At 60.7% G+C, this 451343-nt stretch carries 433 protein-coding genes, 3 tRNA genes, 4 pseudogenes and 1 riboswitch (1 of these 441 running past the window's edge); of the genes and pseudogenes, 266 read left to right on the top strand and 174 right to left on the bottom strand.

The window, feature by feature from the left end; genetic code table 11:
• Positions 1 to 288: the beginning of a hypothetical protein gene (locus tag ACN0SC_RS02200; RefSeq protein ID WP_417248032.1), read on the bottom strand. Its footprint begins 2091 nt before the window's first position; 288 of the gene's 2379 nt are visible here — the first part of the coding sequence; the start codon lies at positions 286 to 288; its stop codon lies off the left edge, out of view.
• Between the two features lie 141 nt (positions 289 to 429).
• On the opposite strand from ACN0SC_RS02200, the gene ACN0SC_RS02195 reads away from it, so the two are divergent.
• A complete protein-coding gene (locus ACN0SC_RS02195) occupies positions 430 to 1110 on the top strand; it encodes a thiamine diphosphokinase (protein WP_417248031.1) in 681 nt (226 codons plus the stop codon).
• Positions 1111 to 1113: 3 nt separating this feature from the next.
• Here the strand turns inward: ACN0SC_RS02195 and ACN0SC_RS02190 are convergent, their stop codons facing one another.
• Entirely contained in the window at positions 1114 to 1479 is a 366-nt protein-coding gene (locus tag ACN0SC_RS02190) for a YbaN family protein (protein ID WP_417248030.1), read from the bottom strand.
• 164 nt (positions 1480 to 1643) lie between these two features.
• Here ACN0SC_RS02190 and rpiA point away from each other — a divergent pair, with 164 nt between their 5' ends.
• The 6 genes from rpiA to ACN0SC_RS02160 all read left to right on the top strand — a co-directional run bounded on the left by rpiA (position 1644) and on the right by ACN0SC_RS02160 (position 8183).
• Positions 1644 to 2426, top strand: coding sequence for a ribose-5-phosphate isomerase RpiA (gene rpiA / locus ACN0SC_RS02185; protein WP_417248029.1), 783 nt, complete (start codon positions 1644 to 1646; stop codon positions 2424 to 2426).
• 182 nt (positions 2427 to 2608) lie between these two features.
• Positions 2609 to 3970: a glutathione-disulfide reductase gene (gene gor, locus ACN0SC_RS02180; RefSeq protein WP_417248028.1), complete on the top strand. Its 1362-nt coding sequence runs from the start codon at positions 2609 to 2611 to the stop codon at positions 3968 to 3970.
• A gap of 228 nt (positions 3971 to 4198) precedes the next feature.
• Complete coding sequence (gene hflK / locus ACN0SC_RS02175; RefSeq protein ID WP_417248027.1) at positions 4199 to 5359, top strand: FtsH protease activity modulator HflK; 1161 nt, start codon at positions 4199 to 4201, stop codon at positions 5357 to 5359.
• On the top strand, positions 5359 to 6285 hold the full coding sequence (gene hflC / locus ACN0SC_RS02170; RefSeq protein ID WP_417248026.1) for a protease modulator HflC: 927 nt from the start codon (positions 5359 to 5361) through the stop codon (positions 6283 to 6285). The genes hflK and hflC overlap by 1 nt, the downstream gene beginning before the upstream one ends.
• Positions 6286 to 6298: 13 nt before the next feature.
• Complete coding sequence (locus ACN0SC_RS02165) at positions 6299 to 6496, top strand: DUF2065 domain-containing protein (RefSeq protein ID WP_417248025.1); 198 nt, start codon at positions 6299 to 6301, stop codon at positions 6494 to 6496.
• A 208-nt stretch (positions 6497 to 6704) separates the two neighbouring features.
• Complete coding sequence (locus ACN0SC_RS02160) at positions 6705 to 8183, top strand: Do family serine endopeptidase (protein ID WP_417248024.1); 1479 nt, start codon at positions 6705 to 6707, stop codon at positions 8181 to 8183.
• A 126-nt stretch (positions 8184 to 8309) separates the two neighbouring features.
• On the opposite strand, the gene ACN0SC_RS02155 is transcribed toward ACN0SC_RS02160, so the two are convergent.
• Both ACN0SC_RS02155 and ACN0SC_RS02150 read right to left on the bottom strand, forming a co-directional pair.
• Positions 8310 to 8843: a peptidoglycan-binding domain-containing protein gene (locus ACN0SC_RS02155; protein WP_417248023.1), complete on the bottom strand. Its 534-nt coding sequence runs from the start codon at positions 8841 to 8843 to the stop codon at positions 8310 to 8312.
• Positions 8844 to 8976: 133 nt separating this feature from the next.
• On the bottom strand, positions 8977 to 9363 hold the full coding sequence (locus tag ACN0SC_RS02150; protein WP_417248022.1) for an OB-fold nucleic acid binding domain-containing protein: 387 nt from the start codon (positions 9361 to 9363) through the stop codon (positions 8977 to 8979).
• A gap of 155 nt (positions 9364 to 9518) precedes the next feature.
• On the opposite strand from ACN0SC_RS02150, the gene ACN0SC_RS02145 reads away from it, so the two are divergent.
• From ACN0SC_RS02145 to purU, 3 genes are all read left to right on the top strand, one after another.
• Positions 9519 to 9842 (top strand): 2Fe-2S iron-sulfur cluster-binding protein, encoded by a 324-nt coding sequence (locus tag ACN0SC_RS02145; protein WP_417248021.1) that lies wholly within the window; start codon positions 9519 to 9521, stop codon positions 9840 to 9842.
• Positions 9842 to 10555: an FG-GAP repeat domain-containing protein gene (locus ACN0SC_RS02140; protein WP_417248020.1), complete on the top strand. Its 714-nt coding sequence runs from the start codon at positions 9842 to 9844 to the stop codon at positions 10553 to 10555. Before ACN0SC_RS02145 ends, ACN0SC_RS02140 begins: the two co-directional genes overlap by 1 nt.
• 141 nt (positions 10556 to 10696) lie before the next feature.
• Positions 10697 to 11581 (top strand): formyltetrahydrofolate deformylase, encoded by an 885-nt coding sequence (purU, locus tag ACN0SC_RS02135; RefSeq protein ID WP_417248019.1) that lies wholly within the window; start codon positions 10697 to 10699, stop codon positions 11579 to 11581.
• Positions 11582 to 11879: 298 nt separating this feature from the next.
• On the opposite strand, the gene purD is transcribed toward purU, so the two are convergent.
• A complete protein-coding gene (gene purD / locus ACN0SC_RS02130; protein WP_417248018.1) occupies positions 11880 to 13142 on the bottom strand; it encodes a phosphoribosylamine--glycine ligase in 1263 nt (420 codons plus the stop codon).
• Positions 13143 to 13218: 76 nt separating this feature from the next.
• Between purD and xseA the strand changes: the two genes are divergently transcribed.
• A complete protein-coding gene (gene xseA, locus ACN0SC_RS02125; protein ID WP_417248017.1) occupies positions 13219 to 14661 on the top strand; it encodes an exodeoxyribonuclease VII large subunit in 1443 nt (480 codons plus the stop codon).
• A gap of 19 nt (positions 14662 to 14680) precedes the next feature.
• Here the strand turns inward: xseA and ACN0SC_RS02120 are convergent, their stop codons facing one another.
• Both ACN0SC_RS02120 and ACN0SC_RS02115 read right to left on the bottom strand, forming a co-directional pair.
• Complete coding sequence (locus tag ACN0SC_RS02120; protein WP_417248016.1) at positions 14681 to 15079, bottom strand: hypothetical protein; 399 nt, start codon at positions 15077 to 15079, stop codon at positions 14681 to 14683.
• 79 nt (positions 15080 to 15158) lie between these two features.
• Entirely contained in the window at positions 15159 to 16223 is a 1065-nt protein-coding gene (locus ACN0SC_RS02115) for an alkane 1-monooxygenase (RefSeq protein ID WP_417248015.1), read from the bottom strand.
• Positions 16224 to 16313: 90 nt separating this feature from the next.
• Here ACN0SC_RS02115 and ACN0SC_RS02110 point away from each other — a divergent pair, with 90 nt between their 5' ends.
• Genes ACN0SC_RS02110 through ACN0SC_RS02100 form a run of 3 tightly spaced genes read left to right on the top strand, consistent with a single transcriptional unit; the run spans position 16314 to position 18892 of the window.
• Positions 16314 to 16970 (top strand): lysoplasmalogenase, encoded by a 657-nt coding sequence (locus ACN0SC_RS02110; protein ID WP_417248014.1) that lies wholly within the window; start codon positions 16314 to 16316, stop codon positions 16968 to 16970.
• A 60-nt stretch (positions 16971 to 17030) separates the two neighbouring features.
• Entirely contained in the window at positions 17031 to 18458 is a 1428-nt protein-coding gene (gene ftsY, locus ACN0SC_RS02105) for a signal recognition particle-docking protein FtsY (protein WP_417248013.1), read from the top strand.
• Positions 18458 to 18892 carry a hypothetical protein gene (locus ACN0SC_RS02100; RefSeq protein ID WP_417248012.1) on the top strand — a complete coding sequence of 145 codons (435 nt, stop codon included), beginning with the start codon at positions 18458 to 18460 and terminating at the stop codon, positions 18890 to 18892. The genes ftsY and ACN0SC_RS02100 overlap by 1 nt, the downstream gene beginning before the upstream one ends.
• Here ACN0SC_RS02100 and ACN0SC_RS02095 read toward each other — a convergent pair.
• Complete coding sequence (locus tag ACN0SC_RS02095; protein ID WP_417248011.1) at positions 18889 to 19398, bottom strand: MgtC/SapB family protein; 510 nt, start codon at positions 19396 to 19398, stop codon at positions 18889 to 18891. The genes ACN0SC_RS02100 and ACN0SC_RS02095 overlap by 4 nt on opposite strands.
• Positions 19399 to 19446: 48 nt before the next feature.
• On the opposite strand from ACN0SC_RS02095, the gene ACN0SC_RS02090 reads away from it, so the two are divergent.
• Both ACN0SC_RS02090 and ACN0SC_RS02085 read left to right on the top strand, forming a co-directional pair.
• A complete protein-coding gene (locus tag ACN0SC_RS02090; RefSeq protein WP_417248010.1) occupies positions 19447 to 20349 on the top strand; it encodes an EamA family transporter in 903 nt (300 codons plus the stop codon).
• 56 nt (positions 20350 to 20405) lie between these two features.
• Positions 20406 to 21068 carry an inner membrane-spanning protein YciB gene (locus tag ACN0SC_RS02085; protein ID WP_417248009.1) on the top strand — a complete coding sequence of 221 codons (663 nt, stop codon included), beginning with the start codon at positions 20406 to 20408 and terminating at the stop codon, positions 21066 to 21068.
• A gap of 93 nt (positions 21069 to 21161) precedes the next feature.
• Here ACN0SC_RS02085 and ACN0SC_RS02080 read toward each other — a convergent pair whose 3' ends face one another.
• Complete coding sequence (locus tag ACN0SC_RS02080; protein WP_417248008.1) at positions 21162 to 21872, bottom strand: glutathione S-transferase N-terminal domain-containing protein; 711 nt, start codon at positions 21870 to 21872, stop codon at positions 21162 to 21164.
• 140 nt (positions 21873 to 22012) lie between these two features.
• A riboswitch (SAM riboswitch) is annotated at positions 22013 to 22090 on the top strand.
• Positions 22091 to 22148: 58 nt separating this feature from the next.
• Between ACN0SC_RS02080 and ACN0SC_RS02075 the strand changes: the two genes are divergently transcribed.
• The 3 genes from ACN0SC_RS02075 (at position 22149) to ACN0SC_RS02065 (ending at position 26069) form a co-directional block, all read left to right on the top strand.
• Entirely contained in the window at positions 22149 to 23333 is a 1185-nt protein-coding gene (locus ACN0SC_RS02075; RefSeq protein WP_417248007.1) for a trans-sulfuration enzyme family protein, read from the top strand.
• Between the two features lie 117 nt (positions 23334 to 23450).
• Positions 23451 to 24557 carry a GTP cyclohydrolase FolE2 gene (gene folE2, locus ACN0SC_RS02070; protein WP_417248006.1) on the top strand — a complete coding sequence of 369 codons (1107 nt, stop codon included), beginning with the start codon at positions 23451 to 23453 and terminating at the stop codon, positions 24555 to 24557.
• Between the two features lie 63 nt (positions 24558 to 24620).
• A complete protein-coding gene (locus tag ACN0SC_RS02065) occupies positions 24621 to 26069 on the top strand; it encodes a TrkH family potassium uptake protein (RefSeq protein ID WP_417248005.1) in 1449 nt (482 codons plus the stop codon).
• Between the two features lie 88 nt (positions 26070 to 26157).
• Here the strand turns inward: ACN0SC_RS02065 and ACN0SC_RS02060 are convergent, their stop codons facing one another.
• Complete coding sequence (locus ACN0SC_RS02060) at positions 26158 to 27921, bottom strand: serine protease (RefSeq protein WP_417248004.1); 1764 nt, start codon at positions 27919 to 27921, stop codon at positions 26158 to 26160.
• 318 nt (positions 27922 to 28239) lie between these two features.
• On the opposite strand from ACN0SC_RS02060, the gene ACN0SC_RS02055 reads away from it, so the two are divergent.
• The 8 genes from ACN0SC_RS02055 to glmM all read left to right on the top strand — a co-directional run bounded on the left by ACN0SC_RS02055 (position 28240) and on the right by glmM (position 38924).
• On the top strand, positions 28240 to 29181 hold the full coding sequence (locus ACN0SC_RS02055) for a glycine--tRNA ligase subunit alpha (RefSeq protein WP_417248003.1): 942 nt from the start codon (positions 28240 to 28242) through the stop codon (positions 29179 to 29181).
• A 1-nt stretch (position 29182) separates the two neighbouring features.
• Positions 29183 to 29713 carry a DUF6446 family protein gene (locus ACN0SC_RS02050; RefSeq protein WP_417248002.1) on the top strand — a complete coding sequence of 177 codons (531 nt, stop codon included), beginning with the start codon at positions 29183 to 29185 and terminating at the stop codon, positions 29711 to 29713.
• A gap of 3 nt (positions 29714 to 29716) precedes the next feature.
• On the top strand, positions 29717 to 31945 hold the full coding sequence (glyS, locus tag ACN0SC_RS02045; RefSeq protein WP_417248001.1) for a glycine--tRNA ligase subunit beta: 2229 nt from the start codon (positions 29717 to 29719) through the stop codon (positions 31943 to 31945).
• 91 nt (positions 31946 to 32036) lie between these two features.
• Complete coding sequence (locus ACN0SC_RS02040) at positions 32037 to 34586, top strand: putative PEP-binding protein (RefSeq protein ID WP_417248000.1); 2550 nt, start codon at positions 32037 to 32039, stop codon at positions 34584 to 34586.
• Between the two features lie 182 nt (positions 34587 to 34768).
• The gene (locus ACN0SC_RS02035) at positions 34769 to 35458 is read left to right on the top strand and encodes a cell wall hydrolase (RefSeq protein ID WP_417247999.1); all 690 of its coding nucleotides are present in this window, start codon (positions 34769 to 34771) and stop codon (positions 35456 to 35458) included.
• 163 nt (positions 35459 to 35621) lie between these two features.
• Positions 35622 to 36545 carry a dihydroneopterin aldolase gene (locus ACN0SC_RS02030; protein WP_417247998.1) on the top strand — a complete coding sequence of 308 codons (924 nt, stop codon included), beginning with the start codon at positions 35622 to 35624 and terminating at the stop codon, positions 36543 to 36545.
• Between the two features lie 8 nt (positions 36546 to 36553).
• On the top strand, positions 36554 to 37588 hold the full coding sequence (folP, locus tag ACN0SC_RS02025; RefSeq protein WP_417247997.1) for a dihydropteroate synthase: 1035 nt from the start codon (positions 36554 to 36556) through the stop codon (positions 37586 to 37588).
• Positions 37578 to 38924 (top strand): phosphoglucosamine mutase, encoded by a 1347-nt coding sequence (glmM, locus tag ACN0SC_RS02020; protein WP_417247996.1) that lies wholly within the window; start codon positions 37578 to 37580, stop codon positions 38922 to 38924. The genes folP and glmM overlap by 11 nt, the downstream gene beginning before the upstream one ends.
• Before the next feature lie 87 nt (positions 38925 to 39011).
• On the opposite strand, the gene ACN0SC_RS02015 is transcribed toward glmM, so the two are convergent.
• The 3 genes from ACN0SC_RS02015 to ilvC form a co-directional block, all read right to left on the bottom strand.
• A complete protein-coding gene (locus ACN0SC_RS02015; protein WP_417247995.1) occupies positions 39012 to 39413 on the bottom strand; it encodes a hypothetical protein in 402 nt (133 codons plus the stop codon).
• 3 nt (positions 39414 to 39416) lie between these two features.
• The gene (locus ACN0SC_RS02010; protein WP_417247994.1) at positions 39417 to 39908 is read right to left on the bottom strand and encodes a cupin domain-containing protein; all 492 of its coding nucleotides are present in this window, start codon (positions 39906 to 39908) and stop codon (positions 39417 to 39419) included.
• A 102-nt stretch (positions 39909 to 40010) separates the two neighbouring features.
• On the bottom strand, positions 40011 to 41033 hold the full coding sequence (ilvC, locus tag ACN0SC_RS02005) for a ketol-acid reductoisomerase (RefSeq protein WP_417247993.1): 1023 nt from the start codon (positions 41031 to 41033) through the stop codon (positions 40011 to 40013).
• Between the two features lie 180 nt (positions 41034 to 41213).
• On the opposite strand from ilvC, the gene ACN0SC_RS02000 reads away from it, so the two are divergent.
• Both ACN0SC_RS02000 and ACN0SC_RS01995 read left to right on the top strand, forming a co-directional pair.
• On the top strand, positions 41214 to 41672 hold the full coding sequence (locus ACN0SC_RS02000) for an Lrp/AsnC family transcriptional regulator (RefSeq protein ID WP_417247992.1): 459 nt from the start codon (positions 41214 to 41216) through the stop codon (positions 41670 to 41672).
• Positions 41669 to 42124, top strand: coding sequence for an Lrp/AsnC family transcriptional regulator (locus ACN0SC_RS01995; protein WP_417247991.1), 456 nt, complete (start codon positions 41669 to 41671; stop codon positions 42122 to 42124). The genes ACN0SC_RS02000 and ACN0SC_RS01995 overlap by 4 nt, the downstream gene beginning before the upstream one ends.
• Before the next feature lie 17 nt (positions 42125 to 42141).
• Here the strand turns inward: ACN0SC_RS01995 and pepN are convergent, their stop codons facing one another.
• Positions 42142 to 44697, bottom strand: a complete 2556-nt coding sequence (pepN, locus tag ACN0SC_RS01990) for an aminopeptidase N (RefSeq protein WP_417247990.1) — start codon at positions 44695 to 44697, stop codon at positions 42142 to 42144.
• Between the two features lie 260 nt (positions 44698 to 44957).
• On the opposite strand from pepN, the gene ACN0SC_RS01985 reads away from it, so the two are divergent.
• A complete protein-coding gene (locus ACN0SC_RS01985) occupies positions 44958 to 47126 on the top strand; it encodes a malate synthase G (RefSeq protein ID WP_417247989.1) in 2169 nt (722 codons plus the stop codon).
• Positions 47127 to 47280: 154 nt separating this feature from the next.
• Complete coding sequence (locus ACN0SC_RS01980; protein WP_417247988.1) at positions 47281 to 48054, top strand: gamma-glutamyl-gamma-aminobutyrate hydrolase family protein; 774 nt, start codon at positions 47281 to 47283, stop codon at positions 48052 to 48054.
• On the opposite strand, the gene ACN0SC_RS01975 is transcribed toward ACN0SC_RS01980, so the two are convergent.
• Positions 48051 to 48515 carry a GNAT family N-acetyltransferase gene (locus ACN0SC_RS01975; RefSeq protein WP_417247987.1) on the bottom strand — a complete coding sequence of 155 codons (465 nt, stop codon included), beginning with the start codon at positions 48513 to 48515 and terminating at the stop codon, positions 48051 to 48053. The genes ACN0SC_RS01980 and ACN0SC_RS01975 overlap by 4 nt on opposite strands.
• Before the next feature lie 346 nt (positions 48516 to 48861).
• Here ACN0SC_RS01975 and ACN0SC_RS01970 point away from each other — a divergent pair, with 346 nt between their 5' ends.
• The 5 genes from ACN0SC_RS01970 to ACN0SC_RS01950 all read left to right on the top strand — a co-directional run bounded on the left by ACN0SC_RS01970 (position 48862) and on the right by ACN0SC_RS01950 (position 54636).
• Positions 48862 to 50433 (top strand): Re/Si-specific NAD(P)(+) transhydrogenase subunit alpha, encoded by a 1572-nt coding sequence (locus ACN0SC_RS01970; protein ID WP_417247986.1) that lies wholly within the window; start codon positions 48862 to 48864, stop codon positions 50431 to 50433.
• A gap of 15 nt (positions 50434 to 50448) precedes the next feature.
• A complete protein-coding gene (locus ACN0SC_RS01965; protein ID WP_417247985.1) occupies positions 50449 to 51924 on the top strand; it encodes an NAD(P)(+) transhydrogenase (Re/Si-specific) subunit beta in 1476 nt (491 codons plus the stop codon).
• Positions 51925 to 52064: 140 nt separating this feature from the next.
• On the top strand, positions 52065 to 52781 hold the full coding sequence (locus ACN0SC_RS01960; RefSeq protein WP_417247984.1) for a cytochrome c biogenesis CcdA family protein: 717 nt from the start codon (positions 52065 to 52067) through the stop codon (positions 52779 to 52781).
• A gap of 24 nt (positions 52782 to 52805) precedes the next feature.
• Positions 52806 to 53213, top strand: a complete 408-nt coding sequence (locus ACN0SC_RS01955; protein ID WP_417247983.1) for a thioredoxin family protein — start codon at positions 52806 to 52808, stop codon at positions 53211 to 53213.
• Positions 53214 to 53349: 136 nt separating this feature from the next.
• Positions 53350 to 54636 (top strand): DUF3422 family protein, encoded by a 1287-nt coding sequence (locus ACN0SC_RS01950; RefSeq protein ID WP_417247982.1) that lies wholly within the window; start codon positions 53350 to 53352, stop codon positions 54634 to 54636.
• Here the strand turns inward: ACN0SC_RS01950 and ACN0SC_RS01945 are convergent.
• The 6 genes from ACN0SC_RS01945 to ACN0SC_RS01920 form a co-directional block, all read right to left on the bottom strand.
• On the bottom strand, positions 54569 to 55624 hold the full coding sequence (locus ACN0SC_RS01945; RefSeq protein WP_417247981.1) for a YeeE/YedE family protein: 1056 nt from the start codon (positions 55622 to 55624) through the stop codon (positions 54569 to 54571). The two genes, ACN0SC_RS01950 and ACN0SC_RS01945, sit on opposite strands and share 68 nt — an antisense overlap.
• A 245-nt stretch (positions 55625 to 55869) precedes the next feature.
• Positions 55870 to 56799, bottom strand: a complete 930-nt coding sequence (locus ACN0SC_RS01940; RefSeq protein ID WP_417247980.1) for an ABC transporter permease — start codon at positions 56797 to 56799, stop codon at positions 55870 to 55872.
• 1 nt (position 56800) lies between these two features.
• Positions 56801 to 57808 carry an ABC transporter permease gene (locus ACN0SC_RS01935; protein WP_417247979.1) on the bottom strand — a complete coding sequence of 336 codons (1008 nt, stop codon included), beginning with the start codon at positions 57806 to 57808 and terminating at the stop codon, positions 56801 to 56803.
• A 95-nt stretch (positions 57809 to 57903) separates the two neighbouring features.
• Positions 57904 to 59607: a peptide ABC transporter substrate-binding protein gene (locus ACN0SC_RS01930; RefSeq protein ID WP_417247978.1), complete on the bottom strand. Its 1704-nt coding sequence runs from the start codon at positions 59605 to 59607 to the stop codon at positions 57904 to 57906.
• A gap of 50 nt (positions 59608 to 59657) precedes the next feature.
• Positions 59658 to 60716: an ABC transporter ATP-binding protein gene (locus ACN0SC_RS01925; RefSeq protein ID WP_417247977.1), complete on the bottom strand. Its 1059-nt coding sequence runs from the start codon at positions 60714 to 60716 to the stop codon at positions 59658 to 59660.
• The gene (locus ACN0SC_RS01920) at positions 60709 to 61713 is read right to left on the bottom strand and encodes an ABC transporter ATP-binding protein (RefSeq protein ID WP_417248540.1); all 1005 of its coding nucleotides are present in this window, start codon (positions 61711 to 61713) and stop codon (positions 60709 to 60711) included. Before ACN0SC_RS01920 ends, ACN0SC_RS01925 begins: the two co-directional genes overlap by 8 nt.
• Positions 61714 to 61944: 231 nt before the next feature.
• On the opposite strand from ACN0SC_RS01920, the gene ACN0SC_RS01915 reads away from it, so the two are divergent.
• Positions 61945 to 63105, top strand: a complete 1161-nt coding sequence (locus tag ACN0SC_RS01915; RefSeq protein WP_417247976.1) for a M20 aminoacylase family protein — start codon at positions 61945 to 61947, stop codon at positions 63103 to 63105.
• 80 nt (positions 63106 to 63185) lie between these two features.
• Here the strand turns inward: ACN0SC_RS01915 and moaA are convergent, their stop codons facing one another.
• From moaA to glmU, 4 genes are all read right to left on the bottom strand, one after another.
• On the bottom strand, positions 63186 to 64202 hold the full coding sequence (moaA, locus tag ACN0SC_RS01910; RefSeq protein ID WP_417247975.1) for a GTP 3',8-cyclase MoaA: 1017 nt from the start codon (positions 64200 to 64202) through the stop codon (positions 63186 to 63188).
• 41 nt (positions 64203 to 64243) lie between these two features.
• Positions 64244 to 64888 (bottom strand): DNA alkylation repair protein, encoded by a 645-nt coding sequence (locus ACN0SC_RS01905; protein WP_417247974.1) that lies wholly within the window; start codon positions 64886 to 64888, stop codon positions 64244 to 64246.
• Between the two features lie 181 nt (positions 64889 to 65069).
• A complete protein-coding gene (gene glmS, locus ACN0SC_RS01900) occupies positions 65070 to 66893 on the bottom strand; it encodes a glutamine--fructose-6-phosphate transaminase (isomerizing) (RefSeq protein ID WP_417247973.1) in 1824 nt (607 codons plus the stop codon).
• Between the two features lie 4 nt (positions 66894 to 66897).
• A complete protein-coding gene (glmU, locus tag ACN0SC_RS01895; RefSeq protein ID WP_417247972.1) occupies positions 66898 to 68247 on the bottom strand; it encodes a bifunctional UDP-N-acetylglucosamine diphosphorylase/glucosamine-1-phosphate N-acetyltransferase GlmU in 1350 nt (449 codons plus the stop codon).
• Between the two features lie 161 nt (positions 68248 to 68408).
• On the opposite strand from glmU, the gene ACN0SC_RS01890 reads away from it, so the two are divergent.
• From ACN0SC_RS01890 to ACN0SC_RS01765, 26 genes are all read left to right on the top strand, one after another.
• Complete coding sequence (locus ACN0SC_RS01890) at positions 68409 to 69074, top strand: HAD-IA family hydrolase (protein WP_417247971.1); 666 nt, start codon at positions 68409 to 68411, stop codon at positions 69072 to 69074.
• Positions 69071 to 70261 carry a DegT/DnrJ/EryC1/StrS family aminotransferase gene (locus ACN0SC_RS01885; protein ID WP_417247970.1) on the top strand — a complete coding sequence of 397 codons (1191 nt, stop codon included), beginning with the start codon at positions 69071 to 69073 and terminating at the stop codon, positions 70259 to 70261. The genes ACN0SC_RS01890 and ACN0SC_RS01885 overlap by 4 nt, the downstream gene beginning before the upstream one ends.
• Before the next feature lie 266 nt (positions 70262 to 70527).
• The gene (locus ACN0SC_RS01880) at positions 70528 to 70893 is read left to right on the top strand and encodes an NADH-quinone oxidoreductase subunit A (protein WP_417247969.1); all 366 of its coding nucleotides are present in this window, start codon (positions 70528 to 70530) and stop codon (positions 70891 to 70893) included.
• A complete protein-coding gene (locus tag ACN0SC_RS01875; RefSeq protein WP_417247968.1) occupies positions 70884 to 71417 on the top strand; it encodes a NuoB/complex I 20 kDa subunit family protein in 534 nt (177 codons plus the stop codon). Before ACN0SC_RS01880 ends, ACN0SC_RS01875 begins: the two co-directional genes overlap by 10 nt.
• Positions 71418 to 71428: 11 nt before the next feature.
• The gene (locus ACN0SC_RS01870; protein WP_417247967.1) at positions 71429 to 72046 is read left to right on the top strand and encodes an NADH-quinone oxidoreductase subunit C; all 618 of its coding nucleotides are present in this window, start codon (positions 71429 to 71431) and stop codon (positions 72044 to 72046) included.
• A 4-nt stretch (positions 72047 to 72050) separates the two neighbouring features.
• Positions 72051 to 72935, top strand: a complete 885-nt coding sequence (locus ACN0SC_RS01865; RefSeq protein WP_417247966.1) for a sulfotransferase — start codon at positions 72051 to 72053, stop codon at positions 72933 to 72935.
• Positions 72935 to 74152 carry an NADH-quinone oxidoreductase subunit D gene (locus ACN0SC_RS01860; protein ID WP_417247965.1) on the top strand — a complete coding sequence of 406 codons (1218 nt, stop codon included), beginning with the start codon at positions 72935 to 72937 and terminating at the stop codon, positions 74150 to 74152. Before ACN0SC_RS01865 ends, ACN0SC_RS01860 begins: the two co-directional genes overlap by 1 nt.
• Entirely contained in the window at positions 74152 to 75339 is a 1188-nt protein-coding gene (locus ACN0SC_RS01855) for an NADH-quinone oxidoreductase subunit E (RefSeq protein WP_417247964.1), read from the top strand. The genes ACN0SC_RS01860 and ACN0SC_RS01855 overlap by 1 nt, the downstream gene beginning before the upstream one ends.
• Before the next feature lie 81 nt (positions 75340 to 75420).
• Positions 75421 to 76242: an NADH:quinone oxidoreductase gene (locus ACN0SC_RS01850; RefSeq protein WP_417247963.1), complete on the top strand. Its 822-nt coding sequence runs from the start codon at positions 75421 to 75423 to the stop codon at positions 76240 to 76242.
• Positions 76243 to 76264: 22 nt separating this feature from the next.
• Positions 76265 to 76483, top strand: coding sequence for a DUF5337 domain-containing protein (locus ACN0SC_RS01845; protein ID WP_417247962.1), 219 nt, complete (start codon positions 76265 to 76267; stop codon positions 76481 to 76483).
• A gap of 13 nt (positions 76484 to 76496) precedes the next feature.
• Positions 76497 to 77795, top strand: a complete 1299-nt coding sequence (nuoF, locus tag ACN0SC_RS01840) for an NADH-quinone oxidoreductase subunit NuoF (RefSeq protein ID WP_417247961.1) — start codon at positions 76497 to 76499, stop codon at positions 77793 to 77795.
• A 3-nt stretch (positions 77796 to 77798) separates the two neighbouring features.
• Positions 77799 to 78104 (top strand): hypothetical protein, encoded by a 306-nt coding sequence (locus tag ACN0SC_RS01835; RefSeq protein WP_417247960.1) that lies wholly within the window; start codon positions 77799 to 77801, stop codon positions 78102 to 78104.
• Positions 78101 to 78520, top strand: coding sequence for a DUF5333 domain-containing protein (locus ACN0SC_RS01830; RefSeq protein ID WP_417247959.1), 420 nt, complete (start codon positions 78101 to 78103; stop codon positions 78518 to 78520). Before ACN0SC_RS01835 ends, ACN0SC_RS01830 begins: the two co-directional genes overlap by 4 nt.
• Positions 78521 to 78636: 116 nt before the next feature.
• Positions 78637 to 80661, top strand: coding sequence for an NADH-quinone oxidoreductase subunit NuoG (gene nuoG / locus ACN0SC_RS01825; protein ID WP_417247958.1), 2025 nt, complete (start codon positions 78637 to 78639; stop codon positions 80659 to 80661).
• Between the two features lie 29 nt (positions 80662 to 80690).
• The gene (locus ACN0SC_RS01820) at positions 80691 to 81080 is read left to right on the top strand and encodes a hypothetical protein (protein ID WP_417247957.1); all 390 of its coding nucleotides are present in this window, start codon (positions 80691 to 80693) and stop codon (positions 81078 to 81080) included.
• An 11-nt stretch (positions 81081 to 81091) separates the two neighbouring features.
• On the top strand, positions 81092 to 82132 hold the full coding sequence (gene nuoH / locus ACN0SC_RS01815) for an NADH-quinone oxidoreductase subunit NuoH (RefSeq protein WP_417247956.1): 1041 nt from the start codon (positions 81092 to 81094) through the stop codon (positions 82130 to 82132).
• Positions 82133 to 82135: 3 nt separating this feature from the next.
• Positions 82136 to 82627 carry an NADH-quinone oxidoreductase subunit NuoI gene (gene nuoI / locus ACN0SC_RS01810; protein WP_417247955.1) on the top strand — a complete coding sequence of 164 codons (492 nt, stop codon included), beginning with the start codon at positions 82136 to 82138 and terminating at the stop codon, positions 82625 to 82627.
• A gap of 18 nt (positions 82628 to 82645) precedes the next feature.
• Positions 82646 to 83065: a carboxymuconolactone decarboxylase family protein gene (locus tag ACN0SC_RS01805; protein WP_417247954.1), complete on the top strand. Its 420-nt coding sequence runs from the start codon at positions 82646 to 82648 to the stop codon at positions 83063 to 83065.
• The gene (locus ACN0SC_RS01800) at positions 83062 to 83670 is read left to right on the top strand and encodes an NADH-quinone oxidoreductase subunit J (protein ID WP_417247953.1); all 609 of its coding nucleotides are present in this window, start codon (positions 83062 to 83064) and stop codon (positions 83668 to 83670) included. The genes ACN0SC_RS01805 and ACN0SC_RS01800 overlap by 4 nt, the downstream gene beginning before the upstream one ends.
• Positions 83671 to 83766: 96 nt before the next feature.
• Positions 83767 to 84072 (top strand): NADH-quinone oxidoreductase subunit NuoK, encoded by a 306-nt coding sequence (nuoK, locus tag ACN0SC_RS01795; protein WP_417247952.1) that lies wholly within the window; start codon positions 83767 to 83769, stop codon positions 84070 to 84072.
• A gap of 5 nt (positions 84073 to 84077) precedes the next feature.
• Complete coding sequence (nuoL, locus tag ACN0SC_RS01790; RefSeq protein WP_417247951.1) at positions 84078 to 86171, top strand: NADH-quinone oxidoreductase subunit L; 2094 nt, start codon at positions 84078 to 84080, stop codon at positions 86169 to 86171.
• Positions 86171 to 87715 (top strand): NADH-quinone oxidoreductase subunit M, encoded by a 1545-nt coding sequence (locus ACN0SC_RS01785; protein WP_417247950.1) that lies wholly within the window; start codon positions 86171 to 86173, stop codon positions 87713 to 87715. The genes nuoL and ACN0SC_RS01785 overlap by 1 nt, the downstream gene beginning before the upstream one ends.
• A gap of 11 nt (positions 87716 to 87726) precedes the next feature.
• Positions 87727 to 89163 (top strand): NADH-quinone oxidoreductase subunit NuoN, encoded by a 1437-nt coding sequence (nuoN, locus tag ACN0SC_RS01780; protein WP_417247949.1) that lies wholly within the window; start codon positions 87727 to 87729, stop codon positions 89161 to 89163.
• Positions 89164 to 89170: 7 nt separating this feature from the next.
• Positions 89171 to 89899 (top strand): biotin--[acetyl-CoA-carboxylase] ligase, encoded by a 729-nt coding sequence (locus ACN0SC_RS01775; protein WP_417248539.1) that lies wholly within the window; start codon positions 89171 to 89173, stop codon positions 89897 to 89899.
• 13 nt (positions 89900 to 89912) lie between these two features.
• On the top strand, positions 89913 to 90692 hold the full coding sequence (locus ACN0SC_RS01770; RefSeq protein WP_417247948.1) for a type III pantothenate kinase: 780 nt from the start codon (positions 89913 to 89915) through the stop codon (positions 90690 to 90692).
• The gene (locus tag ACN0SC_RS01765; RefSeq protein ID WP_417247947.1) at positions 90689 to 92350 is read left to right on the top strand and encodes a ribonuclease J; all 1662 of its coding nucleotides are present in this window, start codon (positions 90689 to 90691) and stop codon (positions 92348 to 92350) included. Before ACN0SC_RS01770 ends, ACN0SC_RS01765 begins: the two co-directional genes overlap by 4 nt.
• Before the next feature lie 163 nt (positions 92351 to 92513).
• Here the strand turns inward: ACN0SC_RS01765 and ACN0SC_RS01760 are convergent, their stop codons facing one another.
• Positions 92514 to 93158 carry a TetR/AcrR family transcriptional regulator gene (locus ACN0SC_RS01760; protein ID WP_417247946.1) on the bottom strand — a complete coding sequence of 215 codons (645 nt, stop codon included), beginning with the start codon at positions 93156 to 93158 and terminating at the stop codon, positions 92514 to 92516.
• Between the two features lie 179 nt (positions 93159 to 93337).
• On the opposite strand from ACN0SC_RS01760, the gene ACN0SC_RS01755 reads away from it, so the two are divergent.
• The 4 genes from ACN0SC_RS01755 to ACN0SC_RS01740 all read left to right on the top strand — a co-directional run bounded on the left by ACN0SC_RS01755 (position 93338) and on the right by ACN0SC_RS01740 (position 97942).
• Complete coding sequence (locus ACN0SC_RS01755) at positions 93338 to 94336, top strand: HlyD family secretion protein (protein ID WP_417247945.1); 999 nt, start codon at positions 93338 to 93340, stop codon at positions 94334 to 94336.
• 91 nt (positions 94337 to 94427) lie between these two features.
• Entirely contained in the window at positions 94428 to 95555 is a 1128-nt protein-coding gene (locus ACN0SC_RS01750; RefSeq protein WP_417247944.1) for an ABC transporter permease, read from the top strand.
• On the top strand, positions 95552 to 96691 hold the full coding sequence (locus ACN0SC_RS01745) for an ABC transporter permease (RefSeq protein WP_417247943.1): 1140 nt from the start codon (positions 95552 to 95554) through the stop codon (positions 96689 to 96691). The genes ACN0SC_RS01750 and ACN0SC_RS01745 overlap by 4 nt, the downstream gene beginning before the upstream one ends.
• A 255-nt stretch (positions 96692 to 96946) precedes the next feature.
• Positions 96947 to 97942 (top strand): LLM class flavin-dependent oxidoreductase, encoded by a 996-nt coding sequence (locus ACN0SC_RS01740; protein WP_417247942.1) that lies wholly within the window; start codon positions 96947 to 96949, stop codon positions 97940 to 97942.
• Positions 97943 to 98145: 203 nt separating this feature from the next.
• Here ACN0SC_RS01740 and ACN0SC_RS01735 read toward each other — a convergent pair whose 3' ends face one another.
• A complete protein-coding gene (locus ACN0SC_RS01735) occupies positions 98146 to 98556 on the bottom strand; it encodes a GFA family protein (protein ID WP_417247941.1) in 411 nt (136 codons plus the stop codon).
• 213 nt (positions 98557 to 98769) lie between these two features.
• Positions 98770 to 99642 (bottom strand): universal stress protein, encoded by an 873-nt coding sequence (locus ACN0SC_RS01730; protein ID WP_417247940.1) that lies wholly within the window; start codon positions 99640 to 99642, stop codon positions 98770 to 98772.
• Positions 99643 to 99778: 136 nt separating this feature from the next.
• On the opposite strand from ACN0SC_RS01730, the gene ACN0SC_RS01725 reads away from it, so the two are divergent.
• Both ACN0SC_RS01725 and ACN0SC_RS01720 read left to right on the top strand, forming a co-directional pair.
• On the top strand, positions 99779 to 100024 hold the full coding sequence (locus ACN0SC_RS01725; RefSeq protein ID WP_417247939.1) for a helix-turn-helix domain-containing protein: 246 nt from the start codon (positions 99779 to 99781) through the stop codon (positions 100022 to 100024).
• A complete protein-coding gene (locus ACN0SC_RS01720) occupies positions 100021 to 101751 on the top strand; it encodes a cation:proton antiporter (protein ID WP_417247938.1) in 1731 nt (576 codons plus the stop codon). Before ACN0SC_RS01725 ends, ACN0SC_RS01720 begins: the two co-directional genes overlap by 4 nt.
• A 434-nt stretch (positions 101752 to 102185) precedes the next feature.
• Here the strand turns inward: ACN0SC_RS01720 and ACN0SC_RS01715 are convergent, their stop codons facing one another.
• The 4 genes from ACN0SC_RS01715 to ACN0SC_RS01700 form a co-directional block, all read right to left on the bottom strand.
• The gene (locus ACN0SC_RS01715; RefSeq protein WP_417247937.1) at positions 102186 to 103730 is read right to left on the bottom strand and encodes a DEAD/DEAH box helicase; all 1545 of its coding nucleotides are present in this window, start codon (positions 103728 to 103730) and stop codon (positions 102186 to 102188) included.
• 361 nt (positions 103731 to 104091) lie between these two features.
• Positions 104092 to 104553: a hypothetical protein gene (locus tag ACN0SC_RS01710; protein WP_417247936.1), complete on the bottom strand. Its 462-nt coding sequence runs from the start codon at positions 104551 to 104553 to the stop codon at positions 104092 to 104094.
• A gap of 101 nt (positions 104554 to 104654) precedes the next feature.
• Complete coding sequence (locus ACN0SC_RS01705; protein WP_417247935.1) at positions 104655 to 106274, bottom strand: peptide chain release factor 3; 1620 nt, start codon at positions 106272 to 106274, stop codon at positions 104655 to 104657.
• A gap of 66 nt (positions 106275 to 106340) precedes the next feature.
• Positions 106341 to 107402, bottom strand: coding sequence for a Hint domain-containing protein (locus ACN0SC_RS01700; RefSeq protein ID WP_417247934.1), 1062 nt, complete (start codon positions 107400 to 107402; stop codon positions 106341 to 106343).
• Positions 107403 to 107793: 391 nt separating this feature from the next.
• Here ACN0SC_RS01700 and ACN0SC_RS01695 point away from each other — a divergent pair, with 391 nt between their 5' ends.
• Both ACN0SC_RS01695 and ACN0SC_RS01690 read left to right on the top strand, forming a co-directional pair.
• Positions 107794 to 108573 (top strand): SDR family oxidoreductase, encoded by a 780-nt coding sequence (locus tag ACN0SC_RS01695; protein ID WP_417247933.1) that lies wholly within the window; start codon positions 107794 to 107796, stop codon positions 108571 to 108573.
• 191 nt (positions 108574 to 108764) lie between these two features.
• On the top strand, positions 108765 to 109862 hold the full coding sequence (locus ACN0SC_RS01690) for an ABC transporter ATP-binding protein (protein WP_417248538.1): 1098 nt from the start codon (positions 108765 to 108767) through the stop codon (positions 109860 to 109862).
• Here ACN0SC_RS01690 and ACN0SC_RS01685 read toward each other — a convergent pair whose 3' ends face one another.
• Complete coding sequence (locus tag ACN0SC_RS01685) at positions 109863 to 110564, bottom strand: helix-turn-helix transcriptional regulator (protein ID WP_417247932.1); 702 nt, start codon at positions 110562 to 110564, stop codon at positions 109863 to 109865.
• A gap of 313 nt (positions 110565 to 110877) precedes the next feature.
• Between ACN0SC_RS01685 and ACN0SC_RS01680 the strand changes: the two genes are divergently transcribed.
• The 4 genes from ACN0SC_RS01680 (at position 110878) to ACN0SC_RS01665 (ending at position 113509) form a co-directional block, all read left to right on the top strand.
• On the top strand, positions 110878 to 111096 hold the full coding sequence (locus tag ACN0SC_RS01680; protein WP_417247931.1) for a twin-arginine translocase TatA/TatE family subunit: 219 nt from the start codon (positions 110878 to 110880) through the stop codon (positions 111094 to 111096).
• A gap of 75 nt (positions 111097 to 111171) precedes the next feature.
• Positions 111172 to 111753, top strand: coding sequence for a Sec-independent protein translocase protein TatB (gene tatB / locus ACN0SC_RS01675; RefSeq protein WP_417247930.1), 582 nt, complete (start codon positions 111172 to 111174; stop codon positions 111751 to 111753).
• Positions 111750 to 112661 (top strand): twin-arginine translocase subunit TatC, encoded by a 912-nt coding sequence (gene tatC / locus ACN0SC_RS01670; protein WP_417247929.1) that lies wholly within the window; start codon positions 111750 to 111752, stop codon positions 112659 to 112661. The genes tatB and tatC overlap by 4 nt, the downstream gene beginning before the upstream one ends.
• Positions 112661 to 113509 carry an ATP-binding protein gene (locus tag ACN0SC_RS01665; protein WP_417247928.1) on the top strand — a complete coding sequence of 283 codons (849 nt, stop codon included), beginning with the start codon at positions 112661 to 112663 and terminating at the stop codon, positions 113507 to 113509. Before tatC ends, ACN0SC_RS01665 begins: the two co-directional genes overlap by 1 nt.
• A 139-nt stretch (positions 113510 to 113648) precedes the next feature.
• Here the strand turns inward: ACN0SC_RS01665 and ACN0SC_RS01660 are convergent, their stop codons facing one another.
• From ACN0SC_RS01660 to surE, 3 genes are read right to left on the bottom strand one after another with little or no spacing between them, the layout of a single operon-like run.
• Complete coding sequence (locus ACN0SC_RS01660) at positions 113649 to 114809, bottom strand: LysM peptidoglycan-binding domain-containing protein (protein WP_417247927.1); 1161 nt, start codon at positions 114807 to 114809, stop codon at positions 113649 to 113651.
• A gap of 53 nt (positions 114810 to 114862) precedes the next feature.
• A complete protein-coding gene (locus ACN0SC_RS01655; protein WP_417247926.1) occupies positions 114863 to 115501 on the bottom strand; it encodes a protein-L-isoaspartate(D-aspartate) O-methyltransferase in 639 nt (212 codons plus the stop codon).
• Entirely contained in the window at positions 115498 to 116286 is a 789-nt protein-coding gene (gene surE, locus ACN0SC_RS01650) for a 5'/3'-nucleotidase SurE (RefSeq protein WP_417247925.1), read from the bottom strand. Before surE ends, ACN0SC_RS01655 begins: the two co-directional genes overlap by 4 nt.
• 88 nt (positions 116287 to 116374) lie before the next feature.
• On the opposite strand from surE, the gene ACN0SC_RS01645 reads away from it, so the two are divergent.
• Positions 116375 to 116770 (top strand): VOC family protein, encoded by a 396-nt coding sequence (locus ACN0SC_RS01645; RefSeq protein ID WP_417247924.1) that lies wholly within the window; start codon positions 116375 to 116377, stop codon positions 116768 to 116770.
• Here the strand turns inward: ACN0SC_RS01645 and ACN0SC_RS01640 are convergent.
• From ACN0SC_RS01640 to pyrC, 13 genes are all read right to left on the bottom strand, one after another.
• Positions 116767 to 117435, bottom strand: coding sequence for an SDR family NAD(P)-dependent oxidoreductase (locus ACN0SC_RS01640; protein WP_417247923.1), 669 nt, complete (start codon positions 117433 to 117435; stop codon positions 116767 to 116769). The two genes, ACN0SC_RS01645 and ACN0SC_RS01640, sit on opposite strands and share 4 nt — an antisense overlap.
• A gap of 31 nt (positions 117436 to 117466) precedes the next feature.
• Positions 117467 to 117973 carry a DUF2199 domain-containing protein gene (locus ACN0SC_RS01635; protein ID WP_417247922.1) on the bottom strand — a complete coding sequence of 169 codons (507 nt, stop codon included), beginning with the start codon at positions 117971 to 117973 and terminating at the stop codon, positions 117467 to 117469.
• Between the two features lies 1 nt (position 117974).
• Positions 117975 to 119444 (bottom strand): amidophosphoribosyltransferase, encoded by a 1470-nt coding sequence (gene purF / locus ACN0SC_RS01630; protein ID WP_417247921.1) that lies wholly within the window; start codon positions 119442 to 119444, stop codon positions 117975 to 117977.
• Positions 119445 to 119591: 147 nt separating this feature from the next.
• Positions 119592 to 120212, bottom strand: a complete 621-nt coding sequence (locus ACN0SC_RS01625) for a class I SAM-dependent methyltransferase (RefSeq protein WP_417247920.1) — start codon at positions 120210 to 120212, stop codon at positions 119592 to 119594.
• 136 nt (positions 120213 to 120348) lie between these two features.
• Positions 120349 to 120903 carry a CvpA family protein gene (locus tag ACN0SC_RS01620; RefSeq protein WP_417247919.1) on the bottom strand — a complete coding sequence of 185 codons (555 nt, stop codon included), beginning with the start codon at positions 120901 to 120903 and terminating at the stop codon, positions 120349 to 120351.
• A 96-nt stretch (positions 120904 to 120999) separates the two neighbouring features.
• Entirely contained in the window at positions 121000 to 122370 is a 1371-nt protein-coding gene (gene radA, locus ACN0SC_RS01615; RefSeq protein ID WP_417247918.1) for a DNA repair protein RadA, read from the bottom strand.
• 63 nt (positions 122371 to 122433) lie between these two features.
• Entirely contained in the window at positions 122434 to 122871 is a 438-nt protein-coding gene (locus ACN0SC_RS01610) for a paraquat-inducible protein A (protein ID WP_417247917.1), read from the bottom strand.
• A 298-nt stretch (positions 122872 to 123169) separates the two neighbouring features.
• Entirely contained in the window at positions 123170 to 123919 is a 750-nt protein-coding gene (locus ACN0SC_RS01605; RefSeq protein ID WP_417247916.1) for an ABC transporter ATP-binding protein, read from the bottom strand.
• The gene (locus ACN0SC_RS01600) at positions 123916 to 124707 is read right to left on the bottom strand and encodes an MlaE family ABC transporter permease (RefSeq protein ID WP_417247915.1); all 792 of its coding nucleotides are present in this window, start codon (positions 124705 to 124707) and stop codon (positions 123916 to 123918) included. The genes ACN0SC_RS01605 and ACN0SC_RS01600 overlap by 4 nt, the downstream gene beginning before the upstream one ends.
• A complete protein-coding gene (alr, locus tag ACN0SC_RS01595) occupies positions 124704 to 125744 on the bottom strand; it encodes an alanine racemase (protein WP_417247914.1) in 1041 nt (346 codons plus the stop codon). Before alr ends, ACN0SC_RS01600 begins: the two co-directional genes overlap by 4 nt.
• A gap of 61 nt (positions 125745 to 125805) precedes the next feature.
• Positions 125806 to 127359, bottom strand: a complete 1554-nt coding sequence (locus tag ACN0SC_RS01590; protein WP_417247913.1) for a replicative DNA helicase — start codon at positions 127357 to 127359, stop codon at positions 125806 to 125808.
• A 234-nt stretch (positions 127360 to 127593) separates the two neighbouring features.
• Positions 127594 to 128274, bottom strand: coding sequence for an orotate phosphoribosyltransferase (locus tag ACN0SC_RS01585; RefSeq protein WP_417247912.1), 681 nt, complete (start codon positions 128272 to 128274; stop codon positions 127594 to 127596).
• A 50-nt stretch (positions 128275 to 128324) separates the two neighbouring features.
• The gene (pyrC, locus tag ACN0SC_RS01580; protein WP_417247911.1) at positions 128325 to 129365 is read right to left on the bottom strand and encodes a dihydroorotase; all 1041 of its coding nucleotides are present in this window, start codon (positions 129363 to 129365) and stop codon (positions 128325 to 128327) included.
• Positions 129366 to 129559: 194 nt separating this feature from the next.
• Here pyrC and ACN0SC_RS01575 point away from each other — a divergent pair, with 194 nt between their 5' ends.
• From ACN0SC_RS01575 to ureC, 5 genes are read left to right on the top strand one after another with little or no spacing between them, the layout of a single operon-like run.
• The gene (locus tag ACN0SC_RS01575) at positions 129560 to 130393 is read left to right on the top strand and encodes an urease accessory protein UreD (RefSeq protein ID WP_417247910.1); all 834 of its coding nucleotides are present in this window, start codon (positions 129560 to 129562) and stop codon (positions 130391 to 130393) included.
• A 12-nt stretch (positions 130394 to 130405) separates the two neighbouring features.
• Positions 130406 to 130708: an urease subunit gamma gene (locus tag ACN0SC_RS01570; protein WP_417247909.1), complete on the top strand. Its 303-nt coding sequence runs from the start codon at positions 130406 to 130408 to the stop codon at positions 130706 to 130708.
• An 11-nt stretch (positions 130709 to 130719) separates the two neighbouring features.
• Positions 130720 to 131025: an urease subunit beta gene (locus tag ACN0SC_RS01565; protein WP_216044203.1), complete on the top strand. Its 306-nt coding sequence runs from the start codon at positions 130720 to 130722 to the stop codon at positions 131023 to 131025.
• A complete protein-coding gene (locus ACN0SC_RS01560; RefSeq protein ID WP_417247908.1) occupies positions 131022 to 131396 on the top strand; it encodes a lysozyme inhibitor LprI family protein in 375 nt (124 codons plus the stop codon). Before ACN0SC_RS01565 ends, ACN0SC_RS01560 begins: the two co-directional genes overlap by 4 nt.
• A gap of 11 nt (positions 131397 to 131407) precedes the next feature.
• Positions 131408 to 133120 carry an urease subunit alpha gene (gene ureC, locus ACN0SC_RS01555; protein WP_417247907.1) on the top strand — a complete coding sequence of 571 codons (1713 nt, stop codon included), beginning with the start codon at positions 131408 to 131410 and terminating at the stop codon, positions 133118 to 133120.
• A gap of 21 nt (positions 133121 to 133141) precedes the next feature.
• Here the strand turns inward: ureC and ACN0SC_RS01550 are convergent, their stop codons facing one another.
• On the bottom strand, positions 133142 to 133507 hold the full coding sequence (locus ACN0SC_RS01550) for a hypothetical protein (protein WP_417247906.1): 366 nt from the start codon (positions 133505 to 133507) through the stop codon (positions 133142 to 133144).
• 41 nt (positions 133508 to 133548) lie between these two features.
• Entirely contained in the window at positions 133549 to 134364 is an 816-nt protein-coding gene (locus tag ACN0SC_RS01545) for a hypothetical protein (RefSeq protein WP_417247905.1), read from the bottom strand.
• Positions 134365 to 134444: 80 nt separating this feature from the next.
• On the opposite strand from ACN0SC_RS01545, the gene ACN0SC_RS01540 reads away from it, so the two are divergent.
• The 3 genes from ACN0SC_RS01540 to ureG are packed head-to-tail and all read left to right on the top strand — an operon-like array spanning position 134445 to position 136265.
• Positions 134445 to 134984 (top strand): urease accessory protein UreE, encoded by a 540-nt coding sequence (locus ACN0SC_RS01540; protein WP_417247904.1) that lies wholly within the window; start codon positions 134445 to 134447, stop codon positions 134982 to 134984.
• Complete coding sequence (locus ACN0SC_RS01535) at positions 134977 to 135612, top strand: urease accessory protein UreF (RefSeq protein WP_417248537.1); 636 nt, start codon at positions 134977 to 134979, stop codon at positions 135610 to 135612. The genes ACN0SC_RS01540 and ACN0SC_RS01535 overlap by 8 nt, the downstream gene beginning before the upstream one ends.
• Before the next feature lie 38 nt (positions 135613 to 135650).
• The gene (gene ureG, locus ACN0SC_RS01530) at positions 135651 to 136265 is read left to right on the top strand and encodes an urease accessory protein UreG (protein ID WP_417247903.1); all 615 of its coding nucleotides are present in this window, start codon (positions 135651 to 135653) and stop codon (positions 136263 to 136265) included.
• Between the two features lie 25 nt (positions 136266 to 136290).
• On the opposite strand, the gene ACN0SC_RS01525 is transcribed toward ureG, so the two are convergent.
• Positions 136291 to 137313: a phosphoadenosine phosphosulfate reductase gene (locus ACN0SC_RS01525; protein WP_417247902.1), complete on the bottom strand. Its 1023-nt coding sequence runs from the start codon at positions 137311 to 137313 to the stop codon at positions 136291 to 136293.
• 526 nt (positions 137314 to 137839) lie between these two features.
• Positions 137840 to 138055 carry a hypothetical protein gene (locus ACN0SC_RS01520; protein WP_417247901.1) on the bottom strand — a complete coding sequence of 72 codons (216 nt, stop codon included), beginning with the start codon at positions 138053 to 138055 and terminating at the stop codon, positions 137840 to 137842.
• 179 nt (positions 138056 to 138234) lie between these two features.
• On the opposite strand from ACN0SC_RS01520, the gene ACN0SC_RS01515 reads away from it, so the two are divergent.
• Together ACN0SC_RS01515 and ACN0SC_RS01510 are read left to right on the top strand one after the other, a co-directional pair.
• On the top strand, positions 138235 to 138504 hold the full coding sequence (locus ACN0SC_RS01515) for a DUF2312 domain-containing protein (protein WP_417247900.1): 270 nt from the start codon (positions 138235 to 138237) through the stop codon (positions 138502 to 138504).
• A 70-nt stretch (positions 138505 to 138574) separates the two neighbouring features.
• On the top strand, positions 138575 to 139267 hold the full coding sequence (locus ACN0SC_RS01510; protein ID WP_417247899.1) for a hypothetical protein: 693 nt from the start codon (positions 138575 to 138577) through the stop codon (positions 139265 to 139267).
• 46 nt (positions 139268 to 139313) lie between these two features.
• On the opposite strand, the gene ACN0SC_RS01505 is transcribed toward ACN0SC_RS01510, so the two are convergent.
• Entirely contained in the window at positions 139314 to 140189 is an 876-nt protein-coding gene (locus ACN0SC_RS01505) for a hypothetical protein (protein ID WP_417247898.1), read from the bottom strand.
• Between the two features lie 270 nt (positions 140190 to 140459).
• Between ACN0SC_RS01505 and ACN0SC_RS01500 the strand changes: the two genes are divergently transcribed.
• From ACN0SC_RS01500 to ACN0SC_RS01490, 3 genes are all read left to right on the top strand, one after another.
• Positions 140460 to 142058, top strand: a complete 1599-nt coding sequence (locus tag ACN0SC_RS01500) for an ABC transporter permease (protein ID WP_417248536.1) — start codon at positions 140460 to 140462, stop codon at positions 142056 to 142058.
• Between the two features lie 13 nt (positions 142059 to 142071).
• Positions 142072 to 142587 carry a gluconokinase gene (locus tag ACN0SC_RS01495; RefSeq protein WP_417247897.1) on the top strand — a complete coding sequence of 172 codons (516 nt, stop codon included), beginning with the start codon at positions 142072 to 142074 and terminating at the stop codon, positions 142585 to 142587.
• A gap of 50 nt (positions 142588 to 142637) precedes the next feature.
• Positions 142638 to 142713, top strand: a tRNA-Thr gene (locus tag ACN0SC_RS01490).
• Between the two features lie 223 nt (positions 142714 to 142936).
• Here ACN0SC_RS01490 and ACN0SC_RS01485 read toward each other — a convergent pair.
• The 6 genes from ACN0SC_RS01485 to ACN0SC_RS01460 are packed head-to-tail and all read right to left on the bottom strand — an operon-like array spanning position 142937 to position 149233.
• The gene (locus tag ACN0SC_RS01485; protein WP_417247896.1) at positions 142937 to 144511 is read right to left on the bottom strand and encodes a peptide ABC transporter substrate-binding protein; all 1575 of its coding nucleotides are present in this window, start codon (positions 144509 to 144511) and stop codon (positions 142937 to 142939) included.
• Positions 144504 to 145493 (bottom strand): ABC transporter ATP-binding protein, encoded by a 990-nt coding sequence (locus tag ACN0SC_RS01480; protein WP_417247895.1) that lies wholly within the window; start codon positions 145491 to 145493, stop codon positions 144504 to 144506. The genes ACN0SC_RS01485 and ACN0SC_RS01480 overlap by 8 nt, the downstream gene beginning before the upstream one ends.
• Entirely contained in the window at positions 145490 to 146518 is a 1029-nt protein-coding gene (locus ACN0SC_RS01475; protein WP_417247894.1) for an ABC transporter ATP-binding protein, read from the bottom strand. The genes ACN0SC_RS01480 and ACN0SC_RS01475 overlap by 4 nt, the downstream gene beginning before the upstream one ends.
• The gene (locus ACN0SC_RS01470) at positions 146515 to 147681 is read right to left on the bottom strand and encodes an ABC transporter permease (RefSeq protein ID WP_417247893.1); all 1167 of its coding nucleotides are present in this window, start codon (positions 147679 to 147681) and stop codon (positions 146515 to 146517) included. Before ACN0SC_RS01470 ends, ACN0SC_RS01475 begins: the two co-directional genes overlap by 4 nt.
• Positions 147678 to 148625, bottom strand: a complete 948-nt coding sequence (locus ACN0SC_RS01465; RefSeq protein ID WP_417247892.1) for an ABC transporter permease — start codon at positions 148623 to 148625, stop codon at positions 147678 to 147680. Before ACN0SC_RS01465 ends, ACN0SC_RS01470 begins: the two co-directional genes overlap by 4 nt.
• Entirely contained in the window at positions 148622 to 149233 is a 612-nt protein-coding gene (locus tag ACN0SC_RS01460; RefSeq protein ID WP_417247891.1) for a helix-turn-helix domain-containing protein, read from the bottom strand. Before ACN0SC_RS01460 ends, ACN0SC_RS01465 begins: the two co-directional genes overlap by 4 nt.
• 293 nt (positions 149234 to 149526) lie before the next feature.
• On the opposite strand from ACN0SC_RS01460, the gene ACN0SC_RS01455 reads away from it, so the two are divergent.
• From ACN0SC_RS01455 to ACN0SC_RS01410, 10 genes are all read left to right on the top strand, one after another.
• Entirely contained in the window at positions 149527 to 150558 is a 1032-nt protein-coding gene (locus ACN0SC_RS01455) for a LysR family transcriptional regulator (RefSeq protein WP_417247890.1), read from the top strand.
• A gap of 116 nt (positions 150559 to 150674) precedes the next feature.
• On the top strand, positions 150675 to 151625 hold the full coding sequence (locus ACN0SC_RS01450; protein ID WP_417247889.1) for an ABC transporter ATP-binding protein: 951 nt from the start codon (positions 150675 to 150677) through the stop codon (positions 151623 to 151625).
• Positions 151622 to 152368: an ABC transporter permease gene (locus tag ACN0SC_RS01445; protein WP_417247888.1), complete on the top strand. Its 747-nt coding sequence runs from the start codon at positions 151622 to 151624 to the stop codon at positions 152366 to 152368. The genes ACN0SC_RS01450 and ACN0SC_RS01445 overlap by 4 nt, the downstream gene beginning before the upstream one ends.
• 32 nt (positions 152369 to 152400) lie before the next feature.
• Positions 152401 to 153417, top strand: a complete 1017-nt coding sequence (locus ACN0SC_RS01440) for an ABC transporter substrate-binding protein (protein WP_417247887.1) — start codon at positions 152401 to 152403, stop codon at positions 153415 to 153417.
• A gap of 14 nt (positions 153418 to 153431) precedes the next feature.
• Positions 153432 to 154253: an ABC transporter ATP-binding protein gene (locus ACN0SC_RS01435; RefSeq protein WP_417247886.1), complete on the top strand. Its 822-nt coding sequence runs from the start codon at positions 153432 to 153434 to the stop codon at positions 154251 to 154253.
• Positions 154250 to 155050 (top strand): ABC transporter permease, encoded by an 801-nt coding sequence (locus tag ACN0SC_RS01430; RefSeq protein ID WP_417247885.1) that lies wholly within the window; start codon positions 154250 to 154252, stop codon positions 155048 to 155050. Before ACN0SC_RS01435 ends, ACN0SC_RS01430 begins: the two co-directional genes overlap by 4 nt.
• 71 nt (positions 155051 to 155121) lie before the next feature.
• The gene (locus ACN0SC_RS01425) at positions 155122 to 155859 is read left to right on the top strand and encodes a transporter substrate-binding domain-containing protein (RefSeq protein ID WP_417247884.1); all 738 of its coding nucleotides are present in this window, start codon (positions 155122 to 155124) and stop codon (positions 155857 to 155859) included.
• Between the two features lie 175 nt (positions 155860 to 156034).
• The gene (locus ACN0SC_RS01420) at positions 156035 to 156622 is read left to right on the top strand and encodes a c-type cytochrome (RefSeq protein WP_417247883.1); all 588 of its coding nucleotides are present in this window, start codon (positions 156035 to 156037) and stop codon (positions 156620 to 156622) included.
• Between the two features lie 62 nt (positions 156623 to 156684).
• Entirely contained in the window at positions 156685 to 158445 is a 1761-nt protein-coding gene (locus ACN0SC_RS01415; RefSeq protein WP_417247882.1) for a pyrroloquinoline quinone-dependent dehydrogenase, read from the top strand.
• 79 nt (positions 158446 to 158524) lie between these two features.
• Positions 158525 to 159343 carry a substrate-binding periplasmic protein gene (locus ACN0SC_RS01410; protein ID WP_417247881.1) on the top strand — a complete coding sequence of 273 codons (819 nt, stop codon included), beginning with the start codon at positions 158525 to 158527 and terminating at the stop codon, positions 159341 to 159343.
• A gap of 7 nt (positions 159344 to 159350) precedes the next feature.
• Here ACN0SC_RS01410 and ACN0SC_RS01405 read toward each other — a convergent pair whose 3' ends face one another.
• Both ACN0SC_RS01405 and ACN0SC_RS01400 read right to left on the bottom strand, forming a co-directional pair.
• Positions 159351 to 159773 (bottom strand): hypothetical protein, encoded by a 423-nt coding sequence (locus ACN0SC_RS01405; protein ID WP_417247880.1) that lies wholly within the window; start codon positions 159771 to 159773, stop codon positions 159351 to 159353.
• Positions 159774 to 160196: 423 nt separating this feature from the next.
• Positions 160197 to 160940 carry an SDR family NAD(P)-dependent oxidoreductase gene (locus ACN0SC_RS01400; protein ID WP_417247879.1) on the bottom strand — a complete coding sequence of 248 codons (744 nt, stop codon included), beginning with the start codon at positions 160938 to 160940 and terminating at the stop codon, positions 160197 to 160199.
• Between the two features lie 301 nt (positions 160941 to 161241).
• On the opposite strand from ACN0SC_RS01400, the gene ACN0SC_RS01395 reads away from it, so the two are divergent.
• From ACN0SC_RS01395 to ACN0SC_RS01380, 4 genes are all read left to right on the top strand, one after another.
• On the top strand, positions 161242 to 161931 hold the full coding sequence (locus tag ACN0SC_RS01395; protein ID WP_417247878.1) for a GntR family transcriptional regulator: 690 nt from the start codon (positions 161242 to 161244) through the stop codon (positions 161929 to 161931).
• A 222-nt stretch (positions 161932 to 162153) separates the two neighbouring features.
• On the top strand, positions 162154 to 163140 hold the full coding sequence (locus ACN0SC_RS01390; RefSeq protein ID WP_417247877.1) for a TRAP transporter substrate-binding protein: 987 nt from the start codon (positions 162154 to 162156) through the stop codon (positions 163138 to 163140).
• A 76-nt stretch (positions 163141 to 163216) separates the two neighbouring features.
• Positions 163217 to 163747 carry a TRAP transporter small permease gene (locus ACN0SC_RS01385; RefSeq protein WP_417247876.1) on the top strand — a complete coding sequence of 177 codons (531 nt, stop codon included), beginning with the start codon at positions 163217 to 163219 and terminating at the stop codon, positions 163745 to 163747.
• A 1-nt stretch (position 163748) separates the two neighbouring features.
• Positions 163749 to 165032 carry a TRAP transporter large permease gene (locus tag ACN0SC_RS01380; RefSeq protein ID WP_417247875.1) on the top strand — a complete coding sequence of 428 codons (1284 nt, stop codon included), beginning with the start codon at positions 163749 to 163751 and terminating at the stop codon, positions 165030 to 165032.
• Positions 165033 to 165159: 127 nt separating this feature from the next.
• Here ACN0SC_RS01380 and ACN0SC_RS01375 read toward each other — a convergent pair whose 3' ends face one another.
• Positions 165160 to 165759 (bottom strand): TetR/AcrR family transcriptional regulator, encoded by a 600-nt coding sequence (locus tag ACN0SC_RS01375; RefSeq protein WP_417247874.1) that lies wholly within the window; start codon positions 165757 to 165759, stop codon positions 165160 to 165162.
• A gap of 144 nt (positions 165760 to 165903) precedes the next feature.
• Between ACN0SC_RS01375 and ACN0SC_RS01370 the strand changes: the two genes are divergently transcribed.
• Positions 165904 to 166467: a carboxymuconolactone decarboxylase family protein gene (locus tag ACN0SC_RS01370; protein ID WP_417247873.1), complete on the top strand. Its 564-nt coding sequence runs from the start codon at positions 165904 to 165906 to the stop codon at positions 166465 to 166467.
• Between the two features lie 139 nt (positions 166468 to 166606).
• Here the strand turns inward: ACN0SC_RS01370 and ACN0SC_RS01365 are convergent, their stop codons facing one another.
• The 3 genes from ACN0SC_RS01365 to ACN0SC_RS01355 form a co-directional block, all read right to left on the bottom strand.
• Positions 166607 to 168982 carry a Hint domain-containing protein gene (locus ACN0SC_RS01365; RefSeq protein WP_417247872.1) on the bottom strand — a complete coding sequence of 792 codons (2376 nt, stop codon included), beginning with the start codon at positions 168980 to 168982 and terminating at the stop codon, positions 166607 to 166609.
• 520 nt (positions 168983 to 169502) lie between these two features.
• Entirely contained in the window at positions 169503 to 169985 is a 483-nt protein-coding gene (locus tag ACN0SC_RS01360; protein ID WP_417247871.1) for a hypothetical protein, read from the bottom strand.
• Positions 169986 to 169999: 14 nt separating this feature from the next.
• Complete coding sequence (locus ACN0SC_RS01355; protein ID WP_417247870.1) at positions 170000 to 170641, bottom strand: hypothetical protein; 642 nt, start codon at positions 170639 to 170641, stop codon at positions 170000 to 170002.
• A 454-nt stretch (positions 170642 to 171095) separates the two neighbouring features.
• On the opposite strand from ACN0SC_RS01355, the gene ACN0SC_RS01350 reads away from it, so the two are divergent.
• Positions 171096 to 172094 (top strand): AraC family transcriptional regulator, encoded by a 999-nt coding sequence (locus tag ACN0SC_RS01350; protein WP_417247869.1) that lies wholly within the window; start codon positions 171096 to 171098, stop codon positions 172092 to 172094.
• 29 nt (positions 172095 to 172123) lie between these two features.
• Here ACN0SC_RS01350 and ACN0SC_RS01345 read toward each other — a convergent pair whose 3' ends face one another.
• Positions 172124 to 173011: a LysR substrate-binding domain-containing protein gene (locus ACN0SC_RS01345; RefSeq protein WP_417247868.1), complete on the bottom strand. Its 888-nt coding sequence runs from the start codon at positions 173009 to 173011 to the stop codon at positions 172124 to 172126.
• A gap of 124 nt (positions 173012 to 173135) precedes the next feature.
• Here ACN0SC_RS01345 and ACN0SC_RS01340 point away from each other — a divergent pair, with 124 nt between their 5' ends.
• Positions 173136 to 174311 (top strand): MFS transporter, encoded by a 1176-nt coding sequence (locus ACN0SC_RS01340; RefSeq protein WP_417247867.1) that lies wholly within the window; start codon positions 173136 to 173138, stop codon positions 174309 to 174311.
• A gap of 94 nt (positions 174312 to 174405) precedes the next feature.
• On the opposite strand, the gene ACN0SC_RS01335 is transcribed toward ACN0SC_RS01340, so the two are convergent.
• Positions 174406 to 175197 carry a hypothetical protein gene (locus ACN0SC_RS01335; RefSeq protein ID WP_417247866.1) on the bottom strand — a complete coding sequence of 264 codons (792 nt, stop codon included), beginning with the start codon at positions 175195 to 175197 and terminating at the stop codon, positions 174406 to 174408.
• Positions 175198 to 175883: 686 nt separating this feature from the next.
• On the opposite strand from ACN0SC_RS01335, the gene ACN0SC_RS01330 reads away from it, so the two are divergent.
• The 7 genes from ACN0SC_RS01330 (at position 175884) to fcl (ending at position 183022) form a co-directional block, all read left to right on the top strand.
• Positions 175884 to 176222, top strand: coding sequence for a hypothetical protein (locus ACN0SC_RS01330; RefSeq protein WP_417247865.1), 339 nt, complete (start codon positions 175884 to 175886; stop codon positions 176220 to 176222).
• Positions 176210 to 176773, top strand: a complete 564-nt coding sequence (locus tag ACN0SC_RS01325) for a helix-turn-helix transcriptional regulator (RefSeq protein WP_417247864.1) — start codon at positions 176210 to 176212, stop codon at positions 176771 to 176773. The genes ACN0SC_RS01330 and ACN0SC_RS01325 overlap by 13 nt, the downstream gene beginning before the upstream one ends.
• Positions 176773 to 177861 (top strand): hypothetical protein, encoded by a 1089-nt coding sequence (locus ACN0SC_RS01320; protein ID WP_417247863.1) that lies wholly within the window; start codon positions 176773 to 176775, stop codon positions 177859 to 177861. Before ACN0SC_RS01325 ends, ACN0SC_RS01320 begins: the two co-directional genes overlap by 1 nt.
• 346 nt (positions 177862 to 178207) lie before the next feature.
• A complete protein-coding gene (locus ACN0SC_RS01315; RefSeq protein WP_417247862.1) occupies positions 178208 to 178777 on the top strand; it encodes a hypothetical protein in 570 nt (189 codons plus the stop codon).
• A 761-nt stretch (positions 178778 to 179538) separates the two neighbouring features.
• Positions 179539 to 180939 (top strand): WcaI family glycosyltransferase, encoded by a 1401-nt coding sequence (locus ACN0SC_RS01310; protein WP_417247861.1) that lies wholly within the window; start codon positions 179539 to 179541, stop codon positions 180937 to 180939.
• A 28-nt stretch (positions 180940 to 180967) separates the two neighbouring features.
• Complete coding sequence (gene gmd / locus ACN0SC_RS01305) at positions 180968 to 182086, top strand: GDP-mannose 4,6-dehydratase (protein ID WP_417247860.1); 1119 nt, start codon at positions 180968 to 180970, stop codon at positions 182084 to 182086.
• A 3-nt stretch (positions 182087 to 182089) separates the two neighbouring features.
• Complete coding sequence (fcl, locus tag ACN0SC_RS01300; protein WP_417247859.1) at positions 182090 to 183022, top strand: GDP-L-fucose synthase; 933 nt, start codon at positions 182090 to 182092, stop codon at positions 183020 to 183022.
• 69 nt (positions 183023 to 183091) lie between these two features.
• Here fcl and ACN0SC_RS01295 read toward each other — a convergent pair whose 3' ends face one another.
• The 18 genes from ACN0SC_RS01295 to ACN0SC_RS01210 form a co-directional block, all read right to left on the bottom strand.
• On the bottom strand, positions 183092 to 183355 hold the full coding sequence (locus ACN0SC_RS01295) for a spike base protein, RCAP_Rcc01079 family (protein ID WP_417247858.1): 264 nt from the start codon (positions 183353 to 183355) through the stop codon (positions 183092 to 183094).
• A gap of 66 nt (positions 183356 to 183421) precedes the next feature.
• Complete coding sequence (locus tag ACN0SC_RS01290) at positions 183422 to 184708, bottom strand: hypothetical protein (protein ID WP_417247857.1); 1287 nt, start codon at positions 184706 to 184708, stop codon at positions 183422 to 183424.
• A gap of 137 nt (positions 184709 to 184845) precedes the next feature.
• Positions 184846 to 185766, bottom strand: coding sequence for a glycosyltransferase family 2 protein (locus tag ACN0SC_RS01285; RefSeq protein ID WP_417247856.1), 921 nt, complete (start codon positions 185764 to 185766; stop codon positions 184846 to 184848).
• Positions 185756 to 186334, bottom strand: coding sequence for a hypothetical protein (locus ACN0SC_RS01280; RefSeq protein WP_417247855.1), 579 nt, complete (start codon positions 186332 to 186334; stop codon positions 185756 to 185758). Before ACN0SC_RS01280 ends, ACN0SC_RS01285 begins: the two co-directional genes overlap by 11 nt.
• Positions 186327 to 187487, bottom strand: a complete 1161-nt coding sequence (locus ACN0SC_RS01275; RefSeq protein ID WP_417247854.1) for a glycosyltransferase — start codon at positions 187485 to 187487, stop codon at positions 186327 to 186329. The genes ACN0SC_RS01280 and ACN0SC_RS01275 overlap by 8 nt, the downstream gene beginning before the upstream one ends.
• On the bottom strand, positions 187484 to 188062 hold the full coding sequence (locus ACN0SC_RS01270) for a D-glycero-alpha-D-manno-heptose-1,7-bisphosphate 7-phosphatase (RefSeq protein WP_417247853.1): 579 nt from the start codon (positions 188060 to 188062) through the stop codon (positions 187484 to 187486). The genes ACN0SC_RS01275 and ACN0SC_RS01270 overlap by 4 nt, the downstream gene beginning before the upstream one ends.
• Positions 188062 to 189045 carry an ADP-glyceromanno-heptose 6-epimerase gene (rfaD, locus tag ACN0SC_RS01265; RefSeq protein ID WP_417247852.1) on the bottom strand — a complete coding sequence of 328 codons (984 nt, stop codon included), beginning with the start codon at positions 189043 to 189045 and terminating at the stop codon, positions 188062 to 188064. Before rfaD ends, ACN0SC_RS01270 begins: the two co-directional genes overlap by 1 nt.
• The gene (rfaE1, locus tag ACN0SC_RS01260) at positions 189042 to 190538 is read right to left on the bottom strand and encodes a D-glycero-beta-D-manno-heptose-7-phosphate kinase (RefSeq protein ID WP_417247851.1); all 1497 of its coding nucleotides are present in this window, start codon (positions 190536 to 190538) and stop codon (positions 189042 to 189044) included. The genes rfaD and rfaE1 overlap by 4 nt, the downstream gene beginning before the upstream one ends.
• Positions 190528 to 191673: an AGE family epimerase/isomerase gene (locus ACN0SC_RS01255; RefSeq protein WP_417247850.1), complete on the bottom strand. Its 1146-nt coding sequence runs from the start codon at positions 191671 to 191673 to the stop codon at positions 190528 to 190530. The genes rfaE1 and ACN0SC_RS01255 overlap by 11 nt, the downstream gene beginning before the upstream one ends.
• A complete protein-coding gene (locus tag ACN0SC_RS01250) occupies positions 191670 to 192716 on the bottom strand; it encodes a glycosyltransferase family 9 protein (RefSeq protein WP_417247849.1) in 1047 nt (348 codons plus the stop codon). The genes ACN0SC_RS01255 and ACN0SC_RS01250 overlap by 4 nt, the downstream gene beginning before the upstream one ends.
• Positions 192713 to 194047 (bottom strand): lipopolysaccharide biosynthesis protein, encoded by a 1335-nt coding sequence (locus ACN0SC_RS01245; protein ID WP_417247848.1) that lies wholly within the window; start codon positions 194045 to 194047, stop codon positions 192713 to 192715. Before ACN0SC_RS01245 ends, ACN0SC_RS01250 begins: the two co-directional genes overlap by 4 nt.
• Positions 194044 to 195480 (bottom strand): O-antigen polymerase, encoded by a 1437-nt coding sequence (locus tag ACN0SC_RS01240; protein ID WP_417247847.1) that lies wholly within the window; start codon positions 195478 to 195480, stop codon positions 194044 to 194046. Before ACN0SC_RS01240 ends, ACN0SC_RS01245 begins: the two co-directional genes overlap by 4 nt.
• Before the next feature lie 569 nt (positions 195481 to 196049).
• Positions 196050 to 197117, bottom strand: a complete 1068-nt coding sequence (locus tag ACN0SC_RS01235) for an ABC transporter ATP-binding protein (RefSeq protein WP_417247846.1) — start codon at positions 197115 to 197117, stop codon at positions 196050 to 196052.
• 10 nt (positions 197118 to 197127) lie between these two features.
• Positions 197128 to 199329 carry a glycoside hydrolase family 2 TIM barrel-domain containing protein gene (locus ACN0SC_RS01230; protein ID WP_417247845.1) on the bottom strand — a complete coding sequence of 734 codons (2202 nt, stop codon included), beginning with the start codon at positions 199327 to 199329 and terminating at the stop codon, positions 197128 to 197130.
• Between the two features lie 9 nt (positions 199330 to 199338).
• Entirely contained in the window at positions 199339 to 200154 is an 816-nt protein-coding gene (locus tag ACN0SC_RS01225) for a carbohydrate ABC transporter permease (protein WP_417247844.1), read from the bottom strand.
• Entirely contained in the window at positions 200151 to 201032 is an 882-nt protein-coding gene (locus tag ACN0SC_RS01220; RefSeq protein WP_417247843.1) for a carbohydrate ABC transporter permease, read from the bottom strand. The genes ACN0SC_RS01225 and ACN0SC_RS01220 overlap by 4 nt, the downstream gene beginning before the upstream one ends.
• A gap of 69 nt (positions 201033 to 201101) precedes the next feature.
• Positions 201102 to 202379 carry an ABC transporter substrate-binding protein gene (locus ACN0SC_RS01215; protein ID WP_417247842.1) on the bottom strand — a complete coding sequence of 426 codons (1278 nt, stop codon included), beginning with the start codon at positions 202377 to 202379 and terminating at the stop codon, positions 201102 to 201104.
• A 155-nt stretch (positions 202380 to 202534) separates the two neighbouring features.
• A complete protein-coding gene (locus ACN0SC_RS01210; protein ID WP_417247841.1) occupies positions 202535 to 203599 on the bottom strand; it encodes a LacI family DNA-binding transcriptional regulator in 1065 nt (354 codons plus the stop codon).
• 179 nt (positions 203600 to 203778) lie between these two features.
• On the opposite strand from ACN0SC_RS01210, the gene ACN0SC_RS01205 reads away from it, so the two are divergent.
• Positions 203779 to 205779, top strand: a complete 2001-nt coding sequence (locus ACN0SC_RS01205) for an aldo/keto reductase (protein WP_417247840.1) — start codon at positions 203779 to 203781, stop codon at positions 205777 to 205779.
• Between the two features lie 167 nt (positions 205780 to 205946).
• On the opposite strand, the gene ACN0SC_RS01200 is transcribed toward ACN0SC_RS01205, so the two are convergent.
• On the bottom strand, positions 205947 to 206690 hold the full coding sequence (locus tag ACN0SC_RS01200) for a response regulator (RefSeq protein WP_417247839.1): 744 nt from the start codon (positions 206688 to 206690) through the stop codon (positions 205947 to 205949).
• Positions 206687 to 207901: a GAF domain-containing sensor histidine kinase gene (locus tag ACN0SC_RS01195; RefSeq protein ID WP_417247838.1), complete on the bottom strand. Its 1215-nt coding sequence runs from the start codon at positions 207899 to 207901 to the stop codon at positions 206687 to 206689. Before ACN0SC_RS01195 ends, ACN0SC_RS01200 begins: the two co-directional genes overlap by 4 nt.
• Positions 207902 to 208132: 231 nt before the next feature.
• On the opposite strand from ACN0SC_RS01195, the gene ACN0SC_RS01190 reads away from it, so the two are divergent.
• Genes ACN0SC_RS01190 through ACN0SC_RS01170 form a run of 5 tightly spaced genes read left to right on the top strand, consistent with a single transcriptional unit; the run spans position 208133 to position 213396 of the window.
• Positions 208133 to 209137 carry an ABC transporter substrate-binding protein gene (locus ACN0SC_RS01190; protein ID WP_417247837.1) on the top strand — a complete coding sequence of 335 codons (1005 nt, stop codon included), beginning with the start codon at positions 208133 to 208135 and terminating at the stop codon, positions 209135 to 209137.
• A gap of 5 nt (positions 209138 to 209142) precedes the next feature.
• Positions 209143 to 210588, top strand: a complete 1446-nt coding sequence (locus tag ACN0SC_RS01185; protein ID WP_417247836.1) for a sugar ABC transporter ATP-binding protein — start codon at positions 209143 to 209145, stop codon at positions 210586 to 210588.
• Entirely contained in the window at positions 210585 to 211520 is a 936-nt protein-coding gene (locus ACN0SC_RS01180; protein ID WP_417247835.1) for an ABC transporter permease, read from the top strand. The genes ACN0SC_RS01185 and ACN0SC_RS01180 overlap by 4 nt, the downstream gene beginning before the upstream one ends.
• Positions 211520 to 212467, top strand: a complete 948-nt coding sequence (locus tag ACN0SC_RS01175) for an ABC transporter permease (RefSeq protein WP_417247834.1) — start codon at positions 211520 to 211522, stop codon at positions 212465 to 212467. The genes ACN0SC_RS01180 and ACN0SC_RS01175 overlap by 1 nt, the downstream gene beginning before the upstream one ends.
• Complete coding sequence (locus ACN0SC_RS01170; protein ID WP_417247833.1) at positions 212464 to 213396, top strand: SMP-30/gluconolactonase/LRE family protein; 933 nt, start codon at positions 212464 to 212466, stop codon at positions 213394 to 213396. Before ACN0SC_RS01175 ends, ACN0SC_RS01170 begins: the two co-directional genes overlap by 4 nt.
• Positions 213397 to 213495: 99 nt before the next feature.
• Here ACN0SC_RS01170 and ACN0SC_RS01165 read toward each other — a convergent pair whose 3' ends face one another.
• Positions 213496 to 216267 carry a DUF2339 domain-containing protein gene (locus ACN0SC_RS01165; protein WP_417247832.1) on the bottom strand — a complete coding sequence of 924 codons (2772 nt, stop codon included), beginning with the start codon at positions 216265 to 216267 and terminating at the stop codon, positions 213496 to 213498.
• Between the two features lie 155 nt (positions 216268 to 216422).
• The gene (locus ACN0SC_RS01160) at positions 216423 to 216911 is read right to left on the bottom strand and encodes a MarR family winged helix-turn-helix transcriptional regulator (protein ID WP_417247831.1); all 489 of its coding nucleotides are present in this window, start codon (positions 216909 to 216911) and stop codon (positions 216423 to 216425) included.
• Between the two features lie 352 nt (positions 216912 to 217263).
• On the opposite strand from ACN0SC_RS01160, the gene ectA reads away from it, so the two are divergent.
• The 4 genes from ectA to ACN0SC_RS01140 are packed head-to-tail and all read left to right on the top strand — an operon-like array spanning position 217264 to position 220990.
• Positions 217264 to 217800, top strand: a complete 537-nt coding sequence (gene ectA, locus ACN0SC_RS01155; protein ID WP_417247830.1) for a diaminobutyrate acetyltransferase — start codon at positions 217264 to 217266, stop codon at positions 217798 to 217800.
• A 42-nt stretch (positions 217801 to 217842) separates the two neighbouring features.
• A complete protein-coding gene (ectB, locus tag ACN0SC_RS01150; protein ID WP_417247829.1) occupies positions 217843 to 219132 on the top strand; it encodes a diaminobutyrate--2-oxoglutarate transaminase in 1290 nt (429 codons plus the stop codon).
• 24 nt (positions 219133 to 219156) lie between these two features.
• The gene (locus ACN0SC_RS01145) at positions 219157 to 219552 is read left to right on the top strand and encodes an ectoine synthase (protein WP_417247828.1); all 396 of its coding nucleotides are present in this window, start codon (positions 219157 to 219159) and stop codon (positions 219550 to 219552) included.
• 1 nt (position 219553) lies between these two features.
• Positions 219554 to 220990 carry an aspartate kinase gene (locus ACN0SC_RS01140; protein WP_417247827.1) on the top strand — a complete coding sequence of 479 codons (1437 nt, stop codon included), beginning with the start codon at positions 219554 to 219556 and terminating at the stop codon, positions 220988 to 220990.
• Positions 220991 to 221075: 85 nt separating this feature from the next.
• On the opposite strand, the gene ACN0SC_RS01135 is transcribed toward ACN0SC_RS01140, so the two are convergent.
• The 4 genes from ACN0SC_RS01135 to ACN0SC_RS01120 all read right to left on the bottom strand — a co-directional run bounded on the left by ACN0SC_RS01135 (position 221076) and on the right by ACN0SC_RS01120 (position 226245).
• Entirely contained in the window at positions 221076 to 222737 is a 1662-nt protein-coding gene (locus tag ACN0SC_RS01135; RefSeq protein WP_417247826.1) for a BCCT family transporter, read from the bottom strand.
• A 390-nt stretch (positions 222738 to 223127) separates the two neighbouring features.
• Positions 223128 to 224402, bottom strand: coding sequence for an organoarsenical effux MFS transporter ArsJ (arsJ, locus tag ACN0SC_RS01130; protein ID WP_417247825.1), 1275 nt, complete (start codon positions 224400 to 224402; stop codon positions 223128 to 223130).
• The gene (locus ACN0SC_RS01125) at positions 224399 to 225397 is read right to left on the bottom strand and encodes an ArsJ-associated glyceraldehyde-3-phosphate dehydrogenase (protein ID WP_417247824.1); all 999 of its coding nucleotides are present in this window, start codon (positions 225395 to 225397) and stop codon (positions 224399 to 224401) included. Before ACN0SC_RS01125 ends, arsJ begins: the two co-directional genes overlap by 4 nt.
• Positions 225394 to 226245 (bottom strand): helix-turn-helix domain-containing protein, encoded by an 852-nt coding sequence (locus ACN0SC_RS01120; protein WP_417247823.1) that lies wholly within the window; start codon positions 226243 to 226245, stop codon positions 225394 to 225396. Before ACN0SC_RS01120 ends, ACN0SC_RS01125 begins: the two co-directional genes overlap by 4 nt.
• A gap of 150 nt (positions 226246 to 226395) precedes the next feature.
• Between ACN0SC_RS01120 and mnmH the strand changes: the two genes are divergently transcribed.
• A complete protein-coding gene (gene mnmH, locus ACN0SC_RS01115; RefSeq protein ID WP_417247822.1) occupies positions 226396 to 227448 on the top strand; it encodes a tRNA 2-selenouridine(34) synthase MnmH in 1053 nt (350 codons plus the stop codon).
• Here the strand turns inward: mnmH and selD are convergent.
• Entirely contained in the window at positions 227432 to 229633 is a 2202-nt protein-coding gene (gene selD / locus ACN0SC_RS01110; RefSeq protein ID WP_417247821.1) for a selenide, water dikinase SelD, read from the bottom strand. The two genes, mnmH and selD, sit on opposite strands and share 17 nt — an antisense overlap.
• Before the next feature lie 25 nt (positions 229634 to 229658).
• A complete protein-coding gene (locus tag ACN0SC_RS01105; protein ID WP_417247820.1) occupies positions 229659 to 230246 on the bottom strand; it encodes a pyridoxamine 5'-phosphate oxidase family protein in 588 nt (195 codons plus the stop codon).
• Positions 230247 to 230321: 75 nt separating this feature from the next.
• Here ACN0SC_RS01105 and ACN0SC_RS01100 point away from each other — a divergent pair, with 75 nt between their 5' ends.
• Positions 230322 to 231584, top strand: coding sequence for a glycerate kinase type-2 family protein (locus tag ACN0SC_RS01100; RefSeq protein ID WP_417247819.1), 1263 nt, complete (start codon positions 230322 to 230324; stop codon positions 231582 to 231584).
• Positions 231585 to 231623: 39 nt separating this feature from the next.
• Here the strand turns inward: ACN0SC_RS01100 and ACN0SC_RS01095 are convergent, their stop codons facing one another.
• From ACN0SC_RS01095 to ACN0SC_RS01080, 4 genes are read right to left on the bottom strand one after another with little or no spacing between them, the layout of a single operon-like run.
• Positions 231624 to 232676 carry a YeeE/YedE family protein gene (locus ACN0SC_RS01095; protein WP_417247818.1) on the bottom strand — a complete coding sequence of 351 codons (1053 nt, stop codon included), beginning with the start codon at positions 232674 to 232676 and terminating at the stop codon, positions 231624 to 231626.
• Positions 232677 to 232713: 37 nt separating this feature from the next.
• The gene (locus ACN0SC_RS01090) at positions 232714 to 233043 is read right to left on the bottom strand and encodes an ArsR/SmtB family transcription factor (RefSeq protein ID WP_417248535.1); all 330 of its coding nucleotides are present in this window, start codon (positions 233041 to 233043) and stop codon (positions 232714 to 232716) included.
• A 53-nt stretch (positions 233044 to 233096) separates the two neighbouring features.
• A complete protein-coding gene (locus ACN0SC_RS01085) occupies positions 233097 to 233636 on the bottom strand; it encodes a GlcG/HbpS family heme-binding protein (RefSeq protein WP_417247817.1) in 540 nt (179 codons plus the stop codon).
• 44 nt (positions 233637 to 233680) lie between these two features.
• Positions 233681 to 234133, bottom strand: coding sequence for a hypothetical protein (locus ACN0SC_RS01080; RefSeq protein WP_417247816.1), 453 nt, complete (start codon positions 234131 to 234133; stop codon positions 233681 to 233683).
• A gap of 268 nt (positions 234134 to 234401) precedes the next feature.
• Between ACN0SC_RS01080 and ACN0SC_RS01075 the strand changes: the two genes are divergently transcribed.
• The 11 genes from ACN0SC_RS01075 to ACN0SC_RS01025 all read left to right on the top strand — a co-directional run bounded on the left by ACN0SC_RS01075 (position 234402) and on the right by ACN0SC_RS01025 (position 243630).
• Positions 234402 to 235157, top strand: a complete 756-nt coding sequence (locus ACN0SC_RS01075) for a cytochrome c biogenesis CcdA family protein (protein WP_417247815.1) — start codon at positions 234402 to 234404, stop codon at positions 235155 to 235157.
• Between the two features lie 2 nt (positions 235158 to 235159).
• Positions 235160 to 235768: a thioredoxin family protein gene (locus ACN0SC_RS01070; RefSeq protein WP_417247814.1), complete on the top strand. Its 609-nt coding sequence runs from the start codon at positions 235160 to 235162 to the stop codon at positions 235766 to 235768.
• Between the two features lie 159 nt (positions 235769 to 235927).
• Positions 235928 to 236401, top strand: coding sequence for a sulfur oxidation c-type cytochrome SoxX (gene soxX, locus ACN0SC_RS01065; protein WP_417247813.1), 474 nt, complete (start codon positions 235928 to 235930; stop codon positions 236399 to 236401).
• A gap of 33 nt (positions 236402 to 236434) precedes the next feature.
• Positions 236435 to 236851, top strand: a complete 417-nt coding sequence (gene soxY / locus ACN0SC_RS01060; protein WP_417247812.1) for a thiosulfate oxidation carrier protein SoxY — start codon at positions 236435 to 236437, stop codon at positions 236849 to 236851.
• Positions 236852 to 236884: 33 nt separating this feature from the next.
• Positions 236885 to 237214, top strand: a complete 330-nt coding sequence (gene soxZ / locus ACN0SC_RS01055) for a thiosulfate oxidation carrier complex protein SoxZ (RefSeq protein WP_417247811.1) — start codon at positions 236885 to 236887, stop codon at positions 237212 to 237214.
• Between the two features lie 32 nt (positions 237215 to 237246).
• A complete protein-coding gene (gene soxA / locus ACN0SC_RS01050; protein ID WP_417247810.1) occupies positions 237247 to 238098 on the top strand; it encodes a sulfur oxidation c-type cytochrome SoxA in 852 nt (283 codons plus the stop codon).
• Between the two features lie 130 nt (positions 238099 to 238228).
• The gene (soxB, locus tag ACN0SC_RS01045) at positions 238229 to 239926 is read left to right on the top strand and encodes a thiosulfohydrolase SoxB (protein ID WP_417247809.1); all 1698 of its coding nucleotides are present in this window, start codon (positions 238229 to 238231) and stop codon (positions 239924 to 239926) included.
• Positions 239927 to 240023: 97 nt separating this feature from the next.
• Positions 240024 to 241331 carry a sulfite dehydrogenase gene (soxC, locus tag ACN0SC_RS01040; protein ID WP_417247808.1) on the top strand — a complete coding sequence of 436 codons (1308 nt, stop codon included), beginning with the start codon at positions 240024 to 240026 and terminating at the stop codon, positions 241329 to 241331.
• Positions 241315 to 242385 carry a c-type cytochrome gene (locus ACN0SC_RS01035; protein WP_417247807.1) on the top strand — a complete coding sequence of 357 codons (1071 nt, stop codon included), beginning with the start codon at positions 241315 to 241317 and terminating at the stop codon, positions 242383 to 242385. The genes soxC and ACN0SC_RS01035 overlap by 17 nt, the downstream gene beginning before the upstream one ends.
• 86 nt (positions 242386 to 242471) lie before the next feature.
• Positions 242472 to 242909, top strand: coding sequence for a DUF302 domain-containing protein (locus ACN0SC_RS01030; protein ID WP_417247806.1), 438 nt, complete (start codon positions 242472 to 242474; stop codon positions 242907 to 242909).
• A gap of 64 nt (positions 242910 to 242973) precedes the next feature.
• Positions 242974 to 243630: a Crp/Fnr family transcriptional regulator gene (locus ACN0SC_RS01025; RefSeq protein ID WP_417247805.1), complete on the top strand. Its 657-nt coding sequence runs from the start codon at positions 242974 to 242976 to the stop codon at positions 243628 to 243630.
• A 62-nt stretch (positions 243631 to 243692) separates the two neighbouring features.
• Here the strand turns inward: ACN0SC_RS01025 and ACN0SC_RS01020 are convergent, their stop codons facing one another.
• Complete coding sequence (locus tag ACN0SC_RS01020; protein ID WP_417247804.1) at positions 243693 to 243899, bottom strand: DUF2892 domain-containing protein; 207 nt, start codon at positions 243897 to 243899, stop codon at positions 243693 to 243695.
• A gap of 754 nt (positions 243900 to 244653) precedes the next feature.
• Between ACN0SC_RS01020 and ACN0SC_RS01015 the strand changes: the two genes are divergently transcribed.
• Positions 244654 to 245088 (top strand): CBS domain-containing protein, encoded by a 435-nt coding sequence (locus ACN0SC_RS01015; protein ID WP_417247803.1) that lies wholly within the window; start codon positions 244654 to 244656, stop codon positions 245086 to 245088.
• A 129-nt stretch (positions 245089 to 245217) separates the two neighbouring features.
• A complete protein-coding gene (gene coaD, locus ACN0SC_RS01010) occupies positions 245218 to 245709 on the top strand; it encodes a pantetheine-phosphate adenylyltransferase (RefSeq protein WP_417247802.1) in 492 nt (163 codons plus the stop codon).
• A gap of 62 nt (positions 245710 to 245771) precedes the next feature.
• Here the strand turns inward: coaD and ACN0SC_RS01005 are convergent, their stop codons facing one another.
• From ACN0SC_RS01005 to tkt, 5 genes are all read right to left on the bottom strand, one after another.
• A complete protein-coding gene (locus ACN0SC_RS01005; protein WP_417247801.1) occupies positions 245772 to 246422 on the bottom strand; it encodes a MarC family protein in 651 nt (216 codons plus the stop codon).
• A gap of 171 nt (positions 246423 to 246593) precedes the next feature.
• Positions 246594 to 247595, bottom strand: a complete 1002-nt coding sequence (gene gap / locus ACN0SC_RS01000) for a type I glyceraldehyde-3-phosphate dehydrogenase (RefSeq protein ID WP_417247800.1) — start codon at positions 247593 to 247595, stop codon at positions 246594 to 246596.
• A 139-nt stretch (positions 247596 to 247734) separates the two neighbouring features.
• Positions 247735 to 247878 carry a hypothetical protein gene (locus tag ACN0SC_RS00995; RefSeq protein WP_417247799.1) on the bottom strand — a complete coding sequence of 48 codons (144 nt, stop codon included), beginning with the start codon at positions 247876 to 247878 and terminating at the stop codon, positions 247735 to 247737.
• 177 nt (positions 247879 to 248055) lie between these two features.
• Positions 248056 to 249051 carry a type I glyceraldehyde-3-phosphate dehydrogenase gene (gap, locus tag ACN0SC_RS00990; protein ID WP_417247798.1) on the bottom strand — a complete coding sequence of 332 codons (996 nt, stop codon included), beginning with the start codon at positions 249049 to 249051 and terminating at the stop codon, positions 248056 to 248058.
• A gap of 234 nt (positions 249052 to 249285) precedes the next feature.
• Positions 249286 to 251307: a transketolase gene (tkt, locus tag ACN0SC_RS00985; protein WP_417247797.1), complete on the bottom strand. Its 2022-nt coding sequence runs from the start codon at positions 251305 to 251307 to the stop codon at positions 249286 to 249288.
• Positions 251308 to 251726: 419 nt separating this feature from the next.
• On the opposite strand from tkt, the gene ACN0SC_RS00980 reads away from it, so the two are divergent.
• The 3 genes from ACN0SC_RS00980 to ACN0SC_RS00970 are packed head-to-tail and all read left to right on the top strand — an operon-like array spanning position 251727 to position 253012.
• Complete coding sequence (locus ACN0SC_RS00980; protein ID WP_417247796.1) at positions 251727 to 252248, top strand: hypothetical protein; 522 nt, start codon at positions 251727 to 251729, stop codon at positions 252246 to 252248.
• A gap of 1 nt (position 252249) precedes the next feature.
• Positions 252250 to 252666 (top strand): cell division protein ZapA, encoded by a 417-nt coding sequence (locus ACN0SC_RS00975; RefSeq protein WP_417247795.1) that lies wholly within the window; start codon positions 252250 to 252252, stop codon positions 252664 to 252666.
• Entirely contained in the window at positions 252647 to 253012 is a 366-nt protein-coding gene (locus tag ACN0SC_RS00970) for an MliC family protein (protein WP_417247794.1), read from the top strand. Before ACN0SC_RS00975 ends, ACN0SC_RS00970 begins: the two co-directional genes overlap by 20 nt.
• A 94-nt stretch (positions 253013 to 253106) precedes the next feature.
• Here the strand turns inward: ACN0SC_RS00970 and grxD are convergent, their stop codons facing one another.
• From grxD to ACN0SC_RS00945, 5 genes are all read right to left on the bottom strand, one after another.
• Positions 253107 to 253466, bottom strand: a complete 360-nt coding sequence (gene grxD, locus ACN0SC_RS00965) for a Grx4 family monothiol glutaredoxin (protein ID WP_417247793.1) — start codon at positions 253464 to 253466, stop codon at positions 253107 to 253109.
• Between the two features lie 51 nt (positions 253467 to 253517).
• Positions 253518 to 253748, bottom strand: coding sequence for a BolA family protein (locus ACN0SC_RS00960; protein ID WP_417247792.1), 231 nt, complete (start codon positions 253746 to 253748; stop codon positions 253518 to 253520).
• Between the two features lie 123 nt (positions 253749 to 253871).
• Positions 253872 to 254372, bottom strand: a complete 501-nt coding sequence (locus ACN0SC_RS00955) for a hypothetical protein (RefSeq protein WP_417247791.1) — start codon at positions 254370 to 254372, stop codon at positions 253872 to 253874.
• An 82-nt stretch (positions 254373 to 254454) separates the two neighbouring features.
• Positions 254455 to 256614: a phosphoribosylformylglycinamidine synthase subunit PurL gene (gene purL / locus ACN0SC_RS00950; RefSeq protein ID WP_417247790.1), complete on the bottom strand. Its 2160-nt coding sequence runs from the start codon at positions 256612 to 256614 to the stop codon at positions 254455 to 254457.
• A gap of 556 nt (positions 256615 to 257170) precedes the next feature.
• Positions 257171 to 258073: a LysR family transcriptional regulator gene (locus tag ACN0SC_RS00945; RefSeq protein ID WP_417247789.1), complete on the bottom strand. Its 903-nt coding sequence runs from the start codon at positions 258071 to 258073 to the stop codon at positions 257171 to 257173.
• Positions 258074 to 258333: 260 nt separating this feature from the next.
• Between ACN0SC_RS00945 and ACN0SC_RS00940 the strand changes: the two genes are divergently transcribed.
• From ACN0SC_RS00940 to ACN0SC_RS00875, 14 genes are all read left to right on the top strand, one after another.
• Complete coding sequence (locus ACN0SC_RS00940) at positions 258334 to 258465, top strand: hypothetical protein (RefSeq protein ID WP_417247788.1); 132 nt, start codon at positions 258334 to 258336, stop codon at positions 258463 to 258465.
• Between the two features lies 1 nt (position 258466).
• Positions 258467 to 259279: a glutamate racemase gene (gene murI, locus ACN0SC_RS00935; RefSeq protein ID WP_417247787.1), complete on the top strand. Its 813-nt coding sequence runs from the start codon at positions 258467 to 258469 to the stop codon at positions 259277 to 259279.
• A gap of 100 nt (positions 259280 to 259379) precedes the next feature.
• Positions 259380 to 260408, top strand: coding sequence for an N-acetyl-gamma-glutamyl-phosphate reductase (gene argC / locus ACN0SC_RS00930; protein ID WP_417247786.1), 1029 nt, complete (start codon positions 259380 to 259382; stop codon positions 260406 to 260408).
• Between the two features lie 33 nt (positions 260409 to 260441).
• Complete coding sequence (gene ccmE, locus ACN0SC_RS00925; protein ID WP_417248534.1) at positions 260442 to 260885, top strand: cytochrome c maturation protein CcmE; 444 nt, start codon at positions 260442 to 260444, stop codon at positions 260883 to 260885.
• Between the two features lie 207 nt (positions 260886 to 261092).
• Positions 261093 to 261620, top strand: coding sequence for a thermonuclease family protein (locus ACN0SC_RS00920; RefSeq protein WP_417247785.1), 528 nt, complete (start codon positions 261093 to 261095; stop codon positions 261618 to 261620).
• A gap of 128 nt (positions 261621 to 261748) precedes the next feature.
• On the top strand, positions 261749 to 262360 hold the full coding sequence (locus ACN0SC_RS00915) for a holin-associated N-acetylmuramidase (RefSeq protein ID WP_417247784.1): 612 nt from the start codon (positions 261749 to 261751) through the stop codon (positions 262358 to 262360).
• A complete protein-coding gene (locus ACN0SC_RS00910) occupies positions 262351 to 262995 on the top strand; it encodes a holin family protein (protein ID WP_417247783.1) in 645 nt (214 codons plus the stop codon). The genes ACN0SC_RS00915 and ACN0SC_RS00910 overlap by 10 nt, the downstream gene beginning before the upstream one ends.
• Entirely contained in the window at positions 262988 to 263167 is a 180-nt protein-coding gene (locus ACN0SC_RS00905) for a hypothetical protein (RefSeq protein WP_417247782.1), read from the top strand. The genes ACN0SC_RS00910 and ACN0SC_RS00905 overlap by 8 nt, the downstream gene beginning before the upstream one ends.
• A 3-nt stretch (positions 263168 to 263170) precedes the next feature.
• Positions 263171 to 263344, top strand: coding sequence for a hypothetical protein (locus ACN0SC_RS00900; protein ID WP_417247781.1), 174 nt, complete (start codon positions 263171 to 263173; stop codon positions 263342 to 263344).
• Positions 263341 to 263763, top strand: coding sequence for a hypothetical protein (locus ACN0SC_RS00895; RefSeq protein WP_417247780.1), 423 nt, complete (start codon positions 263341 to 263343; stop codon positions 263761 to 263763). The genes ACN0SC_RS00900 and ACN0SC_RS00895 overlap by 4 nt, the downstream gene beginning before the upstream one ends.
• Before the next feature lie 176 nt (positions 263764 to 263939).
• Positions 263940 to 265919: a heme lyase CcmF/NrfE family subunit gene (locus tag ACN0SC_RS00890; RefSeq protein WP_417247779.1), complete on the top strand. Its 1980-nt coding sequence runs from the start codon at positions 263940 to 263942 to the stop codon at positions 265917 to 265919.
• A complete protein-coding gene (locus tag ACN0SC_RS00885; protein WP_417247778.1) occupies positions 265916 to 266377 on the top strand; it encodes a cytochrome c-type biogenesis protein CcmH in 462 nt (153 codons plus the stop codon). The genes ACN0SC_RS00890 and ACN0SC_RS00885 overlap by 4 nt, the downstream gene beginning before the upstream one ends.
• Before the next feature lie 248 nt (positions 266378 to 266625).
• Positions 266626 to 267156 carry a DUF2087 domain-containing protein gene (locus ACN0SC_RS00880; protein WP_417247777.1) on the top strand — a complete coding sequence of 177 codons (531 nt, stop codon included), beginning with the start codon at positions 266626 to 266628 and terminating at the stop codon, positions 267154 to 267156.
• A 142-nt stretch (positions 267157 to 267298) separates the two neighbouring features.
• Positions 267299 to 268075, top strand: coding sequence for an enoyl-CoA hydratase-related protein (locus ACN0SC_RS00875; RefSeq protein ID WP_417247776.1), 777 nt, complete (start codon positions 267299 to 267301; stop codon positions 268073 to 268075).
• A gap of 113 nt (positions 268076 to 268188) precedes the next feature.
• Here ACN0SC_RS00875 and gltA read toward each other — a convergent pair whose 3' ends face one another.
• Both gltA and gltX read right to left on the bottom strand, forming a co-directional pair.
• A complete protein-coding gene (gene gltA, locus ACN0SC_RS00870; RefSeq protein ID WP_417247775.1) occupies positions 268189 to 269487 on the bottom strand; it encodes a citrate synthase in 1299 nt (432 codons plus the stop codon).
• Between the two features lie 330 nt (positions 269488 to 269817).
• Positions 269818 to 271251, bottom strand: coding sequence for a glutamate--tRNA ligase (gene gltX, locus ACN0SC_RS00865; RefSeq protein ID WP_417247774.1), 1434 nt, complete (start codon positions 271249 to 271251; stop codon positions 269818 to 269820).
• A gap of 80 nt (positions 271252 to 271331) precedes the next feature.
• Here gltX and ACN0SC_RS00860 point away from each other — a divergent pair, with 80 nt between their 5' ends.
• Complete coding sequence (locus tag ACN0SC_RS00860; protein WP_417247773.1) at positions 271332 to 273593, top strand: ComEC/Rec2 family competence protein; 2262 nt, start codon at positions 271332 to 271334, stop codon at positions 273591 to 273593.
• Between the two features lie 88 nt (positions 273594 to 273681).
• On the opposite strand, the gene lexA is transcribed toward ACN0SC_RS00860, so the two are convergent.
• The 6 genes from lexA to ACN0SC_RS00830 all read right to left on the bottom strand — a co-directional run bounded on the left by lexA (position 273682) and on the right by ACN0SC_RS00830 (position 279155).
• A complete protein-coding gene (lexA, locus tag ACN0SC_RS00855) occupies positions 273682 to 274389 on the bottom strand; it encodes a transcriptional repressor LexA (RefSeq protein ID WP_417247772.1) in 708 nt (235 codons plus the stop codon).
• A 208-nt stretch (positions 274390 to 274597) separates the two neighbouring features.
• Complete coding sequence (gene glp, locus ACN0SC_RS00850; protein WP_417247771.1) at positions 274598 to 275776, bottom strand: gephyrin-like molybdotransferase Glp; 1179 nt, start codon at positions 275774 to 275776, stop codon at positions 274598 to 274600.
• Positions 275773 to 276261: a cyclic pyranopterin monophosphate synthase MoaC gene (moaC, locus tag ACN0SC_RS00845; RefSeq protein ID WP_417247770.1), complete on the bottom strand. Its 489-nt coding sequence runs from the start codon at positions 276259 to 276261 to the stop codon at positions 275773 to 275775. The genes glp and moaC overlap by 4 nt, the downstream gene beginning before the upstream one ends.
• A 23-nt stretch (positions 276262 to 276284) precedes the next feature.
• Positions 276285 to 277085 carry an indole-3-glycerol phosphate synthase TrpC gene (trpC, locus tag ACN0SC_RS00840; protein WP_417247769.1) on the bottom strand — a complete coding sequence of 267 codons (801 nt, stop codon included), beginning with the start codon at positions 277083 to 277085 and terminating at the stop codon, positions 276285 to 276287.
• A gap of 103 nt (positions 277086 to 277188) precedes the next feature.
• Complete coding sequence (locus ACN0SC_RS00835; RefSeq protein WP_417247768.1) at positions 277189 to 277899, bottom strand: haloacid dehalogenase type II; 711 nt, start codon at positions 277897 to 277899, stop codon at positions 277189 to 277191.
• Positions 277900 to 277946: 47 nt separating this feature from the next.
• Positions 277947 to 279155, bottom strand: coding sequence for a cytochrome P450 (locus ACN0SC_RS00830; protein ID WP_417247767.1), 1209 nt, complete (start codon positions 279153 to 279155; stop codon positions 277947 to 277949).
• Positions 279156 to 279215: 60 nt separating this feature from the next.
• Between ACN0SC_RS00830 and ACN0SC_RS00825 the strand changes: the two genes are divergently transcribed.
• The 5 genes from ACN0SC_RS00825 (at position 279216) to ACN0SC_RS00805 (ending at position 285866) form a co-directional block, all read left to right on the top strand.
• Positions 279216 to 281093 carry a sensor histidine kinase gene (locus ACN0SC_RS00825; RefSeq protein ID WP_417247766.1) on the top strand — a complete coding sequence of 626 codons (1878 nt, stop codon included), beginning with the start codon at positions 279216 to 279218 and terminating at the stop codon, positions 281091 to 281093.
• A gap of 11 nt (positions 281094 to 281104) precedes the next feature.
• Positions 281105 to 282334 (top strand): sigma-54-dependent transcriptional regulator, encoded by a 1230-nt coding sequence (locus ACN0SC_RS00820; RefSeq protein WP_417248533.1) that lies wholly within the window; start codon positions 281105 to 281107, stop codon positions 282332 to 282334.
• A 292-nt stretch (positions 282335 to 282626) separates the two neighbouring features.
• A complete protein-coding gene (locus tag ACN0SC_RS00815; RefSeq protein ID WP_417247765.1) occupies positions 282627 to 283628 on the top strand; it encodes a DctP family TRAP transporter solute-binding subunit in 1002 nt (333 codons plus the stop codon).
• A gap of 145 nt (positions 283629 to 283773) precedes the next feature.
• Positions 283774 to 284463 (top strand): TRAP transporter small permease, encoded by a 690-nt coding sequence (locus ACN0SC_RS00810; RefSeq protein WP_417247764.1) that lies wholly within the window; start codon positions 283774 to 283776, stop codon positions 284461 to 284463.
• A gap of 5 nt (positions 284464 to 284468) precedes the next feature.
• Complete coding sequence (locus tag ACN0SC_RS00805; RefSeq protein ID WP_417247763.1) at positions 284469 to 285866, top strand: TRAP transporter large permease; 1398 nt, start codon at positions 284469 to 284471, stop codon at positions 285864 to 285866.
• Positions 285867 to 285973: 107 nt separating this feature from the next.
• Here the strand turns inward: ACN0SC_RS00805 and trpD are convergent, their stop codons facing one another.
• On the bottom strand, positions 285974 to 286990 hold the full coding sequence (gene trpD, locus ACN0SC_RS00800; RefSeq protein ID WP_417247762.1) for an anthranilate phosphoribosyltransferase: 1017 nt from the start codon (positions 286988 to 286990) through the stop codon (positions 285974 to 285976).
• The gene (locus ACN0SC_RS00795) at positions 286987 to 287574 is read right to left on the bottom strand and encodes an anthranilate synthase component II (protein ID WP_417247761.1); all 588 of its coding nucleotides are present in this window, start codon (positions 287572 to 287574) and stop codon (positions 286987 to 286989) included. Before ACN0SC_RS00795 ends, trpD begins: the two co-directional genes overlap by 4 nt.
• A 244-nt stretch (positions 287575 to 287818) precedes the next feature.
• On the opposite strand from ACN0SC_RS00795, the gene ACN0SC_RS00790 reads away from it, so the two are divergent.
• Positions 287819 to 289219 (top strand): divergent polysaccharide deacetylase family protein, encoded by a 1401-nt coding sequence (locus ACN0SC_RS00790; protein WP_417247760.1) that lies wholly within the window; start codon positions 287819 to 287821, stop codon positions 289217 to 289219.
• A gap of 403 nt (positions 289220 to 289622) precedes the next feature.
• On the top strand, positions 289623 to 290426 hold the full coding sequence (locus ACN0SC_RS00785; protein WP_417247759.1) for a DUF2189 domain-containing protein: 804 nt from the start codon (positions 289623 to 289625) through the stop codon (positions 290424 to 290426).
• A 51-nt stretch (positions 290427 to 290477) separates the two neighbouring features.
• On the opposite strand, the gene ACN0SC_RS00780 is transcribed toward ACN0SC_RS00785, so the two are convergent.
• The 5 genes from ACN0SC_RS00780 to bcp all read right to left on the bottom strand — a co-directional run bounded on the left by ACN0SC_RS00780 (position 290478) and on the right by bcp (position 295261).
• Positions 290478 to 291371 carry a DMT family transporter gene (locus ACN0SC_RS00780; RefSeq protein WP_417247758.1) on the bottom strand — a complete coding sequence of 298 codons (894 nt, stop codon included), beginning with the start codon at positions 291369 to 291371 and terminating at the stop codon, positions 290478 to 290480.
• 248 nt (positions 291372 to 291619) lie between these two features.
• Complete coding sequence (locus ACN0SC_RS00775) at positions 291620 to 292159, bottom strand: bactofilin family protein (RefSeq protein ID WP_417247757.1); 540 nt, start codon at positions 292157 to 292159, stop codon at positions 291620 to 291622.
• Positions 292149 to 293453 carry a DUF5930 domain-containing protein gene (locus tag ACN0SC_RS00770; RefSeq protein ID WP_417247756.1) on the bottom strand — a complete coding sequence of 435 codons (1305 nt, stop codon included), beginning with the start codon at positions 293451 to 293453 and terminating at the stop codon, positions 292149 to 292151. The genes ACN0SC_RS00775 and ACN0SC_RS00770 overlap by 11 nt, the downstream gene beginning before the upstream one ends.
• A 501-nt stretch (positions 293454 to 293954) precedes the next feature.
• Complete coding sequence (locus tag ACN0SC_RS00765; protein ID WP_417247755.1) at positions 293955 to 294794, bottom strand: ferritin-like domain-containing protein; 840 nt, start codon at positions 294792 to 294794, stop codon at positions 293955 to 293957.
• A 5-nt stretch (positions 294795 to 294799) separates the two neighbouring features.
• A complete protein-coding gene (gene bcp / locus ACN0SC_RS00760) occupies positions 294800 to 295261 on the bottom strand; it encodes a thioredoxin-dependent thiol peroxidase (RefSeq protein WP_417247754.1) in 462 nt (153 codons plus the stop codon).
• Positions 295262 to 295403: 142 nt separating this feature from the next.
• Here bcp and ACN0SC_RS00755 point away from each other — a divergent pair, with 142 nt between their 5' ends.
• The 6 genes from ACN0SC_RS00755 to ACN0SC_RS00730 all read left to right on the top strand — a co-directional run bounded on the left by ACN0SC_RS00755 (position 295404) and on the right by ACN0SC_RS00730 (position 304990).
• Positions 295404 to 298787, top strand: coding sequence for an AsmA-like C-terminal region-containing protein (locus ACN0SC_RS00755; RefSeq protein WP_417247753.1), 3384 nt, complete (start codon positions 295404 to 295406; stop codon positions 298785 to 298787).
• A gap of 12 nt (positions 298788 to 298799) precedes the next feature.
• Complete coding sequence (gene queA, locus ACN0SC_RS00750) at positions 298800 to 299861, top strand: tRNA preQ1(34) S-adenosylmethionine ribosyltransferase-isomerase QueA (protein WP_417248532.1); 1062 nt, start codon at positions 298800 to 298802, stop codon at positions 299859 to 299861.
• Between the two features lie 99 nt (positions 299862 to 299960).
• On the top strand, positions 299961 to 301244 hold the full coding sequence (locus ACN0SC_RS00745; protein ID WP_417247752.1) for an MFS transporter: 1284 nt from the start codon (positions 299961 to 299963) through the stop codon (positions 301242 to 301244).
• Between the two features lie 208 nt (positions 301245 to 301452).
• Positions 301453 to 302067: a DUF924 family protein gene (locus ACN0SC_RS00740; RefSeq protein WP_417247751.1), complete on the top strand. Its 615-nt coding sequence runs from the start codon at positions 301453 to 301455 to the stop codon at positions 302065 to 302067.
• Between the two features lie 338 nt (positions 302068 to 302405).
• Positions 302406 to 303800, top strand: a complete 1395-nt coding sequence (gene lpdA, locus ACN0SC_RS00735) for a dihydrolipoyl dehydrogenase (protein WP_417247750.1) — start codon at positions 302406 to 302408, stop codon at positions 303798 to 303800.
• 221 nt (positions 303801 to 304021) lie between these two features.
• Positions 304022 to 304990: a LysR family transcriptional regulator gene (locus ACN0SC_RS00730; RefSeq protein WP_417247749.1), complete on the top strand. Its 969-nt coding sequence runs from the start codon at positions 304022 to 304024 to the stop codon at positions 304988 to 304990.
• Between the two features lie 86 nt (positions 304991 to 305076).
• On the opposite strand, the gene ACN0SC_RS00725 is transcribed toward ACN0SC_RS00730, so the two are convergent.
• Complete coding sequence (locus ACN0SC_RS00725) at positions 305077 to 305436, bottom strand: rhodanese-like domain-containing protein (protein WP_417247748.1); 360 nt, start codon at positions 305434 to 305436, stop codon at positions 305077 to 305079.
• A gap of 272 nt (positions 305437 to 305708) precedes the next feature.
• Here ACN0SC_RS00725 and uvrA point away from each other — a divergent pair, with 272 nt between their 5' ends.
• A complete protein-coding gene (gene uvrA, locus ACN0SC_RS00720) occupies positions 305709 to 308591 on the top strand; it encodes an excinuclease ABC subunit UvrA (RefSeq protein ID WP_417247747.1) in 2883 nt (960 codons plus the stop codon).
• A gap of 19 nt (positions 308592 to 308610) precedes the next feature.
• Here the strand turns inward: uvrA and ACN0SC_RS00715 are convergent, their stop codons facing one another.
• Entirely contained in the window at positions 308611 to 309399 is a 789-nt protein-coding gene (locus ACN0SC_RS00715; RefSeq protein ID WP_417247746.1) for a hypothetical protein, read from the bottom strand.
• A 125-nt stretch (positions 309400 to 309524) separates the two neighbouring features.
• A complete protein-coding gene (serS, locus tag ACN0SC_RS00710) occupies positions 309525 to 310817 on the bottom strand; it encodes a serine--tRNA ligase (protein ID WP_417247745.1) in 1293 nt (430 codons plus the stop codon).
• A 389-nt stretch (positions 310818 to 311206) separates the two neighbouring features.
• On the opposite strand from serS, the gene yajC reads away from it, so the two are divergent.
• The 8 genes from yajC (at position 311207) to ACN0SC_RS00670 (ending at position 317487) form a co-directional block, all read left to right on the top strand.
• Positions 311207 to 311533 (top strand): preprotein translocase subunit YajC, encoded by a 327-nt coding sequence (gene yajC / locus ACN0SC_RS00705; protein WP_417247744.1) that lies wholly within the window; start codon positions 311207 to 311209, stop codon positions 311531 to 311533.
• A gap of 116 nt (positions 311534 to 311649) precedes the next feature.
• Positions 311650 to 314277, top strand: a complete 2628-nt coding sequence (gene secD / locus ACN0SC_RS00700; protein WP_417247743.1) for a protein translocase subunit SecD — start codon at positions 311650 to 311652, stop codon at positions 314275 to 314277.
• A 32-nt stretch (positions 314278 to 314309) separates the two neighbouring features.
• Positions 314310 to 314663 (top strand): Mth938-like domain-containing protein, encoded by a 354-nt coding sequence (locus tag ACN0SC_RS00695; RefSeq protein WP_417247742.1) that lies wholly within the window; start codon positions 314310 to 314312, stop codon positions 314661 to 314663.
• 31 nt (positions 314664 to 314694) lie between these two features.
• Positions 314695 to 315330, top strand: coding sequence for a heme ABC exporter ATP-binding protein CcmA (ccmA, locus tag ACN0SC_RS00690; RefSeq protein WP_417247741.1), 636 nt, complete (start codon positions 314695 to 314697; stop codon positions 315328 to 315330).
• A complete protein-coding gene (gene ccmB, locus ACN0SC_RS00685) occupies positions 315327 to 315983 on the top strand; it encodes a heme exporter protein CcmB (protein ID WP_417247740.1) in 657 nt (218 codons plus the stop codon). Before ccmA ends, ccmB begins: the two co-directional genes overlap by 4 nt.
• Before the next feature lie 54 nt (positions 315984 to 316037).
• Positions 316038 to 316775, top strand: a complete 738-nt coding sequence (locus ACN0SC_RS00680; RefSeq protein WP_417247739.1) for a heme ABC transporter permease — start codon at positions 316038 to 316040, stop codon at positions 316773 to 316775.
• A gap of 27 nt (positions 316776 to 316802) precedes the next feature.
• Positions 316803 to 316952 (top strand): heme exporter protein CcmD, encoded by a 150-nt coding sequence (gene ccmD, locus ACN0SC_RS00675; RefSeq protein WP_417247738.1) that lies wholly within the window; start codon positions 316803 to 316805, stop codon positions 316950 to 316952.
• On the top strand, positions 316945 to 317487 hold the full coding sequence (locus ACN0SC_RS00670) for a DsbE family thiol:disulfide interchange protein (RefSeq protein ID WP_417247737.1): 543 nt from the start codon (positions 316945 to 316947) through the stop codon (positions 317485 to 317487). Before ccmD ends, ACN0SC_RS00670 begins: the two co-directional genes overlap by 8 nt.
• Positions 317488 to 317565: 78 nt before the next feature.
• On the opposite strand, the gene ACN0SC_RS00665 is transcribed toward ACN0SC_RS00670, so the two are convergent.
• Positions 317566 to 318843 (bottom strand): O-acetylhomoserine aminocarboxypropyltransferase/cysteine synthase family protein, encoded by a 1278-nt coding sequence (locus ACN0SC_RS00665; RefSeq protein WP_417247736.1) that lies wholly within the window; start codon positions 318841 to 318843, stop codon positions 317566 to 317568.
• A 733-nt stretch (positions 318844 to 319576) separates the two neighbouring features.
• On the opposite strand from ACN0SC_RS00665, the gene arsC reads away from it, so the two are divergent.
• Positions 319577 to 319939: an arsenate reductase (glutaredoxin) gene (arsC, locus tag ACN0SC_RS00660; RefSeq protein ID WP_417247735.1), complete on the top strand. Its 363-nt coding sequence runs from the start codon at positions 319577 to 319579 to the stop codon at positions 319937 to 319939.
• Positions 319940 to 320020: 81 nt separating this feature from the next.
• Here the strand turns inward: arsC and ACN0SC_RS00655 are convergent, their stop codons facing one another.
• Positions 320021 to 320737, bottom strand: a complete 717-nt coding sequence (locus tag ACN0SC_RS00655; protein WP_417247734.1) for a DVUA0089 family protein — start codon at positions 320735 to 320737, stop codon at positions 320021 to 320023.
• 175 nt (positions 320738 to 320912) lie between these two features.
• A complete protein-coding gene (locus ACN0SC_RS00650; RefSeq protein WP_417248531.1) occupies positions 320913 to 321608 on the bottom strand; it encodes a helix-turn-helix transcriptional regulator in 696 nt (231 codons plus the stop codon).
• An 89-nt stretch (positions 321609 to 321697) separates the two neighbouring features.
• Here ACN0SC_RS00650 and ACN0SC_RS00645 point away from each other — a divergent pair, with 89 nt between their 5' ends.
• Positions 321698 to 322312, top strand: coding sequence for a glutathione S-transferase family protein (locus ACN0SC_RS00645; protein WP_417247733.1), 615 nt, complete (start codon positions 321698 to 321700; stop codon positions 322310 to 322312).
• A gap of 108 nt (positions 322313 to 322420) precedes the next feature.
• On the opposite strand, the gene acnA is transcribed toward ACN0SC_RS00645, so the two are convergent.
• The gene (acnA, locus tag ACN0SC_RS00640) at positions 322421 to 325108 is read right to left on the bottom strand and encodes an aconitate hydratase AcnA (protein WP_417247732.1); all 2688 of its coding nucleotides are present in this window, start codon (positions 325106 to 325108) and stop codon (positions 322421 to 322423) included.
• 321 nt (positions 325109 to 325429) lie between these two features.
• Here acnA and ACN0SC_RS00635 point away from each other — a divergent pair, with 321 nt between their 5' ends.
• On the top strand, positions 325430 to 326017 hold the full coding sequence (locus ACN0SC_RS00635; protein ID WP_417247731.1) for a hypothetical protein: 588 nt from the start codon (positions 325430 to 325432) through the stop codon (positions 326015 to 326017).
• 179 nt (positions 326018 to 326196) lie between these two features.
• On the top strand, positions 326197 to 326916 hold the full coding sequence (locus ACN0SC_RS00630; protein ID WP_417247730.1) for a DUF1223 domain-containing protein: 720 nt from the start codon (positions 326197 to 326199) through the stop codon (positions 326914 to 326916).
• Positions 326917 to 326925: 9 nt separating this feature from the next.
• Here the strand turns inward: ACN0SC_RS00630 and ACN0SC_RS00625 are convergent, their stop codons facing one another.
• The 5 genes from ACN0SC_RS00625 to purB all read right to left on the bottom strand — a co-directional run bounded on the left by ACN0SC_RS00625 (position 326926) and on the right by purB (position 331714).
• On the bottom strand, positions 326926 to 327831 hold the full coding sequence (locus tag ACN0SC_RS00625; protein ID WP_417247729.1) for a lysophospholipid acyltransferase family protein: 906 nt from the start codon (positions 327829 to 327831) through the stop codon (positions 326926 to 326928).
• Positions 327828 to 328766 carry a DMT family transporter gene (locus tag ACN0SC_RS00620; protein ID WP_417247728.1) on the bottom strand — a complete coding sequence of 313 codons (939 nt, stop codon included), beginning with the start codon at positions 328764 to 328766 and terminating at the stop codon, positions 327828 to 327830. The genes ACN0SC_RS00625 and ACN0SC_RS00620 overlap by 4 nt, the downstream gene beginning before the upstream one ends.
• A gap of 179 nt (positions 328767 to 328945) precedes the next feature.
• Positions 328946 to 330061: a flagellar motor switch protein FliG gene (locus tag ACN0SC_RS00615; RefSeq protein WP_417247727.1), complete on the bottom strand. Its 1116-nt coding sequence runs from the start codon at positions 330059 to 330061 to the stop codon at positions 328946 to 328948.
• Positions 330062 to 330164: 103 nt separating this feature from the next.
• Entirely contained in the window at positions 330165 to 330314 is a 150-nt protein-coding gene (locus tag ACN0SC_RS00610; RefSeq protein WP_417247726.1) for a hypothetical protein, read from the bottom strand.
• A 95-nt stretch (positions 330315 to 330409) separates the two neighbouring features.
• On the bottom strand, positions 330410 to 331714 hold the full coding sequence (purB, locus tag ACN0SC_RS00605; RefSeq protein ID WP_417247725.1) for an adenylosuccinate lyase: 1305 nt from the start codon (positions 331712 to 331714) through the stop codon (positions 330410 to 330412).
• Here purB and ACN0SC_RS00600 point away from each other — a divergent pair.
• Together ACN0SC_RS00600 and ACN0SC_RS00595 are read left to right on the top strand one after the other, a co-directional pair.
• Complete coding sequence (locus ACN0SC_RS00600) at positions 331713 to 332300, top strand: DUF6314 family protein (protein ID WP_417247724.1); 588 nt, start codon at positions 331713 to 331715, stop codon at positions 332298 to 332300. The two genes, purB and ACN0SC_RS00600, sit on opposite strands and share 2 nt — an antisense overlap.
• 172 nt (positions 332301 to 332472) lie before the next feature.
• Positions 332473 to 333060, top strand: a complete 588-nt coding sequence (locus tag ACN0SC_RS00595) for a biotin transporter BioY (protein ID WP_417247723.1) — start codon at positions 332473 to 332475, stop codon at positions 333058 to 333060.
• Positions 333061 to 333138: 78 nt separating this feature from the next.
• Here ACN0SC_RS00595 and ACN0SC_RS00590 read toward each other — a convergent pair whose 3' ends face one another.
• The 3 genes from ACN0SC_RS00590 to ACN0SC_RS00580 all read right to left on the bottom strand — a co-directional run bounded on the left by ACN0SC_RS00590 (position 333139) and on the right by ACN0SC_RS00580 (position 335480).
• Positions 333139 to 333516 carry a GFA family protein gene (locus ACN0SC_RS00590; protein ID WP_417247722.1) on the bottom strand — a complete coding sequence of 126 codons (378 nt, stop codon included), beginning with the start codon at positions 333514 to 333516 and terminating at the stop codon, positions 333139 to 333141.
• 138 nt (positions 333517 to 333654) lie between these two features.
• Complete coding sequence (gene glnA, locus ACN0SC_RS00585) at positions 333655 to 335061, bottom strand: type I glutamate--ammonia ligase (protein WP_417247721.1); 1407 nt, start codon at positions 335059 to 335061, stop codon at positions 333655 to 333657.
• 80 nt (positions 335062 to 335141) lie between these two features.
• Positions 335142 to 335480: a P-II family nitrogen regulator gene (locus ACN0SC_RS00580; RefSeq protein ID WP_417247720.1), complete on the bottom strand. Its 339-nt coding sequence runs from the start codon at positions 335478 to 335480 to the stop codon at positions 335142 to 335144.
• A 250-nt stretch (positions 335481 to 335730) separates the two neighbouring features.
• On the opposite strand from ACN0SC_RS00580, the gene ACN0SC_RS00575 reads away from it, so the two are divergent.
• Entirely contained in the window at positions 335731 to 337251 is a 1521-nt protein-coding gene (locus ACN0SC_RS00575; RefSeq protein ID WP_417247719.1) for an NAD(P)H-hydrate dehydratase, read from the top strand.
• 208 nt (positions 337252 to 337459) lie between these two features.
• Here the strand turns inward: ACN0SC_RS00575 and ACN0SC_RS00570 are convergent, their stop codons facing one another.
• Positions 337460 to 337786: a Hint domain-containing protein gene (locus ACN0SC_RS00570; protein ID WP_417247718.1), complete on the bottom strand. Its 327-nt coding sequence runs from the start codon at positions 337784 to 337786 to the stop codon at positions 337460 to 337462.
• Positions 337787 to 337928: 142 nt separating this feature from the next.
• On the opposite strand from ACN0SC_RS00570, the gene ACN0SC_RS00565 reads away from it, so the two are divergent.
• Positions 337929 to 338013, top strand: a tRNA-Leu gene (locus tag ACN0SC_RS00565).
• 241 nt (positions 338014 to 338254) lie between these two features.
• Here ACN0SC_RS00565 and ACN0SC_RS00560 read toward each other — a convergent pair.
• Entirely contained in the window at positions 338255 to 339040 is a 786-nt protein-coding gene (locus tag ACN0SC_RS00560; RefSeq protein WP_417247717.1) for an aspartate dehydrogenase, read from the bottom strand.
• 241 nt (positions 339041 to 339281) lie between these two features.
• Between ACN0SC_RS00560 and ACN0SC_RS00555 the strand changes: the two genes are divergently transcribed.
• From ACN0SC_RS00555 to ACN0SC_RS00515, 9 genes are all read left to right on the top strand, one after another.
• The gene (locus ACN0SC_RS00555) at positions 339282 to 340037 is read left to right on the top strand and encodes a GntR family transcriptional regulator (protein ID WP_417247716.1); all 756 of its coding nucleotides are present in this window, start codon (positions 339282 to 339284) and stop codon (positions 340035 to 340037) included.
• On the top strand, positions 340027 to 340563 hold the full coding sequence (locus ACN0SC_RS00550) for a cupin domain-containing protein (protein ID WP_417247715.1): 537 nt from the start codon (positions 340027 to 340029) through the stop codon (positions 340561 to 340563). The genes ACN0SC_RS00555 and ACN0SC_RS00550 overlap by 11 nt, the downstream gene beginning before the upstream one ends.
• 3 nt (positions 340564 to 340566) lie before the next feature.
• Positions 340567 to 340884 (top strand): NIPSNAP family protein, encoded by a 318-nt coding sequence (locus ACN0SC_RS00545; RefSeq protein ID WP_417247714.1) that lies wholly within the window; start codon positions 340567 to 340569, stop codon positions 340882 to 340884.
• Complete coding sequence (locus ACN0SC_RS00540; protein WP_417247713.1) at positions 340881 to 341783, top strand: 3-hydroxyacyl-CoA dehydrogenase NAD-binding domain-containing protein; 903 nt, start codon at positions 340881 to 340883, stop codon at positions 341781 to 341783. The genes ACN0SC_RS00545 and ACN0SC_RS00540 overlap by 4 nt, the downstream gene beginning before the upstream one ends.
• Positions 341780 to 342325 carry a TRAP transporter small permease gene (locus ACN0SC_RS00535; protein ID WP_417247712.1) on the top strand — a complete coding sequence of 182 codons (546 nt, stop codon included), beginning with the start codon at positions 341780 to 341782 and terminating at the stop codon, positions 342323 to 342325. The genes ACN0SC_RS00540 and ACN0SC_RS00535 overlap by 4 nt, the downstream gene beginning before the upstream one ends.
• A gap of 4 nt (positions 342326 to 342329) precedes the next feature.
• A complete protein-coding gene (locus ACN0SC_RS00530) occupies positions 342330 to 343586 on the top strand; it encodes a TRAP transporter large permease (protein WP_417247711.1) in 1257 nt (418 codons plus the stop codon).
• A 24-nt stretch (positions 343587 to 343610) separates the two neighbouring features.
• A complete protein-coding gene (locus tag ACN0SC_RS00525) occupies positions 343611 to 344582 on the top strand; it encodes a TRAP transporter substrate-binding protein (RefSeq protein ID WP_417247710.1) in 972 nt (323 codons plus the stop codon).
• Between the two features lie 69 nt (positions 344583 to 344651).
• Positions 344652 to 345437, top strand: a complete 786-nt coding sequence (locus ACN0SC_RS00520) for an alpha/beta fold hydrolase (RefSeq protein WP_417247709.1) — start codon at positions 344652 to 344654, stop codon at positions 345435 to 345437.
• Positions 345438 to 345473: 36 nt separating this feature from the next.
• Positions 345474 to 346229, top strand: a complete 756-nt coding sequence (locus ACN0SC_RS00515; protein ID WP_417247708.1) for an SDR family NAD(P)-dependent oxidoreductase — start codon at positions 345474 to 345476, stop codon at positions 346227 to 346229.
• Between the two features lie 240 nt (positions 346230 to 346469).
• On the opposite strand, the gene ACN0SC_RS00510 is transcribed toward ACN0SC_RS00515, so the two are convergent.
• Positions 346470 to 347675 (bottom strand): multidrug effflux MFS transporter, encoded by a 1206-nt coding sequence (locus ACN0SC_RS00510; RefSeq protein ID WP_417247707.1) that lies wholly within the window; start codon positions 347673 to 347675, stop codon positions 346470 to 346472.
• A 410-nt stretch (positions 347676 to 348085) separates the two neighbouring features.
• On the opposite strand from ACN0SC_RS00510, the gene tig reads away from it, so the two are divergent.
• Both tig and ACN0SC_RS00500 read left to right on the top strand, forming a co-directional pair.
• Entirely contained in the window at positions 348086 to 349420 is a 1335-nt protein-coding gene (gene tig, locus ACN0SC_RS00505; RefSeq protein ID WP_417247706.1) for a trigger factor, read from the top strand.
• 119 nt (positions 349421 to 349539) lie between these two features.
• Positions 349540 to 349848, top strand: coding sequence for a hypothetical protein (locus ACN0SC_RS00500; protein WP_417247705.1), 309 nt, complete (start codon positions 349540 to 349542; stop codon positions 349846 to 349848).
• 10 nt (positions 349849 to 349858) lie between these two features.
• Here ACN0SC_RS00500 and ACN0SC_RS00495 read toward each other — a convergent pair whose 3' ends face one another.
• The 4 genes from ACN0SC_RS00495 to rpsF all read right to left on the bottom strand — a co-directional run bounded on the left by ACN0SC_RS00495 (position 349859) and on the right by rpsF (position 351806).
• The gene (locus ACN0SC_RS00495) at positions 349859 to 350320 is read right to left on the bottom strand and encodes a transglycosylase SLT domain-containing protein (protein ID WP_417247704.1); all 462 of its coding nucleotides are present in this window, start codon (positions 350318 to 350320) and stop codon (positions 349859 to 349861) included.
• Between the two features lie 239 nt (positions 350321 to 350559).
• Positions 350560 to 351186 carry a 50S ribosomal protein L9 gene (rplI, locus tag ACN0SC_RS00490; protein ID WP_417247703.1) on the bottom strand — a complete coding sequence of 209 codons (627 nt, stop codon included), beginning with the start codon at positions 351184 to 351186 and terminating at the stop codon, positions 350560 to 350562.
• A gap of 12 nt (positions 351187 to 351198) precedes the next feature.
• On the bottom strand, positions 351199 to 351426 hold the full coding sequence (gene rpsR / locus ACN0SC_RS00485) for a 30S ribosomal protein S18 (RefSeq protein WP_005852865.1): 228 nt from the start codon (positions 351424 to 351426) through the stop codon (positions 351199 to 351201).
• Between the two features lie 23 nt (positions 351427 to 351449).
• Positions 351450 to 351806, bottom strand: coding sequence for a 30S ribosomal protein S6 (gene rpsF / locus ACN0SC_RS00480; protein ID WP_417247702.1), 357 nt, complete (start codon positions 351804 to 351806; stop codon positions 351450 to 351452).
• Positions 351807 to 352133: 327 nt separating this feature from the next.
• Here rpsF and ACN0SC_RS00475 point away from each other — a divergent pair, with 327 nt between their 5' ends.
• The 24 genes from ACN0SC_RS00475 (at position 352134) to ACN0SC_RS00360 (ending at position 374550) form a co-directional block, all read left to right on the top strand.
• A complete protein-coding gene (locus tag ACN0SC_RS00475; RefSeq protein WP_417247701.1) occupies positions 352134 to 352790 on the top strand; it encodes a hypothetical protein in 657 nt (218 codons plus the stop codon).
• A 261-nt stretch (positions 352791 to 353051) separates the two neighbouring features.
• Positions 353052 to 353981 (top strand): ACP S-malonyltransferase, encoded by a 930-nt coding sequence (fabD, locus tag ACN0SC_RS00470; protein ID WP_417247700.1) that lies wholly within the window; start codon positions 353052 to 353054, stop codon positions 353979 to 353981.
• Positions 353982 to 354076: 95 nt separating this feature from the next.
• Positions 354077 to 354814, top strand: a complete 738-nt coding sequence (gene fabG / locus ACN0SC_RS00465; RefSeq protein ID WP_417247699.1) for a 3-oxoacyl-[acyl-carrier-protein] reductase — start codon at positions 354077 to 354079, stop codon at positions 354812 to 354814.
• 243 nt (positions 354815 to 355057) lie between these two features.
• Positions 355058 to 355291, top strand: coding sequence for an acyl carrier protein (locus ACN0SC_RS00460; RefSeq protein ID WP_344847382.1), 234 nt, complete (start codon positions 355058 to 355060; stop codon positions 355289 to 355291).
• Positions 355292 to 355639: 348 nt separating this feature from the next.
• Positions 355640 to 356680 (top strand): Hint domain-containing protein, encoded by a 1041-nt coding sequence (locus ACN0SC_RS00455; protein ID WP_417247698.1) that lies wholly within the window; start codon positions 355640 to 355642, stop codon positions 356678 to 356680.
• Positions 356681 to 356913: 233 nt separating this feature from the next.
• On the top strand, positions 356914 to 358176 hold the full coding sequence (fabF, locus tag ACN0SC_RS00450) for a beta-ketoacyl-ACP synthase II (RefSeq protein WP_417247697.1): 1263 nt from the start codon (positions 356914 to 356916) through the stop codon (positions 358174 to 358176).
• Positions 358176 to 359345 (top strand): endolytic transglycosylase MltG, encoded by a 1170-nt coding sequence (mltG, locus tag ACN0SC_RS00445; RefSeq protein ID WP_417247696.1) that lies wholly within the window; start codon positions 358176 to 358178, stop codon positions 359343 to 359345. The genes fabF and mltG overlap by 1 nt, the downstream gene beginning before the upstream one ends.
• A 343-nt stretch (positions 359346 to 359688) precedes the next feature.
• Positions 359689 to 360027: a hypothetical protein gene (locus tag ACN0SC_RS00440; protein ID WP_417247695.1), complete on the top strand. Its 339-nt coding sequence runs from the start codon at positions 359689 to 359691 to the stop codon at positions 360025 to 360027.
• A gap of 22 nt (positions 360028 to 360049) precedes the next feature.
• On the top strand, positions 360050 to 361312 hold the full coding sequence (locus ACN0SC_RS00435) for a DNA-packaging protein (RefSeq protein ID WP_417247694.1): 1263 nt from the start codon (positions 360050 to 360052) through the stop codon (positions 361310 to 361312).
• A 287-nt stretch (positions 361313 to 361599) separates the two neighbouring features.
• Positions 361600 to 362796 (top strand): phage portal protein, encoded by a 1197-nt coding sequence (locus ACN0SC_RS00430; RefSeq protein ID WP_417247693.1) that lies wholly within the window; start codon positions 361600 to 361602, stop codon positions 362794 to 362796.
• Positions 362797 to 362803: 7 nt separating this feature from the next.
• Positions 362804 to 363373, top strand: coding sequence for an HK97 family phage prohead protease (locus tag ACN0SC_RS00425; RefSeq protein ID WP_417248530.1), 570 nt, complete (start codon positions 362804 to 362806; stop codon positions 363371 to 363373).
• A gap of 49 nt (positions 363374 to 363422) precedes the next feature.
• A complete protein-coding gene (locus tag ACN0SC_RS00420) occupies positions 363423 to 364628 on the top strand; it encodes a phage major capsid protein (protein ID WP_417247692.1) in 1206 nt (401 codons plus the stop codon).
• A 177-nt stretch (positions 364629 to 364805) separates the two neighbouring features.
• Positions 364806 to 365405: a head-tail connector protein gene (locus ACN0SC_RS00415; RefSeq protein WP_417247691.1), complete on the top strand. Its 600-nt coding sequence runs from the start codon at positions 364806 to 364808 to the stop codon at positions 365403 to 365405.
• Entirely contained in the window at positions 365402 to 365743 is a 342-nt protein-coding gene (locus ACN0SC_RS00410; RefSeq protein WP_417247690.1) for a head-tail adaptor protein, read from the top strand. Before ACN0SC_RS00415 ends, ACN0SC_RS00410 begins: the two co-directional genes overlap by 4 nt.
• Positions 365740 to 366150 (top strand): DUF3168 domain-containing protein, encoded by a 411-nt coding sequence (locus ACN0SC_RS00405; RefSeq protein WP_417247689.1) that lies wholly within the window; start codon positions 365740 to 365742, stop codon positions 366148 to 366150. The genes ACN0SC_RS00410 and ACN0SC_RS00405 overlap by 4 nt, the downstream gene beginning before the upstream one ends.
• 27 nt (positions 366151 to 366177) lie before the next feature.
• Positions 366178 to 366591: a phage major tail protein, TP901-1 family gene (locus ACN0SC_RS00400; protein ID WP_417247688.1), complete on the top strand. Its 414-nt coding sequence runs from the start codon at positions 366178 to 366180 to the stop codon at positions 366589 to 366591.
• A gap of 5 nt (positions 366592 to 366596) precedes the next feature.
• Complete coding sequence (locus tag ACN0SC_RS00395; protein ID WP_417247687.1) at positions 366597 to 366911, top strand: gene transfer agent family protein; 315 nt, start codon at positions 366597 to 366599, stop codon at positions 366909 to 366911.
• A gap of 16 nt (positions 366912 to 366927) precedes the next feature.
• Positions 366928 to 367164 carry a rcc01693 family protein gene (locus ACN0SC_RS00390; protein WP_417247686.1) on the top strand — a complete coding sequence of 79 codons (237 nt, stop codon included), beginning with the start codon at positions 366928 to 366930 and terminating at the stop codon, positions 367162 to 367164.
• On the top strand, positions 367157 to 367819 hold the full coding sequence (locus ACN0SC_RS00385) for a phage tail tape measure protein (protein WP_417247685.1): 663 nt from the start codon (positions 367157 to 367159) through the stop codon (positions 367817 to 367819). The genes ACN0SC_RS00390 and ACN0SC_RS00385 overlap by 8 nt, the downstream gene beginning before the upstream one ends.
• A gap of 43 nt (positions 367820 to 367862) precedes the next feature.
• The gene (locus ACN0SC_RS00380; protein WP_417247684.1) at positions 367863 to 368495 is read left to right on the top strand and encodes a TIGR02217 family protein; all 633 of its coding nucleotides are present in this window, start codon (positions 367863 to 367865) and stop codon (positions 368493 to 368495) included.
• Entirely contained in the window at positions 368495 to 369391 is an 897-nt protein-coding gene (locus tag ACN0SC_RS00375; protein ID WP_417247683.1) for a DUF2163 domain-containing protein, read from the top strand. The genes ACN0SC_RS00380 and ACN0SC_RS00375 overlap by 1 nt, the downstream gene beginning before the upstream one ends.
• A complete protein-coding gene (locus ACN0SC_RS00370; protein ID WP_417247682.1) occupies positions 369391 to 369858 on the top strand; it encodes an NlpC/P60 family protein in 468 nt (155 codons plus the stop codon). The genes ACN0SC_RS00375 and ACN0SC_RS00370 overlap by 1 nt, the downstream gene beginning before the upstream one ends.
• Positions 369858 to 373847, top strand: coding sequence for a baseplate multidomain protein megatron (locus ACN0SC_RS00365; RefSeq protein WP_417247681.1), 3990 nt, complete (start codon positions 369858 to 369860; stop codon positions 373845 to 373847). Before ACN0SC_RS00370 ends, ACN0SC_RS00365 begins: the two co-directional genes overlap by 1 nt.
• Entirely contained in the window at positions 373840 to 374550 is a 711-nt protein-coding gene (locus ACN0SC_RS00360) for a DUF2793 domain-containing protein (RefSeq protein ID WP_417247680.1), read from the top strand. Before ACN0SC_RS00365 ends, ACN0SC_RS00360 begins: the two co-directional genes overlap by 8 nt.
• Positions 374551 to 374600: 50 nt before the next feature.
• On the opposite strand, the gene ACN0SC_RS00355 is transcribed toward ACN0SC_RS00360, so the two are convergent.
• Entirely contained in the window at positions 374601 to 374933 is a 333-nt protein-coding gene (locus ACN0SC_RS00355; protein WP_417247679.1) for a TraR/DksA family transcriptional regulator, read from the bottom strand.
• Positions 374934 to 375032: 99 nt separating this feature from the next.
• On the opposite strand from ACN0SC_RS00355, the gene cysE reads away from it, so the two are divergent.
• Positions 375033 to 375854 carry a serine O-acetyltransferase gene (cysE, locus tag ACN0SC_RS00350; RefSeq protein ID WP_417247678.1) on the top strand — a complete coding sequence of 274 codons (822 nt, stop codon included), beginning with the start codon at positions 375033 to 375035 and terminating at the stop codon, positions 375852 to 375854.
• A 102-nt stretch (positions 375855 to 375956) separates the two neighbouring features.
• Here the strand turns inward: cysE and ACN0SC_RS00345 are convergent, their stop codons facing one another.
• The 6 genes from ACN0SC_RS00345 to ACN0SC_RS00320 form a co-directional block, all read right to left on the bottom strand.
• On the bottom strand, positions 375957 to 377267 hold the full coding sequence (locus tag ACN0SC_RS00345; protein ID WP_417247677.1) for a pyruvate dehydrogenase complex dihydrolipoamide acetyltransferase: 1311 nt from the start codon (positions 377265 to 377267) through the stop codon (positions 375957 to 375959).
• A 10-nt stretch (positions 377268 to 377277) separates the two neighbouring features.
• Positions 377278 to 378651 carry a pyruvate dehydrogenase complex E1 component subunit beta gene (locus ACN0SC_RS00340; protein ID WP_417247676.1) on the bottom strand — a complete coding sequence of 458 codons (1374 nt, stop codon included), beginning with the start codon at positions 378649 to 378651 and terminating at the stop codon, positions 377278 to 377280.
• A 21-nt stretch (positions 378652 to 378672) separates the two neighbouring features.
• Entirely contained in the window at positions 378673 to 379674 is a 1002-nt protein-coding gene (pdhA, locus tag ACN0SC_RS00335) for a pyruvate dehydrogenase (acetyl-transferring) E1 component subunit alpha (RefSeq protein ID WP_417247675.1), read from the bottom strand.
• 214 nt (positions 379675 to 379888) lie between these two features.
• A complete protein-coding gene (locus tag ACN0SC_RS00330; RefSeq protein ID WP_417247674.1) occupies positions 379889 to 380191 on the bottom strand; it encodes an FtsB family cell division protein in 303 nt (100 codons plus the stop codon).
• 229 nt (positions 380192 to 380420) lie between these two features.
• The gene (locus ACN0SC_RS00325; protein WP_417247673.1) at positions 380421 to 381314 is read right to left on the bottom strand and encodes a fructose bisphosphate aldolase; all 894 of its coding nucleotides are present in this window, start codon (positions 381312 to 381314) and stop codon (positions 380421 to 380423) included.
• Positions 381315 to 381610: 296 nt separating this feature from the next.
• Entirely contained in the window at positions 381611 to 382786 is a 1176-nt protein-coding gene (locus tag ACN0SC_RS00320; RefSeq protein ID WP_417247672.1) for a phosphoglycerate kinase, read from the bottom strand.
• 141 nt (positions 382787 to 382927) lie between these two features.
• Between ACN0SC_RS00320 and ACN0SC_RS00315 the strand changes: the two genes are divergently transcribed.
• The 3 genes from ACN0SC_RS00315 to ACN0SC_RS00305 all read left to right on the top strand — a co-directional run bounded on the left by ACN0SC_RS00315 (position 382928) and on the right by ACN0SC_RS00305 (position 384883).
• Entirely contained in the window at positions 382928 to 383437 is a 510-nt protein-coding gene (locus ACN0SC_RS00315) for a peptidylprolyl isomerase (protein ID WP_417247671.1), read from the top strand.
• Positions 383427 to 383987: a peptidylprolyl isomerase gene (locus tag ACN0SC_RS00310; RefSeq protein WP_417247670.1), complete on the top strand. Its 561-nt coding sequence runs from the start codon at positions 383427 to 383429 to the stop codon at positions 383985 to 383987. The genes ACN0SC_RS00315 and ACN0SC_RS00310 overlap by 11 nt, the downstream gene beginning before the upstream one ends.
• A 92-nt stretch (positions 383988 to 384079) precedes the next feature.
• Positions 384080 to 384883, top strand: a complete 804-nt coding sequence (locus ACN0SC_RS00305) for a purine-nucleoside phosphorylase (protein WP_417247669.1) — start codon at positions 384080 to 384082, stop codon at positions 384881 to 384883.
• Between the two features lie 80 nt (positions 384884 to 384963).
• On the opposite strand, the gene tyrS is transcribed toward ACN0SC_RS00305, so the two are convergent.
• A complete protein-coding gene (tyrS, locus tag ACN0SC_RS00300) occupies positions 384964 to 386217 on the bottom strand; it encodes a tyrosine--tRNA ligase (RefSeq protein ID WP_417247668.1) in 1254 nt (417 codons plus the stop codon).
• A 72-nt stretch (positions 386218 to 386289) separates the two neighbouring features.
• Between tyrS and ACN0SC_RS00295 the strand changes: the two genes are divergently transcribed.
• The 3 genes from ACN0SC_RS00295 to ACN0SC_RS00285 all read left to right on the top strand — a co-directional run bounded on the left by ACN0SC_RS00295 (position 386290) and on the right by ACN0SC_RS00285 (position 388618).
• A complete protein-coding gene (locus ACN0SC_RS00295; protein WP_417247667.1) occupies positions 386290 to 387402 on the top strand; it encodes an anhydro-N-acetylmuramic acid kinase in 1113 nt (370 codons plus the stop codon).
• Positions 387403 to 387589: 187 nt separating this feature from the next.
• Complete coding sequence (locus tag ACN0SC_RS00290) at positions 387590 to 387877, top strand: hypothetical protein (RefSeq protein WP_417247666.1); 288 nt, start codon at positions 387590 to 387592, stop codon at positions 387875 to 387877.
• Between the two features lie 99 nt (positions 387878 to 387976).
• Positions 387977 to 388618 carry a hypothetical protein gene (locus tag ACN0SC_RS00285; protein ID WP_417247665.1) on the top strand — a complete coding sequence of 214 codons (642 nt, stop codon included), beginning with the start codon at positions 387977 to 387979 and terminating at the stop codon, positions 388616 to 388618.
• A gap of 278 nt (positions 388619 to 388896) precedes the next feature.
• Here the strand turns inward: ACN0SC_RS00285 and eno are convergent, their stop codons facing one another.
• The 7 genes from eno to ACN0SC_RS00250 form a co-directional block, all read right to left on the bottom strand.
• Entirely contained in the window at positions 388897 to 390174 is a 1278-nt protein-coding gene (eno, locus tag ACN0SC_RS00280; RefSeq protein ID WP_417247664.1) for a phosphopyruvate hydratase, read from the bottom strand.
• 130 nt (positions 390175 to 390304) lie between these two features.
• Complete coding sequence (locus ACN0SC_RS00275) at positions 390305 to 391234, bottom strand: DMT family transporter (RefSeq protein WP_417247663.1); 930 nt, start codon at positions 391232 to 391234, stop codon at positions 390305 to 390307.
• Entirely contained in the window at positions 391231 to 391641 is a 411-nt protein-coding gene (locus tag ACN0SC_RS00270) for a Fur family transcriptional regulator (RefSeq protein WP_417247662.1), read from the bottom strand. The genes ACN0SC_RS00275 and ACN0SC_RS00270 overlap by 4 nt, the downstream gene beginning before the upstream one ends.
• 120 nt (positions 391642 to 391761) lie before the next feature.
• Complete coding sequence (locus tag ACN0SC_RS00265; protein ID WP_417247661.1) at positions 391762 to 393036, bottom strand: cation:proton antiporter; 1275 nt, start codon at positions 393034 to 393036, stop codon at positions 391762 to 391764.
• 83 nt (positions 393037 to 393119) lie between these two features.
• Positions 393120 to 394559, bottom strand: a complete 1440-nt coding sequence (locus ACN0SC_RS00260) for a protein adenylyltransferase SelO (RefSeq protein ID WP_417247660.1) — start codon at positions 394557 to 394559, stop codon at positions 393120 to 393122.
• A 47-nt stretch (positions 394560 to 394606) separates the two neighbouring features.
• Positions 394607 to 395566, bottom strand: coding sequence for a nucleoside hydrolase (locus ACN0SC_RS00255; RefSeq protein ID WP_417247659.1), 960 nt, complete (start codon positions 395564 to 395566; stop codon positions 394607 to 394609).
• A complete protein-coding gene (locus tag ACN0SC_RS00250) occupies positions 395563 to 396006 on the bottom strand; it encodes a hypothetical protein (RefSeq protein WP_417247658.1) in 444 nt (147 codons plus the stop codon). Before ACN0SC_RS00250 ends, ACN0SC_RS00255 begins: the two co-directional genes overlap by 4 nt.
• Before the next feature lie 203 nt (positions 396007 to 396209).
• Here ACN0SC_RS00250 and ACN0SC_RS00245 point away from each other — a divergent pair, with 203 nt between their 5' ends.
• Positions 396210 to 396620: a SufE family protein gene (locus tag ACN0SC_RS00245; protein WP_417247657.1), complete on the top strand. Its 411-nt coding sequence runs from the start codon at positions 396210 to 396212 to the stop codon at positions 396618 to 396620.
• A 12-nt stretch (positions 396621 to 396632) separates the two neighbouring features.
• On the opposite strand, the gene ACN0SC_RS00240 is transcribed toward ACN0SC_RS00245, so the two are convergent.
• The 4 genes from ACN0SC_RS00240 to ACN0SC_RS00225 all read right to left on the bottom strand — a co-directional run bounded on the left by ACN0SC_RS00240 (position 396633) and on the right by ACN0SC_RS00225 (position 399786).
• Positions 396633 to 397262 (bottom strand): DUF1638 domain-containing protein, encoded by a 630-nt coding sequence (locus tag ACN0SC_RS00240; protein WP_417248529.1) that lies wholly within the window; start codon positions 397260 to 397262, stop codon positions 396633 to 396635.
• Positions 397263 to 397324: 62 nt separating this feature from the next.
• The gene (locus tag ACN0SC_RS00235) at positions 397325 to 398017 is read right to left on the bottom strand and encodes a corrinoid protein (protein ID WP_417247656.1); all 693 of its coding nucleotides are present in this window, start codon (positions 398015 to 398017) and stop codon (positions 397325 to 397327) included.
• Positions 398018 to 398101: 84 nt separating this feature from the next.
• Positions 398102 to 399121 (bottom strand): betaine--homocysteine S-methyltransferase, encoded by a 1020-nt coding sequence (gene bmt / locus ACN0SC_RS00230; RefSeq protein ID WP_417247655.1) that lies wholly within the window; start codon positions 399119 to 399121, stop codon positions 398102 to 398104.
• 362 nt (positions 399122 to 399483) lie between these two features.
• Entirely contained in the window at positions 399484 to 399786 is a 303-nt protein-coding gene (locus tag ACN0SC_RS00225; protein ID WP_417247654.1) for a DUF1476 domain-containing protein, read from the bottom strand.
• A 266-nt stretch (positions 399787 to 400052) separates the two neighbouring features.
• Between ACN0SC_RS00225 and purC the strand changes: the two genes are divergently transcribed.
• The 5 genes from purC to ACN0SC_RS00200 all read left to right on the top strand — a co-directional run bounded on the left by purC (position 400053) and on the right by ACN0SC_RS00200 (position 405373).
• The gene (gene purC / locus ACN0SC_RS00220) at positions 400053 to 400814 is read left to right on the top strand and encodes a phosphoribosylaminoimidazolesuccinocarboxamide synthase (RefSeq protein ID WP_417247653.1); all 762 of its coding nucleotides are present in this window, start codon (positions 400053 to 400055) and stop codon (positions 400812 to 400814) included.
• A gap of 36 nt (positions 400815 to 400850) precedes the next feature.
• Positions 400851 to 401081, top strand: coding sequence for a phosphoribosylformylglycinamidine synthase subunit PurS (purS, locus tag ACN0SC_RS00215; protein ID WP_417247652.1), 231 nt, complete (start codon positions 400851 to 400853; stop codon positions 401079 to 401081).
• Between the two features lie 169 nt (positions 401082 to 401250).
• Positions 401251 to 401919, top strand: coding sequence for a phosphoribosylformylglycinamidine synthase subunit PurQ (gene purQ / locus ACN0SC_RS00210; RefSeq protein WP_417247651.1), 669 nt, complete (start codon positions 401251 to 401253; stop codon positions 401917 to 401919).
• A 128-nt stretch (positions 401920 to 402047) separates the two neighbouring features.
• Positions 402048 to 403931, top strand: a complete 1884-nt coding sequence (locus ACN0SC_RS00205) for a sensor histidine kinase (RefSeq protein ID WP_417247650.1) — start codon at positions 402048 to 402050, stop codon at positions 403929 to 403931.
• A gap of 104 nt (positions 403932 to 404035) precedes the next feature.
• Complete coding sequence (locus ACN0SC_RS00200; protein ID WP_417247649.1) at positions 404036 to 405373, top strand: sigma-54-dependent transcriptional regulator; 1338 nt, start codon at positions 404036 to 404038, stop codon at positions 405371 to 405373.
• Positions 405374 to 405471: 98 nt separating this feature from the next.
• Here the strand turns inward: ACN0SC_RS00200 and ACN0SC_RS00195 are convergent, their stop codons facing one another.
• Positions 405472 to 406695, bottom strand: a complete 1224-nt coding sequence (locus ACN0SC_RS00195) for a glycerophosphodiester phosphodiesterase family protein (RefSeq protein ID WP_417247648.1) — start codon at positions 406693 to 406695, stop codon at positions 405472 to 405474.
• A 649-nt stretch (positions 406696 to 407344) separates the two neighbouring features.
• Between ACN0SC_RS00195 and ACN0SC_RS00190 the strand changes: the two genes are divergently transcribed.
• The 7 genes from ACN0SC_RS00190 (at position 407345) to ACN0SC_RS00160 (ending at position 416170) form a co-directional block, all read left to right on the top strand.
• The gene (locus ACN0SC_RS00190) at positions 407345 to 410341 is read left to right on the top strand and encodes an Rne/Rng family ribonuclease (protein WP_417247647.1); all 2997 of its coding nucleotides are present in this window, start codon (positions 407345 to 407347) and stop codon (positions 410339 to 410341) included.
• Positions 410342 to 410519: 178 nt separating this feature from the next.
• Positions 410520 to 411269 (top strand): cytochrome c biogenesis CcdA family protein, encoded by a 750-nt coding sequence (locus ACN0SC_RS00185; RefSeq protein ID WP_417247646.1) that lies wholly within the window; start codon positions 410520 to 410522, stop codon positions 411267 to 411269.
• A 60-nt stretch (positions 411270 to 411329) separates the two neighbouring features.
• Complete coding sequence (locus ACN0SC_RS00180) at positions 411330 to 412568, top strand: hypothetical protein (protein WP_417247645.1); 1239 nt, start codon at positions 411330 to 411332, stop codon at positions 412566 to 412568.
• Positions 412565 to 413938, top strand: coding sequence for a cytochrome P450 (locus ACN0SC_RS00175; RefSeq protein WP_417247644.1), 1374 nt, complete (start codon positions 412565 to 412567; stop codon positions 413936 to 413938). The genes ACN0SC_RS00180 and ACN0SC_RS00175 overlap by 4 nt, the downstream gene beginning before the upstream one ends.
• 154 nt (positions 413939 to 414092) lie before the next feature.
• Positions 414093 to 415124, top strand: coding sequence for a cysteine synthase A (locus ACN0SC_RS00170; protein WP_417247643.1), 1032 nt, complete (start codon positions 414093 to 414095; stop codon positions 415122 to 415124).
• A gap of 134 nt (positions 415125 to 415258) precedes the next feature.
• Positions 415259 to 415975, top strand: a complete 717-nt coding sequence (locus ACN0SC_RS00165; protein ID WP_417247642.1) for an alanyl-tRNA editing protein — start codon at positions 415259 to 415261, stop codon at positions 415973 to 415975.
• Positions 415976 to 416080: 105 nt separating this feature from the next.
• Positions 416081 to 416170, top strand: a tRNA-Ser gene (locus ACN0SC_RS00160).
• Here ACN0SC_RS00160 and ACN0SC_RS00155 read toward each other — a convergent pair.
• Positions 416160 to 416348: pseudogene (locus ACN0SC_RS00155) on the bottom strand (IS5/IS1182 family transposase); the annotation flags it as partial. The gene ACN0SC_RS00160 and the pseudogene ACN0SC_RS00155 overlap by 11 nt on opposite strands.
• A gap of 434 nt (positions 416349 to 416782) precedes the next feature.
• Here ACN0SC_RS00155 and ACN0SC_RS00150 point away from each other — a divergent pair.
• Together ACN0SC_RS00150 and ACN0SC_RS00145 are read left to right on the top strand one after the other, a co-directional pair.
• Positions 416783 to 416986 (top strand): hypothetical protein, encoded by a 204-nt coding sequence (locus tag ACN0SC_RS00150; RefSeq protein WP_417247641.1) that lies wholly within the window; start codon positions 416783 to 416785, stop codon positions 416984 to 416986.
• Between the two features lie 68 nt (positions 416987 to 417054).
• Positions 417055 to 418368: a Mur ligase family protein gene (locus ACN0SC_RS00145; RefSeq protein ID WP_417247640.1), complete on the top strand. Its 1314-nt coding sequence runs from the start codon at positions 417055 to 417057 to the stop codon at positions 418366 to 418368.
• 156 nt (positions 418369 to 418524) lie between these two features.
• Here ACN0SC_RS00145 and ACN0SC_RS00140 read toward each other — a convergent pair whose 3' ends face one another.
• A complete protein-coding gene (locus ACN0SC_RS00140) occupies positions 418525 to 419967 on the bottom strand; it encodes a S1 family peptidase (protein ID WP_417247639.1) in 1443 nt (480 codons plus the stop codon).
• Positions 419968 to 420242: 275 nt separating this feature from the next.
• Positions 420243 to 423815, bottom strand: a complete 3573-nt coding sequence (locus tag ACN0SC_RS00135) for an autotransporter outer membrane beta-barrel domain-containing protein (RefSeq protein ID WP_417247638.1) — start codon at positions 423813 to 423815, stop codon at positions 420243 to 420245.
• 333 nt (positions 423816 to 424148) lie between these two features.
• Here ACN0SC_RS00135 and ACN0SC_RS00130 point away from each other — a divergent pair, with 333 nt between their 5' ends.
• The 7 genes and pseudogenes from ACN0SC_RS00130 (at position 424149) to ACN0SC_RS00100 (ending at position 430739) form a co-directional block, all read left to right on the top strand.
• Entirely contained in the window at positions 424149 to 425084 is a 936-nt protein-coding gene (locus ACN0SC_RS00130; protein ID WP_417247637.1) for a helix-turn-helix domain-containing protein, read from the top strand.
• A 309-nt stretch (positions 425085 to 425393) separates the two neighbouring features.
• Entirely contained in the window at positions 425394 to 426158 is a 765-nt protein-coding gene (locus ACN0SC_RS00125; RefSeq protein ID WP_417247636.1) for a glycosyltransferase family 25 protein, read from the top strand.
• Positions 426142 to 426933, top strand: a complete 792-nt coding sequence (locus tag ACN0SC_RS00120; RefSeq protein WP_417247635.1) for a polysaccharide pyruvyl transferase family protein — start codon at positions 426142 to 426144, stop codon at positions 426931 to 426933. The genes ACN0SC_RS00125 and ACN0SC_RS00120 overlap by 17 nt, the downstream gene beginning before the upstream one ends.
• Before the next feature lie 34 nt (positions 426934 to 426967).
• Complete coding sequence (locus tag ACN0SC_RS00115) at positions 426968 to 428140, top strand: hypothetical protein (RefSeq protein WP_417247634.1); 1173 nt, start codon at positions 426968 to 426970, stop codon at positions 428138 to 428140.
• A gap of 139 nt (positions 428141 to 428279) precedes the next feature.
• A pseudogene (locus ACN0SC_RS00110) lies at positions 428280 to 428444 on the top strand (transposase); the annotation flags it as partial.
• A gap of 168 nt (positions 428445 to 428612) precedes the next feature.
• Positions 428613 to 429646: pseudogene (locus ACN0SC_RS00105) on the top strand (IS3 family transposase); the annotation flags it as partial.
• A 289-nt stretch (positions 429647 to 429935) separates the two neighbouring features.
• Entirely contained in the window at positions 429936 to 430739 is an 804-nt protein-coding gene (locus tag ACN0SC_RS00100; RefSeq protein ID WP_417247633.1) for a hypothetical protein, read from the top strand.
• Positions 430740 to 431009: 270 nt separating this feature from the next.
• Here the strand turns inward: ACN0SC_RS00100 and ACN0SC_RS00095 are convergent, their stop codons facing one another.
• Positions 431010 to 432023: an AraC family transcriptional regulator gene (locus ACN0SC_RS00095; RefSeq protein ID WP_417247632.1), complete on the bottom strand. Its 1014-nt coding sequence runs from the start codon at positions 432021 to 432023 to the stop codon at positions 431010 to 431012.
• A 193-nt stretch (positions 432024 to 432216) separates the two neighbouring features.
• On the opposite strand from ACN0SC_RS00095, the gene ACN0SC_RS00090 reads away from it, so the two are divergent.
• From ACN0SC_RS00090 to ACN0SC_RS00020, 15 genes are all read left to right on the top strand, one after another.
• A complete protein-coding gene (locus tag ACN0SC_RS00090) occupies positions 432217 to 433695 on the top strand; it encodes a sugar ABC transporter ATP-binding protein (protein ID WP_417247631.1) in 1479 nt (492 codons plus the stop codon).
• A gap of 11 nt (positions 433696 to 433706) precedes the next feature.
• A complete protein-coding gene (locus ACN0SC_RS00085; RefSeq protein ID WP_417247630.1) occupies positions 433707 to 434705 on the top strand; it encodes an ABC transporter permease in 999 nt (332 codons plus the stop codon).
• A gap of 28 nt (positions 434706 to 434733) precedes the next feature.
• The gene (locus ACN0SC_RS00080) at positions 434734 to 435774 is read left to right on the top strand and encodes a sugar ABC transporter substrate-binding protein (RefSeq protein WP_417247629.1); all 1041 of its coding nucleotides are present in this window, start codon (positions 434734 to 434736) and stop codon (positions 435772 to 435774) included.
• Positions 435775 to 435838: 64 nt separating this feature from the next.
• Positions 435839 to 436606 carry an alpha/beta fold hydrolase gene (locus ACN0SC_RS00075; RefSeq protein WP_417247628.1) on the top strand — a complete coding sequence of 256 codons (768 nt, stop codon included), beginning with the start codon at positions 435839 to 435841 and terminating at the stop codon, positions 436604 to 436606.
• 3 nt (positions 436607 to 436609) lie between these two features.
• Positions 436610 to 437476 (top strand): phosphoenolpyruvate hydrolase family protein, encoded by an 867-nt coding sequence (locus ACN0SC_RS00070; RefSeq protein WP_417247627.1) that lies wholly within the window; start codon positions 436610 to 436612, stop codon positions 437474 to 437476.
• Positions 437476 to 438702, top strand: coding sequence for a Tm-1-like ATP-binding domain-containing protein (locus tag ACN0SC_RS00065; protein WP_417247626.1), 1227 nt, complete (start codon positions 437476 to 437478; stop codon positions 438700 to 438702). The genes ACN0SC_RS00070 and ACN0SC_RS00065 overlap by 1 nt, the downstream gene beginning before the upstream one ends.
• Position 438703: 1 nt before the next feature.
• Positions 438704 to 440656 (top strand): SDR family oxidoreductase, encoded by a 1953-nt coding sequence (locus ACN0SC_RS00060; protein WP_417247625.1) that lies wholly within the window; start codon positions 438704 to 438706, stop codon positions 440654 to 440656.
• Between the two features lie 510 nt (positions 440657 to 441166).
• On the top strand, positions 441167 to 441619 hold the full coding sequence (locus ACN0SC_RS00055) for an Lrp/AsnC family transcriptional regulator (protein WP_417247624.1): 453 nt from the start codon (positions 441167 to 441169) through the stop codon (positions 441617 to 441619).
• A 180-nt stretch (positions 441620 to 441799) separates the two neighbouring features.
• Positions 441800 to 443260, top strand: a complete 1461-nt coding sequence (locus ACN0SC_RS00050; protein WP_417247623.1) for an aminotransferase class V-fold PLP-dependent enzyme — start codon at positions 441800 to 441802, stop codon at positions 443258 to 443260.
• A gap of 355 nt (positions 443261 to 443615) precedes the next feature.
• Positions 443616 to 445142, top strand: a complete 1527-nt coding sequence (locus ACN0SC_RS00045; RefSeq protein WP_417247622.1) for an ABC transporter substrate-binding protein — start codon at positions 443616 to 443618, stop codon at positions 445140 to 445142.
• A 66-nt stretch (positions 445143 to 445208) separates the two neighbouring features.
• Positions 445209 to 446165 (top strand): ABC transporter permease, encoded by a 957-nt coding sequence (locus ACN0SC_RS00040; RefSeq protein ID WP_417247621.1) that lies wholly within the window; start codon positions 445209 to 445211, stop codon positions 446163 to 446165.
• Positions 446162 to 447001 (top strand): ABC transporter permease, encoded by an 840-nt coding sequence (locus ACN0SC_RS00035; RefSeq protein ID WP_417247620.1) that lies wholly within the window; start codon positions 446162 to 446164, stop codon positions 446999 to 447001. The genes ACN0SC_RS00040 and ACN0SC_RS00035 overlap by 4 nt, the downstream gene beginning before the upstream one ends.
• On the top strand, positions 447001 to 447810 hold the full coding sequence (locus ACN0SC_RS00030) for an ATP-binding cassette domain-containing protein (protein WP_417247619.1): 810 nt from the start codon (positions 447001 to 447003) through the stop codon (positions 447808 to 447810). The genes ACN0SC_RS00035 and ACN0SC_RS00030 overlap by 1 nt, the downstream gene beginning before the upstream one ends.
• Positions 447807 to 448559, top strand: a complete 753-nt coding sequence (locus ACN0SC_RS00025; RefSeq protein WP_417247618.1) for an ABC transporter ATP-binding protein — start codon at positions 447807 to 447809, stop codon at positions 448557 to 448559. Before ACN0SC_RS00030 ends, ACN0SC_RS00025 begins: the two co-directional genes overlap by 4 nt.
• A gap of 17 nt (positions 448560 to 448576) precedes the next feature.
• The gene (locus ACN0SC_RS00020) at positions 448577 to 449359 is read left to right on the top strand and encodes a DUF1684 domain-containing protein (protein WP_417247617.1); all 783 of its coding nucleotides are present in this window, start codon (positions 448577 to 448579) and stop codon (positions 449357 to 449359) included.
• A 244-nt stretch (positions 449360 to 449603) separates the two neighbouring features.
• Here the strand turns inward: ACN0SC_RS00020 and ACN0SC_RS00015 are convergent, their stop codons facing one another.
• Positions 449604 to 450014: a GFA family protein gene (locus ACN0SC_RS00015; protein WP_417247616.1), complete on the bottom strand. Its 411-nt coding sequence runs from the start codon at positions 450012 to 450014 to the stop codon at positions 449604 to 449606.
• A gap of 184 nt (positions 450015 to 450198) precedes the next feature.
• Positions 450199 to 450335: pseudogene (locus ACN0SC_RS00010) on the bottom strand (IS3 family transposase); the annotation flags it as partial.
• A gap of 146 nt (positions 450336 to 450481) precedes the next feature.
• Between ACN0SC_RS00010 and ACN0SC_RS00005 the strand changes: the two are divergent.
• Positions 450482 to 451343, top strand: an 862-nt coding sequence (locus ACN0SC_RS00005) for a tyrosine-type recombinase/integrase (RefSeq protein ID WP_417247615.1), incomplete at its 3' end; no start/stop codon positions are given.

Genomic DNA, 451343 nt, shown 5'->3' with positions numbered 1-451343 from the left:
GGCAGGGGCAGCGGCCTCGGGCTCAGGTGTTTCCTGCGTCTGGCGCAGGATCATGCCGTTCTCTTCCATCTTTGTCTCGACACGGCGCTGGATCTCGCGCTCGGCGATGGACTGAAGCATCTGGGGATCAGGGGTCGGCGGCTCGGCACCGAAATACCGGTCGTCGGCTGCGAGGTCGCGGAAGTACTCCGCAATCGACCTCATCGTATTGAACGGATCGTCGAACCCCTCAAGTGTACAGGAGAACGTGCCGTAGGATACGGTGAGGATTTTGCTGTCAGTTACCATAGCTAACTCGCTTTCTGCCCTTGCTTAGCACGCTCATATTTACCATGAATTGGTTCGGAATTAGGAACAGAACAAGGATATCGGCGTGATTTTTTCCTGTCCGAAATGTGGCAAAGGGTCGAAAGTGGACGGGAAAACACCATGCAAGTTCCGGTTTTAACCTCTGAAAACGGGGTGACGGTCACAGGTGGCGGTGAGATTACGCGCCAGACACTTGTGGAAGCGTTAACACATGCGCCCGACCTTGTGGCGGCTGACGGGGCGGCGGGAACCCTGAGGGGATTCGGCCTGACCCCGCGGGCGGTTGTGGGCGATTTCGACAGCCTGGACGAGGCCACGCGCGCCGCACTCGATCCCGCGACCCTCCACCATGTCCCCGAGCAGAACAGCACCGATTTCGAGAAATGTCTGACCCGTGTCGAGGCGCCGTTGATCCTTGCCGTGGGGTTCATGGGCAAGCGGCCCGATCATGAACTTGCGGTCTACAACGCAATTGTGCGCCACTCTGGCCTGCGGGCGGGGGCGCGGCGGGTGATTGTCGTGGGGGAGACGGATGTCTGCTTGCATGTCGATGGAGCCTTGTCGCTTGATTTGCCCGTAGGCACGCGGGTGTCGCTCTTCCCCATGGCAAAGGTGCGCGGGGTGTCGCGCGGGTTGAAGTGGCCGATCGCGGGTATTCCCTTTGCATCCGACGGTCGGATTGGCACGTCCAACGAAATGGCAGCGGAACGTTTGGAGATCGAAATGGACGGGGCGGGGATGCTGATGTTCCTGCCGCGTGCGGCGCTCGGTTCGGTCGTCGCTGCGCTGCGCGCACTTTAACTGTCACGCACTGGGGCGCGTCAGGATGTAGCAGGCCGCGGCGCTCATGCATGCCGCCTGGATCAGCAGGATGATCACCGAGAGACCCAGCACCACGGAGAGCAGAAGGGCCGCGCCCATCATGCCAAGCGCGATGCATTTGTAGCGTGGGGCGATGGCGCCTGTCTCCTCCCAGTCGTGGATCAAGGGGCCAAAGACGGCATGTTCGACGAGCCACAGCCGCAAGCGCGGCGAGCCTTTGGCGAAGAAATAGGCCGCGAGCAGGACAAAAACGGTCGTTGGAAGCAAGGGCAATACGGCTCCGATCATCGCCAGCGCGATGCAGAACCAGCCGATTGTCAGATGCACATATTTCTGGACCACAGCCACTTTTGCTCCGTTCGGGATCGCACCACGCGCCCAATATTATAGTCGCCAAGCTGCATGGCGGCGTCGCGCGGGTTTACCATAGATAGGCCAGATAGCGGCTACCACCAGTGCCTTGCGTCTTTTATAAGCGCAGACGACTCATCGTGGCCAGTAGGGAGGGCTCCATGTCCGAAACACTTTCTCCAATCGACACGGCAAAGTTCGTGGCCGCCAAGCAGGCGGTCGGATTTGTTGAGGACGGGATGAAGCTCGGCCTCGGCACGGGCTCCACTGCGGCATGGATGGTGCGCTGTCTGGCTGAACGTATCCGCGAGGAAGGTCTTAACATCGTCGGCGTGCCCACTTCCACACGCACCGCCGAACTGGCCCGTTCGTTGGGGATCAAGGTGATCTCGCTCGACGAGGCGAAGTGGCTCGACATGACCATCGACGGCGCGGATGAATTCGACGACGAGTTGAACCTGATCAAGGGCGGCGGCGGCGCGCTTTTGCAGGAGAAGATCGTGGCGACCGCCTCCGACCAGATGGTCGTAATTTCGGACGCTTCCAAAAGTGTCGAGACGCTCGGGGCCTTCCCGCTGCCCGTCGAGGTCATTCCCTTCGGTTGGCAGACCTCCAAGGCGCTGCTTGAAGAGGCGCTCAATTCGATGGATGTTTTGGGCCAGTCCGCGACCCTGCGGATGAACGGCGAGGCACCCTACGTCACCGACGAGGGGAACCATATCCTTGACCTGCATCTCCAGCGCATCGGCAACGCGCGGCAACTGGCGCTTGTTCTCAATCAGGTGCCTGGCCTGGTGGAAAACGGGCTGTTCATCGACATCTGCGACAAGGTGGTGATCGGTCACGGTGACGGGCGCGTGGAGGTGCGCGACATTATCACGGGCGAGAACACCGAAGGCATGGTGGAGTTCGCCGATACCGACAATATCTTCGCCGACCTCTAGTACGCCAAGGGGAACGCCCCCGCCGCGCCCTGAAGGGCAGACGGTCTTGCAACAGGCTTCACGACCCCGTCAATACGGATTGGCGGGGTTTTCCTTTGTGCCGTGAGCGCCTACATCTGTGCCAACATTATCGCGGCTCCGCGCGACGGGGCTCCCCAGACCATTCAGAAAAGGCGCAACAAATGGAATTCGACTATGATCTCTTCGTGATCGGCGGTGGCTCGGGCGGCGTGCGTGCCGCACGTCTCACAGCGGCAGGCGGGCAGAAAGTGGCCATGGCCGAGGAATTTCGCATGGGCGGCACCTGCGTCATCCGTGGCTGTGTGCCCAAGAAACTGATGGTGTTCGCCTCGCAATATGCCGCTGCGGCCAAGGAGGCGAAGGCTTACGGTTGGGATATTCGCATGGGGTCATTCGACTGGCCATCTTTTCAAACGCGGCTCAAGGACGAATTGACGCGGCTTGAAGGCATCTACACCAAGAACGCGGGCAATGCGGGTGTGGAGATTTTCCACCAGCGCGCCACGCTCAAAGACCCCCATACTGTGCAGCTTGCCGATGGCACGGAGGTCACGGCCAAGCACATTCTTGTGGCTGTGGGCGGACGTCCGTTCAAACCCGACACTGTGCCTGGGATTGAACACGCCATAACTTCCAACGAGATTTTCGACATTCCCGAACTGCCCAAGCGCATCCTGATCGTCGGCGGCGGCTATATCGCCTCCGAGTTTGCCTGCATCTTTAACGGGCTGGGGGCGGAGACCACGCAATATTATCGCGGGGCGCAAATCCTGCGTGGGTTCGATGACGAGGCGCGTGGCCATATCGCCGAGTTGATCGCGGATCAGGGTGTGGACCTGCACGTTGGCACCGATGTCGAGCGGATCGAGAAGCGCGACGACGGGCTTTGGGTCAAGGCGACCGACGGGCGTGAGGCGATCTTCGATGTGGTTCTCTATGCCACGGGGCGCAAACCCAATACCGAGAGCCTCGGACTTGAAGAGGCCGGTGTCGAGACAGGACGCAACGGCGAGATCATCGTTGACGACTTCAGCCAGACCAACATTCCCTCGATCTACGCCGTGGGCGATGTGACCGACCGTATCCAGCTCACACCCGTGGCGATCCGCGAGGCGGTGGCTTTCCATGAAACCGTGTTCAAGGGCAACCCGACCAAACCCGACCACGTGGCGGTGCCATCCGCGATCTTCACCCAGCCAGAATACGGTTCCGTCGGCATGACCGAGGAACAGGCGCGCGACGAGCGGCCTGTCGAGGTCTACAGCGCCGCCTTCCGCCCGATGCAGAACAGCTTTATCGAGAAGAACGAGCGGGTGATGTTCAAACTCATTGTCTGCGCCGAGACGAGGAAGGTTTTGGGCTGTCACATCATCGCTCCACACGCGGGCGAGATGATCCAGCTTGCAGGTGTCGCGGTCAAAATGGGCGCGACCAAGGAGGATTTCGACGCGACGGTGGCGGTGCATCCGACCATGGCCGAAGAGATCGTTCTGATGCGCGAGCCGATCCGCGTTCACGCGTAATCTGGCCTCCGAGTGGCCTGTTGGGGCGTGTGGCGCAGGCTGCAGGCCCCAAAAGCGGCGAAGCGCGGCCCCTATCGGGGCACAGACGGGCGTATGCCCTTGAAACTCGGCCCCGAAAAGAACACTTTAGTGATTAACCTCGCTCTGCGCAGTTGCGCGGGGCGATTTTGTGCAACGCGGCCATGCAATATGGCCGACGGGACATGACCTAGAAAGGAACGAACCTTTATGGCCAATAATGGCGGACCATGGGGCTCGGGCGGCGGTGACAACCGTGGTAGCTCGGGCGGAGGAGATAATCGCGGGGGCGGCGGCAACGGACGCCGACCTGGTGAGCAGCCACAAATTCCAGAAATCGACGAGATGCTGTCCAAGGGCAACGAGTACCTCAAGGTGCTGATGGGCGGCAAAGGCGGCGGTAATGGCACGGGCGGCGGCGCAGGCGGCGATGGCCCGCGTTTTTCCAAGTCGCTTATCGGCTTTGGTGTGCTGGTCGCCGTGGGCCTTTGGGCCTTCAACTCGTTCTATTCAGTGCGCCCCGAAGAGAAATCTGTCGAGTTGTTCCTCGGCGACTTCTCCTCGATCGGCGAACCCGGCCTGAACTTCGCGCCCTGGCCCTTCGTGACCTTCGAGAAGGTCGTGGTGACTGGGGAGCGCACCGAGAGCATCGGTGTCGCCGCGCAAGGGCAGACGGGTCTGATGCTGACCACCGACGAGAACATCGTCGACATCGACTTTCAGGTGGTCTGGGATATTTCCGATCCCGCGAAGTTCCTCTTCAACCTCGCAGATCCGCGCGCGACCGTTCAGGCCGTATCGGAATCCTCCATGCGTGAAATCATCGCGGCGTCCGAACTGGCACCGATCCTCAACCGTGACCGTGGTCTGATTGCTGACACCGCGCTTGAACTGATCCAGAGCACGCTCAACAGCTACGACGCTGGTATCAGGGTGATCCGTGTCAACCTCGACAAGGCCGATCCGCCCGTAGAGGTGATCGACGCATTCCGCGACGTGCAAGCAGCCGAGCAGGAGCGTGATCGCCTTGAGCGTCAGGCCGATGCCTATGCCAATACCGTTCTGGCGCGCGCACGCGGTACATCCGCGCAGTTGCTCGAAGAGGCCGAAGGCTATCGCGCGCAGGTCGTCAACGAAGCACGTGGTGAAGCCAGCCGTTTCTCCGCTGTTCTGGCCGAATACCTGCAAGCGCCCGAAGTGACCCGCAAACGTCTTTATCTGGAGACGATCGAGGAAATTTACGGAAACGTCGACAAGATCATTCTTGACGAGAACTCTGGTGGTGATGGTGGTCAGGGCGTTGTTCCCTACCTGCCACTCAACGAGCTGCGCCGTAGCACGACCTCATCGAACACGGGAGGGAGCAACTGATGAACCGTCTCTCAATTTTCTTTGGTCTGCTCGTCGTCGCGCTGGTCGTGGCCATGTCTTCGATCTACATCGTCGACGAACGTCAGAAGGCCCTCGTGCTTCAGTTCGGTCAGATCAAGGCCGTCAAAGAAGACCCCGGTCTCTCGTTCAAGATTCCCTTCATTCAGGAAGTGGTTTACTACGACGACCGTATCCTGTCGCTCGACACGCCCGAGATCGAGGTGACGCCCTCGGATGACCGCCGTCTCGTGGTCGATGCTTTCGCGCGTTACCGCATCAATGATGTCGTGCGCTTCCGTCAGGCCGTTTCGACGGGCGGTATCCGCCTTGCCGAAGAGCGCCTCGAAGGGTTCATCAACCCGCAGATTCGTGCCGTGCTCGGTTCCGATGGTGTGACCTCCAACACGATCCTGTCCTCGGAGCGTTCTGCTTTGATGTCGCGGATCACGGAAGCCGCCAACCGTCAGGCACAGAACCTCGGGATCGAAGTCGTCGATGTGCGTCTGAAACAGACGAACCTCCCCGACCAGAACCTCGACGCGACCTTCGCACGGATGCGTGCCGAGCGTGAACGCGAAGCCGCCGACGAGCGGGCGCGCGGTGAAGAAGCCGCGCAGCGCGTGCGTGCGCAGGCCGACCGTACCGTGACCGAGCTTGAGTCCGACGCCCAGCGTCAGGCCGAGATCATTCGCGGTGAGGCTGACGCCGAACGCAACGCGATCTTCGCCGAGGCCTTTGGCGCCGATCCGGAGTTCTTCGAGTTCTACCGCTCGCTGAACGCCTATCGCGCGGGACTTCAGGGAAGCAACACCACTATGGTGATCTCCCCCGATAGCGAGTTCTTCGACTACCTCAAGAGCGATCAGGGCCGTAATGGCCGCCCCGATGCGCCCACTGGGGTCGGCGACGCACCTGCGGGTCAGTAAAAGGACTGATCCCATGGGTTTCGCGATCCTTGCGATCGGACTTGTCTTATGTGTGGAGGGGCTGGTGCTTGCGCTGGCCCCTTCGCGTATGGAAGACCTGCTTGCCGCTTTTGCACAGATGCCCGCATCCACACGGCGGCTCATCGGCATTGTCGCACTCGCAATTGGCGTGGGCCTTACCGCCTTTGCTCGTGCGCGATACGGGTTCTAGTTACACGCACGCGCCCTGCGACATCGTGGGCCCCATGTTCATGTCGCTTGTCACACCCACTCACATGCAGTTGACTGAGCGCGACGGGCGTTGAGTTGAGCGCTGGTGTGCCTATCTATATGACCATAGGAGCAGCAGAAGACATCACTGCACTCGCGGCAGGGGCGACGATCGTCGCTGCTACGTTAGAACTGGAGGACTTTTAAACATGTCAAAGGCATACGCACTCGCAATGCCACGCCTGACCCCGCGCATTGATCCGCGCATGTGGGGTCTGGCCTTGCTCGGCGCGCTGGCGCTTCTGGCGCAAACCGTGATGGCGGAGGCCCGTGGCGCGCCCGAGAGCTTCGCGGATCTGGCCGAGCGCGTCAGCCCCGCCGTGGTCAATATCACCACCACCACCGTGGTTGAGGTCTCCACCAACCCTTTCCCGATGGTGCCCGAAGGGTCGCCATTTGAAGACTTCTTCAATGACTTCATGAACCGCAACGGACAGAGCGAGCAAGGCCGCCCGCGTCGTTCGCAGGCGCTTGGTTCGGGTTTTGTCATTTCCGAGGACGGTTACATCGTCACCAACAACCACGTCATCGACGGGGCCGACGAGATCGAGATCGAGTTCTTCGAGGACTTCACATTGCCCGCCAAACTGGTCGGCACCGATCCCAATACTGATATCGCGCTCTTGAAGGTCGAAAGTGACAAACCGCTCAAATTCGTCACCTTTGGTGACAGCGACAATGCACGGGTCGGCGACTGGGTCATGGCTATGGGCAACCCGCTCGGTCAGGGCTTCTCGGTGTCTGCGGGTATCGTGTCCCAACGTGGCCGCGCACTTTCCGGTGCCTATGACGATTTCATCCAGACTGACGCCGCTATCAACCGTGGTAACTCTGGTGGCCCGCTCTTTGATATGGATGGCAACGTGATCGGTGTGAACACCGCGATCCTGTCGCCCAATGGCGGCTCCATCGGGATTGGCTTCTCCATGGCGTCCAATGTTGTCTCTAAAGTGGTGGATCAGCTTCGCGAATATGGCGAGACCCGTCGTGGCTGGCTTGGTGTCCGCATTCAGGACGTGACCGAGGATGTGGCCGAGGCCATGGGGCTTGAAGAAGCACGCGGCGCGCTTGTGACGGATGTGCCTGACGGGCCCGCGAAAGATGGCGGAGTCCAGAGTGGCGACGTGATCCTGTCTTTCGACGGCGTCGAGGTCGAGGACACGCGCGAGCTAGTGCGCACTGTTGGAGAGGCCGAAGTGGGCAAAGCGGTCCGCGTTGTGGTCTTCCGCGATGGTGGCACGCAAACCTTGATGGTCACACTGGGCCGTCGTGAAGAGGCTGAAAGCACCGCCTTCCCCGATGCGGACACGCAATCCCCCGCAACACCTGAGACCATCAAAATGTTGGGTCTCACCTTGCAGCCACTCAACGACGAATTGCGCGAGCAGTTGGGTGCGCCAACAGGGACTGAAGGTCTGGCCGTGATGGACGTGGCCGAGGACTCGGAAGCCTTCGAGAAGGGCCTGCGCGCAGGCGACGTGATCACCGAAGCAGGTCAACAGAAGGTCGCCTCGGTCTCTGACCTCAAAGCCCGTGTCGAAGACGCGCGCGATGGTGGCCGCAAGACGGTCTTGCTTTTGGTGCGCAGTGCGGGCGAGCCGCGCTTCATCGCGCTCGGTGTTGAGTAAGCGGTTGTCCGTCGCGTCCCTGTGACGCCTTATAAGAAACAGAAAGGCGGCCCGCGCGGGTCGCCTTTTTTCGTGCCTGAAACCTGAGGTGTCGTACCGCTGCCTTTGTCGTCCGCACCGTGCGGGCTACTCCGTGCGCTCGACTTCCTTGAGGCCGAGTTTGCGCGCCGCCGCCAGTGACAGGATATCGCTCTCCACGCCCTGTTCTCCCTGATAGGCGCGGATCGCGCGGCGGGTGCGGATGTCCATGCGGCCCGTAATGGCACCGGTGAAATACTGCCGCACCTCAAGCGCACGTTGTAGCGAGGCGATGAATTCGGGTGTCATCTCCTCTTCGCACAGGGTCTCGAACCACAGCTCCTTGCGCTCGCGCACGATCTCCTGACGGGTCTCCGTGCGATAGACGGCGGGGTAGGTCACGGAGCCGTCGGCAGCAATCTGCGGTGGTTGGACCAGCACCTGTTCCGTCACCGTTTCGATAATGGCGGGCGTGGTGGTGCGCGCGTAGCAGGCTTCGGGATCGGCCCCTGGCGGGGCATTGGGCACTTCGCCCGCGCGCAAGATCTCCGCGCGTGGTCCGTTGTTCGCCAGACAGGCGGACAAGAGCGCGGTAGCGCCAAGCGCCACAGCGATGCGCAACGGGGATGAACGGCGACGCATGGGCGGGCCTTCTCTGCTTGTGACCTGTCCGCGCGAGGGGCGCATCGGGTCTGCCTTCGTGTCCTGTGCCGCGGGTTGATCCCGCGAGCGCTTGCACGATCCTAACCCGAAAGGCGCACTCCGCGCCAGAGCGTTAGGGTGCGCCGCTGCCCGTATCCTCGGGAGCGAGCAGGCTGTCGAGCATTTCCGAGATGTCTTCGATCTGTTCGGCGATCACATGGCTCACCCCGTTCTGCCGTTCCAGCCACCCCGTCACGCGCAGCATCCGCCCCGCGATCACGGCACGCCTGTTGGCCAGAAACACCTTGCGCCAGATCACCACATTGGCCACGCCTGTCTCGTCCTCCAGCGTGACAAAGACCACACCGCGCGCCGTGCCTGGACGTTGCCGCACCAGCACCAGCCCCGCCACAGTCACCCGCGCTCCAACGGGCGGGCGATCCAACCACGCATGGGGAATGGCGCAGGGCGGGCGGGGCCATGCATCGGGGTGGGGACTTTGCGCGCTGTAGAGGGCCATGACACCAATCCTTAACGAGAACAAATATAGAACATATGGGTGCGAACGCAAGATCGCGTGAGACAGATCGCCCCAAGCCGCACGCCCCCTTTTCATCAGGGTGCGGGAGCGGTAGACCTTTGCGGCAACGACAATCGAGAACAGAAAGCACACCGATGGCCAAAATCACCTACATCGAGTTCAACGGCACCGAGCATGTTGTGGACGTGCCCAACGGGCGCACTGTCATGGAAGGCGCGCGCGATAACGGTATTCCGGGGATCGACGCCGATTGCGGCGGCGCCTGTGCCTGTTCGACCTGCCATGTCTATGTGGACCCTGCGTGGGTCGAAAAGCTGACGCCGAAAGATCCGATGGAAGAGGACATGCTCGATTTCGCATTCCAGCCCGATCCCGAACGCTCGCGCCTGACCTGCCAGATCAAGGTCACGGATGCGCTCGACGGTCTCGTCGTGAACATGCCCGAAAAGCAGATCTGATGCGTGCGCTGGCCATCTGTCTTGCGCTGGTGGCCGCTCCCGCCATCGCGCAGGAGGCGGTCACGGCGGACTATGTGCGCCCGACGAACGCCTATGGGCATGGCGCGCTTCTTGACGGTGAATTCGAGGGTCTGCGCGTCACCTTTTCGGATGGCTCGGAGCGTGAAATCCATGTGCGCAGTGGCGTTTTCGAGGACACAGCACCACGGCTCTATGACTTCGACGGAGATGGCGCGCCCGAGATCGTGACCGTTTTCTCGACGAATGTCGGCGGCGCGATGATCCAGATATGGGGTGCGGGCGGCGGCAAGCTCACGATTGTCGGGCAGAACCGCCCCATCGGGCAGCGGCACCGCTGGCTTTCGATTGCGGGGATTGCGGATTTCGACGGCGACGGACTGCCCGAGATCGCCTATATTGATCGTCCCCACCTGACCAAGGAGTTGGTTCTGCTGGAGGTGGAACCCGCTGAAGACAGATTGCACATTTCCGAGATCGCGCGGGTGGCGGGGCTGACCAACCATCACTATGGCGCATCTGTCATCGAGGGCGGAGTGCGGACCTGTGACGGCGCGGCGCCTGTGATTGTCACCGCCGATGCCGATTGGTCGCAGATCGTCGAGACGCGATACGAAGGTGACACAATCACCCACGAAGCTGTCGCCCCCTATCAGGGCTCCGACAGTTTCGCGCCCTATCTTGCCTGCGACTGACGCCTTTCGGAAACTTTTGTCCACGCACAATCTCTCGCCTATGATCAAAAGGTGCATTTCGGGGCTGGCATCCCCCGTGCGCTTTGGCAAAACTCGCCGCCAAATCAACAACAAGCCAAAAGAACAACCAAGGGCAAACCCATGACCAATCTCGTGCTCACCGTGACCTGTCCGTCGACCCGTGGCATTGTCGCCGCCATTTCGGGAAAACTCGCGGAACTGGGCTGCAATATCACCGACAGTGCCCAATTCGACGATCCCGATACCGCGCAATTCTTCATGCGGGTGAGTTTCGTGACCGAGACAGGCAGCACGCGTGACGACATCATCGCCGCCTTCGCCCCCGTCGCGGAGGCGTTCGGCATGACGTGGGCGATCCACGACGAGGCCAAAAAGACAAAGATCGTCGTCATGGTCTCGCGCTTTGGCCATTGTCTCAATGACCTGCTTTACCGTTGGCGGATCGGTGCCTTGCCCGTAGAGATCGTTGCGGTGATCTCGAACCACATGGACTATCAGAAGCTTGTGGTGAACCACGATATCCCCTTCCACCACATCAAGGTGACACCCGAGAACAAGCCTGTGGCCGAGGCTGCGATCATGGATGTGGTCGAGGAGACGGGTGCGGAACTGATCGTTCTGGCGCGCTATATGCAGATACTCAGCGACGAGATGTGTCAGAAGATGAGCGGCCGCATCATCAACATCCACCATTCCTTCCTGCCCAGTTTCAAGGGCGCGAACCCCTACAAACAGGCGTTCCAGCGTGGTGTGAAGCTGATCGGAGCGACCGCGCATTACGTGACCGCCGACCTTGATGAAGGGCCGATCATCGAGCAGGACACGGTGCGTGTGACCCATGCGCAAAGCCCCGCGGACTACGTGTCGCTTGGTCGTGATGTGGAGGCGCAGGTCTTCTCCCGCGCCATCCACGCTCATATCCACCACCGCGTCTTTCTCAACGGCAACAAAACCGTTGTCTTCCCCGCCAGCCCTGGCGGATACGCGAGTGAGAGAATGGGGTGAGGCGCGGTCCCGCATCGCGGGATTAAAAGGTCCAGTGGACCTTTCAAAGCGCCGAGCGCCCGACCACGCCTGCGAGGGCAGGGCGCTCTAGCCGCAAATTCCCCCGCAGTGAAGAGGCGCGGAAAAGAAACAAGGTGCGCCATTCGAGCACACCCTGTTTCATTTGTAAAATCGCTTGAGGTTCACTCAATCGGGGCGATCCAGTCATTCACCGGGCCGAAAGTGCGGTTTTCGCACGCCCCGTTTCTAGCGCATTAAGGTTAACGTTCGCCTAACGCCGCCTGAAACTCCGCGCCCGCTACAGCGCGCGCCAGCCGATATCGCTGCGGTTGAAGCCTTCGGGCCAGTCGATCTGATCCACCATCGCATAGGCGCGGTCGCGGGCCTCTTGCAGGGTCGCGCCCCGTGCCGTGACGTTGAGCACCCGCCCGCCGTTGGCAACGATAGCCCCGTCCTTCTCGGCGGTGCCCGCATGGAACACCATCTGGGTGCTGCTCGCGGGGAGGGTGTCGAGTCCTTTGATCACCGTGCCTTTGGCATAAGAGCCCGGATAACCGTTTGCCGCCATCACGACGGTCATCGCGTGATCGTCGGCCCAGTTCACCTGCGCCTGATCCAGCGTTCCGTCTGCGGTGGCGAGCATCAGGTCGAGCGCCTGCGCGCCCAGACGCATCATCAGCACCTGACATTCGGGATCACCGAAGCGGCAGTTGTATTCGACAAGGCGCGGCTGCCCGTCCTTGATCATGAAACCCGCGTAGAGCACGCCTTGATAGGGCATCCCGCGCTTGGCCATCTCGGCAACGGTCGGCTTGATGATCTCGTCCATCGCTTTGGCGATCACGGCATCGGTCATCACGGGTGCGGGGGAGTAGGCTCCCATGCCGCCAGTATTCAGCCCCGTGTCCCCGTCACCCACGCGCTTGTGATCTTGCGCGGTTCCCACGGGCAAGACGTTCTCGCCGTCACACAGGATGAACCACGAGGCTTCCTCACCCTCCATGAATTCCTCGATCACGACCTCCGCGCCCGCCTCGCCGAATTCGCCGTCGAACATGTCGTCGATGGCGGCAAGCGCGGTCGCCTCGTCCATCGCCACGATTACGCCCTTGCCAGCGGCAAGTCCGTCGGCCTTCACCACAATCGGTGCGCCTTCGGCACGGATATGGGCCTTGGCTTTTTCGGCATCGGTGAAATGCGCGTAGCCCGCCGTGGGTGCGCCACAGGCATCGCAAATCTCTTTGGTAAAGCTCTTGGACGCTTCCAACTGTGCGGCCGCTTTGGATGGGCCGAAGGTTAGAAGTCCCGCCGCGCGCAGCGCATCGGCAACACCCGCTGCCAAGGGGGCTTCGGGGCCGACGATGACGAAATCAATCGCGTTCTCGGCGGCAAACTCGACCACTTGCGCTCCGTCGAGGATGTCGAGATCGGCACATTCAGCAATCGCTGCGATGCCCGCATTTCCGGGTGCTACGATCAGTTTGTCGCATTTGGGGTTTTGCAGAACCGCCCACGCCAATGCGTGTTCGCGTCCGCCCGATCCGAGAATGAGAATATTCATGCGTCGTCCCCTGCTTTCCCTTTGGTCCCGCGCGTTCTAAAGTCTCACAAAAGACGACACAAGCGCGAGCATCCCCATGTCCGAACTTTTCGAAGATGATGACGAACCCAAAGGCGTGAGCAATACCCCCGAATTTACCGTGGGCGAGCTATCGGGCTCGATCAAGCGCACGCTTGAGGGCGCCTTCGGACGGGTGCGGGTGCGTGGCGAAATCGGGCGAGTGATGCATGCGCGTTCGGGCCATCTTTACTATGATCTGAAGGACGACAAGAACGTCATCGCCTGCAACACGTGGAAAGGGCAGGCTGCGCGGCTCTCCGTCATCCCCGAAGAGGGGATGGAGGTGATTGTCACGGGGCGGCTGTCCACCTTCGGGCCGCAGTCGAAATACAACCTCAACGTCGATCAGGTCGAAGTCGCGGGCGAAGGCGCGCTTATGGCGATGCTGGAGAAGCGCAAGAAGGCGCTGGCCGCCGAGGGGTTGTTTGCCCCTGAGCGCAAGAAGCAGTTGCCTTATTTGCCCGAGGTGATCGGCGTGGTCACATCCCCGTCGGGGGCCGTGATCCGTGACATTCTTCACCGCCTGCGCGACCGCTTCCCGCGCCATGTGCTTCTCTGGCCCGTCGCGGTGCAGGGGCAGAATTGCGCCGCCGAGGTGGCTGCAGGGATCAAGGGTTTCAATGCGTTGCAAAAGGGCGGCGCGATCCCGCGTCCCGATCTGATAATCGTGGCGCGCGGTGGCGGGTCGGTTGAGGACTTGTGGGGCTTTAACGAGGAAGTCGTGGTGCGCGCCGCCGCCGCCTCTGATATTCCGCTCATCTCCGCTGTGGGGCATGAAACCGATACGACACTCATCGACTTCGCCTCGGATCAGCGCGCACCGACCCCCACGGCGGCGGCGGAAATGGCCGTGCCCGTGCGGCGCGAGTTGTGGGTGGGTTTGCAGGATCTGGGACACCGCTCTGGCCGCGCTCTCAACGGGTTGATTGATCGCCGCGCCGATCGCCTGCGCGATCTGTCGCGGGCCATGCCGCGCCTTGACAGCTTGCTCGACGGGCCGCGTCAGCGTGTAGATCAGGCCGATATGCGTCTGCGTCAGGGGCTGAAGAACGGCGTGCACAACCGCGCGCTTTCGCTCTCACGCCTGTCAGGAAGGCTCCAGCCAGCAACGCTGCGCGGACGTATAGATCGACAACAAGACCGTTTCGACAACCTTTCACAGCGCCTCGCACGGGCTGGGACGGCGAATCTTATGGCGTGGCGCAACGATTTGGATCGTCGGGGCGGGCTTTTGGAGGCGCTGAGCCACAAGGCGACGATGGCACGCGGTTTTGCGCTGGCCTTTGATGGGGATGGAAATCTCGTCAAGTCGAAGGTGGATGCAGGCCGCATCGCCGCCATCGAGTTCGCCGACGGGCGCGCGGAGATTTCGCGCGGGAGTGCTGCTGTCGCGAAACCCAAGCCGACATCCGCGAAGAAGCCGAAGGGCGATGCGCCCGATCAGGGAAGCCTGTTCTAACGCGTCGTGGGTAGTCAGATCACACCAGCGGCGGTGCCCCTTCGCATTGGAGCGGGCGATCCGAGGTCCATGCCTCGTAAAGCTCCGTGCCGCTGTCGCCGACGAAAACTGCACGCAATTTGTTCTCTTCGAGGTAGAAGGCCCAGCATTGTGTTGGCCCGCCATCCTCGTAGATGAAGCAAATATTCTGGTCCTTTTCGTACCAGAAGCCGCTCATGCAATCGCCGTTCTCGAAGGCCCATTTGACCTGTTTGTCGGGATAGTATTCCTCGATGCCGTAGGGGATGCCCTGTTCGGCATAGGTAAGGGTTTTGCCGCGCGTGTATTGGTCGAACTCTTCCGCCGTCATGGGCTCGGCGGCCTGCGACGGCATAGCGAGGGCGCACAGGAGTGCTGCCGCGGAAATTGGTCTGGTCATTGTGTGGAGCGCAAAATGGGTCATGGACCCAATCTGCCACAAGGGGGCGCTGTGGGCCATTCACAATCCTAACAGCGGGTTAAGGGCGCGCGGCGGGCATGGTCTCTTGCGCCCGAAGTCGTGCCACGCGCGGGTCCATCACGCGCCGCCACAACGGCGGGACGAGCGCGAGCGTAGCCATCGCGGGCAGGGAGCGCGGCAGGGTCGGCATCTCTTCGGTGAGTTCCAACGCGGGGTAGGGGCGCATCGGATTGGCGTGGTGATCGGAATGGCGCGGCGCGTTGAGCATCAGGAAGGAGGTAAACCACTGCGGCGCGTTCCACGAATGGGCTGGGCCGACGGGTTCGAAACCACCATCCGCACGCTGTTCGCGCGCCAGCCCGTAGTGCTGCACATAGTCCGAGAGCATCAGTTGCGACGAGGCGTAGCCTGCGAGAAGTATATATTTCACAACACCCGCTGCGCCACCGATGATCGCGGCTAGCGCCAGACAGGTGAGCGCGCCACCCAGATACAGCACATAGGGATGCAGATCGTCACTCTTCCCTCGTGCCCTAAGGGCGTTCTCCTCGCGCAGACCTGCCCGAAACGACCCCAGCCACGCGCGTGGAAGGAAGCGGTAGAAGGACATGCCGAGGGGCGCGGAATTAGGATCAAGCGGCGAGGCGGCATAGCGGTGATGGACCCGCAGGTGTGCCGTCGCGTGGTGGCCGAAAAGCAGCGTGATATAGATCCACGTCCCCAATCTTCTCAGCGTCGGGTCGGTGCGGTGGATCAACTCGTGGGCGTTGGAATTGGAGACCTGACCGAAAAACAGGCCCATGGCAAAGAACATCGCCGCACGCTCCAAAAATCCGTGCCCCGCCCCTTTCAGCCCCCAGATCGCCAGTGGCAACAGCGCGAAATGTGCGAGTGCGAGCATGACGGAAAGTGCGTTGGCGTCGGGAAATTCAGCCTCGGGATCGGCAGGGTCGCGGGCCAAAGCGACCAGTTGATCTAGCGAATAGGCCAGTGCGGTCATGTAGAGGAGGGCGGCCAACGCCCACAAACCGCCAAACACCGCGCCCAAGGCCAAGAGCGCCACGGGCGCAAGCGTCGAGACGGCAAAGTAGCGGATAATGTGAGATGTTTTTTGGCGAGGCATTTCCATAGCACGGCCAACCCTTTACTACTTTCAGGAACTATAGGCCTGCTGCGCGAGGGGCGCAAAGGGCAAAGGGGGAGGGGACGCGACATGATGACAGATTTTGCAACAGTCCTGACGCGGTTTGAAGTGTTGGACCTTGTGCTGGCGGTTTGCGCGCTCGCAGCGGCGCTTGCCTATTTTCCGCTGTCCGAACGATCCGAAAGCTGGATGCGCTCTGGCGTGAAGACGCTTCCGCTCGTGCTTGCGACGATTCTCGCCCTGCGCGCTCACGTGCCTCTTTGGTTGGTGCTCGGTCTTGCCCTCTCGGCACTTGGCGATTTCGCCCTGTCGCGGCGGGGAGAACGGGCCTTTCTGGCAGGGCTTGTGGCTTTTGCATTGGCCCATCTGGCCTATATCGCGCTCTTTGTGCCGCGCATGGTTGAGCGCGAACTGATCGCGGGCGTGGCGGTCTTTGTCATCGGAGGCATGATGGCGGCGCTTGTTCTGCCGCGACGCGGGGGGCTGGTCTGGCCTGCGCGTGCCTATGCCGTGATCATTCTGGCGATGACGTGGAGCGCACTTGGCCTTGATGCGCCGTGGCGCTTGGCCGCTATTGGCGCGTGCCTCTTCCTGATTTCCGACCTTGCTCTGGCCGCGCGCGAGTTTCGCCTGACACCCGATAGCCCGCGTGCGCGGCAGGTCGGAGTGGTCGTTTGGGCGACCTATATCGCGGCGCAGGGAGCAATCCTGTTTGCCTTTCTTTGACGGGCGGGCTTTTCTCGCAAGCCAAGACGGATTAAGTGAGCATCCAACGGAGGCACCCTTATGTCACTATTTGGAAAACTGAAATCTCGCCTGTTCAAGTCGTCGTCTAAGATTGACGAGGGGCTGGAGGCGATTGTCTCCGAGGGTGGCACGGAAAGCGGTGCTGAGGAGGCCTTTGTCGAAGAGGTCACGGAAGAGGCGGTCCATACGCCTGATCCTGAGCCGACACCTGAGCCTGAAGCTGCCCCAGAACCTGAGCCGGAACCAGCGCCAGTCCCCGAACCTGCGCCAGAACCGGAGCCTGCGCCGCAGCCTGAACCCGAGCCTGCTCCTGAGCCTGTCCCCACGCAGCCCGAAGAGACACCCGCGCCGACGCCGACGGAAGTGCCCGATGAGGTGCCTGTTGAAGTGCCGCTGCCCACGCCCGCTTCCCCTTACGAGGACACCCATCCCGCTGCGCCCGTCGAGATGCCCGTGGCCCCCGCGCCGCAGGAAATCCCGACCAATCCGCCAAAATCGGCTGCGGATGTCATGGAAACCGTCGAGGCGGAGGTTGAGGAGATCGTCGCGGAAGCCGGCGATGCGTCCCCTGACGCGCCGCAAAAGGGCTTTCTGGGGCGCCTGTTGGGGCGTAAGGAAACCAAAACAGTCGTGCGCCGAACGCTCGACGACGAGATGCTTGAGCAGCTCGAAGAATTGCTCATCACCGCCGACATGGGCGTGGATACAGCGCTGCGCGTGACGGCGGCGATGGCCGAGGGGCGCTTTGGCAAGAAGCTTTCGGTCGAGGAAATCAAACGCCTGATGGCGCGCGAGATTGCGCGGATCATGGAACCCGTGGCCAAGCCGATGCCGCTCTACCCGCAAACGCCGCAGGTGGTGTTGGTTGTCGGTGTGAACGGGTCAGGCAAGACCACGACCATCGGTAAGCTCGCCTCGCAGTTCAAGGCCGCGGGTAAATCCGTGGTGATTGCGGCGGGTGACACCTTCCGTGCCGCCGCTGTCGAACAGCTTCAGGTCTGGGGTGATCGCGCGGGCGTGCCCGTTCTGACTGCGCCCGAAGGCTCCGATCCCGCCTCTCTTGCCTTTGATGCGATGACCCGCGCACAGGAGGAGGGGGCGGACCTGTTGATGATCGACACCGCAGGGCGCCTTCAAAACCGTGCCGATCTGATGGAGGAGCTCGCTAAAATCGTCCGCGTCATCCGCAAAAAGGACGAAACCGCGCCGCACAACACGCTTCTCGTGCTTGATGCAACAACGGGACAGAATGCTGTTTCCCAGGTTGAAACTTTCCAGCGAATCTCCGATGTGTCGGGGCTTGTTATGACAAAACTGGACGGCACGGCCAAAGGCGGTGTTCTGGTCAGCCTCGCCGACAAGTTCGGTTTGCCGATCCACGCGATCGGCGTGGGCGAGCAGATCGACGATCTCGCACCGTTCGATCCAGAGGAATTCGCGGCGGCCCTGACGGGTCTGGAGGTTTAATGCTAGAAATTCGCAAAGCGATCGGGCCGGGCAACTGGCTGTCGGAAGGCGACGCCATTGATCGGCGTGCGGCCATGGAAGACCTGTTCTACGCTCATCCCGAGTGCGCCGATCAACTGGGCGAGGACTGGCCCGAAGATCGCGTGCTGCATTCCGAACTGGTGATCGTCGAAGGTGACACGCTGGTCGCAACGGGCATGTTGGTGGTGGACCGCGATCGCGCGGAGGGGCCTGCGCGGATCTGGGGTATGGGCATCCTTCCTGCCTATCGCACGGATTTCCTTGTGAAATCTCTTGAAGAGGCGCTGCTGCGTGATGGTGCGGTGGACATTGAGCATGATGTGATCGAAGGGTCGGACGGGCGGATGATTCCCAACCCCTACGGCGAATTCGAGATGATCATGGGCGACCTTATGACCACCTTCGAGGCTTAATCGTCCTCGGAGGAATTTTCGTGGTCGTCGCCCATTGCGCGGCTCTCTAGCACGCCCAAGCCGAATAGCACCGTCACCGCCATGGCGCAGGCCATTGCCGCCAAGATTACATTGCCCACACCACAGGCCAGACCGACCGCCCCCGCGAGCCACATGCCTGCGCCCGTCGTCAATCCGCGCGCGCGGCCGCCATCGACAAAGATCAGACCCGCCGCCAGAAACGCCACACCAGAAGTCACCGCTTCGATCAGGCGAAGCGGGTCCAGTTTGATCATGTCGTCTTCGGAGGCGGGCACCGAGAGTAGATCAAAGGCGATGAGCGTGAATAGGCAAGCCGCGAGGGAAACCATGATATTGGTGCGCAACCCTGCGGATTTTCCTTTTCGTTCCCGTTCCAAACCGATACATCCGCCGAGAAGGATCGCCGCAAACATGCGCATCGCTGCATCAGTGAGCGACACGTTTGCGAACGGGTCCAGAAATCCACCTTGTAGGCCTTCGAGCATGCGACACCTCCGAACTAACCCAACGCACCCGACGCAAGGTGGTTCCAAATGAGCGACTGGATTGTTTCTTTGGAAGGCACCGAGGCGGGGCATCAGCTTGCCATGATGCTGGCGCTCAGTGCGGCGCTCCTGCACGCATTTTTCGGCGCACTTCAGAAGGGGCGGCACGATCCGTGGCTGTCTCGCGGGGTGATCGATTTCTGTTACGGTCTCATGGCATTGCCATTCGCGCTCTTCGTTGTCCCGTGGCCCGAGCCGCATATGTGGCCCATTTTCGCGGGCGCCTTCGTGATCCACACCGCCTATAAACTGGCGCAGGGATACACCTACACCTTCGGCGCCTACACGGTGGTCTATCCCGTGGTGCGGGGCACGGGGCCGCTTTTCGCGGTGATCGGTGCGGGGATCGTCTTTGGCGAGCATTTCACTGGGGTGCAATGGGCAGGGGTGTTTACGTTGGTCGCGGGGATTTTCGGACTGGCGGTCTATAACCTGCGCACCATCACTGTGGGGCGCGAGACCATGATGCCCGCACTGATGCTGGCCGTGCTGACAGGGGCATTCGTGGCGCTCTATACGACCTACGACGCCTACGGCATCCGTGCCACCGCCGACCCCTTCACCTTTCTGGCGTGGTTCTTCCTCATCGACAGCGTGGCGTTCTCGGTGATCGCAGGGCTGCGCTATCGCTCGATGGCTGAACGGCCCGCGCTCGGCCCGTTGTTCTCGCGCGGTGTTCTGGGAGCGGTTGTTGCCTTTTTCTCCTTTGGTTCCGTCATGCTCGCCACCCGCCTCGACAAGGTCGGGGAGGCGGCGGTGCTGCGTGAGACCTCGACCGTCTTTGCCGCGCTGATCGGCTGGCTGATCCTTGGCGAAAAGGTCGGGCCGCGCCGCCTTTCTCTGATGGCGCTGATCGCACTCGGGGCGGTGATCGTGGAAATGGGCGGTTGACAGGTGCCCTGCGCACAGCCACCTAAGTGTGACGCACAATCAACGGAGCCCTAGGCATGACCGAGCCGACAAACAGCCCTGATACAGAGACCGCCGCCCCCACATCCGGCGCGCAAAAGGCGCCCGCACCGTGGGTCAAAACGGCGTTGGAGATGGGGCCGATCATCGCCTTTTTCGTCGGCTATCTGCTCCTGCGCGATCAAAGTTTCACCCTTGGCGGCGAGGCTTATTCGGGCTTCATCGTGATGACCGCGCTCTTCATTCCGATCCTGTGCGCCTCGACCTATGCCCTGTGGAAACTGACGGGGAAGCTCTCCGCGATGCAGGTGATGACCCTCGTGCTGGTCGTCGTGTTCGGCGGGCTGACGATCTGGCTCAATGACGAACGTTTCTTCAAGATGAAGCCGACGATGATCTACCTTCTCTTCGGCGGTGCGCTGGCGGTTGGTTTGCTGCGCGGCCAAAGCTATATGCGCGCGGTGATGGGGGAGACCCTGCCGCTGACGCATGAGGGATGGATGGCGATTACCAAGCGCACAATGCTGTTCTTCTTCGGTCTTGCCGTGGCCAACGAGGTTATCTGGCGGACGATGAGCACGGACGCATGGGTGCAGTTCAAGACATTCGGCCTGCCCGTTGCGATGTTTGCCTTCTTCATGGCGCAGGCGGGTCTGCTGTCGCGTCACGCCTCTGATGCGGGTGATGAGAGCAAAGGCTGATCTTGCGTTAATGCGGCACGAAAAAAAGGCGCAGATCACTCTGCGCCCCTTTCGTTTGCGATATGTGCCCGCGGGTTGTGCCCGCGGGTGTGCCTAGCCTTCGCGCTTGAACAGGACTTTCTGCGCGTCTCGGTCCTCTTCCAACTTCTTGCGGTTCTCCGCGCCAAGGGCGCGTCCCGCCTTGACCGCCTCGCGTGACCCCACAAGGTCGAGCCAGCGCGCCAGATTGGGCTTGTCGTCGAGGGTCTGTTGCTGCCCTTCCCAAAGCGAGGCCCAGCCCCAAATCGCCATGTCGGCAATCGAGTAGAAATCACCCGCAACGTATTCGTTCGCCGCAAGCTGGCGATCCAGAACGCCATAGAGCCGCGCGGTCTCGTTGCGGTAGCGGTCCTTAGCGTAGGGCAGGTCGTTGGGCGGGTCCATGGCAGGGGCGTATTTCAGAAAATGGTGCGCCTGACCTGCCATCGGACCGAGACCGCCCATCTGCCACATCAGCCATTGTTCCACCGCGATGCGGTCGCGCTCGGTCTCGCCGCCGAACTGGCCTGTCTTGCGCGCGAGGTATTGAAGGATCGCCCCGCTTTCAAAGATCGATACAGGCGCGCCATCGGGACCGTCGGGGTCGACAATTGCGGGCATACGGTTGTTGGGGGAGATCTTGAGAAAGTCCGGTTCAAACTGCTCGCCTTTGCCGATGTCGACGAAGTGCGTTTTGTAGTCGAGTCCCATCTCTTCCAAAGCGATGGAGATTTTCCAACCATTCGGAGTGGGCCAGAAGTAAAGGTCGATCGGTGCGTGGGTCATTTCGCTCTCCTGCGTTTCACGCGATCATGAGGGTATTATTCCTCCGCACGCAAGGGCTCCACACGCATATGTGCTTGTGCGACTGGCGGGAGTGGCGCGATCGTGGTCGCGGTTGACAGTCGGTTTCGGGCTTTGTAATCGGGGGGTGTCGTGGCGATTTGTTCACCGGATTGCGGGCCACGTAAAACATTCTGCTAAAAGGTCGAGACGAGACGCAAATGCCGCGCCCCCGTTCTTGATCGACGGGGGTTTTTTATTGGCGAAAGGGTCCACTCCATGGCTCAAGACAGTTGGAACACACGCACCAAGCTCATCCATGCAGGCACACGGCGGTCGCAATATGGCGAGGTGTCCGAAGCGATTTTCACCACGCAGGGGTTTGTCTACGAAAGCGCTGAAGCGGCGGAACAGCGTTTCATCGCCAGTGGCGAGGACGAGTTCATCTACGCGCGTTACGGCAACCCGACGGTGCGCATGTTCGAGGACCGTATGTCGACGATTCTCGGCTATGAGGACGGCTTTGCCTGTGCCTCTGGGATGGCTGCGGTGAATGGCGCGATGATGGCGCTGCTCAAGGCGGGCGACAAAGTTGTGGCCTCCCGCGCGCTCTTCGGATCCTGTCTATATGTGCTTGAAAACGTGCTGGCCCGCTTCGGTGTCGAGATCACGCTGGTTGACGGCACGGACAAAGCGGCGTGGGAAGAGGCCATCGGCCCCGACACGACACTGGTGTTCCTTGAGAGCATTTCCAACCCGACGTTGGAGGTGATTGACCTCAAGCATGTCTGTGATGTGGCGCATAAGCATGATGCACTGGTGCTGGTGGATGACGCTATGGCCACGCCCGTGTTCTCCTATGCACATGCCTGTGGCGCCGACCTGTCAATCCTGTCCACGACCAAACATGTCGACGGTCAGGGGCGGATGCTCGGCGGTCTGATCTGCGGCAGCAAGGAATTGATCCGCGGCCCCGTTGAAACCTACGTCAAACACACGGGCGGCGCGATGAACCCGTTTACCGCTTGGGTGCATCTCAAAGCGCTGGAGACCATTGATCTGCGCGTGCGTCGTCAGGCGGAGACTGCGCTGGCGATTGCCGATGCGCTCGAAGGTCATGAGAAAATCGCCTCCGTGCGCTACCCCACGCACCCCTCTCACCCGCAATACGAATTGGCGAAGTCGCAGTCGGAAGCGGGCGGCACGGTGCTTTCCATCGAGATCAAGGGCGGCAAGGAGGCTTGCTTCCGTTTCCTCAATGCGTTGGAGATCATTACGATTTCCAACAATTTCGCCGATGCCAAGTCCATCGTGACCCATCCCGCGACAACCACCCACCAGCGCCTGCCGCAAGAGCAGAAGGACACGCTGGGTATTTCCGACGGGTTGGTGCGTCTCTCGGCAGGGCTTGAGGATGAGGGCGACCTGATCGCGGATATCAAAGCGGCGCTAGAGGCGGTTTGACGCGCGAGCACGCGCGATGTGACATGGGCAGGGGCGGTGATCATCTGTTGGTCTTCGCCCCTTTTGGCTTTATATGGAGGTGATCCTGTTGGATCGACGGTCTGACGGGGTGGGCTCATGAACCTGCAAAAGAGCGATATGGACAAAGACAGCAAACGCGCCGTGGCCGAGGCTGCGCTGGATGCGCTTCGGGCTTGGGCGGTTGAGGCGACGCCGACCGAAGTGGCGGAGCTTGATCCCGCGATTGCGCGGCTCCTGCCTTCGTCGCAGGATTTTGCCAACTATCCCGCGTTGCGCCGCGCTTACCCCGAGGATTTTGTTTCCGACGAGGCCTATCGCGACACGTTGCCCGACCTGCAAAACGGACCCGAAAGCCTGATCAAGGGTGCGCGCCAGCAGATCCAGCATGTCGGCATTTCCAACTTTCGCCTGCCTGTGCGCTTTCACCGCCGTGACAACGGGGATGTGACGCTTGAGGCTTCGGTGACGGGGACGGTTTCGCTTGATGCCGAGAAGAAGGGCATCAACATGTCCCGCATCATGCGCTCTTTCTACCGCCACGCCGAGCGCACCTTTTCCTTCGACGTGATCGAGGCGGCGCTTGATGATTATATGACCGATCTGGAAAGCTTTGATGCGCGGATACAGATGCGGTTTTCTTTCCCGATGAAAGTCCCGTCACTGCGTTCGGGGCTTGAGGGCTACCAGTATTACGACATCGCTTTGGAGTTCGTGGAGCGGGCAGGGGTGCGCAAGAAAATCATGCATCTCGACTACGTCTATTCCTCGACCTGCCCCTGTTCGCTGGAGCTTGCCGAACATGCGCGCCGCACGCGCCACCAACTCGCCACGCCGCATTCGCAACGCTCGGTTGCGCGGCTCTCGGTCGAGGTGCTGCCCGCACATAAGGTGCTGTGGTTCGAAGACCTGATCGACATCGCGCGCCGCGCCGTGTCGACAGAGACACAGGTTATGGTCAAGCGCGAGGACGAACAGGCCTTTGCCGAGTTGAACGCGGCCAACCCGATCTTTGTCGAGGATGCTGCGCGACTGTTTTGCGAGGCGCTACGCGCAGAGCCCCGCATCGGTGATTTCCGCATCATTGCCTCCCACCAAGAGAGCCTGCATTCCCATGACGCAGTGTCGGTGCTGACCGAAGGCGAGACCTTCGAGGCGGAAAGCCTTGACCCGAAACTGTTTTCTACGCTGATCCACGTCGGTTGACGCCCGCGGCCCCGTCGCCTGCGCGCTTGACTTGCGCGCCACACAAGGACAAGCCTTCTCGCCATGACTGACCTGCGACCTGTTGGATATGTGATCGGGATGCTCGTCGCCCTTTTGGGCCTGACGATGATTGTCCCGCTGGTGGTCGATCTGGCCTATGGTAATGGCGACTGGTCGGTCTTCCTTGAGGCGGGGGTGGCGACCTTCGTGGCGGGCGGGGCGGTTGCCCTATCGACCTCGAACGCCAAGAGCGACAAGCTCACCATCCAGCAGATTTTCCTTCTCACTTCGCTGGTTTGGCTCGTGCTGCCGATCTTTGCGGGTATTCCCTTTTTCCTCGGGGACACACACGCCACGGTGACGGATTCATTTTTCGAGGCCATGTCAGGGCTGACCACCACGGGCTCGACCGTGTTTACGGGACTCGACGAGTTGCCCGAGGGGTTCCATATCTGGCGCTCGATGCTGCAATGGTTCGGAGGCGTTGGCATCATCGTGGTGGCGATGGTCTTTCTGCCCGAACTGCGCGTGGGCGGGATGCAGGTTTTCCGCACCGAAGCCTTTGATACCGACGGTAAAGTGCTTCCGCGCGCCGCCCAGATCGCGTCCCGTATTTCGGTGATCTATCTCGGGCTGACGGTTGCCTGCTACACCTGCTACGTGCTGATCGGAATGCCTACCTTCGATGCGCTCAATCATGCGCTGACCACGATTTCGACGGGCGGGTTTTCGACCCATGACGCCTCTTTCGCGGTCTATCAGGGGCCAGGCGAATATGTGGCCTCCGTCTTCATGATCCTCGCGTCGCTGCCTTTCGTGCGCTACGTGCAATTGCTCGCGGGGACGTGGAAGCCGCTGTGGCGCGACACGCAGGTCCACGCCTATCTCGCCATCATTTTTTCCTTTGTTCTGTCCTTCACCGCCTACCGCCTGATCGTGAACAACGATCACTTTGAACACGGGTTCCGCGAGGGGTTGTTCAACGTCACTTCGATCATCTCTGGGACGGGGTTCGCCTCGGTGGATTACCAGCTGTGGGGCGCACTGCCTGCGGTGGCCTTTTTCTTTATCGGGTTGATTGGCGGGTGCGCGGGGTCGACCGCCTGTTCGGTCAAGGTTTTCCGATACCAGCTTCTGATCGCCTCGATGCGCGCGCAGATCCAGAAGATCCACTCCCCCCACGGCATCTTCACTCCCCGCTATCAGGGGCGCCCCGTAGGTGAGGACGTGTTATCCTCGGTCATGGCGTTCTTTTCGTTCTTCATCGTGTCGCTCGGCGTGATCGCGGTCATGTTGGCCGCGACGGGACTTGATGTCGTGACCTCCGTGTCCGGCGCTGCGACGGCGATTGCCAACGTGGGGCCAGGACTTGGAGATATCATCGGGCCATCGGGGAATTTCGCCTCGCTCAACGACGAGGCCAAGTGGATTCTCGCCTTTGCCATGCTCGTGGGGCGATTGGAAGTTATGTCGGTCTATGCGCTCTTCACCGTGCGGTTCTGGCGCGGTTAGGGCAATGAAAAACCCCGCCCGCAGGATATGCGGACGGGGTTGAATTTGTGACGTCCGAGCGGGTTCGACCTGCGTGACGCCCTAGCCATCAGTCGTCCCAGCAGGACACCAAAACCGTCATGTCGCGCGCGAGTTCGATCAACTCCGTGCCTGACAATTCGTCTGTGGCCTCAGTTGCAGGAACGCTCACACCGTTTTCACCTAGAAAACCCGCGATCCGCTCGACGTCATAGGCAAAGCTCACGTTCTCGGGCAGGGCGCGCGCGCCTGTATCCGTGTTGCCCACCATGCCAATCACGCCGCCCGAAAGCGTCATGAGCGGGCTGCCAAATTCCTCGGGAAGTGCGGTCATGTCGAGGCGCAGAAGGTCGGTCTCGCCATTCAGTCCCGCATGTTCGGCCAGTGTGCCGAAGTTCAGAGTCGGTGTTCCGAGGCGGCCGCCATAGGCATAGCCTGCGGAGGCAACTTCCGCTTGCAATCGGGGCAGGCGGCTGTCGAAACTTGCGGTGCCGAGCGGAGCCACGGCTTCCTGCGGTGTGATAAGGGCCATGCCGTCCGACATCGCACTTACCGAGGCGGCGAGATCGTCGTCAAACGTCACCCGTGCACATTCTTCCACGACAGCGGCATCGGTCAGCACCTTGCCTGCCTCGTCCACGAAGAAGCCCGTACCCGTGCGGCTGGCCCGACGGATCGCAAGGCCCGCGAGCAAGTCAATGTCCTGTGCCGCGCCTTCACCATAGGCATCAGGCAGAACCTCGTCGCCGCGCGGGGTGAAGCTCGACTTCATCGCCTCAAGCGCCATGGAGCGGCGTTGCTCGTCACCTGTCGGCCAGACAAGCCCCCAACCCTTAACCGTGCCGCCAGATAAGCGTGCTTCGATATGGGTGGTGATCTCGCTGTTGGAGCCCGTCAGAGTGAAGCTGTCGCCATCGCGGCTACGCGGTCCGTCAACGGGAACAATCTCGAGCGTCTGCATGATCTCGTATAGTCCGCCGAGCGTGTCCGCGTCGCCCGTTTGGGAGATCAGGAGAACCTGCACGCCCGAGCCATCCTTCGCCTCGTAACGCACGAACGGCGGGATGTATTGCGGCGCGTCAACTGTGGCGAGCGGCAGGGTGATGTCGATGCCTGCGGTGGTGTCAGACACAGGCGCGAGGCCGAGGCTGTCGATTACGGCTTGACGCGCACCGATCACTTCGGCCCGTTGCATCGAGGTCAGAACGCCTGTCGCCTCGTAGCCTTTTGCTTCTTGCCATGCGGCCATTGCACCGCGTGTTCCACGACCGAATGCCCCGTCGATGGCAGAGTTGTAGAAGCCTGCGAATTTCAGGGCGGTTTGCAACTCCATGCGCTGTTCGCGGTTCAGGAGTGCTTCGGAGCGTCGAGCCTCCTGCGGGGTTTCGTCGGGGGCGGCCATCGGCTCGGGCGCGATTTCCTCGACTTCTTCCACCGCAGCAGCCTCTTCGACCGCCTCGGTGGTGTCGGCTTCCTCGGGTGTGGCTACGCGCAAGGTGTCCAAGCTGGCGCCAACGGGGAAGAAAGCCGTGCCGAAACGCTCACCTTCGGTGGTGTAGCTGTCGGCGGGGATGAGCCCTTGCAGACGCAGGTTTTGCAGCGCGAGCGCGGCATCGGCTTCGTCGGCGTATGGCCCGACTGCGATGGCGTGCCAGCGGCCAGGCAACTCGAACCCTACCACATTCGGCAGGCGCGAAGCGTAGGCGCGCGCGCGCTCGGTGGCTTGAGTGAGGGAGGGTTGTGCCTCGATCTGGACCCAGACGTCGGCCAGAGCGGTGCTTGCAAATAGAGCGGCGGCCAGTCCAATCGGCAGCGCAGCAGAAATCCGTTTCATATTTACCCTTGTGTTTTATCGCGTTTCTGTTTGCGGCTCGCGCCCCGCGTCGCGCGCGGGTTTGTATGCGTTTGCAGGTCGGAACAATCCGAAAGCCCCTACAACAGCCCCTTGGTGCGACTAGAAAACAGGTTGCCCTGAAACGTCAACCTCCCGCACCCGTCCGCGCGCTCAATTGTGACGTTGCGTTGCATTCAGGTGCGGAGCGTGCGGGGCGGATCGCCGCTTTCGTGTGGTGAGGGGGTCATTGACGCCCCCGCCGCCCTTGCCTATTGAGAACCCGCACCCGACCCGAACCCGAAGAGCTTGATCAGACGCATGGCAAACACGACCGATAAACCGCGTTCCTTTCAGGACATCATCCTGCGGCTTCAGGCCTATTGGGCCGCCAAAGGCTGCGCGGTGTTGCAGCCCTATGACATGGAAGTGGGTGCGGGCACGTTCCACCCCGCCACAACCCTGCGAAGCCTCGGCTCGACGCCTTGGGCCGCCGCCTATGTGCAGCCCTCGCGCCGCCCGACCGATGGCCGCTATGGCGAAAACCCGAACCGTCTCCAGCACTACTACCAGTATCAGGTGCTCATCAAACCGAGCCCGCCCGATCTGCAAGAGCTGTACCTCGGCTCCCTCAAGGCCATCGGTATCGACAGCGAGGTGCATGACATCCGCTTCGTCGAGGATGACTGGGAAAGCCCGACACTCGGCGCATGGGGCTTGGGTTGGGAAGTCTGGTGTGATGGCATGGAAGTGTCGCAGTTCACCTATTTCCAGCAGGTCGGTGGTCACGACTGCCGCCCCGTTTCGGGTGAACTGACCTACGGCTTGGAGCGTCTGGCGATGTATGTTCTGGGCATTGATCATGTCATGGACATGCCCTTCAACGACCCCGACGCACCGATCCCGCTGACCTATGGCGACGTGTTCAAGCAGACCGAGGAAGAATATTCGCGTCACAATTTTGATGTGGCCGATACCGCGAAACTCCTCTCTGATTTCGAGAATGCCGAAAAAGAATGCCACGCCATTCTGGCGCAGGATCACATCGACCCGAAAACCGGCAAGCGCATCGTCATGGCGCACCCCGCTTATGACCAGTGCATCAAGGCCAGCCACATCTTCAACCTGCTCGACGCGCGCGGTGTGATCTCCGTCACCGAACGTCAGGCCTACATCGGTCGTGTGCGCACGTTGGCCAAGGCCTGCGCAGATGCCTTCGTGCAGACCGCGGCGGGCGGTTACGTGCCGCAGGCGGCCGAGTGACATGAACGGAAAGTGGGTCGCAGGTTTTATCGTGTTGGCAGCCATCCTCTTTGGCGGGGCGCTCTATTATAATCAGGAGTATGCCTTCTACGACCGCGTGAGCGTTGGTGCGCCCGCGGCCGAGGTGCGTGCGACCACGTTCATGGGCACCACCGAGGACTTGCTGGCCGAAGGCTTTGATGGTGTCGACGCGCCCACATCTCCGATCAAATACCGCGCCTGTTTCTCCACGCCGCTTTCGATCGCGATGATGACCGAAACCTTCGTGCCCTATGAAAAAGCCGCTCCGCTGATCGCGCCTCGCTGGTTTGACTGTTTCGATGCCAAGCGGATCGGCGCTGATATTGAGAACGGCACAGCCTTCGCCTTCCTTGGCGAGGAAAACATCACCTATGGCATCGATCGCGTTATCGCCGTCTACCCCGATGGCTCCGCCTATGCCTGGAACCAGATTAACCACTGCGGGGAGGCCGTATTCGACGGAAACCCCGCTCCCGAGGGCTGCCCCGAGGCGCCCGCGCAAGGACAGTAAGACATGCCCGACCTGTTGATCGAACTCTTCTCCGAAGAAATTCCCGCGCGTATGCAAAAGCGCGCCTCCGAAGATCTCAAGAAACGTATCACCGACGGCTTGGTCGAGGCGGGTCTGACCTATGCCTCCGCAGGGGCCTTCGCCACGCCGCGCCGCCTTGCACTGTCGGTCGAGGGTCTTCTGGCCGAAAGCCCGACCACGGTTGAGGAGCGCAAAGGCCCCCGCGTCGATGCGCCCGAAAAGGCGCTCGAAGGGTTCCTGCGCGGGGCAGGGGTGTCCAAGGATGACCTCGAAATCCGTGACGAGAAAAAGGGTCAGGTCTACTTCGCCAAGATCACCAAGCAGGGTCGGCCTGCCGCCGAGATCGTCGCCGAGGTGCTTGAGGCGACCATCCGCAATTTCCCGTGGCCCAAGTCCATGCGTTGGGGGTCTGGTAGCCTCAAGTGGGTGCGCCCTCTGCATTCCATCCTGTGCATCCTGTCCGCCGAGGACGGGGCCGAGGTTGTCCCGCTCGACATCGACGGGATCAAAGCAGGCAACACCGCCTTCGGCCACCGCTTCATGTCGCCCGAAACCTTCAGCGTTTCAGGCTTTGATGACTACGTGACCAAGCTCAAAACCCATAAGGTTATCCTCGACCCGCAGGAACGCGCTGACCACATCTGGCACGACGCGACGAACCAGGCTTTTGCTCAAGGGCTTGAAGTTGTTGAAGATCAGGGGCTTCTGGCCGAGGTTGCAGGGCTTGTCGAATGGCCTGTCGTTCTGATGGGCGATATTGCCGAGGACTTCATCGACCTGCCGCCCGAAGTGCTGCAAACCTCGATGAAAGAGCACCAGAAATTCTTCTCTGTGAAGAACCCCAAAACGGGTCGCATCGAGAAGTTCATCACCGTGGCCAACCGCGAAACCGCCGACCACGGCGCGACCATTCTTGCGGGGAACCAGAAGGTGCTGTTTGCGCGTCTGTCGGATGCGAAATTCTTTTGGGAAAATGACCTGCGCACGGTGGCGCGCGACGGCATGGAAGCCATGTCCAAGCCGCTCGAAAACGTCACCTTCCACAACAAACTGGGTTCTCAAGCCGACCGCATCACCCGTATTGCCGCGCTTGCCCGCGAGATCGCGCCGATTGTGGGCGCGGACGCTAATGAGGCGGAAACGGCGGCGAAGGTGGCCAAGGCCGACCTGTCCTCCGAGATGGTCTACGAATTCCCCGAATTGCAGGGGATTATGGGGCGCTACTATGCCAAGGCTGCGGGCCTTTCGGATGCCGTGGCCGACGCCTGCCGCGACCACTATAGCCCGCTTGGTCCCTCCGACGACGTGCCGACCGAGCCTGTCTCTGTCGCCGTGGCACTGGCCGACAAACTCGACACGCTGACGGGTTTCTGGGCGATTGACGAGAAACCGACCGGCTCGAAAGACCCCTTCGCCCTGCGTCGTGCGGCGCTTGGTGTGACGCGTTTGTTGCTCACCAATAACGTCCGCCTGCATCTCGACCGTTTCATCGACGAGCAGCTTGTGGCGCACCAAATCGCGGTTGCGGATGAGAACGACGGCGTCATCGACACGTTGAAGGAAATCCTTGAAGAGATCGCCAAACATGGTGTTTTCGGCGCCGCATTCGAGGCAATTTCCGATAGGCTATCGGAAGACGAGAAAGCCGCTGTCAATTCGGCCGCGGGCGGTGTGCCAGACACATCCGCCGACCTTCTCGCTTTCTTCCATGACCGTCTCAAAGTCTTCCTCAAAGACGAGGGCATCCGCCACGATGTGATTGACGCCTGCCTCGCAATGGACGGGGCTGACGACATCACGCTTCTGGTCAAACGTGCCCGTGCGCTTCAAGGTATGCTCGACACCGAGAATGGCGCGAACCTCATCCAAGGGTTCAAACGTGCCAACAACATTCTCACGCAGGCGGAAGAGAAGGACGGCGTTGAATACTCCTTCGGCCCTGACATCAAGTTTGCCGAGACCGACGAAGAACGCAGCCTGTTTGCCGCCCTCGACGTTGCCGAGACAAAGATCACGCCCGCGATGGAGGCAGAAGATTTCACCGCCGCGATGGAGGCGATGGCCCCCTTGCGCGGACCCGTGGACGCCTTTTTCGAGGCTGTTCAGGTCAATGCCGACAACGATGTGGTGCGCCGTAATCGTCTTAATCTCTTGGGTCGTATCCGACAGGTTTGCCTCGGCGTGGCCGATTTGACGAAAATCGAAGGCTAAAGCCCTCTACGCACAAGACCTTTCGCAAAGCTAAGGCTTGCGGGAGGCGCGGCAAAGGGCGTAACGTGCCCTGCGAATAGGGAGCGCCGCAGTGCAGCAAGAAGTAACCCCCCTCGGTTTCACCCGTATCAAACGGGTTGCACCGATTGCCGTGAACACTCACGGCGGTCGGGCGAAGTGCTTGCAGCGTCTTGTGCGTCTTGATCTGCCCGTGCCGTTGACCGTGGCACTTGGTTTTGACGCGGTGCACCAGCTGGCCGAAGGGCGCCCAATCGATATCACCGCGCTGCTCAACGTCTTTGGTGATGCGCCGCTTCTCTCCGTCCGTCCGTCATCGGAAGATCCCGATTGGGGTGGGCCAGGTGCCATTCTCAACATCGGCATGAACGATGCCCGTCACGCCGAGCTGGCCGAGCAATACGGGCAGGATGACGCAGACACGCTATACCTTCGGTTTGTGCAAGCCTACGCGGTCCACGTTGAGCGTCTGGACCCCGAATTGTTCGAATTTGACAATTCTCTGACCTCGGGCGAGGCGCTGCAACGTGCACTTGAGTTCTATTTCGAAGAAACCGACGAGGATTTCCCGCAAGACATTTCCCTGCAACTGATCTCTGTTCTGCGTTCAATGGCGCGCGCGTGGGAAGGCACCACTGCGCGGCTCTTGCGCCAAGCCAAGGGCGCGCCCGCCGATGCTGGGCTGGGGCTTGTGGTGCAGGCCATGGCACCCGGTTTGGGCGGTGCGCAGAGCGGGTCGGGGGTGGTCCAGTTGATCGACCCGAACACGGGCGAGCAGATCGTGAAGGGCCGCTTCACCCGCAAGTCCAGCGACCCTGCAGCTCCCGCCTCCGCGACCGAAACGCTTTACCTCGCAAAAGACCCACGCGGCCCCTCGCTCGAAGATGTTCTCCCGAAGGCTTATACGCAGCTCGTGCATTGGGCGCAGATATGCCGCACGCGGTTGCGCGAGGAGATGGAGGTCAAATTCACCATTCAGGACGGTGAGTTACACATCATCGACGCAGTACGCGTGCCTCGCTCGTCGCGGGCGGCTCTGCGCGCGGCGGTGCAATTGGCCGAAGACAAGGTGATTCCCGTCGAGGAGGCCATTTGCCGTGTGCCGCCGCGGTCTTTGACCGAACTCTTGCACCAACAGGTCGACCCCGACGCGCCCCGCGATGTGGCTGCACGCGGGATTGCCGCTTCGCCTGGTGGTGCCGTGGGTAAGATCGTGTTTACCTCTGATGCCGCGCAGGCCAGTGAAGCGCGTGGAGAACCTTGCATCCTCGTGCGCCGAGAAACCGCGCCAGAGGACATTCGTGGTATGCATTCCTCCGTCGGCGTTGTGACCGAGCGCGGCGGGGCCACCTCCCACGCCGCTGTGATCGCGCGCGGGATGGGGTTGCCGTGTGTGGTGGGGGCGGGATTGCGCATTAACCATCGCAAACGCACGCTGACGCTTGAGGACGGGCGCGAGTTGGCCGAGGGCGATACACTGACTGTCGATGGGACCATGGGCGAGGCGCTCATGGGCGAGGCGAAGATGCTGCCCGTGGTCAAGGACAAGTGGTATCTGCAACTGATGGAGTGGGCCGATAGTATCCGTGACATCGGTGTGCGGGCCAATGCCGACACCCCCGCCGACGCCGCTGTTGCCCGTGACTTCAAAGCGCAGGGCATCGGGCTGTGTCGCACCGAGCATATGTTCTTCGAGGGGGATCGCCTCACCGTGATGCGCGAGATGATTTTCGCGCAGACACGAGAAGATCGTCACGAGGTGATCGCACGGCTCCTGCCGATGCAACGCGCGGATTTCACAGAGCTATTCCAGATCATGCAGGGCCAGCCCGTGTGCATCCGCCTGTTCGATCCGCCCTTGCACGAGTTCCTGCCCTCCGACCGCGCGGGGGCCAAGGAGTTGGCCGAGGCGCTCGACCTGCCTCTCTCGGATGTGACGCGGCGGATCGAGTGGCTGTCCGAATTCAACCCGATGCTAGGGATGCGCGGCGTGCGGTTGGGGATCACCTTCCCCGAGATTTACGAGATGCAGGCGCGCGCGATCTTCGAGGCCACCGTCGAGGCATCTAAACACGGCGACCCCGTGGTGCCCGAGATCATGATCCCGCTGGTGTCTGCCAAGCGCGAGGTCGAATTGGTCAAGGCGCGGGTGGATGCTGTCGCAACCGCCGTGCGTGGTGAGACTGGCGCGGATTTCGATTACCGTCTTGGTGTGATGGTGGAGACGCCGCGCGCCGCACTGCGCGCCCATGAGATCGCACAGCACGCGGCCTTCCTGTCGTTTGGCACCAATGACCTGACGCAGATGGCTTACGGCCTGTCGCGCGATGATGCGGGGCGGTTCATGAATGCCTATGTCCAGCAGGGTGTCTTCCCCGAAGATCCCTTCCACACCCTCGATCCCGACGGGGTGGGGGAGCTGCTTCAGATTGGAGCGGAGCGTGGTCGGACGACCAAGCCTGACCTGACGCTGGGGCTGTGCGGAGAGCATGGTGGTAACCCCGAATCTATTGCCTTTTGCCGCACGGCAGGGTTTGATTATGTCTCCTGTTCGCCCTTCCGCGTGCCCGTTGCGCGATTGGCCGCAGCCCAGTTGGTCGCCAAGGAGCGCCTTGAGAGGTGATCCGCTAAGGTGTTGAAATTGTTATTTTAAGACTGCCTATGCTGTAAGCTATGCGTCTGACGCATATCCCCTGAGCACGCGCTTTTGATCCACGAGGGTGGACCGCGGGACTCATTTGCCCTATCTAGCCGCCAAATCTGGACGCCCCACGCGTCCGAATTTCTTGGACTGGAGCTACACAAATGACCCTAGGGTATCCAACAAAAGCGCTCGCGCTTGCTGTCGCAGTTTGCGCGGCGTGCGTTTCCGCGCCGATGTCGGCGGAGGTGAAGCTGAGCCAGTCGAACGCTCCCGAGGCCGTTCTCAATTCCGAATTGACCGCCCTGTTTGCCCAAGAGCGTGATGCGCTCGGCACGGTGGACAGCAGCGCGATGGCGGAGGTTCTGGCTAACTACAAACCTACGCAGAAGCCCGCCCGCGAACCGCAGATCGAGTATAGCCGCGAGTTCCTTGCTGGGCTTCCCGAAGCGACAGGCGACGAGGAATGGCTATGTCTTTCCGAGGCGCTCTACTTCGAGGCGCGTGGTGAAAGTGTGCAGGGCCAATTCGCTGTGGCCGAAGTCATCCTCAATCGCGTTTCGTCGGAGGCGTTCCCCGGCAGTGTTTGCGGTGTGATCAATCAGGGCACGGGCAAGAAATACGGGTGCCAGTTCACTTACACGTGCGACGGCCATGCTGAAAATATCCACGAACCCGAAGCCTTCTCTCGTGTGGGTAAGGTCGCGCGCCTGATGCTCGATGGCGCGCCGCGTGTCCTCACCAACGGGGCAACGCATTACCACACCACTGCAGTGGCACCCCGCTGGTCGCGCACATTTGCACGCACCGCGCAGATCGGTGTCCACTATTTCTACCGGATGCCGCGCGCCTGATCTCCTTCGGGCCAAGCACTCTGACAGAATTGTAACGTTTCGCGAGGCCATCGGCGGATTTCCGTGCGGTGGCCTTTGTTTTGGGGGCGCGCGATGTTGGACCTAAGCGGCAAAACAGGCTAGCACGGGCGTCACGATAACGCGCCATGTGAGAGGTTGCTACGTGAACGACACTCCGAGAGATGTTCAACTCGCCTTTGATCATCCGTTGGCCCGTGCCGAGGCCAGCACGAAAGGCATCTCGCCAGATCGGCTGTCCCTGCGCGACTATGTCGTGGCGGTGGAGATCGGTGCATTCGAGGTTGAGCGGGGCACGACGCAGCGCCTATCGTTCAATATCGTGGTCGAATTGCGCCCCTCCGAGAGCGATGCCGAGGACGACGTTGATCGCATCTTATCCTATGACAAACTGATCGAAGCCGTAGATGCGGCTTTGGCCGCCGAGCGCGTGAGCCTGCTTGAGACATTGGCCGAAAGTATCGCCGCGCGCGTTCTGTCCGAGCCGCAAGCCGTGCGGACTTTCGTGCGGATTGAGAAGGTGGATCGTGGCCCCTTCAAGCTCGGTGTCGAGATCGAGCGGCGTGCGGGGCAGGGGGATACCACCGTTGCGCCCGCACGGTCGAGCGGCCCGCGCCCTTTGGTTGTTGCCCTCTCTGAAGCTGCCATGCACGATCATCTGTCCGCATGGGTTGATGCGGCGCTAGCCAGACCGCGCCCCGTGATCCTCGTGCCTTCTCTGCTGGATTGCGCGCTACGCGTACCCGCAGAGGAGCCGCAACGCCGCGTTGATCTGCTCGCATTGGATCAGGCCGCATGGGCCGCCGCTGCCCGCGACCCCCGCCTCACTGTCCGCGCCAGCCGAACCGAGATTGATTGGGCCGCGGGGCGTGGCGATCTGACCATTTGGGCGCCATCGCGTCTGGTGCTGGACGCGCCACAGCCTCTTCCCGCCGAAACCGCACCCGTTGCCGCATGGCTTGCCGAACATATCGGGGCCGCTGAGCTGGTGGTGGTTGATGTGCAACCGCCTGAAACGTGCAATGTCCCGATGCGCCTGCTGGATCGTGATGCCACGGCGCGCTTGTGAGAGATACCATGACCACAGCCTATTATCGCCCGATCCCGTCCACCGATCCCGCCCGCCCCGAAGGTGCGTTGACGCTTGCTGGCGGGTGGACGTGGTTTGATCGCGTGGAAGTTCTGAGCCGTGGCGAGGCCCCTCGGATTGTCGTCGCCGCCGATCTGCCCGACCCCGTGCGGCACCGCCTGACCGCGCCGCGACCGCCTCTTGCGGGGCTCGATCTCTCGCGCCCGAACCTCATGGGCATTCTCAACACCACGCCTGACAGTTTCTCCGATGGCGGGAAGTTCAACGCGCCCGCTGCCGCCATCGAACACGCCCTAGAAATGGTGCGCGACGGGGCCGATATTCTCGATGTCGGCGGCGAGAGCACACGGCCAGGGGCGGCCTATGTGTCTGAAGGCGAAGAAATTAATCGTACCGCGCCGATCATTGCCGCGATCCGCGGCGAGCTGTCCGCACCGATCTCCATAGACACGCGGAAAGCCGCAGTGGCACAGGCCGCGCTGGAGGCGGGGGCGGATTTGGTCAATGACGTTTATGCTTTCACCCATGATCCAGCTTTGGCGGGTGTGACGGCAGATGCGGGTGCGCCCGTGTGCCTGATGCACGCGCAGGGTGACCCCGAGGTGATGCAGGACAATCCCCATTACGATGACGTTCTGCTAGACGTTTACGACTTCCTGGAGGCGCGGATCAGGGTTGCCGAAGCGGCAGGGATCAATCGGGCGCGTATTGTCGTCGATCCTGGCATCGGCTTTGGCAAAACACGTGCGCACAACCTCGCGCTGCTGCAACGGCTGTCGCTGTTTCACGGGCTGGGTTGCGCGGTTCTTTTGGGCGCGTCGCGCAAGCGGTTCATAGGCGTGATCGGCAACGCGCCTGACCCCCTCGACCGCGTTCACGGCTCCGTCGCCGTGGCGCTTGCTGGGGTGGCGCAAGGGGTTCAGATCACCCGCGTGCATGATATCAAGGAAACAAAACAAGCCCTTGCCCTGTGGCAGGCGGTCACATTGGGACAGACCGAGGAGAGTAGTGATGAAGCGTAAGTTATTTGGTACCGACGGGGTGCGTGGCAAGGCCAACAGCCACCCGATGACTGCGGAATTGGCGCTGCGCCTTGGTGCGGCGGCGGGACGGTATTTCCGCCGCGACGGCTCGCGCGCGCACCGTGTTGTGATCGGAAAGGATACGCGCCTGTCGGGCTATATGTTCGAGAACGCTCTCACGGCGGGCTTCACCTCGACGGGGATGAACGTCTTCCTTCTCGGGCCCGTGCCGACCCCTGCGGTTGGCCTTCTGACCCCCTCAATGCGCGCCGATGTTGGTGTCATGATTTCCGCATCGCACAACCCTGCCGAGGACAATGGGATCAAGTTTTTCGGCCCCGACGGGTTCAAACTGTCCGATGAAGCAGAGGTGGAAATCGAGCGGCTTCTGACCGAAGGCGTCGAACTCGCGCAGTCGCATAATATCGGGCGTGCCAAACGGATCGACGACGGGCGGTTCCGCTATAACGAACGGGTCAAAGGAGCCTTCCCGCGTGGCCTGTCTCTACAGGGCCTCAAGGTTGTGATCGACTGCGCAAACGGGGCGGCCTACCGCACTGCGCCCGAGGTTCTTTGGGAACTCGGCGCGGAGGTCATCGAGATCGGGACCTCTCCTAATGGTTTGAACATCAACGAAAAATGCGGATCGACCCATGTCGATACCGCCGCCAGCGCCGTGGTTGCGCATGGGGCGGATGTCGGGATTTGCCTCGACGGGGACGCCGACCGCGTGATGATCCTCGATGAAACGGGCGCGGTTGCGGATGGCGATCAGCTCATGGGGCTGATGGCGAAATCATGGGCGGATCAAGGTAAGCTTACAGGCGGAGCCTTGGTTGCCACGGTCATGTCGAACCTCGGATTGGAGCGATTCCTCGACGATCAAGGGTTGCGTCTTGAACGCACTTCTGTGGGCGACCGCTACGTGGTCGAGCGGATGCGTGCGGGGGGCTATAATCTGGGCGGTGAACAGTCGGGCCATATCGTCATGACCGATTTCGCGACGACGGGCGACGGCTTGCTCGCGGGGCTACAATTCCTCGCGGCGATGGTGGAGACGGGGAAAAAGGCGTCCGAACTGACCCGCGTGTTTGAACCCTTTCCGCAACTGTTGAAAAACGTGCGCTATAGCGACGGACAAAGCCCCCTTGAGGATGGCAATGTCGCGCGGGCGATTGCCGATGCCGAGGCGAAGCTGAACGGGAACGGGCGGCTTCTGATCCGCAAGTCGGGCACAGAGCCACTCATCCGCGTGATGGCTGAAAGCGTGGACGAGGCGGTGTTGAACGCGACGGTGGACAGTGTTGTCGATGCCGTTCAGGCCGCAACGCTCTGAGCCATAGAACGTTCGAAAAGGTCATGTCGGGCGGCTCATCAGGGCCGCTCACATGCCAGAATGTTGCAACTGTCCGAGTGGACCAGTCTACTGTCCCGCCGCGAATGGGGCGTAGGTCAGCAGGGTTGCGGCGTTGAGAAGGGTCCAGGTCACGCCCACAATGCGCCAGCCTTTCACCGCTTGCCCCTTGGGTTTGGCCACAGCCACGGCGCGCGCCACTCCCAGAATGTAGATGCCGAAGATCACGAAGGACATCGACAAGAGCACCGATAGTGCTGGCACGAAAGAACCGAGCGCCAGAAGAAAGATCATTACCGGCAGAAAATAGAGCGCCGCCAGATAGTTGCCCGCCCAAAAGGTGTCGCCGAGCGGCTCCTGTCCTTTAAGCAGACTCACCCAGAACCGTCGCGTCATGAACCTCTGCCGCTCCTTGGCAATCGCCTCCATGTCGTCGGGCGTCAGGTCCTCGGGGAGATGGTCGTTGGTCATGGTTCAGTCTTCCACAGTGTAGGGGGAGGTCGCCGGGCGGCCGTCCAGTGTCGTGTATTCACGGTTGTTTAAGGGAGCCTCGCCCGCTTCGCGCGTAAAGCGCAGTACGCGATCATGCTCGGGGTAGGTGACTGTGTCGCCTGCCGAACGGGTGCCGATGACGAGGTAGGTTGCGGGGGCGTCAGAGGTGTTGATCACCCGATGAGCCTTTGGAACGCCCGCTTTGAATGTTGCGGCTTCGCCCGCACTTAATCTGTAGCTGTCTGTGCCTTCCTCAATGGTTACAGTTCCAGCAACCATGTAAATCATCTCATCCTCGATGGCGTGCCAATGTTTGATCGATGAGGATGACCCAGGTGGCAGTGTTTCCTCGAAAGCGCCGAATTGCGTTAACCCGCCGCTGTCTGAAAACAGCCGCGCGCGATAGGGGCCGCAGGGCGTGTCACTGCCGTCGGAGGTCTCGCAGCGCACTGTGTCTGGCGTATGTTTCGGCATGTGTGAGCCTCAAGGATGCGGTTGATAGCCACCCCACTTAGTTCATGAAAAAGGGCGCCCCGCAAGGCGCCCTTTCCTGTTTCCAGTGTGACAGATGCGCGCTTAGTTGCGCTCTTTGTCGACCATTTTGCCTGCGGAAATCCACGGCATCATGCCGCGCAGTTTCGTGCCTGTTTCTTCGATCAGGTGCTCGTCATTGGCGCGGCGGGACGCTTTGATCGTGGGCTGACCAACGGCATTTTCGAGCATGAAGTCACGGACGAATTTACCCTGTTGGATGTCCGAAAGGACCTCTTTCATGCGGGCTTTGGTTTCGTCGTATTTCAGGATGCGCGGGCCAGTGACGTATTGACCGTATTCAGCGGTGTTGGAGATGGAGTAGTCCATGTTCGCAATGCCGCCTTCGTAGATCAGGTCCACGATGAGCTTCACTTCGTGCAAGCACTCGAAGTAGGCCATTTCGGGAGCGTAGCCCGCTTCGACCAGAGTTTCGAAGCCGCAACGGATCAGTTCAACAAGGCCGCCGCAGAGAACGGCTTGTTCGCCGAAGAGGTCGGTTTCGCACTCTTCGCGGAAGTTGGTCTCGATGATGCCCGAGCGGCCGCCGCCGATGGCGGAGCAGTAGGACAGGCCGATTTCGAGGGCTTTGCCTGTGGCGTCGGTGTCAACAGCTACGAGGCAGGGCACGCCGCCGCCTTTGACGTATTCGCCGCGCACGGTGTGGCCGGGGCCTTTGGGGGCCATCATGATCACGTCGACGCCTTCTTTCGGCTCGATGAGGCCGAAGTGCACGTTCAGGCCGTGGGCAAATGCGATAGCTGCGCCGGGCTTGATGTTGTCGTGGACGTATTTCTTGTAGGTTTCGGCCTGAAGTTCGTCGGGCATGGTGAACATGATCACGTCACACCATGCGGCAGCTTCGGCGATGCCCATGACTTTGAGACCTTCAGCTTCGGCTTTCTTGGCGGAGGGGGAGCCTTCGCGCAGGGCGACGACGACGTTCTTGGCGCCAGAGTCGCGCAGGTTCAGCGCGTGTGCGTGACCTTGCGAGCCGTAGCCGAGGATGGCAACTTTGGCTTCTTTGATGATGTTAACGTCGCAATCGCGATCATAATAAACGCGCATGTTGGCGCTCCCTTCCTAAGGTTGGTTTGGTGCCCCCAATCCCGACAAAGGCCAGAATCGCGGGCGGTAAGAACTGGCGTCAATATGCCCTTGTGATGGCGTTTACCCGTTTCAAAGTTCGGTTGATTTGCGTATAATGACAAAAAATCATTCGCTAAAAGGCAAATTGGTGAAATTATAATGCAAGTCGACGATACCGACCGCCGCATCCTGCGGCAGCTACAGGCGGACCCCGATGCGCCGTTTTCGGATCTCTCAGAGCGGGCAGGGGTCACGCCCGCGACCTTTACCCGCCGCGTTGAACGGATGCGGGCGGGTGGGGTTATTCGTGCGATCCGTGAGGAGATCGACTGGCACGCGCTTGGCTATTCGGTCGAGGTGTCGCTGCGCTTTACGCTCGACAAAACCGCGCCGCGCGCCTTTGACGAATTCATCGCTGCGGCGCGCGAGGTGCCCGAGGTGATTTCGATTGGCACTTTCCTTGGACAGGTCGATGTGCGGCTCCTCGTGATTGCCCGCGACCTGCCTGATTACCAGCGCGTCTATCGTGATAAGATCCTGACTTTACCGCATATTTCCGACATCGAGGCGCTTATGCATGTGGCCAAGGTCAAGGACCGTCACGCGGTGCCGCTATGATCGAATTGGATGATATCGACCGCGCATTGATTACGGCGCTGTGTGAGGATGCCACCCAGTCGGCGGGGGCGCTTGGGCGGGCGTTTGGGTTGAGCCAGCCTGCGGCGTGGCGGCGGATCAAGCGGTTGCGCGATGCGGGCGTCTTTGAGCCGCGACGGGTCGACCTCGATCTGGAGCAGTTGGGCTTTGGCGTGACGGTCTATCTAGGCATCAAACTGGCGACCAAGGGACGGGTCTCTCTGGAGGATTTCGAACGCGCTGTGGCCGCCATTCCCGAGGTGCAAACAGTGCAGCACGTGCTTGGTCTTTACGACTACCGCCTGCGCGTTGTTGCCACCGATCTCCCTGATTTTGAAAGGATTTTGCGTCGGCGGATCATGACTCTTCCCGGCGTCGGGAACGTCGAGGCCAACGTGCTTTTGTCCGAGGAGAGGTTGAGCGGCCCGCTATAGGCGGACCGCCCGAATGCTCAATCACCGAGGATGCGGTTGACCATTTCCGTGGTATCGCGGCTGAGGTCTTCGGTTGCCAAAATCCGTTCCAGTTGGGCGCGGATGAGGGCTTGTCGATCGGCGTCGTAACGCCGCCATGTCTCGAAAGAACCACACATGCGGGCGGTGGTTTGCGGGTTTAATTTATCCAGCTTAATCAAGTGGTTGGCTAGAGTTTCATAGCCCGCGCCGCTGGCGTGGTGGAAGCCCGCGTGGTTGGCGGTCAGCGCACCGAAGACCGCGCGGAAACGGTTGGGATTGCGCAGCGTGAAATCAGGGTGCTGCGTCAGAGTCTCAACGGTTGTCGCCGTGCTGTCCGGGGCTGCGTGGACCACCTGCATCGTGTACCATTTGTCCATCACGAGGCGGTCGTTTTTCCATTGTTTCTCAAAGGCTTGTATTTCCTCCGCGCCAAGTCCCGCGGCCAGAAGCGCGCTGAGACTGCCGAGCTGTTCGGTCATATTGTCGGCCTTGGCATAAAGCGCTCGGGCGGCTTCTCCGCCATCGTTCAGGGTCATCAGACCAAGCACAGCCATGCGCAGCGACCGTTTACCCGAACCGTCCGCGTCAGGCACGAATGTTGGCGTTTCAAGCTGTCGGAAAAGCGTCGGACATGCGTCGGACAAGTGTATGGCAAGTGTCTGGCGCAGCGTTTGGCGGGCCGCATGGATTTTTTGCGGATGCGGCGTCTGCCCCGCGTCGAAAAGCGTCTGCGCAATGTCGTCCTCGGAGGGCAGACCAAGCACCAGCGCGCGGAAGGCGGGGTCGAGACTTTCGTCGGTCAGAACCGCCTTGATCGCGTCGAGGTAGTCAGTCGCGGGGGTGGCGTCACGGGTGATCATGTCGATCAGCGTGTCTTTGGCCAGCATCCGCCCCATCTCCCATTTCTGGAAGGGGTCGGTGTCATTGGCCAGAAGGAAGGCACGGGTGGCGGCGTCGATCTCGCGCTCAAGGATCACGGGCGCGGAGAAGTCGCGCAGGATCGAGGCCACGGGACGCGCTCCCAAGCCGTCGAAGGTGAAACTCTGTGTCTCTTCGGAAAGGGTCAGAATGGTCGTCGGCACCACTTCGTCACCATTGGGGCCGATGAGGCCCACGGCAATGGGGATCAATTGCGGTTTCTTATCAGGCTGGCCAGGTGTGGGGGGCGTGGTTTGCGTGAAGGTGAGCGTCAGGGTGCCGTCCTCCCAAGCCTCGCTTACCTTCAGGCGCGGCGTGCCCGCTTGCGAATACCATTGTTGGAAATGTGAAAGATCGCGGCCTGTGGCATCTTCGAACGCCTTGAGCCAATCCTCGATGGTCACGGCCTGACCGTCGTGGCGGTCAAAGTAGAGGTTGCAGCCCTTATAGTAGTCCTCGTCGCCCAGAATGCGGCGCAGCATTCCGATGATCTCCGCGCCTTTCTCGTAGACGGTGGCGGTGTAGAAATTGTTGATCTCGACGAAGCTTTCGGGGCGCACGGGGTGGGCGAGCGGACCGTTGTCCTCGCGGAACTGGCGGGCGCGCAATTGCAGGACTTCTTCAATCCTTTTCACGGGATGGCTGCGCATATCGCCTGAGAACATCTGGTCACGGTAAACCGTCAGCCCTTCTTTCAGGCAAAGCTGGAACCAGTCGCGGCAGGTGATACGGTTGCCTGTCCAGTTGTGGAAATACTCATGGGCAATGATGCCTTCGATCCGCTCGAAATTGGCATCCGTCGAGGTTTCCTTCGAGGCGAGAACGCAAGAGGAATTGAAGATGTTCAGCCCCTTGTTCTCCATCGCACCCATGTTGAAGTCGTCAACGGCCACAATGTTGAAAATGTCCAAGTCGTATTCGCGTCCGTAGGTGTCCTCGTCCCACTTCATCGACGATTTGAGCGCCTCCATGCCAAAGGCGCATTTGTCCTCGTCGCCAGGGCGGACGTAGATATTCAACTCGACATCGCGGCCCGATTTCGTGGTGAAACGGTCGGGGTGGTTGACCAGATCGCCCGCCACGAGGGCAAAGAGATAGGATGGTTTGGGCCACGGATCGTGCCATTCGGCCCAGCCCTCGCCTGAGGCGGTGGGGTTGCCGTTGGAGAGCATCACGGGTTGATCGCTCTCGATGCGCACGGTGAAGGTCGCCATGACATCGGGGCGGTCGGGGTAATAGGTGATCTTGCGGAAGCCCTCGGCCTCGCATTGGGTGCAATACATGCCGTTGGACATATAGAGCCCTTCGAGCGCGGTGTTGGTTTCGGGGCTGATTTCAACCTCTGCTTCGAAGGTGAAGGGCTTGGTCGGCAGGTCGGCGGATTTGATGCGCAGGTGGGTGTCGCTCACATCCATCGGCACGATGGCACCGTCGACGGTGGCGGTGATCAGTTTGAGGTCCTCGCCGTTGAGCACCAGATCACCCGCGTTTTGCGCATTGGGCACAAAGGTGATCCGCGACAGGACGCGCGTTTCGGTCGGCGCGAGGCGGAAGGTCAGGTGAACCTCGCGCACCCAGTGATGCGGCTCGGCGTAATCCTTGAGGAAGATGGTTTCGGGCGCGGCGTCTTTCATCGGTGGGGCCTTTCGGAATGCAACCTGTGCTGAGGGTGGAACGTTAGTGCCGTGGCGCGGCGGGTTCAACTGGTCAGGCGTGGTTCCCCCCTGTGCGCGAAGTCGCGCGGGTGCTGTGCTGCGCCGCTCGATTTGCACATGGTTTGAGCAGTTTGCCCCTGTGCGTTGCTGCGGAGGCGGTTGCGGCGTGGCGGGTCTTGTTTCCGATAGGAAACACGTTACCCTTGGCCGTCAAATACCCCAACATCAGGTGATTCCGCATGACCCGTATCGAGAAACATGGCCTCTCTATCGACGATCAACTTGTCCATTTTGTCGAGGATGAGGCCTTGGCGGGGCTGCCCGTTGAGGCGCAGACCGTCTGGGCGGGGTTGGCGCAACTGGTGGACGAGATGGGGCCGAAGAACCGCGCGCTACTGGAACATCGCGAGGCGTTGCAGCAGCAGATCGACGGTTGGCACATTATGAACAAGGGCGCGGAGTTTGATGCCTCCGAATATGAGGCCTTCCTTCGGGCGATCAACTACATCGTGCCTGAGGGTGCGGATTTCGAGATCGAGACAACGGGCGTTGATCCCGAGTTTGCCAGCCTTCCGGGGCCGCAATTGGTCGTGCCGATCACCAATGCGCGCTATGCGCTCAACGCGGCGAATGCGCGGTGGGGATCGCTTTATGATGCGCTTTACGGCACCGATGCGATGGGCGATCTGCCTGAGGGCAAAGGCTATGACGCGGGGCGCGGGGAGCGGGTGATCCGCTGGGCCAAGGCGCACCTCGACGCGGTGGCGCCGCTTGCGGGCGGGTCGTGGGCGGATGTGATCGCGCTGCGGGTTCAGGGCGATATGCTGCTGGCCGATGACGGGACGGGGACCACGGGTCTGGCCGATCCGTCGCAATTCGTGGGCTATCTGCAAGACGGGGCGTGCCCGCTTCAGGTGCTGTTGCGGGTCAACGGTTTGCTGTTGGAAATCCGTGTTGATCCGACGACGCCCGTGGGCAAGCAGGATCCTGCGGGCATTTCTGATATCCGTCTTGAGAGCGCAGTCTCGGCGATCATGGATTGCGAGGACAGTGTGGCGGCGGTGGATGCCGAAGAGAAGGTGGGCGCCTATCGCAACTGGCTCGGCCTGATGCGCGGTGATCTGGAGGAGCAGGTATCGAAGGGTGGCAAGACCTTCACCCGCAAGCTCAACCCCGATGTGACCTATGAGACGCCCGAGGGTGGCAAGCTCACGGTCAAGGGGCGGGCGATGATGCTGGTGCGTAACGTGGGCCACCTGATGACCAACCCCGCCGTGCTCGACGCCGAGGGGCGTGAGGTGGGCGAGGGGCTGATGGACGCGCTGTTCACCACGCTGATCGCCATGCATGATCTGCAAAAGACGGAAGGGCCGCGCAATTCCGAGCACGGTTCGGTCTATGTGGTGAAGCCGAAGATGCACGGGCCTGAGGAAGTGGCCTTTGCCGACGAGATATTCACCCGCGTGGAGGCCATTTTGGGTCTGCCGCAATATACGGTGAAGCTCGGCATCATGGACGAGGAGAGGCGGACTTCGGTGAACCTCAAGGAATGCATCCGCGCGGCCAAGCATCGCGTGGCCTTTATCAACACGGGCTTCCTTGATCGTACGGGCGACGAGATCCACACTTCGATGGAAGCGGGGCCGATGATCCGCAAGGGCGAGATGAAGTCGCAGCCGTGGATTTCCGCCTATGAGGATCGCAACGTGGATATCGGTCTGGAATGCGGGCTCAAGGGGCGCGCGCAGATCGGCAAGGGGATGTGGGCCATGCCCGATCTGATGGCCGATATGCTGGAGGCCAAGATCGGCCACCCGAAAGCGGGCGCGAATTGCGCATGGGTGCCATCGCCCACGGCGGCAACTCTGCACGCGACACATTATCATAAGGTCGATGTCTTCAAGGTTCAGGACGACATCGCGGCGCGTAACGCGGCCCATGGTCCGCGCGGGACGCTTGCGGACCTGCTGACCATTCCCGTGGCCAAGGGCGTCAACTGGTCCGACGACGAAATTCGCGACGAGGTGGAGAACAACGCCCAAGGTATCCTTGGCTATGTCGTGCGCTGGGTCGATCAGGGCGTGGGCTGTTCCAAAGTGCCCGACATTCACGATGTGGGGCTGATGGAGGATCGCGCGACCTGTCGTATCTCTTCGCAAGGGCTGGCCAACTGGCTGCATCACGGCGTTGTCTCTGAAGAGCAGGTGATGGAGGCGATGAAGAAGATGGCCGAGGTCGTCGATCGCCAGAACGCAGGTGATTCGAGCTATCGTCCCATGGCCCCCGATTTCGACGGGATCGCCTTCAAGGCGGCCTGTGATCTGGTGTTCAAAGGACGGGTGCAGCCCTCGGGCTATACCGAACCTGTCCTTCATGCACGGCGGTTGGAGTTGAAAGCGCGCGGGTAAAGCGTCCCGCGCCACCCCCCAAACCAAAGCCGTCCCCCCATGCCCATTTGTTGTGCCTCTTAATGCACGCAGGGGGGACGTGCGCCTGTGCAGCCTCTGCGCCCTTTTCAAGCCGACGCGAATCTCTACATTGGTCCTGTCTAAGGAGATGCTCATGGCGCGACCTGTTGTCGGGATTATCGGAAATTCAAATTTGCTTCACGACCAATACCCCGCCTACACGGGCGGGCGGATGGATGCTGAGGCGGTGTCGGATGTGGCGGGCTGTATGCCGCTGCTGATCCCTGCACACCCCGACTATGTGTCCACCGAGGAATTGATGGCGACCTGTGACGGGTTCCTGTTCACGGGCGGCCGTCCGAACGTGCACCCCGAAGAATATGGCGAGACGGAAACAGAGGCGCATGGCGCGTTTGACCGCAGCCGTGATGCGGTGACACTGCCGCTCGTGCGGGCCTGTGTTGAGGCGGGGCAGCCGTTTTTCGGCATTTGCCGCGGGTTTCAGGAGATCAACGTCGCGATGGGGGGAACGCTGTATCCCGAAATTCGCGACCTGCCAGGGCGGATGAACCACCGTATGCCCCCTGATGGGTCCATCGAGGAGAAATTCGCGCTGCGCCATCCTGTGCGTCTGGCGGAAGGCGGCGTGTTTCATAAACTTCTCGGCGCGACCGAGGTGATGACCAACACGCTGCACGGGCAGGGGATCAAGCAGCCAGGTAAGCGGATCGTGGTCGAGGGCTATGCGCCCGATGGCACGCCCGAGGCGATCTTTGTCGAGGGGGCGAAGGGGTTCACGCTTGCCGTGCAATGGCATCCGGAGTTCCGCGCGGGCCAAGATCCCGTGTCGCGTCCGCTGTTCGAGGCCTTTGGTGAGGCGGTGCGTGACTTCGCGCGGGCACGCAAGCGGGTGTCGCAACCTGCCTAGAGCATCTTCCTCATGCGGAAATTGTCGATGCCAACGCTGTCGCGGATAACTGTCTGGCGTGCAGTGACCTCCCAGCCGCGTTTGAGAAAGAAGCGGCGGGCGAGGTGAGAGGCTTCGGTTTCCATCAGTGGTAGGCCGAGGCGGCGCGCTTCGTCCTCGCAGGCTGCGTAGAGCGTGGCGGCTGTGCCTTTTCCCATCTCTTCGAGCGCGACATAGGCAAAGTCGATGTGCCCGTCGTGCCCCATGGTGAAGAACCCCATAAGCTTCCCACGTCTGAATGCGCCGATGGAGAACCCTGTTGTGAGGCGCTCACCCCAGTCCTGAGGCGCGGCATCGCGGGCGGGCGCCCAAGCGGCGCGTTGCTCGGCGTCGTAAAACTGGGAGGTTCCGCCGCGCACAGTGCGGTGAAAAAGCGCATAGGCGGCATCGGCGTCGCTTGGTTTAAGGGGGCGGGTTCGCATTCAGGAATGTTATCGCGTTGCAAAGGTTTCGGCCAGCGCAGCACTTTTTTCATCAAATGCGCGGATGCCTTTACACTGGCCGCGTTTTCTTTACTTTGCGCAACCCAGACTGGAGGAGTATCTCGATCGGTCGCCTGACCGTGTATTTACGGTGCAGGTAGCGGGGCGGGAGCATTGCATGGGGGAGGGCGTTTCGTGACAGAAACGCCGATTGGTCGGGCGTCTGTTTCTGGACGGCCCAATCCCCTTGAAGGTTGCAAATCGAGTTGCGCGATCTGATCGCGCACCAATCGCCGCGCCGCACGCAAGTGGTGAGGCATAATGACTGGGAAAAGAGGACAGTGACGTGAAAATCGGTGTGCCCAAGGAAGTCTATGAGGGAGAAGCGCGTGTCGCTTTGACCCCTGATAGCGCGCTTCAGCTACAAAAGCTGGGCTATGATATTGCAGTGGAAAGCGGCGCGGGTAAACGCGCGGGCTTTGCCGACAAAGACTACAAGGACGCAGGCGTTGAGGTCATCAAGACCCCCGCGGCGTTGTGGAAAGCGGCGGATATCGTCGCCAAGGTGCGCCAACCGAACACGACCGAGCTGAAACGGCTGCGCAAGGAGCAGACGCTGATCTCCTTCTTCAACCCTGCGGGGAACGAAGAGGGCATGGAGGCCGCGAAAGCCTCGGGCGCCAATGTGATCGCGATGGAAATGGTGCCGCGTATCTCGCGTGCGCAGAAGATGGACGCTCTGTCCTCCATGGCCAATATCGCGGGCTATCGCGCGGTGATCGAGGCGGGTAACAACTTCGGCCGCTTCTTCACGGGCCAGATTACGGCGGCGGGTAAAGTTCCCCCTGCGAAGGTTCTGGTTGTCGGTGCGGGTGTTGCGGGTCTTGCCGCGATTGGCACCTCGACTTCGCTGGGTGCTGTGACCTACGCCTTTGACGTTCGCCCCGAAGTGGCCGAGCAGGTCGAGAGCATGGGCGCGGAATTTGTCTACCTCGATTTCGACGAAGAGCAGCAGGACGGTGCCGCGACGGGTGGTTACGCCTCCGTGCAGTCCGAAGAGTTCCGCAATGCGCAGCTTGCCAAGTTCCGCGAGCTGGCCCCCGAGATGGACATCGTGATCACCACGGCACTCATCCCCAACCGCGAGGCTCCCGAGCTTTGGACCGAGGATATGGTCAAGGCCATGAAGCCCGGCTCCGTGATCGTCGATCTGGCGGCGGAGAAGGGCGGCAACTGCAAGCTCACCGTGGCCGACGAGAAGATCGTCACCCCCAACGGTGTGACCATCATCGGCTACACCGACTTCCCCTCGCGGATGGCGACGCAGGCGTCTACGCTTTACGCCACCAACATCCGTCACATGCTCACCGACCTGACCCCGAACAAGGACGGTCAGATCGTGCACGACATGGAAGACGACGTGATCCGTGGTGCGACGGTGACATTCGAGGGTGACATCACCTTCCCGCCGCCGCCTCCGAAGGTTCAGGCGATTGCGGCCAAGCCCAAAGAGGTCGAGCCCGAACTGACGCCAGAAGAGAAGCGCGCCGCCGAAGTGGCCGCGTTCAAGGCGCAGACGAAGCAGCAGGTGACGTTGATCGCCATTGGTGCGGCGCTCCTGCTTGGCGTGGGGCTCGTTGCTCCCGCGTCCTTCATGCAGCACTTCATCGTCTTCGTGCTGTCGGTCTTTGTCGGGTTTCAGGTCATCTGGAACGTGTCGCACTCGCTGCACACGCCGCTCATGGCCGTCACCAATGCCATCTCGTCGATCATCATTCTCGGCGCCCTGATGCAGATCGGATCGGGCTCCGGTCTCGTGATCCTGCTGGCCGCGCTGTCGGTCTTTATGGCGGGGATCAACATCTTCGGTGGCTTCCTCGTGACACGTCGCATGCTCGCGATGTTCCAGAAATCGTAAGGCGGGAGACGCACAATGGAATTCGGATTTACTACCGCGGCTTATGTGGTCGCAGCCGTCCTCTTCATCCTCTCGCTCGGCGGTCTGTCGGGACAGGAGAGCGCGAAACGCGCGGTCTGGTATGGCATCGTGGGCATGGCGCTGGCCGTGTTTGCAACTCTCATTGGTCCGGGTCAGGGCCTGTGGCTGCTCTCGCTCCTGCTGATTGCGGGCGGCGGCACGATTGGCTGGTATGTGGCTAACAAGGTCGAAATGACCGAGATGCCACAACTGGTCGCGGCGATGCACTCGCTCGTCGGTCTGGCAGCGGTTTTCGTGGGCTACAACGCGCATTTCGAGATGGGCAATGTGGCTGACCTGTTGGCAAACGCTCCCACGGGTCTCACGGAAACGGGCATTGCTACGTGGATGCACGATCAGGATCTGGGCACCTTCGGTGAGCTGATCGCCCATAAGACCAACGTGGAACTTAACATCCTCAAGGTCGAACTGTTCCTCGGTATCTTCATCGGGGCGGTGACCTTCACCGGCTCCGTGATCGCCTATGGCAAGCTGGCGGGGAAAGTCTCCTCGGCAGCCCAAAAACTGCCTGGTGGCCATGCACTCAACGCGGGTGCTGCGGCGCTCTCGCTGATCTGCCTGATCTGGTACTTCAACACGGGTGGCTTCTTCCCGCTGTTCATCATGACGCTGGCCGCGCTCTTCATCGGCTATCACCTCATCATGGGCATCGGCGGCGCGGATATGCCCGTGGTGGTCTCGATGCTCAACTCCTACTCGGGGTGGGCCGCGGCCGCGATCGGCTTCTCGCTCGGCAACGACCTTCTGATCGTTGTTGGTGCGCTGGTTGGTTCCTCGGGCGCGATCCTGTCCTACATCATGTGTAAGGCGATGAACCGCTCCTTCATCTCCGTGATCCTCGGCGGCTTCGGCGGCACGAGCGGTCCTGCGATGGAGGTCGAGGGCGAGCAGGTGGCCATTGACGCCGACGGCGTGGCCAATGCGCTCAACGAGGCTGACAGCATCATCATCGTTCCGGGTTACGGCATGGCCGTGGCGCAGGCGCAGGCCGCCGTGTCGGAACTGACCAACAAGCTGCGTGCCAAGGGCAAGAATGTGCGTTTCGCCATTCACCCCGTGGCAGGCCGTCTGCCCGGTCACATGAACGTGCTGCTGGCCGAAGCCAAGGTGCCTTATGACATCGTGATGGAAATGGACGAGATCAACGAGGACTTCCCTGACACAGACGTGGTCATCGTGATCGGCTCCAACGACATCGTGAACCCTGCCGCACAGGAAGATCCGAACTCCCCCATCGCGGGTATGCCGGTTCTCGAAGTCTGGAAAGCGAAACAGGTTTTCGTCTCCAAACGCGGTCAGGGCACGGGCTATTCGGGTATCGAAAACCCGCTGTTCTACAAAGAGAACACGCGCATGTTCTACGGCGACGCCAAGGACTCGATGAACGCGCTTCTGCCGAAACTCGACTGAGTTTGACGCAACAGATGACGGAAAGGGCGGCCCGCGGGTCGCCCTTTTTGCATGGGTGGTAACAATTCTGGCAAAGCTGTGAGAGCGCGTCAGGATAAGTTCGGGTGACAGGCGGGCAGGGGTCTGTGCATCCTGTGGGCATGGAAATTTTACTCGCCTACGGGGCAGGCCTGCTGACGCTGATTAACCCATGTGTCCTGCCGGTTCTGCCGATCATCCTCGCCACCGCCGTGCAGGCGGGGCGCTTTGGTCCTGTCACACTGGCGGCGGGCATGAGCCTGTCTTTCGTGGTCTTTGGTATGTTCGTGACCACGGTGGGCTATTCCGTCGGGCTTGATCAGGACACGCTGTCGCGGATCGGGGCGTGGCTCATGGTGGCCTTCGGGCTTGTGTTAACTGTGCCGCAATTCTCCGCCGCTTTCTCCACCGCCACCGCAGGTTTTGCCGCGCGCGCCGATGCGCGGATCGACAGGCTGGATCGCAGCGACCCGTTCTGGGGCCAGTTCCTTGGCGGTGCGCTGCTCGGGCTTGTCTGGTCGCCCTGTATCGGGCCGACACTGGGCGGAGCTATCGCGCTGGCCTCCCAAGGCGAAAGCCTCGCGTGGGCTACGGTCATCATGGTGGGCTTTGCCGCAGGTGTCTCAACGCTGATCATCGGCCTGTCCTATGGCGCGCGCTCGGCTCTGCAAAAGCGTCAGGCGATGATGCGGGCACTGGCCGAACGGTCCCGCCCGATCCTCGGTGTGGTCTTTCTCGCCGTGGGGCTGATGATCCTCTTCCGCGTCCATCACATGATCGAAGCATGGGCGGTTCAAAACCTGCCCGCATGGCTCATTGATCTCTCCGTATCTCTCTAACATCCTCATCTGAAAGGACTTCCCATGATCCGCCGCAGATTTCTCGCCGCCACCGTCGCCCTCCTCGCCGCTCCCTTCGCCGCAACGGCCGAGCCCGTCGAATTTACTCCGGGTATCGTGCAAGAGCATCTTGCCGCGGGCGAGACTGTCTTCCTCGATTTCAAGGCGACGTGGTGCACGACCTGTGCCGCGCAGGAGCGGGTGATCGACGCGCTCAAGGCGGAAAACCCCGCCTATGAGGAGCAGATCACCTTCGTCAATGTCGATTGGGACGACTACGGACGGCACAGTTTTACCCGCGATCTCAACGTCCCGCGCCGCTCCACGCTGGTCGTGCTGCGCGGTGAGGAAGAGCTTGGTCGCATCGTGGCGCAGACGGGCCGCGACGAGATCAAAGCGTTGATGGATACGGCGCTGAACGCGGGTATGTGAGGCGGTCCTTTTCGGGTCTGGGCGGCGCGGTATACGGTTGTATTCCGATAACCGACTGATATTGCGTCAATTTATCTCTTTCTTTGCGTTGGACGGCACCCTAATGTGCCACCCAACGCACCAAAATGAGACGCCGATGACAGCCCTGACCGACCACCCACGCCGCTACGAATTGACCAATGAACTGCACGCGCGTCCCTTTCCGAAAGTGAGCGCGCCAGGTCGTGCGGCCTATCTCGCGATCCGTGCCGAGGGGGACGCCGCGCGGCGGGACCGTGCTCTGGATCGCGCGCATTTGTTGGCGTTGCTGGATCGCTATGGAGCCGCGCACCCCGCGCCCGATGCGACGCATTTCATGGGGCAGATCGGCAAGTATCACCTCAAATGGGAAAGCCACACCGAGTTCGTCACCTATACGGTTTTCGCTGAAGGTGTGGCCGAGGCCAAGTTTGATCATGGCACCTTCGACCTCTTTCCGCAGGACTGGCTTGACGAGGCACCAGGTCGGCGGGTCGCCTCGGCCCTGATCCGCATTGAGGCGGTGGAGAGCGCGGACGAGATGATCACGCGGCTCGACGACTGGTTCGAGCGCGAGAGCCTTGCCTGCGCCCATGTGCTCGACGAGGCGTTGATCGTGGCCAGCGACTTCCGCATCGACGAGGCGGGCCACACGCGCTTTGCTCTCTTCCCACGCCCTGACACGGGCGCGCGGCGGATCGGGCGGGTGGTGCAGCGGCTGTGCGAGATCGAGACCTACAAGACCATGTCGATGCTCGGTCTCGTGCAGGCGCGTCGCGTGGTGGGCGAACTGGCCGAGATCGAGATGGAGCTGTCGCGTCTGATGGGGGCGATGGCGCAAGAGGGCGATACGGGCGACGACGGGTTGCTCGACGACATTCTGCGGCTGTCCACGCGGATCGAGACACTGGTGACGCAAACCAACTTCCGCTTTGGCGCGACGGGGGCCTATGAGGCGATTGTCACGCAGCGGATCGAGGTGCTGCGCGAGACGCGGTTTCGCGGGCGGCAGTTGTTTAGCGAGTTCATGATGCGCCGCTATGATCCTGCTATGCGGACAGTCAAGGCCGCCGAGCGTCAATTGGACAACCTCGCCGAACGTGCGGCGCGGGCCGCCGACCTGCTCAGGACCAAGGTGGATGTGGCGCGGCAGGCGCAGAACCAAGCGCTTCTGGCGTCGATGGATCGTCGTGCGGACCTGCAACTGCGCTTGCAAGAGACGGTCGAGGGGCTGTCGGTCGTGGCGATCAGCTACTACGCCGTGGGGCTTGCGGGCTATGCGGTCTATCCGTTCCTTGAACCCACAGGGGTTACGAAGGAGCTTGCGCTCGCGGCGCTCACTCCGCTGGTTGTAGTGACGGTTTGGCTTGGCCTGCGGCGGTTGAAGCGCCACCATCTCGGATAAGGCGCGCGGTCAGCGCACCGCCCGCGGCGATGGAGAGCAGCGCGAGTGTGGCGGCAATCGAGAGGGTCGGCACGCCCGCAAGGCCCGCCCCTACGGTGCAACCACCTGCCAGCACACCGCCCACACCCATGAGCGCGGCACCCGCGAGGTAGCGACCCGTCTGGCGCGGGCTTTCAAAGCTCTGCCACTGGAAGCGGCCCGAAAGGAGCGCGAGGGCAAAGGCTCCCAGCAACACACCGCCCAGAAGCCCCGTGCCGAAGCGCGCAGGGATCGAGGTCGAGGCCACGGTCCAGAACAGTGTATCGGCGGCGGGAGAAGTGAACGAAAGGCTTTCCAGCGCAATCGGATCGAACTCGTCAAAGAGCACATAGCCCGTGCCGACCCAAGCGGCGGGCACCAGCAGACCGATGAGCGCACCGAGCAGAAGGTTGCGGCGGCTGTCGGCAAAGCGCCACGCGGCGAGGGCTGCGGCGGCAGCGATAATCCATGCGGAGACCTGCGGCAGGGCGGCGGTCTCAAGCGGGACGGTGGCCGCGCCCAACGTTGTGCGGATCGGGGCCAGAATGCCCTTGAGCGAGGCATGGGCGACGGTGGCGAAGGTGAGGATGACCAGAGCAGCACGCAGGTTGCCCGATCCTGCAAGAACCGTGAGGCGGGACACGCATCCGCGCGTCAGCACCATGCCCGCGCCAAACAACAGCCCGCCCGCGATGATCGCAAGCCAAGGCAGGTCGGCTGCCATGAAGCGATGCTCGTCGAAGGAGATCAGCCCCTGTGCGATGGCCAGTTGCGTGCCGATCACAGCAGCGGCAAGACCCGCAAGCCAGACGCCCGCGGCGGATTTTCGCTCGGAGGCGGGGCCAGCGACTGCGCGGCGGAAGCAAAAGCGTGACACCTCCGCCATTGCGCCAAAGGCGAGGCCGATGAGGAGGCCAAGGAGGATGGAAGCCGTGCGCGGCTCGATCTGCAATCCAAGTTGTTCATACATTGGGCGTCTCCTCGGAAACTCTTCAGGGCTTTGGTGGAATGGCGTTCCTGATAGATGAGGAAAAGCGGGGCAAGCAAGGGGGGATCGTCGCGGAATGCGGGGGGCGCGAAGAAAATTGTTCCAGACTCGCCTGCCATCGCGTGACAGGCGTCATGCGGTTGCGTGCCCCTATGGGCCAAAAGACGACGCGCGCCCGAAGGCGCGCGACAAGTGGTCCTATTTGCATATGAAGAGGTGTACGCGTCTCAGCGCCCGCGAATGCGCGGATCGAGCGCATCGCGTAGACCGTCACCGATATAGTTGACCGACAGCACCGTGAGCGAGATCGCAACGCCCGGCCAGATCACCCGCTCGGGATATTGCTGGATCATGTCCTTGGCGTCGAAGAGCAAGCGACCCCATGTCGGATAGTCGGGCGGGAAGCCCAGCCCGAGGAAGGACAGGGCACTTTCGGTGATGATCGCGTTGGCGATGCCGAGGGTGGCCGAGACCATGATGGGCGACATGATGTTGGGCAGGATGTGGCGCGAGACCACACGGCGGCTCGGGGTGCCGATAGAGCGGGCCGCAAGCACGTATTCGCGTTCCTTCAGCGCCAGCACATCACCGCGCACGATCCGTGCGGTTTGCATCCAGCTTGTGATGCCGATGACGAAAACGATCAGCATGAAGATACCGATTTCCAGCCCGAACATCGCGCGCAGCGGGTCGCGGAACAACATGATGATCACGAGCAGAAGTGGCAGCAGCGGCAGGGCGAGGAAGAGGTCGGTCAGGCGCATGAGCAACCCGTCGAGCCGTTTCCAATAGCCCGCCAACACGCCGATGAAGGTGCCCACGATGAGCGAGAGCCCCATGGCGGTCAGACCTACAGAGATGGATACGCGCCCGCCTGACAGCATCCGCGCGAGCATATCGCGGCCCAACTGGTCAGCCCCGAAGGGATGCGCCCATGAGGGACCCGTGTTGCGGGCGCGGATGTCGATATGGGTCGGGTCTAAGGTCCACAGGAAGGGGCCGAGATAAACCGCGAGGATGATAAAGACGAAGAAGATCAGCCCCGCCATCGCACCCTTGTGGGTTTTGAACTGGTCCCAGACATCCAGCCACTGATTGCGCGGCTTGGGCGTCGCGTGGGCGGCGTCGAGGCTTGCGGGTGTAGGATTTTGCGCCATGTCAGTCATACCGGATGCGGGGATCGAGGACGCCGTAAAGAATGTCCGCGATCAGGTTAAAGAGCACGATGAGCACCGCGAAGATGAAGGTCACTGTCTGCACCATCGGTGCATCGGCGGAGTAGATCGCGATGATCAGAAGCTGGCCGAGGCCGTTCACCTGAAATACTTGCTCGGTGATGATCGCCCCGCCGAAGATGGTGGGCACGCCAAGGGCGATCACGGTAACGACGGGGATCATGGAGTTGCGCACAACGTGAAGCAGCACCACGACCCTTTCGCTCATCCCCTTGGCCCGCGCGGTGCGCACGTAGTCCTGATTGAGATTGTCGAGCGTGGAGGCGCGCATGAAGCGGCTCACCTGCGCGGCGTTGTAGAGGGTGAGGACGAAAACGGGCATGGCCATCTGTTTGACCTGCAACATGAAGGTCTCCCAGTTGCGCACTTCCAAGGTGGTGTCATAGATCGAGGGGAACCAGCCGAGGATCACCGAGAAGATCACGATGAGCAACACGCCCGAGAAGAAGGTGGGAATGGAGAAACCGACCATCGAGACGAATGTGCCGATCTGGTCGAACCATGAATATTGCTTGTAGGCCGAGTAGATGCCGATGGGCACGGCAATGAGCGTGGCAAAGACATAGGACAGGCCCACGACCCAGAGCGTCTGCGGCAGGCGCTCGTAAACGGTGTCCATAACGGGCGCGCGGTTCTGGAAGGAGATAACGCGCTGCATATCCGCTGAAAAACTCGTGCCGAAGAGGTGGTCCCACATCACCAGCGGCTCGACGAAGAAGAACTGCTTGAGCCATGCGAGATAGCGCACCATCACGGGCTCGCCGAGGCCAAGCGCCTCGCGCATACGCTGTTTTACCTCGTCGGGGACGGTGAGCGGGATGGAGGACATGGGATCGCCTGGTGCCAGATCAAGCAGCAGGAAGATCACCAAAGAGATGAACAGAAGCGTCGGAATGGCGAGCAAGAGCCGACGGATCGTATAGTTGAGCATGAGCGGCGCCTCGGTTCAGGTCTTTTTCAGTTGGTTGTGGCGAGTGGGGGGAGGGGGCGCCGTTACAGCGGCACCCCCAAATGTCGTGGGTCGGATCACATCTCTGCGCGATACCAGTCAGCAGCATTCCAGAGCTCGGAATCCCACGTGTTGAGGATCACGCCGCCCAGCGTGTTGGAGTGGGCGGAAACGCGGCCACGGTCGACCAGCGGGATGATGACATACTCTTGCATCAGCATGTCGTTCATCGCCTTGGCGAGTTCCGCGCGCTTGTTGATGTCACCTGTGCCTGCCATTTCGGCGATCAGCGCGTCATATTCCTCGGAGCAGAAGCGCGGCATGTTGTTGCCCTGCCACTGCGTTTCGGGGCGCGGAGCCTGCTCACATGCCCAGTTGGCCATGTAGGCTTCGGGGTCGGTGCCGTCGAAGTTGTTGGCATACATTTCCACGTCTGCGTAGAACTTCTGGAACGTGTCGGGCGAGCCCGCATCGCCGCCGAAGAACACCGAGGAGTCGATGTTGCGAAGCTCGGTTTCAACACCGATTTCGGTCCACCACTGCTTGATGATCGCTTGGAAATCCTGACGCACGGCGTTGGTCGAGGATTGGAACAGCAGCGCAAGGTCTTTACCGTCTTTCTCGCGGATGCCGTCACCGTCGCTGTCGACCCAGCCAGCCTCTTCGAGGAGAGCTTTCGCGCCTTCGATGTCCTGCGTCAGGCAGGCGTCGTTGGCGGTCGAGGCGTAGATTTCGGGTGCGGGCAGCACGTTACACGTCGCGCGGCCTGCGGTGCCGTAACCGATTTCAACCAGAAGGTCGCGGTCGATGGCCATGGAAAGCGCCTGACGCACAGCCTTGTCCGAGAGGATCGGGTGCGGATGCGCGGCGGTGGCGCGTTCTTCGCCAAGTGCGGGATCGGGATCGGTCATGTTGACCATGATCCGCTCGACGAGTGTGCCGAAGGCGGAGACCACCTTACCCTGACCTTTGCTTTCCATATCGGACAGCACATCGGGGGAAAGTTGCAGGTTCCATGCGTAGTCGAATTCGCCCGTTTCCAGAACGGCACGACCAGCAGCCGCGGCATCACCGCCACCTTTGAGCGTAGCGGTCGCAAAGGCGGGCTTTGCAGGGTCGCGGTAGTTGGGGTTGGCGGACAGGGACGCCACGTCGTTGGTCTTGAATTCGTCAACAACGAAGGGGCCTGTGCCGATGGGCGCGAAGTTCTCTTCGGTGCACGACGCCATCGCTTCACCCACACAGTTCTCGAACTGGGCTTTCTGGATGATCGGGGCTTGTGCGCCAACGAAGGGACCATAGGGGAAGGGCTTGGGCACGCCGAATTTGACCACAACGGTCAGATCGTCGGGGGTCTCGACCGCCACCACGTCGTTGTATTTCTCAGACTGCGAGCAGCCGCCGCCTTCAGAGGTACAGTATTCCCATGTGAATTTCACATCTTCGGAGGTGAGTGGCTTGCCGTCGGACCACTTCAGACCCTCTTTGAGCTTCCATGTAATCTGCGTCAGATCCTCGGACACGCCGCCGTTTTCAACGGTGGGAACGCTCTCGGCGAGGAAGGGGACCATGTTGCCGCCTTCGTCGTAACGCGCAAGCGGTTCAAGGACGAGCGAAGCGGCTTCGAGTTCTTTCGTGCCACCCGACAGATAGGGGTTCATCGTGGAGGGCGCTTGCCAATAGATGATGTTGACGTGGCCATCGGCCCCGCGCTCTGCAAAGGCTGCGGGCGTAAAGGCAAATGCCGCCGCCGCGCCTAGTAGGGCTGTTCTAAACTTCATAAGATTCACTCCTTGTTGGATGCTCTTGTTGTCCTCGAATACCGGCACGGTTAGTCCGCGCTCTCTTGTATGTTCGTGACTGCGCTTTGTGTCTCCGCCTCCTGCGCCGCCTTTCCTGCCTCGGTGTAGAGGTGGCAGGCCGTGACATGGCCAGGTTTGATTTCGGTCGAGACGGGGTCCACTTCGCGACAGATGTCCATCACCTTGGGACAGCGCGTGCAGAAGTTGCAACCCTTGGGCGGATTGGAAGGGGAGGGCACGTCGCCTTGCAGGATGATGCGCTCCACCTTGTCCTCGATCCACGGATCGGGTTCGGGAACGGCGGACAAAAGTGCCTGAGTATAGGGGTGCGCGGGCGCGGAATAGAGCGTCTCGCGGTCGGCCAACTCGACAATACGGCCCAGATACATCACCGCCACGCGGTCGGCGATATGGCGGACCATCGACAGGTCGTGCGAGATGAAGAGGTAGGTCAGGCCGAACTCTTCCTGCAAATCTTCCAGAAGGTTAACGACCTGCGCCTGAATGGAAACGTCCAGCGCGGCAATCGGCTCGTCGCAGACGATGAACTTCGGATTGAGGGCAAGCGCGCGAGCGATGCCGATCCGCTGGCGCTGACCACCCGAGAACTCGTGCGGGTAGCGGCTGGCGAAGTCACGGTTAAGACCAACCGCATCCATCAACTCCAGAACCTTCTCGCGCTTCTCGGACTTGCCCATGTTGGTATGCTCGTCGAGCGGCTCACCGATGATGTCGCGCACTTTCATGCGGGGGTTGAGGCTGGCTTGCGGGTCTTGGAACACCATCTGCATGGTCGTGCGCATCTCGCGCAGATCGGGCTGCGGCACGGCCCCGATTTCGCGACCGTCCAGTGTGATGGAGCCGCTGGTAATATCGTAAAGGCGCAAGATCGCGCGCCCTGCGGTGGATTTCCCGCAACCGGATTCGCCCACGAGACCAAGGGTTTCTCCCTCGATGATGTCGAAGGATATTCCGTCCACGGCTTTCACTTCACCCACTTTCTTGCGGAAGACGCCCGCATGGATGGGGAAGTGCATCTTCAGATCGCGGACCACGACGAGAGGGGTGGCATCGCCATTGTCAAACATCGCGCGGACCTCCTGTGTCGACATCGTAGAAACAGGCCACATCATGTCCGGCACCCACATCATAGCGCGCTGGATTTTCGCGGTCGCAACGCTCGAAACGGTTCGGGCAGCGGTCACGGAAGGGGCAAGCGACTGGCGGGCCGATCAGGATCGGCGGTTGCCCCTCGATCACCTCAAGGCGCGCGGCCCGTTCCCCGCGCACGCGCGGCATGGTTTGCAGCAGGGCGCGGGTGTAGGGGTGGCGGGGGTTCTTGAACAACTCGCGGATGGGCGCGTGTTCGACGATCTGGCCGCCATACATCACCATCACACGATCCGCGATGCCCGCAATCACGCCAAGATCATGGGTGATCCAGATCACGGCCATGCCGAGTTTGTCGCGCAGCTCGTGCATGAGTTCGAGGATTTGCGCCTGAATGGTCACGTCGAGCGCCGTGGTCGGCTCGTCGGCGATTAGCACTTCGGGGTCACAGGCCAGCGCCATGGCGATCACCACCCTTTGCCGCATCCCGCCCGAAAACTGGTGGGGGAAGTCCTTGAGGCGGCGTTCGGCGTCGGGAATGCCGACGAGTTCGAGCAACTCCTTGGCCCGTACGCGCGCTTGCGCCTTGTCCATTCCCATGTGTTTGCGCAGCGGCTCCATCAACTGGAAACCCACGGTAAAAACAGGGTTGAGCGAGGTCATAGGGTCTTGGAACACGAAACCGATCCGCGCACCGCGAATCGCGCGCAGATCGTCTTCGCTCGCGGTCAGCAGGTTCTGGCCACCAAATGTCACCGAAGTGCCCGTCACCTTTGCAGGCGGGCTTGGCACAAGGCCGATCAGCGACATCATGGTCACGGATTTCCCTGACCCGCTTTCGCCCACAACGCCTAAAAGTTCACCAGGCTTGAGCGAAAAGGAGACAGAGTTGACAGCATGAACCTCGCCCGTGCGCGTGGAAAACACGGTTTTCAGGTCCTGCACATCAAGCACAGGTGTGGCCCCATCGGCCATATCATGACCCCCCAGACTGTTGGTCTTGTTCATTTTTCTTCGTTTCCGCCTCGTTTCGGACGGCTTATTGAGGAAACGGTAACAGAGATGCAAAATGCCGCAAGAGGTTACGTTGAGTGGAAGGTCACTTTTTTGACCTTTCGATCAATCAGGCGTCATCCCGCCTTGACGCCACTTGTCGCGAGGATCACTCTCGCCTCAAGAGATCCCCCTCAACATAAGGAGCCTGTCATGCCCGTCAAAAACCGTCTTGCGGAAATGTTACCCGAAATCACCGAATGGCGTCGCGATTTCCACGAAAACCCCGAATTGATGTTCGAACTGCCCCGCACCTCCGCGAAGGTTGCTGATCTGCTGCGGTCGTTCGGGTGTGATGAAGTGGTTGAGGGCATCGCAAAGACGGGCGTGGTCGGTGTGATCAAGGGCAAGTCCAACACCTCTGGCCGCACCATCGGTCTGCGCGCGGATATGGATGCGCTGCCCATTATGGAGGCGACGGGGGTCGAATACGCCTCGAAGAACCCTGGCGTTATGCACGCCTGCGGTCATGACGGGCATACCTCGATGCTTCTGGGCGCAGCCAAATATCTCGCCGAGACACGCAATTTCGACGGCACCGCCGTGGTTATCTTCCAGCCTGCCGAAGAGGGCGGCGGCGGTGGTCGTGTGATGTGCGAAGAGGGGCTGATGGAGCGGTTCAAGATCGATGAGGTCTACGGCATGCACAACTGGCCCGGCTATCCCGTGGGCAAATTCGCCATTCGCTCGGGCCCGTTCTTCGCCGCAGCCGATGAATATGTCATCACCATCGAGGGCAAAGGCGGCCACGCGGCCAAACCGCATGAGGCCATCGACAGCACGGTTGTTGCCTCCCATGTCGTTATCGCCCTGCAAACCATCGCGTCGCGCAATGTCGATCCCACCGAACAGGTCGTGGTCTCCGTGACGTCTTTCGAGACGTCATCCAAGGCGCACAACGTCATTCCGCAACGAGTCACGCTCAAAGGCACCTGCCGCACGCTCAAAAACGAGATTCGCGATCAAGCCGAGAAACGCATTACCGAAATCGCCACGGGAATTGCTGCGAGTTTTGGTGCGGTGGCGACGGTGGACTACCATCGCGGCTATCCCGTCATGGTTAACCACGAGCGCGAAACCGAATTTGCCGTCGAGGCGGCGACAAAAATTGCGGGCGAGTGCGTGGAAAGCCCTCTCGTAATGGGCGGCGAGGATTTCGCCTATATGCTGGAAGCCCGTCCGGGTGCTTATATCCTTGTGGGTAACGGCGACACCGCTCCTGTTCACCATCCCGAATTCAACTTCAACGACGAGGCAATCCCTGCGGGATCGTCGTGGTATGTCGAGATGGTCGAGAGCCGTCTGGCGGGGTAAGGGCCTGCGCGGGCAAGGAAGTTCGCGCGTTTGAAACGATCGGGCGCGGGCAGATTTGTCCGCGCTTTTTCCTGCGCGTCTTACCCGCCCGTGTGGCTCATGTGGCGGGAGACCTGACCGTCGGCCCGTTGGCGCGAATAGTCGAAATCGTGGCCCTTTGGTTTGCGGGCAATGGCATCCTCGATCGCGCGGATTAGCGGGGCGTCGTCCTCGGGCGAGGCGCGCATGATGTCGCGCAGGGAGGCATTGTCCTCCTGTCCCAGACACATGAACAACTCGCCCGTGCAGGTCATCCGCACGCGGTTGCAGCTTTCGCAGAAATTGTGGGTGAGCGGCGTGATGAAACCGATCTTCTGCCCCGTTTCCTCCAGCCGCACATAACGTGCGGGGCCGCCTGAGCTTTCATCGAGATCGGTGAGCGTGTAGCGCGCCGCCAGATCACCGCGCAAATCATCGAGCGACCAGTATTGCCCGACGCGATCCTCGTTACCCAAGTCGCCCATTGGCATGACTTCGATAAAGGTCAGGTCCATATCTTCGCGCGCGCACCAGTCGGCAAGCGTGAATAACTCGTCCTCGTTGAAGCCTTTGAGCGCGACCGTGTTGATCTTCACTCGAAGGCCCGCGTTGCGCGCCGCATCGATGCCCTTAAGCACTTGATCGAGCCGGCCCCAACGGGTGACGCGGGCGAATTTCTCCGCGTCGAGCGTGTCGAGAGAGACATTGATCCGCCGAACTCCCGCCGCATAGAGGTCATCCGCGAAACGCGCCAGTTGCGAACCGTTGGTGGTGACGGTCAGTTCCTTGAGCGCGCCGCTGTCCAGATGCCGCGACATGGCGCGGAAAAAGGTCATGATCCCGCGCCGCACCAGAGGTTCGCCGCCGGTGATGCGCAGTTTTTCGACACCCAGCCCGATGAACGTGGAACACATGCGGTCCAGCTCTTCGAGGGTCAGCAATTCTTTTTTCGGCAGAAAGGTCATGTTTTCCGCCATGCAATAGACACAGCGGAAATCGCAGCGATCCGTCACCGACACCCGCAGATAGGTGATCGGTCGGGCAAACGGGTCGATGAGGCGGGGCGTTGCGGATGTCATGCGGGGCAATCTAGGGCGCTTTGGCAGTGTCGCCAAGCCTTTCAGCCATCACTTGCGCGAGACTGCACCACACGGCGCACCATGCTGGCGCGTTTGCGGTCATGTTTGCCGAGGCTCTTGAGCCATGTATCGGCCATGCGCGACACGTCTTTGTCACTGTCTTCAAGCGCATGGGTGAGCCAGTAGAGCACATCGTCGATGGCGTTGACTTCCGCCTCGGATGGGTGGGCGAGTTTCGCCAGCGGCAGGGAGAGGCCAAGGGCGGCGCGGCGGTCCAGAACGCGTTCGGATTTGGCAAGCGTATGGACGGTCTCCATCCGCGACAGGTCGGTGACGATCCTGCGCGCACCGGCGGCGGCCAGCGCGTCCAGTTCGGCCCAGTTGGCCGCCTCGGAAATCCATGCGCAAATCTGGTCCCAGATTTCGGCATCGTCCTTGATCCGCGCTTGGGTCAGAAGTTTCGCCGCCATGATGCGGGCTTCGAACGGGCCATCGACCCAAAGCGCGCGTGCCAGTGCGAGGCGTTCAGGAGCGTCGATCTCCTGACGCCAGCTGCGCGCGAGTTCTTCCATCGCCTGCGGGGCCACGCCGAGATAGCTGCCTGCGCCGAAGCGGTTTTCCAATTCGGTCGCGCGGGCCGTATCGGCGTGGGTCATGAGCGCTCCGAGCGCGTCGTCAAACATCATGGGACAGCTTTCCTTCCAGCCGGGTCTTTCCAGCAGACCATTTACAGGCGGTGATAGATGAGAGTGCCGCGCCGCGCAACGTGCCATTGGGCCACAGCGGGCGTGCCCGACAGGTGTCCGACATAAGTCCGACGCGGAGCCGACCGGTCTGTGAGGGGCAAAATGGGCCAGTGTCGCCCGCTCATTCCACCGTCACGGATTTCGCCAGATTGCGCGGCTGGTCCACATCCGTGCCCTTGGCGACCGCCGTGTGATAAGCGATGAGCTGGGCAGGAATGGCGTAGAGCAAGGGGGCGAAAAGGTCGGGCACTTCGGGCATTTGCACCGTTTGCCAGACGCCCTCGGAAGCCACTTCCAGCCCCTTGCGGTCGGAGACCAGAAGCACCTTTCCGCCGCGCGCCATGACCTCTTGCATGTTCGACACGGTCTTATCGAAAAGCGCGTCATGCGGGGCGAAAACGATGACGGGTGTGTGGCTGTCGATCAGGGCAATCGGTCCGTGTTTCAATTCGCCGGATGCATAGCCTTCTGCGTGTATGTAGCTGATTTCCTTGAGTTTCAACGCGCCTTCGAGAGCGAGCGGATACATCATGCCGCGACCGAGGAAGAGAATGTCCTTGGCCTCGGAGAGCGTGTTGGAAATGGTGTTCAGCGTCTCGTCCAGATCCAGTGCACGGGTCAGAAGACCGGGCAGGCTGCGCAGTTCCGTAAGCCGTTTCGACAGCGTGTCTCCGTCGATTTCTCCGCGCTGGTGGGCGGCCTCCAAAGCGAGCAGCGCCAGAACGGTCAGCTGGCAGGAGAAGGCCTTGGTGGAGGCCACGCCGACCTCGACACCGGCCAGAATCGGCAGCGCAATGTCGCTTTCGCGTGCGATGGAGCTTTCTGCGACATTGACCACGGAGACGATTTTATCCGCCTTGTCCGACATATATCTGAGTGCGGCCAAAGTGTCCGCCGTTTCCCCCGACTGACTGACAAAAATCGCGAGAGTTCGGGCACTTACGGGCGGTTCGCGGTAGCGGAATTCGGAGGCCACGTCGATCTCCACAGGGATGCGGGCCACCTGTTCGAACCAGTATTTTGCCGTAAAGCAGGCGTAATAGGCCGTGCCGCAAGCCACCATCACGATGCGGTCGAAGGCGGAGAAATCAAGGCCGGGGTCGGGCAGGGTGATGCCCGTTTCATCGGCGTTGAGATAATAGGCCAGCGCTTCGGAAATCACGGTCGGTTGTTCCGCAATTTCCTTGGCCATGAAGTGTTTGTGGCCGGCTTTTTCGATCCGTGCGGCATCCATAGCGATGGTGCGGCGGGGGCGTTGGACCTGTGCGCCGGTTGCGTCGAAAATATCGACCCCGTCACGGGTCAGAATGGCGCGGTCACCCTCGTCGAGATAGGTGATCTGGTCGGTCATCTGTGCCAGAGCGATGGCGTCGGAGCCCACGAACATCTCGCCCTTGCCGTGACCGATGGCCAGAGGCGAGCCCTTGCGTGCAGCGACCAGAAGATCGTCTTCGCCATCAAAGAGAAAGCACAGCGCAAACGCCCCTTCGAGCCCGTCAATCGTGGCCATCGCCGCGTCCACAGGGGCTTTGCCCGCATCCATGTAGCTCTGGCAGAGCAGGGCCACGGTCTCCGTGTCTGTTTCCGTCGCCGCAGGGTAACCTTTCGCGGCCAGATCGGTGCGCAATTCGCGGAAATTCTCGACGATCCCGTTATGCACCACCGCAACGGGGCCCGCCTTGTGCGGGTGGGCGTTGGTCACGGTCGGCGCACCATGGGTGGCCCAGCGGGTGTGGCCGATGCCAGACTTGCCCGCGAGCGGATTGTGGACCAACTCGTCGGAGAGGTTCACCAGCTTTCCAACCGCGCGGCGGCGGTCGAGCGTACCGTTGTTGACTGTGGCGATACCCGCACTGTCATAGCCGCGATATTCGAGGCGTTTGAGGGCTTCCACGAGAATAGGCGCAACTTCATGGGTTCCCAGAACCCCTACAATACCGCACATTTTACTAACCTTTTTGCTGCTTTTTCTTCGCGGACTTTAACTTTTCGAACATTCGCACGGCGAGGCCCGGTTTGTTGACCTGCTTGGCGCGACCAAGTGCCAAGGCACCCGCTTCTACGTCGGATGTGATCACCGAACCACTCGCGGTCATGGCTTCGTCGCCGAGGGTGACGGGGGCGACGAGCATGGTGTTGGAGCCGATGAAGGCGTTGCGACCCACGGTGGTGCGATGTTTGAACACGCCGTCATAGTTACAGGTGATCGTGCCCGCGCCGACATTGGTTCCGTCCCCGATATCCGCGTCGCCGATATAGGTGAGGTGGTTGACCTTGGTGCCTTCGCCGATCTGCGCATTCTTGATCTCGACGAAATTGCCGATATGGGCGTTGTTGGCCAGTTCCGCACCTGGGCGCAGGCGGGCATAGGGGCCAACGGTCGCGCCCATGGAAACATGGCAGCCCTCTAGGTGGGAAAAAGCGCGAATGCGGGCGGTGCTTTCCACCGTCACGCCCGCGCCGAAGACCACGTGCGGCTCCACTTCCGCGTCGCGGCCCAGATAGGTGTCGAGGGAGAAGAAGACCGTCTCGGGAGCGGTCAGCGTCACGCCGTTTTCCAGCGCTTCCTCGCGCTTCATCTGCTGGAACACGGCCTCGGCGCGGGCCAGTTCCGCGCGGGTGTTGATACCCAGCGTCTCGCGTTCTTCACAAGCAACGGCGGTCGCTGTCTTTCCGTTTTTCCAAGCGATTTCAACGATGTCAGGCAGGTAGTACTCCCCCGCCGCATTGTCGTTTCCAACCTCGTCTATGAGCGCAAACAGCGTCGCGGCATCCGCACAAACAACGCCAGAGTTGCAGAATGTGATCGCGCGTTCGGCTTCATCGGCGTCCTTGAATTCTACGATGCGCGAAAGGCGGTCGCCCTCCATGACAAGTCGGCCATAGCGGGCGGGGTCGGCGGCTTCAAAGCCCAGCACAACAACGTCATGGGTGGCGCGTGCCGCCTTCATCCGCTCCAGCGTTTCGGCCGAGACAAAGGGGGTGTCGCCATAGAGGACAAAGGCATCACCCTCGTAATCGGCCAGTGCGTCGCGGGCTTGGGCGACGGCATGGGCGGTGCCTAGTTGTTCGTTCTGACGGGCGATGGTGATTTCGGGGTCAATGGCCTCAGCCGCCGCGGCAACCGTATCGCCGCCATGACCGACCACAACCACTTTCGCACTGGGTTCCAGCGCCTCACCTGCCGCCAAAGCATGTGCAAAAAGCGGCGCATTGCCGATCTTGTGCAACACCTTTGGAAGGTCCGAGTTCATTCGGCTGCCTTGCCCTGCTGCAAGGATGATGAGCGCATTCGCCATAGTCTTCGTCCCGATCTGCTCTTTTCTTTATGTGACTGCCGTTTTACCCAAGGGGGGAATAGCCGCAAGGGGCGGGGCTTCACTAATTCTGACGCCACATTACACCTGCGGGCAGAGATTTGCCTATGCGCATTTCAGGGTGCAGCCAGTGGAGAGTTTTCATGCGGACGGTGATTTTCGATCTCGACGGAACGTTGGCGGATACGTCGGCAGACCTGATTGCCTCGGCCAATGCCTGTTTTCGCGGGATGGGCTATGGCGATGTGCTCGATCCCGTAGCGGATGCGCGCACGGCGTTTCGAGGCGGGCGCGCGATGTTGCGGCTCGGGTTCTCGCGGATGCGCGCGGAGGTGTCCGAGGAAGCGGTGGATGCGCAATATCCCGTCTTGCTCGATGCCTATGCCAGCGCCATTGACGTGCATACGCGGCTCTATGACGGGGCGGTGGACGCGGTGGTGCATCTCAAACGCGCGGGCTATGCCGTGGGTATCTGCACAAACAAGCCTGAGGCGCTCGCGGATCGTTTGTTGGTCTCGCTCGGTGTGCGCGATCTCTTCAGCTCGATGATCGGAGCGCAGACGGTCGGCGTCGCAAAGCCAGATCCCAAGCCATATATCGCCGCCGTCGAAGAGGCGGGCGGGACGGTGTCACAAAGCTATCTCGTGGGCGACACAGAGACCGACCGCGAGACAGCCCGCGCGGCGGGTGTGCCCTGTGCGCTCGTGACATTCGGGCCTGACGGTGCGGCGGTGGCCGAGCTTGAGCCAGAGGCATTACTGCCGTCTTATCAAATGCTTGGATCGGTGACGAAGGCGTTAATCGGATGACAGACGTGGTATTTTCAGGGCAGTTCACGCAGCAGGAATCGCTGTCGGACGAGGCGATTGCGCGGGCGGTCGAGGTGATGCGCACGGGACGGCTGCACCGCTACAATACAGTTGGCGACGAGATCAGCGAAGTATCGCGACTCGAAGAGGAATTTGCCGCGTTCACAGGGGCAAAATACTGTCTGGCCGTGGCGTCGGGTGGCTACGCCATGGGCTGCGCGCTCAGGGCGGTTGGCGTGGAACAGGGCGCGCCAGTGCTCACCAATGCGTTTACTCTTGCGCCTGTTCCCGGGGCGATTGCTTCGGTCGGTGGTGCCCCCGTGTTCGTCGGTGTGACAGAAGATTTGGTGATCGACCTTGAGGATCTCGCGCTCAAAATCGAGGACAGCGGGGCGCGGGTTCTGATGCTGTCGCACATGCGTGGACACATCGTTGATATGGACGCGCTGATGGTGCTGTGCGACGCGCATGGTGTGACGGTGATCGAGGACTGCGCACACACAATGGGCGCGGCGTGGGACGGGGTGCCATCAGGGCGGCACGGTGCGATTGCCTGCTATTCGACGCAGACCTACAAACACATCAATTCGGGGGAGGGCGGTTTGATCGTCACCGACGATCCCGATCTGGCCGCGCAAATGGTGCTATTGTCGGGTTCTTACATGCTATACCCGCGCCATACCGCTGCACCTGCGCCTGAAGTGTTCGAAAAGTACAAGTTTGACACGCCAAATGTGTCGGGGCGGATGGACAATCTTCGCGCCGCCATCCTGCGCGCACAGCTCCCCGACCTTCCCCGAAAAGTAGCGCAGTGGAATAAGCTCTACCGCGCGGTGGAGGCGGGGCTAGAAGGGTGCAACGGGGTCTCCATGATTGCCCGTCCCGCGAAGGAACATTTCGTCGGCTCCTCGATCCAGTTCCTGCTGACCGAATGGGAGGACGCGCGGATCGAGGCGCTTGTCGCGGCCTGTGCTGCGCGCGGCGTGGAGTTGAAATGGTTCGGCGCGCCCCAGCCGCAGGGGTTCACCTCGCGCTATGACAGTTGGCACTACGCGAAGGCTCAGCGTCTTCCCGAGAGCGACCGTGTGTTGCGTGCGATCATGGATATGCGGCTGCCGCTCACCTTTAGTGAGGCGGATTGCACGCTCATCGCGCAGATTATCCGCGAGGAGATAGCGCGCCTGTGAGTGCGCCCCCAAACCCTAAGTAAAATACTAGGGTATCTGTGATAGGCAGTGGCTCGAATCGAAAAGGTGCGGTGCGGCCGCTGCTTTTTTTGTGTGCGACGTGATCACAATCGACAGAATGCGCCAAACCCCCGTCTTTACAGGGATAAAAATCGGTCGGTTTGGTTGACCACATGGGCGGGGAGGGCTAAACCACGACAAGCTTAAGCACGCGCACCTGTGCAACCTGTTCGTCGGGTTCCGGTCCGCAACTCAAGGAGCCGCTCGTGGAAGACTTGCTTCGGGAATATCTCCCCATCGTCATTTTCCTCGGCCTCGCCATCGCGCTAGGCCTCGTGTTCATCTTCGCAGCCATCATTATCGCCGTTCGTAATCCCGACCCTGAAAAAGTGTCGGCTTATGAGTGCGGGTTCAACGCATTCGACGACGCTCGGATGAAATTCGACGTCCGCTTCTATCTGGTGTCGATCCTGTTCATCATTTTCGATCTCGAAATCGCTTTCCTCTTCCCATGGGCTGTTGCCTTTAAGGATGTGGGGCTGGTCGGGTTCTGGTCGATGATGGTGTTCCTTGGCGTGCTGACGGTGGGCTTTGCCTACGAATGGAAGAAGGGGGCGCTGGAATGGGCGTGATGACTTCGCAGAATACCGCTGGGGCCGATCCCGAGCATGCCGTTCAGGCGCTCAACAAGGATCTGCAGGACAAGGGATTTCTGCTGACCTCCACCGAGGACATTATCAACTGGGCCCGCACAGGGTCTTTGCACTGGATGACCTTTGGTCTGGCCTGTTGCGCTGTGGAGATGATGCACACCTCCATGCCGCGCTACGACCTTGAGCGTTACGGCACCGCGCCGCGTGCGTCTCCGCGCCAGTCCGATCTGATGATCGTGGCGGGCACGCTGACCAACAAGATGGCACCCGCGCTGCGCAAGGTTTACGACCAAATGCCCGAGCCGCGCTACGTGATCTCCATGGGGTCCTGTGCCAACGGTGGTGGATACTACCACTATTCCTATTCGGTCGTCCGTGGGTGTGACCGCGTTGTGCCTGTGGATGTCTACGTTCCGGGCTGCCCGCCGACTGCGGAAGCCCTGATGTATGGCATCCTCCAGTTGCAGCGCAAAATGCGCCGCACCGGCACGATTGCGCGCTAAGGAGAGAGCGGATGAGCCAAGCACTGAAAGATCTGGCCGAACACATTGAGCTCAAACGCCCTCAGGACGTGGTGTCCACAGAGGTCGCTTTTGACGAGTTGACGGTTACGGTGAAAGCCAATCGCATTGTCGATTTCGTCGATTTCCTGAAGTCGGATGCGACCTGCAAGTTTTCGACGCTGGTCGATCTGACGGCGGTGGACTACCCCGCGCGCTCCGCGCGGTTCGATGTCGTCTATCACTTCCTGTCGATGTATCAGAACCAACGTATCCGCGTGAAAACGGCGGTGGACGAGGATGAGAGCATCCCGTCGATCACTGCCATTCATCCTTCTGCGGGTTGGTTCGAGCGTGAGGTCTACGACATGTTCGGGATCATTTTCTCGGGCCATGGCGATTTGCGTCGTCTTCTGACGGACTACGGGTTTAGCGGCCATCCGCTGCGCAAGGACTTCCCGACGACGGGTTACACCGAAGTGCGCTATGACGAAGAGCTCAAGCGCGTGGTTTATGAGCCTGTGAAGCTTACGCAGGAATTCCGCCAGTTCGACAACCTCTCGCCGTGGGAGGGTGCGCACTATGTCCTTCCCGGTGACGAGAAGAGCGACAGCGAAAAGGCGGGGGCATAAGAGCGTGAAGCTGGAGCAGACACTCATGTTCTGTGTTGGTGCAACGAAAGCCGGGACGTCCTGGCTTTACCAGTATTTGCACGGACACGACGAGTGCGCGCTCGGCGCGGTCAAGGAGTTGCACTATTTCGATAGTCTCGACCTTGATAACGCAGGCTTTGCTCTAAAGGCTCTGGAGAAACAGGCCGCGAAGTGGCGTGCGGTTGCCGCTGCTGCCAATGGCGGTGAACGCGACGCGGCGCTTGACCGTGTGTGCGATGCCGAATTGCTGGGCGAGTTGATCGCACAGGGTGAAGAAAACACCGACGGCTATGTGGCCTATCTGACACGCCACGCGGATGGCAAAAAGCTGGTGGCAGATCTGACGCCCGCCTATGCGCTGCTTTCAGAAGAGCGTCTGGCGCAGATGGCTGATCTGGCACCCGATGTGCGAGTGGTCTTTATTATGCGCGACCCGCTTGATCGTCTGTGGAGCCACGTGCGGATGAATGCCAAGCGGCGCCTGAAGCCAGGTCAGGACATTGCGCAGAAATCGCGCAACATCCTCAACCGCGCCGTGCGAAAGAATATGGAAGAGGGGATCGTTGCTCGTGGCGACTATCCCGTGATCGTGGAGAAGCTGAAACGGGCCGTGCCCGCCGACCGCCTCCACATCACCTTCTTCGAGGAGATGATCACCCCGCAGGGTGTTCAGAATTTGTGTGACTTCCTCGGCCTCACCTACCAGCCCGCGCAGACGGAGAAGCGGGTGCACGAGGGGATCGCCGTGAAAATGAATGACGGGCAGAAGCGGGCCGCGCAGGACTACCTCGCGCCGCATTATGCCTATGTAGAAAAGACTTTCGGCCCGCTGCCCGAGCGCTGGCAGGCCAACTGGAGAAAGGTCTGATGATGGACGGAAATCTGGGCGACGTGCAAACGGGCGAACAAAAGATCCGCAATTTCAACATCAACTTCGGCCCGCAGCACCCTGCGGCGCACGGGGTACTTCGGATGGTTCTGGAGCTTGATGGCGAGATCGTGGAACGCGCCGATCCGCATATCGGGCTGCTGCATCGCGGCACCGAGAAGTTGATGGAAAGCCGCACCTACCTGCAAAACCTGCCCTATCTCGACCGCCTCGACTACGTGGCGCCGATGAATCAGGAGCACGCATGGTGCATGGCGATTGAACGGCTCGCTGGCGTTGAAGTGCCGCGCCGCGCCTCTCTTATCCGTGTGCTCTATTCCGAGATTGGCCGTGTGCTGAACCACCTGCTCAACGTCACAACGCAGGCGATGGACGTGGGCGCGCTGACCCCACCGCTTTGGGGCTTTGAAGAGCGCGAAAAGCTGATGATCTTTTATGAGCGGGCCTGTGGCGCGCGTCTGCATGCGGCGTACTTCCGTCCCGGTGGTGTGCATCAGGATCTGACACCCGAGCTTCTCGACGATATCGAGGCATGGGCCGATCATTTCCCCAACGTGCTTGACGACATCCACATGCTGCTGACGGAGAACCGTATCTTCAAACAGCGTAACGCGGATATCGGCATCGTCACCGAAGAGGAAATCCTTGAATGGGGCTATTCGGGCGTCATGGTGCGTGGCTCTGGTCTTGCATGGGACTTGCGTCGCAGCCAGCCCTACGAATGCTATGACGAGTTCGATTTCCAGATCCCGGTCGGTAAGAACGGCGATTGCTACGACCGCTATCTGGTGCGGATGGAAGAAATGACGCAATCCACCTCGATCATCAAACAGGCGATCGAGAAGTTGCGGATGCCCGAAAATCAGGGTGACGTTCTTGCTCGTGGCAAACTCACCCCGCCCAAGCGTGCGGATATGAAGACCTCCATGGAGGCTCTCATTCACCACTTCAAGCTCTACACCGAGGGCTTCAAACTGCCTGAAGGCGAGGTCTATGCCGCCGTGGAAGCGCCTAAGGGCGAATTCGGCGTCTACCTCAACTCCGACGGCACCAACAAACCCTACCGCGCCAAGCTGCGCGCGCCCGGGTTCCTGCATCTTCAGTCGATGGATCACGTCGCCAAAGGCCACCAGCTGGCCGACGTCGCCGCCATCATCGGCACCATGGACATCGTATTTGGGGAGGTGGACCGCTAATGCTGCGCCGTCTGCATCACGAACAGCCCGAGAGCTTTGAATTCACGCCGGCCAACCTTGAGTGGGCCAAGGGTCAGATCACGAAATACCCTGAGGGCCGCGAGCAATCCGCCGTGATCCCGCTTTTGTGGCGCGCCCAAGAGCAAGAAGGTTGGTTGACGAAACCCGCCATCGAATACGTTGGCGACATGCTCGGCATGCCCTACATCCGCGTGCTTGAGGTTGCGACTTTCTACTTCATGTTCCAACTGCAACCGGTTGGTTCTGTGGCCCATATTCAGGTCTGCGGCACGCTGTCGTGCATGATCTGTGGTGCCGAGGATCTGATTGCCGTGTGCAAAGAGAAAATCGCGCCTAACCCTCATGAGGTTTCCGCCGATGGCAAGTTCTCTTGGGAAGAGGTCGAATGTCTTGGTGCCTGTGCGAACGCGCCGATGGCGCAGATCGGCAAGGACTACTACGAGGATCTGACAGCCGAGAATTTCGCCAAGCTGATCGACGACATGGCCGCAGGGCAGGTGCCCTTGCCTGGTCCGCAGAACGGTCGCTACGCCGCCGAGCCGCTGAGCGGTCTGACATCGCTGACCGAACACGAGAGCGGCAGGACACAATATAACGCCTCCGTCCAGCGCGCCGCCGACATTGGCGACACGCTCAAGCGGATCGACGGGACCGAAGTGCCGATCCTGACGCCTTGGGTGGTCAAGGGTGGATCGAAGAAGAAACAGCCGCCGAAAGCCAAAGCGCCCGCGAAATCCGCCGTGCAGCAGGCCGCCGAGGCCAAGAAGGCCGAGCCCAAGCCCGCCGCAAAGGCACCCGCCGACAAGACGGGCGTGCAAAAGCAGCAGGCCACGGCCAAAACCAAGGCAAAACCCGTTGCATCCGCTAAGGACGCTGACACGGGTGAAGTCGCGCTGAAAAAGCCCCGCACGATGAAAGCGCCGCGCAAGGCGGGTGCGGATGACCTTAAGAAGCTCAAGGGCGTTGGCCCGAAGCTTGAAAAGATGCTCAATGATCTGGGCTTCTACCACTACGACCAGATTGCCAAATGGACACCCGAAGAGGTGGCATGGGTTGACGACAACCTGAGTTTCAAAGGCCGTATCGAACGTGACGGCTGGATTGAACAGGCCAAGATACTCGCTGAGGGCGGCGAAACCGAATTCTCGAAACGCGCGAAATACTGACGATCAGATCCGAATAAAGACGGCCGAACATAAAATAATATGGCCGCTTTCCAACAGGGACGAAGGTAAAGGAGAGACGCGATGAGTGAGACCAATGCGGGCAAGATGCCCAAGATCTGGCTGGTCGCCGCGATTTGCGGCGTATTGGCCTTTCTGGCTTTGCTTTTCATTGCAAGCTACTCGACGGGTGCAAGCCTGATCGTTGGCATTCTGGTGGCTGTTCTGGTGGCGATCCTCTTGTGGATTGGTTGGTATGAGGAGGATTCTGAGGCGTCGAATGCGTCAGCTCCTTCCGTCGCTTCCACTGCCGCCGTCGCGTCGTCCGAACCTGCTGTCACTCCCGAGCCTGCGAAAACCGCTGCAACTGATGGCGCACAGACGCCCGTAAGCCAAATGGCGGCAGATACGGACGTGGTGGTGGCAGAAGCTGCTGTAGCAGACACGGCTGAACCTGAAGCGCCCGTGGCGACAAAAGCTCCTGCGAAGAAGGCTCTTGCCAAAACAGCGGCGGCGAAGAAGCCTGCCGCGAAAGCGACCAAGGCCAAGACTGATAAAGCGGCAGATGCAAAAACTGCACCCGCAAAGCCAGCCGCGAAGACCGCGCCGAAACGTGCGCCCGTGGCCAAGGATGGCACACCCGACAATCTCCTGACCGCAGCACGTGCGGACGGGGCCGACGATCTCAAGATGATCAAGGGCGTCGGGCCGAAACTGGAAGCCACGCTCAACGAGCTGGGCATCTACCACTACGACCAGATTGCCGCGCTGCGCAAAAAAGAGCGCGAGTGGCTTGATGATCGTTTGAAGTTTAAAGGACGGATCGACCGCGACGATTGGGTTGGTCAGGCCAAGAAGCTCGCCCGTGGCGAGGCAACCGAATTCTCCAAACGCGCCAAGTACTGACGCGGGACGAGAGTAGAGAAGGATGGGTTCCGAGAAAGAGATCGCAATCGCCAGAAAGGCCCGCATGGTCGGGGTTGTCATGGCGGTAACGATGGTGGTCTGGCTCGGGGCCCAATGGATCGGGGGGAAGATGGGACTGCCTGTGCGGTTCGTCTTCCTTTTCGATCTCGCAGCGCTCGCCGCTTTTGTGTGGGCGTTCGTGAACATTTACCAGATCTGGCGTGCGCGCCAGCAAGGCTGAAGGAAGTAGAGCGATGCTCAAGGATCAGGATCGGATCTTTACCAATATCTACGGGATGCATGACCGCACCCTGAAGGGCGCGCAGGCGCGTGGACATTGGGACGGCACGGCGGCCATCATCAAGAAGGGCCGCGACTGGATCGTGGACCAGATGAAGGCATCGGGCCTGCGTGGTCGTGGCGGCGCGGGCTTCCCGACGGGGCTCAAGTGGTCCTTCATGCCGAAAGAAAGCGACGGGCGCCCCGCCTATCTCGTCATCAACGCTGACGAATCCGAGCCGGGCACCTGTAAAGACCGCGAGATCATGCGTCATGACCCCCACACGCTCGTCGAGGGTGCGCTGATTGCCTCCTTCGCCATGGGGGCCAATGCGGCATACATCTACATTCGCGGCGAATACATCCGCGAGCGCGAGGCGCTTCAGGCCGCGATTGACGAGGCCTATGACGCGGGTCTTCTGGGGCGTAACGCCGCCAAGTCGGGCTGGGATTTCGATCTCTACCTGCACCACGGGGCAGGGGCCTATATCTGTGGCGAGGAAACCGCGCTGCTCGAAAGCCTTGAGGGCAAAAAGGGGATGCCGCGGATGAAGCCGCCGTTCCCTGCGGGCGCGGGTCTCTACGGTTGCCCGACCACGGTGAACAACGTCGAATCCATTGCCGTTGTGCCGACGATCCTGCGGCGCGGGCCTGAGTGGTTTGCGGGCTTTGGTCGTCCCAACAACGCGGGCACGAAGCTGTTCGCCATCTCGGGTCACGTCAACAACCCCTGCGTGGTCGAGGAAGAGATGTCGATCTCCTTCGAGGAACTGATCGAGAAGCATTGCGGCGGCATTCGCGGTGGTTGGGACAACCTTCTGGCCGTGATCCCTGGCGGTTCTTCCGTGCCCTGTGTGCGCGGCGAGAACATGAAAGACGCGATCATGGACTTCGATTACCTGCGCGGTGAGCTTGGCTCCGGCCTCGGCACCGCTGCTGTGATCGTCATGGACAAGTCCACCGATATCATCAAGGCGATCCACCGTCTGTCGAAGTTCTACAAACACGAAAGCTGTGGTCAGTGTACGCCATGCCGCGAAGGCACGGGCTGGATGATGCGCGTGATGGATCGTCTGGTCAAAGGCGAGGCATCGCTGGAAGAAATCGATATGCTTTGGGACGTGACCAAGCAGGTCGAAGGCCACACCATCTGTGCACTCGGTGACGCAGCGGCTTGGCCGATCCAAGGTTTGATCCGCAACTTCCGCGAGGAAATCGAGGATCGCATCAAAGCTACGCAGGCGGGCCGCTCTGGCGCGATGGCGGCGGAGTAAATAATGCATCTCAACGGGCATCATATGGCAACGGTCGATCACGGGGAGCGCAGCTTTGGCTGGGCTGATACCGCTGTGACGGTCTGTGCCGACGCGCTAACACGCGGAGATGCCGTTGAGGATATGGGCCGCGATCTGCGGCCTACGAAAAAGGGCGGAACGCCCGACGTGGATAAGGCGCACGAACGCCTTGCCACACACGACAAACATGGGGACAGCGATCTTGCCTTTGGCGGATCGTATCTGGACGTGGCGCGACTTTTCCAAGTGGAACGTCGCAGACCCATAGCAGAGGAGCTTTTCCCATGACGACGATCAAACAGACGCTTTCAGCACTGGCCTTTGGCGCTGCGTTTCTAGCCCAGCCCGTGAATGCAAACAGTCTTCCGCCCCTCTCCGAGGTGCCCGAGATTGACGATAATATGTTGGCTGTGGCTATGGCCATCGAGATCAGCGACGAATGCCCGACCATTGCGCCGCGCAAGCTCAAAGGGCTCAACTTCCTTTGGTCGCTCAAGACCCGCGCCGCCGAGATGGGATATTCGGACGACGAGATCCGCGCCTATGTCGAGAGTGATGAGGAGAAAGACCGCATCCGAAATGTGGCATTTGACTATGCCCGTGCTCAGGGTGTGGACCCGACAACGGCCCAAGGTCTGTGTGATCTTGGAATGATGGAGATTGCCAAAGGCAGCGTGACAGGATCGCTGCTTCGGGCGAAGTGAATGACGGCCCGCGTGCGCGATTGCATGGCGGACCAAACGGAAATCCGGACGTGAGAGCGTTCGATCAATGCGGGCGGGCGCGGGTGCGCTTCCCACGACAGAACAGGTGATGTGATATGGCAGACACGCGCAAAATCATCATTGACGGCAGCGAGATCGACGTCGATCCGGCCATGACGATCCTTCAGGCCTGCGAGGTCGCAGGGGTCGAAGTGCCGCGCTTTTGCTATCATGAACGGCTCTCGATTGCGGGCAACTGCCGCATGTGCCTCGTCGAGGTTGTGGGCGGACCGCCCAAGCCGACGGCCTCCTGCGCGATGCAGGTGAAAGACCTGCGTCCTGGTCCCGAGGGTCAGCCGCCTGTCGTGAAAACCAACTCGCCGATGGTCAAGAAGGCCCGCGAAGGTGTGATGGAATTCCTGCTCATCAACCACCCGCTCGATTGTCCGATCTGTGACCAAGGTGGCGAATGCGACCTGCAAGACCAAGCCATGGCTTATGGTGTTGATTTCTCGCGCTATCGCGAACCCAAACGGGCTTCGACCGAATTGAACCTCGGTCCGCTCGTTGGCACGGCGATGACCCGCTGTATTTCCTGCACCCGCTGCGTGCGTTTCACGACCGAGGTCGCGGGCATTACACAGATGGGTCAGACAGGGCGCGGCGAGGACAGCGAGATCACCAGCTACCTTGACCAGACGCTTCAGTCGAACCTGCAAGGCAACATCATCGACCTGTGCCCCGTTGGTGCGCTGACGTCGAAGCCTTACGCCTTCACCGCCCGTCCGTGGGAGTTGACCAAGACCGAGACCATCGACGTGATGGACGCACTCGGCTCCAACATCCGCGTAGATACCAAGGGGCGCGAAGTGATGCGTATCCTTCCGCGCAACCATGATGGCGTGAACGAAGAGTGGATCTCGGACAAGACCCGTTTCGTCTGGGACGGCCTGCGTCGTCAGCGTCTCGACGTGCCTTACGTGCGTAAGGACGGTAAACTTCAGAAAGCCACGTGGGACGAGGCGCTTTCCGCCGCCGCCGCTGGCATGAAGGGCAAGAAGGTCGCAGGTCTTGTGGGCGATCTCGCTCCCGTCGAAGCAGCCTTTGCGCTCAAGCAGATGATCGAGAGCATCGGCGGCACCGTCGAGGCCCGCACCGATGGCGCGAAACTGCCTGAGGGCAATCGCTCCGCTTACGTTGGCACGGCGTCCATCGAGGACATCGACAACGCCGACATGATCCAGCTCATCGGCACCAACCCGCGCGACGAAGCGCCTGTTCTGAACGCCCGCATCCGCAAGGCGTGGCTGAATGGCGCGACCGTGGGGCTGATCGGTGAGGCCGTGGACCTGACCTATGACTATGTGCATGTCGGCACGGACCGTGCCGCTCTCGTCGAGACCGCCGAGAAATCCATCTCCAAGGCGACCAAAGAGGGCAAGAACACTGTTGTGATCATCGGTCAGGGCGCTCTGACGGAAGCCGATGGCGAGGCGGTTCTGTCGCAGGCGATGAAACTGGCTGAGAACGCGGGCGCGAAATTCATGGTTCTGCATACCGCTGCGTCTCGCGTGGGCGCGATGGATGTGGGGGCCGCGACCGAAGGTGGTTTGGAAAAGGCGCTCGACGGGGCAGAGGTGATCTACAACCTCGGTGCTGACGAAGTTGAAATTTCCGACGGGGCCTTCGTGATCTATCAAGGTTCGCATGGGGATCGCGGCGCACACCGTGCCGATGTGATCCTGCCTGCCGCCGCTTATACGGAAGAAGGCGGTCTCTTCGTGAACACCGAAGGTCGTCCGCAACTGGCCCTTCGCGCGGCCTTCCCGCCGGGTGAGGCGAAAGAGAACTGGGCGATCCTGCGTGCGCTCTCCGCGCGTCTGGGAGAAACGCTGCCCTTCGACACTCTGGCGCAATTGCGCAATGACCTGATCGCCGCCGTGCCGCACCTCGCCGCAATCGACGAAGTGCCCGAGAACACATGGACCCCGATCAAGGCCAAGAAACCCGCGAAGGCGGATTTCCGTAACGCGATCAAGGATTTCTATCTCACCAACCCGATTGCCCGCGCCTCGGCGCTCATGGGCGAACTTTCCGCAATGGCGAAAGCCCGTCGCGCAGACGCAGTGGCCGCCGAGTGATGCAGGGGCAGGGGATAGCATATCGTCGCATGGGCACGGGAGCGGCGCTTGCCGCAGCCGCGCTGATGGGCGGATGCGTGTCTCCTGTAGACACGCCGAGCGCAACAGATGGGGCATCCTATCTGGGAGTTGATACGCGTTTGCTCGACGGTGATCTGGTAAATTTCCATGTCTCTATGGCAGGGGCGGATGAAGAAAATGACGTGGCCGCATATGCCGAATGTGCTGCTGCGCAATACGCGCTGATCCGCGGTTTCGGGTTTGCGCGACATGTAAGGACAAATGTCTCACAAGAGGCTGGAATTTGGCGCGCGGATGCTGTTTACACCATCTCGTCAGCGCTGCCCGAAGGTTTGCGAACCATTGACGCCGAAGTCGTGGTCGCAAATTGCAGGGAACAAAGAATACCGACGGTGTGAAAGGCTGAAAAATGGTCGAATTTTTCACGACAACTAATCTCGGGATAGCACTCCTGATCCTCGGGCAATGCCTGTTGCTTCTGGTGCCGCTATTCGTTGCGCTCGCCTTCCTTATGTATGGCGACCGCAAGGTCTGGGCTGCGGTCCAGATGCGCAAAGGCCCCAATATTGTGGGCGTTTTCGGTCTGTTGCAGTCCTTTGCGGACTTCATCAAATACATCGTCAAAGAGGTCGTTGTGCCCGCAGGGGCGGACAAGTTCGTCTTCTACCTCGCGCCGATGATCACTTTTGTCACCGCCTGTATTGCTTGGGTGGTGATTCCGTGGAATGACGGATGGGTGATCGCGGATATCAACGTCGCCATTCTCTACATCTTCGCGGTCTCCTCTCTTGAGGTCTACGGCGTGATCATGGGTGGTTGGGCGTCGAACTCGAAATATCCCTTCCTTGGCTCGCTGCGTTCCGCCGCACAGATGATTTCCTATGAGGTCTCGATCGGCCTGATCATCATCGGCGTCGTGCTCTCGTCGGGTTCCATGAACTTCGGACAGATCGTCGCCGCGCAGGATGGCCGTTTCGGCATCTTCTCGTGGTACTGGGTCGCGCACTTCCCGATGGTTGTGCTCTTCTTTATCTCCGCGCTGGCCGAGACGAACCGCCCGCCCTTCGACCTTCCCGAAGCGGAATCGGAACTCGTCGCAGGATATCAGGTGGAATATTCCTCCACGCCCTTCCTTTTGTTCATGATGGGCGAGCTGATGGCCGTGGTTCTGATGTGCGCACTGGTCTCGCTGCTGTTCTTCGGCGGCTGGCTGTCGCCCGTGCCTGGTCTGCCTGACGGCATCCTGTGGCTCATTCTGAAAATGCTCTTCTTCTTCTTCATCTTCGCGATGGTGAAGGCGATCACCCCGCGCTACCGCTACGACCAGTTGATGCGCATCGGTTGGAAAGTCTTCCTGCCGCTGTCGCTCGCATGGGTCGTTATCGTGGCGTTCTTTGCTCAATACGGTGCCTTCGGCGGGGCCTATGCCCGCTGGGCGATTGGAGGCTAACGCATGGCTCTCGACTACACCCGCGCCGCGAAATACTTCCTGATGACCGACATTATCGCCGGTTTCCGCATCGGGTTGCGCTATTTCTTCGCGCCGAAAGCGACGATCAACTACCCGCACGAAAAGGGCCCGCTCAGCCCGCGTTTCCGTGGCGAGCATGCCCTGCGCCGTTATCCGAACGGCGAGGAACGTTGCATCGCGTGTAAACTGTGCGAGGCGATCTGCCCTGCGCAGGCGATCACCATCGACGCGGAACCCCGCGAAGACGGATCGCGCCGCACGACGCGCTATGACATCGACATGACGAAATGCATCTACTGCGGCTTCTGTCAGGAAGCCTGCCCCGTGGATGCCATCGTCGAAGGGCCGAACTTCGAGTTTTCCACCGAGACCCGCGAGGAGCTGTTCTACGATAAGGACAAGCTGCTTGAGAACGGTGCCCGTTGGGAAGCCGAGATTGCCCGCAACCTCGAACTCGACGCGCCCTACCGTTAAGGCGCAGAAAGACAGACAATGAACGATTTCGCCAAAATGTTCGGACAGATGATGGAGCAGGGCCAGAAGATGGCCGCTGCCTTCAATCCGACTATGGCGACGTTCACCCCGCCCGCCTTTGACAAGATGTTCCCCATGATGACCAAAGAGCAAATGGACATGCTTTGGGGCAACGCCTTCAACAAGGACGGGCTGGACAGCAAAACGCGGCTTCTGGTTGTGCTCGCGGGTCTTACCGCGCAAGGAGCACAGGCCGAGGCGCCGTTTAAAATGACCGTTCGTCATGCTCTTGAAGCAGGGGCGAGCGAGAAAGAAATCGCGGAAGTGATCTACCAGATGTCTTTGCTGGGCGGTCTTCCCGCAATGTCGAAAGCTCTGGAGCTCGCGCAAGAGATATTTGCCGAACGCGCCGAAAGCCGCAAGGAGGACAGTGAATGACTGTCGCTGATTTCGCATTCTATTGTTTTGCCATCCTGATGCTCACGGGGGCGTTGTTCACGGTCGTGGCCCGCAACCCTGTGCACTCGGTGCTCTGGCTGATCCTCACCTTCCTGTCGGCCTCGGGCCTCTTCGTGCTTTTGGGCGCGGAGTTCGTGGCGATGCTTCTGGTTATCGTCTACGTCGGCGCGGTGATGGTGCTTTTCCTCTTCGTCGTGATGATGCTCGATGTCGATTTCGCCGAGTTGAAAGCGGGGATGGCGAAATACCTTCCCTTCGCGCTTTTGATCGGTGTGGTGTTCCTGATGCAATTGGGACTGGCCTTTGGCGACTGGACGGCTGCTGACGGGGCCGAGGGGCTGCGCGGTGCGGTGACGCCTGCGGATGTCCACAACACCGCAGCACTCGGACAGTTGATGTATGACGATTACCTGATGCTCTTCCAACTCGCGGGCCTGATCCTGCTGGTCGCCATGATCGGCGCCATCGTGCTGACCCTGCGCCATCGCGAAGATGTCAAACGCCAGAATGTCGTGGCCCAGATGCACCGCGACCCTGCGGCGGCGATGGAATTGAAGGACGTGAAACCAGGGCAGGGGCTATAAGCCCGCGCGCCTTGCGTAAGAACTTGGGGCGACGCTGAGGCCGCCTCGTGAAAAAGCCACCACAAGTGTGGCGCAAGTAAAGAACTGAGGGACGACATGGTCGGACTTGAACATTACCTGGCAGTCGCGGGAGCGCTGTTCGTGATCGGGATTTTCGGTCTCTTTCTGAACCGCAAGAACATCATCATCATCCTGATGTCGATCGAGATGATCCTGCTGTCGGTCAACATCAACCTCGTCGCCTTCTCCTCCTTTGCGGGGGATCTTGTGGGGCAGATCTTCACCATGCTCGTGCTGACCGTCGCCGCCGCCGAGGCCGCGATCGGACTTGCGATCCTTGTGAGCTTCTTCCGCAACCGTGGCACGATCGACGTCGAAGACGTCAACGTGATGAAAGGGTAAGGGTCATGGAACAGATCATCCTATTCGCCCCGCTCGTGGGTGCCCTCATCGGCGGCTTCGGCTGGCGCATGATCGGGGAGAAAGGGGCACAGATCCTGACGACGGGTCTGCTTTTCCTCTCCGCCTTCCTGTCGTGGGTTGTCTTCCTCAGCCTCGACGCCTCCGTGACGCAGCACATTTCGATCCTGAAATGGATCGAGAGTGGGTCGCTTTCGACGGACTGGGGCATCCGCATGGACCGCCTCACCTCGATCATGCTGATCGTCATCACAACGGTCTCCGCGCTCGTGCACCTCTATAGCTTCGGCTACATGGCGCATGACGAGAACTTCAGCGACAACGAGCCCTATCGTGCCCGTTTCTTCGCCTACCTGTCCTTCTTTACCTTCGCCATGCTCATGCTGGTGACGGCTGACAACCTCGTGCAGATGTTCTTCGGCTGGGAAGGTGTGGGGCTGGCGTCCTACCTGCTCATCGGCTTCTATTTCAAAAAACCCTCTGCTGGTGCCGCCTCAATGAAGGCTTTCATCGTCAACCGCGTTGGCGACTTCGGCTTTATCCTCGGTATCATGGCTCTGTTCTTCCTCACCGATAGCATTGATCTGGACACGATCTTCGCTGCTGGTCCGCAACTGGCCGAGACGCAGCTTCACTTCTTGTGGACCGAATGGAATGCAGCCAACCTGATCGCTTTCCTGCTGTTCATCGGCGCTATGGGGAAATCGGCGCAGCTCTTCCTGCACACGTGGCTTCCCGACGCGATGGAAGGCCCGACGCCTGTGTCGGCGCTGATCCACGCCGCGACCATGGTGACGGCTGGGGTCTTCCTCGTCTGCCGCATGTCGCCGCTGTTTGAATACGCGCCGCAGGCACAGACCTTCATCATCTACATCGGTGCTTCGACCGCATTCTTCGCCGCGACCGTGGGTCTGGTGCAGAACGACATCAAGCGCGTGATCGCCTATTCTACCTGTTCGCAACTGGGCTATATGTTCGTTGCCGCAGGGGCAGGGGCCTACGGTCCCGCGATGTTCCACCTGCTGACGCACGCCTTCTTCAAAGCGATGCTCTTCCTCGGTGCAGGCTCGGTCATCCACGCGATGCACCACGAGCAGGACATGCGCAACTACGGCAACCTGCGTAAGAAGATCCCGTTCACCTTCTGGGCGATGATCATCGGCACGCTGGCCATCACAGGTGTCGGCATTCCGCTTACCCACATCGGCTTTGCTGGCTTCCTGTCGAAAGACGCGATTATCGAGAGTGCCTATGCCTCTGGTGTCGGCTACGCCTTCTGGCTACTGGTCGTGGCGGCGCTGTTCACTTCCTTCTACTCGTGGCGTCTCATCTTCCTGACCTTCTACGGTAAGGAGCGCGGCGATCATCACGCACATGAACATGCGCACGAAAGCCCGATGGTCATGCTGATCCCGCTTGGCGTTCTGGCGCTCGGCGCGGTGTTCTCGGGCATGATCTGGTATGGCTCCTTCTTCGGTGATCATGACAAGCACAACGAATTCTTCGGTATTCCCCACCACCACGAGGCCGCCGCTGGCGACCATGGCGAGGCGGTGGATACGCATGGCGAAGAGGTCGCTATGGCTGACGAACATGCCGACGATCACGGCGCGATGGCTGGTGCTGCTCCTGAAGGCGCGATCTACATCGGTGCGGACAACACGATCCTCGACGATGCACACCACGCGCCGACATGGGTCAAGGTCTCGCCGTTTATCGCCATGCTGCTCGGCTTCATCACGGCTTGGGTGTTCTACATCCGCAAGCCGAAGTTGCCCGCAAAACTGGCCGCGAACCAGCCCGTGCTCTACGACTTCCTGCTTAACAAGTGGTATTTCGACGAGCTTTACGACCGTATCTTCGTGCGTCCCGCACTTGCTTTCGGCCGCTTCCTTTGGAAGCGCGGTGATCAAGGGACCATCGACGGCGCGATCAACGGCGTGGCTCTGGGCATCGTGCCCTTCTTCACCCGCCTCGCTCAGCGCGCGCAGTCGGGCTACATCTTCACATACGCATTTACAATGGTTCTGGGGATTGCACTCTTGATTACCTGGATGTCGATCGGCGGAGGGTCCAACTAATGGATAACGTCCTTTCCTTCGTCACCTTCCTGCCCTCTGTGGCAGCGTTGGTGCTGGCCCTCTTCCTGCGCGGTGACGACGAGACCGCCCAACTCAACGCCAAACGGCTGGCGCTTTTTGCCACCGTGATCACCTTCCTGATCTCGGTCTTTATCCTGACAGGGTTCAACCCCGAGGATACGGGCTTCCAGATGGTCGAAGAGGCCGAATGGATCATGGGGATGCAGTACAAGATGGGCGTGGACGGTATTTCCGTGCTCTTCGTGCTGCTCACCACCTTCCTGATGCCGCTAGTTATCTGGTCGGCATGGGGTGTGACCACGCGGGTCAAGGAATACATGATTGCCTTCCTGCTTCTGGAAACACTCATGCTCGGCGTGTTCTGTGCGCTGGACCTGATCCTGTTCTACCTCTTCTTCGAGGCGGGGCTCATTCCGATGTTCCTGATCATCGGTATTTGGGGCGGCAAGGAGCGCATCTACGCTGCGTTCAAGTTCTTCCTTTATACCTTCCTCGGCTCGGTCCTGATGCTGGTGGCGATGATCGCCATGTATGTCGATGCAGGCACCACCGATATTCCGACGCTTCTCGCGCATGAGTTCTCTTCTCAGACGCTGAACGTCCTCGGCTTCCATATCGTTGGCGGAATGCAGACGCTGGCCTTCCTCGCCTTCTTCGCCTCTTTCGCGGTGAAAATGCCGATGTGGCCCGTGCACACATGGCTTCCCGATGCGCACGTTCAGGCGCCCACGGCGGGTTCGGTTGTTCTGGCTGCGATCATGCTGAAGATGGGCGGCTACGGCTTCCTGCGTTTCTCGATCCCGATGTTCCCTGTGGCCTCGCACTATCTTGCCGATTTCGTGCTCTGGCTCTCGGCCATTGCCATTGTCTACACCTCTGTTGTCGCGCTGGTGCAGACGGATATGAAAAAGCTCATCGCCTATTCGTCGGTCGCCCACATGGGCTACGTGACGGCTGGTATCTTCTCGCTCAATCAGCAGGGTGTGGATGGCGCGATCTTCCAGATGCTCAGCCACGGCTTTGTCTCGGGCGCGCTCTTCCTCTGCGTCGGTGTGATCTATGACCGGATCCACACACGTGAGATTGACGCCTATGGCGGGTTGGTGAACCGTATGCCCGCTTACGCGCTGGTCTTCATGTTCTTCACCATGGCCAATGTCGGCCTGCCAGGTACGTCGGGTTTTGTGGGTGAATTCCTCACGCTCGTCGGCATGTTCCAAGCCAACACATGGGTCGCCGCCGTGGCCGCTACGGGTGTGATCCTCTCGGCCTCCTACGCACTGTGGCTCTACCGCCGCGTGGTGCTGGGTGATCTGATCAAGGAAAGCCTGAAGGCGATCACCGATATGACCGCACGCGAGAAGTGGATCTTTGCGCCGCTGATCGCCATGACGCTCCTGCTCGGGGTTTACCCCGCGCTTGTGACCGATCTGATCGGCCCGTCGGTGAGCAACCTGCTTGATAACTACAACGCCGCACTGCCCGCTGATCTCATCAGCGCCGCAGCCGCAACCAGTCACTAAGGGGACGGACCATGACACCCAACGATTTTGCGATTGTCCTTCCAGAGGTCCTGCTCGCGATCTACGGCATGGCGGTTCTGCTGTTCGCCGTTTACACGGGCAAGGACAAGATGGCGGCCATGGTCACATGGGCCACGGCAGGCGCCTTTGTCATCATCGCGGCGATGATTGCACTGGGCAGCGGCGGCACGAACGTCGCCTTCGACGGCATGTTCATCGACGACGCCTTCTCCCGCTTCGGCAAGGTTGGCGCACTGCTGGCTGCAGCCGCCGTTCTGGTGATGTCGCTCGACTTCATGCAGAAAAGCGAAATGCTCAAGTTCGAGTATCCGATCCTCGTGCTGTTCTCGACTATTGGCATGATGGTCATGGTTTCGGCAGGCGACCTGATGGCGCTCTACCTCGGCCTCGAACTGATGTCTCTGGCGCTCTATGTCATCGCTTCCTTCCGCCGTGACAGCGTGAAGTCCACGGAATCGGGCCTGAAATACTTCGTGCTTGGTTCGCTCGCGTCGGGGCTTTTGCTCTACGGTGCGTCGCTGACCTACGGTTTCACGGGCACCACCTCTTTCGCAGGTATCATTTCGGTTGTTCAGGACGATGTGCCGCTCGGTGCGCTCTTCGGCCTCGTCTTCATCATGACGGGCCTTGCCTTTAAGGTTTCCGCTGTGCCGTTCCACATGTGGACGCCCGATGTTTACGAAGGCGCGCCCACGCCGACTTCCGCCTTCTTCGCCACTGCGCCGAAGCTGGCCGCCATGGGCCTATTTGCCCGCGTTCTGCACGATGCCTTTGGTGGCATTGTCGGGGACTGGCAACAGGTTCTCGCGGTGATCGCGGTGGCTTCGATGCTGCTCGGTTCGGTCGCTGGTATCGGCCAGACCAACATCAAACGTCTGATGGCCTATTCTTCCATCGCCCACATGGGCTTCGCCCTCATGGGGCTGGCCGCGGGCAACGCGGAAGGGGTGCAGGCGGCGCTGATTTACATGGCGATCTATGTCACGATGAACATCGGCACCTTTGCCTTTATCCTGACAATGGAGCGCGATGGTAAACCCGTCACCGATCTCTCCTCGCTCAACCGCTATTGGCGCACCTCGCCATCCAAAGCGCTGGCTGTTCTGGTGCTGATGTTCTCGCTCGCGGGTGTGCCGCCGATGCTTGGCTTCTTCGGGAAACTGGCGGTGCTTGAGGCAGCATGGGGTGCTGGTCTGTCCTATCTGGTTCTCTTCGGTGTGATTGCTTCCGTCATAGGGGCCTTCTACTACCTGCGCATCGTGTTCTACATGTACTTCGGTGCCGAGAGCGATCCGCTCGACAAAGTGTCCAGCCCGATGGCGACGCTGATGCTCATGGCGTCCGCCGTGATCATGCTGGTGGGGATCATCAACCTCTTCGGTGTCGGTGAGATGGCAGCAACCGCGGCCGAGGCCCTTGTCAAATAACGACCATATCTGGCCCGATGGGGTAGGGCGTCTCGTCCTGCCCACAACGGACAGCACGATGAAAGAGGCCGCTCGCATTGCGGCCTCTTCCGCCTTGCCGCAGTGGATTCTTGCCCTCGACCAGACCGCTGCGCACGGGCGGCGCGGGCGGGCGTGGTCCATGCCCAAGGGCAATTTTGCCGCCACGCTGCTCATGTTTCCCACGGAGCCGCCCGCCTTGGTCGCGCTGCGGTCGTTTGTGGCCGCTCTCGCGCTGCACGATACCTTCGTCACCGTGACGGGGCGCCCTGACGGGTTCACGCTCAAATGGCCCAATGATGTGTTGCTCAACGGTGGCAAAGTCGCGGGTATTCTTTTGGAACGCGGCGCGCGGCATCTGTCTATTGGTATCGGGATCAACCTCGTCGATGCGCCCATGCCCGAACAGGTCGAAGAAGGCGCAACACCGCCTGTCTCGCTTTTGTCGGAAACAGGCGCGCGCGTCACGCCCGAGGAATTCCTCGACATTCTCGCCCCCAATTTTGCCCGTTGGGAGGCGCAATTTACCACCTACGGTTTCGCCCCGATCCGCACCGAATGGCTCGCCCGCGCTGCAAAAATCGGCCAACCGATCCGTGCGCGGACCGTCACCGAAGAGCACCACGGTACCTTCGAAACAGTGGATGCGGGCGGCAATCTTGTGCTTAAAACGGCGAAGGGGCAGCTTTCCATCCCTGCCGCCGATGTTTACTTCTGAAAGGACGCCGCCCATGCTTCTGTGCATTGATACCGGCAACACCAACACGGTCTTTTCCATCTGGAACGGCGAGGAATTCATCGCCACATGGCGCACCTCCACCGAGACACAGCGCACGGCGGACCAGTATTACGTCTGGCTCTCCACACTGATGAGCTTTCAAAAGATCGAAGCGGACATCACCGAAGTGATCATTTCCACCACGGTGCCACGCGTGGTGTTCAATCTGCGTGTCTTCTGCGCACGCTACTTCGACTGCCGCCCGCTGGTGGTGGGCAAGCCCGAATGCCTTCTCCCGCGCGCCCCGCGCGTGGACGAGGGTACAACGGTCGGCCCCGACCGCCTCGTCAATACCGCCGCCGCATACGACCGCTTCGGCGGGGATCTCATCGTGGTGGATTTCGGCACGGCGACGACCTTCGACGTGGTGGCCGAGGACGGGGCCTATGTCGGCGGTGCTATCGCGCCTGGCGTGAACAACTCGCTTGAAGCTCTCCACCGCGCCGCCGCCGCCCTTCCGCATGTCGATGTGACCATGCCCGAGAAGGTGATCGGCACAAACACCGTTGACTGTATGCAGTCGGGGGTGTTCTGGGGCTATGTGGGGCTGGTGCGAGAGACCTGTAACCGGATCAAGGCGGAATACGACCGCCCGATGCGCGTGATCTCGACGGGGGGACTTGCGCCGCTGTTCAATCAGGGCCACACATTATTTGACGAATATGACGAGTTCCTGACAATCCACGGCCTTGTCGTGATCCACAACTATAACAAAGAAATGGGCAACGCATGACCGACCGACTTCTTTATCTACCTCTCGGAGGTGCCGGCGAGATCGGCATGAACTGCTACGTCTATGGCTACGGGCCCGCGGGCAAAGAGCGCTACATCGTCGTCGATCTCGGCGTCACTTTCCCCAATATGGACGGCTCGCCGGGCGTGGATCTGATCTTCGCCGATGTGGCGTGGCTTGTGGAACGTAAGGACCGCATCGACGCCATTTTCATCACCCACGCGCATGAGGACCACGTCGGCGCGGTCGGCCACCTCTGGCCCCGTCTCGGCGCGCCGATCTATGCCCGCGCCTTCACCGCACACCTCGCGCGGCTCAAGTTCGAAGAGCACGGTCATGACGAGTTGCAGATCAAGACTGTAGGCAAATGGCCCGAACAGACCAAGGTAGGCAAGTTCTCCGTGGGGTTCCTGCCCGTATCGCACTCGATCCCCGAAAGCTCGGCGCTTGTCATCGACACGCCAGCGGGCCGCGTGATCCACACGGGTGACTTCAAAATCGACGAGACTCCAGTTGTCGGCGAGGCTTTCGACCGCGCCCTTTGGGAAAGCGTGTGTAAGGACGGTGTGAAGGCGCTGGTCTGTGACAGCACGAACGTTTTCACCGACAAGCCTGGCCGTTCGGAAAGCGAAGTGATTGAGCCGATCAACGAGCTTGTCGCCTCACTCGACGGGATGATCGCCGCGACCACCTTCGCCTCCAACATCGCGCGGGTAAAGACGCTTGCGGAAGCAGGTGCCAACGCGGGGCGCTCCGTGGTCCTTCTGGGGCGTGCCATGCGCCGCATGGTTACTGCAGGGATCGAAACGGGGATCATCAAGGACTTCCCCAAGACGATCTCTCCCGAACACGCTGCCGACATTCCACGCGAAAGCCTGATGCTGCTCACCACGGGCAGCCAAGGCGAGTACCGCGCGGCCACCGCTCAACTAAGCCGTGGCAAGTATCTCGGCCTAAAAATGGCTGAGGGCGACACGGTGATCTTCTCGTCCAAGACCATTCCCGGCAATGAGGTTCCCGTCGCGCAGATCCTCAACAACTTCTCCGAGCTTGGCGTTGATACGATCTCGGGCCGCGACGACATCCATGTCTCTGGCCACGCCAACCGCCCCGACCTTGCCTTCATGCACGAGGTGGTCAAGCCGCAGATCGTTGTTCCAATGCACGGTGAGCACCGCCACCTGCGCGCACATGCGAAACTGGCCAAGGAGAACGGGTTGCAGTCGATTGTTGCACCCAACGGCGTCGGCGTGGATCTCAGCGGCAAGGCCCCGAAAGTGGTCGAATATGTCGAAACGGGCCGCACCTACCTTGACGGCTCGGTTCAGATTGGTGCGCTTGATGGCATCGTCCGCGACCGCATCCGCCTTGCCCGAAACGGTATCATCGTCGCAACGGTGATTGTCGAGGATGACGAGCCTCTGGGCGATTGCTGGTGCGAGTTGCGCGGCCTCCCCGAAGTGGGGCTGTCACGCGCGCCTTTGGTTGATGTGATCGAGGAGGACGTGAACCAGTTCCTCCAACGCGCCAATCGCAAGACGATGAGCGATGATGACAAACTCGAAGAAAGCATGCGCCGCATCATCCGCAAAACTGCGCAGGAAGAGATCGGCAAGAAACCCGAGGTGCAAATCGTCATCTCACGCCTGACGAGTTGATCCCGTGACGGCGGGAAGATGGTGACGCTGATTTAGGAGGGGGGGCGAGTAGCTCCCCCTTCGAACATTCGCGCACCGACACACGCTATTTTGACGGCGCTCTCCGACCTTCAAGAGTAGGGAGGCCTGCGGGCGTCGAGACGGACGCGATACCATTTAGAATTTATGGCCGTATCGCTCTCATGGCGAAGTGTGCGCATTTGTCGGCCCAAGCGCATATGTCGGAAGCCGTTCCATCATAGCTGCGATCAAGCACAGCTTCCCTTTGCGCGCCGTTAATCATGCTCCGTAGCAGCCTGGCCGTTTCGTGAAGATCAACGTCTTCCGCGTACGAGCCCTCAGAGAGAATCTCGACAAAACGACGGTCAAACGCCTCGGCGACTGTTTTGATTGACGATAGATAGTTGTCGCGAAACTCGGGGAATTGAGACTGTTCTGTGAACACGGCCCGTGTTTTCAAGACACCCTCATTGCCGAGGACCAGTTGGCTATAAGCGCGTGACAGTGCCAAGACAGCGCCTTCAACTGTAGTCTCGTTTGAAGGCATGTCGAGATGCGCGATACCTGTCTTGATGGCGTCATCTGCAACCAAGCGAAACAGGGCAGCCTTGTTTGACACAGTCTTATAGATCGTTCTCGTCGACATGCCTGCTTTGCGGGCGACGGCTTCGATGCTGGTTCCTGCGTATCCTTCTTTGAGAAAGACTTCGGCTGCGGCCTCGATCAGGAGCGAGCGGGTTTCCTGCTCTGTGCGTAACGAGGGGCGGCCGCGCGGTCGTTTTGCTTTGGTCGTTTCCTGTTTTGTCATCGCCGCACCTCTTGTGGATTATGAAAACGGAAATTTTCATAAATGTAGGGGGGAGCGCAATGCCTATTCCAAACAGGTATCACGAAGTCTTGAATGACTGATTTCATTATTGACATAGTATCGGAAATGAATTTAGAAAAGCAATCTTTTCCAAATTAAAATGACGTCAAGGATACCCGATGAAACTGAATAAAACCGTTGCGGCCTCTGTGGTCGCCGTTGCCGCGGTGGCAGGTTATCTGGTTTGGACGCTGAGCCAGCCCGCGACCTACCTTGTGCAAGGCGAAGTAGAAGCAACGCGCATTGACTTGTCGGCGATGATTTCGGCGCGCGTTTCTGAAGCGCCTGTTGATGTCGGAGATCGTGTGGCCGCTGGCGATGTCGTTGTGCGGTTGGAAAGCGATATTCTGGATGCCCAACTTGCCGCGGCACAGGCCGCGCTGGAAGTTGCGAAGGCCAACCGCGATCTCACCTATTCCACGCGCCCTGAAACGATTGCCGCTGCCGAGGCACAGTTGGAGTCGGCACGTTCAAGCGTAGAATTGGCGCAAAGCAATTTCGACCGTATCACCCAACTGCGAGACGAATCTGTGGTGTCGCAGGCTTCGCTTGATCAGGCCGCCAATAACTTGACTGCGGCAACCCAAGCACAAGCTGCCGCGCAGGCCAGTCTTGATCAGGCGCGTAATGGCGCAAGCCCTGAGCAAAAGGCCGTTGCCGATGCACAGGTGAAGCAGGCCGAAGCCTCTGTCTTGCAGACCAAGGCAAGTGTAGAGGAAATGATTGTGACCTCGCCCATCGACGGGGAGGTGACGGCACGAACCGCAGAATTGGGCAAGTTGTTTAGCGCGGGTGCGCCGCTGATTTCCATCGTGGATGTTGATCACGCCTGGTTTACGTTCAACCTGCGCGAAGATCTGTTGGAGGGGTTGGAAGTTGGCCAGCCTTTGAAGGTGCAAATTCCTGCTCTGGGTGATGGTTCCGATATGATTGATGCCGTGATTGCGTCAATTAACGTGCAAGGAAGCTACGCCAACTGGCGCGCGACCAAGGCGACGGGTGACTTTGATCTGCGAACTTTTTCGGTCCGTGCGAACCCTGTTGAGACGGTCCCTGGGTTGCGCCCCGGAATGAGCGTTTTGGCCGATTGGCCCACCTCAACGCGAAGCGGACAGTGATCCAGTGACTTCCTCGCATCTTCCCCCGGGATTTCGTCGGATCTGGCGTCGTGAGTTGCGCCAGATTGCGACGCGACCAGCCCTTGCTTTCATGCTGGTGCCGCTCCCGCTGATCCTGTTTCTGATGCTGGCCGTGATCTTTGCGCCAGGTTTGCCGCGTGATCTGCCCGTGGCCGTTGTTGATCTTGATGGATCAACGATGTCACGCCAGATCGTGCGCATGGCCGATGCAGCCGCTGATGTTGAGGTTGTCGAGCAGCTTGCATCTCTCAGGGAGGCGCGGCAGGCATTGGTGGCACAGCGCGCCTATGCGGTTCTTTTGATCCCCGCAGGCCTTGAGCACGATATCCTTCTGGGGCAGCGGCCAGAGGTTGTGATTTTCTCCAACAGCCAGTTCTTGACGGCGGGCGGCATTGTCGGGCGTAGCCTGAGCACAACAGTTTCGACGTTTTCGGCAGGCGTTTCGTTGCGCCTGCTTGAGGCTCAGGGAGTAGGGTCTGATCGCGCGCTGGATTTGATTACGCCAATCCCCGTCCAGCAAAGCCCACTGTTCAACCCTTCACTCGACTACATCCAGTTCCTGCTTTCAACGATCATGCCAACTGTCTTGCAGATTTTCATCTGTGCTACGGCAGTGCTGTCGTTCTCGCGCGAACACCATTCCCCGAATGGAATGCCACGCTTACAGCGCATTGCAGGGTCGCCAACCCGTGCAATCTTGGGAAAACTCTTGCCCTACACCTTTGTGGGCACGTTTGTTTTGCTGCTTGGGGATCTGTTGTTGTTCAACGTCTTTGATGCCAGTTTTCGCGGCAATGTCTTTGTATTCTTCCTCAATGGGCTCGTGTTTATCCTGACGTGTCAGGCCATGGGGGCGTTGATAGCGCTGCTTGCCAAGGACACGACGGGGGCTCTTGGGATGATGGGCTTGGTCGTGGCGCCGTCTTTCGGTTTTGCGGGGGTCAGCTTTCCCCGTTTCGGCATGACGCTCTTTTCTCAGATCTGGGGCGCGATCATACCGTTGACGCCTTACCTGCAATTGCGAACCGACCAGACCCTGCGCGGCGCACCCTTTGAGTATTCCTTGCCGACAATGGGATGGCTGCTTGCCCAGCTCGTGGTCTTCTCAACCCTGTTGTGGCTCATGACACGTAAGACAATGGCGCAAATCCCCGTTTCTGAGAATGCTGACGCAGACGCGCAAGAGAGTACGTCATGAAAAAGCTGAGCCATTTCTTTGCAGAGGTGTTCGCGGTCATAGGCAGGCTCTTTGCCGACGACAGTGCGAAATCCACGATGATCGTCGGCATTTTGATCTATAGCGTTCTGTATCCACAGCCCTACGTCGGCGAGGTGTTGCGCGATGTTCCTGTGGTTGTGATTGATCAGGACAACTCGACCGCGAGCCGGGCATTGGTGCGAGAAATCGACGTGACAGATTTGGTTGATGTGACCATGTCCGCGCCAGATATGGAAACCGCAAGGGATGCCTTTTTCCGACGCGATGTTTACGGGATATTCGTAATCCCAGCGGGCTTTGAAGCGGACATCCTTGCCAGCCGTCCCGCGCCCTTGGCCGCCTACAGTGATGGCAGCTATCTATTGATCTACTCCAATGTGATGCGGGCCGTCAGCACGGTTGCGGGAACAATGGGCGCACAGGTCAATTATGCGCGCCTTACCGCAATGGGTGTCGATGATGGCGTGGCGCGCACGATGCTCTCGCCAGTGTCTGTTACCAATGTGTCCGTTTTCAATCCGCAAGGCGGCTATGCCAGTTACGTGATCCCTGCGGCGTTTGTCTTGATCTTGCAGCAGACGCTATTGATGGGGATCGGGTTGCTACATGCAGGGCGCAGGCCTCCAACGGGCGCGCGTATGTTGGCCACGATTGCGGCCTACTTCGCCTTGTATATGGTTTGGGTTGCATTCACGCAGATGGCGATCCCCTATTTCTACAGTATTCCACGCACAGGCGACTTTGCGACGCTGCTGTTGGTCTCTGTGCCCTTTATCCTAGCCTGTATCGCTATGGGATTTGCTATCGCGATGGCCATTCCTTGGCGCGAAGGAGTTGTGTTCTTTCTCGTGGTGATCGGGATGCCGCTGTTCTTTTTGTCAGGCATTTCGTGGCCTGTAGAAATGATACCGGACCACCTGCGCACCCTGTCGATGCTTGTGCCATCATCAACGGCTATATCCGCCTTTGTTGCGGTGGATCAGATGGGCGCTTCGGCGCGGGATGTAGCTGGGGCGATCCAAACACAGATCGTTCTCGTGGTTGTCTACTCGACGTTGGCGTTCGCCCTTTCGCGACTGACTCGCAATAGAGCTGATGGCAGGGTGACGGAATGAGCGACCAGATCAATCAGGCCGCGCGAATCTTCGGAATTGCGTGGCCTTGGAGGGCGCTTGGGGCTGCGACAGCTTGAGTTCTCATGTGTCTGCCGCAGCGCTCGCTGATCTGTCGCGTTCGCCTTGATGAAGCTCGAGCAGAACGCTCGCCGTGAGCGCCAGCTTCTCGTCCTCTAAGTCGAAGACTTCCAAAGATTATTATGAACCTTGGATTATTGCGCTCTGGTGCTTAACTCCTTGCAAACGGAGGCTCCCATGAAACACTTCTCACTCCTCGATCTATCACCTGTTCCAGAAGGCGAGACCACCGCGGAGGCTTTGGCCAATACGGTTTCCTTGGCACAGGTCGCCGAGCAGGCGGGGTATCATCGCTATTGGTTGGCCGAGCATCACAACATGCCCGGTATTGCCAGTGCCGCAACGGCGGTTGTGATCGGTCACGTGGCCGCCGCGACCAAGACCATGCGGATTGGCGCGGGCGGCATCATGTTGCCCAACCACGCGCCATTGGTCGTCGCGGAGCAATTCGGTACGCTGGCTACACTATACGGTGACCGCATTGATCTGGGGCTTGGCCGCGCACCTGGCACTGACATGGGAACCGCCCGTGCGCTGCGCCGCCATATGGCGCCCGAAGACAGCTTTCCGCAAGATGTTCAGGAGCTGATCGGCTATCTTGGTGATATGCCCGACAATGCGGCCGTCCGCGCTATTCCAGGTGTCGGCACACACGTCCCTGTCTGGATCTTGGGGTCGAGCCTCTATGGTGCCCAACTCGCAGCGCATCTGGGTTTACCCTATGCCTTCGCCTCGCATTTTGCTCCGGCCATGCTCGACGAGGCGTTGGCGGTCTATAGGTCCACCTTCAGGCCATCTGAGACCTTGTCCGAACCCTATGCCATGGTTGCTGCGGGTGTATGGGCCGCCGAAACGGACGCGGAAGCTCACTTCCTGCGCACGTCGCAGGAGCTTGCCTTTGCGCGTCTGATCTCTGGCAAGCCTGGAAAGCTGCCGCGACCTATCGAAGACATCGAGGCGCAAGTGCCGTCGCAAGTTCTCGCGCGTGTCAGACAGTCTTTGTCCTGCTCTGCAACTGGGTCGCCTGATACGGTTCGGGCGCAATTGAGCGCTATCATCGACAAGAATCAGCCAGACGAGATGATTGTGACCAGCATGGTCCACGATCATACGGCGCGGATTCGTTCGTTTGAAATTGCCGCCGACATTCTGACCCAACTACGTGCCCGCTAAATGGTGGTTTGATCCTGCAATGTGGCGCCCGATCGGTCGGCTCATTGAAAGGTTTGGCTTTTGGATCAGGCGTCGCATAGTCGAAATGGGCGTTGATAGCCTGCGCAGAATGTCGGTTGATGGAAAAAGCGGAGTGCCGACGAGGCCGATGGTCGCGTCCTTGTTGGCTGGCTGCTTGCAGAGATGTCCAGCGGCTCGACGTTTTAGCCAGGAAGCCCGTCGATCTTTTCAATGGAGGCCAAGTCGTTGTCCCAGTTCGCGCGACTGGAACAGCAGATATGCGCGTTGGGTCGAATGTCGATCGGACTATCAAGCGATCCTGCAGGCACCACAAGCAGACTGATCTCTGGCTGGAAAATTGGCAGTGCGGACCCGCAGGTGGCGCAAAAGCTCTTCATGTGGCGTGAGTCAGGGAGCTTGTACGTCTTAACGTTTTCCTTGCCTGACACCCACGTGATTTTGGCAGAAGACGAAAACAGGTTTGCCGAATGGGCGGAACCGCTATCCTTTCGGCAGCGGGAACAGTGGCACAGGAAGAAGCTCTCGAACTTTCCTGATATGCGAAATTTCACAGTGCCACAAAGGCACTGTCCCGTGGTTGGATTTTCGTCCATTCACACTCCTCTCGACAAGCATACCCTGCGGCCAGTCGAACCCATTGTCATCGTTCTCTTTTACGTGCCCTTTGGAGCTGGGTCAAAAAGGAGCTTTAGGCCGACTTCGGATGCGAGGCAGTATTTTGTTGCATTGGGTTGCCAACATCCGGCTGATTTTTTTGAAGAGGGATGGGGTGGATCTGAAGGTTCGCCTCGCCACTACACTCCCAATTACGAAGCGCGCGATGCGGATGCTGGCGGGACGGCAAGAACGTCGCAGTCGGCTTTTCGCAAAACGGCCTCTGCGACGCTTCCCAGAACAAACTTTGCAACGCCTTCCCGACCCTCTGTGCCCAAAACGACAAGCCCGACCGAATGCTCCTGCGTGGCTTTCAAGATCTCATCCGCTGGCGCGTGATCCCAGAAGCGCACCAATTGACGCGACGACCGCAGGTTGGTTTGCCGCACGAATTGTGCAAGATCCTTTGCCGCGTCGCTGCGCAATTCCTCAAGGTAGGCGTCTTTTCCCTCTGGGCCGATTGTATGGCTCATGGTCAGGCGCACCGCAGGCGCGTCGTAGACATGGAGAAACGAAACATCGACACCGTCTGTCAGGCCCAAGTCAAAACAGGTATCTACCGCTCTCTTGGACCCCGACGAGAGGTCCGTCGCCAGCATGACATGGCGGTAGGGACCGACGGGCGGTGCATTGACCATGAGAACGGGACAGGCAACCGAACGGATGGTTCTTTCTGCCGTGGTGCCGACGAACACATCGCGCAAGGCTTGGCGCCGATGCGGGCCGATCACAAGCAAGTCTGGCGCTTCTTCATCGACCGCCTGAGCAATACCAACAAAGGCGTCAGCCAGCACGACACGGCTCTCACATGGGATTCCGTCGACAGTTTGCACGGTGTCTTGCAACTGCCGCAATAGAGTAGAGGCCTCTACGCTTTCGGATTCAACGATGCGGCTTGGCTGATCATCGTCGACGGCGTGAATAATCGACAGGGAAGCACCGAACTTCTTCGCGAGCAATGTGGCACGCCTAAGCGCGCGGTCGGACCGCTCGGAAAAGTCCGTGGCCAGCATAATTTTTTTCATATCGCTCTCCTGATCGCAGCACCGTCCTAGTGTATTCCATCTAACAACTTCGTAAGTGATTTGCGTTGACCTAGATCAATCCAAATACACTGAACCGCGCTATACTGCGCCGTATTGCATAACATAGGTGATTGCGATGACCCGTGAGCAGTATCAAACAGTGAAAGAGGTCGCTGACCTCCTGAAGGTGAGCGAAGCCTCGGTGAGAGGCTGGATCAAAGACGGCCAATTGCGTGCCATCGAAGTTGGTAAAGGATGGCGGATCGCGGATAGCGACTTGGATGCGTTTCTTTGCAGTCATTCCACACGCGCCAAAGACGTCTCGGGGACGGATGGCGAGGCCAGCCAAGGTGACAAATCGGAACACGAAGGAAAACCATGATCGACGCCCTGTACCACACGCCCTTCGCCGAAATTGCGGCTCTTCTGGTCTTGGCGGCGATGGTCGGTCTTGTTGGACTGCTGCTGCGCCAACCCCTGATCGTCAGCTTCATCGCCGTCGGTCTGATCGCTGGGCCGTCGGCACTAAATATCGTCCATTCTGATGCGCAAATTGACTTGCTGTCCGAGCTAGGGATCGCAGTGCTGCTGTTTCTCGTCGGTATCAAACTTGACGTGAAGCTGATCCGATCGTTGGGGGCCGTGTCATTGCTTACAGGGCTAGGTCAGGTCGCGTTCACTTCGATCTTTGGCTACCTGATCGGGCTTGCACTTGGATTGGGGCACGTCACCAGTCTGTATGTCGCTGTGGCGCTGACCTTTTCTTCGACCATCATTATCGTCAAGCTGCTGTCGGACAAGCGCGAAATCGACAGCCTGCATGGTCAGATCGCCCTAGGTTTCTTGATCGTACAGGATCTCGTCGTTGTTCTTGCGATGATTGTTTTGTCCGCCATCGGGATCGGCACCGCAGGCGAGGGTGGTGGGCACGGCGGTGGGTCGGTGCCAATGGTTTTGGCATCTGGCGTAGCCATGGTGGCTGTTGTTATCCTGTTCGTGCGTTTTGTCGCCAATCCGCTGACAGAACGGCTAGCGCGTGCGCCAGAACTGTTGGTGATCTTTGCCATCGCCATGGCGGCAATGTTCGCGGCGGCAGGTGATTTTGTCGGCCTCGGCAAGGAAGTTGGTGGCTTGCTGGCTGGTGTCGCACTTGCTTCGACTCCCTATCGTGAGACGATTGCGGCGCGGCTGGCTCCTTTGCGGGATTTCCTGCTGCTATTCTTTTTCATCGCGCTTGGTTCGGCGTTGGATCTATCGCTTCTGGGGGCGCATGTCACAGGGGCGATTGTGTTTTCGCTCTTCGTCCTCATTGGAAATCCGTTGATCGTGCTCGTGATCATGGGGTCGATGGGCTACCGCAAGCGCACGGGCTACCTTGCGGGCCTTACAGTGGCGCAGATCAGCGAGTTTTCCCTGATCTTCGTGGCTATGGGTGTCTCTCTTGGCCATGTTCAGGACGATGCGCTCGGCCTCGTTACAATGGTTGGATTGGTGACGATTGCAGCTTCGACTTACATGATCACGTATTCGCATCAACTCTATACGCTGTTCGAGCCGCTACTTGGCATCTTTGAGCGCAAGGGCACTCCGCGTGAGCCAAATGAATGCAGAGCGCACAGCAACGATAGCTACACTGTGATCATTTTCGGATTAGGGCGCTTTGGCACGGCCATTGGGATGCGGCTGAAAAAGCGCGGCATTCGGGTGCTAGGCGTTGACTTCAATCCGATGGCAGTGCGGCGTTGGCGTGATCTCGGGCTCGAGACAGAATTTGGTGATGCCACTGACCCGGAGTTTGTCGCCGAACTACCGCTAGAACGCGCCGATTGGGTTATCTCGACCGTGCCGATACATCCCACGGGCCTTAGCCATGAGGACACGCGCACAACCCTGATCCAGTTGGTTCGGATGACAGGATTTTCCGGTCGAGTGGCCGTAGCCTCTCATCACCCCAAAGACACCGAGGATTTGTTTGCTTCTGGTGCGGACATGGTGCTGGAGCCGTTTCAGGACGCCGCCGACCGTGCCGTGGACCTACTGTGCGGCGCGCCCGAGCAAGAACGAACTGAAATACCACTCATCGAGACGGAGCAAAAACAGGCCCCCTGAGGTGCCTTTGCTCGACAGGTTGGGGGCGCCTGTTGCGGCAACAGAGGCCAACATACGCCTGCGCTACTTGGCGAGTTCTGCGTACGACGGCTTGTGGGCTCTTGCGTCACAGAGCACGAGGAACCGCCTGAAGGCACGTTACGGTTCGAATGTGAGCCTCAACGGTCAAAGGGTGTTCTCGTGTTTGCCGGCACAAGATGCGTTAAGGTTTATCTGATTAAGGTTAACGCAAAGGGGGGAAGGTTGTGGGGCGCGCGATTGAGGACGGTCGCTATTGTCACTCAGTGCGGGGAAGGGGCTCGAACATTGCGGAAGGCGACTAGGGTGAGGGAGGACGCCTGAGGGGTGTGAGCCATGACCATCCGTACAAAACGAAAAACCCGCGCTTTGGGGCGCGGGTTTTGCTTTGAGATTTCGGTCGAGTGAGTCTTTGCTCACTCCTGTGCGAAGCGTTCGTCGAAGCTCAAAGCTATGAACGTTGGCAGGTGGTCTCCGAGGCCGATTGCATCATTGCCGTTTTCGCGTCCACGTGAGCGTCCGCGTCCACCGCGCGAGCGTCCAGATCCGCGACGGTCTCCGTTGCGATCGTCTTGACCACGCGCCTCGTCTTGCCGCTCGGGCGCGGCATCCTGCTTGGGTGCCTCGGCTTCGGCCTCTTGTACTGGAGCGAGATCTGCTTCGACGGGGGCGTCGGCCTTGACCTCAGTTGCCGCCTCAGTTGCCGCTGGTGTGTCGTCCGATTTACGGCGACGGGAACGGCTGCGTTTGGGCTTGTCGGCGGGTTTGTCCTGTGCATCGTCGGATGCGGGTGCCGCCTCGGGCGCACCACCGCCAAGAGGGTTGTCGAGGCGCGGGATCGGTTTTTGGATCAGGCGTTCGACATCCTCGAAATTCTTCTCGTCACGCGGTTCGCACAGCATGATCGCCTTGCCATCGCGTCCCGCTCGGCCCGTGCGGCCAATGCGGTGAACATAGTCCTCGGCATGGCTCGGCACATCGTAGTTGAACACGTGGGTCACGGACGGAACGTCAAGACCGCGCGCAGCCACATCGGAGGCGACGAGCACCTTCAGACGTCCTTCACGGAAGTCCTCAAGCGTCTTGTTGCGCTGCGACTGGTCGAGGTCGCCGTGAATCGGGGCGGCGTCCATGCCGTATTTCTTGAGCGATTTCGATACAATATCCACATCCGTCTTGCGGTTGCAGAAGATGATCGCGTTGTCGAGTTTCTCGCCTTCCGCGTCGATCAGTGCGCGTAGGAGCTTGCGTTTCTCCGACGCTGCGCGGTCGCGGCGCGAGGCTTTGAACATGACGACATGTTGTTCGATGTTCTCACCCGAAGTTGCCTGACGCGCCACTTCAACGCGGGCAGGGGCGGAGAGGAAGGTGTTGGTGATCCGCTCGATCTCGGGCGCCATGGTGGCGGAGAAGAACAGTGTCTGACGCGTGAACGGCGTGAGGGAGAAGATGCGTTCGATATCGGGGATGAACCCCATGTCGAGCATCCTGTCGGCCTCGTCGACCACCATGATCTGCACACCCGTCAGCAACAGCTTGCCGCGCTCGAAATGGTCGAGCAAGCGACCAGGAGTGGCAATAAGCACATCGACGCCACGGTCGATCAGCGCGTCCTGTTCTTTGAACGAGACACCACCGATCAGAAGTGCCTTCGTCAGCTTGACGTGCTTGGCGTAGGCGTCGAAGTTCTCGGCGACCTGCGCGGCCAATTCCCGTGTCGGGCACAGCACCAGAGAACGCGGCATCCGCGCACGAGCGCGGCCACGTTTGAGGAGCGTGATCATCGGGAGGGTAAAGGAGGCGGTTTTGCCTGTCCCCGTCTGGGCGATGCCTAGTACGTCCCTGCCTTCGAGCGCGGGCGGAATGGCGCCTTCCTGAATGGGAGTAGGGGATTCGTATCCGGCTTCTTCAACAGCGCGGAGAACTTTGGGATCGAGATTTAGGTCGGAAAATTTGGTCAAGTGATGCCTTTCGGGGTCATGCGGCGTGATTAAAAGGCCGCTGATGTCCCGTGCGGCCCACCTCTGGCCGGATTGCCGAAGGTGTCTTGGTGCCCGCGTGATACGCGGCAATTGTGAAAAGGTCAAGGAATGCCGCGTATTCTGCGCGTCATAGAGAATGCCCCGAGGTCAAGCTGCAACGCTCCAAGATGGAGTTCGCGGCGCATGTCTTCGGTGGCGGCATGTTCGAGAAACGAGGGCAAAGAATTCGAGGTGTTCGTCTGTCCAACGAGCTGAAATCGGGCAAAATGTTCGATATGTGAAAGAAAAAGGGCGGCCACCTTGCGGTTTGGCCACCCTTTTCGTTCGATTTTGTCAGGTCTTAGGCGCCTGCGGTGATCGCGGCGTTGTTCATTTTGACGGCTTGCCATGTCTCGGGGTCGTTGACCCGATCCATGATGCCCCGAACAGTGATGCGCGCACCTTCGTCGATGGTGGTGATTGGTTCGGCCAAGGTGATCTGCAAGGATGCGCCGTGGTCAGCCGATCCGCAGAACGGGCAAAGGCCCATGTCCGAGACCATCAGAAGCTCGGTGATCTTCTCGCCAGGATACATCGGCACGACATAGCCAGTGAGTTCCATTTCCACACCTTCGGCGGGCAGGGCCTTCGGATAGGACTTGCGCACTTCGTAGGTTTGCTCGGTTACAATTTCGTCGATTGTGATCTGTTGGATCACTTCCCAACCCGAGGTGTCTCCGAAGGCGGCGGTGCCGAACGTGAAAGTGGCGGTCGCGCCAGCGGAAAGGCCAGCGGTCAAGGCAAGGCGGCTGATAGACGGCATGGTTGGCTCCATTTTATCTTGCGTCGCGCGCACTCTAGCATGCGCTGTTGTGAATGGAATCCTTGCCACGAGAGTCGGCAGAATACCGCCACCCCGATGGCTCAGACCATCATTTCCTTCGTCGCCGAAAGCGTGAGTTCAGGGTAATCCCGCTCAATCCTGTCGATGTCCCACTGCAGGCGTGTCAGGAAGACAGGGTCGCCGTCATGGTCGTAGGAGATGTGCTGCTTGTTGGTGGCCACGCATTTGTCGATTTCCGCTTTCGGCCCGTTGAGCCAGCGCGCGGAGGTGAATTGCGAGGCGTCAAAACGCACGGGCAGGCCGTATTCCAACTCGATGCGGCTGGCCAGAACTTCAAATTGGAGCGCGCCGACAACACCAACGATGAAGCCCGACCCGACAGCAGGTTTAAAGACTTTCGCGGCCCCTTCTTCGGCGAATTGCATCAGCGCCTTTTCGAGGTGTTTTGCCTTCATCGGATCGCCCGCACGCACAGTTTGCAACAGCTCGGGCGCGAAGGAGGGGATGCCCGTGACGCGAATGTCTTCGCCTTCGGTCAGCGTGTCGCCGATGCGCAATTGCCCGTGGTTGGGAATGCCAATGATGTCGCCCGCCCATGCTTCCTCGGCCAATTCGCGGTCGGAGGCGAGGAAAAGAACGGGGTTGGAAATCGCCATCGGCTTCTTCGATCGCACGTGGGTGAGCTTCATCCCGCGTTTGAAGTGGCCCGATGCGAGGCGGACAAATGCCACGCGGTCGCGGTGTTTGGGGTCCATGTTGGCCTGAACCTTGAACACGAAGCCCATGACCTTTTTCTCGTCAGCGGAAATCGGTCGCGGTGAGGCGTTTTGGGGCTGCGGCTCCGGGCCGAAGTTGGCGATGCCCTGCATCAACTCCTGAACGCCAAACGAGTTGATCGCGGAACCAAACCAGATCGGTGTGAGGGTTCCGTCGAGAAAGGCCTCGCGGTCAAATGGCGGCAGCAGTTCTCGCGCCATTTCCAACTCTTCGCGGAGTTGTTCGAGCAGGTGCTCGGGCACATGTTCGGCCAGTTTGGGATCGTCCAACCCCTCGATTGCGATGCTCTCTGCCACCTTGTTGCGGTCGGCGCGGTCCATCAATTCGAGGCGGTCGTTGATCACGTCATAACAGCCAAGGAACTCGCGCCCCACACCGATGGGCCAAGATGCTGGCGTCACGTCGATAGCAAGATTTTCCTGAATTTCGTCAATGATATCCAGCGTGTCGCGGCTCTCTCGGTCCATCTTGTTACAAAACGTCAGGATCGGCAGGTCGCGCAGACGGCAGACTTCAAAGAGCTTTTGCGTCTGGCTTTCCACGCCTTTCGCGCCGTCGATTACCATGATCGCGGCGTCAACTGCCGTGAGGGTGCGGTAGGTGTCTTCGGAGAAATCCGAGTGGCCGGGCGTGTCGACGAGGTTGAAACGGTAATTTATCTCGCCGCTGGCGAAGTCAAATGACATCGCGGAGGCGGAGACCGAAATGCCGCGATCCTTTTCCATCTGCATAAAGTCGGAACGAGTGCGGCGTGCTTCGCCCTTGGCCCGCACCTGACCTGCCATCTGGATCGCGCCACCATAGAGCAGGAATTTCTCGGTCAGCGTCGTCTTACCCGCATCGGGGTGCGAGATGATCGCGAAGGTCCGACGACGGGCAATCTCGGGCGGCAATTCGGGGGCGTTATGGCTACGGTCCAACATGCGCTCGCATATAGCGGGGCAGGCGTCGGGCGGCAATCTCTATTGCGCTGTTATGATTGTGCGGTGTCAGCCGAGAGAGGCGGTGCGCAGGAGGTCGGCAGCCGACGCGCTATCGAGCGCACCGTCGAGGATCTCGACGGCGTGGGGCCGTGCGCTCCCATGATTGTTGGCGCCGAGATGTGCCTGCACGTCAGCGGGAAGATAGGGTTTCACCCGACTGTCGACGAACATGCTCTCGGCGGCGATGCCCTCGGCATAGATGATTTCGTGGTTGTCGAAGAGCAGTTGGAAATAGTCGACAAACCCGCCGTCCGAGCGCACCACATTGACGCCGTTGACCAGCAGGCGCGCTTTCACAAGCACTTCGGCGCGTCCTGCCTTGATCGTGTCGCGGCGCTGGTAGATGAAAATGCGGTGGTTGGGTGAGACAATCAAATCGTTCTCATTATTGAGCGTGCCCGCCTTGATGCGGATGGGGGCGAAGGCCCCTGTCGCGCGGGCGGTTTGCTCGCCGATCCAGCGAATTTCCTGTGGGCCGTGGTCGCGGGTCAGAACCTTGTCCCCCACGCGCAGCTCTTCGATCGGAACCTGTTTGCCGTTGGCCATTGTGATGAGTGTGCCGCGCGTGAAAGAGACGCAGGCCACCTCGGCCAGACGCGCACGCGGTGTGTCGTGGTCGATCTTGACCAGAGAATAGGTCTGTTGCGGATCAATGGGGGCGAAGGGCAGGAGGTAGCAGGCCTCCATATGTCCATGCACGTCAGTTTCCACGAGGATCAAGGCCTCGACCGTCGCGCCGTCGCCCGCGATAAAGGTTGCGGTGCAATCAAGGTGCACCTGCGCGCCCGCAACGCCAACGCCACTGTCATCTCCGATATAGAGGCTCGAGTCATCCATACGCAGGGCAAGACGCTCGCGTGCGGTGTGTTTTTTGAGGGCGTAGACGTCAGCAAGTTCGAGGTCAAAGGCAGGCCCCACTGGATCACCCAGATTGGCGCCATCAACCACTCGAAAGTCGTGGGCGCGATAGACGGAAAGATTCTGAACAATACCTGCGGCGTCGATGATGGCGTCGCCGTGCCGTTCAGTGTCCCCTACGCTCGCGCTTTGGGCATAGGGTGTGTTCATGTGTGCCGTCATTGTGGCCCTTTGTATCTTCTGTCCGTCCTGCGCGTTGGCTCGCACCTTGCAGCACGCGTCGCTCTCCGCGCAGAGAAACAGCCTACCGTATTCGCGCTTCGAACTCCATAAGGCATGGCCGTATCAACAGTGCTGATCCAGCCTTCTCGGTGGAAACGTTGCGTTACCTAATCTTAAACATAAAAGAGTGGCGGGATTTTGGCAGTTTTCGGGAAATTGCGGTTCCCTTGCGATATGCGTGGCATTTCGTGCAAAGGGCATGATCGCGAAACGGGCGAGGGTGGGTGCGTGACAGGCGGGCGGGGCCGCATTAGGTTGGCGCAAAATGCAATTCGTGCCGTGGCGCCGACAAGCGCGCGGGCAATAGAGGAGATGGCGAATGGATCTTGGAATCGCGGGAAAACGGGCATTGGTATGTGCCTCGTCGAAGGGACTGGGGCGTGGCTGTGCTGAAGCCCTTGCGGCTGCAGGTGTCAATCTGGTGATGAACGCACGCGGGGCGGAGGCTCTGGAAGCCGCTGCCGCTGAAATCCGCGCGAGCTATGGTGTTCAGGTCGAAACCGTGGCCGCCGATGTCACCACAGACGAAGGCCGCGCCGCTTTGCTCGATGTGGCGGGGCAGGTGGATATCCTTGTGACCAACGCGGGCGGCCCGCCTCCGGGGATGTGGACCGACTGGGAACGAGATGACTTTATCGCTGCGCTGGATGCCAACATGCTCGCGCCGATCGCTCTGATCAAAGCCTTGGTGCCGAGCATGATGGAACGTGGTTGGGGCCGTGTGGTCAATATCACGTCCGTTTCCGTGAAGGCTCCGATTCCCGTTCTGGGTCTGTCCAATGCGGCTCGTGCCGGCCTTACGGGCTATGTCGCAGGCACCGCACGTCAGGTCGCAGCGCATGGCGTGACGATCAATAACCTCCTGCCAGGTATCCACGACACCGACCGCGCCACCGCGCTTGATCAGGGTGTGGTCAAGGCACAGGGCGTTTCGATGGACGAGGCACGCAAGGCACGCGAGGCCACGATTCCCGCGAACCGCTACGGCACGCCCGCCGAATTCGGCGCGACCTGCGCCTTCATGTGCTCGCAGCACGCGGGCTTCATGGTGGGGCAGAACATCCTTCTTGATGGTGGCGCGACCAACACCGTGATGTGATTGCGGCTTGCCCGCAACTGGGCGGGAGACGGGTCTCTTAGGACACCTGCCTCCCGATCCCGTGCCCGCCTGCGGTTGCTAAGGGGCGGGCGGGCTGCTAGGACGCTCTTAGTCTTAGAGTTTTCGTCGGAAACATCGTGTCCCAATCGAGCCCCCAACAATCGCAAGCCGATGCCGCCGAAGGCCAGCCTTTGCCTGCTGGCGCCGAGCATCCGCGTCTGGAAATCCGAAATATCCGAAAGTCCTTCGCGGGACGCGAAGTGGTGTCCGATGTCTCCTTGCGCGTCATGCCGGGTCAGGTGACATGCCTTCTCGGTCCTTCGGGCTGCGGCAAGTCGACAACGCTGCGGATCATCGCGGGGGTCGATATGCAGGACTCGGGCGAGATCTACGTGGATGGCGAGCTTGTCTGTGACACGGTGTATCGGGTGCCGCCCGAGGGCCGTTCGATCGGTTTGATGTTTCAGGATTTTGCACTTTTCCCACATTTGTCTGTGGGAGAGAACGTCGCATTCGGGCTTAAAGGGGACAAATCGCACAAACTGGCGCGTGTCCGCGAATTGCTTGGCAAAGTCGGCCTGGCCCATGCCGAGGCCAAGTTTCCTCATGAACTTTCAGGCGGCGAGCAGCAGCGTGTGGCACTGGCCCGCGCGCTTGCGCCTCGGCCCTCGATCATGCTGATGGATGAACCCTTCTCCGGCCTCGATGAGCGACTAAAGGACGAGATCCGTGACAGCACCCTCGACGTGCTCAAGGCCGAAGGAACCGCCGTTCTCCTTGTGACGCATGAGCCCGACGAGGCGATGCGGATGGCCGACGAGATCGCGCTGATGCGTGACGGGAAAATCGTGCAGCAAGGTGCGCCCTACAATATCTACAACGCGCCCGTAGACAAGGACGCCGCCGCATTTTTCTCCGATATCAACGTCATTCGTGGGACGGTGAAGAATGCGCTTGTCGCCACGCCCTTTGGCGAGTTCCTCTGCCCAGGCCGTGAGAATGGCACGCAGGTCGATATCGTGATCCGTCCACAGCACCTGCGCATTGATTTCGACCGCGCGGGTCGTGGTCCGAACCCGACGCCGCAGGACGGCACCCCCGCGCGCGGGGTGGTCGAGCGAGCCCGCTTCATGGGGCGCGAAAGCCTTGTGGAGTTCCGAATGGATTTCGACGGCTCGATCCTGCACGCCACCGTGCCGAGTGTCTTCCTACCCAAAGCAGGCAGCCCGTGGTGGCTCATGTTACGCCGCGAACGCTGTTTCGTCTTTCCCGTCCCGAAGGGCGCATAGTCACGCCCGCGCGGCGAGGTAGTCGTCGAGCGTCTTACCTGTCTCATCCTTGAACGTCGCGCCCGTGTCGATGAGCGTCTGAAAGCGGTCAACGCGGAACACGCGGAAATCATTGCGCAATTCGCACCACGCGGTGCAGGTCCAGAGTCGCCCCCAATAATCCAGTTGAAGCGGTCGGATCAGACGGTTGCTCACTTGGTCGTCGCGTGAGCGGTAGGCCGCACGCAGGATTTTCTTGCCCCGCACCGCTTCGCGCAGCAGCGGCATATGCCGAAATCCAGAGGCCGCATCGGCGAAAGGGTAGACCGCAAATCCCCACCCGCCCGAGGGGATGGCCGTGTTTTCGGGCAGCACGGCGTCGATCTTCGCCGCCAGTGATGACGCCGATCGGGCCAGTTCCGGATCGGTTGCCTCGCCGAGAATGGCGACTGCGAGATGCAGCGCCTCCAATTCCCCCATGCTGAGGTTCAGTGGGGGGAGAGTGATCGGCGCTGTGACCCTGTAGCCAACGCCGCGTTCGCCCTCGACAGGCACGCCAGAGGCGCGCAGCGTAGCCATGTCGCGCCAGATCGTGCGCTCGGTGACATTCAACCGTGTGGCCAGTTCTCGCGCGGTGTGGAGTTCCCCGTCGCGCAGAATGCCGATCAGTTCGAAAAGACGGTCGCTACGCCGTTCTCCTGACTGTTTGCGCCCGCCCGCCATCGCTTAAACCACCCGCACGGTTCGGGGCTGGGCAGCGGTATTCGATCCCATCATGACACGAAATCGAACAGTTTCAATGATTTGAATATTATCCATAGGCTCTCCGATTCGACGAGAAGGCCACGCATGTTGCGCATTCCAACTGACATAAACCTGTCAGTTGTCAAAATCCAGTCTCCCGCGTCGCGCCAATTGTGGGCATATGCGCCCGATCACGCTCTTTTCGCTTTTCACATGTCGCGCGGAGGCCTAATTCTAGCCACTGCAAGTTTCACGGGGTCGCAGGCGCGCCCCCTCGCACGGGAGAGTATCCATGCTTAACAATATCGGCCTTCCTGGCCTTCTTCTGATCACCGTCGTCGTTCTTGTCCTGTTCGGTCGCGGCAAAATCGCTGGCCTTATGGGCGAAGTGGGCAAGGGCATCTCCTCGTTCAAAAAGGGTGTCTCCGAAGGCACTAAAGAGATCGAGGCAGAAGCTGACGCCGTCGCCAAGGACGTCACCCCCGAAGCGACCGAAAAAGAGAAAAGCTGATCGGCTCGAAACGCGTGGCCCTTATGGGCGCGGCGCGTGGAGCCATTGGTTGGGGTGTGAGGAAAGGCGACATAGATGTTTGATATCGGCATGTCCGAACTGCTCGTTGTGGGCGTTGTGGCCTTGATCGTTGTCGGTCCAAAGGACTTGCCTGGCATGTTCCGCACGCTAGGCCGGTTCACCGCGAAGGCCCGCGCCATGGGGCGCGAATTCTCCCGCGCGATGGAAGCGGCGGCCGACGAGAGTGGTGTCAAGGAGGCGGGCAATGCGCTCAAAGCAGCCTCCAATCCGAAGAAATTCGGTCTCGACGCGCTCGACGATGCCGCCGACCGTTTCGAAAAATGGGATCCGATGAGCACGGACGACGCAAAGGATGCGCCGCCCGCGCTTGATCCCGAGCGCGCTGAAATGGCGAAGAAAATCTCCGACAATGCGGCGAAAAAGGCGACCGAGCGCAAGGCGCGCGAAGCCGCCGAAGCCGCGAAGGCAGAGACACCGGACGCCGCTAAAACGTCTACGACCGAGAAGCCCGCAACCAAGAAAACCGCCGCGAAAAAGCCAGCGGCCAAGAAACCGGCAGCTAAGAAAACCGCGGCGAAACCCGCGACCAAGGCGGCCGCGAAAAAGGCTGCGCCATCGAAGAAGGGTGAGGCATGAGCCAGACCGACACCACACCCGAAGACGAGATTGAAGACAGCACCGCACCGCTCATCGAGCACCTCGCCGAGCTGCGCAACCGTCTGATCCGTTCCGTCATTGCATTCGTGATCGGCATGGTGATTTGTTTCTCCGTGGGTGGGCACATCCTCGACTTCTTGCTCGTGCCGATCGAGAACACCATGCGCGCGCTCGGGAACCCGAACCCCGTGATGCAATACACAGCGCCGCAGGAGTATTTCTTCACGCTGATCCGTATTTCCATGGTCGGTGGCCTGATGTTGTCCTTCCCTGTGATCGCCTATCATCTGTGGCGCTTCGTGGCGCCAGGGCTTTACCGCAACGAAAAGGACGCCTTCCTGCCGTTTCTGGTCGCATCGCCGCTTCTCTTCCTCGCGGGCGCATCCTTTGCTCATTTCGTCGTCGTGCCGTTGGCGATGGCCTTCTTTCTGGGCTTTGCCGACCTGCCGTCCTTTGTCGGGGCCTTGGTGACGAATTCGGGCGATGTGGCCGAGGCGGTCACGGACTCGGGCATCGACATTGTGTTCAACGGCAAGGTGAACGAGAGCCTTGATATCACGTTGAAAATGATCGTGGCCTTCGGTCTGTGCTTCCAATTGCCTGTGCTACTCACGCTCATGGGGAAAGCGGGACTGGCTACGGCGCACGGGTTGCGTGCCACGCGGAAATACGCGGTGGTAGGCATTCTGACCGTGGCCGCATTGGTGACGCCGCCTGATGTGACGACTCAGGTGATCCTGTTCACGGTCGTCTACGGTCTTTACGAGGTGTCGATTTTCCTCGTGGCCCGCGTCGAGCGCCAGCGTAATGAACGCTTGCGCGCCGAGGGTCTGCTAGATGACGAGGACGACGACGATTTCTTTGATACGGATGAGGACGAAAAATAATGGGGTCGAAGGCGCTCAAACGGATCGCTGCGGCATTGGAGAGGATTGCACCCGCGCCGCTCGATGCTCCAGATTTTGACGCGGCGGATGCCTACGTCTGGGAGACCGAGCCTGACGCGCTAGTGCCTGTGACACAGGTTTCGCGGGTCGGGCTGGAAAGTCTTGTGGGCATCGACCGTGCGCGCGACACGCTGCTTGAAAACACGCGCCAGTTCGCGCGGGGGTTTTCGGCCAACAACGCGCTGCTGTGGGGCGCTCGCGGGATGGGGAAGTCGTCGCTGACGAAGGCTGTTCATGCCGCTGTGAACGCTGAAGGCTATCCGCTCAAGATCGTCGAGTTGCAGCGTGAGGATCTGCCGTCTGTGGGGCGTTTGCTCGGCCTGCTGCGCGGCTCGGACCACCGCTTCCTGCTCTTCTGTGACGACCTGTCCTTTAGCCACGATGACCAGCATTACAAATCACTTAAGGCGGTTCTGGACGGTGGGATCGAGGGGCGGCCCGAAAACGTCTTGTTCTATGCTACCTCGAACCGTCGCCATCTGATGCCGCGCGACATGATCGAGAATGAACGCTCCTCCTCGATTAATCCGTCCGAGGCGGTTGAGGAAAAGGTGTCGCTCTCGGATCGTTTCGGCCTGTGGCTCGGTTTCCACCCCTGTTCGCAAGACGAATATCTCGCCATGATCCGTGGCTATTGCGATGTGCATGGCGTCGAGATCGACGACGAGACCCTGCGCGCCGAGGCCATCGAATGGCAGGCCACGCGCGGCTCGCGTTCGGGACGCGTTGCGTGGCAGTTCTTCACCGATCTGGCGGGGCGCAAAGGGATCAAGCTCGAACAGGAGTGAGGGGGTGACGGCTGCGCCCGTCCCGATCCATCCTTTGATTGCGAGATGTCATCACAAAGAAACAGGCGGCAGATATGTATCCTGCCGCCTGTTCTTTTTCACGTGTCAATTTTCGTGACCGAAAGCCCCGATCCGCCCGTTAGTTGAGATAGGGTGTCGGGTCGACGGTTTGCGTGCCTTTGAACACCATGAACTGCAACGCATTGAATTCGTTGGCTGTCACCTTGGCGATCTGCTGGCCGCGTTTGACGGTATCACCCTTGGACACCGAAATGTCGTCGATAAAGCTATAGGCCGTCTGAAGACCCGCGCCGTGATCAATTACGATGATTTTCACGCCGTCCGCGTTGGTTGAAATGAGCTTCACAGTGCCAGCCTTAGCGGCCTTCACCGCTGTGCCCGCGGGAGCGGAGAACAGGATGAACTTAGACTTGGCGCTGTCGTAGTCGCGAATGATCGGCCCCGACACGGGCTTGGTCATTTCTGCGCTGGAGCTTTGTGTGGCACCAAGATCGGCGGCGGGTTCGCTCGGCGCGGCAACGGGAGTTGCAGAGTCTGGATCGGGCAGGGGTTCTGCTGCCGAAGGGGGCGTCGGCGTGGATGACCCTTCGCCTGGCTTGGTGATCTCCTCGCTCGTCGAGGTCGCGCTGTCGGCGGCCTTCACAGGAATCAGGAGATAGCGGCCTTCCTGCACCGAGAGGTTGGCATCAAGCCCGTTCCAATCGGCCAGAGCGCGCACCGAGATGCCGTATTTCCGCGCGATGGAATAGGCGGTCTCGCCGCGCTGCACTTGGTGGCGGACGGGCTCCATCCCTTCGATCGGATCGGAGGGGTCGGCCTGCGTCATCTGGGTTGTGGTGGTTCCGCTTTCGGCCTCATCGAGCGCCTGTGACGCCAGCGAGGTGACGTCGATCCGCTCGCCTGTCGCAATGGTGCCCGACTGGATCGGGCTGGCGGTGTCGACGCGACGGGGCAGGGCGATGACCTCGCCCGCGCGCAGGGTAACGTCTTCGGGAATGCCGTTGTAGCGCGCCAGTTCCGAGGTCGAGAGGCCCGTGCGGGCGGCCACGGAGCCAATGGTGTCGCCATTGCGTGCGATGGCCACCTGATAGTTCGGGTAGGAAATGATGCCATTTGCATCGGCTTGTGGCTTGGGCGCCGTGCGGGCCTCGATCGCCGCTTGTGACGTGCTGAAGCCGTCAGTCAGCCCGCGAAGGTCGAAATCAAGTGGTTGATCGCAGGCACTCAGCGCGGCAAAGGCACAGCCCGCCAACATGGCTTTCGAATAGGAAATCGTCATTGCTCTGTCCTCATTCTCTGGGGTGTCCCCATTGGCCCTCTTCATGCGGGGCTTCACTCTTGACCGATCCCCTCAAGCAAGGGAACGAAACGCACGGATCGCAGCTCGTCATAGTCGAAACCGTCTTCGGTTCTGGTCACTTTGATCAGACCTTGCACGGCATCCGACTGTCCAACCGGCACGACCATGATACCGCCGGTTTTCAATTGCGCCAAGAGGGGGCCTGGCGGGTCTTCGGCGGCGGCTGTCACGATGATGCGATCAAAGGGGGCCTGATCGGGAAGTCCGAAGCTGCCATCGGCGGTAAAGGCGGTAATGTTCACCACGCCCATTTCGTCGAATACGCTTTGCGCCTCGCGCACGAGGCGGGCGTAGCGGTCGACGGTGTAGACGCGGCGGGCGAGGTGGCTGAGGACGGCGGCCTGATAGCCGCTGCCCGTGCCGACTTCGAGCACCTTGTCGCGCGGTTGCACATTGAGCGCTTGTGTCATCAGCCCGACGACGGACGGTTGCGAGATGGTCTGGCCACAGGAAATCGGAAGCGGCATATCCTCGTAGGCGCGCGCGGAAAACACCCCCTTGACGAAGCGTCCGCGGTCCACTTTCTCCATCGCGCCTAGCGTGCGGGCGTCGGTCACGCCCTTGGAGCGCAACTGGTAGAGGAACTGCATTTGTGCTTCTGCGTCCATCATCCAGCAAAGAATCCGTTCAAGGCGTCCAGACTGTCGTGATCGGTCAAATCGGCACGCATTGGCGTGATCGAGATGTGGCCCGCAAGGTTCACGGCGACATCCGTGCCCGGACCTGTATCCACAGCTTGCTCGGAGCCGCGCACCCATAGGAAGCGCCGGCCCGTGGGAGAGGTTTGCGCCTCCATGCCGAAACCGGATGTCGGACGGCGGCCCTGACGCGAGACAACAGGCGCGCGGGTGTCGTCGGCCGAAATTGGCGGGAAGTTGACGTTGTAGAACACGTTGTAATCGTCCCCTTCGCCCCAGAGGTCGGCGTCCAGAAGTGCGCGGATGACCGAAACACCATGCGCGGCCGCGCTTTCGAAGGGATTGTCGAGCTTGGTATTTTCGGGACCGAAGAACTGCGACAGGGCAATGGCTTTAACGCCTTGGAGGGCAGCTTCCATCGCGCCTCCGAGCGTGCCCGAGTACATCGCATTCTCGCCTGCATTGTTGCCACGGTTGACGCCCGAAAGCACGAGGTCGGGCTTTTGCGGAAGGATGTCGTAGAGCGCCGCCAGCACGCAGTCGGCAGGCGACCCTTCCGCCGCCCAGCGACGTTGGCCTAACTCCGTGATCATCGTCGGGTGTGAATAGGTGATGCAATGGGCCACGCCCGATTGCTCGAAGGCTGGTGCAACTGTCCAGACCTCGCCACTTGGCCCCGCCAGCTCGGCAGCGATAGCCTCCAAAGTAACAAGCCCGGGGGCGTTGATGCCGTCGTCGTTGGTGATGAGAATGCGCATGGGGAACCTGTATTTTCCTTGGCTTTACATCCTCCTTAAAGCAGGCTGGGAATCGCGGCAAGTCGCCCGCGCCAGTTCAGGAGTTGTTATGCCCAATCCCGTCCTTGATGCCGTTGCCGTAAGCGCCACCGATATTGAGGCGAGCAAGGCGTTCTACAGGCTTCTCGGATTTGATTTCGAAGGGGAGGGGGCGTTTAGCGCGCCACAGCATGTCGAACCTGTGCGCAGGGCGGGCGAGCCACGTCTGATGATCGACGATGCCGCCTTGATGGAAAAGCTCAACGGAGAGCCGCCGCGCGCACCGAACCATTCGATCTTCGCGATGCTCTGTGACAGTCCGATGGAGGTTGACGCCGTTGCTGCGGAAGTGGCCGCTGAAGGTCATGCGATTGTGACCGCGCCGTGGGATGCTCCGTGGGGGCAACGCTATGCGACCGTGTCCGATCCTGATGGCTACCGCATCGACCTTTTTGCGCAGCTTTAGAGAATTTGCGCCTCTTTAAGAAGGCGCGCGGCCTCCTCGCGGGGATGGGTTAGCCCCTCCTTACTCTCACCTGGGTGAAAGCGGGCGCGGGTTGCCGTGGGCATGGGGTTCGGCTCCAACAGATGCACACGCGGCGCGCCCGAGACGCCTGCCGCCTCGGCCTGCCAACTCTTGATCAAAGCGGCCTGCGCGGCCTTGGAGGCACCATAGGCGCCAAAGAATTTCTCGCCCGCGTGCGGGTCATCGAAGAACAGCGCATCCGTCGGCTCTTTCGCCATCCCCAGTAGCGGGGAGACCGTCGGGATGAGCTTGCCCAGAGCGGTGACATTCGTGCCGATGGTGCGGTCGAAATCCTTGGGATCGATGTGATCGGCGGGCGAGAGCAATTGCGCGTAAACCGCCGTATGCGCCCAGAGGTCGAGATGTCCCCAGCGGTCGTAAATCCCGCGGCACAGGTGTGCCATCGCATCCATATTGGTCACATCCATCGGCGCGAGCGTAGCCTGTCCACCCTTCGCCTTGATGCGGTCGTCCAACTCTTCGAGCGCGCCTGTGGTCTTGGCCACGGCGACGACGTGATAGGTGGGGGCGAGTGCCTCGGCGAGGTGGAACCCCAACCCGCGCGATGCGCCTGTAACAAGGGCGATTTTGCTGTTCTGTGTCATGAGGTGGGTGTGGCGCGGTGCGCCTTTGAGGTCAAGAGGGTTTGAGGTCGCTGCGCGCGAGTGTCCCGCTGGCTTCATATAGGTCGAGGAGGTGATCGAGAGAAATATCCGCCAACCCGTCAATCCCGGCCTGCGGGCGCGCACCATCCGTTTCGAACGCGAGTGTCACGGGAGACCCCATGTCGGCCAGCGGCGTGATGTCGTTGGCCAATATGCCCAGTTCGTTTGCGGGAAGCGTACCGCCGTCGAGGTGGTCGAGATAGGCGTAGAACACCGTGTGCGGCACCTCGATCCAAAGCGCCACGCCGAGGGCCTCTTCGCTGCCACGGATCGGTAGGCTGAGAACCGCGCGCAGATAGCGCAGATCACCCGCACGGCATAGCTCCGACGTCAGCTGGTCCTCGCCCTCTTTGACAAAGGGCGCGTCGCCACGTTCCGAATGCGGCCACTCGGAGGGGTGGTCAAAGCCGATGTCGATGACGCCGCCGCGTTCCTGTAGCGCGCGCCATCGCGGGTCGAGATCGAGCGGGGAGGCCACGTTACTCCGCCGCGTCTTTGAGTTGGAAACCCTTCTCGATCATGTCCGAGGGCACCACGGGGTATTCGCCCGAGAAACAGGCATCGCAATAGCGCGGAGCGGCATTGTCGCGCCCTTCTGCCACGCCTGCCGCGCGGTAAAGACCGTCGAGAGAGATGAACTGGAGGCTGTCCACGTCGAGGTGGGTGCGCATTTCTTCCACGGTCATCTGCGCGGCCAGAAGCTTGTCACGGTCGGGCGTGTCCACGCCGTAGAAGCACGGCCACATGGTTGGCGGAGAGGCAATGCGGAAGTGGACCTCGGCGGCCCCTGCGTCGAGCAGCATATCCTTGATCTTGCGCGAAGTGGTGCCGCGCACCACCGAGTCATCGACAAGGATGATCCGCTTGTCACGAATGAGCGCACGGTTGACGTTGAGCTTGAGACGCACGCCCATGTTGCGGATCTGCTCGGACGGCTCGATGAACGTACGGCCCATATATTGGTTGCGGATGATCCCCATGCCGTAGGGAATGCCGCTCTCGAACGCGTAGCCGATGGCCGCGGGCGTGCCGCTGTCGGGTACGGGGCAGACGAGATCGGCGTCCACGGGGGCTTCGCGGGCCAGTTCCACACCGATCTGGCGGCGGGTTTCATAGACCGAGCGGCCTTCGAGAATACTGTCGGGGCGCGAGAAATAGACGTGCTCGAAGATGCAAAAGCGGGATTGGCAGGCCTCGAAGGGTTTCGAGCTTTCGACCTTGCCATCGGAAATGACCACCATCTCACCCGGCTCGATCTCGCGCACGAATTCGGCACCGATGATGTCGAGCGCGCAAGTCTCCGAGGAGAGCGCATAGCCGCCGTCGCCGAGCTTGCCCAGCACCAGCGGGCGCACACCGCGCGGGTCGCGGACACCGATCAACTTGGTGCGCGTCATGGCAACCACCGAGAAGGCGCCCTCGACACGGCGCAGCGCATCCTTCATCCGTTCGGGGATGTTGCGTTGGAGCGAGCGGGCCATCAGGTGGATGATGCATTCGCTATCCGAAGAGGACTGGAAAATCGAGCCGCGCTCAATCAACTCGCGGCGCAGGGCGTCGGCGTTGGTGATGTTGCCGTTATGGGCAATCGCGGCACCACCCATGGCGAACTCGCCGAAGAAGGGCTGCACATCGCGGATCGCGGTGTTGCCTTTGGTGCCAGCGGTCGAATAGCGTACGTGGCCGATCCCGATGGGGCCAGGCAGGGTTTCCATGACCTTTTGCGATGTGAAGTTGTCGCGGACGTAGCCGAAGCGACGGGCGGATTGGAAGCCTGCGTCGCGGTCGTAGGTGACAATGCCGCCTGCTTCCTGTCCTCGGTGTTGAAGGGCATGGAGGCCGAGAGCGATGAAGTTCGCTGCATCGGCAACGCCGATGACGCCGAATACGCCGCATTCCTCCTTGAGCTTGTCGTCGTCAAAGGGGGTGGCGGGGGGCAGATCGCGCATGGGTGCCGGCTCCGAATCCAATTGGGTTCCGTTCGGCCCATGCTTTAAGGATTTCGCGCGCCAGTGTCACGAAAGGATCACAGAAGTTTCTCCTCAATCGGCTCCGTGACGCGGTTTTGGCGCATTTTTTCTGGTACGCCCCCGTCTCTAGGCGCGTTTCCGCGCGATGATGAAGACGGAATCGCCTCCCTCGGGGCGCCAGTTCTCTTCGACCTCAAAGCCGTTTGCCTCGATTTCGCGGGTGAGTGCCTCTTGGGAAATGGAGGCGACATAGGGCAGAACTGGCAGCACGCGCATCACCGCCAAAAGTGCCTTCGCGGCAAACCCCATGCTTTCGGTCGAAACTGTGGAGGAGACGAAAATGCCATTTTCCCGTGTCAACTCTGACGCCTTGCGCACGGTCGCCTTCCAGTCGCGCATCAGGTGGATGAAGGAATTCATCAGCACCGCGTCATAGGTCTTGTCCGTGCTGATGTCCTCAAAACGCTTCTCGTCGAAGGTGATGTTGTCCACCCCTTCGTCATTCGCCCGCGCGCGACCGTGGTCCATCATCGGCCCGCAGAAGTCGGTGGCGGTGATATGGGCCACAAAGGGCGCATGGGCGAGCGCGGTGTTGCCCGACCCGCAGGCGATTTCAAGCGCCTCCCAATCAGGCTTCAATCTCTCCTGTGTCAGCGCGAGCTTGCGTTTGTAAGCGGCCTCGTCGCCAATGGGGCTGGCCACATAGCTGCGGCTGATCAGTTTCCAGAAATAGCGGCTATTGGCCATGCGCGTGTTCCCCATATGCGGTGCGATATGTATGTTAAACATTTTAACATTTATCGGTCAACGCATGACGAACACATGAAAAGGGCGGCCGCGCTGTTTAAGCGGGCCGCCCGTCATTTCGATATGTCTTGTCGCTTTACTGGGAGCAGCTGCCCACGAGCGCCTCGTAACGCTGGGTGATCCAGCCTGGTGCATCGTCGGGAAGGTTGCTTTCAAGGCGCTCTTGCGAACGGGCAAAGACCTTGGCCGTGCGGGAGTTCTCCAGAATTTCGATCGGGTCGCCTGTCGTCACGCGGTCCACCACGATGAGCGCAATGGCCACGAGGATCACCCCGCGCAATACGCCGAAGAGGAAGCCGAGCCCTTGGTCAATGCCGCCGAGCGCGGAGCGTTGCACTGCCGAGGAAAACAGCGGTGTGAAGATCGACACCACGATGAGCGCCACGGCGAAGACCGCGAAGAACCCTGTGAGCGTCGACAATTCGCAACTGTCACGGATGTAGTCGCCCAAAACAGGCACTTCCGCGACCAGAGGAACGGCTTTCGGGCCGAAGATATAGCCCAGAATTGCCGCTACGATCCAACCTGCAATCGCCATAGCCTCGCGCACGAAACCGCGGCTGTAGGCGAGCAATGCAGACACGATGATGATCAACGCGACAATGCCGTCGATTATCGTAAATCCTTCCATGCCGTTCCCTCTCTAGGATGCCCCGTTTGGCGCGGAGCCTGATTTTCTTGCGGACATCCGCGCGGTGTGCGTGCGTGTCCGTTGTGTAACCTTCGTTTAACCCGCGCCGAACACGTCGCCAACGAAGGCCACCAGATCGGACATTGCCCGAATGGTCATACCGCTTTTCTCGCCCGCTTTCGAGCGGGCGGGGGCGATTGCCGATGTGAAACCAAGTTTTTTAGCTTCTTTCAACCTGTTTTCGGTCTGACCCACGGGCCGCAGACTGCCCGAAAGGGAAAGTTCCCCGAAAACCACACAATCTTTTGGCAGTGCCACATCCTCACGCGCCGACAGTAGTGCTGCGGCAACGGCCAGATCGGCGGCGGGCTCGGAGACTTTCATCCCGCCCGCCACGTTGAGATAGACGTCAAGCCCCGCGAAAGGCACCGAGCAGCGGCTTTCCAGCACAGCGAGGATCATCGCCAGTCGCGCGCCATCCCAGCCGACAACCGTGCGGCGGGCCTGCGCGTGGGGGGAGGGGGCGATGAGCGCCTGAAACTCGACCAGAACGGGGCGCGTGCCTTCGATCCCTGCAAAGACCACCGAGCCCGCCGTGGGTTGGTCGCGTTCGCTGAGAAACAGGGCGGAGGGGTTTGTCACTTCGCGCAGACCGTCGCCCGTCATCTCGAACACGCCGATCTCATGGGCGGGGCCGAAGCGGTTCTTGACCGCGCGCATCAGGCGGAATTGATGCCCGCGCTCGCCCTCGAAATAGAGCACTGTGTCGACCATATGCTCGACCACACGGGGGCCTGCGAGTTGGCCTTCTTTGGTGACGTGACCGACAAGCACCACGGAGACACCGCGGGTCTTGGCAAATGTGGTGAGTTCATGTGCGGCCGCGCGGACCTGACTGACCGAGCCTGGAGCGCTTTCGACATTGTCGGCCCACATTGTCTGGATCGAGTCGATGATCACGAGGTCCGGCTGTTCGGCCTCCAGCGTGGTGAGGATGTCGCGCAGGTTGGTCTCGGCGGCGAGTTTGACGTTAGCCTCACCAAGTCCAAGGCGCTGCGCCCGCATCCGCACCTGCGCCGATGCCTCCTCGCCCGAGACGTAGATCACCTTCAACCCGTTGTTGGCAAATTGTGCGGCAGCCTGAAGCAGAAGCGTCGATTTCCCGATCCCCGGATCGCCGCCAACAAGGATCGCGGAGGCGGGCACGAGGCCTCCGCCCAACACGCGGTCCAGCTCGCCGATGCCCGATTTCGTGCGGGGCGGCGGGGCTTCTTTGGTGGACAGGTCACTCAGGGGAACCGTTTTGCCACGCATCCCACCCAGAGTTTTCGATGTCGGCCCCGCAACAGAAAGCGGCTTTTCCTCGGAGATCGTATTCCATTCGCCACAACCGTCGCACCGCCCCGACCACTTGGTCGTCACCGCGCCGCACTGGCTGCACACGTAGTTCTTTTGGGCTTTGGCCATTAACGGCTCCTTGGAGATCGACTGCTCGCGTCCTGCGGTTCTACCCGCGCGGGGCCGTGTGCATCAACCCCGCTCTCGCACGGCCCAAAGCGACAGCCCGAGCGAGGTCAGAACGCAGGCGGTGAATAGGTAAAGCCCCCATGCAACCTCGACACGGCCCACACCGATGCCCTTGGCCAGCGTGATGTAGATCGCGATGAGGAAAATATCGGCCATGGCAAGGCGGCCAAGTTGGAACAGCCACGGTTTGATCCGCGCGGGCAGGCGGCCCGAAAGGTAGCCTTCCATCGCCACGACCTTTGCGATCGGTGCGATGAGGGCGAAGAAGATCACCACCAGAGCGAGGAAAATATCCGTTTCCCAAAGCCCCGCGATGCCAGAGAGCACCGAAATCTCCGAAAGGCCGAATAGCGGCAGAACGCCTGCCCGCAAAAGCGGCGCGATCCACGCAATGGGAAAGAGGATCAGGAGTGAAATGTTGACGAGGCGGAGCGGTGACATTCCTCCCAGATGCCCGCTCCGCCTCGCCATTTCAAGCGCCTATCCCGCATCATCTGCGGTCCGCGCATCTCGGAACCTGTTCGGGCGTGCCAGCGTTATGCAGCCATTTGCTGCGTGCGCCTCGCCCGTTGTGCCGCCCTAAGGGCGCACCTCCAACCGTTCCTCCGCGCCAACCATGCGAAAGGTGCGCAAAAAATCAACAGTTAGATTGATATTTTGGTTCAAATTGCGACGATTTCGAAATTTAACGCTGATTGTTCTCGGAGCGCAGTCAATTTACCGCCTTTCGCACGACAACTCAGCGGAGAGTCTCGATCGGACCGTCGGGGGAGCCAGTGATAAACTGGCGCAGATAGGGATCATCCGCCTCATCCATCTCGCCCACAGGGCCGCACCAGCGAATCTTACCCGCGTGCAGCATCGCCACCTTGTCGGCAATTGCGCGCACGGAAGTCATGTCGTGGGTGATGGTCATTGCGGTCGCGCCCATTTCGGTCACGATCTCGCGGATCAGATCGTTGATCACCCCCGCCATGATCGGATCAAGACCCGTCGTCGGCTCGTCGAAGAAGATGATCTCGGGATCGGCGGCAATGGCGCGGGCAAGGCCCACGCGCTTCTGCATACCGCCCGACAGTTCAGCGGGGTAGAGATCGGCGACATCTGCCGACAGGCCGACCCGCCGTAGCTTCTCGATAGCGATCTCGCGGGCTTCCTCCTTGGGCCGTTTGAGCGCCCCGCGCATCAGCCGAAAGGCCACGTTGTGCCACACTGGCAGACTGTCAAAGAGCGCGCCGCCCTGAAACAGCATTCCGAACCGCGACAGGAATGCCTCGCGGTCGCCTGTCTCGGATACGTCCTCGCCATCGACGCGGATGGTGCCCGCGTTCGGTGTGATCAGCCCCAGCACGCATTTGAGCATCACGGATTTCCCCGTGCCCGACCCGCCGATAATGACAAGGCTCTCGCCACGCGCCACATCAAGGTCGACGCCCTGCAAAATGTGCTTACTCCCGAAGGACTTATGGACGTTTTCAAGAGAGATCATGCCGCAAAGAACGCCTGTGTCAGGAGGAAGTTGGCGGCGAGGATCAGCACGGCTGCGGCGACGACCGACGACTTGGTTGCCTGTCCCACGCCTTGCGCGCCGCGGCCCGATGCCATGCCCGAGTAGCACCCCATTACGGTGGCGATAAAGCCGAAAGCCGCGCCCTTGATCAGGCTCGACACCACATCGGGGGTCTCAAGGAAATCGACCGTGTTTTTGAGGTAAGTGGTCGAATTGAATTCCAGCGTCTGCGTAGCCACCAGCCACCCGCCCATAACGCCGATGACATCGCCCACGCCCACAAGGATGGGCACGGTCACAAGCCCCGCAAGGACGCGCGGGGCGGTGAGGTATTTCATCGGGTGGGTCGAGAGCGTCACCAGCGCATCGATCTGTTCAGTGACTTTCATGGTGGCGATCTCGGCGGCGACCGATGCGGTCACACGCGCGGCCACCATGAGGCCCACGAGAACAGGGCCAAGCTCGCGCACCATGCCGATGGCGACGATCTGCGGCACCACCGCCTCGGCAGAAAAACGTGACCCGCCCGCGTAGATCTGAAGCGCGAGAGCGCCGCCCGTAAAGATCGCGGTGAGGCCGACGACGGGCAGCGACAGGTAGCCGACATGCAGAAGCGCGGCGAGAATTTCACGGGTATAGAAGGGCGGCGTCACCATGTGGCGCAGCGCCGAGATCGCAAAAAGCGCCACCCGCCCGATGGCGGCCAAAGCGCCCAGAACGCCTGCGCCCAGATGGGCGAGAGGACGGGTGAGCGCGGCGCGGATCATCCCGCGTAGGTGCGCGCGTAGCGTGCGCCCAAAGACGTCAGGATTTCGTAGCCGATGGTGTCGGCAATATCGGCTAGATCGTCCACGGTCTGATGCTCGCACAACAGATCGAGATGACGCGGCGTGTGGTCAAGATGTGTCACATCCACGGTGATCAGGTCCATCGACACGCGTCCGACAAGCGGGCAGGGGACCGTGCCGCTGAACAGCACGGCTTTGTTGGAAATCGCGCGCAGGATGCCATCGGCATAGCCCGCCGACACGGTGGCGATCCGCGCGGGGCCTTCTGCGGTCCATGTGTTGCCATAACCCACGGTCTCGCCTTCGGTCACGTCGCGGACCTGAATCACGGGGCAGGAGATATGGGCCACGGGTTTGGCCTCTTCGAAAGGCCGCCCGCCATAGACCCCGATACCCGGACGGGTCAGGTCGAAATGATAGTCGGAGCCGAGCAGAATGCCGCCCGTCGCTGATAGTGATCGCCGCACCTCCAGCCCGTCGGTCATGTCGCGGAAACAGGCAAGCTGCTGTGCGTTCATTGGGTGGTCGGGTTCGTCGGCACAGGCGAGGTGGCTCATCACAAGCCGCGGCCCAGCCTGCATCACGATCTGTCGCGCGGCCTCCCATTCGGCAGGCTCCAGCCCGAGACGGTTCATGCCAGTATCAAGCTGTACGCCGAAAGGATGCCCCGGCAGGCTTTCGAAATGTCGCGTTGTCTGTTCCAGCGAATTGAGCATCGGGGTGAGATGCATATCGCCGATCATTTCGGTGTCGCCCGCCATATGTCCGCCAAAGACGCAGATCTCGGGCGAGGGGCCAATCGCCTGTCTTAGCGCAACACCCTCCTCGGCAGCGGCGACGAAGAAGGTGCGCGCGCCTGCAGCCTGCAGAGCCCGCGCGGCTTTGCCCACGCCCGTGCCATAGCCATCCGCTTTCACAACGGCGGCGGTTTCCACTTGTGCTGCGGAGAGGGCGTCGAGTGCGCGCCAGTTTTCCGCCATTGCGGCGAGGTCGATATGTAGTCGTGACGTTCCCATGGGCGTTGTTTTGACGAGTGCGCCGCGCCCGTGCAAGCGGGAATCAGCGCGTCTCTTTGTCTTACTCGTAGTCGATGCCGTTCTGATACGGCTTTGCGAGATTGCCGAAACGGGTGAATTCGGCTTCGAAACTCAACTCCACAGTGCCAATCGGGCCGTGGCGTTGCTTGCCCAGAATGACCTCGGCCTTGCCGTAGAGGCGGTTCATCCGCTCCTGCCATTCGGCGAAGTTTGGCGCATCGTCGGAGGGTTTCTCGCGCTCGGCGTAATATTCCTCGCGGAACACGAACATCACCACGTCGGCGTCCTGCTCGATCGAGCCAGATTCGCGCAAGTCACTCAGCTGCGGGCGTTTGTCATCGCGGCTTTCCACCTGACGCGACAGCTGGGACAGGGCGATGACGGGGATGTTGAGTTCTTTGGCGATGGCCTTGAGGCCCATCGAGATCTCACCGATCTCCTGAACACGGTTGCCTTCGGAACGCGCGGTGCCGCGCACCAGTTGCAGGTAGTCGATGATCAGCACGTCAAGCCCCTGCGTCCGCTGCAACCGCCGCGCGCGGGCAGCAAGTTGCGAGATCGGCAGAGCAGGCGTGTCGTCAATGTAGAGCGGGCAAGCCTCCAGCGTTTTCGCCGCATCGACGAAACGGCGGAATTCGTCCTCGGTCATGTCACCTTGACGGATCTTGTGCGAGGAAATCTCGGAGGCTTCAGCCAGAATACGCGAGGCCAACTGCTCGGCGCTCATCTCCAGCGAGTAGAAGCCGACGACGCCGCCCTTGACCGCGCCTGATGTGCCATCGGGTTTCTTACCCTTCTGGTAGTTCTTGGCGATGTTGTAGGCGATGTTGGTGGCCAGCGAGGTTTTACCCATCGAAGGACGCCCTGCGAGAATAATAAGGTCGGAAGGGTGCAGCCCCCCCATCTTGCGGTCGAGGTCCACAAGGTCGGTCGGAATCCCCGCCATGCCGCCGCCGCGCTCGTAGGCGGCATTGGCCGTTTGCACGGCTTGGGTGACGGCTGACAGGAACGATTGAAAGCCCGTGTCGCTCTTGCCCTGTTCGGCCAGTGAATAAAGGCGCGCCTCGGCGGCGACGATCTGCTCCAGCGGGTCGCGCTCGTCGGTGCCCGATGAGGCCGCTCCCGTGATTTCCTGCCCCAGATCAATAAGCTGGCGGCGCAGGAACAGATCGTAGATGAGCTGGGCATAGTCGCGCACGGCATAGGTCGAAATGGCCGAGGCTGCGAGCTTGGCCAGATAGGCCGGCCCGCCCAATTCGCGCAGCCCCTCATGGTCTTCCATATAGGCCTTCAGGGTGACGGGCGAGGCCAGCATGTTCTTTGAAATCCTGTCCGCCGCGCGCTCGTAAATGTCGCGGTGAACAGGGTCAAAGAAGTGCTCGGAGGTGATGATCGAAGCGATCTTGTCATAGGTTTCGTTGTTGGACAGAAGCGCGCCAAGAAGCTGTTGCTCGGCCTCGACGTTGTGGGGAACAGCCCCCTCATAGGAGGTGATCACAACACCTTTGCTTTGCGGCGCTTCAGGGGCCGCATCCCCCTCGCCACGGTCCATATCGTCACGTCCGTCGTCACCCATGTCGCGATAGTCGTCCATTGCCTGTTCGTCTCCCCCGAAGGTCTCCAGACCTGTTTCTTGCTTGAAATCGCGACTCGGCGCGGTCGCGTATGGACACTGTCATAGCCACGCTTGCGCGCCCGATGCAAAGTGTATGTTTTGTGGATAACTCGCCCCGCGGATGAAGGCCGCCTGCTAACCCCGCTGTGCCAAAAGAAAAGCCGCGCCCCAAGGCTGGGCGCGACTTTTGTGGGCGCTCATGGGAGCGGGCGGTTAGGCGGGCTTGTGCGCCTCTTGCCACGCGCGCGGATCGTTGAGGAACCCCTCGACCTGCTCCAGAGTGTCGGCGGCAAAGACGCCCTGACGCTTGGCCTCGGCCAAAACGTCCCACCATGTGCACAGGGAAATCAGCTTCACACCGTGATCGCCAAGCGTCTTTTCGGTCTCGGGGAAAATCCCGTAGTAGAAAATCACCGCTGTCCAGCCGCATGTCGCGCCCGTGTCGCGGATCGCATCGACGAAGGAGAGCTTGGACCCGCCGTCGGTGGTCAGATCTTCGACCAGAAGCACGCGCTCGCCCTCGCTCATCGCGCCCTCGATCCGTGCGTTACGGCCGTAGCCCTTGGGCTTCTTGCGCACATAGGTCATCGGCAGACCTAGACGCTCGGCCACCAGTGCGGCGAAAGGAATGCCCGCCGTCTCGCCACCTGCGATATTGTCGAAGGCTTCGAAACCCGCCTCGCGCATGATCTGCACCGCGAGGAAATCCATCAGTGTCGAACGGATGCGCGGGAAGGAGATCAGCTTGCGACAGTCGATATAGGTCGGGCTGGGCAGGCCGCTGGCCAGAATATAGGGGTCGTCGGGGCGGAAATTCACCGCGCCGATCTCCAGAAGCATCCGCGCGGTCAGGCGCGCGATCTCGGTTTCGTCGGGAAAGGAAGTGGGGATCATCTGCGGCGTCCTTTATCGTCTTGCCTGGCGGGTTTCATCGCGCCCGTGGCTTAATCCTCTACGTGCCAGTGCAGCGGCATTTGCGGGTCGAAGACGGTCACGGGACCGTCCTCGGTGTCGATTTTCGCGGGGTAGCTCACCGGCTCCCCCTTGCGCAAGGTCAGCGTGGTCTCGTTGACGGGCAACCCGTAGAAATTGGGGCCGTTACGGGAGGCGAAGGCTTCGAGATTGTCGAGCTTTCCCTCTTGTTCAAAGACTTCCGCAAGGATCGACATGGTGTTCGTCGCCGTGAAGCAACCCGCACAGCCACAGGCGCTTTCCTTTGCGCCATCAAGGTGGGGCGCACTGTCGGTGCCGAGGAAATAGGTCGGATCGCCCGATGTCGCCGCTTCGACCAGAGCCAGGCGGTGCGTCTCGCGCTTGGCCACCGGCAGGCAGTAGTAATGCGGCTTGATCCCGCCCACGAGGATGTGGTTGCGGTTGATGACAAGGTGATGCGTGGTGATCGTCGCGCCCAGTTTCTCGCCGCCCTCACGGGCATAATCGGCCCCGTCTTTCGTGGTGATATGTTCCATAACGACCTTGAGGTCGGGATTGGCGCGGCGGATCGGGTCAAGCACGGTGTCGATGAACACTTTCTCGCGGTCGAAGATGTCCACATCAGGCGTCACCACTTCACCGTGGATGCACAGGGGCAATCCGATCTCGGCCATTTTCTCCAGAACGGGGCGGACCTTTTCGAAATCAGTCACGCCTGATGCGGAGTTTGTCGTCGCCCCCGCTGGGTAGAGCTTCACCGCTTTGATCAGGCCGCTTGCATGGGCTTGGGCCACATCTTCCGCGTCTGTCTCTTCGGTGAGGTAGAGCGTCATTAGCGGGTCAAAGGTGCCGCGCTGGTCGTTGGCGGCGAGGATGCGTTCGCGGTAGGCCGCGGCATCGTCGCTCGTCACCACAGGTGGGACGAGGTTCGGCATGATGATCGCGCGGGCGAAGTGGCGAGCGGTTTCTGGAAGGATGGCCTTGAGCATCGCGCCATCGCGCAGGTGCAAATGCCAATCGTCGGGGCGGCGGATTGTGAGCGTGTCGGTCATGGGTTTCGATTACATCCTTCCGAGCGAAAGCGCCAGAGGGTCGCGTGTGTGATCGGCTGTGGGTATCTGCGGGCATCATGCTTAATTATTGTGCATTGCGCGAGAAAAACGCGCGCACGGTCAACACCAGCCCCGCCGTGCCATTGCGGCCCTGACCCTTGCGCGGATAGCGTCGCGGTCAATCGGAGACCTGAATGCTCGACACCACCCGCCCTGTTATACCTTCTCCCGCCGCGCGAATGCAGCGTGTCAAAGGGCGTGCGCATGTGGTTGTCGGGCCAAACGGGTTGCGTGATCTGGCCCAATCGGGCTCCGCGAAAGCGATGTTGCCGCGCGTCCATTCCGCAACGCCTGAAGTGGTTTTTCTTAACACTTCTGGCGGGTTAACGGGGGGCGATGTGCTCGACTACACGCTGGAGGCGGAGGATGGCGCGGCGCTTACAGGCGCGTCGCAAACCGCCGAACGTGCCTATGCCGCCACTGTTGATGCGCTGCCCGCCTCCGTGTCCATTCGCCTCAAGGCGGGGCGGGGTGCGACGCTCAACTGGCTTCCGCAAGAGACAATTCTTTTCGAGGGCGCTGCACTTGAGCGCACCACATGCGCTGATCTGGCCGCTGACGCGCGTTTTCTTTTTGTTGAAACAGTGGTGCTGGGGCGGGCCGCTATGGGCGAGTCGCTGCACCGCCTGACGTTCCGTGATCGCCGTGAGGTGCGCCGCGGCGGACGGCTGGATTATCTGGAGCCGCTTGAAATCAACGCCAGTACATTGGCCACACGAGACAACGCTGTGACACTTGCAGGCGCGCGTGCCGTGGCGACCATCGGGCTCTTCGATCAAGGGGCCGAGGATCTCGCTGAGGCGCTGCGCGATGTCACCCAAGAGGGTGTGACCGCAGGTGTTTCGGGCTGGAACGGAAAACTTGTTATTCGGGCCATGGCGGCGGATGGCTACCCGCTGCGCCGTTACGTGGCTCAAACGATCGAAAAACTCACCCGCGGCCCGCTGCCGCGTGTGTGGCAAATCTGAAGAGGTGGTGCGATGAACCTGACCCCGAGGGAAAAAGACAAACTGCTGATCTCGCTGGCCGCGATGGTGGCGCGGGGGCGGCTGGAGCGTGGTGTGAAATTGAACCACCCTGAGGCCATTGCCCTGATCACCGATTTCGTTGTTGAGGGTGCGCGGGACGGCCGTTCCGTCTCCGACCTGATGCAAGCGGCCGCGCATGTGATCACCAAAGAGCAATGCATGGAGGGCATCCCCGAGATGATCCACGAAGTGCAGGTCGAAGCCACTTTTCCCGACGGCACCAAATTGGTGACTGTCCACCATCCGATCCGCTAAGGAGGCGAGCCATGATCCCCGGAGAGTATTTCATTCAGGACGGCGAGATCGAACTGAACGCAGGCGCGGAGGTCACGACCCTGACCGTGTCCAACACCGGCGACCGTCCGGTGCAGGTCGGCTCGCACTATCATTTCTTCGAGACCAACGCGGCGCTGGAGTTTGATCGTGATGCGGCGCGGGGCAAGCGGCTTGATATCGCGGCCGGAACGGCGGTGCGTTTCGAGCCGGGGCAGATGCGGGAAGTGAGCCTCGTGCCGCTGTCCGGTGCGCGTAAGGTTTACGGGTTCAACCAGAAAGTCATGGGTGAGCTGTGATCCGCAAGGGCCTCATATCGCTTTGTTTTGTCGTGCCTGCGGCGGGGTTCGCTCAGGAGCGCGATTGTGCCGATCCCGTGAGCCAGTCCGATATGAATACCTGTGCCTATGAGGCGTGGCAGCGCGCCGACGTTGACCTGAACGACACCTATGCACGGGCTATGGAGGTCGCGAGGGGCTGGAGTGACGGGGCGGCCGAGGCATTGCGTGCGGCGCAACGGGCGTGGATACCTTACCGCGATGCGGCCTGCACAGCCGAGGGGTTTCTGTTCGAGGGGGGGTCAATGGAGCCGTTCATCGTTAACAGTTGTTTGGAACATTTGACGCGCCAACGCACCGAAGAGTTGCGCGCCGTCTACGAGATGAATTGAGAGGGACCAAGATGCCTGCAAAGATTTCCCGCGCAACTTACGCCGATATGTTCGGCCCCACCACTGGCGACAAGCTGCGTCTGGCGGATACGGATCTGATCATCGAGGTCGAGCGTGATCTCACCGGCCCTTATGGCGAAGAGGTCAAATTCGGCGGCGGCAAGGTGATCCGCGACGGCATGGGCCAGAGCCAGAAATCCCGTGCCGAGGGGGCTGTGGATACGGTCATCACCAATGCGCTGATTGTGGATGTGACGGGGATTTACAAGGCCGACATCGGGTTGCGCGACGGGCGGATTGCGGGGATTGGCAAGGCGGGCAATCCCGACACGCAACCGAATGTTGACATCATTGTCGGCCCGGGAACCGAGGCGATTGCGGGCGAGGGCCGGATCATCACGGCGGGCGGTTTTGACAGCCATATCCATTTTATCTGTCCGCAACAGATCGAGGACGCGCTGCATTCCGGCGTGACCACCATGTTGGGAGGCGGCACGGGGCCTGCGCATGGGACTTTGGCGACCACATGCACGCCGGGGCCGTGGCATATCGGGCGGATGTTGCAGGCGCTGGACGGGGTGCCGATGAATATTGCGCTTGCGGGGAAAGGCAACGCGAGCCAACCCGCCGCACTGGTCGAGATGGTCAAGGCCGGTGCCGCTGCGATGAAGCTGCACGAGGATTGGGGCACCACGCCGGGGGCGATTGATTGCTGTCTCTCGGTGGCCGATGACATGGATGTGCAGGTGATGATCCACACGGATACGCTCAATGAAAGCGGGTTCGTGGAGAACACTGTGGCGGCGATGAAGGGGCGGACCATTCACGCCTTCCACACCGAAGGGGCGGGCGGCGGTCACGCGCCGGACATCATCAAGGTGGTGGGTGAGGAGCATGTATTGCCCAGCTCCACCAACCCGACGCGGCCCTATACGGTGAACACGCTGGAGGAGCATCTCGACATGCTCATGGTCTGTCACCACCTCGACAAATCCATCCCCGAGGATGTGGCATTTGCCGAAAGCCGTATCCGCAAGGAAACCATTGCCGCCGAAGACATCCTGCATGACATGGGCGCGTTTTCGATCATTGCCTCGGACAGTCAGGCGATGGGGCGTGTGGGTGAGGTTCTGATCCGCACATGGCAGACCGCCGACAAGATGAAGAAACAGCGTGGGCGTCTCTCTGACGAGACCGGCGACAACGACAATCTGCGCGTCAAACGCTATATTGCGAAATACACGATCAACCCCGCGATTGCTCATGGTATGTCGACACAGATTGGCTCCATCGAAGTGGGCAAGCGCGCCGATCTGGTGATGTGGTCGCCTGCGTTTTTCGGGGTGAAACCCGAGATGGTGCTCTTGGGCGGCTCTATCGCGGTGGCGCAAATGGGCGATCCGAACGCTTCGATCCCGACGCCGCAGCCGGTTTATACGCGCCCGATGTTCGGGTCGATGGGCCGCGCAGTGGAACAGTCTGCCGTACTCTTCGTCTCGCAGGCGGCGCAGGCCGATGGGATCGGAAAATCGCTGGGGCTGGCGAAACAGACCGTGGCGGTGGAAAATACACGCAATATCGGAAAATCGTCCATGGTGATGAATGACTACAAACCTGCGGTGGAGGTGAACCCCGAAACCTACGAAGTGCGTGCGGATGGCGAGTTGCTCACCTGCGAGCCTGCGGAAGAATTGCCCATGGCACAGCGGTATTTCATGTTCTGATCCGCGCAAGGGTTGAGTGCATCACTCGACGGCGAACATGTCGTCGTGGTCGATCACCTCAGCATTACGGGCGCTGTCGGCGGCCCAATCGCGTTCGCGGTAGAGATTGAGAGGTGCTGTCGCGTCGCGCGGCTCGACCGTGATCCGTGTGACAACGCGGGTTGTATGAAAGCGCGGATCATCAAGCACGTGGGCGGGAAGTTTCGAGATGTCGAATACCTGATGCCGCGTACGTTCGACATGTACCGTATTGGAAAATCCCGGAAACATCCCCGTGTCGTTCATTTCGAGGAATGCGGCCTCAAGTGCGCTTTCGCGGACGCGCAGGGTTGCGATCTTGGCGCGGAGGGCGGCAAGCTCATCGGCGGGGGCTTGTCTCATGTTCATCTAGGTTCCTCCTTCTGGATCAACGGGCTGTTGCGCAAGAGTTAGCTTGCCGTGCCCCTGCGCCGCGTTGTGAACGGGCTGCTCTCGTTCGATTCCGCGTCGAGTTGCGACAAGACATCGGCAAAGTCGCCCTCGCGCGTTGTGTCCTCGTTGGCGTCGTTTGGGACGGCGGTCGTGCGGGCAAAGGCATCGCCATTGGCTTCCATGGCAAGCCTTGCGGCAAAAAGCGCGTCAGCTTGCGCCTCCAACGCGTTGGCGTCGTCCAGTTCCTGCGGTTGCGCAGTCAGCTCGGCGGGCAATTCGGGAGCGGTATCCGCGCCTTGCTCATTTGTGGCCAACTCCTCGTCAGAAAGCCCCGACAGGGGCTGCAACTCGGCATGTTGCGTTGGTTTGAGGTCTTGTGGTGCTTCGGCCTCCTCGATGGTCTCGCGCGGGGCATTGGTCTCTGGCGGGGTAGGGGCAGCGAATTCATCGACGGATACGTGCGTGCAGGGGGCGTCGGCCTGACGCGCAGTCCCGACCGTCTGTGCATCCCAATCAGGGAGAGAGGGGCGTTCGTTTGCAGCTGTCGGAGTCGCCTTCGGCCAGAGCAGCACGACCGTTTCAGAAGAGGCGTCATAATAGGCGCGATTGCCTAGAATTTCAGCGGGCAGCCGCGCGGGATCGATCCGCATCGGTGTCCGTGTCTCTATACGTGCGTCAATTGCGGCTCCCACGACACAGCTCGATCCAAGCATAGTTGCGTGCGTCAGGATTTCGTCGCAGAGTTCCTGCTCACGGGCTTTGAGTGCCGCGAGTTGGGCGCGCAGCGTGGCGAGTTCGTCCACGGCGGTAAGGGGATCTGTCTGGAGCGTCATTCGGGCATATCCTGTCTATTCATCCTCTATTTGAGGGCGAGTCGGTTAAGAAAAGCCGAACGAACAACGGAAGGCGCGCGATGGCGGTTCTGAAATCTTATGAAATTGTCACGGATGCTGGTGCGGCGGCGTTGCGCGTCGTTCTCACCTATGACCAGAGGCTCTTGCGCCGCAAGAAGCTGGAAGCCACGGACGGCACGGTGTTTCTTGTCGATCTGCCGCGCACGGTGTCGGTGGCGGCGGGTGCGGGGTTCGGTCTCGAGGACGGGCGTGTTGTGGCGGTCGAGGCCGCGCGCGAGGCTCTCGTGTCGGTCACGGGGGAAAATCCGCTGCGCTATGCGTGGCACATCGGCAATCGCCATACCCCCTGCCAGATCGAGGCGGACAGGCTGTTGATCCAACGCGATCCTGTTCTGGAAGCGATGCTGGCGCAGCTTGGGGCGGTGGTCACGCCCGTCGAGGAGCCCTTTACGCCCGAGCGCGGGGCATACGGTCACGGGCGCACGATGGGGCATGACCACGGGCATTCGGCGCATGATCACGCGCACAGCCATGACCATAGCCATGCGCATTCCCACAGCCACGATCACGACCATAATCACACCCATTCCCATGACTGACGCAGCACTTCTGACCCTGACGCAGTGGCTCTCACCCGCCTTTCCGCTGGGAGCGTTTGCCTATTCGCACGGGTTGGAACTGGCGATTTCGGAAGGGCATGTGCGCGATGCGGAGACGCTGGAGGCGTGGTTGGCGCAGACTCTTCGTGTCGGCGGTGGCAAAGTGGACGCGTGGCTTCTGGCGATGGTTCTGGATGGGGCGGATGCGGTCGAGATGGATGATCTGGCGCAGGCGCTCGCGGGCACAAAGGAACGTTGGAGCGAGACCACGGAGCAGGGCGCGGCTTTCGCCCGAACCGTGGTGCAAATGGGCGGGCCTGACCGTGCGGCGGCAGCCCTTCCTGTCGCGGTTGGTGTGGCCGCGCGGGAACTGAATCTGCCGAAGAAGACAGTGATTTCGCTCTATCTGCACAGCTATATATCGAACCTCGTGAGCGCAGGGGTGCGGTTTATGCCGCTCGGACAATCGGCGGGGCAGAGTGTGTTGTCACGCCTCCACGCGGTGATCGAGGGCGTGGCGGAAGGGGCGTTAGACGCGACGGTTGAGGGGCTGACGACATCGGCCTTTGCTTCCGATCTCGGATCGGCGCGGCACGAGGCGATGGACGTGCGGATATTCAAGACCTGAGGCCAGATGGCCCGACGGAAAACGGAGAGACGAAAGATATGGCATCGCCCAACGGACCCCTTAGGGTCGGCATCGGTGGCCCCGTAGGGGCGGGGAAAACAACTTTGACAGGAGCGCTGGCCAAGGCGCTCTCCGAGCGGTTTTCGGTCGCGGTCATCACCAATGATATCTACACCCGCGAGGATGCGGAGGCGTTAATGCGCCAGCAAATCCTGCCGATGGAACGGATCAGGGGCGTCGAGACGGGGGGCTGTCCCCATACTGCGATCCGCGAGGATGCGTCGATCAATCTGGCCGCAATTGCCGATCTGACCGAGAAAATCCCCGATCTCGACGTGATCCTGATTGAAAGCGGCGGGGATAACCTCGCGGCGACCTTTTCACCCGAACTGGCCGACCTGACGATCTACGTGATCGACACGGCGGCGGGGCAGGACATCCCGCGCAAGAAGGGACCAGGGGTTACGCGCTCCGACCTGTTGGTGGTGAACAAGGTGGACCTCGCGCCCTATGTGGGGGTCGATCCCGTGCTGCTCGAAAGTGACACGAAGGCCGCACGGGCAGGGGGGGCTTACGTTATGGCATCCTTGCGCGACGGGGGTGGCGTGGCTGATGTGGTGGCCTTTGTCGAGGACGCGGGCGGGCTGCTCTGACGCGGGCGCTTGGCTGTCGCGCAGCTCAGGTTGTTTCCCGCGTGCGCGTCTTGTCTTCCGGATCAGGCGCGGCGCGCGGCTCGGGCATGGTGCGCCCCAAGGCGTCGAGGCGTTTCTGCATGGTCTTGAGCGTTTTCACGAAACGATGCGCATTCGGATAGTCGCGGATCGTCTCGCGGCACAAGAGTGCGGTGAGCAACGGCTTGTTCTTTTTCAGCAGCGTGGATCGCAGCGCGCGCAGCCGGTCAATATCGCGCCGCCGTTTGCGTAGGGCGCGCGTGATGGCCTGTTCGGTGAGCTGTCCCGTCATTGCCGTTTCCACAAGATCGTGGATCACACCCGTGCGGGTCAGGTGGGTGACGATTTTGCCATAGGAATAGGGCACGGGACGCAGCGATACATTGGGACGATAGAACAGCGACGCATGCATCGCGTCCAGCGCATCGCGCGGATCGTAGAGGACCACGGCCTTTTCTGCCCCGTCGATCATATGCGGCGCAAATCCGTAGCGCGTGGTGAAATCCATCCCCTTGCTCGCGGCAAAGCGCGTGTCCCATGAGGCCAGACGCGCGTTGAGCGTGGCTTGCGGTGCTACGGCGATCACGGTTGCGCCAGGCGCGGTCACCGAATAGGCCGCCGCCGCGTAGCCACAGGAGCGTGCGCCGTAGAAAACCACGCGGTCGTATTCGTCGAAAAAGCCGTCGTCCACGAGGCGGTCGAAATAGGCGAAGATCGAGGGGCATCGGAACCATGGTGCGCGGGCATCATCGTCATGGGCGATGATGGTGAGGGAGGACCATCCGTGCCGTTGCGCCATGGCGAAACCTGTCGGGTATCCTTTGGGACCGCGTGCCTGCGCATCGGCGCGTGTGTCGAAAGTGACCAGAAGCGTGCCATCCCCTTCGACAAACCCCGCCGCGTGGCTGGAGCCCAGTTGTTCGAAATAACCAAGTTCCTCGATCAGATCATCGAGATGGCCGCACCATTCATGATGTCCCAGACCAGAAATGTCATCATATGTATCAAAGGAGCCCGTCGCAGTGGTCATTTGCTATCCCAGTTTGGCGTTCCGCCGTTGTTTTATCTTGGACCTTTCAGGTCCGTCATTGTCGAGCCTGCGCTACGTGGTTTCTCCACGTTTATGGCGACCTTGCTAGTTGCCCCCCATGCTGGCCGCAAAAGCGGGAACTGGCAACAGGTGGGGCATCACATTTGCGCTGTTGCGCGAGCATGTGCCGAAGGCAGGTCGCCAGCCGCTTCGCAAGGCGCCGTTGGCCGCCGTTATGGCAGCGGAATAAGCCTGAAATTTGACGCCAAAGGTGCATTCGGACAACAATTGGGGCCGCAGGTTTCCCTGCACGAAACAATCCCGTTTTTCGTCATGGGATTTAGACGCGCTGCGGGACGTGTGGTTGATAATTCGTGGACAGTGGCGACTGCGGATCGCGTGCGATTTTCACGCGATTCCTTTGGGAGAGTCCCCCCCGAGAGATTCTTTCGGGTGATGGATGTTGCGCCATGAAGTCACAAGCCCGCGCTAGGCAGGTGCGGGTGCAAACTTAAAGGAGCGGGTGTCAGCCGAGAAAGATGCCAACGCTCACAGCGCCCAGACCCATGGCCGAAAGCATGAGGGCAAGCATATTTAGCGGCAGGATTTTCTGTAGACGCGCGCGCATCTCTTCATCCGTGCCGCCCAGTTTGCGCACCTTGAGGGCCGCAACGATGCAATAGGCCAGAAGTGCCACGCCAATGAGCGTCAATCCTGCGCCGACCCAGATCAACCATTCCATCGCTTGTCTCCCTCATCGCATCGCGCTCCAATATTGGCGCGTGCTTGCAATAGCCTGTGCGGAGCGCGGTGACAACATCGCGCGAGGGTGGCCTTGGGTCTTGTCAGTCGCGCGCGGGGGCGTTACCTCTTCGGCTCTCATTTTAACCCACCCGATCCGGAACTGAAAAGGCTGTGACGATGATGGACGACACCCCCGAAGGCGTGAGCGCCTCCTACCGCATTACCGCCGACGAGCTGCGCGCTTTCGTGGAGCGCTTCGAGCGCTTGGAGATGGAGAAGAAGGACATCGCCGAGCAGCAAAAGGAAGTCATGGCCGAAGCCAAGGGACGCGGCTACGACACCAAGGCGATGCGCAAGCTGATCGCGCTGCGCAAGAAATCGGCAGACGAGATCGCCGAGGAAGAAGCCGTTCTCGAAATGTATCGCGAAGCCCTTGGAATGCGCTAACCTCTGCGTGTGCAGGGTGAGGGCAGGGGCCTGAGCGCCGCGCCCGACCGCATTTCCGAGGACCGCAAACATGGCCAGCCGCACGCTCCGACGCGCTCTTTCCGCCCTCGTGGCGCTGGTTGGCGGGTTTGCCATCGGGCTTTTCATTCTGGGCTATTCGCCGTTGCTCGCGGCGGCATGCCCGTCGTGCTTCGGGTTTGAACGCGCTGCGGGCGAGCGGGCGGTGCATATCGAGCCGAACGCGGGCGTTGATCCCGCGCTGATGATTGCCCGCTACGAGGAGGCGCTCGTGCGGGTGGAGCGGTTCTTCGGGCCGCTGGCGCATCATCCCGTGGTTCTGGTCTGTGTCACACCGACCTGCAACAGGGTGATGGGCGATCATGGCCATCGTGCGATGACCTATGGCCACCATGTTTTCTATCTCGGACCACATGGCCACGAGACAGCCATCGTCGCACATGAGTTGGCCCATGTGGCGCTGCACCAACGGATCGGCCTGCGAGCGACGAAGCGGCTTCCCGCGTGGGTGGATGAGGGGCTCGCAACGATGGTCTCCGAAGATCCCCGTTATGACCTCGATCCCGAAACCTGCACTCCCCCACACGAGGCGCTGCCGATGACCTCGCCCCAATGGCGGCGGGAGGCGGCTGAGGCGAAAGTGTCGCTTTACGGGTTGGCAGGATGTGCTGTGGCGCGTTGGTTCGATGCTCACCCAGATGCCACGGTGGATGATCTGGTCGCGGCGTTCATGCCGTCGGAGTGATAGGCGCGATCCGCGCGGTGGCGTGGACGTGAGGCAGAAGCGCAGGTCAGGAAATGACCGTCACGCCTTCCATGCCTTCGATGAGATAAAGGTCGTCCTCGTAGCGCTCGGTCAGGTCGGCAACCAAGTCCGCATCCCATCCAGGCAGGTCAACCTCTTCAACCATCTCGTCGGGATTGGCGTATTTGTCGAGAAAGGCCATCAGGATTCGGTGGCGCTGGTTATCGTTTTTCGGTTTGTGCGTGGAGAGATAAGCGCGCAGCCGCGCCATGCCCTCCCGCTGCATAATCGGGGCGAGCATATCGAGACCGCCCGCAAGCGGCACACCCGCGCGCACCCCCGCCACATCCCGTAAAATACGCTCCCACGACAGCGCGCTGTCCTCGAAGGCATAGACCTTGATCGGCACATCGGGGCAAACATCGCGCATCACCGTGATCACATGGCTCCAGCGCAAGTGATGGAGGTCGACGCCAGCGATGAAGTCCTCGTAGCTCTTGCGCGGTCCGCATTCGGCAAAGGCATGGGGGATGAACCCCGCGGGGTTGCGGATGCCAAAGACGAATTCCATCTCATGCCCCGCAAAGACATTGCGTAGCCAAGGCAGTTTGAACCGTGCCTTGCCATAGAGCGACCCTCCCTCGAAGACATTCGAGGCAACGCAGATCACGTCCTCATAGCTCAGCACCAAGCGGTCGCATTTCTCCGTTTCGGTGATCTGATCGATGATCATTTCCTGCGTCGCAGGGGAGGCGGGGTCGCCTTTGACCTTCTTCATCACGTCGGGAAGGATTTCGCGGTAGCGCGCAGGGCCAGGGACCACCACGCCATGCTCGCCCAGAACACCCTTGTTCTTGAGCAGGCCGCGCATCAGGTTGCCACCTGCGGTGCAATGTGCGCCGATATGCATGGTGATGATCATGCTGTCCGTTGGCCCCCTTGTGCCGTCCCCCGCGCTGTTCTGTCGCGGGTTTGAGATGCGTTACTGCGGCCTTTGCCCTAGTTAGAGCGCCCGTGCAACCGTGCCTATCATAAGCGGATTTCTGGACAGGGAAACAGGTTTCGCGTAAGCGTCTCACAAATGACCGACCAAATCACTCGACAACCCGCCGCCGCGCCGCAGGCTCCCCCCGTTAGACCGCACAGCGGCCTGCGCCGTGTTGCGCGGATCGAGCCGTGGTCGGTGGGTGCCATGCTTATTGCTGCGGTCGTTTTGATGCCGCTTTTGTCGGTGGTCTGGATCGCATTTCACCCGACCGAGAATATCTGGCCGCACCTGTTGGACACTACCCTGCCGCGCTATATGCGGACCACGGCGGTGCTCACGCTCGGCGTTGCGCTTCTGGCGGCAGCGATGGGGACGGGGGCTGCGTGGCTTGTAACTATGTATCGCTTCCCGCTGTCGCGGGTTTTTGAGTGGATTTTGCTCCTGCCACTGGCAATCCCTGCCTATGTGGGCGCCTATGCGCTGGTGGATTTCTTCGAATATGCGGGGCCCGTGCAAACCGCGCTGCGTAGCATTTTCGGCTGGCAATCCTCGCGCGATTACTATTTCCCCGAAATCCGCTCTCTTGGATCGGCAATCATCGTTCTGGCTGCGGCGCTGACGCCCTATGTCTTTCTAATGGCGCGCGCCGCCTTCCGCGAGCAATCGGGGTCGATCTATGAAACCGCCCGCGCCTTGGGAGCGGGGCCTTTCGCACGGTTCTGGCGCGTGGGCCTGCCTATGACACGCCCCGCCATCGCGGCTGGCGCGGCCATCGTCATGATGGAAACTGTCTCCGATTACGGCACTGTCTCCTATTTCGCCGTCCAGACCCTGACCACAGGCATCTTCTCGACATGGCTGGCAGCGGGCAACGCAGGCGGTGCGGCACAAATCGCATCGGTGGTCCTTTTGGTGGTCTTTCTGCTTGTGGCACTGGAAAAGACCTCGCGCGGGCGTGCCCGTTTCCATGCAGGTGCCCGTCATCCACGCCCGATCGCGCCGATCCGCCTGACGGGGTGGCGCGGTGTGTTGGCGCTCGTGGCTTGTGCGGTTCCTTTCGCAATGGGGTTTGCGCTTCCCATCTCCGTCATCTCCTACCACGCTTTCGGTGAACCCGAGCAATGGCTCGCCCCGGGCCTGATTTCGGCCCTGCGCAATACGCTCACCGTTGCAGGGTCTGCCGCAATCATTACCGTCACGGCGGCGTTGTTCATGGTCTATGGCGTGCGTCTGACGGGCCGCAAAATTCCGCAACTCGTCCTCCCCTTCACCACGCTTGGCTATGCGGCCCCTGGAGCGGTTCTCGGGATTGGTATCCTCTTTCCCGTCGCGGGGCTCGATCACCTGATCGCCGACGCGTGGCAGCGCCTTACGGGCAACGACACGGGCCTTTTGCTGACAGGCTCCGCCTTTGCCATCGTGCTGGCCTATGTGGTGCGCTTCTTTGCCATTGCGCAGGGGGCTGCTGACGCTGCAATGGGACGCGTGGCGCCCTCTCTGCCCATGGCCGCGCGTTCGCTTGGGCAATCGCTCTCAGGCACCCTGCGCCGCGTCTACATCCCGCTTATCCGTGGCTCGGTCGGAACGGCGCTGCTCCTCGTCTTTGTCGATTGCGTCAAGGAATTGCCCGCCACGTTGCTCCTGCGCCCGTTCAACTACAATACGCTGGCAACCCGCGTGCACGAAAAGGCCTCGCTCGAACAGCTAGAACAGGCGTCTCCTGCCGCCCTGTTGGTGGTCGCCGTGGGCCTCGTCGCCGTCATCCTGATGGCGCGCTCCGAGAATCCCGCCGAAATCTCCTGAGGAGGCCCGCGTCATGGCCGATATTATCATCGTTGCAGGTGTCTCTGGCAGTGGCAAAACCACGCTGGCCGAAACCCTCGCCGCGCATTTTGAACTGCCGTTTCTGGAAGGCGATGATTTCCACCCGCCACAGAACGTCGTCGCCATGGCCGCCGGCACGCCGCTCACCGACGAGATGCGCGCCCCGTGGCTCGATCGTTTGGGTCAGGCGGCGCGAGATGCAGGGGAGGTGCACGGCGGTGCCATCGTGTCCTGCTCGTCCCTCAAACGCAGCTATCGCGACCTCCTGCGCGAAGGCACGGGCGGGTGTCGCTTCGTGCTGCTGAACGGCGACCGCGATCTCATCCTTGACCGCATGGCAAAGCGCGAAAATCACTATATGCCCACGGCGCTCCTCGACAGCCAAATCGCCACGCTCGAGCCACCCGAGCCCGATGAAAGCGACCTGATTGAAGTCTCTGTCGACGCCACACCAGAGCAGATCGCAACCCGCGCCATAGCGGCACTCGAAAAGCTTGATGCAAACTGAATTATTTCCACTTGCAAACCTCCCCCGCCCCGAAGTAAACGAGACGCTGTGCCCCTATAGCTCAGCTGGTAGAGCAACTGATTTGTAATCAGTAGGTCCGCGGTTCGAGTCCGTGTGGGGGCACCATTTTTCACTTAAAAATCAATATGTTGCGTGATCTTTGCGCGTTCGCATTTGTTCTGTTTTGAAAAACGGAAGCACAAGGCGAGAGAATCTGTGTTTGGTTTGGGGCAGATCGCGGTGGGCTGACAGTTGGTGCGTTCGTTAAAAACGCTCGACGCACAAGCGCTTGGTGCGTTGCTTCGATAGAAGGTGCTTGCGGGCGCCGGAGCGCCCGCAAGCCTTTGGATCACTCGGAGAGTGTCGCGTTGCGGAAGTAGGGGACGTTCAGGGACGAACGCCAGAAGCCTTCCACCTCGGGTGACATCATCATGTAGTTGTAGCGGTGATACATCGGCAGGATGACATGATCGTTCATCAGGATGCTTTCAGCTTCACGCATGGCGGCAAGGCTTTCACCCTCGTCAGCGGTTGCCTTGGCTGCGTCCACAGCATCGGCGTAAGCCTCGCTTTTCCACGCGGCCAGATTGTTCGGGCTGTCAGGCAGGAACACATCGAGGAAGGTCATCGGGTGCGGATAGTCTGCGCCCCAGCCCATCTGTGCGATCTGGTAGTTCACCTGTTGCACTTCGGGGTAGTAGACCTGCCATTCGGTCGCGCGAATTTCCACGTCGATGTTCAGGTTTTTCTTCCACATCTGCTGGATCGCTTCGAGGAGCTTCTCGATCGGTGGTGAGGTGTAGGTAACAAAGACGGTTTCGGGGAAGCCTTCGCCGTTGGGGTAGCCAGCCTCGGCCAGAAGTGCCGCCGCTTCCTCAACCTGCGCATCCGCATCCAGACCGTAGGTGTCGACGCCGTCGCGGAAGTCCTCGCCGTTGATGGTCATGCCGTAGGGCACAAGACCAATGGCGGGTTGATCTGCAGATTGCAGCACGAAATCAACGATGTCCTGACGGTCAATTGCCATCGACAGCGCCTTGCGCACACGAACGTCGTCGAGGGGTGCCTGTGCGGGATTGAAGAAAGCGTAGGTCGTCCCGAGCGCAGGCACGATCATGAAGGCATCGCTCTCGGCCATCAATCGGGGGATTTCAGGGGCAGGCACAGCTTCTATCCCGTCAACCTGACCAGATTCCATCGCCGTCAAAGCGGTTGCTTGATCGGGGATCAGGCGGAAGGTCAGCGTGTCCAGAGACACCTCGTCGGCCTCGAAGTATTCATCGTTTTTCTCAAAGACCACCGACTCACCGAAATTGAATTCGGTCACTTTGAACGGCCCATTCCCGATGAAGGTTTCAGGGTTGCGGGTCCAGCCTTCTGGGTCGGCCTCAACCACATCCTGACGCACTGGGAACCAGTTGGTGTAGGTGAGCAGTTGCATCATGTAGGGGATGCGGTTGGTCAGGGTGAAGGTCAGTGTCATGTCGTCGGGCGCAGAGATTGCCACGTCGCCTTCACCGCCTGCCGCGTAATGCTCTTCGGCGCCTTCAATGAGGTAGAACATGGACGGGTTTTTCGCGCCCGCAGCGGGATCAAGCACGCGCATCCAAGCATAGGCGAAATCATGTGCGGTGACGGGCTTGCCATCCGACCACTTGGCGTCGCGCAGTTTGAACGTATAGGTCCGACCGTCTTCGGAGACAGTCCAGCTTTCCGCCATCGCACCTTCGATTTCGCCGCCTTCGGTGAAGCGCACGAGGCCCTCGAAGGTGTTGCCGATAATCGGGGCGGCAAAGGTTTCCGACGTCAGGCCGGGGTCATAGGTGGCGGATTCATTGTTGACCACATAAGTCAGATCGCCGGCGGCGAAAGCAGGCGCTGCAATCAGCGCTGCGAGGGCCGTGGACATGAAAAAGTTACGCATTTTCTTGCTCCTGTTGGGTGTTGGACGTGCTGTCGTGCAGCGGGTGGTGGCAGGCGACGGCGTGCCCGTCGTCCTGAGTAATGAGGTCGGGTTCGCTCGTGGCGCAGAGCGCGCTGGCGCGGGGGCAGCGTGTGCGGAAGCGGCAGCCCGAGGGCAGATCGAGCGGGCTTGGAACTTCGCCCGTCTCAAACGCGTCATCGCGTCGCGCGGCGGGATCAGGCACGGGGATCGCGGACCACAGAAGTTCCGTATACGGGTGGCGCGGCGCGGTATGTAGGGCCTCCGACGGGGCGATCTCGATCAGTTTCCCCAGATACATTACCCCGATCCGATCCGCGATATGGCGCAGCATTGACAGGTCGTGGGTGATGAACAGGTAGGCCAGTCCCGTCTCGCGCTTCAGGTCCGAGAGCATGTTGACGATCTGCGCCTGTATCGACACGTCAAGCGCGCTGATCGGCTCGTCACAGACCACAAGTTCGGGTTCCAAGGCGATGGCGCGGGCGATGCCCACACGCTGACGCTGGCCACCAGAGAAGGAATGCGGAAAACGATCCGCCGCCTGTGCGCCCAGACCGACTGCGTCGAGCAGTTCCTCGACCCGCGCCCGCCGTGTGGCAGAGGTGCCAATGCCCATGACCTCAAGCGGCTCGGCCACCAACTCGCCCACGGTCATGCGCCCGTTGAGGGCGGCAACGGGGTCTTGGAAGATCATCTGCACCATTTTGCGGTGCGGTTTGAGGGCTTTTTCGCTGAGCGTGGTGATGTCGGTGCCGTCGAGAACTACGCGCCCGCCAGTCGGGCGATAGAGCCGCATGAGGGCGCGCGCGAGGGTGGACTTGCCACAGCCGCTTTCCCCCACAAGCCCCAAGGTCTCGCCGCGCTGGATCGTCAAGCTCACACCGTCCACGGCCTTGAGAGGTCCTTGGCGCGTGGGGAAGTGCATTTCCAGATTATCGAGTTCAAGCAAGGGCGCGGTCATGATGCGGCCTCCGAATTAAAGGCGGGTGCCGAAATATCCGTCCGCCAGCAACGCGCCCGCTGACCGTCGCGCAGGGCAGGGGTGTCATTGACAGTGTAAAGCGGCGGCGGGGTCTGGCAAATCCGCATCGCTTGCGGGCAACGTGGTGCGAAGGGGCATCCGGGAGGTGGCGTGCGCATATCAGGCGGGCTGCCGCGCACTGGCGACAGGGGCCGCCCAGCCTCGCGGGGATCGGGGATCGCGGCCAGAAGCCCGCGCGTATAGGGGTGCTGCGGGGACGCAAAGAGATCGGCGACCCGCGCCTCCTCCATCACTTGGCCACCATAGAGCACCATCACACGATCCGCAGTTTCCGCGATCACGCCGAGGTCATGGGTCACGAGAATGATCGCCATGCCGAGGCGGTCACGCAACTCCTTGAGAAGCGCCAGAATCTGGCGCTGGATCGTCACGTCTAGCGCAGTGGTCGGCTCGTCCGCGATCAGGATGTCGGGGTCACAGGCCAGCGCGATAGCAATCATCACCCGCTGGCGCATACCTCCAGAAAACTCGTGCGGATAGCTGTCGATGCGGGTCTGTGCCGAGGGGATGCGCACCAGTTCGAACAATTCGACCGCGCGGGCACGGGCGGCTTTCTTGCTCATTTTGCGGTGTTGCAGAAGGACTTCGACGATCTGTTTTCCGACAGTCATTGTCGGATTGAGTGCAGACATCGGGTCTTGGAACACGACCGCGATTTTCTCGCCGCGCACCTTTTCCAACTGCCGCTCGGAGAGTTGCAACAGGTCGCGCCCGTCAAATTCAGCCGCGCCCGAGGTGATATGCCCGCCACGCTTCAACAACTTGATAATGCTCATACAGGTGACGGATTTTCCCGATCCGCTCTCCCCGACGAGCCCGAGGATTTCCCCGCGCTGTAAGGTGAGATCAACGCCACGCACCGCCTGTACAGTGCCGCGACCCGTGCGGTATTCGGTGTGCAGATCACGCACGGACAAGACGGGGGGCTGGGCAGGAGCACTCATGACGACAACCTCGGATCCAAAGCATCGCGCAGCCCGTCGCCCAGAAAGTTGAACGCCAGCATGGTCAGGCTGATCGCTACGGCGGGGAAGAACAACTGGTGCGGATAGGCGCGCAGGGTTTCAACGGCCTCAGACGTGAGCGTGCCCCAGCTTGCTTGCGGTGGCGTCACGCCAAGTCCGATGAAGCTCATGAAGCTCTCGATGAAAATGGCCGAAGGGATCAACATGGTCAGCGTCACAAGGATCGGACCGAAGGCATTGGGTAGAAGGTGACGGAACAGGATATGCGAGGTCGTGGCACCCATGGTCCGCGCGGCAGCCACATAGTCCTGATTTTTTAGCGTCAGGATTTGCCCACGCACAACCCGCGCCATATCGACCCAATAGACCGTCCCGATGGCCAGCACGACCGAGAGCAGACCCGACTGCAACACCACCATCATCAGGATCACATAGAGGGTGAGCGGGATCGTCGCGACGATCTCGACAAAGCGCATCATCACCGCATCGACGCGCCCGCCGATCAGGCCCGACACGCCACCATAGACCACGCCGATGACGAAATTCGCCAGAACGGCGGCCGCAGCGACCAAGAGCGAAATCCGCGCGCCATACATCTGGCGCACCAATACATCGCGGCCCAACTGATCGGTGCCAAAGGGGTTGCGCGTGTTGAGCGTCAACCCACCCGCCTGTGCGGTCTCGTCGTCAATCGTCAGGATCGCGGGGCGCTGGCTGAAGTCCAGAACCACTTCGTGCCCTTCAATCTCCCATATCTTCTTGCGGTTGAGCACATCCTGTCTGTCAGGGCGCAACATGGCCGTCAGTCCACCATCCTCGCTGACCTCATAGAGGTTCAGGTTGCTGGTGTTCACATGCACCAAGCTCTCTTCCCCCACGAGATAGGGGCGATAGACGGGGGGCAGGTTGGATAGCTCAAGCTCCTGCTCGAAGTAGCTGTAGGGCGACATCATCGGGCCGAAGACGGCCGCAAGGATTAACAAGACGATGAACACCAATCCCGCCATTGCTGGACGGTGACGGAACAGGCGCCCACGCACGCCTGCCCAGAACCCGCGCGCGGCGGTGGCTGGAACGGGATCGTCACGTGTCTCGGGATCAAGGGGCTGCCACATCTCGGGGGCAATCGCGGGGCGGGTCATTTGCGATCTCCGTATGAAATGCGTGGGTCAAGCCAGAGGTAGAGCAGATCGACGATCAGGATCATCAGCATCAGGAAGGCCGCGTAGAAAATTGTGATGCCCATAATGGCGGTGTAGTCGCGATTGGTGATCGACTGCACGAAGTGTCGCCCGATACCGGGAAGTGCAAAGATCTGCTCGATCACGAAACTCCCTGTGAGCAGGTTGGCAACAACGGGGCCAAGCACTGTCACCACGGGGATCATCGAATTGCGCAGACCGTGACGCAGCATCACCTTGCGCGCTGGAATGCCCTTGGCGCGCGCGGTCATGATGTAATCTTGCTCCATTGTCTCCAACAGGCTCGACCGTGTGAGCCGTGCCACAAAGGACATCCAGAACCCCGATAGTGCGAAGACGGGCAGGATATAGCCGCGCCAGTCATCAAGGCCGAAGGCGGGCGTCCATCCAAGGCGCAGCGCGAAGATGTAAAGTGCAACCGTGGCGACCACATAGGAAGGCACCGCGATGCCGAGGCTGGCAACAAACATCGCGGCAGTGTCGGGCCATCGTCCGCGATTGAGCGCGGCCACAATCCCCGCAGGCACGCCAAGAGCCACAACGCAGATGATCGCCAGAAGTCCGGTCTGCGCCGTCACAGCGAGCCCATCGGCAATCATGCCGTTGACGCTGACGCCCGGATATTTGAACGACGGCCCCAGATCGAAGGTCAACACGCCGCCGAGGTAATTGAGGTATTGCTGCCAAACGGGTTGGTCGAGGCCGAACTTGGCGTTGAGCGCCGCTTCGATTTCTGGCGCGAGCATTTTCTCGGAGACAAAGGGGCCACCTGGCACCGCGTGCATCAATATGAAGGTCAGCGTGATGACGGCCCAAAGGGTCACAAGCATCATCGCGATCCGTTGCATCAACCAGCCAAGGGGAAGCCTGCTTGCAGTCGTCACTGTTGTTGCTCCGCTATGATGTCGGGACGGTTTCTGAACGTCGGGCCATTGCCGAGCCAAAACAAAACGGCGTCCGTGTCGTCAGGGTTGTAGGCCTGATGGTGGCGATCGGAGCGGAAGTGCAGCGTGTCGCCCACCCTCAGGTCATATTCTTCCGCGTCAATTCGGAACAGCACGCGGCCTGCGCGCACTTCGATAAATTCTTCGCCCGCGTGTTGGTCGGCTTCGGTTGTGAAGCCTGCGGGCAAGGTGATGAGAAAGGCGGAAAAAGATGCGCCGACGAATTCGCCGTGCAGACGCTCGTAGGTCATACCGCCTTCGCGCACCTTGATCGCATCGCGCTCTTCGGCGCGGGTCACAAGGCCACGTGCATTCGGGATCGGGATGAAATGCCCCAGATCAAGGGAAAGGGCGGCTGCGAGGCGGCTCAATGATCCCAGCGATGGCGTCGCAATGTCGCGCTCGATCTGGCTGAGGTAGCCGACCGACAGGTTCGCGCGCGTGCTCAACTCTTGCAGCGTGAGGTTGCGAGACCGCCGCGCCGAACGCAAAAGCGCACCAACCGCAGGGCGGTCCAATTCGGATCTGAACGTGGTGTCAGAGGGCACGCGGCAAGCTCCTGTATGACTTGAAACCACCCTATCTAAAAAATTTAGATATATGCAATAAAATTATACTGGGACTATGTTTGTCCGAAAATTTGTGAGCCACCGTGAAGTCCTCCTTCTGGTCACGCGCGACATCGTTAACCACATGTCCATTCGGCTGTGCAGGTTTTAAGAAAGGGGGGAACGCCACTTTGAAGTGTGTGATCAAACACACAAGGGTCTATTAACTTGTTGATAATGTTTGGTTGGCTGTTCTAATCTTCGGTTCGCTTTACATTTTGCATGAGGCCGCAATGTCACCCACTTTGAAACAGCTTGAGATACTTAAGGCCGTCGTGACGACGGGTTCGATAAGTAAAGCTGCCCGTTTGCTCGGGTTTTCTCAGCCGACATTGTCGCAGCAGATCGCGAAAATGGAAAAGACCTTGGGAGAGCAATTGTTCACGCGTGGACGCAGTTCGAGCTTTCTGCTGACGGGGCCTGGGGAATATTGGTATCAGGTTGCCGTCGATATGCTGGATAGGCACGCGACTGCGGAAGCATTTCACAACGCCCATTTCAAGAAGGACCGCATTGAGTTGCAGTTCAGCTCACCCTATGCGTTTCGGTTTTGGTTTTTCGGTAAGTCTGCCGAATTGGCCGTATCCGATCCGAGAATCGGAGGTTTGGAATACATCGGCTCACGAAGTTCCACAGATGTCTTGGAGATGCTTGCCCTTCGTAAGATCAATTGCGGCGTCGTGAACGAAGCGTTTATCACGAAGAAGTACTCGGATCTGCATGTGACCCGCGTGTGCAGAGATCAAACCGTTTTGGTGGTTCCTGAAACGATCCCTGATGAGGTGGTCCAAGAAGCTATCGAAACGCGGGAGGCACCTGAAGATCCCGCATATGTTGCTCTGACGCGCTACGTGGATTTGGGGGATATTGCCCCTTGGAGAGACCACACACAGGCGTGGTTCCGAACCAATCTGCCTTTTGCGTTTCCGTTCTTTCGCTGTTCGGAAAATGTTGGCGCGGCATGGTTGGTTGCAGAAGGGGTCGCGACAGCGCATGTGCCCTTGTCGATGGTTCGGCGCCTGCCTGATGAGTTGCGCAATCGTGTGCGCATCTATGAGATTGACGGAAGCCGTTTCAATATCAGCTTTGTTGCCCCGAAACACTACCAATCCACCCCTGCATTCGTCGCCTTTCAACAGCAGCTATGCGCCCATGTGAGCGATGAATTCGAGTGTGAAATGCGGATGTTTGAAAGCAGTCTCACATTGACAAAAATGTCCGCGGCAAGGCCCGTCAACCAATCGGTTTTCCTCGCGGCCGAATAAGTTATTTCAATTCGGCGTATTGGTTTTTTGGGTGTAGCTTTAGGTTTCGCTCCACACGTAGATGTGGTCTTGAATATGTAAGATTGCTCATTGGGAGGGGGTATCTTGGCTCTGTCATGTCATTAGCTGCCATCTCGGTTGATAGCCTTGTAAAGCGACTTGGCAGCCGAAACGTTCTTAATGGAATAGATCTTGAGATTGCAGAAGGACAGCGCGCTGCTCTTTTGGGACCGAATGGTGCTGGCAAAACCACCTTGGTCAGTATCCTGTGTGGGCTGACGTCCCCGGATTCCGGCAAGGCCGTCGTAGCGGGCCACGATGTTGTTCGCCAGACAATGGCCGCGCGCACACAAATCGGTGTGGTCTTTCAAGATAGCAGCTTGGATGTCCGTCTCAGTGTGGCCGAAAATCTTGAGTTTCATGGGCTTGTCTATGGCATGACACGACGTGCGCGAGCAGAGCGTGCTGCCGCAATGTTGGATCTTTTCGAACTGTCAGACTGGCGTGACGCGATTGTGCGCAACTTGTCTGGCGGGATGAAGCGCCGCCTTGAGATTGCGCGCGCATTGATGCACGAGCCGCGAATTCTGTTTTTGGACGAGCCGACAACAGGGTTGGATACACAGACACGGGATCGGGTCTGGTCCTATCTTGACGGGTTAAGCCGTGACACTGGTTTGACCGTTTTGGTGACGACACACTACACGGAAGAGGTCGAGCATTTCGATCATGTGGCGGTCATTGATCATGGCGACATCATCGCCAGCGGCACACCGTTTGAGTTGAAGGCGAAGTATGGGGCGCCCCGCCTTTTGGTGAAACCGCGCAACAAGGACGCTGAGGACAAAATTGTGGCTGCATGGCCGAAGGCGCAAACTTCTGGTGACGCGCTGTCTATTTCCATCTCGGAAAACAGCGAGGTTGATCGGTTTCTGGCAGCCTTCGGACGTGATGTCAGCGGTTTTGAAATCGAAAGCGCAACATTGGCCAATGTATTCCTGACGCTGACGGGACGTGATCTTAGGGATCATCTGGAGCGGACAACCGAGAAGGGGCGCGCATCGTGACTGCCTTGCTACGGATTGTGTTCGTGGTTGGTTTTGTTGGTGCTTGGGCTCTTGCGTCAAACAATGCCGAGTGGAGCTTTATTCCGCATCCGTTAGAGACGCTTTCTGCGCTGAAAAAGCTGGCTCTTAGCGGTGAGTTGTCCATGGCGCTAGGTCAGAGCCTCTCGATCTTTGCGAGCGGGCTTGGGCTTGCCGCGCTTGTCGGGATTCCGTTTGGCGCGGTTATGGGAATGGTCCCTCCGATTGGACGGATGCTTGACGTGTTTGTCTATGCGCTTGCGGCGACGCCGCGGGTCGCGTTCATCCCTTTGATCATTGTCCTGTTGGGATTGGGAGTAGAGGCAAAGAGCTTTGTGGTGTTTTTGGGTGCGGTGATGCCGATCGTCATTAACACCTATGCTGGCGTTCAAAATGCCGATGACGAGCTGATCGAGATGGCGCGCTCCACAGGGCTCGGCCGTTTGGAACTGTTTTGGCATGTCGTTTTACCTGGAGCGGTGCCATTTCTGGTGACGGGTATCCGACTGGGCGCAACGATCGGGCTCATAAATACCATCGTCGCCGAGCTTTATATGGCGGTGAACGGATTGGGCGGATTGCTTGCGCTGTATGGGAATACGTTCCGTATGGCCGAGTATTTTGCGGTTGTTTTCGTGCTGGCGTTCATCGGGGGACTTGTGAACGAGGGACTGCGCCTCGCCGAACGTCGGGTTTTGAGCTGGCGCAGGACTGTCGAACGATAATGAAGAGACTTGGAATTGGGAGCTGGATTGAAATGAAGTTGTCGTGGAGCGGAGTTGTATTGGCCGTTGGGCTGTCACTTGGCGCGAATGCCAGTTCGGCGGAGCCTTTCAAGTTGATTGTTACCCATCTCGAGCCGCCTCTTGTGCCTAACTCGGTGATGGATCTGGCTCAGGAGCTTGGGTATTTCGAGCGGGCAGGGGTGGATGTCGAGTTCGTGCGAGTGCAGCAAACGCCGTCCGCCATCGCAGCGCTTCAGGCGGGTGAAGGCGACATGGCCAATATTTCGACGAGCGCACAGCTTAGCTTGGTGGCGCGAGGTGTCGATGATCTGGTCGCTGTTGCGTCGCCCAACAAATTCCTTCCCTTTCTGATTGCCTCGCGAACCGAGTTTGCAAAGGTTGAAGACCTCGACGGGGCGCGGTTTGGGGTCGGGCGGCTCGGTAGCTTGGATCACTCGCTGTCGTCAGTGGTGTTGGATGCCGAGGGTCTGTCATTGGACGAAACCGAACTGGTTGCTCTTGGGCAGCCTGGCGTGCGTGCTCAGGCCCTTGCCGCAGGCCAGATCGATGCAACAACTATGTCAATCGGCGTCTGGCTTTCCTTACCCGATCGCTCTGGGCTGCATGTTTTGGTGGAGCCTGAAACCTATTATAAAACGGCGCCATTGGTCACGAAGGTGAACGTGGTTCCTCGGGATGTTCTGGAACAGCGCGGCAATGACGTCGAAAAGGTGCTATCGGTCCTGACACAGGCTTCGCGTGATTTCGCTTCAACGCCATCCATATGGGTGGATGCGATGGTAAAGGCGCGTCCTGATGTCGAGCGCGAGACACTTGAAGACCTCGCGCAGGCCTACATCACGAGTTGGAGCGTGAATGGCGGCTTGCAAGCTTCCGAGATGGAATACACCACAAATTGGCTATTCGAGGGATCGGATTTCGAGGGGGCTACCGCACCCGCGCTTGAGGATTGGATTTCGTTTGCGCCGATGGACAAGGTGTTGGACGCTTTGGGGGAAGATGCGCGGATGGATACGGTTTCGCGATGATGGGTCGGGCGCCAGTGCCACATATTACGTTCGACAACGTAGGCGTGACTTTTGGTGGCGCAGGACGCAGTGCATCCCGTGCGGCGCTTGACGAGTGTTTTCTGTCGATACCACGTGGACAATTCGTGTCGATACTCGGCCCGTCAGGATGCGGGAAAACCACGCTGTTGCGCTTGGTCGCGGGGTTGATCGCGCCCGATACGGGGCAGGTCACAATTGATGGCAGCGCCCCGATCCCAGGGCGGCAAAGCGCCTTTGTGTTCCAGTCGTTCAGGTTGTTGCCGTGGAAAACCGCTTTGGCCAATGTGACACTGGCCTTGCGTCCCTTGGGATTGGGGCGTGAGGAGCGCAATGATCGGGCCCGTCACTATTTGGAGTTGGTTGGCCTGTCTTCGGTCGAAGCCATGTATCCGGGCGAATTGTCGGGCGGCATGAAGCAGCGGCTGGCCTTGGCCCGTGCCTTGGCCGTTGAGGCGCCAATCCTGCTGATGGACGAACCGTTTGCCAGCTTGGACGCGCAATCGCGCGAATTGATGCAAGAAGAGTTGAAACGTCTTACCCCCAAGCATCGCCCGACCGTCTTGTTCGTCACCCATAGCGTTGACGAGGCCCTTATCCTCGGGGACCGTCTTGTCCTTATGTCGCCGCGTCCAGGCCGCGTTCATGAGGATGCAGATTTGTCATTTGCGTCCCATAAGTCCATCTCGGAACTTAGGGCGAGCGCAGAGTTTCAAGACCTGCGCGATCATATCTGGAGCCAGCTTCGTGAGATGGTTCTAAACGACTCCGCGTCTGATTTCTTCGGGCGTGGTGAAAATGGAGTGCTGCAATCGTGATTTGGCTGCGGGGAATGTACGGGATTTGGCTGCGCGAAGTTGTGCGCGCGTTGCGCGATCGCGGCCAGATAATCGGAGGCGTTTCACGGCCGTTGATCTGGCTCTTGGTCTTGGGGATCGGGTTGAACCCGTATTTTCGCGGAGAAGTCTATGGTGAGGTGCGTGTCGTCCTACCTTACACCTATGTGCAGTTCCTGTTTCCTGCGGTGATCGTCCTGAACATCATGTACACGTCGATCCTGTTTGCCGTGTCTGTCATATGGGACCGGCAATTCGGGTTCTTGCGTGAAATTCTGGTGTCCCCGCTTCCAACACCTCTGATCCTGTTGGCCAAAATTCTAGGGGGCAGCACGATCGCTACCGTCCACGGGGCAATGGTTCTGATCCTTGCGCGTTTTGCGGATATCTCTTTGATGCCTGGGCAGATCCTTTTGGCCTTGGTGGCCATGTTCTGCCTTAGTTTTACATTGACGGCATTCGGCGTCATCCTTGCCAACAGGGTGCGGAATTTCGAGAGCTTTGGCGTGTTCTCGAACACCTTGATCCTGCCGCTGTATTTTACCTCCAGCTCTGTCTTCCCGCTTGACCCGAGCCTGAGCAGGACGCAGTCAATCGTGGTGTATCCAGAGTGGTTGGTTGCGGTGATGCGCATCAATCCGATCACCTATGCGGTCGATTTCCTGCGCGGGATATTGATCGGATTTAATCAGTTTCCAGCCCACATTGGACCAACGCTTGTTCTCGTTTTGGGGGCGATATTCTTCCTTGTGGCATTGTTTGAATTCCGTCGCACCTGATGGCACCGCGTTTTCATAGCCCGTTCCGTTGGCGTCCCGCGGTGATAAATGTTGCGGTGGTGGCATTGTTGATGTTCGCGCTGTCTTTCACCCCCGCCGACACGTCGATGTCAGAGATCCAGAAGCGCGGTTCGTTGCGTGTGTGCATTCCGCCAAGCCGCCCCCCTTTGGTCACGGGCGATCCGGACCAGCCCGGATTTGATCTGACGCTGATGGCTGCCTTGTCCGAAAGTATGGATATCACGCTGCAGACACGGGTTATCCCCGCTATGGGAGCCGACTTTAACCCGCGCAACTGGCGCCTCAACCGCAGTCAGTGCGATGTGATTGCGGGCGGCATCGTGAACTCGGTGGAGACCCGCAGTTTCTTACAGACACTTCCCACCGGCGTGCAGATGGGGTGGGGCCTAATCAGGCCAAGCGGGCTGGAACCGAAACCAGGAATGAGCGTGGCCGTCCTCCCTTCGCCAGGGTTGGATCGTTTGGCTCTAAGTCGGGTTTTGCGCGCTGAAAAGGCCAGTGTGGTGCCTGTCAGAAATCCTGAAGCGCTATTGGCCGCACTGGAGACAGGGCGGGTGCAAATCGGGCTGGCCGATAAGGGAATTGCGGATCGTCTGGTTCAGCAAGACGCTGGCCTGAGCGCCGATTGGTTTGAAGCAGAAGGCGTGGCGCGGCAATCTTTTGCCCTCGGATTCTGGAAGGGGGATGTTGAGTTGCGACGTGCCTTTGCAAGCGCATTCTCTGATTTGAAAGACAGTGGCGAGCTGGCTGAAATCAGGTTGCAATATGGTCTGCCTGTCGTCGATTGATAGCCCTTATACAAAAAAGCAATGCGTCATATTAGTATCACGGCGTTGTCAAAATGAAGTGATTGATACACGTTGGTTCTACAGTCTTTCGATAATGATGAGACGGCTTTGTCAGAGCAAAAGTGCTCTGACATTTTTGTTGTCGAAGAGGCTGCTCGAAGAAAGGGAGGACCAATTGAACACATCACGATCTCGTAATTTGGTAGCCTGCGCTTTGATGGCGGCATTTGCCCCCATGACAGTCAACGCAGCAGGTTTTACCCAAGAGCAGGCCGACAACGGCCGAGCGGTCTATGCGGCCCAGTGTGCTCACTGCCACGGTACGAACCTCGAAGGTTTGGACGCACCGGCCCTGAGCGAAGAGACCATGCAGAACTTCAGCACAGCGGCTGGGTTGTTTGACATGATCTCGGTGGCGATGCCCCCCCAAGCCCCGGGAGAATTGACCGAGGATCAATACCTCGAAATCATGGCCTATATTCTCGCTCACAACGGCGCACAGGCAGGTGATGAGGCGATGGTTGTGGACTACGATCTGATGGAGTCCATCGATCTTGTTGAAGTGACTTCTGTTGCTGCAACCACCGAAGTTGCTGATGCCACAGACGCGGCTTCCGTCGTTTCAGTGCCTCAAGCGTACACTTGGGGCAAGCCATTGCCCGGGAGCGATTTGTTCGCCGATTCACCAGAAGGTGACTCCGCTGGGAGCGGTGTGCCGCAGGCGTATACCTGGGGCAAAGAGCTGCCAAGCGTAACGCAGTAAACAATTTCCACATCGCTGACATGCGATGTGCAATCAATCTGATGACTTTGGGAGGCTATTCCATGAAATTTAACTTGAAAACGTCGATTCTCGCGTTGAGCGCCAGCCTTGCGTTGGCGAGCCCAGTTTTGGCGCAAGATGCCGAGCGTGATTACACGGCCGTTAGCGACGAGATGATCCTGAACCCGCCTGCTGGCGATTGGCTTATGTGGCGCGGGTCTGTTGACAACCACGGCTTCAGCGCCCTGGACATGATCAACAAAGACACGGTGGCTGATCTTGAACTCGCATGGGCATGGCCCATGGCCGATGTTGGTCTGCAGCAAACCACCGCACTGGAGCATGACGGTGTCATGTTTATCAGCACGAACAACTCGATCGTTCAGGCGCTGGACGCCAAAAGCGGCGATCTGATGTGGGAATACCGCCACCCGCTGGCTGAAGTTCCCGATAGCTGGGGCTACCTGAACTACCAGTCGCGCCGCCAGAAAAACTCGATCGCTCTTTATGAAGACAAAGTCTACCTGACGACGGTCGACGCCAAGATTGTTGCACTCGACGCGGTCTCGGGCAAAGTCGTTTGGGAAACCCAAGCCTTCGATAATTCCAAAGGTTACAGCTATACCGTTGGGCCGCTTGTTGTGAACGGCAAGGTTATTTCCGCGATCTCCGGCTGTTCGATTGCTGGCACGGCTGGCGGTTGTTACATCGCTGCGCATGATGCCGATACTGGCGAAGAGCTCTGGCGCTTCAACACGCTGGACGACCCGAACAACCCTGCACAAGGCGAAAGCTGGGGCGATGTTCCTCCTGAAAACCGTTGGGGTGGTACACCTTGGGCCGTTGGTTCCTACGACCCTGAGTCCAACCTGACCTTCTGGGGCGTCGGGATGCCTGCGCCTTACGCCGAACTGGTTCGTGGTTCGGGTGACGGCGATGTGCTCTACACCAACTCAACACTGGCGCTTGACGCCGACACGGGTGAGCTCAAGTGGTACTTCCAGCACCTGCCGCGCGACAACTGGGACCTCGACAGCCCGTTTGAGCGTGTTCTGGTCGATCAGGAAGTCGACGGCGAAACCCACAAAATGCTGGTTTCGGTTCCAGGCAAAAACGGCATCGCTTTTGCACTTGATCGCAACACCGGCGAATACCTGTGGTCGCTCGAAACCGTCTATCAGAACGTTGTGACCAAGATTGATGACGATGGCACGGTTCACATCAACGAAGACCTCATCTCTTCGGCCATTGGTGAATCCCATATGGCATGTGTGTCGGTGTCTGGTGGTAAACTGTGGCAGGCGGCGGCATTCTCCCCGCTCACCAACAACTTCTATGTCCCTCTGACAGAAGCTTGTAACACCACGACCCCCATCCAGACCGAGTTCACCGCAGGGAACTCCACGGGTTCTTTGAAATTCGGTCCTCGCGTCCTGCCTGAAGGCATCGACCAAGCAGGTCTCGTGGATGCCATCGCGGTGAACCCCGAACAGGGTACGCACGCATGGCAGCACCGTCAGCGGACTGTCCCGACCTCCTCGGTTATCGCAACCGCTGGTGGCTTGGTCTTCGGTGGTGATGCTGGTCGCTACATCAAAGCATGGGATGACACCACGGGTGAGGTTCTCTGGAGCCAGCGTCTGAACGCGCCTGTTGGCGGTTCGCCTTCCACCTTCGAAGTGGACGGAGAGCAGTATCTCGTCGTTCCGACTGGCTACAGCGCAGCAGCGTCCAGCGCGGCATCCATGTTCCCCGAAACGCCGCTGCCCAGCGGTGCGGGTAACTCGATCTTCGTGTTCAAACTGCCTAAATCAGACGGCTGATTTTTCAGCTCGACACGATACAAGACAAGGAAAGGAGCCGTTCTGGCTCCTTTCTCACATTCATACTGGAGGAATTGCGATGATTTTCCGTCCTATCCTGGCTTTGATCTTTGCCCTGAATTGCGTGGCGGCATACGGGCAAAATGCGCCGCAGATATACCTCGACAATACACGCAGGATCCAAGGCGATGAAATTCGGGTCTGCGTGGATGATACCGCTGTTGGTGCGCCATTCGATCGGGCGGTCGCCGAAGCAATCGGCCAAGCGCTATTCCTCAATGTGGTGTTCGACAAATCCCCGAGCGGCTTTCCGATCAACGGCGGCGGGTTTCTGGAAGAACTGCAGATCAGAATGAACAAGAACTGTGATCTGGTCATGGGGATGTCGCTTCAGACTGGCAATCTCTATCCCGATTGGGTCAGCCCGACCCGCGTTTACGCCACGGTGCCTTATGTTCTGGCTGCTCTTGATCCGAGCTATGAGAGCCTTTCCGATATCCCGAATGACCATTTCGTCGGAACCTCCTTGGGTTCGTCTGGCGAGTGGGCGTTTATCACTGCGATGTCTCAACGCGCGGAAGGACAGCGATGGAAGCGGCTTCCCTATGCGGACAAGGCATTGATGTTGGAGCGGCTGCGCGATGGTCGGCTCTCAGCCATACTGCTCTGGCAGCCTATGCTGCAAAAGCTGTTGTCTGGTGATCCTGATGCTGCAGACATCAGAGTGATCTCACCCGAACCGATAGAGGTCGCAACGGTGAGGGTTGGTGGCTTGGTATCGTCGCGTGATGACTTCCTGCGCAGTCAGATCGATTCAGCAATTGACGCACTTATACAGGACGGGACGATCTCGATGATTATGGATGACCTCGGGTTTGAGGGCACGCCTGGCGGCTGATTTGTCGTTACCGTGTCAAAGACAGCCAAGACAGCAGGTCTCTCAGCCATATAGGATCGTAAACGCTGAGCATGAAGCAGATAAGGAGTAGCGCGGCGACCCATTCCAGAGTGCGGAACCGCGCCACCCATTCAGGCTTGAGTGCCAGAACAATCTGCGCTCCAGGCAAGCCAGGCCACGGAAGTAGGCAGATGAGGGCAGATCCGAGTGCGACCTCTTGCAACTGACTGAACAGCACCAGCGCGAATTGGCTCAGACTGGAGTTCAGTCCGCTTTGCGCCAGTGGGCGCATAAGGTCGATCAAAGGTACTGCCGCCAAAATTGCGGCGCTTGCGATCAGCGGAGCCAACGCTTGTAGCAGCCGCCCCGATCGGTCTGAAGCGGCGTGAGAGGGGACAAGTACCCAACCCGCCCGAAACAGTACGCCCATCAACATTCCCCACGCTGCCAACGAGCCCTTTGGATGTGATCTATTGCCGCCCATGCGAGTGATCCCGCGCAGAATGGAAATATACGCAAAAGCGAAAATCAGGTACGCCAGACCTCGGGTTACAATTTGCTGTAAAGTAAGGTCGTTGAGAAATGCCATGAATGTGCCTGCGTAGAATTTCAGCCGCGTCTGCCAACGACAATCAAATGTCGGCGGCGCTTTTCAGTGTCGGTAGAACTTTAGTGCAAATCGCAAATAAGTAGAAATAACTTATTTAGTTACAAAGACTAAAGCTGAAACTCTGTTGCACTATGCGGCGCGTCTCGGTCGCAATGGGATAGGCACAAAAAACGCGGACGGAAGAGAAGGGGCAGGGCGCCGCGCGTGATGCGCGACGCCCCGATGGTTTCGTCTTGGCTGGTATTAGCTAAAGAGCATACCGCCGTTAATGTCGACGTTCGTGCCCGTGATGAAGGCCGCATCGTCGCTGGCCAGATAGGCGGCGAGATTGGCCACGTCTTCGGGCGTGCCCTGACGTTTCAGGGGGGTTGCTGCTTCGACGTTTCTGCGCACTTCATCCTTGGTGAAGACGTTGTGGAAATCGGTGTCGATCATGCCAGGGCAGATGGCATTCACGCGAATGTCTGGGCCCAGTTCCTTGGCCAGACCGCGCGTCAGCGTCATGATTGCACCCTTCGATGTGGCATAGGCCACCGAACCCGCTCCGCCGCCGTCACGGCCTGCTTGAGAGGCGAGGTTGACGATTGCGCCCGACTTCATGTGCGGCAAGCATTCTTTGATCATGGCGACCGTGGTGGTCACGTTGAGGTCCATGACGAATTGCCAATGGTCCATCGACATTTCCGCAAGCGTTTTGCGCGCGACAAGGCCGCCGGTGTTGTTCACCAGAATATCGACGCCACCGAATTCTTTGATCGTTGCCGTAACGAGGTCTTTCGCGCCTGACGGATCACAAAGATCGCCCTGCATCGCGAATGCCGCGCCGCCTGCTGCCTTGATGTCCTTGACGACCGCTTCGGCCCCTTCGGCAGAGGAGTGGTAGTTGATCGCAACCGAGGCACCCAATGAAGCGAGCTTGCGCGCACACGCGCCTCCGATGTCACGTCCGCCGCCAGTCACGATGGCCGTTTTGCCCGTAAAATCCATAGTTCTTCCTTTCGTTTTCTCCGAGAGCCCCGCGCCGTTTCAGTCGCGGCAGGGCCGTTGAATGAGGTAGCCCCGCGTTGCATCGCACATCGTTTAACGGGGCGAGCCGCCCCCCCCCCGCAGGGGTCGCAAAATCCAGATATGAGTGGCGCAGTGCAGGGCGCTTGTCAACACTTGTATCCCAGTTTATATACAACATACCGCCTTGCGGAAATGGACCTACTGCATATGTGGTGGATTGAAAGTCGCGCGCCGTTTCAGCATAAGTGCAGTCACCGCATGTGCGTCGAGAGGAAAGAAGATGCCCGACCAAGATACGACGTTAGAGGCGCGCTCAAGTGTCGAGAGGATCGTTGATTTCCTCTATGCCGAGATAACATCCATGCGCATGTTGCCAGGTACTCGGATTTCCGAAACGGACATAGCGCGCAAGTTCGGTGTATCGCGCCAGCCCGTGCGGGAGGCCTTCACCCACCTTGCGCGTATGGATTTGATCCTTGTGCGCCCCCGCCGTGCGACGGAGGTCAAAAAGCTCTCCATTCGCGCGATTGAGAAGAGCCGTTTCGTGCGTGCGGCCGTGGAGGCTGCGGCGTTGCGTGAGGCGGCAAAACATTGTGATGCGGCCTTGGGGTATCAGCTGGATGCCGCTTTGGCCCTACAAAAGAAGGCTTTAGTGGAGGGCGACCAGAATCTATTCAAGCAGTTGGATTACGATTTCCACAAAATGATCTGCGAGATCGGACGCGTGCCCTACGCCTTTGAGGTGGTGCGCGCAGAAAAGGAAAAGGTGGACCGGCTCTGCGTTATGGAGTTGGCGAAAGAGAACCGGATGCCCCTTCTGATCGAGGATCATGAGAAGATCGCGGCGGCCATCAAGGCGGGAGATGCCGAGGGTGCGGTTGCTGCGGGAATGGTCCATTTGTCGCGGCTTGATGAGATCATCACTACCATCCGCATCAACAACGCGGCCTTCTTCGACGATACCGAATAAAGACCCCCTTAGGACTGCAAAGACCTAACGTGCCATCGGCGCGGGCTTCATGCTGTCGGCAAGTTCAAGCATCCTGCGTGACACGGCTGTCTTGCGTGGTGGGCTGTGCTTTCGTGAAATTTATTCTTGTATCCCAGTTTGGCTACAAGTATGACTCTCGCTGCACGGTGGTGAGTTTGAGGAGACTCGCCAACCATTTGCAAACATGCAGGGAGGAAAAGCATGACTACCAATTTCAGTATTAAATCCATCGCTGTGGCATCGGCGCTCACCCTCGGACTGACCTCCGCAGCGGTGGCCGCCGAGTTGCGCGGCTGGAACATCCACGTCGAAGACTACCCCGTGTCGCACGGCATGGAATCCTTCATCGCAGAGGTCGCGGAAAAGACCGGCGGCGAAGTGAGCGGCAAAGTCTACCACAACGGTGTTCTCGGTTCCCAACCTGACGCGATCGAACAACTTCGCCTCGGCGTTCTGGACTTCGCGGTCTTCAACCTCGGTCCGATGGGGCAGGCTGTTCCCGAAGCCAACGTCACCGCGCTTCCCTTCATCTTTTCCAGCGTCGATGACATGTATGCCAAGATGGACGGTGCCGTGGGCGAAGCCATTGGTGAAGGCATGGAAGCCAAAGGCATCAAGGCACTCGGCTGGTATGGCGCAGGTGCGCGCTCCTTCTACAACTCTGTGCGTCCGATCAACTCGCCCGCCGATGTGGAAGACCTCAAGGTCCGCGTGATGTCCAACGACCTTTTCGTCAAAATGGTTGAAGCCATGGATGGCAACGCGACCCCGATGGCCTTCGCCGAGGTTTACCAGTCGATCAAGACAGGTGTTGTCGATGGTGCGGAAAACAACCCGCCGTCCTACGAATCCACCAACCACTACGAAGTGGCGAAATACTACTCGCTCACCGAGCACCTGATTATTCCTGAGTGCCTGTGCATGAGCCTCAAGTCTTGGGAAAGCCTGACGCCCGAGCAGCAGGAGATCGTTATGGTCGCAGGTAAAGCGAGTGCTGAATACCAGCGCGAGCTTTGGGCCGAGCGCGAAGCCGCAAGCCTCGAAACTGTTGCCGCAGCGGGCACCGAGATCAACACGATCGCGGACAAGGCTCCGTTCCAAGAGGCAATGGCGCCCGTCTATGAGGCTTTCCTCGCGGACAACCCCGAGCTGGCCGACATCGTGAACCTTGCCCGTGGCGCCGAGTAATCGGAGTGATCGATTATGGTGAAATGAAACGGATGGGGCCTTTTATGGCCCCATCTTTGTGAAAGGCACCCTCTCCATGACAACTGAGCCTCTATATGTGCGCCGTATCGAGAAACTTCTCGATCTCCTGCGCATGGCGTGTATCGCCGCCGCCTCCGTTGCGCTGGTCACATTGATCATCACCTTCGGCTGGCTTGTTTTCGGGCGCTACGTCCTGAATGCGACCCCCACATGGGTCGAACAACTCGCGCTTCTTCTGATCTGTTACATCGCGTTTCTCGGTGCCGCCGCAGGCGTGCGCGAGGATACCCACATCGGCGTCACCCTGTTTCGTGACATGATGCCCGATGGCGCACAAAAGGTGCTGATGATCGTCATCGACATCTCGCTGGCCATATTTGGCGCCGTGACGCTCGTGGCGGGGGTGACACTGATGAAATTCGGTATGGGCACGATGCTTCCGATGCTCGATGTGCCTGAATCTGTGCGCACGGCAGCTATCACGTCACTGGGAGCGCTCATGTTGCTGTTCTCCGGCACGCGCGCGCTGCTTCGCATTATCCGTTTTTCGCGCTGGTCTCCGCAGCCTGAACTGGAGGAATTCTAACGTGGGTCTGTTTATTCTTCTCGGCGTCTTCGCCGCGGGCGTGGTGATTGGCGCCCCTGTCGCATTCGCAATGGGCATCGCCGCCGCTGTCGCGTTCTGGTTTGAAGGCTTCCCGATGCTCATCACCTTCCAACGCGCCACATCAGGCGTGTCGGTCTTCTCCCTGCTGGCTATTCCGTTCTTCATCTTCGCTGGTGAGATCATGCTGCACGGTGGAATTGCCAAACGTCTGGTGCGTCTGGCCTCCGCTCTGGTGGGGCATCTCAAGGGCGGTCTGGCGATGGTCAACATCTTCTCGTCGATGCTCTTTGGTGGCATCTCGGGCTCCGCCGTGGCCGACATTTCCGCACTCGGCTCCCTGCTTGTGCCCGTGATGAAGGAGCGCGGCTATCGGCCCGACTTCGCCGTTAACGTCACCGTTACGTCTTCCATTGCGGGGATTGTCATTCCACCGAGCCACAACATGATCATTTTCGCCGTGGCCGCGGGCGGGGGCATTTCGGTCTCCAAGCTGTTCCTTGCGGGCGTGATCCCAGGCATCCTGATGTGCGTGAGCCTTGCCATTGCTGCGTGGATTCTCTCTATCCGTCACAACTACCCCTCTGAGCCTTTCCCAGGATGGGCTGTGGTGGGCCGTGCTGCGCTTGACGCCATTCCCGGTTTCATGACGGCAGTGATCATCGTGGGCGGGACGCTCTCGGGGATATTTACGGTCACAGAGTCGGGCGCCTTCGGTGCAATTTACGCTCTGTTCCTGACGACCTTCTACTACCGTAGCCTGACGTGGGATGGCTTTGTCCGCTCCGTCGCGGGGGCCGTGCGCACCACGGCGATGGTCATGATCCTGATCGCCTTCGCCAGTTCCTTTGCCTATCTTCTGGCGCTCTATCAGGTTCCCGAAAAACTGTCTGGCCTTCTCGGCGCGATTTCGGACAACCCGATTGTCATCTTGCTGATGATCAACGTCATCCTGCTGGTTTTGGGTATGATCATGGACATGGCGGCGCTCATTCTGATCTGCACGCCGATCTTCCTGCCGATTGCCGTGGGGCTCGGTATGGACCCGACGCAATTTGGGATCATGCTGCTGATCAACCTCGGTATCGGCCTTTGCACGCCGCCCGTGGGCACTTGCCTCTTCGTAGGCTGTGCTGTGGGGCGGGTGAAGATCGAGCAGGCCGTGCGCACCATCTGGCCCTTCTATCTCGCGATCTTTGTTGCGCTGATGTTGGTCACATATGTGCCTGCGGTGTCGCTCTGGCTGCCATCGGTTCTCTCGAACTAGACCCATAAGGGCAGGGCATCGCCCGTCCAAAAAGAAAAGACCCTCGGAAGTATCTGCTTTCGGGGGTCTGTCTTTTCTTACTGCGGCACTGCCAGCGCGCCATGCGGCATTGAATTGATGGACGGTCTTAGATGGGCCGTGTCGAGAATTGCCCGATCTCGTCGGCAAGGTCACGACAGAGCGCCCGCATCGCGTCAGGGTCCGTTTCCCGCTGCGCTTGCACCTTCAGGCCGAAGATATAGGTCTGCATCCGACGCGCCAGACGGGCGGGGTCACAGTCGGGCCGCAACTCGCCCTTGCGCTGCGCGGCGTCGAAAGCTTGCGCAATCATGGCCTCCACGCGGTCGAGATGTTCCTCAATGACCATACGCAACTCCCCCTCGCGCGGCACTTCGAGGAGCGACTTCACCAACATACAGGCGGTCGAGGGGCGGTCGCAGGGACTGAGGTCCGCTAGCCCGAGCAGGTGGTCACGCAACGCCTCCAGCGGCGAGGGGCTTTGCTCCACGAGCGCCTTTAACTCGGATGTCATCCGCGTGCCATAGCGATCAAGCGTGGCGCGAAAGAGCGCCTCCTTGCTGTGGAACGCGGCGTAGATGGAGCCGGGCTTCATCGACAGTGTTGCCTCAAGATCCTTGAGCGACGTGGCGTGATAGCCTTGCGCCCAAAACAGGGTCATCGCCGCATCCAGTGCGGCATCTCGGTCATATGATGCTGGTCTTGCCATGGGGGCAATCTATGCCGCGCGACGGTTCAACCGCAATAGCATCACGATTATTTGTGAACGATTACTCAAATACTTCTTGAGCAATCACTCACAAACCATCAGGTAGGGGGCGTCAACATACGCTAAACCCAAAAAGGAAAACGCATGACTGCCTTCGCAAAGCTCGACGAGACCACAGCCCCCGCCGCCGCCGTCCCCCTTATCCAGAAGTCGCAAGCCGCCTTCGGCCGCCTTCCTGGCCTGCACGCTGTCATGGCGCGTGCGCCTGCGCTTCTCGAAGGCTACCAAGTGCTGCACCGCCTGTTTGCGGAGAACACCTCCTTTGACGCCGACGAGAAAACCGTCGTTTGGCAGGCCATCAACGTTTACCACGAGTGCCACTATTGCGTTCCTGCACACACAGGCATTGCCAAGGCGATGAAAGTGGATGACGCGATCAGCGACGCACTTCGCGACGAAACACCGCTGCCCACACCTAAACTGGAAGCGCTGCGCACATTCACGCTCGCCATGGCCGAAAGCCGCGGCAATCCAACAGAAGCGGAACTCGAAGCCTTTTATGCCGCGGGCTACGGTGAGGAGCAGGTGCTTGAGGTCGTTCTGGGGCTCGCTCAGAAACTCATGAGCAACTACACCAACCACCTCGCGGACACGCCTGTTGATGCGCCGATGCAGAAATTCGCTTGGACACCTAAGTCGAAGCGCTAACGACACGCTTAAGCACAAATGACGACGGCAGGGGAGTTTCCCCTGCCGTTTTTCGTGTTTCTGACATCTCACGCATGTCGAAAGGGTAGGGGACTGCGATAGGAACCCCCGTGTCGGCCTCTAGAGTGCTACGTCGGCGCTACATGTGCACGTGGCAGGATGCCTGCCCGTTCAAAAGCGCCTTGTTGTTCTTCGCGTGCCGCTCAACGAACCGCTTCACTGAATTGCCCTTTTCAGGGATGTGACGTGCGGGGAGCAACGCCGTCTGCGTTTCGATGTCGGGGAAGAGTGCCAGAATTTCTGCACGCGCATCTTCCGAGACCGCTTTGAGCGCTTCGGGGCCAGTGAAAAGGCTTTCCGTTGCGGCGCCGTTGGAAAATACGATTTCATGCTGGTCGAAGAGCATGTGGTAATAGGCCACGCTCTCGGTGTCCTTCACAACTTCAATTCCGGGAAGCCCGACCAACTTGTTCGCGGCAACCAGAATTTCCGATACGCCGAACATACGCTCGGCGATCACCGAGCGGACGAGAATCCTGTGCTGGCGTGACACCATGAGATCGTTCGAGGGTGTGCCATTTCCAAGCGCGCCCGCCGCAATCCTCACGGGCTTGAGGTTGGGGCGCATCGCCAGTTCCTCACGATCAAGCTTGTTGCTGCCCATCCAGCGCAGGGGCTGCATACCGTTGTCCATGGTCAAAACCATGTCCCCGACTTCGAGGTCTTCAACGTTAACGGGGCCCTTAGCGGTGATGATTTCAGTGCCCTGAGCAAAGCAAATGATCTCGATCCCGCTGAAGGACAGCACCTCTCCAGTGTCGAAAGTGACCGTGCCCGTGAGCGCGCCAGCGTCATTGGAATCTTCGACCGCGTTGATGGTGTAGGTGCTCTTGTCGATGGCACTGAGGTCGATCTCGTCGATGTCGGTCGTGTCATCAGGGCCAGCTCCGCCGCTGATCGAGTCGCCATCCGCATCCGCAGCCGACCCGATGATGAAGGTGTCGTTGCCGTCGCCGCCGAACATGTTGTCCGAACCCGCGCCGCCATCAATCGTGTCATCCCCGGCGCCACCGTCGAGCAGGTCGTCTCCGGCGAGCCCCCAGAAAATGTTGTCGACGCTATTCCCGATAATTTCGTTCTCGCCCGAGCTGCCGCGGACGTTTTCGAAATTATTGACGATCGTGCCGAAACCTGCCGTCGTGCTGGTGCCGTTGTCATGCAGGGTGATGTCGGTGTCCAACCCGTCAACAAGCGCATGGTCCAAGGCGACTGTATCAATGCCATCACCGCCGTCGAGAATATCGGGCGTGCCTGTCGTGAAAAAACCTACTTCGGCGTAGTCGTCGCCCTCTTGAAGGTAGACTTCGTCGCTGGCGGCAGATGAGGTGGAATTTTCACCGTCGGCTAGCCACGTATCATTACCATCCCCACCAGTAACGTAGTCGTGTCCCTCGCCACCTGTGATGATGTCGTCGCCGTCACCGCCATGGATGGTGTCGTCACCGCCGCCGGCCGAAATTGTGTCATTGCCCTCGCCGCCGACGATGTAGTCACTGTGGACACCACTGGTAATGGTGTCGTCGCCGCCTTCGCCATAGATGGTATTGGTTCCGTCACCACCATAGATCGTGTCGTTACCGGCCCCCCCGACCAGTCGGTCGGCTTCGGTGTCTGTGCCGAAAATGCTGCCACCGTAAATGATGTCGTCGCCATCACCGCCGTTAATGGTGTCTTCGCCACCGTCGCCGTAGATGGTGTCGTTGCCTGTGTTGCCGTAGATGGTGTCGTCGTCATCTCCGCCAAATATGGTGTCGGCACCTTCACCGCCCGCGATTTGGTCTTCGCCGTCCCCACCACTGATCCAGTCGTTGCCGTCGTCACCAGATAAGATGTCGTCGCCGCTTTCGCCGTAGATCGTATCGTTGTCGTCGCCGCCCGAGACGATGTCGTGACCACTGCCTGCGCTAATAGTGTCGTCGCCACCGTTGCCGTAGATGGTGTCGTTGCCTGATCGGACTAGAAACGCATAGTCTGTGATCTCGTCGCCATCGACATCCTCGTACCCGACGTCCATGGTCTCGCCGATGTTCAGTCCGTCAACCACGCCAGGTTCGGTGGATGACAGATTGAAGGAGGCGGTTTGATCGACGGACACACCAACGGCCACGCCGCTGATGACCGGAAAGCCATCAGGCGCGTAGAGGTAAAGGTTGCCTGACCCAGTTTGGAAAACAGCAGCCTCGGTTGAGCCGAGCAACGCGCCGAGCAACCCGCCAACAAGTCCAGAGTCGCCGTCGTTAAAGGAGGCAACGCCAACGTATGTGACAGCCTCTGCGCTGCCATCAATGTTGATCGTGCTGGCCTCGCCCGGGGTCAGTGTGCCATCGCTGTCGGTAATGCTGATGCTCGTGCCCGAAACGCTGGAAAAGCTCGGCAGGACCGATACGGAAAGCAGAGAAACCAGGTCTCCCGAGTAGGAATAGAGGTCATCAGTGAAATCAACGGTTACAGGCAAGTGACATATCCTTTTGCGCGTTCATGGGGCGGTCTTGTCGTCTTGCGCGACATGGGCGCACCGCGTCGGGAATACCCCGCTCCGTCCGAGCAGCACGGACAGAGCGGAGAGTTGACAGAAGGCTCAAGGAACACGTGGTACTGGGTGTCCGCGTGCAAATTGGCTTCTGGTGTATGGGTGCGGGGGGCAAGGCGAAGAGGCAGGTGTTGCATTTCTCTTCCTTTGCGGTTTCCGAGCCATACGGCGGCGTTCAAATGGCGCTGGGTGGGGGAAGTGGTTGCCTTTGATTTGAACGCCATAGGAGCAATGTGCTCTGTGCCCGCGCGGTTTGTCTTGTCAAAACGGGGCGGCTCGAAGCAGGTGGAGGTGATAAATGCCACATCCAGATACCACTTTCTTTTTTCCGATATTCACAGGGGAAATCCGCGCAGTGACAGACGGCAAAAGACGGAGGAAACGCAGGTTTCCAGCCCGTATTGCCGCCCGATTCGTGTCGGTCGGAAGATGCGTGCTTCTTCGTTTATGCCTCTTTCAGCCTGCGCAGCATGATTGGAGTGGGGGACGGCATGTGATTGTCGGACGCGGCCGCTCGCGCGATGCGAGGGGGATTGGCAGCGGCGCCACAGGCACGCCACGACAGGTGCATTTTCAGAACCGCCTCCTCGTGGGGCGGCACAAGAACTTCGAGCACGAAGCCGTTGGTGGTCGTGTTCGTCGCGTGCAGCGTGCAGTTGGTCGCGGCCTGCGCTTTTAGCTCCATCACATCGGGCGTTGACGAGAATTCCGCCACGAACGGCACGTAAAAGCACAGGCGCTGCTCATGGGGCTGGAAGCCGCTATCGAGAGCCGCGTGAATGCGCAGATCGACTTCGCCATCGAATTGAACCTCGATTTCGCCATAACGGCCGATATCAATCTTCTGATGCTCTCTGAAAAGCTGCCAGATCTCGCGCCGTGCAAACCATGCCTTTCGGGAGATCTTCGGCTCTTTGCGGGCCTTCATTCCGAACGGGAGCCTCATTGGGCGTATCGCATCGGGTTGGAGGCGTGAGGGAGTGTGGCAACATCGGCAAGCACACAGTTGAAGCTGCCGACGACAGGCGTTTCCTCGTGGGAGAGCAGCAGTTTTTCGTCGGTCGAGGGAACGTCAATTCCGCAATGTCGCGTGGGCGTTCTGCCACTGCTTCCTCGGTCGAGATCCGCTGTTTCGACAGGGATAAATACACTGAGGCCATTCATTTGAATCCAGCCGATTGCCTCCAATTCAAGCGCAACACATTTGGTGGGCTGGGACGGGGCTGACCATGTGAATGCAGGGTCATGCCCGACGATGGATTTGACGGGAAAAGCCACGTCCGGAGAGCCGAAGTACAGCTCGCAAAGCGCGTGAGAGCAGGCAATGTAGGCTTCGGAATATAAGGACATACTACAATTGTCGGTTGCAACGTTCACCCTTCGCGCGGCCGACATATATATGTGTGTCGATAGAACCGTGGACAGGGAGCCGTCTTCCAGCCGAACCCGCATCCCTGCCGCGATCTCTGACGCAGCGACAGGAGCGCGATCTGTGTTGATTCGCGTCGATGCCTCGATACCGCGGACAAAATGCCCTTTTCCGACGAAATTTCCGGAAAATTGATGGTCTTTATGGTGCTTCATTCAGGCCTCCAATCAAAAGCCTTGCGGTGATGTTCCTGCTCGTCGTCCGCTTTTTTAGCAAGATGCCGCGTTTTTGTGCGCAAAATAATTCATCCAAGTGGCCGCGCCGTCCAAATAATCGACGCATTGACCACCTGCGACTCAAATCTACCATAAGTTGCAAGATGGGGCTGTCGCAAAACGGGTGGATCTGTCTATAAGAGGCAAATATGTAAGTCGGATGCTTCTTTATGAATTGAAGCGCGTGATTGTGCCGATATGCACTTACTTACAGGCGCGTGTGGAGTGTGTTGTGCCGATCTAATCCCTGCCGAAAAATCTGGCGGGGAGCGGCGATCCATAATTTCTGATCGTTGTAGATTCACCGTCTGGCGGAGGAGGCCGCTGGGCACAATAGCTACACCTAGATGGGCCATCTCAAACGTTGGCCTTTCTGAGCGAAAGGAAGACAGGCATGAGACCTCTTCCCATTTTTGATACCGCCGTTGTCGGTTCGCGTCAGGCTAGTGAATTTTGTGTGAAAGACTGGGACGAAACATCGAATTGGTTGGGTCGGAATGTTACCCCTCTCAAGCTCGAGCCAACGGGTGAGATCAAGGCACCCGAAGGCGCGGTTCATTATCTCAGCACTGGCCGCATCAGGTTCACGCGCACGTCCTATGGCGCACGCACCTCCGTCGATATCGAGGGCTATTCAGGTGCGCCTGTTGTTGCGACCACGAATATCTATGGTCATGCGACACCCGCGCTTGACGGTCAGGAGGCTCGGGTAAACGGGCCTGACATGAGTTTTGTCTTTGATCTTTCCGAACGCAGCCACCATAGCGAGTTGAGTGAGGACAATGTTCAGCTTCAAATGTCGATTGATCCCAAGGCACTCGACGAAATCAGCCTGAACTGGTTCGGTCATATTCCCCATCGGTCGACATGGCAGTCCCGCACCAGCTTTGGTGGCAGTGGGACGAATTGGCATGCCTGCCTGCACTACCTCCTAAGTCTGGTCACTGAGGCTCAAGAACCGCTGCCGTGCCGGACCGTTCGGCATATCGAAGAGACTGCCTGTGTGAACCTGCTCGAAAACTGGGCGGCGCAATGCGGGGTGGATCTCGGTGCGAATGACCACGTTGTTGTGCCGCGCGTCGTCCGCATGGCGGAAGATTACATCGTTGCGAATGCCGCCGATGCTCCGACACTGGCCGAAATCGCCGCCGCGCTTGATATCAGCGTTCGTAATCTCTCGATGAATTTCAAGAAATACCGTGGCTGCACACCTGGTCAATTCCTGCGGATGCAAAGGCTGAAGGTTGCGCGCGAGGAGCTTTGTCTGGGTGGTGACGGCAAGACCGTGAGCCAGATTGCCGCGAGCTTGGGCTATATCCACATGGGTGAGTTTGCGAAAGCCTACCGCGAACTCTTCGGCGAACTGCCGTCGGATACGCTAAAGCGCGCATAAGCGGCGTGGCACCGCGGAAACCGTGGCGGTCACTGGCCGTTCGCGGGTTCCCGAAAGGTGTCGAGGCACCACGACCAGACGGTATCGAGTGCGGGGCGGGAGCGTTGCGCCTTTTTTCTCACGAGGTAGTAGTCCCGATCCGACCCGCCTGATGCGCGGCCTGCCTCGATCAACCGTCCCGCGCTTAGGTCGTCTTTGACGAAAGCGCGGCTGACGACGGCCAGCCCTTGCCCTGCCAATGCGGCATCAATCGCAAGCGAAATCTGGTTGAACACGGGGCCGGGCAAGCGATCCTCCGTGCCGAAATATTTCTGCCAATGACCATAGGAATCGTGTAGCAACGGCATGGTGCGGATGTGCGCGGGCGTGAGATCACCAGACACATTCCCGAGCAGATGCGGGTTTCCGACGATGATGAAATCCTGACGGAAGAGCAATTCCGCATCCTGCCCGACAGGGAAGGGGGGGCGGGTTTCGCGCACGGATATGTCCACCTGATCGCGGTCGAAGTCGGTGACATCGACCGTTGCAATGGTGCGGATTTTTACATCGGGAAGAATGGCGTTCAGCGACGGTAGGCTTTGTATCAGGAGGCGGGTCGCGAAGGTGGGCGTCACGGAGATCGTCACGCTGTCATCCCCCTCGCTGATCTGGTCGGTGGCGCTGCGCAGGATGTCGAAGGCGCGCTTGACCTCCGCATGATAGACCGCACCTTGCGAGGTCAGTGACACGCCGCGCGGCAGGCGGGTGAAAAGCGCCTGACCGAGATGCTCTTCCAAGAGGCGGACCTGTTGCGCCACGGCGCCCTGCGACACGCCGAGGTCTTCGGAGGCCGCGCGAAAATTCAATCGCCGTCCCGCCGCCTCAAAGGCGCGCAGGGCATTCAGGGGGGGCAGGGACTTTCGAGTGTTGCGCATGGATAGCCTGTAGATTTTCTACACGATAGGGCGTTTCGATCTGACGCGAAACCCCCGTGCGTTTGGGCTATGCAATGCACCAGTTCATGTCCAACCGACAGAGATCCATTCCAAGGCTATAAAAATGACACAACGCACTGCGGCCCTGCCGACCTCCTACTCGGTGATCATTGCTGTTAGCAGCACGCATCTGATCAACGACCTGATCCAGTTTCTGCTGCCTGCGCTCTATCCCGTTCTGAAGACGCAATATGCGCTGAGCTATTTCCAGCTCGGCCTTCTGACGCTGGCGCAGCAGATCACCGCCTGCATCCTGCAACCCGTTCTGGGGCTTTACGGGGATCTGCGGCCCAAGCCATATTCATTGGCAGTCTCGCTCAGCATCGTTGCAATTGGCGTTATCATGCTCGCCACGGCGGGCTCCTTTACGGGGCTCTTGCTGGCCTCCGCTGCGCTCGGTCTCGGCTCGGCGCTGTTTCACCCCGAAGCATCACGCGTGTGCCGCATGGCATCGGGTGGGCGTCTTGGCTTTGCACAGTCGAGCTTTCAGGTGGGCGGCAATCTGGGCACTGCCTTTGGCCCGTTGGCCGCCGCGTTGATCATCCTGCCGCTTGGCCAGTTCAGCACCATCTGGTTCAGCCTTCTGGCGGTTGTCGGCGTTATCCTGCTGTTGTGGGTCGCGCGGTGGTTCACCCATCATATGCGCACGGTGCAAGCCTCCGCCGCGCCTATCATTGGGCCCAACCTGCCGCGCAAACGCCTGATCCTTGCCTTCGCGGTGCTAGGGGCGCTGCTGCTGAGCAAGTTCGTCTATATCGAGACCTTCAAGGCTTATTACATCTTCTTCCTGATCGAGAAGTTCGGCATCGGCATCCCCCACGCGCAGGGTCTGCTCTTCGTCTTCCTCGCTGCGGTTGCGGTCGGCACATTCATGGGTGGCCCCGTCGGGGACCGCATCGGGCGCAAGAAGGTCATCTGGGTGTCCATCGTCGGCGCGCTTCCCTTTGCTCTCGTGCTGCCGCACACCCCGCTTTGGGCCGCCGTTGCCCTGAGCATCATCGTCGGGCTGGTCCTGTCGTCGGCCTTTTCGGCCATCGTGGTCTATGCACAGGAACTCATGCCGCAAAAGGTCGGCATGGTGGCGGGCTTTGTTTTCGGCTTTGCCTTCGGGATAGGTGCGCTTGGCGCGGCGGCGCTTGGGGCACTGGCCGATATCATCGGGATGCAGCAGGTCTTCGTCTATCTTTCGTTCCTGCTCTGCCTCGGGTTCCTGACGGTCACGCTGCCCGACCTCGATTGACTATGTGTAATGTGTAACGAGTATCGTGGTTACAAAAAGGTGCGCCCAGGACATTCCAGGGCGCACCAATTTTTAAAGCTTAAGTGGATCGAGCTTAGTTCTGGCCGAGGGCCTGAATGATCCGCGTCTGGTCGATCGGAAGAACAACCGCGCCGTTGGATGCGACGATATTGGCGGTCCTCAAGTCGATGCAGCGGCCCTTGCCGAAGACACGGCTCGAGGTCGCGATACGAACGGCTTGGATGGCCAGATCATTGGCGATCTGCGTGCCAACCACACGTCCTACGACGACGTTGTTCTTGTCGACAACGTTCAACCCATTGTAGCTGCCGCTATTGCCGAAGCTCTGGCAATGGACGGAGCCACCTCCACCGAACAGGCCGCCAAATGCGCCGCCGTTGGTTCCGCCATTGGTGCCGCCGTTGGTTCCACCATTGATGCCACCGTTGGTTCCGCCGTTCGTGCCACCGTTCGTGCCGCCGTTGGTGCCACCATTGGTGCCGCCGTTCGTGCCGCCGCCATTGGTGCCGCCACCATTGGTGCCGCCGCCGTTCGTGCCACCGTTGCCGCCAGTGCCGCCGAGAATGCTGGCAACGCCATCTACGACATCATCCGTGCTATTACCTAGGCCGTCGTTACCTGTGACGCCGCCAACAACGCCGCCCACAGTGTCGCCAGCAGAGTCGACCGTGTCTGCAACGGAATCGACGACGTCATCTACCGAGCTTCCGAGGCCGCTCACTGCGCCGCCTACGGAACCGCCCACGGCGCCGCCAACAGCGCCCGTGACGCTCTCGACCACATCGCCCAGTCCACCAGCATTAGCGGGCGAGCTCACAAGCAGGAGCGCCGTCGCGGCAGCCGAGACAAAAAGTTTGGTGCGCATTGCAGTCTTGCGTGTATTAGTTTTTGTGAAATCCAGCATTTGAATACCTTCACTTCCCTCATTTGAGTGTTTGAGCTTCATATTGAGTGCTGGGCTGACCTGCCGTCTCCAAAATAGACCGTTGGCAAGCGTCCTCACGTCATCGCCGACTTAGTGTCGACGCCGAAGGACTTTAAACCCTGCTCCCCACAGCTGGGCGTTCACTTGATCAACGGTCGCATCAAGGAAGCAGATAAGTCCGACCCGTCGCTACCGTGCCTTACGACACACGAAAAGGTTACGGGGCTGATCGGGGGAGACCAATCATCAGGACGGGCGAAAACAGGCCGTTCACCCAAAAGTTGTAAGGTGCATTTCAAGCGCCGATTAATAATTGTGCAAAACATATGCGGATCGGCGCTAATATTTTGAAAATTTTTCAATAATTTCGTTGAAATTCAGCCTGATACTTGTATCTTGGATGTGTATTTTATTGCAGTTATTGGTTGATGTCCGTTCTCATCCGTAAGGCCTAAAAAAACGCTTTCATCCTTAAGTATGGTAGCCCATTCCACCAGGAGGCGAGATAATGAGCAGCGTAATTCATGCGAAATCAACCGCGCCTTTGCGGTATTTTTTCGTCCTCGAACGCGGTCCGGATTACGGGTGCGCGCGCGAGGTTATCGGTGTGTGCAGGGCGGACGTTTATGAAAAGACCACTTCAAGGCATCAATCGATGGCGCGGGCTCGGGATGGCGGTTGCGTCGTTCCTGATCGCGCTCTTGGTTTGCGTCCCACTCCCCTCCGCAGCGAATTCGCAGACGAGCAGTCTGTCCCACTCTCAAAACAACAACGTGAATGCAGAGTATCAGGGCTATTTGGCGGTGATCCATTCGTTGACCAAAGAAGGATACACCGTGCTCGTCGTGGAGCGCACCATGCTCAAAAGAATCCGCATTCTCTCACGAAAAGGACCCTCGGTGCGTGAAACCATCGTGTCGAGTTCAACAGGCATCGTATTGCGAGATAACACGTGGCTAGAATAGAACCCACTAATACAGACAAAAAACCGCGCACATTTTCGCGTGTACCGAAACTCGCCATTCCCGACCGCGCCATTCTGATTTCCCAAGTCATTTTTACCTCCCTCTTCCTGTTCAAAATCTTGGCGGACTATCTGGCGCTTCCGCTCTACATGGTCCCGTGGTCCGTGATGGAGGGCATCGAAATCACAGCGAGCATCGGCATGTTGCTTGGCGTGTTCACGAGCTTTGTTCTCGTGTCGCAAGGGCAAGCGCGGGTCAAATCGGTCGAGAAGAAGATCGAGGCCGCGTCGGGCGAATTGAATGACTATCTGGTCAAGCAGTTCGATGACTGGGCGCTCAGCCCGACTGAACGCCATGTCGCGGTGCTGTTGATCAAAGGGTTTTCCAATCAGGAGATCGCGGACATTCGCGGCACCTCGGAATCCACCGTCAAATCGCAGGTCACGACGATCTTCCGCAAGTCGGGGGTCTCTAGCCGTGGCCAGCTGGTGACATGGGTGCTTGAGGACGTGATCGACAGGCTCTCTTCCGATGCGCCTGTGGCGACCTGATGCGTCTGCCAGTTCTCCTCGCGCTCCTCGCGCTACCGCAGGCACTGGCGGCACAGACCATTAGCATTTCGCAATTTACCTTCCGCGACAACGACGGCAACGGCATCTATGACATTGCTGACGCGCCCTTCGTCGGGGCGGAGGTGGTGCTGAACTTCGACGGGCGGGGCATCCGCACACACAGCAACCTGAACGGGTTTGCGAATTTCGTGCTTGGCGCTGGAAGTGAGGATGCGGATATCCGTCACGAGGGCAGGGGTGTTTTGAACCCCGTTGCGCCGCGCGGGATGTTCTTTTCTTCTGACGCAAACGCGCGCGTATTCGATGCCATCGCGGTCCCCGACAGTGTCAGCGGGCTTGCCGTGCAGCCGACATTTCCCTTTCTGGGCCTTGCGGTCTCGCCGCAGGTCACTGTCCATGCCTATGACGCCATCGCACTGACCTGCTCTCACGGCAGTGACACGCAATCCGTGCCTTTTGCCGATCATAGCTTTGCAAGCTGCGCAATCCCGCCCGATCTGGCGGAGGAGGATTGGCACATTTCCGTGGAGTTTACCGATGGCGGCACGCGCGATCTCGGAAACATTGTGCCTGGCTTTCGCAACATCATCCTCTCCGCGCTCGTCGACAGCGCCGCACCCGAGGCGTCCGCGCTGAAGATGGAGGGGTTCGATACGGTTCTAACCACGCGGGACGTGCGTGAGATGCCGCGGCTGGCGGACGGGCTGACGTTCCACAATCTCGTGGTCGCACACCGCAGGTTCTACGGCGGGCCGGGTTATGTGAATTGCGTCACCTCGGGCGAGTTTCTCGCCTACACCTCATCGGGCCATCCCGCCACGATTTCCAAGAGCGGGGGATTCGTTCCTGTCTCTATGGAACTGGGCTATGCATGGGACGGGGCGGGCGAAGGTCATGCCATTATCGAGGGCTATCGCGACGGAGAAGTTGTTCACAGCATCAACCTGAAACTGTCCACGTCCTACCCCGTCACATTCCTGCCGCAATGGGGCCACATTGATCGAATGGTCATACGACATTCGTCCTATTGGCAGGTTCTCGTCGACGATTTCACCTACACCGATTAGGCGAAAGGCATAGAACTTTCGTCTAATTGGCCTCCGCCGACAGATGGAACGCCCCCAACCCCTCCCTTCGGGCCATAGAAGTCGCGCTGCGGATCGCGGAATTTGTTTCCTGTGATCGCTCTGTGCCAATCCCCCAGTGGTTCGGTCGTGGCAAACACGACAACGACCTACGCTACCACAATTGCAGTGACCTGTGGGTGTGGGGCGGTCACACAAAATTCTGTCTGGAGGACCAAGGCCCGTTTCGGCCCTGTCTCCGAAATGAGAGTTGGAGGGAAACGCGATGGTTTACGAGCCGATTAGCATGGGGGCACCGTCCCAGTTCATGGACAGGATGTCTCAAGTCATGCGGCACGCGATCGATGGGGCTGCGGCGCGCGCCATGCGCAAATCTCAGGAGGAGGCACCCACTTTGGTTGATGTCCTCGACGAACGTGCCGAAATGCTCGAAAGTCGCGGTGTGCTGTTCAACACGGCCATTCTGGAGCAGACCGACATCGTGATCTATGCGCCCGATGAACTGGAGTTTTCGCCCGAGCTTTCGACGCTGAAATCCTTCGCCCGTTCCCTGCGCATCACGCATGACAAATCCTTCGCCGAAAGCGCGATGACGGCAAGCAGCGCAAAACATCGCATTCTCATTTTCGCGAATGTCACGGATGCCTATGACGCCGTGGACTGGCTCATGCGGGTGCGCAAGCTCGATCCCGAACTGGCGATCATTGTGACCTCAACCGAATTTTCCTCCAACGATCTGACGACCGCTCGCGCGGGGATCTGCGATGCCTCCCTTCGACAGCCCTACACGACGGTCAACCTCGCGCTCGGCGTCACTGCTGCGTTGAACAACAATCGCGAGATCAGAATGCGGAGCCTCGAAGATCACCTCGATGCGGGGATAGTCGCCGCCGAGTGATGCCTGTGCCGTTTACGGCGCAAACCACGTCTTAAATTGGGCGGTTCCAAGCAGTTCACTTCTGCAACCCACCGCATACCGTTTCCGCCCAATTACCTGCGCGTAGGTCTCTTACCTGAGATCTACGCGCTTTTTTTCTGGGATCGTGCATCAGGGACGTCCATCTCGCCCCTGTCGAGTTGGCCATTTTAAGTCCTCAGCACCAGATCGCCGTCCTGTTTTTTGCCCCGAAAATCTGACGCTCCACACGGATTGAGAGCGTTTTAAGGTGGGTTTTTACGGTAGTTTACGCGAGGGAATCCTTCATATTTCCCCAAGAAATACACGCTTAAGGTGATTTCATATTTGTAAAGTTCGCGCAAAAGGTTGACAGAATATCGCCTCAGATTGAATGATATTGCGGAAGGCGATGCCTATTGTTGGTCGTCTTCGTGTGAGTTGCTGGGGCTTTTGGTGTCCTGCCTGCGATCAAAACAAGAGGCGCAGGTGTGAGGAGGAGGACCAAGAGTCTGGAGTGGTGAACCACGGGTTCCTCGGCGCCGTTTTTTGTGCGGGGCCATGCTGTCCATCGGCATACGGGGTCTGTGCAGCGCCTCACGCTTAACTCTTAGCGGGGTTGGGGAAGGAGGAAACGGTATGACGATGTTTGCACACCCGCCCGCAATCCCGACAGCGGCAAAACGATGCCCCTCTCGCGCGCTCCCGCGCCGATGTAATGGACCCAGACTGGTGCCCTTTACGCGGTTGCGGGGGGCATTTGGATGAAAGACACAGCTGATTTCCCGAACAGCGCGCATTGGACCCCCACACATATCCCAGCCCTGAGAAGCGGCATCAGAGAAACGGCTGAACAGCCCTTCTCCGACCATATGATCGTGCACTTTCTCGGCCTGAATTACGCCCCCGACGAGATCGGAACGGCGGTCTACTCCACGGGGCTGGTGGAGGAACTGGCCCGACGCGGCCATGAGGTTACGGCGATCTGCGGCCATCCCTACTATCCGCAATGGCGCAGGCGGGCGGGCTGGCCCGCGTTCAGCTATCAATCCGAGACCTCGCGCAACGGCGCGCGGGTCATTCGTTGTCCGATCTATGTGCCGCGCGTCCTGCGCTTCCTGTCACGTATGGCGCACTACCTCAGCTTCGCCGCCACCGCCTTTCCTAGACTTCTGGCGGAAGGTCTTCGCAAGCGCCCGGATGTCGTTCTCGTCGTCGCCCCTTCGCTGGTCTCGGCCATTGGCGGGGTGATCGCGGGGCGTCTGCGCGGGGCGAAGCTCTGGCTCCACATTCAGGATTTCGAGGTCGAGGCGGCCTTTGCTACGGGGGCGCTTGATCCCAACAGCCTTCTGGGCCGTATGGCGCTGCGCTTTGAAAACGCGATGTTGCGGCGCTTCGATATGATCAGTTCGATCTCCCCGCAGATGCTCGACAAGCTGCGCGAGAAAGGTGTCGATGAGGCGAAAATTCTTGAAGTCCGCAACTGGGCCGACCTGTCGCGGATCAACGTGGTAGACAACCCCGCACCGATGAAAGCGGAACTGGGGATCACCACGCGCCATGTCGCCTATTACTCGGGCAATGTCGCCGCCAAGCAAGGGTTGGAGATCATCCCCGACGCGGCACGCATCCTCGCCCATAGGGACGACCTGACCTTCGTGATTTGCGGGGAAGGCCCCTATCTCGACACGCTCAAGCGCAAGGCGGCGGGGCTGCACAATGTGACGTTCTTGCCGCTCCAACCCGTCGAACGGCTCAACGAGGCGCTTGGCATGGCCGATCTCCATCTCCTGCCCCAGATCGCGGGGGTGGCCTCGGCGGTGCTGCCGTCCAAGTTGACGAATATGCTCGCTTCGGGCCGCCCCGTCATTGCCACGGCGGAGCCCGACACCGCCTTGGCACGCGAGATCGAGGGCGCAGGCATCGCCACGCCTCCCCAAGATGCCAAGGCTTTCGCAGAGGCCACCGCCGCGCTGCTTGATGATCCCGCACGGCGCAGGGCGCTCGGAGTGCGGGCGCGGGAACTGGCCTTGGAGAACTGGAGCATGCATCGCAGCATCAACCGCCTTGAGCATCATATGCGGCGCATGGTCGAGACAGCTCGCCCGCGTGCATTGCGCGCAAGCGACCAACAGGCCATAGATAGTCCAGTCCATCGCATCTAAGCTGATCGACGCGATACAAAGGGTTGGTATGAAAAAGGCACTGATAACGGGAATCACGGGTCAGGACGGGTCGTACTTGGCGGAGTTTCTGCTCGATAAGGGCTACGAGGTTCACGGGATCAAGCGGCGTGCCTCGCTGTTCAATACGCAGCGGGTGGATCACATCTACGAGGATCCGCACAGTGATAAGGCGCGGTTGAAGCTGCATTACGGCGATCTGACCGACACCTCCAACCTCACCCGTCTGCTGTCGGATATCGAACCTGATGAGGTCTATAACCTCGGCGCGCAAAGCCATGTCGCGGTCTCTTTCGAGGCGCCCGAATACACGGCGGATGTGGATGCAACGGGGACGCTGCGGCTTCTGGAGGCGATCCGTTTTCTGGGGCTTGAGAAAAAGACACGCTTCTATCAGGCCTCGACCTCGGAGCTTTACGGCAAGGTGCAGGAAATCCCGCAGCGCGAGACCACGCCCTTCCACCCGCGCAGCCCTTACGCGGTGGCGAAGATGTATGCCTATTGGATCACGGTAAACTACCGCGAGAGCTATGGCATGTATGCCTGTAACGGCATCCTGTTCAACCACGAGAGCCCGCGGCGCGGCGAGACCTTCGTGACGCGGAAGATCACGCGGGGGCTGGCCAATATCGCCATGGGGCTGGAGCCGTGCCTCTACATGGGCAATATCGACGCGCTGCGCGACTGGGGCCATGCCAAGGACTACGTGCGGATGCAGTGGATGATGCTGCAACAGGACGAACCCGACGATTTCGTTATCGCCACGGGCAAGCAATACTCGGTGCGCGAGTTCATCAGGTGGAGCGCGCGCGAGCTTGGCGTCGATTTGGAGTTCTCGGGCGAGGGCCTGGACGAGATCGCCACCGTTACTGCGATCACTGGTGACATGGCCCCCGCGCTCAAAGTGGGTGGTGTGGTGATGCGGATCGACCCGCGTTACTTCCGCCCCGCCGAGGTGGAGACGCTTCTGGGTGACCCAACAAAGGCGAAGGAAAAGCTCGGCTGGGAACCCGAGATTGCCGCGCAGGAGATGTGCGCGGAGATGGTCGCTGAGGATCACAAGGCCGCCCGCCGCACCGCGCTTCTCAAGGAGCACGGGCTTGAGCTACCAGTCTCGCTGGAGGGTTAAGGGATGGCATATGACCTGACGGCAAAGCGCATCTGGGTCGCGGGGCATCGCGGGATGGTGGGGGCCGCCGTGGTGCGGCGTCTGGCGCGCGAGGACTGCGAGGTGATCACGGCGGGCCGCGAGGTGCTGGACCTGACGCGGCAAAACGAGGTCGAGGCGTGGATGGCCGAGACCCGTCCCGACGCGATTGTCATGGCGGCGGCGAAGGTGGGCGGCATTCTGGCCAATGATACCCGCCCCGTCGATTTCCTGATCGAGAATATGCAGATCGAGACCAACATCTTCACCGCCGCCCATGCGGCTGACGTGGAGCGCTTCCTCTTTCTCGGCTCGTCGTGCATCTACCCTAAGCGGGCCCCCCAGCCGATCCCCGAGGACAGCCTGCTCACGGGGCCCTTGGAGCCGACAAACGAATGGTATGCGGTGGCCAAGATCGCGGGGATCAAGATGGCGCAGGCCTATCGCAAGCAATATGGTCGCGATTGGATCTCTGCTATGCCTACCAATCTCTATGGACCTGGCGACAACTACGACCTGAACACGAGCCACGTCCTGCCCGCGCTTCTGCGCAAGTTCCACGAGGCGAAAGAGGCGGGTGCGGATCAGGTGACGCTCTGGGGCACGGGCACGCCGCTGCGCGAATTCCTGCATTGTGATGATCTGGCCGATGCGCTGGTGTTCTTGCTCAAGACCTACTCGGGCGCGGATCACATCAACGTCGGCTCTGGCGTGGAAGTCACCATCCGAGAACTGGCCGAAACCATTGCCGATGTGGTGGGCTACGAGGCCGAACTGGTTTTTGACACCTCCAAACCCGACGGAACCCCGCGCAAACTGATGGACAGCGCGCGCCTCCACGCGCTCGGCTGGAACAACGCCCGAAACCTGCGCGACGGGATCGCACAGACCTATGAGGCGTGGCGCGCGCAGCCATGAGAAACCCGCCGCCAAGCGCCAAGGCGCGCGGGCGACGGGGAGGGAGTGTGATGTGTCGTTGACGGCTGCTCAGACGGTGAAGGCGTGAATGCCTGACGCACTCGTGCCCGTGGCATGAACCTGCGTGACGCCGATGGGAACGATGGCCAGATCGCCGACCGTGAAACTGCGCGTCTCGCCCTTGATCGTGTTGACGGTCAGCGTGCCGCCCGTTTCGACGTAGAGCGCCACGGCGGTGGTCGAAAGGTCGGTGCTGTCGTCGGGCACAACGGGCAGGATATCGGTTGCGGGGCCATTGAGGGATGCGGCGCGCCCTGCGAAGGGGTTGGTCATGGGAATTCTCCGTTTTGTTGGGTGGTTTGGTGGCGGGCGCGCAATCCGCACGCGCCGCATTTGTCCTCAGGAGGACGAGAAGGCGCTTGCCACGATCTCGTAGCCTGAGTCGTTGAGGTGGACATCATCGGAGCGTAGCGAGCGCGGGACATAGCCGTTGGCGATGTCGGCATTGTCTTCGGGCGAGCCGTTGCCTGCCGCCTTGAGCGCGCCGAGAAGGTCCACGAATTTCGCGCCATAGGTCGTCGCCAGATCCGCGTTCAGCCCCTCAATGTTGGAGACCGCCGAGGCGCTATCGGCCGCGCTGGTCAGGATCGCGCCGATCCGCACGCGGTCGTGGTCGAGGTGATTGACCATCGCGGCAATGTCGGATTGGACCTGCGCTGTCTGCGAGAAATTGTTGCGCCCGACCCAGATCCACGCGGTGCGGTCGGCATATGTGACCGCGCTGTCAGGGATAAAGGTGGTGCCCGCAGGCGCGGCCACGGCAGGGCCCGCAAGCGAGCGCGTAAAGGTCCAGTTGCCGGCGGCATCCGTTTCCATCACGCCATGCACCCCCGCAAGCGTGCCCGCAGCACTGCCCGTGTAGAGACCGCTGTCATAGAGGATGTTGGTCGATTTCGACAGGACGGCAAGCGCAGGTTCCTCCGACACGGTGACGTTGGAGATACGGATCGTGCCCACGCGCACATGCGCCATGAACAACAGGCTCGTCGCTATGGAGGCATTGGCGCTGCCTACTTCGAGCGTGACGGAATGCGTGCCGCTGCTCGACACCGGTTGCACCGCCGCCCAGCCGCCCGTTGCCGCCTCTTCGGCGTAGGAATCCGTCAGGCCGACCTCGATCCATGGCGCGCCACCAAGATCGAGTTCGAAGGTCACGGTCAGCCTGCGCCCCGATTGAAATGTCTCGTCGAGCCAGACCTGCGCCCCCGATTGCGAGGTGCCGATGGCCTCGATCACCAATTTGCCTGTGGCGGTGTCGGCATAGATCGTGGCGGGCGGGTTGGCCGCCTTGCGCGATTTCCAGCGCCCTAGCCCCGCCGTGAAATCCCACTCAGCGCCAAAGCGGGCAGGGATTTCGTTGTCCTCCACCGTGACAGTGATCGGAACGCCGCCCTGACGCGCGGCCACTTGGGTCGAGCTTTGACCGCCCACGCCGAGGTTCGCCACATCGCGGGGCGGGGTGTGGCTTGCCGCAGCCATCGCGGGGTAATTCGCCGGTGGCGCACTCGCGCCTGCTCCCGCCGTCAGACTGTCTCCCCAAGCCGCAACCGCACCGGCATTTTCCCGCCTCAAACGTTGCGCATAGCCCAAAGCCAGCGCGGTGAAGGAACTTCCCAGACCCATCATGATGACATTTCTCCGACCTAATATCACATCAACCTCGCGTCGAAGACTGCCGCGGCCCACGAGCGCTTTGTGCCGTGGAGGGTGGCGTAAGGGGATTAAGGAAGAAGAAACGCAGCGCGGGCAGGGGTAGGGATTTCTTAAGGATTGGGGGGCAGGATGCCTTCACGCACCAGCAGCGCATGTGCAGAAAGTCCCTCGCGTGCGGCACGTTTCTCAAGTTCTAGGAGCTTGGCGTCGACAAGGGTGCGATACCAATATGCTTGCAGGAAGTGGAAATAGAATCCCGCACGCCCATCGAGGAAACCCGCGCCCAGAATATAGCGGTAAAGAAAGTAGAGTGTTGGCCGTATGATACGAGGTATTCGCGCATATAGTTTGGTTTTGGCCAATCTCTTGGCCCGTGCCCTTGCGCTCAACCCGTTAGCACCCGTTGTCGGACCTTTCTCGCTAGCGTTCACGATGTCATAGACCTCGCGGATCGCGTAGCCGTTATGCTTTTGTGTCCACCACGCGAGGTCGTTGAGATTGTGGTCCACCAAATCCCCGTCTAGGATGACCGATTTCTCTTCTGATATCAGCAAATGTTCGTCCATCCAGCGTTCCTCGACGCGCCCCTGTCCGTTGCGCCATAGGCGCACAACGTGCTGCGGATAAAAGAAACCGTGGCGTATCGGTTGGTCGAGAAAGACAATCTGGCGCTTGAATATCGCGGCGTTTGTGGCGGGGGGCGGTGCCGCTAGGAACTGGGCAAGTGACGCGGCCAGCGTGCTGTCGAGATATTCATCTGCATCCAGCCGCATGACCCAGTCAGTCGCGATTTCCAAATTGTCGAGCGCCCAGTTGAACTGTGTCGCGTGGTTCGTCCATGGATGGTTGTGCACATCCGCCCCCATGGCGCGTGCGCGGCTTACTGTGTCGTCGGTGGACCCAGAATCCACCACGCAAACCCGCTTGGCCAATGCCGCCACCGATCGAATGCAGCGTTCTATGTGGCGTGCCTCGTTCTTGGTCAGGATGACAACAGTCAGTGTTTGGTGCGTGCTCGCTTTAACCGTCATAGCGCGTGCCCTTCTCGACGGCAGGGTTGCCTGCGTAGACCGTGTTCGGCGCGAGGTCGCGGGTGCACACGGCGCGCGCGCCCGCCACGGCATCCGCGCCAACCGTCACGCCTGGCCCGACGAAGGCCTCGGCTGCCACCCATGCGCCATCCCCGATCACGATGGGTTTGGCCAGAAGCTGAAAATTGCGCACGCGGTGGTCGTGGGTGCCCGCGCACAGGTGCGCGCCTTGCGAGATAACGGCGTGTTTTCCTATAGTTATCGTGCCCATGTTGTAGATTTGGGCGCGTGGTCCGATCGCCGCGTCATCCGCCATCACGAGATTCTTGGGGTGCCAGATGCGCGCAGAGCTATAGATATGCGCTCCTGTCCCGATCTGCGCGCCGAAGAGCCGCAAAAGCCCGCGGCGCAGCCCGTGCATCGGCGGCGGGGTCCAACGTGCAAGGAGAAGCCATGCCACGCTAAACGCCAGCCGCTCCAGCCTGTTTCTGAGTGAAAAGGAGGCTGCGCGGGGGAAGATCTCGCCTGCCTTTGCTTTGATAATGTCGTCGTTTCCCAAGTCAGCCACGGCGGATGCTCTCCAGTTTTTCGGATAGGGCCGTGGCGGCGGTTTTCGGGTCGAAATGGGCCTCGTAGCAGGCCAGCGCCCGTGCCGCCATGGCACTGCGTTCAGCGTCGGATAGGGCGCACCACTTGTCGAGAATGCGTGTGAAGTCGGGCAGGGTGACCTTGGCGATCAACCCCGCTCCCGCTGCCTCGATCTCGCGCCAGATATTGACCTTGTCGGTTGTCAGAACAGGGCATCCGCAGGCCAGCGCCTCGGCCACGGCGATGCCGAAATTCTCCTGATGGGAGGCCAGCACGAAGGCGTCTGCTCCCAAGAACGCGCCCCATTTGGCAGGCCCCGTGATCATGCCAGGAAAGTGGATGCGACCGACCAGGCCGCGCGTTTCGGCCCGTAGTTTGAACCCGCGCACAAGCCCCGCTTCATCCGGCCCCGCGATCACGAGGTGCAACTCGGGACGTTTGGCAGCAATCGCGGCGAAAGCGTCGAGCAGGATATCCACGCCCTTTTTCTCATGAATGCGGCTGAGGAAAAGCAGGTAGGGGGCCGCGCCAAGGTCGGGCACTGCCGCACGGAAGGCCGCTGGCCCCGTTGTGCGTGCATCTGCGTCTGGCGCGCCCGCGCCATAGGCGATGACCTCGCCCTTGTAGCTGTGTCCGTGAAACACGCCATTGGCCAGCCGCATCTCCTCTTGCGTGGTAAACAAAACCCGCTCGGCGCCTGCCAGAACCCGCCCTTGAAGCGCCCACCAAAAGAGCTGCTTGGTGATGTGTTTGGTGGGGTAGCGCGCCTTGAACCACGGGTCCATCATCCCGTGGACAAAGAGCAGATAGGGCAGCCCGTTGCGCATCAGCGCCCGTCCGCCGCCGACCGAGGCATGGTTCCAAAGCCCGTGCACCACCGCCGCGTCAAAGCGGTGCGCATTGGCGTCGATCCATTGGCCCAAGGCGCGGGTGTAGCCGTAGCGGCGCGGGGTTGGGCCGACGCCATGTGCTTTAACGGGAAAGGTCCGTACGGCGGCGCTGTCGGGCGCATCAAGGCAGACGACCTCCGTTTCGATCCCTGCGTCACGGTGCAAAAGTGCGGAGCTCTTGAGCCCCTCGACGGGACCGCCTTGGGAGGCATCGACCCCCGCTATCACGCGCAGGATTCTCAATGGTGCGCCCTCGCGTCCAGTATCGCATCCCACGCCGGGCTGATTTCGCCAATGGTCGGCACCACGGGCACACCATTCGCGCGTGCCCAGTCGCGGTTCGCCGCGCCGTGGCCTGTTTCGACGAGAATGCCACGCACCCCGCGCGCATGGCCCGTCTCGATGTCCGAGCGTTTGTCCCCCACGATCAGCGAGCGTGCCCAGTCCACGGGCTCTTGCGCATGAGCCGCGTCCAGCATCCCCGTGGCAGGTTTGCGGCAGGCGCAGCCATCGCCTTCCTTGTGCGGGCAGACATGCCATGCGTCGATCCGCACCCCCGCATCGGCCAGAAGCGCATCGACCCGCGCGTTGACCGCCTCCATCTGCGCACGCGTGAACAACCCGCGCGCAATGCCCGACTGGTTTGTGACCATGACAAGTCGATAGCCACGCCGCGCGAAATCTGCCAATGCCGCCGCCGCACCGCGCTCCAGCACGACCTTCTCGGGATCGTGCAGGTAGTGACGCTCCACGATCACCGTGCCGTCACGGTCGAGGAAAAGCGTTCTGCGGGGCGGTCGGTGTTGCGTCAGCGACATCAGCGGTAGCGGTCCTCCGTGTCGAGGTAGGTCGTGACATAGTCCCTGACCCCGTCCTCAAGCGAGTGGAACGGATCGTTCAGTCCCGCCTCCCGCAATTTGCCCATCTCCGCGCGGGTATAATATTGATACTTCCCCTTGAGCGTCTCGGGCATGTCGACGTAGTCGATATCCACCTCTACATCGAGCGCCGCCCCGATGGCGCGCACCAGATCCTCGAAACTGCGCGCTTGGCCGGTGCCGATGTTGAACAGGCCGCTGGCATGGTCGTTTTCAAGCAACCACAAGACCGCCTTGGAGCAGTCCTTGACGTAGACGAAGTCGCGGCTCTGCTGACCGTTGGCGATGCCTTTGCGGTCCGATTTGAACAGGTTCACAGTCTCGCCGCGCTTCACCGTGTCGAAGAATTTGGCCACCACGCTCATCATGTCGTCTTTATGGTATTCGTTCGGGCCGTAGACGTTGAAGAACTTCAACCCCGCCCATTGCGGCGGGACGGGGGCGCCTTCGCGGACGCGGCGCATGAGGAGTTTGTCGGTGGCGTTCTTTGACCAGCCGTAGCCGCACAGCGGGCGCAGGTTTCCGAGGAATTCGGGGGTCTCTTCGTCGAGGAGATTTTCTTCCAACGCGCCGTATGTGGCCGCCGATGAGGCGTAGATGAAGCGCACGTTATTGGCCGCACACCAGTCCCACAGGTCAACGGTGGCGTTGATGTTGCGGTCCACGAGCAGGTCGCAATCCCGCTCGGTCGTGGAGGAAATCGCGCCCATGTGGATCACCGCGCTGATATCGTCGCGCCCCTCCAGCCACGACATAAGTTCCTCGGGTGGTACGAAGGCCGCAATGTCCCGCTTGGCAAGGTTGCGCCATTTGTCCCCCGTCCCGAACCAGTCGCTGACCGCGATAGGGCCGTGGCCTGCATCTTCGAGATCGGCGACGATATTGGAGCCGATAAAGCCCGCCGCACCCGTTACAACAATCATGCCTTCTCTCCGTATTTACTGACCCGCTCGATTATGTTGGTGGAACTCTTGCCCGAAACGATAGGCGCAAGCCGCACTTCGCCGCCATATTCGGCAACGATGTCCGCACCGACCACTGTCTCGATGGTGTAATCGGCCCCCTTCACCAGCATGTCAGGCCTAATGCTCTTGATCAATTCCACGGGCGTGTCGTCGTCAAAAATGACCACCGCTTCAACGCTGCCGAACGCTCCTAAAACTGTGGCGCGGTCGTTCTCTGAGTTGACGGGGCGGTCTGGCCCCTTGCCCAAACGCCGCACGGAGGCGTCCGAATTGAGCCCGACGATCAGGCAATCCACCTCCTTGCGTGCAAATTCCAGCAGCGAAATATGGCCAGGGTGAACGATGTCGAAAACCCCGTTGGTAAAGCCGATCCGCTTGCCTTCCGCGCGCCGTGCAGCCGCATAGCGCCCTGCCTCATGGGCGGAGAGAAGCACGGGTGCGCCAAGTCGTCGTCCGCCTGCGGCAAGCGTTGCAAGGCGCTCGATCAACTCCTCAGGCGCGACCGTGGCTGTGTCGCGTTTGCCCACCACGATCCCCGCCGCGACATTGGCCATTTCGGCGGCCAGTGGCAGCGAAAGCCCCGCCGCAAAGCCGAGCGCAAGCGTGGCGATCACCGTGTCGCCCGCGCCAACCACGTCGAAGACCTCTTGTGTCTGCGCGGCCAGATGGGAGCAGGGCGCATCACCCGCTTCGATAAGGGTCATGCCCTCCTCGCTGCGGGTGATCAGCAGAGCCTCGACGCCCGCCCGCGCCAAAAGCGTGCGCCCCGCCGCTTCGATCTGCGCATCCCCCGCGACCGCCGCGCCGAAGGCTGCGCGGGCTTCCTTGAGGTTGGGGGTGAGGAGGGTGGCACCCGCGTAGCGTTTGAAATCCGTCGATTTGGGATCGGCAAAGACCGCAATGCCACGCGCGCGCGCTGCCGCTGTCACCTCCGCGATCACGCGGTCCGACAACACGCCCTTGGCATAGTCGGAGAGGACGACCACGTGGCAGGTGTCGAGCGCACGGATCGCCGCCGCGACAAGCGCCGCCTCGACGCCTTCGCCAATCGGCCCTTCGCTTTCGCTGTCCACGCGCAGGATATGCTGGCCCTGTGCGATGAAGCGGGTCTTCTGCGTTGTGCGGCGCGTGGCATCCGTGACCAGATCGGCGGTGATCGCGGGTGCTTCACCCAGCAGGTGCGTCAACTCGCGCCCCGCCGCATCCGCGCCGATGGCCCCCACGAGAATGCACTCCCCGCCAAGCGCGGCCACGTTCCGCGCCACGTTCGCCGCGCCACCAGGAAGGGAGGTCTGCGGCCCGACGCCGAAGACGGGCACGGGGCTTTCAGGTGAAATCCGCGAGACATGGCCCGTGTTGAAGGTGTCGAGCATCACATCGCCAAGGCATAGAACCCGCCCGCCGCTCAATCGGGCGACGGCTCCTTCCAACATCTTGTAATTACGTGTCACTTCGCCGTCCTTTCGTCACCGTGTCACTGTCGAGCACCCGCGCGGCACAGATGATGTGATAGAGGCTGGAGGCGCGTGTCGGCTCCCGCCTGAACGTCCCGTCCGCTTCCCGTGTCTCGAACCAAAGCCCCGCGCGCGGCCCGTCGAGGAAGCGCGCCAGCGCGTCGAGCGCCAGCGCCCGTTGCGCCTCGGCCTGTGCTTTGCGCGCGGGCGAGGTGGCGGGGTGGTGCGCGATGGCGTGCCAGTATTTCGCGCGTTCCGTTTGCGGCCAGAGCCGCGCGCTGGTGTCGCGCGGGCGCAGGTCGCCGTCGAGCGCCTCGTGGATGATCCCGTCGGGTGCGATGCCGTGGGTCTGCGCCGTGGTGGCAAGCCGCTGCGCACTCGCGAATGCCGCCTCGTCACCCGCCAGTACCGACCAGCGCAGCAGGAGCCACGCCCATTCAAACAGGTGGCCAGGTTCGACCTGAACCCGCTCGTTGCGGGGCAGAGGTCTGTAGGCGAGGTCGAAGTCCTCGGGCAGAATGCCGCTGTCCCCTTGGATCAATCCCGTGAGCGCCACGCGCACCAGTCTCGCGCAGAAGCGCCACCAGAAACCATCCGCGTCATCGCTTTGCTCGACCCACGCCAGCCCCGCCTCCAGAAGATGCATCAACGGATTGGCGTGGATATGGGTGCCATCATCGGAGAAGCCCCCGTCCGCGCGGCCCCGCGTCTGGATCATGCGCTCGGCGATGGCACGGGCCTGTGCCTCGTAGCCTGCATCGGGTGCATGGTCCGCCACGGCGGCCAGCGCGAGGAGTGCGAAGGCGTCGTCGTAGAGATCGGGCCCCAATCGGGCCACGCGTCCGTCAGGGTGGCGCGCGCTGATGACCTTGTCGTTGGTCACAAGCGATCCCAAGAGGTAGTCCAACCCGTGCGCCGCCTCCGCCTGCATCGCGCCTGCGCCGAGTGCGGGAGCCTGTGTGAAGCAGTAGATCTGCCGCGCCGTGAGCCGTGCGCGTTTCGGTCTTATCACCGGTTGCAGGTCCGCGTCGAGCAGCTCGAAATAGCCCCCCGAAACATGGTCCAGCCCGTGCGCCTGCCACAGGGGCAGGGCGGTTTGCGCGCACCAGTCCTTGAGGTCTTGCGGCGTCATTCCTGCCCTCCCGCGCCGATGTCGCGCCCGTCGAGAAGGACATGGATGTTCTCCATCACATCCTGCGGCGTGATATGCGCCAGCCCGCGCATTTCGTGGATCACCCGCACATGCGCGCCCACGGGATGCCATTGCTTTGGCGCGTTGAAATTGCCGAAAATTCCGATGCTGGGGGTGTTGCTACAGGCGGCCAGATGCAGCGGTCCCGAGTCATGCCCGATGAAGAGCGCCGCCCGCGACAGTGCTGCGCCCGATGCGCGGGCCGTGAGCGCGCCGCAGGCGTTCACCGCAGGAGCGCGCCAATCCGCCTTGAAGGCCTCGCCGCGTGCGTGATCTTCGCCTGCGCCGACCACCATCAGCCCTATATGGGGATAGGCCGCTTGCAGTGCCGCACCGAGGGCACGCCAGTTTGCCATGCCCCAGTCCTTTTCCTCCGCCTTGCCCCCCATGTTGACCGCGACGAAGGGAGCCGTGCCAAGGGGCGCGGAGATGGCGGCGGCCTGCGCCTGTTCGGTCTGCGTGTAGCGCAGATCCCAGTTCGCCCGATCCGCAATGTCGATCGGTCCCAGTTGGGCGCAGGTGCGGATCAGCCGCGCCGCCTCGCGTTCACGCACGCCCGTGTCGGGATTAACGCGCACCGAGCGCAGATCGTCGCTGTCGGGGAAGCACAGAATGCGTTTGATCCCCGCAGCAAAGCGCAGGAAGGTCCAGTCCCGCCACGCCTGTGCGCGGCTGCGCTGCGGCATCAGGTAGACCAGCGCCTCCGCATTGTGCGCCCGCAAGCGCTGCGCTAGCACCAGCGCCTCACGCGGAGCCCTCAGTGACACAGGATATTCGATCACATCATCGGCGAATTGCCCGTCATCGCCCAGAACCGCCATGAGCGGCGCGGCCTTTCCCGACACGGGCATATTGGTCAAAAGCACGATCCTGCGGTCGGGGAAGGCGCGGCGGATGGCGTGGAAACACGGCAGGGCGAAGATCGTGTCGCCGAGGCTTCCCAGCCTGTAGATGATGACGGGTTTGCGGCTTGGGTCGATCATGGGGCGGTCTGCGGCTTTCGTGGGGGCGGGGCGGTGGCTTTGGAGGGCGCGAGGGTGGCAATTGCGTCCCGGAGGCGTGGCACCTGCTGGGCGGTGACGACGAGCATCGCCAGATGCGCGCCCAGCACGCAAAGCGCGATTTGCGTCGGACCGCCGAGGCCCGCCGCACTGGCGATGGCAAACGCCGTGACAATGACAAAGGCGCGGACAATGCGCCTGTGCGCGTTGATGGCGGAGAAAGGGGAAAAGATGTTGGTCCAGAGAATCTCGAAGACCACCGCGCCCGCAAGCGACAGCGACAGGCTCGTGACAGGTTGAAGTGCGCCGCTTGACAGAAACGCCACACCCCACGGCACGATCCATGCGGCCAGCGCGGCATAGATAAGCGCAAGAGCGGCAATCGTCCGTGCCTGTGTGCGCAGGAGCCTGTCGAAGCTCGCGCGGTCCCTGCGTCCGAAGGCGAAGCTGTATTCGGGGGTAAAGGCGTAGCTGACCATATTGCCCACCGACATACCCAACCGCGTGACCGTGCGCGTGACCGAATAGACCGCCACCATGGCAGGGGTCGCTGTCACGCCGAGGATCACTACAGGTGCCTGAATCAACAGCGCATTGGACAGTGGGATGGCCATGTAATCGAGCGAGGGGCCGAGCAGCGCCTTGATCCGCGCGCGGCTGGCGCGGCGGGTGCCAAGTGTGAGCCACGGTGTTGTGCGTCGCAGCCAAGCCACGAGGAAGAACACCACCGCCACCCGCGCGACCAAAGCCGCTGCCGCCGCTGCGACCAGCCCGCCACCGAGCAAGGCCGCGACAAGGATCGCGCCCGCCTCGACAAGACGCCCCGTCGCAGCAAACCCCGTCTCCAGCGCCGCGCGCCCCTCGCAACGCACACCCGCGCTCAGAAGCAGGGTGAATTGATATCCGAGGGCTGCGCCGATCTGGAGCGTCAGAGCCGCCTGAAGATCGCTCTTCGACACTGGCCCGAGGTTGAAAATCCCCTCCAGCGGCAGGGCATAGACCAGCGCCACCAGCACACCGCCCAGTGACGCGGCCACCGCCAGCAGGATCACGAAGATGCTCTGGAACGTCACCAGTGCTCCCGCGCGGTCATCTCCCGAAACGCGCATGGCCATGTCGTTCTTTGCGATGAAGGTGAAGCCGAAGTCCGAAAAGGCCAGATAGGCAGGCAGGGCGGTGACAAGTGCCCAGACGCCGAAAGTCTCCACGCCCCACAGCGCGATCAGCACGGGCACCATGCCCAGTTGCACCGCGAAGGACACGGCCTGCGCATAGGACTGGGCGACGAGGTTTCTGGAGATCGCGCGGCTCATGAGGAGGGCTCCGGCAGGGGCGGTGCGGTCAGGACCGCGCGCGAGACCCGCGACCAGACTGCGCCGATAGCGTAGGAGACGAGCAGGGCAGCGAGCACGTAAAAAATCTCGCGGAAGCTATAGGCGAAGGCGTTTCGGACCACCCAGAGCGCGAAGTAGACATTGGCCAGCGAGAAGGCGCGCCACAGTGGGCTTATCCCTGTCTCCCAAACCCATGCGAGCTTTGCGAAATAGGCGCTGGCCGCTGCGTAGACGATGACGCTGCCCGCAATGCCGCCGACCACATAGGCCTCCCCCGCAAAGGGAAATCCCCAGCCGCCCCCCGCGGCGGCGAAGTCGGGGGTGAAGGTGCCTGCAAATCTCTCGTTGAGCGGCTCGAAGAGGCTGCCGAACAGGAATTGCGGCAAGGCCATGAGCGGCGCGCGCAGGTATTCATCGACCCCGATTGTGGGGATGCGCCCGTCCACGGCCATGGAGGAGGCGGCCATCAGTATGCCTGTCTCCCCCTCGATATAGAGGTGGATATGACGCCAGAACATCGGGAAATCCGTGCCGAGCGCGCCCAGCGAAAAGGAGATGCCGTTCAGGCGCAGGTAGCCCATGTAGACGAAGGAGATATAGAGCGCGCTGGCAAGCGCTGTGAGCCCTATAAGTCGCCGCCCCGTGAGCGTCAGGCGCGCGGCGGCCCAGATCAGGAAGGGGAGGATGAAATACTTCCGCTGGCCCGTGGAGATGTAGAGCAACAGGATCGGCAGGTAGGCCGCGATCATCTGTTTGCGCGACAGGCGCGGCGTGATGACCAGAAAGAGTGTCAGCGCGGCGATGGCAAAGGGGATGCCCAAGGCGAAAATCCCGCTGCCGCGTGCGAGGCGGACGGTGAAGGAGGCGGCATAGGAATAGCTGCCCAAACCGACCGCGCCGTTGAGCAGGATATTCGCCCCCGTGAGAAAGACCGAGATGCCGCAGGCGGTGTAAGCGATGGCGTGCCAATGGGGCGCCGCCCCCGCCGCCCTGCGCAGGGCGCGCAGTTTCCGCGCGTCGCCATTTTTGTTGCGCACGCCGAGGAATATCCCCACGACCAGCGAGGTGTTGAAGGAGACATGCACAGGCAGGAGCGCAGGCCCGTAGGTGGCCCCGAAACGCATCACATCCCCTGATGCGTAAGAAAGGCTTGGCAGGACGATGTAGAGCAGTTGCGAGACAAGAAAGACCGTGAGCGGATCGGCGAGGGTCTTACGCGCTGTGAGGACGAGCGCCACGCTGACCACGGCAAACCCCGCCAGAAGGAGGTCGTTTCCAAGACCCATTGCGAAGTAGAGCGTCATGCCCGCGAGGTGGATGATCCAGCCAAGGAGGTAGGCCATGCGCAGGCTCTGGATGTCCCTCTTTTGGGGCGCGGAGGCTGCGGGGATAAAGGGCAACTCCAGTCTCATCAGGCCAACATATCCCAGTGATCATTGTTGCCCCCGATCCTGCCTGTGATCTGACGCGCCCTCGTCCGTCCGCTCGCGCCATAGGTGTGGCATGGACGATGGCGAACGTGGGATGTGGTGTGTCTTTGGAAGGTGGTTTTTATGAAGAAAAGCCCGTCACGTGTGCCGCAAGGTGGCGCATGCATGGGGCGGGAAAATGCGGTGGTGAAGGTTGAAACTGCGCAGTCAGTGTATTGAAAACATGAGATTTCCCTGAGACCCGCCGAAGCGATTGTCTCCACAGGAGTTTCCTGATTTTCCTCGACCACCATGTACATACCGTCAAACTCTCTCGAAGAAAGCTATGCGGTGAACGATAGGAAGAAATTTTTCACTTGGGAAGTGTTTAAAGGTTAATTTTGCACGTTATGGTTGTTGCGGTGCAGCAAGAACCGCGCCGTATTTTGGGTTGGATTTTTGCGAGGGACGGGATGGGGCGGACCTCAAAGAGCAGGCGGCGCGGGGGTAGTCTCCCTGCGCCGCCTGTTTGTTTCGGGGCCTGATCGTGGCCTGTTTTTTGCGCGTGTCGCCTAGCGCAGCCGCATGCCGTCCTCGGCAAAGACCAGTGCGCTTGCGGGGTCGAAGCGTGCGGTCAGCGCGGAGCCAGGTGCGAGATCACGCGCACCGCCTGTGTTCACCGTCAGCACGTCGGAAGTGCCGTGGCTGGCATAGGCATAGTTCTCGCCGCCGAGGTTCTCGACGATTTCCACGGCCAGCTCCAGTGAGGCGGGGCCTTCGGCGCGGAAATGCTCGGGACGTATGCCGAGGGTCACTTTCTCTCCCTCTTGTAGCGTGTTGTTGAGGGGGGGCACGGGAACAGTTTGCCCGCCCAGCTCGGTCAGAACGAGCGTGTCGCCTTTGACGATTGCGGGCAGGAAGTTCATTTTCGGAGAGCCGATGAACCCCGCGACGAACTGGTTAACGGGATCGTCGTAAAGCGTGAGCGGGGAGCCCACCTGTTCGATCCGCCCGTCGCGCAGCACCACGATCTTATCGGCCAGCGTCATCGCCTCGACCTGATCGTGGGTCACGTAGATGATGGTGGTTTTCAATTCCTTGTGGAGCCGTGCGATCTCGATCCGCATCTGCACGCGCAATTCGGCATCAAGGTTCGAGAGAGGTTCGTCAAAGAGGAACACATCCGGATGGCGCACAATCGCGCGCCCGATGGCGACCCGCTGGCGCTGACCGCCCGACAGATCCTTGGGCTTGCGGTCGAGCAATTCCTCAAGGCCAAGAATGCGCGCCGCATCGGTTACTTGTTGCTTGATCGCGTCGCGGCTCTCGCCCGCGTATTTGAGCGCAAAGCCCATGTTCTGTTCGACGGTCATATGGGGGTAGAGCGCGTAAGATTGGAAAACCATCGCAATGCCGCGCTTGGAGGCGTCGACCTCGTTCATCACCCGCCCGCCGATGGTCAATTCGCCGCCCGAGATTTCCTCCAGCCCTGCAATCATGCGCAGGATCGTCGATTTGCCACAGCCCGAGGGGCCGACAAAGACGACGAATTCCTCTGGCTTGATGTCCAGATCGACACCGCGGATGACTTCCACCGCACCGTAGGATTTCCGCAAATTCGTGAGTTTAACTCCGCTCATTGTCTCCGCCTCATTCCGCCTGAAGGGTTATGGTCGTGGTGCCAAGGGTGGCGTGGTGTGCGCTCAGGGTGATCTCGCCCGAAGCCGTGGCGCGCACCCATGCGCCTGTCGCGCCCGCACGCAGTGGCACCGTGTCGGGGCCGAGCAATGCGCCGCCGCCCGATACGTTAAGCGTCACGGGATCAAAGGAATGGCGCAGCTTGTTGCCGACCTGATCGAGCAGGCGCACCATGACGCGCACCTCCTGCCCGACGGGCAGGGTGGTCGTGTCGGCCACCACCTGCAATGTCGTGGGCACGGGATCACAGGCAAAGCGTCGCCGCGCGACTTCCTCGCCATCGATATAGGCGATGATCTGCGCGTCCTGCCACGTCATGCCCCAATCTCCGAATTTGTCGGAGGTCATGTCCTCGGGACGGATGATCACGGGCGCATGGGGCAGGTGGGGGTAGGTCGCGGTATCGGGCTTGAAGCGCACGGGCGGGAAGTCGCCATACTGGATCGCTACCTCCTCGGCATTGGTCAGCACGATGAGCGGCAGGATACCGTGGATATTGCGTTCCCCGCGCGCATAGTAGGTCACGGGTTCAAGCACCACGCCCCCTTCGGGCGCGCCTTGCGAGGCATAGGCGAAAGCGGCGAATTTCGGCTCGCGGAACATATCCATGACGCCGTGGTAGCAAATCCTGTCCCCCGCGCCGAAGTCCTTGTGCGTGTTGTAGTCAAAGGCGCACCAGCCGATGCAGCCCGCCGTGCCCTTCGCACCGAAAGCGGCGTTGAGCACGTTGAGATGACGGGTGACATGCTCGGCCTGTCGCAACTCCTGATCGTGCGCCTTGGTGGGGAACATGTGGCCGTTATATTCCGTGATCATATAGGGCACATCATGATCGAGCCCTGTGACTTCCCGTTGGCTGCGCAGGGGCGCGGGCGGGCGGTTGTCACCGGGTAGCTCGTCCATCCCTTGGAAGAAGTCGTTCATCGTATAGACATCCTCAAGGAACTCGCTGTCCTCGTGGCAGCGCACGCCGCCTGTCTGCCGTGTCGCGTCAAGCGCGCGCGCCACTTGGTTTGTCTCGACGTAGAAGTCGTGGTCGTCGGGGCTTTCGTTGATCCGCACGCCCCACAGGATGATCGACGGGTGGTTCCAGTCGCGGGTGATCATGCGGCGCACGTTCTCGACGCTCTCGGCCTTCCATGCCTCGCCGCCGATGTGTTGCCATCCGGGAATTTCCTCGAAGACCAGCAGGCCGATTTCGTCGCAGCGGTCCAGAAAATGCGTGGACTGCGGGTAGTGCGAAGTGCGCACAAGGTTCAGGTGCAACTCGTCCTTGAGAATGTCCGCGTCTCGCTTTTGAGCATCCGCACCGAGCGCGTAGCCCATGTAGGGAAAGGACTGGTGACGGTTGAGGCCGAGAATATCGACCGCGCGCCCGTTGAGGAAGAAACCGTCGGCAGTGAACTCGGCGGCGCGAAAACCGAAGCGTGTGCTGAGGTGATCAGAGCCGTGGGCACCCTCAAGGCGCAGGTCCAGCGTGTAGAGCGTGGGCGTGTCGAGATCCCACAGCGACAGTCCCGTAAGCCCGTCAAAAGCCACGTCGAGCGTCTCGCCCACAACCGCGACCTGCGTTTCGGCCAGTGCCGCGCCCTGTGCATCGCGCAGGGTCGCCGTCACCGTGCCGCCCAGAGATAGCCCTTGGGGATTGGCAAGTGTCACGGCGGCGCGCACAGACTTTTCATCGGCCAACGGATCGGGAGTCTCGATCTTCACCGACGCGATGGTGACAGGCGCGGAAAGGCGCAGCCAGACATCGCGGTAAATCCCCGCATAGGTGAGGTAGTCGATCTGCCCGCCGAAGGGCGGAATATCGGGGTTTTCGCTGCCGTCGATGGTCACGCGCAAAAGGTTCTCGCCCTCGATCAGCCGCCCAGTCAGACGCGCTTCAAAAGGCGTGTATCCGTCCTTATGTGCCGCGATTTCCTCGCCGTTGAGAAAGACCCGCGCATCGGCCATCGCCGCCTCGAAATGCACGACGACTTCTTTGCCGTTCCAGTCGGGCGCGGGGGTGAAGCGCTTCTCATAGGTGAAGGCTTTCTGATAGCTGGTCTCGTCGAAGTAGTGGTAGGGCAGTTCCACCGCCGTATGCGGCAGGCGCACTTCGGTGGCCCCGTCAAACAGCCAGCCTTCGTTGAATGAAATGGTCTCGCGCATGGTCAGTCCTTATTTCACCGACCCCAACATCCCCTGAACGAAGAGGCGCTGAAGCAGGAAGAAGATGATGAGGGTGGGCAGCGTGGTGATGACGGTGGCCACCATGATAACGCCGTAATCAGGGGTATAGGCCGAGGCCAGTGAGGAGATCGTCAGCACCATGGTCTTCATCGAGTTGGTTTGCAGCACGATGAGGGGCCACAGGTAGTTGTTCCAGTTGAGCATGAAGACGATGATCGTCGCCGCCGCATAGGTCGAGCGCATGACCGGCACGTAGACGCGCACGAAGATTTGCCACTCTTTCAACCCGTCGATCTTGGCCGCGTCGCGCAATTCATGCGGGAAGGCTTTGGTCGCCTGACGGAAGTAGAAAATGACGAAGATATTGGCCACCGTCGGCGCGATGATCGCGGTGTAGGTGTTGATGAGGCCCGCGTTGGCGAACATCACGAAGAGCGGCACCATGAGCGCGGCAAAGGGGATCGAGAGCATCAGAAGTAGCCCCCCGAATACCCGCTCGCGTGCTTTGGAGCGGAAGATCTCGAACCCGTAGCCCGCAGCGGAGGCCACCACGAGGGTAAGCGCCGTGCCGATGATCGAGATGTAGAACGAGTTGAACAGAACCCGCCCGATATCGATCTGTTCAAACAGGGTGACGATATTGGCCCAAAGGTTCGTGCCGAAGCTGGATTTGCCGCGGATGATGTCGGCAGATTTGTTGGTGGTTCCCACGACCATCCAGAAGAACGGGAAAACCGATATGAATGCGGCCAGCGAAAGCGTTCCATAACGAAGAAGGCCACCGGCGAAACGCGACAGGGTCATTTGCGGTCCCTCGCGACATAGAATTGGATGAAAGACAGCACAGCCACCAGAAGCACGATCACATAGGACACCGTGGCCGCGTAGCCGAAGGACGGCATGAAGCGGAAGGTGAGGTTGTAGATATACTGCGACAGGGTGAGCGTGGCATTGGCGGGGCCGCCCTCGGTGATGTTCTGCACCTCGTCAAAGAGTTGCAGCGTCCCGATGGTGGAGATGATCGTGGTAAACAGGATCACGGGCTTGAGCATCGGAATGGTGATGCGGAAGAATTGCGCGTGGGCAGGGATGCCGTCGATCTTCGCTGCCTCGTAGATGGATTTGTCGATGTTCTGGAGCGCGGCGAGATAGAAGATCATGTTGTAACCCGTCCAGCGCCACGTGATCGCGAGGATGATCACGACCTTGGCCCAGAAGGGATCGCCCAACCACGCAATCGGCTCGCTAAGGATGCCGATGGACAGGAGCAACTGGTTGATGAGGCCGTCGGTGGAAAACATGGATTTGAACAGGATCGAATAGGCCACCAGCGATGTCACCGCTGGCAGGAAGATCGCCGTTCGGAACAGCCCGCGGAACCGCAGGCGCGGCGAGTTGAGCATGACCGCGAAGATCAGCGCGAGCATGATCATGATCGGAACCTGTATGAGCAGGAACGTCATGGTGTTGCCGAGCGCCTTAAGGAAAATCGGATCTTGTGTCAGCCGCTGGATATTGGCCAGCCCGCCGAAGCTTGTGTTCATCCCGCGGCCCGTCTGGAATGACATCCAGAGCGACCACAGGATCGGCCAGATCATGAACAGGCCAACCAACGCCAAAGCCGGCGTAGCAAATCCCCATCCGGAGATACTCTCGTTGCGTCCTAAACGTGTGCGCGCCACCCGACACCTCTTTCGTGTTTGAGTGCCCCCGCCCGCAAAATGCGGGCGGGGGCGGTCTTCCTTGGGAGGTTATTGCGTGAGAACGCGAGCTTCGGCTTCGATTTTCGCGATCGCCTCGTCGAGGTCCGCACCATCCGCAAGCGCGGGCAGTTGCGTGGCGATTGCCGAGCGCACTTCGTAGGTGAAGATGCCGTAGTCGACACCCGGAATTTCACCGAGCCATTGTGCGAAGTCCTGCCAGACCTGCTGGCCGTTGAAGTAGGGATCTTCGACTTGGTAGGCGTCGCCTGTACGTGCATCAAGCAGTGAACCGACAGCGCCCTGATCGACCAGAATATCCTGATAGAAATCGACGTTGTTGGCCCAGACGTCGTTGAGGAAGGACTTGGTCGTTTCCATGTTGTCCGAGGAGGACAGCACATACCAGCTCGATCCGCCAAGGTTGGAGGCGTTCACAGCACCCTCGACGCCATCGACGCGCGGGGTGGGGGCAACCGCCCATTTGCCGGACATATCGGCTGCCTTGATCGTGCCAGTGATCCACACACCTGTGATCGCGGCCGCCACGTCACCGCCCGTGAAGGCGCCCGTGTACTCTGGCCAGCTGTTGACGGACTTGTAGATATCCTTGGCCTGCAAAAGCTCGGTGTAGTCTGCAAGCGCGGCCTTGAATTTCTCGTTGCCCACGATGTCGAGATCGCCGTTCTCGTCAAAGAACCAGCCACCCGTCGATTGCAGCAGCACCACGAAGAGACCCGGATCGTTGATGTCGAGCGAGAGCATCGGCATCCCAGTCTTGTCGTGGACGTCCTGACTGATCTCGATGAAGCGGTCCCATGTGATGTTTTCGAGATCTTCGGCGCTATAGCCCGCCTCGGAAAGAATGTCGGAGCGGTAGAACCAGCCCGTGACACCCGAGTCGAAGGGCATCGAGTAAACTTCGTCACCGACGGTGGCCAACGCGACCTTGTAGTCGGCGAAACGGCTGTGGTCGATGGTGTCGGTCATCGGCTCGAACGCGCCAGGGAAGGACAGAAGGAATTTCTGCGCCGAGTAATCCTCAATCAGAACGATGTCGGGCAGGCCCTCGGTGGTGCCTGCGGCGAGTTGGGTTTGCAGTTTCTGCTCAACCTCCGCGCGGGCAAACTCTTCGTAGACGAGGTTGAAGTCGGGGTGGTCGGCTTTGTAGATTTCGGCGGCTTTTTCCATTGAGGCGCCGTTGAAATTCGGATCCCACGCCCAGAGGGTAACGTCCTCGGCCATAGCGGCGGTGGCGGTGAGCCCCAAAAGTCCCGTGGCCACGCCCATGGCGGTGGACCGGAGCAAGTGTGCGGTCTTGTAGGTCATAATTTTCCTCCCTGTTTAGCCAGCATTGTGGCATGGGGAAACGTTAGGGAAGAAAATTTGCCGCCGCAACAGATTTAGTAAAAATTTACCTCACAAATGCGCGGACACCGACACAGACCACTGAAATGGCCTTTAATCATTGAGGTTTGGCGGGATTAATCGGTCTCGGGAGTGCGGGTGCTTCCGCGCCAGACGATTTTGCTTTCGAGGCTGATGCGCTTGGCGAGTTGGCGTCCCGCCATCCGTTCCACCAGAAGCTCGACCGCATTTTCCCCGATTCGCTCGGCAGGAAGGCGCACGGTCGTCAGGGGCGGGTTCATGAACTGCGCGGCAGAGATGTCGTTGAAGCTGGCCACAGAAATATCCTCGGGCACCGATAGGCCCGCTTCCGAAATCGCGCGATAGGCGCCAATAGCCATGTTGTCATTGGCTGTCACAATCACGTCGGGTTTCTGGTTAAGCTTCAGTAAGTCAAGTGTTAATTCGTGGCCGCTTTGCTCGGTGTTGACGCCGATTTTGACCAGGTCGGGGTCGTAGCGTTCGCGCTCTTCCATCCATTGCAGGTAGGCGCCATGGCGAAATTCGGGAGTTCTGTCATAGGGATCGACGTTCCCCACCTTGTTCGACCAACCCGCAAAAGCGATCCGCGTGTAACCCGCCGCGTCAAGTGCGCGCAGCAGTTTTCGCATCGCCGCCGCGCGGTCGCAGACAACGGCATCCACATCATCCTCAAGCGGCATGTGGTCCGCGATGACGAGGTGGCGCGCAGCCTTGCGCAGTTTGTCGATTTCCATCTCGGAATGGTGCCCGATGGCAATGCAGCCGCCCAAATTGCCCAAGGAATGCAGGTTGTCGAGCGCGTCACCAGAGTAAAATTTTACTTGGTCCAGCCCGACCGCGCGGCACTTGGTCTCGATCCCGATGCGCATGGCGATGTAGTAGGGGTCGACCAGCTCCTGATCGGGGCGCAGGAAATGGAACAACGAGATCTTTCGCTCGTCCTCTTTGAGTGCAAGTCTCTTGCGGCGACGCGGTGGTTCATAGTTAAGAGCTTCCGCTGTTTCTATGATTTTCTGGCGTGTTTCGTCGCCGATAGACAGGCTGGAATCGAAATTCAGCACACGCGAAATTGTTGTCGCGGAGACGCCTGTGCGGTCTGCTATCTGCTTGAGCGTAACGCCCGAGCGGCGCGCGCGGGGCTTTGGTGTCGCGTCTGTCATGGTCCAATGTCATGGCACGAAAAGCGGGGCTTGCGCAACGGTCATCGGATTTTGGTGACGGTATTCGGAGGTAAATTGCGGCGATTGCGCAAAAAAATTCAGTAAAAATTTACTTCCGCGTTGACCCGCCTCAAGGGCGGTGACAATGTTTCAGCGAAACACGCGGGGGAGGACATCGCATGAGCATCGTAAACTGGGGCATCATTGGGCCGGGCAGCATCGCCCGCAATTTCGCGAAAGGTCTCGCCGAGAGTGAAAGCGGTCGTCTGGCCGCCGTGGCCAGCCGTTCTGCCGAGCGGGGCAAGGCTTTTGCGGAGGAATTTGGCGACGGCGACGTGGTGGTTCATGGCTCCTATGCCGACCTATGTGCCGATCCGAAAATCGACGCGATCCACATCGCCACGCCGCATCCGTTCCACGCCCAACAGGCGCTCGACGTGATTCGTGCAGGAAAGCATGTCTCAGTCGAAAAGCCTGCAGGCCTCAATGCCGCCGAAGTCACCGCCCTTGTCGAAGCGGCGGAGCAGGAGGGGGTCTTCTTCATGGAGGCCTATATGTATCTCCATCACCCGCAGATCGCGCGGGCCGTCGAGATCGTCAAAAGCGGTGAGTTGGGTGCGCTGCGCCATGTCCGTGCGACCTTCGGGTTCGCGGCAGGCTTCAATCCCGAAAGCCGCCTATACAGCCACGATCTCGCGGGTGGAGGTATCCTCGACGTGGGCGGCTATTCCGTCTCGGCGGCCCGTCTTTTCGCGGGAAGCGCGGCGGGTGTTATGGCTGACCCTGTTGAGATCAAAGGTGTCGGTCGAATTGGGAAAAGCGGCGTCGACGAGGTGGCCCGCGCTCTGTTGTCTTTCGATACAGGTGTGAGCGCCGAAGTGGCCTGCGCGGTGGCCGAAGACCTTGGCCAGCGCATTGAGGTGACGGGCGAGAAGGGCACGATGGTCCTGAGCAACCCTTGGGTGCCAGGGCGCGAGGAAGGCCCGTCGGACACGGTGATCGAGATCACGACCAACGGCGAGACCCGCACCGAGGAGATTGCTGCCGAAAAGATGCTCTTTGCCTATGAGGCGGAGGCCGCGAGCCGCGCCATTCTGGCGGGCGACAAGGGCTGCGCCTATCCTGCCATGACGCCGAAAGGCTCGATCGGCAACGCCACCGTTCTCGACGCATGGCGCGCGGAACTGGGCTATCGCGTGATCGGTGAAACGCCCGCCACCATCCGCCGCCTATCAGGCGTTCTGCCTGCGGATCGTGCCGCGATGAAAACGCGGGTGGTCGAAGGGGTCGCAAACCCCGTCTCCGACCTCGTGCTTGGTTGCGACAACCGCAACACTCTCGGGGAAGGCGCGATCATGTGGGACGCCTTTGTTGAGGCGGGCGGCACGACATTCGACACGGGCTTTGTCTACGGCGGTGGTCGTCATGAGGCGGTGCTTGGCGAATGGATCGGTGCGCGTGGCGCGGCGGACGACATCAACGTGATCGTCAAGGGCGCGCATACGCCCTATTGCTTCCCGCAGGCCATCGGCGCGCAGCTCGACATTTCGCTGGAGCGCCTCGGTCTGGATCGCGCCGCGATCTACATCATGCACCGCGACAACCCGGATGTGCCCGTGGGCGAGTTCGTCGATGCTATTGCACGGCTGCGCGAGGCGGGGCGGATCGGCATGTGGGGCGGATCGAACTGGTCGGTCGCGCGTTTCGAGGAAGCGGTTGAATACGCGGAGAAAAACGGTCTGGAGCCGCCGCGTATCCTCAACAATAACCTATCGCTTGCCGTGATGGAGAAACCTGTCTGGGACGGCTGCATCACCTCGAATACGCCCGAGACGCTTTCGTGGCTGCGGCGCACGAACACCATGCACATGAGTTGGTCCAGTCAGGCGCGCGGCTTCTTCCTCGACGCGGCTCTGCGCGGACGGTTGTCGGCTGATACCGCGCCTGATCTGTGCTTCGGCTCGGCGGCGAATGACGAGCGGCGCAAGCGGGCAGGGCAATTGGCCAAGACCTACGGCGTCTCGCGTCACAACATCGCAACCGCATGGGTGCTGGCGCAGAGCTTCCCGTCGCTTGCACTGATCGGGCCACGAAGCCCAGGTGAGTTGGTCTCGACGCTGCCTGCCTTCTCGTTTGAGCTGAGCGCTGAAGAGGTTGCGTGGCTCAATCTTGAGGGCTGACTGAGCGGACTGGTTGTGAGGAATGACGGGGCAGGGATAAAACCTGCCCCGTTTTGCTTGCGCGGATGGCATTGCTTTTGAACCAAGGGAGCCGATGACAAAGCTACGCAAGAATATTGGCTCATCGGCTTTGGAATAGCGGCTTCGCCTCGTTTGTCTTGTCTGGCTTACCCTGTCTGGCGCGTGGGGCGTTTGGCGGGGGAGGGTTGTGTGCGATACCACGCTTCCAGCGCGGTCCCTTCCGAGACCAGCGTTTCCACGTTCAGAGTGCGGGTGATAAGGGCGCGGTGGATGGCGCGGGTGCGTTTGTTGATCGTGCCGCCATCGTCTTCTTCGACGCCGAGTTTCTGGTAGAGGGAGACAAGGCGGTTTTGCACCGAGCGCAGCGACATGGCGCGGCGCTCCGCTATGGCCTTGTCAGTGATGCCAAGCGCGAGATCGACGAGGACGTTATATTCGCTGTCAGTGAGGGTTTCGCGCGGGGTGGAGGCGCGTTGCTGGAAACGGTGCACCTCGCGGTCCACCATGATCTGCCCCTCGATCAGCACGGCGCGCAGCGCCAGATGCAGCCGCGATGTCGTCGCCGTTTTGAGCAGATAGCCATAGGCGCTGTCCTCGGGCACGATTTTGGAAATGCCGCGCAGATAGGCTTCATCGGCGTAGTTGGTCCAAAACAGGATACGCGTCGCGGGATGCTGGCTCCAGATCGCGCGCGCCGCCTCAACGCCGTTGCGCGAGGGCATTTGCAGGTCCATCACCACGGCGCGGTATTTGCCCGAACAGGCTTCCTCCGCGCCCGCCGCGCCATCGGCCATATGGATGATCTCCGTCACCTCGGGCAGCGCCTCGGCCACGGCGTCGAGCATGAAATGGGCGTGGAATTGGTCGTCCTCGACCACGAGCATCTTCATGGGCGTGCGCCTTTCACATCATGGGGCAGGGTGAGGGTGACGCAGGTCCCGCCAAGGTTTTCTATGTCGAGCCGCGCAAGGATCAAACGCGCGCGTGTTTCCATGTGGAGCAGGCCCGATTTGCGGTCTGTCGGTGCCAGCGAGATACCGCGTCCGTTGTCGCGCACCCGTACGCGCAATCCGCCGCTGCGCGCGCGGTCGATTGTGACGTCGATATGGGTGGCGTTGGCGTGGTGCATGGCGTTGTTAATAGCCTCCTGCGTGATGCGGAAGACGGCTGTGCGCACCATCGGGTCGATCTCGTCGATGGCCTCATCGGCCTCGTCGCGCAGGGACACCGTCAACCCCTCCACGCGAGCGGCGCTCTTTTCAAGATGCTCGGAAATCGCGTGGGCGAAACCGAAAAGCTCCAGTTGCGAGGGCACGGCCTCTTCGATCGTCGCGCGCAGATCACCGATGCAGCGGGTGAGGTTGGAGGCAATCGCGTATCGGTCGAGCGGTGCGCTCTCGTCTTTAACCTCGCGCAGCAGGCGGGTGAGATCGGCCAGCGTCTGATCGTGCAGGTCCATGCCAATGCGCTGGCGCTCCTGTTCGAACGCTTGCGCAAGACGCGAGGCTCCGTGGCGCAGACCCTCTTCGCGCGATTGCACTTCGGCGCGTTCCATCGCATCGCGCTGTGCCTTCTCGATCAGACGCAGGGCGTGGAAATAGGGGGCGAGCAGGTCGCCGAGATGTTCGGTAAGCTGTAGGGAGGCGTCGTCGAAAAGACCCTCTTCGTTGTGTGAAATGTTGAGCGTGCCGATCAACTGGCCCATGACGCGCATACTCACATGGACGCGCGAGCGCAGGCGGTGGTTGAAGATCGGCTCGCTGCGTGCGCCCTCGAAGGTCTGGCGCGGGTCTTCCATCGCATTGGTACAGATCATGTTGGAGACCTTGCCTGTCAGGATGTCGCGCACGGGGGAGACTTCGGTCCGTGTGCGTCGACGTGACCAGCGGGTTGTGATTCCCACCTCGTAGGACACGCACCAGCCGGGTCCGTCGAGCAGACAGATGTCGAAATGCGTGTGTGGCAAGACCTCGGCCACCTCGCGCGCAACCGCATTCAACGCCGACTGGATGCCCGTTTCATGCGCCAGATGTGCGGATATCCGCAAGAAGATGTCGCGTTGATGCGCGTCGGGTGTCGACGTCTGTGCAAGCGTTGCCATGTTGGTTCTCCCTGACGCCATGCAAGCGCCCCTGAGGGAGTGTATCGCGTGCATGTCGCTGCGCAAATGGTGATCCGCGCACAGCACTTGCGGGAACCCGCAACATCTTTGCGGATCGCCTGCTTTACAGGAGGAGCGATGCAATGGACCTTGACGGAGGCTTTGCCGCAGAGGAGCGGCGGTGCCGCATAGCGTCTGCTTCATGCAGGCGCACAAATGGGAGGAAATACTATGAAATCACTGCTGCTCAGCGCGGCCGCCATTGCCATGGCCACCACAACCGTGCAGGCCGATACGTCGAACGCACGCATTGCCCTGTCCAATAACTACGCAGGCAACTCGTGGCGTCAGGCCATGTTGCAATCGTGGGAAGATGTGGGCGGAGCCGCTGTTTCCGATGGCGTTGTCGCCGCCGCCGATGCCTTCACCACTTCCGAAAACCAAGCCACCGAACAGGCGGCGCAGATCCAGAACATGATCTTGCAAGGCTATGACGCCATCGTCGTCAACGCAGCCTCCCCGACCGCGCTCAATGGCGCGATCAAGGAAGCCTGTGATGCGGGTGTGACTGTCGTCTCCTTCGACGGCATCGTAACCGAGCCCTGTGCATGGCGTATTGCGGTGGACTTTCAGGAAATGGGCCGCCTTCAGGTTGAATATCTGGCAAGCCGCATCCCCGATGGCGGCAACCTTTTGGAAATCCGCGGCCTTGCAGGTGTCTTCGTCGATGACGAGATTTCCGCAGGCATCCACCAAGGTGTCGAGGAGTTCCCGCAGTTCGAGATCGTCGGCTCCGTCCACGGTGACTGGGCGCAAGACGTGGCACAAAAGGCCGTTGCGGGCATCCTGCCATCGCTGCCCGAAGTGGTTGGCGTCGTGACGCAGGGCGGTGACGGCTACGGTGCCGCGCAGGCGTTCAAGGCCGCTGGCCGTGATACCCCGCTGATCGTTCTGGGCAACCGTCAGGACGAAATGGCATGGTGGGCAGAACAGCATGAGGAAAACGGCTACGAGACGCTCTCGCTCTCTATCGCTCCTGGTGTTGCCTCGCTCGCCTTCTGGGTTGCGCAACAGATCCTTGACGGTGCCGATGTACCGAAAGATCTCTCCGTGCCCTTCCTGAAAGTGACGCAGGACACACTCGACGAGACCCTCGACGCGACGCCTGAGGGCTCCGTTGCGACCACCGATTACAGCCTCGACGACGCCAAGGGCGTCATCGCAGGAGCTATGTAATCCACATGACCGGTGCCACGCACGACGGCACACCGATCGTTGCCCTGACCGATGCCGAAAAACATTTCGGCCCGGTCAGGGCGCTTGACGGTGTGAGCCTTTCCATCACCCCCGGCGAATGTATCGGTCTTGTCGGCCACAACGGCGCGGGCAAATCGACGTTGGTCAATCTCGTGAACGGCGGTCTGTCGCCCACGGGTGGCAGCGTGACATTTCCTGCATCGGGCGCTGCACGCGCGTTGGATGCGGGCGTGCGGTCTGTGTTTCAGGAACTTTCGCTCTGTCCCAATCTGACGGTGGCCGAGAACCTGCGGATTTCCCACAACAACCTGCGTGCGTTCAACTGGCGGGCGCAGGCGCGGGCGGAGATCACCGAGAGCCTCGACCGCGTGTTCCCCGATCACGGGATCGACGCCGACATTACCGTAGATCGCCTCACCATCGCCGAGCGCCAGATGGTCGAGATCGCCATCGGGTTCGCCCCGCGCGGCGGTGATGCGCGTCTTGTCATTCTTGACGAGCCGACATCCTCGCTCGACGCAGGGATCGCCAACCAGCTGCTCGCCCATATCCGCCGCTTCTGCGCCGAGGGCGGGGCGGTGATCTTCATCTCCCACATGCTTGGCGAAATCTTCGATGTGGCGACCTCGATTGTCGTCATGAAAGACGGGAAGATCGTCGCCGACCGCCCCACCAAGGACTTCACCCGCGAAGGACTTGTTGACGAGATGGGCCATGTTGCCGCCGAAGGTGCCGACAGCGACGCACCCGCGCAAGCGCGCGACTTCGGGGAGATCGTTCTGGAAACGGAAATGGGTCTCAACGCGCGGCGCGGCGAGGTCATTGGGCTTGCAGGGCTCGCGGGTCACGGGCAGGCCGAAGCACTCGCCCGCATCTATTTTGATCGCACGTCTGATTGGCGCACGGGCAAGGGCTCCGACATCGTTTTTGTCGCGGGCGACCGTGGGCGCGACGGGGTGTTGCCGCTGTGGAGCATCCTGCGCAACACCACCGTATCCATCCTGTCGGAGGTCTCCAGACGCGGCATCGTGGACCGTGACGCGGAGGCGCACATTGCCGCTGATTGGAAAACGCGGATCGGTATCCGCACCGATGACCTCGACAACGGCATTCTGTCGCTGTCGGGCGGCAACCAACAAAAGGTGCTCTTTGCACGTGCGCTGGCCTCGACCGCACCCATCGTGGTGATGGACGACCCCATGCGCGGTGTCGATGTGGGCACGAAACAGGACGTCTATGACATGATCCGAACAGAGGCGGCCTCGGGCCGCACCTTCCTGTGGTATTCCACCGAGACCGAAGAGGTCTGCCAATGCGACCGCGTCTTCGTCTTCCGCAACGGTGAAATTTCGGCGGAACTGACGGGTGGCGATATCACCGAGGAAAACATCCTCAAAGCCTCCTTCGAGATGCAGGAGGCCACCGCATGATCGCGCTTTTCGCCCGTCATCGTATCCTTCTGCCCGTGGTGTCGCTCGCCGTGCTTCTGGCTGCGACATTCTACATGCAGCCGCGCGCGATGAGCTATTTCGGGATCAACTTGCTGTTCAACCTCGCGGTGCCGATTGCACTGGCCACCGTGGCGCAGATGATGATCATCATGGTCAACGATATCGATCTGTCGCTTGGTGCCTTTGTCAGCCTCGTGGCCTGTGTCACCGCGACAATTCTCAACGACAGCCCCGTGCTCGGCTTTGCCGTTCTTGCGCTCCTGATTGCCGCCTACGCAGGCATGGGGGCGCTTATCTATCGTTTTGACCTGCCCGCGATTGTCGTGACGTTGGGCATGTCCTTTGTCTGGGGCGGCCTCGCCGTGATGATCCTCCCTTCGCCTGGCGGGGCGGCTCCAGCGTGGATACGCAGCCTGATGACGGTCAAACCGCCATTGGTGCCCATGGCGGTTGTTGCCGCCCTGTTGATCGCCACGGTGTCGCACCTGTTGATCATGCGTTCAGGGATCGGCACGGTCCTGCGCGGAGTGGGGGGCAATGCCGCCTCCGTAAGCCGCGCGGGCTGGTCGATGATCAAGCTCAAGGCGCTGGCCTATGCTTTCGCGGGGTTCTTCGGCGTGTTGGCAGGCGTGGCGCTGGTCGGTCTGACCACTTCGGCAGATGCCAATATCGCGCTGCGCTACACGCTTCTGTCGATTGCGGGCGTGATCCTTGGCGGCGGCGAGTTCGTCGGCGGGCGGGTCTCGGCCTTTGGTGCGGTCATCGGCGCGCTGACGCTGGCACTGGCCTCGTCCTTCCTCTCCTTCATGCGCCTCAGCCCCGACTGGCAGATCGGCGCACAGGGCGCGATCCTCATTCTGGTGCTGACAGCGCGCCTGATTTTCACCCGCAGCGATAGGGGGGTGTCATAATGAACGCACTCAAAGCACTCACCTCGAAGGCGTGGATCTGGTCATGGCTTGCAGCCGCAGCGGCCTTTCTGATGGTCATGTTGCTGACGCAGGGACGCGGGGCGGGCGAACTGGCCTATGCAGCGCTGTCCTTCGGGGCTTTCGCCGCCATCGTAGGGCTGGGCCAGATGCTCGTTATCACCCTCGGGCCAGGCAATGTGGACCTCTCGATCCCAGCGACCATGACGCTGGCGGGCACGCTGGCGCTCAAGGTGATGGGGTCGGAGGCGGGCACCGCCCCCTTGGGTTTGCTCGTCGCTCTCGGCGTGGGCCTTGGCACGGGCGGGGCGAATTACGCGCTGATCTACTTGCTGCGTCTGCCACCTATTATTGCCACGCTTGCCGCCTCGTTGGTCTACCAATCTATCGCGATCTGGTCCAACCGCGGCTTGCGGATCAAACCGCCCGTGGAACTGGCCGAATTTGCCACGGGCCGCACGGCGGGCATTCCCAATGTCGCACTGGTGGGACTTGCTCTCTCGATCCTCGTGTGGGTCGTGCTGGAGCGTTCGACCTTCGGACGGTGGCTTCTTGCCTCGGGGCAAAACCTGCGCGCGGCGCGTCTGGCGGGCATCCCCGTCGAGCTTGTCCGCGCCACCACCTATATCTCGGTCGCCGTTTTCGCTTCGGTCGCAGGCTATCTTCTGGCCAGCTTCTCGGGCGGTGCGGCGCTTAACATGGGCAGCGAATACCTGCTCACCTCAATCGCCGTTGTGGTCATCGGCGGCACCTCTATCGCGGGGGGCATGTCCAATGTGCCCGGCGTCTGGGGCGCCTCCCTGTTCATGTTCCTCGTCGTTTCCATGCTCAATTCCTACGGGCTGGGAGCAGGGGTGCGGATGATGCTTACAGGCATGATCATCATCGGGATCGTGATTGCAGCCAGCACGCGGAGGATACGCGCATGATAACTCTTCCACCCTTTCTCGATATGCGCGACGAACGCTTCGCGGACCTTGTGCACCCGATGGGGCAACTCGAACAGATCGCCACGGGGTTCACATGGACCGAAGGCCCCGTCTGGATCGGGGATCACGGTTGCCTGTTGTTCTCGGACATCCCGTCACAGCGCGTGATGCGTTGGAGTGCGCGGGACGGCGTGTCTGTCTTCCGCGAGGGGTCGCAGTTCAACAACGGCAACACACGCGATCCGCAGGGCCGTCTTGTCGGCTGTCGCCACGGCGCCCGAGACGTGGTGCGCACCGAGATCGACGGGTCGCTTACGGTGCTGGCCAACAGTTACGAGGGAAAGCGTCTCAATTCGCCGAATGACGTGGTGGTCAGTAGCGATGGCGCGGTCTGGTTCACCGATCCAACCTACGGCATCCTGTCCAACTTCGAAGGTTTCCGCGCCGAGCGCGAGCAATCGGCCAACCATGTCTTCCGCCTCGATCCCGTCAGTGGCGAGTTGCGGGCGGTGGTCTCCGACTTTGTGCAGCCCAACGGTCTGGTCTTCTCACCCGACGAGACGCGGCTCTATATCGCCGAGAGCGGGTCGAGCCATGACGACAGCGTGCCGCCCGTGATCCGCCAGTTCGACGTGGATGGCGCGCGGCTCATCGACAGGGGCGTTTTTGCCACGCTCGATTGCGGCCTGCCTGACGGGATGCGCGTCGATACGCAGGGTAACCTGTGGTCCTCTGCGGGCGACGGTGTGCATTGCTTCACGCCCGATGGCACGCTTCTGGGCAAGATCCTTGTGCCTGAAACAGTGGCCAACCTGTGCTTTGGCGGGGCAGACGGGCATCGGCTCTTCATCACCGCGACCACCTCCGTCTATTGCACCTATGTCGACACCAAGGGTGCCGAACCGTGGACGCGTTCGCGTCTGGGGTAGGGCGGGCCCTTCAAGCATTCGACGCAAAGGAAACGGCTCGCGCGCGGTTGCGGGCGTGCCGTTCTCTTGTCTTCAGGGCAGGTCTGCTGCGGCGCGGTTCTAGTCCTCCGCGCTCTCCGCTTCGGGCCGTTCCCATTGCGCGGTCATCGTGCGGTTGAGCCACGCCAGCCCCGCCAGTGCGAGGCCGAGGCCCACGAAGGAGGCCACGCGGATCAGCCCGGCAAGGCCCGAGATGTCGATCAGGAACACCTTGGCAATCGTCAGCGCCACACCTGCCATCGCCAGTTTGCGCAACACCGTGGAGCGGCGCGCGAAGGCAAAGACGAGCAGCGCGACGGAGATCAGCAGCATGGCAATCGTGTAGCTGTAAAGCTCGCCCGCGAACACGCCGCTGCCTGACAGGTCGCGCCCATGCCAGAAGCGGCGGATTTCCAGCGCGACATAGTTGCCCGTGCACAGAGCCGCCAGCGCCACCAGCGTGATCCGTATCCAACGCGGCATGTGGTTTAGCTTCCACGCGCCAACGGCAAGAACTGCCGCGCAGGGCAGATAGGCCAGTGCCAGCGTGTCGACGATCAGCGGTCCTTGGATGGGGCGGGCGATGCCGAAGATGGGATGGAACACGATCAAAGCCACCACCGCGAGAACAAGACCGACCAGCCCGTAGCCGACCGCCAATACGATCCGCAAGATGCGCATCAACCGCCCTCCCGCCTTCAGGCGATAGAGTTGGTTGAGGGACGAGGCGATCCAGACGGTGGCCAACAGGCCACCTTCGGCATTGGCGGTCAGGCGCGCGGGGAAGAGGCGCGACATAAGCACAGTCGCGAAGACCGCCGCGATGGTCCAGAGCGTGCTTTCCAGCGTGACCATTGTCGAGGTGCGGTCACGGTCGCGGGAGAGATGCCATGCACCTGCCAGAAGCCCGATGCTGCCCCCATAGGCCAGCAGGACCGCGCCCCATGACGCGTCATTGGCCCATAGCACGCCTGGATCGACGATCAGACGGAAGCCGATCACAATCGCCGCCAGCTTCGTGAACACCCCGACAAAGGCGAGGTTGAACTTGCGGTCGAGCCAGACGGTCAGGAAGGCCACCACGGCCAGAGCAAGCGTGAGCGCGGTCTTGGTCAGCACGATGAAGAGCGCCAGCGAGATCATCGACAGTGCAGCCACGGCAAATAGCGCCACGCGCAACGCGCGGTTGTCGGTTTCCGGACGGTGGAAACTGCGCTCGGCGAAATAGGTCATCACCGCGGCCACCGCCATCACATGCAGCGCCCAACCCATCTCTCCGAGCACCCGTGATGCGGGCCAGAGGAATTCCGCCACCACCACGACGAGCGGTGCAAAGACTGCCGCGCCCGTGGTGAACACCACGCGCAACGGTCCTTCGCTGGCTGCCCGTGTCGCGCGCCAATAGGCGAGCGCGGAGGCGATCACGGAAAGCAGCACGAAAAGGGTGAGGGTTGTTGGCGGCGCGCTTTCAGGCGCGGGTGGTGTGGCAAAGGCCCGTGCCAGCGGCGTGCTGTTGAAGCCATTGAGGGCGAGGGTCACCACAATCCCAGCGGCGGGCACCATGGCGAGATCGACCAACGCGGGCGCGCCATACATCCATACAAGCGTCGCGCCGAGCAGGGCAAAGAGCAGTGCAATCGCCAGCCACGTCTCAACCACGCCCGCACTTGCGGTGGCGATGAGCGCGATCATCACTGTCGTGAAAAGCGTCATGGCGGCGACAAGGCGGGTGGGGAAGGATGTCTCGTGCCACGCCCCGCGCAGCGCGCCAAGGATTGTCGCGCCGTCGTGGTCGGGCCAGAGGCTGCGCACGGGGATGGTGGCACTGGCCACATAGGCGATCACAAGGAAGGCGAGATAATGCACCACGCTGTCGATGGTCACGTAGAGCAGTGTGGCAGCTGCTGATGTCGCGATGAGCACCACCGCCGAGACCCATGCCCAACGTTTCACCGTGTCCACGGCCAGTCCCGTCACGGCGATCAGGGCGAAGTAGTAGAAGAACACCCATGCGGCGTCCGAATTGCCGCCCACGAGGAAGGGTGCGGCGGAGGCGCCGACGATGCCGATCGCGGCCAGAGCGGGGCCGTAGAACCAGCCCAGCACAATCGCCAGCGCGCTGACGCCTACGAGCGCGGCGAGGGTCACTTCGGGCGAGATCAGATCATAAAGCACCCGTGCCGAAAGCACTGCGGCAAAGAGGGTGATCAACCCTGCGCCCGATAGCGTCGATGGCATGTGCCGCGTGGCTCCGTCGCTGTCATCGCCAAAGCGGCGTCGGATCACCTCGCCCCCTGCGATGAAGGCTGCGCCAAGGGCAAGTGCACCGACCACGCGCCAGAAGGGCGTCAGAAGCCCGTTCTCGACGCCGTATTGCACCATGAAAATCCCACCCAAGGCCAAAGAGAGCGCGGCCACAGCCAGTGCCCAGTTGTCCTTGAGCCATGCTATGAGGCCGTCGATGACTTCGGGGCCGAAGGCGATGCTCTTGTTCGGCGTGTGGGGCTGTGTCTCTGCGGGTACGTCGACCGGAGACGGCGCCTGTGTGACCTCGGAGGTCTCCGCGCGGGCGGCCATGTCGGCCCTGCGGCGCTCGGGCGGCACCCAGCCTGCCGAGGCGGTATCTTTCTCGGAGGTGTCGGTATCGGACACGGACGGAGCTTCAGGTGCCTTTACGAGCGTGTCATCCGCGGCGGCGCGCTCTGGTCCGTCCATGCCTTTGACCCGCGCCCGCGCGATGATCCGCTCCAGCTCTGTGACCCGCTTTGACAGCCGCGATACCGTGACAGCCAGCACGACGAAGGCCACAAAGACGGCGAGCGCGACGAGTTGTGAGACGGTTGAAAGATGCATGGACGTTCTCCGTTATGTTGCCGAACCCTGCGTCAAGGGCGGCGGCGCGGGCAACCCCAAGCCTCGCACGGATGCCACAAAACGCACGGTTGTGACGCGGCGGTCACGCGCATGTGGCTTGCACGGGCAGGGCGCTCAAGTGCGCATTCTCGATCCTATTTCGGGGTGTGTTTTGGTGCGTGAAACTCGCCCACGGCCAGAACTGGCGAGGCGTCAATGTCCTGCGCATCAAGCATATCGGCGACACGTTCCAGAGAGGCCACAAGCTGCGCCTGTTCCCAATCGGCAAGCCCCGCGAAGGCTTTGACGTAGCGCTGTTGTAGTGCGTCGGGGGCATCGACGAGCGAGGCGCGTCCGGCTTCAGTGATGACCACATTGGTTTGACGGCGGTCGGTGAGGCTTGGCACTCGTTCGACCAGACCCGCTTTCACCAGCTTGTCCACCAGCGTTGTCACGGTGGCCTGTGTCACACGCATCTTCGTGGCCAGCCCTTTCGGCGTTGATGAGCCATCGGTGCCGACCAGTTGCAATACCCGCAACTGCGCAGGCGTCAGCCCTGCCGCGCGCGCCAGATCGCGCTCGTAGGTCTCGGTCGCGCGCAGAATGCGGCGCAGGGCGATGAGGCTGGTGTCTAGACGATCCATGACCCGTTCCGTGTTGGCTGCTCCACCCGAAGCGGGCGGAGGGATGCGTGAAAGGCGGAGCTGTTGCCCCTGTGACGTCCGATCCTGTCACAAAACCCCGCCCTGCTGCAACTTGATCCGTTGCGGGGCGGGGGCGGGAGAGGGTGCGCGAGGGTATGTTGATAAATTTATAATTCGTTTAACTAAATGAAATATCGCAAAGCCGATGCCGCATTGCGGCGGGATTTCCTTATTTATGTTGATGTTTTGTGCGCTATATACGCAAAAAATCCTTAAAAATGGCAAAACAACTTGAAATCAATACGGTTGTCTAATAGTTAGCCTATCGAACCAAATAGGAGCCAGATGACATATGCCCGAGGAAACAAGTAAACCCCGAACAGGCACGCCCCGCCTGCGCAAACCAACTGCGGCAGACGGGGCCGACATCTGGCAACTCGTGCGGGACTGTCACCCGCTTGATGAAAATTCCATGTATTGCAACCTCGTGCAGGCCGAGCATTTCCGCGACACATGCGTCGTGGCCGAGCTTGACGGTGCGGTTATGGGCTGGATTTCGGGGCATATGATCCCGGGCGAGGACGCATTCTTCGTCTGGCAGGTTGCGGTGAGTCCCGCCGCACGCGGCACTGGGCTGGCGCGCAAGATGCTGACCCATTTGATCAACCGCGATGCCTGCGCCGAGGCGCAGGTGTTGAAGACGACGATCACCAAGGACAACGATGCCTCATGGGGGCTGTTCCGCAGCTTCGCGCGCAGCCTTGGTGGTGATTTGACAGATGCGCCGCACTACACGCGCGACGCGCATTTCGACGGTGCCCATGACACCGAACACATGGTGACGATCACCTTGCCGCAGGACGCGATCCGCCTGCCGCGCGCGGCCTGATCTCCCATCCATTCTCCGAATTTCTCCCGAAAGGAGTGCCTCATGCCGAAAGACATGATCCAAGACCCGTCTATCTATGAAAAACGTGAAAGCGCCGCGCGGTCCTACTGTCGTGGCATCCCCGCGAGCTTCGCTTCCGCCAGCGGATCGGTGATGGCCGATGCCTCGGGGCGTCGCTATATCGATTTTCTCGCGGGCTGTTCCTCATTGAACTACGGCCACAACGACCCCGATATGAAGGCGGCTTTGGTCGATCACATCCTTTCTGACGGGATTGCCCACGGGCTTGACCTGCACACGGATGCGAAGGGCGCCTTTCTGGATGCCTTTGACGCCCATATCCTTACCCCGCGCGGGATGGATCACCGTGTGATGTTCACGGGGCCGACGGGTGCAAACGCCGTCGAGGCGGCGATGAAGATCGCGCGTAAGGTCACAGGACGCACCAATATCATTTCCTTTACCAATGGCTTTCATGGTGTGACCATGGGTGCGCTTGCGGCGACGGGGAATGGCTACCACCGTGGCGGTGCGGGCATGGCGACCCAAGGTGTGACGCGTCTGCCGTTTGATGGCTATGCCGATGGCGTGGATACTGCCGCGCTGCTTGATCAGATGCTCTCGGACGCTTCTGGCGGCGTGGATGCACCCGCCGCGATTATGTTTGAGACCGTGCAGGGGGAGGGTGGTCTTAACGCCGCTTCGCCCGAATGGGTACAAAAGGTTGCGAAGATCGCCAAGAAGCACGGCGCTCTTCTGATCGTGGACGATATTCAGGCGGGCTGTGGCCGCACGGGGACGTTCTTCTCCTTCGAGGAGATGGACATCACCCCCGACATCGTGACGCTGGCGAAATCCGTGTCGGGTTTCGGTCTGCCGATGGCGCTGGTTCTGGTGCGTCCCGAACACGACGTCTTCGGCCCCGCCGAACACAACGGCACCTTCCGTGGCAACACTCACGCCTTCGTCACCGCGCGCGTGGCGATTGAGAAATTCTGGGCCGACGACCGTTTTCAGCGGAGCTTGGCCGATAAGGCGCTGGTGCTGACCACGGCGCTGCAACAGGTGGCCGATATGGTCGATGGTGCCTATCTCAAGGGGCGCGGTCTGATGCAGGGTGTTGATGTTGGCAGCGGTGAGCTTGCGGGCGAAATCTGCGCGCGGGCCTTCGAGAAGGGGTTGATTATCGAGACCAGTGGCAACGAGGATCAAGTGGTTAAGGTTCTGGCCCCGCTGACCACCGATGACACGACCTTCCGTCAGGGCCTCAACATCGTCATTGACAGCGCGCGTGACGTGCTGACCCGCCATGCCAGTCTGGCCGCCGAATAAGACTGCTGAATTAGGAGACAAGATATGATCATTCGTGATTTCAATAAATTGCAAGACACCGACCGCGCCGTATCGGATGCGGAATGGACCTCGACGCGGATGCTGCTTGCCGACGACGGGATGGGTTTTTCCTTCCACATCACCGTGCTGAAAGCGGGCTCGGAACACCAGTTCCACTACAAGCACCATTTTGAGAGCGTCTACTGCATGAAGGGCAAGGGCTCGATCACCGATCTGGCCACGGGCGAGACGCATGAGATCACCCCTGGTGTGATGTATGCGCTCAACCTGCACGACAAACACATCCTGCGTGCCGAGGAAGAGTTGCACATGGCCTGCTGCTTCAACCCGCCCGTGACGGGGAAAGAAGTGCACCGCGAAGACGGCTCCTACGCCCCTGCGGAAGAACTGGCGGACTGACATGACCGAGCATAAGACCCACACCGTAGAGAAGATCGGCGGCACGTCGATGTCGCGGGTCGATGAGCTGCGTGACACATTGTTTGTTGGCGGGCGCGAGGGGGCGGACCTATACGGGCGCATCTTCGTCGTGTCGGCCTTTGGCGGGATCACCAACCTGCTTCTGGAGCATAAGAAGACGGGCGAGCATGGCGTTTACGCGCAGTTCGCCAGCGCCGAGAACGACCACGGGTGGCATGACGGGCTGACCAAGGTGGGCGAGGCGATGGTTGCCGCCCATGAGGCGTTGCTCGATCATGCGGGCGACGTGGCGCAGGCGGGCGAATTCGTGCGCGAACGTATCGAGGGCGCGCGTAACTGTCTGATCGACTTGCAGCGTCTGTGTTCCTACGGCCATTTCCGTCTGTCCGAGCATATGCTTCAAATCCGCGAATTGCTCTCGGGACTGGGGGAGGCGCATTCGGCCTTCGTCACCACGCTCCTGCTGCAACGGGCGGGCGTGAATGCGCGGCTCATCGATCTGTCAGGCTGGCGTGACGAGGACAATCACACGCTCGAAAGCCGGATCACCAGTGCGATGGATGGGGTTGATCCCACCACCGAGATGCCCATCGTGACGGGCTATGCGCAATGCGCCGAAGGGCTGATGCGCGAGTTTGATCGTGGCTATTCGGAAGTGACCTTCTCCTGTCTTGCGGCCCTCACGGGTGCGCGCGAGGCGATCATTCACAAGGAATTTCACCTGTCATCGGCGGACCCGAACCTCGTGGGCGCGGACGCCGTGCGCAAACTGGGGCGGACCAATTACGACGTGGCCGACCAGCTTTCGAACATGGGGATGGAGGCGATCCATCCGAAAGCGGCCAAGACCTTGCGCCAAGCGGAAGTGCCGCTGCGCGTGACCAATGCTTTCGAGCCGCACGACCCAGGCACATTGATCGATGATCAACCCGCTGAAACTTCCGCCGTGGAGATCGTGACGGGGCTGGATATCATTGCGCTGGAGGTGTTCGAGCAGGACATGGTGGGGGTGAAGGGCTATGACGCCACGATCCTCGACGTGCTGACGCGCCACAATGTGCGCATCGTCTCAAAGGTGTCGAACGCCAATACGATCACCCATTACGTGAGCGCCTCGCTCAAGGTGATGCGCCGTGTCGAGAACGACCTCAGCGCCCGCTATCCGACCGCCGAAATCAGTGCCCGCCCCATGGCGATTGCCTCGGCGATTGGGCGCGATCTTAGCGGCCTGTCAGTGCTGACCCGTGGCTTGCAGGCGATTGCGCAGGCGGGCCACGAGGCAATCGGTGCCTCGCAAGGTCCGCGTAACGTTGATGTGCAATTCATCATCGAGCGCGACACGCTCAAACCCGTGATTGCCGCGCTCCATGCCGCATTGGTCGAGGGAGAGGCGGTGCCGCTTAGAAAAGCGGCCTGACGCTTCCGAGACGAACACGAGCGATCCAAACGAAAAGGGGCCACCCATTGGGCGGCCCCTTTTGCTTTTGTTTAAAGCAGCGCGCTTAGTTGCCCAAGCGGCGCTCCTGTCTCAGACCCATGATGATCGCTACGCACATGATCAGAAGCACGAAGGTGAAGGGCAGGCCCGTCGAGATCACCATCGCCTGAAGCGCGCCAAGACCACCGCCGAGCAGCAGGGCAATCGCTACCAGCCCCTCGAAGGTACACCAGAAGACACGCTGCGGAACGGGCGCGTCGACTTTGCCGCCTGCCGTGATCGTGTCGATGACGAGGCTGCCGGAGTCCGACGAGGTGACGAAGAACACAATTACCAGCACCACACCGATCGTCGAGGTGATCGAGGCCAGCGGCAGGCTTTCGAGCATCGCAAAGAGCGACAGTTCAGGCTTGTAGGCGTCGATCACGGTTGCCTTCACGGCACTGGCGTCGACATTGGCGATCATGTCGTTGATCGCGGTGCCGCCGAAAACGGCCATCCAGAAGGTACACACCAGCGAAGGGATGATCAGTACACAGATGATGAACTCCCGCACCGAGCGGCCACGCGAGACACGCGCGATGAACATGCCAACGAAGGGCGACCAGGAAATCCACCACGCCCAGTAGAATGCGGTCCAGCCCTGACGGAACCCGTCATCCTCGCGCCCGAAGGGCATCGAGAGCGGCACGACTTCTTGCACGTAGGCGACAAGCGTATTGCCGAAGTCGGAGAACACGCCAACGACGCCTGCGGCAAACATGACAAAGACCAAGAGCAAAATGGCCAGCACCATGTTGGCTTCCGAAAGCACCTTTACCCCGCCATCAAGTCCGCGCAGGACCGAAATCAGCGCGAGGGTCGTGATGCCGATGATCAGGATAATCTGAACGGTGACGCTGCTGGGGATGCCGTAGACAAATTCGAGGCCTGCGTTGGCTTGTTGCGCACCAAGACCGAGCGAAGTTGCAAGGCCGAAAAGCGTAGCAAAGACCGCAGCGATGTCGATCGCATGGCCCCACCAGCCCCATACACGCTCGCCGAGGAGCGGGTAGAAGGCAGAGCGGATAGAGAGGGGCAGGCCCTTATTGTAGCTGAACAGTGCCAGCGCCAGTGCGACAATCGAGTAGATCGCCCAAGGGTGCAGCGCCCAGTGGTAGGTGGTCGCAGCCAGTGCCATGCGTTTGGCCTGCTCGACGTTTTCGACGATAAGCGTGCCGTCTTCGGCAATGGGTCGCACCACGTCCAGAGGAGCATCGCCCCATGGCGTTCCGAAGTAATAGGCGGGCTCAAGCACGCCGAAGAACATCAGCCCGATGCCCATGCCTGCCGCGAACAGCATCGCGAACCAGCCAAGGTAGCTGTAGTCGGGCGTTGCGTCCTTGCCGCCCAAACGCACCTTGCCGTAGGGCGAGACGATCAGGAAAAGGCAGAAAAGCACAAAAATATTTGCCGACATCAAGAAGAACCAGTCGAAACTGGAGGTCAGCGCGGGCCGTAGCCAGCCAAAGAAATCCGCCGCCTGCGCAGGTGCGACAAGCGCATAGGCCACGAAGGCCACAACGGAAAAAGCGGAAATCGCAAATACGGGGTTGTGGATGTCGAGGCCGAATGGCCCAAACGAGGTTTCAATATTGTCCTGACCGATCTCGTATTCGGTGTCGATGATGTGTGACGCGCCCTCTGGCGCGGGTATACCCTGATTTTGGTCGTCTTCTTCGGCCATTCTGGTTCCCTTCCCGTTTCTTGTTTTCACATTTCAAGTCACGCGGAGCCACGTAGTGTGGCCACACGTCTGTTCGTTCACCCTCTTGGGGCTTTGGAGCCATATCTCGCGCGCTGGGCGCATCTTGAGATTTTGCCGACCGTCGCCGATTGCCGCGTCACTTGCTGTGACATGCGGCGCTGGCACGGGGTGCGCAATCAGCGCCATGACACCAGCGGTCACGGCACCCGTTCGCACGCGGGCGTCCTGACCCTCACGCCTTGGGACGCATTGATGTCCACGCGCAAGGATATGGCAGCACCGCATGGCGGCACTGCATGGGCGCACACTTACCTTTTGGGGGAGAGCTTTGCAAACGCAAAGAAAAACAGGGAGTTCGGCGCGGCGCGCTCAGGTCGGCGCCTGTGTCGCGCCCTGTCCTAAGCGGCCTGAAATCGCGGCGGCGAGTGTGAGCATCACCGCTGCTGTGCCCAGCACCAAGGGCAGCCCGCCGATCTGGTAGGTCGCACCCGACAGCACCGTGCCGATCAAGCGCCCGCCCGCGTTTGCCATGTAGTAAAAGCCTACGTCCATCGTCACCCGTTCGGACTTGGTGAAGGCGAGGATGAGGTAGGAATGGAGCGCCGAGTTCACCGCAAAGAGCGCGCCAAAGACCAAAAGCCCCGCCACCAGCGTCCCCGTCAGCCATGGCGCGGGGGTGGGGGAGGCCAGTGTTGCGAGACAGAGCGCGGCGGGCACAAGCGCAAGCACCCCCGCCCAGATCCGTGCATCGCGCACCAGCGCCGCCTCGGACCGCGCCTTGGCCCGCAGGATCAGGGGAGCCGCCCCCTGAACGATGCCGTAAAGGATGATCCACAGGGCCATGAAACTGCCGATGAGGAAGAAGGCCGCGCGGTTGCCCTCTTCGCTACCGTCCGAGAGCACGGCGTAGAAATAGATCGGGATGCCTACCACGAACCACACATCACGCGCGCCGAAGAGAAAGACCCGCGCCGCCGAGAGCCAGTTCACATCTGCGGATTTGGAGAAGACTTCCGAGAACTTCGCGCCCTTGCGCCCCTTGGGCAGGCCCGCAGGCATGAAGATCGCCACGGCCACAAGGATCACGGCAAGCACCGCAGCCATAGCCAGTACCGATCCCGTGAAACCCACGGAGGCCAGAAGGGCAGCGCCGAGCAGGAAGCCCAGCCCCTTGACCGCGTTCTTCGATCCCGTCAGCAGCGCCACCCAGCGGAACAAGCCGCCATCTTCGGTGGGGGCGAGAAGTTTGACGGCGGATTTCGAGGACATTTTCGAGAGGTCTTTGGCCACGCCCGACGCGCCTTGCACGCACATCACGAAGGCCACGGAGGCGGCAATCGACCACGAGGGGGCAAGCTGCGTGAGGGCGAGGAGCGCAAGCACCTGAAGCGACAGACCCGCATAGAGCGTCGAGGTCAGCCCGAAACGTGCCGCAATCCAGCCCGCGCTGAGGTTTGTCACCATCCCTGCGATCTCGTAGAGAACAAAGAGATAGGCAAGCTGCACAGGGGAAAACCCCAGCGTGTGGAAGTGCAACAGCACCAGCATCCGCAAGGCCCCGTCGGTCAGCATGAAGGCCCAATAGGCCGCCGTCACCGCCACATAGGCCGCCATGCCGCCGCGTGCGTCCGTTGTCTTGGTCATAGGGCGTCACCCACCATGCGGGCCACGTCCACAAGGCGGTGCGCATAGCCGTATTCATTGTCATACCATGCGTAGATTTTCACCTGCGTGCCGTTGATGATCATGGTCGAGGGCGCGTCTACGATGGAGGAGCGTTTGTCGTTGGTGTAATCGGTGGAAACCAGCGGGCGGGTCTCATAGCCCAGAATACCCTTGAGCGGGCCGTTGGCGGCCGCTTCAAAGAGCGCGTTGACCTCGTCGGCAGTTGTCTCGCGCTCCACCTCGAACACGCAATCGGTGAGCGAGGCATTGAGCAGCGGCACGCGCACCGCATGACCGTTCAAGCGGCCTTTAAGTTCGGGATAGATCAGCGTGATCGCCGTGGCGCTGCCCGTGGTGGTGGGGATCAGCGAATTGAGCGCGGAGCGTGCGCGGCGCAGGTCTTTGGCGGGGCGGTCCACGATAGTCTGCGTATTGGTCACGTCATGGATCGTGGTGATCGAGCCGTGTTTGATGCCGAGATTTTCGTGGATCACCTTGACCACGGGCGCGAGGCAGTTGGTGGTGCAACTCGCCGCCGTCACGATGTGATGGGTCGCGGGGTCATAGGTGCCGTCGTTGACGCCCATGACGATATTGGCCGTGGGGCCATCCTTGACGGGGGCGGAGACCACGACCTTCTTCACACCTGCGGCGAAATAGGGCGCGAGCTTGGCTTCTGTTTTGAACACGCCCGTGCAGTCGATCACCACATCCACTCCATCCAGTGGCAAGGCATCAAGGTCGCGCGTCCCGATGAAGGGCAGGCGGGTACCGTTGATCGTCACACTCTCGTCGTCGTGGCTGATATCGGCATCCCAACGGCCATGCACCGTGTCGAATTCGAGAAGATGCGCGTGCATCTCCGTGTCGCCCACGGCGTCATTGATCCATGCAATCTCCGCCCCGCTTTCCAGCAGTGGCTTGAGGGCGAGTTTTCCCATGCGGCCAAGGCCGTTGAGTGCATAGGTGGTCATTGGTTGGCTCCTTTATGGGTGCGGCCGATCTCGTCGACAGCGGATTGAAGGGCGATGCGATCGAGGCTGGAAACGGGCAGGGCGGTAAAGGCGTCGATACGGGCCTTGAGCGTGCCGTAAGCCTCCTGAAACGCGAGCATTTTTTCGGCATCCGTGCCTTCGGCCTTAACGGGATCAGGCATCCCCCAGTGACCCGAGACAGGCTGGCCCTCCCACGCGGGACATTGCTCGTTGGCCGCGCGGTTGCACACGGTAAAGACGAAATCGAGCGCGGGGGCGTCGGGGGCGGAAAATTCGTCCACGTTCTTGGATCGCAGCTGCGAGGTGTCGTGGCCCTTGTCGGTGAGCACCTGTAGCGCGATCGGGTTGAGCGTAGAGGGATGTGTGCCCGCCGAATGGACATTGAACCTCTCGCCCGCCGCATCGCGCAGGATCGCCTCGGCGAAGATCGAGCGGGCGGAGTTGCCTGTGCAGATGAACAGCACGTTGAATTTTCGCGGGGTGGTTTCGGTTTTGCTATCCGTCACGGTTTCGGTCCTTATGCGGGAAGGCAGGCAAATATCGGGCCGCCCTTGACAACAGTCATTGAGCAACCCGTCGAACATCATCCGCACCTCCGTCATGGCGACGGCATAGCGCAGCGATGTGCCTGCGCGTTCTTGTTCCACCAGACCCGCCTTTTGCAGTGCCGAGAGATAGGTCGACAGCGTGCTTGCCTTGATATCAAGCGCCGCGCCGATCTCGCCTGCGGGGACGTGATCGGGGTAGCGCCGCATCAGCAGGCGGAAGATTTCGAGCCGTTGTGGATGGCCGAGCGTGGTGAGTTGGGCAGGAATCATGCGGTTCATATTTCATGGATATGTGAAATAAGGATGAGAGCCAAACGACAGTTTTGTAACAACCCGCCGAAAATACCGTCCCCGCGCCGATCCCGCGCTTTGCGTCCTGCTTTGATCTGCCCCCTGTTCGCGCCCGCGCAATGGGATTAGACTCGCGTCATGACAACAGTTTTCCCGACCCTGAGTGATTTCCTCGATGCGCGTTACGACACGATTATCGACGTGCGTTCGCCATCCGAGTTTGCCGAGGACCACATCCCTGGTGCGGTCAACCTGCCCGTGTTCTCGGATCGCGAGCGGGCGCAGGTCGGCACGATCTATGTCCAGCAATCGCCCTTTCTTGCACGCAAAATCGGCGCGGCGATCCTTGCGCGCAACGCCGCCGCCCATATCGAGGGGCCGCTGGCGGATAAGGAGGGGGCATGGCGACCGCTGGTCTATTGCTGGCGCGGCGGGCAACGCTCGAACGCCTTCGCGATCATCCTGCGTCAGATCGGCTGGCGAGTGGATGTGGTCGAGGGCGGATACAAATCATGGCGCCGCGCGGTGGTGAAGCGGCTCTACGACACCCCGCTGCCGCATCGCTTCGTTCTTATCGACGGCAACACGGGCGCGGCGAAAACCGATCTGATCGCGCGGGTGCGGGAGCAGGGCGGGCAGGTGCTCGACCTCGAAGCCCTAGCCAATCATCGCGGGTCCATCTTCGGTGCATTGGGGCGACAACCCGCACAGAAGGGGTTCGAGAGCGCGCTGGCCGTGGCATTAGAGCGGCTTGATCCCGAAAAGCCGACTTTGGTGGAAGCGGAAAGCTCGCGGATCGGAAACTGCACCCTGCCGCCCTCGCTCTGGGCCGTGATGTGCGCCGCTCCCCGATTTGATGTTACCGCGCCGCTGTCATCGCGGGCGCGCTATCTTGCCGAGGCCTATGCCGATGTGGTGGCGGACGCGCATTTGCTGGAGCGGCTGCTTGGTGAACTGGTGCCGTTCCACGGGTATGACAAGGTTGATACATGGAAGGCCTTGGCCCGCGAAGGCAACTTCGTCGATCTTGCGGGGGGCTTGATGGCGGAGCATTACGACCCGCGCTATGCCAAGTCGCGCAAGAGGCACGAGACACAGGCGCGGATCGCGACGATTGACCTTTGCGACTTGGGCGAGGCGGCGCGAGACGATGCAGCCACGCGGATCATAGCGCTTATGGAGTCACTTTAAGGCGCGTAGGCCCGCCCGTTGTTTTTCCTATGATAGCAGTGGTATATCCTGCATTCTTCAACTGATTTGTGAGCTTTTCAGCCACCTTTTCTGGCACGCAGGCCAGAAGCCCGCCCGCAGTTTGCGGATCGAACAATAGCGCCGCACGACCCTCTTCCGGCCCGTCGTATTCGGCGGCATAGGCACGGTTGGCTGGCGCGATGGTGGAGGCAACCCCGCGCACGGCGAGCGCCTCGGCGCCGTCCAGAACGGGCACAGCGGCAAGGTCAATCACGGCCCCAATACCGCTGGCGCGACAGATGCCCAGCAGATGCCCCGCCAGCCCGAAGCCCGTCACATCCGTCATCGCGCGGGCATGGGGGGTGAGGATTTCGGCGGCGGCGGCGGAACTTTGCGCCATGGAAGCATAGGTCGCCGCCACATCGCGCCCGCCCGCCTGCAACGCCATTTCGGCGGCCAGCACCACGCCTGTGCCAATCGGTTTCGTCAGGATCAGCGCGTCACTCGCCTGCGCGCCCTCTAGCGTCACGGGGTGGTCGGTCAGGCCCGTCACGGTGAAGCCGATGGAAAGCTCCGCGCCCATTGAGGTATGCCCGCCGATGACCTGCGCGCCCGCCTCGGCAAATGTCGCGCGGGCGGCATCCATGATCTCGGTGAGCCACCCTTCCTGCATGTGCGGCGCAAGGCGCGGCAGGGTAATCGTGGCCAGCGCCGATTGCGGGGCTGCGCCCATCGACCAGATATCGCCAAGCGCATGGACCGCCGCGATACGGGCCATGAGTGCGGGGTCGGGAAGAAAGGCGCGCAGGTGGTCGGTGGAGATGACCTGCTTGGGGCCGCCCTTGGCATGGGTGAGCACGGCGGCATCATCCCCTGCGACGAATTCCACATCCGCGCGCTTGGGTGTCGTGTCGCCGTCGCCCGCGTGCAAAACGCGTGCTAGAACGTCGCCGCCGACCTTCGCCCCGCAGGCTCCGCACATGGGGGCTTTTCCCGCCACTTCCGCGCGCAGCCCGCCCGCCACATGCTTGGGCAGCGGGGGCGGGGCCATCGGTTCCAGATCCTTCAGTTTGCTCATGAAGGCGCGGTCGATGCGGTCTTTCCACCGCCACATGAGCGCCCCTTGCAAGCGGATGCCCACCTTATCCGCGAGCGCCGATTTGCCGCCCAGAGAGATCAGTTTGAGGTAGTCCTTCTGCGGGTTGTAAGCGCGCAGGCGCGGGGAGGTGTCTTCTCCCAACACGGCGCGCAGATTGTCGAAAAGCACGGGTGCCTGTCGCACGGCAAAGACCCCCGCCTTGGGTCGCGGGGCGTGGGTGAGATGGGCGCAATCGCCCGCGGCAAAGATCGACGGGTCGGAGCTTTGCAGGGTTTCGGTTACGTCGATCGCGCCGCGTGTGAGGTTCAGCCCTGTCTCTGCCAGCCACCCGTAGGGTCGCGCGCCCGCCGCGCCGAGGGTGAATTGGGAGGCAATTTCGCGGCCATCGGTAAGGATCACGCGGTCAGCATCGACGCGCGCCACATCGGAATGAGGGCAGACATGGACTCCCGCCGTTTCAAGCGCAGCGGTCATGGCGCGGCGGGTCGACGGGCGCAGTTCTGTGAGGATTTCGGAGCGGTCGATCAGGGTCACACGCGCACCGTGTACGCCTTTGAGCGCGTGGGACATCGCCATTGCCAGTTCCGCCCCTGCAACCCCGCCGCCAATGATTGCCGCCTCCGCCCGTGCGCCTTCCTCGGTGCGCACAGAGTCGCGAAAGCGGGTCCAGCGGGAGGCGAAGGCCTCAAGCGGTTTGGCGGGGATGCCATGTTCGGCAAAGCCCGCAAGATCGGGCATGGCGGAGGTGATGCCGATGTCGATGGAGGCCACGTCGTAGCGGATCGGCGGGTGGCCCTCGACGTGGATCAGCTTCGCGTCTCGGTCGATCTTCGTGGCTCGCCCCAACACGGCGCGTGCGCCTGCGAAACGCGCCAGACGGATCAAGTCGAGTTCCAGTGCGTCGCGCGGGTAATGCCCCGCCACAAATCCGGGCAGCATTCCCGAATAGGCCGCAACGGGGCCAGGGTTGATGACGGTGACGCGCACGCCCTCAAGCGGCATCATCCCCCAGCGTTTGAGGACAAGCGCATGGGTGTGGCCGCCGCCGATCAGGACGAGTTCACGGGTCAGGGGTAGGCTGTGCATTATGTTGCTTTCTTGAGCGGCAGGGTCACGGCGCGCGCCATTGGCCACGCCACCCGTCGCGGCGCTCGAAGAGGGCGCGGGTGTGGACGGGCGGTTGCAGGGACACAACGTCGAGCGTTTCCGCCGTCAGCCGCAGAATGGCCAGACGCGCCGCCTTAGGATCGCGCAGGTAGCTGAGGGCCTCGGGGATCGGAGTGGCGGGTGCGGGGGTCACGCCATAGTCGGGCAGGGCACGGTCAGGCAGGCCGCGCCACGCCTCTTGCGCGGGGGCACCCTCGATCACCTCCATCGTGCCGCGCAATCGGATCTGCACCAGCATATCCTCGCGCCAAAGTGTCAGGGCAACGCGCGGGTCGGCCTCGATCTCGGCGCACTTCGGCGTGGCCGCGTCGGTAAAGATATCCACCGTCCCGCGGGCGGGATCGGCCGCACGCAGCACCACGCCGCGCGCTTCGGGTGCACCGTCCGCACCAATCGTCGCCAGCGTGGCGAGGCGCGCGTCAATACGGCGGTTGATTTCTTGCGGGAGCAGCACGGCCCAAGCCACGTTGAAAAGCTGGGCAAGATCTGTGCTCCAAGGCGGATTTTCGGGCGATGTCTGTTCCTGTGTCATTATGCAAAGGTGCCGCGCGCGGGCGCGTGATGCAAGGGCACTGGACGCCGCAGGGGGAGACGCTAGGTTATGCGCATGAGCGAAGACATATCCCGTCCCGACGAAACCCGCGCGCCGCGCGCCCTGATCACCGATATTTTCCAAGCAGGCGTCGCCGCTGCCGATCCCGCCGCTGCCGTGAAAAGCGCGCTGGCGGGGCAGGCGTTCGAGCGCCCCGTGATCATTGCGGTCGGAAAGGCCGCACGCACGATGGCCGCCGCAGCGATGGAGCATGTCACCGCAGATACTGTCGTGGTGGTCACGAATTATGAAAATGCCGAAGCCTTGGAGGGCGCGGAGGTGCGTGCCGCGGCTCACCCTGTGCCTGATGCCAATGGTGCGCGCGCGGCCCTGCGCGTCGAAGAAGTGCTCTCACATGCCACCGATGATGTGCTGGCGTTGATCTCTGGCGGGGGATCGGCGCTTCTGCCTGCTCCTGTTGCGGGGGTGAGCCTTGAGGAAAAGGCGGAGGTCAACAAGCTCTTGCTCGCGAGCGGGGCGGATATCGTCACCATGAATCTTGTCCGCCAACAACTCTCACGCCTTAAAGGCGGCGGGCTTTTGCGTGCAGCGGCTCCTGCGACGGTGACGACATTGGTGCTTTCCGACGTTGTGACCGATGACACGCGCGCGATTGCTTCAGGCCCGACTGTTTCGCCCATCGGTTCGCGGGCCGATGCCGCGCAGGTGTTGAAGGATTACGACATATGGGACCGCGTTGCCCCCTCCGTGCGCGCCCATCTGGAACGCCCAGAGCCCGATCTCGGTCCGCTGCCCGAAAGCCCGCTGACCATCGTCGGCTCCAATGCCCGTTCGGTGGAGGCGATGGCGGAAGCGGCGCGGGAGCGGGCGGCAGGAGCGGCGCTCTATGTCCACCCCACGCCTGTCGAGGGCGATGTTTCCGAGGCGGCCGAAGTCATTCTTGAGATCGCGCGGGCGCAGGGCGGGAAGGGGTTGTTCCTCTTTGGCGGCGAGACAACGGTGAAGATCAAGGGCGATGGCCTTGGCGGGCGCAATCAGGAATTGGCGCTGCGCGTGGCGATGCTGGCGCAGGTGCGCGGGATTGAGGAATTTGCCTTCCTGTCGGGTGGCACAGATGGCCGCGACGGGCCGACGGATGCGGCGGGCGGTCTGGTTGATCACAGCACGCTGGCGCGGATGCGCGAGATGGGTGTCGAGCCTGAGGAGTCGCTGTCGCGCAATGACAGCCACCATGCGCTTGATGCGGCGGGCGATCTGCTGCGTATCGGGGCAACGGGCACGAATGTCGCCGACCTTCAGGTGCTTTGGCTGCCCTGAAGGTGGGAGTATTTTCCCAGTAAAGTAGAGGTGGCGCGTCTATCGCGCGACCGAGAACCCTGTGATCAACTGGCGCAGGCCGAGTGCGGCCCCTGCGATGATTGCCACCATGGTGACGGGCGCGGAATAGGCCAGAAGCGAGAAGGCCGAAAGCCCCTGTCCCACGGTGCAGCCGAAGGCTACCACAGCACCTGTGCCCATGAGCGCCGCTCCGCCGATCTGGCGTTTCAACTCGCGTGGGTCGTCGCAGGCTTCCCAGCGGAAATGCCCTTTAAAGAGTGAGCCGATGGCTGCGCCGACAATGACACCTGTGACCGAACCTACGCCGAAGTTTAGTGAAGAGGCCGAGGAAGTCATCAGGTAAAACATCGTGTCACCGATGGGCGCGGCGAATGTGTGCGAGGATATCGGTTCGGCCTCGAAAGCGGCAAGCGAGAGCCACGAGGTGCCCGCCCAGCCTGACACCACCGCCAGTCCTACGGCGACGCCCCATGCGATGAGCTTGCGATCTTTGCGAAAACTGGGGGAGGCCAGCGCAATGGCGAGGATAGCGAGACCTGCGACGATGCCGAGCGGCACGATTGGCAGGCCGAGACTGTGCGCCAGACCATGCGCGAACCCCTGCGGCTCTGTGGCCTGAACGGGAGGGAAAAGCGCGACACGCAGGGTGGCGAAGGGGCCGTTGAGCGTGGCATAGGTAAACAGGCCCATGACGGTCACGAGGACGAAGTTGCGCAGATCGCCTCCGCCGAGGCGCGCCAGAGCGCCAAAGCCGCAATTGCCCGCCATCGCCATACCATAACCGAACATCAGCCCGCCCCCGATAGAGGTCATCGGATACCATTTCAGGCCGAGGTAGGGGGTGGCGAGCGGATCGAACAGCCCCGCGCCCATCAATCCGAAGGCCCCCAGAAGGGCCGTGCCGATGGCCACGCCCCATTGTCGCGCGCGGTGATCAGAACCTTGATAGAGTGCGTCCTCGATTGCGCCCATGGAGCAAAAACGACCCAGACGTGCGGCGAGACCGAGGATGATCCCGCCAAACAGGCCGATGAGCGCGGCAATGGTGCCAGCGTCCAAAGTGTCAATCATGAAAACCTCCCTTTAACCGGAAGGCGCACCCCGATGCTTACGGGGTGTTGGACTTTCCGGGATCTACAGAACAGAACATGTCGTAGATCACTTCGAGAATGCGCTTGGGCCGGTCGTCCGTCAAGGAGTAGTAGATTGCCTTGCCTTCACGCCGCGGTGTCACCAGCCCTTCAAGGCGCAGACGCGCGAGCTGTTGCGACACGGCGGCTTGGCGCGCGGAAAGAAGCTCTTCCAGTTCGGTGACGGATTTCTCGCCCGTCACCAGATGGCACAGGATCATCAAACGCCCCTCATGGCTCAACGCCTTGAGCAGCTGCGATGCATCGCAGGCGCTGCTCATCATCGCGTCCATATCGGCGGCGTCCATTTCCGGTTTGATTACCGGCAGTGAAGAAGTGCTTTGGTCCACGCGTCTGTCCATCAAAAGGCTATCTCGTCCATAATGGCGTCTATTCCTGCCTCGGCGCATTCCGCGTCGATATCAGGGCCGGGAGCACCCGACACGCCAATGCCGGCTACTATAGAGCCTGCCGCCTCAATCACAAGGCCACCACCGAGCGCAAGTGGCTCGGTAAGATCACGTATTCCCGCCATCATTCCATCTGGCGCGGTGGTCTCGCCCAGAGAGAGCGTATCGGTGCGGAAAGACACCGCTGTCCATGCCTTGCGCCGTGCGGTCTCGAAGACGTGGAGACCCGCATATCGGTCGCGCAGGTAGGCTTGTGGTAGGCCGAAACGGTCTACAACCATGACGCCGACCTGATAGCCGTTGTCGCGGCAGTATTCGAGCGCGGCGGTGGCCGCAGCCAGCGCAACTTCGGGTTTGAGAACCTGAAAGGTGACGAAGGCCCCGTCGTCGTCTTGCGCCACGGCGGGGGTGGCGAGAGTCGGGGCAAGCGTTGCGGCGCAGGTGGCGGCAATCGCCATGCCTTTGAGTGCGGATGTGATGCGGTTGCTCATGTCTGTCTCCTCCCGAAATGTGGCGCTTGCATCGGTACGCGCGCCTAGTTGGTGGCCTCTTCGGCCTCGTCATGGGGCTCGTCACGGGCCTCATGGCTTATGGTCGCGGCGGCGGTGCTGACGTCAAAGTCACTGTGATCGCGCAGCACCACCGTGAGCATGGCCCAGAACAATTCGTCGCCGCCATAGCCCTCGATCCGCGCGCGCTCGGCTCCGTCGTCATCCACAAGCACAAAGGTCGGCGTCACCACGAGGGCTGTCTCAAAAGACAGGTCGTCGGGCCGCTCGCCGCGCAGATCGATGCGGCGCAGGGGCGCGAAGGCCCCTTCGGGCGTTTTGGGGTAGATCGGTGCGATCTCGGCATTCCAGCGCGCGCAATAGGCACAGCCGTCCTGCTCAACCATGATCAGGTTGTCGGCGCGGGCGGCAGGAGTAAAAGTAGCGGCGGTCGCGGCGAGCGCGAAGGTGGCTGCGGTGAGAAGGCGGGACAGGGGCATCGAGGCTCCGTTCGTTGATCAGATCCGCCTCTCTCGCGCGGCCCCGTCACAAGGGGTGCGCAGGCATAGAGATTGACGGGCGCGTTTTACATATTCTAGTTTGAATATGTAGATGAGACAAGCGCGGCGATCCGCATGACAGTGCGGTGGACCGCAAAACAATAACTGCCGTAGGGCGCCGCACAGCGTTGAGGAGCGCGATGCGTCCGAGGGCGCGCCACACCCATGGGCACCGGATGCGACATGGGAGGCCAAGGGGGGAAATTCAATGCTCGACGTCACTTTCATTTCGGCATTTCTCGGAGGATTGGTGGTGTTTTTCTCGCCCTGTATCCTGCCGATTGTGCCATTTTACCTGTCCTACATGGCGGGCGCGTCGATGGGGGAAATTTCCGCGGATGGCCAACTGGCTCCGGGCGTGCGCAAGCGTGCGGTCGCGGCATCGGTGATGTTCTCGCTGGGAATCATAACGGTCTTTGTGTTGCTCGGCGCGGCGGCCTTTTCCCTGTCGCAGATGTTCCGCGCCTATCAGGATGTGTTCCGCATCGTGGCAGCCGCTATCGTCTTTGTCATGGGGCTGCATTTCCTCGGAGTGCTGAAAATCGGCTTCCTCAATCGCCAGTTCCAGATGGGCGCGGGCGATGTGACGAAGATGAATGTCTGGTCCGCCTACCTTGTGGGTCTGGCCTTTGCTGCAGGGTGGACGCCCTGCGTCGGTGGCATCCTCACGGCGGTTGTCTTTACCGCCTCCGTCGAAGATACGGCGATGCGCGGGCTGGCACTGATGCTGGTGTTCGGGGTCGGTATGACCTTGCCCTTTGTTATCTCGGCGGTCTTTATCAAGCCTTTCCTCACCTTCGTGTCGCGCTTTCGCCGCCATCTGCCGAAGGTCGAGAAATTCATGGGGATTTTTCTGATCCTGTTTGCGATCCTGATCGTGACCAATTCGGTCAACATGATCGCCGCGTGGATGTTGGAAACCTTCCCCGCCTTTACGAAAATCGGGTCAAACGGGAGCCTTTGAGAATGTTGAAAATCGCACGTCGCAGCTTTGTCGGAACTGTATTTACACTGGCGTTCGCAGCCCTTGCCGCCCCTGCCATGGCGGCCGAGTTGGGCGATGACGGTCTGCATAAGACACCGTGGATGCGCGACACGTTCAAGGATCTGCGCGAAGATCTCGAAGAGGCCAATGCGGAAGGCAAGCGCCTGATGGTGATGATCGAGCAGCGCGGCTGTATCTACTGCACCAAGATGCACGAGGAGGTCTATCCAGATCCGGAGATCACCAAGATGATCGAAGACAACTACTTCGTTGTGCAGATCAACATGTTCGGCGACATCGAAGTGACCGATTTCGACGGGGAGACCCTGTCGGAGAAGGACATGGTGTCGAAATGGGGTGTGCTGTTCACGCCGACGAATCTCTACTTCCCCGAAGAGGTGCCTGAGGGCGTGACCGCGACACAGGCCGCAGTCTCCTCCGTTCCGGGCGCATTCGGGCGCATGACCACATACAATATGATGCAATGGGTGCTTGATCACGGCTACGACAGCGACGAGCCGTTCCAGAAATACCATGCGCGTCAGGTCGCTATCCAGCAGGAGGCAGGGAAACTGGCAATTGACGGATGACGGGGAGGGGCAAGGGATCGCCTCTGGCGCACGCGATAGATAATATCGCAAAATTCCGTTTTTTGAATTTGTTCTTGCGCCTTGATGATTCCGTGCGCTACGGTATTCAGCAATAACAAGACGCCGGAAACGGTGTGTGAAAAGTCTTAGGGAGGAGACATGAAACGCATTCTTACGACACTGGTCGCTATGGGCCTTTCGGTCAGCGCGGCCCACGCCGAGGTCGCGCCCACGGACGTGAAATTCGAGGATGGCGCGGTTGCGATGTCCTTGACTGGCACTCCCGGAAACGCCGAAGAGGGCTACAAGATTGTCACGAGCAAGAGCTTTGGCAATTGCGTATCCTGTCACGCAGCAGATGCCTACGAGGAAATCCCGTTCCACGGCGAAGTCGGCCCGTGGCTTGACGGGGCTGGATCGCGTTGGAGCGAGGCGGAGCTTCGCGGCATCGTCACCAATGCCAAGATGACCTTCGACGGCACGATCATGCCTGCTTTCTACAAGGTTGATGGCTTTATCCGTCCTGGCGACGCCTATACGGGCAAAGCGGCACCCGCCGATCTGCCGCCGATCCTTACGGCCCAGCAGGTCGAGGACGTTGTTGCCTACCTTATGACCCTGACCGACGACTGATCGGTCCGTGCAAACGAAACTGAGGAGTATCCTATGAAACTCACACGACGTGACGCTCTGGCGCTCGGTCTTGGTGCGACGGCGGCTTCGCTGCTTCCGTTCCGCGCTTTTGCCGCCGCTGACGAGGCTATCGCCGCCTTCACGGGTGGTGCCGAGGTCGGCGAGGGTGGTGTCACCCTGACTGCCCCCGAGATCGCCGAGAACGGTAACACGGTGCCGATTGGCATCGACGCGCCTGGTGCGGTGTCGGTCATGGTGCTGGCCACCGGAAATCCGACGCCTGCTGTGGCGACCTTCAACTTCGGCCCTCTGGCTGGATCGCAAGCCGCCTCCACCCGCATCCGCCTTGCAGGGACGCAAGACGTGGTTGCAGTGGCCAAAATGGCCGACGGCTCTTTCGTCAAAACCGCAGCCACTGTCAAAGTGACCATTGGCGGCTGCGGCGGCTAACCACTCAACCGACTTCTAGAGGAGACAAAGAATATGGCATCTGGTGTCAAACCCCGCGTTAAGGTCCCCAAGTCGGCTGCTGCTGGCGAGACCATCACGATCAAAACCCTGATTTCGCACCCTATGGAATCGGGTCAGCGCAAGGACGGTGACGGCAACGTTATCCCGCGCTCGATCATCAACCGCTTCACCTGCGAGTTCAACGGCGAGAGCGTCATCGACGTCACGCTCGAACCTGCGATTTCGACCAACCCGTATGTGGAATTCGATGCAACCGTTCCCGAGGCCGGTGAGTTCAAATTCACTTGGTATGACGACGACGGTTCGGTTTACGAGACGGCAAAACCGATCGAAATCGGGTAAGCGCGCGCGACGCGCTCAGGGAGGAGAAACGCATGAAAATCAATACATTCAGCACTGTGGCCGCACTGACGGCCCTCGCGTTCGCGGCGCCTGCCGTCGCGGACGAGGATGCCGAGCTGGTGATCAACGAAGAGATCGAGATCGTCACCAAGACCGCGGCACCTGCGCATCTGGCCGATACGCTCGACGAGGTTCTGTCGGGATGGCGCTTCCGCTCCGATGATACGCAAGAGATGCAGATGGACGACTTCGACAACCCTGGCATGTTGGGTGCGGAAGAGGGTCGTGCGCAATTCGAGACCGCCATGGGCAGCGAAGGCAAGTCCTGCGCCGATTGCCATGACGGCCCCGAAAGCCTCAAGGAAGTGCGCCCCACATATCCCAAGTGGAACGACGAAGCCGAAAAGGTCTACACCATCCAGATGCAGATCAACGATTGTCTGACCGACCGCATGGGGGCGGAGCCAGAGAAGTATGACAGCGCGAAGATGCTGAACTTCGAAGCCCTCCTCGCTTCGGTTTCCCGTGGTATGCCCGTGAACGTGGCCATCGATGGTCCCGCACAGGCAACGTGGGAGCAGGGCAAGGAGATGTATTACACCCGTTACGGTCAACTGGAGCTGGCCTGTGCCAACTGCCACGAGGACAACTACGGCAACATGATCCGCGCCGACCACCTCAGCCAAGGTCAGATCAACGGGTTCCCGACCTACCGCCTCAAGAACGCGAAGCTGAACGGCAGCCATTCGCGCTTCAAGGGCTGTATCCGCGACACCCGCGCCGAGACCTTCAGCGCCGGTTCGCCCGAGTTTGTCGCCCTTGAGCTCTATGTCGCATCGCGCGGCAATGGCCTCTCGGTCGAGGGCCCCTCGGTCCGTAACTAAATCCAACGAAAGCCCCGCGGCTCTCATGCGAGCGGTGGGGTTTTCTTTTCGCTAATACATTCAATTTCGCGCATGGGTGTCCTTCCCATTTCCTCCCGCCCATGCGCGACAACAAGATGGAGCCATGTGCATGATCTCCCGCCGCGACTTCCTTCAGGTCTCCATGGCCGCCTCCGCTCTCGTGGGGGCTTCGGGCTTTGGCAACTGGGCCAAACTGGCCGCGCAACAGTCCCTCACGCAGGATCAATTGCTGGAGTTTGATACCTTCGGCAATGTCTCCCTGATCCACGTCACGGACATCCATGCGCAGCTTAAACCGATCTACTTCCGCGAACCCTCGATCAACCTTGGTGTTGGCGAGAACAGGGGGCAGGTGCCCCATGTCACAGGGGCGGACTTCCGCAAGCTCTATGGCATCGAGGACGGCTCTCCCTCCCATTACGCCTTGTCCTCGGGCGATTTCTCGTCGCTTGCGAAGGCCTATGGCAAGGTCGGCGGTCTGGATCGTGTCTCCACCGTGATCAACGCGATCCGCGCCGACCGCCCTGATGCGCTTCTGCTCGACGGCGGCGACACATGGCATGGCTCCTACACCTGCTACCACACCGAGGGGCAGGATATGGTCAACGTGATGAATGCGCTCAAACCCGATGCGATGACCTTCCACTGGGAGTTCACGCTGGGCTCGGATCGTGTCCGCGAGGTGGTGCAGGATCTTCCCTTCGCCGCCCTTGGTGCCAATATATTCGACGCCGAATGGGACGAACCCGCCGAGGATTTCGCGCCCTACAAGATGTTCGAGCGCGGCGGGGTGAAAATCGCCGTGATCGGTCAGGCCTTCCCCTATATGCCGATTGCTAATCCCGGTTGGATGTTCCCCGAATACTCCTTCGGTATCCGCACCGAGCGGATGCAGGAGGTCGTGGACGAGGTGAAAGGGCAGGGCGCGGAACTGGTGGTTCTGCTTTCGCACAACGGTTTCGACGTGGACAAGCAGATGGCCGCGATGGTCAAGGGCATCGACGTGATCCTGACGGGTCACACCCATGATGCACTGCCCGAGCCTGTGCTGGTAGGGGAGACAATCCTCATCGCCTCTGGTTCCAACGGCAAGTTCGTCTCCCGCGTCGATCTCGACGTGCGTGACGGGCGTATGCTGGGCTTCCGCCACAAGTTGATCCCGATCTTCTCCGATGTGATCGAACCTGACGCAGCCGTGACGAAAGTGATCGACGAACAACGCGCGCCCTATCTCGACGCCATGACGGAGGTGATCGGCCAGACCGACAGCCTTCTCTATCGTCGCGGCAACTTCAACGGGACGTGGGATGATCTGATCTGCGAGGCGCTGATGGAACAGCGCGAGGCGGATATCGCCATGTCGCCAGGTGTTCGTTGGGGCCCGAGCCTCCTGCCTGGTGATGACATCACCCGCGAGGACATCTGGAACGCAACCTCGATGACCTATGGAAAGGCTTACCGCACCGAGATGACGGGCGAGTTCATCCATACGGTGATGGAGGACGTGGCTGACAACCTCTTCAACCCCGATCCCTATTACCAGCAGGGCGGCGACATGGTGCGTATGGGCGGTCTAGGCTACCGCATCGACGTTACCAAGCCGCAGGGGTCGCGGATTTCCAACCTCACGCTGCTCAAGACGGGCGAGCCGCTCGATCCCGCCAAGACCTACAACGTCGCGGGCTGGGCCTCGGTCAACGAGGGCACAGAGGGGCCGCAAATCTGGGATGTGGTCGAGGATCACATCCGCGCCAAGGGCACGGTCACGGTCGCGCCCAATACCTCCGTCGAGGTTATCGGCGGCTAATCCTTCCGCCCGCGCGGCCAAGCAGTCGCGCGGGTATTTTTACAGGCATTTCATTCACTTATGTGAATGACAGCATTCAATCAGGGAGACACATTCCATGAGTGACACCCCCAAGACATCCTCCAAGGGCGCGGGCTCCCGAGGCACTGGTCCCAACCGCCGTGCGTTCCTGCGCGGGGCAGCGGCCACGGGCGTTGGCCTCGCAGCAGGCAAGGCCGCCGCTGACGGTCCCGATCCGCTTATCACCGAGCCACAGGACTGGGCGATCTACACGGGCGATCCCGTGGACGCGACGCCCTATGGTCTGCCGATCAAATACGAAGCCGACGTGATCCGCCGCAATGTGCCTTGGCTCACCGCCGATCCGATTTCGTCGATCAACTTCACGCCGATCCATGCGCTTGACGGCACGATCACCCCGCAGGGCTGTGCCTTTGAGCGGCACCACTCGGGCGCGATCGAACTGCGCAAGGAGGACTACCGCCTGATGATCAACGGGCTGGTGGATCGTCCGCTGGTCTTTTCCTACGAGGATCTCGAACGCTTCCCACGCGAAAACCGTGTCTATTTCTGCGAATGCGCGGCGAACACGGGCATGGAATGGGCGGGCGCGCAGCTTAACGGCTCGCAGTTCACCCACGGCATGATCCACAACATGGAATATTCGGGCGTCCCGCTGCGCACGCTTCTGGAAGAGGCGGGGCTGGATGCGGCGGGCGATCTGGCCGACAAATGGGTTTACGTGGAGGGCGCGGATGCCTCCTCCAACGGCCGCTCCATCCCGATGGAAAAGGCGCTCGACGATGTGCTGGTGGCCTTCAAGGCCAACGGTGAGGCGCTGCGTATGGAGCATGGCTACCCCGTCCGCCTTGTTGTGCCAGGCTGGGAAGGCAACATGTGGGTCAAGTGGCTGCGTCGGATCGAAGTCACCGACCATCCCATTGAGAGTCGCGAAGAAACGTCGAAATACACCGACACGCTGGCCGATGGCACGAGCCGCAAATGGACATGGGTGATGGATGCGAAATCCGTTATCACCTCGCCCAGCCCGCAACGCCCGATCACCCACGGCACAGGGCCGCTTGTGGTGACGGGACTGGCATGGTCGGGACGCGGCAAGATCACGGGCGTCGATGTCTCCATTGATGGCGGCAAGTCGTGGTCCAAGGCGCGTCTGGCCAATGCAGGTGAGGACAAGGCGCTGACCCGCTTCTACTTCGACATGAACTGGGACGGCTCGGAGATGCTCCTGCAAAGCCGCGCCCATGACGAAACGGGCTACGTCCAACCGACCAAGGCGCAACTGCGCGAGGTGCGGGGTGAGAACTCGGTCTATCACAACAACTGTATCCAGACCTGGTGGGTCAAGGAAGACGGGGAGGCAGAGAATGTCGAAGTGTCCTAAATTCGTGAGCGCGGCGGCACTGGTCGCAACCCTCGCTACCCCCGCATTTGCCGAGACCTTCGGCCTTGGCCGTGAGGCATTGCCCGAAGAGATCGCCGCGTGGGATCTCGATATCGGTCCCGAAGGGCAGGGCTTGCCTGTTGGCTCGGGCTCGGTCGAGGACGGGGAGATGATCTTCTCCGAAAACTGCGCCTCCTGCCACGGCGAGTTCGCTGAAGGGTCGGGAAACTGGCCAAAACTGGCGGGCGGCGAGGGATCGCTGGCCGACAAGGATCCGCTCAAAACCGTCGGTTCCTACTGGCCCTATCTCTCGACCGTTTACGACTACGTGCGGCGTTCCATGCCCTTCGGCGCGGCGCAGACCATGTCCGACGATGATGTTTATGCGATCACGGCCTATATCCTCTACTCCAACTATCTCGTTGAGGATGATTTCGTCCTGTCGAATGAGAACTTCCTCGATGTGGAAATGCCCAATGCGGGTGGCTTCATCGTTGATGATCGCGAAACGGCGGAGGCCCATTTCTGGGGCGAGGCGTGCTACGAGAACTGCAAGGAAAACGTGGAGATCACCAAACGCGCCGCTGTTCTCGACGTGACGCCCGAACTGGACGCCGCGGCGGAGGCTGCCGCTGAGGAAACGCCTGCGGAAGAGGCTCCCGCCGAGGAGGTTGCCGCCGCCGTGGAACCCGCCGCCGAAGCGCCTGCCGAAGAACCCGCTGCCGGTTTTGACGCCGATCTGGCTGCGGCTGGTGAGAAGGTCTTCAAGAAGTGCAAAGCCTGTCACCAAGTGGGCGATGGCGCGAAGAACCGCACGGGCCCGATCCTCAACGGTGTCTATGGTGCCCCCGTGGCCCATATCGAAGACTTCCGCTACTCGAAGGACTTCGAGGCTGCCCATGAGGAAGGCGTGGTCTGGGACGAGGCGCATCTTGCCGAATTCCTCGCCAAGCCGAAGGGCGTCTATAAGAAGACCAAGATGTCCTTTGCGGGTCTGAAGAAAGACGACGATATCGCGGCGGTGATCGAATATCTCAAATCGGTCTCGCAATAACGCGATCCAGCCGACACCAACATGAAGGGCAGCACTAGGGGCTGCCCTTTTTCTGTGTTACTCTATTGGGAACAGGGAGGAATATCATGACACGTTTCGCCATTACCTGTGCCGCGCTGGCGCTCTCCGCCGCAAGCGCACACGCCAATGATGCCGCAATCACCTTTGATTATGACGGCAGCTTCGATGACGCGACTTTTGCGCTTGAGGATGCGATCATTTCCAAGGGGTTGGTGATCGACCACCGCAGCCACACGGGCGAGATGCTGGAGCGCACGCGCGCCGATGTCGGCTCCGACGTGGTGCTTTTTGATGCCGCGGATGTCTTCCTGTTCTGCTCGGCCACGATCTCGCGTCAGGTCATGGAGGCCGATCCCGACAATATCGTCTACTGCCCCTATTCCATCTACGTCACCGATCGTGAGGGCAAAGTGACCATCGGTTTCCCCGACTACCCCGACGGCTCGATGCAACCTGTCGAAGATTTGCTGACCGAGATTGTCGAAAGCGCCGTGAGCTTCTAGAACACTCGGACGCCCTCGCGGCCAGCACGGGGCGTTTGACGAAGCTCATACGAGGGAAATACCGATGAACTGGATCGACCGCTTTGAAGGGCTGTCACGCCTTGAGCCGCGCCTGCGCGAGCGCATTGTGTCGCAAAGTCAGGTTGTGAACCTGCCCGCGAATACGGTTCTCTTCGGTCCGGGAAAGCGCCCTGAAAACCTGCTTTTGCTGCTCAACGGCACGGTTCGGGTGCAACAGACCACTGAAGGCGGGCGCGAGATCGTGCTCTATCGTGTCCATGCAGGGGAAAGCTGTGTGATGACCACGGCTTGCCTTCTGGCCTACGAGGATTATTCCGCCGAGGGAATTGCGGAAACGGATGTCGAGGCCGCCGCGATTCCGCGCCGCGTCTTTGACGATCTGGTGGCCAAATCTCTGGATTTCCGCAATTTTGTCTTCTCCGCCTATTCGCGCCGCATCACCGACCTTTTCCACGTGATTGAGGAGATCGCCTTTCAGAAGGTCGATATCCGTCTTGCGCAGAAACTGGTGCAGCTGGCAGGAGAGAGCGACACGCTTCACGCCACCCATGCGCAACTTGCCGCCGAACTGGGCACCGCGCGCGAGGTTATCTCGCGGCAGTTGCAGGAATTCCAGCGGCGGGGATGGGTGGAAACGGGACGCGGCACTGTGCGACTGACCGATAAGGTGGCGTTGAGGTCCCTCTCAGAAGCGGAATGAGAGGGACCTCCGTCCGGTTCCGAGCGGTCACTGCAGAACCGGAAGCCGTAGACCCCGTGGGGTCAATCCTTTTTCATCGGGCACGTGCTCATCCCGAAGAGGGAATAGAGCGGGCAGCTCGACATCAGCCCCGTGGCGAGCGGGACGATTCCGATGAGATAGAGCCATCCATAACCACTTGCTCCATTAATTACAAAGCCTGCGAGAAGTGCAACTCCCAGAACGATCCGTAGAATGCGATCGAGGCTTCCGACATTTTTCTTAAACATGACCTTCATCTCCTTTGCGATTGTCGGGGGAAATATAGGTCATTGGGGATTTGCGGTCTGTGACCTGTGTCACATTGGCGGAAAAAAGTGCAGAAACAGCTAATATTTTAAGGATATTCCCGAGAATTCGGTGTCTGATGGCGTTTCGCTCGACTGCCGCGCCCCGCTGTTGCGGGCATGAGCTTCCGCCCGAGATTGCCGTAAAATCGGCCTGCGCGGGCAGGGGTTGGGTCGCAATCTGCGCAAAATATTTTTGCGCAAGATGGTCCGTAATGACACAGAACCACCGCAGGACATGGTGGGGCGAGGTGCGGCTGGGCGCGATGTTCGATTCGGACAAGTTTCTTGCGGCGCGGTGTCGTCGTGGCTCCCCGCTTGTCGAAATCGTGCAAATTTTGTTTCCCCCACCTGCGCCCGACCTTTCGTGGCTTGGCTCTCTTTTAGAGCCGCCACGAGGGCTGCGCGCTTGACAGGAGAGGGTGTCGCGGGTGACGCTGATGTTAGGGGAGACTGGTGTCAATGATCCGCACTGCTGCGTGTTGCGGGATCAGACATTGAGACACGGCACGGCGTGACGCAACAGGGGGTGACACGCCGTGGCTTGAAGGAGACGCGGCACAGCGTAATGCAACAAGACGCAACGAGGTGCCGCGACAAGAACGGGCCTCGTTCGCGCCAGTTTGGCCGATCTGATGTGATCGGCGCAAATGAAACGGCGCGGAAGGCGGCCCCGCAAAATGCAGGGAGAATACGCATGATCGTTGGACAAATCCTCGGGGCAAAGACCCAATCTCAAACCGTCACAATCGCACCGAGTGCGACCATCAAGGAGGCCGTGACGCTCCTGTCGGAGAAGCGCATTGGCGCTCTGGTCGTGGCAAGCGCACCGGGCAAGCCTGTGGGTATCCTGTCGGAACGCGATGTGGTGCGCGAGTTGGGGCGGGAGGGGCCAGAGGTGCTTGAGAGTAGGGTGGACGCGTTGATGACCTCGAAGCTCGTTACCTGCCGCAAGGACCATTCCGCGCTCGACGTGCTCGACATGATGACCAAGGGACGGTTTCGCCACCTGCCCGTGATGGACGGCGGCGAAATGGTCGGCCTTGTTTCCATCGGCGATGTTGTGAAGGCGCGTCTGGACGAGTTGGCGATGGAGAAAGACGCGCTCGAAGGCATGATCATGGGTCACTAACCCGCGCCCGCGCCTTAGTGTTGCGCCGAAAATGCGCCAAAGTCGCGGGAAATCGCATCGCGCTGTCGGGTTCGGCTTGCATCTACTCGCGCAATATTGTTGCGTGCCGTCATCAAAGAGGAGGCCGCGATGCGCATTGGACTTTACCCTGGAACCTTCGATCCAGTCACATTAGGGCACGCGGACATCATCCGTCGCGCCTGTGCACTGGTCGACCGCCTTGTGATCGGGGTGGCGATCAATTCGGGCAAGGGGCCGCTGTTCTCGCTGGAGGAGCGGGTCGAGATGCTCGGCGCTGTTGCCGCGCGGCTATCGGAGGAGACGGGTTGTGAGATTGTCGTCCATCCCTTTGAAAACCTGCTCATTCAATGCGCGCGTGACGTGAATGCCTCGATCATCGTGCGTGGTCTGCGCGCTGTGGCTGATTTCGAATATGAATACCAGATGGTCGGCATGAACCGCGCCCTCGACAGCAATATCGAGACCGTGTTCCTCATGGCCGACGCGCGCCATCAGGCGATTGCCTCGAAACTGGTGAAAGAGATTGCACGGCTTGGCGGGGACGTCTCGAAATTCGTCACTCCCGAGGTCGAAGCGCGGCTTAAAGCGAAATTCGCGTAAAGCATCATCTCTTTGGGGCGGGCGCTCAGTGGCGCCGTTGCCCCACACGTGCCGTAGCTCCGTCAGAAGGCGGGCAGGACGCCGATAGAGACAAAGCCCTTGAGCACCGCGTCCACGGCGACAGCGGCAAGGATCATGCCCATAACGCGGCTCACAATGGCCGCCCCCGTTTCACGCAACACGCGCAAAATCGGCGTTGCCGCGAGCAACAGGCCGAAAGTGATCAACAGGATCGTCGCCATGATCGTGGCCGTCATGGCCTGGTGAGCCAGCGAGAAACGGTCATTGTCCGTGAGCATCACCACGGCAAGCATCGCACCAGGCGAGGCGATCGAGGGCATGGCGAGGGGAAAAACCGCAACTTGCCGTGTGATTTCTTTTCGGGAAATGTTGCCTTCTTCGAGGCTGCGCTGTTCCGTATGCGGTTTGCCTTCGCCGAAAATCATCGTCAGCGCGAAAAGGAACAGCACCAGACCGCCCGCGATCTGGAAGGATGGCAGGCCGAGGCCGAGCGCTTCGAGAACGGCCTGCCCCCCGATAATGAACAGGATCAAAATGACAAAGGCGATCAGGACGGCACGTTTGGCAACCCGTCGCGACTCCTTTGCGCCGAGGCTCGCTGTGGCGGCGATGAACAGAGGAAGGGTACCGATCGGGTCAATAACGACCCACAGGGTAATAAACTCGCTAAGGACAGTGGAAAAATCCAGCATTCAGGGCTCACAGGACGGGAGGGTTTTTTCTTAGATATCAGACTTGTGTGACGTTTAAAGGGGGGAGGGGCGTACATTCTGCGTAGTGACGTGCAAAACAAACGCCCCGCCGTTGGGAACGGCGGGGCGTCTCGGAGGTCTGTGCGCCCGTGGGCGCATCCCGTGTGTCGCTTACAGGAATTTCCCCATGGCAACAGCGGTGTCGCTCATGCGGTTGGAGAAGCCCCATTCGTTGTCATACCACGTCAGGATACGCACCATCGTGCCTTCCATGACCTTGGTCTGATCGGTGTGGAACACCGAGGAATGCGGGTCGTGGTTGAAGTCGGAAGACACCAGTTTCGCATCCGTGTAGCCCAGCACGCCTTTGAGCGGGCCATCAGCGGCGGCGCGGATAACGTTGTTTACTTCTTCGACGGTGGTGTCGCGCGCGGCCTCAAAGGTCAGATCGACAACGGAGACGTTCGGCGTGGGAACGCGGATCGATACACCGTCGAGTTTGCCGTTGAGTTCGGGCAGCACCAGACCCACGGCCTTCGCCGCACCTGTGGAGGTCGGGATCATGGACAGGGCCGCCGCGCGGGCGCGGTAGAGATCCTTGTGCATGGTGTCCAGCGTCGGCTGGTCGCCCGTGTAGGAGTGGATCGTGGTCATGAAGCCCTTCACGATGCCGATCTCGTCGTTGAGCACTTTGGCAACGGGGGAGAGGCAGTTTGTGGTGCAGGACGCATTCGACACGATAACGTCGTCGGCGGTCAGCTCGTTGTCGTTCACGCCAAAGACGACCGTCTTGTCGGCGCCTGCGCCCGGAGCGGAGATCAGAACCCGCTTGGAGCCGTTTTTCAGGTGCAGCGCGGCTTTTTCCTTCGCGGTGAAGATACCCGTGCATTCGAGCGCGATGTCCACATCACCCCAAGGCAGGTCTTCGGGATTGCGGATGGCGGTCACTTTGATCGGGCCGCGACCCGCGTCGATCGTGTCCTCGGTGTGTTTGACCTCGACGGGGAAACGTCCGTGCACGCTGTCATATTGCAGCAGATGGGCGTTGGTTTCGACAGGGCCCAGATCGTTGATCGCGACGACTTCGATATCGGTCCGACCCGACTCGACAATCGCGCGCAACACGTTGCGCCCGATCCGACCAAATCCGTTGATTGCGACTTTTACGGCCATTTCAGCACCTCCTTGACGCTATTGGCATAGGGCGACGGGGAGGGGTCACCCTTCTTCGTCCGACCACGCCCATGCGGGGCGGTCGAGTTAACGCTAACATCGCGATTGAGCCGAAAAGGTCAACCGCGAAGGCACGGGGTTATCGCCAAAAAGCTATCCACTCGATCAACTCCAGTCCTTTCCGCGCGAGGAAAAGCGTGCCCGCGCCGTCATTCATGGTGACGTCGAACCCCAGAGCGGCAAAGATGACCAGGCCGAGCCCGAGCGCGATTTGGTTGGTCATAGTGTGGCAAGAACCCCTGTCGTGACGCGCGGAGAATGGCGCAGCTTGGCCCCGATTGAAAGAGCAGATCACATCTGCGCACATTTGCTTTCGCCCGTGGCTCGTCTCTCCCACAAAAAAAGGCCCGCATAGTGCGGGCCTTTGGCATGTCATTTGGGCGGTATCGGGGCAGGGGCGTTACATGCGCCCCATAGCGGCGGCCACATCGGCCATACGTGCCGAGAAGCCCCATTCGTTGTCATACCACGCCAGCACCCGCACGGTGCGGCCTACGACCTTCGTCTGGTCGGGAGCGAAGATGGAGCTTTCCGTGGTGTGGTTGAAGTCGATGGAGACCTTGGGTTCGTCGTCATAACCCAGCACCGCGCCCATATGGCCCTGCGCCGCCTCGCGCACGATCTCGTTCACATCGGCCGCGGTCACGTCTTTCGACGCTTGGAACGTCAGGTCCACGGCAGAGACATTGGGGGTGGGGACGCGCATGGCGCTTCCGTCGAGCTTGCCGTTGAGTTCGGGCAGGACTTCACCGAGCGCTTTCGCAGCACCTGTAGAGGTCGGGATCATCGCCATGGCAGCGGCGCGGGCGCGGTAGAGATCCTTGTGGCGGCGGTCCAAGGTGGGTTGGTCGCCCGTATAGCTGTGGATCGTCGTCATGATGCCGCTCTCGATGCCGATGGCGTCATTGAGCACCTTGGCCAGAGGGGCGAGGCAGTTGGTGGTGCAGGAACCGTTCGACACCATCCGCTCGTCTGCGCGCAGGTCGCGGTGGTTGACGCCGAAGACGACCGTGCGGTCCACGTTCTTGGCGGGTGCGGAGATCAGAACCTTGCGTGCGCCTCGGGACAGGTGGGTGTTGGCCTTCTGCCCGTCGTTGAATTTCCCCGTGCATTCGAGGACGACATCGACGCCTTCCCAATCAAGCTCCTCGGGATCGTAGGTGGACATCACCTTGATCGGGCCGCGGCCCAGATCCATCGTGTCGCCGTTGACCGCGACCTTCGTGCCGAAGCGGCCATGAACGCTATCGTATTTGAGCAGGTGGGCATTGGTCTCGATGGGGCCAGTGGCGTTGATCTTGACCACCTCGACCTCGTTGAGCCCCGCCTCGGCGATATGGGCCAGCGTACAACGTCCGATACGGCCAAAGCCGTTGATCCCGAGTTTGATTGTCATGTCCGTCTCTCCGTTTGCTCTCTACTCACGCGGCTCGGGGCCATGAGTCGCGTGCGGTTAACGGAGGGTATAGGGGGTCGCCCGTTTCGGAAAAACCCGTTTAGCGCCAACATGTTAGCGTAAACATAGGGGAGGGTGCCGAACACGGCGTGTGTGAGGGGCGCAGACCCATCACAAAAAGAAAAAGGCCCGCACGCGGCGGGCCTTTTCATCTGTCTTTAAAGCGTGGGCAGGTTAGCCCAGAAGCGCCTTGGCCTGTGCCACCACGTTGTCGGTGGTGATGCCGTATTTCTCGAACAACTCGCCCGCAGGTGCCGACGCGCCGAAGGAGGTCATGCCGACAAAGGCTTGTTTGTTCTCACGACCACGCTCGCCCAGAAGCCAGCGATCCCAGCCACCTGCGCGGGTTGCGGCCTCGACGCCGACACGCACGGGGCCAGCGGGCAGAACCTTGCGGCGGTAGGATTCGTCCTGCTCTGCGAAAAGCTCCATGGAGGGCATGGAGACAACGCGTGTGCCGATGCCTTCGGCTTGCAGCTTCTCGCGGGCTTCCATGGCCAGATGCACTTCGGAACCGGTGGCGATCAGGATGACCTGACGCTTGCCTTCGCTGTCGGCCAGAACATAGGCGCCCTTGGAGACAAGGTTGGTGTTCTTGTGATCGGTGCGCAGCGTCGGCAGGCCCTGACGGGTCAGAACGAGAACCGAAGGCGTCGATTGCGACGTGAGCGCGATTTCCCACGCCTCGGCCGTTTCCACCGTGTCACAGGGACGGATGGTCAACGTGTTGGGCGTTGCGCGGCAGATGGCGAGATGCTCGACGGGTTGGTGCGTCGGGCCGTCTTCGCCAAGGCCGATGGAGTCATGCGTCATGACATAGGTCACGGGCGTTTTCATCAGTGCCGACAGGCGCATTGAGGGGCGCGCATAATCGGTGAAGCAGAAGAACGTCCCGCCATAGGGACGCAGGCCGCCGTGCAGCGAAATCCCGTTCATCGCCGCCGCCATGCCGTGTTCACGGATGCCGTAGTAGACGTAACGGCCCTTGCGGTTGGTCTCGTCAAAGGTGCCAAGCCCCTCGGTCAGCGTGTTGTTGGAGCCTGTGAGGTCCGCCGAGCCGCCGAAGGTTTCAGGCATCACGGGGTTCACGACTTCCAGCACGGCCTGCGAGGAGGCGCGGGTGGCCATTTTAGGCTTCTCTTCGGAGATCTGCTTTTTGAGTGCCTTGATCACGGCAGAGAGCTTCTTGGGCGCTTCGCCCGCGAAGACGCGGTTGAACTCAGCCTGACGACGCTCGGATTGCTCGTCGAAACGGGCCTCCCATGCGGCGCGGTCTGCGCGGCCCTTGGAGCCGATCTCTTCCCACTGTTTCTTCACATCGGCGGGCACTTCGAATGCGCCCAGCGGTGCGCCGTAGGCTTCTTTCGCCGCTTTCAACTCTTCGGCATCGGTCAGCGCGCCGTGGCCTTTGGAGGTGTCCTGCTTGGCGTGGCCGAGTGCGATATGCGTTTTGCAGGCGATCATCGAGGGCTTCTTCGTCGCCTTAGCGGCTGCGATGGCAGCGTCGATCTGCTCGGGATCATGGCCGTCGATTTCCTGCACATGCCAGCCCGCCGCTTTGAAGCGCTGGACCTGATTGGTGCGGTCGGAGATATCAACGGTGCCGTCGATGGTGATGTTGTTGTTGTCCCAGAAGACGACGAGTTTGCCCAGCTTCTGACGCCCTGCCAGTGCGATGGCCTCGTGGCTCACGCCTTCCATCAGGCAGCCGTCACCCGCGAAACAATAGGTGTAGTGGTCTTGCAGCTTCTTGCCGAAGCGCGCGCGCAGGGCCTCTTCGGCCATGGCGAAACCGACAGCGTTGGCGATGCCCTGTCCGAGCGGACCCGTGGTGGTCTCCACCCCGTCGAGCAGGAAATTCTCGGGATGGCCCGCAGTCACGGCACCCATCTGGCGGAAGTCCTTGATCGCCTCCAGCGGCATCTCGGCATAGCCCGTCAGATAGAGCAGCGAGTAGATCAGCATGGAACCGTGACCTGCCGACAGGATGAAGCGGTCGCGGTCGGGCCATGTTGGCGCGCTGGCGTCAAACTTCAGGTGCTTTTCGAACAGAACGGTGGCCACATCGGCCATACCCATCGGCATCCCAGAGTGGCCCGAGTTTGCCTCAGCTACGGCATCGAGGGTGAGCGTGCGGATCGCAGCGGCACGTTTCCAATGGTCGGGGTGCGCCTCGCGCAGTTTGGCGATATCCACGAGCGGGTCTCCTATCTGGATCGTCGGTGCACACGGGCCTACCCCGCGCGCCTTCCCGAAGGGTGATACCAGTGTGAGGATAAAGTGCAAGTAATCCACGCTTGCAATTAAGGGCGCTGCGACGTGAAAGCGCCTTGAGACGGGGGCGGGTGGCGATCTGGCGCGGTTAAAACGGCAATTTCGCCCAAGTTGTTGGTAATGGCGCGCCCTTGCGTTAGTCTCTCGAATCAAAGCCGTAGCCCGCGTTTTTGAGGCTGTCGCAAGCGAAAAGCGCGAGACCACGCGCAAAACCGCTGCGCGCACAGGCGTGAGGTGGCATGAGGCACTGGTAATTGGGGCGATGGACGCAGGACTTTCGCCAAACGAAACAGAACGATGATAGATAATATCAAACCGATGATAACGGGTGGGACACTGGCATGAGCGAGATTTCCGAATACGAGGCACGGATCACGGCGGCGCTGGAACGCATCGGTCGGGCCGTAGCTATGGCCGAGGAGCGTGCGGCGCAGGCGGAAAAAGAGGTGGTCGGCGGGATCGATCCGCAGGCGTTGGAAGCCGAGGTCGCGCGTCTCAACGAGGCGCTTGAGGCCGAACGCGACAGCAAGACCCAACTCGAAGAGCGCGTCCGCGCCATCCACGACAAGCAGAACTCTCACGTGGCCTCCCTCGAAGGCGAGGTCGAGACGCTGCGCAACCAGATTTTCGAGTTGGAAGGTGCGCTTGGCTCCTTGCGCGCGGCCAATGATGCGCTACGCGCCAACAATGCCGCCCTGCGTGACGCCAATGCGAAAGGGGTCAGTGATCCCGATCTGATCAACGAAGGGTTGCAGGCCGAGGTCACGGCGCTGGAGACTGTCCGTGCGAGCACGCGGGTCGAACTGGACGGGGTGATTTCGGATCTGAAGTCCGCCCTGCCGCAATCCTCAACGGAGGTGTGAGATGCCAGAAGTGAAAATCAACATCGGTGGCCGCTCCTTTGAGGTGGCCTGTCAGGAAGGCGAGGAGCATTTCCTCACCTCCGCCGCAGCCCTTCTCGACAACGAGGCTTCCGTCCTCTCAAGCCAGATCGGGCGGATGCCCGAGGCGCGGATGCTGCTCATGTCGGGGCTGATGCTGGCCGACAAGACCGCAGGGATGGAAGAGAAGTTGCGCGATCTGGAAAGCAAGCTGGGCGCGCAAGAGGCGCTGATCGAAGAGATGCGCGCACGGCCCGAGCCCGAACCCAAACAGATCGAAGTGCCCGTCGTGCCCACGGCTGTCACCGACACGCTTGCCGAACTGGCTGCGCGCACAGAGGCGATGGCTTCCGCCCTTGAAGAGCGGGTCGGGGTGTCCAGTGAAGACCAGTCTGCGTAACGCTGTGCGCGTGTCGTTGTTGGCGGGCTGTCTGGCGTCCGCCGCCAGTGGCCTTTTCGCGCAGACCCCGGAAACCACCGTTGCGCCCGATGTTATCACCTACACCTGCGAACGCGGGGTAATGGTGGATGTGGTCTATGCAGGTGACGTGGCCGTGCTGCGCGCCGAGGGGCGACTTGTGAGCCTTGGTCAGGCGGTCTCGGCCTCTGGCGCACGCTATGTGGAGCGGCCTGACGGGACGGGCTACCAGTGGTGGGGGAAGGGGAACGAGGCGCGTCTCACCCATCTCGACGCACCTGATGGCGACGAAGTGAACCTTTACACCCGCTGCACCGCACAGCCCTGACAAGGCAATCCCGACAAAGCAATTCAGCTAAAGCAAAACGGCCGCCCCATGAGGACGGCCGTTTGTGGTTTGATCTGTCGATAGACGCGTCGGATCAGGCGTTGGCCGCGCGGATCTGTTCGGCTTTATCCTTGTCGAAGTTCACACCCTTGTCGGTGAAAAGCTCGTCCAGCTCGCCCGAGAGCGTCATCTCGATCACAATGTCACAACCGCCGACGAACTCGCCTTTGACGTAGAGTTGCGGGATGGTCGGCCAGTCGGAGAAGTCCTTGATCCCCTGACGGATTTCGTCATCGGCCAGAACATTCACGTCCTCATAGTCGATGCCCATGAAATTCAGGATGCCCGCGACTTTCGAGGAGAAGCCACATTGCGGCATCATCTTCGTGCCCTTCATGAAGAGAACGACATCGTTGCTATCGATGGTGGTCTGGATGGTGTCTTTAGCGGACATTTGGGGGTTCCTTATGGTGCGTGTGGGGCGTCAGCCTTCGGGGCGGGCGGGTCAGTCGGGGGCGCGGGTGGTGAGCGCCAGCGCGTGCAATTCACCGCTGTCGAGCTTGTCTTTCACGGCGGCATTCACGGCGCGTTGCTGCTGCACGCGGTTTTTGCCTCGGAAACTCTCGTCCACCACTTCGGCGGCAAAATGATGGCCGTCGTCGCTTTGCACGACGATATGGGCGTCTGGGAAGGCTGCACGGATCAGGCTTTCGATCTCGGCGGTCGTGATGGCCATATTGAGGGCGCTCCTTGAGAGTTAACTGCGCATGTTTGTCTGACACCAGATGTAGTTTGCTGGCGGAAAAGCTGCAAGGGCTGCGGCGCGCACAGTGGCGTGTGCCTTGGCGCGGCGCGCGGGTTAGGGCGTATCCGCATCAAACGCGGCAAGGGCGGTCAGAAAGGCATCGTATCTGGCGCGCAATGTTTCGCTGTCCGACCACAGCCGCGCGTGACGGGCCAGAAGCGCGGCGCGTTCCGCCTCCAGGTCGTCGGGCAAATCCCGCGTCCCAGCTTCAACCAGTTGCGCCATGCGTTCGTGCAGTGGCAGGAGGCGGGCAAAATCGCTGATCATCGCACGCAAAATCGTGGGATCGTCGCGCCAGCTTTCCCCGTTGAACCGCTCTTGCGTCACCCGCTGCCCCGCGCCCGCGCACTCAAACAGGATGCACCCCTTGTTGCCGATCTCGCCAAGATCGTCGTGAACCGAGCACAGGTGGCCAGACAGTTTGGGGCAGGGCGTGCCTGCGGGCTTGTCGAAACTGTAAAGCTCCCCTTCGTCCAGCGTCAGCCCGACACAGCACAAAGCGGCGCATTGGGTGCAGTCGGCGGTAAGCGCGGGAATGTCAGGACGAGTGGTCATGGGCGCAGGGTGTCGCATCGGGGGCAAAAAGGAAAGGCCCGCGCGGGTGGCGGGCCTTCCTGCTTTGGTTGTGTTCGGGGTTTTAGGCGAAGGTTTCCGCGAAGCTGTTGCGATAGATCGCGGACAGCTCGGAAAGCGGGGCCTCGGAGCCGCCGAATTTGACGCTGTCGCCGCCGAACTTGCCAACGGTGGCAATCGGCACGCCCGCTTGTGCGGCGGCGGCCATGAGAGCTTCTGCGGCGTCGAAGGTGCAGGCCACGAGGTAGCGGGCCTGATCCTCGCCAAAGAGCGCGGCGGTGTCGCTATCGTCAAGCGTCACACCCACGCCCGCTTCCTCCGCCATCTCAAAGGCAGCAAGCGCAAGCCCGCCGTCGGAGAGGTCGGTCACGGCGTTGAACCATTGACCATTGTCGCGGATGAAGTCGCCGTTGCGTTTCTCGGCGGCCAGATCGACGCGCGGCGCGTCTCCGTCCTCGCGGTTGAAAACCTCGGCCAGAAGTGCGGATTGGCCAAGGTGGCCTTCCGTTTCGCCAATGAGCAGCGCCACATCGCCCACTTGTGCGGTGCCGTGGATCAACTGGTCCTCGGAGGCAATCAGGCCGACCGCACCGATGGTGGGGGTGGGCAGGATGCCTTCGCCGTAGCTCTCATTATAGAGCGAGACGTTGCCCGACACGATGGGCATGTCGAGGAAAGAAACCGCTTGTCCGATACCGTCGAGCGCACCGACGAACTGGCCCATGATCTCGGGCTTTTCGGGATTGCCGAAGTTGAGGTTGTCGGTCGTGGCGAGCGGTTTGGCCCCCACGGCGGTCAGGTTGCGGTAGGCCTCGGCCACGGCTTGCTTGCCGCCTTCAACGGGGTTTGCCTTGACGTAGCGGGGGGTCACGTCGGAGGTGAAGGCGAGCATCTTGCCCGTGTCATGCACGCGGATGACGCCCGCGCCAAGACCAGGTGTGCGGACGGTATCGGCCATCACCTGCGTGTCGTATTGGGTGTAGACCCATTCCTTGGAGGCGTAGTTTGGCGAGGAGATCAGCCCCTTCAGCCCGTCGATGGGATCAATCTGCGGCACGTCGGCCATCGGCTCGGCGGGCGGTGTCGGCTCCCACGGACGGTCGTATTCAGGGGCGGAGGAGGCCAGCGTGGACAGCGGCAGGTCGCCCATGCATTTACCGTTGTGCATGATCACGAAACGGTCCTCTTGCAGGGTCTCGCCGACGATGGCGAAGTCCAGATCCCACTTCTCGAACACGGCGCGGGCCTCGGCCTCTTTCTCGGGCTTGAGAACCATGAGCATCCGTTCCTGAGACTCGGAGAGCATCATCTCGTAGGCGGTCATGTTCTCTTCGCGCTGCGGGACGTTTTCGAGATCAAGGCGGATGCCCAGCTTGCCCTTATCGCCCATTTCCACAGCAGAACAGGTCAGGCCCGCGGCTCCCATATCCTGAATGGAGATCACCGCGCCCGTGGCCATAAGCTCCAACGTGGCTTCCATCAGGCATTTCTCGGTGAAGGGGTCGCCCACTTGAACAGTGGGGCGCTTGTCCTCAATGGAGTCGTCAAACTCGGCGGAGGCCATGGTTGCGCCGCCCACACCGTCACGGCCTGTCTTGGCGCCCAGATAGACGACGGGCATACCGACGCCCGAAGCGGCGGAGTAGAAAATCTTGTCGGCATCGGCCAGACCCGCCGCGAAAGCGTTCACAAGGCAGTTGCCATTATAGGCCTCATGGAAACGCACTTCGCCGCCCACGGTGGGCACGCCGAAACAGTTGCCATAGCCACCAACGCCTTCAACGACACCATGCACCAGCTGGCGCGTCTTGGGGTGGTCTTTGATGCCAAAGGACAGCGAGTTCATCGCTGCAATGGGACGCGCGCCCATGGTGAACACATCGCGCAGGATGCCGCCTACGCCCGTGGCCGCACCCTGATAGGGCTCGATGTAGGAGGGGTGGTTGTGGCTTTCCATCTTGAAGACCACCGCCTGACCGTCGCCGATATCCACCACACCCGCGTTCTCGCCAGGGCCGCAGATGACCTGAGGGCCGGATGTCGGCAGACCGCGCAGGTGCTTCTTGGACGATTTGTAGGAGCAATGCTCGTTCCACATGGCCGAGAAAATGCCGAGTTCGGCGAAGGTCGGCTCGCGGTTCATGATGCGCAGGATTTCGGCGTATTCGTCGGGGCTGAGCCCATGTGCGGCGATCAGGTCTTCGGTGATGGCAGGCTCGGTCATATACGTCCCCTCGGAGCAGCAGCTAATCTTGGCGCTCTCTTAGGCCATTCGCGGCGCGGAGGGAAGGGGGCGCAGCGGGGCAGGGACAGGCGCAAGCGGCCCCGTGCGGAAAGGAGAACCCGTCTATTGTCGATTGGTGGGGCGGTGGCGCGAATGGTCCGCAAGCCACACGATGCGACATGGCACGACATGCGGAGCGAGACAGGGCAGGGCAGTAGGCACGGGAATCGCGGGAATATAGGGAGGTGCAAAAAAAAGGCCGAGCAAAAAGCTCGGCCCAAGTCCAACAGGGAGGTGAAAACGCCACGAATTTCTTCAATTGGCGCGTTCGATGCTGCATTTAGGTGCGGAGTGTGAACGGTGCAAGGAAATTTCCGCCCCCGCGGCGCAATGCCGCTATGCAGAAAGTGCATAGCTGTAGGAATTTCGTGACGGGCGTGGAGTTTAGCGCCTTGGCGCGCGCAGAGCTATGTTGCGCGCGAGCAACGCATCGCGGGATGGCCAGACGGGCTGGAGCGGCTGTGTCGTGTGGGGCGCGGGGCCGTGGACGGGTCTCTTATGCCTCGCCGTCACGCACCGCGCGGCGGTGCTCGGAAATCTCTTCGGTGATGAAGTCGCGGAACACCGCGATGCGCTTGGAGTGGCGCAATTCCTCGGGGTAGGCGAGGAACACGGGCACTTCGCCGCTCTCCACCTCGGGCAGCACACGAACGAGGTTCGGGGCGCTCTCGGTGAGATAGTCGGGCAGAACACCGATGCCGAGATCGTGCAGAACGGCCTGAAGCACGCCGAAATAGTTGTTCACATAGAGCGTCGAGCGGATCGAATGGTCCGTGAGTTCCGAAATGAGCTGTGCCCCCGCCGAGACCTGTGCCGAATTGGGGTTCTGGCAGATCAGCCTATGGGACGCGAGATCGTCCATCGTTTCGGGCATCCCGTTGGCGTCGAGATAGGTCTGCGTCGCGAAAAGGCGCATACGGATGTTCATCAGGCGCTTGCGGATAAGGTCGGCCTGGCTCGGTTCCTTCATGCGGATCGCCACATCGGCTTCGCGCATCGGCAGGTCAAGTACACGTTCTTCGAGCATCAGGTCGATCTTCAACTCGGGGTACTTCTCGTAAAGGCGGTGCAGGCGCGGCGCGAGCCAGAGCGTACCGAAGCCCGTTGCCGTGGTCACGCGCAACTCGCCGTAGACCTCTTCCTCGCTGTCGCGGATACGCGCGGAGGCGGCTTCAAGGCGCTTGTTCATCGAGCGGGTGGCGTCAAAAAGCAACTCCCCTTGCTCGGTCAGGATGAGCCCGCGTGCGTGGCGGTGGAACAGCGTCGTGCCGAGGCTTTCCTCCAGCGCACGGATCTGGCGCGAGACCGCCGACTGGCTCAGGTGCAGCGTGTCGCCCGCGTGGGTCAGAGACCCCGCATCCGCAACCGCGTGGAAAATTCGCAGCTTATCCCAATCCATCGTCTGTTCCTGCCCTTGTCTCGTCGGTGTGTCGTCGTCTGTATCTTCGGCATACCGGCGGGGATCGCCGTCGCGCGGCGCTACCTTACGCGGTTGTGACGCCGGCGCGAAGGGGCAACCCACCGAAATGACAAATTTTTTTGTCGATCACACATGATGCAGTCGCAGAAACGCCCGCGTTCCTGCTGTGGATACATGCAGGGAGAGGCCGGCCCATTTTCGCCGATATTGTTGATTGTAATCGCGGGGATGCCAAAAAGATGATGGATTTTCTTCGGCATGAGACATATGCACTGTCACCGACCCCGCTGGCCTCGACTGACCACGGGTTCGAGTTTGAAGCGAAACATGGCGGACGCCCGCCGCGCAAGGGTCTGAAGGACCGATATTGATATGGCCGTTGGTGTATTTGACAGTGGTTTGGGAGGCTTGACCGTTCTGGACGCGGCGATGAAACGCCTGCCCGATGTGCCCTTTGTCTACTTCGGCGACAACGCACACGCGCCCTATGGCGTGCGCGATGCCGATGATATCTACAACCTCACCACTTCCGCCGTGGAGCGAATGTGGGACGAGGGCTGCAATCTGGTCATTCTCGCCTGTAACACCGCCTCTGCCGCCGCCCTGCGCCGTATGCAGGAAAGCTGGATTCCGCGCGACAAGCGAGTGCTAGGGGTTTTTGTGCCGTTGATCGAGGCGCTGACCGAGCGGCAATGGGGTGACAACTCCCCGCCGCGCGAGGTGGCCGCCAAACACGTGGCGCTCTTTGCGACTCCTGCGACCGTGGCCAGCCGCGCTTTCCAACGAGAGCTGGCCTTCCGCGCGATTGGCGTTGATGTCGAGGCGCAGGCCTGCGGCGGTGTGGTCGATGCCATCGAGGAGGGTGACATGATCCTCGCCGATGCACTGGTGCGCTCCCACGTCGATGCGCTCAAACGCAAGATGCCCACGCCCGACGCGGCGATTTTGGGCTGCACCCATTACCCGATCATGGAAGAGGCGTTTCAGGAAGCACTGGGATCAGATGTAAAAGTCTTCTCGCAGGCCAACCTCGTGGCCGCCTCGCTGGCCGACTATCTCGACCGCCATCCCGCGATGCGGGGTGAGGGGGAGGAGACGAAATTCCTCACCACGGGTGATCCCGATAAAGTATCACGCGGCGCGACGCAGTTCCTGCGACGAAAAGTCGAGTTCATCAAAGCGTGACGCGCGAAGTGTCGCAATTGCGGCCCGCGCGCATTTTCCCTACATATGAGACCTGCTACGGGCCTGTCGCCGCGTGGCACAAAACTGCGAGATCTGATTTATGACCTATAAAATCGCTATCCTTGGAGCCTCAGGATACACAGGCGCCGAGCTTGTCCGCCTCATTGCCACCCATCCGCAGATGGAAATCGTGGCCCTGTCGGGCGACCGCAAGGCGGGCATGGCGATGCATGAGGTCTACCCGCACCTGCGCCACATGGACCTACCCGCACTGTGCAAGATCGACGAGATCGACTTCGCAGATGTGGACCTTGCCTTCTGCGCCCTGCCGCACGCCACCTCGCAAGCGGTGATCAAGACCTTGCCCGCAACCACGAAGGTCGTTGACCTCTCCGCCGATTTCCGTCTGCGTGACGCTGACGAATTCGAAAAATGGTATGGCAAGCCGCATTCGGCCACCGACCTTCAGGCCGAAGCCGTCTACGGCCTCACCGAATTCTACCGTGAGAAGATCAAAACCGCGCGCCTTGTGGCGGGGACGGGCTGTAACGCGGCAACGGGGCAGTTTGTTTTGCGCCCGCTGATCGCGGCGGGTGTCATCGACTTCGACCAGATTATTCTCGACCTCAAAGTGGCTGTCTCTGGCGCGGGCCGTTCGCTCAAAGAACACCTGCTCTACGGTGAGTTGGAAGACAACGCCTTCGCCTATGCCATTGGCGGCCAGCACCGTCACCTTGGCGAGTTCGACCAAGAGTTCTCCGCCATCGCGGGGCGCCCCGTGCGCATCCAGTTCACGCCGCACCTCATCCCCTCCACCCGCGGCATCCTTGCCACGGCTTACGTCCATGGCGAGGCAGGGGCGGTGCATTACGCGCTGGCCGACGCCTACCGCGACGAACCCTTTATCAAGGTGCTGCCCACGGGTCAGGCGCCCAATATGAAACACGTGCGCGGCTCCAACTTCTGCCACATCGGGGTGGTCGCCGACCGTCTTGAAAACCGCACCATCGTCATCGCCGCCCTCGACAACCTGACCAAGGGCTCGTCGGGCCAAGCGATCCAGAACGCCAACCTCATGCTCGGTCTCGATGAGACAACGGGCCTGATGAATGCGCCTGTCTTCCCGTAAGGGGGGGCGCAAAGGGAGAGAGACATGGCTGGAATGAAGAACATCAAGAAGAGACGCCGCGTCCAGATCGTCGGCCTTCTCGCGGTGTTTCTTGTGCTGTCGGTCGCTATGATCGGCTACGCCTTCCGTGACGGGATCAACCTCTTCCGCTCGCCCGCACAGGTCGTGGCCGACCCGCCGCGCGAGGGTGAAATCTTCCGCATCGGCGGTCTGGTCGCCACAGGCTCCATCCTGCGCGGCGACGGTACCGAAGTGCGCTTTGAAGTGACCGATGGCGCCGAAACCATCCCCGTCGTCTTCGACGGAATCCTCCCCGACCTCTTCGCCGAGGATCAGGGTATGATCGGGACAGGCTCTATGGTCGACGGAACCTTTGTCGCCTCCGAAATCCTCGCCAAACACGACGAGACCTACATGCCCAAAGAGGTCATGGACGCGCTCAAGGAACAGGGCGTTTACCAAGAGCCCGAGAGCTAGGGCGCGGGCTAAAGCTCCAAATTCCTTGTTTTCCTTGATTTTCTGACTGTGCATGCGCTCTAATCCCCCCTGATTGAAGGGGGATAGAGCTTGTTTGAAACATTCGTCATTGTCGCTGTCGTCGCGGCCATAATTCTCTTGCGCGTGATAGTTGCCGACAAGAGTTCTGGGCACTCACACCCTCCTCCCCCCGAAAGACGACCTTTCGTGCGCCCTCCGACCGAGAGCCCGCCCGTAGGCAAACGCCCGACCTATTACGCACCGCCAACGCCCAGCCCGTTTAACGAAAAAACTGCGCGGGACGCGGCAGAACAGCCCGTTGTTCGGGGGCGGGCCTATGTCGTGGATGGCGACACGATTGTGATCAAGAAAACGCAAATTCGCCTCTTTGGCGTTGATGCACCCGAAATGAACCATCCCTATGGGAAAAAGGCAAAATGGGCCTTGGTAAAACTCTGCAAAAATCAGGAAATCAAGGCCGAAGTCACGGATGTGGACGCTCATGGCCGCACGGTCGCCAAGTGCTTTTTACCAGACGGGCGCGACCTTTCGGCGGAGATGGTGAAACTCGGCCTTGCGATTGACTGGGGGAAGTTTTCAGGCGGTGTATATCGGGATCTGGAAGTGGAGGATGTGCGCAAGAAGCTCTGGCTGGCCGATGCCCGTCAAAAGGGACGGATGCACGTTTGGGACAAATACGATGCCAAGCAGAAAGAGCGACAGGGGGGCGGTTGAAGCCCATACGCCTTCTGCGATTCACGCAAACCTTAATCCCTCTTAACCCCTCTCCGTCCGCACGACTGGGGAGGCGTTAACCTTTTGGCGCGAACCTGATCCCACGAGAAATGGTGGGTGAAGGTTATATGAAAACCATTGAGCAGATTGCAGACGAGATCATTGCCCGCGAGGGCGGATATGTAAACGACCCCGACGATCCGGGTGGGGCAACGAAACACGGTGTCACCATCGCCACGCTGCGCCGACTTGGTGTGGATGTGGACGGCGACGGGCAGGTGACGACACGTGATGTGAGGCAGCTAAGCCGCAAGCAGGCGCGTGACATTTTCATCGAGCATTACTTCACACGGCCCCGCATTGACGAGTTACCGCCCGTGCTGCACGCGACCGTCTTTGACATGTATGTCAACGCAGGGGCCAATGCGGTGCGCGTGCTTCAGCGGCTCTTAGGCGATATGGGGCTGCAAGTCGCCGTGGACGGGATCATCGGGCCACAGACCATAGAGGCCGCGACCATCGCGCAATCGCTGGCACCTCATCACCTTGTGGATGCCTACGGGATCGCGCGGCGCAACTATTACTACGCTCTGGCGGACAAACGCCCCGCGAGCCGCAAATACGCCCGCCGCCGTGACGGAGGCAAGGGCGGCTGGATCAAACGTGCCGAGGAATTCATTTCCGAACGTTATCACCTGACCGCGAGCGAACATGCCAAACGGGTGGCGGCATGGGGATGATCAACGGCCTTCTGACCCTGCTGTTCGGCGGTGGGCGCAATGTCCTGCGCGAGACTGCGGAAGTGTTCATGGAAAACAGCGAAAGCGCGGCGGCCCGTGAGCTGGCCTATCGCACCGCTGCGCTCGACCAGTTCGCCGCCGAATTTACCATGCCGCAACGGGGAAAGTTCGACCGCTTCATGGACGGGCTGAACCGCGTGCCGCGCCCGCTGATGGCCTTCGGGACCATCGGGCTGTGCGTTGCGGCGATGGTCGATCCGATCTGGTTTGCCGAGAGGATGCAGGGGATCGCATTGGTGCCCGAGCCGCTGTGGTGGCTTCTTGGGGCGATTGTCAGCTTCTACTTCGGTGCGCGTCACCAGTTCAAAACGCAGGAATTTCAACGGTCCGTCGCCGAGACAATGGCCGCCGTGCCAACGATCTCGGCGAATATATCTGCCCTTGATGCGCTCAGGGCACTCGATCAAGGGGCGCGCGTGGTCGAAAGCGCCGCGCCCTCGAGCCCACCCGCGTCACGCAGCACTGCGCCCGCCACCCGCACCGCGCCCGTGATGTCGCGGGCACGAGTTGAGGCGGAGATGCGCAGCGGTGCCAATCCCGCGTTGAAGGCGTGGATGGAGGCGGCGGATGAGTGATGCTTTGATTGATGCTCTGGCCGAGCATGGCCCATGGGCGATGATGGTTTTCTTCCTTCTTTACAGGGATTTGCAGAAGGATCAGGCCACCCGCGCCGTGCTGGATAAGAACACTCAGATCCTTGTGGAAATGACCACGATGATCCGCGAACGCCTGCCGCGGGGAGGGTGAAGGATGGTGTCGGAACATCTGCGCCAGAAGGTCATTAAGGGCCTCAAACGTGGTTGCGTCAGCCTTGCTGCCGCCGTGACACCCGCGCCGACGGTGGCGCTGCGTGAAGCCCTGCGCCGCAACACGGAAGCCGCCGATGCGCTCGACGCTGCGGTCAAGGAGATGCTGGAACAATGAAACAGGTCGCACTTCTCTATCTCGCCATCCTGACGGTTGCGCTCGCGGGCGCTCAAGGGATCGGGTTCGCGGCGATGATGCAGGTCGCCTACGGGGCAATCGCGCTGATGTCGCTGACGATTTCGGCCACCTTCTTGTGGCTGTGGCAGGTGCGTGCCACGCCGCTCGCGCTCGGCATGTCGCTCAGTTGGTCGGGGTCGGGGCTGACCATCGGTTGGTGGTGGCTGATGCGCGTGCTTGGCGATCCTGCGTGGGGCATGGAGGCTGCGGCGCTGTTTTTGTTCCTGTCGCTGCTGGTGTGTGGCGCAGTGCTGCACTTCGCGGTGATACAGGGATCTTTCGGGCTGCGGGGGCTGTCCTTCGTCTGGCCTGTGATCGGAGCGTTTGCAATGTCTCTTGGGGTGCTTCTCCTTGTGTAATGCACGCGGGGAAGTCGTGGGAAAGAGACGGGGAAGGGGGGCAGGTGCCCCCTTTCCTTGCACACGTGCCCATGCGCCAGACCGCCCGCCGCGCTCACTTCCTTGCGACATGCGCGCGCAGCCCATTGGCGGGCCGCGTCCAACAGGTTAGAACCTCCTGCAAAGGGAGACCGCAAATGCTCGTAGAACTGGGACATTTCGCGCTCGTGCTGGCCTTGTTTGTCAGCATCAGCCAAACCATCGTGCCGCTTTGGGGGGCGCAGACGGGACGCCGTGCCTTCATGGCCGTGGCCGAACCTGCAGCCCTTGTGCAACTGGCGTTGATCACATTTTCCTTTGCGGTGCTGACCTATGCCTTCGTGACCTCCGATTTCTCACTCGCCATCGTCGTGGCCAACTCCCACACGCTCAAACCGATGATCTACAAAGTGTCGGGCGTCTGGGGCAACCACGAGGGGTCCATGCTGCTATGGGTGCTGATCCTCGCGCTCTTTGGCGGTGCGGCGGCGGCCTTTGGCTCGAATCTGCCCGCGACGCTGCGTGCCCGCGTCTTGGGGGTGCAAGGCTCCATCTCGGTGGCTTTCCTCGCCTTTATCCTCTTTACCTCCAACCCCTTCGCCCGCCTGCAATTCCCGCCGATGAACGGCGAAGACCTCAACCCGCTCCTGCAAGATCCCGGTCTCGCCTTCCACCCGCCGTTCCTCTACCTCGGCTACGTGGGTCTTTCGATGACCTTCTCCTTTGCCGTGGCCGCGCTCCTTGAAGGGCGCGTCGATGCGGCGTGGGGACGTTGGGTGCGTCCGTGGACGTTGGCTGCGTGGGTCTTTCTCACCATCGGCCTCGGGCTTGGTTCATGGTGGGCATATTACGAGTTGGGCTGGGGCGGGTTCTGGTTTTGGGATCCCGTCGAGAACGCCGCGTTCATGCCGTGGCTCTTTGCTGCCGCGCTGCTCCATTCGGCTATCGTGGTGGAAAAACGCGAGGCGCTCAAAAGCTGGACGATCCTTCTGGCCATTCTCGCCTTCGGCTTCTCGCTGATCGGCACCTTCCTCGTGCGCTCGGGCGTAATCACCTCCGTCCATGCCTTTGCCAACGATCCCGAACGCGGCATCTTCATCCTGATGATCCTCGGTGTCTTCATGGGCGGTGCGCTCATGCTCTTCGCCCTTCGCGCCTCTGTCATGACGGCCAAGGGGGTCTTCTCAATGGTCAGCCGTGAAAGCGCGCTGGTGCTCAACAATATCCTGCTCGCCGTGGCGGCCTTCGTCGTCTTTATCGGGACGATCTGGCCACTGGTGGCTGAAGCCTTCTGGGGTCGCACACTCTCGGTCGGCGCACCCTTCTTCGACGCGGCATTCACACCGTTCTTCACAGCGCTGGCGGTGGTCCTGCCTATCGGTGCGCTGATGCCGTGGAAACGCGCGCGGCTTGGCGCCACGATGAAAAAGCTGGTGCCTTCGATGGTTCTCTCTTTGGCGGTGCTTGGTCTTGTCTGGGCCATGCAAACGCAGAAAAGCCTGCTCGGCCCCATCGGACTGGCGCTTGGCGTCTGGCTGGTGTCGGGCGCGGTGCAGGATATCGCGACCAAACTCGGCCGCAACCGCGACCTCAGCCGCCTGCTGCGTCTGCCGCGCGCGGATTGGGGGCGGCTTTTTGCTCATGGCGGGCTTGGCATTACCATCATCGGCATCGCGGCGATGACCGCGTGGACGATCGAAGATATCCGCATTGCCCAGATCGGTGATACGTTTGACGTGGCGGGCTACACCATCACGCTCGATAGCGTCGAGCGGGTTCAGGGGCCGAACTACACCTCGACCATGGCTGCGCTCACGGTCTTTGACGGGTCCAAGAAACTGGCCACGCTCCATCCCGAAAAACGCAACTATCCCGTGGCGCAGATGCCCACGACCGAGGCGGGGATCGACAACGGGTTCCTGCGCGACATCTATGTTGTGCTTGGCGATCCGCAGGCAAACGGCGGCTGGGCCGTGCGCACCTATATCAAACCGCTGGCCAACTGGATCTGGGGCGGGACGATCATCATGTCGCTGGGCGGCTTCCTGTCGCTCACCGACCGCCGCTATCGCGTGGCCGCAGGGGCGCGGCGCAAACGGTCTGCCGGGGCCGCAGCCAAGGGAGTGCCCGCGCAATGATGACCTTCCGCCGCCTTGCTCTTCTTCTCGCCGTGATGCTGATGCCGCTTGCCGCGCCTGCCGTGCAACCCGACGAGGTGCTCGACGATCCCGCGCTTGAGACGCGGGCGCGCGATATTTCGGCGGGGCTGCGCTGCCTTGTCTGCCGCAACGAGAATATCGACGAGAGCAACGCCGAGCTTGCCCGTGACCTGCGCCTTTTGGTGCGCGAGCGGCTTGTGGCGGGGGATACGGACGTTGAAGTGGTCGATTACATCGTGGACCGCTATGGCGAATATGTCCTGCTCAAACCGACACTCACGGGGGCGAACAAGCTCCTTTGGATTGCGGGGCCAGTGATGCTGCTGATCGCGCTCGGTATCGGCATCGGCTTTGTCAGCCGTCGCCAGAAAGAGCGCGAGGTCGAGGATCTCACCGAGGAAGAGCGTGCGCGGTTGCAGGCGCTTCTCGAAGAATAGTAGCTCAGCAAGCACTTACGTCACCAAACGGCCACAGGGTCGCTCGGGCCGCAATACCGAGGCTTGGCAAGGGGCAGTGCGCGCGCGTATAGCTCGCTCAACGGTCCGCAGTTCACCGAGTCGCTGCCGCCCCTTTGGGGTATGCTGAACCTGCTTGTCACATCCACACGGTTTTCCGCGCGTCCTAGAGCGTGGGACAAGGGCAGCTCCCCGCAAGTCTCAATTGACGCGATCAACGGAGTAAACCGATGACTCGTGATGCCATTTCGCTCACTCTTCCCGACGTGTCCGCCTTTGCGCGCACGCTCAAAGCCGATCTTGGTGAGGCCGCGCCGCCGCACCAATCCCTTCTCAACGCCATCGCGCGGGCAGGGGGATACCGCAACTTCCAACACCTGCGTGCCGCTCAAGGCCCCGCCGAGACCGCCACGCCGCCCGAGGGTCGCGCCGTCACCCGTGCAATGGCCCGTTTCGACGCCGAGGGGCGCATGACCTCGTGGTCGACGAAGCGCAAGGTGCGGCAACTGTGTCTCTGGGCGCTTTGGGCGCAACTGCCACCGCGCAGGGACTTCTCGGAGCGCGAAATCTCCGCGCTTTTCGACACGATGACCACCTTCCGCGATGCCGCGCAAATCCGCCGCTCTCTGGTGGAGGACGGGTTGCTCACGCGCACCCGTGATGGCTCGGTCTACAGTCGTTGCGAGGTCGAACCCGATGTGACCGCACGCGAGGTGATCCGCGCGGTTGCGGCTCGCCGCAAGGCGGCGGGCGTGAGCTAGAACAGGGGCGGGCACAAGAATTTCGGCCCATGACGGGGCGTTTCTCTTTCTTCGTGCCCGCCAATGTCTATCTTGTGACCAACGACCCGCGCGCCACCAATAGGACCGCGCCGCGGAACACGAGGGAAAGGATCACACCCGAATGCATTACGAAACCATCCAGTTTGCCAGCCGCGACGGCGTCGCCGTGCTCACGCTGAACCGCCCCGAAGTACGCAATGCGCTCAACACGCAGATGCGCGCCGAGATCACCCATGCGGTGCGCGATGCGCCCAAAACCGCGCGGGTGCTTGTGATTACGGGGCAGGGCGAATCCTTCTGCTCGGGGCAGGATCTTGGGGATGGCGTCAACGCCGCCACCGCCGATCTGGAGCGCACCCTGCGCGACGAATACGAGCCGATGATGTATGCGATCAACGATTGCCCGATCCCGACGATTGCCGCCGTCAACGGCGCGGCGGCGGGGGCGGGGGCCTCTCTGGCGCTGGCCTGTGATGTGACGATTGCGACCGAGAGCGCGGTCTTCGTCCAAGCCTTTGCGCGTATCGGCCTCATTCCCGACGCGGGCGGCACCTACTTCCTGCCGCGACAGGTCGGACTGGCGCGCGCCATGGGGGCGACACTCTTCGCCGACCCGATTCCTGCTGACAAGGCCGCGCAATGGGGGATGATCTACGAGAGCGTCGAGGACGAGCTTTTCGCCGCCCATTGGCAAGCCCGCGCCCGCTACCTCGCGGAAGGGCCCACTGTGACCTACAGCAAGCTCAAGCAGGCGCTTCACGCCTCTTTCGACAACACGCTGCAACAGCAGATGGCGTTGGAGGCGAAACTGCAAAACACCTGCGGCCAGACCCGCGATTTCAAAGAGGGGGTGATCGCCTTCCTCGAAAAGCGCAAGGCGGTCTACGAGGGGCGCTAAGCCCCTAGGCCGCGCGGCAGGTTCGCGCGGCACCATCCGATAAACCAAAAGGAAAGCCGCGCCCGAGGGCGCGGCTTTCTCTATTGTAGCGTCTCTTGCGAGGCGTCGCGGGGTTAGTCGCGATCCTCGACGTTGACGTAAGAACGCTGATGCTCGCCGGTGTAGAGCTGACGCGGGCGGCCGATTTTCATCGCAGGATCTTCGATCATCTCTTTCCACTGCGAAATCCAGCCGATGGTGCGCGAAAGCGCGAAGATCGGGGTGAACATCGAGGTCGGGAAGCCCATGGCCTCCAGAATGATGCCCGAATAGAAATCGACGTTGGGGAAGAGCTTCTTGTCGGCGAAATACGGATCTTCGAGCGCCTGACGCTCAAGCTCCTTGGCGACCTGAAGCGTTGGGTTGTTTTCGACGCCGAGCAGTTCGAGAACCTCGTCGGCGGACTGCTTCATCACCTTCGCGCGCGGGTCGAAGTTCTTGTAGACGCGGTGCCCGAAGCCCATGAGGCGGAAGGGGTCGTTCTTGTCCTTCGCGCGGGCGATGTATTCGGGGATACGATCCACGGTGCCGATCTCGCGCAGCATTTCCAGACACGCCTGGTTTGCGCCGCCGTGGGCAGGGCCCCAGAGGCAGGCGATACCCGCCGCGATACAGGCAAAGGGGTTGGCACCCGAAGAGGAAGCCAGACGCACGGTCGATGTCGAGGCGTTTTGCTCGTGGTCGGCGTGGAGCGTGAAGATACGGTCCATGGCGCGGCTCAGGATCGGGTTGACCTCGTAATCCTCGGCGGGCACCGAGAAACACATGCGCAGGAAGTTCGACGCGTAGTCGAGGTCGTTGCGCGGGTAAACCATCGGCTGGCCGATCGTGTATTTGTAGGCAGCAGCCGCAATCGTCGGCATTTTCGCGATCAGGCGAATGGTCGCGACTTCGCGCTGGTAGGGGTCCGAAATGTCGGTGGAGTCGTGGTAGAATGCGGACATCGCGCCAACCACGGCCACCATGATGGCCATTGGGTGCGCGTCACGACGGAAACCAGAGAAGAATTTGTGCATCTGCTCGTGGATCATCGTGTGATTGGTCACGAGGCTTTCGAATTCTTCCATCTGTGCGGCTGTTGGCAGTTCGCCGTAGAGCAACAGGTAGCAGACTTCGAGGTAATGGGATTTTTCGGCCAACTCGCCAATAGTGTAGCCCCGGTGCAGCAGCACACCTTCGGCGCCGTCGATGTAAGTGATCGCGCTGTCGCAGGAGGCGGTGGAGGTGAAACCCGGATCATAGGTAAACACACCTGCCTGACCGTAGAGCTTTCGGATGTCGATCACATCGGGGCCTTCGGTCGGAGAGTAGACCGGAAGATCGTAGGTGGTGCCGTCAAGCGACAGCTTTGCTGTTTTCTGGGTATCTGCCATCGTCGTTCCTTCGGTTGGCAACGGCACCGCGCCCGCGAGGGTCGCCGTGCAGTTGATGGTCTGTCGTGCCCGAAAGGTCGGACACTATCTTTCGCATTCGGGCGCATGGTGGCGGCGGATTGGTCTCCGCGCGCGGCCTCATGCGTCCCGCACCTTTCCCCGTTGGTCCCGCGCGTCCCCGCAAGCTGCGGGTCGGCGGGGCAGGGTCGCCAAAGCCTAAACGGCTGGGGCGAAATCTCACGTGACCTTGATCAAATGCCCGCAGAAAATGCGGAGCCTTGGGTCAGTGGTAAACCCGTGCGGGCACGGGCGCCCGAAGGGTTAATTCTCTCACTCGGCAGCCGCGCAGACGCCTTGGAAATCGGCGATGCGGGCGAGGCTTTCGTCGCGCCCGAGCACGAGCATCATATCGAGCACACTGGGTGTCACGGCCCGCCCCGCAAGGGCGGCGCGCAGGGGAGCTGCGACCTTGCCGAAGCCTACGTCGTGGGCCTCCATGACCTTACCGACAGCGGCCTCCAGCGCCTCGCGTTCCCAGCTACCATTTTGCAGGTGCGGCGTCAATTCTTCCAGTATACCATTGGATACAGAAGAGACTTGCTTGTGCGCTTTCTCGTCGAGGTCCACGGGACGATCCGCGAGTGCAAACCGTGCCTTTTCAATGAGTTGAGGATAGGTCTTTGCCGCGCCCTTCAGCGCATAGAGCGCCGCACCCAATCGCGTCATTTGCGACGACGTAAGGTCAGGCTCTCCTGCGGCTGCGAGATAGCCTTCGATCTCACCCAAAATTGCTGCATCATCCATCACTGCGATGTGCTGTCCGCAGATATTTTCGAGCTTCTTGGTGTCGAAACGTGCGGGTGATTTGTTGACGCCACTCAGGTCAAACCACTCTTGTGCCTGCGCGTCGGTGAAGAACTCGTCATCGCCGTGGCTCCAGCCCAGACGCGCGAGATAGTTGCGCATCCCCGCCGAGGGGTAGCCCATGGCCTGATATTCCTTCACACCTGTTGCGCCGTGGCGCTTGGACATCTTCTTGCCATCGGGGCCGAAGATCAGCGGGATATGTGCATAGACGGGCAGGGGCCAGCCCATTGCCTCGTAGATGGTCATCTGCCGCGCGGCGTTGTTCAAATGGTCGTCTCCACGGATCACATGGGTCACGCCCATGTCGTGATCATCGACCACGACGGCGAGCATATATGTCGGTGTGCCATCGGAGCGTAACACGATCATGTCATCGAGCTGGTCGTTGCGGATGGTCACATCGCCCTGAACCTCGTCGCGGATCACGGTGACGCCCTCGCGCGGTGCTTTCACCCGCACCACATAGGGCGCGTCGGGATGGGTGGCGGGATCGGCATGGCGCCACGGCGAGCGGTATAGCGTGCTCTTTCCCTCGGCGCGGGCCGCCTCGCGGAAGGATTCGATTTCCTCCTGCGTGGCGAAGCATTTGTAGGCTGCACCCGATGCCAGCATCTCCTCAGCCACCTCCACATGGCGCGCGGCGCGTTCGAACTGGCTCACGGCCTCCCCGTCATAGTCCAGACCGAGCCAAGCCATCCCTTCGAGAATCCCCTGCGTCGCTTCAGGCGTGGAGCGCGCGCGGTCGGTGTCTTCGATCCGCAGCAGGAATTTGCCGCCACGGCCACGGGCATAGAGCCAGTTGAACAGCGCGGTGCGGGCGGTGCCGATGTGCATGTCGCCCGTGGGCGAGGGGGCGATGCGGGTCACGACGGGAGTGTCGGAGGGAGCAACGGTCATGGGTCTAACCCTTTCGTAACCATGTTGGAGGAATGTCTGTGCGGGGCAGGTCTACGGGAAGGTTGAAAAGGACACAAGTGGTGCCCCAAGCGCAATCGACATCATTGGAAGCCGAGACACAGGGCTTTCTCGGCGCCGACTTGCGGGGCTTTGCTCTTTTGCGCATGGCCTTTGCGCCGCTTGAGAGCCAAAGGGACGGGCTTACTGTCTGGGTGCCTGTGTTGCTGGCCATCGGGATAGGGGCCTATTTTTCTCTGCCCGTCGAACCTGATGCCCGTGCCTATGGCACCGCCGCAGCGGTTGCACTGCTCGGACTGGTCGGTTTCTGGCGGCTGGCCGCGCCATATGCCTTTGTGCCTGCCGCATTTTTGCTGGTGGCGTCAGGTTTTCTTGCGGCGGGGTTGCGGGCGCATATGGTGGCCGAACCTGTGCTGGAGGGGCGCTACTTCGGCGCGATGGAGGGGCGGGTTGTTGCCGTGGACCGATCAGTGTCTGGTGCGTTGCGCCTGACCTTCGAGCCCGTCACCTTGATGCGCCGCGCTCCTGCGCAAACGCCAACTCGCGTGCGCGTGTCACTCTATGGCGACCCGCCCACCTTTTCTCCCGCGCCTGGGCAATGGCTGGCGCTCACCGCAAATCTCTCCCCACCCGCAGGCCCCACCGAGCCACGCGGATTCGATTTTCAGCGCATGGCGTGGTTCGACGGTCTGGGCGCGGTTGGCTACACCCGCACACCTGTGATCCGCATTGCACCACCTGAGCGCGGGATCGACCTTTTGATCCATCGTTTACGCATGGACCTGTCGCGCGCGATCCAGCAGCGCATCGACGGGCAGGCGGGAGCTTTCGCTGCCGCCATCCTCACGGGCGACCGCTCTGGCGTATCGGAGGCGACCAAGGAGGCGCTTCGGCTCTCCAACCTCTCCCACCTGCTTGCGATTTCGGGGCTTCATATGGGGTTGATGACCGCCGCCGTCTATGCCGCATTCCGCTTTGCACTCAATACGTTGCCGCGCTGGCCATTGCCTGTGTCGGCGAAATCAGTGGCCGCCCTCATCGCCATGGCAGCAGGGGCCTTCTACCTCGCGCTATCAGGCTTCAACGTGGCCACCGAACGCGCCTTCATTATGGTCTGCGTGCTTTACCTCGCAGTCATCGCGGGGCGGCGGGCGATATCTCTTCGCGCCGTTGCACTGGCGGCGACGATCATCCTTTTGGGCCGTCCCGAGACATTGGCCGAGCCTGGGTTCCAGATGTCTTTTGCCGCCACGACTGCCTTGGTCTGCGCCTTCTCCGCGTTCCGCGACCTGACTCGCCGCAAGCCGCCGCTCGTCAGCTACGGTGAGAATCCCGCAGCATTCCAGCCGCGCAATACCCGTTTGAAACGCTTTGCATTGGGAACGGGGGCGCTGATCATTTCATCGGCGGTTGCGGGGCTTGCCACGGCACCTGTCGCCGCGGCCCATTTCAATCGTATCGCGGACTACGGGTTGGCCGCCAATATCGTCTCAGTTCCGCTGATGGGCCTCATCATCATCCCCGCCGCCCTTGCCGCCCTCGTGCTTGCGCCCTTTGGCCTCGATGCGCTGGCCTTCGCGGTCATGGCCTTCGCGATCAAATGGATTCTTGCCGTGGCCGAAACCGTGTCGGGGTGGGAGGGGGCCGTGACTTATGTGCCCGCACCGCCCGCCGCGACCTTGCCACTTCTGGCAATTGGCGCGTTGGTGCTTGCGCTCTGGCAGGGGCGAGGGCGTGTCGTCGGAATTGGCCCGTTGGTCGCGGGGGTAGCGCTTTGGTTCACGGTGGAGCGGCCCGCGTTGCTCGTCTCCGCCGATGCCGCATTGATCGGTGTATTGGAAGATGAAGGTCGTGTTTTGAACAAGGCACGCGGGCAGGGATTTGCCGCGCGCACGTGGTTGGAAAACGACGGTACCGGCGCGCAGCAGCAGGAGGTGGCGCGGCAGGGAATGACACAGGTGCGATTGGGTGACTGGCGGATTTCCCATGTCACAGGGCGGGATCGTGCGGCACGGGCCAGAACAGCCTGCATGAGCGCGAATATTGTAATTGTGAATGAATTTATGGATTTTACCCCGTCAGGCGAGTGCAAATTGTTCGATTTGTCCAAGTTTAATCATAGCGGCGCACTCGCCTTTTCGCTTGGGCGGGAAGGTTTGATCATGGAAACTGCGCGAGGCGCGGCGGGAGTGCGGCTGTGGAACACGCCCGAATTACGTCAGCGCGATCCGCCTGACCGCGCCACTCTCATGGCAACCTTACCGCAGGGGGTCTTGGGCGAGACCTTCGGTCAAAGCCCTGCGCATCGCTATGCGCGGCGATAGAAAGCAGGGAAAGTGGGCCCCGCTTAAGACGCGAAAAAGCCGCCCCGATTGGAGCGGCTCTTTTGCGTGTCTTGGATGGCGGCGCGCCTTAGTAAGAGCGAATGAGCCCGACCAGTTTCCCTTGGATCTCGACTCGATCTGCGGGCAGGATGCGGGTCTCGTAAGCCGCATTGGCCGCCTCAAGCGCGATGCGGTCGCCCATGCGGCGGTAGGTTTTGAGCGTGGTCTCGTAGCCCTCGACCATGGCCACCACGATATCACCATCGCGCACCGAGGAGGTTTCCTGAATCACCACGATGTCGCCGGAGTTGATCCCCGCCTCGATCATGGAATCCCCTTTGACTTCCAGCGCGTAATGGTTGCCGCGACCCGAGAGCATCGTCGAGGGAACGCTCACGCCCGCATCTCCGTCGCTCACCGCCTCGATCGGCAGACCTGCTGCGATCTTGCCCATGATGGGCAAGGAAACAGCGGCGGCGGAGACATCCATTGCGCGAGAGGGAGGCGGGCCATCGGGGCGGTCCCCGTCGATCACGCGCGGGGCAAATCCGCTCGTGCGCGCGGTCGGCTCGCCGCCCAGTGCCTCAGGCAGTTTCACAATCTCGATGGCGCGGGCGCGGTGCGCCAGACGGCGGATAAAGCCGCGCTCCTCCAATGCGGTGATCAGGCGGTGGATGCCCGATTTCGAGCGCAGGTCCAGCGCCTCTTTCATCTCGTCGAACGAGGGTGGCACCCCGTCCTTTTGCATCCGCGAGTTAATAAACTCCAACAGTTGCATCTGTTTCTTTGTCAGCATCTGCGCGCTCCCTCTTTATGCCGCGACGGGCCTTGGGTGGGGCCTCGAAGGCGAGCGGGTCAACGCAACGCGTGCCTGTGGTTGCGCGGCCCTGTCTAATCGTCCCGCGAGTGCGGGTGTTCTGATTATGTTCTACGCATGTTCTTTTATTGTGTCAACGATTGCGCACATTTGGCCAATCGGGCGGCTCAGCGACCCGATGCGCGGCCTAGAACGGCACATACTCCACAACCTCGCCCGCCCGCGCGGGTTCGGCATGGGGCGCGCGGACCACAAGAGCGTTGGCGCGCGACAGAATCGACATCAGCGAACTGTCCTGACGGTCAAAGGGGGCGGCCGTGTCGCCATCAAGGCGCGCGCGCATGTAGTGTTCGCGCGGGCCGTTGGCGGAAATATCTTTTGAGAGTCGTGCTTTAAGGCGCGGGACGGGCTGTGCGGGCAGGCCCGTCATTGCCTCCAACGCAGGCACGACAAAAAGCCGACCTGTCACCATCGAGGCCACGGGGTTCCCAGGCAGGCCGAGCATGACGCTGCCGCCGATCCGTCCTGACATGAGCGGTTTTCCCGGACGCATCGCGACCTTGTGGAAGGCGCGTTCAAGGCCGAGATCGCCCGCCACCTTGCCGACGATATCGTGGTCGCCCACCGACGCCCCACCGATGGTCACGATCATGTCGGACCCCGCGGCGAGGTCGAAGGACTGGCGCAGGCTGTCCTCGCTGTCGCGTGCAATTGGTAACATGCGTGCAATGCCGCCCGCCGCTTCGATCATCGCGGCCAGACCGAAGCTGTTGGAGGCGATGATCTGGTCGGGGGAGGGTGTCTCGCCCGGCATGACCAATTCATCGCCCGTCGCAATGAGCGCCACCGTGGGGCGGCGGGCCACCTCGACCTTTGGAATGTTCATCGCGGCCAGAAGTGTGAGGTCGGCGGGCGTGAGGCGTTTGGGCGGGGCGATGGTGTCGCCTACGTTGAAATCCCCGCCGCGCGGGCGGATGTTGTCGCCGTCTCCTGACGGGGCGGTCTGCGTGATGGTGTCACCATCGCGGGTGATGTTTTCCTGAATGATGACGCGGGTCGCGCCTTCGGGCACGGGTGCGCCCGTGAAGATGCGCACGGCTTGTCCCGCGTTGAGCGTCCTTGTGAAGCTATGCCCCGCCGCAGCCTCGCCGATCACCGTATAGCTCTGGCCCGCGTCCGCCGTCCCGTCCGCGTCACACACGGCGTAGCCATCCATCGCGGAGGCCGAAAAAGGTGGTTGTGCGCGGTTCGCCGTTGCGGGGCGTGCAAGCACCCGACCTGCCGCATCGCGCAAGTCAACTTCCTCCGTCCCGAGCGGTTGGCACAGGGCGAACACATGATCGAGCGCGGCGCTGACGGGGATCATGTCGCGGAGGCCTCCGCCTCGTAAGTGCCTGACTTCCCGCCCTCTTTGCGCAGGAGGCGCAAGCCCGTGATCTCCATGCCCTTCTCAGCGGCCTTGAGCATGTCATAGACCGTGAGCGCGGCGGTGGAAGCGGCGGTGAGGGCTTCCATTTCGACGCCTGTTTTGCCCGATGTCTTGACCGTTGCGGTGATCCGCACACCCGGAAGCGTGGGGTCGGGATGTAGGTCGAGCGCCACCTTGGTCACGGGCAGGGGGTGGCACAGCGGGATCAGATCGGCGGTGCGCTTCGCGCCCATGATCCCCGCCAGCCGCGCCACGGCGAGCACGTCGCCCTTCTTCGCAGTGCCTTCGGTGATATGGGCGAGTGTCTCATGCGTCATGCGCACCTGCGCCTCGGCCACGGCCATGCGGTCGGTGTCGGGCTTGTCGGAGACATCGACCATATGGGCATTCCCGCCCGCGTCGAAATGGGTCAGATCGGCCATGACACTCTCCCTTTGAAGGTTGGTTATGCGGGCACGGGGTCCGCCAGAAGGGCGCGGGTGGCGGCCTCTACGTCGTCTTGCCGCATCAGGCTCTCGCCGATGAGGAAGCTGCGCGCGCCGTAGCTTGCCATATCGGCCAGATCGGCGGGGGTGAACAGCCCGCTTTCGCACACAAGATGCTTACCCTCGGGCACCATTTTCGACAGCTCGCGTGTGGTGTCGAGCGTGGTCTCGAAGGTCTTGAGGTTGCGGTTGTTGACGCCCAGAAGCGGGGATTTGAGCGCAAGGGCGCGTTCCAGTTCCTCGGCATCGTGGACCTCGACCAGCACATCCATGCCTGCGTCCATTGCGGCCGCTTCAAGCTCGGCGGCTTGCCCGTCCTCGACAGAGGCCATGATGATCAGGATTGCATCGGCCCCCCATGCGCGGGCTTCGGTCACCTGATAGGTGTCATACATGAAATCCTTGCGCAGCGCCGGCAGGGAGACAGCGGCGCGGGCAGCGACGAGAAATTCGGGTGCGCCTTGGAAGGATGGCGTGTCGGTCAGCACGGAGAGGCAGGTCGCCCCGCCTGCTTCATAGGCGCGCGCAATGGCGGGCGGATCGAAGTCGGGGCGGATGAGCCCTTTCGAGGGGGAGGCTTTCTTGACCTCCGCGATGAGACCGTAGCCGGATGTCGCGGCCGATTGCAGCGCCTTGGCAAAGCCGCGCGTGGGGCTTTGGGCAGAGGCTTGGGCCTCAAGTTCGGACAGGGGCACGGTTTGCTTGGCCGTTGCCACTTCTTCGAGCTTATAGGCTTTGATTTTATCGAGAACTGTAACCATAGCCCTCTGATACAGGGGCGGCGCGGGGTTTGAAAGATGGTTTGAGGGCGGGCGCGGGATTTCGTCGCGCGCTGCGTTTGTGTGTCGGGCCTGTGTCTCTGCGTCAGGCGGTGAGACCCGCGATCAGTTGGTCGGCCAGTTCGCCCATATCTCCCCCGATGAAATCCGGTTGCGGCACCTGTGCCAGCGCGAGCGGCGCATTGTGCGGGCGGGCGACAAACCCGCCACGCCAACCGCGCGTCTGAGCGCCAATCGTGTCCCAGATATGACAGGCAATCATGCAAAGCTCTTCGGGTTTTGCGCCAAGGGTTTCTGCCGTGCTGTCATAGATGGTGGGGTGAGGTTTGAACCGCTCGCTCGCATGCACGGTGAAATGCGCCTCGAAGAATGAGGCAATGCCAGCCTTTTCCAAAGGCGAGGGGGCGGGCGAGGGTGCGGAATTGGTTAGCGTGACGAGCTTGAACCCCGCGTCCCGCAATCGCGTCAGGGCGGGGGCCACATCGGGATAGGCGGGCATGGAGGTCAGACGGGTTTTCAATTCCGCGATGTCCTCAGATGTCACCTTCGCCTGATGGTTTGCCGCGACCATTTCAAACACGGCGGCGGCGATCTCTCCGAAGGGGCGATAGAGGCCCGTCAGAGTGAGGGTCTGGGAGTAGAGGATCAGTTCGGGGAACCATTCGCGCAAGACCTTCGCATCCCCGAAGACGCGTTCGAAGAGCGGGGAGAGGCTCGTGAGGTCCAGCAATGTTTCATTGACGTCAAACACCAGAATGCCGGGGCGCGACGGGTGGGCTGTGTGGCTTGGGGTCATGAGGGAGACCTTTCACGTGGGAGGCCGCGACTGAACGGGGTTTAAGGTTAACGCGTCTTAACCATGAGTTGGGACAGCCCGTGGAAATGCCACGTGTCGGCATAGACTGGAGGTTCGGCCAGCGATAACTCGGGGAAGCGGGCGAAGAGGCGGGGCAGGGCCACGCGCAACTCCAACCTCGCAAGTGGCGCGCCGACGCAGAAGTGGATGCCCGCGCCAAAGGCTGCGTTTTGCTTGATCGGGCGGGTAGGGATGAAGCGGTCAGGATCGTCCCATGCCTCCCCGTCGCGCCCCGCCGCCGCAAGCAACAGCCCGATGCGGTCGCCGCGTTTGAGCTGTGTGCCCTGAAACTCCATGTCCTCGTAAACCCAGCGGTTGAAAAGGTGCAGCGGCGGATCATAGCGCAACACTTCCTCGATCAGCGCGTCGATCCCCTCGCCGTGGATGAGGGTGCGGTCGGTGTCATGTTCCAGCAGCGTTTTCACCGCGATGCCGAGACTGTGGACCGTTGCCTCATGGCCTGCGTTCAAAAGCAGGATGCAGGTGGTGATCAATTCCTCGGTAGTGAGCTTTTCGCCCTCGGTTTCGGCGGCAATCAGGTGGGTGATCAGGTCGTCACGTGGATCGTCGCGGCGTGCATCCACATAGGCGCGCATGAAATCGGAGAAGGCAATCGCGGCGGCTTCGGCGGCGTCCTGCGTCGCGCGGTCGGCATTGGGCGTGTAGACCGCCACCATCGCGTTCGACCAAGCAAGCAATTGGTCGCACATTTCCTCGGGCACGCCGAGAAGTCGCGCGATGACGCGCACGGGCAGGGGTTTGCAGAAATGGTCGAGCAGGTTCACGGGTGAATCGGAACCACTTTCCTCGAAGGTTGCGGCCAAGCCGTCGAGCAGGTCGTCGCAGATCGCCTCGATCTCGGGCTGGAACCCTTTGATTCGCCGCGAGGTGAAGGCGCGCAGCACCAGACCACGTAGACGGCGGTGCGCATCGCCCTCCAGTTCCAGCATCGAATGGGCGTCGATTTCGTAGAAGGTTTTGAGCGTGGGCGGAATGTCGGGGGCAAACCCCTCGGGCGCTTCGCGTCCCAAACGGTTGTCGCGCAGCGCCATGGCCACACCGTCATGCGAGGCCACAACGCCGTGGCCGATTTCCTCCCAATGCACCAGCCCGCCCATGGCCCGTAGTTGGTCGTAAAAGGCGTAGGGGTTCTCGACGAAGGCGGGGTCTTTGATGTCTTGGCTCACTGATTTCATGCCCTGACGCTGCCGCTTCGCGCTTTGCTTTGCAAGCCAGAGTTTCTATCGTGGCCGCTGATGACCCCGCATGAGCCTGATATTCCCGCAGCAACACCTGCGCGCGACGCTGAAATCCACGTGCCGAGCCTGCGTCGTGTCGGGCTGGCGGTTGGTTTCGTGCTGGCGGCGGTTCTGTTTGGTGCGGGGGTCTATGCGCTGGCGTGGCGCGCCGAACTGGATCAGGCCGCCGAGCGCGGGCGGGCCGATCTGGCCTTGGCGGCTGACCGACTGACCACGGGGTTGCAGCGGTATCGCGAGTTGGCGGTGCTTCTGGCCGATCATCCCGTGGTGGTTTCGACCGCACTGGCGGGCAGCGGTGTGCAGGGGGAAACCGCGCGGGCGGCTGCCGAGTTGCTGCAATCCACAGCGGACAAGACGGGAGCCTATGCGCTTGGCATCTACGATGACAAGGGGCGGGCGCTGCAAGCGATGGAAAACGCCGCAGTCACCCCCGCCTCGCTGGAACGCGCCTTGCACGGGGCGCTTGGTGCGGATCGTGTGATTGTGAAAGGGGTGGCCACACCCTCGACCGAGACGCCAGAGACAGCTGTGGTGGACAAGCGGCGCTATATCTTCGCCGCGCCCGTCTTTACTCCGCATGGCCCTGCGCGCGGCGCTTTGGTCGTGCACATCGATATCGAGGCGCTGGAATGGTCATGGCCGACGGACCCTTCGGCGGTCTTTTTCACCGATCCGCAGGGGCTTGTTTTTGTTTCCAACCGCTCTGAACTGGTGCTGCGCGGGACCGATCAGGCGCCCCTGCCGCTCGTGCGGCGTGGCATCACGGGGGGGCACATGCTGGTGGAGGTGGCTGCGGGGCCTTACCTTCCTCGCCTTGCGCTGCATCTGGTGCAAGAGGTGCCTGTCTTTGGCCTGAACGCGCATCTCCTGTTGGATCTGGCGCCCGTGCGCGCACTGGCGGCTTTGCAAGCGGGGCTGGCCACCACGCTTTTCCTGACTTTCGGTGCCTTCCTCTACGTCGCGATGGCGCGGCGGCAGACCTTGGCCGTGGCCAATGCGCGGCTTGAGGCGCGGGTGGCCAAACGCACGCAGGCATTGGAGGCGGCCAACCGCGAGTTGATCCATGAGATCGCAGAGCGCGAGGAGGCCGAGGCGCGGCTTAAACGGGCGCAGGCCGATCTGGTGCAAGCGGGCAAACTCACGGCGTTGGGCGAGATGTCGGCGGGGATCAGCCACGAACTCAATCAACCGCTTATGGCGATCCGTTCTTTTGCGGAGAATGCGCAGGCGTTTCTGGAACGCGACAACGCACAGAAGGCGGGCGAGAACCTCGGGCGCATTTCCGAACTGGCCCGCCGCATGGGCCGCATCATCAAGAACCTGCGCGCATTCGCCAGACAAGAGAGCGAGGCCGTCACCGATGTTGATCTGGGGGCCGCGGTGGACGGGGCGCTGGAGATGATGCAGGCGAAGATTTCGCGGACGGGTGTGGAGACAGACTGGACACCGCCCGCGCGTGCGGTGCGGGTGCGCGGTGGCGAGGTGCGTTTGCAACAGGTGGTGATGAACCTCGTCTCCAATGCCGCTGATGCCATGTCGGACAGCCCCGTAAAGCGCATCACCATCACGGTGCAGGACGGCGATCCCGTGAGATTGCGCGTTGCCGACACGGGGCCGGGGATTGCCGAACCTGAAAAGATGTTCGATCCTTTCTACACCACCAAGGAGGTCGGCGCGGCGCAGGGGATGGGGCTTGGCCTGTCGATCTCCTACGGGTTGATCCAGAGTTTTGGCGGCTCCATACGCGGGATGAACCGCGCGCCCCATGAGGGCGGCGGGGCGATGTTTGAAATCACCCTGCCGCGTGCAAAATCGACGCGGGACGATCTGGACGAAGATAACGCGGACGACGAGAGCAGGAAGGAGACGCAATGAGAACGAGCGGGATTGTGGATCGGGTCGTGCTGGTCGATGACGACACATCGGTGCGCGAAGCGCTTGGGCAGACCTTGGAGCTTGAGGGCCTGCGCCCGACACTTGCGGGCAGTTTCGTCGCGGCCAAGGATCATATCGTCTCCGAGTTCGCGGGCGTCATCGTCACTGATATCCGTATGCCCGGGAAGGACGGGTTTTACCTGCTCGATTATGCCCATTCCGTCGATCCCGAATTGCCCGTGATCCTGCTTACGGGTGAGGGGGATATTCCGATGGCGGTTAAGGGGATTTCGGCGGGGGCTTTCGATTTCCTCGAAAAACCCTGCGCGCCGCAGGAGTTCATGGCCGTGGTGGAAAAGGCGCTGCGCACCCGCGCGCTGGTCCTCGAAAACCGCCGCCTGAAACGGCAGGTCGCGCAAGGGGACGCCGCCGCCCGCCTGTTGCGCGGCACCTCACCCGCCTCCAAGAAGATGCGCGAAGAGGCTCGCACGCTGGCGCGTTCGGCGGCCGATGTGCTGATTACGGGGGAACCTGGGGTGGGTACAGCCAAGATGGCCGAGGTGGTGCATCTGCTTTCGGCGGGCAGTCAGGCCCCGTTCCTCAAATTTTCCGCCGCTGCACAGACGCCCGAGAGCCTTGCCGTGGCCTTCCATGATGCCAAGGACGGGACGGTGTTCCTCGACGAGGTGGCCGCTCTGCCGCAGCCCGCGCAATTCGCGCTGCTTGACCTGTTGGAAACCCACGACCGGCCGCGCCTGATCGCGGGCACCTATGCCGATTTGGGCGAACTGGCGGGGGCAGGGAGCTTTTCGCCCGATCTCTTCTACCGCCTTGAAGCCGCCGTCATCCGCATCCCGCCGCTGCGCGCGCGGCGCGAGGATATTCCGACCCTCTTTCGCCACTATGTCGATATCGCCTGCGAACAGTCGGATCTTCCCGTGCCGACCATCGGTCAGGACGTGATCGCGCGGCTCATGGCACAGGACTGGCCAGGCAATGCGCGCTCACTGATGAACGCGGCTATGCGCTTTGTGATGGGGCTGAGCGAAGGGGAGGAGGCGCGCACAGAGGAACTGGGTCTGGCCGAGCAACTCGCACAGGTCGAACGCTCGCTGCTGATCGCCGCCCTGCAACGGCATAAAGGCAATGCAACGGAGGCCGCCAAGGGCCTGAAACTGCCGCGCAAGACCTTCTACGACAAGCTGGCCCGCCACGAGATAAAGGCAGAGGCGTATCGGTAGAAGGGGCGGGATGTGTCGCTCAGAGACTCGGAATAGTGTGCGGCAAACCGCACAGTCGTCGTTAACAGGTGAGCGGAGAGCCGCACATGATGCGCGGGCAGCATAGCAGAGTTGCGTGTTTTGTTATTTTAAATATCTGAAATCTAATAACTTTTCCCAAAACTAACAAAACCGTTACCTTTTTCTTGCCCGACCTATGCGCAGGCTGTTCTTTCTCCTGCGAGCCTAGCGAGGCGGGAGGTTTCGCGGGCGCTACTCGATTTGACGAGACATATACTTCGGGAGGACACCCATGAAATTTCTCGCAACCGCCGCTACGGCCCTTGCTCTTACCGTCACCGCTCAGGCTGGTTTCGCTGCCTGTGACGATGGTGAAATGGTCATCAAGTTCAGCCACGTGACCAACACCGACAAACACCCCAAAGGTATCGCCGCGAACCTCTTCATGGAGCGCGTGAATGCCGAGATGGACGGTGTTGCCTGTGTCGAAGTCTACCCCAACTCCACGCTCTACAACGATGATCAGGTTCTCGAAGCCATGCTTCAGGGTGACGTGCAGATGGCCGCACCTTCGCTGTCGAAGTTCGAGACCTTCACCAAGGTTTACCGCATCTTCGATCTGCCCTTCATGTTCAAGAACATGGCCGCCGTTGAGGAATTCCAGCAGTCCGAAGCTGGTCAGGCAATGAAAGAGAGCATGGTGCGTCGCGGGCTTTTGGGCCTTGGTTTCTGGCACAACGGTCTCAAGCAGTTCTCCGCCAACAAGCCTCTCGTGATGCCCGAAGATGCCGCAGGTCTGAAATTTCGCGTGCAGCCCTCCGATGTGCTGGTCGCACAGATGGAAGCGCTCGATGCCTCGCCGCAGCCGATGGCCTTCTCCGAAGTCTATGGCGCGCTGCAAACAGGTGTTGTTGACGGTCAGGAAAACACTTGGTCCAACATCTACGGCCAAAAGTTCTTTGAAGTTCAGGACGGGATCACCGAGACCAACCACGGCCTTCTCGACTACATGGTCGTGACTTCTGTGGACTGGTGGGAAGGTCTGGACGCTGATGTGCGCGACCAGATTGCATCCATCATGGACGAAGTCACCAAGGAGCGGAACGCCGCGATTGCGGAAGTTGACGCGGTCAACCGTCAGTCCGTCCTCGATGCAGGTGGCACGATCCGCGAACTCACCGACGAACAGCGTCAGGCATGGGTCGACGTGATGAAGCCCGTTTGGGAACAGTTCGAAGGCGACGTGGGTGCCGATAACATCGCCGCCGCACAAGAGATCAACGCCAAGCACTAAGCGCTGCGTCAAAACACTGGCAGCGGTCCCGCCCGATATGGCGCGGGGCCGTTTGCCGCAACTGGCCGCAACAGTGCCGCGCCCGCGTCGGGCGGGCAGGGGCGGCAGGCTCCACACAGTCAGGGACCAAAGGGGACGGGGACCTATGTCACAAGACCACGATTCTACGTCACAGGCGCCGCTTGCGCGTTTCTTCGATGCGCTGGAGGAAAACACCATCGCGCTCATCCTCGGGCTGATGACGCTGATCACATTCGTTAACGTGACCCTGCGCTACGTCTTCAACACATCGCTGATCTGGGGGCTCGAAGCCGTTCTGATCCTGTTCGCGTGGGTTGTGCTTCTAGGGATTTCCTACGGGTTCAAAAAGACAACGCACCTCGGTGTGGATGCGGTCGTCAACATGCTGCCCACGCGCGGGCAGCGGGTTCTGGCGATCCTCTCGGCGCTGGCCTGCCTGGCCTATGCGCTACTGCTGATGAAAGGCGCGTGGGACTACTGGGCACCTTTCGCGGGATTGCAGCCGACCGAGGGGCGCTGGTTCCCTACGGGCTTTACCGAGAACACCCGTGACCGTGCTTTCTACATCACCGATCAGGTGCCCATGCTGGAGATCTTCCGCTGGCTCGAAGATGCAATCAACTACGGCGAGCGCTATGACAAGTTGCCCCGTGTGGTGCCCTACGCGATCCTGCCCTTTGCCGCCGCGCTGATCCTTCTGCGCGTGGTTCAGGCCACCATTCGCGTCATTCAGGGCAAACAGAACACGCTGATCGTCAGCCATGAAGCCGAAGAAGAAGTCGAGCGCGTGGCGCACGGCGAAAACGAGGAATAACACAAATGGCAGTCGCTTTTCTCTTCGCTATGGTCATCGGCCTGTTGCTGATCGGCGTGCCGATCGCAGTGTCGCTGGGGCTGAGTTCGATCATCTTCCTTCTGGTCTATTCGGATGCCTCGCTGGCCTCCGTGGCCCAGTCGCTCTATCAGGCGATGGCGGGGCACTATACGCTTCTGGCCATTCCCTTCTTCATCCTCGCGTCCTCCTTCATGTCCACGGGCGGTGTGGCCAAGCGTATCGTGCGCTTCTCCATTGCCTGTGTTGGCCACTTCCACGGCGGTCTGGCGATTGCGGGTGTGTTCGCCTGCATGATATTCGCTGCCCTGTCGGGTTCTTCGCCCGCGACCGTGGTGGCCATCGGCTCCATCGTCATCGCGGCGATGAAACAGGTGGGCTATTCCAAGGACTTCGCTGCGGGCGTTATCTGTAACGCGGGCACGCTTGGCATCCTGATCCCGCCTTCCATCGTGATGGTGGTCTATGCCTCCGCCACAGATGTCTCCGTGGGCCGTATGTTCCTCGCGGGTGTGATCCCTGGCATTCTTGCAGGCACCATGCTCATGATCGCGATCTACGTCATCGCGCGGATCAAGAGCCTGCCGAAAGGCGAATGGGCAGGGTGGGGCGAGATCGGCACCGCCTTCCGCGACGCCTTCTGGGGGCTGATGCTCATCGTCATCATCATGGTCGGGATCTACGGTATTCCGGGTGTGACGGGCGCGATCTTCACGCCGACCGAAGCTGCCGCCGTGGCCTCCGTCTACGCTTTCCTCGTGGCTTCCTTTGTCTACCGCGACATGGGACCGCTGTCGGCGGCCAACAACGGTGGGGCCACAGTCTCGCTGCGCAACAAGCCCGCAGCTCTCGTGACGGCCTTCTTCCACCGCGACACGCGCCAGACGCTCTTTGATGCGGGCAAACTGACGATCATGCTGATGTTCATCATCGCCAACGCATTGATCCTCAAACACGTGCTGACCGACGAGCAGATCCCGCAAAAGATCGCGCAGGCCATGCTCTCGGCGGGCTTTGGTAAGATCATGTTCCTCATCATGGTCAATGTGATCCTGCTGATCGGCGGGCAGTTCATGGAGCCGTCGGGGCTGATCGTGATTGTGGCGCCGCTGGTCTTCCCGATTGCCATCGAGCTTGGCGTGGACCCGATCCACCTCGGCATTATCATGGTGGTGAACATGGAGATCGGCATGATCACGCCGCCCGTGGGTCTCAACCTCTTTGTCACGTCAGGGGTGGCGGGAATGCCGATGATGGCAGTGGTGCGTGCGGCACTGCCCTTCCTCGCGATCCTGTTCGTCTTCCTGATCCTTGTGACCTATGTGCCCTTCATATCGACCTACCTGCCGACAACGTTGATGGGGCCAGAGATCATAACGAATTGACGCGCAGGCGCGTCACGGCGGACACGGTTCGCCACACCCAAGCGGCAAAAGGCCTCCCCATTCAGGGAGGCCTTTTGCATTGTGTTGGAGGTGATTGAGAGGGGCGGCTACCCCCCAGAGGTCAGAGCCGCCAATCCTTCGAGCTTTTCGAGCGCCTTGCCCGAGGCGATGCTCTCGGTCGCGATTTCGACACCGTCCCTGAGGTCGGCTGCCTTGTCGGCCACCACAAGAGCGGCGGCGGCGTTCATCAGCACGGCGTCGCGGTAAGCCCCTGTCTCGCCTTTGAGCAGGTTCAGCATGGCCTTGCCGTTTTCCTCTGGCGTGCCGCCCAGAATGTCCTTGAGCGGATGCACGGGCAGGCCCGCGTCTTCGGGGTGGATGTCCAACGAGCGGATATCGTCATTTTCCAAGGCTGCAACAGAAGTCGGGCCAGTGATCGACACTTCGTCGATGCCTTCATGACCGTAGACCAGCCATGCCTTTTCAGAGCCAAGCATTTGCAGCACTTCGGCCATGGGCCAGATCAAGTCGGGGGCGAAGGCACCCGTGAGTTGGCGCTTGACGCCTGCGGGGTTGGTGAGTGGGCCAAGGATGTTGAAGATGGTCTTGCATCCCAACTCGACCCGCACGGGCCCGACATATTTCATCGCGGGGTGGTGCATGGGGGCCATCATGAAACCGATTCCGATTTCGTTGATCGCTTTTTGGACGACTGTCGCGTCCACCATCACATCAATGCCGTTGACCGACATGGCGTCGGCGGAGCCGGATTGCGAGCTGAGGTTGCGGTTGCCGTGTTTGGCCACGGTCACACCCGCGCCTGCAACGACAAAGGCCGTGGCGGTGGAGATGTTGAGCGTGCCCAGACCGTCGCCCCCTGTGCCGACGATGTCCATCGCACCCGCAGGCGCGGAGACGGGCACGCATTTGTCGCGCATGACCTTGGCGGCGGCGGCATATTCCGACACGGCCTCGCCACGGGCACGCAGCGCCATCAGGAAGCCGCCGATTTGCGCGGGTGTCGCCTCGCCGTTGAACAGGATTTCAAAGGCGTCTTCGGCCTGCGCGCGGCTCAACGGGCCTTCGGAGGCGGCAAAAATCAGGGGTTTCATCGCGTCACTCATGCCGCTTCTTCCTCTTTCAACTGGTCCAGAAATGTCTTGAGCATGTCGTGTCCGTGCTCGGAGCGGATGCTCTCGGGGTGGAATTGCACGCCCTCAATGGGCAATTCCTTGTGGCGCAGACCCATGATCGTGCCGTCGCTGAGTTCCGCTGTGACTTCCAGACAATCGGGCAGGGTGGCGCGGTCCACGATTAGCGAGTGATAGCGCGTGCCTTGGAGTGGCGAGGGCAGACCGGCGAAGACGCCTTTGCCCTCGTGATGGATCTCGCCCATCTTGCCATGCACGATCTCGTGGCAGCGTACGACATTGCCGCCAAAGGCGTGACCGATGGACTGATGCCCCAGACAGACGCCGAAAAGCGGCGTGCCTGTTTCGGCGGCGGCATGGACGAGCGGGACGCAGATGCCCGCCTCGGCAGGTGTCTTGGGCCCAGGTGAGAGCAGGATGCCCGAAGGTTTGAGCGCCATGGCCTGCTGCACATCGAGCGCGTCATTGCGCACAACTTTCGCGTCCCACCCCAACTCGCCAATGTAATGAACGAGGTTGTAGGTGAAGCTGTCATAGTTATCGATAAGCAGTAGCATGACGGGCGCCCTTGGTGGTTTCGTCGATGGTTTCGTCGGGTCGAACGCGCCATTTGGCGTGTCGCGAGCCTGTCGGGCGACAAATCCGTCACATAGGGGGATGAACCGTCCTGAAAGGCACGCTATACATGTTCATGAAGGCGCGGCGAGGGTCAAGGGCAAGACCCGCGCCAAAAGCGTCGAAACGGGTAATATTTCGAGCGGGATAGAGGGTTGTCCCGCGACAGTGAGGAGCAGTCGCAGCATGGGCCGCGGAATTCTGTCGGGTTTGATTTGGGGCGTCGTCGTAGGCGGCGGGATCCTTGTGGTGTCCAACGAGGTGGTCGCGCCGCGCTATGTGGTGCTGGAGGCGCCCGTGCCGCAAGCCGATGCCGAAGGGCCCGTCGAGGGCGCGCCCGATGCGCCCGTCGAGGACGAAAGCCCCGATCTGACCGCCGAGATGCCCGCCGCCGAGCCTGATCGCTCGTCAGCGCAACCTGATGATCTTGACGCCCCCGATGCGGATGCGCCGGGCCCCGCAGATGATGCTGCGGCCCCCGCGCCGCAAGCCAGCGATGCGGCCCCCGCGCCGATGGGCGGGGCGGTCGATCCCGAAGGGGAAGGCGATACGCTGCCCGACGGCGACGCTATGGGCGAGACACCTGTTCTGCCCGCGCCCGAGGCCCCCGAGCCACAAGTCGATGACACCATGGGCGAGGCCCCGACGCCCCCCTCCATGCCTGGCATGGGCAAGACCGTGCGCGTGCCCGAAGGGGCGGATACCGCACCTGAGCAGCCGCAGATGCCTGAGGACGGCGCGTCCGATATCGGCGACACCTCTTCGCCTCTGGGCGAAAAGGTGGGCTCATTTACCGACCGCGCCGACGACCGCATTTCCACGCGCCTGCCAACCATTTCCAATGGTGACGCGGGGGAGGATGCCTCCGAGGCGCCCGTTGTCATGGCCGATGCCCTGCCTGCGCTTGTGGCCTATTCCGCCGACTTCGATGCCTCCCGCGTCACGGGGCCAATGATGTCGATCGTTCTGGTCGATATCGGCGAGTTGGGGCCTGAAGATGCCGCGATCAGCCAGTTGCCTTTCCCTGTGACCTTCGGCGTAGATGTGCTGGCTCCTGATGCCGCAACCCGCGCGCGTGCCTACCGTGATCGGGGGCTTGAAGTGCTGGCCATGGTCGGCCTGCCCGACGGGGCCAGCCCGCAGGACGCCGCCGTGATCCTCGACAACGCGCGTGCGACCATGCCCGTTTCCATAGGTTTCCTCGACGTGCCCTCGGCCAGCTATCAGATGTCGCGTCAGGTCGCCGCGCAAGTGGTCGCTGCCGCCGCCGAGACGGGCCATGCGATTGTCACCTTCCCGCGTGGCCTCAATGCGTTGGAGCAGGAAGCCAAACGCGCAGGTGACCAACCCGCCGTGCTGGTCTTCCGCGATTTCGACGGGCGTGCGCAGGACGTGGCGGCAATGAAACGCTTCATCGACCAAGCAGCTTTCCGCGCGGGTAAGGATGGCGACATTGTTCTGGTGGGACGTGCCAAGTCCGATACCATCCTTGCGCTGGCCGAATGGGCCTTGGGCAACCGTGCGGCTTCTGTCTCTCTGGTGCCGCTGTCCTACCTGCTTACGGCGCAAACCGAGTCGTCGGAATAGTCCGCGCTCGCCGCCCATCCCGCGTTCAGCGGACAAGATCACACCGCCTCGCGCGCGGTTTCCAACATATTCTTGCGTGTTGGGCGCGCGTGCCGCTTGACAGGGCGGGGGTGCATCGCGTGAAGTATCGCCCACGACATCACCTGTTTGCGTGGGGAGGCGCAGTCAGGTGACAGGGAGGAGCGGCGGGGGGCCGCGGAATGTGTCGGGTGCTGGCGGGACGGAAGGAGCCTGCCTGCGCCGCTATCGACCAGACCGCATGAGCCGCCCGCCATTCATCCCCCACCGACATTGATGCGCTGCTGCCCGAAGGCAAAGGCTGGTCGTGATCCGCAAAAGAGATGCGGGCGCGCGCCGCGCGGGCAGGCTGCGGAAGACCGAAGCGAGAAGAGGAGAGCCACGTATGGGCGATGTAACGTTTGAGCAGACACCAACGCCGCTGGAGGCGGCCCCTCTGCCTGTCGTGCAACGCCTGACCTTTCATGATTTGCGTGCCGCACTGGCGGCGGGGTGGCGGGATTTCCGCCGCGCACCGCAGTTCGGCATGTTTTTCTCCGCGGTCTACGTGGTGATCGGTCTGGGGTTGGCCATCTTCGGCGCGGGCACGATGTGGTGGACTATGGCGCTGTCGCTGGCTTTCCCGCTCTTTGCGCCCTTCGCCGCCGTTGGTCTCTACGAGGTCTCGCGCAGGTTGGAGCGTGGTGGCGCGATGGACTGGTACAAGATCCTCGGGGTCGTGATCTCCGAGAAAGATCGCCAGATTCCGTGGATGGGCGCGATCATCGTGATCTACGTGCTGTTCTGGTCCTTCCTCGCGCATATGCTCTTCGCGCTGTTCATGGGGTTTTCCAACCTCACCAATATCTCGTCTAGCTACGAGAGCTTTCTGACCTCCAACGGGCTGACAATGATTGCGGTCGAGTTGGGCGTGGGGGCGGTGCTGTCTTTCGTGTTGTTTGCACTGACGGTGACGAGCCTGCCGCACCTGCTCGACAAGGAGGTGGATTTCGTCACCGCGATGCTCTTGTCTGTCGCCGTAGTGCGCCGCAATTTCTTGGTGATGCTGGTCTGGGCCGCGCTGATTGGCGCGTCGATGATCGTGGCGATGATCCCGTTGTTTCTGGGGCTTTTCGCGGCTCTGCCGATCTTCGGACATGCCACATGGCACCTCTACCGCCGTGCTTTGAAAGCGCCTGACGCGCCCTGACATCGCCCCCGCTACATCGCAAGGCCGCCCTAAAGGCGTGCGCCGTGTCGGTTAACGACCCCGCCCGAGCATCATGATGCCGAGCCCCGCGACCACGATCACCGTGCCGCCCATGAGTTCCCACGCATCGGGTCGCTCGGCAAAAAGCAGCGCGCCCATCCCCATGCCGAAGAGCAGCCGCGAGTAGCGGAATGGCGTGACAACCGAAAGTTCTCCCATCCGCATGGCAAAGGTCAGGCAGGTATAGGCCGCAACGCCGACCACAATCGCGCCTGCGAGATAGGCGGCGTTCACGGCGTCAGGCACGGCAAGCGCGCCACCGTCCCAGATGGTCAGCCCAACACCCGCCACGATCAGCGCGGTGAACCCGTAGACGCCGAGTTGTGCGTAGGAGAGCGATTTGGGGGCGGCGCGTGTGGTCAGGTCACGGGCCGCAAAGCCGAGCATCCCAAGCACCGCAAGGATGGACATGGGGGTGAAGCTCTCTGGCGTGGGGCGCAACACCATCAGCACGCCGATAAAGCCGAGGATGATCAAGCCCCAACGACGCGGCCCGACTTTCTCGCCCCACAGGATCGCGCCTGAGGCCGTGACGACAATGGGCGTGGCTTGCAGGATGGCGGAGGTGGAGGAAAGTGTGGTGTAGACCAGCGACAGCGTGAAAAAGAGCCGTCCCGCCACCTCGAAAAATGCGCGCAGCAGCATGACGCGCGAGAGCACCTCGGGGCGCAAAACCCGCTCTCCGCGCGCGCGGGTGAGGGCGGCATAGATCGCCACCCCGCCCAGTCCGAAGATCACCATGACCTCGCCCGTCGGCAGGGCATGCGCCGCCGTCTTCAGCAAGCTGTCCTCAACGGCGAAAAGCACCATGGCGAGAACCATAAGCGCAGCGCCGCGCAGGTTGGCAGCGCGCATCGGATCGGAGAGGGGCGGGGCAAGTGGCATGGGAGTGTCTCTTTCGGGATTTCGCGTGGACGCTACTGCCAAGTGCCGCTCAGGCGCAATCCAATTTGCGCAATGGCAACGATCACCACTTGTGATCTGATGATCAGCGGACGAGGCGCGTAAGCCGGGACCGCGTGTGACTTGAGATCAGACGCGGCTGCCCCACAAGAATGGGGCTCAAAAGGCGACCAGCAAAAAAGGCGACCCGTGGGCCGCCTTTCTGAAATCTTGGAAAGGGCGCTTGCGCGTTAGCCCTTTTTGTCAGCCTTCGCAGCGGCAGGCGCGGGTGTTGCGCTCTGCGTTTGGCTGGGCTTGGACTTGGCGCCCGTGCCGAGCGGATCGTCGGCACGTTGAACGGAGCCTTCGAAATGTGCACCGCTTTCGATGGCGATGGTTTTGTGAATGATGTCACCTTCGACCTTCGCGGTGGAAGTCAGGCGCACTTTGAGACCGCGTACGCGGCCCACAACGCGGCCGTTTACCACAACATCGTCGGCGATCACTTCGCCCTTGATCGTGGCGCTTTCGCCCACGGTCAGGAGGTGGGCGCGGATGTCGCCCTCGACAGTGCCTTCGATCTGAATGTCACCAGTGGTCTTGAGATCGCCGGTGATGGTCAGGTCGGTGGAGAGCACCGATGCCGCGGGCTTCACCTTGGGCTTGCTCGACGTTGCATAGTCGGGCGCCGCGGGCGTTGCGGGAGTTTTGGCGGGGGTTGCCGCCTCGGTGGTCTTTGCGTCCTCGCCCCGTTTCGGGCCGGGTTCGTTGATCCTGCTTTTAGAAAACATCTCTGGCAGCCTTAATGTAAGTCATCGGATTGACGGCGCGACCATTCACGCGCACTTCGTAGTGGAGATGCGTGCCTGTCGAGCGGCCGGAATTCCCCATAGCACCTATTTGCTCCCCGCGCGAGACCCTTTGACCAACTTTCACGAGAAGTTTGGACTGGTGGGCGTAGCGGGTTTCGATGCCAAATTCATGTTGGATCTTCACCAGACGGCCATATCCCGATTGCCAGCCTGCGAAAGTCACAACTCCGTCAGCAGTGGCGTAGATCGGTGTGCCGTAGGCGGCGGCGAAGTCTGTGCCCTCATGCATACGACCCCAACGCATCCCGAAACCGGAGGTGTAGCGGAAGCTGTCTTGGAGGGGCAGGGCGAAGGGCGCCTTCTGCGCCGCGATGCGGTAGAGGTTGAGGCGGTCCATCTTGTCGAGCAGCGCATTGGCGCGCGTGCTGTCGGGATCGGGCGGTCCGCCCATGGTGGAGAAGGTGATGGGTGTGAGCGGTCCACCCTGACCCGAATAGGCCGAGCGAACGGTCTCGATCAGGCTCTCTGTCGGCAGACCCGCTGCGCGGAACATCTTGTCCAGCGGTTCGACCGAGAGCGTCATGGCGTCTTCGAGTTGGGAGAAGATGCGGTCGTTCTTTTCTTCCATGATGCGCAGTTCAACCGCGAGATTCTCGGCCTGCGAACGGGCCTGATAGGCGTCGACGACCATATCGTCGCGTTCTGTGGCGATATCGGCCAGTGCGGTGGAGAGAATGTCGACGGTGGTTTCCATCTCTTCGGGCGTGATGCCTGCCGCGTCCGTGCCTTCGCCATTGGCCGAAGCCATCGCAAGCCGTTCGGACTCTCGCGCTTCATCGCGTTCGCGCAGCGCCTTGCGCAGGTTGGCTTGCGCCACGTCGATGCCTTTCGACAATTCGCGCACGCGTTCCTCGGAGGCGAGTAATTCGGACTGCATCACCGAAATCTGTTCAAGGGCAACGTTGAAGCGGTCTTGAGCGGCGGCGGCTTCGGCGGCGCGAGCGTCCCGCTCTGCGGCCAGTTGTTTCAGACGCCCCTCGTAGAGCACCAGATCACGGCTGGCCTGTTCGCGCAGGTTGCCCGACCCGATGCTGTCCATCAGCACGATGGCGGAGGCAATCGTTACCCAGACAATGACAACAGCGCTTCCCGAGAGGCCCACAAATTGCGTCAGCGGCGTCAGGCGCAAATAGCGCGTGTCATTCTCCGAGCGCACAAAGATGCGGCGCTCAGGAAGGTATCGTTCGAGCATTCGATTGATCATAGTCGTCATGTCGGCGTGAACCGTCCTCAAATTCCCCTGTATCCGCCTTCTCGCAGCGTCGGATCCCGTTCATCTGTCACATCGCGTCGAAGGAGGCGCCGCATTCGCCTTTCAGTCCCTTCCGCGCGATCCGCGGTGCCCTGACATGATCACCAGTGTGATCGCGTTCTCGGGGGCAATGCATCAGGTCCGTCCCTCGTGGTCCCTTTGCGAAAGCCCTCTGACCAACGACCCGTGTGGGCCAGCCGATCCAAGGCGCCGCCTTCTGGCGGGTTCTCCGACCCTTTCGTGTGATCACGCGTTCTCCTGCGCGTCACGGGCGGTTGCGTCGTGCTTATCAACCGATTCGAGGGCGGGCAATGGTTTTGGACGTTCGTGCGAAGTTTGCGCGGGAAGCACCTGTCTTTGGGCGGTTTTTTGCCGAGAATCATCCGCGCTTGTGCGGGGGTGCGCCACCCGTGGCCGCGCGGGCGCGTCAGGTGGTCGCAGAAGGCAGTGGCGCGTGACGCCTCAGCGCCGCGGGTGTTCCTCCGAAAGCGGCCAGTAGAAATCGGGCGGCAGGCCTGCCTCGGCGCGTTTTTCCTCGTTGAAGGGTGCTTTCGTGCCGCTTGGGAAATAGCGGCGCACAAGGTCATGAAAGGCCACAACGGGATCAAGGTTCTCGCGCCCGCACAGGAAGTGGAACCATTTCGACCCGTAAGCCACGTGATGCACCTCCTCGGCATAGATCACCTCAAGGGCCGCGACGGTTTCCTTGTCCTTGGCGGATTTGAAAATCTGGATCATGCCCGGTGTCACATCAAGCCCGCGTGCCTCCAGCACCATAGGCACGACCGCCAGTCGCCCCATGATGTCCTCCGCCGTATCTTCGGCGGCCCGCCACATGCCCGCGTGGGCGGCCAGTGCGCCATAATGGCTGTCCATTGCCTCCAGACGATCACAGATCAGGTTGAAATGCTTGGCCTCCTCATCGGCTGATTGCACCCAGTCGTCGTAGAATCCCATCGGGAAGGGCACATCGGTGAACCGCGCGATGATGTCCCAATGCAGGTCCACGGCGTTGAGTTCGATATGGGCGATGGCGTGGAGAATGGCGATGCGGCCTTCGGGCGTGCCAGGCTTGCGGCGCGGCACGTCGCGCGGGTCGAGCAGTTCGGGGCGTGCGGGGCGGGCGGGCTGGAGCGGCGGATTGGCGGTGCCCAGCGGCGGCGGATTGCCCGCCTTGCGTGCCTCCCGCCACATGGCGGCATATTTGCGCGACAGGGCCGCTTTCGCGCGCCCGTCACCACAGCGCAGCACCTCTTCGGCCATCTGCGCCAGCGTCTTTTGCGTGCCTGCCTCTTGCGTCATCCGCCTTATCCTTTCGCCGCTTCCAGCACGTCCGCGGCGTGGCCTGCGGGTTTCACCTTTGGCCAGACATGCGAAATAGTGCCTTCCTCGTCAATGAGATAGGTGGCACGGACGATGCCCCAGAAGGTCTTGCCATACATTTTCTTCTCCGCCCAGACGCCATAACGCTCACATACATCTCCCTCCGCATCCGACAGGAGCGGCACGGCCAGATCGTGCTTGGCGCAGAAGTTGTCATGTTTCTTCACACTGTCCTTGGAGATGCCGAAAACGCGCACGCCCTCCGCCGCGAACTCCGTGGCCAGCGCGGTAAATTCCAACGCCTCCGTGGTGCAGCCGGGTGTGTTGTCCTTGGGGTAGAAGTAGAGAACGACCTTTTGCCCGCGCAGATCGGAGAGCGTCACATCCTCGCCGCCATCGCGGGGCAGGGTGAAATCGGGGGCGGGGGTGCCAACGTCGAGTGTCATGGGGTCTCTCCTTACAGTTTGCGCGCGCGTGGCGTGTTTCGCCGTTGCGTTGCGGATCAGGTTTCGTTTTATGCGGTGATCGGACAAGATGGAACCGCGCGCGCAGCGATCAAGGTTGTGCGCAGGAGAGGCAAGGGCACGGATGAGCGACAAGGGTGCAGATCGCACGGAGGAGACGGGAGTGGATACGCCCCCCGTTGTGCCGCCCGAACGCGCCCGCCGTCCGCGCCGTAGCGCAGGACACCACGCGCTGCGCTTTACCATCGGGCTGATATCACTGTTGTTCCTGCTGACCGTACTGGCAGGACTGGCCGCGCTGTCCTTCACGGGGCGTGAAATCGTGCTGCCGTCACGCGCAACGGTGGAGATCGAATCCCGCATTAACGAAAGTCTCGGCGGGGCGAAGGTCTCGGTGGGGCAATTGGTGTTGCGCGTCGATGACAGTTTCGTGCCGCGTATCACGGCGCGTCATGTGGGCATCATCGACCCGAGTGGCGCCGAAATCGCCCGCCTCGACACGGTGCGCGCTTCGCTGTCGAAAGAGCGCCTGTTCGACGGGGAGATCAATCCGGACACGCTTTATCTCTCTGGCGCGCAGATCACCGTGCGCCGCGATACAGATGGGGCCTTCGCGCTCGATTTTGGAGGCATCGGTGGTGCGGCGGGATCTATGGCGGATGTGCTTGAAGCCATCGACACGGCCTTTTCCACCGACCCGCTCTCGCAGGTCACGATCATTGAGGCGCGCGATGTCACCGTGACCCTTGAGGATGCGCGGTCGGGGCGGATCTGGCAGGCGACCGATGCCGTTGCCACGCTTGAGAATGGCGATGAAGCGATTGATATCAATATGGATTTCTCGGTTTTCAATGGCACCGAGAACCTCTCCGAGATGCAATTCTCTTTCCGCTCTCTCACAGGGTCTCTAGCCGCCACTATCGCGCTGACCGTTAAGGATGCGCAGACCTCGGACTTTGCCCCCCAAAGCCCCGCGCTGGCCTTCCTTTCGGTGATTGATGCCCCCGTCTCGGCGTCGATGCGCGGGGGAATCAACGCCGATGGCGCGCTTGCGGGGTTTGCGGGCAGTCTGGAGATCGGCGCAGGGGTGTTCGACGCGGGCGCGGGCGCGACCCGTCTAGCCTTCGACGGGGCCAAGGTCTACGTCGACTACACCCCAGCCACCGAGCGTGTCGAACTGGTGGAAGCCTCGGTGGTCACGGAAGCCTTCGAGGCGGTTGGGCATGGTCACGTGCTGCTGCGCGATTTCGTCGGCAACTGGCCGCAACGCTTCGAGGGGCAGCTTGATCTGGAGCGTTTGGTGGTCCAGCCCGAAGACGTGTTCGTCGAGCCGCTGATCTTTGACGCGGGCGTGGTGGACATGTCCTTCGCGGTGGACCCTTTCGAGGTGCAGATCGGCCAACTGGCGCTCGGGCGTGGTGACTTGTGGCTGCGCGGGGATGGATGGGCCAAGGCGCGCGAGGACGGCTGGCACGCGGGTGTGCAGATGCATCTCGACGAGATCGACCATGGCGCGCTGATGGCGCTTTGGCCGCAAGGCGCGGTGCGCAATACGCGTGACTGGCTGATGACCAATGTGGACAGCGCCACCTATCACGACCTCGACATTGCCGTCACACGACGCCCCGACCGCACACGTCCCGATTTCTATCTCGACTGGGATTACACCGACGCGTCGATCAAATTCATGAAGACCCAGCCGCCGCTTACGGGCGCGGCTGGCACGGGCACGATCCTGCACAACCGCCTGACTGTGACCTCCCTGCACGGAGAGGTAACACCCGAACAAGGTGGCCCGATCCAGAGTGCTGGCACGGTGTTGACCATTCCCGACATCACCGTGAAACCCGCGCGGATGGAGTTGGACTTGCACAGCTCCTCCACGATCGAGGCGGCGTTGTCGATGCTGTCGGCTGCGCCCTTCAACGTGCTGCGCGGGGCCGCTTTCGGCCCTGACGTGGCCGAGGGTCAGGTGCGGCTCGACGGGCGGGTGTCCTTTGATTTGATGAAGAAAATTCCCCTTGAGGAGATCACCTTCGACATTGGCGGAGAGTTGAGCGATGTCTCGTCCGTCCAGATCGTGAAGGGCAAAACGTTGAGCGCGCAGGCGCTTGATGTGGCGGTGGACAGCGCAGGGATGGCGATTTCGGGTAATGCGACTCTCGACGGGGCGCAGCTGAATGCGGCGTGGAAGAAGGCTTTCGGACCCGCAGCGGCGGGGCTGTCGGACCTGACTGGCACGGTGCAGATCGACCGCACCTTCCTTGATGCTTTCGGGGTTCTGCTTCCCGAGGGCAGCGTGGAGGGGGCCGCGGCAGGGACGATTGGCGTCGAGATCGTGCGGGGGCAACCGCCGCGCTTTGATCTGCAATCCGATCTGGTGGGGCTGGAGCTTTCGATCCCTGCGATTGGCTGGCGTAAATCCGCCAGCGAGGCCGCGCTCTTCTCAGTGTCAGGCACGGCGGGAGAGCAGCCCGAGATTGACGGTTTGAGCTTCGAGGCGGCGGGCCTGTCGGCGCGCAATGCCTCGGCGCAACTGACCGAAGGCGGTGCGTTGGCGCGTCTGACCATTCCTGCGCTCACCATTGGCAACTGGCTTGAGGCGCCTGTTTCGCTTGTGGGGCGCGGCGCAGGCCAGCCGCTTGGCGTCGAGATCGCGGGCGGACGCTTTGATCTGACCGCGTCGCCCTTTGGTGGCGCAGCCGTGGGTGGTGGCGCGGGTCGTGCGAGCACGGCGGGTGGTGGTGGCCCTGTGTCGGGCAATTTTGAAACGCTGATCATCTCCGAGCAACACCGCCTCACGGGCGCGCGGGTCGATCTGTCAACGGCGGGTGGCCTGACGGGCACCTTCTCGGGGCGTCTGGGTGGCAGCGCGCCGATATCGGGCACGGTGAAGCCTGGCCCTTACGGGCCGACAATCACTGTGGCCGCCGATGACGCGGGTGCGGCGATGGTGGCGGCGGGGCTGATGGAAAAGGGGCGGGGCGGATCGCTCGATCTATCGCTGACCACACGGGCGGACCAACGCAGTTTCGACGGCGCGTTGCGTGTGCGCGACACCCGCGTTGAGTCGGCTCCACAACTGGCCGAGCTGCTCTCGCTGGCCTCGGTTGTGGGGGTGCTTGACCAGATGGTCAGCGGAAGTGGCATCGGCTTTTCCGACGTGCGTGCCGATTTCATCCTCGCGCCCGAACGGATCACTCTGACGCAGGCCTCTGCCGAAGGGCCGTCGCTTGGCATTTCACTCGATGGCATCTATGACACTGCCTCCGAGACGCTCGATATGCAGGGTGTCATTTCGCCCGTCTACTTCCTCAATGCCTTAGGTCAGGTCGTTGCCCGAAAGGGGGAGGGGCTGTTCGGCTTCAATTTCTCCCTCACGGGGTCCGCAAAGGATCCGAAGGTCTCGGTCAACCCGCTGTCCATCCTTACACCTGGCGCGCTGCGCAATATCTTCCGCCGCCCCTCACCGACATCGCAACCCGATGCCGCCCCGCAAAGCGAGTAATTTCCGATGAGCCTGACACTGTCCGATTTCGATTTCGATCTGCCCGAGGATCTGATCGCCACGCGTCCCGCCAAACCACGCTCCTCTGCGCGGCTGCTGGTGGCCACGCCTGATGCGATCCGCGATGCGGTGGTCACGGACCTGCGCGATATTTTGCGGGCGGGTGACAGGTTGGTGCTCAACGATACCAAGGTGCTGCCCGCACGCCTGACGGGCAAGCGGGGGCGCGATACGGCGCAGGGATGGCAGGAGGCGAAGATCGAGGTCACGCTTCTGGAACCGCAAGCGCAGGCGGGTGTGTGGCGTGCGCTGATCAAACCGCTCAAAAAGGTGCGCGAAGGTGAGGTGATCCGCTTCTCCGATGATCTGTCCGCCACGCTCACGGCGAAAGAAGACGGTGCGGCCTATGTCTCCTTCAACCTGACGGGTGAGGATTTTGATCGTGCATTGGCCGAGGCGGGTTCCATGCCCCTGCCGCCTTATATCGAAGCCAAGCGCAAGGCCGACGCGCAGGACAAAGAGGATTACCAGACCGTTTGGGCCAAGCGCAAAGGCGCGGTTGCGGCTCCGACCGCCTCGCTGCATTTCGACGAGGCGCTTTTGGCCGATCTGGCGGAAATGGGCGTGGAATTTACCCATGTTACGCTGCACGTCGGTGCGGGAACATTCCTGCCTGTGAAGGTCGAAAACGTTGACGAGCACAAGATGCACGCGGAATGGGGCGAGGTGACGGAAGGGGCCGCCGAGGAGATCAACGCCACCCGCGCCAAGGGGGGGCGCGTGATCCCCGTGGGCACCACCGCGCTACGCCTCATTGAAAGCGCCGCCCCCGAGACAGGCCGCATCGCGCCCTTTCTGGGAGAGACGGATATCTTCATTAAACCAGGCTATGAATTTCGCATCACGGACGGGCTGATGACAAATTTCCACCTGCCCAAGTCGACGCTGCTGATGCTGGTCTCGGCGCTTATGGGGCGCGAGCGGATGCGCGAAGTCTACGATCACGCGCTGGCGGAGAGATATCGTTTCTTTTCCTATGGCGATGCCTCGCTGCTTTTACCCAAGGGCCTGTGACACGGACGCGCCGCCAAGCGACACTACCACCCGTCCGCGCCACCAGACCAAACCGCTATTTGGTTTAACCTCCGCTCCGAATCTGCTTAGGCTCCGCTCATGAGACATGTCCTAACCACCGCGTCACCGCTTCTTCTGGGGATGCTCCTGTTGATGATCGGTAACGGTTTGCAGGGGCCACTTCTGGGTGTGCGCGGGGCCTTGGAAGGGTTCTCGACTTTCGAGATCTCTGTTGTCATGTCGGGCTATTTCGCGGGCTTCCTCGGCGGGTCGCGCGCTGCGCCTTTGATGATCCGGCGCGTGGGGCATGTGCGGGTCTTTGCCGCGCTCGGTTCCTTTATTTCGGCGGCACTGCTGATCTTCCCCGTCATCACCGATCCGATCACATGGACGGCGCTGCGCGTGTTGTTGGGGTTCTGCTTCTCGGGCGTTTACGTGACCGCCGAAAGCTGGCTCAACAATGCCGCCACCAACGAGACGCGCGGCAAGGCGCTCTCGGCCTATATGGTGGTGCAGATGATCGGCATGGTCATCGCGCAGGGCATCCTGTCACAGGGTGATCCTGCGGGCTGGGTGCTTTTCATCATCCCTTCGGTGCTGGTGTCGATCTCCTTCGCGCCGATCCTGTTGTCGATCACGCCGACGCCCGCCTTTGAAACCTCGAAGCCGATGACCTTCCGCCACCTTTTTGAAGTCTCGCCGCTGGGCTGTGTCGGCATGTTCTTCATCGGCGGGGTTTTCTCGGCGCAGATGGGCATGGCCGCGGTCTACGGCAATCAGGTCGGTTTTACGCTGGGCCAGATTTCCACCTTCGTCGCCGCGATTTACGTGGGGGCTGTGGTGCTGCAATTCCCGATCGGCTGGCTGTCGGACCGCATGGACCGCCGCCTCGTGATTTGCTGCGTGGCGGCCATTGGCGGGGTGGTTTCGATCCTCGGCGCGTTGCTGGGCGGCACGCTTGCCATGGCGGTCGGTGCGTCATTCGTGGGGGGCGGCATGGCCAACCCGCTCTATTCGCTCCTGATCGCGCATACGGGGGATCACCTTGAGGCCGATGATATGGCGTCCTCCTCGGGCGGGCTGATCTTCATCAACGGGGTGGGGGCCGTGGGCGGTCCTATGATCGCTGGTTGGTTGATGGGCTGGATGGGGCCGAGTGGCTACTGGGCTATTCAGGCCGTGCTGATGCTGTTGATCGCGGGCTATGCCGCATGGCGCATGACCCGTCGCCCTGCCATGCCGAGCGAGGATACGTCGAGCTACGTTGCCGTGATGCCCACGACAACGGCCGTGGCTGGTGAGGTCGCGCAGGAAGTGGCTATCGAAATGGCCGAAGAGACCTCTGAACCGGACGCGGAAGAGGCGACTGCTTCGCAACCCTGAGGCACGTGATTGGTGGCGCGAGGAGGCAGTGCGCGGGCCGCAAGAGCCAGATAATGGCCAATCGCGCCGTTTCCGCTCTCGAAATCCCCCTAAATTGTTTCAATCACGCAACAAAAATGACGGTGGAGGCATGTTCCCGCTAACTGCCTTGCTTCGTTATTTTGCCAATGTAACAGTCGGGTAAACAGCGCCATCAATGGAGAGGACCATGGCACCCACGAACGCACCCGCCACGACGCAATCGGCGCAGAAATCGCCCGATGAAGTCCTCTCGTATTGGCTCGATACCCTGTCCCCGAAAGACTGGTATGTGGCCTCCGACGAACTCGATGCAGACATTCGCGCAGAGTTCGAGGAGACATGGAACGCCGCGCAGGGCGGGGCCTATTCGCTGTGGCTGACCTATCCCACGGGGGCTCTAGCCTACATCATTCTCAACGACCAGATGCCGCGCAATATGTTCCGTGGTGCGGGGAAGGCATTTTCCTCCGACCGCGCCGCACTCGCCGCCGCCAAGGCTGCCATTGAGAAGGGATGGGACATGCGCATCGACTCGCCCGCGCGCCAGTTCTTCTACCTGCCGCTGATGCACAGCGAGTGCCAGACGGATCAGGACCGTTGCGTGCGGCTGATCTGCGAGCGGCTGAAAGAGGGCAACAACCTCCTGCACGCCCGCGTCCACCGTGAGATCATCCGCAAATTCGGGCGCTTCCCCTATCGCAACGAGGCCCTTGGACGCGCCACGACAGCGGCAGAGCAGGCGTTTATGGACGACGGCGGCTACGGTGGGCTGTTCAAGGAATTTGAGGCGCTTGCAGCCTGACACGACTTTGCGTTGGGCGCAGGGCCACACGTTCTGATGCACGTTCTGATGCACGTTCGGGTGCGGATACAGGGGCGGAGGCCAGTGCACAAACGTGCGCTTTGGCCTGCGTGCTTCGCGCGTTCCCACGAACAGGGTAGCAACCCGCCGCATTCTCAGTCACACTCCCTCAAAGCACGGTTCACTTTCGGGTGGCACTGGGCCGCCTGACCTATTCGCTTTTTGCGCCAGCTATGCATGGAGCGGGATGCGGCCTTTCCCCGTGCTGCGCGTCAGCGCCGTTGCCCTGTTTGGGCAGATAGTTTAATACCGAACTATTCGGAATTCGGGAGGACCCCATGGCAGATCAAACTTTCGACGTCGTCGTGATTGGCGCCGGACCTGGTGGCTACGTGGCCGCTATTCGCGCAGCGCAACTTGGCCTTTCGGTCGCCTGTATCGAGCGCGAGAATCTCGGCGGCATTTGCCTCAATTGGGGCTGTATCCCGACCAAGGCGCTGCTGCGCTCGGCGGAAGTCTATCACCACATGGAAAACGCCAAGTCCTTCGGTCTGTCGGCGGACAAGTTCAGCTTCGACCTCGATGCGGTTGTCAAACGCTCGCGCGGCGTCGCCAAGCAGATGAACGGCGGGATCAAGTCCCTGTTCAAAAAGAACAAAGTCACCTCGATCATGGGGGAAGCCAAAATCGTCGCTAAGGGCAAGGTGTCCGTGAAAGGCGAGAAGGGCGAGCAAACCGTGACAGGTAAGAACATCATCGTCGCCACGGGCGCACGTGCCCGCGAATTGCCTGGTTTGGAAGCGGATGGTGATCTGGTCTGGACCTACCGTCATGCGCTGGTACCTCCGCGGATGCCGAAGAAACTTCTGGTCATCGGGTCGGGTGCAATCGGTATCGAATTTGCCAGCTTCTACAATACCTTCGGGGCTGACACCACGGTCGTCGAAGTGATGGATCGCGTGCTGCCTGTCGAGGACAAGGAGGTTTCCGCCTTCGCCAAGAAGCAGTTCGAGAAGCAGGGCATGAAAATCCGCGAGAAGACCACCGTGGTCAAACTCGATCGCCAGAAGGGCAAGGTCATCGCGCATCTTGAACATGGCGGCAAAACCGAGACCGAAGAGTTCGATACGGTGATTTCCGCGGTCGGCATCGTCGGCAATGTCGAGGGCATCGGCCTTGAAGAAATGGGCGTGAAAATCGACCGCACTCACGTCGTGACGGACGAGTACTGCCGTACAGGTGTGGACGGTATTTTCGCCATCGGTGACATCGCGGGCGCTCCGTGGCTGGCCCACAAGGCGTCCCACGAGGGCGTTATGGTCGCCGAGTTGATCGCAGGCGAGAAGCCCCATCCGATCAAGCCGAACTCGATTGCGGGCTGCACCTATTGCCAGCCGCAGGTCGCCTCCGTCGGTCTGACCGAAGAAAAGGCCAAGGAAGCGGGTTACGAGCTGAAAGTGGGCAAATTCCCCTTCATCGGCAACGGCAAGGCAGTTGCCATGGGCGAGGCCGAAGGTTTCGTGAAAACCGTGTTCGACGCAAAGACGGGCGAGCTTCTGGGCGCGCATATGGTAGGCGCCGAAGTCACGGAGATGATTCAGGGTTATGTCATCGGGCGCACGCTTGAGACCACCGAGGAAGAACTGATGAACACGGTGTTCCCACACCCGACCATGTCGGAAATGATGCACGAAAGCGTGCTCGCCGCCTACGGTCGCGCCTTGCATATCTGATACGCCTTTGCGACCCTGTGCCCGATAGGCGCAGGTGAGGCATTGGTGACGTGAACATGATCGGCTGCGCCTTCCGCGTGGCCGATTTTGTGTATCGGCGGCATATTCGGATGCGGTGTCGAGCGCGGCAACGGATGACGAAACAGCCATAACATATGTCAAAAATCGCATAGGTAGAAGCGCACCCTTGTGCGTTTGCGAACATCTGCTAGCTTGTCGACATGACTGATTGGGATTCTCTGAGATATATACTCGCCGTCGCCCGTGAGGGCGGCCTATCTGGTGCCGCACGGGTGCTGGGTGTTAACCATGCAACGGTCTCGCGGCAGTTGGCTAAGGCCGAAGATGTCGCGGGGGTGCGGTTCTTCACCCGTCTGGCCTCTGGCCTTCAGCCCACGGAAGCGGGTGAGGTGGCGATTGCCCATGCCGAGGAGGTCGAGGCGCGTATGGTGGCGCTCGATATGGCCTTGGCTTCACGCGACGAGAACGAAGAGGGTGAGCTGAAAATCACCATCCCGCCGCTTCTCGCCGACGACCATTTTGCTGACGATCTCAAGGCATTCCGCGAGTTGCATCCGGGGATCGAGATTTCGATCCTTGGCGCGACCGAGGTGCTCAACCTGCACCGCCGCGAGGCCGATGTGGCCATCCGCGTCACCCGCAGCCCCGAGGAAAGCCTCTGGGGCCGGATGATGACGCCGCAGCGGGCAGGGTGGTTTGCCTCCCCCGAATATGTCGAGACCTATGCCGATGTGTTCGCGGGCAAGGATCACGAGACGCGCCCGCCCTACATCCGCTTTGAATACGGCCCGTCGGTTTGCCCGCCGTCGCTGTTTTCGGAAATGCCGTCTTGCCGTGCGACGATCCACACCGATGACATGGTCTCGGCGCTCTCGCTGGCGCGTAAAGGGGTTGGCATGGTGCGTTGTTCGCATTTCCTTGGCGATCCCGATCCGGGGTTGGTGCGGGTGCCCAGCGTGCCGCTCACCGACCATATGCCGATCTGGGTGCTGACCCATCCCGACCTGCGTCACGTGCCACGTGTCACCGAGTTCATGCGTTTCATCGCGGGGCGTTTTTCGTCGCGTCGCGAGCTTTACATGGGTGCCGACGACAGCGGTGCAAGCAACGCGATGCGCCACCAAAGCACGCGGTTCGAGGGCACGTCGACGGCGGAACACGTCGAATAACGTCCTGCAGGATCCAATAGTCAAAAGGCGCCCCCGAAGGGCGCCTTTTCGTTTTTGGTCAGGTGGTTAGGGGGGGGCGGTGCGCCTCATGCTGCGGGCACGACCGCGCCGCCGCCCATGGCCCAATCGCGCAAGCCACCAAGGTTTTCAACGCTTTGATGGCCCATCTGCCGCAACATCTGCGCCGCTCCCGCAGATCGTGCGCCCGATGCGCAATACACCACGACCGTTTTGCCCTCCTTGAAGGCAGGCAGGCATTCGGGTGAGGAGGGGTTTGCTTTCATCTGGAGTGTGGTTAGTGGCACGTTGATCGCGCCTTCGGCCACACCAGAGGCGCGCACCTCGGAGGGGTCACGCACATCAACCAGAACGGCTGCGCCGCTCTCTATTGCAGTTTTCACGTCATTGACGGGCATCTTGGGCCCGCCGCCAAACAATCCGAACATAGTTTTTTCCTTTGGGTGCAACTCGCGGGAAGGCGAGGGGAGGTTTGCAAGTTGCCCTCTGTCTAGCGCGAGAATCGCCTGCGCGTCTGTGACCAAATCACCAAAGGCCGCAGGTGGTTGTGGTGCAGCGCGGACGTTGGCGCGGAATTGGGCGGCTTGCAGTGGCAAACTGTATGTGTTTACGTTTTGTTCTAACTTTTCGGTTGGAAGCGCGCCCGCCCTCCACTAGATATGAACGGGCCGTTAAGGCGTAGACATGAGGGGCGGGGCAGATGGCCGATCTCAAGACAATCGAAGTGCGCGGCGCGCGCGAGCACAATCTCAAGAACGTCGATGTGGATATCCCGCGCGACGAGTTGGTGGTGATCACGGGGTTGTCGGGGTCGGGGAAATCCTCGCTGGCGTTCGACACGATCTACGCCGAGGGCCAACGCCGCTACGTCGAGAGCCTCTCGGCCTATGCACGCCAGTTCCTCGACATGATGGGCAAGCCCGATGTGGATCACATTTCCGGTCTTTCGCCCGCGATCTCGATTGAACAGAAAACCACGTCGAAAAATCCGCGCTCCACGGTGGGCACGGTCACGGAGATTTACGACTACTTGCGTCTGCTGTTCGCGCGGGCAGGCACACCCTATTCCCCCGCCACAGGCGAGCCCATCGAGGCGCAGCAGGTGCAGGATATGGTCGATATCATCATGGGTCTGGAGGAGGGCACACGCGGCTATCTCCTCGCGCCCATCGTGCGCGACCGAAAGGGTGAATATCGCAAGGAATTCCTCGAGTTGCGCAAGCAGGGTTTCCAACGGGTCAAGGTCGATGGTGCGTTTTTCGAGATCGAAGATGCGCCCGCACTCGACAAGAAATACCGCCATGACATCGACGTGGTGGTGGACCGCATCGTGGTGCGCGAGGGTTTGGAGACGCGGCTGGCCGACAGCCTGCGCACGGCGCTTGATCTGGCGGGTGGCATTGCCATTCTGGAGACTGCCCCGCGTGACGACAGCGAGCCACAGCGCATCACCTTCTCGGAGAATTTCGCCTGTCCCGTGTCGGGCTTTACCATCCCTGAAATCGAGCCGCGTCTGTTCTCCTTTAACGCGCCATTCGGGGCTTGTCCCTCTTGTGACGGGCTGGGGATGGAGCTGTTTTTCGATGAACGTCTGGTGGTGCCCGATGCTGCGCTGAAGGTGGCCGACGGGGCCATCGCGCCGTGGCGCAAGGGTAAGACGCCTTATTTCCTTCAGACCATCGAGGCGATTGCCAAGCATTACGAATTCGATTCCCAGACCCCGTGGAAAGACCTGCCTGCCCACGTCAAACAGGTGTTTCTCTACGGATCAGGTCATGACGAGATCCCCTTCCGCTACGACGAGGGCGGCCGTGTCTACGAGGTCACGCGGTCTTTCGAGGGGGTGATCCCCAATATGGAACGGCGTTACCGCGAGACCGACAGCAACTGGGTGCGCGAGGAGTTTGAACGCTATCAGAACAATCGACCTTGCGGCGATTGCGGCGGCTACCGACTTCGTGAGGAGGCGCGCGCGGTCAAACTCGGTCCCGCCGACGGGCCAGCCGAGGCGCGGCTGCACATCGGCCAAGTGGTGGAGATGTCGATCAAGGAGGCTCACGCGTGGGTCGACGGGATCATGGACCACCTCTCTACTCAAAAGCAGGAGATCGCGCGGGCCATCGTCAAGGAAATCCGCGAGCGTTTGGGCTTTCTCAACAATGTCGGGCTTGAGTATCTCACCTTGAGCCGCAACGCGGGCACATTGTCTGGCGGGGAAAGCCAGCGTATCCGATTGGCCAGCCAGATCGGTTCGGGGCTTCAGGGCGTGCTCTACGTCCTCGACGAGCCCTCCATCGGGTTGCACCAGCGCGACAACGACCGCCTCATCGACACGCTGAAATCCCTGCGTGATCAGGGCAATACGGTGATCGTGGTGGAGCATGACGAGGATATGATCCGCGAGGCGGATTATGTCTTTGATATTGGTCCCGGAGCGGGAGTTCATGGCGGGAAGATCGTCTCCAAGGGGACGCCTGAAGATATCGCCGCCGATCCCGCCTCGCTGACGGGGCAATATCTTACGGGGGCGCGCGAAATCCCCGTGCCCGCCAAGCGCCGCAAGGGCAACAAGAAGGCCGTGCAGGTGGTCAAGGCCACGGGAAACAACCTCAAGAATGTCACCGCGAAATTCCCTCTGGGACAGTTCGTCTGCGTCACGGGCGTGTCTGGGGGCGGCAAGTCCACGCTGACCATCGAGACCTTGTTCAAGACCGCTTCGATGCGGCTCAACGGCGCGCGTCAGACACCCGCGCCCTGCGAGACAATCAAAGGCTTGGAACATCTCGACAAGGTGATCGACATCGACCAGCGTCCCATCGGACGCACCCCGCGTTCCAACCCCGCGACCTACACAGGGGCCTTTACGCCGATCCGCGAATGGTTTGCCGGACTGCCGGAATCCAAAGCGCGCGGTTACAAGCCGGGGCGGTTTTCGTTCAACGTCAAAGGCGGGCGCTGCGAGGCCTGTCAGGGCGATGGCGTGATCAAGATCGAGATGCACTTCCTCCCCGATGTTTACGTCGAATGCGAGACCTGTCAGGGCAAGCGCTACAACCGCGAGACATTGGAAATCCAGTTCAAGGGGAAGAGCATCGCCGACGTTCTCGATATGACGGTCGAAGATGCGCAGGAGTTTTTCAAGGCGGTGCCGAGCATCCGTGAAAAGATGGATGCGCTGATGCGTGTGGGGCTTGGCTATATCAAGGTTGGGCAGCAGGCGACGACGCTTTCGGGCGGCGAGGCGCAGCGGGTGAAGCTGTCCAAGGAGTTGGCCAAACGCTCCACGGGGCGCACGCTTTATATTCTGGACGAGCCGACCACGGGGCTGCATTTCGAGGATGTGAAGAAGCTGCTCGAAGTGCTGCACGAGTTGGTCGAGCAAGGCAATTCGATGATCGTGATCGAGCACAATCTCGACGTGATCAAAACCGCCGACCACATCATCGACATCGGCCCCGAGGGCGGTGACGGTGGTGGCGAGATCGTCGCCACAGGCACACCCGAAGAGGTGGCCGAGGTTGAGGCATCGCACACAGGGCGCTACCTCAAACCGATGCTGGCAAAGACGCGCGCCGCCGAATAGGGGCGCGCGGTTTCAGGCGCTAGAGACGCGAGCGGCCCAAGGGGTCGGGAACGGCGGCAGGTGAGTTGCGCCCTTTCTGTGCGAGCCGTGCCCCTTGCGCTACCGCGCGGCGATAGGCTCGTCCCGAGAGGCGGAAAAGAACGAGCGTTGCCGCAATCGCACCAATGACGATGCCCCAGTTGCTGCCCCAATTCTGCACTGCGATTGCGGCGAGGGCCCATGCCGTGCCCAGAGGGTAGAGGGGTGCATCGGGGCGCATCCTGTGTCCCGCAATGGCCACGCCAAATGCCCCGATCAGACCGATATAGGCCCAGCCCGTCTCGCCAAAGACAATGCCATAGCCCGCACCCAGAAGCCCCAGCCCCGCAAAAGAGGCTCCCGTCAGCCAGCCCGCGTAAAGCCCGATTGGCGCGCGCGCCAAAAGCGCGTTTGGCAGGGGCGCGCGTTTGAGCGCCATGAGCGATGTTGCCAGCATGGCGAAGATCAGGATCACGGCCCAGACAGGTGAACGCTCCGCCACGAAGAGCCACGTCGCGCCGATGCTGAGCGAGACAATGAGCGGCCAGCGCATCGGCGCCCATTCCTCCGCGTCCCGCCGCTTGAGCAGCCCGAAGCCCGCCGAGATCAGCAGCCACAGATAGATCACACCCCAGATCGCGAAGGCATAGCCCGCGGGTTGCACTGGCGGGTCGATCTGCGGGATGGGGTAGAGGTTGGGGTCTAATCCCCCGAAACCTGGAACGAGGAAGGGGCCAAGCACGAAGGCCAGTGTGGAAATGAACGTCAGGATCGCCGTGAAGTGTTTCATTGGTGAAGTGCCCGTCCGAATTGTTTGTTGTCGCTTATGAAACATAAATAGGTCGCGCGCTGCAAAAGGAAACGGCGCCCCGCGTGGAGCGCCGTTGATCCTGTCTGCTTGCGCCTGTGCAGGCGTCAGGCCAGCGTGCCGTCCACGGTCAGCGTCAGCTTGCCGCCCAGATAGGGTGCGAGCACCTCGGGCAGTTTGACCGATCCGTCCGCCTGTTGCCCGTTCTCCAGCACAGCGATGAGGCAGCGCCCCACGGCCAGACCCGACCCGTTGAGGGTATGGACGAATTGCGGTTTGCCCCCTTCGGCGGGTTTGAAACGCGCGTTCATGCGGCGCGCCTGAAAATCGCCCGTGGTCGAAACCGAGGAAATCTCGCGGTAGGTGTTCTGACCAGGCAGCCAGGCTTCGATGTCAAAAGTCCGCCGCGCACCAAAGCCCATGTCACCCGTGCAAAGCTCTACCGTGCGGTAGGGCACGCCGAGGCGCTCAAGGATGTTCTCGGCACAGCCCAGCATTCGTTTCTGTTCGTCGTCGGAGGCGTCGGGATGGGTGATCGAGACCATCTCCACCTTTTCGAACTGGTGCTGGCGCAACATGCCCGAGGTGTCACGTCCCGCGCTGCCCGCTTCCGAGCGGAAGCACAGCGAGTGCGAGGTCAGGCGGATCGGCAGGTCGCTTTCGTCAAGCACTTCACCCGCGACCGAATAGGTCAGCGGCACTTCCGAGGTTGGAATGAGCCACCAGCCGTTGGTGGTCTGATAGCTGTCCTCGCCGAATTTCGGCAGCTTGTCCGTGCCATACATCGCCTCGTCGCGCACCAGCACGGGAGTGTTGATCTCGGTCAGGCCGTTTTCATCTGTGTGCACGTCGAGCATGAATTGCGCCAGCGCACGGTGGATGCGGGACACTGCGCCCTTGAGCATCACAAAACGCGCGCCAGAGGTTTTCGCACCTGTTTCGAAATCCATCGACGCGGCCACGGAGGCTAACTCAAAATGCTCTTTGGCGTCGAAGTTGAAGGTGGGCACATCGCCCCAGCGTTTGATCTCGACGTTGTCGTCCTCGTCCGCGCCATCAGGCACGTCAGCGGCGGGCGCATTGGGGATGCGGGCGAGGTAGTCGGTGAGTTCCTCGTCCTTAGCCTTGGCCTCGTCATTGAGGCGGGCGACCTCGGCCTTCTTCTCGGCCACAAGAGCGCGCAGACGTTCGAACTCCGCCTCGTCGCCACGCCCCTTCGCGGCACCCACTTCCTTGGATGCGCGGTTCTGCTCGGCCTTGGCTTCCTCGGCCGCGAGGATCATCGCACGCCGCGCCTCGTCAATCGCCAGCACCTCTGATGCCACACCAGACAACCCCCGCCGCGCCATAGCTGCGTCGAAAGCTTCGGGATTTTCGCGAATGGCCTTGATGTCATGCATCGGTGGCGTCCTTTCTAGCGTGATCGTTGGCGGTGCTTATGCAGGAAGGCGGGGAGGGGATCAACCATACGCAGTGCGCAGCGGCTTATTCTGGGGCACCCCGATGGGGCCAGCCGGCTTGGCCGCGTTTGCGGGCGAAACCTCGCCGACTTCTCGCCATACAATACGCGCTCATTCCAGCACAAAGTGGGGTGCGTGTCACGGGCAAGCAGGAGCTGGCGGGATCTTGTAAGGGCAGGGGCTTGCAGAGGCCGCATCGCGCACATAAATCGCGGGGGAGTTTCTTGCCAATGCCCTTAGCCACAGATAGGGTGCGCGGCGACTTGGCGCCCGTGGGGGAGACCCCGAAGCGTGGCGGCCCGAGAGACAATAAAAAAGGACCAGACACGATGTTCGTAACTCCTGCCTATGCACAGGCCGCCGGTGGCGCTTCCGTTAACCCGATCATGCAGTTCCTGCCGCTGATCCTGATCTTCGCGATCATGTATTTCCTGATGATCCGTCCCCAACAGAAGAAGGTCAAAGAGCATCAGGCGATGATCAACGCCGTGCGTCGCGGTGACGAGGTTGTGACCGCGGGTGGCATCCACGGCAAAGTGACCAAGGTCAAAGAAGACGGTACCGTCGATGTCGAGATCGCCGACGGTGTGAAGGTCCGCGTCCAGAAGTCCACACTGGCTTCGGTCGTGTCCAAGACCGAACCCGCCGCGGCGTAAACCGCCATTCGATCAAGTAAGGCCCGCGCGGATGCACGGGCCTTTCGCCCCTCTCAAGGGCATCAGACCAACGACAAACCACGGCCCGAGCGCGGCCAAAGACAGGCACCAGACACATGCTCAATATCCCTCTTTGGAAGAAGATCATCATTTGGGGCCTCGTGGCACTCGGGCTTTATGCCGCTTTGCCCAATGCGTTCTACCCCCGTGTCGAGGGGCATAACGATGCAGTGGCCGAGATCGAGGCGGCGGGCGAGACCGAGGAGCGCGCAGCGCTGCGTGATGCGTGGCCGTCCTTCCTGCCTAACGGGCTTGTGAACCTCGGGCTGGATCTGCGCGGGGGCGCGCATCTGCTTGGTGAGGTCGAGGTCGAAGAGGTCTATGACGCGCGTATGGATGCGCTCTGGCCCGAGGTGCGTGACTCGCTGCGCGGCCTGCGTGACGAGATCGGTACGATCCGCCGTCTGGATGCGCCGAAGGGGCAGTTGCGTGTACGGATTTCGGAAGCCGATGGCATGGCCTCGGCGCTGGCCGCCGTGCGCGACCTCGCGAGCCCCGTGGTCTCGCTCACCTCGGCAGGGCAGATGGATATCGAAGCCTCCGCCGTTGACGACATCATCACGGTTCAGCTTAGCGAGGCCGAAAAGGCCGCCACAGACGACCGCACCATGACGCAATCGCTGGAGATCATTCGGCGCCGTGTCGACGAGGTTGGCACGCGTGAACCGACGATCCAGCGTCAGGGCGACAACCGCATTCTCATTCAGGTGCCCGGCATCGGGTCGGCCTCCGAGCTGAAGTCCCTGATCGGCACAACGGCGCAGCTGACCTTCAACCCTGTTGTAGGTCAGACCACGGACCCCGATCAGGCTCCTGGTGCGCGCAACTTCCTCGCACCGTCGCTCGACAATCCAGGTGTTTACTACGTGCTGGAGGACAGCCCCGTGGTCTCTGGCGATGAGTTGACGGACAGCCAACCTGCGTTTGACCAAAACGGTCGCCCCGCTGTGACCTTCCGTTTCAACCCCTCGGGGGCGCGTAAATTCGGTGATTACACCGCTGCGAATGTCGGTGCACCCTTTGCCATCGTGCTTGATAACGAAGTGATTTCCGCCCCGCGCATCAACGAGGCGATCCGTGGCGGTTCCGGCCAGATCACGGGGAACTTCACAGTTGAGGAAAGCACGGAGCTTGCCGTTCTGCTGCGCGCAGGTGCCTTGCCTGCGAAGATCAACTTCCTCGAAGAACGCACCATCGGGCCTGAGCTTGGCGCAGACAGCATCGAGGCGGGTAAGCTTGCCACGATGGTGGCCTTTGCCGCCGTGCTGGTCTTCATGGGCGTGTCCTATGGCCTGTTCGGCATGTTCGCCAATGTCGCGCTGATCCTGAACGTCGGACTGCTGTTCGGCTTCCTCTCGGTCATCGGGGCGACACTTACGTTGCCTGGTATCGCGGGGATCGTGTTGACCGTCGGTATGGCGGTGGACGCAAACGTGCTGGTCTTCGAGCGTATCCGCGAGGAACTCAAAACCGCCAAGGGGCCAGGCCGAGCGATCGAGCTGGGTTATGAGAAGGCGCTCTCGGCCATTGTCGACGCCAACATCACGACCTTCATCACCGCCGCGATCCTCTTTATCATGGGGTCGGGGCCGGTTAAGGGTTTCGCGGTCACGCTGGCGCTTGGCCTGCTGACCTCCGTCTTCACCGCGATCTATGTGACGCGTGTGATGGTTGTGATGTGGTATGAGCGCAAGAACCGCAAAGGTTGGAAGCTGGGCGGGCTGCAACTCATCCCCGACCAGACATCCTTCGACGTGTTCAAAACGACCAAGTTTACCTTCGGTGGCTCTGCGATCCTCATGGTTGTCGCTGTCGTGATCTTCTTCATGCATGGGCTGAACTTCGGCATCGACTTCCGAGGCGGCACGACGATCCGCACACAGTCGGAATCCTCTGTTGATGTGGGCGCATACCGCGATGCCATCGCGCCTCTCGATCTGGGCGATGTGTCGATCACCGAGGTCTTCGATCCGAACTTCGACGAGAACCAGCATGTTTCCATGGTCCGCATCGAATCGCAGGACGAAACGGAATCGGTTACGCCGGAACTGATCGCACAGGTCGAAGAAGCCCTGCAAAGTGTCGATCCCACCGTGACCTTCCCCTCGGTGGAAAGCGTCGGGCCGAAGGTGTCGGGTGAGTTGATCTCCACCGCCGTCTACGCCGTGATTGCGGCTATTGGCGCGGTGCTGTTCTACATCTGGCTACGCTTCGAGTGGCAGTTTGCTCTCGGTGCCGTGGCCGCGCTTGTGCATGACGTGGCGATTACCATCGGTGTCTTTGCGTTCTTCGACATCCAGTTCGACCTGACCATAATCGCCGCGCTCCTGACCATCGTGGGCTACTCGCTCAACGATACCGTGGTGGTCTTTGACCGTGTTCGCGAGAACCTGCGCAAGTATAAGAAGCTGGAACTGGCCTCGGTCCTCAACCTGTCGATCAACGAAACGCTCAGCCGTACGTTGATGACCTCGGGCACCACGCTGGTGGCGCTGATTGCGCTTCTGGTGCTGGGCGGGGATGTGATCCGTGGCTTCGTTTTTGCGATGACGCTCGGCGTTGTGGTCGGTACATGGTCCTCCGTCTTCGTCGCCTCCAACGTCCTGCTCTGGCTCGGTGTGAAACGCGACTGGGACAAGAAAGACCCTGCACCTGGCATTCAGGCTGACGGCAGCGCCGTTTGATCCCTTCTCAGGTATAAAAACGAGGCCGCGCGATGCAGATCAACGAAATGCCCTTTGAGGATGCCATCCCGATCGAGGGATATGGTCCGAACTTCTTTCGCGTTGGCGGAGAAGTGAACGAGGGCGCGATGATCCTGTGCGGCGCGGAAGTGACGTCTTGGGGCGGCTACGAGGACACAGGGCCGCTCACCGATCTGGCGGGCCACATTGATTTCGTCGTGGTCGGCACGGGCACGGAGATGACCCATGTGCCCAAACCTTTCCGCGCCGCGCTCACCGCCGCAGGGATCGGCATCGAGGTGATGGCCACACCCACGGCCTGTCGCAGCTACAATATTCTCGCCTCCGAGGGCCGTCGCGTCGCTGTGGCGCTTTTGCCTGTATGACGGCGGGCGCAATGGCGCTAATGTCGGCCCCATGAGTTTGATTTTCGTCGAAAACCTCTCCGTTGCGCGCGGTGGTATTCCCGTTCTTGAAGGGCTGTCCTTTTCCGTTGGCGCGGGGGAGGTACTGGTGCTGCGCGGGCCGAACGGGTCGGGCAAGACCACGCTCCTGCGCACGCTGGCGGGGCTCCAGCCATCATTCGCAGGTGCAGTCCATTGCGACCCCGAAACAGTGGCCTATGCCGCCCATGCCGATGGGCTGAAAGCCACGCTTTCCGTGCGCGAGAACCTTGCCTTCTGGGCGGGGATCTACGGCGGCGGCGATGTGGATGCGGCGATTGCGGGCTTCGATCTGGACGGGTTGCAGGCGCGTCTGGCGGGCAATCTCTCGGCAGGGCAAAAACGCCGCCTCGGCCTTGCGCGGCTGATGGTGATGGGGCGCCCCGTCTGGGTGCTCGACGAACCCACCGTTTCTCTAGATGCCGCCTCGGTCGCGCTTTTCGCCGCCCGCGTGCGCGCCCATCTGGACGCGGGCGGCGCGGCGGTGATCGCTACCCATATCGACCTCGGATTTGAAGAACGAGTCTTCGACGTGACCCCACACAAGGCGCGCGGTGATGTGGCCCATAATGATTTTGACGGCAACGATTTCGACGGGGCATTCCTATGATCCGGCTTTTGTGGCGCGATCTTGTTCTGGCCGTGCGGGCAGGGGGCGGCTTCGGACTGGGGCTTGGTTTCTTCCTCATCCTCGTGACCCTTGTGCCATTCGGCGTTGGACCCAATAGCGAAAACCTCGCCATCATCGCACCAGGTATCCTGTGGATCGGTGCGCTTCTGGCCTGCCTGCTCTCGCTCGACCGTATCTTTGCGCTCGACTTCGAGGATGGCTCGCTCGACCTTCTGGCCACGGCCCCCGTGCCGCTCGAGGGGGTGGTCTTTGCCAAGGCGCTGGCGCATTGGATCACCACGGGATTGCCGCTGGTCGTGGCCGCGCCCGCGCTCGGTTTCCTGCTGCACCTTGAAAGCGGGGCCTACTGGTGGCTCTTCATAACGCTCCTCATCGGCACGCCTGCGCTCTCCTTTATCGGAGCCTTCGGCGCGGCGCTTACGGTAGGGCTAAAACGTGGGGGGCTTTTGATGAGCCTTCTGGTGCTGCCGCTCTATATCCCCACGCTGATCTTCGGCGCGGAGGTGGTGCGGCGCGGAGCAGAAGGGTTTCTGGTCTCCACGCCCCTGATGATGCAGGCAGGGATTACGGCAGGTGCGGTGGCCTTGCTGCCCTTTGCCGCAGCCGCCGCCATTCGGATCGCGTTGAGGTGAGTTGAGCGCCGCGCCACTTCGGATTAGAAAGGCGCAACGGAGAGGGAGACGCAGATGGCATCCATTTGGGAATGGGCGAACCCGCGCAAGTTCATGAACTGGACCGACCGCGCACTGCCCGTGATTGCGGGTCTGGCCGCCGTGGTGCTTTCGGTTGGGCTGGTGTGGGGGTTTTTCTTCACGCCTGACGACTATCGGCAAGGGTCGACGGTCAAGATTTTCTACCTCCATGTCCCTGCGGCCATGATGGCTATCAACATTTGGGTCATGATGCTTGTGACATCTCTGATCTGGCTGTTCCGCCGCCACCATGTCTCGGCACTTGCGGCCAAGGCCGCAGCACCCATCGGCATGGTGATGACCCTTATCGCGCTCGTGACGGGGGCGATCTGGGGCAAGCCGATGTGGGGCACCTATTGGGAATGGGATCCGCGTCTGACCTCGTTTCTGATCCTGCTGCTGTTCTATATCGGCTATATGGCGCTTTGGGAGGCGCTGGAGAACCCTGACACGGCCGCCGACCTTACCGCCGTTCTGTGCGTCGTAGGCTCGGTCTTCGCGCTTCTGTCGCGCTACGCGGTGCTGTTCTGGAACCAAGGGCTGCATCAGGGCGCGTCGCTCTCGTTGGACAAGGAAGAGAACGTGTCCGATATCTATTTCTATCCCGCGCTTGTTGCGATAGCGGGGTTTGTCCTCCTCTTCGTGGCACTTGTGCTCCTGCGCACCCGCACCGAAATCCGCAACCGCCGCCTGCAGGCGTTGGAAATGCGCGAGCGAATGCAGGGCCAATGAGACCCACGTTAATCAAAGGATCGTTCCATGCCTGATCTTGGAAAATACGCCGCCGATGTGCTGGCCGCCTACGGGGTGTCATTCGCCCTGTTGATCGCGCTGGTTTGGCGCTCCCTTGCTCAATCGGCCCGTGCAAAGCAACGGTTGGCCGAAGCGGAGGCGCGGCGCAATGGCTAAAATCAATCCGCTCATGGTGCTGCCGCCGCTGTTGTTCGCGGGGCTTGCGGGTCTGTTCATATTTGGCATGGCGCGCGAAGATGCCGAGCAACTCCCGTCCAGCCAGATCGGCCGCGATGCGCCGTCGATTGCCGCCGTGACGCCGCTGGGCGATTTGCCGCCGCTCACCGACGAGATGCTCCACGAGGACGGGGTCAAGCTGGTGAACTACTGGGCAAGCTGGTGCGGACCGTGCCGTGCCGAGCATCCGCAACTGGAAACGCTCAAAGACGAAGGCGTGACGATCTACGGCATCAACTACAAGGACGAGGCCGACAATGCGGGGGATTTCCTCGCCGAGTTGGGCAATCCCTACACCGCAGTTGGTCAGGACGAGCCAGGGCGCACGGCGCTCGAATGGGGGCTTTACGGTGTGCCCGAAACCTATGTGGTCGATGCCGAAGGGCGCATCCGCTATCGCTTTGCGGGGCCGATCACGGTTGAGATCCTTGACAAGTATATCCGCCCCGAGATCGAGAAAGCGGCCATCGAGTAGGCGTCAGATCGCGTGAACAAGGCATGAAAAAGGCCCGCCAGATTGGCGGGCCTTTCCTTTGATGTATTGCGCTGTGGCTTAGCTGAGTGCCTGATCAAGATCGGCGATCAGGTCGTCGACATTCTCGATCCCGACGGACAGGCGCAGAACATTGGGTGCAGCCCCAGCCTTGATCAGTTCGGCTTCGCTCAACTGGCGGTGCGTCGTGGAGGCGGGGTGGATCACGAGGCTGCGTGTGTCGCCGAGGTTGGCCACATGGCTGAACAGCTCCAGTTTCGAGACCGTCTCGACGCAGGCGTCATAGCCGCCCTTGAGCGCCACGGTGAACAGGGCACCCGCACCGCGCGGGCAGATGCGTGTCATCCGCTCGTAATAGGGCGAGGAGGGCAGACCCGCGTAGGTCACGGCCTCGATACGGTCGTCGCCTTCGAGCCATGTGGCCACTTCGGCAGCGTTGCGCACATGGCGCTCCATGCGCAGCGACAGGGTTTCGATCCCCATGAGCGTGTAATGCGCGGCCTGCGGGTTCATGGTCATGCCCAGATCGCGCAGACCCACGGCGATGGCGTGGAAGGTGAAAGCCATCGGCCCGAAGGTCTCGGAGAAGGTGAGGCCGTGATAGGCGGGCTCGGGCGCCGAGAGCGAGGGGAACTTGTCGGACGCGGCCCAGTCAAAAGTGCCGCTGTCGACAATACAGCCGCCGGTGACCGTGCCGTTACCTGTGAGGTATTTCGTGGTCGAATGCACCACCAGCGTCGCGCCATGCTCGATGGGGCGCACGAGGTAGGGGGTGGAGGCGGTGTTGTCCACGATGAGCGGCAGGCCCGCGTTCTTGGCGACTTTGCCAATGGCGTCGAGGTCGGTGATCACGCCGCCGGGGTTGGCAATCGCCTCGCAGAAGATCGCGCGGGTATCGTCGTCGATTGCCTCGCGCACCGCGTCGAGGTCGTCAAAATCGACGAACTTCGCGGACCAGCCGAAGCGTTTGAAAGTCTGGGAGAACTGGGTGAGCGTACCGCCGTAAAGACGCGTGGAGGCGATCACGTTGCAGCCAGGTTGCATCAGCGGGAAGAGCGCCATGATCTGTGCCGCGTGGCCAGAGGAGCAGCAGACCGCCCCTGTGCCGCCCTCAAGAGCGCAGATGCGGTTGGCCAGCGCCGAAACGGTCGGGTTGGTCAGGCGCGAATAGATGTATCCGACTTCTTCGAGGTTGAAGAGGCGTGCGGCGTGGTCGGCGTCTTTGAACACATAAGAGGTCGTTTGGTAGATCGGCACCTGACGTGCGCCCGTGGCGGGATCGGGCTCCGTGCCAGCGTGGACCTGCAAAGTGTCGAAGCCGAGTTTCTTGTCGGACATGAGTTGTCTCCCATTCTCATAATGTCGCGTGAAATCGCGAGGGCATGTTTGCGCGCAGACTATGCCCGCGCGCGGTGTGTTGCAACGAGAGAGGGGTTGGCGGGCGCGCGCAGCCCGCCGATGAGGGAGGAGGTTTGGCGCAGGGCCGTGAGTACAGGAGAGGGTTCCGCGCTGGACGGATTTTTCGGGACGGGTGTTCGGGGGGGCGGTCGCCGTCAGTTCCCGCCAGAGGACAGCACGACCGCCGCCAGTAGCGGCAGGATTGTGAGCAGCTCCGAAACAGGCAGCGGGATTCGGGCGACGAACGGGATTTGTGCGACGTGTTTTTTCATACCCTCTAGTCTGGCGGGGATTGGTTAACGTGTTCTCACCATTCGTGCGTGAATGACGCATTTTTCGGTGGAACTTCAAGCGTTAACAGAGCGTAATCGACTGTTGTTTCTCGTGCGATAACAGTGCTGCATTGGGGGCTGGGACTGGCGACGGAGGTGCAGCAGTAGCGCGCTCCAAATGCCTCGCAAAACGCCAAAAGGCGCGTCTCCGCGCTGACGCGATCCCCCCTTGTCTGCGCGAAAGAGAATCACCCGACCCGTCTTCGTCCTCGCTCAGGACAAACCGCCACGCCGACCCGTCTGGCCAAACCCGCGCGCATGGCGCTAAAGTCGCTTCTGTTCGATCGACAAGACGCGCGTGAGACACGGCGCGCAAAAGACAGGAGTTGCGAGGCGTCGCCATGATCAAAATCTACCACAACCCCCGATGTTCCAAATCGCGCCAGACGCTCGACATCCTGCGCAAGAGTGGCGCGGAGGTGGAGGTGATCGCCTATCTCGACACCCCGCCGCGCCGTGATGAACTGGCGAAGATCATCGCGCAGGCGGGGGAAACGCCACGTTCGGTCCTGCGCTCGATGCAAAAGGAAGCCGCCGAACAGGGGCTGACACGCGAGAGCACCGATGACGAAATCCTCGATGCCATGATCGCCGCCCCGATCCTGATCAACCGCCCGCTGGTGGTGACACCGAAAGGCGCGCGCCTGTGTCGTCCGCCCGAACGTGTCTATGAAATTCTCGATGTGGAGAAACCCGTCAGCTAGGAGAGGACTACGCGTCGGATGAGACGCAAAATGCCCCGCCAATTGGCAAGGCATGTCTGAAGCTCGTCGAGGGTGTGGGCGTTAGGCCATCGCCTCGGGCTTGCGCCGCAATTTGCGCAGCCCCGCTGGGATCATCAGCGCGGCCAGAAGCAAAGGCGCCGAGGCGGGCAGGGGCACAGGGGAGACCCCCGCGACCACGAGATCCTCGCCCGTGATGGTCATCTCGAAATTGTAGCTGGCCTCGACGGTGCCGTTCTGCGGCAGGGTGTTCCAGGATTCGGTGTCCTGATAGGCCGTGCCGCCGACCGCGCCTGCAACATAGTCGATATAGGAGGCGTCCGAGGGAGGGTTGAGAACCGAGCCGCCATTGAACAGACTGCGATTGGTGTATTGGCCTACCAGCGCGATGTAATTGCCACCTGGCACGGTGGTGGACAGGTAGCTGTCGAGCGCCCAGCTATATGGCGTGTCGTCGTTGAAGGCGATCAGGCCGTCTTCCGAGAAATCTCCGTCATCCTCAAAGAGGTAGACATAGGGGTCGAACGTCTGCCAACCTGAACTATAGGACGGCACGGAAAGTTCCAAACTGCCCGCAGAGGCCGAGAAGTAGTAGGCCGCCATCTGGCTATAGGTATCGGTGCGCGTGCGACGCCAGCCATTGCTGTAATACGTGACCTCGCGCTCCATTTCCGCCACCGATCCCGTGACATCGACGGAAACCGTTACCGCGACCGCATGTGTTGCCGACCCCAGAAGGGCGGCGGCGCTCAATGCCAGTGTTCCGGTCAACCGTTTCATAACGCTACTATCCGTTTTGCGACCCGTGGCGGGCCAGTCAGACCTTGATCCGCGCAACGGGGTGTTGCGCGGCAAGGGGGCATTCAATTGGTTAACAAGTCCCATCGGATTTGGGCGCGATTGTGACGCAGGTGGGGATTAACCAAGAAAATGCACCGTCACTTCACGGGCTGACTCACCGCGATTTGCCCTGTGCCTTCAATTGCGCGATGTGGTCACGCAAGAGGGGCACACGGCGCGGACGGAAGCTCTCATCCGTGCGGCGCGCCTCGACAATCCGATCCGCAATGAACTTGCGAAAGTCGTGGCGCAGACAGCACCACGCGAGGATCATCACGCGATGGTCGAGGTAAACGATCGCAAGCGGGTAGATCCGTCTTTCGCTCCTGCGGCCTTCGGCGTCGCTATAGGAGATATCGAGCGCGGTTTCCGTCCATGTCGCCTCACGCAGCACGGTCATATCGACCTGCGGCACCTCTGGTTCATAGAAGCGATGCACGAGATTGACAGCATGGGCTGCCTGCCGCTGTTGGCGTTCGTTTAGTGTCGCGGTGATCTTTATCAGCGCATCCGCCGCCGCCTCCGAGAGTGCCGCATCCCCGCGCGACTGCACCTCCGACAGACCCATCACCAGTGCCTCGATTTCCAGTTGCGTGAATGTCTGTGGCGGTAGGGCAGGGTCTTCGGTCATGGTGTAACCCACACCCGCTTCCCCTTCGATCCGTGCGCCTGCAGCCCTGAGCGCGTCGATGTCGCGGTAGATCGTGCGCTCGGAGACCTCCATCGCCCCCGCCAGACGTGCAGCGGTCACGGGCGGCGTGAGGCCGCGGATCAAATGGAGCAAGCGAAAGAGGCGGTCGGATTTGGACATGCGGAGATCATCGGCGAAGGCTGCTGACATATTTTGTCAGTAGAACCGTGTCAGTTTGTCCATGTAACGTCAACTTAGGAGATACCCAGATGCTCACCCTTTACCACGCCCCCAATTCCCGCTCGACCCGCATCGTTAGCCTGATCGACGCGATGGACATCCGTGATCATGTCGAGATCGTCACCGTGACCGTTTCGCGTCAGGATGGGTCGGGCGGCAAAGATCCCGCCAACCCGCACCCCGAGGGCAAGGTGCCGCTGCTTGTCACCGAAGAGGGCGAGCAGATCCGCGAAAGCAATGCGATCATGATCTATCTCACCGACCGTTTCGGCACCCACGGCCGCGCAGTTGGCGAGAGTGGACGCGGCACCTACCTGTCGTGGATGACGTGGTATGGCAATGTCTTTGAACCCGTCTACGTGCTTGGGTTTGCGCAGGCCGAGCATCCCGTCTTCACCACGACATGGCGCGGCATTCCCGAGGCGGTCGCGGTGCTACAAGAGGCGCTTTCGGACGGGCGGCCCTTCCTCATGGGCGACGACATGACGGCTGCCGACCTGCTCATTTCCTCGACCTATTTCTGGTTCCGCGACGGCGTGCCCGATGTGCCCGAAATCGCGGCATGGGTGGAACGCTGCGCCGCGCTCGACTGTGTGCAGAAGGCAGCGGCCTTCGATGCGGCGGAATTGGCCAAGCTCACGTAATACGCATGATGGAGGGCGTGGGCCGCGCGCATTCTTCGCTGCAGAATACTCAAAGAAAAGGCCCCGCCAGATAGCGGGGCCTTTCCGTGTCTTGAACCGAATGTCGTCTTACGACTTGGCGAGGTTGCGCAGCACGTAGTGCAGAACGCCGCCGTTTTCGATGTATTCGATCTCAGGCGCCGTATCGATGCGGCAGCGCAGTTTGATCACCTTCTTGGAGCCGTCGCCCATGGTGATTTCCGCGTCCAGCATGTCCTGCGGCTTCACGCTGTCAAGACCCATGATCGTCACTGTCTCGTCGCCCGTAAGGCCGAGCGATTTGCGGTTGTCACCGCCAGTGAATTCGAAGGGAACAACACCCATGCCAACGAGGTTGGAACGGTGGATACGCTCGAAGCTCTCTGCGATCACGGCCTTGACGCCCAGAAGCGCGGTGCCTTTGGCTGCCCAGTCACGCGAGGAGCCCGCGCCATACTGTTCGCCACCAAAGACGACGAGCGGTGTGCCCGCTTCCTGATAGGCCATAGACGCATCGTAAACGGAGGTCTGTTCGCCATCGGGGCCTTTGGTGTAGCCGCCTTCAACGCCATCGAGCATCTCGTTCTTGATGCGGATGTTGGCGAAGGTGCCGCGCATCATGATCTCGTGGTTGCCGCGACGCGAGCCGTAGGAGTTGAACTCGCGCACCGCCACGCCGCGCTCGGTCAGATATTGACCTGCGGGAGTGGTTTGAGCGAAGGAACCTGCGGGGGAGATGTGGTCGGTTGTGACCATATCGCCGAGGATGAGGAGCGGTTTTGCGCCCTCGATGTTCTGGATCGAGCCTTTTTCCGCCCCCATGCCTTGGAAGTAGGGCGGGTTCTGGATGTAGGTCGATTCCGCAGGCCAGTCGTAGGTTTCGCCGCCAGAGACGGAGACGCCCTGCCATTTCTCGTCGCCTTTGAACACATCGGCGTATTTCTTGAGGAAGGCATCGCGCGTCACGGTCTTTTCGACCAGTTCCGCGATTTCGGCATTGGTGGGCCAGATGTCCTTGAGGTAGACGTCATTGCCATCCTTGTCCTGACCGAGCGGCTCGGTTGTCAGGTCGATGTTCATGTCGCCCGCCAGCGCATAGGCCACAACCAGCGGCGGGGAGGCGAGGTAGTTGGCGCGCACGTCGGGGGAGATACGGCCCTCGAAGTTGCGGTTGCCCGACAGAACAGCCGTTGCCACCAGATCACCCTCGGCAATCGCTTCGGACAGTTCGGGCTGGATCGGACCGGAGTTGCCGATACAGGTGGTGCAGCCGTAGCCCACGAGGTTGAAGCCGACGGCGTCCAGATCCTCTTGCAGACCTGCGGCCTCCAGATACTCGGTTACGACCTGAGAACCAGGAGCAAGCGAGGTTTTCACCCAAGGCTTGCGGTTGAGGCCGAGTGCACGTGCTTTGCGTGCTACGAGACCCGCCCCGATCATCACGTAGGGGTTGGAGGTGTTGGTGCAGGATGTGATCGAGGCGATCACGACCTTGCCCGAAGTCATCTCGTAATCCTCGCCCTTCACAGGCACGGATTTCCCCATGTCGCGTTTGAAGGTCTCGGCCATTTCCTTGGCAAATGCGGATTTCGCCTCGGTGAGTGCGAGGTAGTCCTGCGGACGTTTGGGACCGGAGATCGCGGGAACGATAGTGTTCATGTCCAGTTCCAGCGTCGAGGAGTAGATCGGTGCGTAATCTGCACCACGCCAGAAACCGTTTTCCTTGGCGTAGGCTTCGACCAGAGCGATACGGTCCTCGTCGCGACCCGTCTGCTTGAGGTAGCGCAGGGTTTCGTTGTCGATGGGGAAGAAGCCACAGGTCGCGCCGTATTCGGGTGCCATGTTGGCAATCGTTGCACGCTGTGCCAGCGGCAGATGGTCGAGGCCGTCGCCGTAGAATTCGACGAATTTGCCGACAACGCCGTGCTCGCGGAGCATTTCCACGACTTTCAGCACAAGGTCGGTGCCCGTGGTGCCTTCGACCATTTCACCTGTGAGCTTGAAGCCCACAACTTCAGGGATGAGCATGGAGATCGGCTGGCCGAGCATGGCCGCTTCCGCCTCGATGCCGCCCACGCCCCAGCCGAGAACAGCAAGGCCGTTGACCATGGTGGTGTGGCTGTCGGTGCCGACAAGCGTGTCGGGGTAGGCGACTTCTTCGCCGTTCTGATCGGTATCGGTCCAGACGGTCTGTGCGAGATACTCGACGTTCACCTGGTGACAGATGCCCGTGCCCGGGGGCACAACGCGGAAGTTTTCAAATGCGGTCTGACCCCATTTGAGGAACTGGTAGCGCTCCATGTTGCGCTCGTATTCACGGTCGACGTTCATCTGGAACGCACGTGGGTTGCCGAACTCGTCGATCATGACCGAGTGGTCAATCACGAGGTCAACGGGAACCAGCGGGTTGATCTTCTTGGCATCGCCACCGAGCGACTTGATGCCGTCACGCATTGCGGCGAGGTCGACCACGGCGGGAACGCCGGTGAAGTCCTGCATCAGCACGCGGGCAGGGCGGTAGGCCAGCTCGCGGTTGCCTTTACCGCCATTCTTGGCCCATTCGGCAAATGCCTTGATGTCGTCGGTGGAGACGGAGAAACCGTCATCTTCGAAACGAAGGATGTTTTCGAGCACCACTTTGAGCGATGCGGGGAGTTTGGAGAAATCGCCGAAACCGGCTTCCTGCGCGGCAGGAATCGAGTAGTAGGCGATTTTCTTGCCGTTCACGTCGAGCGTGCGGCGGGTTTTTGCGGTGTCTTTACCGACAACAACAGTCATGGGGATGAGCCTCCCTTTTAGGATGAGGGGTTACGCTGGCCCGCTTTTGACGGGTTTTGTGCCCGTATTCAAGAGGGAGAGATGCTTTCGGTATACTTTTGTATGCCGCAAGCGAGATTTTTCGCGAAATGTTAGGGCTATCACCTGCCGATTGCCCAAAAGTGACGCGGCAGCCGCCCGCATCTTGGGCAAGTTTACCGCAAATTAAGTGATTTGTCCCATGGTCGTGAAATTCCGTCGCGCAGGGCCATTGCGAGTGCCCTAACCCCTTCCTTTTGCCGTTGCGGGGCGGGCGATTAGCAGTTCTGAAAGGCCACGCAAATGACCAGTTTACGTTTCATGACACTCGCCGTCGCGGCAGCGGCTCTCCCGTTCACGGTAACGGCTGCTTCGGCTGATGACGCCAACCACTTCGCGCCTCAGATGGAGCTTTTCCTTTCGCTGACAGTGCAAGCGTGGGTGAGCGATGATGTCGCCATCGACGCTATCCGCGCGCAAAATTCCCGCACCGGTGACTTGAGTGAGGCGGAGATCCTCGCGCTCGACAAGAAATGGCGGGCGGCGCAGGTGAGTGATCCCATCATCGCCGATGTCCTCAACAACCCGTTCTCGGACTTCCTGCGCACGCAAAGCGCACAATACGAGGGTGTCGTGACCGAAGTCTTTGTCACCGATGCAAAGGGCCTCAATGTCGCCGCCACCGTTCCAACCTCCGACTACTGGCAGGGTGACGAAGCCAAGCATCAGGAAAGCTTCGGCAAGGGCGCAGGCGCGATCCACATCGGCGGGATGGAAGTGGACGAGTCCACGGGCGTCTACCAAGGGCAGGCGTCCATGACCATCTCGGACCCCGAAACGGGCGACCCGATCGGTGCGATCACTGTCGGTGTATTGCCCGAAATGCTCTGAACCCCCTCAAGTCTCGCTCTTTGCGAAGGAGACTTTGCACAGGGCGATGTGCCTCATCGAGCGGGACCACTTGACTATATGCGGTTGAGTGGTTGTAACGTCTTCTCTCAAAACCTTGATTGGCAGGTGACCCGCCCCACGGCTAGGTAGGTGGGGACCGAAGAGAACAGGAAACCCCGATGAATCGACCGCTCCGCACCGCCGCCCTTGCTGCCGCCGCTTTGCTGTCGCTGGCCGTGTCGTCGCCCGCGCGCGCCGATGACCGTCTTGTCGTGGTGGAGCTTTTCACCTCGCAAGGTTGCTCTTCCTGTCCGCCTGCCGATGCGTTGATGAGCGAGTTGGCCACGGTCGAGGGCGTTCTACCGCTCTCGCTCCATGTCGATTACTGGGATTACATCGGCTGGAAGGACAATTTCGCCCAGCCCGCCTTTACCGACCGCCAGCGCGCCTATGCGCGCGCGGCAGGAAAACGCACCATCTACACGCCGCAAATGATCGTGCAGGGCCGCGATCATGTGGTTGGTTTCAAGCCGATGCTTCTCGCCGACGCCATTGAGCGCCGCCGCAGCGCGATGCTTATGGAACCCGTGACGCTCAGTGCGACCCGTAATGGCGAGACAGTGACAATTGAGGCCCGTGCGACAGGCGATCTGCCACCACACATGATCCTCCAGATTGTCCGCTTCGATGACCACGAGCGGGTCCAGATCGGGCGCGGGGAGAACGCGGGTCGCGTGGTGGATTACACCAATATCGTCACCGACTGGAAGCCCGTCGCCGAATGGGACGGGCGCGCGCCGCTACAGGTTGATGTCGAGGCGGCGGGGGATCTAGATACGGCGGTTTTGCTACAAGCGGCAGGACCTGGCCATATTCTCGCGGCCACCCGCGCCCATTGATCCGCAGGCTCAGGCCCGCTTGGGATCGGTTTCCGCCTTCCACCGTCGATGGATGAAGAAATACTGTTCGGGATGCGCGCGCGCCTGCCGTTCGAGGCTGTCGTTGACTGCCTGCATCATCACTTCGGGATCGCTGTGCGGGATGGGCGGTTCGATTACCAGTTCGTATGTGCCGCGCCGGTCGAGGCGGATACCGTAGGTCGGCACCAAAAGCAGGTCGTATTTCAACGCCATCTCTGCCGCCGAAAGCGCCGTTTTCGCCTTCTTCCCAAAGAAATTCAGCGCCGTGCCTGATCCGAAATGCACATCCGCCAGCATCCCGATCATTCCGCCTTTTTTGAGAAAGCGGATCATGTTTTTCAGGCTGGCGCTGTCTTTTCTGGGAATGATCGGTTGTGAAATCGCCCCGATGATCTTGCGGTAATAGGCGTCGAAGAACGGGTTGGTGAAGGGTTTGTAGATCGCCCCCACGGGAAAGCCGCGCTCGGAGAGAACGGCGCGTGGCACATCGTAATTGCCAAAGTGGCCCGAGACGAAGATCACCCCGCGCTTTTGCGTCATTGCCTGTTCAAGAGCCGAAAGCCCGCCTCCCGTGATCTCAGCCTCACTGGCGCGGGCCTTGAATTCGGAGCCTGAAAAGACCTCGGCAAGTGTGCGGCCCGCATTTTCAGGGACCGCGCGCATGAGGTGCTTGACCTCTGCCTCCGTCAGTTCGGGCATGACCAGAGCGAGGTTCTCGCGCACCCGTTTGTCGTAGCCGGCCAACGGGGAGATCACGCGGGAGGTGACAGAGCCTATGAACCCAAGTCGCTGCTTGTATGGCAGGGATTTGGCAATGCCGATCAACGCGCGCAAGCCGAGGTATTGCGCGTAATCGCGCGCCGTTCCCTCGATATCTCCGCGTTTGATCTTCATCGGGTGCCCGTTTGGTCCTTGTCGATGGGGGTGGCCTGCGACCCGCTTTGCGCAAGTGGCGAGGGTGCGCCCCTTCGGGTTTCGCGGTGCCACACATAAAGCCCCGCGCTGACCACCACAAGGCCGCCAACGACGGTCCAAAGATCGGGAAAGGCGTCGAAAATGACCACGCCCCAGAAGGTTGCCGTGAGCAGGCCAGCGTAGGAGAAGGGCGCGACGACTGAGGCTTCGGCACTCGAATAGGCGCGGATCATCATGAACTGGCCAAGCGAGCCGATCACGGCGACCGCCACCATCAGCGCCACGCTCACCGCATCGAGAGGCACCCAGCGGAAGGGCGCAACGAGCAGCATGACGGCCGTGCCGAACAGGCCCGAATAGAGCAACCCCGTCTGCGGCGGTTCGCTATTGCCGATGAAGCGCGTGATGATGGCATAGCCCGCCAGCGCGCAGGCCGCGATCAGGGGCAGGAGCGCGGCGGGGGAGAATACGCCGGAGCCCGGACGGATGATGATAAGCGCGCCGACGAGGGCCGCGGCGATGCCGAAGGCGCGGCGGGGTCCGACTTTTTCGCCGAGGATCAACGCCGCCCCCAGCGTGATTAAAACTGGCGCGACATCGGCCACGGCGGTGGCTTCGGCCAGACCGATGAATTTCAGCGCATAGAAGAAACTGCCCGCGGCCATGAGCTGGAAGGCCGCGCGCAGCAGTTGCAGGCGCGGGTAGTCGGTACGCAAAAGGCGCGTCATGCGGGGGCCGAAGACGATCATCAGCACGACGATTTGCCCGCCGTAGCGCGCCAGAAGGATCTGGCTGATGTCGACACGCTGACCGAGCAGCTTTGCCATCGCATCCATAAAGGAAAAGGCCGTGACAGACACGACCATGAAAAGGATACCGCGTGCGGTATCGGAGAGGCGGGAAAACCAAATCATGGCACGACGTTAGGGGCGATTGCGAACCCTGTCCATGGCGCGCGTTCGTGCGCCGCGGTGCAACGGGGTGTGCACGATGGCGCGGACGGACGGGAATGTGCTTGCGGCGGGTGTGGCGCACAGGCGGGTAGGGCGCATGGCAAGGTCGCGCCCGCTTCCCGTGATCCGTGCGCAACGGGCTACTCCTCTTCGTCTCCTGCGAGCAGGAAAATTTCGCCTGCACTCTCAAGATCGCGGATGACCGAGACCACGGTGTTTTGCGCCTCTTCGGCCTCCTCGGGCTTCACGTTGCCTAGGGTGTTCATTTCCTCGCGGATACCTTCCGACATGCGTTTGGAGATGTTTGACAGTAGGAAGGAAACGGAGGCCTCGGCATCCCCTTTCGCACCCGCAAGTGCCGTGACGAGAACAGGCTGGTCCACTTCGCGAATAACCTTGGCGGCGTCGCGCGGTGCAAGCCGTTTGGCGATGGTGGCGAAGGTGAAGATGTTCTTGCGCACTTCGGCGGCAAAGTCCCTGTCATCCTGTTCCAGCCCTTCGAGCACCTCCTCGCGGGTATCGGCGGGCGAGAAGTTGAGGATGGCGCCCACGCGTTCGGTGGGGTCAACGGCAAAGGCCTTGGGCGGCTGGCTGTCGAGTTGTCCCGCCACGGAAATGCCGATGCGTTGCACCACGCCAGGGGAGACAGCGGCGGTTTTGGAAATGGCATAGGCCACGCGTCGCGCCCGCTCGCCGGGCAACATGGAAAGGAGCTGGGCCGATTTGCCGACCTTGAGTTTGGACAAAAGCACCGCGCAGACCTCGACGCTTTCACTTTCCAGAATGGGCAAAAGTCGCTCCACCTCGACATCGGCAATCCGCTTCCATGGATCGCCCGTGAGCGAGAACCCCGCCTGTTTGCGCAGTTTCGACGCCGTGTCGGGGGAGATCGTGCCGTCGAGCAGGTTGAGCGCGCCTTCCAGCCCGCCAGGGAAACTCAACCCGATGGCGTCTAGCTCCTCCAGAAATTCCTCGACCACGGCAATCATCGTCTCGCGGTCGATATGGCGCAGGTCGGTCATCTGGCGGGCCAGTTCGACCTGTGTGCGCTCGGAAAAATGGCCGAGGTTCAGTTTGATTTCCTCAGAGGCGAGAATGCGCACGATGACGGCGGCCTTCGCCTTTTTCGACAATTGCGCGGGCATACGGGTGACGGTGCCGATCTCGCCGTCGACCGCCACACCGTCGTTGGGGGCGGGCAGGTCATCAAGTGCGGGCAGCTCCCCGATATCAGGTGGTTGCGGAAGTCCGTCCACGAAAGTCCCTCGTCCTGAAAAGCCGTTGCGGCCTTCAGGTGTAGCGTGGGACTCTTAATGCTTCGTGACCGATCCGCCGATTTTCTGGCGTAATACGCGGATTTTATCCGATGACCTGCTTCACGCAGGCACCAGCCTCCGTATCCCACACGAAACCTTCGGCGCAGGACGCTGCTTCATGCGTGCGGTCGCAGCCCATGGCGAATGCGCTCAAGGGTGTCAGAAGGGCAATGGCAAGGATGATGCGTTTCATAAAAAACTCTCCCGTGGCGGTTGTGCCTACGGGAAAGTCTATCATATTTTGGCGATTTTCGCGAATGCGCCCCCTAAAGGTGCGCGGTTTGGGGCCTATTCCCCGAACACGCGGGCGAAAATCGTGTCGACGTGTTTGGTGTGGTAATCCATGTCGAACTTCTCTTTGATCGCTTCTTCGCCGAGCGCCTTGACCACATCTTCGTCGGCCAGAAGCTGCTCTTGGAAATCGACGCGATCTTCCCAGACCTTAAGCGCGTTGCGCTGCACCATCGAATAGGCGTCTTCGCGCGATACGCCTGCTTGTGTCAGCGCCAGAAGCACGCGCTGGCTCATGACGAGGCCGGGGAATTTGTTCATATTGTCGAGCATGTTGTCGGGGAAGATCAGCATGTTCTCGACCACACCCGCCAGACGGTTGAGCGCGAAATCAAGCGTCACGGTCGCGTCCGGTCCGATGGCGCGTTCGACGGAGGAGTGCGAAATATCACGTTCGTGCCACAGCGCGACATTCTCCATGGCGGGGACCACGGCCATACGCACCAGACGCGCCAGACCCGTGAGGTTTTCGGTCAGCACGGGGTTCTTCTTGTGCGGCATGGCGGAGGAGCCTTTTTGGCCCATGGAGAAAAATTCCGCGCCTTCGAGCACTTCGGTGCGCTGCATGTGGCGGATTTCGATGGCGATGTTTTCCATGGAGGAGGCGATCACACCGAGCACAGCAAAGAACATCGCGTGGCGGTCGCGCGGGATAACCTGCGTGGAGATCGGCTCGGGGCTCAGGCCCAGCTTGGCGCAGACATGCTCTTCCACGCGCGGGTCGATATTGGCGAATGTGCCGACTGCGCCAGAGATGGCACCTGTGGCGATTTCTTCGCGGGCGGCTTGCAGACGCGCCTTGTTGCGGTCCATCTCGGCATAGAAGCGGGCAAAGGTCAGGCCCATGGTGGTGGGTTCTGCGTGAATGCCGTGGGAACGTCCCACGCGCACGGTCATCTTATGCTCCATAGCGCGTTTCTTCAGCGCGGCGAGCACCTTGTCGAGGTCGGCCAGAAGGATATCGGCGGCGCGGACAAGCTGCACGTTGAGGCAGGTGTCAAGAACGTCGGAGCTGGTCATGCCTTGGTGGACGAAACGGGCTTCCTCGGAGCCGACATGCTCGGCGAGGTGGGTGAGGAAGGCAATCACATCGTGCTTGGTGACGGCTTCGATCTCGTCGATGCGGGCCACGTCAAACTCGACGTCCTTGGCTTTCCACACGGCCTCGGCGTTCTCGCGCGGGATCACGCCCAGATCGGCCATCGCGTCACAGGCGTGGGCCTCGATCTCATACCAGATTTTGAACTTGGTGGCGGGTTCCCAGATGTCGACCATCTCTTTGCGGGAATAACGAGGGATCATGGCAGACCTTTCCGTATGGATGCGAGCAGTGTGGTTCTGGCCGCGTCTTTACGCGCGGGGAGGCGAAAGGGCAAGTGTGGGGGCGGGCGCGATTTCCTCGGGGGCCTTGCCCCCTCTGGCCTTTCAGGCCATTCACCCCCAGGATATTTGCAAACAGATGAAGGGGGCGCGGATGCGCGACCTAGTGGCATTCGAGGGCACTTGGGCGATGGAGCGCGAGATCACCGACCATTCAGGCGGGCCTGACGGGCGTTTGACGGGGCGGTGCGTGTTTGCGCCTGAGGCGGGCGGTCTGCGCCTGACAGAGACTGGGGTGCTGGAGATGGCAGGGCTTGCGCCGATGCAGGCGGAGCGGAGTTATTTCTGGCGCGCGCAGGGCGCGGAGATCGCCGTGGATTTTGCCGACGGGCGGTTCTTTCACACCTTCGATCCGCGCGGGGAGGGTGCTGAGGCGGGCCATGACTGCGCGCCTGATCGCTATGATGTCACCTATGATTTCTCGCGTTGGCCCGAGTGGACCGCCACGTGGCGGGTGCGGGGGCCGCGAAAGGATTACACCTCTCTCACACGTTATACGCCTGTATGATCGACGTGCTGCTGCAGTTTGCAAATTGCGGCACTGACTTTGCAGCGGCTTTGCGAATTTGCCCTAAAGAGGGCCGGCAGGGTTGCTATGCTCTTGCCATGCGGGGCGCTTGGTGCAAAAACAGGGCAACTGGATGAATAACTCCGAAAGGGACGAACCGATGGCGATTGCTATGACTGGTAAAGTATTGAGCGAAGCGTTCGGCGCGAACGAAGGGGCCGCATTGCGGGCCAAGCAAGTGGCACTTGTCGTCGCGGGCGTCATGATTCTTGCGATCTCGGCCAAAATCTCCGTGCCGATGTGGCCCGTGCCGATCACCATGGGCACATTCGCCGTGCTGTCGCTCGGTGCCGCTTACGGCCCGCGCCTCGGTTTCGTGACCATCGCGCTCTACATGGCGCTCGGTGCGCTCGGCTTTGACGTTTTTGCAGGCTCTTCGGCAGAGGCCAGCGGCATTGCCTACATGATGGGCGGCACGGGCGGCTACCTCGTGGGCTACGTGCTTGCCACTGTCGCGCTCGGCATGGCTGCTCGCGCAGGTTGGGACCGTTCGCCGCTGAAAATGGCGGGTGCGATGCTGCTCGGTAACGCGATCATCTACGTGCCGGGTTTGGCATGGCTCGCCGTTCTTTACGGTGTGGACAAGCCGATCCTTGCATGGGGCCTGACGCCCTTCCTCATCGGTGACGTGCTGAAGCTGGCGCTGGCTGCCATGCTGCTGCCTGCCGCTTGGAAGTTCGTGGGTAAAGCGCGCGGCTAAGACGCAGCACGTCACGCGACAATCGAATAGAAAGGGCGCCTTGCGGGGCGCCCTTTTTCGTTTGTGGGGTTGTTGTTGCTACTGCGCGTTTTGCGGCAGGCCGTCGGTGATCTCATACCAGTCGCCCTTGTCGGCGCAGAAGATATGCTGGGCCAGACGCACGCCCGTTGGCGCGTCAAACGCGCCCATGGCTACTCCCACCCAGTCGAGATGCGGCGGATCGAAGAAGAGGTGACTGCCACAGGTCGCACAGAACCCGCGCCGCACCTTGGTGGTGTGATACCAGCGCAAAGAGGTGGTGTCGTGAATGGTCAGATAGGATTTGGCCACCTCCACCGACACATCGAAATTGCCCGTCACCTTGCGGCATTGCGAACAGTGGCAGGCCACGGCTTCCTTGGCTGTTTTGGCGGCCTCGAACGTCACTGCACCGCAAAGACATGACCCTTTGAACATGGGGGTTCCTTTCCGAACACTCCGCTCCACTAGGCCACAGGTCACGCCGCTCGCACAAGAGTGCTGCGCATGGGGGAGGGACACGAAAAAGGGCCACGCAATCGCGCGGCCCTTTCCCAAACTTTCGCACCGTTGGACTTAGCAGCTGTAGTAGAGCTTGTATTCCATCGGGTGCGGAGTGTGTTCGTAGGCGTAAACCTCTTCCCACTTGAGATCGCAGTAGCCTTGGATCTGGTCTTTGGTGAACACGTCGCCAGCAAGCAGGAAGTCCATGTCGGCTTCAAGTTCTTCGAGAGCTTCACGCAAGCTCGCGCAGACGGTCGGGATTTCGGCCAGTTCTTCAGGCGGCAGATCGTAGAGGTCCTTGTCGGAGGAGGGACCAGGATCGATCTTGTTCTTGATGCCGTCGAGGCCAGCCATGAGCAGGGCCGCGAAGCACAGGTAGGGGTTTGCGCTCGGATCGGGGAAGCGGGCTTCCACACGTTTCGCCTTGGGGCTTTCGGCCCAAGGAATACGCACACAACCCGAACGGTTACGCGCGGAGTAGGCGCGCAGAACAGGAGCCTCAAAGCCCGGGATCAGGCGTTTGTAGGAGTTCGTGGACGGGTTGGTGAAGGCGTTGAGCGCTTTCGCGTGCTTCAGGATGCCGCCGATGAACCACAGGGCTTCGTCGGAGAGATCGGCATATTTGTCGCCAGCAAAGAGCGGCTTGCCATCTTTCCAAATCGACATGTTCACGTGCATGCCGGTGCCGTTGTCGCCCGCAATGGGTTTCGGCATGAAGGTTGCGGATTTGCCGTAGGCGTGCGCGACGTTGTGGATCACGTACTTGTACTTTTGCAGGTGGTCAGCTTGTTCGGTGAGTGTGCCGAAGATCAGGCCGAGTTCGTGCTGACAGGAAGCAACCTCGTGGTGGTGCTTGTCCACTTTCATGCCCATGTTGGCCATGGTGGTGAGCATTTCACCGCGGATGTCCTGACCGTCGTCGATCGGGTTGACGGGGAAGTAGCCGCCTTTGATGCCCGGACGGTGGCCCGTGTTGCCCATCTCGTATTCCGTGTCGGTGTTCCACGATGCGTCGATTGCGTCGACTTCGTAGGACACTTTGTTCATCTCAACGGAGAAACGAACATCGTCGAAGAGGAAGAATTCCGCTTCGGGACCACAGTAGAAGGCATCACCGATGCCCGAGGATTTGAGGTAGGCTTCGGCGCGCTGCGCACAACCACGGGGGTCGCGGTCGTAGCTTTCGCCTGTGTCAGGCTCAACAACCGTACAATGCACGCAGAGCGTTTTTTCCGCATAGAACGGGTCGAGATAAGCCGAGTCCGGATCGGGGATCAGCTTCATATCGGATTGGTCGATGGATTTCCAACCAGCGATGGAGGAGCCGTCGAACATGAAGCCTTCTTCGAAGAAGTCTTCGTCCACTTCGGTGTGGCGCAATGTTACGTGCTGAAGCTTACCGCGCGGGTCGGTAAAGCGAACGTCGACGTACTGAACGTCTTCGTCTTTCATGGTCTTGAGAACGTCTTTGATGCTCATGGTGACCTGGTCCCTTGTCTTCTAGAGTTACGTGTCTGAAATTGACGAAAGGCGACGTGAAGCCACCCTGCGCCCTCCCTTTAAAGCGCGTCTTCGCCGGACTCGCCCGTTCTGATCCGCATGGCCTGTTCAACGGGCGATACGAAAATCTTGCCATCGCCGATCTTGTCGGTTTTGGCGGCGTTGATGATTGCCTCGATGGCTCCATCAACCTGATCGTCACTCAGGACGACCTCGATCTTTACCTTGGGCAGAAAGTCCACGACGTATTCGGCTCCGCGATAGAGTTCTGTGTGGCCCTTCTGGCGCCCGAACCCCTTCACCTCGACCACCGAAAGACCCTGCACGCCGATGTCTTGGAGTGCTTCTTTCACTTCGTCGAGTTTGAAGGGTTTGATGATCGCTTCGATCTTTTTCATGGATCTTCGACTCCCTTGAGTTCAGTTGCAGACCGTCAGACCACTTCTCATTGAGGGTCACAATCGACTAGGTTGGACGGGCGTAGCGGTGCCCACAGGATTCACGTCAATTGCTTAATATTTGTGCAAAGTGGATTCGTAATGGGCAATATGAAAACTTTATAGGCACAATTCGCATCCGCGCCGATTTGTGCGGGGCGAGGACGCGTCGCGCGAGGGTAAACCGTTGGAACGACTGGAGTGAATGCACATGACCGAATGTCTCACCGCCGCCCAGATGCGCAGCCTTGAACGCGCGGCTATCGAGAGCGGCGCGGTGACGGGGCTCGCGCTGATGGAGCGGGCAGGGCGCGGGGTTGTCGAAGCCATGTTCGCGCAGTGGCCCGAACTGGCGCGCACCGCCCATAGGGCTCTGGTTCTCTGTGGTCCTGGCAACAATGGGGGCGACGGCTTTGTGATCGCCCGCCTGTTGAAAGAGCGCGGCTGGTCGGTGGATGTGATCCTCTATGGCGCCTCTGAGAAGCTCCCGCCAGATGCGCGGACCAATTACGACCGCTGGTGCGACATGGGGGCGGTCACGGAGCGGTCCCTGACGCAAGCGCCTGCAAAAGATACCCGCGACACCCCTCCCGACCTTCTCGTTGACGCCATTTTCGGCACGGGGCTGACCCGCCCGATCCCCGACGCGCTCACGCATCTGCCTGTGCTGCCTGCGCGCGTGGTGGCGGTGGATGTACCTTCGGGCCTGTGCGCGGACAGTGGCAAGCCATTAGGCACGCCGATCAAGGCCGATCTGACCGTGAGTTTTCATGCGCTGAAACTGGGGCATCTGCTTGATCAGGGGCCGTTTTTCTGCGGACGTGCCGTGGTGGCGGGGATCGGTCTGGCACCTTATCCTGCAACCGCTGAGGGCGTGGTCCATGCCGTTGAACCTGATCCCGCCGATCTGGCGAAAGGGGGCGCGGGGCACAAATTCACCCATGGCCATGCGCTTGTGCTGTCTGGCCCGTCAGGGCGCACAGGGGCCGCCCGACTTGCCGCCCGCGCAGCCCTCAGGGTCGGAGCAGGGCTTGTCACCGTCGCCACGCCCCACGATGCTCTGGCGGAGAACGCGGCACAGCTCACCGCCATCATGCTGACGGAGACAGACGCCCCCGAGGCGCTGGCCGAGGTTCTCAAGGACACCCGTATCAATGCGCTCTGCGTCGGTCCTGCTTTCGGGATTGACCGCGCCCGTGATATCCTTCCCGCCGTGCTTGCCGCGCAGCGTCCAACCGTCCTTGATGCCGATGCGCTCACCGCGCTCGCACAGGACGCCGCCCTTTTCGCCATGCTCCACGCGGGATGCGTCCTCACACCCCACGCGGGTGAATTCAAACGTCTTTTCCCCGATATTGCCGCCCAACTCGATGCCCCGCCTGTCACAGGCCCCGCCTATAGTAAGGTCGACGCTGCCCGCGATGCCGGCAGACGAGCGGGATGCACCGTGGTGATGAAAGGCCCCGATACGGTGGTGGCTGCTCCTGATGGCCGTGCCTCGGTCAATGCCACCGTCTATGAGCGCAGCGCGCCTTGGCTGGCGACGGCAGGGGCAGGGGATGTGCTGGCGGGATTGGTCGCGGGGCTGATGGCGCGCGGGCTTGCACCCTATCACGCGGCGGGAACGGCGACCTACTTGCACACGGAAGCCGCGCGCCGCTTCGGACCGGGTCTCATTGCCGAAGACCTGCCCGAAACATTGCCAAACCTGTTCCGCGCGCTTGGGGTTTGATCCTGCGCCGCGGGCCTTGTCATTCGCCCGCAGGGTCTCTCTTGCGATTACTGCATCGCAATCCTGAGCGAAAAGTAAAAGCCGCCTCAATTGAATGGGCGGCTTCTTTGGGTCTTGTCGGTCTTTTGCGCGTCATCGGTTAAACCCGCGCACGTTCGTGGCAGGTGCCCTCACGCGGCGGCTTCGGCGGCCCGAATAGCCGGCACCTCTATATAACGAGCGCCTGACCTGTCTGTGCATTCACCATGACACCATCGGCATAGATCACCTCGGCGCGCTTGAACTTGAGCGCAAAACGGTGTGGCGCGGGGGTGTCAACGTCGAGCAGAGCCCGCATCCCCGAGCGCGTAACCACGCGATCCCCGGGTTCGAGATATTCAACGGGAAGGACGCCATCGGCGGTCACGATTAACGTGCCAGCGGCGATGCCAGCGGAATGGTCGGGAAGAATGTCTTCTATGCGCAACTTGGCGGGGCCTTGCCCGCACGGAGCCTTTCGCTCCGACTTGTTGCTGCGCGCGCCTCTTTGGGTCATTGCGCAAGCTCCTTCTAACACTGCCTCGTTTTCTACCATGAATATGTCAAAAATTCGTTAACGAGAAGGTAATATTTATCCTGCGTGTTTTTCAAAATTTGGACTGGCGCGATTGCAACGCATAGGCTAAATGGACGCCCACGCGGGTGTGGCGAAATTGGTAGACGCACCAGATTTAGGTTCTGGCGCCGCAAGGCGTGGGGGTTCAAGTCCCTCCACCCGCACCATACTTCCAATAAAAACAGAATGTTGCGTTCGGTCGCGCTCACCGCCCGCCAACTTGCCTGCCAAGCTGTCGGTAAAATGACTTTATTGCTTTTGGTTTTGGTCAGGCAGGAGTGCGCTCGGTGTCAAAACGACCGAGGGCAGCGCCTGGAACTCTCGCTCTCCACATTTCTGAATCACAAAACGGCCACTGGCGTTGTGCCGGTGGCCGTTCTGTTTGGATCTTGGAGAGCGTTGGCTACATTAAAATACGAATGCACTGTCGAGTTGTTCGATCGCCGCCACAGCGCTCATTGCAGCCAAAGCTGAACTCTTGGGATTGCTTTTGAGTGCTTCGCCGCGAACTGTGAATTGAAGATCACCGAAATCACCTTCGGCATGTATTTCGTGGATGTTCGAGGTCACATCGGGGTCGGCGATCAGCTCAACTTCAGTATCGTCGAAACCTACTCCCGATAGTGCTACAGCCGCGGCCACATTCGCATTCTTAGGGTATAGCGTAGCTGCTTGTCGTGCGGTTCCAGCAAAATGGACCTGTGGTTTCTCAAGCTTTGTAAGATTGAGTTTTTCCTCGGCGGGCGAGCCCATCCATCCTTTGGGCGGCTTGCGTCCGACATAGCGAACGCGGCGCAATTGGCCGATCCGTGCTGCGCGGAGGCAATCCAACGCACCTATGGCGCCGCTCACAAGTTGAAGTTTCGAAGAGCCCTCCTGTGCCGCTTTGGAAAGAGCATCATATAGAGAGGGGTCAGCAAGAGCGCCGACCGACAATGTGGTCAAACCCGTCCCCGAGCGCAAGATGTCGGCGCCGTGGGCGGCAAGGCCAGAATGGCCCGCGCAGTCGAGCACATGGTCTATCCCTTTCGGTAGTTCGGATGCCGATGAGATGAGCTTGGCGCCGTCGGGCGCATCAGTCTCTTTCAGCCGCGCAGGGCGGAGAATGAGCGCGCCAATTCGATGCCCTCTCTGAGCCAGTTCATGCATTGCGTATTGCGCTATGGCGCCATTGCCAATCAGTGCGATTTCCATGTGATTTTTTTCCTTTCTGGGCGCGGGCGAATCATAAGGGAGAGGCTGGTAGGGCGGGGGATAGGGAGGTGCCCGCACAGAGCTGTCTCCGATGTTGGTTTGTCGTGTTGTTGGCGGTGAAATCAAAATAAATCATTATAAAACAGATACTTGTCGTTTGATTATGAGTGCTCGCTTCATCGTTCTTGTGTCGACAATAGTTACGACTATACTAAATTTAGTTTAGCACGATTGGAGTAACATGCCAAGGAACGCCCCCTCAGATCGCCCCAAGCGAAAGCGCAAAGGCAACACTGTTGCGCTCGTGCAGGAACGTCTTCGATCGATGATTATCGAGTTTGAGTTGCGCCCTGGGGAGCGGCTCAATGAGCAGTATCTATCCAAGTCTCTCAACGTAGGCCGCACGCCGCTGCGTGAAGCGATCAACCGATTGTATGTGGAGCAACTTGTCGAGTTTGAGCCGAACCGAGGCTTTTTCATTCGGCAGGTGAATGTGGACGAAATCGAGGACCTTTTCGAGGCTCGGGGGATTTTGGAGGTCGGGGCCGTGCGGCTTGCTGTGCAGCTTGCGACAGATGCCCAGATCCAAGCCCTAGCCGACCAATGGGACGCTGTGTTGCACGACTATGGAAATGCCAATCCTGATTACCTTGTCGAACAGGATGCAGTGTTTCACGAAAGTTTGGCGGCGCTTTCTGGAAATTCCGCCATCCTCACATTCATGCGCCAGATTAATTCGCGCATTCACTTTGTTCGTTGGGCCGGTTTGCACGGTGACGACCGCCGCCGAACATTTGATGAGCACAAGGTCATTTTGGACGCGATGAAAAAGCGGGACGAAGACCTCGCGGCGAGCGAGATGCTGGCTCATGTCACGCACCGCCGAGGCGGCCTGCGGCGCGCTATCGCTGACGGATTGCTCATGGGGTTGTCGCGATCAGCTGGCGCCCATCGATCACCACACGACGCCAAAGAAGGAAAAAACGATGACGAATGAATCCGTGACGCAACAGACCACAACCGGCGGTGCGATGATCCGTCGTTTGGAGGAGGGTGCGAGCTATTGGCAGCCTGTGCCGGCTAATGGGTTCGTACGTTGTCTTCTTAACAGCGACGAAGTTGGTGCCGAGCATCCGTTCTCGCTTGGAACACAAACGGTGGCGCCTGGTGGCTGTTTTGTACGCACCCACGCACATGACCGCCATGATGAGGTCATCTACTTTCTCGAAGGAACCGGGCGGATCGAGTTGGATGATGCCAAGGTCGTGGAGCGGGCCGAGCCAGGGACCGTTGTGTATGTCGGTCGCAACCGCCGCCACTCCTTTGTGAACGACAGTGACGCTCCGCTGACATTCCTTTGGCTCCTTATGCCTGCCGGTCTTGAGACATTTTTCGAGCGTATCGGTCGACCTCGTGCCGCGGGAGAAGAGCCGCCCGCACCATTTCCGCGTCCGGAAAACGTCGAACAAATTGAGGCAGAAACTGTCTTTGCGGTTCCGACACAAACATCTGAGGAGAATTAATCGATGCGCATTATCGAGGAACGAGATTACCGGACAAAACCGGGCTGCGCGGGCAAATTTGTGAAGCTCTACGAGGAACATGGTCTGCCAATTCAGCGCGAGATGCTTGGCGACTTCTTAGGCTATTTTATCAGTGATGTCGGCGAGCTGAACCGTGTCGTGGCCCTTTGGGCGTATGACAGTCTCGACGAACGCCTGAAACGCCGCGACGCAATGATGGCCGATGCACGCTGGGCGGCCTATCTCGATATGGTGTTGCCGCTCCTTGATCAGCAATCCACACGCCTTCTGCGGCCTGTCTCTTTCTCGCCGATTCAATGACAGAGGGGACGTGCATAATCGGCATCGTCGGATGCGGGATAATAGGTGAATCCTGGGCGAGGGCCTTTTTGGCCAGCAACCATAAAGTTGTCGTTTTTGATCACGCTATCGACGACGAAACACTGGAAAACCGTCTGAATAGCCTTGTTGGCGGCGCAAGTGGGCGTTTTTCCGTGGCACGTGATTTGGCGGGGCTCTCTGAATGTGGGTATGTTCAGGAATCCATTGCTGAAGACCCTGCGAAAAAACGCGCTCTATTTGCCGAGTTAGACCAGATCCTTCCCGAGGAGACGGTCATCGCGAGCTCGACATCTGCTCTATGCATGTCGGACTTGGCCTTTGATCTCGAAGGTCGGTCGCGCTTTGTTGTGGCTCATCCAGCATCTCCACCACACGCACTCCCTGCGGTCGAGATTGTTCCTGCTCCTTTCACCGTCCCTGAAACCATTTCGAGGACTGAAACTTTGCTGCGTGGAATTGGCCAAAGTCCGGTTCGGATCAATCGAGAAATTTCCGGTTTCGCGATGAACCGCCTCCAAGGGGCGTTGTTGTTGGAGATGATCACGTTGATCCGGGATGGCGTGGTCTCGCCAGAGGGCGCAGATACGTTGATCCGCGACGCTTTCGGTATGCGCTGGTCGATCCTCGGCCCACTCGAAGGCGTCCATTTGAATGCTCCGGGCGGAATTGCCGACTACTTCACCCGTTACGCCACCATGTTCGAGGAATTTTGCCCCAAGGATACGTGCTTGGAGGACATCCTCAAACCTGACGTGCTTGAGGCATTGCAACGCTACTGCATCGATCGCAGCCCTCTCGAACAGGCAACTGAAAGCCGAGCTGCGCGCGATCGCGCACTGCTTGGCCTGCGCGCTTGGCGCGAGGAGATCGATCTATGATACGCAGCATAGCAACGGCATTCGTCCGGATTTCGGATGTTATCAATATAGTGGCCAAATTCGCACTCGGCGCTCTTCTGGTCGGCATGACCATGGCCACCTTCGCGCAAGTTCTGGTCAGGTTCGTATTCACCAGCTTCGGCATCACCATTTCGGCGCCGTGGACCGAGGAACTGTCACGCTATGCGATGATCTGGCTCGTTTTTGTCGGTTTGGGCGTAGGGTTTCGTTACGACATGCTGATTTCATTGACCGCCGTCGTCAACAAAGTCAGCGCGCGGATGAGGAATTTCCTCAGATATCTCGCATTTGCCGCATCATTCGGATTCCTCGCACTCATTTTTTCTCTCGGGCTTGAATTTGTCGAATTCGGCCGTATCGAGCGCTCGCCTGCGCTTTCGATTTCCAAAACCTGGGTCTACTGGGCGATGCCCGTAGGTGCATTGATCGGCTGCATTAATATTCTCGCCCGAGTGGCCGATGCCTGGCTTCGGGGAGCAGAAATCAGTTCACCGATTACATCTGACGTACTGGAGGATTGATTTTATGGGTTTCGCACTAATTTCCCTTATCTTGCTTTTTGCTGCGAGCGTGCCGATTGCTCTGGCGCTCGGTCTTGCTCCGGTGCCTGCACTGATGGACCGCAACATGTCTCTTATCGTCATTCCGCAAACGACGTTCGAGGCACTCGACAGCTTTGCTCTAATGGCGTTGCCGTTCTTCATTCTGGCTGGTGCCTTGATGGATCGCGCCAGCATCGCGGACCGACTTGTCGATTTCGCTCATGCACTCGTGAGCTGGTTTCGTGGCGGGCTCGGTGCGGCGGCGGTGCTGTCTACGATGTTCTTCTCGACAGTGTCGGGATCGTCATCTGCGACAGCTGCAGCAATCGGCTCGATCCTCATTCCCAAGATGGAAAAGTCGAAATACCCGCGCCCGTTTGGTGCGGCCATCGTAGCCTCTTCGGCAGAACTGGGCGTTATTTTGCCGCCCTCCGTGCCGATGATCATCTACGGGGTCGTCACAGGCGTCTCCATCACCGATCTGTTCATTGCTGGCATCATCCCGGGTATCATGATCGGCGCGTCGCTCATACTGACGATCACGATCATTGCTTGGTTGCGCGGTTATGGAACTCCCCAGCCCTTCGAGATGCAGCGTTGGCGTGGTGATGTTTGGATGACATTCAAACGTGCACTCCTTTCTCTATGCATGCCAATCATCATCCTTGGCGGGATTTATTTGGGAGTGTTTACAGCGACAGAGGCCGCGGTGGTGGCCGTCGTATTCGCCTTCGTGGTTGGTAAATTCGTCTACCGCACGATTGCTTGGAGCGACCTGCCTGGCATCTTCTCGCGTGCGGCATTGTCCTCGGCTGTAATCCTCGCGATTGTCGGCTTCGCAGCGGTGCTCGCTTATACGCTCGCCCTTTATCAGGCACCTCAGAAGGTTGCAGCGTTGATGCTGTCAATTTCGAGCGATCCGCTGGTGTTCCTGCTGTTGGTTAACATCATGCTGCTGGTCGTTGGCATGTTTATGGAAACCTTCGCCGCGATCATCATTCTTGCCCCCGTGCTTGCACCCGTTGCAGCCGCTCTTGGCATCAGCCCCGTGCATTTCGGGATAGTCATGATCACAAATCTCGCAATCGGCATGGTCACACCACCAGTTGGCGTGAACTTGTTCATCACATGCTCCGTCGCGGGAATTCGTATCGAAGAATTAGTAAAGCCGCTCGCAATTTTCCTTGCGGTTTTGCTGATAAACCTAACGGCGATCACTTACTTGCCGCTGTTTATGTAAATCAGGGAGATAAAAGGAAATACCATGATCCAAATCCGCAATCTTATCACCGGCGCCATACTTGTCGCGGCTGCACCGCTTGCAGCGGAAACTGAGCTTAACATCGCTCACGTACTGGGCGACAGCTCAAGCTATCAGATTGCTTCTGAGCGGCTGGCAGAGTTGGTCAAGGAGCGCACTGATGGCGAAGTCATCATTAACGTCTTCAACCAAGGCGCACTTGGCGGCGAACTGAAGCTGACCCAAGGGCTGCGGACCGGCACCGTAGATCTCGCGTTCATTTCGACAGCATCTCTTGAAAACACGATGCCCGAGATGAAAGTATTCTCGTTGCCCTATCTATTTGCAGACAAAGCAGAAGCCTATGAGCGTCTCGCGTCTGAACCTGGTCAGGATCTGCTGAGTGCTTTCGACAACTACGGCATGATCGGTCTCGGCTGGGGCGCTATCTACGAACGCTCCCTGCCTTCCACCACACCGGTTGAAACGGTTGATGACATGGAAGGTATCAAGGCACGCGTGATCCAGTCTCCTGGCTATGTAAAGAGCTATGAGGCACTCGGCGTGCAGGCGACCCCGCTGGCTTATGGGGAACTGTTCCTCGCGCTGCAAAACGGCATCGTCGACGCAGCAGAACTCGCACCCGACCAAACTGTAGGCGACGGCTTTGCTGACGTGATCAGCGATTACACCCTCACGCGAGTTCACCAACTTCCATCTTTGATGCTGGGTTCCGCTGCATTGAGCGGAAAGCTGAGCGATGAGCAGATGGCGATCGTTCGTGAGGCGGCGAAAGAGGCGCTGGCCGCAGGAATCGAAGCTCACAACGTAGCGACAGATGAAGCTCTTGAGACCATGGCCGAAAGAGGCATCAATATTCATGAGCCCGACCTTGCTCCGTTCATGGAGAAAGCGCGCGAAGCTTGGCCCGACCTGATGTCGGATATCCCGGGTGGCGAGGAATTCGTCCAGCTGTTGTCTGGCAGTGCTGAGTAAATGACCTAGGGGCGAGGCGTATCACGTCTCGCCCCAATCTTCACGACATCCCAATACAAGACGTTACCAATGACAGTTTCTACGCCCGCCAATACACCAGAATGGATGCATGTCGAAGGCGCCCATGACGCCATGCCGGTTCTTCTCGTTTCTGGCCTTGGCGGAACCGCAGCCTTCTGGGAACCCGTGCGTGCACGCCTTGAGGCATCGTGTAGGATTGTTTGTTATGACCAGCCCGGGTGCGGTCTTCGCCCCGCGCCTGAGAACGCGCTTTCCATTGATCAGCTCGCTGAAGACGCCGAGAAGGTTGCGCGCAGGACGTTTGGAGAACGCCCGATTGCGCTGATTGGTCATTCGACAGGGGGAGCGATCGCACAAACCTTTGCGGCGCGTTGGCCTGACAGGGTTTCGAAGCTGGTCCTGAGTGGCACTTGGTTGCGCCCAAACACTTACATGCATGAGCTCTTTGCGTTTCGCTCGGCTCTTTTGCGTGCCGCTCCCGAATTGTCGGCAGGCTGCAACGCTCTTTTGACAAATACCCCTGACGCGATCGAGCCCGATAGCCTTGCGCCACAGTCTATGGACGAGACGCGAATTGCCACAACTCTCGACCGCATTGAGGCACTGATGGCGTTTGAGGGCACTGCGCAACTGAATAGAATTAACTGTGACACGCTCATCCTTGGCGTCGAGGATGATCGTGTGATCCCAGCCGACCGCCAGCGCGATCTCCACGCGGAGCTATCGCACGCGGAGATGACGATTTTTCCCGATGGGGGGCATTTCTACCCCCGCACACAGCCTGAAAGTTTCTCGCAGCGTGTTTCGGTCTGGCTTGGCCTGACAAACGAATAACGCTCCGAGCCTCACTCAAAGAAAGAGAACAATCCTATGGATAAAATTGAGGGCAAGACAGCACTCATAACTGGCGCTGCAAATGGTATCGGTGAAGCATGTGCCACCGCATTTCGTGAAGCAGGGATCCATGTTCGTGGCCTCGATCGTGATTTTTCGAGCGTGGAAGATCCGTCCCTGAATGAAGGCGGAAATAGCTGTCACGAGATCGATATTACCGACGAGGCAGCAATCGCTGCTCATTTTGAGAAATATGGCCCCGTGGACATGGTTGTGAATTGCGCAGGCATTGTCGCGCATGGATCACTTACCGAATGTTCGACCGAAGAATTCCAGCGGACCCTGGAGGTAAATGTAACTGGTTCTTTCCTTGTGACGCGTGCAGCGGTAGCCGCGGCGCTTTCGGATGGTCGTAGTCTTTCAATCGTGAATATTGCATCGGTTATTTCGTCGCTTGCGACGGCTTCCAACCGTTTGGCCTATGCAACGAGTAAAGCGGCCGTTATCGGCATGACAAAATCGGTGGCGTTCGACTATGTGCGCGACAATATCCGCTGCAATGCTGTGTGCCCTGGTACGATTGATACCAAGTCACTACGCCGACGACTTTCGGAGAACAGCGCCCAACTGGGCGGCGAGGAACGCGCCATTGAGCTGTTCAACGAGCGGCAACCCATTGGACGCATGGGGACGCCAGAAGAAATTGCAGAATTGGTTCTGTTCGTGGCAAGTCCTCGCACAGGGTTTATGACGGGCGCAATTGTTACCGCGGATGGTGGGTTCACTCTCTGAGCCGACCGAGGCTTGAACTTCTCGCGCCGAAGTGGCCTGCCGCTTTTGTTGAGAAGTTCACAGGCATCAAACGAGACAAGCTAGTGTAGCGTGTCGCTAAATTGCGGCACGCTGACGTATTCTGCGGCCAGACTCTGTCTATCGGCCCCGAAGGGCATCGCTCCGATGGAGCCCAAGCCGCACATGCACTGACAGCCAAACCGGAACATTTAGGTATGGCTCACCAACGCCCCTCGTGGATCATTCCCGCGCGGGCAGGTTCTCTGTGACAAAGGGGCGGCTTTTCGCGATCCACCACAAGGTCGCGCAGGTCGTGCCGATGATGACTAGCAAAATGCCATAGTTCCGAATTAGGTCGTGCGAATTGGCGGAAACGATCTGCACGGCGGCGGCGCCCATCATGGTGCCGCTGAACTGGATCAATGCGGCCGCTGATCCGGTGTCCTTGTCCTGTTGGTCCAAGAGCAGGTTTGCCCCTGGCACTCGGACAATGATGACCGATAGCGTCACCGCAGCGGCTGTCGCAGCGAAGATCCAAAGCGAGTGGCTCCCAACGGACAGCATCACGATGCCGCCGATGATGATCATGGAGAAACATCCCAGAATGACGGTTTGAACAGGGATGAAGCGGGAAACCCGCAGGTAGATCATCGGGCCGAAGGAGGCGCAGGCCGCGTTGAAGGCAAAGATGAAGCTGAAGGCCTGTTCGGTCATGCCGAAGTCGTCGATGTAGACGTAGGAGGCGATGGCGAGGAAGGACATCAGGCACATCGGCACCATCGAGAATAGCAGGAGAAGATAGGCGAAATTGGGGTTCTTGAGCACCACGCCCAGACGGTTCCACGACTTCAGAAGCGGCGTCGTTGACTTCTCGACGACGGTTTCGTGGTAGAGCGAAACGAGCGCGGCTGCAAAACAGGCAAACAGGGCAAGCACGACAAACAGTGCGTGCCATGACGCGACCTTGAGCAGGAAGGCTCCGAGAACAGGCGCGACCATTGGCGCGATGACGACCAGAGACATCACGGTGGCCATAACCTTTTCGCGCTCCCGCCCGTCAAACAAATCCTTGACGATAGACGTGCCGACGACAGTGATCCCGCCACCTGCGAGCCCTTGGAAAACACGGAAGGTGATGAGGGCTTCGACCGTATTGGACAGGGCGCACAAGAGGCTGGATGCGATGTAGATCGAGAGGGCGGCAAACAGAATGGGCTTGCGCCCCGTCTTTTCGCTCAGCGGTCCCCAGAACAGCATCCCGAGCGCGAAGGTCACCATATAGGCGCCAAGGGTCATGTTGATCATGGCGTGACTGGTCGAAAAGGTGTCCGCCATTTTCGGCAGGGCGGGCAGGTAAAGATCCATGGTCAGGGGAGGAAAAGCGCCAAGAATGATAAGGAGGAACAGAGTTCCGCGTTTGCCCAGTCTCGGCTGCTCGACGTTCATGTCTGGATGTCCTGTTTTGGTGATCTCGCAAAACGATGCGCGTGCCGTAAACAGGCGGCGCGTGCATTATCGCCCCGCGCCATATCGGAAAAGCGCGCGTGACAGTCAATCGCGGTGCACGGGAAAGTGAAGCGCGTACCACGCGTGCATAGCGCACAGGCCCTGATCACGAGAAAACAAACCCGTTTTCATGTGGCTGGAGTGGGATGGCTCATCTGCACCGCCTGTGAGGAAGAATACGGGGGATTTGGAGCTGAAAACCGCCTTTGTGGCCTGTCATTCGGCGGCTGGCGCACGGAATCGCCTTGCAAGCAAAGGCCTCGCTCCTTAGAACGGCGGCTGATTTATATGGGGCGCGCGTTGAGCGTGGCCCTTTGCATACGCAGACGAGACGTAAAAAGGACGCCAAGATGCAGGTCACTGAGACCCTCAACGAAGGTCTGAAGCGCGGCTATCAGATCACCATCCCCGCCGCCGAGCTGGACGAGAAAGTCAACGCCAAGCTCAAAGAGGCCCAGCCCGAAGTCGAGATGAAGGGCTTCCGCAAGGGTAAAGTCCCGATGGCTCTGCTCAAGAAGCAGTTCGGCCCCCGCGTTCTCGGCGAAGCGATGCAGGAAACTGTCGACGCCGCTATGAACGACCATTTCGAGTCGTCGGGCGACAAGCCCGCGCTGCAACCCAATGTGGTCATGCAGGACGGCGAGAACTGGAAAGAGGGCGACGACGTTGTGGTCGACATGACCTATGAAGCGCTGCCCGAGATCCCCGAGGCTGACCTTTCTGGCATCAAGCTCGAAAAGCTCGTTGTGAAGGCTGGCGACACGGAAGTTGACGACGCGCTCAAGAACCTCGCCGAAACCGCGCAGAACTTCGAAGACCGCAAGAAAGGCTCCAAAGCCAAAGATGGCGATCAGGTTGTGATCGACTTCCTCGGCAAGGTTGATGGCGAACCCTTCGAGGGTGGTGCTGCGGAAGATTACCCGCTGGTCATCGGCTCCGGTTCCTTCATCCCCGGCTTCGAGGAGCAACTCGTCGGCGTGAAAGCGGGCGAAGAGAAAAACGTCGAAGTGACCTTCCCCGAGGAATATGGCGCCGCCAACCTCGCGGGTAAAGCTGCCGTTTTCGAATGCACCATCAAAGCCGTCAAAGAGCCCAAAGCGGCCGAGATTGACGACGAGCTGGCCAAGAAATTCGGCGCGGAAGATCTCGCTGGTCTCAAGGCACAGATCGCCGAGCGTCTCGAAAACGAATACGCGGGTGCTTCGCGCGCTGTGATGAAGCGTTCGCTGCTCGACCAACTCGATGGCAAGGTTTCCTTCGACCTGCCGCCTTCGCTTGTCGAGGCGGAAGCCAAGCAGATCGCGCATCAGCTCTACCACGAGGAAAACCCCGAGGATCAGGGCCACGATCACGGCGAGATCGACGTGACCGACGAGCACACCACACTCGCCGAGCGCCGCGTGCGCCTTGGCCTGCTGCTCGCCGACATCGGTCAGAAGCAGGAAATTCAGGTTTCCGACGCCGAGTTCACCCAAGCGGTGATGAACCAAGCGCGCCAGTATCCGGGCCAAGAGCGTGAATTCTTCGAATTCGTTCAGAAAAACGCCCAGATGCGCCAGCAGCTTCAGGCTCCGATCTTTGAAGACAAGGTCGTTGACTGGATTGCCGAGAACGCCGATGTGACGGAAAAAGAGGTCTCCAAAGAGGATCTCGAAAAAGCCGTCGAAGCGCTCGACGACGAATAATTGCCGACAGGGCAGGCCGACCGAGTTCGGCCTTCCCGAAAGGCATCTCGCCAAAGAGCGAGGGACAGTGGCCGCTCCGTTTCAGGGGCGGCCTTCTGATTTAAGGAATCAACGCACAGATGCTCCGCCTTGTTTTCGGGATGCTCCTGCTTGCATCCCCCGCCCATGCCATTTCTCCTGAATGGACGGCACAGAAATGCGCGCTCTATATCAATGCATGGGACATGATGACCGATGGCGGGACGCTTGAGGGGCTCTCGGAGCCGTTCAAGAAGGGCAACAGCGCCTTCATGGCGACGGGCTGCACAACACGCGGGACGGTGTGCCCTGTGAGCGATGCAGAGCGCGCCGTTGCCGATGCCTTATCCTTGATGATGGTGGGAGAAGGGGCGACGGGATCGTTCCTGCCCTTCCACTGCGACGGATAGACCGCGCGGGTCAGCTGCGCAGGCCCGTCTCGTAGAGCAGGCCTTTGCGTTTGGCCTCGTAGTAATAGCCCTTCGCATACCATTTCATCGCCCCGTCGATATCGCCATCGGCCACGATATAGGCCCCGCGCAGGTATTTGCCCGCGTATTTCAGGTTTACATCAGGGTCGAGCAATTCGCTCGCAGGGCCGCGGTGGCCCATGGTGCGTGCGGTCTGCGGCAGGATTTGCAGCAAGCCCCAGTAAGGCCCGTTGCGCGCCCAGGGGCGGTGCGTGCTTTCGCGCACGGCCTGACGATGCACCAACTCGCGCGGGATTTCGTAGTGGTCCGCCCATTTGTTGATGAGCGCGCGCAATTCGGGGGTCTCGTTGGGGAAGAGCGGCGGGTTGTAGCCACGGCGTGACGTCTCGGGGGCTGCACCACAGGCGGCAAGCGCGAGCGGGGCGAGGATGACAAAGCGGCGCGAAATCATGAGGCAGTCTCCAACAGATGCCCCGCAGGTCAACACGCTAGGCCGCGCTTGCCAAGGGGGCAGGGGGCAAGCGGCGGAAAATCGCGCGAGGAGCCGCGAAATTCCCGTGCATCAGGACCCTCGCGTTCCGTGGCACTGGCCATTCGCCTCTTCATTGCAGCTCAAATACTCAAATGTCCTACGCAAAAGAAAAGGCCCCGCCAAATGGCAGGGCCTTTCCAAAATCATCTGAGTGAAGATTACTCTTCGTCGTCGGAAGCCTCTTCGGTCGTCGCCTCAACGGCTTCGGCCAGCTCTTCGTCGTCTTCGGCAGCGGAGCCGATGTCGTCGAACAGTTCGGAGATTTCAAACTCGGCTTGAGCTTCTTCTTCGGCTGCGAGTTCCTGAATGGATTTGCCTTCCGCCTGAAGCTCGGCTTCCTCGGTGGAGCGCGCGATGTTCAGGGTGATGGTGGCTTCCACTTCGGGGTGCAGATGCACACTCACGTCACGCAGGCCAAGTTCTTTGATCGGATCACCGATCACAACCTGTTTGCGCGAGATGGTGTAACCACCCTCGGAAACAACGGCCTCGATGTCACGCGGGGTGACGGAGCCGTAGAGCGAACCCGAATCGGAGGCAGCGCGGATGACGACGAATTTCTCGCCATCGAGCTTTGCGGCCAGCGCATCGGCTTCTTTCTTGGTCTCAAGGTTGCGCGCTTCAAGCTGTGCTTTCTGGGCTTCAAAGGCTTTGATGTTGGCCTCGGAAGCACGCAGAGCTTTCTGCTGCGGCAGGAGATAGTTGCGAGCGTAGCCTTCTTTAACAGAAACGACTTCGCCCATCTGGCCAAGTTTGGCCACGCGTTCGAGCAGGATAACGTCCATGGGTCTGTCTCCTTACTTCACGGCGTAGGGCAGCAGGGCGAGGAAACGGGCGCGTTTGATGGCACGAGCCAATTCACGCTGTTTCTTAGCGGATACTGCGGTGATACGGGAGGGCACGATCTTGCCACGCTCGGAAATGTAGCGCTGCAGAAGACGTGTGTCCTTGTAGTCGATCGCGGGAGCATTGTCGCCAGAGAACGGGCAGACTTTGCGACGGCGGAAAAACGGTTTAGCGGCCATGTGTTCGGTCCTTTCCTAAAAGATCAGTTGCGGCGCGGGCGGCGCTCTTCGCGCTCGTCGCGTTTCTGCATCTGGACGGAGGGGCCTTCCTTGTGCTCGTCGACCTTAATGGTCAGGACGCGCATCACGTCGTCATGCAGACGCATCAGGCGTTCCATTTCCTGCACGGCTGCTGCGGGAGCATCCGAGCGCAGGAAGGCATAGTGGCCCTTGCGGTTCTTGTTGATCTTGTAGGCCATCGTTTTGACGCCCCAGTACTCGCTGTCGACGAGTTTCCCGCCGTTGTCGGCCAGAACGGTGCCAAAGTGTTCGATGAGGCCCTCGGCCTGCGCGTTGGAAAGATCCTGACGCGCGATGAAGGTATGCTCGTATAGCGGCATAGCTACTCCAGTTTTTTCAAGCGCATTTCATAGGTCGGGTCTGACACTCCGCTCCCGACCACGAGAGACTACGCGGTTCATATACATGCGCGGAGATTTGGCCCTTATAAGGGGCGCGGGCGCCCACGCAAGCGAAAAGGCGTCCAAAATGCGCGTTTTTGTCAGAAAAAGTTGAGGTTTCGCGCCGTTTTCGCGGGCAGGGGTGGCGGCAGGTGGTTGACGTTGGGGAAGTGGCGGCATTTCGGCGCGAGATTGCCGCAATTAACCATAATCATGCCGTTTTTCGGTGGGACAAATCCCCAACGGAAGAAGAAGGCGAGAGAGACGATGGCAGATTTGTCGACCAATCCTTTGAGCGCGTCACACCACGGCCTGCGCGACCTCAACGCGCGTTACAGCGCGATCGAGCATGAACGCACGGCGTGGGGATACCGCCTTGTCGCGCGCAATATCGTAGCGCGTGTGGCCCCTTTGCTTGAGCGTCTTGCCCTTGCTGGCGCTGTTGCCTCTGTTGCTGGCATGGCGGGCATGTGGTTCCTTCCCGGATCCAGTCTTGCTGTCGATCTCGTTGGAATCAAAGCACTTATGGGCGTTGCTCTCGGTCTCACGGCGATTGCGCTTTTCCATCTGAGCGCACGCGGTTTGGCCCGTGAGGTGCAAGTCGATCTCGACCGCGAGGAGGTGCGTGTGGTCTGGCGCAACCGCAAGGACCATTTCCAACTGGCCTCGGTCGTGGGATTCGATGAGGTTTCGTCCCTCTACGTGAAACGCTCCATTCTGCCTGCTGGCATAGCGCGTCTGGGATTGCGCTATGACGGTGGGAAACAAACTGTCGCGCTGGTTCGGGGCGGTAATGAAGAGATGCAATTGCTCCGACAGCGTCTGCACTGGGACATCAGGCACGACGCGGCGCAGGCGAGCGCGGATGTGGACGAGGGCGCGGAAGTCGCGCGCGGAGCCATTCGTCACAGGGTTGTCCTGTAGGGGTTTCACCATGCCGCGCTCTGTTATGGGGCGCGGAGACTCACCCGAATGCAAAAAGCCGCGCGTTTTCAATAGCTGCAATCACACGTGCGGGCGGGGCTGCCTTTGTTGCCTTCGTCCGTTGTTCGCCGTTCGGGCGGGCGGATTTTGCGTGCTTGGTGCCTCTGTCACCGCCTTCACGCTCTTGCCCCAAGGTCAGCACCCCTGTAGACCTGATCTCTGACAATTTGATCCAATACGAGACAAAACGAGGGAGCGAGCATGGCGCGCGCGTTTGTATTTCCAGGGCAGGGTGCCCAGACCATCGGCATGGGCAAGGCGCTGGCGGAGGCATATCCTGCCGCCAAGGCGGTCTTTGACGAGGTGGACGAGGCGCTCGGGGAAAGCCTGTCGGGGCTGATCTGGGACGGCGAGATCGAGGCATTGACCCTCACGCAGAACGCGCAGCCCGCGCTGATGGCCACGTCTTTGGCGGCACTTCGTGCGCTGGAGGCAGAAGGCTTTGCCGTGACCGATGCGGCCTATGTGGCGGGGCATTCGCTTGGTGAATATTCGGCGCTGGCAGCGGCGGGATCGCTGACCATTGGCGATACGGCCCGCCTTCTGCGCATTCGCGGCGAGGCGATGCAAAAAGCCGTGCCCGTGGGTGTCGGCGCGATGGCCGCGCTTTTGGGGCTGGATTTCGAGACCGTGACGGAAGTGGCCAAAGAGGCCGCTCAAGGCGAGGTCTGCCAAGCCGCCAATGACAATGATCCGGGGCAGGTTGTGGTCTCGGGCCACAAGGTCGCCGTGGAGCGTGCCGTCGAGATCGCCAAGGAGAAGGGCGCGAAACGCGCGGTGCTTCTGCCCGTGTCCGCACCCTTCCACTGCGCGCTGATGGAACCTGCCGCCAAGGTCATGGCCGATGCGCTGGACGATGTGGACATCAAAGCCCCCGTTGTGCCGTTGGTCGCCAATGTCAAAGCCGCCCCCGTGACCGACCCTGCCACCATCCGTGCGCTTCTGGTCGAGCAGGTGACAGGCTCGGTGCGCTGGCGCGAGAGCGTGGGATACATGGGCGAGAACGGTGTCACGGAAATCTGGGAGATCGGCGCGGGCAAGGCGCTGTCGGGCATGGTGCGCCGCATCAACCGCGAGATCGCCTGTTCCGCCGTGGGCACGCCTGATGATATTGCCAAGCTGAAGGGCTGAGGCGCGGGACACGCGGGGATTTTGCATCCCCGCACCCCAGCAGGATATTGTAAGAACAGATGAAGGGCGCACGGCGTCTGGAGAAGGAACGAGATATGTTTGATTTGACAGGTAAAAATGCGCTTGTAACGGGCGCGTCGGGCGGCATCGGCGGCGCGATTGCCAAGGCGCTGCATGGCGCAGGTGCGACGGTGGGGCTTTCGGGCACGCGGGTCGAGCCGCTTGAGGCGCTGGCTGCGGAACTGGGCGAGCGGGCGCATGTTCTGCCTTGCAACCTCAGCGACAAGGACGCCGTAGAGGCGCTGCCCAAACAGGCGGTCGAGGCCATGGGGTCGGTCGATATTCTGGTCAACAACGCAGGGATCACCCGCGACCAACTGTTCATGCGCATGTCGGACGACGAGTGGGAAAGCGTTCTCAACGTCAACCTCACCTCCACCATGCGCCTGTGCAAGGGCGTGATGCGTGGCATGATGAAGTCCCGCTGGGGCCGCATCGTCAACATCTCCTCCATCGTGGGCGCGACGGGCAATCCCGGTCAGGCCAACTACGCCGCCTCGAAAGCGGGCGTGGTCGGTATGTCGAAATCGCTGGCCTATGAGGTTGCTTCGCGCGGCATCACGGTCAACTGTGTGGCCCCCGGTTTCATCGCCACCGCGATGACCGACAAGCTTACCGACGATCAAAAAGAAAAGATCAACGTGCAGATTCCCGCCGCCCGCATGGGCTCGCCCGAAGAGATCGCCGCAGCGGTGCTTTATCTCGCATCTGCCGAGGCAGGTTACACCACGGGTGCGACCTTGCATGTCAACGGCGGTATGGCCATGCTCTAGGCGCACGCAGCCCCCGCTTCGGGGGGATGTGAAAGGCGCTGTGGATAAGGCCACAAATGATTTGCCCCGCGCTATGATTGTGCTAAAGGGGGCGCAGATTGCCGTGGCGGCCAGTGAGGGTCGCCATGGTTCATGACGGGCGCGAGGGGTTGATTTGGCTCCACTTGTTCCGACATGATAAAGCGGCCCGAGGGCCAAGACCGAAAAAAGTGGGCATCGGGCCCCAAACTGTGAGGAAAGAATATGAGCGACATCGCAGATCGCGTGAAAAAGATCGTTGTCGAGCACCTCGACGTTGAAGAGGACAAAGTGACCGAGTCCGCCTCCTTCATCGACGATCTCGGCGCAGACAGCCTCGACACTGTTGAGCTGGTTATGGCCTTCGAAGAAGAGTTCGGCATCGAGATTCCTGATGACGCAGCCGAGACCATCCAGACGTTCGGCGATGCGGTGAAGTTCATCACCGAAGCGTCCTAAGCGACCTATCCTGAGCGTCCTGAACGGACGGATCATGGAATGATTTAAATCGGCGCTGCCCTTCGGGGTGGCGCCGATTTCATTTTCTGGAGCGCTGTGAGTGTTCAGTGTGCGTTACGTTGCATATTTTGCGTGTGCCTGTGTGGCGGGAATGTAACGGCTAGAACTGAGCTAGCGCACTTTGACGTAACGTCTCTGGCTGTGGGCGGTCGCTCTTCTTGAAGTTGTGCGTTATCGGCCCATTTAAATTCTGAACTTTCATAAGCTCGCAGAAAGCGTTGCCTGACTGGCCATATTTGGTTTTGTCTGGTCCGTTTCCTGTGTGCCAGTTTCGACGGGAAGCAAACGGTGGCTATTCTTCAAAACGGTGATTTTTCCGACGGCCTATCAGGCTGGAGCGTCCAAGGTGGCGGTGAGACCGCGCCCTCCTATGACGAGACGAACGGTTGGGTTGTCTTCGGCTCGGGAGATAATGATGTCACTAACAACGATACGCTGCGGCAAGAGGTTCATCTGACGGAAGGTCAGGAGTATACGCTGACCTTCACTATGGCAGAGATGGGAACGAAAGACGGCGGCTTCGGTCTCAATATTGATCTCATAGAACTGAATGCCGATGGCACGCCCGGCAACCGCATAACTCTGGGCTATGAGAGTGTTTCTAATGACCAAACCAATACGGTCGTTATCACCTTCACCTCTCCCTATGATGGTGCGATCTTGCAGTTTCGGGGCGGTCATGGCTATGGCGGGATGGAATCCGCGCTGATCCTTGATGATATCATGTTGGCCTGTTTTGCGGCGGGCACATTGATCGAAACGCCCGCAGGGTCTGTCCCCGTCGAAACGCTTGGCGAGGGGGATCTCGTGATGACGTTGGATGACGGCCCCCAACCGCTCCGTTGGGCAGGGCAGCGGCAGGTAGAAGCACAGGAGTTGCAGGCCCGCCCGCAGTGGAAGCCCGTGGTGGTGCCCAAGGGGGCCTTTGGTGATGGGCGCCCCATGCAAGATTTGTGGCTGTCACCCAATCACCGCCTTTTGATCCGTGATCCGCGGGTGGAGTTGATGTTCGGAACGTCCGAAGTGTTGGTCGCGGCCAAACATCTGGTGGGGCTCATTGACGGGGTGTGTGTGGCTGAGGACTGCACGGATGTGACCTATTGCCATATCCTCTTTGATCGCCATCAAGTTGTGAACTCTAATGGCGTCCAGAGTGAGAGCTTCCATCCCGCCAAGCGTATGGTGAACGCCATGGAACGCGAGGCGCGTGATGAAATTCTGGCGCTTTTCCCTGAACTTGCGCTGTCGGACGGTGCGCCTGTTGAGGCAGTTGTGCCGTTTGCCCGACCTGTGCTGCGCCGTTTCGAGGCGGTAGCTCTGGCCGCCTGACGCTGAGCGTAGATTGTTCGCGCTGACGTATGCGTCCAGTGTCCTGACAATTGTGACGGGAAGGTCGATTGCCCACCTTCCGGCATGGACGTGATGTCACACGTGCTCGGCCTCTCGCCGCCCATTAGGTCGGCGAAATCTGGGAGATGATCTTCTCGGTTTACGCTCGCCCCTTTCATCGCTGGCGAAGCCCGTGTAATAAGCGTTTAACCAAATCTTAGAGGGGGCAGAACATGCGCCGAGTAGTCGTCACAGGACTGGGAATGGTATCGCCGCTGGCATGCGGTGTGGATGAAACCTGGAGCCGTTTGCTCGCTGGAGAATCGGCCGCGGGCACGATCCAGCGGTTCGATGCGAGCCATCTGGCCACCGATTATGCCTGCGAAGTGCCGCGTGGCGACGGGTCTGACGGGACATTCAACCCTGATGACTGGATGCCCAAGAAAGAGCAGAAGAAGGTCGATGACTTCATCCTTTACGGGATTGCGGCGGCTGAACAGGCGCTGAGTGATGCCGACTGGAAACCCGAGGACGAGGAAGACCGTCTGCGCACGGGTGTTCTGATCGGGTCGGGTATCGGCGGTCTGTCCTCGATTGCGGATACGGCCATTCTGCTCAAGGAAAAGGGCCCGCGTCGCGTGTCGCCCTTCTTCATTCCCGGCTCCCTGATCAACCTGATTTCGGGTCAGGTCTCCATCCAATACGGCTTCAAAGGGCCGAACCATTCGGTTGTGACCGCCTGTTCCACAGGCGCGCACGCCATTGGCGATGCTTCGCGTCTGATCATGCTGGGTGATGCGGATGTGATGGTCGCGGGCGGCGCGGAAGCGGCGATTTGCGAGCTGGGTATTGCGGGCTTCAACGCCTGTAAGGCGCTTTCCACCAAACGTTCTGACGATCCTAAAGCGGCCAGCCGCCCCTATGACGAGGACCGCGACGGTTTCGTGATGGGCGAGGGCGCGGGCATTGTTATTCTGGAAGAATACGAACACGCCAAAGCGCGTGGCGCGAAAATCTATGCCGAGATCGTGGGCTATGGCCTCTCTGGCGACGCCTATCACATCACCGCACCTGCCTCCGATGGCGATGGCGGCTATCGCGCGATGGATGCGGCGATCAAGCGTGCGGGTCTGACCCCTGCCGATATCGACTACATCAACGCGCACGGCACATCGACCATGGCCGACACCATCGAGCTTGGCGCGGTTGAGCGTCTGATGGGCGATGCAGCGTCGAAAGCCACCATGTCGTCCACCAAATCCTCCATCGGGCACCTGCTCGGTGCGGCGGGTGCGGTTGAGGCGATCTTCTGCCTGTTGGCGATCCGTGACCAAGTGGCTCCGCCGACCATCAACCTCGACAACCCTGCCGTTGAGCCGAAACTCGACCTCGCGCCCAATACCAAGCGCGAACGCGAGATCAACGTGGCGCTGTCCAACTCCTTCGGCTTCGGCGGCACCAACGCCTCCCTCGTGATGAAGCGGGTTACTGACTGATGTGGCGCGCCATTGCGTCGAATTTCCTGACGCTGTTTATCGTCATCCTGATTGCGGCGGCGGGTGTCGTCGCATGGGGGCAGAAGCAATACACGGGCGAAGGACCGCTCGCAGAGGCGATCTGCGTGCGGGTGCCTTCCGGCTCCACCATGTATCGCATCTCCCAGCAGCTCGCTGAACAGGGCGCGGTGACGGATGCGCGGATTTTCCGTATCGGCTCTGATTACACCGACAAGACGCAGCAGTTGAAAGCGGGGGCCTTCCTCGTTCCCGAAGGCTCGTCGATGGAAGAGATCGTGGACATCATCACCCGTGGTGGCGCCTCGACCTGTGGCACGGAAGTGGTCTACCGCATCGGCGTGAACCGCACTCAAGTGCAGGTGCGCGAACTTGATCCCGCGACGCAGAGCTATGTTGAAACTGCCGAATTCCTTGTTGGCGGCGAAGAGGAGGTGGAAACACCCGACCGCTTCACGCAGGTGCGCGAACAAAGCGACACCCGCTACCGCGTACTGATCGCCGAAGGCACAACCGTCTGGCGCGTGGTGGAAAGCCTCAAGTCGGTGGACGTGCTGACAGGATCGGTGGAAGCCGACGAAATGCCGCCCGAAGGGATGCTCGCCCCCGACAGCTACGAGGTGCGCGAGGGGACGGATGTGGACGAATTGATCGCCCGCATGGTTGCCGCGCAAGAGGCGCGGATCGCCGAGGTCTGGGCCGAGCGCGACGACGACCTGCCCATCGAGACGCCCGAGGAGATGCTGACGCTTGCGTCCATCATCGAGAAGGAAACGGGCATCGCCGAGGAGCGCCGTCAGGTGGCCTCTGTCTTTGTGAACCGTCTCAATCAGGGAATGCGTCTGCAAACCGACCCGACGGTGATCTATGGCGTGACCAATGGTGTGGGCTATCTGGGACGCGGATTGCGCCAATCCGAGTTGCAATCTGACAGCCCCTATAACACCTACCAGATCACGGGGCTTCCGCCGGGACCGATTGCCAACCCTGGTCTGGAGTCGCTACGTGCTGCCGTTGATCCCGATGATACGCCCTATATCTTCTTCGTGGCGGACGGGACGGGCGGTCACGCCTTTGCCGAGACCTTGGCCGAACACAACGCCAACGTCGCCCGCTGGCGCGAGATCGAGGCGGAACGCGCAAGCGAATAAACCTCTGATAAAATTATGAATAAAGCGCCGCGTGGACACTCTCCGCGCGGCGCTTTTTCTTGGTTCAAATATCCTCGCCGAAGGCGGCCCGATCCTTGCCCGACCCTGAGGGGTTAACAAGCCCTTACCCCCTGCGCACGCCGCACAAACCTTCCTCTTACCAATATGCGCCACAGTGGAACCCATGCTGGAAAGCGTGGGTCGGGTGGCCCGATGCGACGACACCTGAGGGGGTGTGATCGCCTTCGGACACACCCGTGGCGGCCAGACCAAACAGCGGCCAAAGCGGACCGATCCGACGTTTCTCGTGCGGAGACCAACCAATGCATGAGAGGCAGAAATCATGAAAGTGACTTCATCTGTGGGGGATGAGACCAACATCGACGAGACTTTTGACGAGGCTATCGTCGATCAACTCAACTGGGCGATCGAGGATCTCAAGGAGACCATCGAGAACCTGCGTTCGGGCGACAAAGGGGCGGCGAGGGAGATCAAACCCCTGATCGCCGATCTCAAACGCGCTCACGCTCAGGCTATGATCGAAAGGGACCGCATTGAAACAGAACGACGCAAACGCGGGGAACTCCTGCCCGGAGACCTCGACCTCGACGCCTCCCGCGCTCGGATCGTTGATCTCCTGGCTCGCCGAGCAAGGGGAAAGCGAACAGCGCGCGTTTCTTGACGAGTTGGACGAGGGGGCGCTGATGGCGCTCCCTTTCCTCTTTGACGCTTGGGCGCTGGACCACCAGTTGCCGCCCAGCGGCGATTGGCGCACATGGGTGATCATGGGCGGGCGCGGCGCGGGCAAGACGCGGGCGGGTGCCGAATGGGTGCGAACGATGCTTGAGGGATCGAAACCCTTTGAGGCGGGACGGGCCAAGCGCGTGGCCCTCATCGGCGAGACCTACGATCAGGCGCGCGAAGTCATGGTCTTTGGCGACAGCGGCATTCTGGCCTGCTCCCCGCCTGACCGTCGCCCCAAATGGGTGGCCACGCGGCGCGCGCTGGTCTGGCCCAACGGGGCGGAGGCGATGGTGTTTTCAGGCTCGGACGCAGAGGCGCTGCGCGGGCCGCAGTTCGATGCGGCTTGGGTGGACGAGTTGGCCAAGTGGAAAGACCCGCGCGGGGCGTGGGACATGCTGCAATTCGGGCTGCGTCTGGGCGACGATCCCCGCGCGGTTGTGACGACGACCCCGCGCAATGTCGGCATTCTCAAAGAGATCATCGACGCGCCAAGCACGGTGATGACCCATGCGCCGACCGAGGCCAATGCCGCCAACCTCGCGCCGTCCTTCCTGCAAGAGGTCAGGGCGCGTTATGCGGGCACGCGGTTGGGGCGGCAGGAGTTGGACGGTGCGCTTCTCGACGAGGAGGAGGGCGCGCTGTGGTCCATGGCGCAGCTTGAGGCGGGGCGGGTCAGCGAAGTGCCCGATCTTGACCGTATCGTCGTCGCCGTCGATCCGCCCGTGACGGGGCATTCGGCCTCCGACGAATGCGGGATCGTCGTGGTGGGCGCGGTGACGCAAGGCCCGCCGCAGGAGTGGAGGGCCTATGTACTGGAGGACGCCACGGTGAGCGGGGCGGCTCCGATGGTTTGGGCGCGCGCTGCGCTGGAGGCCGCGAGGCGCTGGCAGGCGGAGAAGATCGTCGCTGAGGTCAATCAGGGCGGCGATCTGGTCGAGACGCTCTTGCGCCAGATCGATCCGCTGGCCCCCTATAAATCCGTGCGGGCCACACGCGGCAAATCGGCCCGTGCCGAACCCGTGGCCGCGCTCTATGAACAGGGGCGCGTGGCGCATACGCGCGGCCTTGGCGATCTTGAGGACCAGATGGTGCAGATGTGCGCCCACGGCTATCAGGGCGGCGGCTCGCCCGACCGTCTCGACGCGCTGGTCTGGGCGGTGCATGAGGTGATGATCCTGCCCGCCAGCAACGCGATGGAGCCGCGCATTCGCACATTGGGGTAAAGCAACGGGATCGGAAGCAGGGTTAACGGGTCGCCACGGGAAATCGTGGCGGCCCGTTTTGTTTCGGGCGCGGGGCAGGTGGTCGGGCAGGGGGTGCGCAACACCTCGTCTCGCGGCGGGAATTTGTAAGATATTGTTTAGGCGTGAAAAATAGGGCGGTGTTGCGCCCGACACGGCGCAGCGCACGCCCTCCTTAGAACTTCTTTCACCCTGCCGCTTAGAACTCTCCCCAACGACGCCACGGGCCTTGCCCACCAAGGGCGGTCAATACAGGAGATGACAGACAGATGTTCCATTTTCTCAAGCGCAGCGCAACCGCGCCCGAAGAGGTGAAGGCCTCCGCCACGGGGCCTGTCGTCGCGGCGATGTCGGGTGCAGGGCATGTGGCATGGTCCTCGCGCGATACGGTGACGCTCACCCGCGTGGGCTTTACGGGCAACCCCGTCGGCTACCGCTCGGTCAAGCTCATTGCGGAGGCCGCCAGCGCCCTGCCGCTGGTGATGCAGAATGCCACCGAGCGTTTCGAGATGCACCCGCTTCTGAGCGTGCTGAACCGTCCCAACCCCGCGCAGGGGCGGGTCGAGTTGTTCGAGGCGCTCTATGCGCAGATCCTTCTGTCGGGCAACGGCTATCTTGAGGCCGTAGGCGCGGGAGGCGAGGCACCGCAGGAATTGCACGTGCTGCGCTCGGATCGTATGAGCCTCGTGCCTGGCGCGGATGGCTGGCCCGTGGCCTACGAATATGCGGTCGGCGGGCGCAAGCACCGCTTCGTGATCGAGGAGGGTTTCACGCCGATCTGCCACATCAAGAATTTCCACCCCGCCGACGATCATTATGGTCTTTCACCCCTGCAAGCGGCGGCAACCGCGATTGACGTGCATAACTCTGCCTCGCGCTGGTCGAAGGGGCTGCTCGACAATGCGGCGCGTCCCTCGGGCGCGATTGTCTATCGCGGCGCGGATGGCACGGGCACGATGAGCGCGGATCAATACGATCGCCTCTTGGGCGAGATGGAAAGCCACCACCAAGGCGCACGCAACGCGGGCCGTCCGATGCTCCTCGAAGGGGGGCTGGACTGGAAGCCGATGGGGTTCTCGCCCTCCGACATGGAGTTCCAGAAGACCAAGGAAGCCGCCGCCCGCGAGATCGCGCTGGCCTTCGGCGTGCCGCCGATGCTCGTCGGCATTCCTGGAGATGCGACCTACGCCAACTATCTGGAGGCCAACCGCGCCTTCTACCGTCTGACCGTTCTGCCCTTGGTGGCGAAGGTGACGGGGGCCGTGGGGCATTGGCTCTCGGAGATGGCGGGCGAGGAGATCACGCTCAAACCCGACCTTGATCAAGTCCCCGCACTGGCCGCCGAACGCGACCAGCAATGGAAGCGCGTGGCCGAGGCCGCCTTCCTCACCGACGGGGAGAAACGCGCGATGCTCGGATTGCCGCCGCTGGCGCAGGACACCGACGAAAACGAAGGGAACGCATAAGATGCAGATGGATGCGAACACGGGTCTTGAGCACAAATTCTGCCGCCTTGGCGGGGAGCTGGTGGTCGAGGACGGCGTGAGGATCGAAGGCTACGCCTCGCTCTTCGGCGTCCGGGATACGGGCGGCGACGTGGTGGCCAAGGGGGCCTATGCCCGCTCGCTGGATGCGCTCGCGGCCAAGGGGCGCACGGTGAAGATGCTGTGGCAGCACGACCCGACCCAACCCATCGGGATCTGGGACGAGGTGCGCGAAGACGGGCGCGGTCTCTTCGTCAAGGGGCGGCTGCTCACCGACATCGCCAAGGGCCGCGAGGCGGTCTCTCTCATCGAGGCGGGGGCCATCGACGGTCTGTCGATCGGATACCGCACGGTGAAGGCGCACAAGAATGACACGGGCGCGCGCGTCCTGTCCGAACTGGAGCTTTGGGAAGTGTCGCTCGTGACCTTCCCGATGCTTCCCCAAGCGCGCATTACCGCCGAGGCCAAGGGGGCCGACCCCGTCGAGGCCGAGGCTATCATGCGCGATCTCGCAGACGCCCTGACGGGCGCCCGCAAGCTGCTGGCCAAGGGTGACTAAGGCCGGCGCACTCACCCGCAACACACCAGCAAAACGAAGGATTGTTTGGATGAGCAAAACCGAGACGAAAGCTCGGGTCGGGACCGGTATGCCGGATGCCACGGCCGGGCCGGCCAAAGAGGTGAAGACCGCGCTGGCTGGTTTCATGAGTGATCTCAAGGACTTTCAGTCCGAAATTAAAACAAAGCTTCAAGAACAGGAAGAGCGACTGACCATGCTTGATCGTAAATCGCAAACCATTGGCCGTCCGGCCCTCGCCGCATCTTCGGATGTGGACCTCTCCCACAAAACCGCCCTTGAGACCTATGTGCGCAACGGCGATGACGATGCCCTGCGCGGGCTGGCGCTGGAGGGGAAATCCATGTCCACCGCCGTTAATGGCGATGGCGGCTACCTCGTCGATCCCCAGACCTCCGAGACGATTCAGACGGTGCTGAAATCCACCGCTTCGATCCGCTCGATTGCCAATGTCGTCAACGTGGAGGCGACCTCCTATGACGTGCTGATCGACACGACTGATCTTGGCTCTGGCTGGGTCTCCGAGACGGGCTCCGTTGCCGAGACCGCCACGCCCACCATCGACCGGATCTCCATCCCGCTCTACGAGCTTTCGGCCCTGCCCAAAGCCTCGCAGCGCCTGCTTGATGACGCGGCCTTTGACATCGAGGGCTGGCTCGCCGCGCGTATCGCCGACAAGTTTGCGGGCGCCGAAGCCTCCGCCTTCATCAACGGGGATGGCGTCGACAAACCCACGGGCATTCTCGCCCATGCGCAGGTTGATAACGATGCGTGGACATGGGGCAGCCTGGGCTATGTCGCCACGGGCACGGACGGCGGTTTCGACGCGCTCAACCCCGCTGACGCCATTGTCGAGCTGGTCTATGCGCTCGGTGCGCAATACCGCGCCAACGGCACCTTCGTGATGAATTCCAAGACCGCAGGTCAGGTCCGCAAGCTCAAGGATGCCGATGGCCGCTTCCTGTGGTCGGACGGTCTTGCCGCGGGCGAGCCTGCGCGTTTGATGGGCTATCCCGTGCTGATCGCCGAGGACATGCCCGACATCGCCTCGGACGCCGCCGCCATTGCCTTTGGCGACTTCAACGCGGGCTACACCGTCGCGGAGCGTCCCGATGTGCGTATCCTGCGCGATCCCTTCTCGGCCAAGCCGCACGTTCTCTTCTACGCCACCAAGCGCGTGGGCGGTGACGTGTCCGACTTCGCGGCGATCAAGCTGCTCAAGTTCGGCATCGCCTGATCCGGCCATGACCGCTCCCGTCTGACCCTTGGCGGTCGGGCGGGGGCACAGGATGCGCGGCGATCATGCCGTCCCGTGTTGTCTAGCTGCTCCCCCTCCGTCCGAGCGACACGGGGTCGGCCGCCGCGCATCCCCACCCGCACCACGGTCTGAGGGGACCATATCCGGAGAGAAGCAATGATGTTGATGGAGCAAAGCCAAGTTCCCGTCGCCGCGCTGCCCTTGGATACGTTCAAGGATCATTTGCGCCTCGGCACGGGCTTTGCCGATGACGCGGTGCAGGACGGGGTCATCGAGACCTACCTGCGCGCCGCTATGGCGGCCATTGAGGGGCGCACCGCCAAGGCGCTATTGCAGCGCGACTATGCCTATTCGCTGGGCGCGTGGCGCGATCTGGGGGCGCAGGTGCTGCCCGTGGCCCCCGTGAGCGCGATCACCGCATTTGTGATTGTCGATAGTGCGGGCGGCGAGACCCTGATCGATCCCGCCCGTTACATGCTCGAACAGGACATGCACCGCCCGCGCCTGTGTGCGTCTGGCTTTGTGCTGCCCTCGATCCCTGTGGGTGGCAAGGCGCGGATCGCGTTTGCCGCAGGGTTCGGCGCGACATGGGACGATGTGCCCGCCGATCTGGCGCAGGCTGTTTTCCTGCTCGCCGCGCATTACTACGAATACCGCCACGAGACAGCGACCGACCGTGACGTGATGCCCTTCGGTGTCGCCGCGCTGACCGACCGTTACCGCGACATGCGGCTTTTCGGAGGGCGGGGCCGATGAGCGCGATTACCCGTCTCAACCGCAAACTGGTGCTCGAAGAGGCGCAGCGCACGTCTGATGGCGCGGGCGGCTATGTCGAGACATGGGTGCCTCTGGGCACGCTTTGGGCCAGCGTCGAGGCGCTGTCGGGCTTTGAGGGGTCGCGCGATTTCGTCACCGTCTCCCGCGTGCCAATGCGCATCCATGTGCGTGGCGCCCCCGTGGGATCGCCACGCCGCCCCAAACCCGACCAGCGATTCACCGAAGGCAGTCGCACCTATCGCATTCTCTCGGTCGCCGAGGCGGATGCGCAGGGCCACTACCTGATCTGTCACGCACAAGAAGAGGTGTCATCATGAGCTATGGCGTTTCTCCCGCCCTGCAAACGGCACTCTATCAGGCGTTGAGCGCCGATACGATCCTCGCAAGCCTCGTGGGCACCGCGATTTTCGACGCGCCGCCCACAGGCACCGTGCCCGCACTCTACGTCAGCCTCGGCCCCGAGGATGTCACCGACGCCTCCGACAAGACAGGCCACGGCGCACGCCACGACTTCACCGTGAGCGTGGTTGCCGACGCGGCTGGGTTCCTCACGGCCAAGGATGTGGCAGCGCGGATTTCGGACCTGTTGGTGGATGCCGATCTGACCCTCACGCGCGGCACGCTTGTGGGGCTTTACTTCCTCTCCGCCAAGGCGCGGCGCGTTCAAAACAGCGACGTGCGCAGGATCGATCTGCGGTTCCGTGCACGCGTCGAAGATAACTGATCACACTAGCAAACGGAGCACGACAACATGGTGGCCCAAAACGGAAAAGACCTACTGATCAAGCTGGATATGACTGGCGCAGGTCAGTTTGAAACCATCGCGGGGCTGCGCGCCACGCGGATCTCCTTCAATGCCGAGAGCGTCGATGTAACCTCTTTGGAATCGGGCGGCGGCTGGCGCGAGTTGCTGGGCGGCGCGGGCGTGAAAAGCGCGGAAATCTCCGGCTCTGGTGTTTTCAAGGACGCCAATACCGACGAACGCGCCCGCCAGATTTTCTTTGACGGCGAGGTGCCGAATTTTCAGGTCATCATCCCCGACTTCGGCATCGTCGAGGGGCCGTTCCACATCTCCGCCATCGAATACGCGGGCAGCCATAACGGCGAGGCGACCTATGAGCTGGCGATGGCTTCGGCGGGTCAACTGACCTTCACTGCGGACTGATCGCCATGGCCAACCCGTATCAAGGCGAAGTCGCCCTGACGCTCGACGGTTCGCGCCATGTGCTCAAGCTCACGTTGGGCGCATTGGCCGAACTGGAGGCGGGGCTGGAGGCCGACACGCTGGTGGCGCTCGTGGAGCGTTATGAGGCGGGGCGGTTCTCCTCGGCGGATGTGCTGCGCGTGGTCGTGGCGGGTCTGCGCGGTGGCGGCTGGCGCGGTGGCTATGACGACATTCTGACTGCCGAGATCAAGGGCGGCCCCTTGGAAGCGGCGCGTGTTGGCGCGGAGCTTCTGGCGCGGGCTTTCACGGTGCCTGGATGAGCGGGGAGGGCGCGTCATGGCGGGACTGATGGATGACAGGAACAGCGGCTTTGACTGGCCTGCATTGATGCGGGCGGGGATGCGTGGGCTGGGGCTGAAACCTCAGGAGTTCTGGGCGCTCACGCCCGCCGAATTTCTGCTGATGCTGGGAGCGGGGTCGGGCACGGCACCGATGGGCCGCTCCCGTTTGGACGAACTGGCGCGCGCCTATCCGGATGCCGCCCCTGTGAGAGAGGACAAGAGCGATGGATGACATCAACGGGCTCGATCGTTTCGAGGACCGCGTGGCGCGGATGGAGGAGAGCATCGGCGGCGCGGAGGCGATGGCGGCGGCGTTCAACCAGCAACTCACCCGTTTTCAGGCAACCATTGCCGACACGCAGCGCGAGGTCGGTTCGCTGGAAAGCGCCATGTCGCGCGGTCTCAAACGCGCCATCGACGGGCTTGTGTTCGACGGTGACACGCTGGCCGATGCGCTCAAGGGCGTGGGGCGCTCCATGCTGGACGCCGCCTATAATGCCGCGCTCAAACCCGTCACCAGTCACGCAGGGAGCATTCTCGGCACGGGGCTGGAGGCGGTTATTCAGGGGCTTTTGCCCTTTGGCAACGGCGGGGCCTTCGCCTCGGGCCGTGTGCAGCCCTTCGCCAGTGGTGGCATCGTTTCGCAGGCCACGGCCTTTCCGATGCGCGGCGGCACGGGGCTGATGGGCGAGGCGGGGCCAGAGGCGATCATGCCGCTCACCCGCACCGCAGGTGGCAAGCTCGGCGTGCGGGCAACGGGCGGCACCCAACCCGTCAATATCACCATGAACATCTCCACCCCCGACGTGGAGAGTTTCCGCCGCTCGCACTCCCAGATCGCCGCGCAGATGAGCCGCATCATGGGGCGCGGATCACGCAACCGCTAAGCGTCCCCGCGCGAAGAAACGTTACTTTTCAGGAGGATGACCGATGGGTTTTCATGATGTGAGATTTCCCGCAAACCTGAGTTTCGGCTCTGTAGGCGGGCCAGAGCGCCGCGCCGAAGTGGTCACGCTCGCCAACGGTTTCGAGGAGCGCAACACGCCTTGGGCGCATTCGCGCCGCCGCTATGACGCGGGGCTGGGGATGCGTTCGCTCGACGATCTGGAGGCGCTGATTGCCTTCTTCGAGGCGCGTCAGGGGCAGGTCTACGGCTTCCGTTGGAAGGATTGGTCGGATTACAAATCCTGCCCCGCGTCGAAGGAGATTTCATTCGACGATCAGGTGATTGGCTCGGGCGACGGGGACACCACCGTTTTCCGTCTGCACAAGCGCTACGCCTCGGGCGAGGCCGCCTATCTGCGCCCGATCTACAAACCCGTTTTCGGTACGGTGCGTGTCGGCGTGCAGGGGCAGGAGTTGCAGGAGGGTATCCACTGGTCCATCGCGACCGACACGGGGCTGGTGACATTCGAGACCCCGCCCGAAGAGGGTGTGCAGGTTACGGCGGGTTTCGAGTTCGACGTGCCCGTGCGCTTTGACACCGACCGCATTGCCACTTCCGTGGCCTCGTTTCAGGCGGGGGAAGCCCCCAATGTGCCAGTCGTGGAGGTGCGGGTCTGATGTCGACGCCAAGCGAGTTTTTCCCCGCCGACCTGCGCGACCATCTTGAAAGCGGCAACACAACGCTTTGCCACGCATGGGCGGTCACGCGGGCTGACGGGACGACCTACGGGTTCACCGATCACGACCTTGATCTGACGTTCGAGGGGATCACCTTCAAGGCCGATACGGGCCTCACGGCGCTGGCGCTGGAGCAGACCACGGGCCTGTCGGTGGACAATACCGAAAGCCTCGGCGCGCTGTCCTCGGCGGCGGTGCGCGAGGCGGATATCGAGGCGGGCCGTTTCGACGGGGCGCGGGTCAGGGCGTGGCTGGTGAACTGGCGCGATCCCGACCAGCGTGTGCTGCAATTCAACGGCACATTCGGCGAGATCACCCGCGGGGCGGGGGGCTTTCGCGCGGAGTTGCGCGGGCTGACCGAGATGCTCAACCAGCCGCAGGGGCGGGTCTATCATTCGGCCTGTTCGGCGGTTCTGGGCGACGGGCGGTGCACGGTCGATCTCGATGCTCCGGGCCTGTCCGTCAGGGTGGCGGTTGAGGAGGTCGAGGAGGCGCGGGTTTTCCGCTTCACTGGTCTCACGGGATTTGACGACCGCTGGTTCGAGCGCGGGCGCTTCGTCGTGGAGACGGGGGCGGCGGCGGGTCTGGTCGGACTGGTCAAGAACGACCGCCTGACGGGCGTGGCACGCACCGTCGAATTGTGGACGCCGCTGCGCGCGGAGGTGGCCACGGGGGATCGGGTGCGTATCGAGGCGGGCTGCGACAAGCGCAGCGAGACATGTCGATTGAAGTTCAACAATTTCAACAACTTTCGCGGCTTTCCTCATGTTCCGGGTGAGGATTGGCTCGCCGCCTATCCCGCGTCCAGCGATGCCAATGACGGCGGGAGTCTGTGATGGATGTGACCGCTAAAACGCGCGTAACAGGTGCGGAAATTGTCGCCTGCGCACGCGGCTGGATCGGCACGCCCTTCCGCCATCAGGCGGCGGTGCGCGGTGCGGGCTGCGACTGTCTGGGACTGGTGCGCGGGGTCTGGCGCGAGCTGTGTGGAACGGTGCCTTTTCCCGTGCCCGCCTATACGCCCGACTGGTCAGAGCCGCAGCGCGAGGAGCGCCTGTGGACGGCTGCCAGCCGCCTGATGCGACCCAAGGCGCGGGCGGAGATTGCGGCGGGTGACGTGGTGCTGTTCCGTATGCGTGAAGGCTCGGTCGCCAAACATCTGGGCATCATCGGCGCGTGCGGTGACGCGCCCACATTCATTCATGCCTACGCGGCGCACGGGGTGGTCGAAAGCCCGCTTGGCGCCCCGTGGCAAAGGCGCATCGTCGCCTGTTTTGCTTATCCGTTCACGGGAGGTCACTGATGGCGACTATTCTTCTTTCAGCAGCAGGGGCCGCCGCAGGAGCTTCAATCGGCGGCGGGGTTCTGGGCCTGTCCTCGGTGGTCATCGGACGCGCGATCGGCGCGACCATCGGCCAGACGATTGACCAGCGCCTTATGGGCGCGGGATCGCAGGCCGTGGAGACAGGGCGCGTGGATCGCTTCCGCCTGACGGGGGCGTCTGAGGGCGCGGCGATTGCGCAGGTCTACGGACGGATGCGCGTGGGCGGGCAGGTCATCTGGGCCACCCGTTTCAACGAGACGCGCACCACCACGGGCGGGGGCGGCAAAGGGGCTGCAGCCACGCCGAGCGTGACGCAATACAGCTACTCGGTCTCGCTGGCCATTGCGCTGTGCGAGGGGGAGATCACGCGGGTCGGACGCCTCTGGGCCGATGGTCAGGAGATCAGCCCCGCCGACATCAACATGCGCGTCTACACGGGCGGCGAGGACCAGCTTCCCGATCCGAAAATCGAGGCGGTGGAAGGGGTTGGCAATGCGCCCGCCTATCGCGGGATTGCCTATGTGGTGATCGAGGATCTCAACCTTGCGCCCTATGGCAACCGCGTGCCGCAGTTCACCTTCGAGGTGGTGCGCCCCGACCAGCCGCAGGGCAAAACCCCCGCCGCGCTCCCGCAGGGGCCGCAAGGCGTGGTCGAAGCGCAGGCGGCTCAAGGGGCCGAACAGACCGACCTCAACCACATCGTGCGCGGGGTGTCGATGATCCCTGGCACGGGGGAATATGCGCTGGCCACCACGCCCGTCTATTTCGAGGGGCCGCTGGGTGAGGCGGAGGCGACCAACGTGCATTCCGCCTCGGGCGAGACCAACTTCGCCACGGCGCTTGATGACCTCTTGGGCGAATTGCCCGCCGCAAAGGCGACTTCGCTGGTGGTCTCGTGGTTTGGAGGCGATCTGCGTTGCGGCACCTGCGAGATCCAGCCCAAGGTGGAGCAATCCGAGAAGGACGGCGCGGCGATGCCGTGGACTGTCTCTGGCCTGACCCGCGCCACGGCGGCTGTCCTGCCACGCGACGAAGGTGACCGTGTGATCTACGGCGGCACCCCCACCGACCAATCGGTGATCGAGGCGATCACGGCGCTCAATGACGCGGGCCGCGAGGTGATGTTCTATCCGTTCATCCTGATGGACCAGATGGGCGACAACACGCTGCCCGATCCTTGGACGGGCGGGGTGGGGCAACCGCACCTGCCGTGGCGCGGGCGGATCACGCTCTCGGTTGCGCCAGATCAGGCGGGCAGCCCCAACGGCACCGCCGCCGCCGATGCGGAGGTAGCGGCTTTCTTCGGCTCGGCGCAGATCTCCGACTTCGTCCCCAATGGCGACAGGGTGGATTATGTCGGGCCGTCAGAGAACTCTTACCGCCGCATGATCCTGCACAACGCGCATCTGTGCGCCTTGGCGGGTGGTGTGCATAGTTTCTGCATCGGCTCGGAAATGCGCTCGCTCACCACGATCCAAGGGGCAAGCGGCTTTCCCGCCGTGGACCAGTTGATCCAGCTTGCCGCCGATGTGCGCGCCATCCTCGGACCAGACGTGAAAATCGGCTATGCCGCCGACTGGTCGGAATATTTCGGCTACCAGTTCCAAGGCAATCTCTACTACCACCTCGATCCGCTCTGGGCCGATCCCAACATCGATTTCATCGGGATCGACAATTACATGCCGATTTCCGACTGGCGCGATGGCGAGGACCATGCCGATGCCGCGTGGGGGTCGATCTACAACCTCGACTACCTCAAGGCCAATATCGAAGGCGGCGAGGGATACGACTGGTATTACGCCCATCCCGAACACGAGGCGGCGCAAATCCGCACGCCGATCCGTGACGGGCTGCACGGTGAGGACTGGATATGGCGCTACAAGGACATTCGCAACTGGTGGGAGAACGACCACCACGAGCGCATAAACGGCGTGCGGATCGAGACGCCGACCGCGTGGGAGCCGCGCATGAAGCCCGTGTGGTTCACCGAGCTTGGCTGCGCGGCTATCGACAAGGGGACCAATGAACCCAACAAATTCCTTGATCCCAAGTCATCCGAAAGCGACATGCCGAAGTTCTCCAACGGGCGGCGTGATGATTTCATCATGCTGCAATATCTGCGGGCGCAATCGGCCTATTGGACCGATCCCGCGAATAACCCCGTCTCGGATGTCTATGGCGGGCCGATGATTGATATGGACCGCGCCCATGTCTGGGCGTGGGATGCGCGGCCTTATCCAGCCTTTCCCAATGCCACCTCGGTGTGGTCGGACGGGGGCAATTACGTCAAGGGCCACTGGCTCAACGGGCGGGCGGGCAACCGGTCGCTGGCCGATGTGGTGCGCGAGATCTGCCGCCGCTCTGGTGTCACGGAGGTGGACACGTCGCAGCTCTGGGGCGTCTTGCGCGGTTATTCACTGGCCGAGGTCGGCACGGCGCGGGCAGCGCTCCAACCCCTGATGCTGGCCTACGGGTTTGACGCCATCGAGCGCGACGGGAAGCTCATTTTCCGCAGCCGTGATGGCAAGGTGTCCAAGGCGCTCGAAGAGCCGCAACTGGCGCAGCTTGACGAGATGGAAGGCGTGATTGAGCGCACCCGCGCGCCCGATGCAGAGATCGCGGGGCGGGTGGGGCTGAGCTTTGTCGAGGCGGATGGCTCATTCGCCGTGCGCACCGAAGAGGCGGTCTATCCCGACGAGGAAACCCGCGCGGTGGCCGTGACCGAGTTGGGTCTTGCGCTCACCCGCGCCGAAGGCAGGCAGGTGGTGGAACGCTGGCTGGCGCAATCGCGTGCCGCCCGTGACACCGCGCGTTTTGCCCTGCCGCCCTCGCTCGGCGCGCTGGGTGCGGGGGATCTGGTCGAACTGCCCGAAGAGGGGGGAAAGGCGCTCTACCGCATTGACCATTCGCTTCTGGGCGCTGCGCGACAGGTGGAAGCGGTGCGCGTGGATGCCTCCGCGCTGGAGCCATCGGATGCGACAGAGGAGATCATCTCGCAACGGCCCTTTGCCGCCGCTGTGCCCGTTCTGCCCGTCTTTCTCGACCTGCCGCTTTTGCGCGAGGATCAGGGGCCGCACGCGCCCTTTGTGGGGGCGGTGGCAACCCCGTGGTCTGGATCGGCGGCGGTCTATTCCTCGGCGGAAGATGCAGGCTATGCGCTCAACACGCTCTTGCCCTATTGGGCGACGATGGGCGTGACCGAGACGCCGTTGAACGCGGCCACATCAGCGCTTTGGGATCGCGGTGCACCGCTGCGGGTGCGGCTGGCGCGTGGGTCGCTGGAGAGTGCGAGTGAGGAGGCGGTGCTGAACGGGGCCAATGCCTTGGCCATCGGCGACGGGACGAGCGGCAACTGGGAGGTGTTCCAGTTCGCCAATGCCACGCTGGTGGGCGCAGACACCTACGAGATCACCCAGCGGCTGCGCGGGCAGGCGGGGACGGACGGGCTGGGGCCGAACGGCGATATGGCGCCCGCGTGGCCCTCGGGCTCTACCGTGGTGCTGCTCGACGATGCGCTGCGCCAGATCGACATCGCGGCCTCGGCCCGCGGGCTGGCGCGTCACTACCGCATCGGCCCCGCGCAACGCCCCTATGACGATCCGTCCTACAAGCACCGCGTGGAGGCGTTTGAGGGGATCGGGCTGCGCCCGCTTTCACCCGCACACCTGCGTGCCACGTCGCAATCGGGCGGTGATCTCGCGGTGACATGGGTGCGCCGCACGCGGGAGGGGGGCGACAGTTGGCAGTCGCTCGAAGTGCCGCTCGCAGAGGCGCAGGAAGCCTATCTCCTGCGCGTGCGCAAGGGCGGGGTGATCCTGCGCGAAACCACCACCATCGCGCCCGAATGGAGCTACACCGCCGCGCAAATGACATCGGATGGCGCAACCGCGCCGTTCACCATCGAAGTCGCCCAATTGTCCGACAGCTTCGGACCGGGCCTGTTCACAAGGATTGAGATCAATGCCTGATACAACCCGTTTTTCCCTGCCGCTTCTCGCGCCTGCACAGGCCCAGAAACACGTCACCGTCAACGAGGCGCTCGCGCGTCTGGACGCTTTGGTGCAACTGGCGCTCAAATCGGTGACGACCACCACCCCGCCGCTCACCCCCGCCGAGGGCGATGCCTATGGCGTGCCTGCGGGCGCGGTGAATGATTGGGCGGGGCACGAGGGGCAGATCGCCATCTTTGTCAACGCGGGCTGGGCCTTTGTTCCCGCGACGCAAGGGATGCGTGCCTATGTGGAGGATCAGGGCGCTTGGGCGGTCTTTGACGGTGGCCAGTGGATAGGCGGGATGCTCACGCTTTCGCCCCATGGCGCGGGCATGGTGGCGCAGGCCATCGAGATCGACCACGCGGTGACGGCGGGGGCGTCCTCCACCGTCGCACTGGCCTTGCCCGCTCAATCATTGGTCTTTGCCGTCACGGGCCGCGTCACCGCCGATATAACGGGCACGGCCACGGGCTTCTCGCTGGGCGTGGGGGGATCGGCCAACCGATATGGGTCGGGGCTGTCCTTGATGCAGGGGGCGTGGCTGCGCGGGATCACGGGGACGCCTGTGACCTATTACGGGGCCGAAGACCTGATCCTCACGGCGGAGGGGGGCAGTTTCACGGGCGGGGAAATCCGCCTTGTGATCCACGCCATGCAATTCGCATTACCTACCGAATAGGCGTCAAAACTAGGTATCAAAGCCGCAGGCGACCCCATAGCTGTGCCCGCTCACCCGCGGGCGCAGCCGATGCACTTGGGCGCGGCGGGGTCGCTCTCCAGACGGGCCGCTGCGATCTCCTCGCCGCAGTCCACGCAATAGCCGTATTCGCCCGCCTCCAGCCGCTCCAGCGCCGCCAGTAGCCGCTGCCGCTCTATCGCGCGGCCGCGTTCCTGTGCTTGCGCCATGGCCTGCGATTGCAGGGCGTCCATGCGGCTCAAGCGTCCCACAGATTGCTGATCAAGCGTGACCGTCTGCGTCCCCGACTTGCCGCGCGTGTCGGCCCGATCGAGCGCTTCCAGCCGCGCCATCAACAGCGCCCGTGTGTCCTCATTGCGCATCATTCCCGCTCCGAATATCTGATGTCACAGACTTGCGTTTTGGGAAACCAGCCTATCTATAGTAGAACCCTGCGCAAAGGGAATTTCGCCAAAGGACACACAATGGCCAAAACCAATCCACGCATTTCGCAGGTTGATCCTGTCTGGTCCCGTATCGTGACGGAGGCTCACGCCGCCGTTGCCGACGAGCCGCTTCTGGGTGGGATGGTGCATGGCTGTATCCTTCATCACGACTCGCTGGCGGGGGCTTTGGCCTATCGCATTGCGCAGAAACTGGCCTCGCCCGAGATGACCGAACAGCTCATCCGTGAGATCGCGGACAGGGCCTATCGGGAGTCGCCCGAACTGGTCGATGCCGCGCGTGCCGACCTTGCCGCCGTGTTCGAGCGCGACCCCGCGTGCCACGAATACATCCAGCCGCTGCTCTACTTCAAAGGCTTCCACGCCATTCAGGCGCACCGCGTTTCGCACTGGCTTTACAAGCAGGGGCGCAAGCACCTGTCCTATTACATTCAGATGCGTGTCTCGGAGCTGTTCTCCATCGACATCCACCCTGCCTGTCGCATCGGGAAAGGGATTTTCCTCGACCATGCCCACAGCCTCGTCTTTGGCGAGACGGCGGTGATTGGCGACAATTGCTCGATCCTCCACGATGTGACGCTCGGCGGCACGGGGAAGGAAGAGGAGGACCGTCATCCGAAGATCGGCAATGGCGTGTTAATCGGGGCAGGGGCCAAGGTGCTCGGCAATATCACCATCGGTTGCTGCTCGCGCGTGGCGGCGGGCTCGGTCGTGCTGTCGGATGTGCCGCCCGCAACCACCGTTGCGGGTGTGCCCGCGAAGGTCGTGGGCGAGGCGGGATGTTCGCAGCCGTCCGTGTCGATGAACCAGTTGATTGGTGCACGCAGCGGTAAGGATGAATAACCCCGCGCGATCCTGCGATTTGTAGAATTTGGACAAAAAGACGCCCCGCAAGTTGGACTTGCGGGGCGTTTTCATTCGATGAGTGCAAGTTTTTCGCGGCGCTTAGGCCAGCATTGCAACCGGATTTTCGAGGTTCTCCACGATGGCCTTGAGCAGGTTTGCACCCACGGCTCCGTCGATCACGCGGTGATCCACGGACATGGTCATCGACATCACTGTGGCCACTTTCAACTCGCCGTCCTCACCCACAACAGGCGTCGGTTTGCCTGCGCCAACGGCGAGGATACCTGCGTGCGGCGGGTTCACGATGGCGTCGAAATTGTCGATGCCGAACATGCCGAGGTTGGAGATTGCGAAGGTGCCGCCCTGATACTCATGCGGTGCGAGTTTGCGCTCGCGGGCACGGGAGGCGAGATCTTTCATCTCCTTGGAGAGAGCCGAGAGCGACTTCATATCCGCGTCTTGCAACACGGGGGTGAAGAGACCGCCTTCGATGGCCACGGCAACCGCGACATCGGAAGGTTTGAGTTGCAGCACACGGTCGCCCGCCCAGACCGCATTGGCCTCGGGAACTTCTTGCAGCGCGTTGGCCACGGCCTTGATGATGAAGTCGTTGACCGAGAGTTTCACACCCTTGGCTTCCAGCTGCTTGTTGAGCTGGCTGCGGAACTTCAAAAGCGCGTCGAGGTTCACATCGCGGCGCAGGTAGAAGTGCGGGATGGTCTGCTTGGCCTCGGAAAGACGTGCGGCAATGGTCTTGCGCATTCCGTCGAGTTTGACCTCGGTGTAGTCGCGGCCTTCGTACATCTTGGCCACCGCATCGGCGGAGGGGCCAGAGGGGGCGGCGGCTGCGGCAGGGGCTGCTGCTGCGGGGGCTGCGTCGGACTTCGGCGCGGCCTTGGCGTTTTCCACGTCGGCTTTGACGATACGACCCTTGGGACCGGAGCCCTTGATCGTGGTGAGATCAACGCCGTTTTGCGCGGCGATGCGACGGGCCAGCGGGGAGGCGAAGATGCGCTCGCCATCCTTCACAGGTGCGGCAGGGGCAGGGGCCACGGCGCCCGATGCAGCGGGAGCCGCCTCGGGTTTGGTTTGTGCCTCTTTGGGAGCCTCGGCCTCGGCAGCGGGGGCAGATGCGCCCGCCGCGTCGTCAATGGCGGAGGCGTCTTCGCCCTCTTCGAGCAGCACGGCGATCGGGTCGTTGACCTTCACACCTTCGGTGCCGTCAGCCACGAGGATCTTGCCGATCACACCTTCGTCCACGGCTTCGAATTCCATCGTTGCCTTGTCGGTCTCGATCTCGGCGATGATGTCGCCAGAGGCCACGGTGTCGCCTTCCTTGACCAGCCATTTGGCCAGCGTGCCTTCCTCCATTGTCGGAGAAAGAGCGGGCATAAGTAGTTGAATAGCCATGATTTTCTCCTTAGCGGTAGGTGACTTCTTTACAGGCGGCGACCACTTCGTCGGTGGTGATCAGCGCGTGCTTTTCGAGGTTGGCTGCGTAGGGCATGGGCACATCCTTGCCCGTGCAGTTGATCACCGGCGCGTCGAGATAGTCGAAGGCGCGTTGCATGATCGTGGCCGAGAGATGGTTGCCGATGGAGGCCACGGGCCAACCCTCTTCGACCGTCACGCAGCGGTTGGTTTTCATCACCGACGCCAGCACCGTGTCGTAGTCGATGGGGCGCAGGGTGCGTAGGTCGATGACTTCCGCGGAGATGCCCTCTTCGGCCAGCTTGTCGGCGGCTTCCAAGGCGTAGGTCATGCCGATGCCGAAGGAAACGATGGTCACGTCCGAACCTTCGCGCCAGATGCGGGCCTTCCCGAAAGGAATGGTGAAATCATCAAGAACGGGCACGTCGAAGGACTTGCCGTAGAGGATTTCGTTTTCGAGGAAGATCACGGGGTTGTTGTCGCGGATCGCGGACTTCATCAGGCCCTTCGCGTCAGCGGCGGAGTAGGGCATGACGACCTTGAGACCAGGCACCTGTGCATACCATGCGGCGTAGTCCTGAGAGTGCTGCGCGCCCACGCGGGCGGCGGCACCGTTGGGGCCACGGAAGACCATCGGTGCGCCCATCTGGCCGCCCGACATATAGAGGGTCTTGGCGGCGGAGTTGATGATCTGGTCCATCGCCTGCATGGCGAAGTTGAAGGTCATGAACTCGACGATGGGGCGCAGACCTGCAAAGGCGGCACCCGTTGCGATACCGGCAAAGCCGTGCTCGGTGATCGGCGTGTCGATGATACGTTTCGCGCCGAACTCGTCGAGAAGTCCCTGCGACACTTTGTAGGCGCCCTGATACTCGGCGACTTCCTCGCCCATGAGCAGAACGGCCTCGTCGCGGCGCATTTCTTCGGCCATGGCGTCGCGGATCGCTTCGCGCACGGTCTGTTGCTTCATCTCGGTGCCCTCGGGGTAGTCGGGGGCGACATTGGCCACGGGCACGGGAGCGGCGGGCGCAGAAGGCGCAGGCGCGGGCGTGTCGGCAGCAGGCGCGGGATCGGCTGCGGCGGCAGGTGCGGCGGAAGCTTCGAGATTGTCGGTGCTCTCGCCTTCCTCGACGAAGATGGCGATCGGCGTGTTGACCTTCACCTCTTCGGTACCTTCGGCCACGAGCAACTTGCCCACAACGCCTTCGTCGACTGCTTCGAATTCCATCGTCGCCTTGTCGGTTTCAATTTCCGCAATGATGTCGCCAGCGGAGACAGTGTCGCCCTCTTGGACGAGCCACTTCGCGAGCGTGCCTTCCTCCATCGTGGGAGAGAGGGCGGGCATGAGAATTTCGGTTGCCATGTCTAAATCTCCTCCGATGGATCAGGCGTAAATGTCGGTCCAGAGCTCGTCGAGTGCGGGCTCAGGGCTTTCCTTGGCGAATTCGGCGGAGGCGTTGACGACCTCCTTGATCTCTTTGTCGATGGCTTTGAGATCTTCCTCGGAGGCATGTTTGCCTGTGAGGAGCATGGAGCGGACGCCCTCGATGGGGTCGCGCTCTTCGCGCATCTTCTGGACCTCTTCGCGGGTGCGGTATTTCGCAGGGTCCGACATGGAGTGGCCACGGTAGCGGTAGGTTTTGATTTCGAGAATGTAGGGGCCTTTGCCCGCGCGGCAGTGCGCAACGGCTTTCTCGCCCGCTTCCTTCACCGCCAGAACGTTCATCCCGTCGACTTCTTCGCCTGCGATGCCATAGGCCGCGCCGCGTGCGAAGTAGGAGGGGGATTTGGTGGAGCGTTGGGTCGAGGTGCCCATAGCGTATTGGTTGTTCTCGATCACGAAGACAACGGGAAGCTCCCAGAGCTGTGCCATGTTGTAGGTCTCGTAGACCTGACCTTGGTTGGCCGCACCGTCACCGAAGTAGGTGAAGGTCACGTTATCGTTGCCGTTATACTTGTCGGCAAAGGCCAGACCCGCACCGAGCGGCACCTGTGCGCCGACAATGCCGTGGCCGCCGTAGAAATGCTTCTCTTTCGAGAACATGTGCATCGAGCCGCCCTTACCTTTGGAGTAGCCGCCTTCGCGGCCCGTCAGCTCGGCCATCACGCCCTTGGGGTCCATGCCGCAGGCGAGCATGTGCCCGTGGTCGCGGTAGGAGGTGATGCGTTTGTCACCTTCCTTGGCAACGGCTTCGAGACCGACCACAACGGCTTCCTGACCGATGTAAAGGTGGCAGAAGCCGCCGATCAGACCCATGCCGTAAAGCTGGCCCGCCTTCTCTTCAAAACGGCGGATCAGGAGCATGTCCTTGTAATAGGCGAGCAGCTCGTCTTTCGACACATTCGCTTTGCTCGCCGCGGATGCGGTGGTTTTCTTGGCTGCCATACGGCCTCCTCCTCCAAAGTCGCGGCTGATAGTTTAATGTTAAACTATAGTCTAAACACTTTGTCGTTCGATTGCACGGAGAAATTCCGTTGCGTTCTGCGATGCTGCTATGCGCGTAGGGAATATCTGGAAGGCACGAGCCGCCCGTCACCACGCTATAAGCGGGCAGGGCGGTGTGGCAAGGTTTTGATGGATCGGCGCGCGCGGCGCCTTCCTAGCGGATCACGATTTCATCAGCGCGCAGATATCCCAGCACGTCGCGAGCCTGTTCGTCGAGCAGGTCGAGGTCGAGGTAGCCGTCGGAGAGGCGCATGGTCTTGTTGCGCATTTCGGAGACTTCCTGTTCGAGCTGCGCGGAGACCTGCTGCAACTCGGTCAGTTCGGCTTCGATCTGGATACGGCGAAACAGGCCGAATTCGCCCTGAACGGACGCAAAAATGAAGTAACCGCCGACCGTGGCGGCCACGGCGGTGTAAACAAGAATAGCAATGGAGGGGCGCTTACGGCCTGCCGCCATGATAGGTGTCCTGTATGAAACCACCCGCCACGTTTTCGCGGTCGGGGAGGTGTTGTCTCTGCCTCGCGGGTCGCCTCTATCGGGCTACTCCGCCTGCGAATCATGTCACATCTGATTCGCCTTGTGAATCCCCTTTCGCACGCATGAGCGAGAAAAAGCGAAAGGGCGCGTATGGCGCCCTTTCTCACGAGATTCAATCCGTTAAAAAACCGAGACGGTGCGGTGAGCGTCAGCCCGCCACGGAGGCCGCATGGATGCTGTCCACCGCCGCACCTAGAGTGGCGTTGAATTCCGCATCCGTCTGCTTCGCGTTCAGCCCTTCGGACAGGGCGCGGGAGAAGGAGGCGATCATGCCCGTCTGGCGCGAGAGGATGTCGTTGGCCTCGTCACGGCTGTAGCCGCCCGAGAGCGCCACGACCTTGAGCACACGCGGATGATCGACCAGCGGTTTGTAGAAGTTGTCCACGGAGGGCAGGGAGAGTTTCAGCATCACCTGCTTGTCCTCTGGCATGGCGTCGAGGTGCGCCAGAATCTCGTCGCGCAGAATCGCTTCGGCCTCGGCCTTGTCGGCGATGGAGATGGTCACTTCGGGTTCCAGAATCGGCATCAGACCCGCCGCGATCACCTGATCGCCCACGGCGAACTGCTGATCCACGATGGCCTTGATCCCTTTGGCATTGGCCGCATGGATGACCGAGCGTTCCTTGGTGCCGAAGATGCCGAGCTTGGCCGCGCGTGCCAGCAGGGCGTCGAGACCCGGCATGGGTTTCATCAGTTGCACGCCATCGGCCTCGGCCTCCAGCCCCTTGTCGATCTTGAGGAAGGGCACGACGCCATTCTCTTCCCACAGGTAGTGGGATGTCGGCTTGCCACCCACTTCGCGATCCATGGTCATCTCGAAGAGGATGGCGCCCAGAACCTTGTCGCCCGTGAAGGCGGGGGATTGCATGATCCGCGAGCGCATCTCGTGGATACGATCGAACATCTCGGCCTCGCCGTTATAGTCGCTCTCCTCTACGCCGTAGAGTTTCAGCGCCTTCGGGGTCGAGCCGCCCGATTGGTCGAGTGCTGCGATAAAACCTTGGCCGTCACTGATCTTGGCGGTCATTTCCTGCATAGACATTAAGGGTCCTCTCCTTGTCGCGCGCGCCCGTCGGGGCGGAGTCGTGGAAGGGGGTAACGTGCTGCGTGCCGCAACTCAATTATGGTAGCGCTCACGTTTGAAATGGTAGCGCTCACGGTCCCCATGCAGGTCCGACAGTAGCGCCGTTCGGAGGAAAATGACTTGATCTGAGGCAAGGTGTGGCGCGATTTGGCAGGGCGGGTGCGATCCGGCTGCACGCTTCGCTGCCACGAAAACGCCCGCCGACGCGAGAGGCGCGGGCGGGCGTAGAGATCTTGGCGATGTGGAAGGGGGGGTTAGCCCAGAGCCGCCACACCAGGAAGGGTCTTGCCCTCCATCCATTCGAGGAAAGCGCCACCTGCGGTGGAGATATAGGTGAAGTCGTCGGCTGCGCCCGATTTGTTGAGCGCGGCCACGGTGTCACCGCCGCCCGCTACGGAAATCAGATCGCCCGCTTTGGTCATCTCGGCGGCCTGTTTGGAGGCAGCGTTGGTTGCGGCGTCAAAAGGTTCGATCTCGAAGGCACCAAGCGGCCCGTTCCAGATCAGCGTCTTGGCGGTGGCGAAGACCTCGGCCACACGTGCAACCGATTTGGGGCCTGCGTCGAGGATCATCGCGTCCGAGGGCACGGCATCGACGCCGACCACTTCGTTATCAGCGCCCGCTTGGAACTCGCGTGCGACAACCGCATCCACGGGCAGAACGATCTCGCATCCCGCTTCGTCGGCCTTCTTGAGAATGTCGCGTGCGGTTTCGGCCAGATCGTGCTCGCACAGCGATTTGCCCACGTCGAGCCCTTCAGCGGCGAGGAAGGTGTTGGCCATACCGCCGCCGATTACGAGGTAATCCACCTTGCGCACGAGATTGCCCAGAAGGTCGAGTTTCGTGGAAACCTTTGCGCCACCGACCACGGCCACAACGGGGCGGCTGGGGGTGGCGAGGGCTTTTTCAAGCGCGGTCAGCTCGGCTTCCATCAGGCGACCTGCGCAGGCGGGCAGGAGATGCGCGACGCCCTCAGTCGAGGCATGTGCGCGGTGCGCCGCCGAGAAGGCGTCGTTGCAAAAGACATCGCCGAGCGAGGCGAGGAATTGCGCCATTTTGGGATCGTTGTCGGTTTCCATGGGCGTGAAGCGGGTGTTCTCCACCAGAACCACGGTGCCTTGATCCAATGCGTCGATCTCGTCGCGCGAGGGTTTTTCGATGAAGGTCACGTCGCGGCCCAGCACTTCCTTGAGCGCGGGCAGCACATGGCGCAGCGACATTTCAGGGACGGGCTGGCCCTTGGGGCGTCCGAAGTGGGCCAGAAGAACGGGCGTGCCGCCAGCGGCGATGATATCGTCCACGGTCGGTTTGATCCGCTCGATACGGGTCGCATCGGTTACGCGGCCCCCCTCCATCGGCACGTTGATGTCCACACGTGTGAGCACCACTTTGCCGTTCAAGTCCATCTCGTCGAGGGTTTTCCAAGCCATGGGAAGCGTCCTTTGCGTCTGATCTGGCAGTCGGTTGGCACTTGTTTGCGCCAGCGGGCGACGGAGGTCAACCGCGAGGCCTTTCCCTTGGCACGAAGCCGCACTAGAGTGCGCGGCGAAACGAGACATCTGGAGGCACATATGGCCGATTATAAAGACCCCGAAAACACCATCCTGATCGAACTTGAACATGGTCAGGTCGTCATTGAGCTTATGCCCGACATCGCGCCGCAGCATTGCGCGCGGATGAAGGAACTCGCACGCTCGGGCGCCTATGACGGCGTGGTGTTCCACCGCGTGATCGACGGCTTCATGGCGCAGACGGGCGATGTGAAATTCGGCAACCAGAATAAAGACTTTGAACTGCGCCGTGCAGGCACGGGCGCGTCCGAGCTTCCCAACCTTCCCGCCGAGTTCTCGGGCATCCCGCATGATCGCGGCACCATCGGTGCGGCGCGTGCGCAGGACCCCAATTCCGCCAACTCGCAGTTCTTCATCAACTTCACCGACAACCACTTCCTCAACCGTCAATACACGGTTTATGGCCGCGTGATTTCGGGCATGGATGCGGTGGACAAGATCACCCGTGGCGAGCCCGCGCCCTATCCCGATGCTATGATCTCCGTGAAGGTGGCCGCCGATGTTGCGTAAAACGGTTGCACTGATCGCCGCGCTGGCCGCTGGTCCCGCCTTTGCTACGGGCCTCGATATCGAGGTTTCGGGTGAGGCCAATGGCACGATCCACATTGATCTGGCCGAGGATCTCGCACCCAACCACGTTGAGCAGATCACCAAGCTCGCTTCTGAGGGTGCCTATGATGGCGTGGTATTCCACCGCGTGATCGAGGGCTTCATGGCGCAGACGGGCGACGTGGAGTTTGGCAAGATGGGGGCCGAGGGCTTCTCCATGCAGAAGGCGGGCCGTGGCGGGTCGCAATATGACGACCTTGCCGCCGAGTTCTCTGATGCCTCTTTCGACGCGGGTGTCGTGGGCATGGCACGCAGCCAGAACCCCAATTCCGCCAACTCGCAGTTCTTCATCATGTTCGCTCCCGCACCGCACCTCAACGGGCAATACACCGTTGTCGGGCGCGTGACCGAGGGCATGGATGTGGTCAACGCGATCAAGCGCGGCGACGGGCCGAATGGTGCCGTGATCGGCGAGCCTGACGTGATGACGAAAGTCACCGTGACCGACTAAGCGCATCGCTTTTATGACATGACGCGGCGCGGGGGCTTGTCTCTCGCGCCGTTTTTCGTCTCCATAGGCCAAAACACAGACAGGACACTCCCATGAGCGAGATCGCCAAAGCCCTCACCACCATCCGCAACGCCGCCCCCGATGCCCGCCCGCGCGTGGGCATGATCCTCGGTTCGGGGCTGGGCAGCCTTGCGGACGCCGTTGAAGGGGTCTCGATCCCTTACGCGGAACTGGCAGGTTTCCCCCATGCGGGCGTGTCGGGGCATACGGCGGCGCTGACCCTTGGCACGTTGGAAGGCGTCGAGGTGGCGGTGCTTGGCGGACGCGAGCATTACTATGAAAACGGGCGGGCGGATGCGATGCGCCTGCCGCTTGAGGTGCTGCGCGAGTTGGGCTGTGACACGCTGCTGATCACCAACGCTTGCGGCTCCTTCCGTGCCGATATTCCTCCGGGGAACCTGATGCTGATCAACGACCACATCAACTATTCGGGCCGCTCACCGCTGATCGGGGAGTCGACGGATGCGCGGTTTGTGAACCTCACCGAAGCCTATGATCCAACCCTGCGCGCGGCCCTTCTGGCGGCGGCCGAGGCGGAGGGTGAGCCGCTGCTCGAAGGGGTCTATGCGTGGTATTCGGGGCCGAATTTCGAGACGCCCGCCGAGATACGGATGCTGAAAATGCTGGGCGCAGATGCGGTCGGCATGTCCACCGTGCCCGAAGTGATCCTCGCGCGGTTTCTGGGCCTGACGGTGGGGGCGGTTTCCGTGGTCACGAATATGGCCGCGGGGCTTGGCAACGAGAATATCAGCCACGAGCATACCAAGGCCTCGGCGCCTGTGGGTGCGGAGAAGCTGGGGCGGATCATCCGCCGCTATCTCGTGGGACTGGAATGAAAAAACGGCGCTGCCTCAGAAGGGCGGCGCCGTTTCTTTTGAGTATTTGGACTGCAATGAAGAGGCAGTCAGCGCGGGGCTTAGTCGGTCAGCGTGACCAGCGCGTGGCGCTTTTTGCCTGCGGAGAGTTTCATCGGCGTGGCGAGCATGTCGGGCGTGACGAGAAGGCCCGCGTCCTTATGCTCGGCGTCGTTCACCTTGGCCCCGTTGTCGGCAAAGAGGCGCTTGGCTTCCTTGCCCGATCCCGACAGACCAGAGCGCACGAAAAGCTGCACGATGGAGATGCCGTCACCGATCTCCGCGCGTGTCAGTGCGAGCGTCGGCAGATCATCGCCCGCGCCGCCCTTTTCAAACACTTCGCGTGCCGTTGCTTCGGCGGCCATGGCGGCGTCCTCGCCGTGGAGCAGCGCCGTGACCTCGTTGGCCAGAATGATCTTGGCCTCGTTGATCTCGGAGCCTTCGAGCGCACCAAGGCGCTCGCATTCGTCCACGGGCAGTTCGGTGTAGAGCTTGAGGAAGCGGCCCGTGTCGGCATCCGTAGTGTTGCGCCAGAACTGCCAGAACTCGTAGGGCGAGAGCATGTCGGCATTGAGCCACATCGCGCCGCCTTGGCTCTTGCCCATCTTCTTGCCATCCGAGGTGGTCAGAAGCGGCGAGGTCAGCCCGTAGATTTCGTGATCCAGCACGCGGCGGGTGAGGTCGATCCCGTTGACGATATTGCCCCATTGATCCGAGCCGCCCATTTGCAGAAGGCAGCCGTAGCGGCGGTTCAGCTCAAGGAAATCATAGGCTTGCAGGATCATGTAGTTGAATTCGAGGAAGGACAGCGACTGCTCGCGATCCAGCCGTGATTTCACGCTTTCAAACGACAGCATGCGGTTGACCGAGAAGTGGCGGCCAATGTCGCGCAGGAATTCGAGATAGTTGAGATTGTCGAGCCACTCGGCGTTGTTGAGCATGAGCGCATCGGTCGGCCCGTCGCCGTAGTCGAGGTATTTGGCAAAGACCTGCTTCATGCCGCTGATGTTGTCGTCGATCTGGTCGGGCGTGAGCAGGGGGCGCTCGTCGGCGCGGAAGGAGGGGTCGCCCACCTTGGTCGTGCCGCCGCCCATGAGGGTGATCGGTTTGTGGCCCGTCTTTTGCAGCCAGCGCAGCATCATGATGTTGAGCAGGTGTCCGACATGGAGCGATTTTGCCGTGGCGTCATAGCCGATATAGGTCGGAACCACCCCTTGCACGAGTGCCTCGTCCAGGCCTTGATAATCGGTGCAATCCGCAAGGAAGCCGCGTTCGATCATCACAGACATGAAGTCCGATTTGGGGTGGTAGGTCATCGCTCTCTTTGTCCTTTCAAAGCGTCCGTCTGGCCTGATATATCTGGGCGAAAGCCAAAGGGAAAGAGTGTGATGGGGCGAGAGCGGGCGGGAGAGCCGATCTGGGTTGCGGGCTGCATGTCGGGGACGTCGATGGATGGGGTCGATGTGGCCTGTCTCAAGACTGACGGGGTTGAGATTTCCGCCTTTGGTGACAGCCATTTTCGCGCCTATGACGCTGACGAACAACGGCTTTTACGCGAGGCTCTGGGGACGTGGGATGCGCCATCGGGCACGGTGGAGCTGATCGAGACCGCCCATGCCGAAGCCTTGTCACGTCTGGAGACGCCCTACGCGTTGATCGGGTTTCATGGCCAGACCTTCAATCACGACCCCGCAAACGGGCGCACCTATCAGGCGGGCGACGGGGCGGTTTTGGCTGAAGTACTGGGGGTTCCCGTGGTGTGGGACTTCCGTTCGGCAGATGTGGAGATGGGCGGGCAGGGCGCGCCGCTGGCCCCATTTTACCATCATGCACTGGCCCGCTATCTCGGTGCGGATGGTCCCGTGGCCTTTCTCAACCTTGGCGGCGTGGGCAACCTCACGTGGGTCGATCCGCGCATTGCGGACCCTGCGGCGGCGGGGGCCTTGGTGGCTTTCGACACGGGGCCAGCAAATGCGCCGATCAACGACCTGATGGCCGCGCGGCGGGGTGAGGTCTGCGACAGGGGTGGTGCGCTGGCGGCAACGGGGGTGCCCGATATGGAGATCGTCACCGCCGCGCTTGATCATGCATATTTCTACAAGATGCCGCCCAAGTCATTGGACCGAAACGAATTTCACGGGGTTCTCGATGGGGTTGGCGCGCTAGGCGATGCCGATGCCGCCGCGACCCTGACCGCTTTTGCCGCCGCCAGCGTGGTGCAGGGGATGGAGCATTGCCCGACGCCGCCGCAAGCGGTCTATGCCTGTGGCGGGGGGCGGCATAATGCGACGCTGATGGCGATGCTGGCAGCGGGGCTGGACTGTCCCGTGGTGTCGGTCGATGAGGTGGGGCTCGATGGCGACATGCTGGAGGCGCAGGCCTTTGCCTATCTCGCGGCACGGGTTCAGGCGGGACTGCCAACCTCTGCGCCAAGCACAACGGGGGTCTCGGCGGCGATTGGCGGCGGGCGGATGTCGCGGCCAGCCACGCGCGAGGCTTAAACCCTTTGCGGCACGGGGGTGGACCTCTTTACCAAGAGTGTGGCGCGTTGTTTGAAGTCTTTAACGACAATAGGGCGGTGAGTTCCAAACCCGCCCCCGCATGGCAATCTTGCATTTCAGTTGCTTTTTTTCCGCTTTTGGGTGAGCGTAAAAGTGCAAAATGCACATTGATGGGGGAGGAAACACAATGGAAGCTCTTATTGCACAACTGGTAGGTGGCGCGCTCGGCGGCGCTGGCGGCAGCAAAGCAGTGCCGTCGGCAAGCATGGGCAAGATCGGTGATCTGGTCGCGGGTGGTATCGGCGGTCTGGCAGGCGGTCAGTTGCTCGGCGGCCTTCTGGGCGGCGGTGGCGCTGCGGCGGCGGCAGGCGGCGTGGATATCGCGTCTTTGGCCAGCAACCTCGTCGGCGGTGGTGTCGCGGGCCTCGTGGTGCAGGTCGTGGCTGGCATGGTCGTGAAGAAACTGCGCGGCTAAGCGCGGCGGTTTCATCGTGAGAAGAGACGGAAAAACCGAGGCGGGAGCCTCGGTTTTTTTGTGGCTGGTTGACTGCGGGAGGCGATCCGCGATTGGGCGATGGATGTAACGCACACTCGCGATTTTAACCCGTTCTTAGCCAAATGGTGTGAACTTCAAAAGCGACCTGTAAGCGATCGGACGCAATTTGGCACGGGCAAGGTTTTGAGCAGTATTTCCAAGTCTTTCCCTCCTGTCCATTGCTCAGGCGTCAATTGCTCTTTTGAGCATTTGGTTCCCCGCAACATTGTTATAGCTGGAGAAGGGCGCGAGGGAGGGGACATAGTTGTCCGCATATCCTTCAAAAGTCATGTGTTCTCAAGTTCCCTGTCGTTTCGAGTCGAAGAGTTCGATTTCAGGGACGAAAACGACCAAAAGAGGTCGTTTTGTCTGACCCGCTACAGGGCATCGTTAACGCTTGCCCAGACATGCGAGGATCTTTTGGTGAACAATGCGCCGACTTGGGAGTCCAGGGACAGAAATCGCAAGAGCAATCTGGCGATAGTTGAGGCGCCGCTCGTGAGTGGCGAGCATTATGCGATTTTCTATTACTTCTTCCCGAGCCGAAAAGATGGCGTTGATGTCGAAATGGTTGTGAAGAGCGCCTTTAAAAAATACATCGATTTTTCTCGAATAAAGCGGCGATACAAAATGAAACAACGATTGAAGGAATGCTACTATAAGAACAAAACTGTTCCTTAAAAGCACAAAAGGCTCCGCGAGGAGCCTTTTGGAAGATATGCGAGTGTGCCTTACCGTGGTGTTCCGACCATAAAAGGTGCACGTGCAACAGCGTCATAAAGAAGCCTCGCTGTCTGTTGCTGTGATTTTCATATATGTTTTTGCGCCGAAAAGCAAGGAAAATCGCGTGAGATGTGTGCGTGCGTAGGCTGAAGAAAGCGTAGAAGCCCCACCATTTGGCGGGGCTTTTCTTGTTTCGTCAACTGTTCGGCGCGGCGCTTGTGGCGCGCGCTTTGGTCTTAGGACTTGAGGATCGACTTGCCTGCATATTCTGCGGTTTCACCCAGTTGTTCCTCGATGCGGATCAGCTGGTTGTATTTGGCCAGACGGTCGGAGCGCGAGAGCGAGCCTGTTTTGATCTGGCCGCAGTTGGTGGCAACGGCGAGGTCGGCAATCGTGGCGTCCTCAGTTTCGCCCGAGCGGTGCGACATGACGTTGGTGTAGCCTGCACGGTGGGCCATATCGACGGCTTTGAGGGTCTCGGAGAGCGAGCCGATCTGGTTGACCTTGACGAGCATGGAGTTGGCCACGCCCTTCTCGATGCCCATGGAGAGGCGGGCGGGGTTGGTCACAAACAGGTCGTCGCCCACCAGTTGCACCTTGTCGCCGATAAGGTCGGTCAGGGCTTTCCAGCCGTCCCAGTCATCCTCGTGCATCCCGTCTTCGATGGAGATGATCGGGTAGTCGTTGCACAGGTCGGCGAGGTATTGGGCGTTCTCTTGCGAGGTCAGCGTTTTGCCTTCGCCCTTCATCTCGTATTTGCCGTCTTTGTAGTACTCGGACGAGGCGCAATCGAGGGCGAGGTAGATGTCTTCGCCAGGTTTGTAGCCCGCTTTCTCGATGGAGGCGAGAATGAAGTCGAGGGCCACGCGGGTGCTCTCAAGGTTGGGGGCAAAGCCGCCCTCGTCACCGACGCCCGTGTTGTGACCTGCGGCGGAGAGTTCTTTCTTCAGCGCGTGGAAGACTTCAGCACCCATGCGGATCGCCTCTTTCACCGAGGTGGCGGAGACGGGCATGATCATGAATTCCTGAATGTCGATCGGGTTGTCGGCATGTTCGCCGCCGTTGATGATGTTCATCATCGGCACGGGCAGGACGCGGGCGGAGGAGCCGCCGACGTAGCGGTAAAGCGGCAGGGCGGAGTAGTCGGCACCTGCTTTGGCTGCGGCCAGCGAAACACCGAGGATGGCGTTGGCGCCGAGGCGGCCTTTGTTGTCGGTGCCGTCGAGCTCGATCATCATCGCGTCGATGGCTTCCTGCTCGGTTACGTCCATGCCGACGAGGGCTTCGCAGATTTCGCCGTTCACGGCGGCGACGGCTTCCAGCACGCCTTTGCCGAGGTAGCGGGCTTTGTCACCGTCGCGGCGCTCGTGGGCTTCGTGAACGCCCGTGGAAGCGCCCGAAGGCACGGCCGCGCGGCCCATGGTGCCGTCTTCGAGGATAACGTCGACTTCGACGGTGGGGTTGCCGCGGCTGTCGAGAATCTCGCGGCCGATGATGTCGATGATGGTGCTCATGGGTAAGTCCCTCTCGTGGAGTTGTGGTCTGCGGGCCAGTCGGGTGTTTGATAGCAGCCTTTACGCTAGGGTCAACGCCAACCCGCATTTTCGGGGCGCGATCTGCTGGTGTCGGAGCATGGTGTGCGGGCTAGGGGCGGGCGGTGGCCTGTTGGGCCAGACGCCGCGCCAGACGGCGTTCGCGCATGGCAATCACAAGTCCCGCGCCCGTGATAAGCGCCGCGCCCGCCAGTGTCGGGGCGTCGGGGCGTTCCCCGAGGATCACCACGCCCGCGATGATGGCGAAGATCAGGCGCGTGTAGCGCAGCGGCGTGACGGCGGAGGGTTCCCCCCACCTCATGGCTGCGACGATGGCCAGATAGCCCAGCACGCCGAAGGACAGCCCCGTGAGTGCCATGAGCGCCTCGGGCCCTGTGGGGGCGCGGGCGGACTGGTCGGTCAGTGCGAGGATGGCGATGCCTGCGGGGATGACGGTGAGATAGGCCTGCGCGGAGACCACGGCGGGCGGCAGGTTGGCGTCCATCACGCGGGTGATCAGGTCGCGGGCGGCCACGGCAATCGTGGCGACAAGCACCCAAAGCGCACCAGGGTCCACCGCGCCCATCCCTGGTCGCACGATCAGCAGCACACCAAGGAAGCCCACGATAACGGCGCTCCAGCGGACGATGCCGACCTTTTCCTTGAGAAACAAAGCTGCGCCGATGGTGGCGGCAATGGGCATGGCCATGAAGATCGCGGTGACAAGCGACAGGTCGGCTTGGGCGATGGCGGTGAAGAAGGCTGCCGCCGCAACCCCTTCCATGCCCGCGCGCACAAGCGGCAGGAGGCGCCAGTTGGCACGGGCGAAGACCCTGCGGCGTTGGAAGGTCGCCAGTGCGGAGAACAGCACCACGCCGCCCGAGGCGAACATCAGCATGATCTGACCTGCGGGCAGGTGGAAGGAAAGCGACTTGATGAACACGTCCTCGACGGTGAACAGCGCCATGGAGGCGATGATCAGGCCGATGGCGCGCAGGTTGTCGGTGGGAATCGGGGCAGAAGTCACGGCAGGGGCGCTCACGAGGATTTCTTCACGCCGTAGAGCTCAAGCTTGTGGCCTTTGAGCGTGTAGCCGAGCTTGGCCGCGATCTTCTCCTGAAGTGCCTCGATATCGGGGTCGCAGAACTCGATCACGCGGCCGGTGTCCATGTCGATGAGGTGGTCGTGATGCGCCCGCCCCGCCGCCTCGTAATGCGCCCGTCCGCCGCCGAAATCGTGGCGCTCAAGGATGCCTTCCTCTTCGAGCAGTTTCACGGTGCGATAAACGGTGGCCAGCGAGATGCCCGCATCGCGCGCGGAGGCGCGGGCGTAAAGCTCTTCCACATCGGGGTGGTCGTTCGCCTCGTCCAGCACGGTGGCGATCACGCGCCGCTGTTCGGTCATGCGCAGGCCGCTGGCCTCGCAGCGCGATAGGATGGTGTCGGACATGGGCGCTCCCCCTCAATACTCGGGCCACAAGGTAGAAAGTCGCGCGGGGAAGGTCCAGCCTTCTGCGAAAGTTTTCGCAACTGGCTGGGCAGGAGCCGCCGCGAGAGGCGCAGGCGGGGGCTATTCCATGCCGAGTTCAGGCTCGCGGCCAAGGCGTTTGGCCAGAGGTGCGACGGTAAGGCCCTGAACGATGATCGAGAAAATTACGACGATATATGTCGCCGTGAGGATCAGGGCCTTCCATTCGCTGTCGGGCAGCGAGAGCGCAAGGGCCACGGAAATCCCGCCTTTGAGCCCGCCCCATGTCATGATCGGCACCACACCGCGTGAGAAACTGCGGAAGGGTTTGAGCAGGGTGATAGGCACGGCCACGGCGACAAAGCGCGCCACGAGCGCCAGTGCGATGGCCATAGCGCCCACACCGATGGAGCGCGTGTCGAAGGCCACGGCAAAGACTTCGAAACCGATCATCAGGAACAGCACCGCGTTGAGAATCTCGTCGACCATTTTCCAAAAGGCATCCACGTAGTCGCGGGTCTGCTCGGACATGCCGTGTTTGGCGCCCACGTCCCCGATCAACAGCCCCGCACAGACCGCCATGATCGGCGCGGAGAAATGCAGCGCCACGGCCAGTTCGTATCCTCCAAAGGCCAGCCCCAGTGTGATCAGCACTTCAAGCGCATAATCGTCGATCAGCCGCATGACGCGGAAGGTCAGCCAGCCAAGCACAAGGCCCAGCATCGCGCCGCCCACGGCTTCTTGAAAGAAGAGTTGCGCGGCATTGGTGAGCGCATCGCCCTCGCCGTGATCCGCGCCGTGGCCCGCGTCCATGCCCGTAAACGCCAGCCCCGACAGCACCAGAAAGACAACGTATCCCACACCATCGTTGAACAGGCTTTCGCCCGCGATCTTGGTCTCCAGCGACTTTTGCAGGTTGGCCTGACGCAGCACGCCAAGCACCGCGACAGGATCGGTGGGGGAGATCAGCGCGCCGAAGGTCAGCGCGATAAGCAGTGGCATTCCCGTGATCCACGTAAAGCCCACGCCCACCACCACCGTAGAGAGGCCCACACCCAGCGTCGCCATGAGGAACACCGCGCGCCATTCGTTGCGCAGGTCGGAGAGTTTGACATGCAGCGCCCCCGCAAAAAGGAGCAGGCCGAGCATCCCTTCCAGCAGGGCCTCGGAAAAATCAATCGCCGTGACCTGTGCGCGGATCGTCTCCTCAACCTCCATCGCAGGCCAGATCGCATCCATTCCGATCACCACGAGAGAGGCGACGAGCGAGACGACAAGAATGCCGATGGCCGAGGGCAGGCGCAGGAAAAGGTAGTTGATCGCGCCGAAGGCACCAGCGAGGACAATCAGGAGCGAGGTGATTTGCAACAGCGACATGGGTGGCCTTTCACATGCGGGGCGGGTGATTGCCCCAAGCGATAGCACAGCTGCGCCCGCCCGCCACCGATTTTATGCGCGTCTCAGGTGCCGCAGAAGGTCTGGGTGACGCGTTCGTGGCTTTGCGGTGGCGTGGCGAGATTGCCGCCTGCATGGGCCGTGTCAAAGGGGGTGCGCAGGGCCGTTTCCAGCGCACGGGCAGGGGCATCGTCGCCCTCTACTGCCGCCGCGATCACGCGCTCGATCTGGTGGTTGCGCGGGATGATCACAGGGTTGGTTGCGGCCATGAGGGCCTGCGGGTCGTGGTCGTCCGCCTCCTCAGCCAGACGGGCCTGCCAGCGGCCTTCCCATGCGTCGAATGCGGTCGGGTCGGGCAGCATATCCCGCGCGGTTCCATCGCTCAACCCACGGAAGAAATTGGTGAAATCCACCTCGCCCGCCGCCATCAGCGTCAGGAGATCTTGCACCAGTTCCTCATCCCCTTCACGCGGCGCTGCAATTCCGATCTTGGCCGCGAAGGTGTTGCGCCATGCGTCCTGATAGCGTGTGGGGAAATCGGTGAGCACTTCGGTCAGCGCGGCCACGGCGGCCTCGGTTGTCTCGGCCGCCGCCATGCCATCTGCGGCCAGATCACGCGCCACGAGCGGGACGAAACAGGAGCCGAGCTGCGCCAGATTCCATCCCGCCATATTGGCCTGTTGGTCATAGGCGTAGCGCCCGTATTGGTCGATGGAGGAGAAACAGGCCTTTGGATCGTAGCGGTCGAGAAAGGCGCAGGGGCCATAGTCGATGGTCTCGCCGCTCACGGCCATGTTGTCGGTGTTCATCACCCCGTGGACGAAGCCAAGCCCCATCCATTTGGCGACCAGTTCCGCTTGTGCGCCGACGATGGCGGCATAGAGGTCGCGGGCGGTTTTGGCGTCGGGGTAGTGGCGGTCGCGCACTTGGGCCTCCAGCGCCTCCAGTGCCTCGGTATCGTCGCGGGCGGTGAAATACTGGAAGGTGCCGACACGGATGTGCGAAGCGGCCACACGGGTCAGGATCGCACCAGGATAGCCGCGCTCGCGCTGCACACGTTCGCCTGTGCGCACCACGGCCAGCGCCCGAGTCGTCGGCACGCCCGCTGCATACATGAATTCGCTGACGAGGTATTCGCGCAAAGCTGGCCCGATCCACGCGCGTCCGTCGCCACGGCGCGAAAACGGGGTGCGGCCTGCGCCCTTGAGCTGGATGTCGACGCGCCCTTCGGGGCCGACGATTTCGCCCAGAAGCACCGCGCGCCCGTCGCCAAGCTGCGGCACCCATCCGCCGAACTGGTGGCCTGCGTAGGCCTGCGCTATCGGGTCGGCGCCATCGGGAATGGTGTTGCCCGCAAAGACATCCGCGCCCCAATCGGTCACGCCAAGCGCCTCGGCTAGCGTGTCGTTGTGCAGCACCATTTCGGGGGCGGGCACCTCTTCTGGCGCGATGCGGGCGAACATGCGGTCGGGGAGGCGGGCGTAGCTGTTGTCAAATCGGATCATGGGAGACACCTAATGCGTTTGTGCGCGAAGACGATCCCCGCATTCGATCAAAGTCGCGCGATCCGCTCGGTCAGGAGGGTAAAGAACCCGTCCGCGTCGATATCGCCCAAAAAATGCGCATTGGCGGGACGGTCGGTCACACCCCACCAGTCGGCCACGGTCATGCCGCGCGTCAGATCGGATTGCGTTTCGATCTCGACGTTGATGTGGCGGCCTTTGAATAGCTCTGGCGCGATCAGGTAGGCGATCACGGTCGGATCATGCAGCGGCCCGCCCTCGGAACCGTATTTTTCGACATCGAAGCGTTCAAAGAAATCGAGCCAGCCCTTACAGGCCTCGCCGACATGGGTGCCGAAAGCGCCAAAGGCCTCAAGGCGCGGTTTCGTCACCAGCGCCTTATGGGTCACGTCCAGCGGCATGACGACCAGATCGGCGCCCGATTTGAACACGATATCGGCGGCTTCGGGGTCGACGTAGATATTGAACTCGGCGGCGGGGGTAATGTTGCCCACCTCGAAATAGGCCCCGCCCATCATGACCACCTGACCAACGCGCTCCACGATATCGGGCGCTTTCTCGAAGGCGGTTGCGATATTGGTGAGCGGGCCAAGTGTGCAGAGCGTCACCGCGCCCGCAGGCTCGTTGCGCAGGGTTTCGATGATGAAATCGACGCCGCTTTGCTCCTGCAAGGCCATCGTGGGTTGGGGCAGTTCGATCCCGTCGAGGCCCGTCTTGCCGTGGACATGTTCGGCGGTGATAAGGCTGTGCGCCATAGGCTTTTCGCAGCCTGCGAAGACCTTCACATCGCGCTTGCCCGCCACTTCGCAGACTTTCAGCGCGTTCTCGGCGGTGCGCCAAAGCGGCACATTGCCCGCCACGGCGGTGATGCCGAGCACTTCGATTTCCGGGGAGGCAAGGGCGAGCAGGATCGCCATCGCGTCATCCTGTCCAGGATCGGTGTCGATGATGATCTTGCGCGGGGCCACGGTGGACGCGGCCTCGCTCATCGGCGCACCTGCCGCGCGCCGTTTGCCGCGTTGACCACGATGCGGCGCACGCCTTCCAACTCGGGGAAGGAGAGCGCGCGGGCGGCAGTGATGCGGCGCTGCGCCTCGTTGCCTGTGCCCTGTGCCGTCGAGGGCGGACGCAGGCGGAAGTCGAAGACCAGCGTGTCGCTGCGCTCGGAGGGCACGGGCACGAGTTCGGCGTCGTAGTAGCCAAGCGCGGGCACTGCGGCAGTGGCGGTGACGATACCGCCCGAAGCAGACCGCTGGATCGACACATCGGCCAGCGCGGGTGCGAGCGGGCGGGTGTCGGTGAAGGCGGGGTAACCCTTGCGCGGGGCGAGGGTCTGGAGAACGGTGACGGGTTGTCCGTCGACGGTGGTCTGCTGCACAGGTTCGGAACGACCGAACCAGTTCATGGGGTTGAATCGGGACTCGCGCACGGTTGCACATCCCGAAAGCATCACAAGGGCCAAGCCGCCCGCTATCAATTCCCGCCGCATCATCTTCCCCCGTCGGATTGCTTTGCCCAAATGGGTAGCGGATCAATGCGCGGTTGAAAAGGGTGAAGCGGCACGGGAGCGGTGTCTGGACCTCCGCGCCGCGAGGGCTTATGTCGGTCGGGCAGAATTCATGGAGCACAGTGATGGCCACCGAAGCCTTCGAAGACCTCGTCGAAACCTTTGAATTTTTGGACGATTGGGAGGACCGCTATCGCCATGTCATCGACATGGGCAAGGCGTTTCCCGCGCTTGATGAAAGCCTTCAGGTGCCCGCGACCAAGGTAGAGGGCTGTGCCTCGCAGGTCTGGCTGGTTCCGACGCTGGAGGGGGGCAAGTTCGACTTCGAGGGCGCTTCTGACGCGATGATCGTGCAGGGGCTGATTGCCGTGCTGCACACGCTCTATGCAGGGCTGACGCCGAAAGAGGTGGTGGAGGTTGATGCGGTGGCGGAACTGGGGCGGCTTGGCCTCAACGAACATCTGTCGTCGCAACGCTCCAACGGCTTGCGCGCCATGGTTCAGCGGATCAAGGAAACGGCGGAACGGGCGCTGTAACGCCCCGCACTATCACCCGTCGCGTGGCTCGGTCACGAAGGGCGCCAGCTCGCCATAACCCGTAAACCGCCGCTCGAAAGCAAGGCCGAGACGGTCCGCGCAGGTCTTTGCGGTTTGGGTGAGGGCTGGATCGTCGGTCTGCGCAAGGTAGACGAGTTTTTCGTAATTGCCGAAATACATCTCCAGCAGGTCGGGGTGGCGATCAAGGCCGAGCGGACGCCAGACGAAGGCATCGAACTGGCGCGCCAGAAAGTCGGTAAGGAAAAAGCTGGTCACTTCGCCGCGTTCGGCGAAAGCTTCGGCACCATCGAAAAACGAATAGCAATGGGGCGCGTCGATCATTTCCGCGCCATGGCGGTCGCACACCGCCTGCAATAGCCCGCCCGTTCCGCAATCGCCGTAGGCCACGAGGATGCGGTCGTATTTCTCGCGGTTCTCCACGATCACCGCCTCAACGGCGGCGGGAATTTTGGCGGGCGTGTTGTGCAGGATCGCGGGCAGGCAGGTCAGCGTCAGGTGGTCGAGCGCATTACCCTTGATCAGCGTGACGATTTCGCGGGCCAGCGCGCCACAGGCGATCACCAAAGTCCGACCCGAGCCCAGTTGGGACAGCCCCTCGTCGCGCAGGATCTCATCGCTCAGGGCCTCACCGCTCGGAGCGGCGGCGGGCTTGGCGTTTGATGTGGCCTGCGCGGACACGGCGCTTAGCGCTGGTTGTGGCGGGCCGCGATCAGGTTCTTCGCGGTTTCCACGGCAATCGCGGCGTCATCGCAATAGGCGTCCGCCCCGATCGCGCGGCCGAATTCCTCGTTGAGAGGCGCGCCGCCGCACAGCACGATATACTTGTCGCGCAGCCCTTGATCTTTGAGGTTCTCGATCACGGTTTTCATGTAGGGCATGGTCGTGGTCAGCAGAGCGGACATGCCGATGATGTCGGCGCCTTCCTTCTCCGCCGCGCCGATATATTCCTCGGCCTCGGTGTTAATGCCCAGATCAATGATCTCGAAGCCCGCACCTTCCATCATCATGGCAACAAGGTTCTTGCCGATGTCGTGGATGTCGCCCTTGACCGTGCCGATGACCATTTTGCCCATCTTGGGTGCGCCCGTTTCGACCAGAAGCGGCTTGAGAATGGCCATGCCACCCTTCATCGCCTGCGCGGCCTTGAGAACTTCGGGGACGAAGAGGATACCATCGCGGAAGTCGTCGCCCACGATCTGCATCCCTGCGACCAGCGATTTGGTCAGGATGTCATAGGGCGTCCATTTGCGGTCCAGCAGGATTCGGACACCTTCGGAGATCTCGTCTTTCAGACCGTCGTAGAGGTCGTCCATCATCTGTTCGACAAGCTCGCCATCGTCCAGTTCGGACAGGATCAGGTCATCATCGTCAGACATAGGTCTATCCTTTGCGGCGTTTGTGCAGTTTGGGTGCGCCAGCGGTGGCGCGTCATAAAGTGGTCAGGCAGGCGGGCGCGAGGGTTAGCTGCGACGGCCGCGGCGGCCTGTGCGGGCGCGTTTGGCGGGCCCTTTGTCATCGGTGCCATCGGAGGTGGAGGAGAAGGCGCCCAGTTTCTCGACGATCTCTTCCAACGTGGGGCGCTCGCCGCGCGGGCGGGTCTCCAGCGCCTCGCGCATGGCGCGCAGGTGTTCGGGCGTGGTGCCGCAGCAACCGCCGATGATGGTCGCGCCCGCGTCACGTGCCATACAGGCGTAGTCGCCCATCAGCGCGGGGGTGCCGTCATAGTGGATGTGGCCGTCGACATAGCGGGGGATGCCCGCGTTGCCCTTGGCGATAATTGGGCGCTCGTGCCCTTGGGCGGCAAAGCCCAGAATTGTGCGCAGCAGGTCGGACGATCCCGTGCCGCAGTTCGCGCCATAGGCGACGGGCGGGGTGGGCAGTTTCTCGACCATATTGGCAAGCTCGGCGGAGGTGACGCCCATCATGGTGCGCCCAGCGGTGTCGAAGCTCATGGTGCCGACCCAAGCCAGCCCAGCCTTCGCCGCGCCTTCGCCAGCGGCTTTATACTCTTCGGGGGCGGAAATGGTTTCGACCCAAGCCACATCGGCGCCGCCCGCTTTCAGGCCCTCGGCCTGTTCGTGGAACATCTCGACGGCATGCTCGTAAGTGAGCGCACCCATGGGTTCCATGATCTCGCCCGTGGGGCCCATGGAGCCTGCGACGATGACGGGGCGGCCAGCCTTGTCAGCAACCTCGCGGCCGATCTCGGCGGCGGCCTTGTTCAGCTCGAACACGCGGTCTTGTGCATTGTGCAGTTTCAGTCGCGCGGCGGTGCCGCCGAAGGAGTTGGTGAGGAAGATGTCAGAGCCCGCATCAACAGCACCCTTGTAAAGCTCGGTGATGTTGTCGGGTTTGTCGACGTTCCACAACTCGGGCGCGTCGCCCGATTGCAGTCCCATATTGAACAGCGTCGTGCCCGTCGCGCCATCGGCCATGAGCCAGTCGCGGGTCTGGAGCAGTTTTGTCAGGGCGTCGGTCATCGAGGTCTCCGGTCGTCGTGCTGTCGGATGCACGGGGATCGCACATCGCAAGGGCAGCGCGCAGGGGGAGCGTGCCGCAGGTTGCGTCTCTCCTGCCACGCGCGCGCGAATTTGGCAAACCCATTCGCGTCATAACCTTTATGAGTTTCGATGCATTTCGCGTGAAATCCCACTGTCGGAGGTGGCCGTATTCCTGCGACTGTTCGAAGGGTTTTGCTGCATAATCGGAGGATATACGGAGGGCGATCCGCGCAGTGTTGCGGCGCGCGACACGAAAAACGCCCGCGCGACAGATCGGGCGGGCGTTTCACATGGTTGTGTGCAATCTGCGCGGCTGGCGCGCGACGGGATTGCGAGAGGGCTTAGTCGAGCAGGGAGGCTTTCGCTTCGCCAAGGCAGGCGGCGTATTTGGCGCGCACCTCGTCGACGGAGGCCTTGCTGCCGAGATCTTCGGCGACCTTGGCGATCACGTCCTCGGAACCGGGTTCTTTCATATCCGCGCGGATGACTTCCTTGGCATAGGCATCGGCATCGTCACGGCCCAGAAGGGCAGCAGCCCAAAGTCCGAGCATCTTGTTGGCACGCATTTCCGCTTTGAACTGCATGTCCGCGTCATGGGCGAATTTGGCTTCGAATGCGTTTTCGCGGTCGTCAAATGTGGTCATGGGATATGACTCCTCCGAAAGGTGATGTTGCTTCACATATGCCTGTCCCTGTGCGGCGGTTCAAGACGCAAAACACGCGATACGCCCGTATGATACAGGGAAGCGCGGGGGCATAGACGCGGCAATCGGGGCAATTAGGGGTGCGATATCGGTGGGGCGGGAGGCACCCGCGCGCTTGCTCCCGTGGCGTAGCTGGCCTAAAGAGCGGCAAGACCGGCGCGCGGCGGTTTGATTCCCGCGACCCAACCAGATACGGAGGCTCCCGCATGGCGCGCCGCAAAAAGATTTACGAAGGCAAAGCAAAAACCCTTTACGAAGGGCCCGAGCCAGGGACGATTGTCCAGTATTTCAAGGACGATGCCACCGCTTTCAACGCGGAGAAGCGGGCGACGATCGAGGGCAAGGGCGTGCTCAACAACCGCCTGTCCGAGTTCTTCATGTCGGGGCTGACCAATCTGGGTATCCCCAACCATTTCATCAAACGCCTCAACATGCGCGAGCAACTGTGCCGCCAATGCGAGATCGTGCCGCTCGAAGTGATCGTGCGCAATTTCGCCGCGGGGTCGATGGCCAAACGTCTGGGGATCGAAGAGGGCACGCGCCTGCCGCGTCCAATTATCGAGTTTTCCTACAAGGACGACGCGCTGGGCGATCCGCTGGTGCCCGAAGAATACATCATCGCCTTCGGGTGGGCCTCGCAGCAGGATCTCGACGACATCATCGCGCTTGGCCTGCGGGTCAACGACTATCTCAGCGGCGTGATGTATGGCGTGGGTATCAAGCTCATCGACTTCAAGATCGAGATCGGTCGTGTCTGGGATGGCGATTACATGCGCCTGATCGTGGCCGACGAGATCAGCCCCGACAGCTGCCGTCTGTGGGACATCGAGACGGGCCAGAAGCTCGACAAGGATGTTTTCCGCCGTGATCTGGGAAATCTTACCGACGCCTATACGGAAGTGGCGCGCCGCCTCGGGGTGATCCCGACCAACGGCCCCACGGGCGACGTGACCAAAATCATCAACTGAGCCAAGTGCTTTAGAGACCAAAGAGGGACAAGACCTATGAAAGCCCGCGTGACCGTCATGCTCAAAACAGGTGTTCTGGACCCGCAGGGGGCTGCGATCCAGCACGCGCTCGGTGCCCTCAACTTCGACGGCGTCAACGATGTGCGCCAAGGCAAGGTGATCGAACTTGATCTGGCCGATGGCACCTCGGAAGAGACAATCAAGGATATGTGCGAGAAACTGCTCGCCAACACCGTGATCGAAAGCTACGAGATCGACCTGCTTTAAGGCTTTGCGCCATAACAAACAGGTGAATGCCGTCCCCGTTGCAAAACGGCGGGCGGCTTTTTCGTGTGGCGGGTGCGTCATGTGCCGCGCGATGTGCTCTTGATCGCGGGGCGGGGCTGCTTTATTGCCTCACGCAAAGCCCTGACACCCCCCCCCGTGGAGACGCCCCATGAAAGCTGCTGTTCTGCAATTCCCCGGTTCCAACTGTGACCGCGATATGTATGTCGCGCTCAAACAGGCGGGCGCCGATGTCTCGATGGTTTGGCACAAGGATGCGACCTTGCCCGAGGGGGTGGATATCGTAGGCGTGCCTGGCGGGTTTTCCTATGGCGATTACCTGCGCTGTGGCGCGATTGCGGCCAACTCGCCCGTGATCGCAGCCCTCAAGGCCCATGTGGATCGCGGCGGCTATGCCTTTGGCATCTGCAACGGGTTTCAGGTTCTCACCGAGGCGAAGCTCCTGCCAGGGGCGCTGCTGCGTAATGCTTCCGTCAAATACGTGTGCAAGACGCAGCGACTGACAGTGGAGACCACCGACAGTGCCTATACCAACGCTTATACCAAGGGGCAGGAGATCGGCATTCCGATCGCGCACCACGAAGGCAACTACACGGCCGACGCCGCGACGCTCGACCAGTTGGAAGCTGAGGATCGCGTGGCGTTCCGTTATGTCGGCAACCCCAACGGGTCGGACCGCGATATCGCGGGTATCCTGAGCGAAAACCGCCGCGTTCTCGGCATGATGCCGCACCCCGAACGCGCCGCAGAACCCGCGCATGGCAACGAAGATGGCAAGCCGTTCTTCACCTCGCTGCTCTCGGCTCTGGTCACGGCCTGAGGCGCAGGGTCGCATTTGGCTGTCTGATCGGCCAAACCCCCGTGAGCCAAGCGGAAAACCGCCGCGCGGGGGCGGGCGGGCGACGCGGGCACTTGCAGCCCGTGCCAGCGCCCGCATAGTCTCGCTTCATGAGTAACCGCTCGGAAACTGCCACTCCCGCGCCCCAAAGCGCCGCCTCCCAAAATGCCGCGCGGCAGACTTCCGCGCGACAGGCGGCTGCGCCTGACAACCCGAAGCTGACGTGGCTCGGGCGGTTGGCGATTGTTGTCTTCATCGTGGCGGCAGTGGCGGTTGTCTGGACCACCAATCTTTTCCTCACCGAACGCTACACGATCCTCACGCGCAACCGCGCGGAGGTGCGTCAGGCGCTTTACGCGGGCAACCTTCTGTCGGAGTTGCAGCGGGCCTCCATCGTACCGCTGCTGTTGTCGCGAGATCCCGTGCTGGCCTCGGCGCTTTCGACCTCCGATTACACCAATACCTCCGCACACCTCATCGCCTATGTGGAAGAAATCGGCGCGGCCTCGCTCCTGTTGCTCGACAAAACGGGCAGGGTGGTGGGAGCCACTGACCGATCCGTGCTTGGCCGCAACGACCGTCAGGCTCCCTATTTTGTCGATGCGATCCGTTCCAACGACACGACCTTCAAATCGACGCAGCTAGAGAGCGGGGCCTATGCCTTCACCTATGCGCGGCGCATTGATGTGGCAGGCGCACTGGCAGGGGTGATTGTCGTCGCGGTTGATCTGGCGAAGTTTGAGACCCAATGGGCGGGGATTTCGGATGCGGTGATCGTGGTCAATTCCGAGGGCACGATCATCCTGTCAACCGAACCGCGCTGGCGTTCGCGCACGGAGGCTGAAGCCCTACAGGTGCGTGATGCGCCCACGGCCATTGAACGGGCGATCCGCGCGACCACCGACTGGACCACGCATGAGCCTGAAACCTACCTGCGCGGGGAGGCTGTGATGCGCCTCGAAAGCAGGATGCCGTTCCGTGGTTGGCGCATGGCCTCGTTTACCGCCTATACCTCAATCCGTGAACGGGTGAACGGTTTCCTTGCCTTGGAGATCATGGGGTTCGCAATCATGCTCTCCCTGCTGTTCTATCTGACCTCGCGGCGCGCGGTGTCGCGGGCGGGCTTGTTCCAGCGTGAAAGCGCGGAATTGCGCCAGCTCAACACCCAGTTGCAGCGCGAAATTGCGGAGCGCAAACGCGCCGAAGAAAACCTGCAAGTCGCCGAGCAAACCCTTGCACAGTCAAGCAAATTGGCCGTTCTGGGTGAAATGTCGGCGGCTGTCAGCCACGAGTTGAACCAGCCGCTCGCCGCGATGAAAACCTATCTGGCGGGCGCAAAGCTGCTGATCCAGCGCAAGCGCCCTGACGAGGCGCTGGCCTCCTTTGGTCGCGTCGATGATCTGATTGACCGGATGAGCGCGATCACCAAGCAGCTCAAGTCCTATGCTCGCAAGGGGTCGGACAGGTTGGAACCGATTGACCTGCGCGAATGCGTCAACGGGGCCTTGTCGATGATGGAGCCGCAACTGCGCCAGCGCGCGGTGCAAATCACCCGCACCCTGCCGCCCGAAGCGGTGGTGGTGTCGGGCGACCGAGTGCGGCTGGAACAGGTGCTCGTCAACCTGCTGCGCAATGCCTTTGACGCTTGTAAAACCGCGACCGACCCCCAGATTGATGTGACGGTGGCGGGCGGCGAACAGGCCACGGTCACGGTGCGCGACAACGGGTCGGGGATCGTGGATCTGGAGACCCTTTTCGAGCCCTTCTACACCACCAAAGCCCCGGGCGACGGGGTTGGTCTGGGGCTGGCGATCTCCTCGGGGATCGTCACCGAGTTGGGTGGCCGCCTGACTGCGCAGAACCGTCCCACGGGTGGTGCGGTTTTCGAAATGGCCCTTCCGCTCTACAATGAAGAGGCGGAGGAGACCGATGAGGGTGGGGGCGCGCGTGACGATCCCCGCGACGGGCGGCGCGACCCTCACGCCGCCGAATGAGGTCGCAGGCGGCGGTAGCACGAACCGTTGCGAGGCCGCCGCGAGACCCGAACACACACGACAGACACAACACGACAGACGACATCGCAAAGAAAGAACTTAAAATGCCTAGCGCCATGAAAATTGCCATCGTCGACGACGAACAGGATATGCGCCAATCCATCAGCCAGTGGCTGGCGCTCTCGGGATTTGATACCGAGACCTTCGCCAGCGCAGAGGATGCGGTAAAGGGGCTTGGTCCCGATTACCCTGGTGCGGTGATCACTGACATCAAGATGCCCGGCATGGACGGAATGCAGTTTCTCAAGAAGCTGATGAGCATCGACAGTGCCCTTCCCGTGATCATGATCACAGGCCACGGGGATGTGCCGATGGCGGTGGAAGCAATGCGCATCGGTGCCTTTGATTTTCTCGAAAAGCCCTTCAACCCAGACCGCATGACGGAACTGGCCAAGAAGGCCACCAACGCCCGCCGCCTCACCCTCGACAACCGCGCACTGCGCCGCGAGCTTGCTGGTGGCGCGGGGATCATGAAAAAGCTTATAGGCGCCTCGCCCGTGATGGAACGTCTGCGCGAGGACATCCTCGATCTGGGTCAGGCCGACGGCCATGTGCTGATCGACGGGGAGACAGGGACGGGCAAGACGCTCGTGGCCCATGCGCTCCACGCGGTTGGTGCGCGCGCGTCCAAGAAATTCGTCACCTATGCCTGTGCGGGGCGCGAGGAGTCGGAACTGGCCAAGCGGCTCTTTGGTCCCGATCCCGATGGCGGCGCGCAACCGCTGTTGGAAGAAGCGCGCGGCGGCACGCTGGTGCTGGAAGATATCGAGGCGCTGCCCGAAGGTTTGCAGGCGCGGCTTCTGGCGTGGATCAACGATCAGGGCACCCCGCCCGAAACCCGCGTCATCGCGATCTGCAACCTGCAAGAGCAGGGGCGGACCTGTGAGAGCGCGCTGCGACCCGATCTCTACTTCCGCCTCGCTGCGATGAAGATCACCACCCCGCCACTGCGGTCCCGTGGTGAGGATATTCTGCTGCTCTTTACCCAGCTCAGCCAGCAATTCGCCGAGGAATACGGCTGCGACGCGCCCGAGATCACCGCGCAGGAAGCCGCCCAGCTCTTGCAGGCCCCTTGGCCAGGCAACATTCGCCAGTTGGTCAATGTGGCCGAACGCGCGGTGCTGCAAAACCGTCGCGGGTCGGGAACGATTGCCTCGCTGCTGCTCACCGAGGGCGATGCGCCAGAGGATCAGACCATGACCACCGAGGGCAAGCCGCTCAAGGAATACGTCGAGGCTTTCGAGCGGATGTTGATCGACAACACCATGCGCCGTCACAAGGGGTCGATCGTGGCGGTGATGGAGGAGCTTTGCCTGCCGCGCCGTACGCTCAACGAGAAGATGGCGAAATACGGGTTGCAGCGCGCCGACTACGTGGGCTGACCGCCGCAGGGCATTTTCCCGAATGCTCTCCCAAAATGAAAAACGGGGCCCCGCGAGGCCCCGTTTTGCGTCTTTGATCCGCCTGTCGGCGAGGGCGTTTAGCCGCCCATGTTCATGCAGGAGGCGTAGTAGGTCACGGTTGCGGGCCAGTCGGAGAAGACACCCACAACACCCGCGTCCTGTGCCAGAGCATCAAGCACTTCGAAATAGTCACCGTCGTTGTCGGTGGCTGCCGTGGCCGACTGGAAATACCAACCGCCACCAGTGGCCAGCGGGCCAGAGCGCTCAAGCGTCCATGTGATCAGTTCCAGACCCGCCGCTTTCGCCGCTTTGGCATATTCGGAGGCGACATATTTACCGTCTTCGGCCACGACCAGCATGTTGATCGAGGGGGCGAGATACTTGAGGTTCATCGCTGCGAGCGCGTCGAAATCCTCGGCCCATGTCTCGGCGTTTTGCGGATCAAACCCGTCGGCGGGCTCAGTGAGGAAGACGGAGTTCACCGCGTAGTCGGGTTCGTTTTCCAGCCAGTAGGCAACCACGTCGAGGTTGAAGCTCTGCGGGAAAAGGTCGGCGGCATCCACGCCTGCTTCCTTATATTCGTCGAGCATCTTCTGTGCGTAGTCGTTCATGGTGAAGCCGTTAAAGGGCATCTCGACGGCGGGGTTCTTCAGTTCGGGCGTGAACTTGACGCCGTGTTCCTTGAACAGCGCGATGGACTCTTTGTGCGACATCACCGTGCCTGACGCGGTGTAGAGATCGGTGCGCCAGCTTGCAGTGCCATCCATATATTCGGCCACGGTGGTGCCCGATGCGTCTGCGGCGTCCATCTTGCCCTTGAGCGACTTGAATTCGGCCAGAGTGACGTCGGAGGTGCGGCACTCGGCCTGCGCGCTCATGTCACCAGATGCGGGAGCGAAGGGGGTGGTACATTGCTCGGCCAGATCGGTGGCGAGAATGTTGGTGGTGGTGTGCAGATCGTTTTGTGCGTGGCGGCAGACCAGTTCGAGGTCTTTGGTGAAGGCCACGTCACATTCCATGATGCCCGCGCCCATCTGAAGACCTGCGCGGTAGGCTTCTTCGGTATGCTCGGGGAACATCAGAGGCGCACCACGGTGGGCGATGGAAAAGTCGGTGCGCACGGGTTCAACATCGCCACAGGCGGCGAGGCGGTCTTTAAGGGGGCTGTCGTCCATCTGGCTGATGAGCCAAGCGGGGCGGGGCCCAAGCTCGATACGCTCGGCAAATGCGGGCGCGACGAGGGCGGGGGCCAGAACCGTGGCGGCAATGGTCAGGGACAGGGGCGTGCGGGAAATGCGCATCGGGGTCTCTCCGTTTTGTCATGAGTGCATGTCGATGCGCCGCACAATCACCAGCATCGGTTACAGTTCCGCGTCACTTCGGAGACGGTTCCGCGTCAGTTTCGTGACGGTTTTTCAAAGGCGTGCGGGCACTGTGCGGGAGTGCTGGGGGACATTGATGTGGGAGAGGGGGACGCGTGCGGCTGTGGATAAATCCGTTATGCGGGGAATTGGATGTTGTATTAACCCGCCGCCGCCACTACTGATAGGGGATGCAGGTCCGACACGGCACGCCCGTGTTGGAAACCGCTAACCACAGATTCGCTGCACGCGAATACGGCCATGGGCGCGGCATAACCGCGTGCGCCCGCCACTCGCGTCGCAGACCGATAGCGCCATAAGGCATGACAAAACCTTGCGGCTTCACGAATGCCCGACCTGCGTCTGACGCGAGGTTCGGGAATGAACTGGGCAACGGTCGGACCACGCTGGTCCCCGATTGCCGGAGAAGAAACGCGATGCAACGCGCAGAGGTAAACCATGGGCAGAAGACGGGCGCACGCGCCACGTCACCCATGCCCGCGCGGGTGCTCGCCCCTGAAAATCACCGCCGTTCCCGCCCTTCCTCCTTTGCGAGGTCAGGGCCCGTTCGGGGTGCCGAAAGACTTACATGGCTAAGAAAATGCTTATTGATGCCACCCACGCGGAAGAGACCCGCGTTGTGGTGGTCGACGGAAACAAGGTTGAGGAATTCGATTTTGAATCCGAAAACAAACGCCAGCTTGCTGGCAACATCTATCTCGCAAAAGTAACACGGGTCGAACCGTCGCTTCAGGCGGCTTTCGTGGACTATGGCGGAAATCGCCACGGTTTCCTCGCATTCTCCGAGATCCATCCCGACTATTACCAAATCCCCGTAGCTGACCGTGAGGCGCTTCTGGCCGAAGAGCTGGAATACGCCAAGCAACAGGCGGAGGAAGAGGAAGAGCGCGAGAACAAGCCCAAACGCTCCCGTCGCCGCCGTTCGCGGTCGCGCTCCAAGGCTGAAGAGGTCAAGTCCGATGATGCGGTCGAGACCAAGGATGTCGAGAGCGCAGGCCCCGCGGGCATGGATGTGGTCGAACCCGAGGGCGACGACCAGACCGACAGCGCCGATGCGCCTGACGCCGAAGAGGGTATCTCGCCCGCCTTCACCGTGGCCGAGACCCCTGTAGAAGAACCGCAGGACGACGATGCCGAAACGGCCACCGATGAGGTGTCCGAGGGTGACACCGCGTCCGAAGAGGCTGCAAAGGACGATGCCTCCGACAGCGCTTCTGACGAGACTTCGGGTGACGACGACACGGACAATGGCTCCGATGACGACAGCGGTGACGACGACAGCGACGACGATGACGCGTCCGAGCGTGACAACTCCATCGAGAACGTCGCCGATGATGACACCACTGATGAGGTGCGTCCGCGTCGCAAACCGCGTCCCAAGCGCTACAAGATTCAGGAAGTGATCAAGGTCCGTCAGGTTCTGCTCGTGCAGGTCGTGAAGGAAGAGCGCGGCAACAAGGGCGCGGCGCTGACCACCTACCTGTCACTGGCGGGTCGCTACTGTGTGCTCATGCCTAACACCGCGCGTGGCGGTGGTATCAGCCGCAAGATCACCAACGCAGCCGACCGCAAGAAGCTCAAGGAAATCGCGGGCGAGATGAACGTGCCGCAGGGCGCGGGTCTGATCGTGCGTACGGCGGGGGCGCAACGCACCCGCACCGAGATCAAACGCGACTACGATTATCTCAAGCGTCTTTGGGAGCAGATCCGCGAGCTGACGCTCAAATCCACCGCACCTGCGAAAATCTACGAGGAAGGCGACCTGATCAAACGGTCGATCCGTGACCTCTACTCGAAAGAGATCGACGAGGTGATCGTGGAAGGCGAGGGCGGTTATCGCATCGCCAAGGACTTCATGAAGATGATCATGCCGTCCCATGCGAAGAACGTCACCAACTACAAAGATACCCTGCCGTTGTTCGCGCGCTATCAGGTGGAGAGCTATCTGGCCTCCATGTTCAACCCGACGGTGCAGCTCAAGTCGGGCGGCTATATCGTGATTGATGTCACCGAGGCGCTGGTCGCCGTGGACGTCAACTCGGGCCGCGCGACGAAAGAGGGTTCCATCGAGGAAACCGCGCTCAAGACCAACCTTGAGGCCGCCGAAGAAGTGGCGCGTCAGGCGCGTCTGCGTGACCTTGCGGGTCTGATCGTGATCGACTTCATCGACATGGAAGAGCGCCGCAACAACACTGCCGTTGAGAAGCGCCTCAAAGACAAGCTCAAAACCGACCGCGCCCGCATCCAAGTGGGCCGCATTTCGGGCTTTGGCCTGTTGGAGATGAGCCGTCAGCGTCTGCGCCCCGGTATGCTGGAGGCTACAACACAGCCTTGTCCGCATTGTCACGGCACGGGCCTGATCCGCTCCGACGACAACATGGCGCTCACCATCCTGCGCCAGTTGGAGGAAGAGGGCACGCGCCGCCGCTCCCGCGAGGTTCTGCTGAAAGCACCTGTGGCCATCGTCAACTACCTGATGAACCACAAGCGTGAGGCGATTGCGCTGATCGAATCCCGTTACGGCATGGCTGTGCGGGTCGAGGCCGATCCCTTCATGATCTCGCCCGACTTCACCATCGAGAAGTTCAAGACCGCCACCCGCGTGATCAAGCCTGACGCTACGCCCGTTATTTCCGCATCGTCGGCGATGATGGACGATCTCGATGAGGAGATCGAAGCGGAGGAGGCCGAAGAGGCCACCAAAGCTCCTGAGGTGGCTGCGCCTGAGGCCGAGGGTGACGAGGAGCAAAAGCCCAAGAAGCGCCGTCGTCGGCGTCGTCGTCGGCGGAAATCGTCGGATGAAAACGGCGAGAACGGTAACGGCGAAAACGGCAATGGTGAGAACGGGGCCGAGAATGGCGCCGAGTCCAATGCCGACGCAGGCGAAGCTGCGGAAGGGGCGCAGGAGAAATCCGACGATGCCGCTGCCGAGACACCTGCCGAAGAAGCTCCCGCCAAGCCCAAGCGCACCCGCACCCGCCGCAAGAAAGCGGATGCAGACGCGGAGGCCAAAGCGCCTAACGCTGCCGAGGGTGAGACTGCTACCGCTGATGCAGCGCCCGAGGGTGAGGCCGTCGAAGAGGCGCCCAAGCCCAAACGGACCCGCACACGCAAGACCAAAGCGCAGCGTGATGCTGAAGCCGCCGAGAAGGCTGCCGAGAGCGCGGATGTGACGACCGAGGTGGCTCCCGCCGCCGAGGAATCCGCACCCAAGCCGAAGCGCAAACGCCGCACCAAGGCCGAGATCGAAGCCGAGAAGGCTGCGAAAGCGGCTGAGGCGGGCGAGACCGCTGAGGAACCCGCGCCCAAGCCGAAGCGCAAGCGTCGCACCAAGGCGGAGATCGAGGCAGAAAAGGCTGCGAAAGCGGCTGAGGCCGCGAAGGAAGAGGCTGCACCTGAGGCGAAGCCCGAGGACGTGGTTGCTGAAGCCAAGCCGGAGCCTGCTCCCGAGCCAGTGGCCGAGACGGTGACGGCTGCGCCAGAACCTGAGGCTGCGCCAGAGCCGGCACCTGAGCCGAAAGCCGAGAAAAAGCCCCGCCGCAAAGGCTGGTGGTCGATCGGCTAAGCCCGCGAGGGATCACATCCCCCGCAAGAACATTCAAAACGGCGCGTCCTTTTTAGGGCGCGCCGTTTTCTTTTCGCCGCTGCGGTGACGGTTTCGTTACAGTCAGGCTACGCAAATGTGAGGTGCTGCGACGAAGCATTCCCTTCCCCGACCCGCGCATTCGTGGCAGGAGGGGAGTATGTTTGGAATCGACCTCATAGACGCCACCCTCCTGCCTGCGATGCTCATCGCTTTGACGGCGGGGATTGCCTCCTTCATCAGCCCTTGTGTGCTGCCGATTGTGCCACCCTATCTGGCCTATATGTCGGGTATCTCCATGGGCGAGATGCAGGACGGAAGCGGCGCGCGCAAAGCGGTCATTCCCGCGCTGATGTTCGTCCTTGGCCTGTCCACGGTGTTCCTCTTCCTCGGCTTCACGGCCTCGGCGTTCGGGGCGTTTTTCCTGCAAAATCAGGTGCTTTTCGGGCGGATTTCAGGCGCGGTGATTATCATCCTCGGCCTGCACTTCCTCTCGGTCTACCGTATCCCCCTCCTTGACCGCGAGGCGCGTCTGGATGCGGGGGATCGTGGCGGATCGGCCTTTGGGGCCTATGTTCTGGGCCTTGCCTTTGCCTTCGGCTGGACGCCCTGCATCGGGCCACAATTGGGCGCGATCCTCTCAATCGCCGCACAGGAAGGCTCGGTCGCGCGCGGCACGTCACTTCTGGCGGTCTATGCGCTCGGTCTGGGGCTGCCCTTCCTGCTCTCGGCCATCTTCATCACCCGCGCAATGGGCGTGATGAACCGTCTCAAGCGGCACATGGGGATGATCGAAAAGGTCATGGGCGTGATGCTTGTGGTCGTGGGTGTCATGCTGCTCACAGGGGCTTTCTCGCGCTTTTCCTACTGGCTTCTGGAAACCTTCCCCGTGCTGGCCACGGTGGGCTAATTCCCGCGGAAGTAGGGACTTAATTTCGCCCTTCTCCTGCGCTAGAGTGGCCTGCGAAAGATGAAGGCAGGTCAGCGGCTTATGGGCACAAAGGGCGAAAACGGGGTGACACGGCGGCGGGTGTTCTACATCCCCGGTTATGATCCCATCCCGCCGCGCCGCTACCGCGAGCTTTACCGCAAGGAAAGCGCCAAACAGGCCGCGATTTCAGACTATTCCATCACCATTGCTCCCAAATCCGGCCCGCGTTTCGGCTGGTCCGTCGACGGCGGGATCGAGGGAGGCAAGACCCGTGCCGAGATCGACGTTCTGGTTTGGTCCGATATCGTCAAGGACAGCATGGAAGCGGGCATCCTGCGCACATATGCGATCCTCGCGCGCACGGCTTGGACCTATCTCTCCACGGGCGCGCTGTTTCGCCAGATGCGGCTGCGCAAGGGGCCGGTGATCGCCGCGCTCTATCCTGTCGCCATGCTTACGGGACAGGCCATTCTGGCGGTTGTTGTTTTCGCGCTGATCTTCGCGCTCGGGCGCGGGCAGGGGCCACTTTGGGCGGCGGTTGCGGGCGGTGCAGGGGCGCTCGCGGCTTATGGGCTTCTGCTCTGGTTCAAGAAGATGGACGGCAAGTTCTTCGCCTATTACCTCATGCACGACTACGGGTTTTCAGCGCGCTGGCGCGGGGCCGACCCGCCCGCGCTGACCGCGCGCATGGCCGAGTTTCGCGCCGATATTGCGCAGGCGGTGACCGAGGATTGGGACGAAGTTCTGGTGATTGGGCATTCGTCGGGGGCGCATCTCGGCATCTCCGTTATGGCCGACCTGATCCGCGCGGGCGAGGTGCCTGAAGGCGGACCCGCGCTTTCCTTCCTCACGCTTGGGCAGGTGGTGCCGATGGTCTCCTTCCTGCCTGAAGCGAAGGTGCTGCGCCGCGATCTGGCCTATCTCTCGGCGACCGACCGTCTCTTCTGGGTCGACGTGACCGCGCCAGGGGATGGTTGCGCCTTTGCGCTTTGTGATCCTGCGGGGGTGACCGGGGTTGCGCCCGAGGGCCAGACGGGGCCGCTCATTCTTTCGGCGGCCTTCACCCAGACGCTCAAGCCCGAGACGTGGAAACGGTTGCGCTGGCGCTTTTTCCGTCTGCATTTCCAGTATCTCTGTGCCTTCGACAATCCCGCCGCCTACGACTATTTTAAGGTGACGGCGGGGCCGAAAACTCTGGCAGCGCGGTTCGCGGATGTCGCCCCCTCACCAAGCCGCATCACCGCGCCTGTGGGCCGCTACAGGGAGGTTGCGCCATGAGTGACCGATTGCCGCCCAAGCCCGCGTCGCGGCCTGAAAAGACGAGCCTGATCAACTATCTGCGCCTGTTTCGTCGTGACATTCTTTCGGCCCAACCTGCCAAGCTCTACCGCGCGTGGATGGCCGAGTTCCGCACGCCCTTCTTCCGCTCCTTCCTCGTCAACCAGCCCGATCTGGTCAAGGAGGTGCTCAACAAGCGGCCAATGGATTTCCCGAAATCGTCGCGGATTGCCGAAGGCTTGCGCCCGCTCTTGGGCGACAGCGTGTTCCTGACCAATGGCGAGGTGTGGCAGCGGCAGCGACGGATCATTGACCCTGCCTTCGCGGGCGGGCGGATCAAGGACACGTTTCCCGCCATGCTGGCGGCGGGCGAGGCGGTCGTTGAGCGTCTTGGCTCGCTAGAGGGGCCGTTTGATGTGGAGCCGCAGACCTCTCACGCGGCGGCGGATGTGATCTTCCGCACGCTGTTTTCCATCCCCATCACCCATGAGACAGCCCGCGCGGTCTTTGCCGAATTTCAGACCCACCAGAAGGCGCAGCCGATCCTCAATATCGCCGCCTTCGTGCCGCTGCCCAAATGGCTGCCAAGGTTCCACAAGCGCGAAACCAAGCGCACGGCGAAGATCATTCGTGGCCTGATCGAACAGTTGACCGACGCGCGGATGGCCCAGATTGAGGCGGGCACTGCGCCCGACGATCTGGCGACGAAGATCATGACAACCCCAGATCCCGAGACGGGGGAGGCGTTTAACGCCGCCGAGATGGTGGATCAGGTGGCGATCTTCTTCCTCGCGGGGCATGAGACATCGGCATCCGCGCTGGCGTGGGCGCTGTGGCTTCTGGCCGATAATCCCGATGTGCAGGAACGCGTGGCCGCGGAAGGGGATGCGCTCGGAGCCGCGCCCGAATTCTCAGATATGTCGAAGCTACGCTTCACCCGCGATGTGTTCCGCGAGACCCTGCGTCTCTATCCGCCCGTGCCGATGATGGTGCGCGAGGCCAAATGTCCCGAGACCTTCCGTGAACGCGAGGTGCCCAAGGGCAGCCAGATCGTGCTGTCGCCGTGGCATCTGGGGCGGCACGAGCGGTTCTGGGACGCGCCCGATGCTTTCGACCCCGACCGCTTTGCCACCGAGAACGGCAAGCAGGGGCTGCGCGATTGTTTCATCCCGTTTTCCTCTGGTCCACGTGTCTGCACTGGGGCGGGGTTTGCGATGGTGGAGGGGCCGCTCATTCTGGCGCTCATTGCGCGGGCCTTTCATATCCGCACCGTCGAAGGACGCCGTCCCGTGCCTGTGGCCCATCTGACCGTGCGCGCCGCCGAAGGAATATGGATCGAATTGCGCCCGCGTGCGGAAAATGCGCGATAGGCCAAGCGACGCGCAATCGGCGCAAATGCGGGACGGTTGTCCGCGCAACCTGCTCAGAAGTGGAACCTTGTCCTTGAGTGCGCGCATGTGGCTTGAGTTCCCGAAACGCACGTCCTAGTTATTTCAGAACCACGATATGAAAAGGACCGCCCCGATGCGCGTTAATAAAGATCTCATCGACACGATCGGCAACACGCCCCTGATCCGCCTTAAAGGTCCGTCGGAGGCCACGGGCTGTGAGATCTATGGCAAGGCCGAGTTTCTCAACCCCGGTCAGTCGGTCAAGGATCGCGCGGCGCTCTACATCATTCAGGACGCGGTGGCGCGGGGCGACCTGAAACCCGGTGGCACGATTGTCGAGGGCACGGCGGGCAATACGGGCATCGGTCTGGCTCTTGTGGGCGCCTCACTCGGTTTCAAAACCGTCATCGTGATCCCCGAGACGCAAAGTCAGGAAAAGAAGGACATGCTGCGTCTTGCAGGGGCGGAACTGGTTCAAGTGCCTGCTGCGCCCTATCGCAACCCTAACAACTACGTGCGCTATTCCGAGCGACTGGCCAAGGAGCTGGCACGCACCACCAATGAGGGTGTCATCTGGGCCAACCAGTTCGACAACGTGGCCAACCGTCAGGCGCATATTGAGACGACTGGTCCCGAAATCTGGGAACAGACCGATGGCAAGGTGGACGGGTTCATCTGCGCAGTCGGCTCTGGCGGTACGCTCGCGGGTGTGGGCATGGCGCTCCAACCCAAGGGTGTGAAGATCGGTCTGGCCGACCCCATGGGCGCGGCGCTGCACAGCTATTACACGACGGGCGAGTTGAAGTCCGAAGGCTCCTCCATCACCGAGGGTATCGGGCAAGGGCGCATCACCGCCAACCTTGAGGGCTTCACCCCCGACATGTCCTATCAGGTCACTGACGAAGAGGCGCTGCCCGTGGTCTTTGACCTGCTGGCCGACGAGGGGCTCTGCCTTGGCGGCTCGTCAGGGATTAACGTGGCGGGTGCGATGAAGATGGCGCGCGAAATGGGGCCGGGGAAGACCATCGTGACGGTTCTTTGCGATTACGGCACGCGCTATCAGTCGAAGCTTTTCAACCCCGAATTCCTGCATGAAAAGGGGCTGCCCGTGCCTGTGTGGCTCGACCGCGCTCCTGCGGCGATCCCTTCGGTTTTTGAGGACTGACATCCCGACCGCGCGAGGCTCTGGACAAGGGCCGCGCGGCATGATCGACTATCCCATGACGGGGCGGCAGGGCGACCTGCCGCCTCTTTTCACATGACAAAGCCAGACCCGCAAAAGACCAGAAAGGACCGCCCATGACCGAGCCGCTCTTCCGTGCAGAAGCCTACCGTCAGGAGTGTGACGCCAAGGTGGTCGAGGTGACGCCTGAGGGCGGGATCATCTGCGACGTGTCGGTGTTCTATCCCACGGGTGGCGGGCAACCGGGCGACAGCGGGCGGCTCACATGGGACGGGGGCGCGATCAATATCGGCACGACGCTCAAGGGCGAGGGGGATGCCATCATTCTGGTGCCCTCCGATCCTGAGGCGCTGCCCCCTGTCGGTGTGCGCGTGACGCAGACGCTTGATTGGTCCGTGCGCCACCGCCACATGCGCGTCCACACCGCGCTGCATCTGCTGACCGTTGTGATCCCTCTCCCTGTGACGGGCGGATCAATCGGCGCGGAGAAGGGGCGGCTCGATTTCGAGATGGAAACCCCGCCAGAGGACAAACAGGCGCTTGAGGACGAACTCAACGCCCTGATCGAACACGACCTCACCGTGACCGACGAATGGATCACCGACGCGGAACTCCTCGCCGATCCGTCGATTGTCAAAACCATGTCGGTGATGCCGCCCACGGGGCAGGGACGCGTGCGGCTCGTGCGGATCGGGGCAGGGGAGAACACCGTGGACCTGCAACCCTGCGGCGGCACCCACGTCGCCCGCACCTCCGAGATCGGTCGCGTGCGCATCGGCAAGATCGAGAAAAAAGGCCGCCAGAACAGACGTGTGGCGCTCCACCTCGACTGATCGAATGGATCAAAATCACTCCTCAGCCTTCGATTTCTAAAAAACTTTAATTTGCGTGAACTGGGGGGTTGCACCCCGATAGCGTTCTCAAATATAGACGCTCTCGGACAGGTGGCCGAGTGGTCGAAGGCGCGCGCCTGGAAAGTGCGTAGGCGGGAGACCGTCTCGAGGGTTCGAATCCCTTCCTGTCCGCCATTTGCCGATCAGAGCGAACCGAGAACAGGATCTGCAGCAGCTGGGCACAAATCAATCGCTCAGGCGCAATTGAAGGGCGATTGGAATCAGTGTGCCGCGTTTCAAACTCTGCATCCAAACTGGCCAACGCGTCATTCACCACCTGCCTGATCTTCCTCAGCGTATGCCGGACTGGGATACCCTCCTACAGATCAACATAGCTGAACGCCGACCGACAGGCCTAACCCATCCTGCGCAACGCGTCGTCCTCCTCGGCGTCTGGGATGTCCTGCGTTTTGCAAATTAACTTAGGGCTGGATTAAATTTAGCGGCCGATAAAGGGGTTTGTTTCAGAAGCCGTCACAAGGCACTTCGTCCACTTTAGTGCGCCGTCGCCCTTCGTATTTATCGCCCTTCGGCGAGCTTCAGCGGGATGGTATTCCGCGCCAGCGCACATTACTGGGCGCGCGAATTGAACAGGCACGGCCATGACATCCGGCCGATACAGCCCAGCTATGTGAAGGGCGTCAAACGCGGAAAGACGGACGAGGCAGATCGAGGCGATCTCCGAAGCCGTAGCGCGCCCATATATGAGATTTTTCCGTCAAAAGCGTGGACACGCAGGCGCGGCTGATGAGCCGCAAGGCTCGCGAGTTTCTTGTCCGCCAACGACAGGTCAATCAGATCCGAGGTTTGTTGGAAGAACATGGTGTCGCGGTCGCCCGAGATATCTCGCGCCTCAGGTATGCATTCGGGCAGATTGCAGATGGCGCAGACAGTCACCTCGGAGACATTTCGCCAAACACCGATTATCGCTTTTCAAATTGGTGGATTTAGGCAAGAAGTAGTCCTACTGCTTCGACCCCACCTGCTGTGTAGTTTCTCCACGATATTAAGGACGAGACATGAGTAATAAAGAACGTCAACGTGGGCCTGTGCGCAAATTATTGTTCAAATTTCGTACTGGACCGCAGAAGCGTATTCGGATGCGCAGTGCGGCGCGGAGACGGTTGAAAAGTTCCGCTCGGTTTGTCGCGGTCACAGGCAGTTCAGGCAAGTCGACGACCGCCGGACTTTTGTCTCATATCCTTCAGGCCTATGCGCCGACCCAATCCCAAGTCGGCAGCAACACAGTAAGCCAGTTGATCCGGACCCTTAAACGCATGTCTCTGGTTGAGCATTTTGTTGTGACAGAGCTAGGGGTAAGCGCCAAGAGCAAGATGGAGCCAATGGCAAGCATGCTGTGTCCCGATGTGGCCATCGTCACGATGATCGGTACCGAGCATTATTCGGCCTTCCGTGGCCGCGAGGGGGTGGCCAAAGAGAAGGGCGCATTGCTCGACCACCTTCAGGAAGACGGCTTCGCGGTTCTGAACGCGGATGATGAGATGGTTATGGATATGGCGCAGCGGACCCGCGCCCGCAAAGTGACCTTCGGTAAAGACGCGGCCACCGCTGACTACAGGGCGGAAGACATCCAAGCGGGCTTTCCCGACATGCTTTCCTTTACGCTTGTCGGGAAAGGGCAGCGGTTAGAGTTAAAGACACTTTTCCCCGGGGAGCATTTCTGGATGCCCGTGACCGCGGCCGTTGTGACGGCGCTGGAACTGGGTGTTCCTGCCGAGCTGGTTGCCGCGCAGGTCGCGACCTTCTCACCTGTGAATGGGCGTTGCAGTATAGTGCAGGCCCCAGACGGCCCGACCTTCATCCTCGACAGCACCAAGGCGCCATACGGCACGCTCGATCTCGCGTTCGATATGCTTGCAAAGGCCAAGGCGCCGCATAAACGCGTCATTCTCGGGATCATTTCGGACTATTCGGGCGCGTCTTCTCAAAAATATCGCAATGCATGGCGAACCGCGCGAGAGATCTCTGATCAGGTGATATTCGTCGGCAAGTCCATATCAAGCGCCAAGCCGACACGGGAAGATGTCGAGAGCGGCCGTATTATCGGCTTTGAAAATGCCCACGAAGCATTCGAACACATTAAGGCCACCGCCCGACCAGATGAGGTCATTTTGATTAAGGGGTCAACAAACTTGCATCTCGAAAGAATTGCCCTTGGCTATACGCAGCCCGTGCAGTGCTGGGCGGTTGCGTGCGGGAAGCCCGGGGGATGCTTTCGGTGTCCGGGGTTGCTGCTTCCATTCGATAAGAATGCATTGAAGAGAAAAGAAAAACTTGATCGATTGGCGTTCTGGAAACCTCGCAAAATTTGAAAGAGGCCTCATGATAATCGTCCTTTCCGACCTGCGCCGTGATCGCGTTGGTGTGGAGTCTGACGCTGGTATTGCCCTGCGCATCGGGGATGAATTCCGCGGGCTACAGATCATTCGTTAAGAGATTCAAATCACTGTATTGGCGTTCTCGCCGCGTCAGTGACATTCGATGAAGGCTGTGAAGCTCTGCGCCTGCTCGGCAAGATCGACGGGATCAAGCGGGTCGCGAGGGATGCCTATGCGTGGCGTCACCCCGTTAACACCGAGGAAGAGTTTCGCGGCTTCTCCTCGGATTGCAAAGTTGACGTTCTGCGGAATATCCCCGATCGCATCCGCCACATAGAAGGCGTCCAGTTTCGAAACGACCACACCTTTCACATAGCCCTGTTCGGACAGCGCGGGGCCGCCCGAGTTTCCAGGTTGAACGGGTGCGGAAATTTGTAGAGTGACCTCATCGCCGTCCAACCCTTTCAGGCTCGATATCGCCCCGCGTGTGACGTTTAAGCCGCCAAGAATTGAGGCCAACGGGTAGCCGACCACTGTGATGTCCTCGTTGAGCCGTGCGGGGGCAGGGGAGAACTCGGCGACCGTTTTCCCGCCCATGCCCGCGCGTTTAAGAAGGGCGAGATCAAAGCTGGAGGAGGTTTGAACCAATTCCGCGGGCGCGCCGTCAACGGAAAGGCTGTTGCACTCTTTCACGACATGCGCGTTGGTCAGGACGTGGCCCATGTTGGAGACGTAAAAGCCCGATCCTGTTGCGCGCGCACTTCCCTCATCACGCGGCTTTGGCGCGGCGGCAAAGCTGTCGGGCAGGGGGTTGCTTGCATTCTCCTCCTCGATGCGGGCGACGAGATCGGCGGTGCTTTCGGCTACCGAGAGCAGGAAGCCGTTCTCGGGAATGTAGAGCGTGGCATTCGGATCGCTGGTGATGCTCGCAGAGATCGCCGCGAGGATGCCTTTGTCGCGCGCATTGGTCGAGAGCAGGACGGTGGCCCATTGGCCCTTCCAGTAATTCGATCTGACGTAGAGCGTATCGCCTACGCTGTTGGTGGAGGAGGTGACGGCGAAGCCTTGTTTCCTCACGGTGTAGGGCTCGGTGCCCCGCGCGGCAAAACCGATGGCATAGTCGTGGATACCCGAGGTGCCCGTAGAGTCGTCAAAGGTTACGGAGAGTTTGAGGGAGCTGTTAAGGTGCTCGAAGTTGACGAAATTGGCGCTGGTCTCGCCTTGCACAAGGCTGTCGGGAACGAGGAACGAAAGGCCGAGGCTGTCGAAGTATTCGTAGCTCCAGTCATCTGCCGTGAGAAAGTCGAGCGTCGTGTAGGCCAGAAGGGCGGCGTGATACTGTTTGGGTGGTTCGTCGAATTCCTGTAGGGAATAGCGCTCGATCGCACTGTTCGAAATCCTGCCCCATGCCCCGTCGAGCAGGCCGTTGTAGAAGCCTTCGAGCGTGAGGCCCAGTTGCAGGAAACGCAGCTCGCTCTTGGTGTAATTGGTGGCGCGGAAGTCGTCGAACAGATAGTCGAAATCGCGGTCCTGCGCCAGTGACGCAAAGGGTAAAACCACTGCGAACACGATTACAAAGAGTGTCCTGATCATGCGATGCCCCACACTTCCAAGCTCATTCTGTCCCGACTACAGGCCAAATATGCAACTCGGGCCATTGTTTGGAAAGTGCGGTTCGGGTCCGAGTTGATGATGTGACAAATTTGTGCGCTGGTTTTCGCGGTGTGGGTTGATGGGTTTTCTGGCCCTAGGGCGCGTAAACCCGCCGAAGCACGCGATCTGGGATCGGGTGAGGCGGGCCGTGGACCGTTGTGGCCGCGGGCGCATTGTTCTGGACTTGCATTCCGTGCCGCGCGGCCACGATCTGGTTAGAACTCAAACCGCGCGCCTGCCCGCAGGGTCATGGCGTTTTGGGAGGGATCGTCGAGATTTCCGCTGAACGTTGTCTCGACAAACACGCCGCCCAATGCGCCCGCGTCATGGGTGACTCCAAAGGTGACTTCACCTGTCCATGGCGCAAGGTCTGTCTCAAACGACGTGCCTGAAACGTTTGAGCCGAGGTTTCCTGCAAACTGTCGGGTCGCGAAGGCCGATCCGTAGAGTTTCAGCGTGCCGTCGAGACCAGACGGCGGGGCCATTGCGACTTCCATGCGCCCACCGATTGAGGCGGTAAGGCTATGCGCCTTCATGTCCGCGACAGCCAAGCCGTTGGAGGTGGTAAAGGCGTCATATGCAACCTCAGCATATTCAACTCTGGCCATGGGGGTCACTGTCCATTGCCCGTTCGACAGGGAGAAGGTTTTGCCCATTTCGAGACCCGTAGACCTCGCGCGGCCTTCGATTTGTGCATTTCCGCCCGCCGCAGTTACGTCACCGTCGAACCTTGAGGCGCTCATTGCGCCGTCGATGTAAAAACCGCTGGGGTGGTTCCATGTGGCGGTCAGGCCGAGGCTTGTGCTGTCCAGTGCGACGTTTTCCGCGCCTGCGGTTGTCGTTACGGTCGTGGCTGATGTGCCTGTCCCGACATAGGGGCCGAAGCTCAATCGACCTGCACCAATATCGCCGCCGTCGATGCTCAGGCCCGCGCGGAAACCAGAGGCTTCCATTTCCGCCTCATAGCCCGTTGTCGTGCTTTCTGTCGCGAACTGTCGCTTTGCGCTGGTGATGCTGGTCCACAGCGACACCCCGTCACCCAGAGAAACGGCGTGGGGATTGTTCACTGCCGCCGAACGCTCGCTCAGGCGCGGGAGGCTGTCGTGATAGAAGAGGGCGGCGCCGAGGCTTTCGATGGCGCTCACGCCAGATTGGTAGCCCGCCGCAAGCACGTGATTGCCCCCTGAAAACGCCAGATCGTAGATGAAGGCGCCTGAGGTAATCGGCTGGCCGAGAGTGAAATCACCCGCCTGCGTCTGACCGAGTGCCGTGGCGATAACCACATCGTTGCCTGTTGCATTTGCGCTGGAGACATCAGCAATAAGCAACTGGGTGGGGGCTCCGCTGATGTCTCCAGCCACCGTGAGCACGTCAGCGGTGTCCGTGGCGAAATCCACGTCGACACCGATCACACCGCCCCCGGTATAGTTTTCAGCGACATTCACCTGATCGCCCGCAGTCGCATTGCGCATGTCCATTTCGCCCGCGTTGGAGAAAGAACCGCGAAGTGTCAGTGTCTGGGCGGTGGATGAAAATCCCGCCGAGCCGCCGTTGAGAAGCAGATCGTCCAAGGACAGATCCTGCGACAGGTTCAGATGCGCGTTCGCGGTTACTGTTGTCAAACCGTCGAAGCCAGACATATCTCCGCGCAAATCGGTCGTGCCGGACAGAAGGTTAATCTGACCGTTGCCTAGAACATCCGCGCTGAACTGATAATTCGTGTCCGTGTGGTTGAAGTTGATCGTCCCTGCGCCGTTTCCGAAAACCGCGCGGCCAACGTCGAGTGTGCCCGCAGCCTGAGCGCTACCACCACCCACTCCACCGATGTTGAGCGTTGCGATTGAATCCGCAAACTCGCCGATCAAGAGATCGCCTCCAACGTCAACAAGGCCCGCATTTGCGACGGTCAACGTGCCGTTACCCTGCGGTCCCAAACGAAGATCTCCCGAGGTGCTCCATAACGTTCCTGCGTCTGTGACGAGCACATGCCCCGTGCCCGTTGGGTTCGAAGCGATCAACCCTTGCCCTGTCGTGACCTGAGCGCCTTCTTCGATCAGCGCCGTGCCCGTTCCGTCGCGCCCGACCACGAAAAACTCGGTAGTATCCCATCTGGTGCCTGCCCCCGATACAACTACCGAGCCGACAGAGCCTGGCTGGACCGCAACTGACGCACTCAATGAGGAGAGGGCCGCACCGTCTTGCGCAATGAGCTCCCCTTGTCCCCAAAGGCCAACATAGGCGCGACCAGACGCGGTTAGCTCTGTCCCCACGCCAGAGAACGCCGCGCGTCCGCTTGCTGCGCCGTGATAGCCAACGGTGAAGTCTCTGCTCGACACCGAACCGCCACTTTGCACCGTCAACGCACCATCGCCGCCAAAACCGATATAGGCGTCGTCGCTTTGTGCCCATGTCCCTCCGTCTTCAACTGTCGCGCTCGATGTTGAGCCGTAGGTATAGGCGACATAGCTGGTGGTATTTTCGACCCGTCCGCCATCGGAGATGGTCAGCGTTCCGTTCCCCTCTCTGCCCACAATCAGAGGAGCACCGACCGACAGCAACGATCCGCTTCCCGTCACTGTGGCCGATCCCTCACTGCCGCTCGACCTCGCGAGGGTCGTATCCCCCGCAGCGCGCACCTCACCCCCGTTTTCGACGGTTAGCGTCGCGTAGCCCCCGCCGCCCACGATGAGTTCTGATGACATCTCCCAAAGAGACCCTGCGTCACTGACAGTCGCGGAGCCCTGAGAACCTGCATACCATCCCAACCCGCTCAGACGGTTCGTTACAGACCCACCATTCGAGACGTCCAGCGTGCCCTGACCATCACGCCCCATGTATAGATCATCCGTTGAGTCATAGGCTCCTCCGTCGCGGACCGTTAACGTTCCCTGGCTGCCACCTAAATATCCCACCCAAGTTGCATTCGAAGTAAAACGGCTTCCATCAGCAACCGTCACACTGCCTGTCCCATTCAGGCCGATAGTGCTGTTGCGGCCTACATAGACTTGTCCGCCATCGGTAAGAGTTAATTCTCCGACGCCACTGTTTTGCTGCCCCATGATCAAATCAGAGCCCGTCGCGACCACGCCTCCATCACTGACATTAAGTCGACCAGTGCCCTCTAGTCCTATCAGTGCACGATCCGATATGTCCCACCGGCTATATGCCCCCGAGACAGTCGCTGTGCCGACGCCGCCAGAGGAATATCCCAATGTTCCGTTGAGGCTCGAAAGGTAGCTGCCGGATGCAACCTCAAGATTGCCTGTGCCTGCGAGCCCCACATGCAAGTCGTTGGAAAGGTTGAAATATGAAAAGTTGCTCATACTGACGGACCCGACGCCGCCACTGTTTTGGCCGACCCTTACCAGATTGCCATAACTGTATGTGCCAGAAAGGTTTAATGCACCAGTCCCCGATCCTCCGACATTGGTGGAGCCGCGCAGGTTAACCATCGCATTCCATCCAGTTACCGTCAGCATGCCGTCGCTCGCCGCGTTTTGACCGATATTCATGTCACCAGTGGCCAAAGAGCCGACGTCCTCGACCGTCACCTCGCCGCTTTCAAGCAACATAGTGCCATTGCCGAGATCGATGTTCGAACTATTGAGCGTGGCTGTGGGCGAAGATCCAGACGTGCCGAAGTGGAGATGATCACCAGAATCAGGAACGCCAGAAGGCGACCAGTTCCCAGATGCGGTGAAGTCCTCACCAGGGGCGCCGATCCATTCCAGTGTCTCCGCATGCGCGGGGATCACAGGCAAACACGCCGCAATTGTGGGGACACACACGGCCGCGCTCAGTCGTAGATACCTTTTGAGCCTGCCGCGCTTGGCGTCAGAGGTGGATCGAAAGTGTCGGCTCGGCATGTTTTTCGCTTGCATGTGTCCCTGTCTCTTCCCCTGAAATTGGTGTCCCCGTGCGGGCAGGGATACGCCCGAAAAAGTCGCGAAATTGACGGCATCGCTCAAGGGGGCGCGAATGTTGAGTTGCGGCAATTTTTGTTGAGACATGCCAAGTTCGGGAGTTGCAGCTAAGGCTGACTGCCGTTTCTCTAATGCTTGACCACTCGCGTGAAAGCTCTAGGCTTTGGAATTATCGCTTCAGAGATTGCAAATTTATTCATGGGTCAGATTGAAAGAACACAACGTGACACGCTTGATTTGCGCCTCAAGGGCGTTGGTCGCGCAGTGACCACGACACAAGGCGCTCATGTAGAAAATACCTCGACAATGGCAGGCGGTAGTCTGGGCTTTAGCTGGAGCCAGACCCGTTTCGACACGCAGGGCTCGGGTGTGGTTGAAGTGAGCAGCTCGCGGAATCCGAGCTACATCTTCACACAAGTGGTGCTTGACGGGGCATTCGAGGCGGAGCTTGCCTGTGGAGCGCGCTACACCAGCGACACGACGGGCCTTGTGCGTCCACGCGTGTCATCTGCGCGCTATCGTGCGACCTCGGAGAGTATCCGTATGTTCGGTGTCTTGGCGGATGTCGCCTGTGTGGAAGGGTGGTTCGGCAACAAGGTGCCAGATCCCGTGCGCAGGCTGCTCGACGATGTGGGCCGAGATACTTTCTACCGTCCGCAACCAATCCCCGCACATCTCAAGCAGACCTTGAAGCAGGCGCTTGCAAGCGACACGCCCATGCGGCCACATTTGATCGAAGCGTCCGCCTTTCATATCATCGGCTTTCAGCTCGAAAATCTCGCGCATCTCGAAGATATCTCGGTCACACGCGCGGATTATGATATGGCGCATGACGCCTATAACCTGATTGCCGCCACGCCGCATTGCGCGCCGACGCTAAGCGGCCTCGCGCGCCTCCTCAACATTCCCCCCAACAGGCTTGATCGCGCGTTCCGTGCAACCTTCGGGCGCAGCGTTCATCAAGCAACGGTCGATATCCGTTTCGATGCGATCTGCGCCGCCCTGTGTGACGGTGAAGCGATCAAGGTCGTCGCGGCGCGTTTCGGCTATACAAGCGTAAGCAACTTTTCATCGGCCTTCCGCCGAAAAATGGGCGCCCCGCCACGCCAGTGGCTGGATCAACAAGTGTCCTGACCTCGTGCTTCATCGGCTGAGAATGCGTTCTCCTTATGGTTGTGTTTTGCGTTGCCTGGCCGCGCCGAATATGAAAGTGGAGCTCTCACACTTACTTTAGGCCAACAAATGTCAACACTCTGTCGTTTCCGAGATAAACCTATGGTTGTGCATCGGCGGTTTCTCGTCGCCAATGTCCGGCTCGCAAGAAACGGCTTTTACCCAAGTGTGCTCGGTGCTATCCGTCGCGGGAAAACGGGCAAATGAGTCTGGACGTGTCCAACCAGTTGCGGCGTTTCTACCATAGTGATGTATAAGGGTGCCAAGTGAATGAGTGGCGGCAAAAAGTCCTCAATAGATCGGGCGTTCATCGTCCATCTAGAGCGCGCGGTTGAGCGGCGGCCGCAGGTTGACAGATTGATCGATCGCTTGCCTGTCGATGCCCATGTGATCCCAGCCATTGACGGATCAAAACAGAATGCCGCGATGCGAAAGTGCTATGTGCGCAATCTGCTCAAGCCGCGCTATCCGTTTGCATTGCGCGATGCCGAGATTGCGACCTTCATGAGCCATCGAAAATGCTGGCAATACATCGTGGATGAGGGGCTCGAATCTGCCCTGATCGTCGAGGATGATGTCGAGATAGATCGCACTGATTTCGACCGCGCCTTGGATGTCGTCAGCCGCAACATCGAGCAAGGCGATCTCATTCGTTTCCCAATTCGCCCGCGTGAAACCGCACGCAGGACAATCGCCTTTGGCGCGATTGCCTTGTTTCAGCCTGACCGCATCGGTCTCGGCATGGTGGCGCAGATTGTGACAGCGGAGGCCGCCAAGCGCTTGTTGGAGCGTACGACACAGTTCGATCGCCCCGTGGATACATATCTTCAACTCGAATGGGACCACGGGGTTCGTGTCCGGACCCTGTGGCCGAGTGGAGTTGAGGAAGTGTCGGAAAATTTGGGGGGAAGCCTTATTGGCACGCCGATGACCATCCACAAAAAGCTCAGGCACGAGATACTTCGACCGATCTATCGGTTGCAGCTCAAAATTGCCGCGCGGAGGCATCGAAAGACATATGAGAAAACTCACTAAGCTCTCACGCTACTATCGTGCTCGCGCCAAGCCATCGTCGGCCCTGCCGTTCTTTTGGCATATCGGGCGGCCGAACTTCGGGGACGACATCAATCCTGCGTTTTTCGGCATGCTTGCGGACCGACAGGTGCGCTTTGAAAAACACCGTGATCGCCCGCATTTTCTCGGTATGGGGAGCATTCTGGATCGCGCAACGCCGCATTCTACAGTGCTCGGTTCGGGCTATATCCAGCCGCCATCATCCGATGCCTGCAGGCCCGGGAATGTCATCGCTGTGCGCGGCGAGCTGACCCGCTCGTTCCTCAAGACCGAGCATCCTGTTCTCTTGGGAGACCCGATGGTGCTCATCGACCGCTTCCATTCGGCAGCCGAGCGCTCGAACGATACGGTTGGCTTCGTCCCCCATCTTTCCCAGACACGCGCAGCCAAGAAACTGGCGCTAACTGGCGTCAAGATCATTGATCCTGCCTGGCCACCCATGCGTGTGATATCGGAGATCGCGCAGTGCAAGCGGGTGTTTAGCCAGTCTCTTCATGGTCTGATCGTCGCCGACGCGCTGCGGGTGCCAAGTCTCTGGGTTGCCCCAAGTTCGGCGATGAAGGGAGCGGAGTTCAAGTTTCTGGATTATTTCTCAACGCTGGATGCTGCCAAGTCCGCTTGGCCGTTTACGCGCGAGACCTTCGAGACCGCACCAGAGCATGAATTTGACGCCGCGCAGTACCGTTTCGACAAGGCGGAGTATTTCGAGGCTATGCGGGACGCACTTTGCAGATAGAATGCCTGAGTAGGGGCGCATGAGGGGCGATCACATGACTGAGTTTCACCTAACAGGGTTCCGCCACGAGAAAACGGCGGAGGGATTGCGACTGTCATGCGATGTGCGCGACGGCACAAGCGTGCGCGAACTGGTTTATAGCATCGCGGGATCGCCGTCGGAGTTGCTTCCGCCGCAAAGTGCGGATTGGGCCCTTGTCGGCCTGTTCCTGCCTGCAATGATGCAGGGCCGCTCGATAAAGATTGATGCGCCGATCAGTCGTGAACTCTTGTACAATGCAAACAACGACCTTCAGGCGCTTTTTAAGGTTTGGCGCCCGCGGGTGAAGCCGATCAAAATCGAGGCCTCTTCCAGCGATCCGTCTTTCGCAAACGAGGGTCGGATGGCGACCGGGTTTTCGGGCGGGATCGATTCATTCGCCACGCTCATTTTGAATGAAGAGGGCGCGGGCGCAAATGAGATCGGTGCGCTTACGATTTTTGATGTCGGGGCCTTCGGCAAGGATGCGGCGGCCTGTGAACCTATCAAGGAGCGCAGCAAACAGCGCCTGAAGCAATTGGCTGAAAAGACTGGGCGGGATTGGTTTGCCGTCGACACCAATCTTGACGATTTCTTCCGCGGGTTGTTTCAATCCAGCTTTCAGCGCACCCATACGATGAGAAACGCGAGCGCGGCTCTGGCGCTGCAATCGCATGTGGACATTTACGGGATTTCATCGAGCTTCGCATATACGGACAACATGTTCTCGGGCACGGATATCAGCAAGATTGATCCCATCCTCTTGCCGTTGCTGACCACTGGCGCGTTTCGTTTTGTTTCTGCGGGTGCCTCACTGTCCCGTCAGGAGAAGACGCGACTGGTGTCCACATATGAACCCGCGTTTGACACCCTTGATGTCTGCATCGCGGCCGCCGAATTTCGCTCCGATGTCACGAATTGCTCGAACTGCCCCAAATGCCGCCGCACACTTGTCGCGCTCGATGCGCTAGGGCGGCTCGAAAGCTTCAAGAACAGTTTTGATCTGGACCTGTACCGTGAAAACCGAGAGGCAGCGGCCAAAACAATCTTTGCGGCTGCTAACGCAAGTATGTCGAACAGGGAACTTCGGGATCTGATCAAGGGCACAGAGCTGGAGCCTAAAATGGGGCTGCGTGACCACTTCAAGGGCCTCAAGATCAAGCTGCGGGCCAAGGTGAAGGCATTGTGACATTTTGGGGAACGGGCTGGAATTGCTCGAATGAAGTGCACAAGGGAGGTGCCTTTGCTTGAGCTACCCCCCGAAATTCGGACAGTGACGTAAGCTACGATTTGCAGTCTGCTGATCTTCGACGAGAAGGAGATCAGAGATGTCGAAACGCAAACAACATGCGCCTGAATTTAAGGCGAAGGTCGCGCTGGAAGCCTTGAAGGGTGAGGAGACCGCTGCCGAGCTGGCAAGCCGGTTCGGGGTGCATCCGACGATGATCCATCAATGGAAAAGTGCGCTCCTTGAGGGCGCCTCCGGCGTGTTTAACGCGGTGGCAGAAAGAAGCCCGAGATCAATGAGGAGCAGGTGAAGGAACTCCACGCCAAGATTGTGGGGTAAGCCCGCGAACGCCATGCGTTCGAGAGAGCGGGCGTACGCCGTGGCCAACGGTACGGGGCTTGCGCGGCCCCACTGGGGCCACGGTCCCCCTAGCTTTGTCACGAAATCTCAAACCATGGACCGGCAAGAGAGGCGCGACATGATTGAGCCGAATAATTCCATTTTGTCCATCGGGCAGCAATGCAGGCTGCTGTCGATCTCGCGCTCGTCATTCTATTACAAGCCTAAGGGGAGACCGAGCAGAACCTCAGCCTGATGCGGCGGATCGATGAGCAGTTTCTGGAGACGCCGTTCTTCGGTGTCCGCCAGCCTATCGGAACATTGCTTCGCAATGCCCTGCCGGCCAGTGGATGACATGGCACTTGCGCAGTTCAAAGGATCGTGGCCCCAGTGGGGCCGCGTAAGCACGCAGAACGGCCATTCGGTGAACGAAAACGGATACGCCGGCTGATGCGCCTGATGGTGCTGATGCCGATCTACCAAAAGCCCAAGCAGGCCTGCGAAAGGGCACAAGACGCATCCCTACCTGCTGAGAGGTCTGCGGGTGGAGCGTCCGAACCAAGTTTGGAGCTCGGATATTACCGATCTGCCCATGCGCCGAGGGTTCCTGTATCCGGTTGCCATTATGGATTGGCACACCCGTAAGGTGCTGGCTTGGCGCATCTCGAATACGTTGAAGCGGACTTCTGCGTTGAGGCACTAAACGAGGTCATCCACAAGTTCGGCCCGCCCGAGATCATGAATACCCCCTCTCGTGACATTCGCTTTGCGAATGCACTGCCGGGCAATGGATCAAGGATCTCAGTTCACGTCCTTCGCCTGGACCCACCGGCTCCGCCGATCCGGCGTGCGTATCTCAATGGATGGGAAGGGCCGCTACCTAGACAATATCTTCATTGAGAGGCTCTGGCGAACCCTGAACCGCAGGACCGTGCAGCGAAATACGAGTGTGTTTACCTGCATGCTTGGGAGACCGGATCAGAAGCGAAGACAGGCATCCGGAAATGGATGACCTTTTACAACAACCAACGCCCACACTCAGCCCTTGGCGGCAGGCCGCCAGCCGTGGTCTATTGGCTGAGAAATGACAGAACACAACCCGATCAGCAGGAGCAAAGAGTAGCTTAATTTACGCCAGATCCTGTCCAACAAATGGGGAGTAGCTCAACATGCGATCAGAAAGGAGTGGTCAGAGATATTCGCAAAGGATTTCGGCCATTTCGATACCTTCTATGACCTCATTGTCAACGCAGGCGAGACCCTATTGGGCGTAGAGCCCTCTTCCCAATATCCGTATGCATTCTCACGACATAGCGCCGAAATTTTTCTCTACACCGCTTCGGACGCAGGCTATCTGCTCGCCATTGGCTCAAAGTCCGCGATAGAAGAAAGCCTTGCACGGCATAATGAGACGATTTTGTCTTTGATTGCTCAGATGACTGCAGCGGCAAAGCACCGACAAGATCGTGCTGTGGCTGTGGACGCGCTCATGTCGCTGTATTTCTATCATGTCTCCTATGGTGATGTTGCCAAAGGGTTACGCGCGGATATCGGGCGCATCATTCCCGAAGTGGTGATGGCCTTTCCCGCGCACTCATTCCCTTTCGCGCTCTCCCTGCTGTCGCATGGTGCGGATCCCGCCGAACATATCAGCAGGATCACGATCTTCCATATGGTGGAACGCGGGGACGTTGCCCATAACTTTTGTCAGCAGGTCGCCGAAGGCGTAATAGACCTGCGCAGGGACTACAAATGGCTCCGTGAGTTAGGCTCGGCAATCATGGGGCCAGTTGCGCGGGCTGTGCGCGATAATCGCCCTGAACTATGCGACGCCTTTGTGTCGACCTTCGTCCTGACACCGCTTCACTGCAACCCGCTGGGCCATGAAGACCAGATTGAACGACTTGAAGCCGACCTTTCCACTTTGCGCGCTCGGCTCAAGAGCTTTGAAAAATGGCTCAAGTCACCTATGCCCGTCACAGCGCAAGACACCCCCTTGGTGCTCGACATCTCGGAAAAGAAAGAAGAGTTGGAGCGCGTTAAGAACGACTTTGAGGCATGGACAGCGGAACGCTGGGATTTCGCCGTGCGCCAGATCGCAACCCGGCCAGACAATCGCGCCACACTTCAGGCGATCCAGACCGGATTGTCGCCGCTCCTCAGCGATGAACTGGGTCAACTTCTCTCAGATGCGGCCAAGGTGACACTGGACAATGGGTGAGCGACGGCCTTTGAGTTTTCGAACGACGATTGCCTAATTTTCTATGAAGGCGAATAGATATTCCCCGCACCCCCCGCGTTCCTCCGTCCCTATCCCCAACCTTCTGGCACGGTGGCGCAGCCACTCGTATCTGGGCGCAGAAGTCCAACTGCTCAAAAAGACACCGCCCAACTCTACGATGCAGGGTACACACGCTTCCGCGACCATTCCCAAAGGCTGCGCGGGTTCCACGCTTGACGCAGAGCCCGCGGCCTTTGCCTATGGCTCTGCTTAAGTAGCAGCAACTTGATGTCGATAGGTCCGTGGAGACATGCCGTAATACTCGGAAAACTTGCGGCTGAAATACTGGCTCGACCCGAAGCCCGCCTCAAACCCGATGTCCGTAATCGGCTTTGTCGTTGCATCTCGAAGTTGTTGCGCAGCGCTCTCCAGTCGCAATTCGTTGAGATACTCAATCGGCGTTTTGTTCGTCACCTCTTTGAAAATCGCGCAGAATTGGGAGCGCGACATGGCACATTGCTTGGCCATGTCCTCAAGTCGCCAGTCGTGCGACAAATGCTGCCTCAGACCTTTGGCAAACACCTCGATGGTCATGTGCTTCTCATCAGGGACAAACTCGGATTCCGGTTGATAATCGAGTATTTCCGACAACCCCTTAAACACGAGATTGACGTAAATCCCCATGGCGGATGCATTTTTCTCCATCTCATCCAAAATCAACAGGTCGTAGATTTTTTCCATCGCGAAGATCATCTCGGGCGTGCCGAGGCGCACTGGTGATTGGTTGTGCAAAATCTGCTGTGCCAAGGTTTGCTTTTCAGTGTCCGATGCCAAAATCCAGTCTGGCCAAACCCATGCGCTGTTCGGGCGGCGCACGCCGACATCAAGGATGATGAAAACCTTACGACTTGCAGATACGTATGGCCCCCCAATTGAGTGCTTTTGCCAAGGGCTTGTGAGTGCCAGCCGCCCCCGTGTCAGCGTCTCGTACCGCCCTCCGGTTTCGAACCCAACGGTGCCATTCAACACCATTGAAATTTCAATACCTTCGTTGAAATGCGGCTTCACATACCAGTCCTGATCCCGATCACAGTCCCAATACCCAATCGCACGAACGCCGTCTAAAACGTTGTTTTTCAGATGTTTACCTGGATACTGCCCGCGCACCCAAGCGCCACCACGCAGATCGCCCCGCTCAATGGCGTTCCTGTAATCCACACATGCATCAGCGGTATACTCACTCCCATCCGCCTGAAAAATGGCCGGATTCTCTCCATCATCCATCGCTAAATCCTCCCGTGGAAAACTTACACTATCTTCCAAAACAATATCTCACAAGACGAGTTGTCGCATTTCGCGCATTCTGATTCGCACAAGATGATTCTTGTTGAGATTTGGGAGGATCTTATGAGGACAGGGAGTTTTTCACGTTTCGCACGGCCAAAAGCTGTGAGCAGAACCCTGACAGGTGCATCACATGACTGATGCGCCACTTCTGATTTTACGCAACATTGTCAAACACTTCGGACCCAACAAGGCGCTTGATGGCATCAACTTCCATCTCGACGCAGGCGAAGTACTCGCCCTTTGCGGCGAAAACGGCGCGGGGAAGTCCACCCTTGTCAAAACTCTATCAGGTGCCCATGCGCCAGATAGCGGGGAAATCGTGTTGAACGGGGAGAGCTTCCCTGCCCTCACGCCACGCCTTGCGCTCGAACACGGCATCTCGACGATCTACCAAGAGAACATGCTGTTCCAGCATCTGAAGGTCTACGAAAACCTGTTTGTCGGACGGGAATTGCGCACAGCGAAAGGAATGATTGATCGCCCGCTGATGAAGCAGCGCGCCCGTGAAATCATGGACATGCTGGGTGCTGATGTGCCGATTGACGCCTATGTCAGCGAACTCGGCGGCGCCCAACAGAAAATCGTAGAGACCGCTCGCGCCGTTAATTCTGATTCCAAAATCCTCATTATGGACGAACCTTCTGCCAGCTTCGGCAAACATGAAGTCGAGCTTTTGTTCAAGGTTGTGGAGCGGCTCAGGGATCGCGGCGTGGGGATCATCTTTATTTCCCACCATCTTGAGGAGGTGCGCCGCATCGCCAACCGCGTGGTTGTTCTGCGCGACGGGAAAACCATTTCCGACAAGCCGATTGATGCGGTGGAGGAACAGGCCCTGATCAAGGACATGATCGGGCGCACCGTCGAAGAGGTCTGCCACCATGTGTGCAGCGCCACCGACGAGGTTGCGTTGGAGGCCACGAACATTGTCGCTCCGGGTGTAAACGACGTCAGTTTGACATTGCGGCGCGGCGAGGTTCTCGGGCTTGCTGGCCTCGTAGGCGCAGGTCGCACCGAGCTTCTGGGCGCGATCTTCGGTCGCAAACCTCTTGAGCGCGGCAGTGTCGCCGTGCACGGGACGACCAAACGGTTCAAAAGCCCCAAGGACGCAATTGATGCGGGCATTTGCCTGATCACCGAGGATCGCAAGATTGACGGGCTGTTTCTGGACCAATCCTGCCTTGCGAATATCCATATCCCCTATGAAACCAAACGTCGGGGGAAGCTGGTCAACTGGCCACGCGCCCGCTCCATGGCCAACGACATGGTGTCGAAACTCCGGATCAAGGTCGGCACGGTCGAGCAATCCGTGAAGAACCTGTCCGGCGGCAACCAGCAGAAAATCATTCTGGCAAAATGGATGGCCACACAGCCACAGATCTACTTGTTCGATGAACCGACGCGCGGCATCGACATCGGCGCCAAGCAGGAAGTCTACCGCGAAATCCAAACCCTGATCGAAGCGGGCTGCGCCGTGCTGATTGCATCGTCCGAACTCTCCGAAGTCGTCGGATTGTGTGATCGCGTGGCCGTTATGAAAAACGGCCGGATCACGACGGAACTGTCAGGCGCAGACATCACCGAACACAACATCATCACAGCCGCACTCTAGGAGACCGAACATTGCCTAGCCTTAGCAACACGCCCGCCGACACATCGGCGCACAACTCGCAATCCGCTTTGCAACGCCTCGGGGGCAAGATCTTCGAAAGCCGTAGCATCCCGCTGTTGATCGCGTTGATCGCCTATATCGTCGTCATCGCCCTCATCGAACCGAGGTTCCTGTCCCTCTACAACATCCGCAATGTCATGTTGCAGGTCTCGGTCGCTGGCATTGTGACCATCGGCATGACGTTGATGATCATCGCAGGTCAGATCGACCTGTCCGTGGGCTATCTTGTCTCGCTCGCCGCCTGTGTGATGGCGACACTGCTGAACCTGGACCTGCCTGTCGTAGTGATCATAGTTGCGGGGCTGGGCCTTTGCGTCACACTTCAGGTATTCGCCGGTTACGTGATCTCGCGGCTCAAACTTGAACCTTTCATTGTGACGCTCGGGCTCATGGCCATCTATCGTGGCATTGCCCTGTTGATGACAAATGGCGCGGAAATCCCGCTAGACCGCAAGTTCCAAACACTCGGACGCGGTCGCTGGCTGGAAATTCCGATCCCCGTTTTCATCTTCCTCGGGGTCTGTGTTCTGGCTTGGTTCGTCCTGCGCCACACCGTCTTTGGCCGTCAGCTCTATGCCGTTGGCGAAAACAACGAGGCCGCACATCTGGCAGGCGTCAACGTCCTGAAGTTCAAGATACAGGTCTACGCCCTGCACGGATTGCTGGTCGGACTTGCCGCCATGATCCTGATGTCGCGTATCGGCGTGGGCAGCCCGAACATGGCCGCTGGACTGGAATTGGAAACAATCGCGGCAACTGTTGTCGGTGGCGCAGCATTGGCTGGCGGACGCGGAACAGTCTTCGGAAGTTTTCTCGGCGTCCTGTTCCTGGGCATCATCTCGAACTCCATGAATATCATCGGTGTCTCGACATTCTGGCAATACATCATGCTCGGCTTTGTCGTCATCGGTGCTGTGGTTGCGGGCAGCCGCACCAAAGAAAAATCCTAATACTACCAACCAACGAGGAGGAACTAAAATGTCTATCAAAGCAAAAACCAAGGCGCTGAAAATGAGCGCGGCCGCACTGGGTCTTTTGACCGCGGTATCGGGAAGCGCCGTCATGGCCGAGGAGATCGGTTTTGTGCTCGCAGGGCCTGACATCTATTACCGCACGGAAGCGGATATGTTCACCAAACTCGCCGAGGCCGCAGGTCACAGCGTCACCGTGGCGAACTCCGAGTACAGCCCTTCCAAAGAGCTGGCCAACGTCGAAGACTTCATCGCTCGCGGTGTTGACGTGATCGTCCTGCTCTCGGGCAACGCAGAAAGCGGCACGCAGGCTGCTGAACGTGCAACCGAAGCAGGTATCCCGATCTTCTTCGTTGCCGCTCTCCCCTCGCCCGCAGGATATGACATCCCGACAGGCATGGTCAGCGGCGACTGGATCGGCATGGGTAGCACGATCGGTAAAGCCATCGGCGAAGCGCATCCAGGTGAGAACGTTGCCTTGATCGAAGGCGTTTACGGCCAAGGGATCGCTGAAATGATCCGCAAAGGCTTCGAAGAAGGTATCGCGGAATCTGGTGGCGGAAATGAAGTCGTCCTCGAAAGCTCTGGCAACTGGAGCCGCAACGGCGGGCTTGAGGTTACGCAAGACTATCTCGCGTCCGACAAGGACTTCTCTGTGATCTACGCCATGAACGAGGAAATGATGGCTGGCGCCATTCAGGCCCTCGACGAAGCAGGCCGCCTTGGCGACATGCACCTGTATTCCAGCAACGGCAAGGAAATCGGTTGGGACTGGATGAAAGAAGGCATCATGCTGGGCACCGTCGCGAACCCGCCGACCCTTGAAGCCGATCTGGTCTTCCAGATGGTCGAGCATCACCTCGCGGGCGAAGAATTCCCGCGCCACGTCTACAACATCCAGCCGATGTTGACCGCCGAAAACATCGACTCGGCCGTACCGTGGGAAATCGACGCCTATATCGCCAAGCGCGAAGCGGGTGAGTTGGACAACGACCTGATGCAGCAAAACGAGATCACCTCGATGGTGACTTGGTCGCCCAACAACTGATCACAGGTCGGTTTCACAAGGTGAACCATCAGATGTTCCACAGCCATTTTAAAAGGACTTGAAAATGAACACTGTGCCACAATTGATGGTTCTCCACGGCCTTGGGGCGACAACCGACCAGTTCAACGGCATGTTCGACACGCATTTTCCTGATGCACCGATCGCGATGAATATGCCTGGTCATGGTGAACGACCCCGCGAAAACGGGCGGGCAAGTTTCGACCGGTTTGCCGCCCTCGCCCTCGACGCTCTCGACCAACTTCAGGTTGGGAGCGTCACCCTCGCAGGAATTTCCATGGGCTCGGGAATTGCCGTCAAAATGGCACGACAACGGCCCGAGATGGTGAATGGTCTCATCCTGATGCGACCTGCCTGGATGGACAAACCTAACCCTGCCAACCTGAAGATCATTCGCGACATTGGGGTGTGGCTCTCCCAAGGGACGCAGGACGAGGCGATTGAACGTCTCAACGCCGATCCATTCTATGCCGATCTGGCGCATTCAAACCCCGCCGCCGCCAAATCCATTCTGGGCGCGATCACCCGCCCGCATGCCAGCGACTACGCGGAGGTCTTAACGCAGATCGTCGAAGACAGCCCCCTCGCGTCGCTTGCGGAGCTAGAAGCGCTCACCACAAAAACAATGGTCGTCGGCACTCCCGATGACCCCCTCCACCCCATCGAGATTGCACAGGCATGGGCGGCGAAAATCCCCGATGCGACACTGTGCGAACTGCCATCCAAATACACCGCCCCCGCGGCGTTCCAATCGGAATTGGAGGCGGCTCTCGATCAATTCTTAAGTCCAACAAGCACAAAAATTTCGGAGTGAGACATGATTACCAAACGGATATCATCTGAGGAAATTCGCGCGTCGCTACGCCGCAAAGTGGATGCGAATGAACCGATCATGATCGCCAGCGCGGGCAGCGGACTTGTCGCCAAAATTTTGGAACGCGAAGGGGTTGATTGCATCAACACTTTCTCCGGCGCTCGGCTTCGCTCCAACGGGATGGGCACGATGTCGATGATGTGGCCGATTCTGGATTCCAACAAACAGACGCTGGATTACACCCGCGAAGACGTCATGCCAGCCCTGTCGGGCAAAGCCTTCGTCTGTGCTTGCCTGAACGCCAACGACCCCTTGAAAGACATGCGCATGGTTCTGGAGGACTGTATGCGCATGGGCGTCAACGCAGTCTCCAACATCGGCCCCTCCATCAGCTACGTCGACAAAGACAGCGAAATTTTCAAAGTGCTCACCAGCGCGGGCATCACACTGCAAAACGAGATCGATATGCTCGTTCTGGCGCGCGAAATGGGCATGGTCACTGTTGGTCTGGCCTTCACCAAAGAAGACAGCATCGCACTGGCCGAACAGGCCAAGCCGGACATTTTCTGCTACCACGCAGGCACGACGAAGGGCGGCCTGACGGGATACGACAACGGCACGACCATCGAACAAACCGCCGCCGAAACCGAAGACGTCTATGAAGCTGTTCGCGCGGTATCGCCTGAAAGCCTTCTCGTCGGTCACGGCGCGGCAATGGAAACCCCCGAGGACGCACAGTTCATGCTGGCAAACACCAGCGGGCACGGCTTCTGGACCGGATCTTCGACCGAGCGCCTGCCGATCGAACGCGCCGTAACCAACGCGGCTACCGAATTCCGCTCTCTCGGTTTTTCGAAAGGGAGCAAATAATGACCAAGACAATTGCCATCCTCGCAACTCTGGACACGAAATCTGACGAATGCGCATTTCTTGCGCAGGAAATCACCCGACTCGGCGCAACACCCCTTTTGGTCGATATCGGAGTCGTCGGGGACTCCGACCTGTCGGCGGACATTCCCGCTAGTGAAATCGCAGAGCTCGGCGGCACTTCTCTGTCCGATCTCCGCACCAACCCAAGCCGCGAAACCGCCTCCAAAGTGATGGTCGACGGCGCCACGCGCAAGATCCTCGACCTACTCACATCGGGTCGCATTCACGGCATTGTCGGCCTTGGCGGGACACAAGGCACCAACAACTGCACCCAAGTGATGCAAGCCCTGCCCTACGGCTTCCCGAAGGTAATGCTTTCGACAATGGCCTCTGGCGACACCTCTGGGTATGTCGGCATCAAAGACATCACCATGATGTTCTCCGTGGCCGACATCCTTGGCCTCAACCCCCTATTTCGCGCCATTGTGTCGAATGCAGCAGGCGCGGTCGTGGGTATGGCAAATGCCTATCAACCGATTGCTTTCGATCCCGACAAACCCGTTGTGGGCATCACCAACCTTGGCGTTCTTACCCAAGGCACCATGCGCGCCATGGAGAAACTCTCCGAACAGGGATTTGAAACCATTGTATTTCATGCCGTCGGCTCTGGCGGTCGGGCAATGGAACAACTCATGCGCGAAGGCCTTATTCAGGCTGTTTTCGATTTTGCTTTGGGCGATATCGTCGATGCCATCGGTGGCGGCATTCGCGCCGCAGACGAAACCCGCCTGACGGTTGCCGCCGAGCTCGGACTGCCGCAGGTCGTCGTGCCAGGTGGCACCGATCACCTCGGCATTCTGCTCGATACACCCAACACCGTGCCTGAGGCCTATGCAGATCGCGCCTATACCTACCACAATCCGGTCATTTTGGTCCCCCGCACCAGTGTCGAAGAAATGAAACAACTGGCCACCATTATGGCTGAACGCACCAATGCGGCGACGGGTCCAACGCATATCCTTGTGCCGACGCGCGGCCTGTCGAGCTACTCGATTCCAGATGGACCTTTGGAAGATGTCGCCGCCGACAAAGTGTTGGCGCAAGACCTTCAGGAACAATGCACCAATTCCGTCACCCTCGTAGAGGCAGGCGCGGAGGACGCTGAATTTATCGACCTCGCCGTCACCACTCTCGTCGACCTCATCAATCAAAAACGCGGAGAATAACGTGAAAACGCTTTGGAATGACGCCGAAGCCGCGAAATGCGGCACGGACCTCGAACTGCGTGCCTACACCTCGAAACTGATCGGCATTGAGCCGAAGATGGTGCTGCACGGCGGGGGCAATACGTCCGTGAAATCGACGCATACGGACCAGTTCGGAGATGTCCACGACATCATCTGGGTGAAGGCAAGCGGGTTTGATCTGGCGAAAATGGGCACCGAAGGCTTCACCGCGTTGGAGCTAAAGCCATTGCTGAAACTCGCAGGCCTCGACAGCTTGAGCGACCCTGACATGGTAAACGAGTGTCTGCGCGCGCGTCTCGACACCTCCGCCGCCGCCGCTTCGATTGAAGCGATTGTGCATGCTCTCGTGCCGTTCAAATATGTCGACCACTCCCATGCCGACGCCATCCTGACGATCTCCAACAGCCCAAACGGAGCGGAAAAGTTTCGCGACATCTATGGGGACCGTGTTCTGGTGCTGCCCTATGTGAAACCCGGGTTTGACCTTGCAAAGCAGTTCAAGGCCGCGTTGGAAGAGTATGACTTCGGCGCCTATGAGGCGATCATCCTCGAAAATCACGGTATCTTCACCTATGACGATGACGCCAAAAGCGCCTATGAGCGCATGGTTGATATTGTGGATGAGGCGGAACAGTGGTTGATCGAAACCAACGACGATCTCGAACTGTCCACCCCGCCGAAGCAAGACCCGCTGCTAATCGCCAAAACCCGTAAAGAAGTCTCCAAGCTTGCGGGCAAAGCGGTCATCTCCCGTCCCTCTGCTGCGATCCCATCCGAGCTTGTCCAAGAAATCGGCCGGCTTCTGCGTAACGGCACCTTGACTCCCGAGCATGTGATCCACAACAAACCCTTCCCCGCGATGCTCGACAATGACGGGGCGGGACTGGATGCCTTTGCCGAGGAATATCTCGCCTATTTCAAACGTGCCAACGACGACACGCTGACGATGCTACCGTCACATCCGCATTGGGCCATTTTTGCCGATGGGAACGCACGCAGTTTCGGCGTGAATCTTAAACGCGCCTCAGTGTCCGCCGATGTCGGCGCAACGACCCTGCGTGCAATGCTTCACGCGCAAAAGCTCGGTGGGTGGCAAGGCCTGAGCGAACAAGACCTGCGCGATCTCGAATATTGGGAACTGGAGCAAGCCAAACTGCGCCGCCAGAAGGCCGATGCCCGACTGGCGGGTAAAGTGGCAGTCGTGTCGGGCGCGGCCTCGGGGATCGGCGCGGCAACGGCTGCGGCATTGGCCGATGCTGGTGCAGTTGTCGTCGGTCTCGATCTAGATCCAAAGGTTGCCGAAACGATGAACCGAACAGGATTTGAGGGTAAAGTTCTCGACCTGACCGATGAGGCGGCCGTAGCGCAAGCCCTCGAAGAGGTGGTTCTGGACTACGGCGGGATCGATCATCTTGTCCTGAACGCGGGTATTTTCAAAAGCGGTCAGTTCATCGAAGAGCTGGACGATGCCACGTGGGATCAAAGCCTTGAGGTGAACCTGAGCGCCCATAGAAAGACCCTGAAGCTGGCAACCCCCTATCTGAAACAGGGCATTGATCCGGCAGTTGTCTTCATGGCCTCGCGCAATGTCACGGCGCCAGGTCCGGGCGCTGCGGCCTATTCCGTTGCCAAAGCGGGGCTGACGCAGTTGATGCGCGTGGCTGCTCTGGAACTCGCGCCCGAGGGTATCCGCGTTAACGCTCTGCATCCCGACGCCGTATTCGACACCGGCATTTGGACGCAGGAGGCGCTGGAACGTTCCGCGAAGCGCTACGGGCTGTCCGTCGAGGAATACAAGACCCGCAACCTTTTGGGCTGTGAGATCACCTCGGCGGATGTCGCCAATGCCGTGGTTGCCCTGTGCGACACGCTTTTCCGCGCCACCACGGGCGCTCAGATACCCGTCGACGGAGGAAATGACCGCGTGATCTGATCCCGCCGCAATCAACCAAGTTCAGCCTCCTTACAACATGGCCAACGAAAACCATGGCCATATGGAGGCTGGACTGCCTCTCCCCCAAAAGCGCCCCACAGAACCGAATTGACCTTGCCCCAAGTAATACGGAGCGATCCCGAAAAAAGTCACCTGATTTGAAGCGCGGCATCCACCCGAAAGAAGAGAAGCAATGTGGGGCTGGGTGTAGAGCTGGCGTTCGCCTGAAATGAGTAACAACATTACTTTTCTGGGACTTTGTGGCGGAGGCGCAGCCCACCTACACAAATAAATAAATCACTGATTTTTAACGCTTTCCAAAAGGAAAGCCAAAAAAACACACTTAACACCACATCATATTTAAGTCGCGATTGTGGCGCTTCTTGATCTGGTGAAACCGCAAACCGATTTCTGCGGGATGACATTCAACGCCGGTTTTCCAGATTTTATATTTCACAATCCGCGTTTTTTGCGCGTATTTGGGTCAAATGAATGCCCAAAGGTGAAAAGATGGATCTAAGAGACAAGAAGATTATCGCCGCTCTTCAGGAAGACAGCTCGCTTTCGCAACGCCAACTCGCGGAGAAGGTCAACCTGTCCCAGAATGCCTGTTGGCGGCGGTTGCAAAAACTCAACGAGAGCGGCGTCATCAAAGGTTCGACCGTTCTTCTCGACCGCGAAAAGCTCGATCTCGGCCTTGTCGTCTTCATGATGGTCAAGACACGTCACCATTCGGCGGATTGGCTCAAGGCCTTCCGAACGGCCGTGCTGAACATTCCCGATGTTGTCGATTTCTTCCGTATCGGCGGCGACTACGATTACATGATCAAGGTCATCACCGAGAATATGACCACCTATGATGCCGTGTATCAGCGCCTCATTGCCTCAGTCGAACTGGATTCGGTGACCTCCTATTTCTCGATGGAAGCCATCGCCGAGCAGCGTCCGTTGAAAATTTACTGATCGAGGGGATTTACGCGAATGGAGCCGACGACATCGCAGGAAAGCGCAAATCCGTAAGACCCCGATCTAAACGCATTCGCATATCATATGACCCAAGTTTCTCCGCAGTATCGGTTAAACTTGGGAGAAAATCGCAAGCGGACTGGGTTAACCTGTCTCCATATTCCACTGGAGATCACGATGAACCAGCACCTGTCCGAGCTTTCCGCCTTCGACCGTTTTCGCGCAATGTTGGGTCAGGACGACCCCATTGACCACCTGCGGGCGGGGCTGATCGGGGAAAGTGCTGACGTTCCTGGTCCGAACGGGCCGAACAAAATGATCTACGCGGATTACGTGGCCTCTGGGCGCGCCCTGCGTCAGGTCGAGGATTTTATCGCCTGCGAGGTTTTGCCCTATTACGCCAACAGCCACACCGAAGCCTCTTTTTGCGGCCAAACCATAACCCGTATGCGCAACGCCGCTCGTCGCGAGATTCTACGTATCTGTGGCGGTGATGAGCGACATGCGGCGATTTTCACGGGGTCTGGCGCAACGGCGGGGCTGAACCGCCTGACGCGACTTCTGGGTGTGTGCGATGCCGCACAGGCGGGTGAAAACCCGTTGGTGCTCATTGGCCCCTACGAACACCATTCCAACATCCTGCCGTGGCGCGAATCCGGTGCCGAGGTGGTCGAAGTGCCCGAGGCCGAGACAGGTGGTCCTGATCTGTCGGAACTGGAACAGATGCTTAAGGCCGCCAAAGGACGCTTGGTCGTCGGTGCCTTCTCGGCCGCATCGAATGTGACAGGCATTGTGAGCGATGTGGTGGCGGTGACGAAACTGCTCAATACCTACGGCGCGCGCAGTGTCTGGGACTATGCAGGCGGCGGTCCCTACCTGCCGATCAATATGATCCCCGCGCCCGATGTCGAAATTGACGCCATTGTTATCTCCCCTCACAAGTTTATTGGTGGACCTGGTGCCTCGGGGCTTTTGCTCGTTCGCCGCGAAGCTGTGGCGATGACGCGCCCGACCGCTCCAGGTGGTGGCACCGTGAGCTTTGTCTCGCCTTGGGGGCATGATTATTCGACCAACGTCGAGGCGCGTGAGGAAGCTGGAACGCCCAATGTCGTTGGTGACATCCGCGCGGCGCTTTGCCTGTTGGTGAAAGAAGCCATCGGACAGGAGCAGATGGACAGCCGCCTTCAATCCATGCGCCGTCTGGCCCTTGATACATGGCAGAAAACACCAGGACTGCGCATTTTGGGCAACCCCAAAGCCACGCATGTCCTGCCGATCTTCTCCTTCCTCGTGACCGATCCGCAGGGGCGCCCCGTCCACCAGCAATTGTTCACGCGGATGCTGTCGGACTACTACGGCATTCAGGCGCGCGGCGGATGTGCCTGCGCAGGCCCCTATGGCCACCGTCTGCTCGAAATCTCGCAATCGGAGTCCGAGCGGATGCGCACGGCGATCCGCAACGGGCACGAGATCGAAAAACCTGGCTGGACGCGCCTCGGCTTCTCCGTTTTGATGGATGACGAGAAAATCGAAAAGATCATTCACGCGGTCGATGCGTTGGCCCGCAACCCGCAAACCACCGCGTGCCACTACAACATGGACCCCGCCACCGCGCGTTTCTCTCATAAAGCCGTGTGACATGCCCCCGTGGCACACCGCCAAGACAAGCGGCGCAGCGGCGGAAAATCCGCCCCGACAATGGAGGAAAGAACGAATGAACATTCCTGTTTTGCGACGTTTTCCGCGTCACATTCCCGATTGCATCGGCGCGGCCTTGCAGCGGCAATGCCATTGTGATTGAAACTGAAATCTCAGGCGCAAGAAAATCACGTAAAAGCAACCAATCAGCGAGTGATTGACCCAAAATCTCTTTGTTCTTCAATGGTTACTCACATTGTTTTCGCACCAACGCTGTGATTTCATAGACTCGTTCGCGCCAAGGCTGCCACTTCTCTTTTGGCCGGATCAACAACATAGACGAATAGGGAACCACATGCTCACGACAAACAGTCAACCTCCCCGCCGCGCTTCGCGCTCGCGTGCCGCAATTGCCGCGCTCACCATTACCTCGGCGCTCACCTTCTCGGCCTCCACCGCTCTGGCTCAGGACTACAACCCGACCGCGGTCATCAACATCGGTTCGCTCTACGAGCCACAGAACCTCGACAATACCGCAGGCGCAGGTCAAGGCATCAACGAAGCCTTCAACGGCAACGTCTATGAAGGACTGTTCGTGCTGACCGACGCGGGTAACGTTGAACCGAAACTCGTTGAAAGCTACGAGATCAGCGACGACCAGCTGACCTATACCTTCACGCTCAAGGATGGTGTGACCTTCCACTCGGGCGATCCGCTCACAGCTGCTGATGTCAAAACCTCGATCGAACGGGTCACGGCAGAAGATTCCGCCAGCTCGCGCAAGCGGACGCTCGCCAACATCGAAAGCATCGAGACCCCCGACGACAAAACGGTTGTGATCACGCTCTCAACGCCGTCGATTTCCCTGCCCTACAACCTCTCCTATGTCTGGATCGTCAACGACGAAGCCGGCGACATCACGGCGAGCGAAGATGGCACCGGCCCCTACACCTTGCAGGAATGGCGTCGCGGCTCCGCGCTCGCGATGGTGCCCTTTGAGGACTATTGGGACGAGGCGCCCAGCAATGGCGGGGTGATGTTCCAGTATTTCACCGACGCAACCGCACAGAACAACGCGCTTCTGACTGGCGCTGTCGACATCATCACCTCGGTGCAAAGCCCCGACGCGCTGTCGCTGTTCACCGACAACCCTGACTTCACAGTGGCCGAAGGCGCTTCCACGACCAAGGAGCTTCTGGCCTATAACGACCGCATCGAGCCCTTCAACAACGTCGAAGTGCGTGCCGCTCTGGCGCGTGCGGTGGACAACGAGAAGCTGCTCAAAGCAATCTGGGGCGACTATGGCACCCTGATCGGTTCCTTCGTTCCGCCCACCGACCCGTGGTATGTCGATCTGACGGACGTGAACGCCTACGATCCTGAAAGTGCGAAAGAGATGCTGGCAAATGCGGGTTATCCCGACGGGTTCTCCTTCACCCTCGACACGCCCGATTACGACCCCCACCCCGTGGTGGCGCAATTCGTGCAAAACGAGCTGGCCAAAGTCGGCGTTGATGTGAAAATCAACATCATCACGGCCAACGAGTGGTATACGAAAATCTACAAGTCGCAGGATTTCGACGCGACCTTGCAGGAACACGTGAACCACCGCGACATCGTTTTCTACGGCAACCCCAACTTCTACTGGGGCTACAACAACCCCGAGGTTGTAGAACTGATCGCAGGCTCCGAACGTGCAAGTTCGGTTGAGGAGCAAACCGCGATGCTGACCGAAGCGAACAAGATCATCGCCGAGGATGCAGCGAGCATGTGGCTCTACCTCTACCCGCAGATCGTCGTGTCCAAGTCGAACGTGACGGGCTATCCCCTGAACGGGCTGAACGCACAGTTCTTCGTCTCCGACATCAAGAAAGCCGACTAAGGTCGGTTGTCATGTGGGCCGCGCGTCATTGCGTGGCCCCATCACCTTTGGGAACCTGAACAGACTATGCTGGGATATATCATAAGGCGGCTGTTTATCCTGCTGCTGTCTCTTTTCGTTGCCGCGATTGTGCTTTTCGTACTCTTGCGCCTCCTGCCAGGCGATCCCGCGAATGCCTTGGTCGGCGTGGGCGCCACACCGGAACAGATTGCCGCCGCGCGGGCGCAGCTCGGCTCGGACCAACCGCTTGGGATGCAGTTCCTGACCTATCTACGCGACCTCGCACATTTCGACCTCGGCAATTCCTTTGTGTCCCGCGCCTCCGTTCTGGACGAGATTTCGCGCCGCTTGAGCGTCACCCTGCCGCTGACCTTTGCCGCCTTCCTACTAGCACTGATCATTGCCATCCCCTTGGGCATCCTCGCCGCAGTCAAAGCCGACCGCTGGTTCGGCCTGTTGCTCTCGGTAGTATCGCAAATCGGGATTGCGGTGCCCGTGTTCTGGCTGGGCATCCTGCTGGTCTATGAATTCTCGCTCAACCTGCGCCTCCTTCCCTCGGGAGGCTTTCCGCTGCGCGGCTATGCCGACCCCATCCCTGCAATCAAGGCGATGATCCTACCTGTCCTGACCATTGCCATCGTCATGTCCGCCTCTCTCATGCGCTACGTGCGTGCCTCCACGCTCGATGTTCTCGGCTCCGATTTCCTGCGCACGGCCCGCGCATTGGGCGAAAGCCGCACCGAAGCCCTGATGCGCCACGGCATCCGCAACGCCGCCGTGCCTGTGATCTCGGTGCTCGGCATCGAACTGTCCACCGCTTTTCTGGGAGCTGTCGTGGTCGAACAGGTCTTTTCGCTGCCCGGCATGGGGTCGATGCTACTTCTAGGCATCCAACAACGTGACTATCCGAGCATTCAAGGTGTCTTGATTGTCTCCACGCTTCTCGTGCTCATGACGGGCTTTCTGGCCGATCTTTTGCAGCGCGTGCTAGACCCGCGCCTACGTCAGGGAGGCCGCCGATGAGTAGCGACACCCACCACACCCCCAAACGCAAGAACGTCACCTTCTGGCTCAGTCTGGTGATGGTCGGCGCGATCAGTCTGGCTGGTATCCTGTCCTTCTTCTGGACGCCCTATGCCCTGTCGGACATGGTCGGCGGACGGCTTGAAGCGCCGAACGCCACCCATTGGGCAGGGACAGACAGGCTGGGCCGTGATGTCTTTACCCAGTTGATGATCGGCGCCCGTATTGCCCTGATCGTGGGGTTGGGCGCCGTGGCCATCGGGGCCGCAATTGGCGTCACGACAGGCATTCTGGCCGCTTTTGCCACACGGTTCCTCGACGATGCCCTTGCCGCCTTTTTCGACATCCTGATTGCCTTCCCCACCCTTCTGGTGGCGATGCTGGTCGTGGCCGCGCGTGAGGAATCCTCGCTCGGCACCGCGATCCTTGCACTGGGCATCGGCCTGTCTCCCATCGTGGGACGTATCACCCGCATCCTTACCAAACAGGTTTTGGGTCAGGACTATATCACCGCCGCGCGTGTCTCGGGCACCTCGTGGCTTGCGATTGTGTTCTGGCACATCCTGCCCAACATCGTGCCCTTCCTCGCGGTCAATCTGGCGCTGCAATTCGGTCTGGCCGTGATGGCGGAAGCCTCCCTGTCCTACCTAGGTCTTGGTGCGCCGCCGCCCAATGCTTCGTGGGGCCGAATGCTGCAAGAGGCACAGGGCACGGTCTATACCGCGCCTTGGGGTGCCATCTTCCCCGGACTGGCGCTTTTCGTTCTTGTCATCGGGATCAACCTGCTGGCCGATGGTCTGCGTGACCGATTTGATCCGAGCAAGAGAGGCGTGTGATGAGCAACCTGCTGACCGTGAGCAACCTCACCCTCGCCACCTCCGACAAGGTGTTGGTCGAGGATCTCTCCTTCTCCATCGCCCGCGGTGAACGCTTCGGCCTCATCGGGGAAAGCGGGTCGGGAAAATCCCTCACCTCGCTTGCCATTCTGGGCCTTCTGCCTCCCGCGATCCGTCCGACGGGCAGCATCACCCTCGAAGGCGAAGAGATCGTCGGCGCGCCCGAGCGGCGCTTGGGCGGTCTGCGCGGCTCTGTCGTGGCCAGCGTGTTTCAGGAACCTCTGACCGCTCTGGACCCGCTCATGCCCCTTGGCCGACAGATCGCAGGACCAGTGCGCCGCCGCCTACAACGCGAAGGGCGCGACAGCGACCGTACCACCGTGAAGCGCGAAGTGCATGCCCTGCTCGACCAAGTGCGTCTACCCGACCCCAACCGTCTGTATGGCTCCTACCCGCATGAGGTCTCTGGCGGTCAGCGTCAGCGCGTGGCAATTGCCATGGCTCTGGCCTGTCAGCCGCGCCTGTTGATTGCCGACGAGCCGACCACGGCACTTGATGTCACAACACAGGTCGAAATCATCCGCCTGATCAACACATTGGTCGAGGAGTTGGATATCGCGCTCTTGTTCATCAGCCACGATCTGGCAGTTGTCGGACAGATGGCCGAACGCGTGATGGTCATGCGCAATGGCCGCGCCATCGAGACAGGCGACACGCAACAAGTTCTGACACGGCCCCAAGACGACTACACGCGCAACCTCGTTACCGCCGCACGGCGGTTTGATGACGCCTTGGAGGGACAAAAATGACCCTGATGACGGTTGAAAATGTCGGCTTTTCCTATGGTGCGGGTCAGCGGGTGCTAGAGGATATCTCCTTCACCGTCCCGCGCGGCTCCAACGTGGGGCTCGTGGGCGAGAGCGGATCAGGGAAATCGACCCTGCTGCGCCTTCTGCTTGGCTTGGAAAGCCCGCAAACGGGGCGCATCCTTTTCGACGGAAAGCCGCTTGAGGCCAAAGATTCCCGCTACATGCGCGACTATCGCAAGCGCGTGCAGGCGGTGTTTCAAGACCCCTACTCCTCGCTCAATCCCGCACACCGCATCCGTCGTATCGTGACCGAGCCGTTGCGCTCTCTCAAAGTGGCCGGAGATCACCTTGAAATGGCGCGGGAGGCGATTGCCGCAGTTGGCCTCTCCCCCGACACGCTGGAACGCTATCCGCACCAGTTCTCGGGCGGTCAGCGCCAGCGCATTGCCATTGCCCGCGCTATCGTCGCACGCCCCGAACTTGTTCTGGCCGATGAAGCGGTCAGCGCACTTGACCTGTCCACACGGGTGCGGGTCGTTGATTTGTTCGAGGAAATCTCCGAGCGCATGACAATGATCTTTGTCTCCCACGACATGGGCGTGGTGGCCGCTTTGTGCGATCAAATCGTTGTGCTGGACCGTGGCCACATCGTTGAAGCAGGCGAGACCGCAAAAATCCTTAAAGACCCGCAAAACCCCTATACGCGCAGCCTATTGGCCAGCATCCCCCGGATGCCCGCCGCGACATGACACAAACAGGACGAGACATGACAGCTTCCAAAGAGTTCCAAGACGCCCACGCACAGTGGTTTGAAACACGCCTGAGCAAACTGAAAGCCGACGATGGCTGGCTCAACCTGCTTGGGCGGTGGTGGGTCACAAATGGCACCTACACCATCGGCAGCGGCGCGGATTGCGACGTCATGCTTCCCGTCGGCCCGGAGCGCGTGGGGACACTGAGTTTCAACGGCGATGATGCGGGCACTTTTACGCCCGTCGACGGCGAGGCGGTAGACCTCGACAAGGCATCGGGCAAGATGTCGTGGCGTGCAGGGCGCTTCCTGATGGAGATCACCGCCCCAAACGACCGCCGCGCGCTGCGGGTCCGCGACACCGAGTATGACATTGAGGCTGCATTCAAGCCGATCTCGTTCTTCCCGTTGGACCCCTCGCTGCGCATCACTGCCCGTTGGGAGGCCCTGCCCGAGCCGATGACCATCGCCCTCGACACGGTGATCAGCGTGCCGACCAAAGTGACCGTCACCCATATCGCCAAATTCGAGTTGCGCGGGCATGAAATGGCGATGCTGGCCACATATGGCACGGCGGACAGGCCCCAGTTTGTGTTCCGCGACCTGACCTCGCTGGACGACACCTATGCCGATATGCGGTTTGTTTTCGGCGAGGAGGTGACAGAGGACAGCGTGGTGATCGACTTCAACCGCGCGACCAACCCGCCCTGCGCCTTCACCGACCACGCGATCTGCCCGCTTGCACCGCGCGAAAACCTCTTCCCATTCCGTATCGAGGCAGGCGAAAAACGCCTCTGATCTGACCTCTCAGGCATGCATGGAACCGCATTCGAATTTTGCGGCTCCAACCTTTTGGTGCAAGGTTCGGCAAGGACGCTCCTTGACAAAACTGTCGAGGAGCGACCCTTGCCGATTACTCCCCTATCTACCCTTAGGGTAACATCACACAGCAGCACCTCAGTCCGGCAGAAAAACCAAACGACGCCGATGGTCGCGCCCTTGTTGGCTGGCTGCTTGCCAAGATGTCCGGGGGCTCGCCAGTTCAGCCAGGAAGCCCGTCGATCTTTTCAATGGAGGCCAAGTCGTTGTCCCAGTTCGCGCGACTGGAACAGCAGATATGCGCGTTGGGTCGAATGTCTATCGGACTATCAAGCGATCCTGCTGGCACCACAAGCAGACTGATCTCTGGCTGGAAAATTGGCAGCGCGGACCCGCAGGTGGCGCAAAAGCTCTTCATGTGGCGTGAGTCAGGGAGCTTGAATGTCTTGACGTTTTCCTTGCCTGACACCCACGTGATTTTGGCAGAAGACGAAAACAGGTTTGCCGAATGGGCGGAACCTCTATCCTTTCGGCAGCGGGAACAGTGGCACAGGAAGAAGCTCTCGAACTTTCCCGATATGCGAAATTTCACAGTGCCACAAAGGCACTGTCCCGTGGTTGGATTTTCGTCCATTCACACTCCTCTCGACGAGCATATCCTGCGGCCAGTCCAATGCATTTCATTAATCCCTTCTATCCGTGTGCTGGATTCCGGTCAAAGGGGCTCAAAGAGAAACCGTCTCGGCGTCGTGGAGCATCAGCGGATTGAACACCATGCCTTCCATCGTTCACTGCCCATAGCTGCTTCTTAAGGCCGTAGCACGTCGGGATGAAACGCCAAGCTCTTGCCGCACATGATCGATGCATTTTCGAAGACGCGAAGGGCTTAGAAGTTTCCCAACACAGCCTCCTCCAGGATCAATCTATCCAACGTCAGATCTGAAACGGCACGCCGCTATCACCAAGCCGCCCAGTGCCATGACTCTCAACAAGCTTCTTTGTGAGCTCGCCGGATAGAGCCGCTCAAACATATCACACAGTGAAAACTACGAGGCAGTTCGAAAGGAATTCAGCACAAGGGCAAATCCACTTAAACACCTGTTGAAAAAGACAGCCCAAGGCGACCCATTCAAATCAGTCATAATTGTGAAATGGCGGAGGCTCAGTCCGCCATTAATTTCTATCAGGAAACTTCAAGCAGTTTTATTTATCACGCAATTACAATATTATAGGTCGAAAAAATGCATAACACAAACTAATATCATATCATCTAATCTCACGTTTTATGTGGGGCTGGATGTGGGGCTGAAACTCGTTTACTCATTCAGAACGAAGCGAAGGAACATCCCCATGCTTACAGACACACAAGCCCGCAATCTGAAGCCGCACGACAAAGCTGTCGCGGTTGGTGGTGTTGCAGGGTTGACCCTCAAACCTTCCTCGCGAGCGGGGACAGGCAAGTACACATTGCGCTATGTTTCCCCGTGCACGGGAAAGCGGCGCGATATGGGGCTGGGTAGCTACCCCGAGCAAGGTTTGGCAAAAGCGCGCAAGCTGGCACTTGAGGCGCGGGAGCTGATTGCATCAGGCGTAGATCCGATAGATCAACGCGACGCGGAGAAACAACGCGTTGCGGCACGTCGAGGCACCCCCACATTCGCGGAAGCGGCTCGGAGCGTATTCGAGGATATCGGTCCGGCTTTTCGCAATGAAAAGCACCGCAAGCAATGGATCACGACACTTACAACCTATGTCTTTCCCATGATCGGAGACATGCGAGTTGATCAACTGACGACAGCGGATTTCGCGCGCTGCCTCAAACCCATTTGGCTTGCCAAACCCGAAACCGCAAGCCGCGTCAAACAACGCTGTGATCGGGTGATGACCTGGTGCGTTGCCCACGGGTATACGCCGGTCAATCCACTTCCTTCTGTGCCAGCCCTGTTGCCAAAACAGGAGGGCA

The organism is Celeribacter sp., assembly GCF_048261515.1.
GTDB lineage: Bacteria > Pseudomonadota > Alphaproteobacteria > Rhodobacterales > Rhodobacteraceae > Celeribacter.
The sequence above is the reverse complement of the archived record's forward strand: the minus strand, read 5'-3'. Positions and strand labels throughout refer to the sequence as shown.

Bases quoted from the DNA above. Each gene is read 5' to 3' on its own strand.
- ACN0SC_RS02195 (WP_417248031.1), top strand. From the start codon at position 430: ATGCAAGTTCCGGTTTTAACCTCTGAAAACGGGGTGACGGTCACAGGT.
- rpiA (WP_417248029.1), top strand. From the start codon at position 1,644: ATGTCCGAAACACTTTCTCCAATCGACACGGCAAAGTTCGTGGCCGCC.
- gor (WP_417248028.1), top strand. From the start codon at position 2,609: ATGGAATTCGACTATGATCTCTTCGTGATCGGCGGTGGCTCGGGCGGC.
- hflK (WP_417248027.1), top strand. From the start codon at position 4,199: ATGGCCAATAATGGCGGACCATGGGGCTCGGGCGGCGGTGACAACCGT.
- hflC (WP_417248026.1), top strand. From the start codon at position 5,359: ATGAACCGTCTCTCAATTTTCTTTGGTCTGCTCGTCGTCGCGCTGGTC.
- ACN0SC_RS02165 (WP_417248025.1), top strand. From the start codon at position 6,299: ATGGGTTTCGCGATCCTTGCGATCGGACTTGTCTTATGTGTGGAGGGG.
- ACN0SC_RS02160 (WP_417248024.1), top strand. From the start codon at position 6,705: ATGTCAAAGGCATACGCACTCGCAATGCCACGCCTGACCCCGCGCATT.
- ACN0SC_RS02155 (WP_417248023.1), bottom strand. From the start codon at position 8,843: ATGCGTCGCCGTTCATCCCCGTTGCGCATCGCTGTGGCGCTTGGCGCT.
- ACN0SC_RS02150 (WP_417248022.1), bottom strand. From the start codon at position 9,363: ATGGCCCTCTACAGCGCGCAAAGTCCCCACCCCGATGCATGGCCCCGC.
- ACN0SC_RS02145 (WP_417248021.1), top strand. From the start codon at position 9,519: ATGGCCAAAATCACCTACATCGAGTTCAACGGCACCGAGCATGTTGTG.
- ACN0SC_RS02140 (WP_417248020.1), top strand. From the start codon at position 9,842: ATGCGTGCGCTGGCCATCTGTCTTGCGCTGGTGGCCGCTCCCGCCATC.
- purU (WP_417248019.1), top strand. From the start codon at position 10,697: ATGACCAATCTCGTGCTCACCGTGACCTGTCCGTCGACCCGTGGCATT.
- purD (WP_417248018.1), bottom strand. From the start codon at position 13,142: ATGAATATTCTCATTCTCGGATCGGGCGGACGCGAACACGCATTGGCG.
- xseA (WP_417248017.1), top strand. From the start codon at position 13,219: ATGTCCGAACTTTTCGAAGATGATGACGAACCCAAAGGCGTGAGCAAT.
- ACN0SC_RS02120 (WP_417248016.1), bottom strand. From the start codon at position 15,079: ATGACCAGACCAATTTCCGCGGCAGCACTCCTGTGCGCCCTCGCTATG.
- ACN0SC_RS02115 (WP_417248015.1), bottom strand. From the start codon at position 16,223: ATGCCTCGCCAAAAAACATCTCACATTATCCGCTACTTTGCCGTCTCG.
- ACN0SC_RS02110 (WP_417248014.1), top strand. From the start codon at position 16,314: ATGATGACAGATTTTGCAACAGTCCTGACGCGGTTTGAAGTGTTGGAC.
- ftsY (WP_417248013.1), top strand. From the start codon at position 17,031: ATGTCACTATTTGGAAAACTGAAATCTCGCCTGTTCAAGTCGTCGTCT.
- ACN0SC_RS02100 (WP_417248012.1), top strand. From the start codon at position 18,458: ATGCTAGAAATTCGCAAAGCGATCGGGCCGGGCAACTGGCTGTCGGAA.
- ACN0SC_RS02095 (WP_417248011.1), bottom strand. From the start codon at position 19,398: ATGCTCGAAGGCCTACAAGGTGGATTTCTGGACCCGTTCGCAAACGTG.
- ACN0SC_RS02090 (WP_417248010.1), top strand. From the start codon at position 19,447: ATGAGCGACTGGATTGTTTCTTTGGAAGGCACCGAGGCGGGGCATCAG.
- ACN0SC_RS02085 (WP_417248009.1), top strand. From the start codon at position 20,406: ATGACCGAGCCGACAAACAGCCCTGATACAGAGACCGCCGCCCCCACA.
- ACN0SC_RS02080 (WP_417248008.1), bottom strand. From the start codon at position 21,872: ATGACCCACGCACCGATCGACCTTTACTTCTGGCCCACTCCGAATGGT.
- ACN0SC_RS02075 (WP_417248007.1), top strand. From the start codon at position 22,149: ATGGCTCAAGACAGTTGGAACACACGCACCAAGCTCATCCATGCAGGC.
- folE2 (WP_417248006.1), top strand. From the start codon at position 23,451: ATGAACCTGCAAAAGAGCGATATGGACAAAGACAGCAAACGCGCCGTG.
- ACN0SC_RS02065 (WP_417248005.1), top strand. From the start codon at position 24,621: ATGACTGACCTGCGACCTGTTGGATATGTGATCGGGATGCTCGTCGCC.
- ACN0SC_RS02060 (WP_417248004.1), bottom strand. From the start codon at position 27,921: ATGAAACGGATTTCTGCTGCGCTGCCGATTGGACTGGCCGCCGCTCTA.
- ACN0SC_RS02055 (WP_417248003.1), top strand. From the start codon at position 28,240: ATGGCAAACACGACCGATAAACCGCGTTCCTTTCAGGACATCATCCTG.
- ACN0SC_RS02050 (WP_417248002.1), top strand. From the start codon at position 29,183: ATGAACGGAAAGTGGGTCGCAGGTTTTATCGTGTTGGCAGCCATCCTC.
- glyS (WP_417248001.1), top strand. From the start codon at position 29,717: ATGCCCGACCTGTTGATCGAACTCTTCTCCGAAGAAATTCCCGCGCGT.
- ACN0SC_RS02035 (WP_417247999.1), top strand. From the start codon at position 34,769: ATGACCCTAGGGTATCCAACAAAAGCGCTCGCGCTTGCTGTCGCAGTT.
- folP (WP_417247997.1), top strand. From the start codon at position 36,554: ATGACCACAGCCTATTATCGCCCGATCCCGTCCACCGATCCCGCCCGC.
- glmM (WP_417247996.1), top strand. From the start codon at position 37,578: ATGAAGCGTAAGTTATTTGGTACCGACGGGGTGCGTGGCAAGGCCAAC.
- ACN0SC_RS02015 (WP_417247995.1), bottom strand. From the start codon at position 39,413: ATGACCAACGACCATCTCCCCGAGGACCTGACGCCCGACGACATGGAG.
- ACN0SC_RS02010 (WP_417247994.1), bottom strand. From the start codon at position 39,908: ATGCCGAAACATACGCCAGACACAGTGCGCTGCGAGACCTCCGACGGC.
- ilvC (WP_417247993.1), bottom strand. From the start codon at position 41,033: ATGCGCGTTTATTATGATCGCGATTGCGACGTTAACATCATCAAAGAA.
- ACN0SC_RS02000 (WP_417247992.1), top strand. From the start codon at position 41,214: ATGCAAGTCGACGATACCGACCGCCGCATCCTGCGGCAGCTACAGGCG.
- ACN0SC_RS01995 (WP_417247991.1), top strand. From the start codon at position 41,669: ATGATCGAATTGGATGATATCGACCGCGCATTGATTACGGCGCTGTGT.
- pepN (WP_417247990.1), bottom strand. From the start codon at position 44,697: ATGAAAGACGCCGCGCCCGAAACCATCTTCCTCAAGGATTACGCCGAG.
- ACN0SC_RS01985 (WP_417247989.1), top strand. From the start codon at position 44,958: ATGACCCGTATCGAGAAACATGGCCTCTCTATCGACGATCAACTTGTC.
- ACN0SC_RS01980 (WP_417247988.1), top strand. From the start codon at position 47,281: ATGGCGCGACCTGTTGTCGGGATTATCGGAAATTCAAATTTGCTTCAC.
- ACN0SC_RS01975 (WP_417247987.1), bottom strand. From the start codon at position 48,515: ATGCGAACCCGCCCCCTTAAACCAAGCGACGCCGATGCCGCCTATGCG.
- ACN0SC_RS01965 (WP_417247985.1), top strand. From the start codon at position 50,449: ATGGAATTCGGATTTACTACCGCGGCTTATGTGGTCGCAGCCGTCCTC.
- ACN0SC_RS01960 (WP_417247984.1), top strand. From the start codon at position 52,065: ATGGAAATTTTACTCGCCTACGGGGCAGGCCTGCTGACGCTGATTAAC.
- ACN0SC_RS01955 (WP_417247983.1), top strand. From the start codon at position 52,806: ATGATCCGCCGCAGATTTCTCGCCGCCACCGTCGCCCTCCTCGCCGCT.
- ACN0SC_RS01950 (WP_417247982.1), top strand. From the start codon at position 53,350: ATGACAGCCCTGACCGACCACCCACGCCGCTACGAATTGACCAATGAA.
- ACN0SC_RS01945 (WP_417247981.1), bottom strand. From the start codon at position 55,624: ATGTATGAACAACTTGGATTGCAGATCGAGCCGCGCACGGCTTCCATC.
- ACN0SC_RS01940 (WP_417247980.1), bottom strand. From the start codon at position 56,799: ATGGCGCAAAATCCTACACCCGCAAGCCTCGACGCCGCCCACGCGACG.
- ACN0SC_RS01935 (WP_417247979.1), bottom strand. From the start codon at position 57,808: ATGCTCAACTATACGATCCGTCGGCTCTTGCTCGCCATTCCGACGCTT.
- ACN0SC_RS01930 (WP_417247978.1), bottom strand. From the start codon at position 59,607: ATGAAGTTTAGAACAGCCCTACTAGGCGCGGCGGCGGCATTTGCCTTT.
- ACN0SC_RS01925 (WP_417247977.1), bottom strand. From the start codon at position 60,716: ATGTTTGACAATGGCGATGCCACCCCTCTCGTCGTGGTCCGCGATCTG.
- ACN0SC_RS01920 (WP_417248540.1), bottom strand. From the start codon at position 61,713: ATGGCCGATGGGGCCACACCTGTGCTTGATGTGCAGGACCTGAAAACC.
- ACN0SC_RS01915 (WP_417247976.1), top strand. From the start codon at position 61,945: ATGCCCGTCAAAAACCGTCTTGCGGAAATGTTACCCGAAATCACCGAA.
- moaA (WP_417247975.1), bottom strand. From the start codon at position 64,202: ATGACATCCGCAACGCCCCGCCTCATCGACCCGTTTGCCCGACCGATC.
- ACN0SC_RS01905 (WP_417247974.1), bottom strand. From the start codon at position 64,888: ATGATGTTTGACGACGCGCTCGGAGCGCTCATGACCCACGCCGATACG.
- glmS (WP_417247973.1), bottom strand. From the start codon at position 66,893: ATGTGCGGTATTGTAGGGGTTCTGGGAACCCATGAAGTTGCGCCTATT.
- glmU (WP_417247972.1), bottom strand. From the start codon at position 68,247: ATGGCGAATGCGCTCATCATCCTTGCAGCAGGGCAAGGCAGCCGAATG.
- ACN0SC_RS01890 (WP_417247971.1), top strand. From the start codon at position 68,409: ATGCGGACGGTGATTTTCGATCTCGACGGAACGTTGGCGGATACGTCG.
- ACN0SC_RS01885 (WP_417247970.1), top strand. From the start codon at position 69,071: ATGACAGACGTGGTATTTTCAGGGCAGTTCACGCAGCAGGAATCGCTG.
- ACN0SC_RS01875 (WP_417247968.1), top strand. From the start codon at position 70,884: ATGGGCGTGATGACTTCGCAGAATACCGCTGGGGCCGATCCCGAGCAT.
- ACN0SC_RS01870 (WP_417247967.1), top strand. From the start codon at position 71,429: ATGAGCCAAGCACTGAAAGATCTGGCCGAACACATTGAGCTCAAACGC.
- ACN0SC_RS01860 (WP_417247965.1), top strand. From the start codon at position 72,935: ATGATGGACGGAAATCTGGGCGACGTGCAAACGGGCGAACAAAAGATC.
- ACN0SC_RS01855 (WP_417247964.1), top strand. From the start codon at position 74,152: ATGCTGCGCCGTCTGCATCACGAACAGCCCGAGAGCTTTGAATTCACG.
- ACN0SC_RS01850 (WP_417247963.1), top strand. From the start codon at position 75,421: ATGAGTGAGACCAATGCGGGCAAGATGCCCAAGATCTGGCTGGTCGCC.
- ACN0SC_RS01845 (WP_417247962.1), top strand. From the start codon at position 76,265: ATGGGTTCCGAGAAAGAGATCGCAATCGCCAGAAAGGCCCGCATGGTC.
- nuoF (WP_417247961.1), top strand. From the start codon at position 76,497: ATGCTCAAGGATCAGGATCGGATCTTTACCAATATCTACGGGATGCAT.
- ACN0SC_RS01835 (WP_417247960.1), top strand. From the start codon at position 77,799: ATGCATCTCAACGGGCATCATATGGCAACGGTCGATCACGGGGAGCGC.
- ACN0SC_RS01830 (WP_417247959.1), top strand. From the start codon at position 78,101: ATGACGACGATCAAACAGACGCTTTCAGCACTGGCCTTTGGCGCTGCG.
- nuoG (WP_417247958.1), top strand. From the start codon at position 78,637: ATGGCAGACACGCGCAAAATCATCATTGACGGCAGCGAGATCGACGTC.
- ACN0SC_RS01820 (WP_417247957.1), top strand. From the start codon at position 80,691: ATGGGCACGGGAGCGGCGCTTGCCGCAGCCGCGCTGATGGGCGGATGC.
- nuoH (WP_417247956.1), top strand. From the start codon at position 81,092: ATGGTCGAATTTTTCACGACAACTAATCTCGGGATAGCACTCCTGATC.
- nuoI (WP_417247955.1), top strand. From the start codon at position 82,136: ATGGCTCTCGACTACACCCGCGCCGCGAAATACTTCCTGATGACCGAC.
- ACN0SC_RS01805 (WP_417247954.1), top strand. From the start codon at position 82,646: ATGAACGATTTCGCCAAAATGTTCGGACAGATGATGGAGCAGGGCCAG.
- ACN0SC_RS01800 (WP_417247953.1), top strand. From the start codon at position 83,062: ATGACTGTCGCTGATTTCGCATTCTATTGTTTTGCCATCCTGATGCTC.
- nuoK (WP_417247952.1), top strand. From the start codon at position 83,767: ATGGTCGGACTTGAACATTACCTGGCAGTCGCGGGAGCGCTGTTCGTG.
- nuoL (WP_417247951.1), top strand. From the start codon at position 84,078: ATGGAACAGATCATCCTATTCGCCCCGCTCGTGGGTGCCCTCATCGGC.
- ACN0SC_RS01785 (WP_417247950.1), top strand. From the start codon at position 86,171: ATGGATAACGTCCTTTCCTTCGTCACCTTCCTGCCCTCTGTGGCAGCG.
- nuoN (WP_417247949.1), top strand. From the start codon at position 87,727: ATGACACCCAACGATTTTGCGATTGTCCTTCCAGAGGTCCTGCTCGCG.
- ACN0SC_RS01770 (WP_417247948.1), top strand. From the start codon at position 89,913: ATGCTTCTGTGCATTGATACCGGCAACACCAACACGGTCTTTTCCATC.
- ACN0SC_RS01765 (WP_417247947.1), top strand. From the start codon at position 90,689: ATGACCGACCGACTTCTTTATCTACCTCTCGGAGGTGCCGGCGAGATC.
- ACN0SC_RS01760 (WP_417247946.1), bottom strand. From the start codon at position 93,158: ATGACAAAACAGGAAACGACCAAAGCAAAACGACCGCGCGGCCGCCCC.
- ACN0SC_RS01755 (WP_417247945.1), top strand. From the start codon at position 93,338: ATGAAACTGAATAAAACCGTTGCGGCCTCTGTGGTCGCCGTTGCCGCG.
- ACN0SC_RS01750 (WP_417247944.1), top strand. From the start codon at position 94,428: ATGCTGGTGCCGCTCCCGCTGATCCTGTTTCTGATGCTGGCCGTGATC.
- ACN0SC_RS01745 (WP_417247943.1), top strand. From the start codon at position 95,552: ATGAAAAAGCTGAGCCATTTCTTTGCAGAGGTGTTCGCGGTCATAGGC.
- ACN0SC_RS01740 (WP_417247942.1), top strand. From the start codon at position 96,947: ATGAAACACTTCTCACTCCTCGATCTATCACCTGTTCCAGAAGGCGAG.
- ACN0SC_RS01735 (WP_417247941.1), bottom strand. From the start codon at position 98,556: ATGGACGAAAATCCAACCACGGGACAGTGCCTTTGTGGCACTGTGAAA.
- ACN0SC_RS01730 (WP_417247940.1), bottom strand. From the start codon at position 99,642: ATGAAAAAAATTATGCTGGCCACGGACTTTTCCGAGCGGTCCGACCGC.
- ACN0SC_RS01725 (WP_417247939.1), top strand. From the start codon at position 99,779: ATGACCCGTGAGCAGTATCAAACAGTGAAAGAGGTCGCTGACCTCCTG.
- ACN0SC_RS01720 (WP_417247938.1), top strand. From the start codon at position 100,021: ATGATCGACGCCCTGTACCACACGCCCTTCGCCGAAATTGCGGCTCTT.
- ACN0SC_RS01710 (WP_417247936.1), bottom strand. From the start codon at position 104,553: ATGCCGTCTATCAGCCGCCTTGCCTTGACCGCTGGCCTTTCCGCTGGC.
- ACN0SC_RS01705 (WP_417247935.1), bottom strand. From the start codon at position 106,274: ATGTTGGACCGTAGCCATAACGCCCCCGAATTGCCGCCCGAGATTGCC.
- ACN0SC_RS01700 (WP_417247934.1), bottom strand. From the start codon at position 107,402: ATGAACACACCCTATGCCCAAAGCGCGAGCGTAGGGGACACTGAACGG.
- ACN0SC_RS01695 (WP_417247933.1), top strand. From the start codon at position 107,794: ATGGATCTTGGAATCGCGGGAAAACGGGCATTGGTATGTGCCTCGTCG.
- ACN0SC_RS01685 (WP_417247932.1), bottom strand. From the start codon at position 110,564: ATGGCGGGCGGGCGCAAACAGTCAGGAGAACGGCGTAGCGACCGTCTT.
- ACN0SC_RS01680 (WP_417247931.1), top strand. From the start codon at position 110,878: ATGCTTAACAATATCGGCCTTCCTGGCCTTCTTCTGATCACCGTCGTC.
- tatB (WP_417247930.1), top strand. From the start codon at position 111,172: ATGTTTGATATCGGCATGTCCGAACTGCTCGTTGTGGGCGTTGTGGCC.
- tatC (WP_417247929.1), top strand. From the start codon at position 111,750: ATGAGCCAGACCGACACCACACCCGAAGACGAGATTGAAGACAGCACC.
- ACN0SC_RS01665 (WP_417247928.1), top strand. From the start codon at position 112,661: ATGGGGTCGAAGGCGCTCAAACGGATCGCTGCGGCATTGGAGAGGATT.
- ACN0SC_RS01660 (WP_417247927.1), bottom strand. From the start codon at position 114,809: ATGACGATTTCCTATTCGAAAGCCATGTTGGCGGGCTGTGCCTTTGCC.
- ACN0SC_RS01655 (WP_417247926.1), bottom strand. From the start codon at position 115,501: ATGATGGACGCAGAAGCACAAATGCAGTTCCTCTACCAGTTGCGCTCC.
- surE (WP_417247925.1), bottom strand. From the start codon at position 116,286: ATGCGCATTCTCATCACCAACGACGACGGCATCAACGCCCCCGGGCTT.
- ACN0SC_RS01645 (WP_417247924.1), top strand. From the start codon at position 116,375: ATGCCCAATCCCGTCCTTGATGCCGTTGCCGTAAGCGCCACCGATATT.
- ACN0SC_RS01640 (WP_417247923.1), bottom strand. From the start codon at position 117,435: ATGACACAGAACAGCAAAATCGCCCTTGTTACAGGCGCATCGCGCGGG.
- purF (WP_417247921.1), bottom strand. From the start codon at position 119,444: ATGCGCGATCTGCCCCCCGCCACCCCCTTTGACGACGACAAGCTCAAG.
- ACN0SC_RS01625 (WP_417247920.1), bottom strand. From the start codon at position 120,212: ATGGCCAATAGCCGCTATTTCTGGAAACTGATCAGCCGCAGCTATGTG.
- ACN0SC_RS01620 (WP_417247919.1), bottom strand. From the start codon at position 120,903: ATGGAAGGATTTACGATAATCGACGGCATTGTCGCGTTGATCATCATC.
- radA (WP_417247918.1), bottom strand. From the start codon at position 122,370: ATGGCCAAAGCCCAAAAGAACTACGTGTGCAGCCAGTGCGGCGCGGTG.
- ACN0SC_RS01610 (WP_417247917.1), bottom strand. From the start codon at position 122,871: ATGTCACCGCTCCGCCTCGTCAACATTTCACTCCTGATCCTCTTTCCC.
- ACN0SC_RS01605 (WP_417247916.1), bottom strand. From the start codon at position 123,919: ATGATCTCTCTTGAAAACGTCCATAAGTCCTTCGGGAGTAAGCACATT.
- ACN0SC_RS01600 (WP_417247915.1), bottom strand. From the start codon at position 124,707: ATGATCCGCGCCGCGCTCACCCGTCCTCTCGCCCATCTGGGCGCAGGC.
- alr (WP_417247914.1), bottom strand. From the start codon at position 125,744: ATGGGAACGTCACGACTACATATCGACCTCGCCGCAATGGCGGAAAAC.
- ACN0SC_RS01590 (WP_417247913.1), bottom strand. From the start codon at position 127,359: ATGGACGACTATCGCGACATGGGTGACGACGGACGTGACGATATGGAC.
- ACN0SC_RS01585 (WP_417247912.1), bottom strand. From the start codon at position 128,274: ATGATCCCCACTTCCTTTCCCGACGAAACCGAGATCGCGCGCCTGACC.
- pyrC (WP_417247911.1), bottom strand. From the start codon at position 129,365: ATGACCGACACGCTCACAATCCGCCGCCCCGACGATTGGCATTTGCAC.
- ACN0SC_RS01575 (WP_417247910.1), top strand. From the start codon at position 129,560: ATGCTCGACACCACCCGCCCTGTTATACCTTCTCCCGCCGCGCGAATG.
- ACN0SC_RS01570 (WP_417247909.1), top strand. From the start codon at position 130,406: ATGAACCTGACCCCGAGGGAAAAAGACAAACTGCTGATCTCGCTGGCC.
- ACN0SC_RS01565 (WP_216044203.1), top strand. From the start codon at position 130,720: ATGATCCCCGGAGAGTATTTCATTCAGGACGGCGAGATCGAACTGAAC.
- ureC (WP_417247907.1), top strand. From the start codon at position 131,408: ATGCCTGCAAAGATTTCCCGCGCAACTTACGCCGATATGTTCGGCCCC.
- ACN0SC_RS01550 (WP_417247906.1), bottom strand. From the start codon at position 133,507: ATGAACATGAGACAAGCCCCCGCCGATGAGCTTGCCGCCCTCCGCGCC.
- ACN0SC_RS01545 (WP_417247905.1), bottom strand. From the start codon at position 134,364: ATGACGCTCCAGACAGATCCCCTTACCGCCGTGGACGAACTCGCCACG.
- ACN0SC_RS01540 (WP_417247904.1), top strand. From the start codon at position 134,445: ATGGCGGTTCTGAAATCTTATGAAATTGTCACGGATGCTGGTGCGGCG.
- ACN0SC_RS01535 (WP_417248537.1), top strand. From the start codon at position 134,977: ATGACTGACGCAGCACTTCTGACCCTGACGCAGTGGCTCTCACCCGCC.
- ureG (WP_417247903.1), top strand. From the start codon at position 135,651: ATGGCATCGCCCAACGGACCCCTTAGGGTCGGCATCGGTGGCCCCGTA.
- ACN0SC_RS01525 (WP_417247902.1), bottom strand. From the start codon at position 137,313: ATGACCACTGCGACGGGCTCCTTTGATACATATGATGACATTTCTGGT.
- ACN0SC_RS01520 (WP_417247901.1), bottom strand. From the start codon at position 138,055: ATGGAATGGTTGATCTGGGTCGGCGCAGGATTGACGCTCATTGGCGTG.
- ACN0SC_RS01515 (WP_417247900.1), top strand. From the start codon at position 138,235: ATGATGGACGACACCCCCGAAGGCGTGAGCGCCTCCTACCGCATTACC.
- ACN0SC_RS01510 (WP_417247899.1), top strand. From the start codon at position 138,575: ATGGCCAGCCGCACGCTCCGACGCGCTCTTTCCGCCCTCGTGGCGCTG.
- ACN0SC_RS01505 (WP_417247898.1), bottom strand. From the start codon at position 140,189: ATGATCATCACCATGCATATCGGCGCACATTGCACCGCAGGTGGCAAC.
- ACN0SC_RS01500 (WP_417248536.1), top strand. From the start codon at position 140,460: ATGCTTATTGCTGCGGTCGTTTTGATGCCGCTTTTGTCGGTGGTCTGG.
- ACN0SC_RS01495 (WP_417247897.1), top strand. From the start codon at position 142,072: ATGGCCGATATTATCATCGTTGCAGGTGTCTCTGGCAGTGGCAAAACC.
- ACN0SC_RS01485 (WP_417247896.1), bottom strand. From the start codon at position 144,511: ATGCGTAACTTTTTCATGTCCACGGCCCTCGCAGCGCTGATTGCAGCG.
- ACN0SC_RS01480 (WP_417247895.1), bottom strand. From the start codon at position 145,493: ATGACCGCGCCCTTGCTTGAACTCGATAATCTGGAAATGCACTTCCCC.
- ACN0SC_RS01475 (WP_417247894.1), bottom strand. From the start codon at position 146,518: ATGAGTGCTCCTGCCCAGCCCCCCGTCTTGTCCGTGCGTGATCTGCAC.
- ACN0SC_RS01470 (WP_417247893.1), bottom strand. From the start codon at position 147,681: ATGACCCGCCCCGCGATTGCCCCCGAGATGTGGCAGCCCCTTGATCCC.
- ACN0SC_RS01455 (WP_417247890.1), top strand. From the start codon at position 149,527: ATGTCACCCACTTTGAAACAGCTTGAGATACTTAAGGCCGTCGTGACG.
- ACN0SC_RS01450 (WP_417247889.1), top strand. From the start codon at position 150,675: ATGTCATTAGCTGCCATCTCGGTTGATAGCCTTGTAAAGCGACTTGGC.
- ACN0SC_RS01440 (WP_417247887.1), top strand. From the start codon at position 152,401: ATGAAGTTGTCGTGGAGCGGAGTTGTATTGGCCGTTGGGCTGTCACTT.
- ACN0SC_RS01425 (WP_417247884.1), top strand. From the start codon at position 155,122: ATGTTCGCGCTGTCTTTCACCCCCGCCGACACGTCGATGTCAGAGATC.
- ACN0SC_RS01415 (WP_417247882.1), top strand. From the start codon at position 156,685: ATGAAATTTAACTTGAAAACGTCGATTCTCGCGTTGAGCGCCAGCCTT.
- ACN0SC_RS01410 (WP_417247881.1), top strand. From the start codon at position 158,525: ATGATTTTCCGTCCTATCCTGGCTTTGATCTTTGCCCTGAATTGCGTG.
- ACN0SC_RS01405 (WP_417247880.1), bottom strand. From the start codon at position 159,773: ATGGGCGTACTGTTTCGGGCGGGTTGGGTACTTGTCCCCTCTCACGCC.
- ACN0SC_RS01400 (WP_417247879.1), bottom strand. From the start codon at position 160,940: ATGGATTTTACGGGCAAAACGGCCATCGTGACTGGCGGCGGACGTGAC.
- ACN0SC_RS01395 (WP_417247878.1), top strand. From the start codon at position 161,242: ATGCCCGACCAAGATACGACGTTAGAGGCGCGCTCAAGTGTCGAGAGG.
- ACN0SC_RS01390 (WP_417247877.1), top strand. From the start codon at position 162,154: ATGACTACCAATTTCAGTATTAAATCCATCGCTGTGGCATCGGCGCTC.
- ACN0SC_RS01385 (WP_417247876.1), top strand. From the start codon at position 163,217: ATGACAACTGAGCCTCTATATGTGCGCCGTATCGAGAAACTTCTCGAT.
- ACN0SC_RS01375 (WP_417247874.1), bottom strand. From the start codon at position 165,759: ATGGCAAGACCAGCATCATATGACCGAGATGCCGCACTGGATGCGGCG.
- ACN0SC_RS01370 (WP_417247873.1), top strand. From the start codon at position 165,904: ATGACTGCCTTCGCAAAGCTCGACGAGACCACAGCCCCCGCCGCCGCC.
- ACN0SC_RS01360 (WP_417247871.1), bottom strand. From the start codon at position 169,985: ATGAAGGCCCGCAAAGAGCCGAAGATCTCCCGAAAGGCATGGTTTGCA.
- ACN0SC_RS01355 (WP_417247870.1), bottom strand. From the start codon at position 170,641: ATGAAGCACCATAAAGACCATCAATTTTCCGGAAATTTCGTCGGAAAA.
- ACN0SC_RS01350 (WP_417247869.1), top strand. From the start codon at position 171,096: ATGAGACCTCTTCCCATTTTTGATACCGCCGTTGTCGGTTCGCGTCAG.
- ACN0SC_RS01345 (WP_417247868.1), bottom strand. From the start codon at position 173,011: ATGCGCAACACTCGAAAGTCCCTGCCCCCCCTGAATGCCCTGCGCGCC.
- ACN0SC_RS01340 (WP_417247867.1), top strand. From the start codon at position 173,136: ATGACACAACGCACTGCGGCCCTGCCGACCTCCTACTCGGTGATCATT.
- ACN0SC_RS01335 (WP_417247866.1), bottom strand. From the start codon at position 175,197: ATGCGCACCAAACTTTTTGTCTCGGCTGCCGCGACGGCGCTCCTGCTT.
- ACN0SC_RS01330 (WP_417247865.1), top strand. From the start codon at position 175,884: ATGAAAAGACCACTTCAAGGCATCAATCGATGGCGCGGGCTCGGGATG.
- ACN0SC_RS01320 (WP_417247863.1), top strand. From the start codon at position 176,773: ATGCGTCTGCCAGTTCTCCTCGCGCTCCTCGCGCTACCGCAGGCACTG.
- ACN0SC_RS01315 (WP_417247862.1), top strand. From the start codon at position 178,208: ATGCGGCACGCGATCGATGGGGCTGCGGCGCGCGCCATGCGCAAATCT.
- ACN0SC_RS01310 (WP_417247861.1), top strand. From the start codon at position 179,539: ATGAAAGACACAGCTGATTTCCCGAACAGCGCGCATTGGACCCCCACA.
- gmd (WP_417247860.1), top strand. From the start codon at position 180,968: ATGAAAAAGGCACTGATAACGGGAATCACGGGTCAGGACGGGTCGTAC.
- fcl (WP_417247859.1), top strand. From the start codon at position 182,090: ATGGCATATGACCTGACGGCAAAGCGCATCTGGGTCGCGGGGCATCGC.
- ACN0SC_RS01295 (WP_417247858.1), bottom strand. From the start codon at position 183,355: ATGACCAACCCCTTCGCAGGGCGCGCCGCATCCCTCAATGGCCCCGCA.
- ACN0SC_RS01290 (WP_417247857.1), bottom strand. From the start codon at position 184,708: ATGATGGGTCTGGGAAGTTCCTTCACCGCGCTGGCTTTGGGCTATGCG.
- ACN0SC_RS01285 (WP_417247856.1), bottom strand. From the start codon at position 185,766: ATGACGGTTAAAGCGAGCACGCACCAAACACTGACTGTTGTCATCCTG.
- ACN0SC_RS01270 (WP_417247853.1), bottom strand. From the start codon at position 188,062: ATGTCGCTGACGCAACACCGACCGCCCCGCAGAACGCTTTTCCTCGAC.
- rfaD (WP_417247852.1), bottom strand. From the start codon at position 189,045: ATGATTGTTGTAACGGGTGCGGCGGGCTTTATCGGCTCCAATATCGTC.
- ACN0SC_RS01255 (WP_417247850.1), bottom strand. From the start codon at position 191,673: ATGACGCCGCAAGACCTCAAGGACTGGTGCGCGCAAACCGCCCTGCCC.
- ACN0SC_RS01250 (WP_417247849.1), bottom strand. From the start codon at position 192,716: ATGATCGACCCAAGCCGCAAACCCGTCATCATCTACAGGCTGGGAAGC.
- ACN0SC_RS01245 (WP_417247848.1), bottom strand. From the start codon at position 194,047: ATGAGCCGCGCGATCTCCAGAAACCTCGTCGCCCAGTCCTATGCGCAG.
- ACN0SC_RS01240 (WP_417247847.1), bottom strand. From the start codon at position 195,480: ATGAGACTGGAGTTGCCCTTTATCCCCGCAGCCTCCGCGCCCCAAAAG.
- ACN0SC_RS01235 (WP_417247846.1), bottom strand. From the start codon at position 197,117: ATGAGCGGAGTTAAACTCACGAATTTGCGGAAATCCTACGGTGCGGTG.
- ACN0SC_RS01230 (WP_417247845.1), bottom strand. From the start codon at position 199,329: ATGCGCGAGACCATTTCATTCAACGAAGGCTGGCTGTTTGACGGGGCC.
- ACN0SC_RS01225 (WP_417247844.1), bottom strand. From the start codon at position 200,154: ATGACCCTGTCGCGTTTCGCCGGTGGCCTTCTTCGTTATGGAACGCTT.
- ACN0SC_RS01215 (WP_417247842.1), bottom strand. From the start codon at position 202,379: ATGACCTACAAGACCGCACACTTGCTCCGGTCCACCGCCATGGGCGTG.
- ACN0SC_RS01210 (WP_417247841.1), bottom strand. From the start codon at position 203,599: ATGACAGACGCGACACCAAAGCCCCGCGCGCGCCGCTCGGGCGTTACG.
- ACN0SC_RS01205 (WP_417247840.1), top strand. From the start codon at position 203,779: ATGAGCATCGTAAACTGGGGCATCATTGGGCCGGGCAGCATCGCCCGC.
- ACN0SC_RS01200 (WP_417247839.1), bottom strand. From the start codon at position 206,690: ATGAAGATGCTCGTGGTCGAGGACGACCAATTCCACGCCCATTTCATG.
- ACN0SC_RS01195 (WP_417247838.1), bottom strand. From the start codon at position 207,901: ATGGCAACGCTTGCACAGACGTCGACACCCGACGCGCATCAACGCGAC.
- ACN0SC_RS01190 (WP_417247837.1), top strand. From the start codon at position 208,133: ATGAAATCACTGCTGCTCAGCGCGGCCGCCATTGCCATGGCCACCACA.
- ACN0SC_RS01185 (WP_417247836.1), top strand. From the start codon at position 209,143: ATGACCGGTGCCACGCACGACGGCACACCGATCGTTGCCCTGACCGAT.
- ACN0SC_RS01180 (WP_417247835.1), top strand. From the start codon at position 210,585: ATGATCGCGCTTTTCGCCCGTCATCGTATCCTTCTGCCCGTGGTGTCG.
- ACN0SC_RS01175 (WP_417247834.1), top strand. From the start codon at position 211,520: ATGAACGCACTCAAAGCACTCACCTCGAAGGCGTGGATCTGGTCATGG.
- ACN0SC_RS01170 (WP_417247833.1), top strand. From the start codon at position 212,464: ATGATAACTCTTCCACCCTTTCTCGATATGCGCGACGAACGCTTCGCG.
- ACN0SC_RS01165 (WP_417247832.1), bottom strand. From the start codon at position 216,267: ATGCATCTTTCAACCGTCTCACAACTCGTCGCGCTCGCCGTCTTTGTG.
- ACN0SC_RS01160 (WP_417247831.1), bottom strand. From the start codon at position 216,911: ATGGATCGTCTAGACACCAGCCTCATCGCCCTGCGCCGCATTCTGCGC.
- ectA (WP_417247830.1), top strand. From the start codon at position 217,264: ATGCCCGAGGAAACAAGTAAACCCCGAACAGGCACGCCCCGCCTGCGC.
- ectB (WP_417247829.1), top strand. From the start codon at position 217,843: ATGCCGAAAGACATGATCCAAGACCCGTCTATCTATGAAAAACGTGAA.
- ACN0SC_RS01145 (WP_417247828.1), top strand. From the start codon at position 219,157: ATGATCATTCGTGATTTCAATAAATTGCAAGACACCGACCGCGCCGTA.
- ACN0SC_RS01140 (WP_417247827.1), top strand. From the start codon at position 219,554: ATGACCGAGCATAAGACCCACACCGTAGAGAAGATCGGCGGCACGTCG.
- ACN0SC_RS01135 (WP_417247826.1), bottom strand. From the start codon at position 222,737: ATGGCCGAAGAAGACGACCAAAATCAGGGTATACCCGCGCCAGAGGGC.
- arsJ (WP_417247825.1), bottom strand. From the start codon at position 224,402: ATGACCAAGACAACGGACGCACGCGGCGGCATGGCGGCCTATGTGGCG.
- ACN0SC_RS01125 (WP_417247824.1), bottom strand. From the start codon at position 225,397: ATGACCACCTATGCACTCAACGGCCTTGGCCGCATGGGAAAACTCGCC.
- ACN0SC_RS01120 (WP_417247823.1), bottom strand. From the start codon at position 226,245: ATGAACCGCATGATTCCTGCCCAACTCACCACGCTCGGCCATCCACAA.
- mnmH (WP_417247822.1), top strand. From the start codon at position 226,396: ATGACAACAGTTTTCCCGACCCTGAGTGATTTCCTCGATGCGCGTTAC.
- selD (WP_417247821.1), bottom strand. From the start codon at position 229,633: ATGCACAGCCTACCCCTGACCCGTGAACTCGTCCTGATCGGCGGCGGC.
- ACN0SC_RS01105 (WP_417247820.1), bottom strand. From the start codon at position 230,246: ATGACACAGGAACAGACATCGCCCGAAAATCCGCCTTGGAGCACAGAT.
- ACN0SC_RS01100 (WP_417247819.1), top strand. From the start codon at position 230,322: ATGAGCGAAGACATATCCCGTCCCGACGAAACCCGCGCGCCGCGCGCC.
- ACN0SC_RS01095 (WP_417247818.1), bottom strand. From the start codon at position 232,676: ATGATTGACACTTTGGACGCTGGCACCATTGCCGCGCTCATCGGCCTG.
- ACN0SC_RS01090 (WP_417248535.1), bottom strand. From the start codon at position 233,043: ATGGACGCCGCCGATATGGACGCGATGATGAGCAGCGCCTGCGATGCA.
- ACN0SC_RS01085 (WP_417247817.1), bottom strand. From the start codon at position 233,636: ATGAGCAACCGCATCACATCCGCACTCAAAGGCATGGCGATTGCCGCC.
- ACN0SC_RS01080 (WP_417247816.1), bottom strand. From the start codon at position 234,133: ATGCCCCTGTCCCGCCTTCTCACCGCAGCCACCTTCGCGCTCGCCGCG.
- ACN0SC_RS01075 (WP_417247815.1), top strand. From the start codon at position 234,402: ATGCTCGACGTCACTTTCATTTCGGCATTTCTCGGAGGATTGGTGGTG.
- ACN0SC_RS01070 (WP_417247814.1), top strand. From the start codon at position 235,160: ATGTTGAAAATCGCACGTCGCAGCTTTGTCGGAACTGTATTTACACTG.
- soxX (WP_417247813.1), top strand. From the start codon at position 235,928: ATGAAACGCATTCTTACGACACTGGTCGCTATGGGCCTTTCGGTCAGC.
- soxY (WP_417247812.1), top strand. From the start codon at position 236,435: ATGAAACTCACACGACGTGACGCTCTGGCGCTCGGTCTTGGTGCGACG.
- soxZ (WP_417247811.1), top strand. From the start codon at position 236,885: ATGGCATCTGGTGTCAAACCCCGCGTTAAGGTCCCCAAGTCGGCTGCT.
- soxA (WP_417247810.1), top strand. From the start codon at position 237,247: ATGAAAATCAATACATTCAGCACTGTGGCCGCACTGACGGCCCTCGCG.
- soxB (WP_417247809.1), top strand. From the start codon at position 238,229: ATGATCTCCCGCCGCGACTTCCTTCAGGTCTCCATGGCCGCCTCCGCT.
- soxC (WP_417247808.1), top strand. From the start codon at position 240,024: ATGAGTGACACCCCCAAGACATCCTCCAAGGGCGCGGGCTCCCGAGGC.
- ACN0SC_RS01035 (WP_417247807.1), top strand. From the start codon at position 241,315: ATGTCGAAGTGTCCTAAATTCGTGAGCGCGGCGGCACTGGTCGCAACC.
- ACN0SC_RS01030 (WP_417247806.1), top strand. From the start codon at position 242,472: ATGACACGTTTCGCCATTACCTGTGCCGCGCTGGCGCTCTCCGCCGCA.
- ACN0SC_RS01025 (WP_417247805.1), top strand. From the start codon at position 242,974: ATGAACTGGATCGACCGCTTTGAAGGGCTGTCACGCCTTGAGCCGCGC.
- ACN0SC_RS01020 (WP_417247804.1), bottom strand. From the start codon at position 243,899: ATGTTTAAGAAAAATGTCGGAAGCCTCGATCGCATTCTACGGATCGTT.
- ACN0SC_RS01015 (WP_417247803.1), top strand. From the start codon at position 244,654: ATGATCGTTGGACAAATCCTCGGGGCAAAGACCCAATCTCAAACCGTC.
- coaD (WP_417247802.1), top strand. From the start codon at position 245,218: ATGCGCATTGGACTTTACCCTGGAACCTTCGATCCAGTCACATTAGGG.
- ACN0SC_RS01005 (WP_417247801.1), bottom strand. From the start codon at position 246,422: ATGCTGGATTTTTCCACTGTCCTTAGCGAGTTTATTACCCTGTGGGTC.
- gap (WP_417247800.1), bottom strand. From the start codon at position 247,595: ATGGCCGTAAAAGTCGCAATCAACGGATTTGGTCGGATCGGGCGCAAC.
- ACN0SC_RS00995 (WP_417247799.1), bottom strand. From the start codon at position 247,878: ATGACCAACCAAATCGCGCTCGGGCTCGGCCTGGTCATCTTTGCCGCT.
- gap (WP_417247798.1), bottom strand. From the start codon at position 249,051: ATGACAATCAAACTCGGGATCAACGGCTTTGGCCGTATCGGACGTTGT.
- ACN0SC_RS00980 (WP_417247796.1), top strand. From the start codon at position 251,727: ATGAGCGAGATTTCCGAATACGAGGCACGGATCACGGCGGCGCTGGAA.
- ACN0SC_RS00975 (WP_417247795.1), top strand. From the start codon at position 252,250: ATGCCAGAAGTGAAAATCAACATCGGTGGCCGCTCCTTTGAGGTGGCC.
- grxD (WP_417247793.1), bottom strand. From the start codon at position 253,466: ATGTCCGCTAAAGACACCATCCAGACCACCATCGATAGCAACGATGTC.
- ACN0SC_RS00960 (WP_417247792.1), bottom strand. From the start codon at position 253,748: ATGGCCATCACGACCGCCGAGATCGAAAGCCTGATCCGTGCAGCCTTC.
- ACN0SC_RS00955 (WP_417247791.1), bottom strand. From the start codon at position 254,372: ATGACCACTCGTCCTGACATTCCCGCGCTTACCGCCGACTGCACCCAA.
- purL (WP_417247790.1), bottom strand. From the start codon at position 256,614: ATGACCGAGCCTGCCATCACCGAAGACCTGATCGCCGCACATGGGCTC.
- ACN0SC_RS00945 (WP_417247789.1), bottom strand. From the start codon at position 258,073: ATGGATTGGGATAAGCTGCGAATTTTCCACGCGGTTGCGGATGCGGGG.
- ACN0SC_RS00940 (WP_417247788.1), top strand. From the start codon at position 258,334: ATGATGGATTTTCTTCGGCATGAGACATATGCACTGTCACCGACCCCG.
- murI (WP_417247787.1), top strand. From the start codon at position 258,467: ATGGCCGTTGGTGTATTTGACAGTGGTTTGGGAGGCTTGACCGTTCTG.
- argC (WP_417247786.1), top strand. From the start codon at position 259,380: ATGACCTATAAAATCGCTATCCTTGGAGCCTCAGGATACACAGGCGCC.
- ccmE (WP_417248534.1), top strand. From the start codon at position 260,442: ATGAAGAACATCAAGAAGAGACGCCGCGTCCAGATCGTCGGCCTTCTC.
- ACN0SC_RS00915 (WP_417247784.1), top strand. From the start codon at position 261,749: ATGAAAACCATTGAGCAGATTGCAGACGAGATCATTGCCCGCGAGGGC.
- ACN0SC_RS00910 (WP_417247783.1), top strand. From the start codon at position 262,351: ATGGGGATGATCAACGGCCTTCTGACCCTGCTGTTCGGCGGTGGGCGC.
- ACN0SC_RS00905 (WP_417247782.1), top strand. From the start codon at position 262,988: ATGAGTGATGCTTTGATTGATGCTCTGGCCGAGCATGGCCCATGGGCG.
- ACN0SC_RS00900 (WP_417247781.1), top strand. From the start codon at position 263,171: ATGGTGTCGGAACATCTGCGCCAGAAGGTCATTAAGGGCCTCAAACGT.
- ACN0SC_RS00895 (WP_417247780.1), top strand. From the start codon at position 263,341: ATGAAACAGGTCGCACTTCTCTATCTCGCCATCCTGACGGTTGCGCTC.
- ACN0SC_RS00890 (WP_417247779.1), top strand. From the start codon at position 263,940: ATGCTCGTAGAACTGGGACATTTCGCGCTCGTGCTGGCCTTGTTTGTC.
- ACN0SC_RS00885 (WP_417247778.1), top strand. From the start codon at position 265,916: ATGATGACCTTCCGCCGCCTTGCTCTTCTTCTCGCCGTGATGCTGATG.
- ACN0SC_RS00880 (WP_417247777.1), top strand. From the start codon at position 266,626: ATGACTCGTGATGCCATTTCGCTCACTCTTCCCGACGTGTCCGCCTTT.
- ACN0SC_RS00875 (WP_417247776.1), top strand. From the start codon at position 267,299: ATGCATTACGAAACCATCCAGTTTGCCAGCCGCGACGGCGTCGCCGTG.
- gltA (WP_417247775.1), bottom strand. From the start codon at position 269,487: ATGGCAGATACCCAGAAAACAGCAAAGCTGTCGCTTGACGGCACCACC.
- gltX (WP_417247774.1), bottom strand. From the start codon at position 271,251: ATGACCGTTGCTCCCTCCGACACTCCCGTCGTGACCCGCATCGCCCCC.
- lexA (WP_417247772.1), bottom strand. From the start codon at position 274,389: ATGCTGACAAAGAAACAGATGCAACTGTTGGAGTTTATTAACTCGCGG.
- glp (WP_417247771.1), bottom strand. From the start codon at position 275,776: ATGATCCCCGTCAGCGCCGCGCTCGATCATGTGTTCGCCCTGTGCCAA.
- moaC (WP_417247770.1), bottom strand. From the start codon at position 276,261: ATGGCCGATCTGACCCATTTCGACGCGGGCGGGAATGCCCATATGGTC.
- trpC (WP_417247769.1), bottom strand. From the start codon at position 277,085: ATGGTTACAGTTCTCGATAAAATCAAAGCCTATAAGCTCGAAGAAGTG.
- ACN0SC_RS00835 (WP_417247768.1), bottom strand. From the start codon at position 277,899: ATGACCCCAAGCCACACAGCCCACCCGTCGCGCCCCGGCATTCTGGTG.
- ACN0SC_RS00830 (WP_417247767.1), bottom strand. From the start codon at position 279,155: ATGAAATCAGTGAGCCAAGACATCAAAGACCCCGCCTTCGTCGAGAAC.
- ACN0SC_RS00825 (WP_417247766.1), top strand. From the start codon at position 279,216: ATGACCCCGCATGAGCCTGATATTCCCGCAGCAACACCTGCGCGCGAC.
- ACN0SC_RS00815 (WP_417247765.1), top strand. From the start codon at position 282,627: ATGAAATTTCTCGCAACCGCCGCTACGGCCCTTGCTCTTACCGTCACC.
- ACN0SC_RS00810 (WP_417247764.1), top strand. From the start codon at position 283,774: ATGTCACAAGACCACGATTCTACGTCACAGGCGCCGCTTGCGCGTTTC.
- ACN0SC_RS00805 (WP_417247763.1), top strand. From the start codon at position 284,469: ATGGCAGTCGCTTTTCTCTTCGCTATGGTCATCGGCCTGTTGCTGATC.
- trpD (WP_417247762.1), bottom strand. From the start codon at position 286,990: ATGAGTGACGCGATGAAACCCCTGATTTTTGCCGCCTCCGAAGGCCCG.
- ACN0SC_RS00795 (WP_417247761.1), bottom strand. From the start codon at position 287,574: ATGCTACTGCTTATCGATAACTATGACAGCTTCACCTACAACCTCGTT.
- ACN0SC_RS00790 (WP_417247760.1), top strand. From the start codon at position 287,819: ATGGGCCGCGGAATTCTGTCGGGTTTGATTTGGGGCGTCGTCGTAGGC.
- ACN0SC_RS00785 (WP_417247759.1), top strand. From the start codon at position 289,623: ATGGGCGATGTAACGTTTGAGCAGACACCAACGCCGCTGGAGGCGGCC.
- ACN0SC_RS00780 (WP_417247758.1), bottom strand. From the start codon at position 291,371: ATGCCACTTGCCCCGCCCCTCTCCGATCCGATGCGCGCTGCCAACCTG.
- ACN0SC_RS00775 (WP_417247757.1), bottom strand. From the start codon at position 292,159: ATGTTTTCTAAAAGCAGGATCAACGAACCCGGCCCGAAACGGGGCGAG.
- ACN0SC_RS00770 (WP_417247756.1), bottom strand. From the start codon at position 293,453: ATGACGACTATGATCAATCGAATGCTCGAACGATACCTTCCTGAGCGC.
- ACN0SC_RS00765 (WP_417247755.1), bottom strand. From the start codon at position 294,794: ATGACGCAAGAGGCAGGCACGCAAAAGACGCTGGCGCAGATGGCCGAA.
- bcp (WP_417247754.1), bottom strand. From the start codon at position 295,261: ATGACACTCGACGTTGGCACCCCCGCCCCCGATTTCACCCTGCCCCGC.
- ACN0SC_RS00755 (WP_417247753.1), top strand. From the start codon at position 295,404: ATGAGCGACAAGGGTGCAGATCGCACGGAGGAGACGGGAGTGGATACG.
- ACN0SC_RS00745 (WP_417247752.1), top strand. From the start codon at position 299,961: ATGAGACATGTCCTAACCACCGCGTCACCGCTTCTTCTGGGGATGCTC.
- ACN0SC_RS00740 (WP_417247751.1), top strand. From the start codon at position 301,453: ATGGCACCCACGAACGCACCCGCCACGACGCAATCGGCGCAGAAATCG.
- lpdA (WP_417247750.1), top strand. From the start codon at position 302,406: ATGGCAGATCAAACTTTCGACGTCGTCGTGATTGGCGCCGGACCTGGT.
- ACN0SC_RS00730 (WP_417247749.1), top strand. From the start codon at position 304,022: ATGACTGATTGGGATTCTCTGAGATATATACTCGCCGTCGCCCGTGAG.
- ACN0SC_RS00725 (WP_417247748.1), bottom strand. From the start codon at position 305,436: ATGTTCGGATTGTTTGGCGGCGGGCCCAAGATGCCCGTCAATGACGTG.
- uvrA (WP_417247747.1), top strand. From the start codon at position 305,709: ATGGCCGATCTCAAGACAATCGAAGTGCGCGGCGCGCGCGAGCACAAT.
- ACN0SC_RS00715 (WP_417247746.1), bottom strand. From the start codon at position 309,399: ATGAAACACTTCACGGCGATCCTGACGTTCATTTCCACACTGGCCTTC.
- serS (WP_417247745.1), bottom strand. From the start codon at position 310,817: ATGCATGACATCAAGGCCATTCGCGAAAATCCCGAAGCTTTCGACGCA.
- yajC (WP_417247744.1), top strand. From the start codon at position 311,207: ATGTTCGTAACTCCTGCCTATGCACAGGCCGCCGGTGGCGCTTCCGTT.
- secD (WP_417247743.1), top strand. From the start codon at position 311,650: ATGCTCAATATCCCTCTTTGGAAGAAGATCATCATTTGGGGCCTCGTG.
- ACN0SC_RS00695 (WP_417247742.1), top strand. From the start codon at position 314,310: ATGCAGATCAACGAAATGCCCTTTGAGGATGCCATCCCGATCGAGGGA.
- ccmA (WP_417247741.1), top strand. From the start codon at position 314,695: ATGAGTTTGATTTTCGTCGAAAACCTCTCCGTTGCGCGCGGTGGTATT.
- ccmB (WP_417247740.1), top strand. From the start codon at position 315,327: ATGATCCGGCTTTTGTGGCGCGATCTTGTTCTGGCCGTGCGGGCAGGG.
- ACN0SC_RS00680 (WP_417247739.1), top strand. From the start codon at position 316,038: ATGGCATCCATTTGGGAATGGGCGAACCCGCGCAAGTTCATGAACTGG.
- ccmD (WP_417247738.1), top strand. From the start codon at position 316,803: ATGCCTGATCTTGGAAAATACGCCGCCGATGTGCTGGCCGCCTACGGG.
- ACN0SC_RS00670 (WP_417247737.1), top strand. From the start codon at position 316,945: ATGGCTAAAATCAATCCGCTCATGGTGCTGCCGCCGCTGTTGTTCGCG.
- ACN0SC_RS00665 (WP_417247736.1), bottom strand. From the start codon at position 318,843: ATGTCCGACAAGAAACTCGGCTTCGACACTTTGCAGGTCCACGCTGGC.
- arsC (WP_417247735.1), top strand. From the start codon at position 319,577: ATGATCAAAATCTACCACAACCCCCGATGTTCCAAATCGCGCCAGACG.
- ACN0SC_RS00655 (WP_417247734.1), bottom strand. From the start codon at position 320,737: ATGAAACGGTTGACCGGAACACTGGCATTGAGCGCCGCCGCCCTTCTG.
- ACN0SC_RS00650 (WP_417248531.1), bottom strand. From the start codon at position 321,608: ATGTCCAAATCCGACCGCCTCTTTCGCTTGCTCCATTTGATCCGCGGC.
- ACN0SC_RS00645 (WP_417247733.1), top strand. From the start codon at position 321,698: ATGCTCACCCTTTACCACGCCCCCAATTCCCGCTCGACCCGCATCGTT.
- acnA (WP_417247732.1), bottom strand. From the start codon at position 325,108: ATGACTGTTGTTGTCGGTAAAGACACCGCAAAAACCCGCCGCACGCTC.
- ACN0SC_RS00635 (WP_417247731.1), top strand. From the start codon at position 325,430: ATGACCAGTTTACGTTTCATGACACTCGCCGTCGCGGCAGCGGCTCTC.
- ACN0SC_RS00630 (WP_417247730.1), top strand. From the start codon at position 326,197: ATGAATCGACCGCTCCGCACCGCCGCCCTTGCTGCCGCCGCTTTGCTG.
- ACN0SC_RS00625 (WP_417247729.1), bottom strand. From the start codon at position 327,831: ATGAAGATCAAACGCGGAGATATCGAGGGAACGGCGCGCGATTACGCG.
- ACN0SC_RS00620 (WP_417247728.1), bottom strand. From the start codon at position 328,766: ATGATTTGGTTTTCCCGCCTCTCCGATACCGCACGCGGTATCCTTTTC.
- ACN0SC_RS00610 (WP_417247726.1), bottom strand. From the start codon at position 330,314: ATGAAACGCATCATCCTTGCCATTGCCCTTCTGACACCCTTGAGCGCA.
- ACN0SC_RS00600 (WP_417247724.1), top strand. From the start codon at position 331,713: ATGGCAGACCTTTCCGTATGGATGCGAGCAGTGTGGTTCTGGCCGCGT.
- purB (WP_417247725.1), bottom strand. From the start codon at position 331,714: ATGATCCCTCGTTATTCCCGCAAAGAGATGGTCGACATCTGGGAACCC.
- ACN0SC_RS00595 (WP_417247723.1), top strand. From the start codon at position 332,473: ATGACTGGTAAAGTATTGAGCGAAGCGTTCGGCGCGAACGAAGGGGCC.
- ACN0SC_RS00590 (WP_417247722.1), bottom strand. From the start codon at position 333,516: ATGTTCAAAGGGTCATGTCTTTGCGGTGCAGTGACGTTCGAGGCCGCC.
- glnA (WP_417247721.1), bottom strand. From the start codon at position 335,061: ATGAGCATCAAAGACGTTCTCAAGACCATGAAAGACGAAGACGTTCAG.
- ACN0SC_RS00580 (WP_417247720.1), bottom strand. From the start codon at position 335,480: ATGAAAAAGATCGAAGCGATCATCAAACCCTTCAAACTCGACGAAGTG.
- ACN0SC_RS00575 (WP_417247719.1), top strand. From the start codon at position 335,731: ATGACCGAATGTCTCACCGCCGCCCAGATGCGCAGCCTTGAACGCGCG.
- ACN0SC_RS00570 (WP_417247718.1), bottom strand. From the start codon at position 337,786: ATGACCCAAAGAGGCGCGCGCAGCAACAAGTCGGAGCGAAAGGCTCCG.
- ACN0SC_RS00560 (WP_417247717.1), bottom strand. From the start codon at position 339,040: ATGGAAATCGCACTGATTGGCAATGGCGCCATAGCGCAATACGCAATG.
- ACN0SC_RS00555 (WP_417247716.1), top strand. From the start codon at position 339,282: ATGCCAAGGAACGCCCCCTCAGATCGCCCCAAGCGAAAGCGCAAAGGC.
- ACN0SC_RS00550 (WP_417247715.1), top strand. From the start codon at position 340,027: ATGACGAATGAATCCGTGACGCAACAGACCACAACCGGCGGTGCGATG.
- ACN0SC_RS00545 (WP_417247714.1), top strand. From the start codon at position 340,567: ATGCGCATTATCGAGGAACGAGATTACCGGACAAAACCGGGCTGCGCG.
- ACN0SC_RS00540 (WP_417247713.1), top strand. From the start codon at position 340,881: ATGACAGAGGGGACGTGCATAATCGGCATCGTCGGATGCGGGATAATA.
- ACN0SC_RS00535 (WP_417247712.1), top strand. From the start codon at position 341,780: ATGATACGCAGCATAGCAACGGCATTCGTCCGGATTTCGGATGTTATC.
- ACN0SC_RS00530 (WP_417247711.1), top strand. From the start codon at position 342,330: ATGGGTTTCGCACTAATTTCCCTTATCTTGCTTTTTGCTGCGAGCGTG.
- ACN0SC_RS00525 (WP_417247710.1), top strand. From the start codon at position 343,611: ATGATCCAAATCCGCAATCTTATCACCGGCGCCATACTTGTCGCGGCT.
- ACN0SC_RS00520 (WP_417247709.1), top strand. From the start codon at position 344,652: ATGACAGTTTCTACGCCCGCCAATACACCAGAATGGATGCATGTCGAA.
- ACN0SC_RS00515 (WP_417247708.1), top strand. From the start codon at position 345,474: ATGGATAAAATTGAGGGCAAGACAGCACTCATAACTGGCGCTGCAAAT.
- ACN0SC_RS00510 (WP_417247707.1), bottom strand. From the start codon at position 347,675: ATGAACGTCGAGCAGCCGAGACTGGGCAAACGCGGAACTCTGTTCCTC.
- tig (WP_417247706.1), top strand. From the start codon at position 348,086: ATGCAGGTCACTGAGACCCTCAACGAAGGTCTGAAGCGCGGCTATCAG.
- ACN0SC_RS00500 (WP_417247705.1), top strand. From the start codon at position 349,540: ATGCTCCGCCTTGTTTTCGGGATGCTCCTGCTTGCATCCCCCGCCCAT.
- ACN0SC_RS00495 (WP_417247704.1), bottom strand. From the start codon at position 350,320: ATGATTTCGCGCCGCTTTGTCATCCTCGCCCCGCTCGCGCTTGCCGCC.
- rplI (WP_417247703.1), bottom strand. From the start codon at position 351,186: ATGGACGTTATCCTGCTCGAACGCGTGGCCAAACTTGGCCAGATGGGC.
- rpsR (WP_005852865.1), bottom strand. From the start codon at position 351,426: ATGGCCGCTAAACCGTTTTTCCGCCGTCGCAAAGTCTGCCCGTTCTCT.
- rpsF (WP_417247702.1), bottom strand. From the start codon at position 351,806: ATGCCGCTATACGAGCATACCTTCATCGCGCGTCAGGATCTTTCCAAC.
- ACN0SC_RS00475 (WP_417247701.1), top strand. From the start codon at position 352,134: ATGGCAGATTTGTCGACCAATCCTTTGAGCGCGTCACACCACGGCCTG.
- fabD (WP_417247700.1), top strand. From the start codon at position 353,052: ATGGCGCGCGCGTTTGTATTTCCAGGGCAGGGTGCCCAGACCATCGGC.
- fabG (WP_417247699.1), top strand. From the start codon at position 354,077: ATGTTTGATTTGACAGGTAAAAATGCGCTTGTAACGGGCGCGTCGGGC.
- ACN0SC_RS00460 (WP_344847382.1), top strand. From the start codon at position 355,058: ATGAGCGACATCGCAGATCGCGTGAAAAAGATCGTTGTCGAGCACCTC.
- fabF (WP_417247697.1), top strand. From the start codon at position 356,914: ATGCGCCGAGTAGTCGTCACAGGACTGGGAATGGTATCGCCGCTGGCA.
- mltG (WP_417247696.1), top strand. From the start codon at position 358,176: ATGTGGCGCGCCATTGCGTCGAATTTCCTGACGCTGTTTATCGTCATC.
- ACN0SC_RS00440 (WP_417247695.1), top strand. From the start codon at position 359,689: ATGAAAGTGACTTCATCTGTGGGGGATGAGACCAACATCGACGAGACT.
- ACN0SC_RS00435 (WP_417247694.1), top strand. From the start codon at position 360,050: ATGGCGCTCCCTTTCCTCTTTGACGCTTGGGCGCTGGACCACCAGTTG.
- ACN0SC_RS00430 (WP_417247693.1), top strand. From the start codon at position 361,600: ATGTTCCATTTTCTCAAGCGCAGCGCAACCGCGCCCGAAGAGGTGAAG.
- ACN0SC_RS00425 (WP_417248530.1), top strand. From the start codon at position 362,804: ATGGATGCGAACACGGGTCTTGAGCACAAATTCTGCCGCCTTGGCGGG.
- ACN0SC_RS00420 (WP_417247692.1), top strand. From the start codon at position 363,423: ATGAGCAAAACCGAGACGAAAGCTCGGGTCGGGACCGGTATGCCGGAT.
- ACN0SC_RS00415 (WP_417247691.1), top strand. From the start codon at position 364,806: ATGATGTTGATGGAGCAAAGCCAAGTTCCCGTCGCCGCGCTGCCCTTG.
- ACN0SC_RS00410 (WP_417247690.1), top strand. From the start codon at position 365,402: ATGAGCGCGATTACCCGTCTCAACCGCAAACTGGTGCTCGAAGAGGCG.
- ACN0SC_RS00405 (WP_417247689.1), top strand. From the start codon at position 365,740: ATGAGCTATGGCGTTTCTCCCGCCCTGCAAACGGCACTCTATCAGGCG.
- ACN0SC_RS00400 (WP_417247688.1), top strand. From the start codon at position 366,178: ATGGTGGCCCAAAACGGAAAAGACCTACTGATCAAGCTGGATATGACT.
- ACN0SC_RS00395 (WP_417247687.1), top strand. From the start codon at position 366,597: ATGGCCAACCCGTATCAAGGCGAAGTCGCCCTGACGCTCGACGGTTCG.
- ACN0SC_RS00390 (WP_417247686.1), top strand. From the start codon at position 366,928: ATGGCGGGACTGATGGATGACAGGAACAGCGGCTTTGACTGGCCTGCA.
- ACN0SC_RS00385 (WP_417247685.1), top strand. From the start codon at position 367,157: ATGGATGACATCAACGGGCTCGATCGTTTCGAGGACCGCGTGGCGCGG.
- ACN0SC_RS00380 (WP_417247684.1), top strand. From the start codon at position 367,863: ATGGGTTTTCATGATGTGAGATTTCCCGCAAACCTGAGTTTCGGCTCT.
- ACN0SC_RS00375 (WP_417247683.1), top strand. From the start codon at position 368,495: ATGTCGACGCCAAGCGAGTTTTTCCCCGCCGACCTGCGCGACCATCTT.
- ACN0SC_RS00370 (WP_417247682.1), top strand. From the start codon at position 369,391: ATGGATGTGACCGCTAAAACGCGCGTAACAGGTGCGGAAATTGTCGCC.
- ACN0SC_RS00365 (WP_417247681.1), top strand. From the start codon at position 369,858: ATGGCGACTATTCTTCTTTCAGCAGCAGGGGCCGCCGCAGGAGCTTCA.
- ACN0SC_RS00360 (WP_417247680.1), top strand. From the start codon at position 373,840: ATGCCTGATACAACCCGTTTTTCCCTGCCGCTTCTCGCGCCTGCACAG.
- ACN0SC_RS00355 (WP_417247679.1), bottom strand. From the start codon at position 374,933: ATGATGCGCAATGAGGACACACGGGCGCTGTTGATGGCGCGGCTGGAA.
- cysE (WP_417247678.1), top strand. From the start codon at position 375,033: ATGGCCAAAACCAATCCACGCATTTCGCAGGTTGATCCTGTCTGGTCC.
- ACN0SC_RS00345 (WP_417247677.1), bottom strand. From the start codon at position 377,267: ATGGCTATTCAACTACTTATGCCCGCTCTTTCTCCGACAATGGAGGAA.
- ACN0SC_RS00340 (WP_417247676.1), bottom strand. From the start codon at position 378,651: ATGGCAACCGAAATTCTCATGCCCGCCCTCTCTCCCACGATGGAGGAA.
- pdhA (WP_417247675.1), bottom strand. From the start codon at position 379,674: ATGGCAGCCAAGAAAACCACCGCATCCGCGGCGAGCAAAGCGAATGTG.
- ACN0SC_RS00330 (WP_417247674.1), bottom strand. From the start codon at position 380,191: ATGGCGGCAGGCCGTAAGCGCCCCTCCATTGCTATTCTTGTTTACACC.
- ACN0SC_RS00325 (WP_417247673.1), bottom strand. From the start codon at position 381,314: ATGTCTATGCAGGAAATGACCGCCAAGATCAGTGACGGCCAAGGTTTT.
- ACN0SC_RS00320 (WP_417247672.1), bottom strand. From the start codon at position 382,786: ATGGCTTGGAAAACCCTCGACGAGATGGACTTGAACGGCAAAGTGGTG.
- ACN0SC_RS00315 (WP_417247671.1), top strand. From the start codon at position 382,928: ATGGCCGATTATAAAGACCCCGAAAACACCATCCTGATCGAACTTGAA.
- ACN0SC_RS00310 (WP_417247670.1), top strand. From the start codon at position 383,427: ATGTTGCGTAAAACGGTTGCACTGATCGCCGCGCTGGCCGCTGGTCCC.
- ACN0SC_RS00305 (WP_417247669.1), top strand. From the start codon at position 384,080: ATGAGCGAGATCGCCAAAGCCCTCACCACCATCCGCAACGCCGCCCCC.
- tyrS (WP_417247668.1), bottom strand. From the start codon at position 386,217: ATGACCTACCACCCCAAATCGGACTTCATGTCTGTGATGATCGAACGC.
- ACN0SC_RS00295 (WP_417247667.1), top strand. From the start codon at position 386,290: ATGGGGCGAGAGCGGGCGGGAGAGCCGATCTGGGTTGCGGGCTGCATG.
- ACN0SC_RS00290 (WP_417247666.1), top strand. From the start codon at position 387,590: ATGGAAGCTCTTATTGCACAACTGGTAGGTGGCGCGCTCGGCGGCGCT.
- ACN0SC_RS00285 (WP_417247665.1), top strand. From the start codon at position 387,977: ATGGATGTAACGCACACTCGCGATTTTAACCCGTTCTTAGCCAAATGG.
- eno (WP_417247664.1), bottom strand. From the start codon at position 390,174: ATGAGCACCATCATCGACATCATCGGCCGCGAGATTCTCGACAGCCGC.
- ACN0SC_RS00270 (WP_417247662.1), bottom strand. From the start codon at position 391,641: ATGTCCGACACCATCCTATCGCGCTGCGAGGCCAGCGGCCTGCGCATG.
- ACN0SC_RS00265 (WP_417247661.1), bottom strand. From the start codon at position 393,036: ATGTCGCTGTTGCAAATCACCTCGCTCCTGATTGTCCTCGCTGGTGCC.
- ACN0SC_RS00260 (WP_417247660.1), bottom strand. From the start codon at position 394,559: ATGATCCGATTTGACAACAGCTACGCCCGCCTCCCCGACCGCATGTTC.
- ACN0SC_RS00255 (WP_417247659.1), bottom strand. From the start codon at position 395,566: ATGAGCGAGGCCGCGTCCACCGTGGCCCCGCGCAAGATCATCATCGAC.
- ACN0SC_RS00245 (WP_417247657.1), top strand. From the start codon at position 396,210: ATGGCCACCGAAGCCTTCGAAGACCTCGTCGAAACCTTTGAATTTTTG.
- ACN0SC_RS00235 (WP_417247656.1), bottom strand. From the start codon at position 398,017: ATGTCTGACGATGATGACCTGATCCTGTCCGAACTGGACGATGGCGAG.
- bmt (WP_417247655.1), bottom strand. From the start codon at position 399,121: ATGACCGACGCCCTGACAAAACTGCTCCAGACCCGCGACTGGCTCATG.
- ACN0SC_RS00225 (WP_417247654.1), bottom strand. From the start codon at position 399,786: ATGACCACATTTGACGACCGCGAAAACGCATTCGAAGCCAAATTCGCC.
- purC (WP_417247653.1), top strand. From the start codon at position 400,053: ATGGCGCGCCGCAAAAAGATTTACGAAGGCAAAGCAAAAACCCTTTAC.
- purS (WP_417247652.1), top strand. From the start codon at position 400,851: ATGAAAGCCCGCGTGACCGTCATGCTCAAAACAGGTGTTCTGGACCCG.
- purQ (WP_417247651.1), top strand. From the start codon at position 401,251: ATGAAAGCTGCTGTTCTGCAATTCCCCGGTTCCAACTGTGACCGCGAT.
- ACN0SC_RS00205 (WP_417247650.1), top strand. From the start codon at position 402,048: ATGAGTAACCGCTCGGAAACTGCCACTCCCGCGCCCCAAAGCGCCGCC.
- ACN0SC_RS00200 (WP_417247649.1), top strand. From the start codon at position 404,036: ATGCCTAGCGCCATGAAAATTGCCATCGTCGACGACGAACAGGATATG.
- ACN0SC_RS00195 (WP_417247648.1), bottom strand. From the start codon at position 406,695: ATGCGCATTTCCCGCACGCCCCTGTCCCTGACCATTGCCGCCACGGTT.
- ACN0SC_RS00190 (WP_417247647.1), top strand. From the start codon at position 407,345: ATGGCTAAGAAAATGCTTATTGATGCCACCCACGCGGAAGAGACCCGC.
- ACN0SC_RS00185 (WP_417247646.1), top strand. From the start codon at position 410,520: ATGTTTGGAATCGACCTCATAGACGCCACCCTCCTGCCTGCGATGCTC.
- ACN0SC_RS00180 (WP_417247645.1), top strand. From the start codon at position 411,330: ATGAAGGCAGGTCAGCGGCTTATGGGCACAAAGGGCGAAAACGGGGTG.
- ACN0SC_RS00175 (WP_417247644.1), top strand. From the start codon at position 412,565: ATGAGTGACCGATTGCCGCCCAAGCCCGCGTCGCGGCCTGAAAAGACG.
- ACN0SC_RS00170 (WP_417247643.1), top strand. From the start codon at position 414,093: ATGCGCGTTAATAAAGATCTCATCGACACGATCGGCAACACGCCCCTG.
- ACN0SC_RS00165 (WP_417247642.1), top strand. From the start codon at position 415,259: ATGACCGAGCCGCTCTTCCGTGCAGAAGCCTACCGTCAGGAGTGTGAC.
- ACN0SC_RS00150 (WP_417247641.1), top strand. From the start codon at position 416,783: ATGAGCCGCAAGGCTCGCGAGTTTCTTGTCCGCCAACGACAGGTCAAT.
- ACN0SC_RS00145 (WP_417247640.1), top strand. From the start codon at position 417,055: ATGAGTAATAAAGAACGTCAACGTGGGCCTGTGCGCAAATTATTGTTC.
- ACN0SC_RS00140 (WP_417247639.1), bottom strand. From the start codon at position 419,967: ATGATCAGGACACTCTTTGTAATCGTGTTCGCAGTGGTTTTACCCTTT.
- ACN0SC_RS00130 (WP_417247637.1), top strand. From the start codon at position 424,149: ATGGGTCAGATTGAAAGAACACAACGTGACACGCTTGATTTGCGCCTC.
- ACN0SC_RS00125 (WP_417247636.1), top strand. From the start codon at position 425,394: ATGAGTGGCGGCAAAAAGTCCTCAATAGATCGGGCGTTCATCGTCCAT.
- ACN0SC_RS00120 (WP_417247635.1), top strand. From the start codon at position 426,142: ATGAGAAAACTCACTAAGCTCTCACGCTACTATCGTGCTCGCGCCAAG.
- ACN0SC_RS00115 (WP_417247634.1), top strand. From the start codon at position 426,968: ATGACTGAGTTTCACCTAACAGGGTTCCGCCACGAGAAAACGGCGGAG.
- ACN0SC_RS00095 (WP_417247632.1), bottom strand. From the start codon at position 432,023: ATGGATGATGGAGAGAATCCGGCCATTTTTCAGGCGGATGGGAGTGAG.
- ACN0SC_RS00090 (WP_417247631.1), top strand. From the start codon at position 432,217: ATGACTGATGCGCCACTTCTGATTTTACGCAACATTGTCAAACACTTC.
- ACN0SC_RS00080 (WP_417247629.1), top strand. From the start codon at position 434,734: ATGTCTATCAAAGCAAAAACCAAGGCGCTGAAAATGAGCGCGGCCGCA.
- ACN0SC_RS00075 (WP_417247628.1), top strand. From the start codon at position 435,839: ATGAACACTGTGCCACAATTGATGGTTCTCCACGGCCTTGGGGCGACA.
- ACN0SC_RS00070 (WP_417247627.1), top strand. From the start codon at position 436,610: ATGATTACCAAACGGATATCATCTGAGGAAATTCGCGCGTCGCTACGC.
- ACN0SC_RS00065 (WP_417247626.1), top strand. From the start codon at position 437,476: ATGACCAAGACAATTGCCATCCTCGCAACTCTGGACACGAAATCTGAC.
- ACN0SC_RS00055 (WP_417247624.1), top strand. From the start codon at position 441,167: ATGGATCTAAGAGACAAGAAGATTATCGCCGCTCTTCAGGAAGACAGC.
- ACN0SC_RS00050 (WP_417247623.1), top strand. From the start codon at position 441,800: ATGAACCAGCACCTGTCCGAGCTTTCCGCCTTCGACCGTTTTCGCGCA.
- ACN0SC_RS00045 (WP_417247622.1), top strand. From the start codon at position 443,616: ATGCTCACGACAAACAGTCAACCTCCCCGCCGCGCTTCGCGCTCGCGT.
- ACN0SC_RS00040 (WP_417247621.1), top strand. From the start codon at position 445,209: ATGCTGGGATATATCATAAGGCGGCTGTTTATCCTGCTGCTGTCTCTT.
- ACN0SC_RS00035 (WP_417247620.1), top strand. From the start codon at position 446,162: ATGAGTAGCGACACCCACCACACCCCCAAACGCAAGAACGTCACCTTC.
- ACN0SC_RS00030 (WP_417247619.1), top strand. From the start codon at position 447,001: ATGAGCAACCTGCTGACCGTGAGCAACCTCACCCTCGCCACCTCCGAC.
- ACN0SC_RS00025 (WP_417247618.1), top strand. From the start codon at position 447,807: ATGACCCTGATGACGGTTGAAAATGTCGGCTTTTCCTATGGTGCGGGT.
- ACN0SC_RS00020 (WP_417247617.1), top strand. From the start codon at position 448,577: ATGACAGCTTCCAAAGAGTTCCAAGACGCCCACGCACAGTGGTTTGAA.
- ACN0SC_RS00015 (WP_417247616.1), bottom strand. From the start codon at position 450,014: ATGGACGAAAATCCAACCACGGGACAGTGCCTTTGTGGCACTGTGAAA.